Source organism: Bradyrhizobium sp. HKCCYLRH3061 (genome assembly GCF_051168015.1).
Classification (GTDB): Bacteria; Pseudomonadota; Alphaproteobacteria; order Rhizobiales; family Xanthobacteraceae; genus Bradyrhizobium.
This window is the reverse complement of the sequence record NZ_JBNPUE010000001.1, coordinates 56,533-506,059: the sequence shown is the minus strand read 5'-3', so window position 1 is coordinate 506,059 and position 449,527 is coordinate 56,533. Positions and strand designations below refer to the sequence as shown.

At 65.4% G+C, this 449,527-nt stretch carries 430 protein-coding genes, 1 tRNA gene, 2 other RNA genes, 1 pseudogene and 1 riboswitch (1 of these 435 cut by a window edge); of the genes and pseudogenes, 270 read left to right on the top strand and 164 right to left on the bottom strand.

The genetic code is table 11. The features are described 5' to 3' along the window. Positions 1-94 precede the first annotated feature (94 nt). Genes ACQR2C_RS02420 through ACQR2C_RS02360 form a run of 13 tightly spaced genes read left to right on the top strand, consistent with a single transcriptional unit; the run spans position 95 to position 11,984 of the window. Positions 95-541, top strand: coding sequence for a hydrogenase accessory protein (locus ACQR2C_RS02420; protein ID WP_434880347.1), 447 nt, complete (start codon positions 95-97; stop codon positions 539-541). After that, a complete protein-coding gene (locus ACQR2C_RS02415) occupies positions 538-1,401 on the top strand; it encodes a hydrogenase expression/formation protein (RefSeq protein WP_315802065.1) in 864 nt (287 codons plus the stop codon). The genes ACQR2C_RS02420 and ACQR2C_RS02415 overlap by 4 nt, the downstream gene beginning before the upstream one ends. Continuing rightward, on the top strand, positions 1,398-1,610 hold the full coding sequence (locus ACQR2C_RS02410; RefSeq protein ID WP_315736715.1) for a rubredoxin: 213 nt from the start codon (positions 1,398-1,400) through the stop codon (positions 1,608-1,610). Before ACQR2C_RS02415 ends, ACQR2C_RS02410 begins: the two co-directional genes overlap by 4 nt. After that, on the top strand, positions 1,607-2,116 hold the full coding sequence (hybE, locus tag ACQR2C_RS02405; RefSeq protein WP_316236918.1) for a [NiFe]-hydrogenase assembly chaperone HybE: 510 nt from the start codon (positions 1,607-1,609) through the stop codon (positions 2,114-2,116). Before ACQR2C_RS02410 ends, hybE begins: the two co-directional genes overlap by 4 nt. Then, positions 2,113-3,219, top strand: coding sequence for a nickel-dependent hydrogenase large subunit (locus ACQR2C_RS02400; RefSeq protein WP_315802067.1), 1,107 nt, complete (start codon positions 2,113-2,115; stop codon positions 3,217-3,219). Before hybE ends, ACQR2C_RS02400 begins: the two co-directional genes overlap by 4 nt. Further along, positions 3,212-3,553 (top strand): hydrogenase maturation nickel metallochaperone HypA, encoded by a 342-nt coding sequence (gene hypA / locus ACQR2C_RS02395; protein ID WP_315802068.1) that lies wholly within the window; start codon positions 3,212-3,214, stop codon positions 3,551-3,553. Before ACQR2C_RS02400 ends, hypA begins: the two co-directional genes overlap by 8 nt. Beyond that, positions 3,553-4,518 (top strand): hydrogenase nickel incorporation protein HypB, encoded by a 966-nt coding sequence (gene hypB, locus ACQR2C_RS02390; RefSeq protein ID WP_434880346.1) that lies wholly within the window; start codon positions 3,553-3,555, stop codon positions 4,516-4,518. The genes hypA and hypB overlap by 1 nt, the downstream gene beginning before the upstream one ends. Then, a complete protein-coding gene (gene hypF, locus ACQR2C_RS02385; protein WP_434880345.1) occupies positions 4,515-6,779 on the top strand; it encodes a carbamoyltransferase HypF in 2,265 nt (754 codons plus the stop codon). The genes hypB and hypF overlap by 4 nt, the downstream gene beginning before the upstream one ends. Next, a complete protein-coding gene (locus ACQR2C_RS02380; RefSeq protein WP_315802071.1) occupies positions 6,779-7,015 on the top strand; it encodes a HypC/HybG/HupF family hydrogenase formation chaperone in 237 nt (78 codons plus the stop codon). Before hypF ends, ACQR2C_RS02380 begins: the two co-directional genes overlap by 1 nt. Beyond that, the gene (gene hypD / locus ACQR2C_RS02375) at positions 7,012-8,139 is read left to right on the top strand and encodes a hydrogenase formation protein HypD (RefSeq protein WP_434839332.1); all 1,128 of its coding nucleotides are present in this window, start codon (positions 7,012-7,014) and stop codon (positions 8,137-8,139) included. Before ACQR2C_RS02380 ends, hypD begins: the two co-directional genes overlap by 4 nt. Then, positions 8,136-9,176 (top strand): hydrogenase expression/formation protein HypE, encoded by a 1,041-nt coding sequence (gene hypE, locus ACQR2C_RS02370; RefSeq protein WP_315802073.1) that lies wholly within the window; start codon positions 8,136-8,138, stop codon positions 9,174-9,176. Before hypD ends, hypE begins: the two co-directional genes overlap by 4 nt. A gap of 8 nt (positions 9,177-9,184) precedes the next feature. Then, positions 9,185-10,642 (top strand): sigma-54-dependent transcriptional regulator, encoded by a 1,458-nt coding sequence (locus ACQR2C_RS02365; RefSeq protein WP_434880344.1) that lies wholly within the window; start codon positions 9,185-9,187, stop codon positions 10,640-10,642. Then, positions 10,617-11,984: a sensor histidine kinase gene (locus tag ACQR2C_RS02360; RefSeq protein ID WP_315802075.1), complete on the top strand. Its 1,368-nt coding sequence runs from the start codon at positions 10,617-10,619 to the stop codon at positions 11,982-11,984. Before ACQR2C_RS02365 ends, ACQR2C_RS02360 begins: the two co-directional genes overlap by 26 nt. A 136-nt stretch (positions 11,985-12,120) precedes the next feature. On the opposite strand, the gene ACQR2C_RS02355 is transcribed toward ACQR2C_RS02360, so the two are convergent. Then, entirely contained in the window at positions 12,121-12,807 is a 687-nt protein-coding gene (locus ACQR2C_RS02355) for a GntR family transcriptional regulator (RefSeq protein WP_434845750.1), read from the bottom strand. Positions 12,808-12,907: 100 nt separating this feature from the next. Further along, complete coding sequence (locus tag ACQR2C_RS02350; protein WP_316217760.1) at positions 12,908-13,621, bottom strand: GntR family transcriptional regulator; 714 nt, start codon at positions 13,619-13,621, stop codon at positions 12,908-12,910. A gap of 54 nt (positions 13,622-13,675) precedes the next feature. Here ACQR2C_RS02350 and ACQR2C_RS02345 point away from each other — a divergent pair, with 54 nt between their 5' ends. From ACQR2C_RS02345 to ACQR2C_RS02315, 7 genes are all read left to right on the top strand, one after another. Continuing rightward, positions 13,676-14,284, top strand: a complete 609-nt coding sequence (locus ACQR2C_RS02345; protein ID WP_316217759.1) for a copper chaperone PCu(A)C — start codon at positions 13,676-13,678, stop codon at positions 14,282-14,284. An 89-nt stretch (positions 14,285-14,373) separates the two neighbouring features. Next, positions 14,374-16,152: a PQQ-dependent dehydrogenase, methanol/ethanol family gene (locus ACQR2C_RS02340; RefSeq protein WP_434845751.1), complete on the top strand. Its 1,779-nt coding sequence runs from the start codon at positions 14,374-14,376 to the stop codon at positions 16,150-16,152. Between the two features lie 66 nt (positions 16,153-16,218). Beyond that, on the top strand, positions 16,219-16,749 hold the full coding sequence (locus ACQR2C_RS02335) for a c-type cytochrome (RefSeq protein ID WP_434845752.1): 531 nt from the start codon (positions 16,219-16,221) through the stop codon (positions 16,747-16,749). Further along, the gene (locus tag ACQR2C_RS02330) at positions 16,746-17,378 is read left to right on the top strand and encodes a hypothetical protein (protein WP_434839327.1); all 633 of its coding nucleotides are present in this window, start codon (positions 16,746-16,748) and stop codon (positions 17,376-17,378) included. The genes ACQR2C_RS02335 and ACQR2C_RS02330 overlap by 4 nt, the downstream gene beginning before the upstream one ends. 81 nt (positions 17,379-17,459) lie before the next feature. After that, complete coding sequence (locus tag ACQR2C_RS02325) at positions 17,460-19,010, top strand: AMP-binding protein (protein WP_434880343.1); 1,551 nt, start codon at positions 17,460-17,462, stop codon at positions 19,008-19,010. A gap of 42 nt (positions 19,011-19,052) precedes the next feature. Beyond that, positions 19,053-19,991 carry an AEC family transporter gene (locus ACQR2C_RS02320; protein WP_434880342.1) on the top strand — a complete coding sequence of 313 codons (939 nt, stop codon included), beginning with the start codon at positions 19,053-19,055 and terminating at the stop codon, positions 19,989-19,991. 28 nt (positions 19,992-20,019) lie between these two features. Further along, entirely contained in the window at positions 20,020-21,732 is a 1,713-nt protein-coding gene (locus tag ACQR2C_RS02315) for a thiamine pyrophosphate-binding protein (RefSeq protein ID WP_434880341.1), read from the top strand. 4 nt (positions 21,733-21,736) lie between these two features. Here the strand turns inward: ACQR2C_RS02315 and ACQR2C_RS02310 are convergent, their stop codons facing one another. Beyond that, a complete protein-coding gene (locus ACQR2C_RS02310; protein ID WP_434880340.1) occupies positions 21,737-23,047 on the bottom strand; it encodes an MFS transporter in 1,311 nt (436 codons plus the stop codon). A gap of 154 nt (positions 23,048-23,201) precedes the next feature. Here ACQR2C_RS02310 and cyoA point away from each other — a divergent pair, with 154 nt between their 5' ends. From cyoA to ACQR2C_RS02275, 7 genes are read left to right on the top strand one after another with little or no spacing between them, the layout of a single operon-like run. After that, a complete protein-coding gene (gene cyoA / locus ACQR2C_RS02305) occupies positions 23,202-24,377 on the top strand; it encodes a ubiquinol oxidase subunit II (RefSeq protein WP_434880339.1) in 1,176 nt (391 codons plus the stop codon). Positions 24,378-24,386: 9 nt separating this feature from the next. Further along, positions 24,387-26,396: a cytochrome o ubiquinol oxidase subunit I gene (gene cyoB / locus ACQR2C_RS02300; protein ID WP_434880338.1), complete on the top strand. Its 2,010-nt coding sequence runs from the start codon at positions 24,387-24,389 to the stop codon at positions 26,394-26,396. Then, on the top strand, positions 26,393-27,022 hold the full coding sequence (cyoC, locus tag ACQR2C_RS02295) for a cytochrome o ubiquinol oxidase subunit III (protein WP_316181674.1): 630 nt from the start codon (positions 26,393-26,395) through the stop codon (positions 27,020-27,022). Before cyoB ends, cyoC begins: the two co-directional genes overlap by 4 nt. After that, a complete protein-coding gene (gene cyoD, locus ACQR2C_RS02290) occupies positions 27,019-27,378 on the top strand; it encodes a cytochrome o ubiquinol oxidase subunit IV (protein WP_434880337.1) in 360 nt (119 codons plus the stop codon). Before cyoC ends, cyoD begins: the two co-directional genes overlap by 4 nt. Next, entirely contained in the window at positions 27,378-28,202 is an 825-nt protein-coding gene (locus ACQR2C_RS02285; RefSeq protein WP_434880336.1) for an SURF1 family protein, read from the top strand. Before cyoD ends, ACQR2C_RS02285 begins: the two co-directional genes overlap by 1 nt. Positions 28,203-28,256: 54 nt before the next feature. Further along, a complete protein-coding gene (locus ACQR2C_RS02280; protein WP_315802090.1) occupies positions 28,257-29,609 on the top strand; it encodes an ATP-binding protein in 1,353 nt (450 codons plus the stop codon). Beyond that, entirely contained in the window at positions 29,599-30,132 is a 534-nt protein-coding gene (locus ACQR2C_RS02275) for a response regulator transcription factor (protein ID WP_434873184.1), read from the top strand. The genes ACQR2C_RS02280 and ACQR2C_RS02275 overlap by 11 nt, the downstream gene beginning before the upstream one ends. Positions 30,133-30,277: 145 nt before the next feature. Here the strand turns inward: ACQR2C_RS02275 and ACQR2C_RS02270 are convergent, their stop codons facing one another. From ACQR2C_RS02270 to ACQR2C_RS02260, 3 genes are read right to left on the bottom strand one after another with little or no spacing between them, the layout of a single operon-like run. After that, the gene (locus ACQR2C_RS02270) at positions 30,278-32,239 is read right to left on the bottom strand and encodes a MacB family efflux pump subunit (RefSeq protein WP_434839440.1); all 1,962 of its coding nucleotides are present in this window, start codon (positions 32,237-32,239) and stop codon (positions 30,278-30,280) included. Then, the gene (locus ACQR2C_RS02265; RefSeq protein WP_316181682.1) at positions 32,239-33,528 is read right to left on the bottom strand and encodes an efflux RND transporter periplasmic adaptor subunit; all 1,290 of its coding nucleotides are present in this window, start codon (positions 33,526-33,528) and stop codon (positions 32,239-32,241) included. The genes ACQR2C_RS02270 and ACQR2C_RS02265 overlap by 1 nt, the downstream gene beginning before the upstream one ends. A 28-nt stretch (positions 33,529-33,556) precedes the next feature. Continuing rightward, positions 33,557-35,032, bottom strand: a complete 1,476-nt coding sequence (locus ACQR2C_RS02260; protein WP_434880335.1) for an efflux transporter outer membrane subunit — start codon at positions 35,030-35,032, stop codon at positions 33,557-33,559. 230 nt (positions 35,033-35,262) lie between these two features. Between ACQR2C_RS02260 and ACQR2C_RS02255 the strand changes: the two genes are divergently transcribed. Together ACQR2C_RS02255 and ACQR2C_RS02250 are read left to right on the top strand one after the other, a co-directional pair. Then, on the top strand, positions 35,263-36,030 hold the full coding sequence (locus ACQR2C_RS02255; RefSeq protein ID WP_315802094.1) for a response regulator: 768 nt from the start codon (positions 35,263-35,265) through the stop codon (positions 36,028-36,030). Next, positions 36,020-37,387 (top strand): ATP-binding protein, encoded by a 1,368-nt coding sequence (locus tag ACQR2C_RS02250; protein WP_434880334.1) that lies wholly within the window; start codon positions 36,020-36,022, stop codon positions 37,385-37,387. The genes ACQR2C_RS02255 and ACQR2C_RS02250 overlap by 11 nt, the downstream gene beginning before the upstream one ends. A gap of 78 nt (positions 37,388-37,465) precedes the next feature. On the opposite strand, the gene ACQR2C_RS02245 is transcribed toward ACQR2C_RS02250, so the two are convergent. Beyond that, complete coding sequence (locus ACQR2C_RS02245; RefSeq protein ID WP_434880333.1) at positions 37,466-38,236, bottom strand: DUF2147 domain-containing protein; 771 nt, start codon at positions 38,234-38,236, stop codon at positions 37,466-37,468. Positions 38,237-38,699: 463 nt separating this feature from the next. Between ACQR2C_RS02245 and ACQR2C_RS02240 the strand changes: the two genes are divergently transcribed. Beyond that, on the top strand, positions 38,700-39,890 hold the full coding sequence (locus ACQR2C_RS02240) for an extensin-like domain-containing protein (protein WP_315802097.1): 1,191 nt from the start codon (positions 38,700-38,702) through the stop codon (positions 39,888-39,890). Positions 39,891-40,170: 280 nt separating this feature from the next. Then, a complete protein-coding gene (locus tag ACQR2C_RS02235) occupies positions 40,171-40,437 on the top strand; it encodes a hypothetical protein (RefSeq protein WP_434880332.1) in 267 nt (88 codons plus the stop codon). 128 nt (positions 40,438-40,565) lie between these two features. Here ACQR2C_RS02235 and ACQR2C_RS02230 read toward each other — a convergent pair whose 3' ends face one another. Continuing rightward, a complete protein-coding gene (locus ACQR2C_RS02230) occupies positions 40,566-41,180 on the bottom strand; it encodes a class I SAM-dependent methyltransferase (RefSeq protein WP_434880331.1) in 615 nt (204 codons plus the stop codon). Positions 41,181-41,707: 527 nt separating this feature from the next. After that, complete coding sequence (locus tag ACQR2C_RS02225; protein ID WP_434839439.1) at positions 41,708-44,011, bottom strand: TonB-dependent receptor; 2,304 nt, start codon at positions 44,009-44,011, stop codon at positions 41,708-41,710. Positions 44,012-44,242: 231 nt separating this feature from the next. On the opposite strand from ACQR2C_RS02225, the gene nikR reads away from it, so the two are divergent. Then, entirely contained in the window at positions 44,243-44,734 is a 492-nt protein-coding gene (gene nikR, locus ACQR2C_RS02220) for a nickel-responsive transcriptional regulator NikR (protein ID WP_434880330.1), read from the top strand. A gap of 1,791 nt (positions 44,735-46,525) precedes the next feature. Here the strand turns inward: nikR and ACQR2C_RS02215 are convergent. Then, positions 46,526-47,164 (bottom strand): TetR/AcrR family transcriptional regulator, encoded by a 639-nt coding sequence (locus ACQR2C_RS02215; RefSeq protein ID WP_434880329.1) that lies wholly within the window; start codon positions 47,162-47,164, stop codon positions 46,526-46,528. 189 nt (positions 47,165-47,353) lie between these two features. Here ACQR2C_RS02215 and ACQR2C_RS02210 point away from each other — a divergent pair, with 189 nt between their 5' ends. From ACQR2C_RS02210 to ACQR2C_RS02200, 3 genes are all read left to right on the top strand, one after another. Beyond that, on the top strand, positions 47,354-48,676 hold the full coding sequence (locus ACQR2C_RS02210) for an HlyD family efflux transporter periplasmic adaptor subunit (RefSeq protein ID WP_434880328.1): 1,323 nt from the start codon (positions 47,354-47,356) through the stop codon (positions 48,674-48,676). Between the two features lie 214 nt (positions 48,677-48,890). Beyond that, positions 48,891-50,480, top strand: coding sequence for a DHA2 family efflux MFS transporter permease subunit (locus ACQR2C_RS02205; protein WP_316181703.1), 1,590 nt, complete (start codon positions 48,891-48,893; stop codon positions 50,478-50,480). A 272-nt stretch (positions 50,481-50,752) separates the two neighbouring features. Beyond that, positions 50,753-52,570: an ABC transporter ATP-binding protein gene (locus tag ACQR2C_RS02200; protein WP_434880327.1), complete on the top strand. Its 1,818-nt coding sequence runs from the start codon at positions 50,753-50,755 to the stop codon at positions 52,568-52,570. Positions 52,571-52,618: 48 nt separating this feature from the next. Here ACQR2C_RS02200 and rnpB read toward each other — a convergent pair. Continuing rightward, positions 52,619-53,059, bottom strand: an RNA gene (rnpB, locus tag ACQR2C_RS02195) — RNase P RNA component class A. Between the two features lie 140 nt (positions 53,060-53,199). Here rnpB and ACQR2C_RS02190 point away from each other — a divergent pair. Both ACQR2C_RS02190 and ACQR2C_RS02185 read left to right on the top strand, forming a co-directional pair. Then, positions 53,200-53,553, top strand: a complete 354-nt coding sequence (locus ACQR2C_RS02190) for a YciI family protein (protein WP_315802106.1) — start codon at positions 53,200-53,202, stop codon at positions 53,551-53,553. Positions 53,554-53,586: 33 nt separating this feature from the next. Next, on the top strand, positions 53,587-54,831 hold the full coding sequence (locus ACQR2C_RS02185) for an RNA polymerase sigma factor (RefSeq protein WP_434880326.1): 1,245 nt from the start codon (positions 53,587-53,589) through the stop codon (positions 54,829-54,831). Between the two features lie 4 nt (positions 54,832-54,835). Here ACQR2C_RS02185 and ACQR2C_RS02180 read toward each other — a convergent pair whose 3' ends face one another. Further along, positions 54,836-55,687, bottom strand: a complete 852-nt coding sequence (locus ACQR2C_RS02180; RefSeq protein ID WP_434839313.1) for an N-acetylmuramoyl-L-alanine amidase — start codon at positions 55,685-55,687, stop codon at positions 54,836-54,838. 527 nt (positions 55,688-56,214) lie between these two features. Between ACQR2C_RS02180 and rsmH the strand changes: the two genes are divergently transcribed. The 10 genes from rsmH (at position 56,215) to ACQR2C_RS02130 (ending at position 68,381) form a co-directional block, all read left to right on the top strand. Continuing rightward, the gene (gene rsmH, locus ACQR2C_RS02175; RefSeq protein WP_434880325.1) at positions 56,215-57,210 is read left to right on the top strand and encodes a 16S rRNA (cytosine(1402)-N(4))-methyltransferase RsmH; all 996 of its coding nucleotides are present in this window, start codon (positions 56,215-56,217) and stop codon (positions 57,208-57,210) included. A gap of 3 nt (positions 57,211-57,213) precedes the next feature. Next, positions 57,214-57,606, top strand: coding sequence for a cell division protein FtsL (gene ftsL / locus ACQR2C_RS02170; protein WP_315713444.1), 393 nt, complete (start codon positions 57,214-57,216; stop codon positions 57,604-57,606). Beyond that, on the top strand, positions 57,603-59,351 hold the full coding sequence (locus ACQR2C_RS02165) for a peptidoglycan D,D-transpeptidase FtsI family protein (protein WP_315802110.1): 1,749 nt from the start codon (positions 57,603-57,605) through the stop codon (positions 59,349-59,351). Before ftsL ends, ACQR2C_RS02165 begins: the two co-directional genes overlap by 4 nt. Before the next feature lie 71 nt (positions 59,352-59,422). Then, positions 59,423-60,883 (top strand): UDP-N-acetylmuramoyl-L-alanyl-D-glutamate--2,6-diaminopimelate ligase, encoded by a 1,461-nt coding sequence (locus ACQR2C_RS02160; RefSeq protein WP_434880324.1) that lies wholly within the window; start codon positions 59,423-59,425, stop codon positions 60,881-60,883. Next, positions 60,880-62,256 carry a UDP-N-acetylmuramoyl-tripeptide--D-alanyl-D-alanine ligase gene (locus ACQR2C_RS02155; protein WP_434880323.1) on the top strand — a complete coding sequence of 459 codons (1,377 nt, stop codon included), beginning with the start codon at positions 60,880-60,882 and terminating at the stop codon, positions 62,254-62,256. The genes ACQR2C_RS02160 and ACQR2C_RS02155 overlap by 4 nt, the downstream gene beginning before the upstream one ends. A 186-nt stretch (positions 62,257-62,442) precedes the next feature. Further along, positions 62,443-63,549 carry a phospho-N-acetylmuramoyl-pentapeptide-transferase gene (gene mraY, locus ACQR2C_RS02150; protein ID WP_315802113.1) on the top strand — a complete coding sequence of 369 codons (1,107 nt, stop codon included), beginning with the start codon at positions 62,443-62,445 and terminating at the stop codon, positions 63,547-63,549. A 1-nt stretch (position 63,550) separates the two neighbouring features. Continuing rightward, a complete protein-coding gene (gene murD / locus ACQR2C_RS02145) occupies positions 63,551-64,951 on the top strand; it encodes a UDP-N-acetylmuramoyl-L-alanine--D-glutamate ligase (protein WP_315802114.1) in 1,401 nt (466 codons plus the stop codon). A 243-nt stretch (positions 64,952-65,194) separates the two neighbouring features. Next, positions 65,195-66,346, top strand: a complete 1,152-nt coding sequence (gene ftsW / locus ACQR2C_RS02140) for a putative lipid II flippase FtsW (protein ID WP_315802115.1) — start codon at positions 65,195-65,197, stop codon at positions 66,344-66,346. 47 nt (positions 66,347-66,393) lie between these two features. Then, positions 66,394-67,497 carry an undecaprenyldiphospho-muramoylpentapeptide beta-N-acetylglucosaminyltransferase gene (gene murG, locus ACQR2C_RS02135; RefSeq protein ID WP_434880322.1) on the top strand — a complete coding sequence of 368 codons (1,104 nt, stop codon included), beginning with the start codon at positions 66,394-66,396 and terminating at the stop codon, positions 67,495-67,497. A gap of 26 nt (positions 67,498-67,523) precedes the next feature. Next, positions 67,524-68,381 (top strand): helix-turn-helix domain-containing protein, encoded by an 858-nt coding sequence (locus ACQR2C_RS02130; protein ID WP_434880321.1) that lies wholly within the window; start codon positions 67,524-67,526, stop codon positions 68,379-68,381. 4 nt (positions 68,382-68,385) lie between these two features. Here the strand turns inward: ACQR2C_RS02130 and ACQR2C_RS02125 are convergent, their stop codons facing one another. Beyond that, a complete protein-coding gene (locus tag ACQR2C_RS02125) occupies positions 68,386-69,123 on the bottom strand; it encodes a carbonic anhydrase (RefSeq protein ID WP_315802175.1) in 738 nt (245 codons plus the stop codon). 350 nt (positions 69,124-69,473) lie between these two features. On the opposite strand from ACQR2C_RS02125, the gene murC reads away from it, so the two are divergent. From murC to ligA, 10 genes are all read left to right on the top strand, one after another. After that, complete coding sequence (murC, locus tag ACQR2C_RS02120; protein ID WP_315802118.1) at positions 69,474-70,877, top strand: UDP-N-acetylmuramate--L-alanine ligase; 1,404 nt, start codon at positions 69,474-69,476, stop codon at positions 70,875-70,877. A gap of 214 nt (positions 70,878-71,091) precedes the next feature. Further along, positions 71,092-72,015: a UDP-N-acetylmuramate dehydrogenase gene (gene murB, locus ACQR2C_RS02115; protein WP_434880320.1), complete on the top strand. Its 924-nt coding sequence runs from the start codon at positions 71,092-71,094 to the stop codon at positions 72,013-72,015. Positions 72,016-72,085: 70 nt separating this feature from the next. Beyond that, positions 72,086-73,087 (top strand): D-alanine--D-alanine ligase family protein, encoded by a 1,002-nt coding sequence (locus ACQR2C_RS02110; RefSeq protein WP_434880319.1) that lies wholly within the window; start codon positions 72,086-72,088, stop codon positions 73,085-73,087. Between the two features lie 297 nt (positions 73,088-73,384). Then, on the top strand, positions 73,385-74,431 hold the full coding sequence (locus tag ACQR2C_RS02105) for a cell division protein FtsQ/DivIB (RefSeq protein ID WP_315802121.1): 1,047 nt from the start codon (positions 73,385-73,387) through the stop codon (positions 74,429-74,431). Further along, positions 74,428-75,747, top strand: coding sequence for a cell division protein FtsA (ftsA, locus tag ACQR2C_RS02100; protein WP_008964399.1), 1,320 nt, complete (start codon positions 74,428-74,430; stop codon positions 75,745-75,747). Before ACQR2C_RS02105 ends, ftsA begins: the two co-directional genes overlap by 4 nt. Positions 75,748-75,837: 90 nt before the next feature. After that, on the top strand, positions 75,838-77,673 hold the full coding sequence (gene ftsZ, locus ACQR2C_RS02095) for a cell division protein FtsZ (protein WP_315802122.1): 1,836 nt from the start codon (positions 75,838-75,840) through the stop codon (positions 77,671-77,673). A gap of 345 nt (positions 77,674-78,018) precedes the next feature. Beyond that, positions 78,019-78,978, top strand: coding sequence for a UDP-3-O-acyl-N-acetylglucosamine deacetylase (gene lpxC, locus ACQR2C_RS02090; RefSeq protein WP_315802123.1), 960 nt, complete (start codon positions 78,019-78,021; stop codon positions 78,976-78,978). Between the two features lie 393 nt (positions 78,979-79,371). Beyond that, on the top strand, positions 79,372-80,262 hold the full coding sequence (locus ACQR2C_RS02085) for an outer membrane protein assembly factor BamD (RefSeq protein ID WP_315802124.1): 891 nt from the start codon (positions 79,372-79,374) through the stop codon (positions 80,260-80,262). Between the two features lie 125 nt (positions 80,263-80,387). Then, the gene (gene recN, locus ACQR2C_RS02080) at positions 80,388-82,061 is read left to right on the top strand and encodes a DNA repair protein RecN (protein ID WP_434880318.1); all 1,674 of its coding nucleotides are present in this window, start codon (positions 80,388-80,390) and stop codon (positions 82,059-82,061) included. 106 nt (positions 82,062-82,167) lie between these two features. Beyond that, positions 82,168-84,315, top strand: coding sequence for an NAD-dependent DNA ligase LigA (ligA, locus tag ACQR2C_RS02075; protein WP_434880317.1), 2,148 nt, complete (start codon positions 82,168-82,170; stop codon positions 84,313-84,315). A gap of 142 nt (positions 84,316-84,457) precedes the next feature. Here the strand turns inward: ligA and ACQR2C_RS02070 are convergent, their stop codons facing one another. From ACQR2C_RS02070 to ACQR2C_RS02060, 3 genes are all read right to left on the bottom strand, one after another. After that, a complete protein-coding gene (locus tag ACQR2C_RS02070; protein WP_434880316.1) occupies positions 84,458-85,735 on the bottom strand; it encodes a multidrug effflux MFS transporter in 1,278 nt (425 codons plus the stop codon). A 120-nt stretch (positions 85,736-85,855) separates the two neighbouring features. Beyond that, positions 85,856-87,679: an aminopeptidase P family protein gene (locus ACQR2C_RS02065; RefSeq protein WP_434880315.1), complete on the bottom strand. Its 1,824-nt coding sequence runs from the start codon at positions 87,677-87,679 to the stop codon at positions 85,856-85,858. A 476-nt stretch (positions 87,680-88,155) separates the two neighbouring features. Further along, the gene (locus ACQR2C_RS02060; RefSeq protein WP_434880314.1) at positions 88,156-89,052 is read right to left on the bottom strand and encodes a 50S ribosomal protein L11 methyltransferase; all 897 of its coding nucleotides are present in this window, start codon (positions 89,050-89,052) and stop codon (positions 88,156-88,158) included. A gap of 267 nt (positions 89,053-89,319) precedes the next feature. Between ACQR2C_RS02060 and ACQR2C_RS02055 the strand changes: the two genes are divergently transcribed. Then, complete coding sequence (locus ACQR2C_RS02055) at positions 89,320-89,484, top strand: Flp family type IVb pilin (protein ID WP_315802129.1); 165 nt, start codon at positions 89,320-89,322, stop codon at positions 89,482-89,484. A gap of 182 nt (positions 89,485-89,666) precedes the next feature. Here ACQR2C_RS02055 and ACQR2C_RS02050 read toward each other — a convergent pair whose 3' ends face one another. Continuing rightward, positions 89,667-91,268, bottom strand: coding sequence for a phytoene desaturase family protein (locus ACQR2C_RS02050; RefSeq protein ID WP_434880313.1), 1,602 nt, complete (start codon positions 91,266-91,268; stop codon positions 89,667-89,669). Between the two features lie 200 nt (positions 91,269-91,468). Here ACQR2C_RS02050 and ACQR2C_RS02045 point away from each other — a divergent pair, with 200 nt between their 5' ends. The 4 genes from ACQR2C_RS02045 (at position 91,469) to ACQR2C_RS02030 (ending at position 97,770) form a co-directional block, all read left to right on the top strand. Continuing rightward, entirely contained in the window at positions 91,469-93,748 is a 2,280-nt protein-coding gene (locus tag ACQR2C_RS02045; protein WP_434880312.1) for a spermidine synthase, read from the top strand. A gap of 514 nt (positions 93,749-94,262) precedes the next feature. Next, positions 94,263-95,216, top strand: a complete 954-nt coding sequence (locus ACQR2C_RS02040; protein ID WP_409997908.1) for a sugar-binding protein — start codon at positions 94,263-94,265, stop codon at positions 95,214-95,216. A 13-nt stretch (positions 95,217-95,229) separates the two neighbouring features. Then, positions 95,230-96,732 carry a sugar ABC transporter ATP-binding protein gene (locus ACQR2C_RS02035; protein WP_315802132.1) on the top strand — a complete coding sequence of 501 codons (1,503 nt, stop codon included), beginning with the start codon at positions 95,230-95,232 and terminating at the stop codon, positions 96,730-96,732. A 12-nt stretch (positions 96,733-96,744) separates the two neighbouring features. Next, entirely contained in the window at positions 96,745-97,770 is a 1,026-nt protein-coding gene (locus ACQR2C_RS02030; RefSeq protein ID WP_315802133.1) for an ABC transporter permease, read from the top strand. A 63-nt stretch (positions 97,771-97,833) separates the two neighbouring features. Here ACQR2C_RS02030 and ACQR2C_RS02025 read toward each other — a convergent pair whose 3' ends face one another. Further along, on the bottom strand, positions 97,834-98,628 hold the full coding sequence (locus tag ACQR2C_RS02025; RefSeq protein ID WP_434880311.1) for a L,D-transpeptidase: 795 nt from the start codon (positions 98,626-98,628) through the stop codon (positions 97,834-97,836). A gap of 316 nt (positions 98,629-98,944) precedes the next feature. On the opposite strand from ACQR2C_RS02025, the gene ACQR2C_RS02020 reads away from it, so the two are divergent. Beyond that, entirely contained in the window at positions 98,945-99,295 is a 351-nt protein-coding gene (locus tag ACQR2C_RS02020; protein ID WP_434880310.1) for a hypothetical protein, read from the top strand. Positions 99,296-99,323: 28 nt separating this feature from the next. Here the strand turns inward: ACQR2C_RS02020 and ACQR2C_RS02015 are convergent, their stop codons facing one another. Both ACQR2C_RS02015 and ACQR2C_RS02010 read right to left on the bottom strand, forming a co-directional pair. Further along, a complete protein-coding gene (locus tag ACQR2C_RS02015) occupies positions 99,324-100,085 on the bottom strand; it encodes an ABC transporter permease (RefSeq protein ID WP_315802136.1) in 762 nt (253 codons plus the stop codon). Beyond that, complete coding sequence (locus ACQR2C_RS02010; protein WP_315802137.1) at positions 100,082-101,002, bottom strand: ABC transporter ATP-binding protein; 921 nt, start codon at positions 101,000-101,002, stop codon at positions 100,082-100,084. Before ACQR2C_RS02010 ends, ACQR2C_RS02015 begins: the two co-directional genes overlap by 4 nt. A 289-nt stretch (positions 101,003-101,291) precedes the next feature. On the opposite strand from ACQR2C_RS02010, the gene ACQR2C_RS02005 reads away from it, so the two are divergent. Further along, the gene (locus ACQR2C_RS02005; RefSeq protein ID WP_316217714.1) at positions 101,292-102,026 is read left to right on the top strand and encodes a hypothetical protein; all 735 of its coding nucleotides are present in this window, start codon (positions 101,292-101,294) and stop codon (positions 102,024-102,026) included. Between the two features lie 121 nt (positions 102,027-102,147). Next, positions 102,148-103,194: an alpha/beta fold hydrolase gene (locus tag ACQR2C_RS02000; protein WP_434880309.1), complete on the top strand. Its 1,047-nt coding sequence runs from the start codon at positions 102,148-102,150 to the stop codon at positions 103,192-103,194. Positions 103,195-103,200: 6 nt separating this feature from the next. On the opposite strand, the gene ACQR2C_RS01995 is transcribed toward ACQR2C_RS02000, so the two are convergent. The 6 genes from ACQR2C_RS01995 to ACQR2C_RS01970 all read right to left on the bottom strand — a co-directional run bounded on the left by ACQR2C_RS01995 (position 103,201) and on the right by ACQR2C_RS01970 (position 109,431). Beyond that, entirely contained in the window at positions 103,201-103,824 is a 624-nt protein-coding gene (locus ACQR2C_RS01995) for a methyltransferase family protein (protein ID WP_434880308.1), read from the bottom strand. A 42-nt stretch (positions 103,825-103,866) separates the two neighbouring features. Next, positions 103,867-104,892, bottom strand: a complete 1,026-nt coding sequence (locus tag ACQR2C_RS01990; RefSeq protein ID WP_434880307.1) for an NAD-dependent epimerase/dehydratase family protein — start codon at positions 104,890-104,892, stop codon at positions 103,867-103,869. Next, positions 104,892-105,443 carry an Mpo1-like protein gene (locus tag ACQR2C_RS01985; protein WP_315802142.1) on the bottom strand — a complete coding sequence of 184 codons (552 nt, stop codon included), beginning with the start codon at positions 105,441-105,443 and terminating at the stop codon, positions 104,892-104,894. Before ACQR2C_RS01985 ends, ACQR2C_RS01990 begins: the two co-directional genes overlap by 1 nt. Before the next feature lie 242 nt (positions 105,444-105,685). Then, positions 105,686-106,357 carry an OmpA family protein gene (locus ACQR2C_RS01980; protein ID WP_434880306.1) on the bottom strand — a complete coding sequence of 224 codons (672 nt, stop codon included), beginning with the start codon at positions 106,355-106,357 and terminating at the stop codon, positions 105,686-105,688. Further along, positions 106,357-106,773, bottom strand: coding sequence for a hypothetical protein (locus ACQR2C_RS01975; RefSeq protein ID WP_315802144.1), 417 nt, complete (start codon positions 106,771-106,773; stop codon positions 106,357-106,359). Before ACQR2C_RS01975 ends, ACQR2C_RS01980 begins: the two co-directional genes overlap by 1 nt. Positions 106,774-106,848: 75 nt before the next feature. After that, the gene (locus tag ACQR2C_RS01970; protein ID WP_434880305.1) at positions 106,849-109,431 is read right to left on the bottom strand and encodes an ATP-dependent helicase; all 2,583 of its coding nucleotides are present in this window, start codon (positions 109,429-109,431) and stop codon (positions 106,849-106,851) included. A 292-nt stretch (positions 109,432-109,723) separates the two neighbouring features. Here ACQR2C_RS01970 and ACQR2C_RS01965 point away from each other — a divergent pair, with 292 nt between their 5' ends. After that, entirely contained in the window at positions 109,724-109,897 is a 174-nt protein-coding gene (locus ACQR2C_RS01965; protein WP_315802178.1) for a DUF1328 domain-containing protein, read from the top strand. 83 nt (positions 109,898-109,980) lie between these two features. Here the strand turns inward: ACQR2C_RS01965 and ACQR2C_RS01960 are convergent, their stop codons facing one another. The 4 genes from ACQR2C_RS01960 to ACQR2C_RS01945 all read right to left on the bottom strand — a co-directional run bounded on the left by ACQR2C_RS01960 (position 109,981) and on the right by ACQR2C_RS01945 (position 113,052). Next, a complete protein-coding gene (locus ACQR2C_RS01960) occupies positions 109,981-110,625 on the bottom strand; it encodes a hypothetical protein (RefSeq protein ID WP_315713402.1) in 645 nt (214 codons plus the stop codon). Next, on the bottom strand, positions 110,622-111,326 hold the full coding sequence (locus ACQR2C_RS01955) for an OmpA family protein (RefSeq protein WP_434880304.1): 705 nt from the start codon (positions 111,324-111,326) through the stop codon (positions 110,622-110,624). Before ACQR2C_RS01955 ends, ACQR2C_RS01960 begins: the two co-directional genes overlap by 4 nt. 64 nt (positions 111,327-111,390) lie before the next feature. Then, positions 111,391-112,152, bottom strand: coding sequence for an MBL fold metallo-hydrolase (locus ACQR2C_RS01950; RefSeq protein WP_434880303.1), 762 nt, complete (start codon positions 112,150-112,152; stop codon positions 111,391-111,393). Between the two features lie 60 nt (positions 112,153-112,212). After that, positions 112,213-113,052: a roadblock/LC7 domain-containing protein gene (locus tag ACQR2C_RS01945; RefSeq protein WP_315802148.1), complete on the bottom strand. Its 840-nt coding sequence runs from the start codon at positions 113,050-113,052 to the stop codon at positions 112,213-112,215. Positions 113,053-113,312: 260 nt separating this feature from the next. On the opposite strand from ACQR2C_RS01945, the gene ACQR2C_RS01940 reads away from it, so the two are divergent. Beyond that, a complete protein-coding gene (locus ACQR2C_RS01940) occupies positions 113,313-114,812 on the top strand; it encodes an amidase (protein WP_434880302.1) in 1,500 nt (499 codons plus the stop codon). A 282-nt stretch (positions 114,813-115,094) separates the two neighbouring features. After that, the gene (locus ACQR2C_RS01935) at positions 115,095-116,312 is read left to right on the top strand and encodes an alpha/beta hydrolase (RefSeq protein ID WP_434880301.1); all 1,218 of its coding nucleotides are present in this window, start codon (positions 115,095-115,097) and stop codon (positions 116,310-116,312) included. 37 nt (positions 116,313-116,349) lie between these two features. Here ACQR2C_RS01935 and ACQR2C_RS01930 read toward each other — a convergent pair whose 3' ends face one another. After that, entirely contained in the window at positions 116,350-116,856 is a 507-nt protein-coding gene (locus ACQR2C_RS01930; protein WP_434880300.1) for a thioesterase family protein, read from the bottom strand. Between the two features lie 72 nt (positions 116,857-116,928). Here ACQR2C_RS01930 and ACQR2C_RS01925 point away from each other — a divergent pair, with 72 nt between their 5' ends. Further along, positions 116,929-118,347 (top strand): FAD-binding oxidoreductase, encoded by a 1,419-nt coding sequence (locus tag ACQR2C_RS01925; RefSeq protein ID WP_316217705.1) that lies wholly within the window; start codon positions 116,929-116,931, stop codon positions 118,345-118,347. Positions 118,348-118,522: 175 nt separating this feature from the next. Here ACQR2C_RS01925 and ACQR2C_RS01920 read toward each other — a convergent pair whose 3' ends face one another. The 3 genes from ACQR2C_RS01920 to ACQR2C_RS01910 all read right to left on the bottom strand — a co-directional run bounded on the left by ACQR2C_RS01920 (position 118,523) and on the right by ACQR2C_RS01910 (position 121,185). Beyond that, positions 118,523-118,795: a GCG_CRPN prefix-to-repeats domain-containing protein gene (locus ACQR2C_RS01920; RefSeq protein WP_315802153.1), complete on the bottom strand. Its 273-nt coding sequence runs from the start codon at positions 118,793-118,795 to the stop codon at positions 118,523-118,525. A gap of 267 nt (positions 118,796-119,062) precedes the next feature. After that, positions 119,063-119,293 (bottom strand): hypothetical protein, encoded by a 231-nt coding sequence (locus ACQR2C_RS01915; RefSeq protein WP_434880299.1) that lies wholly within the window; start codon positions 119,291-119,293, stop codon positions 119,063-119,065. Positions 119,294-119,487: 194 nt separating this feature from the next. After that, positions 119,488-121,185: a SulP family inorganic anion transporter gene (locus ACQR2C_RS01910; RefSeq protein WP_434880298.1), complete on the bottom strand. Its 1,698-nt coding sequence runs from the start codon at positions 121,183-121,185 to the stop codon at positions 119,488-119,490. A 253-nt stretch (positions 121,186-121,438) separates the two neighbouring features. Between ACQR2C_RS01910 and ACQR2C_RS01905 the strand changes: the two genes are divergently transcribed. From ACQR2C_RS01905 to groL, 3 genes are read left to right on the top strand one after another with little or no spacing between them, the layout of a single operon-like run. Further along, entirely contained in the window at positions 121,439-122,164 is a 726-nt protein-coding gene (locus ACQR2C_RS01905) for a hypothetical protein (RefSeq protein WP_315802156.1), read from the top strand. 1 nt (position 122,165) lies between these two features. Next, positions 122,166-122,702, top strand: a complete 537-nt coding sequence (locus ACQR2C_RS01900) for a hypothetical protein (protein ID WP_315802157.1) — start codon at positions 122,166-122,168, stop codon at positions 122,700-122,702. Positions 122,703-122,715: 13 nt separating this feature from the next. Beyond that, positions 122,716-124,677, top strand: coding sequence for a chaperonin GroEL (groL, locus tag ACQR2C_RS01895; RefSeq protein WP_434839294.1), 1,962 nt, complete (start codon positions 122,716-122,718; stop codon positions 124,675-124,677). Between the two features lie 54 nt (positions 124,678-124,731). Here groL and ACQR2C_RS01890 read toward each other — a convergent pair whose 3' ends face one another. Then, positions 124,732-125,649 (bottom strand): LysR family transcriptional regulator, encoded by a 918-nt coding sequence (locus tag ACQR2C_RS01890; protein ID WP_316183623.1) that lies wholly within the window; start codon positions 125,647-125,649, stop codon positions 124,732-124,734. Positions 125,650-125,751: 102 nt separating this feature from the next. Here ACQR2C_RS01890 and ACQR2C_RS01885 point away from each other — a divergent pair, with 102 nt between their 5' ends. The 13 genes from ACQR2C_RS01885 to ACQR2C_RS01825 all read left to right on the top strand — a co-directional run bounded on the left by ACQR2C_RS01885 (position 125,752) and on the right by ACQR2C_RS01825 (position 143,252). Next, positions 125,752-126,186: a DoxX family protein gene (locus tag ACQR2C_RS01885; RefSeq protein WP_315805528.1), complete on the top strand. Its 435-nt coding sequence runs from the start codon at positions 125,752-125,754 to the stop codon at positions 126,184-126,186. Positions 126,187-126,400: 214 nt separating this feature from the next. Continuing rightward, positions 126,401-127,213: a DODA-type extradiol aromatic ring-opening family dioxygenase gene (locus ACQR2C_RS01880; protein ID WP_434880297.1), complete on the top strand. Its 813-nt coding sequence runs from the start codon at positions 126,401-126,403 to the stop codon at positions 127,211-127,213. A 990-nt stretch (positions 127,214-128,203) separates the two neighbouring features. Further along, positions 128,204-129,505, top strand: coding sequence for an MFS transporter (locus ACQR2C_RS01875; protein WP_434880296.1), 1,302 nt, complete (start codon positions 128,204-128,206; stop codon positions 129,503-129,505). Positions 129,506-129,575: 70 nt separating this feature from the next. Then, complete coding sequence (locus ACQR2C_RS01870) at positions 129,576-130,808, top strand: cytochrome P450 (RefSeq protein WP_315805531.1); 1,233 nt, start codon at positions 129,576-129,578, stop codon at positions 130,806-130,808. A gap of 169 nt (positions 130,809-130,977) precedes the next feature. Continuing rightward, positions 130,978-134,751, top strand: a complete 3,774-nt coding sequence (locus tag ACQR2C_RS01865; RefSeq protein WP_434880295.1) for an AsmA family protein — start codon at positions 130,978-130,980, stop codon at positions 134,749-134,751. Positions 134,752-134,782: 31 nt separating this feature from the next. Further along, the gene (locus ACQR2C_RS01860; protein WP_316183616.1) at positions 134,783-135,724 is read left to right on the top strand and encodes a LysR family transcriptional regulator; all 942 of its coding nucleotides are present in this window, start codon (positions 134,783-134,785) and stop codon (positions 135,722-135,724) included. Positions 135,725-135,846: 122 nt separating this feature from the next. Beyond that, positions 135,847-136,728, top strand: coding sequence for a shikimate dehydrogenase (locus ACQR2C_RS01855; protein WP_434845799.1), 882 nt, complete (start codon positions 135,847-135,849; stop codon positions 136,726-136,728). Between the two features lie 79 nt (positions 136,729-136,807). Then, complete coding sequence (locus tag ACQR2C_RS01850) at positions 136,808-137,947, top strand: ABC transporter substrate-binding protein (protein ID WP_434880294.1); 1,140 nt, start codon at positions 136,808-136,810, stop codon at positions 137,945-137,947. Positions 137,948-138,021: 74 nt separating this feature from the next. Further along, positions 138,022-138,897, top strand: a complete 876-nt coding sequence (locus ACQR2C_RS01845; RefSeq protein WP_315805536.1) for a branched-chain amino acid ABC transporter permease — start codon at positions 138,022-138,024, stop codon at positions 138,895-138,897. Further along, complete coding sequence (locus ACQR2C_RS01840; RefSeq protein ID WP_316217695.1) at positions 138,894-139,892, top strand: branched-chain amino acid ABC transporter permease; 999 nt, start codon at positions 138,894-138,896, stop codon at positions 139,890-139,892. The genes ACQR2C_RS01845 and ACQR2C_RS01840 overlap by 4 nt, the downstream gene beginning before the upstream one ends. Then, positions 139,889-140,632 carry an ABC transporter ATP-binding protein gene (locus ACQR2C_RS01835; RefSeq protein ID WP_315805538.1) on the top strand — a complete coding sequence of 248 codons (744 nt, stop codon included), beginning with the start codon at positions 139,889-139,891 and terminating at the stop codon, positions 140,630-140,632. Before ACQR2C_RS01840 ends, ACQR2C_RS01835 begins: the two co-directional genes overlap by 4 nt. Positions 140,633-140,643: 11 nt before the next feature. Next, positions 140,644-141,381 carry an ABC transporter ATP-binding protein gene (locus tag ACQR2C_RS01830; protein WP_316183611.1) on the top strand — a complete coding sequence of 246 codons (738 nt, stop codon included), beginning with the start codon at positions 140,644-140,646 and terminating at the stop codon, positions 141,379-141,381. Continuing rightward, positions 141,378-143,252, top strand: coding sequence for a bifunctional sugar phosphate isomerase/epimerase/4-hydroxyphenylpyruvate dioxygenase family protein (locus ACQR2C_RS01825; protein WP_434880293.1), 1,875 nt, complete (start codon positions 141,378-141,380; stop codon positions 143,250-143,252). Before ACQR2C_RS01830 ends, ACQR2C_RS01825 begins: the two co-directional genes overlap by 4 nt. 1 nt (position 143,253) lies before the next feature. On the opposite strand, the gene ACQR2C_RS01820 is transcribed toward ACQR2C_RS01825, so the two are convergent. Next, entirely contained in the window at positions 143,254-144,177 is a 924-nt protein-coding gene (locus tag ACQR2C_RS01820) for a LysR family transcriptional regulator (RefSeq protein ID WP_434880292.1), read from the bottom strand. A 90-nt stretch (positions 144,178-144,267) separates the two neighbouring features. Between ACQR2C_RS01820 and ACQR2C_RS01815 the strand changes: the two genes are divergently transcribed. Then, a complete protein-coding gene (locus ACQR2C_RS01815; RefSeq protein ID WP_316239615.1) occupies positions 144,268-145,056 on the top strand; it encodes an NAD(P)H-dependent oxidoreductase in 789 nt (262 codons plus the stop codon). 18 nt (positions 145,057-145,074) lie between these two features. Here the strand turns inward: ACQR2C_RS01815 and feoB are convergent, their stop codons facing one another. From feoB to ssrA, 7 genes are all read right to left on the bottom strand, one after another. After that, the gene (gene feoB / locus ACQR2C_RS01810) at positions 145,075-146,952 is read right to left on the bottom strand and encodes a ferrous iron transport protein B (protein WP_434880291.1); all 1,878 of its coding nucleotides are present in this window, start codon (positions 146,950-146,952) and stop codon (positions 145,075-145,077) included. Positions 146,953-146,972: 20 nt separating this feature from the next. Next, positions 146,973-147,248: a FeoA family protein gene (locus ACQR2C_RS01805; protein ID WP_315805544.1), complete on the bottom strand. Its 276-nt coding sequence runs from the start codon at positions 147,246-147,248 to the stop codon at positions 146,973-146,975. A 107-nt stretch (positions 147,249-147,355) separates the two neighbouring features. Continuing rightward, positions 147,356-147,643 (bottom strand): ribbon-helix-helix domain-containing protein, encoded by a 288-nt coding sequence (locus ACQR2C_RS01800; protein WP_434845805.1) that lies wholly within the window; start codon positions 147,641-147,643, stop codon positions 147,356-147,358. Next, positions 147,643-147,828, bottom strand: coding sequence for a DUF4169 family protein (locus ACQR2C_RS01795; RefSeq protein WP_315805546.1), 186 nt, complete (start codon positions 147,826-147,828; stop codon positions 147,643-147,645). Before ACQR2C_RS01795 ends, ACQR2C_RS01800 begins: the two co-directional genes overlap by 1 nt. Positions 147,829-148,066: 238 nt before the next feature. Further along, a complete protein-coding gene (gene fumC / locus ACQR2C_RS01790; protein WP_315805547.1) occupies positions 148,067-149,491 on the bottom strand; it encodes a class II fumarate hydratase in 1,425 nt (474 codons plus the stop codon). Positions 149,492-149,587: 96 nt separating this feature from the next. Continuing rightward, positions 149,588-150,118, bottom strand: a complete 531-nt coding sequence (locus ACQR2C_RS01785; protein ID WP_315805548.1) for an SspB family protein — start codon at positions 150,116-150,118, stop codon at positions 149,588-149,590. A 261-nt stretch (positions 150,119-150,379) separates the two neighbouring features. Beyond that, positions 150,380-150,734: a transfer-messenger RNA gene (gene ssrA, locus ACQR2C_RS01780) on the bottom strand. A gap of 94 nt (positions 150,735-150,828) precedes the next feature. Here ssrA and ACQR2C_RS01775 point away from each other — a divergent pair. The 11 genes from ACQR2C_RS01775 (at position 150,829) to ACQR2C_RS01725 (ending at position 160,791) form a co-directional block, all read left to right on the top strand. Continuing rightward, entirely contained in the window at positions 150,829-151,425 is a 597-nt protein-coding gene (locus ACQR2C_RS01775; RefSeq protein WP_315805595.1) for a chromate transporter, read from the top strand. Further along, positions 151,422-151,955: a chromate transporter gene (locus tag ACQR2C_RS01770; RefSeq protein ID WP_315805596.1), complete on the top strand. Its 534-nt coding sequence runs from the start codon at positions 151,422-151,424 to the stop codon at positions 151,953-151,955. Before ACQR2C_RS01775 ends, ACQR2C_RS01770 begins: the two co-directional genes overlap by 4 nt. Positions 151,956-152,051: 96 nt before the next feature. Beyond that, positions 152,052-152,831 carry a tripartite tricarboxylate transporter TctB family protein gene (locus ACQR2C_RS01765; RefSeq protein ID WP_434880290.1) on the top strand — a complete coding sequence of 260 codons (780 nt, stop codon included), beginning with the start codon at positions 152,052-152,054 and terminating at the stop codon, positions 152,829-152,831. A gap of 7 nt (positions 152,832-152,838) precedes the next feature. Next, complete coding sequence (locus ACQR2C_RS01760; RefSeq protein ID WP_434874757.1) at positions 152,839-154,353, top strand: tripartite tricarboxylate transporter permease; 1,515 nt, start codon at positions 152,839-152,841, stop codon at positions 154,351-154,353. A gap of 269 nt (positions 154,354-154,622) precedes the next feature. Next, positions 154,623-155,417: a thymidylate synthase gene (locus ACQR2C_RS01755; protein ID WP_316183603.1), complete on the top strand. Its 795-nt coding sequence runs from the start codon at positions 154,623-154,625 to the stop codon at positions 155,415-155,417. Positions 155,418-155,420: 3 nt separating this feature from the next. Then, the gene (locus tag ACQR2C_RS01750; protein ID WP_315805552.1) at positions 155,421-155,906 is read left to right on the top strand and encodes a GNAT family N-acetyltransferase; all 486 of its coding nucleotides are present in this window, start codon (positions 155,421-155,423) and stop codon (positions 155,904-155,906) included. Continuing rightward, positions 155,903-156,415 (top strand): dihydrofolate reductase, encoded by a 513-nt coding sequence (locus ACQR2C_RS01745; protein WP_315805553.1) that lies wholly within the window; start codon positions 155,903-155,905, stop codon positions 156,413-156,415. Before ACQR2C_RS01750 ends, ACQR2C_RS01745 begins: the two co-directional genes overlap by 4 nt. Positions 156,416-156,665: 250 nt before the next feature. Continuing rightward, on the top strand, positions 156,666-157,793 hold the full coding sequence (gene hflK / locus ACQR2C_RS01740; RefSeq protein ID WP_315805554.1) for an FtsH protease activity modulator HflK: 1,128 nt from the start codon (positions 156,666-156,668) through the stop codon (positions 157,791-157,793). Next, the gene (hflC, locus tag ACQR2C_RS01735) at positions 157,790-158,731 is read left to right on the top strand and encodes a protease modulator HflC (RefSeq protein ID WP_316183602.1); all 942 of its coding nucleotides are present in this window, start codon (positions 157,790-157,792) and stop codon (positions 158,729-158,731) included. Before hflK ends, hflC begins: the two co-directional genes overlap by 4 nt. Before the next feature lie 120 nt (positions 158,732-158,851). After that, on the top strand, positions 158,852-159,058 hold the full coding sequence (locus ACQR2C_RS01730) for a DUF2065 domain-containing protein (RefSeq protein ID WP_315713359.1): 207 nt from the start codon (positions 158,852-158,854) through the stop codon (positions 159,056-159,058). Positions 159,059-159,288: 230 nt separating this feature from the next. Next, positions 159,289-160,791, top strand: coding sequence for a Do family serine endopeptidase (locus tag ACQR2C_RS01725; RefSeq protein ID WP_316217689.1), 1,503 nt, complete (start codon positions 159,289-159,291; stop codon positions 160,789-160,791). Positions 160,792-161,997: 1,206 nt separating this feature from the next. Here ACQR2C_RS01725 and arsH read toward each other — a convergent pair. From arsH to serB, 7 genes are all read right to left on the bottom strand, one after another. Beyond that, positions 161,998-162,699 (bottom strand): arsenical resistance protein ArsH, encoded by a 702-nt coding sequence (gene arsH, locus ACQR2C_RS01720; protein WP_434880473.1) that lies wholly within the window; start codon positions 162,697-162,699, stop codon positions 161,998-162,000. 76 nt (positions 162,700-162,775) lie between these two features. Continuing rightward, a complete protein-coding gene (locus ACQR2C_RS01715; protein ID WP_316183573.1) occupies positions 162,776-163,288 on the bottom strand; it encodes a GlcG/HbpS family heme-binding protein in 513 nt (170 codons plus the stop codon). Next, positions 163,273-163,509 (bottom strand): thioredoxin family protein, encoded by a 237-nt coding sequence (locus tag ACQR2C_RS01710; RefSeq protein ID WP_316183572.1) that lies wholly within the window; start codon positions 163,507-163,509, stop codon positions 163,273-163,275. The genes ACQR2C_RS01715 and ACQR2C_RS01710 overlap by 16 nt, the downstream gene beginning before the upstream one ends. Before the next feature lie 16 nt (positions 163,510-163,525). Beyond that, positions 163,526-164,578 carry a permease gene (locus ACQR2C_RS01705; RefSeq protein ID WP_434880289.1) on the bottom strand — a complete coding sequence of 351 codons (1,053 nt, stop codon included), beginning with the start codon at positions 164,576-164,578 and terminating at the stop codon, positions 163,526-163,528. Continuing rightward, complete coding sequence (locus ACQR2C_RS01700; RefSeq protein ID WP_316239572.1) at positions 164,575-164,871, bottom strand: ArsR/SmtB family transcription factor; 297 nt, start codon at positions 164,869-164,871, stop codon at positions 164,575-164,577. The genes ACQR2C_RS01705 and ACQR2C_RS01700 overlap by 4 nt, the downstream gene beginning before the upstream one ends. Before the next feature lie 428 nt (positions 164,872-165,299). After that, positions 165,300-165,572, bottom strand: coding sequence for a hypothetical protein (locus ACQR2C_RS01695; RefSeq protein ID WP_434880288.1), 273 nt, complete (start codon positions 165,570-165,572; stop codon positions 165,300-165,302). 392 nt (positions 165,573-165,964) lie between these two features. Beyond that, entirely contained in the window at positions 165,965-166,855 is an 891-nt protein-coding gene (gene serB / locus ACQR2C_RS01690) for a phosphoserine phosphatase SerB (protein WP_316217062.1), read from the bottom strand. Positions 166,856-166,858: 3 nt separating this feature from the next. Between serB and miaA the strand changes: the two genes are divergently transcribed. From miaA to ilvC, 7 genes are all read left to right on the top strand, one after another. Continuing rightward, the gene (gene miaA / locus ACQR2C_RS01685; protein ID WP_434880287.1) at positions 166,859-167,776 is read left to right on the top strand and encodes a tRNA (adenosine(37)-N6)-dimethylallyltransferase MiaA; all 918 of its coding nucleotides are present in this window, start codon (positions 166,859-166,861) and stop codon (positions 167,774-167,776) included. A gap of 443 nt (positions 167,777-168,219) precedes the next feature. Then, complete coding sequence (locus tag ACQR2C_RS01680; protein WP_434880286.1) at positions 168,220-169,989, top strand: acetolactate synthase 3 large subunit; 1,770 nt, start codon at positions 168,220-168,222, stop codon at positions 169,987-169,989. A 2-nt stretch (positions 169,990-169,991) separates the two neighbouring features. After that, complete coding sequence (locus tag ACQR2C_RS01675; protein WP_434880285.1) at positions 169,992-170,975, top strand: threonine dehydratase; 984 nt, start codon at positions 169,992-169,994, stop codon at positions 170,973-170,975. 176 nt (positions 170,976-171,151) lie between these two features. Further along, positions 171,152-171,694, top strand: a complete 543-nt coding sequence (gene ilvN / locus ACQR2C_RS01670) for an acetolactate synthase small subunit (RefSeq protein WP_315805569.1) — start codon at positions 171,152-171,154, stop codon at positions 171,692-171,694. A 3-nt stretch (positions 171,695-171,697) separates the two neighbouring features. Further along, positions 171,698-172,387 carry a class I SAM-dependent methyltransferase gene (locus ACQR2C_RS01665; RefSeq protein WP_315805570.1) on the top strand — a complete coding sequence of 230 codons (690 nt, stop codon included), beginning with the start codon at positions 171,698-171,700 and terminating at the stop codon, positions 172,385-172,387. 271 nt (positions 172,388-172,658) lie between these two features. Further along, entirely contained in the window at positions 172,659-173,261 is a 603-nt protein-coding gene (locus ACQR2C_RS01660; protein ID WP_434880284.1) for a LysE family translocator, read from the top strand. A gap of 150 nt (positions 173,262-173,411) precedes the next feature. Then, complete coding sequence (ilvC, locus tag ACQR2C_RS01655) at positions 173,412-174,431, top strand: ketol-acid reductoisomerase (protein WP_315713342.1); 1,020 nt, start codon at positions 173,412-173,414, stop codon at positions 174,429-174,431. Positions 174,432-174,510: 79 nt separating this feature from the next. On the opposite strand, the gene ACQR2C_RS01650 is transcribed toward ilvC, so the two are convergent. The 3 genes from ACQR2C_RS01650 to ACQR2C_RS01640 all read right to left on the bottom strand — a co-directional run bounded on the left by ACQR2C_RS01650 (position 174,511) and on the right by ACQR2C_RS01640 (position 178,873). Further along, a complete protein-coding gene (locus tag ACQR2C_RS01650) occupies positions 174,511-175,089 on the bottom strand; it encodes a hypothetical protein (protein ID WP_316239579.1) in 579 nt (192 codons plus the stop codon). Positions 175,090-175,164: 75 nt separating this feature from the next. Next, complete coding sequence (locus ACQR2C_RS01645) at positions 175,165-177,240, bottom strand: TonB-dependent receptor domain-containing protein (RefSeq protein WP_434880283.1); 2,076 nt, start codon at positions 177,238-177,240, stop codon at positions 175,165-175,167. Positions 177,241-177,336: 96 nt separating this feature from the next. After that, positions 177,337-177,554: riboswitch (cobalamin riboswitch) on the bottom strand. A gap of 206 nt (positions 177,555-177,760) precedes the next feature. After that, positions 177,761-178,873, bottom strand: a complete 1,113-nt coding sequence (locus tag ACQR2C_RS01640; protein ID WP_434880282.1) for a DUF2336 domain-containing protein — start codon at positions 178,871-178,873, stop codon at positions 177,761-177,763. 542 nt (positions 178,874-179,415) lie between these two features. Between ACQR2C_RS01640 and ACQR2C_RS01635 the strand changes: the two genes are divergently transcribed. Together ACQR2C_RS01635 and ACQR2C_RS01630 are read left to right on the top strand one after the other, a co-directional pair. Continuing rightward, entirely contained in the window at positions 179,416-180,273 is an 858-nt protein-coding gene (locus tag ACQR2C_RS01635; RefSeq protein ID WP_434880281.1) for an SDR family oxidoreductase, read from the top strand. A gap of 8 nt (positions 180,274-180,281) precedes the next feature. Further along, positions 180,282-180,566: a hypothetical protein gene (locus tag ACQR2C_RS01630; protein ID WP_434880280.1), complete on the top strand. Its 285-nt coding sequence runs from the start codon at positions 180,282-180,284 to the stop codon at positions 180,564-180,566. A 31-nt stretch (positions 180,567-180,597) separates the two neighbouring features. Here ACQR2C_RS01630 and ACQR2C_RS01625 read toward each other — a convergent pair whose 3' ends face one another. Together ACQR2C_RS01625 and ACQR2C_RS01620 are read right to left on the bottom strand one after the other, a co-directional pair. Further along, the gene (locus tag ACQR2C_RS01625; RefSeq protein WP_315805577.1) at positions 180,598-181,239 is read right to left on the bottom strand and encodes a response regulator transcription factor; all 642 of its coding nucleotides are present in this window, start codon (positions 181,237-181,239) and stop codon (positions 180,598-180,600) included. Beyond that, entirely contained in the window at positions 181,236-182,651 is a 1,416-nt protein-coding gene (locus tag ACQR2C_RS01620; protein ID WP_434880472.1) for a HAMP domain-containing sensor histidine kinase, read from the bottom strand. Before ACQR2C_RS01620 ends, ACQR2C_RS01625 begins: the two co-directional genes overlap by 4 nt. A gap of 189 nt (positions 182,652-182,840) precedes the next feature. Between ACQR2C_RS01620 and ACQR2C_RS01615 the strand changes: the two genes are divergently transcribed. Next, a complete protein-coding gene (locus ACQR2C_RS01615) occupies positions 182,841-183,773 on the top strand; it encodes a DUF2380 domain-containing protein (protein ID WP_434880279.1) in 933 nt (310 codons plus the stop codon). A gap of 200 nt (positions 183,774-183,973) precedes the next feature. Beyond that, positions 183,974-185,683, top strand: coding sequence for a sulfatase-like hydrolase/transferase (locus ACQR2C_RS01610; protein ID WP_434880278.1), 1,710 nt, complete (start codon positions 183,974-183,976; stop codon positions 185,681-185,683). A 46-nt stretch (positions 185,684-185,729) separates the two neighbouring features. On the opposite strand, the gene ACQR2C_RS01605 is transcribed toward ACQR2C_RS01610, so the two are convergent. From ACQR2C_RS01605 to ACQR2C_RS01590, 4 genes are all read right to left on the bottom strand, one after another. Continuing rightward, positions 185,730-186,947, bottom strand: coding sequence for an ABC transporter substrate-binding protein (locus tag ACQR2C_RS01605; protein WP_315805580.1), 1,218 nt, complete (start codon positions 186,945-186,947; stop codon positions 185,730-185,732). A 32-nt stretch (positions 186,948-186,979) separates the two neighbouring features. Next, complete coding sequence (locus ACQR2C_RS01600; protein ID WP_434880277.1) at positions 186,980-187,966, bottom strand: Bug family tripartite tricarboxylate transporter substrate binding protein; 987 nt, start codon at positions 187,964-187,966, stop codon at positions 186,980-186,982. 86 nt (positions 187,967-188,052) lie between these two features. Then, the gene (locus ACQR2C_RS01595) at positions 188,053-189,249 is read right to left on the bottom strand and encodes a CaiB/BaiF CoA transferase family protein (protein WP_316183555.1); all 1,197 of its coding nucleotides are present in this window, start codon (positions 189,247-189,249) and stop codon (positions 188,053-188,055) included. A gap of 17 nt (positions 189,250-189,266) precedes the next feature. Next, complete coding sequence (locus ACQR2C_RS01590; protein ID WP_434880276.1) at positions 189,267-190,154, bottom strand: IclR family transcriptional regulator; 888 nt, start codon at positions 190,152-190,154, stop codon at positions 189,267-189,269. Positions 190,155-190,340: 186 nt separating this feature from the next. On the opposite strand from ACQR2C_RS01590, the gene ACQR2C_RS01585 reads away from it, so the two are divergent. Continuing rightward, positions 190,341-190,736 (top strand): rhodanese-like domain-containing protein, encoded by a 396-nt coding sequence (locus tag ACQR2C_RS01585; RefSeq protein ID WP_434880275.1) that lies wholly within the window; start codon positions 190,341-190,343, stop codon positions 190,734-190,736. Positions 190,737-190,738: 2 nt separating this feature from the next. Here ACQR2C_RS01585 and ACQR2C_RS01580 read toward each other — a convergent pair whose 3' ends face one another. The 6 genes from ACQR2C_RS01580 to ACQR2C_RS01555 form a co-directional block, all read right to left on the bottom strand. Beyond that, a complete protein-coding gene (locus ACQR2C_RS01580) occupies positions 190,739-191,968 on the bottom strand; it encodes an MFS transporter (RefSeq protein WP_434880274.1) in 1,230 nt (409 codons plus the stop codon). Then, positions 191,965-192,294 (bottom strand): hypothetical protein, encoded by a 330-nt coding sequence (locus ACQR2C_RS01575; protein WP_315805586.1) that lies wholly within the window; start codon positions 192,292-192,294, stop codon positions 191,965-191,967. The genes ACQR2C_RS01580 and ACQR2C_RS01575 overlap by 4 nt, the downstream gene beginning before the upstream one ends. Continuing rightward, positions 192,291-192,863, bottom strand: coding sequence for an isochorismatase family protein (locus tag ACQR2C_RS01570; RefSeq protein WP_434848268.1), 573 nt, complete (start codon positions 192,861-192,863; stop codon positions 192,291-192,293). Before ACQR2C_RS01570 ends, ACQR2C_RS01575 begins: the two co-directional genes overlap by 4 nt. Positions 192,864-192,913: 50 nt before the next feature. Next, entirely contained in the window at positions 192,914-193,369 is a 456-nt protein-coding gene (locus ACQR2C_RS01565) for a MarR family winged helix-turn-helix transcriptional regulator (RefSeq protein ID WP_316239592.1), read from the bottom strand. A gap of 212 nt (positions 193,370-193,581) precedes the next feature. Further along, on the bottom strand, positions 193,582-195,138 hold the full coding sequence (locus ACQR2C_RS01560; protein ID WP_434880273.1) for an ABC transporter permease/substrate-binding protein: 1,557 nt from the start codon (positions 195,136-195,138) through the stop codon (positions 193,582-193,584). Continuing rightward, on the bottom strand, positions 195,135-195,929 hold the full coding sequence (locus tag ACQR2C_RS01555) for an ATP-binding cassette domain-containing protein (protein WP_315805590.1): 795 nt from the start codon (positions 195,927-195,929) through the stop codon (positions 195,135-195,137). The genes ACQR2C_RS01560 and ACQR2C_RS01555 overlap by 4 nt, the downstream gene beginning before the upstream one ends. 154 nt (positions 195,930-196,083) lie before the next feature. On the opposite strand from ACQR2C_RS01555, the gene ACQR2C_RS01550 reads away from it, so the two are divergent. From ACQR2C_RS01550 to ACQR2C_RS01530, 5 genes are all read left to right on the top strand, one after another. Further along, on the top strand, positions 196,084-196,890 hold the full coding sequence (locus ACQR2C_RS01550; RefSeq protein WP_434848273.1) for an ABC transporter ATP-binding protein: 807 nt from the start codon (positions 196,084-196,086) through the stop codon (positions 196,888-196,890). Between the two features lie 215 nt (positions 196,891-197,105). Beyond that, the gene (locus ACQR2C_RS01545; protein ID WP_315805591.1) at positions 197,106-197,891 is read left to right on the top strand and encodes an ABC transporter permease; all 786 of its coding nucleotides are present in this window, start codon (positions 197,106-197,108) and stop codon (positions 197,889-197,891) included. Positions 197,892-198,112: 221 nt separating this feature from the next. After that, positions 198,113-199,126, top strand: coding sequence for an ABC transporter substrate-binding protein (locus ACQR2C_RS01540; protein WP_434880272.1), 1,014 nt, complete (start codon positions 198,113-198,115; stop codon positions 199,124-199,126). A gap of 3 nt (positions 199,127-199,129) precedes the next feature. Then, positions 199,130-199,846: an NUDIX hydrolase gene (locus ACQR2C_RS01535; protein WP_434880271.1), complete on the top strand. Its 717-nt coding sequence runs from the start codon at positions 199,130-199,132 to the stop codon at positions 199,844-199,846. Next, complete coding sequence (locus ACQR2C_RS01530) at positions 199,843-200,763, top strand: polyphosphate kinase 2 family protein (protein ID WP_434880270.1); 921 nt, start codon at positions 199,843-199,845, stop codon at positions 200,761-200,763. The genes ACQR2C_RS01535 and ACQR2C_RS01530 overlap by 4 nt, the downstream gene beginning before the upstream one ends. Positions 200,764-201,046: 283 nt before the next feature. On the opposite strand, the gene ACQR2C_RS01525 is transcribed toward ACQR2C_RS01530, so the two are convergent. Both ACQR2C_RS01525 and ACQR2C_RS01520 read right to left on the bottom strand, forming a co-directional pair. Beyond that, a complete protein-coding gene (locus ACQR2C_RS01525; RefSeq protein WP_434880269.1) occupies positions 201,047-203,812 on the bottom strand; it encodes an EAL domain-containing protein in 2,766 nt (921 codons plus the stop codon). 150 nt (positions 203,813-203,962) lie between these two features. Continuing rightward, positions 203,963-205,210 (bottom strand): FecR family protein, encoded by a 1,248-nt coding sequence (locus ACQR2C_RS01520; protein ID WP_434880268.1) that lies wholly within the window; start codon positions 205,208-205,210, stop codon positions 203,963-203,965. A 127-nt stretch (positions 205,211-205,337) separates the two neighbouring features. Between ACQR2C_RS01520 and ACQR2C_RS01515 the strand changes: the two genes are divergently transcribed. Both ACQR2C_RS01515 and ACQR2C_RS01510 read left to right on the top strand, forming a co-directional pair. Further along, positions 205,338-207,134 (top strand): ShlB/FhaC/HecB family hemolysin secretion/activation protein, encoded by a 1,797-nt coding sequence (locus ACQR2C_RS01515; protein WP_434880267.1) that lies wholly within the window; start codon positions 205,338-205,340, stop codon positions 207,132-207,134. A 512-nt stretch (positions 207,135-207,646) separates the two neighbouring features. Continuing rightward, the gene (locus ACQR2C_RS01510; RefSeq protein ID WP_316217040.1) at positions 207,647-208,042 is read left to right on the top strand and encodes a hypothetical protein; all 396 of its coding nucleotides are present in this window, start codon (positions 207,647-207,649) and stop codon (positions 208,040-208,042) included. Here ACQR2C_RS01510 and ACQR2C_RS01505 read toward each other — a convergent pair whose 3' ends face one another. Together ACQR2C_RS01505 and ACQR2C_RS01500 are read right to left on the bottom strand one after the other, a co-directional pair. After that, a complete protein-coding gene (locus ACQR2C_RS01505) occupies positions 208,043-208,555 on the bottom strand; it encodes a DUF1833 family protein (RefSeq protein ID WP_316217039.1) in 513 nt (170 codons plus the stop codon). Positions 208,556-208,566: 11 nt separating this feature from the next. Then, the gene (locus tag ACQR2C_RS01500) at positions 208,567-209,814 is read right to left on the bottom strand and encodes a multidrug effflux MFS transporter (protein ID WP_434880266.1); all 1,248 of its coding nucleotides are present in this window, start codon (positions 209,812-209,814) and stop codon (positions 208,567-208,569) included. Positions 209,815-210,020: 206 nt separating this feature from the next. On the opposite strand from ACQR2C_RS01500, the gene ACQR2C_RS01495 reads away from it, so the two are divergent. The 3 genes from ACQR2C_RS01495 to ACQR2C_RS01485 all read left to right on the top strand — a co-directional run bounded on the left by ACQR2C_RS01495 (position 210,021) and on the right by ACQR2C_RS01485 (position 211,499). Then, on the top strand, positions 210,021-210,341 hold the full coding sequence (locus ACQR2C_RS01495; protein ID WP_434880265.1) for a hypothetical protein: 321 nt from the start codon (positions 210,021-210,023) through the stop codon (positions 210,339-210,341). 1 nt (position 210,342) lies between these two features. Then, positions 210,343-210,978: a CAP domain-containing protein gene (locus tag ACQR2C_RS01490; RefSeq protein WP_434880264.1), complete on the top strand. Its 636-nt coding sequence runs from the start codon at positions 210,343-210,345 to the stop codon at positions 210,976-210,978. 167 nt (positions 210,979-211,145) lie between these two features. Beyond that, complete coding sequence (locus ACQR2C_RS01485) at positions 211,146-211,499, top strand: hypothetical protein (RefSeq protein ID WP_434880263.1); 354 nt, start codon at positions 211,146-211,148, stop codon at positions 211,497-211,499. Between the two features lie 64 nt (positions 211,500-211,563). On the opposite strand, the gene ACQR2C_RS01480 is transcribed toward ACQR2C_RS01485, so the two are convergent. Continuing rightward, positions 211,564-212,289, bottom strand: a complete 726-nt coding sequence (locus ACQR2C_RS01480; RefSeq protein WP_434880262.1) for a Crp/Fnr family transcriptional regulator — start codon at positions 212,287-212,289, stop codon at positions 211,564-211,566. Between the two features lie 123 nt (positions 212,290-212,412). On the opposite strand from ACQR2C_RS01480, the gene ACQR2C_RS01475 reads away from it, so the two are divergent. Then, positions 212,413-212,649: a hypothetical protein gene (locus tag ACQR2C_RS01475; protein ID WP_434880261.1), complete on the top strand. Its 237-nt coding sequence runs from the start codon at positions 212,413-212,415 to the stop codon at positions 212,647-212,649. A 6-nt stretch (positions 212,650-212,655) separates the two neighbouring features. Here ACQR2C_RS01475 and ACQR2C_RS01470 read toward each other — a convergent pair whose 3' ends face one another. Then, complete coding sequence (locus tag ACQR2C_RS01470; protein WP_434880260.1) at positions 212,656-213,420, bottom strand: TetR/AcrR family transcriptional regulator; 765 nt, start codon at positions 213,418-213,420, stop codon at positions 212,656-212,658. A gap of 21 nt (positions 213,421-213,441) precedes the next feature. On the opposite strand from ACQR2C_RS01470, the gene ACQR2C_RS01465 reads away from it, so the two are divergent. Together ACQR2C_RS01465 and ACQR2C_RS01460 are read left to right on the top strand one after the other, a co-directional pair. Further along, entirely contained in the window at positions 213,442-213,732 is a 291-nt protein-coding gene (locus ACQR2C_RS01465) for a hypothetical protein (RefSeq protein WP_434880259.1), read from the top strand. A 127-nt stretch (positions 213,733-213,859) separates the two neighbouring features. Continuing rightward, positions 213,860-214,426, top strand: a complete 567-nt coding sequence (locus ACQR2C_RS01460) for an HXXEE domain-containing protein (RefSeq protein ID WP_434880258.1) — start codon at positions 213,860-213,862, stop codon at positions 214,424-214,426. Positions 214,427-214,581: 155 nt separating this feature from the next. Here ACQR2C_RS01460 and ACQR2C_RS01455 read toward each other — a convergent pair whose 3' ends face one another. The 3 genes from ACQR2C_RS01455 to ACQR2C_RS01445 form a co-directional block, all read right to left on the bottom strand. Continuing rightward, positions 214,582-216,033, bottom strand: coding sequence for a sensor histidine kinase (locus ACQR2C_RS01455; protein ID WP_434880257.1), 1,452 nt, complete (start codon positions 216,031-216,033; stop codon positions 214,582-214,584). A gap of 237 nt (positions 216,034-216,270) precedes the next feature. After that, entirely contained in the window at positions 216,271-217,830 is a 1,560-nt protein-coding gene (locus tag ACQR2C_RS01450; protein ID WP_434880256.1) for a serine hydrolase domain-containing protein, read from the bottom strand. A gap of 259 nt (positions 217,831-218,089) precedes the next feature. Next, a complete protein-coding gene (locus tag ACQR2C_RS01445; protein WP_434880255.1) occupies positions 218,090-218,824 on the bottom strand; it encodes an alpha/beta fold hydrolase in 735 nt (244 codons plus the stop codon). Between the two features lie 882 nt (positions 218,825-219,706). On the opposite strand from ACQR2C_RS01445, the gene ACQR2C_RS01440 reads away from it, so the two are divergent. From ACQR2C_RS01440 to ACQR2C_RS01405, 8 genes are all read left to right on the top strand, one after another. After that, positions 219,707-219,832 carry a hypothetical protein gene (locus ACQR2C_RS01440; protein ID WP_315803769.1) on the top strand — a complete coding sequence of 42 codons (126 nt, stop codon included), beginning with the start codon at positions 219,707-219,709 and terminating at the stop codon, positions 219,830-219,832. 127 nt (positions 219,833-219,959) lie between these two features. Then, the gene (locus ACQR2C_RS01435; protein ID WP_316179867.1) at positions 219,960-221,534 is read left to right on the top strand and encodes a 2-isopropylmalate synthase; all 1,575 of its coding nucleotides are present in this window, start codon (positions 219,960-219,962) and stop codon (positions 221,532-221,534) included. 290 nt (positions 221,535-221,824) lie between these two features. Next, on the top strand, positions 221,825-222,841 hold the full coding sequence (locus ACQR2C_RS01430; protein ID WP_316179869.1) for a TRAP transporter substrate-binding protein: 1,017 nt from the start codon (positions 221,825-221,827) through the stop codon (positions 222,839-222,841). A 121-nt stretch (positions 222,842-222,962) separates the two neighbouring features. Further along, positions 222,963-223,529, top strand: a complete 567-nt coding sequence (locus ACQR2C_RS01425) for a TRAP transporter small permease (protein ID WP_315752772.1) — start codon at positions 222,963-222,965, stop codon at positions 223,527-223,529. Then, entirely contained in the window at positions 223,526-224,851 is a 1,326-nt protein-coding gene (locus tag ACQR2C_RS01420) for a TRAP transporter large permease (protein ID WP_315756319.1), read from the top strand. The genes ACQR2C_RS01425 and ACQR2C_RS01420 overlap by 4 nt, the downstream gene beginning before the upstream one ends. Positions 224,852-225,000: 149 nt before the next feature. Beyond that, positions 225,001-225,600, top strand: a complete 600-nt coding sequence (locus tag ACQR2C_RS01415; RefSeq protein ID WP_316217029.1) for a Spy/CpxP family protein refolding chaperone — start codon at positions 225,001-225,003, stop codon at positions 225,598-225,600. A 165-nt stretch (positions 225,601-225,765) separates the two neighbouring features. Next, positions 225,766-225,841, top strand: a tRNA-Lys gene (locus tag ACQR2C_RS01410). 907 nt (positions 225,842-226,748) lie between these two features. Then, positions 226,749-227,330, top strand: coding sequence for a glycosyltransferase (locus ACQR2C_RS01405; RefSeq protein WP_434880254.1), 582 nt, complete (start codon positions 226,749-226,751; stop codon positions 227,328-227,330). Positions 227,331-227,411: 81 nt separating this feature from the next. Here the strand turns inward: ACQR2C_RS01405 and ACQR2C_RS01400 are convergent, their stop codons facing one another. Together ACQR2C_RS01400 and ACQR2C_RS01395 are read right to left on the bottom strand one after the other, a co-directional pair. Next, a complete protein-coding gene (locus tag ACQR2C_RS01400) occupies positions 227,412-228,737 on the bottom strand; it encodes a sensor histidine kinase (protein ID WP_316179876.1) in 1,326 nt (441 codons plus the stop codon). Continuing rightward, on the bottom strand, positions 228,734-229,396 hold the full coding sequence (locus ACQR2C_RS01395) for a response regulator transcription factor (RefSeq protein WP_315803763.1): 663 nt from the start codon (positions 229,394-229,396) through the stop codon (positions 228,734-228,736). The genes ACQR2C_RS01400 and ACQR2C_RS01395 overlap by 4 nt, the downstream gene beginning before the upstream one ends. Before the next feature lie 168 nt (positions 229,397-229,564). Between ACQR2C_RS01395 and ACQR2C_RS01390 the strand changes: the two genes are divergently transcribed. From ACQR2C_RS01390 to ACQR2C_RS01375, 4 genes are all read left to right on the top strand, one after another. Then, on the top strand, positions 229,565-229,969 hold the full coding sequence (locus ACQR2C_RS01390) for a PepSY domain-containing protein (RefSeq protein WP_434880253.1): 405 nt from the start codon (positions 229,565-229,567) through the stop codon (positions 229,967-229,969). Positions 229,970-230,207: 238 nt separating this feature from the next. Continuing rightward, a complete protein-coding gene (locus ACQR2C_RS01385; RefSeq protein WP_315803761.1) occupies positions 230,208-230,678 on the top strand; it encodes a DUF2271 domain-containing protein in 471 nt (156 codons plus the stop codon). A 16-nt stretch (positions 230,679-230,694) separates the two neighbouring features. Then, a complete protein-coding gene (locus ACQR2C_RS01380; RefSeq protein WP_434880252.1) occupies positions 230,695-232,899 on the top strand; it encodes a PepSY domain-containing protein in 2,205 nt (734 codons plus the stop codon). After that, positions 232,880-233,887, top strand: a complete 1,008-nt coding sequence (locus ACQR2C_RS01375; RefSeq protein ID WP_434880251.1) for an FAD:protein FMN transferase — start codon at positions 232,880-232,882, stop codon at positions 233,885-233,887. Before ACQR2C_RS01380 ends, ACQR2C_RS01375 begins: the two co-directional genes overlap by 20 nt. Before the next feature lie 159 nt (positions 233,888-234,046). Here ACQR2C_RS01375 and ACQR2C_RS01370 read toward each other — a convergent pair whose 3' ends face one another. The 10 genes from ACQR2C_RS01370 to ACQR2C_RS01325 form a co-directional block, all read right to left on the bottom strand. Beyond that, positions 234,047-234,898, bottom strand: a complete 852-nt coding sequence (locus ACQR2C_RS01370) for a F0F1 ATP synthase subunit gamma (RefSeq protein WP_434848129.1) — start codon at positions 234,896-234,898, stop codon at positions 234,047-234,049. Between the two features lie 3 nt (positions 234,899-234,901). Then, complete coding sequence (locus ACQR2C_RS01365) at positions 234,902-236,434, bottom strand: F0F1 ATP synthase subunit alpha (RefSeq protein ID WP_434880250.1); 1,533 nt, start codon at positions 236,432-236,434, stop codon at positions 234,902-234,904. Continuing rightward, positions 236,431-237,147: an ATP synthase F0 subunit B gene (locus ACQR2C_RS01360; RefSeq protein ID WP_315803756.1), complete on the bottom strand. Its 717-nt coding sequence runs from the start codon at positions 237,145-237,147 to the stop codon at positions 236,431-236,433. Before ACQR2C_RS01360 ends, ACQR2C_RS01365 begins: the two co-directional genes overlap by 4 nt. A 27-nt stretch (positions 237,148-237,174) precedes the next feature. Continuing rightward, entirely contained in the window at positions 237,175-237,420 is a 246-nt protein-coding gene (locus ACQR2C_RS01355) for a F0F1 ATP synthase subunit C (protein ID WP_315803755.1), read from the bottom strand. Beyond that, complete coding sequence (locus ACQR2C_RS01350; protein ID WP_409997954.1) at positions 237,417-238,103, bottom strand: F0F1 ATP synthase subunit A; 687 nt, start codon at positions 238,101-238,103, stop codon at positions 237,417-237,419. Before ACQR2C_RS01350 ends, ACQR2C_RS01355 begins: the two co-directional genes overlap by 4 nt. After that, positions 238,103-238,393 carry an N-ATPase subunit AtpR gene (locus ACQR2C_RS01345; protein ID WP_315803753.1) on the bottom strand — a complete coding sequence of 97 codons (291 nt, stop codon included), beginning with the start codon at positions 238,391-238,393 and terminating at the stop codon, positions 238,103-238,105. Before ACQR2C_RS01345 ends, ACQR2C_RS01350 begins: the two co-directional genes overlap by 1 nt. Beyond that, the gene (locus ACQR2C_RS01340; protein ID WP_316217026.1) at positions 238,390-238,686 is read right to left on the bottom strand and encodes an AtpZ/AtpI family protein; all 297 of its coding nucleotides are present in this window, start codon (positions 238,684-238,686) and stop codon (positions 238,390-238,392) included. Before ACQR2C_RS01340 ends, ACQR2C_RS01345 begins: the two co-directional genes overlap by 4 nt. Beyond that, positions 238,686-239,108 carry a F0F1 ATP synthase subunit epsilon gene (locus tag ACQR2C_RS01335; protein WP_316179884.1) on the bottom strand — a complete coding sequence of 141 codons (423 nt, stop codon included), beginning with the start codon at positions 239,106-239,108 and terminating at the stop codon, positions 238,686-238,688. Before ACQR2C_RS01335 ends, ACQR2C_RS01340 begins: the two co-directional genes overlap by 1 nt. After that, positions 239,105-240,532: a F0F1 ATP synthase subunit beta gene (atpD, locus tag ACQR2C_RS01330; RefSeq protein WP_316179885.1), complete on the bottom strand. Its 1,428-nt coding sequence runs from the start codon at positions 240,530-240,532 to the stop codon at positions 239,105-239,107. Before atpD ends, ACQR2C_RS01335 begins: the two co-directional genes overlap by 4 nt. A 255-nt stretch (positions 240,533-240,787) precedes the next feature. After that, positions 240,788-241,711, bottom strand: a complete 924-nt coding sequence (locus ACQR2C_RS01325; RefSeq protein WP_434837691.1) for a LysR substrate-binding domain-containing protein — start codon at positions 241,709-241,711, stop codon at positions 240,788-240,790. 221 nt (positions 241,712-241,932) lie between these two features. Here ACQR2C_RS01325 and ACQR2C_RS01320 point away from each other — a divergent pair, with 221 nt between their 5' ends. The 10 genes from ACQR2C_RS01320 to ACQR2C_RS01275 all read left to right on the top strand — a co-directional run bounded on the left by ACQR2C_RS01320 (position 241,933) and on the right by ACQR2C_RS01275 (position 251,693). Further along, positions 241,933-242,964, top strand: coding sequence for an ABC transporter substrate-binding protein (locus ACQR2C_RS01320; RefSeq protein ID WP_434880249.1), 1,032 nt, complete (start codon positions 241,933-241,935; stop codon positions 242,962-242,964). Positions 242,965-243,081: 117 nt separating this feature from the next. After that, entirely contained in the window at positions 243,082-244,125 is a 1,044-nt protein-coding gene (locus ACQR2C_RS01315; RefSeq protein ID WP_316239557.1) for an ABC transporter ATP-binding protein, read from the top strand. Then, complete coding sequence (locus ACQR2C_RS01310; protein WP_434880248.1) at positions 244,122-245,003, top strand: ABC transporter permease; 882 nt, start codon at positions 244,122-244,124, stop codon at positions 245,001-245,003. The genes ACQR2C_RS01315 and ACQR2C_RS01310 overlap by 4 nt, the downstream gene beginning before the upstream one ends. Further along, complete coding sequence (locus tag ACQR2C_RS01305) at positions 245,000-245,809, top strand: ABC transporter permease (RefSeq protein WP_315803746.1); 810 nt, start codon at positions 245,000-245,002, stop codon at positions 245,807-245,809. The genes ACQR2C_RS01310 and ACQR2C_RS01305 overlap by 4 nt, the downstream gene beginning before the upstream one ends. Positions 245,810-245,817: 8 nt before the next feature. Continuing rightward, positions 245,818-246,957 carry an NAD(P)/FAD-dependent oxidoreductase gene (locus ACQR2C_RS01300; RefSeq protein WP_434880247.1) on the top strand — a complete coding sequence of 380 codons (1,140 nt, stop codon included), beginning with the start codon at positions 245,818-245,820 and terminating at the stop codon, positions 246,955-246,957. A gap of 33 nt (positions 246,958-246,990) precedes the next feature. Further along, positions 246,991-247,287, top strand: a complete 297-nt coding sequence (locus ACQR2C_RS01295) for a (2Fe-2S)-binding protein (protein WP_434880246.1) — start codon at positions 246,991-246,993, stop codon at positions 247,285-247,287. Further along, positions 247,284-248,690, top strand: coding sequence for an FAD-dependent oxidoreductase (locus tag ACQR2C_RS01290; RefSeq protein ID WP_434880245.1), 1,407 nt, complete (start codon positions 247,284-247,286; stop codon positions 248,688-248,690). Before ACQR2C_RS01295 ends, ACQR2C_RS01290 begins: the two co-directional genes overlap by 4 nt. Beyond that, complete coding sequence (locus tag ACQR2C_RS01285) at positions 248,687-249,820, top strand: NAD(P)/FAD-dependent oxidoreductase (protein ID WP_434880244.1); 1,134 nt, start codon at positions 248,687-248,689, stop codon at positions 249,818-249,820. Before ACQR2C_RS01290 ends, ACQR2C_RS01285 begins: the two co-directional genes overlap by 4 nt. Before the next feature lie 7 nt (positions 249,821-249,827). Further along, positions 249,828-250,175 (top strand): RidA family protein, encoded by a 348-nt coding sequence (locus ACQR2C_RS01280; protein ID WP_316179892.1) that lies wholly within the window; start codon positions 249,828-249,830, stop codon positions 250,173-250,175. Between the two features lie 126 nt (positions 250,176-250,301). Further along, complete coding sequence (locus tag ACQR2C_RS01275; protein ID WP_434880243.1) at positions 250,302-251,693, top strand: M20/M25/M40 family metallo-hydrolase; 1,392 nt, start codon at positions 250,302-250,304, stop codon at positions 251,691-251,693. A gap of 413 nt (positions 251,694-252,106) precedes the next feature. On the opposite strand, the gene ACQR2C_RS01270 is transcribed toward ACQR2C_RS01275, so the two are convergent. Continuing rightward, positions 252,107-252,232 carry a hypothetical protein gene (locus tag ACQR2C_RS01270; protein WP_315803740.1) on the bottom strand — a complete coding sequence of 42 codons (126 nt, stop codon included), beginning with the start codon at positions 252,230-252,232 and terminating at the stop codon, positions 252,107-252,109. Positions 252,233-252,620: 388 nt separating this feature from the next. On the opposite strand from ACQR2C_RS01270, the gene ACQR2C_RS01265 reads away from it, so the two are divergent. Beyond that, positions 252,621-252,866, top strand: coding sequence for a fumarylacetoacetate hydrolase family protein (locus ACQR2C_RS01265; protein ID WP_410051426.1), 246 nt, complete (start codon positions 252,621-252,623; stop codon positions 252,864-252,866). Next, a complete protein-coding gene (locus tag ACQR2C_RS01260; protein ID WP_316217020.1) occupies positions 252,851-253,627 on the top strand; it encodes a cyclase family protein in 777 nt (258 codons plus the stop codon). Before ACQR2C_RS01265 ends, ACQR2C_RS01260 begins: the two co-directional genes overlap by 16 nt. A 147-nt stretch (positions 253,628-253,774) precedes the next feature. Here ACQR2C_RS01260 and ACQR2C_RS01255 read toward each other — a convergent pair whose 3' ends face one another. Then, complete coding sequence (locus tag ACQR2C_RS01255) at positions 253,775-254,386, bottom strand: SOUL family heme-binding protein (protein WP_434880242.1); 612 nt, start codon at positions 254,384-254,386, stop codon at positions 253,775-253,777. 967 nt (positions 254,387-255,353) lie between these two features. On the opposite strand from ACQR2C_RS01255, the gene ACQR2C_RS01250 reads away from it, so the two are divergent. Together ACQR2C_RS01250 and ccoG are read left to right on the top strand one after the other, a co-directional pair. Continuing rightward, positions 255,354-256,148 carry a fumarylacetoacetate hydrolase family protein gene (locus tag ACQR2C_RS01250; protein WP_434880241.1) on the top strand — a complete coding sequence of 265 codons (795 nt, stop codon included), beginning with the start codon at positions 255,354-255,356 and terminating at the stop codon, positions 256,146-256,148. A gap of 354 nt (positions 256,149-256,502) precedes the next feature. Next, positions 256,503-257,984 carry a cytochrome c oxidase accessory protein CcoG gene (gene ccoG, locus ACQR2C_RS01245; RefSeq protein WP_434880240.1) on the top strand — a complete coding sequence of 494 codons (1,482 nt, stop codon included), beginning with the start codon at positions 256,503-256,505 and terminating at the stop codon, positions 257,982-257,984. Positions 257,985-257,991: 7 nt separating this feature from the next. On the opposite strand, the gene ACQR2C_RS01240 is transcribed toward ccoG, so the two are convergent. Next, positions 257,992-258,930 carry an acetamidase/formamidase family protein gene (locus tag ACQR2C_RS01240; protein WP_315803735.1) on the bottom strand — a complete coding sequence of 313 codons (939 nt, stop codon included), beginning with the start codon at positions 258,928-258,930 and terminating at the stop codon, positions 257,992-257,994. Positions 258,931-259,237: 307 nt separating this feature from the next. Here ACQR2C_RS01240 and ACQR2C_RS01235 point away from each other — a divergent pair, with 307 nt between their 5' ends. After that, complete coding sequence (locus ACQR2C_RS01235; RefSeq protein ID WP_316179899.1) at positions 259,238-259,612, top strand: transposase; 375 nt, start codon at positions 259,238-259,240, stop codon at positions 259,610-259,612. A 71-nt stretch (positions 259,613-259,683) separates the two neighbouring features. On the opposite strand, the gene ACQR2C_RS01230 is transcribed toward ACQR2C_RS01235, so the two are convergent. The 6 genes from ACQR2C_RS01230 to xoxF5 all read right to left on the bottom strand — a co-directional run bounded on the left by ACQR2C_RS01230 (position 259,684) and on the right by xoxF5 (position 267,030). Next, positions 259,684-262,017 (bottom strand): molybdopterin cofactor-binding domain-containing protein, encoded by a 2,334-nt coding sequence (locus ACQR2C_RS01230; RefSeq protein ID WP_434880239.1) that lies wholly within the window; start codon positions 262,015-262,017, stop codon positions 259,684-259,686. Between the two features lie 2 nt (positions 262,018-262,019). Then, complete coding sequence (locus tag ACQR2C_RS01225; RefSeq protein ID WP_316179901.1) at positions 262,020-262,472, bottom strand: (2Fe-2S)-binding protein; 453 nt, start codon at positions 262,470-262,472, stop codon at positions 262,020-262,022. Between the two features lie 358 nt (positions 262,473-262,830). Beyond that, positions 262,831-263,394 (bottom strand): S-(hydroxymethyl)glutathione synthase, encoded by a 564-nt coding sequence (gene gfa / locus ACQR2C_RS01220; RefSeq protein WP_315713222.1) that lies wholly within the window; start codon positions 263,392-263,394, stop codon positions 262,831-262,833. Between the two features lie 33 nt (positions 263,395-263,427). Continuing rightward, positions 263,428-264,537: an S-(hydroxymethyl)glutathione dehydrogenase/class III alcohol dehydrogenase gene (locus ACQR2C_RS01215; protein WP_316217014.1), complete on the bottom strand. Its 1,110-nt coding sequence runs from the start codon at positions 264,535-264,537 to the stop codon at positions 263,428-263,430. Between the two features lie 78 nt (positions 264,538-264,615). Beyond that, complete coding sequence (locus ACQR2C_RS01210; protein WP_316179903.1) at positions 264,616-265,095, bottom strand: c-type cytochrome, methanol metabolism-related; 480 nt, start codon at positions 265,093-265,095, stop codon at positions 264,616-264,618. Between the two features lie 132 nt (positions 265,096-265,227). Continuing rightward, positions 265,228-267,030, bottom strand: coding sequence for a lanthanide-dependent methanol dehydrogenase XoxF5 (xoxF5, locus tag ACQR2C_RS01205; protein WP_316217013.1), 1,803 nt, complete (start codon positions 267,028-267,030; stop codon positions 265,228-265,230). Positions 267,031-267,436: 406 nt separating this feature from the next. Here xoxF5 and ACQR2C_RS01200 point away from each other — a divergent pair, with 406 nt between their 5' ends. Further along, positions 267,437-268,384: a helix-turn-helix domain-containing protein gene (locus tag ACQR2C_RS01200; RefSeq protein ID WP_315803728.1), complete on the top strand. Its 948-nt coding sequence runs from the start codon at positions 267,437-267,439 to the stop codon at positions 268,382-268,384. A 20-nt stretch (positions 268,385-268,404) separates the two neighbouring features. Here ACQR2C_RS01200 and ACQR2C_RS01195 read toward each other — a convergent pair whose 3' ends face one another. The 3 genes from ACQR2C_RS01195 to ACQR2C_RS01185 are packed head-to-tail and all read right to left on the bottom strand — an operon-like array spanning position 268,405 to position 271,371. Then, a complete protein-coding gene (locus ACQR2C_RS01195) occupies positions 268,405-269,340 on the bottom strand; it encodes a substrate-binding periplasmic protein (RefSeq protein ID WP_316239544.1) in 936 nt (311 codons plus the stop codon). Next, positions 269,340-269,675, bottom strand: coding sequence for a c-type cytochrome (locus ACQR2C_RS01190; protein WP_315803726.1), 336 nt, complete (start codon positions 269,673-269,675; stop codon positions 269,340-269,342). Before ACQR2C_RS01190 ends, ACQR2C_RS01195 begins: the two co-directional genes overlap by 1 nt. Positions 269,676-269,706: 31 nt before the next feature. Then, positions 269,707-271,371 carry a methanol/ethanol family PQQ-dependent dehydrogenase gene (locus ACQR2C_RS01185; RefSeq protein ID WP_315803725.1) on the bottom strand — a complete coding sequence of 555 codons (1,665 nt, stop codon included), beginning with the start codon at positions 271,369-271,371 and terminating at the stop codon, positions 269,707-269,709. A gap of 260 nt (positions 271,372-271,631) precedes the next feature. Here ACQR2C_RS01185 and ACQR2C_RS01180 point away from each other — a divergent pair, with 260 nt between their 5' ends. Together ACQR2C_RS01180 and pqqA are read left to right on the top strand one after the other, a co-directional pair. Further along, positions 271,632-272,024: a hypothetical protein gene (locus ACQR2C_RS01180; RefSeq protein WP_315803724.1), complete on the top strand. Its 393-nt coding sequence runs from the start codon at positions 271,632-271,634 to the stop codon at positions 272,022-272,024. Positions 272,025-272,247: 223 nt separating this feature from the next. Then, positions 272,248-272,328, top strand: coding sequence for a pyrroloquinoline quinone precursor peptide PqqA (gene pqqA / locus ACQR2C_RS01175; protein WP_009031067.1), 81 nt, complete (start codon positions 272,248-272,250; stop codon positions 272,326-272,328). 168 nt (positions 272,329-272,496) lie between these two features. Here pqqA and ACQR2C_RS01170 read toward each other — a convergent pair whose 3' ends face one another. Continuing rightward, the gene (locus tag ACQR2C_RS01170; RefSeq protein WP_315803723.1) at positions 272,497-272,805 is read right to left on the bottom strand and encodes an EthD family reductase; all 309 of its coding nucleotides are present in this window, start codon (positions 272,803-272,805) and stop codon (positions 272,497-272,499) included. 214 nt (positions 272,806-273,019) lie between these two features. On the opposite strand from ACQR2C_RS01170, the gene ACQR2C_RS01165 reads away from it, so the two are divergent. After that, positions 273,020-273,232: a hypothetical protein gene (locus ACQR2C_RS01165; protein ID WP_315713207.1), complete on the top strand. Its 213-nt coding sequence runs from the start codon at positions 273,020-273,022 to the stop codon at positions 273,230-273,232. A 30-nt stretch (positions 273,233-273,262) separates the two neighbouring features. Here the strand turns inward: ACQR2C_RS01165 and ACQR2C_RS01160 are convergent, their stop codons facing one another. From ACQR2C_RS01160 to ACQR2C_RS01145, 4 genes are read right to left on the bottom strand one after another with little or no spacing between them, the layout of a single operon-like run. Beyond that, positions 273,263-273,610 carry a hypothetical protein gene (locus ACQR2C_RS01160; protein WP_316179906.1) on the bottom strand — a complete coding sequence of 116 codons (348 nt, stop codon included), beginning with the start codon at positions 273,608-273,610 and terminating at the stop codon, positions 273,263-273,265. Positions 273,611-273,646: 36 nt separating this feature from the next. After that, positions 273,647-274,357, bottom strand: coding sequence for an ABC transporter ATP-binding protein (locus ACQR2C_RS01155; protein ID WP_315803721.1), 711 nt, complete (start codon positions 274,355-274,357; stop codon positions 273,647-273,649). After that, a complete protein-coding gene (locus ACQR2C_RS01150) occupies positions 274,347-275,084 on the bottom strand; it encodes an ABC transporter permease (protein ID WP_315803720.1) in 738 nt (245 codons plus the stop codon). Before ACQR2C_RS01150 ends, ACQR2C_RS01155 begins: the two co-directional genes overlap by 11 nt. Continuing rightward, positions 275,084-276,064 carry an ABC transporter substrate-binding protein gene (locus ACQR2C_RS01145; protein ID WP_316179907.1) on the bottom strand — a complete coding sequence of 327 codons (981 nt, stop codon included), beginning with the start codon at positions 276,062-276,064 and terminating at the stop codon, positions 275,084-275,086. Before ACQR2C_RS01145 ends, ACQR2C_RS01150 begins: the two co-directional genes overlap by 1 nt. 86 nt (positions 276,065-276,150) lie before the next feature. Here ACQR2C_RS01145 and ACQR2C_RS01140 point away from each other — a divergent pair, with 86 nt between their 5' ends. Then, a complete protein-coding gene (locus ACQR2C_RS01140; RefSeq protein ID WP_316179908.1) occupies positions 276,151-276,510 on the top strand; it encodes a hypothetical protein in 360 nt (119 codons plus the stop codon). Positions 276,511-276,530: 20 nt separating this feature from the next. Here the strand turns inward: ACQR2C_RS01140 and ACQR2C_RS01135 are convergent, their stop codons facing one another. Both ACQR2C_RS01135 and ACQR2C_RS01130 read right to left on the bottom strand, forming a co-directional pair. Continuing rightward, complete coding sequence (locus ACQR2C_RS01135) at positions 276,531-277,352, bottom strand: quinoprotein dehydrogenase-associated SoxYZ-like carrier (protein WP_315803717.1); 822 nt, start codon at positions 277,350-277,352, stop codon at positions 276,531-276,533. Between the two features lie 56 nt (positions 277,353-277,408). Further along, positions 277,409-278,335 (bottom strand): quinoprotein relay system zinc metallohydrolase 2, encoded by a 927-nt coding sequence (locus ACQR2C_RS01130; protein ID WP_434880238.1) that lies wholly within the window; start codon positions 278,333-278,335, stop codon positions 277,409-277,411. A gap of 161 nt (positions 278,336-278,496) precedes the next feature. Between ACQR2C_RS01130 and ACQR2C_RS01125 the strand changes: the two genes are divergently transcribed. Together ACQR2C_RS01125 and ACQR2C_RS01120 are read left to right on the top strand one after the other, a co-directional pair. Next, positions 278,497-279,372 carry a substrate-binding domain-containing protein gene (locus ACQR2C_RS01125; protein ID WP_434872643.1) on the top strand — a complete coding sequence of 292 codons (876 nt, stop codon included), beginning with the start codon at positions 278,497-278,499 and terminating at the stop codon, positions 279,370-279,372. After that, the gene (locus ACQR2C_RS01120; protein WP_316217005.1) at positions 279,369-279,929 is read left to right on the top strand and encodes a PQQ-dependent catabolism-associated CXXCW motif protein; all 561 of its coding nucleotides are present in this window, start codon (positions 279,369-279,371) and stop codon (positions 279,927-279,929) included. Before ACQR2C_RS01125 ends, ACQR2C_RS01120 begins: the two co-directional genes overlap by 4 nt. A gap of 230 nt (positions 279,930-280,159) precedes the next feature. On the opposite strand, the gene ACQR2C_RS01115 is transcribed toward ACQR2C_RS01120, so the two are convergent. From ACQR2C_RS01115 to ACQR2C_RS01095, 5 genes are all read right to left on the bottom strand, one after another. Next, the gene (locus ACQR2C_RS01115) at positions 280,160-280,771 is read right to left on the bottom strand and encodes a hypothetical protein (RefSeq protein WP_434872642.1); all 612 of its coding nucleotides are present in this window, start codon (positions 280,769-280,771) and stop codon (positions 280,160-280,162) included. Beyond that, a complete protein-coding gene (locus ACQR2C_RS01110; RefSeq protein ID WP_434872641.1) occupies positions 280,768-281,622 on the bottom strand; it encodes an ABC transporter permease in 855 nt (284 codons plus the stop codon). Before ACQR2C_RS01110 ends, ACQR2C_RS01115 begins: the two co-directional genes overlap by 4 nt. Beyond that, positions 281,619-282,434, bottom strand: coding sequence for an ABC transporter ATP-binding protein (locus ACQR2C_RS01105; protein ID WP_434872640.1), 816 nt, complete (start codon positions 282,432-282,434; stop codon positions 281,619-281,621). The genes ACQR2C_RS01110 and ACQR2C_RS01105 overlap by 4 nt, the downstream gene beginning before the upstream one ends. Next, a complete protein-coding gene (locus tag ACQR2C_RS01100) occupies positions 282,431-283,396 on the bottom strand; it encodes a YVTN family beta-propeller repeat protein (protein WP_434880237.1) in 966 nt (321 codons plus the stop codon). Before ACQR2C_RS01100 ends, ACQR2C_RS01105 begins: the two co-directional genes overlap by 4 nt. A gap of 317 nt (positions 283,397-283,713) precedes the next feature. Beyond that, on the bottom strand, positions 283,714-284,895 hold the full coding sequence (locus tag ACQR2C_RS01095; protein WP_434880471.1) for an ABC transporter substrate-binding protein: 1,182 nt from the start codon (positions 284,893-284,895) through the stop codon (positions 283,714-283,716). A gap of 169 nt (positions 284,896-285,064) precedes the next feature. Between ACQR2C_RS01095 and ACQR2C_RS01090 the strand changes: the two genes are divergently transcribed. Continuing rightward, the gene (locus ACQR2C_RS01090) at positions 285,065-285,544 is read left to right on the top strand and encodes a DUF3280 domain-containing protein (RefSeq protein ID WP_315803802.1); all 480 of its coding nucleotides are present in this window, start codon (positions 285,065-285,067) and stop codon (positions 285,542-285,544) included. Between the two features lie 629 nt (positions 285,545-286,173). Here the strand turns inward: ACQR2C_RS01090 and fghA are convergent. Then, positions 286,174-287,019: an S-formylglutathione hydrolase gene (gene fghA, locus ACQR2C_RS01085; protein WP_316179912.1), complete on the bottom strand. Its 846-nt coding sequence runs from the start codon at positions 287,017-287,019 to the stop codon at positions 286,174-286,176. A gap of 85 nt (positions 287,020-287,104) precedes the next feature. Beyond that, the gene (locus ACQR2C_RS01080) at positions 287,105-287,725 is read right to left on the bottom strand and encodes a response regulator transcription factor (protein ID WP_315803709.1); all 621 of its coding nucleotides are present in this window, start codon (positions 287,723-287,725) and stop codon (positions 287,105-287,107) included. 154 nt (positions 287,726-287,879) lie between these two features. Between ACQR2C_RS01080 and ACQR2C_RS01075 the strand changes: the two genes are divergently transcribed. Together ACQR2C_RS01075 and ACQR2C_RS01070 are read left to right on the top strand one after the other, a co-directional pair. After that, positions 287,880-289,226, top strand: coding sequence for an ATP-binding protein (locus ACQR2C_RS01075; RefSeq protein ID WP_434880236.1), 1,347 nt, complete (start codon positions 287,880-287,882; stop codon positions 289,224-289,226). A gap of 200 nt (positions 289,227-289,426) precedes the next feature. Beyond that, positions 289,427-289,582: a hypothetical protein gene (locus ACQR2C_RS01070; protein ID WP_315803707.1), complete on the top strand. Its 156-nt coding sequence runs from the start codon at positions 289,427-289,429 to the stop codon at positions 289,580-289,582. 81 nt (positions 289,583-289,663) lie between these two features. On the opposite strand, the gene ACQR2C_RS01065 is transcribed toward ACQR2C_RS01070, so the two are convergent. Both ACQR2C_RS01065 and ACQR2C_RS01060 read right to left on the bottom strand, forming a co-directional pair. Then, complete coding sequence (locus ACQR2C_RS01065) at positions 289,664-289,906, bottom strand: (2Fe-2S)-binding protein (RefSeq protein ID WP_316179915.1); 243 nt, start codon at positions 289,904-289,906, stop codon at positions 289,664-289,666. A 65-nt stretch (positions 289,907-289,971) separates the two neighbouring features. Further along, positions 289,972-290,838: a xanthine dehydrogenase gene (locus ACQR2C_RS01060; protein WP_316217002.1), complete on the bottom strand. Its 867-nt coding sequence runs from the start codon at positions 290,836-290,838 to the stop codon at positions 289,972-289,974. Positions 290,839-291,235: 397 nt separating this feature from the next. Here ACQR2C_RS01060 and ACQR2C_RS01055 point away from each other — a divergent pair, with 397 nt between their 5' ends. The 7 genes from ACQR2C_RS01055 to ACQR2C_RS01025 all read left to right on the top strand — a co-directional run bounded on the left by ACQR2C_RS01055 (position 291,236) and on the right by ACQR2C_RS01025 (position 299,946). Further along, a complete protein-coding gene (locus ACQR2C_RS01055) occupies positions 291,236-292,084 on the top strand; it encodes an SDR family NAD(P)-dependent oxidoreductase (RefSeq protein ID WP_316239538.1) in 849 nt (282 codons plus the stop codon). A 425-nt stretch (positions 292,085-292,509) separates the two neighbouring features. Then, the gene (nifA, locus tag ACQR2C_RS01050; protein WP_315803703.1) at positions 292,510-294,249 is read left to right on the top strand and encodes a nif-specific transcriptional activator NifA; all 1,740 of its coding nucleotides are present in this window, start codon (positions 292,510-292,512) and stop codon (positions 294,247-294,249) included. A gap of 557 nt (positions 294,250-294,806) precedes the next feature. After that, on the top strand, positions 294,807-295,001 hold the full coding sequence (locus ACQR2C_RS01045) for a 4Fe-4S dicluster domain-containing protein (protein ID WP_006609648.1): 195 nt from the start codon (positions 294,807-294,809) through the stop codon (positions 294,999-295,001). 38 nt (positions 295,002-295,039) lie between these two features. Continuing rightward, the gene (gene sufB / locus ACQR2C_RS01040) at positions 295,040-296,557 is read left to right on the top strand and encodes a Fe-S cluster assembly protein SufB (protein WP_434880235.1); all 1,518 of its coding nucleotides are present in this window, start codon (positions 295,040-295,042) and stop codon (positions 296,555-296,557) included. Between the two features lie 37 nt (positions 296,558-296,594). Then, positions 296,595-297,356: a Fe-S cluster assembly ATPase SufC gene (gene sufC, locus ACQR2C_RS01035; RefSeq protein WP_316179924.1), complete on the top strand. Its 762-nt coding sequence runs from the start codon at positions 296,595-296,597 to the stop codon at positions 297,354-297,356. 19 nt (positions 297,357-297,375) lie between these two features. Further along, positions 297,376-298,701, top strand: a complete 1,326-nt coding sequence (sufD, locus tag ACQR2C_RS01030) for a Fe-S cluster assembly protein SufD (protein WP_434880234.1) — start codon at positions 297,376-297,378, stop codon at positions 298,699-298,701. A 3-nt stretch (positions 298,702-298,704) separates the two neighbouring features. Then, a complete protein-coding gene (locus ACQR2C_RS01025; protein WP_315803801.1) occupies positions 298,705-299,946 on the top strand; it encodes a cysteine desulfurase in 1,242 nt (413 codons plus the stop codon). A 288-nt stretch (positions 299,947-300,234) separates the two neighbouring features. Here the strand turns inward: ACQR2C_RS01025 and ACQR2C_RS01020 are convergent, their stop codons facing one another. Both ACQR2C_RS01020 and ACQR2C_RS01015 read right to left on the bottom strand, forming a co-directional pair. Beyond that, on the bottom strand, positions 300,235-300,693 hold the full coding sequence (locus ACQR2C_RS01020) for a SufE family protein (RefSeq protein ID WP_315803699.1): 459 nt from the start codon (positions 300,691-300,693) through the stop codon (positions 300,235-300,237). 13 nt (positions 300,694-300,706) lie between these two features. Then, a complete protein-coding gene (locus ACQR2C_RS01015) occupies positions 300,707-301,132 on the bottom strand; it encodes a response regulator (protein WP_434880233.1) in 426 nt (141 codons plus the stop codon). 448 nt (positions 301,133-301,580) lie between these two features. Between ACQR2C_RS01015 and nifH the strand changes: the two genes are divergently transcribed. From nifH to ACQR2C_RS00960, 11 genes are all read left to right on the top strand, one after another. Next, a complete protein-coding gene (nifH, locus tag ACQR2C_RS01010) occupies positions 301,581-302,468 on the top strand; it encodes a nitrogenase iron protein (protein ID WP_315803664.1) in 888 nt (295 codons plus the stop codon). A gap of 84 nt (positions 302,469-302,552) precedes the next feature. Next, positions 302,553-303,287, top strand: coding sequence for a nitrogen fixation protein NifQ (locus ACQR2C_RS01005; RefSeq protein WP_434880232.1), 735 nt, complete (start codon positions 302,553-302,555; stop codon positions 303,285-303,287). A gap of 17 nt (positions 303,288-303,304) precedes the next feature. Further along, on the top strand, positions 303,305-303,799 hold the full coding sequence (irr, locus tag ACQR2C_RS01000; RefSeq protein ID WP_315803662.1) for a Fur family transcriptional regulator Irr: 495 nt from the start codon (positions 303,305-303,307) through the stop codon (positions 303,797-303,799). A 320-nt stretch (positions 303,800-304,119) separates the two neighbouring features. Beyond that, positions 304,120-305,259: a homocitrate synthase gene (gene nifV, locus ACQR2C_RS00995; RefSeq protein WP_315803661.1), complete on the top strand. Its 1,140-nt coding sequence runs from the start codon at positions 304,120-304,122 to the stop codon at positions 305,257-305,259. A gap of 2 nt (positions 305,260-305,261) precedes the next feature. Beyond that, positions 305,262-306,038, top strand: coding sequence for a serine O-acetyltransferase (gene cysE, locus ACQR2C_RS00990; protein WP_434880231.1), 777 nt, complete (start codon positions 305,262-305,264; stop codon positions 306,036-306,038). Further along, positions 306,035-306,373 carry a nitrogenase stabilizing/protective protein NifW gene (nifW, locus tag ACQR2C_RS00985; RefSeq protein ID WP_434837729.1) on the top strand — a complete coding sequence of 113 codons (339 nt, stop codon included), beginning with the start codon at positions 306,035-306,037 and terminating at the stop codon, positions 306,371-306,373. Before cysE ends, nifW begins: the two co-directional genes overlap by 4 nt. Positions 306,374-306,634: 261 nt before the next feature. Then, positions 306,635-307,480: an electron transfer flavoprotein subunit beta/FixA family protein gene (locus tag ACQR2C_RS00980; RefSeq protein ID WP_315803658.1), complete on the top strand. Its 846-nt coding sequence runs from the start codon at positions 306,635-306,637 to the stop codon at positions 307,478-307,480. Between the two features lie 36 nt (positions 307,481-307,516). After that, positions 307,517-308,623, top strand: a complete 1,107-nt coding sequence (locus ACQR2C_RS00975) for an electron transfer flavoprotein subunit alpha/FixB family protein (RefSeq protein WP_316179968.1) — start codon at positions 307,517-307,519, stop codon at positions 308,621-308,623. 22 nt (positions 308,624-308,645) lie between these two features. After that, complete coding sequence (locus ACQR2C_RS00970) at positions 308,646-309,953, top strand: FAD-dependent monooxygenase (RefSeq protein WP_315803656.1); 1,308 nt, start codon at positions 308,646-308,648, stop codon at positions 309,951-309,953. A gap of 41 nt (positions 309,954-309,994) precedes the next feature. Then, positions 309,995-310,291, top strand: a complete 297-nt coding sequence (locus ACQR2C_RS00965; protein ID WP_172112536.1) for a ferredoxin family protein — start codon at positions 309,995-309,997, stop codon at positions 310,289-310,291. Between the two features lie 152 nt (positions 310,292-310,443). After that, complete coding sequence (locus ACQR2C_RS00960) at positions 310,444-310,650, top strand: TOBE domain-containing protein (protein WP_315803799.1); 207 nt, start codon at positions 310,444-310,446, stop codon at positions 310,648-310,650. A gap of 27 nt (positions 310,651-310,677) precedes the next feature. Here ACQR2C_RS00960 and ACQR2C_RS00955 read toward each other — a convergent pair whose 3' ends face one another. Then, entirely contained in the window at positions 310,678-311,241 is a 564-nt protein-coding gene (locus ACQR2C_RS00955; protein ID WP_316180160.1) for a DUF2478 domain-containing protein, read from the bottom strand. 73 nt (positions 311,242-311,314) lie between these two features. Between ACQR2C_RS00955 and modD the strand changes: the two genes are divergently transcribed. Next, the gene (modD, locus tag ACQR2C_RS00950) at positions 311,315-312,190 is read left to right on the top strand and encodes a ModD protein (RefSeq protein ID WP_434880230.1); all 876 of its coding nucleotides are present in this window, start codon (positions 311,315-311,317) and stop codon (positions 312,188-312,190) included. A gap of 13 nt (positions 312,191-312,203) precedes the next feature. Here modD and ACQR2C_RS00945 read toward each other — a convergent pair whose 3' ends face one another. The 4 genes from ACQR2C_RS00945 to ACQR2C_RS00930 all read right to left on the bottom strand — a co-directional run bounded on the left by ACQR2C_RS00945 (position 312,204) and on the right by ACQR2C_RS00930 (position 317,176). Continuing rightward, on the bottom strand, positions 312,204-314,546 hold the full coding sequence (locus ACQR2C_RS00945) for an ABC transporter substrate-binding protein (protein ID WP_316179970.1): 2,343 nt from the start codon (positions 314,544-314,546) through the stop codon (positions 312,204-312,206). A gap of 106 nt (positions 314,547-314,652) precedes the next feature. Next, the gene (locus ACQR2C_RS00940; RefSeq protein ID WP_316179971.1) at positions 314,653-315,570 is read right to left on the bottom strand and encodes a sel1 repeat family protein; all 918 of its coding nucleotides are present in this window, start codon (positions 315,568-315,570) and stop codon (positions 314,653-314,655) included. 503 nt (positions 315,571-316,073) lie between these two features. Continuing rightward, complete coding sequence (locus ACQR2C_RS00935) at positions 316,074-316,619, bottom strand: carboxymuconolactone decarboxylase family protein (protein WP_316179973.1); 546 nt, start codon at positions 316,617-316,619, stop codon at positions 316,074-316,076. Between the two features lie 2 nt (positions 316,620-316,621). After that, a complete protein-coding gene (locus tag ACQR2C_RS00930; protein WP_315713058.1) occupies positions 316,622-317,176 on the bottom strand; it encodes a peroxiredoxin in 555 nt (184 codons plus the stop codon). Positions 317,177-317,763: 587 nt separating this feature from the next. On the opposite strand from ACQR2C_RS00930, the gene ACQR2C_RS00925 reads away from it, so the two are divergent. Genes ACQR2C_RS00925 through ACQR2C_RS00905 form a run of 5 tightly spaced genes read left to right on the top strand, consistent with a single transcriptional unit; the run spans position 317,764 to position 322,235 of the window. Then, positions 317,764-318,810, top strand: coding sequence for an ABC transporter substrate-binding protein (locus ACQR2C_RS00925; RefSeq protein ID WP_434880229.1), 1,047 nt, complete (start codon positions 317,764-317,766; stop codon positions 318,808-318,810). A gap of 17 nt (positions 318,811-318,827) precedes the next feature. Continuing rightward, positions 318,828-319,631, top strand: a complete 804-nt coding sequence (locus tag ACQR2C_RS00920; protein ID WP_316238978.1) for an ABC transporter ATP-binding protein — start codon at positions 318,828-318,830, stop codon at positions 319,629-319,631. After that, positions 319,628-320,494 (top strand): ABC transporter permease, encoded by an 867-nt coding sequence (locus tag ACQR2C_RS00915; protein ID WP_434880228.1) that lies wholly within the window; start codon positions 319,628-319,630, stop codon positions 320,492-320,494. The genes ACQR2C_RS00920 and ACQR2C_RS00915 overlap by 4 nt, the downstream gene beginning before the upstream one ends. Before the next feature lie 32 nt (positions 320,495-320,526). Then, positions 320,527-321,450, top strand: coding sequence for an acetamidase/formamidase family protein (locus ACQR2C_RS00910; RefSeq protein ID WP_315803648.1), 924 nt, complete (start codon positions 320,527-320,529; stop codon positions 321,448-321,450). Between the two features lie 29 nt (positions 321,451-321,479). Beyond that, positions 321,480-322,235 carry an SDR family NAD(P)-dependent oxidoreductase gene (locus tag ACQR2C_RS00905; RefSeq protein WP_434880227.1) on the top strand — a complete coding sequence of 252 codons (756 nt, stop codon included), beginning with the start codon at positions 321,480-321,482 and terminating at the stop codon, positions 322,233-322,235. Between the two features lie 76 nt (positions 322,236-322,311). On the opposite strand, the gene ACQR2C_RS00900 is transcribed toward ACQR2C_RS00905, so the two are convergent. The 3 genes from ACQR2C_RS00900 to ACQR2C_RS00890 are packed head-to-tail and all read right to left on the bottom strand — an operon-like array spanning position 322,312 to position 324,872. Further along, positions 322,312-323,022, bottom strand: coding sequence for a DUF1045 domain-containing protein (locus tag ACQR2C_RS00900; protein ID WP_434880226.1), 711 nt, complete (start codon positions 323,020-323,022; stop codon positions 322,312-322,314). Positions 323,023-323,028: 6 nt separating this feature from the next. Next, entirely contained in the window at positions 323,029-324,213 is a 1,185-nt protein-coding gene (locus ACQR2C_RS00895) for an alpha-D-ribose 1-methylphosphonate 5-triphosphate diphosphatase (protein WP_434880225.1), read from the bottom strand. After that, positions 324,210-324,872, bottom strand: coding sequence for a DapH/DapD/GlmU-related protein (locus tag ACQR2C_RS00890; protein WP_315803644.1), 663 nt, complete (start codon positions 324,870-324,872; stop codon positions 324,210-324,212). The genes ACQR2C_RS00895 and ACQR2C_RS00890 overlap by 4 nt, the downstream gene beginning before the upstream one ends. 175 nt (positions 324,873-325,047) lie before the next feature. On the opposite strand from ACQR2C_RS00890, the gene phnC reads away from it, so the two are divergent. The 9 genes from phnC (at position 325,048) to ACQR2C_RS00845 (ending at position 333,392) form a co-directional block, all read left to right on the top strand. Next, positions 325,048-325,857 carry a phosphonate ABC transporter ATP-binding protein gene (gene phnC, locus ACQR2C_RS00885; protein WP_316179986.1) on the top strand — a complete coding sequence of 270 codons (810 nt, stop codon included), beginning with the start codon at positions 325,048-325,050 and terminating at the stop codon, positions 325,855-325,857. A 71-nt stretch (positions 325,858-325,928) separates the two neighbouring features. Then, positions 325,929-326,858, top strand: coding sequence for a phosphonate ABC transporter substrate-binding protein (gene phnD, locus ACQR2C_RS00880; RefSeq protein ID WP_315803642.1), 930 nt, complete (start codon positions 325,929-325,931; stop codon positions 326,856-326,858). 72 nt (positions 326,859-326,930) lie between these two features. Then, a complete protein-coding gene (gene phnE, locus ACQR2C_RS00875; RefSeq protein ID WP_315803641.1) occupies positions 326,931-327,815 on the top strand; it encodes a phosphonate ABC transporter, permease protein PhnE in 885 nt (294 codons plus the stop codon). Beyond that, the gene (gene phnE, locus ACQR2C_RS00870) at positions 327,815-328,663 is read left to right on the top strand and encodes a phosphonate ABC transporter, permease protein PhnE (RefSeq protein WP_315803797.1); all 849 of its coding nucleotides are present in this window, start codon (positions 327,815-327,817) and stop codon (positions 328,661-328,663) included. Before phnE (ACQR2C_RS00875) ends, phnE (ACQR2C_RS00870) begins: the two co-directional genes overlap by 1 nt. 158 nt (positions 328,664-328,821) lie before the next feature. Beyond that, positions 328,822-329,829: an ABC transporter substrate-binding protein gene (locus tag ACQR2C_RS00865; protein ID WP_434837741.1), complete on the top strand. Its 1,008-nt coding sequence runs from the start codon at positions 328,822-328,824 to the stop codon at positions 329,827-329,829. A gap of 52 nt (positions 329,830-329,881) precedes the next feature. Then, complete coding sequence (locus ACQR2C_RS00860) at positions 329,882-330,697, top strand: ABC transporter permease (protein WP_315803639.1); 816 nt, start codon at positions 329,882-329,884, stop codon at positions 330,695-330,697. Between the two features lie 4 nt (positions 330,698-330,701). Beyond that, positions 330,702-331,487 carry an ABC transporter permease gene (locus ACQR2C_RS00855; RefSeq protein WP_316179992.1) on the top strand — a complete coding sequence of 262 codons (786 nt, stop codon included), beginning with the start codon at positions 330,702-330,704 and terminating at the stop codon, positions 331,485-331,487. 5 nt (positions 331,488-331,492) lie between these two features. After that, on the top strand, positions 331,493-332,545 hold the full coding sequence (locus tag ACQR2C_RS00850) for an ABC transporter ATP-binding protein (RefSeq protein ID WP_434880470.1): 1,053 nt from the start codon (positions 331,493-331,495) through the stop codon (positions 332,543-332,545). Positions 332,546-332,552: 7 nt separating this feature from the next. Then, the gene (locus ACQR2C_RS00845; RefSeq protein WP_315803636.1) at positions 332,553-333,392 is read left to right on the top strand and encodes a phosphodiesterase; all 840 of its coding nucleotides are present in this window, start codon (positions 332,553-332,555) and stop codon (positions 333,390-333,392) included. A 30-nt stretch (positions 333,393-333,422) separates the two neighbouring features. Here the strand turns inward: ACQR2C_RS00845 and phnF are convergent, their stop codons facing one another. After that, positions 333,423-334,148, bottom strand: coding sequence for a phosphonate metabolism transcriptional regulator PhnF (phnF, locus tag ACQR2C_RS00840; protein WP_316179998.1), 726 nt, complete (start codon positions 334,146-334,148; stop codon positions 333,423-333,425). A 118-nt stretch (positions 334,149-334,266) separates the two neighbouring features. Between phnF and phnG the strand changes: the two genes are divergently transcribed. Genes phnG through ACQR2C_RS00795 form a run of 9 tightly spaced genes read left to right on the top strand, consistent with a single transcriptional unit; the run spans position 334,267 to position 341,224 of the window. After that, on the top strand, positions 334,267-334,722 hold the full coding sequence (gene phnG / locus ACQR2C_RS00835; RefSeq protein ID WP_434847960.1) for a phosphonate C-P lyase system protein PhnG: 456 nt from the start codon (positions 334,267-334,269) through the stop codon (positions 334,720-334,722). Then, positions 334,722-335,333, top strand: coding sequence for a phosphonate C-P lyase system protein PhnH (phnH, locus tag ACQR2C_RS00830; RefSeq protein ID WP_434880224.1), 612 nt, complete (start codon positions 334,722-334,724; stop codon positions 335,331-335,333). Before phnG ends, phnH begins: the two co-directional genes overlap by 1 nt. Before the next feature lie 3 nt (positions 335,334-335,336). Next, the gene (locus tag ACQR2C_RS00825; protein WP_316180001.1) at positions 335,337-336,440 is read left to right on the top strand and encodes a carbon-phosphorus lyase complex subunit PhnI; all 1,104 of its coding nucleotides are present in this window, start codon (positions 335,337-335,339) and stop codon (positions 336,438-336,440) included. Then, positions 336,437-337,321, top strand: a complete 885-nt coding sequence (locus ACQR2C_RS00820; RefSeq protein WP_434880223.1) for an alpha-D-ribose 1-methylphosphonate 5-phosphate C-P-lyase PhnJ — start codon at positions 336,437-336,439, stop codon at positions 337,319-337,321. The genes ACQR2C_RS00825 and ACQR2C_RS00820 overlap by 4 nt, the downstream gene beginning before the upstream one ends. After that, positions 337,314-338,108, top strand: coding sequence for a phosphonate C-P lyase system protein PhnK (phnK, locus tag ACQR2C_RS00815; protein ID WP_316238952.1), 795 nt, complete (start codon positions 337,314-337,316; stop codon positions 338,106-338,108). Before ACQR2C_RS00820 ends, phnK begins: the two co-directional genes overlap by 8 nt. A gap of 17 nt (positions 338,109-338,125) precedes the next feature. Beyond that, the gene (phnL, locus tag ACQR2C_RS00810; RefSeq protein WP_434880222.1) at positions 338,126-338,824 is read left to right on the top strand and encodes a phosphonate C-P lyase system protein PhnL; all 699 of its coding nucleotides are present in this window, start codon (positions 338,126-338,128) and stop codon (positions 338,822-338,824) included. A gap of 15 nt (positions 338,825-338,839) precedes the next feature. Then, positions 338,840-339,997 (top strand): alpha-D-ribose 1-methylphosphonate 5-triphosphate diphosphatase, encoded by a 1,158-nt coding sequence (locus ACQR2C_RS00805; RefSeq protein ID WP_316180007.1) that lies wholly within the window; start codon positions 338,840-338,842, stop codon positions 339,995-339,997. Beyond that, on the top strand, positions 339,994-340,635 hold the full coding sequence (gene phnN, locus ACQR2C_RS00800; protein ID WP_434880221.1) for a phosphonate metabolism protein/1,5-bisphosphokinase (PRPP-forming) PhnN: 642 nt from the start codon (positions 339,994-339,996) through the stop codon (positions 340,633-340,635). Before ACQR2C_RS00805 ends, phnN begins: the two co-directional genes overlap by 4 nt. Then, positions 340,613-341,224, top strand: coding sequence for a pyridoxamine 5'-phosphate oxidase family protein (locus ACQR2C_RS00795; RefSeq protein WP_434848511.1), 612 nt, complete (start codon positions 340,613-340,615; stop codon positions 341,222-341,224). The genes phnN and ACQR2C_RS00795 overlap by 23 nt, the downstream gene beginning before the upstream one ends. A gap of 44 nt (positions 341,225-341,268) precedes the next feature. On the opposite strand, the gene ACQR2C_RS00790 is transcribed toward ACQR2C_RS00795, so the two are convergent. From ACQR2C_RS00790 to ACQR2C_RS00780, 3 genes are all read right to left on the bottom strand, one after another. Next, a complete protein-coding gene (locus tag ACQR2C_RS00790; RefSeq protein ID WP_316180012.1) occupies positions 341,269-341,490 on the bottom strand; it encodes a hypothetical protein in 222 nt (73 codons plus the stop codon). Positions 341,491-342,782: 1,292 nt separating this feature from the next. Further along, the gene (locus tag ACQR2C_RS00785; protein ID WP_316180013.1) at positions 342,783-343,106 is read right to left on the bottom strand and encodes a DMT family transporter; all 324 of its coding nucleotides are present in this window, start codon (positions 343,104-343,106) and stop codon (positions 342,783-342,785) included. Positions 343,107-343,300: 194 nt separating this feature from the next. Beyond that, entirely contained in the window at positions 343,301-343,561 is a 261-nt protein-coding gene (locus ACQR2C_RS00780; RefSeq protein WP_316180014.1) for a hypothetical protein, read from the bottom strand. 214 nt (positions 343,562-343,775) lie between these two features. On the opposite strand from ACQR2C_RS00780, the gene ACQR2C_RS00775 reads away from it, so the two are divergent. After that, positions 343,776-344,750: a quinone oxidoreductase family protein gene (locus ACQR2C_RS00775; RefSeq protein ID WP_315803625.1), complete on the top strand. Its 975-nt coding sequence runs from the start codon at positions 343,776-343,778 to the stop codon at positions 344,748-344,750. Positions 344,751-344,765: 15 nt separating this feature from the next. On the opposite strand, the gene ACQR2C_RS00770 is transcribed toward ACQR2C_RS00775, so the two are convergent. Beyond that, positions 344,766-345,041, bottom strand: coding sequence for a hypothetical protein (locus ACQR2C_RS00770; protein ID WP_434880220.1), 276 nt, complete (start codon positions 345,039-345,041; stop codon positions 344,766-344,768). Between the two features lie 218 nt (positions 345,042-345,259). Then, complete coding sequence (locus tag ACQR2C_RS00765; RefSeq protein ID WP_315803623.1) at positions 345,260-346,126, bottom strand: hypothetical protein; 867 nt, start codon at positions 346,124-346,126, stop codon at positions 345,260-345,262. A gap of 426 nt (positions 346,127-346,552) precedes the next feature. Here ACQR2C_RS00765 and ACQR2C_RS00760 point away from each other — a divergent pair, with 426 nt between their 5' ends. Continuing rightward, positions 346,553-346,999, top strand: a complete 447-nt coding sequence (locus ACQR2C_RS00760) for a hypothetical protein (protein WP_434880219.1) — start codon at positions 346,553-346,555, stop codon at positions 346,997-346,999. Positions 347,000-347,237: 238 nt separating this feature from the next. Here the strand turns inward: ACQR2C_RS00760 and ACQR2C_RS00755 are convergent, their stop codons facing one another. Continuing rightward, positions 347,238-347,855, bottom strand: coding sequence for a LexA family transcriptional regulator (locus ACQR2C_RS00755; RefSeq protein WP_315713004.1), 618 nt, complete (start codon positions 347,853-347,855; stop codon positions 347,238-347,240). A 150-nt stretch (positions 347,856-348,005) separates the two neighbouring features. On the opposite strand from ACQR2C_RS00755, the gene ACQR2C_RS00750 reads away from it, so the two are divergent. Both ACQR2C_RS00750 and ACQR2C_RS00745 read left to right on the top strand, forming a co-directional pair. Next, the gene (locus ACQR2C_RS00750; RefSeq protein WP_316216967.1) at positions 348,006-348,536 is read left to right on the top strand and encodes a GcrA family cell cycle regulator; all 531 of its coding nucleotides are present in this window, start codon (positions 348,006-348,008) and stop codon (positions 348,534-348,536) included. Positions 348,537-348,588: 52 nt separating this feature from the next. After that, complete coding sequence (locus tag ACQR2C_RS00745) at positions 348,589-349,188, top strand: DUF6456 domain-containing protein (protein ID WP_316216966.1); 600 nt, start codon at positions 348,589-348,591, stop codon at positions 349,186-349,188. Between the two features lie 65 nt (positions 349,189-349,253). On the opposite strand, the gene ACQR2C_RS00740 is transcribed toward ACQR2C_RS00745, so the two are convergent. Next, positions 349,254-349,610 (bottom strand): hypothetical protein, encoded by a 357-nt coding sequence (locus tag ACQR2C_RS00740; protein ID WP_316180018.1) that lies wholly within the window; start codon positions 349,608-349,610, stop codon positions 349,254-349,256. A 248-nt stretch (positions 349,611-349,858) separates the two neighbouring features. Here ACQR2C_RS00740 and ACQR2C_RS00735 point away from each other — a divergent pair, with 248 nt between their 5' ends. Continuing rightward, a complete protein-coding gene (locus tag ACQR2C_RS00735; RefSeq protein ID WP_434880218.1) occupies positions 349,859-350,287 on the top strand; it encodes a hypothetical protein in 429 nt (142 codons plus the stop codon). 36 nt (positions 350,288-350,323) lie between these two features. Here ACQR2C_RS00735 and bamA read toward each other — a convergent pair whose 3' ends face one another. After that, the gene (gene bamA, locus ACQR2C_RS00730) at positions 350,324-352,645 is read right to left on the bottom strand and encodes an outer membrane protein assembly factor BamA (protein ID WP_434880469.1); all 2,322 of its coding nucleotides are present in this window, start codon (positions 352,643-352,645) and stop codon (positions 350,324-350,326) included. A 234-nt stretch (positions 352,646-352,879) separates the two neighbouring features. On the opposite strand from bamA, the gene ACQR2C_RS00725 reads away from it, so the two are divergent. Continuing rightward, complete coding sequence (locus ACQR2C_RS00725; protein ID WP_315803617.1) at positions 352,880-353,935, top strand: hypothetical protein; 1,056 nt, start codon at positions 352,880-352,882, stop codon at positions 353,933-353,935. Between the two features lie 222 nt (positions 353,936-354,157). On the opposite strand, the gene ACQR2C_RS00720 is transcribed toward ACQR2C_RS00725, so the two are convergent. Together ACQR2C_RS00720 and ACQR2C_RS00715 are read right to left on the bottom strand one after the other, a co-directional pair. Next, on the bottom strand, positions 354,158-354,391 hold the full coding sequence (locus ACQR2C_RS00720; RefSeq protein WP_315712992.1) for a DUF6894 family protein: 234 nt from the start codon (positions 354,389-354,391) through the stop codon (positions 354,158-354,160). Between the two features lie 223 nt (positions 354,392-354,614). Further along, the gene (locus tag ACQR2C_RS00715) at positions 354,615-354,845 is read right to left on the bottom strand and encodes a hypothetical protein (RefSeq protein WP_315803616.1); all 231 of its coding nucleotides are present in this window, start codon (positions 354,843-354,845) and stop codon (positions 354,615-354,617) included. Between ACQR2C_RS00715 and ACQR2C_RS00710 the strand changes: the two genes are divergently transcribed. Continuing rightward, positions 354,826-355,014, top strand: a complete 189-nt coding sequence (locus tag ACQR2C_RS00710) for a hypothetical protein (RefSeq protein ID WP_315712988.1) — start codon at positions 354,826-354,828, stop codon at positions 355,012-355,014. The two genes, ACQR2C_RS00715 and ACQR2C_RS00710, sit on opposite strands and share 20 nt — an antisense overlap. Before the next feature lie 2 nt (positions 355,015-355,016). Here the strand turns inward: ACQR2C_RS00710 and ACQR2C_RS00705 are convergent, their stop codons facing one another. From ACQR2C_RS00705 to ACQR2C_RS00690, 4 genes are all read right to left on the bottom strand, one after another. After that, positions 355,017-355,343 (bottom strand): cupin domain-containing protein, encoded by a 327-nt coding sequence (locus tag ACQR2C_RS00705; protein WP_315803615.1) that lies wholly within the window; start codon positions 355,341-355,343, stop codon positions 355,017-355,019. Then, positions 355,340-356,002 carry a YqcI/YcgG family protein gene (locus ACQR2C_RS00700; protein WP_315803614.1) on the bottom strand — a complete coding sequence of 221 codons (663 nt, stop codon included), beginning with the start codon at positions 356,000-356,002 and terminating at the stop codon, positions 355,340-355,342. Before ACQR2C_RS00700 ends, ACQR2C_RS00705 begins: the two co-directional genes overlap by 4 nt. Positions 356,003-356,119: 117 nt before the next feature. Next, on the bottom strand, positions 356,120-357,412 hold the full coding sequence (locus ACQR2C_RS00695) for an MFS transporter (RefSeq protein WP_316216962.1): 1,293 nt from the start codon (positions 357,410-357,412) through the stop codon (positions 356,120-356,122). Further along, entirely contained in the window at positions 357,412-358,122 is a 711-nt protein-coding gene (locus tag ACQR2C_RS00690) for a hypothetical protein (protein WP_315803612.1), read from the bottom strand. Before ACQR2C_RS00690 ends, ACQR2C_RS00695 begins: the two co-directional genes overlap by 1 nt. A 65-nt stretch (positions 358,123-358,187) precedes the next feature. On the opposite strand from ACQR2C_RS00690, the gene ACQR2C_RS00685 reads away from it, so the two are divergent. From ACQR2C_RS00685 to ACQR2C_RS00675, 3 genes are all read left to right on the top strand, one after another. Continuing rightward, the gene (locus tag ACQR2C_RS00685) at positions 358,188-359,207 is read left to right on the top strand and encodes a GlxA family transcriptional regulator (protein WP_315803611.1); all 1,020 of its coding nucleotides are present in this window, start codon (positions 358,188-358,190) and stop codon (positions 359,205-359,207) included. Between the two features lie 202 nt (positions 359,208-359,409). Next, positions 359,410-359,712: a hypothetical protein gene (locus ACQR2C_RS00680; protein ID WP_315803610.1), complete on the top strand. Its 303-nt coding sequence runs from the start codon at positions 359,410-359,412 to the stop codon at positions 359,710-359,712. A gap of 90 nt (positions 359,713-359,802) precedes the next feature. Beyond that, entirely contained in the window at positions 359,803-360,156 is a 354-nt protein-coding gene (locus ACQR2C_RS00675; RefSeq protein WP_316180022.1) for a phasin, read from the top strand. Positions 360,157-360,264: 108 nt separating this feature from the next. On the opposite strand, the gene ACQR2C_RS00670 is transcribed toward ACQR2C_RS00675, so the two are convergent. The 3 genes from ACQR2C_RS00670 to ACQR2C_RS00660 all read right to left on the bottom strand — a co-directional run bounded on the left by ACQR2C_RS00670 (position 360,265) and on the right by ACQR2C_RS00660 (position 361,404). Next, positions 360,265-360,579 carry a c-type cytochrome gene (locus ACQR2C_RS00670; RefSeq protein ID WP_316216959.1) on the bottom strand — a complete coding sequence of 105 codons (315 nt, stop codon included), beginning with the start codon at positions 360,577-360,579 and terminating at the stop codon, positions 360,265-360,267. A 149-nt stretch (positions 360,580-360,728) separates the two neighbouring features. Further along, entirely contained in the window at positions 360,729-360,881 is a 153-nt protein-coding gene (locus tag ACQR2C_RS00665) for a hypothetical protein (RefSeq protein WP_316216958.1), read from the bottom strand. A gap of 274 nt (positions 360,882-361,155) precedes the next feature. Then, positions 361,156-361,404, bottom strand: coding sequence for a hypothetical protein (locus ACQR2C_RS00660; RefSeq protein ID WP_315803607.1), 249 nt, complete (start codon positions 361,402-361,404; stop codon positions 361,156-361,158). 342 nt (positions 361,405-361,746) lie between these two features. On the opposite strand from ACQR2C_RS00660, the gene ACQR2C_RS00655 reads away from it, so the two are divergent. Then, entirely contained in the window at positions 361,747-362,943 is a 1,197-nt protein-coding gene (locus ACQR2C_RS00655) for an OpgC domain-containing protein (RefSeq protein WP_410051429.1), read from the top strand. Between the two features lie 10 nt (positions 362,944-362,953). On the opposite strand, the gene ACQR2C_RS00650 is transcribed toward ACQR2C_RS00655, so the two are convergent. Next, on the bottom strand, positions 362,954-363,214 hold the full coding sequence (locus tag ACQR2C_RS00650; protein ID WP_434880217.1) for a hypothetical protein: 261 nt from the start codon (positions 363,212-363,214) through the stop codon (positions 362,954-362,956). A gap of 195 nt (positions 363,215-363,409) precedes the next feature. On the opposite strand from ACQR2C_RS00650, the gene rocF reads away from it, so the two are divergent. Continuing rightward, positions 363,410-364,384, top strand: a complete 975-nt coding sequence (gene rocF / locus ACQR2C_RS00645) for an arginase (protein ID WP_316180030.1) — start codon at positions 363,410-363,412, stop codon at positions 364,382-364,384. 55 nt (positions 364,385-364,439) lie between these two features. Here rocF and ACQR2C_RS00640 read toward each other — a convergent pair whose 3' ends face one another. Both ACQR2C_RS00640 and ACQR2C_RS00635 read right to left on the bottom strand, forming a co-directional pair. Continuing rightward, positions 364,440-366,071, bottom strand: coding sequence for an NAD-dependent malic enzyme (locus ACQR2C_RS00640; protein ID WP_315803793.1), 1,632 nt, complete (start codon positions 366,069-366,071; stop codon positions 364,440-364,442). 195 nt (positions 366,072-366,266) lie between these two features. Next, positions 366,267-367,571, bottom strand: coding sequence for an NRAMP family divalent metal transporter (locus ACQR2C_RS00635; protein WP_315803603.1), 1,305 nt, complete (start codon positions 367,569-367,571; stop codon positions 366,267-366,269). Positions 367,572-367,692: 121 nt separating this feature from the next. On the opposite strand from ACQR2C_RS00635, the gene ACQR2C_RS00630 reads away from it, so the two are divergent. Together ACQR2C_RS00630 and ACQR2C_RS00625 are read left to right on the top strand one after the other, a co-directional pair. After that, positions 367,693-371,586: an ATP-binding protein gene (locus ACQR2C_RS00630; protein ID WP_315803602.1), complete on the top strand. Its 3,894-nt coding sequence runs from the start codon at positions 367,693-367,695 to the stop codon at positions 371,584-371,586. 99 nt (positions 371,587-371,685) lie between these two features. After that, positions 371,686-372,621 carry a hypothetical protein gene (locus tag ACQR2C_RS00625; RefSeq protein WP_315803601.1) on the top strand — a complete coding sequence of 312 codons (936 nt, stop codon included), beginning with the start codon at positions 371,686-371,688 and terminating at the stop codon, positions 372,619-372,621. Positions 372,622-372,633: 12 nt separating this feature from the next. Here the strand turns inward: ACQR2C_RS00625 and ACQR2C_RS00620 are convergent, their stop codons facing one another. Continuing rightward, on the bottom strand, positions 372,634-372,819 hold the full coding sequence (locus ACQR2C_RS00620; protein WP_315803600.1) for a hypothetical protein: 186 nt from the start codon (positions 372,817-372,819) through the stop codon (positions 372,634-372,636). A gap of 501 nt (positions 372,820-373,320) precedes the next feature. Between ACQR2C_RS00620 and ACQR2C_RS00615 the strand changes: the two genes are divergently transcribed. The 6 genes from ACQR2C_RS00615 (at position 373,321) to ACQR2C_RS00590 (ending at position 377,953) form a co-directional block, all read left to right on the top strand. Further along, positions 373,321-373,443: a hypothetical protein gene (locus ACQR2C_RS00615; RefSeq protein ID WP_316180034.1), complete on the top strand. Its 123-nt coding sequence runs from the start codon at positions 373,321-373,323 to the stop codon at positions 373,441-373,443. A 40-nt stretch (positions 373,444-373,483) separates the two neighbouring features. Next, positions 373,484-373,747 (top strand): hypothetical protein, encoded by a 264-nt coding sequence (locus ACQR2C_RS00610; protein WP_316216954.1) that lies wholly within the window; start codon positions 373,484-373,486, stop codon positions 373,745-373,747. A gap of 228 nt (positions 373,748-373,975) precedes the next feature. Then, a complete protein-coding gene (locus tag ACQR2C_RS00605; protein ID WP_434837759.1) occupies positions 373,976-375,262 on the top strand; it encodes a PBSX family phage terminase large subunit in 1,287 nt (428 codons plus the stop codon). 154 nt (positions 375,263-375,416) lie between these two features. Then, a complete protein-coding gene (locus ACQR2C_RS00600; protein WP_316216952.1) occupies positions 375,417-375,884 on the top strand; it encodes a hypothetical protein in 468 nt (155 codons plus the stop codon). Continuing rightward, the gene (locus ACQR2C_RS00595; RefSeq protein WP_316216951.1) at positions 375,885-377,177 is read left to right on the top strand and encodes a hypothetical protein; all 1,293 of its coding nucleotides are present in this window, start codon (positions 375,885-375,887) and stop codon (positions 377,175-377,177) included. Between the two features lie 131 nt (positions 377,178-377,308). Beyond that, complete coding sequence (locus ACQR2C_RS00590; RefSeq protein ID WP_434880216.1) at positions 377,309-377,953, top strand: portal protein; 645 nt, start codon at positions 377,309-377,311, stop codon at positions 377,951-377,953. Between the two features lie 405 nt (positions 377,954-378,358). Here ACQR2C_RS00590 and ACQR2C_RS00585 read toward each other — a convergent pair whose 3' ends face one another. Further along, positions 378,359-378,670 (bottom strand): hypothetical protein, encoded by a 312-nt coding sequence (locus tag ACQR2C_RS00585; RefSeq protein WP_316216949.1) that lies wholly within the window; start codon positions 378,668-378,670, stop codon positions 378,359-378,361. A gap of 36 nt (positions 378,671-378,706) precedes the next feature. On the opposite strand from ACQR2C_RS00585, the gene ACQR2C_RS00580 reads away from it, so the two are divergent. The 22 genes from ACQR2C_RS00580 to ACQR2C_RS00475 all read left to right on the top strand — a co-directional run bounded on the left by ACQR2C_RS00580 (position 378,707) and on the right by ACQR2C_RS00475 (position 396,713). Further along, on the top strand, positions 378,707-379,543 hold the full coding sequence (locus ACQR2C_RS00580) for a hypothetical protein (protein WP_434880215.1): 837 nt from the start codon (positions 378,707-378,709) through the stop codon (positions 379,541-379,543). A gap of 47 nt (positions 379,544-379,590) precedes the next feature. Continuing rightward, complete coding sequence (locus ACQR2C_RS00575) at positions 379,591-381,252, top strand: portal protein (protein ID WP_434880214.1); 1,662 nt, start codon at positions 379,591-379,593, stop codon at positions 381,250-381,252. Next, positions 381,245-381,544 carry a hypothetical protein gene (locus ACQR2C_RS00570; protein ID WP_316216946.1) on the top strand — a complete coding sequence of 100 codons (300 nt, stop codon included), beginning with the start codon at positions 381,245-381,247 and terminating at the stop codon, positions 381,542-381,544. Before ACQR2C_RS00575 ends, ACQR2C_RS00570 begins: the two co-directional genes overlap by 8 nt. Positions 381,545-381,948: 404 nt before the next feature. Continuing rightward, complete coding sequence (locus ACQR2C_RS00565) at positions 381,949-382,752, top strand: hypothetical protein (RefSeq protein ID WP_316216945.1); 804 nt, start codon at positions 381,949-381,951, stop codon at positions 382,750-382,752. Positions 382,753-382,806: 54 nt separating this feature from the next. Beyond that, complete coding sequence (locus ACQR2C_RS00560; RefSeq protein WP_434880213.1) at positions 382,807-383,301, top strand: hypothetical protein; 495 nt, start codon at positions 382,807-382,809, stop codon at positions 383,299-383,301. A gap of 70 nt (positions 383,302-383,371) precedes the next feature. Further along, the gene (locus ACQR2C_RS00555) at positions 383,372-384,148 is read left to right on the top strand and encodes a hypothetical protein (protein ID WP_434880212.1); all 777 of its coding nucleotides are present in this window, start codon (positions 383,372-383,374) and stop codon (positions 384,146-384,148) included. A gap of 534 nt (positions 384,149-384,682) precedes the next feature. After that, positions 384,683-385,645, top strand: a complete 963-nt coding sequence (locus ACQR2C_RS00550; protein WP_434880211.1) for a DUF5309 domain-containing protein — start codon at positions 384,683-384,685, stop codon at positions 385,643-385,645. A 67-nt stretch (positions 385,646-385,712) separates the two neighbouring features. Further along, entirely contained in the window at positions 385,713-386,075 is a 363-nt protein-coding gene (locus tag ACQR2C_RS00545) for a hypothetical protein (protein ID WP_434872614.1), read from the top strand. 1 nt (position 386,076) lies between these two features. After that, entirely contained in the window at positions 386,077-386,388 is a 312-nt protein-coding gene (locus ACQR2C_RS00540; protein ID WP_316216943.1) for a hypothetical protein, read from the top strand. Beyond that, the gene (locus tag ACQR2C_RS00535; protein WP_434880210.1) at positions 386,388-386,726 is read left to right on the top strand and encodes a hypothetical protein; all 339 of its coding nucleotides are present in this window, start codon (positions 386,388-386,390) and stop codon (positions 386,724-386,726) included. The genes ACQR2C_RS00540 and ACQR2C_RS00535 overlap by 1 nt, the downstream gene beginning before the upstream one ends. Further along, the gene (locus ACQR2C_RS00530) at positions 386,717-387,370 is read left to right on the top strand and encodes a phage adaptor protein (protein WP_434880209.1); all 654 of its coding nucleotides are present in this window, start codon (positions 386,717-386,719) and stop codon (positions 387,368-387,370) included. The genes ACQR2C_RS00535 and ACQR2C_RS00530 overlap by 10 nt, the downstream gene beginning before the upstream one ends. A 25-nt stretch (positions 387,371-387,395) precedes the next feature. Further along, positions 387,396-387,827 carry a hypothetical protein gene (locus tag ACQR2C_RS00525; protein WP_316216940.1) on the top strand — a complete coding sequence of 144 codons (432 nt, stop codon included), beginning with the start codon at positions 387,396-387,398 and terminating at the stop codon, positions 387,825-387,827. A gap of 1 nt (position 387,828) precedes the next feature. Next, entirely contained in the window at positions 387,829-388,845 is a 1,017-nt protein-coding gene (locus ACQR2C_RS00520; protein ID WP_434880208.1) for a hypothetical protein, read from the top strand. Beyond that, a complete protein-coding gene (locus ACQR2C_RS00515; RefSeq protein ID WP_434880207.1) occupies positions 388,845-389,456 on the top strand; it encodes a hypothetical protein in 612 nt (203 codons plus the stop codon). The genes ACQR2C_RS00520 and ACQR2C_RS00515 overlap by 1 nt, the downstream gene beginning before the upstream one ends. Before the next feature lie 143 nt (positions 389,457-389,599). Next, positions 389,600-391,072, top strand: a complete 1,473-nt coding sequence (locus ACQR2C_RS00510; RefSeq protein WP_434880206.1) for a hypothetical protein — start codon at positions 389,600-389,602, stop codon at positions 391,070-391,072. Then, positions 391,069-391,383 (top strand): hypothetical protein, encoded by a 315-nt coding sequence (locus tag ACQR2C_RS00505; protein ID WP_434837769.1) that lies wholly within the window; start codon positions 391,069-391,071, stop codon positions 391,381-391,383. Before ACQR2C_RS00510 ends, ACQR2C_RS00505 begins: the two co-directional genes overlap by 4 nt. A gap of 46 nt (positions 391,384-391,429) precedes the next feature. Beyond that, the gene (locus ACQR2C_RS00500) at positions 391,430-391,792 is read left to right on the top strand and encodes a hypothetical protein (protein WP_434837770.1); all 363 of its coding nucleotides are present in this window, start codon (positions 391,430-391,432) and stop codon (positions 391,790-391,792) included. Next, positions 391,792-392,751, top strand: coding sequence for a transglycosylase SLT domain-containing protein (locus tag ACQR2C_RS00495; protein ID WP_434880205.1), 960 nt, complete (start codon positions 391,792-391,794; stop codon positions 392,749-392,751). The genes ACQR2C_RS00500 and ACQR2C_RS00495 overlap by 1 nt, the downstream gene beginning before the upstream one ends. A 102-nt stretch (positions 392,752-392,853) precedes the next feature. Continuing rightward, complete coding sequence (locus tag ACQR2C_RS00490; RefSeq protein WP_434880204.1) at positions 392,854-393,720, top strand: tail fiber domain-containing protein; 867 nt, start codon at positions 392,854-392,856, stop codon at positions 393,718-393,720. A 32-nt stretch (positions 393,721-393,752) separates the two neighbouring features. After that, complete coding sequence (locus tag ACQR2C_RS00485; RefSeq protein WP_434880203.1) at positions 393,753-394,895, top strand: hypothetical protein; 1,143 nt, start codon at positions 393,753-393,755, stop codon at positions 394,893-394,895. Positions 394,896-394,903: 8 nt separating this feature from the next. Further along, positions 394,904-395,425 carry a hypothetical protein gene (locus ACQR2C_RS00480; protein WP_434880202.1) on the top strand — a complete coding sequence of 174 codons (522 nt, stop codon included), beginning with the start codon at positions 394,904-394,906 and terminating at the stop codon, positions 395,423-395,425. A 253-nt stretch (positions 395,426-395,678) separates the two neighbouring features. Beyond that, positions 395,679-396,713 carry a phage tail protein gene (locus ACQR2C_RS00475; protein ID WP_434880201.1) on the top strand — a complete coding sequence of 345 codons (1,035 nt, stop codon included), beginning with the start codon at positions 395,679-395,681 and terminating at the stop codon, positions 396,711-396,713. A gap of 39 nt (positions 396,714-396,752) precedes the next feature. Here the strand turns inward: ACQR2C_RS00475 and ACQR2C_RS00470 are convergent, their stop codons facing one another. Then, positions 396,753-397,838: an acyltransferase family protein gene (locus ACQR2C_RS00470; protein WP_434880200.1), complete on the bottom strand. Its 1,086-nt coding sequence runs from the start codon at positions 397,836-397,838 to the stop codon at positions 396,753-396,755. A 136-nt stretch (positions 397,839-397,974) separates the two neighbouring features. Here ACQR2C_RS00470 and ACQR2C_RS00465 point away from each other — a divergent pair, with 136 nt between their 5' ends. The 6 genes from ACQR2C_RS00465 to ACQR2C_RS00440 all read left to right on the top strand — a co-directional run bounded on the left by ACQR2C_RS00465 (position 397,975) and on the right by ACQR2C_RS00440 (position 401,670). Beyond that, positions 397,975-398,664 (top strand): hypothetical protein, encoded by a 690-nt coding sequence (locus ACQR2C_RS00465; protein ID WP_434880199.1) that lies wholly within the window; start codon positions 397,975-397,977, stop codon positions 398,662-398,664. Positions 398,665-398,805: 141 nt separating this feature from the next. Beyond that, positions 398,806-399,048 carry a hypothetical protein gene (locus ACQR2C_RS00460; protein ID WP_316216927.1) on the top strand — a complete coding sequence of 81 codons (243 nt, stop codon included), beginning with the start codon at positions 398,806-398,808 and terminating at the stop codon, positions 399,046-399,048. A gap of 1 nt (position 399,049) precedes the next feature. Further along, positions 399,050-399,433 (top strand): hypothetical protein, encoded by a 384-nt coding sequence (locus ACQR2C_RS00455; RefSeq protein WP_315739049.1) that lies wholly within the window; start codon positions 399,050-399,052, stop codon positions 399,431-399,433. Beyond that, complete coding sequence (locus ACQR2C_RS00450) at positions 399,430-399,729, top strand: hypothetical protein (RefSeq protein ID WP_316216926.1); 300 nt, start codon at positions 399,430-399,432, stop codon at positions 399,727-399,729. Before ACQR2C_RS00455 ends, ACQR2C_RS00450 begins: the two co-directional genes overlap by 4 nt. A gap of 4 nt (positions 399,730-399,733) precedes the next feature. After that, on the top strand, positions 399,734-400,195 hold the full coding sequence (locus tag ACQR2C_RS00445; protein ID WP_316180036.1) for a GNAT family N-acetyltransferase: 462 nt from the start codon (positions 399,734-399,736) through the stop codon (positions 400,193-400,195). 212 nt (positions 400,196-400,407) lie between these two features. Further along, entirely contained in the window at positions 400,408-401,670 is a 1,263-nt protein-coding gene (locus tag ACQR2C_RS00440; protein WP_434880198.1) for a CaiB/BaiF CoA transferase family protein, read from the top strand. 53 nt (positions 401,671-401,723) lie between these two features. Here the strand turns inward: ACQR2C_RS00440 and ACQR2C_RS00435 are convergent, their stop codons facing one another. Then, a complete protein-coding gene (locus ACQR2C_RS00435) occupies positions 401,724-402,452 on the bottom strand; it encodes a CBS domain-containing protein (RefSeq protein WP_315753506.1) in 729 nt (242 codons plus the stop codon). 162 nt (positions 402,453-402,614) lie between these two features. On the opposite strand from ACQR2C_RS00435, the gene ACQR2C_RS00430 reads away from it, so the two are divergent. Both ACQR2C_RS00430 and ACQR2C_RS00425 read left to right on the top strand, forming a co-directional pair. Beyond that, complete coding sequence (locus ACQR2C_RS00430; protein WP_315803596.1) at positions 402,615-402,977, top strand: hypothetical protein; 363 nt, start codon at positions 402,615-402,617, stop codon at positions 402,975-402,977. 206 nt (positions 402,978-403,183) lie between these two features. Beyond that, entirely contained in the window at positions 403,184-404,857 is a 1,674-nt protein-coding gene (locus ACQR2C_RS00425) for a PHA/PHB synthase family protein (RefSeq protein ID WP_434880468.1), read from the top strand. 40 nt (positions 404,858-404,897) lie between these two features. Here ACQR2C_RS00425 and ACQR2C_RS00420 read toward each other — a convergent pair whose 3' ends face one another. Together ACQR2C_RS00420 and ACQR2C_RS00415 are read right to left on the bottom strand one after the other, a co-directional pair. Beyond that, positions 404,898-406,442: an AAA family ATPase gene (locus ACQR2C_RS00420; RefSeq protein ID WP_316216924.1), complete on the bottom strand. Its 1,545-nt coding sequence runs from the start codon at positions 406,440-406,442 to the stop codon at positions 404,898-404,900. Positions 406,443-406,464: 22 nt separating this feature from the next. Next, positions 406,465-407,454 (bottom strand): zinc-dependent alcohol dehydrogenase family protein, encoded by a 990-nt coding sequence (locus tag ACQR2C_RS00415; protein WP_434880197.1) that lies wholly within the window; start codon positions 407,452-407,454, stop codon positions 406,465-406,467. A gap of 250 nt (positions 407,455-407,704) precedes the next feature. On the opposite strand from ACQR2C_RS00415, the gene ACQR2C_RS00410 reads away from it, so the two are divergent. Continuing rightward, positions 407,705-410,398, top strand: a complete 2,694-nt coding sequence (locus ACQR2C_RS00410; protein ID WP_434880196.1) for a bifunctional acetate--CoA ligase family protein/GNAT family N-acetyltransferase — start codon at positions 407,705-407,707, stop codon at positions 410,396-410,398. A gap of 38 nt (positions 410,399-410,436) precedes the next feature. On the opposite strand, the gene ACQR2C_RS00405 is transcribed toward ACQR2C_RS00410, so the two are convergent. Further along, positions 410,437-410,943 carry a phage holin family protein gene (locus tag ACQR2C_RS00405; protein WP_434872603.1) on the bottom strand — a complete coding sequence of 169 codons (507 nt, stop codon included), beginning with the start codon at positions 410,941-410,943 and terminating at the stop codon, positions 410,437-410,439. Then, a complete protein-coding gene (locus ACQR2C_RS00400) occupies positions 410,944-411,213 on the bottom strand; it encodes a hypothetical protein (protein WP_315803591.1) in 270 nt (89 codons plus the stop codon). It abuts the gene before it with no gap. A 161-nt stretch (positions 411,214-411,374) separates the two neighbouring features. On the opposite strand from ACQR2C_RS00400, the gene ACQR2C_RS00395 reads away from it, so the two are divergent. Genes ACQR2C_RS00395 through ACQR2C_RS00385 form a run of 3 tightly spaced genes read left to right on the top strand, consistent with a single transcriptional unit; the run spans position 411,375 to position 414,397 of the window. Further along, entirely contained in the window at positions 411,375-412,511 is a 1,137-nt protein-coding gene (locus tag ACQR2C_RS00395) for an MlaE family ABC transporter permease (RefSeq protein ID WP_315803590.1), read from the top strand. A 2-nt stretch (positions 412,512-412,513) separates the two neighbouring features. Further along, the gene (locus ACQR2C_RS00390) at positions 412,514-413,293 is read left to right on the top strand and encodes an ABC transporter ATP-binding protein (RefSeq protein ID WP_315803589.1); all 780 of its coding nucleotides are present in this window, start codon (positions 412,514-412,516) and stop codon (positions 413,291-413,293) included. A 3-nt stretch (positions 413,294-413,296) separates the two neighbouring features. Next, positions 413,297-414,397: an ABC-type transport auxiliary lipoprotein family protein gene (locus ACQR2C_RS00385; protein ID WP_434880195.1), complete on the top strand. Its 1,101-nt coding sequence runs from the start codon at positions 413,297-413,299 to the stop codon at positions 414,395-414,397. Between the two features lie 10 nt (positions 414,398-414,407). On the opposite strand, the gene ACQR2C_RS00380 is transcribed toward ACQR2C_RS00385, so the two are convergent. After that, positions 414,408-414,725, bottom strand: a complete 318-nt coding sequence (locus ACQR2C_RS00380; protein WP_315803587.1) for a c-type cytochrome — start codon at positions 414,723-414,725, stop codon at positions 414,408-414,410. A 140-nt stretch (positions 414,726-414,865) separates the two neighbouring features. On the opposite strand from ACQR2C_RS00380, the gene ACQR2C_RS00375 reads away from it, so the two are divergent. Both ACQR2C_RS00375 and ACQR2C_RS00370 read left to right on the top strand, forming a co-directional pair. Next, positions 414,866-415,579, top strand: coding sequence for a helix-turn-helix domain-containing protein (locus tag ACQR2C_RS00375; protein WP_315803586.1), 714 nt, complete (start codon positions 414,866-414,868; stop codon positions 415,577-415,579). Between the two features lie 572 nt (positions 415,580-416,151). Next, positions 416,152-416,883 carry a Crp/Fnr family transcriptional regulator gene (locus tag ACQR2C_RS00370; RefSeq protein WP_315803585.1) on the top strand — a complete coding sequence of 244 codons (732 nt, stop codon included), beginning with the start codon at positions 416,152-416,154 and terminating at the stop codon, positions 416,881-416,883. Here the strand turns inward: ACQR2C_RS00370 and ACQR2C_RS00365 are convergent. Genes ACQR2C_RS00365 through ACQR2C_RS00355 form a run of 3 tightly spaced genes read right to left on the bottom strand, consistent with a single transcriptional unit; the run spans position 416,865 to position 419,093 of the window. Continuing rightward, positions 416,865-417,293, bottom strand: coding sequence for a TRAP transporter large permease subunit (locus ACQR2C_RS00365; protein ID WP_434880194.1), 429 nt, complete (start codon positions 417,291-417,293; stop codon positions 416,865-416,867). The genes ACQR2C_RS00370 and ACQR2C_RS00365 overlap by 19 nt on opposite strands. Before the next feature lie 59 nt (positions 417,294-417,352). After that, positions 417,353-418,351: a TRAP transporter substrate-binding protein gene (locus ACQR2C_RS00360; RefSeq protein ID WP_316216919.1), complete on the bottom strand. Its 999-nt coding sequence runs from the start codon at positions 418,349-418,351 to the stop codon at positions 417,353-417,355. Positions 418,352-418,406: 55 nt separating this feature from the next. Next, the gene (locus ACQR2C_RS00355; RefSeq protein WP_316180167.1) at positions 418,407-419,093 is read right to left on the bottom strand and encodes a GntR family transcriptional regulator; all 687 of its coding nucleotides are present in this window, start codon (positions 419,091-419,093) and stop codon (positions 418,407-418,409) included. Between the two features lie 367 nt (positions 419,094-419,460). On the opposite strand from ACQR2C_RS00355, the gene ACQR2C_RS00350 reads away from it, so the two are divergent. The 5 genes and pseudogenes from ACQR2C_RS00350 to ACQR2C_RS00330 all read left to right on the top strand — a co-directional run bounded on the left by ACQR2C_RS00350 (position 419,461) and on the right by ACQR2C_RS00330 (position 427,285). Further along, on the top strand, positions 419,461-421,548 hold the full coding sequence (locus ACQR2C_RS00350) for a molybdopterin oxidoreductase family protein (protein ID WP_315803581.1): 2,088 nt from the start codon (positions 419,461-419,463) through the stop codon (positions 421,546-421,548). Positions 421,549-421,731: 183 nt separating this feature from the next. Then, the gene (locus ACQR2C_RS00345) at positions 421,732-421,998 is read left to right on the top strand and encodes a hypothetical protein (protein ID WP_315803580.1); all 267 of its coding nucleotides are present in this window, start codon (positions 421,732-421,734) and stop codon (positions 421,996-421,998) included. A gap of 271 nt (positions 421,999-422,269) precedes the next feature. After that, positions 422,270-425,696: pseudogene (locus ACQR2C_RS00340) on the top strand (acyl-[ACP]--phospholipid O-acyltransferase). After that, positions 425,696-426,433 (top strand): esterase/lipase family protein, encoded by a 738-nt coding sequence (locus tag ACQR2C_RS00335; RefSeq protein ID WP_315803791.1) that lies wholly within the window; start codon positions 425,696-425,698, stop codon positions 426,431-426,433. The pseudogene ACQR2C_RS00340 and the gene ACQR2C_RS00335 overlap by 1 nt, the downstream one beginning before the upstream one ends. Before the next feature lie 72 nt (positions 426,434-426,505). After that, the gene (locus ACQR2C_RS00330) at positions 426,506-427,285 is read left to right on the top strand and encodes an enoyl-CoA hydratase/isomerase family protein (protein ID WP_434837785.1); all 780 of its coding nucleotides are present in this window, start codon (positions 426,506-426,508) and stop codon (positions 427,283-427,285) included. Between the two features lie 369 nt (positions 427,286-427,654). On the opposite strand, the gene ACQR2C_RS00325 is transcribed toward ACQR2C_RS00330, so the two are convergent. Continuing rightward, positions 427,655-428,863, bottom strand: a complete 1,209-nt coding sequence (locus ACQR2C_RS00325) for a TIGR03032 family protein (RefSeq protein ID WP_434880193.1) — start codon at positions 428,861-428,863, stop codon at positions 427,655-427,657. A 180-nt stretch (positions 428,864-429,043) separates the two neighbouring features. On the opposite strand from ACQR2C_RS00325, the gene ACQR2C_RS00320 reads away from it, so the two are divergent. Both ACQR2C_RS00320 and ACQR2C_RS00315 read left to right on the top strand, forming a co-directional pair. Continuing rightward, positions 429,044-432,367 carry an autotransporter outer membrane beta-barrel domain-containing protein gene (locus ACQR2C_RS00320; RefSeq protein WP_434880192.1) on the top strand — a complete coding sequence of 1,108 codons (3,324 nt, stop codon included), beginning with the start codon at positions 429,044-429,046 and terminating at the stop codon, positions 432,365-432,367. A 257-nt stretch (positions 432,368-432,624) separates the two neighbouring features. Then, positions 432,625-433,500: a GNAT family N-acetyltransferase gene (locus ACQR2C_RS00315; protein ID WP_434847646.1), complete on the top strand. Its 876-nt coding sequence runs from the start codon at positions 432,625-432,627 to the stop codon at positions 433,498-433,500. Here the strand turns inward: ACQR2C_RS00315 and ACQR2C_RS00310 are convergent. From ACQR2C_RS00310 to ACQR2C_RS00290, 5 genes are all read right to left on the bottom strand, one after another. After that, positions 433,497-433,856, bottom strand: a complete 360-nt coding sequence (locus ACQR2C_RS00310) for a VOC family protein (RefSeq protein ID WP_315803575.1) — start codon at positions 433,854-433,856, stop codon at positions 433,497-433,499. The genes ACQR2C_RS00315 and ACQR2C_RS00310 overlap by 4 nt on opposite strands. 80 nt (positions 433,857-433,936) lie before the next feature. Further along, the gene (locus ACQR2C_RS00305) at positions 433,937-434,941 is read right to left on the bottom strand and encodes an SDR family oxidoreductase (protein ID WP_315803574.1); all 1,005 of its coding nucleotides are present in this window, start codon (positions 434,939-434,941) and stop codon (positions 433,937-433,939) included. A 207-nt stretch (positions 434,942-435,148) separates the two neighbouring features. Continuing rightward, complete coding sequence (locus ACQR2C_RS00300; RefSeq protein WP_316180062.1) at positions 435,149-435,577, bottom strand: GlcG/HbpS family heme-binding protein; 429 nt, start codon at positions 435,575-435,577, stop codon at positions 435,149-435,151. 122 nt (positions 435,578-435,699) lie between these two features. Further along, a complete protein-coding gene (locus tag ACQR2C_RS00295) occupies positions 435,700-438,654 on the bottom strand; it encodes an FAD-binding and (Fe-S)-binding domain-containing protein (RefSeq protein ID WP_434880191.1) in 2,955 nt (984 codons plus the stop codon). Positions 438,655-438,767: 113 nt separating this feature from the next. Beyond that, positions 438,768-439,526, bottom strand: a complete 759-nt coding sequence (locus ACQR2C_RS00290) for a GntR family transcriptional regulator (protein ID WP_434880190.1) — start codon at positions 439,524-439,526, stop codon at positions 438,768-438,770. 128 nt (positions 439,527-439,654) lie between these two features. Here ACQR2C_RS00290 and ACQR2C_RS00285 point away from each other — a divergent pair, with 128 nt between their 5' ends. The 6 genes from ACQR2C_RS00285 to ACQR2C_RS00260 all read left to right on the top strand — a co-directional run bounded on the left by ACQR2C_RS00285 (position 439,655) and on the right by ACQR2C_RS00260 (position 446,393). Beyond that, the gene (locus ACQR2C_RS00285) at positions 439,655-440,860 is read left to right on the top strand and encodes a pyridoxal-phosphate-dependent aminotransferase family protein (protein WP_434880189.1); all 1,206 of its coding nucleotides are present in this window, start codon (positions 439,655-439,657) and stop codon (positions 440,858-440,860) included. Between the two features lie 208 nt (positions 440,861-441,068). Further along, positions 441,069-442,262 carry a pyridoxal-phosphate-dependent aminotransferase family protein gene (locus ACQR2C_RS00280; RefSeq protein ID WP_315803569.1) on the top strand — a complete coding sequence of 398 codons (1,194 nt, stop codon included), beginning with the start codon at positions 441,069-441,071 and terminating at the stop codon, positions 442,260-442,262. Next, a complete protein-coding gene (locus ACQR2C_RS00275; RefSeq protein ID WP_315803568.1) occupies positions 442,262-443,059 on the top strand; it encodes an enoyl-CoA hydratase/isomerase family protein in 798 nt (265 codons plus the stop codon). Before ACQR2C_RS00280 ends, ACQR2C_RS00275 begins: the two co-directional genes overlap by 1 nt. A gap of 133 nt (positions 443,060-443,192) precedes the next feature. Next, positions 443,193-444,179, top strand: a complete 987-nt coding sequence (locus ACQR2C_RS00270; protein WP_315803567.1) for a Bug family tripartite tricarboxylate transporter substrate binding protein — start codon at positions 443,193-443,195, stop codon at positions 444,177-444,179. Between the two features lie 32 nt (positions 444,180-444,211). Further along, positions 444,212-444,754: a tripartite tricarboxylate transporter TctB family protein gene (locus tag ACQR2C_RS00265; RefSeq protein ID WP_315803566.1), complete on the top strand. Its 543-nt coding sequence runs from the start codon at positions 444,212-444,214 to the stop codon at positions 444,752-444,754. 118 nt (positions 444,755-444,872) lie between these two features. Beyond that, positions 444,873-446,393 (top strand): tripartite tricarboxylate transporter permease, encoded by a 1,521-nt coding sequence (locus tag ACQR2C_RS00260; RefSeq protein WP_434880188.1) that lies wholly within the window; start codon positions 444,873-444,875, stop codon positions 446,391-446,393. Positions 446,394-446,661: 268 nt separating this feature from the next. Here the strand turns inward: ACQR2C_RS00260 and ACQR2C_RS00255 are convergent, their stop codons facing one another. After that, a protein-coding gene (locus tag ACQR2C_RS00255; RefSeq protein ID WP_434880187.1) for an autotransporter domain-containing protein crosses the window boundary here: on the bottom strand, positions 446,662-449,527 show its 3' portion. 1,007 nt of this gene lie beyond the right edge of the window; 2,866 of the gene's 3,873 nt are visible here — the last part of the coding sequence; its start codon lies off the right edge, out of view — the gene reads right to left on this strand; it ends in the stop codon at positions 446,662-446,664.

Genomic DNA, 449,527 nt, shown 5'->3' with positions numbered 1-449,527 from the left:
GTCTTGGATGCTACCGGCCCCGCGTGGGTGTCTGGCACGTCGATTGCTGATCATGGGGAATATGGCAACGATAACTGGTCAGGGAGAAACACCGATGGAAATGCAGCAGCGTGATCCCGCGCGCGCGCGAGGCGGGTTGCCGGAGGTCGATGCCGGCACCGTCGATGCCTTTCTCGCCGAGGCTGATTGCGCCGGGCTTGTCGCCGTGCTGCTGTCGGCCGGGGATCCCGCGCGATTTCCGGAGGCGCTGGACGTGGCCATCGTGCTGCCGGAGCTGATCACGGCGTTTCAGGGCCGGCTGCGTGGCGCCATCATCGCGCGCGACGCGGAGGCCGAGCTCGGGGCGCGATTTGGCGTGCGCGTGCAGCCGAGCCTGATCCTGTGCCGCGGCGCGGAGACGCTTGGCCTGATCGCCAAGATCCAGGACTGGTCTGTCTATGTCGACCGCATCTCGCGGCTGATCGACCGGCCGCAGGGCGCGACGGCGGCGGTCGTCGCCAGCATCGTCCCAGTCCATCAGCCTGCGGGAGTCGAGCGATGAAGCCGGGATTCTGGATCGCGCCTGAAGGAGCCGAGGAGCCGGTCAACATCTTTCCGATCGGCGAAGAGGCGCTCGATACGTCCCACAAGGGACTGACCGCTTCCGGAGCGCTGGCCAAGCTGGCCTCGCTCGACTCGGAGGCGCTGGCGCGGAGCTGCCCGCGCGCGGTCGAATTGCTGTCGACGATTGCATCCGCCATCGCGGCGCAGACTGCCGGCGCACCGACGCAATTATTCCGTCTCGAAGGCCTCAACGATCTCGAGCGGCGGCTGATCGACGACGTGCTGGGCGAGGGCGAGGTCGCGGGCGTCGTGGCTCTTCCCGACGGGACGCTGGCTCAAATCCAGGAATCGGTGCTCGCCGGCATCTGGCGGGTGCGGCTGGAAGCGGATGAGCGCCACGACTACATCGAGGTCGGCGCCGTGCCGGAGATCGTGTCGCGCGCCGCCGCCGATCTGACCGCGGGTGACATCGTGATCGGCCCTGTGCCCGAGGGCACGATGAACGCGCTGCCGGTGCTCGCCGAGATCCGCGAGCGCGCGCTGTCCTGGCGACCGGGCCAGCGCTCGCAGACCATCAACTTCACGCTGCTGCCGATGAGCCCGGCCGACATGAGTTTCCTGCAGCAGACGCTCGGCAACGGCCCGATCCAGTTGATGTCGCGCGGCTACGGCACCTGCCGCGTGCTCGCGACCGGCATCCGCCATGTCTGGTCGGTGCAGTTCTTCAACGCCATGGATACGATCATTCTCGACACCCTCGAAGTCGGCGGCGTGCCGGTGGTCGCGCTCGCCGCGGCTGAGGATTTCGAGGATTCGGCCGAGCGCCTGACCCAGATCATCGAGGCCTATTTCACATGAGCGGCGGCTTCGAGAATTTCGGTGTCCGCAGCGATCTCGCTGATGACGTGTTGCTGGAGTGCGGCATCTGCTGGACGCGCTACGATCCGGCCGAAGGTGACGGCGTCGCGCAGATTCCGCCGGGGACGCCGTTCGCGGCGCTGCCGGACGACTGGCATTGCCCGAACTGCGATGCGCCGAAAGCCAAGTTCATGGTGGTCGAGCCATGAGCGCTGAGGCGGCCGGGCAGGGCACGTCTGACGTCACGCCGGTCGCGTGGGGCGAGCGTCTCGCCGGCTTCTATCGCGAGATCGGCGCGCGTGCGATGCGCGATCTGCCGATCTATCACGACGCGCTCGACGTCGAGGCGATTGGATTTTCGGTTGTCGAGGGCCGCATCCTCGGCATCGTCGTCACGCCGTGGTTCATGAACGTGGTCACTCCGGCCGCCCAGGGCTCCGCGGGATCCGTCGTCAAGATCGTGCTTCCGGCCGGCTCGTTCGAGTTCACGATCGGCGATATCGCCGGGATCGGGCGGATCGCGAGCTGCTCGCTGTTCTCGCCGATGTTCCAGTTCGACGACATGGTCGCGGCGCGTGCGGCGGCTGAGGCCGCTCTGGCCGCGCTGATGACGGCGCCGGAGGATGACCTGTCGTCCGAACGCGCTGCGAAGGCGTCGAGCACGATCGATCGCCGGGCGTTCCTGCGTGGGACCCTTTCCGAGGGCCGCGCATGACCCTCACGTTCCGCAACCGCATCGACGTCACGCTGTCGGTCGCTGATCAGCTGATCGTCGGCGTCGACATTCAGCCGCGCACGCGGCCGCCGCTGGAACGGCTGTTCGCCGGCAAGCCGGCCGAGATGCTGCTTGCGGCCCTGCCGCGGCTGTTCTCGCTGTGCGCCGGTGCACACCAGGTCGCGCTGCTCTCGGCGCTGGAGGCGGCCCGCGGCGAGCAGGCTGCGCCGTCGACGCGCCATCGTCGGATCCAGGCCGTGCTGGCGGAACGGTTCGCCGAACTCATGCGCGGTCTGCTGATTGCTTCAATGGCGGACAATCGCAGTGTCGCGCAGCCGGTGCAACGGCTGTTGCAGGCGATCGCCTCGCTGCAGACGCCTTCCGACGCTGATGCCCCGCAGCAATCTCGCGCTGCAACCTTGTCTCAAATCAAGATGGGCATGGTGGCTCTGGGCATAGGCTGGCCAGCGGAGCCGGTTCTGCCGGGAACTCCGCTTGCATCGATGATGGACGCGGCCCGGAAGGCCGCCGATGATGGAGGATGGAGCCACATGCCGGCCGAGCACGACATCCTGTCGGCCGCCGATGATGGCGCCATCGTCACGCGATTGATCGACGTGGGATCTGCCTTTGCTGAGGCTCCCGAACTTGACGGCCGCGTTCCGGAGACCGGAGTCTGGGCCCGCTATGCGGAGCGCCATCAGTTGGCATCAGCCGGCCCCGTCGAACGCCTCTCAGCCAAGATCGCTGAGATTGCCGAGCTGCTCCGCTTGATCGAGGCGGGTGAGGCGGAGGCCGCCGCGGCCGACCCGCATGCCGTCGCAAGCTACGGGCTTGGCCCGCGGCGCGGCGCCGCCGCGGTCGAATGCGCGCGCGGCCGGCTGCATCACGCGATCGAGCTGGATGCGCACGGCACGGTCTCGCGTTTCGAGTATCTGGCGCCGACGGAATGGAACTTTCACCCGCGCGGTCCTGTCGTGAGGAGCCTCACGGGAGTTGCGCTGCGCGGCACCGTCGATCGCCACGCCGTCCATACGATGGTCGGATCGTTCGATCCCTGCGTCGGCTATCACCTGGCGTTCCGGGGGATGGCCGATGCATGAAATGGCGCTGTGCGAAGGCATCGTCGAGATCGTCGAGCAGGAGGCACGCAAGGGCGCCTTCTCCACGGTGAAGACCGTATGGTTGGAGATCGGTGCGCTCAGCCATGTCGCGCCGGAGGCGCTGCGATTCTGTTTCGAGGCGGTGACCGCGAAGACCCTGTTGCAGGGGGCAGCGCTCGAGATCATCGAACAGCCGGGCACGGCATGGTGCCTGGGCTGCTCGCGCAGCGTCGAGATCAGCCAACGCTATCAGCCTTGTCCGGTCTGCGGCAGTCATCAGCTGCAGGTCACGGGCGGTGAGGACATGCGGGTCAAGGAGCTGGAGGTCGAGTAATGTGCACGGTGTGTGGCTGCAGTGACGGCAAGTCCTCCATCGAGACCGGTGATCATGATCACGATCACGGCGAGCATCATCATGCTCATGGACATGATCACAGCCATGATCAGTCCGGACATCATCACCATTACGGCCATCATGATCACGAGCATGGTCACCATCACGATGATCACCATCATGATCACGGTCGCGCGCATGATCATCATCATGATCATGCTGCCGACCACGTCGACTGTTCGGCCAATCCGGCCGGACAGGAGGTTGCCGGTCTCTCCAGCGGGCGCATCATCCAGATCGAACGCGACATTCTCGGCAAGAACAACCGGCTCGCGGCAAAAAACCGCGCGCGCTTCGCCGCGCATGACGTGCTGGCATTCAATTTCGTCTCCAGCCCAGGCGCCGGCAAGACCTCGCTGCTGGTGCGCGCCGTCTCCGATCTCAAGCAGAGCCGGCCCGTCGCGGTGATCGAGGGCGACCAGCAGACCTCCAACGATGCCGAGCGCATCCGCGCCACCGGCGTGCCGGCGATCCAGATCAACACCGGCAAGGGCTGTCATCTCGACGCGGCCATGGTCGGCGAAGCCTTTGGCCGGCTGCCGTCTTTGCGCGGCGGGCTGCTGTTCATCGAGAATGTCGGCAACCTCGTCTGTCCGGCCGCCTTCGATCTCGGCGAAGCTTGCAAGATCGTCGTGTTCTCGACCACCGAGGGCGAAGACAAGCCGCTCAAATATCCCGACATGTTCGCGGCATCATCGCTGATGCTGATCAACAAGATCGATCTGGCGCCGGTGCTCGATTTCGATCTTGCGCAGACGATCGAATATGCCCGCCGCGTCAATCCGAAGATCGAGGTGCTGACGATCTCCGCGAAGACAGGCGAGGGCCTTTCTGCGTTCTACGCCTGGATCAGGAAGCAGTCTGAGCGGATGCGGGCGAGCGCAGCGAACGCGGTGCGGGGATGAGCACGCCCGGCCGGACATCGGCGGCGAACCATGCGCGCCTCAGGCTCCGCGTCCGCGGCGCCGTGCAGGGCGTCGGCTTTCGTCCCTATGTCCACGGCCTGGCCACGCGCCATCGGCTCGGCGGCTTCGTCGCCAATGACGCTGATGGCGTGCTGATCGAGGTCGAGGGCGACGAGGTCGCTGACTTCGTCGCGGCGCTGCCGCAGCAGGCGCCGCCGCTGGCCCGCATCGACGACATCGCCGTCGAGCCGATCGTGGCCGATTGCAGCACGGGCTTCCGGATCGCCCAGAGCACGGGCGGGCGCGTCACGACGCGGATCGTGCCCGACGCCGCCACCTGTGACGCGTGCCTGGCCGAGCTGTTCGATCGCAATAGCCGCTTCCATCTCTATCCCTTCGTCAACTGCACCCATTGCGGCCCGCGCTTCACCATCGCCGAGCGCCTGCCTTACGATCGCGCGTCCACTTCGATGAAGCGCTTTCCGATGTGCGAGGCGTGCCGGTCCGACTACGAAGATCCCGCCGGGCGCCGCTTTCATGCCGAAGCGATCTCTTGTCCGCGCTGCGGTCCGCAGCTCAGCCATGGCATCGATGATATCGCAGCCGTGCTCGCGAATGGCAGGATCGTGGCCATCAAGGGTCTCGGTGGCTATCAGCTGCTGTGCGACGCCCGGGATGAGCAGGCCGTCCAGCGGCTGCGCGCGCGCAAGCAGCGCGATGGCAAGCCGTTCGCCGTGATGCTCGCTACGGTCGACGCTGCAACCGAGATTGCCGAGATTGATGCGCCTGCGCGCGCGCTGCTGGAGCAGGTGGCGCGACCGATCGTGCTGCTGCGCTCGCGCCAACGTGTCGCGTCCTCGGTCGCACCGGGCCTTTCGAAGATCGGAGTGTTGCTGCCGCTCGCACCGCTGCATCATCTGATCTTCCATGCGCTGGAGGCGCGCCGGCCGGCCGCTGATGGACCATGGGCGGTGGTCTGCACCAGCGCCAATCCAAGTGGCGAGCCGCTGCTGACCGACAATGACGAGGCGCGCGCGGACCTCGCCGACATTGCGGATCTGATCGTCACCCACGATCGCGACATCGTCATCCGCGCCGACGATTCCGTGCTTGCTGTCGTGGCCGGCGTTCCCCGCTTCGTCAGGCGCGCGCGCGGCTATGTTCCGGAGCCGATCCGGCTCGCGCGCGCCATGCCGCCGGTGCTCGCGGTCGGCGCTCAGCTGAAGGCGACGGTGACGGTGACGCGCGGCGACGAGGCATTCGTGTCGCAGCATCTCGGCGATCTCGACACCGGGCCTGCGATCCGCTTCTTCGAGGAGACGATCGCGCATCTCACCTCCATCCTGGACGTCGAGCCGGTCGCGATCGCGCATGACCTGCACCCGGACATGGCGTCGACGCGGTTCGCGCTGGCACACGGTCTGCCGACGCTGCCGGTGCAGCATCACCATGCGCATGCGGCCTCGGTCATGGCCGAGCATGGCGTGACCAGCCCCGCCCTCGCGCTGGTGCTGGATGGCTATGGCTATGGCAGCGATGGCGGCGCCTGGGGCGGTGAGTTGCTGTCGTGCGACGGAGCGGGCTTCCAGCGCCTCGGCCATCTCGCTCTATTGAAGATGCCGGGCGGCGACCGGGCCGCACGGGAGCCGTGGCGGATGGCGGCTTCCGTGCTGCACGATATTGGTCGCGGTGACGAAATCGGGTGGCGTTTTGCGACCCAGCCGCAGGCGCGAAACATGCCGATGCTGCTGGATCGTGCCGATGCCGCGGTTACCAGCAGTGCCGGCCGGTTGTTCGATGCCGTGGCCGGCCTGCTCGGTGTCAACACGGTGCAGAGCTACGAAGGCGAGGCGGCGATGAAGCTGGAGGCGCTGGTGCGGGAACCGGCGACGCTGGAGCGCGGCTGGACCATTGCCGATGGCGTGCTGTCGCTGCGGCCGCTGCTCGCGCATCTGATCGCGGGTGATCCCGGCGCCGTCGAAGCGGCGGGGCTGTTTCACGGCACGTTGGCCGAAGCCTGCGTCGAATGGATCACGAGCGCGTCGCGCGCGACCGGCATCGGCACGATCGTGCTGAGCGGCGGCTGCTTCCTCAATGCGCATCTGGCCGAACAGATCGTGCGCGGCTGCCGTTCCGCAGGCCTCGACCCGCTGCTGCCGCGCCGGCTGCCGCCCAATGATGGCGGCCTCAGCCTCGGGCAGGCCTGGGTGGCGGGTCTGCATCTCACGCAAAACAATATGGTGTCTGGAGGGACCGTCTGATGTGCCTGGCCATTCCTGCCGAGGTGATCAAGCTCTTGCCTGACGACATGGCGATCGTCTCGATCGACGGCGTCAGCAAGGAGGTCTCGATCGCGCTGATCGAGGAGATCGCCGTCGGCGACTACGTCATTCTTCATGTCGGCCATGCGCTGGCCAGGATCGATCCGGAGGAGGCGCGCGAGACGCTCGACCTGCTCCGGCAGATGGGCGAGGTTGTGGCGGAGGTCAGACCATGAAATATGCCGACGAGTTTCGCGACAAGGAACTGGCGACCGGGCTTGCGCGCGCCATCCGCGCCAAGGCCGATCCGGCGCGCGCCTATCGCTTCATGGAGTTCTGCGGCGGCCACACCCATGCGATCGCGCGCTACGGCCTCGAGGACATGTTGCCGGACAATGTGCGCATGATCCACGGCCCGGGATGTCCGGTCTGCGTGCTGCCGGCCGGGCGCATCGACATGGCGATCGCGCTCGCCGAACGCCCCGAGGTCATCCTCTGCGTCTATGGCGACCTGATGCGCGTGCCGGGCTCGCGCGGGTCCTCGCTGCTCAAGGCGAAAGCGCGCGGCGCCGACATCCGCATGGTATACTCGACGCTGGATGCGATCGCGCTGGCCGAGCAGAATCCTGGTCGCGAGGTGGTGTTCTTCGCCATCGGCTTCGAGACGACGACGCCGCCGACCGCCGTGATGATCCGGGCCGCCGAGAAGAAGCAATTGTCGAACTTCACGGTGTTCTGCAACCACGTGCTGACCCCGCCCGCGATGCGCGCGATCCTCGACAGCGACACGCCGATCGAGATCGACGGCTTCGTCGGACCGGCGCATGTCTCTACCGTGATCGGTACCGAGCCCTACGCGCCGTTCGCGCGCGATGACGGCAAGCCGGTCGTGATCGCGGGCTTCGAGCCGCTCGACATGATGCAGGCGATCCTGATGCTGATCGAGCAGGTCAATGACGGCCGTCACGAGGTCGAGAACCAGTATCGCCGCGCGGTGACCGGCAGCGGCAACCAGCGCGCCATCCGCGAGGTCGCCGAGATCTTCGAGCTGCGCGATCAGTTCGAATGGCGCGGGCTCGGCAGCATTCCGGCGAGCGCATTGAAATTGCGGCCCGCCTTTGCGCATCTCGACGCCGAGCTGCGCTTCGCGATGTCCGAGCTGGTCGTCGCCGACAACCCGGCCTGCGAATGTCCGGCCATTTTGCGTGGCCTGAAAAAGCCGGTGGACTGCAAGCTGTTCGGCACCGCCTGCACGCCGGAGACGCCGATCGGCTCCTGCATGGTGTCGTCGGAAGGCGCCTGCGCGGCGCATTGGACCTATGGCCGCTTCCGCGACCATCAGCGGAGGCTCGCATCATGAGCATTCACCAGCGCCGGCTCGACATCAAGAGCGGCTGCATCGACCTCTCGCACGGCGCCGGCGGCCGCGCGATGGCGCAACTGATTGCCGGCCTGTTCCACGAGGCGTTCGGCAACGAATGGCTGGCGCGCGGCAACGACCAGTCGGCGTTCGACGTCGCGGCCGGCCGCATGGTGATGACGACCGACGGCTATGTCGTCTCGCCGCTGTTCTTCCCCGGCGGCAATATCGGCTCGCTCGCGGTGCACGGCACGGTCAACGACATCGCCATGGCCGGCGCCAGGCCGCTGTATCTGTCGGCCAGCTTCATCATCGAGGAGGGGTTTCCGTTTTCCGACCTGAAGCGGATCGCCGATGCGATGGGCGAGGCGGCGCGCGAGGCCGGCATCGCGATCATCACCGGCGATACCAAGGTGGTCGAGCGCGGCAAGGCGGATGGCGTGTTCATTTCGACGGCCGGTGTCGGCGTGCTGCCGCAAGGCCTCGATCTCTCTGCCGACAAGGCCAGGCCCGGTGACCGCGTGCTGCTGTCCGGCAGCCTCGGCGACCACGGCGTGGCGATCATGTCGCGGCGGCAGAACCTCACCTTCGACACCGAGATCGTCTCCGACTCGGCCTCGCTGCACGGTCTCGTCGCCGACATGGTCGCAGCCGGCGGCGCCGGCATCCGGCTGATGCGCGATCCCACGCGCGGCGGGGTTGCGGCCACGATGAACGAGATCGCCCAGCAGTCGAATCTGGGCTTCCGTCTGCAGGAGGAAGCGATTCCGGTGAAGCCGGCGGTCGCGGCCGCCTGCGAGCTGCTCGGGCTCGATCCACTCCACGTCGCCAATGAGGGCAAGCTGGTCGCGATCGTCGCGCCTGAGCTGGCCGGCGCCGTTCTCGCCGCCATGAGGGCGCATCCGCTCGGCCGCGATGCGGCTGAGATCGGCGAAGCTGTGGCCGATGATCATCGCTTCGTCCAGATGGCGACGAGCTTCGGCGGCGGCCGCATCGTCGACTGGCTGTCGGGCGAGCAGCTGCCGCGGATCTGCTGAGACGCGCGATGGGCATCCAGGGAACGATACTGGTCGTGGACGACGAGGTCCGGTCACAGGAGGCGCTGCGGCGCGTCCTCAACCAGGATTTCGAGGTCTTGTGTGCGGGCAACACCAACGATGCCGAGAAGCTGCTCGAAGGCGAGATCGTGCATGCGGTGATCTGCGACCAGCGCATGCCGCAGGAATCCGGCGTCAGCTTCCTGAAGCGCGTGCGCGAGATGTGGCCCGACCCTGTCAGGATGATCATCTCGGGCTATTCGGATTCCGAGGACATCATCGCCGGCCTCAACGAGGCCGGCATCTATCAGTATATCACGAAGCCCTGGCAGCCGGACCGCCTGATCGAGATCGTCCGCGAGGCCGTGCAGCTCTACCGGCTGCAGAAGGAGACGGAGACCGCCGGCGTCGACGTGAAGGCCACGCCGGCCCATATCAAGAAGGTCGTGTCGGTCAAGCGCGGCGCCGCCAAACAGCTCTATGATTTCGACCGCATCGTGCATTCGGCCGCGAGCCCGATGCGCAACGTGATCGAGCTCGGCCGGCGCGCCGCCGATTACGACATCTCGGTCTTGATCACCGGCGAATCCGGCACCGGCAAGGAGCTGCTCGCACGTGCGATTCATTATGGCTCTGCGCGCGCCACCAAGGCCTTCGTGGTCGAGAATTGCGGCGCGCTGCCGGATGAGCTGCTCGAAAGCGAGCTGTTCGGCTGCAAGAAGGGCGCGTTCACCGGCGCCTATCAGGACCGCATCGGCCTGTTCGAGGTCGCCGACGGCGGCACCATCTTTCTCGACGAGATCGGCGAGACATCCCCCGCCTTTCAGGTCAAGCTGCTGCGCGTGCTGCAGGAGAGCGAGATCCGGCCGCTCGGCGCGCAGCGCGTGCGCCAGGTCGATGTGCGCGTGGTCGCCGCGACCAACCGGGATCTCGAGGCCGAAGTCGAGGCGGGCCGCTTCCGGCGCGATCTGTACTACCGGCTCGCCGCGTTTCCGGTGCACATGCCGTCCTTGCGCGAACGGCCGATGGACATTCCGCTGATCGCCGAGGGCGTGCTATCGGCGGTGAAGACATCGTTCAACCGGCCGCATCTGCGGTTCGCACCGGCGGCGCTTGAGGAATTCTCCCGCTATCACTGGCCCGGCAACGTTCGCGAGCTGCAGAACGAGATCCAGCGCATGGCCGTGCTGGCCGATGCCGACGAACTGCGCTGTCCGCCGTTTGCCGGCCGGCGCAGCGGCCGCCGCGCCGCGCCCGCGATCGCCAATGGCAAGCTCAATGGTTCCGGGAGCCTGAAGGACAAGGTCGAGGATCTCGAAAAGACCATCATCGTTCACTGTCTGGAGAAATATGATGGTAACATCAGTCGCGTCGCGAGCGAGCTCGGCCTGTCCCGAGTGGGGCTCCGGAACAAATTGTCGAGATACGATCTGAAGAAGCATGGCAAAGGCCACTCACTCTCCTGAGTCCGGGGCTGACACGCTGCTCAAGCTGATCGCGAGCAGCAGCACGCTCGAACTCGACAGCGAGCGCGAAGGCGTGTGGATCGAAGTGATCCGCAAGATGGACGAGGTCTATTCCGACCTGCTGCGCTACGAGGTCGATCTCGAGCACAAGAACGCCGAGCTCGAGGAAGCCCAGGCGTTCGTCACCAACGTCATCGAGTCCGTCTCCGACATCCTGGTCGTCTGTGACGCCAGGGGCACCGTACAGCAGGCCAACTCCGCCTTTCTGCAGACATCGGGACGGGCTTTGGCCGACATCGCAGGTCGCAACATCGCCGAGATGATCGATCCCGATCATCGGCCCAAGCTCGCCGCGCTGCTGACGCCGCGCAGCAGCGCCGATGTGGTCGACGGTGAATTGCGCTTTGCCGCGGCCGCCGGAGTCAGCTCCGATCTGTTCGCGATCAACAGCTCGCCGCGGCATGACCATCGCGGCCGCTTCATCGGCGTGGTGCTGACGGGACGCCCGATCGGCGAGCTGCGCCGCGCCTATGAGGCCCTGCACAAGGCGCATCAGGAGCTGCAGCGGGCGCAGCGGCAATTGGTCGAGCAGGAGAAGATGGCGAGCCTCGGCCGCCTCGTCGCCGGCGTGGCCCACGAGCTGAACAATCCGATCAGCTTCGTCTACGGCAACATCCACACCCTGATGCGCTACCGCACCTCGCTGGTCGGCTATCTCGATGCCATCCACGAGCAGCCGGTCGCGGATGATGTCGCTGCGCTTCGCAAAGATCTCAGGATCGATGCCATCCTGGAGGATTTTGGCCCGCTGATCGATGGCACGCTGGAAGGCGCGGTGCGCATCAGCGAGATCGTCAAGAACCTACGCCGCCTGTCGTTCTCGAAGCTCGGCGAGGTCGAGCGCGTCAACATCGAGCGACTGATCAATACCGCCGTGCTGTGGGCGGGGCGCACCAAGCAGCATCGTGTCGACATCCAGATCGAGGTCGAGCCGGATCTGTGGATCTCCGGCAACGAAGGCCAGCTGCATCAGGTGATCGTCAACCTCGTGGAGAACGCGATCGACGCGATGCGATCGACCGACCTGCCGCGCCTTCTGGTCGCGGTGGCGCGCCAGGGCAGCGAGATCGCCTTTCGCATCACCGACAACGGCCCCGGCATCGACAAGGATCATCTGACCCACATCTTCGAGCCGTTCTTCACGACCAAGCGCGTCGGGGAGGGGACGGGGCTCGGGCTGTGGATCAGCTACGGCATCGTTCGCGAGCACGGCGGCGAACTGCTGGCCAGCAACGAGCCGCAGGGCGGCGCCACGTTCTCTTTCACCTTGCCGGCGGCTTGACGATGCGCGCAGGGGCTGCCGCCGACGCCGACATGGGATGCTGAGCGTCCTCATCTTCCTTGAACGTCCGAGGCGATGCCGGGATTCCTGACGCGGGGTTGCCGGACGTCGCCGGCAAAGGCCAAGTCCGACGTGATCAGGACGCCGTCGCGACCGGCACGGGCTCGCGCTGCTTCGACAGCCGCGCCAGCAGCACCGTGGCGGTTCGCGTGATGTGCTGCCGGGCAAGATCCTCGGCTGTCTGCGCATCGCCTGCGATCACCGCCCGCAGGATGTCCTCGTGCTGGTCCCAGATCCGCCGCGGGGTCTCGTCGCGCATCAGGACCTCGCCCATCAGGCGCCTCAGATGCAGCCAATGCGGCAGGGTGGTGTCCTGGATGACGGAGTTGCCGGAGATCTCGTAGAGGAATTCATGAAACTTGACGTCGGCCTCGATCAGCTTCTCGACCGAATGCTCGCGCTCGGCGCGCCGGCCCTGCTCGATCAGCTTGGGGCCCTCCTCGGCCGCGCGCTCGGCGCCGCGCGTCGCCGCGAGCCGGCAGGCGAGGCCCTCGGCGACGGCGCGTATTTCATAGAGGTTGCGGATGAAGTCCGTGTCGATCGGCGCGACTTCCAGGCCGCGGCCCGGCGCGTCGCGGACGAACCCCTGATTGCGCAGCAGCAGCAGGGCCTGCTGCACCGGCTGGCGCGAGACGCCGAGGTCGCGGGCGAGATCGTCCTGGATGAGGCGGGCGGATTCCGGCAGCTCGCCGCCGACGATGTCGGAGAGAATGCGCTCGTAGACGCGTTCGGTCAGGCTCGGCTGTGTCTTCAGCGGTGGCACACGGCCTCCACGGGATCAGGTGTGATGTCCGGTCGCGCGTGTGAGACTGCCGTCCCGGAGCCCGGCGCTCGCATGGCGGACGAGGTCGGTCTGAATGGGGTCATACCGAGAGTTTCCGCGCGGCGAGCGTCCGCCGCTGCTTGGAGTTGCTGTCCTGCTGGATTTTGAGGTGATGGATGAACACACTGGCCGCGCGCGAAATGTGCTCGCGGCTCAGCCGTTCTGCCTCGGTGCTGCGGCCCTCGATCACGGCTGCAAGAATGTCCTCGTGCTCGTCCCAGACCATCCGGGACATGCTCTGCTCCTTCTGCAGCACGTCGGACATCACCCGCTTCAGGCATGGCCAATGCGGCGCCATCGTCTCGCCGATCAGCGCGTTGCCGGAGAGGTCGCCGAGGAATTGATGGAAGGCGATGTCGGTCTCGATCTTGCGGTTGACGAGCCCGCTCTTCACCGCCTCGTGGCCGGCCGCGATGTAGGCCGGGCCTTCGCGCGCGGCACGCTCGCTCGCGCGCTCGGCGGCCAGCCGCGCCGCGAGGCCTTCGAGAACGGCGCGCATCTCATAGAGATCCCGGACGAAGGCGGGGTCCAGCGGCGCCACGATCAGGCCGCGGCCCGGCGCGCTCTGCACCAGCCCGCAGCCGCGCAACAGGATCAGCGCCTGCTGAACCGGCTGGCGCGACACCCCGTAAGCCTGAGCCAGATCATCTTGGATCAGCCGCGAGCCCGGCGTGAGAACGCCACTGACGATCTCGTCAGTGATCGCCTCGACGACCTGGTCGACCAGAGAGGGAGCGGCGGGCACGATTCGCATGGGCCATCACATTTTGCCGGACATTAGCATGTCAAGTCCGAAAATCGATTTGCGATGCATTCGAATTCAGAGTACGAATTCAGAAAAGGCGCCGCACTAAGGCAAGTTAAAAAGCGGCCAAACAGGGGAGGGACTCCGTTGTCGGAAGATCCGACCAGTCGGGAGTGCGGTCAGGTCTGGTCCGTGCGCCCGGAGGGCAGCGTGCGCGCCGGTGTGATGTCGGCGGTGTCGCGCGCATTGCTGGTGGCGTCGGTTACGTCGTTCGGCGCGATGACGCCTGCGCTCGCCGCGGCCGGAGAAGGGTTGACCTTGTCCGATGCCTGGGTGCCGGCGGCGCCCGAGGTGGGGCGCGACATCCCGCTGCTGATCACGATCAAGAACGACACGACCGCGCCGGAAGCCTTGATGCGCGTGCGCTGTCCGGTCGCCAATTTCTCTGAGCGGCACACCGTCGATCGCGGCGAAGGCGCTCCGGCGATGCGCTCCATTCCCAACATTCCCATCGCTGCAGGCAGCACGTTGGTGCTGCTGCCGACCGCCTATCACGTCATGCTGCTGCAGACGCGGGAGCCGCTCGAGCCAGGCAGGCGCTTCACCTGCACGATCGTGTTCCAGAAAGCAGGATCCATCGAAACGGAGGTCGAGGTTCGCAAGTCCCCTTGAAGCGTGTTTGTCGCCTGCTGCTCTCCGCCTTCGGGATCGGCGGAGCGGTATTCGCTCCAACTCATAATCAATAATGGGAGAAGGAAACGATGAGGATAAACGTCAGGTCAACCTTGCGGGCGGTGCTGCTGGCCAGCGCAGCCTTCGCCTGTTTCCAGCTTGCGTCGCCGGCGCAGGCCGCCGACGAGATGACCCCCGAGCGGCTGCTCAACGCCGACAAGGAGGCCGGCAACTGGCTCCACCATCATAAGAACTACTCGGGCACGCGGTTCTCGGCGCTGAAGGAGATCAACAAGGACAACGTCAAGAACCTGAAGGTCGCCTGGACCATGCATCTCGGCGGCGTCGAGGGCGGCGGCATCTGGAGCCACGGCGGTCTCGAAGGCACGCCGATCGTCGAGAACGGCATGATCTATGTCACCGACGGCTGGGGCTCGGTGTACAAGATCGATGCACGCGGTGGCAAAGGCCAGATGGTCTGGAAGATGGATCCGAAGACGGATCACGACTGGGCCGGCGCGATCGCCTGCTGCGGCGTCGACAATCGCGGTGTCGCGCTGTGGGGCAACCTCGTCGTGTCGCACACGCTCGACGGCCGCCTGATCGCGACCAACAAGGAAACCGGGCAGGTTGCCTGGCAGCGTCAGGTCGCCGATCCCGACAAGGGCGAGGTGATCACCGGCGCGCCGCTGATCGTGAAGAACATGGCGATCTCGGGCGTCGCCGGCGCCGAATACGGCATCCGCGGATGGATCGCGGCGACCGACCTCACCACGCAGAAGGAGGTCTGGCGCACCCACACCATTCCGGCCAAGGGCGAGCCCGGCAGCGAGACCTGGAAGGACAGCAACGACGCGGCGGCGGCCGGCGGCGGTTCGACCTGGGTCACGGGCACCTATGATCCGGCGACCGACACCATCATCTGGGGCGTCGGCAATCCCGGCCCGGACTGGGACAACGCCTATCGTCCCGGCGACAACCTCTACACCGACAGCTCGCTGGCGCTCGACGCGAACACCGGCAAGATCAAGTGGCACTATCAGCACACGCCGAACGATCCCTTCGACTATGACAGCGTCGCCGAGAACGTCCTGGTCGATGTGCCCGCGCCGAACGGCTCCACCCTGAAGCTCGCGCTCGAGGCCGACCGCAACGGCTTTGCCTATGCGATCGACCGCACCAGCGGCAAGTTCATTTGGGGTCTGCCCTTCGTCAAGAAGGTCACCTGGACCAAGGGGCTCGATGCCGAGACCGGCAAGCCGATCGAGTATGATCCGAAGAACCCGGTGCAGCGCTACAATGCGTCGGTGTCGCCGCATCGTGAGAACAAGGTCGCGGACATCTGCCCGGGCAACATGGGCGGCAAGAACTGGCCGCCGACCTCGTACAATCCGGACCTGAAGCTCTGGTACATCCCTGTCATCGAGAGCTGCAACCGGATCACCGTGGAAGAAGCGACCAAGGACAAGCTGAAGCCGCGTGAGTTCTGGACCGGCGGCGGACCGAGCCAGCCATTCAAGATCACGGGCAGCGTGACCGCGATCGACGTCACCACCGGCAAGATCGCCGGCAAGATGGAGACGCCGTTCCCGAATCTCGGCGGCATGCTGTCGACGCCTGATCTCGTCTTCACCGGCCAGCCCTCGGGCGAGGTGATGGCGCTCGATGCCAAGACCCTGCAGAAGCTGTGGGAGTTCAACACCGGCGGCGGCGTCAATGCGCCTCCCGTGACGTTCTCGGTCGACGGCAAGCAATACGTCGCGATCCTGGTCGGTCTCGGCGGCGCCTGGGACAAGTGGTTCATCGAATCCACGCCCGAGCTGAAGAAGATCCAGCCCGGCTCGATGCTCTACGTCTTCTCGCTGTGAAGTCGACAGCGGAGCGGAGGCGTCGCCTCCGCTCCGCCCCTATCCCCTGTTCGACAAGAAGATCAGATGAAACTCAGTGCGATCACGTTCGCTGTGGCATCGGCTTTCGTCCTCGGTTCTGCTTCGCTCGCGTCGGCGCAGTCCGCGGCGCCGACGGATCCGACCGAGGCCGGCAAGGCCGTGTTCAAGCGCGCGAACTGCGTCGGCTGCCACAAATGGCATGGTAATGGCGGTGGCGGCTATGGCGGCGACGCGCTGTCGCTGCGCAAGACGCAGCTCACCCGTGACCAGATCATCGAGACCGTGACCTGCGGCCGGCCCGGGACGGGCATGCCGTACTTTGCGCGCGACTCCTATGACACGGCGAAGTGCTACGACATGAGCCGCCAGGATGTCGGCGAACGCATGCCGCCCGAGGGCGGCGTGTTCCTGCGGCCCAACGATATCCAGGCGGTCGCGGATTACGTGCTCGCGCACATCAAGGGCCGCGGCGAGCCGAACTACGACGAGTGTACCGCGTTCTTCGGGAACACGTCGCGGGTCTGCGACATCTACAAGACGAATGCCGCCAAGCCTGCAAGCGAGCCATCGAAATGAAGCGGTCAACCTGCGCTGCGATCTTCGCCACGTTCGTGCTGTCGTTCGTGATGCATGCGGCCTCGGCGCAGGCCGTACCGAACTACGATTTGCGCGACATCACCGTCGGCATGCCCGTCGGCGACCTGCCCAATGAGGGCTATGTCAATCTGACTTGCGCCAAGGATCCGAATCGCAAGCTCAATGCGTGGTCGGCGTGGCGCGACTGTCCAGCGGACGAGCAGGCGCGGCACGCGGTGCGCTTCGATTTCGATCCGGAGACCAGCCAAGACGGCACCAAGGTGGCCGGTCATCCCGTGCTGCTGACGGTCCTGGTCGACGACAAGGGCACCGTCACCGGCCTGACGATCGAGACCGACCCGAAGGCGCGGCTCTATATTCGCAAGAAGGCCTTCCTGCTCGGCAACCAGGTGAAGTCGCGCTATGGCGCCGAGGGCTGGGAGTGCAAGGAGCAGCAGCCGACCGCAGGCGAGCAGCCGGTCGGGGGCGTGTTCCTCCGCGAGGTCTGCAAGAAGACGGTGCCCGGCCGGACGCTGACGGTCGAGCGCGAGCTGTTCCGCAAGCCGGACCAGGACATCAAGAGCTTCGTCGATCAGACGCTGGTGCGGATCACGAAGGATATCAACTAGTCCGTCGCCGATCTTCATCGCGCTCCGCTGGAGGCGCGCGCCAGTCGGCGTCGTGAACCCGGCCGCCGGGAGGAAACGACGATGAGGGATCTCTTGAATTTCGGGCAGATGCTGTCGGCCCATGCGCGCATGTCGCCGCAGCGCACCGGTGCCCGCGATCTCGAACGTGCGATGAGCTTTGCGCTGTGGAACGAGCGCGCGTGCCGGCTCGCCAACGCGCTGCTCGGGCTCGGCCTTGCCAAGGGCGATCGCGTTGCGATCCTTGCCTACAATTGTGTCGAATGGTGCGAGATCTATGCGGCCACGGCCAAAGCCGGGCTGGTGGCGCTGCCGATCAATTTCCGCCTCACCGCGCCCGAGATGCAGTTCATCGTGCAGAATGCCGAAGCGGCCGCCGTCATCGTGCAGGACGAACTCGTGGGCCTGGTCGAGGAGGCGCGCAAGGATCTCGGCATCGCCGACGACCGCTTCATCCACTTTGGCACCAAGCCGCGTCCGGCAGGCTATCGCGGCTACGAGGACATCATCGCCGCGGCTGCGGACCGCGAGCCGGATCAGCAGGTCGCGCTGTCCGATCCCTGGACCCTGATGTACACCTCGGGCACCACCGGCAAGCCGAAGGGCGTGCTGCGCAGCCATCGCAGCGCCGTCCTCCTGTCGATGGTCACCGAGATCGAGCTGAAGCTGAGCCGCAACGACGGCGCGCTGCTGGTGATGCCGATGTGCCATGCCAATTCGCTGAACTTCTTCGGCGCGTTCGGCTATATCGGCGGCGTCAATTCGATCTATTCGCGCAAGAGCTTCGATCCCGAGCACGCGGTGACGACGCTCGCCGATGGCGGCTCCACCTTCACCTCGCTGGTCCCCACGCACTACATCATGATGCTCGATCTGCCGCGAGGGTTGCGCGCGGAGCACGATTTCAGCGCGGTCACCAAGCTGATGATCTCCTCGGCGCCGGCGCGCCCGGAGACCAAGCGCGAAGTGATGGAGATGTTTCCGAAGTCCGGCCTCTACGAGCTCTACGGCGCGACCGAGACCGGCTGGGTCACCATGCTGCATCCGCACGAGCAGTTCACCAAGCTGGGTTCGGTCGGGCGCGAATGCGTCGGCGCCGCGCCGATCCGCATCCTCGACGAGGCAGGCCGCGAGGTGCCGGACGGCGAGGCGGGTGAGCTCTATTCGAGCAACGCGCACACGTTCGACTGCTACTGGCGCCTGCCGGAGAAGACCGCGGAGGCGTTCCGCGGCGACTATTGCTCAGTCGGCGACATGGCCCGCCGCGATGCCGACGGCTATATCCATCTCGCCGACCGCAAGAGCAACATGATCATCTCCGGCGGCGAGAACATCTATCCCTCCGAGGTCGAAGCGCAGGTCGGAGCCCATCCGGCCGTCAAGGACATCGCCGTGATCGGCCTGCCCGACGACAAATGGGGCGAGCGCGTCCACGCCGTGATCGTGCCGCGCGACGGCGTGACGGTGAAGGAGCACGAGCTGGTCGATTGGGCCAAGGAACGTCTGGCCGGTTTCAAGCGGCCGCGGTCCTATGCCTTCATCACCGACGCTGAGATGCCGCGCAACGCCACCGGCAAGATCCTGCATCGCGAGCTGAAGAAGAGATTTTCGTGAGTTGGTCGCTGCAATGCGCGGCGCGTCTGATATGTAGCTGCGATGCAGGCTGTCCTCAATTCCGCTCTTCCCATCTTCGCGTTGATCCTCACGGGGTTCCTGTGCGGCTGGTTCAATGTGTTCGACCGCACCGCGACCGACAATCTGAATCGTTTCGCCGTGTACCTGGCGCTGCCGGCGCTGATCTTCACGGCGATGTCCAAGATCGGCCTCGAGCAGGTCGGCCAGTTCGGCTTCATCGGCGCGTTCTGCGGTGGCATCGCCGCGACCTTCGCGACCGGCTTCGTGATCAGCCGTCTGCGCGGCCGCCGCGCCGCCAATGCCAGCATCGAGGGGCTCGATGCCGGCTACAGCAATGTCGGCTTCATGGGCATTCCGATGTGCCTCCTGGTGTTCGGCCCGGACAGCGCGCCGGCCTCGATCATCGCCACCCTGTTCACGGCCTGTGTGCTGTTCCTGTTCGCGATCGTCGTCGTCGAGATGGATCTGCAGAAGGGCGCCACCCTGGGCGCAACGATCGCCAAGGTGGCGCGTTCGCTGCTGACAAGTCCGTTGTTCATCGCGCCCGTCGCCGGACTCGCGGTCGGCCTCAGCGGCTTCGCATTGCCGGCGCCGTTCATGAGCTTCACCAGCCTGCTCGGCGGCGCGGCCTCGCCGGCCGCTCTGGTCTGCATCGGCCTGTTCCTGGCGCAGGAGCGCGTCGTCACGCACGATGCGACATCAATCGCGATCCTGGTGTCGCTGAAGCTGCTGATGCAGCCCGCGGTGACCGCGCTGCTCGCCTTCCACGTCTTTTCGATGCCGCCTCTCTGGTCGCACTCGGCCGTCATCCTCAGCGCGTTGCCGATCGGCTCGGGGCCGTTCACGATCGCCAAACTGTATGGGCTCGAGGCGGGTGTCACGTCGGGCTCGATCCTCGTCTCGCACATCTTCGCCGTCCTCACCGTCTCGCTGCTCGTGGCCTGGCTCGCGCCGGGCTGATCGCAACTTCATTCGCTGGAGTGGTCCGATGAAGATCTCCCCCGACAGTGCCGCCGACCTGATCGCCCGCCTGCTCAAGCGCCGCGGCGTTGCCCGCGTGTTCGCGCTGTGCGGCGGCCATATCATGCCGATCTGGATGCGGCTCGATGCGGAAGGCATCCGCATCATCGACGTGCGCGACGAGCGCGCGGCCGTGCATATGGCGCAGGCGCATGCGGAGCTGACTGGTGAGCTCGGCGTCGCCCTCGTCACGGCTGGGCCCGGCATGACCAACGCGATCACCGGCATCGCCAACGCCCACGTCTCGCGCGCGCCGGTGCTGGTGATCTCGGGCGGCAACCCGCGTCCGCAGGAGAACCGCGGCGGCCTGCAGGACATGGACCACACCCAGCTCGTGCGTTCGATCACGCGCTACGCGCGCACCGTGCGCGAGCCGTCGCTGGTGCTGCAGGAGCTCGACGAGGCGATCGCGCGCGCGTTCGGCGACGGCGGCGAGCCAGGACCTGCGTTCATCGATTTCCCGGTCGACACCTTGCGCGGCATCGTGCCCAAGGCGCTGCAACTGGAGGAGCATCTCGCGCCGAAGCCGCGGGCGGCGCCGCGGCCGGACCAGGCCGAGGTCGAGAAGGCGGTCGAGCTGTTGTGGTCGGCGCGGCGCGTGCTCGTCATCTCCGGCCGCGGCGCGCGCGGCGCCGGCCCTGAGCTGATCGCGCTGCTCGACCGGCTCGGCGCCGTCTATCTCGACACCGGCGAGAGCAGGGGCCTCGTGCCCGACGATCACCCCTCGGTGGTCGGCGCGATGCGCGGCGCTGTCATGGGCGATGCCGACGTGGTGCTGACGGTCGGCCGCCGGCTCGACTTCCAGCTCGCCTACGGCTCGCCGGCCGTGTTCAAGGACGCCAAATTCGTCCGCATCAGCGACACCGCGAGCGAGCTGCGCGACAATCGCCGCGGCGCAGCCGAAATCCTCGCATCACCTGCGGAAACTCTCCGGGCAATGGTTGCGCTCGCGGGCAATCGCGAGTCGGCTGTCGACAAGCAATGGGCTGGCAAGCTCCGCTCCGCGCATCAGGAGCGCGCGGCCAAGCTGCGCCAGAGCATGGCGACAGCGTCGGCCGGCAGCGACGGACGGTTGCATCCGAACCGCGTGCTGTCGGCCCTGCAGGAGGCGATCGGCAATGATGCCGTGGTCATCACCGACGGCGGCGACTTTCTCTCGTTCGCCCGCGTCGGCCTGAGCGCGCCGCTGATGCTCGATCCCGGCCCGTTCGGCTGCATCGGCATCGGCGTGCCCTATGGCATCGCCGCGAGCCTCGCCTTTCCCGACAAGCCCGTGGTGGTCGCGACCGGCGACGGCGCCTTCGGCTTCAACGCGATCGAGGTCGACACCGCCGTGCGCCACAAGGCGCCGGTGCTGATCGTCGTCGCCAACAACGGCGCCTGGCAGATCGAGGTGCACGACCAGACCGTGACCCATGGCAAGGTGGTCGGCACCAGGCTGCAATTCGCCGATCACGCCGCGATGGCGCGCGCCTTCGGCATGCATGCCGAGCGGGTCGAAACCGAGAAGCAGCTCGGACCTGCGATCCAGCGCGCGCTCGCGAATCGCCCGGCGCTGCTCGATTTGGTGGTGACGCCGGAAGCGGTGTCGTCGGATGCCAAGACCGGGCTCGCATGGGTGCCGGATCTGCAGCCGCTGGCAGCGTGGGACGAGGCGGAGCGCAAGTGGCGCGGCGTGTGAGGCCTCACACCTGCTGCAGCTGCCGCGGCGCGCTGAGCCACAGCGCGAGCAGGGTGCAGACGGCGCCGGACAGCAGATAGCCGCCGGCCGACAGCAGGCCGAGATTGGCGGCCAGCACCAATGCCGCCAGCGGCGCGAAGCCGGCGCCGAACAGCCAGGCGAGGTCCGCCGTGAGCGCCGATGCCGTATAGCGATAGGTGCGCGCGAAATTGGCGGCGATCGCGCCGGAGGACTGGCCGAACGACAGGCCGAGCAGGATGAAGCCGAGCACCATGTAGATGGTCTCGCCGATCGGGCCGGCATCGAGCAGTTGCGGCGCGAAGCCCGAGAACACCGCGATCGCGATCGCCGAGCCGATCAGGAGCGACTTGCGGCCGATGCGGTCCGCGAGCATGCCGGACGCGACAATGGCGACGACGCCGAACACCGCGCCGACCGCCTCGATGACGAGGAAGCGCGCCGGCGTCTCCTTGGTGAACAGGAACACCCAGGACAGCGGAAACACCGTCACCATGTGGAACAGCGCGAAGCTCGCCAGCGGCGCGAACGCGCCGATCACGATGTTGCGGCCCTCGTGCCGGATCGTCGTCATGACGCGCGCCGGCTGCAATTCGCGCGACTGGAACAGCTCGTCATATTCAGGCGTCACCACCATGCGCAGCCGCGCGAACAGCGCCACGACGTTGATGGCGAACGCCACGAAGAACGGGTAGCGCCAGCCCCAGTCGAAGAAGTCGGCCGCCGAGAGATAGCCGACGAAGAAAGCGAACAGCACGCTGGCGACGATCAGCCCGAGCGGCGCGCCGAGCTGCGGGATCATCGCATACCAGCCGCGCTGGTGCTCCGGCGCATTCATGGCAAGCAGCGACGCCAACCCGTCCCAGGCGCCGCCCCAGGCGAGGCCCTGGCCGATCCGCGCCAGCGCCAGCAGCCAGATCGCCGCGACGCCGACGGTGTGGTAGCTCGGCAGGAACGCGATCGCGACCGTCGAGGTGCCGAGCAGGAACAATGCGGTGATCAGCTTGGCGCTCTTGCCGTAGCGGCGGTCGATCGCCATGAAGATCACGCTGCCGAACGGGCGCGCGATGAAGGCGAGCGCGAACAGCGCGAACGAATACAGCGTCTGCGTCAGCTCGTCGGCGAACGGAAACACCAGGCGCGGAAACACGATCACCGAGGCGATGGCGTAGACGAAGAAGTCGAAGAATTCCGACGTGCGCCCGACGATCACGCCGATCGCGATCTCGCCCGGATGCGCCTCATGCGTGCGGGAGAGATGGGTTTCGCCGTCGGCGGTCGCCGCTGCCTGTGTCATCGCGCTGCCTGCAGTCCTCTCGCACTCTATTGTCGCCCCGTAATTGTCGTCCTCGGCGCCGCTCCGGTATTGGACAAATTGTCCAATGTCGGCCGTGTCGCCCGATCGCTAGGTGAGGCCTCGTTCAGAGGTCCGCCGTGCGACGAGGTTGAGCGTGCGTTACTGGAAATTCTTAGCCATGCTGCCGCTGGGGCTCGCGCTGGGCGGCTGCAATCTGGTCGTGCTCTCGCCCTCCGGTGACGTGGCCGCACAGCAGCGCGATCTCGTGATCATCGCGACCGTGCTGATGCTGCTGATCGTGGTGCCGGTGATGGCGGCCACCGCCATGATCGCATGGCGCTACCGCCAGTCCAATAAGGCGGCGACCTACACGCCGGATTGGGATCACTCCACCCAGCTCGAGCTTCTGATCTGGGCGGCGCCGCTGCTGATCATCATCTGCCTGGGCGCGGTGACGTGGATGGGTACGCATCTGCTCGATCCCTATCGCACGCTCGGACGCATCTCCGCCGAGCGCGCGGTGACGCCGCAGGACAAGCCGCTCGAGGTCAACGTCGTCGCGCTCGATTGGAAGTGGCTGTTCATCTATCCCGAATACGGCATCGCCAGCCTCAACGAGCTCGCAGCTCCCGTGAACCGGCCGCTCGATTTCAGGATCACCTCGTCCTCGGTAATGAACTCGTTCTATATTCCGGCACTCGCCGGCCAGATCTATGCGATGCCGGGCATGCAGAGCCGGCTGCACGCCGTCATCAACAAGCCCGGCATCTATCGCGGCTTCTCGGCCAACTACAGCGGCTCCGGCTTCTCCGGCATGCGCTTCGCTTTCCGTGGCCTGTCGGATGCGGACTTCGCCGGCTGGGTCGACAAGGCCAAGGCGAGTGGGCAGGAGCTCAACAAGCAGGATTATCTTGCGCTCGAGCGTCCGAGCGCCAATGAACCGGTTCGCCACTATGCCTCGGTTGACAGCGACCTGTTCCGCGCCATCCTCAACATGTGCGTCGAGCCCGGCAAGATGTGCATGAGCGAGATGATGGCGATCGACGCGCAGGGCGGCATGGGCATGGCCGGCGTGCGCAACACGCTGCCGCTCGCCTATGACAAGTTCGCCGGCCGCGGCGCCGTGTTCGGCGCCGAGCCGAGCTTCGTTGCCGGCGGCGTCTGCCTGCCGGGCGATCAGGTCACGCGGATGGCCGACGATTCTTCGCCGACCGTGCTGGCGCCGCTGGACTGGACGCCATTGCAGGGGCGCGGGCTGGCGCGGCCCGGCCTGCTGCGGCCGTCCAAGGCATCCTTCATCACGGGGCCAACCTCAAAGTCGGATTCGTGAGGGTCCATCATGTTCGATACAGCAGAGCTCACAAAGATCATCTTCGGCCGGCTGACGCTGGAGTCGCTGCCGCTGCACGAGCCGATCATCGTCGGCACCTTCGCCATGGTCGCGCTCGGCGGTCTCGCGCTGTTTGGCGCGATCACCTATTTCCGGCTGTGGGGCTATCTCTGGAAAGAGTGGTTCACCACCGTCGACCACAAGCGCATCGGCATCATGTACATGGTGCTCGGCATCGTCATGCTGCTGCGCGGCTTCGCCGATGCGCTGATGATGCGCCTGCAGCAGGCGATCGCCTTCAATGGCTCCGAAGGCTACCTGAACTCGCACCACTATGATCAGGTGTTCACGGCGCACGGCGTGATCATGATCTTCTTCGTGGCGATGCCGCTGGTCACCGGCCTGATGAACTATGTCGTGCCGCTGCAGATCGGCGCCCGCGACGTGTCGTTCCCGTTCCTCAACAATTTCAGCTTCTGGATGACCACGTCCGGCGCCGTGCTGGTGATGTGCTCGCTGTTCGTCGGCGAGTTCGCGCGCACCGGCTGGCTGGCCTATCCGCCGCTGTCGAACCTGTCCTACAGTCCGGATGTCGGCGTCGACTATTACATCTGGGCGCTGCAGGTTGCCGGCGTGGGAACGTTGTTATCCGGCGTCAACCTGATCTGCACCATCGTCAAGATGCGCGCCCCCGGCATGACCATGATGAAGATGCCGGTCTTCACCTGGACGTCACTGTGCACCAACGTCCTGATCGTCGCCTCCTTCCCGGTGCTGACAGCGGTGCTGGCGCTGCTGTCGCTCGACCGCTACGTCGGCACCAACTTCTTCACCAATGATTTCGGCGGCGATCCGATGATGTATGTCAACCTCATCTGGATCTGGGGCCATCCCGAGGTCTACATCCTCATCCTGCCGGCGTTCGGCATCTTCTCCGAGGTGACCTCGACCTTCTCGGGCAAGCGGCTGTTCGGCTACACCTCGATGGTCTACGCCACCGTCGTCATCACCATCCTGTCCTATCTGGTCTGGCTGCACCACTTCTTCACCATGGGGTCGGGGGCCAGCGTCAACTCCTTCTTTGGCATCACCACGATGATCATCTCGATCCCGACGGGTGCGAAGATGTTCAACTGGCTGTTCACGATGTATCGCGGCCGCATCCGCTTCGAGCTGCCGATGATGTGGACGGTCGCCTTCATGCTGACCTTCGTGATCGGCGGCATGACCGGCGTGCTGCTCGCGGTGCCGCCGGCCGACTTCGTGCTGCACAACAGCCTGTTCCTGGTCGCGCATTTCCACAACGTGATCATCGGCGGCGTGCTGTTCGGCCTGTTCGCCGGCATCGCCTATTGGTTCCCGAAGGCGTTCGGCTTCAGGCTCGATCCGTTCTGGGGCAAGCTGTCGTTCTGGTTCTGGACGGTGGGCTTCTACTTTGCCTTCATGCCGCTCTATGTGCTCGGCCTGATGGGCGTGACACGTCGCCTGCGCACCTTCGACGATCCGAGCCTGCAGATCTGGTTCGTGATCGCCGGCATCGGCGCGTTCCTGATCCTGCTGGGCATCGCGAGCTTCCTGATCCAGATCGCGGTCAGCATCCTGCGCCGCGAGCAGCTCGCCGACGTCTCCGGCGATCCCTGGAATGCACGTACGCTGGAATGGGCGACGTCGTCGCCGCCGCCGGCCTACAACTTCGCCTTCACGCCTGTCGTCCACGACAACGACGCATGGTGGGACATGAAGCGCCGTGGCTACACCCGTCCGCTCGCCGGCTTCAAGGCGATCCACATGCCGAGCAACACCGGCACCGGCGTGGTCCTGGCAGCGCTCAGCACCACCATGGCGTTTGGCCTGATCTGGTACATGTGGTGGATGGCGGCGGGCAGCTTCGTCGCGCTGCTCGCGGTCGCGATCGGCCACACCTTCAACTATCACCGCAGCTTCCACATCCCGGCCGATGAGGTCGTCAGCGCCGAGCGTGCGCGCACCGAGCTGCTCGCGGCAGGAGCCAAGTCATGACGGTCGCGATGGGCACGATGAAGGCGGGGGAACCGGTCTTCTACGTCGTCGACGAGCACGAGCACGCCGAAGGCAGCAGCACCATGCTCGGCTTCTGGATCTATCTGATGAGCGACTGTCTCATCTTCGCGATCCTGTTCGCCGTCTATGGCGTGCTCGGCGCCAAATATGCCGCTGGTCCGGCGCCGAAGGACCTGTTCGACCTGTCGCTGGTCGCGGTCAACACCTCGTTCCTGCTGCTGTCCTCGCTCACCTATGGCTTCGCGATGCTGTCGATGCAGCAGAACCGCGTTGGCGCGATGCAGGCCTGGCTCGTGGTGACCGGGCTGTTCGGCCTCGCCTTCCTCGGCATCGAGCTGACCGAGTTCGCGCACATGATCCATGAGGGCGCGACGCCGCAACGCAGCGCCTTTCTGTCGTCGTTCTTCACGCTCGTTGGAACCCACGGCCTGCATGTGACGTTCGGTCTGGTCTGGCTGGCCACGCTGATGGTGCAGGTCAGGACCCACGGCCTGATCGAGGCCAACCGCCGCCGGCTGGTCTGCCTCAGCATGTTCTGGCACTTCCTCGACGTGATCTGGATCGGTGTCTTCACCTTCGTCTATCTGATGGGAATGCTGCGATGAGCTCTGATGCACACGCGCACGGCTCGGCCGACGACCATGCCGGCACGCGCTCCGGCCAGCTGATCGGCTTCGGCGCCTCCGTCGTCCTCACTGCGATTCCGTTTCTGCTGGTGATGAACGGCTCGCTCGACAGGCAGGCCACCGCGCTGATCATCATGGCGTTCGCGGCCGTGCAGGTGGTCGTTCACATGATCTTCTTCCTGCACATGAACACCAAGGCCGAGGGCGGCTGGACCATGATGGCGCTGATCTTCACCATCATCATGGTGGTGATCGCGCTCTCGGGCTCGCTCTGGGTCATGCATCACCTGACCACCAACATGATGCCGGTGCACGAGATGGGCCAGACGCCGTGATGTCGGCTCCTGCCGACGGGGCAGGGGAACGCGATGAGGCCGGCCGCGGGCGATCCGGCGCGCTGCGGCTCGCGATCGGCGCGGCGTGGGTTGCGTGCGTCGCGATTCTGCTGGCGCTGGGCGTCTGGCAGATCGAGCGGCGGGCCTGGAAACTCGACCTGATCGATCGTGTCGAGCGCCGCGTTCATGCCGAACCTGTGCCGGCGCCGGGCCCGGCGGATTGGCCGGCGATCAATCGCAGCGATGACGAGTACAAGCGGGTGACACTGAGCGGCCGCTTTCTCAACGATCGCGAGACGCTGGTGCAGGCGCTGACGGTCGAGGGCTCCGGCTATTGGGTGGTGACGCCGCTGCGGACCGCCGGCGGCACCGTGCTCGTCAATCGTGGCTTCGTGCCCGCGGATCGCCGCGCCCGCGCAAGCCGCAGCGCCGGGAACCCGGATGGCACGGTCAGCGTGACGGGATTGCTGCGGCTCTCCGAGCCGGGCGGCGGCTTCCTGCGCCACAACGATCCCGCGGGGAATCGCTGGTATTCACGTGACGTCGGGGCGATCGCGGCGGCGCGCGGTCTGTCCGACGTCGCGCCATTCTTCGTCGATGCCGATGCGACCCCGAATCCCGGCGGGCTTCCGATCGGCGGACTCACCGTGATCTCGTTTCCGAACAACCATCTGGTTTACGCGCTCACCTGGTTTACATTGGCTCTCATGCTGGCCGGCGCCGGGCTGCAGCGGCTCCGCCGCGCGCAGCGTGACCCGAAGCGCCGGCGGCGCAGGATGTGGAATGGGATCAGCGGCGGCAGGACATGGGTGGATGCGGGGTGACGTGTTGAGGGATCGAAGCTTCCCGTTCTGGCGGCGGAGACCGGACGTGGCCTCATGAGAAGCGAGGCGCCCAACCTGCCGTTCGGAGCCGTGGCCGCGATCGCCACACCCGAGATCAACGCGCCGCTGCCGACCAGGGACGCGACCAACCGCAAGAACATGGTGCTGCTGATCCAGCTGCGCTGGATCGCCGTGGTCGGCCAGATCGTCACCATCGGCTTCGTGACCACCTGGTTCGGCATCGCGCTGCCGGTGCTGCCGATGGTGGCGATCATCTGCGCGCTGGTGGCGCTCAACGTCGCCAGCCACATCTGGCTGCGCAGGCGCGACGACGTCGGCAATCGCCATTTGCTGATCGCCCTGATGCTGGACGTGGTGGCGTTGACATCGGAGCTCTATCTCACCGGCGGCGCGTCGAATCCGTTCACGTGCCTCTATCTGCTGCAGGTCACGCTGGGGGCCGTGCTGCTCGATGCGCGCTCGTCCTGGTCGCTGGTCGCACTGACGGTGCTCAGCTTCATCTGGCTCACCATCGAGTACCGCCCGCTGCAACTGCCGCAGCATCACGTCAGCGATGCCTTCACCCTGCACATCACCGGCATGTTCGTCGGCTTCGTGCTCGACGCCGTGCTGCTCGTCGTGTTCGTCACCCGGATCAACCGGAACCTGCGCGAGCGCGACGCCAAGCTCGCCGATCTGCGCCAGCACGCCGTCGAGCAGGATCACATCATCCGCATGGGCCTGCTCGCCTCAGGTGCCGCGCATGAGCTCGGGACCCCGCTGGCGTCGATCTCGGTGATCCTGAACGATTGGCGGCGCATGACCGCGATCTCTGCCGATCCGACGCTCGCGGAGGATTTCACCGAAATGGAAGCGGCGGTGCAGCGCTGCAAGTCGATCGTGACTGACATCCTGGTCTCGGCCGGCCAGGCGCGGGGCGAAGGCTCGGCGCCCACGACGTTGAAGGCGTTCCTGACGACGCTGGTCGCCGAATGGAGCGCGGCGCGCTCGGCGCGCAATCTGACGTTCCGCAACGAGTTCGGCTCGGATCCGACGATCGTCTCCGACGTCGCGCTGAAGCAGGCGATCGTCAACGTGCTCGACAACGCGTTCGAAGTCTCGCGCGAGTGGGTGGAGTTCGTCGCCGAACGGGACGGCGATCAGCTGCTGCTCAGCGTCAGCGATCGCGGGCCGGGTTTTGATCCGGCGATGCTGGGCCAGCTCGGACGTCCCTATCAGTCGAGCAAGGGCCGCCCGGGGCGCGGTCTGGGCCTGTTCCTGGTGGTCAACGTGATCCGCAAGCTGGGCGGCAGCGTTTCGGCCTGGAACCACCGGGGACGTGGGGCGACCGTACGGCTGTCACTGCCGTTGTCGACGCTTGTGATTGGAGAGCGCGATGGCGAATGACCTGTCCCTCCTGATCGTCGAGGACGACGACGGTTTTGCGCGCACCCTGAAGCGCTCGTTCGAACGGCGCGGCTATGAGGCCGTGATCGCGGCGTCGCTCGAGGATGTCGACGAGATCCTCAAACAGAAGACGTTCGGCTATGCCGTCGTCGATCTCAAGCTCGGCGGCGCCTCCGGCCTCGTCTGCGTCGAGAAGCTGCACGCGCATGATCCGGAGATGCTGATCGTGGTGCTGACCGGCTTTGCCAGCATCGCCACCGCGGTGGAGGCGATCAAGCTCGGCGCCTGCCATTATCTCGCCAAGCCGTCGAACACCGACGACATCGAGGAAGCGTTCCGCAAGGCGCAGGGCAATGCGCAAGTGGCGCTGGCCGAGCGTTCCACCTCGATCAAGACGCTGGAGTGGGAGCGTATCCACCAGACCCTGATCGAGACAGACTTCAACATCTCCGAAGCCGCAAGAAGGCTCGGCATGCATCGCCGGACTCTGGCGCGCAAGCTGGAGAAGCGCCCGGTGAAGTAGGATGGCTGCTGTCGTTCGCAGCGATGGAAAGCAGCTAGTTCGGCAGAGCGTGGCAGGCTCCCTCTCCCCGTGAAGAACGGGGAGAGGGAGCGCACTACCGTCGTGGCGAGCACCTACTCCGCCGGTCGCTCATGCGCGCCTCAACCTACTCCCTCGCCAGCGCCGTTGCCGGATCGAGCCGCGAGGCGCCGCGGGCGGGCATGTAGCCGAAGCCGATGCCGATCGCCATCGACGTGACCGCGGCGCCGACCATGGCCAGCGGCGAATAGATCAGCTGGAAGCCGACGTCGAGCGCGTTGAAGACCGTGCCGAAGCCGACCGCGAGCGCCAGGCCCAGCGCACCGCCAAGCAGGCAGACCAGCACGGCCTCGATCAGGAACTGCATCAGGATGTCGCTGCGCCGCGCGCCGACCGCCATGCGCACGCCGATCTCGCCGACGCGCTCGGACACCGATACCAGCATGATGTTCATGACGCCGATGCCGCCGACCAAGAGCGAGATCACGGCGATGGCCGCCACCAGCAGGGTCAGAACCTGCGTCGTGCTCTCGACGGTCTTGCGGATGTCGTCGGTGTTGAGCACGAAGAAGTCCTTGGCGTTGTGCCGTGCCGTCAGCAGCGCCGTCGCGGCGCGCTCGGCCGCCGCCATCGGCGTCGCCTCGTCGACGCGGACGCTGATGCTGCGCAGCACCTGGTTGCCGAGGAAGCGCGCCTGCACCGTGGTGTAGGGCAGATAGACGATCGGCGTGGAACTGGAGCCGAACCCGGCCTGCTGCTGCTTGGTGACGCCGACGACGCGGCAGGGCACCTTGCCGATCAGGATGACGCTGCCGAGCGGACTGACGTCGGAATCCGGAAACAGCGCCTTGCGCGCATTGTCGTCGATCACGGCGTCCTGGGCGTAGGATCGCACGGTGTCGGCATCGAGATAGCTGCCTTCCGCGAGCTCGGTGTTCTTGACGCGGAAATACTGCTCGCCGACGCCCGAGATCTGGGCGCTGACCTCGACGGCGCCGAACCGCAAGGTGCTGGTGGTCGAGACCGTCGGCGAGATCGCATCCACGTAAGGCTGCTCAGCCATGACCTTGGCATCCGCGAGCACCAGCGTCCTGATCTTGCTGGAACGGGTGTCGCCGAAATCCTTGCCGGGAAAGAATTCCAGCGTGTTGGTGCCGAGCCGGTTGATGTTCTCCAGCACCCGCGCCTGCGAGCCGCGGCCGAGCGCCAGCACCATGACGACGGAGGCGACGCCGATGATGATGCCGAGCATGGTGAGGAAGGCGCGCAGCCGGTGCGCATTCATGGCGAGCAGCGCCATCCGTGCCGCCTCGCGGAAGCGGTCGAGATGACTGCGCCACCATGACGGCGCCGGCGATCCGGCGTCCTCGGCCGCGGCGGCAGCCGCCGGCCCGGGCGAAAGTGGATTGGGCTTGTCCGAGATGACGCGGCCGTCCTGCAGCTCGATGATGCGGCGCGCGCGCTGCGCGACGCCGGCATCATGCGTGACGATGATGACCGTGCGGCCGGAGGCGCTGATCTCGTCGAGGATGCGCAGCACCTCCTCGCCGCTGGCGCGGTCGAGCGCACCGGTCGGCTCGTCGGCGAGGATCACGTCGGGATCGTTGACCAGCGCGCGGGCAATCGAGACGCGCTGCTGCTGCCCGCCGGAGAGCTGTCCCGGCCTGTGATCGGTGCGGCTGCCCATGCCGAGCCGCTGCAGCAGCGCCTCGGCCTTGCGGCGCCGGGCCGACGGGCCAAGCCCCGCATAGACGGCGGGCACCTCGGCATTCTCGGTGGCAGTGAGCTCGCCGAGCAGATGATAGCGCTGGAAGATGAAGCCGAAATGCTCGCGCCGCAGCGCCGCCAGCTCATCCGGATCGAGCGAGCTCATTTCACGTCCGGCGATCCGGTAGCTGCCGGACGTCGGACGGTCCAGACAGCCGAGGATGTTCATTAGCGTCGACTTGCCGGAGCCCGACTGGCCGATGATCGCCACCATCTCGCCGCGCGCGATCCGGAGGTCGACGCCGCGCAAAGCGTGGACCGTGCCTTCGCCGGACGCGTAGCACCGTCCGACATTCTGCAGGTCGATCAGGACCTCGGTCATCATGCGCCTCCGGGCGGCGGCGGCATCACGGTTTGCTTCGGGCCCTGCTCGGGCGCCGAGATCACGACCCGCTCGCCCTCGCGCAGGCCGGACTGCACCTCGGCCCTGATCTTGTTGTTGAGGCCGATCCGCACCGCGCGTTTCTCCAGGGCGCCTGCGCCATTGAGCACGCGGACGTTGTAGCTGCCGTCCGGATTGGCATTGCCCAGGGCCGACGAGGCGATCGTCAGCACGTTGCGCGCTTCGCCGAGCAGGATGTGGACCTCGGCCGTCATGTAGGTCATCAGCCGCCCCTCAGGATTGGCGACGTCGAACACGCCGTTGTAGTAGATCGCCGACGATGTGGATGATGACGACGTGCTGCTGCTGCTCGATGTCGTGGTCGAGCTCGAGGAGAAGCTCGAATCGCTCTTGATCGATTCCGGCGCCGGCTCGATCGTGCCGAGCGTGGCCTCGTAGCGGCGGTCGGGATCGCCGAGGATGGTGAAGTAGATGTTCTGTCCCGGCCGGACCCGGACGACGTCGGCCTCCGAGATTTCGACGCGCACCGTCATGGTCTCGACCTGGCCGAGCACGACGATGGTCGGCGCCGACTGCACCGCATTGACGGTCTGGCCCTGCTGGGTGACGATCGACAGCACGGTGCCGTCGATCGGGGCCGTGATCTTGGTGTAGCCGAGATTGACGCGCGCGGTTTCGATCGCGACCTCGGCCTCGACGATCTGTGCGTCCAACTGCGCGATCTGGGCCTGGGTCTGCTTCGCGGTCGCCTCGGCGCTGTCGTAGTCGGCGCGCGACGAGGCCTTCTGCGCCAGCGTGACCTGCTGCCGCGCCAGGTTCGCCTCGGCGAGCGCCAGGGTGGCGACTTTCTCGTCGCGTTGCGCCCGGACGTTGCGCAGACTCGCCTCGTTGGTGCGCAGCGTATTCTGTTGCGTCAGCGAGTCGATTTCCGCGATCAGATCGCCGGCCTTGACCTTCTGTCCCAGCTTGACGTTGAGTGCGACCAGCCGTCCCGACGCCTGGGCGCCGACCGCCACCAGCTTGACCGGTTTCAGCGTGCCGGTGGCGAGCACGGTCTGCTCGATGTCGCCGAGGGTGACCGGCGCCGTCACCAGGTTGGCGTTCGGATTGCGTGTGAACCGGGTAACGAACAGGAGGGCCAGCGCGAGCGCGACGAGCAGGCTGATGATCAGCACAGCCCGGCGGCGCGGACGCTTCGGCTTCAGCACCGGCGGGACGCCGTCTTCCGTAGCGGACGGTCGGGGCATGTGGGGCAGGGGTGCGTTCATCGCCTTGACTTCGAAAGGGCTGCGGAAATTACCTGGGCGCGCCGACCTGTGCGAGATGCGGGCCGGTGCCGCCGTCGACGATTTCGGGAACCGAGCTGTCGACTGCGCCGGTCCAGCCGCCGCCGAGCGCCTTGGCCAGCGCCACGTAGTTCTTCGCCAGAGTGGCGCGACTCGCGAGCAGGCTGTCCTCGGCCGTGAATTGCGAGCGCTCGGCATCGAGCACGTCGAGGAACGTGCTGGAGCCGGTCTGGTAGAGCGAGCGCGACAGCCGTGCGGCCTCGCCATAGCGCCGCGCCGACTCGCTCAGGCTGCGGATGCGGATGCGCTCCTGGCCGAGGCTCACGATGGCGTTCTCGACGTCCTCGAGCGCGCTGAGCACCGCGCTGCGCCAGGCGACGTGGTATTCGTCGCGCTGCGCCTCGGCGACCTCGACCGCGGCCTGCAGCTTGCCGCCGTTGAAGATCGGCACCGACAGGCTCGGGCCGATCGACCAGCCGATCGTCGAGCTCTTGCCGAGATCGCCGAGCTTCAACGCCGTGGTCGACACCGTGCCGGTCAGGCTGACATCCGGGTACAGCGCGGCGGTCGCCTGTCCGATCTTGGCGGTGAACTGCGCGAGCTGCCGCTCCGCCTTGCGCACGTCGGGGCGCATGACCAGCACGTCGGCCGGGATGCCCTTGGGCAGCGGCAGGCGCGGCGACGGGATCGGAGTCACCAGCGACAGGCGAAGGTTCAGCGCCGTCGGGTCGCGGCCGAGCAGCACGCCGAGCCGATGGACAGCCTGCTGATAGCTGCTCTCATAGGTCGGGATGGTTGCTTCCGTGCTGGCGGCCAGCGCGCTCGCCTTGGCGGTGTCGACGGCCGAGGCCGAGCCGGCATTCTGCTTGCGCTCGGTCAGCGCCGCGGTCTCGCGCTGCGAGGCCGCGGTGCGCCGGGCCAGCGCCGCACGCGCCTGATAGGCGCGGGCATCGATGTAGTTGGAGGCGACGTCGCCGATCAGCGTGAGGAGCGTTGCGCGCAGATCGTCCTCGGCGGCGTCGACGCCGTAGCTTGCGGCTTCGACAGCGCGGCGATTGGCGCCGAACAGATCCAGCTCCCAGCTCGAATCGAAGCCGGCCTGGTACTGGCTATAGGTGGTCGGAGCGATCGCGATGCCATTCGTGGTGCTGCCGGCGCTGCGGGTCTCCGTCGCCGTGCCGGTGCCGCTCACGGTGGGGAACAGCGCGCCGACGGCCTGGCGCTGCGTCGCCCGCGCCTCGCGGATGCGCGCCTTGGCGGCGGCGACGTCGAGATTGCCGTCGACCGCTTCGCTGATCAGCTGATCGAGCAGCCCATCGTGGAGGTTGCGCCACCACTGCGCGAGCTTTAGCGTCTGCGCCGGCTGGTTGCGGTCGCTGCTCCAACGTTGTGGCACGCCGAACTCCGGCGTCACGTAGTCGGGGCCGACGGAGCAGCCGGCGAGCAGCGGCGTGGCGAGGCAGAGTGCGAGCAGGACGGGCTTCACGGCGGCTGATACGATCGCGGTTCGACAGGAGGCCGCGCCGGCTGGTCGGCCACGCCGCAGGACTTCCCCGTTGGTGTTTGTTTGATGCGCAGAGCCTAGGCAGGTTAACGATTGCGCGGGGTTAAGTCGCGTGAAGAAATGTTTCCGCCTTAACAATACAGCTTACTTTCGCCACGATCGCGCGTCGCTTCGGGCTGTTCTTTTTGGCCAAAATCGACCATGTTCCGCGCATGATGTCGTCACACAATACCGTCGTGGCCGCAGACGCAAACATGCCGGCCGCCGCGCGGATCCTCTGCGTCGAGGATGATCGCGAGATCGCGGCGCTGCTCACCGAGCTCCTGCAGGAGCACGGCTTCGCGCCGCGCTTCGTGTCGTCCGCGGCCGCGATGAACGACCTCCTGCAGCGCGAGCAGGTCGACCTCATCATGCTCGACGTGATGCTGCCGGACGACGACGGCATGAGCATCTGCCGCCGCCTGCGCCAGATATCGACGGTGCCGATCATCATGGTGACGGCGAAGGGCGAGGACATCGACCGCATCCTCGGCCTCGAGCTCGGCGCCGACGACTACGTCGTCAAGCCGTTCAATCCGCGCGAGCTGGTGGCGCGCATCCGCGCGCTGCTGCGCCGGTCGCAATTGCACCCCGCCGTGATCGCGGCGCGGCAGGCGCCGATGACCTTCGACGGCTGGCGCATCGAGCCGGCGACGCGCACGCTGTTCGATCCCGACCGCGTCAAGATCACCTTGACCAGCGCGGAGTTCGACATCCTGCTGGCGTTCTGCCGCAACGCCGGCCGCGTGCTGTCGCGCGAGCAGCTGATCGAGCTGGCGCATGGCGGGCAGGCCGGGCCGGTCGAGCGCAGCATCGACGTTCACATCAGCCGCATCCGCCAGAAGATCGAGCCCGGCGCCAGGAGCTGGACCCTGATCAAGACCGTGCGCCTCGGCGGCTACGTCTTCACGCCAAGAGTCGAGACCATCGATGACGCCTGATAGCAAGCCGTGCCCGCGCCTCGGCCTCACCACGCAGATCGTGACCCTGGCGTCGCTGTCGGTGCTGTTCGGCATGGTGCTGATGATCGCGGCCGCGCTTTTGTTTCTCGATCCGCCCGACGAGCAGGAATCCCCGGCCTACGGCATCGCGCGCGTCGCCGAGGCGGTGCACTTCGTCCGCGCCGCGAACGACCCCGTGGCTGTCGAGAGCAGCCTGTCGAGCCTGCGCAGCTCCGGCATCCAGGTCGAGCTGGTGCCGCTGAGCTCGCTGACGCTGCTCGCCAAGCCGGTCAGGGACGTGCCATGGACCTCGCGGCTGGCGCGCCGCCAGCTCAGCGTGCTGCGCGATGTCACCTTGCTCCACGGCGTCGGCTATGGCGCGGCGCCGCCGACCCAGATCATCGTCCAGGTCGACGGCGAGCGCGCGCTGGTGTTCGACGACGTGCCGCGGCTCGAATTCTGGTCGATGGTGTTGAAGCCGGCGGCGGTGTTCCTGTTCCTCATCCTGATCCTGGGCGTGCTGCTGTCGATCTACGCGGCGCGGGCGATCATCCGGCCGCTGTCGGAGATGGCGCGCGCGGCCGCCGCATTCGGCCGCTCGCCGGGTGCGCAGGAGCCGCTGAGCCGGCGTGGCCCGCGGGAGATCGCCCAGGTCGCCGAGGCGCTGAACGAGATGCAGGCGCGCATCCGCGCGCTGCTCGACGACCGCACGCGGATGCTGGCGGCGATCAGCCACGACCTGCGGACGCCGCTGACGCGGCTGCGGCTGCGCTCGGAGCGGATCGCCCAGGGCGAGATGCGCGGCGCGATGCTGCGTGACATCGACCAGGTCAGTCGTATGCTCGACGAGACGCTGGACTATCTGCGCGACGACACCAAGGCCGAGCAGCCGGCGCGGATCGAGCTGTCGAGCCTCCTGGAGACGATCTGCTGCGACTTCGCCGATGTCGGCCACGCCGTCAGCTTCGATGGACCGTCGCGGCTGGTCTGCGAGGGCCGGGCCCGGGCGCTGTCGCGCGCCGTCACCAACGTGGTCGAGAACGCCGTCAAGCACGGCAGCGAGGTCGTGGTCAGCCTGTCGACCCTGGCCGACGGCATGATCGCGATCGAGGTCGCCGACGACGGTCCCGGCATTCCGCAGGCGCTGCAGGCGCGCGCGCTGGAGCCATTCGTCAAGCTCGACCAGGCGCGCTCCGCCGGCGGCTTCGGCCTCGGCCTGTCGATCGCGCAGGAGATCATGAAGAAACATGACGGCGGCATCGCGCTGATGCCGAACGCGCCGCGCGGCCTGCGGGTGCGGCTGTCGCTGCCGCTGCGCCTCGCGATGCCCGCGGCGATCCCCGCCAAGGTGGCGTAGCGGGCGCCACGCGCAGGAAACCCCGCCGGTGCTGATCCCGGCGGGGCCTTTGCGTTCGCCGATGTCGAGGGATGGCGGTCAGCTCACGCGCTTCCAGGTCTGGCCGCCGCAGAACAGGCCGCCGAAGGCGCAGCCCTGGACCCGCAGCGTGTTCGGATTCTTGAGCACGACGGTGGAGTCGTAGTTGCCGCCGCCGTCCGGATCGTGGATGCGGCCGACCCATTTGCTGTCCTTGCGCTTCATGTTGATCAGGATCTTCTCGCGCGTCTTCTCGGCAAAGCCGCAGATGTTGGCGCCGCACGGCTCGATCACGACGTTGCCCTTGCCGCCCTCGGTGGCCCACAGGCCGAGCGGCGAGTTCGGATCGACTGCCGGCACCGGAGCCGGCTGAACTGCGGCAGGCGCCTCGGCAACGGTGACCGGCGCGGGTGCTGGCGCTACCTGGGGAGCAGGCGCGGTCTCGGCGACCGGTGCCGGCGGCACCGGCATCTGCACCGTCGTGGATGGCGCGACGGCAGCGGGCGCTGCGGGGGCCGGTGCAGCCGCGGCCGGCGCGGCGGCGGCAGGCGCCGGCGCGTTGACGACCGGCGGAGCCGCCACGGGCGCCGCTGCGGCCGGAGCGCCGGTCGCAGGCGCGCCGCTCGCCGGCGCATCGTCATCGTCGAGCTTGGAGGATTTCAGCCCGCTGAGGTCGATGCCGGACACCTGCAGGCAGGACAGTGACTGGCAGTTGCGCGGCACGGTGACGCGGATCTTGTGCCCGTCGAAATTGAACGCGATCGAGCTGCCGGCCTGCGCGGCGCTGCTCGCGATCAGAACGGCTGCTGCGGCCAGATACACGGTCTTCATGAATGAGCTCCCTCGGACGGCGTCGTGAACCTGAGGGAACTCTTAGACGCGGGCGACCGCGCGATCTGTGACGAGGGTCACAGCCGGAGAGCCGAAGAGACGATGGGGCCGGGGCCGCACGCGGCCCGTCAATTGATCGATCGGATCGCGGCGATCAGATCATCCCGACGATGATCGCGCCGACAAATGCAAACACGACATACGTGACCACCATGCTCAGCCGATCGGCAAGGCTCATGGGACGGCTCCCGTTTTCGCATCTCTCGCGCACCTGGCGTGCGCTGGCTCTTGACGCCTGCGCTCCGCAGAGCGCGCGCCACACATACAAGATCGGCATCGGCAAAAAAGACAGCGCGGCTGTCGCTTCCCCGTAAAACGACTGCCTTTCACGTCGCGATGGTTTGCGTGCCGTAAAGGGACGGCATTGACAGGTCCTTAAGCAAATTGCCGCAAACCTCTGCATATGACGCGCGGAGTTCGTTTGTATCTCGTCGGCTCCATCGTCCTTGTCTCGCTTGCGGGTTGCGGCCGTGGATTTTTCCAGGAGCGCGAGCCGTGGCGGGCCGAGGCCGAGATCGCCTGCCTGAAATCGGGCGCGGTGAAGGAGAGCGCGGACATCGTCCGCATCGACCCGATCACCGGCCCCGGCATGTGCGGCGCCGACTATCCGCTGAAGGTGGCGGCGCTCGGCGAATCGACCGCGAGCTACGGCTTCGCCGACGAAAGCCTGCGTCCGCCGGCCGCGATCGGCGGCCAGCCGCGCTGGCCGATCAACCCGCCGCCGCAACGCTATGCCCCGCCTGCGACCTATCAGCCACAGGCCGCGCCGCAGCCGGCCTATCCGTCGTCGAACGCGGCCTATCCTGGTCCGGCATCGCCGTCCTACGGCGTCCCGCCCGGCGCGCCGCTGCAACTCGATCCACCGGCCGGCGAGGACGACGTCGACCAGCCGGCCGACGCGTCCTATCCCGCCGCGCCCTATCGCGGGCAGCCTGCCGGGCGCACCGCCTATCCGCAGCAGGAACCACCGCCGCGGCTCGGACCGTCGCGCGATCCGGTCGGCACCGTCGGCCCCGTCGCGGTGAAGCCGACCGCGACGCTCGCCTGTCCGATCGTCTCGGCGCTGGACCGCTGGATCGCTGAATCGGTGCAGCCGGCGGCGCAGCGCTGGTTCGGCACCAAGGTCGTCGAGATCAAGCAGATCTCGGCCTATTCCTGCCGCGGCATGAACGGCAATCCGAGTGCGCACATCTCGGAGCACGCCTTCGGCAACGCGCTCGACATCTCCGCCTTCATGCTCGCCGACGGTCGCCGCATCACCGTCAAGGACGGCTGGATCGGCCTGCCGGAGGAGCAGGGTTTTCTGCGCGACGTCCAGGGCGGCGCGTGCCAGCAGTTCACCACGGTGCTGGCGCCGGGCTCCAACGTCTATCACTACGACCACATCCATGTGGACCTGATGCGCCGCGCCAGCCGCCGCCTGATCTGTCAGCCGGCCGCGCAATCCGGCGAGGCGGTGGCGGCGCGCGCGCAGCAGCGGCGCTACGGCTACGGCCAGCGCGGGCCGGACGTCACCAGCTCGATCCCGCCGCGCAAGCAAGCCAAGTCGATTGGTCAGTTGATCAACGAGGAAGACGAATTCCGGGACGATTGAGTGGCAATGGCGAATAGCGCGTCGCATCTCCCGGCCCGACCATCTCCTCACCCTTTGCCATTCGCTTCGCGTTGTGCGCGGCTGTGGATTTCTTTCGCCGTCAGCCGCGCCTGAAGGCGCTCTGTCCCGCCCCGAAACGGAAACGCCGATGTCGCGCGCTGCGCATTAGGAGTCCGTTGACCAGTTTTGCCGTCCGCCATTGGCCGACACTAGACCTGCCACAGTCGCCAGGAAAAAGGCGCGCGGGGTTCTGGTTGCTGCCGGATTGGGAGAGGCGGAGATGGCATCGTATCGCATCAAGGCGATTGGGGCGGGCTTCGAGGTCGGCACCGCCGAGCAGGCCGTGCTGGTCTGCCGCTCGCTGAAGACGGCACGCCGCGCCGTCGCCGATGCGCAGCGCCTGGAGCGGATGCCGCCGAGGCCGATCCCCTGGCGTGTGCCGCCGGAGAGTGAGACCTCCGCCGGCGGCGCGGACGATGCCGCGCACAGCGAGGATGCCGACACCGAGGTCCTCGTCGTGTCGGATGGCCCGCCTCTGTGCTGCTGACCAGATCATGATGCGATTCCACGGAATCGCATCATGATCTCATCTCCTTGTTTGAGCATCATCTCCGCGCAAACGCCTTCGGCGTTTGTCGCGAGGGAAAACCGGTTTCCACTTTTCCGGATCATGCTCTAACCGGCGCGGAAGCGGCAGAACTGGAACTGCTGCGTCGCGCCCCACGGCGTGCGATGCGCCTCGGTGCAACTGTCCTCGAGCGTGAAGGCAGGACCCAGCGTTGCGGCCAGGCCGTGGGCGTCGTAGCGCACGATCGGCAGCCCGCTGCACTTCTCCGGACCATCGGGCGCGAACGTGCCGATGATGACGGCCCCGCCGGGCACCACCGCCGCGCGCAGGCGATCGACATAGGCGGCGCGGTCTTCAGGTGCGGTGAGAAAATGGAAGGCGGCCCGATCGTGCCAGACGTCGTAGCGCGCGTCCGGCGTCCAGGTGGTGACGTCGGACGCGATCCACGTCACCCCGGCCGCCGCGGCGCCGAGCCGGCCGCGCGCCGTCGCCAGGGCGGCGTCGGAGATGTCGAGCACGCTGAGCGCGCCGTAGCCGGCCGCGAGCAGCGCATCGACCAGCCGCGAGGCGCCGCCGCCGATATCGATGATCCGCGACGCCGCCGTCGCACCGGCCTCGCGGATCATCCGCAGCGACGTCGCCGGATCGTCCTGGTACCAACTCACCTCGGTCTCGGCCTTGGTGGTGTAGACGTTCTGCCAATGGCTGGCGCGGTCGGGCATGGTATGGCCGTTTGGTGCAGAGGAGGCTCATCCTATCATGAGTTCGCAATATCGTCGCAGGCTGCGAATGCTGCACGAAGAAATCCGAGCGGTCTGAGATGTAACGCAGGCTCTTGCGGCGAGGACGGTGGGCTCCCTCTCCCCGTTCTTTACGGGGAGAGGGCTGGGGTGAAGGGCAGACGCACGGGAAGCGCACGTGGATAGACCTGTAGCCCCTCACCCGGATTGCATCTGACGGATGCAATCCGACCTCTCCCCGCTTGCGGCAGGGCGATCGCATATGGTTTTCCCGGGCGGACCTTTCATGGCCTCATGGTTCGAGACGCGTCGCAAGAGCGACGCTCCTCACCATGAGGATCAACAGCTTTGCGGCGGAGAAAGGCCCTCATCCTGAGGAGCCCGCCGAAGGCGGGCGTCTCGAAGGATGGTCGCGGAAAGACTGCGCGCCCGGCCTCTTTCACCATGTGCGATCGCCCTGCCCGCAAGGGGAGGGGAGTCGACCGCTGTTGCGGCGATAGCGGTCGGCCTCAAAACGTCCCCGCCACCGTCACCCGGAACGTCAGCGGCTCGATCGGGTGCAGGACGCGGTCCATGACGCCGGTCTGGCAGACCTGGGCCGGCACCCCTGTCGGCGCGTTGCCGTAGCACGCCTGGTACAGCTGGTCGGTCGGCAGCAGCGAGCCGTAGCCGTAGGAGATCTGGTTGGCCCTGGTGTTGAGCAGGTTCAGCACGTCGAGCTGGATGCGCCAGCCATTGGCGTCGCGGAAGCCGATGCGGCCGTTGAACACGCTGGTCGCGGTCGAGCGGAAATAGTTGTCCTCGGTCAGCGGCGTCGCGCCGAGATAGCGCCAGCGCAAGGACCCGAACCAGCCGGTCTTCTCGCCGAGCGTGATGCCGGCGGAGGCGATCATCGACGGCGCATTGGGGATGTAGTTGCCCGGCGCATTGCCGAGCTGGGCCTGCGGGTAGCCGGCGAGCGAGGCGTAGACCGCCGCCTGGTCGGCATTGTCACCGACGAAGCGGGCGTGGGTCATCGCCAGATCGGCGTCGATGTCGATCCAAGATGCCGGGCGATAGTGGTTGGTGAGCTCGAAGCCGTAGCGCCGGCTCGGCCGGCTCGCCTCGGTGTCGCCGGCGTCGCCGGAGAACAGGATCTCGGAATCCTGGTTGAGCATGAACACGCTCAGCGACGAATCGAGTCCCGGAATGATGCGCGTACGCACGCCGACCTCGGCGCCCTTGGTGCGTACCAGCAGCGGCGAGGAGGCGAGCTTGTTGGTCGGATCGGCGGGATCCTCGGTCGTGGTCGCGCCACGGGCGTCGTTGCTGTGCATGCCGTAGCCGGCGCCAAGGAAGAACTCGGTCTTGTCGAACGGCCCGATCACCATGCGGAACTTCGGGCTGCCGAGGCTGGCTGCGGCATCGCCGGTGTTGTTGCCATTGGTCAGCGAATACACGTGGGTCTGATAATAGTCGCCGCGATAGCCGACCGTGGTGCGCAGCCAGTCGGTCCAGCGCACCGTGTTTTCGACATACAGCCCGACGCTGCCTTCGCCGACCTTGTCGGCGCGAACGACGCCGGTGCTCAAGGGATCGATGTCGGAGAGCAGCACCCGCTGGCGGGTGTTGGTCAACGCCAGCGCGATGTCATCGTAGCGCGTCTGGACGCCGAACGTCGTCTCCATTGGCCGGCCGGCAAAGCTGCCGTTCAAGGTGCGCGATGCGTTGGCGCCGAGCATCAGCCGGTCGTCATGCTGGTGAAACTGGTCGCCGTAGGTCGGGTTGCTGAGCGCGTAGGTGAAGTTGTTGTAGAGATCGAGCTGGCTCTTCACCGCATAGGCGTTGGCCTTCCAGGAGCCGGCCTCGTCGGTGCCGGCGATGCGGCCCGACAGCGCGAAGCGGTTGGTCTTGCCGCCGTCGGTCGGGTCTTCGGAATCGTAGCGCCCGAGTGTTCCCGAGGTGATGGCGCGCTCCGGCACCTGGTCGGTCGAGGTCCAGCGGTTCGCATAGGCCATGCCGGTGATCGAGAAGCCGTCAGTCGCCGTGCCCTGCGAGTAGCGCACCAGGCTGTTCAGCTTCTTGGCGTCGTCGGGCGTGGTCCAGGGACCGTCATAGCGGCCGGCCTCGCCGGCGATCAGCAGATGGCCGTCGCCGACATGCACCGAGTCCATGCCGAAGAAGCGGCGATAGCCGAAGCTGCCGGCCGTCATCTGTGCGATCGCCTTCGGCACGCTGTCCACCAGGCCGATATGGACGCTGCCGACCGAGGCGAAATCGCCTTCGTCGGCGAAGTAGGGGCCCTTTCGGACGTCGACCCGGCCGATCGTCTCCGGCATCAGCCAGTTGAGATCGGCATAGCCCTGGCCATGCGCATGGGTGCGCATGTTCACCGGCACGTCATCGACGAACAACGCGAGATCGGTGCCGTGATCGAGATTATAGCCGCGCAGAAAATACTGGTTGGCTTTGCCTTCGCCGGAGTGCTGCGTGACGATCAGGCCGGGCACGGCTTCGAGCACCTCGCCGGGCCGCGTGGCTGGGCGGGCGTTGATCTCCTCGCCTGATATGACGACCTCGCTCGCCATGCCCTGCGGGTGCGGCGCACCGGAGCCGGCACTGGGCGTGCCGGATGGGGGCGTCGCTGCCGCGGCTGTCGCGGCCGGCGTCGCTCCGATGCGCGGGCGTAGTGCATCCGAAACCGGCCGCTGTGCCGTGCGTCGCGCCTGCGGCTTGGGCTTGGCGGTCCGTTTGGGCGCATCCACATCGACTGTCGGCAGCTCTGCGGGGGGCCGTTCCGGATGTGCCTGTGCCTGATGCGCCAAGGCCGCCATCAGCACGCCAACACTCGCCCCACACCACCGCATCGTCACGCCCCTAGAACTCGCCACAGGGCATGCATCATCAACTGCCGCGCGCCTTCGTTGGCCCGCGACATGCTCGCTTGGATCGCCCCACTGTCGAATGTTAAAGAACGCTAAGGTGACACCGGTATGATGTCAACGTGAATACATCATACTCATGCGGTGGATAGGCGCTTGCCGCGCAGCTCAGGGAGACGGGACATGCAGCGCCTGACGATCACGATCGACGACGACCTGCTCGCCGAGGTCGACGCCTTCATGGCCCGGCGCGGCTACGACAACCGCTCGGAAGCGTTTCGCGATCTGCTGCGCAGCGGCCTCGAAACCGCCGATACCGGCGCCAGTGACGGCCGTTCCTGCATCGCGACCCTCAGCTACGTCTACGACCATGCCGCGCGCGAGCTGCCGAAGCGGCTGACCCAGGAGGCGCATGACCATTCCGGCCTCGCCCAGGCGACCCTGCATGTCCACATCGACCAGGAGAGCTGCCTCGAGGTCACCGTGCTCAAGGGCGAGCGCCGCGAGGTCAAGGCCTTCGCCGACCACGTCATCGCCGAACGCGGCGTCCGCCACGGCCACGTCGCGATGATGCCGATCGAGGCGGCGCATGATCATGGGCATGCGCATTCGCATAGCCACGCCCATAGTCACAGCCATTCGCATTCCCACACGACCAAGAGCGGGAAGAAGTAGAGCAGAAAGAGATTTGGCACACCGCCGGCCAAATCCTCCAATGTCATGCCCGCCCCCCCGGGTCTCGCCTTTGGCGAGCCCGAGAGCAGGCTCCAGCGGGCATCCAGTACGCCGTGACGTCGCGTGTCATCACAGCCGCCGCGGAATACTGGATCGCCCGGTCGAGCCGGGCGACGACAGTTGAGGTTTTGGCGCGGAGCCCGCCCACTCTCTGTCAATGCGAGGCGCTCTTGCGCCGAAGCAATCCAGACTCTTCCCGCGCCTCTGATTGCTTCGCTTGTGTTGGCGACAGGGTAGGGTGGGCAAAGGCCCGCCCCGATGCCGCTGATCATACGTGATGCGTCGCGCGGTGCCCCCCATTCCGCTTTCTCGTGCGCGGAGCGATGGTGGGCACGCGACCGACCTGCAGGCGCCTACTTTGCCCACCTTACAACTGATGTTTCCGATACCCATCAGATGGCCGGCACGGCTGCGCGTGACATCGTCGAGGCTGCGTCGAGCAACTGCTCCGAGCGCTCCCAGAGCCGGCGGCCAGCGCCCGGTCCTGCGCCTGCGGATGCCGTTGGCGAAACACCTAGCGCCTGGTCCGACCGGGACAATGGCAGATAGCGTCAATCCTAGATTCACCATTGGCCACGTGCGGATGCGGCGCGGACGATTTTGCCGGGCCGAGAGATCATAAAGGCGCTACGGTTGTGACCATGAGCAGCGGTATCCCGACGGGCAAGACTTACCTTGGATTCTGTCTACTATGGACCGGTGTGATCTGCGTCGGTGGGCCGCTCTGCTTTGCGACTCTAGCGGCTGGTCACGTGATTTCTGGCGTCACTGCAATTCTGCTCGCTGGTTATGCGTTTTTCCGACACAGCAGATCGATTGGCCGACGCGCCAAGCGAGCAATTCGTCGACCCTCGTCGGAGCTGAGGCGTATTTTGGACCAGCATTAGGCATCGTCGCCCGCGGCTGCAGCGGAGCAAGGCGCCGTTTGTCCACCCTGCGCGCCTTGCATCGTCCACGTCATTGCAGGGCGCCCTTGCGCCCGACGTGTCCGCCGAAGCCGATCGGGCGTAGGCGGAAGCAATCCAGACTATTGGTGCGGCCCCTGGATCGCGTCGCTTCGCTCGCGATGATGCCGCACTGCTGCTGCTGTCATGCGCCTTAAAGACCATGTGCGCGCAAAAAACTAAATTTGTCAGTCCCATCAACCTGATTTGCCCTGTCCAGTCCCCGCGCGAAAAATATTTTGCTTCCATTTTTCCGAATTTCATGGTTCTCTCTCCGCATCCCGCCTCGATCGAAGAGGGACGTTTCGCGGTCGTCACGAGCGTTGGAGGCGGGGAGCGGTGGCCTGTCGGCGCGCAGCGCGCTGAAATCGCGAGCGGACGAACGCGACCGGCAGGACGGTGAAGTCGTATGGTCCTGGCGCCCCGATGCTGGCGCTAAGTCGTTCGGTGATGAGCCGGACGGCGACGGTGGCTACAAGCCCGGACACCGGGGAGAGTACGTATAAATCGTAAGCCCATCGCGCAGGGAGGGCCGGGTGATCTCGGCTGAACCTGTGGTACCTGCCGCCTGCATTTTTTTGAGCAGGCGGGCCACGGGCGCGGCCAGCGCCCGGCCTTCCCTGCACCCTCCGATCGATTCGAGGGTGATCCGATTGCAGAGCTCGGGCGTCACCAGCCGCGAGAAGGAGAGCGTATGTTTCAAGCTGAAATATCTCGGGCTGACATGTCTGGCGCCGACATCTGTTGTGCCGACATCGGCTTGCGCATCGCGGCGGTCAGCGGCGTCTCAACTCTTGATGCCGTAGGTCGCGAGGAACATGCGCACCGCGCTCGCCACCACCTTGTGCGTCTCGTCGGCCGAGGGCGCGGGGGCTCCCTGAAAGATGAAGGGCAGGAACAGCGTGGCCTGGCACATCAGCTGGAATTGCGATGCGGCGAGGTGGCAATCGTCGATGGCGAGCTCCCCGGCATCGACGCGGGCCTGCAGATAGGCGGCAAGCCGGCCGATCGTGCCCTCGATGACGCAATCATAGTAGCGCCGTCCCACCTCCGGCATGCGTTCGGCGATCGCCATCACGGTGCGGATCGCCGATCCGCCGCCGGGGCGGCAGACGACCGCGATCCAGGCGGTACCGAACTCATACAGCACGGTCGCGGCATCGCGGGCGGGATCGAAGCTGAAGTTCGAGGCGCCCCGATGCACGCTCTCCTCTTCGACGATCGCCTCGAACAGGCGGAACTTGTCGGCGAAGTAGACATAAAGGGTGCCCTTGGAGACGCCGGCGACGCGCGCGATCTCGCCCATGCTGGCGCCGTCGAAACCCATGTCCATGAACACCTTGCGGGCGCCCTGGAGGATTTGCCGACGCTTCGAGGAATCGTCGTCCGTCGTCGCTTGGGTGGTGGCGTGGTCCGGCTCAATCATTGGTTTAGGCTGTTCCCGAAGATTTGGCCGGTGCCAACGTCACAGAAAGCATCTGCGCGGATATGTTGCGGTCGCGAAGATATAGATTGACCGAACGGTTCGGTCAATGGTAGATGTGGATTGACCGAACGGTTCGGTCGGAATTTTCGGGGCCCTGGGCGGCCCCGCTGTCATGGGTGGGAGTCTCTGATGGCCGCTGCGAGAGATCAGGCTGTGCGGGCGCGCCGTCCGGACGCTGAGGAAACTCCGGAACAGACGAGGTCTGAGCGGCCGCAGGCCAGCGACACGGCGCAGCGCAAGCCTGCTGATGCCAAGCCGGCCGACCCGAAGGCCGACGTCAGCACCGAGGCTCAGCCCGAACGGCCCGCGCCGGCCGGCGCTCCCACAGCCGCGACGCCGCAAGCCGCGCCCGCCGCCGCTCCGAAGTCTGGCAAGCGCAAGCGGGTGCTGGCCAGCATCGGCGTGCTGCTCGCGCTCGCCGCCGCCGGCTATGCCACGCACTATTATCTGGTCGGCCGCTTCATGGTCTCGACCGACGATTCCTACGTCCGCGCCAACAACACCATGCTGGGCGCGCGCGTCTCCGGGCACATCCAGGAGATCGTGCCGCGCGACAATTCGGTGGTCCGCAAGGGCGACGTGATCTTCCGCATCGACGACGGCGACTACAAGATCGCGGTCGACGCCGCCCGCAGCAAGATCGCCACGCAGGAGGCGACGATCGCGCGCATCGGCCGCCAGGTCGCCGCGCAGCAGAGCGCCGCCGAGCAGGCGCAGGCCAATCTCACCTCATCCGAAGCCGCGATGAAGCGCGCCGGGCTCGACTATGAGCGCCAGCAGGCGCTGAGCAGCAAGGGCTTTGCCTCGCACGCGACCTTCGAGCAGTCGGAAGCCGCGCGCGACCAGGGCATGGCCGCGGTCCGCGCCGCCCGCGCCGCGTACGACGCCGCGCGCGACAATGTCGAGGTGACGAAGGCGCAGCAGGTCGAGGCCCAGGCGCAGCTCGCCGAGCTCAAGACATCGCTCGCCAAGGCGGAGCGCGATCTCGAATTCGCCACCGTGCGCGCGCCGGTCGACGGCACCTTCTCCAACCGCCTCGTCAACACCGGCGACTTCATCGCGGTCGGCCAGCGGCTCGGCAACGTCGTGCCGCTCGACGAGGTCTTCATCGACGCGAACTTCAAGGAAACCCAGCTCCGGCGCATCCGTCCGGGCCAGCCGGTCACGATCAAGGTCGACGCCTATGGCGCGCGCGGCTTCAAGGGCGTGGTCGACAGCATCTCGCCGGCCTCGGGCTCGGTGTTCACCCTGCTGCCGCCGGATAACGCCACCGGCAACTTCACCAAGATCGTGCAGCGCCTGCCCGTGCGCATCCGCGTGCCGAAGGATGTGGCGCGGCAGAACCTGCTGCGCGCCGGCATGTCGGTCTACGTCACCGTCGACACCACCGACGCCAAGGATGCCGACACCGACGCCGACCTCGACGCATCGGCGACGGTGCAGGGGAAGTAGTTGGACAGGGAAAGTATTTTGAACTGATGCGAGGGCACGAGCTGTCGCGTCATCGGAAGTCAGCTCCCTCCCTCCTTGTGGGGGAGGGCTGGGGAGGGGGGTACTCCGGGCGAGACCGCCGTTGTGGGCCCCCTCCCCCAGCCCCTCCCCACAAGGGGGAGGGGAGCGCACCGGGAATGCGGCGCGGTCCTCGATCCAAGCGGACTAACTGACCATGGCCACCGCCACCACAGCCAACCCCACCATGAGCGCGCCGGCGGCGCCGTCCGACCGCATCGCGCCGCGGCGTCTGATCGCGTTCCTGATCATGGTGTTCGGCATGTTCATGTCGATCCTGGACATCCAGATCGTGTCGGCGTCGCTGACCGAGATCCAGGCGGGTTTGTCGGCAAGCTCCAGCGAAGTGTCATGGGTGCAGACCGCCTATCTGATCGCCGAGGTGATCGCGATCCCGCTGTCCGGCTTCCTGTCGCGCGCGCTCGGCACGCGGCTGTTGTTCGCGATCTCGGCGGCGGGCTTCACCATCTCCAGCTTCCTGTGCGGCTTCGCCTCCTCGATTGAGCAGATGATCCTGTGGCGCGCGCTGCAGGGCTTCCTCGGCGCCGGCATGATCCCGACCGTGTTCGCCTCGGCCTACACGGTGTTTCCGCGCACCAAATTCCACATCGTCGGTCCGATCATCGGCCTCGTCGCCACGCTGGCGCCGACGGTGGGCCCGACCGTCGGCGGCTACATCACCGATGCGATGTCCTGGCACTGGCTGTTCTTCGTCAACATCCCGCCGGGCATCCTGATCACGATCGGCGTGCTGGCGCTCGTCGATTTCGACGAGCCGCATTTCGAGCTGCTCGATCGCTTCGACTGGTGGGGCCTGTTGTTCATGGCCGGCTTCCTCGGCTCGCTCGAATACGTGCTGGAGGAGGGGCCGCAATATGAATGGCTGCAGGACACCTCGGTCGCGATCTTCGCTGCGGTCTGTGCCGTCTCGGCGGTGTGCTTCTTCTGGCGGGTGCTGACGGCCGACGAGCCGATCGTCGACCTCTTCGCGTTCGGCAACCGCAACTTCGCGGTCGGCTGCCTGCTGCAGTTCTGCATCGGCATCGGCCTTTATGGCCTGACCTACATCTATCCGCGCTATCTCGCCGAGGTCCGCGGCTACAGTGCGCTGATGATCGGCGAGACGATGTTCGTCTCCGGCGTCACCATGTTCCTGATGGCGCCGGTGGTCGGTCGGCTGATGCTGAAGGTCGACATGCGCCTGATGATCGCGTTCGGCCTCGTGATCTTCGCGATCGGCTCCTACCAGATGACCGGCATCACCCGCGACTACGATTTCTGGGAACTGTTCCTGCCGCAGGTGCTGCGCGGCGTCGGCATGATGTTCGCGATGGTGCCGACCAACAACATCGCGCTCGGCACGCTTGCGCCCGACCGCGTCAAGAACGCCTCCGGCCTGTTCAACCTGATGCGCAATCTCGGCGGCGCCGTCGGCCTTGCCGTGATCAACCAGGTGCTGAACGACCGCACCGACCTGCACATCTCCCGCCTGCACGAGCGCGTCAACTGGGGCAATGCCACCGCGGTCGAGACCCTCAACATGCTGCAGCAGAAGCTGCAGGGGATGGGCGACTCGGCCTTGATGGCGATGAAGCAGCTGTCGCAGATCGTGCACCGGCAGGCGGTGGTGATGGGCTATGGCGATGCGTTCTTCATGTTGACCTGCTTCTACATCGCGCTCAGCTTCATGGTGATGCTGCTCAACAAGCCGAGCTCGCCGATGGCCGGCGGCGGCGACGCACATTGACGTGAGCGGCCCGCGGGCGCCTGCGGGTTGCCAAATCATACCCTCGATGGTATGGAGCAAGAATTGTCGCTCGAACCGGGGAGATTTGCATGACTGAATCGCATCTGCAGATCGCGTGCACCCGCTCGATGCCTGTTCTGGTGTTCGGCCGCTCGCTTTGAGCACCACCGCCTAACTTCCCAACGCCTGATTACTCATCCGCAGACCGCGCGCCGCGTCACGTCTGCATTATTTGGAGCCGGCTGGCGCTGCGCGCGCGGCCGGATGATGCCATGACCGTCGACGTCTCCGGCCTGAAGGCCGACAAGCGTCCCGCCGCCATCCGCGTCGTGATGCCGTTCGTGTTCCGCCACTGGCTGAAGCAGCCGCGCATGACCCTCGGCATTGCATGCGCGCTGCTGGGCGCCACCGCCGCCGACCTGTTCATGCCGGTGTTCTCCGGCAAGCTCGTCGATGCGCTGACGCTCGGCCCGGCAAACGGCGATGCGCGACATGCCGCGCTGGTGGCATTCGCCGGCATCGTCGCGCTGGGCTTCGCCTCGATCGTGCTGCGATTGTCGGGCCTGCAACTGATCGTGCCGTTCACCCTGCGCATCATGTCCGACGTGGCGCGCGACGCCTTCGTGCGCGTGCAGCGGTTCTCGACCGACTGGCACGCCAACAGTTTCGCCGGCTCCACGGTGCGCAAGATCACCCGGGGAATGTGGGCGCTCGACCTCTACAACGACACTATCCTGCTGGCCCTGCTGCCGTCGCTGTCGGTGCTGCTGGGCTCGATGGTGCTGCTCGGCCTGCATTGGGGCGCGCTGGGTGGGGTCATCGCCGTCGGCGCGGTGCTGTACGTCGCGATGACGGTGGCGTTCTCGACCCGGTACATCGCGCCCGCGGCGCGCATCTCCAATGCCTGGGACACCAAGGTCGGCGGCACCCTGGCGGACGCGCTGAGCTGCAATGCGGTGGTGAAGTCGTTCGGCGCCGAGGCGCGCGAGGACTCCAGGCTGATGCGCGTCGTCAGCCGCTGGTCCCGGCGCGTCAACCGTACCTGGCTGCGCTACAACACCACGGCTGCGACGCAACTCGGCGTGCTCTTGTGCCTGCGCTCCTCGGTGATCGGCGGCGCCGTCCTGCTGTGGATGGCGGGCAGGGCCTCGCCGGGCGACGTCACCTATGTGCTGACCAGCTACTATGTGATCCATGCCTATCTGCGCGACGTCGGCATGCACATCAACAACTTGCAGCGTGCGGTCAACGACATGGACGAGCTGGTGGCGATCCATGGCGAGCCGATCGGCATCGTCGATGCCGCCGATGCCAGGCCGATCGCCGTGACGGGCGGCCACATCGTGTTCGACGCGGTGACGTTCCACTATGGCGGTCATCGTGCACCGCTGTACGACCGGCTGTCGGTGGACATCCGGCCGGGCGAACGGATCGGCCTCGTCGGGCGCTCCGGCTCCGGCAAGACGACCTTCGTCAAGCTGGTACAGCGGCTGTACGACGTGAGCGGCGGCCGGATCCTGATCGACGGGCAGGACATCGCCCATGCGAAGCAGGACTCGCTGCGCAGCCAGATCGCGATCGTGCAGCAGGAGCCGATCCTGTTCCACCGCTCGCTGGCCGAGAACATCGCCTATGGCCGGCCGGGCGCCAGCCAGGCGGAGATCGAGCAGGCGGCGCGGCTTGCGAACGCGCATGAGTTCATCACGCGGCTGCCGAAGGGCTACGGTACGCTCGTCGGCGAGCGCGGCGTCAAGCTGTCGGGCGGCGAGCGGCAGCGGGTGGCGCTGGCGCGCGCGTTCCTGGCGGATGCGCGCGTGCTGATCCTGGACGAGGCGACCTCGAGCCTGGATTCGGAATCGGAGGCGCTGATCCAGGAGGCGATGGAGCGGCTGATGAAGGGCAGGACCGCGATCGTGATCGCGCATCGGCTGGCAACTGTGCGCAGCCTCGACCGCATCCTGGTGTTCGATCGTGGCCGCATCGTCGAGCAGGGCAGCCACGCCGCGCTGGTCGGCAAGCCTGGCGGACTCTATCGCAGCCTGTTCGAGCGGCAGGCCATCGAGTTCGGCCAGCTCTCGGCGGCGGGATAACACAAATGGTGAGGGGCCCGGCGCTGTCGGCGCCGAGCCCCTCATGAACATATCAGCCGGCCTGTAAGCCGGGTTCTGTAGGGCACCGCCACACTTGCGCATGACGATACGCGACGGCCATTCCTCTGGGATCGCGCTTGCGCGTGACCTCGGGCAACCTACCCGGACGGCGAGCCTGACATCGCTCCCGCGGACGTCATCGCCTGACACAAAGTGCCTGGGCGATTGTCTCCGCGTGGCCGTCCCTATTCGGTTTTGCTCCCGGTGGGGTTTACCATGCCGGTTCCGTTGCCGGCCCCGCGGTGCGCTCTTACCGCACCTTTTCACCCTTACTTGCCTCCCTCGCGGGAGGAAGCGGTTCGTTCTCTGTGGCACTGTCCCTGGGGTCGCCCCCGCCGGACGTTATCCGGCACCGCATGTCGATGGAGCCCGGACTTTCCTCCCCGGCGGCCTTTCGGCGCTTGCCGGAGCGGCCGTCCGGCCGACTGATGCGGCCTGAATGGGGCTTTCCGAGCAGCACGTCAAGCCATCGCCATGCCGGCGAAAAATACTATCCTTCGCGTGTCGTTCCATGTCGGCGCCGTTCGACTGGATGTCGGCGATCCAGCCGAACATGAGGAGCAAGTCCGATGCAGTATCTGTTGATGATCTATCTGAACGAGGTCGAATACGCGAAGATGGAGAAGGCGGCCGAAGGGAAGATGCTGGCGGAATATCAGGCCTTCACCCAGTCCATCATCTCGAGCGGCAACTACAAGGGCGGCGATCGGCTGCAGCCGACCACGACGTCGACCACCGTGCGGGTGCGGGACGGCAAGATCCTCACGACCGATGGTCCGTTCGCCGAGACCCGCGAGCAGCTCGGCGGCTACTACATGATCGAGGCCAAGAATCTCGACGAGGCGATCGGGATTGCCGCGCGGATTCCCGGCGCCCGGCTCGGCTCGATCGAGGTGCGGCCGGTCTGGCAATACAATCATTGAGACCGGTGCGGCTCGCTGCCGAAAAGGTCACCGATGACGCCCGATGCGATCGACAAGGTGTTCCGCGATGAGGCCGGCCGCGCACTCGCGACCTTGATCCGGCTCGTCGGTGACTTCGATCTGGCCGAGGACGTGCTGCAGGATGCGTTCGCTGCGGCGCTGCTCAAATGGCGGGGGTCCGACGCTCCCGCCAACCCGCGGGCGTGGCTGGTCAATGTCGCCCGCAACAAGGCCATCGATCGCATCCGGCGGCGGAGCAATTTTCGCGACAAGGAGGCGGAGATCGTTCATGCGATCGAGCGTGATGCCGCCAGCGACGACGCCGACGCGCCGGCCGATCTCGACGACGACATGTTGCGGCTGATCTTCATCTGCTGCCATCCGTCGTTCGCGCCGGAGGTCCAGGTCGCGCTGACGCTGCGCACGGTCTGCGGCCTCACCACCGCCGAGGTCGCCCGCGCTTTTGTCACCGGCGAGGAGACGATGGCGCAGCGCCTGGTCCGCGCCAAGCAGAAGATCCGCCTTGCCGGCATTCCCTACGAGGTGCCGGGACGCGAGGCGCTCGAGGAGCGGCTGCGCGGCGTCCTGACCGTGATCTATCTGGTGTTCACCGAGGGCTATCTCGCGACCTCCGGCACGGAGCTGATTCGCGAGGATCTCGCGCGCGAGGCGATCCGGCTGGGTCGGCTGCTGCTTGGCTTGATGCCGGAGGCGCGCGACATCAAGGGCCTGCTCGCGTTGATGCTGCTGCACGATGCGCGGCGCGCCGGCCGAACCGATGCGGCGGGCGACATGGTCCTGCTGGAGGAGCAGGACCGCTCGCTGTGGAATCGCGAGCAGATCGCCGAAGGGCTGGGGCTGGTCGAACAGGCGCTGGGCATGAAGGGGCTGCCGCAGTCCTACACGGTCCAGGCGGCGATCGCCGCGCTTCATGCCCAGGCGTCCAGTTACGCTGAAACGGACTGGCGGCAGATCGTGGGCCTCTACGAGGTTCTGCTGCGGATCGCGCCTTCGCCGGTGATCGAGCTCAATCATGCGGCAGCCGTCTCGATGGTCGACGGTCCGGAGCGGGCGCTGGCGCTGGTTGATGCGCTGGCCGCGCGTGGCGGATTGAAGCAGTACGATCTGCTGCCGGCAGTGCGGGCGGACCTCCTGCGGCGGCTCGGCCGGCGCGACGAGGCACGCGCGGCCTATCGCGAGGCGAGCGCGGCCACGCAGCTCGCGCCGCTCAGGCGTCTCTATGCACGCCGGCTCGGGGAGCTCGACGCGGAGGCCTGACGCGTCAGACGCGCGGCGCCTGATCCTCGGCCGGCAGGCTCGTCAGCAGCGCATGCAACGTCCACAAGGTCGAGCGGTCGGCGATGCCGTCGATCTTTTCGGGGCGGAAGTGTCGCTGGAACGCCGTGACCACATCCATGGTGATGCCGTCGAATTTGCCGGTGATCGGCACGCCATAGCCGTATTTGGCGAGCGCCTTCTGCAGGCCCTTGACGTCGTCGCCGATGCTGCCGAGCTTCAGCGTCTCGCCCTTGGTGATCGCCGCCGGCTGCACCCAATGGCCGACGCCGGAATTCGCCAGCGAATGCCACGGAAATTTCTCGCCCGGATCCTTCTTGCGCGCGGGCGCGACGTCGGAATGCCCGAGCACGCGATGCGCCGGGACGTTGCGGCGGAGCATGATGCCCCGGCACAGCGCGATCACCGCCGCGATCTGCCGCGGTGGGAAATCCGGATAGCCCCAATCGTGGCCGCGATTGACGATCTCGACGCCGATCGAGCAGGAATTGATGTCCTCCTCGCCGCCCCATGACGAGAGACCCGCGTGCCATGCGCGCAAGGCCTCCGGCACGCACTGGACGATGCGTCCGTCCTCGAGCACGACGTAATGCGCGGAGACCTCGCTGCCGGCGGTACACAGCTTGGTGATCGCCCCTTCGACATCCGGCATGCCGGTGTAGTGCAGAATGATCATGTCCGGCTGGCGCCCGCCCTTGCGCTCGCCGAAATTGGCCGACGGGATGACGTCGGAGGCGACCGACGAGTCCGGCGTAAAGACCGGCAGGTCGGCAACGCCTTTGGGGATCGGCAGCGCACGGGAACGCTTCGATTCCGGCTTGTCGGAGGGATTGGGCATGAACGACTCGAAGCGGACGGCGGCGGCGATGGCTCAAACCGGATATGGGCAGGCACTACTCTTTTACATGTCCCAGCCGCAATCGAAATCGCATGCGAGCCCTCGATATTGAGCCGACCGTTGTATCGCGACGGCACGTCCGCCGACCGGCGCGCCGGCTCTGCTTCGCACTCCAAGTACCTAACATCCGCCACAGACCGTCAACGGTTTGTTAACGCTAAACGCCGTTACTGAGTGGTGAAGAGCCAAGCCGGCTTTCGGGACGGCAAGCCGCCACGATGCAAGGTCCTGCACGGCAGATTACGATCGAAACCGGTTCCGGGGCGCTCCGGCGCCGTGCGATCGCTGTCGGATCGAGGGTCTCGACGTGGCCGGATCGTGCTGCTGATGTCGTGACGGCTCCACGGATGACGGAGCGTCCCGAGAGATGGCTTGGCGAATTGACGGGGCGCGAGGATCGAAGGCGCGATGGGCTCGCTGCCGACCAAAATCAGTCTGAAGCAACGGCGCGCTCGCGGAGCGGCCGCGTGAGTACGGCTGACCAGCGACACGTCCCGGTGCTCGGCCCCGAAGCGGTCGAGATGCTGGCGCCGCGCGACGGCGGAACCTACGTCGATGCGACCTTTGGCGCCGGCGGCTATACGCGCCTGATCCTGGCGATGGCGGGAACACGGGTCATCGGGATCGATCGCGACAGCACTGCAATCGCCGGCGGCGCTGGTCTCCTCGCCGAAGCGGGCGATCGCCTGAAACTGGTCGAGAACCGCTTCTCGGCATTGGCCGACATCTGTGCATCGCAAGGCCTCACGCATGTCGACGGCGTCGTGATGGATGTCGGCGTCTCCTCGATGCAGCTCGACTCCGCCGCGCGCGGCTTCTCGTTCAGGTTCGACGGCCCGCTCGACATGCGGATGGGCGGCACGGGACCGACGGCCGCCGATGTCGTCGCCCACGCTGCCGAGCGCGCTCTGGCCGACGTCATCTATATCTTTGGCGAAGAGCGGCACTCGCGCGCCGTGGCGCGGGCCATCGTGGCCGCGCGCAAGGAACAGCCGGTCACGACGACGCGGCAGCTTGCCGACATCGTCGCGCGCGTGGTGAGATCCAAGCCTGGCGACATCCATCCGGCAACGCGCACGTTCCAGGCGTTGCGCATTCTCGTCAACGAGGAGCTCTTCGAGCTCGAACAGGCGCTGTCGGCCGCGGAGCGCGTGTTGGCACCGGGCGGCCGGCTGGCGGTCGTCTCGTTCCATTCGCTCGAGGACCGCATCGTCAAGACGTTCCTCGCCGAGCGCAGCAGAACCGGCGGCGGCTCGCGCCATTTGCCCGAGATCGCGCAGGAGGCACCGAGCTTCCAGCTGCTCAACCGCAAGCCGGTCGTGGCCGCGGAGGCCGAGACCGACGCCAATCCGCGGGCGCGGTCCGCCAAGCTGCGCGGTGCCGAGCGTACGGCCGCGCCGGCGCACGCTTCGGCATCTTCTTCGCCCTGGCCGCGCCTGGCCGATGTCCTGCGAGGAGGCTGACCGATGCGCCTCCTGCACCTCGTCGTGATCTGCTCGCTGATCTTCGCGGCGGCCTATGTCTATCGCATCAAGATGGACTCCACGGCACGGGTCGAGCGCGTGCTGCAATTGCGCGCCGAGATCCGCGAGCAGCGCGAGGCCATCGCAGTGTTGCGCGCGGAATGGGCCAAGCTCGACGCGCCGCTGCGGCTGCAAGGGCTGGTCGAGCGGCATCTGCCGCTGAAGCCGCTCAACGCCACGCAATACGACAGCCTGAAGAATCTGCCGGAGCGGCCCCCGCGATTTGCGCGACCGGACAATCCGGATCCGATCGGATCGATGATCGATGCGATCGACGCGATCAACGAAGAGCCCCCCGTGACCGGGTCAGTGCGTCGCCCGGAGGATCAGCAATGACCGATCAGCTTCGGCCCGACGTCAAGCCGCAGGAACCCTGGCGGCAACGTCTGGTGCGCACGCTGCTGTATGGGCGCGATGTCGATCGGACTGCCAAGGCGCGCGCGCGCGTCGGCCTCGCGATCATTGCCTTTGCCGCCGTCTACGCGGTGATCGGCGGCCGCCTCGTGATGTTCGCGATCGGCTCGGATGGTCCGAGCGCGCGGCGCGCCGCGCAGCAGGACGCCATCGCCACCGCGCGCCCCGATATCGTCGACCGCAACGGTGCCGTTCTCGCCACCGACGTGAAGACGCCGAGCCTGTTCGCCGAGCCGCGTCGCCTCATCGACAAGGACGAGGCGATCGAGCTACTGACGGCGACCTTGCCGGATCTCGATACGGGCGAGGTCCGCGACCGACTGATGTCGCGCAAGGGCTTCGTCTGGTTGAAGCGCGAGATGACGCCGAAGCAGCAGCAGGACATTCATCGCCTCGGCCTGCCGGGCATCGGCTTCCTGCGCGAGAACAAGCGTGTCTATCCGACCGGCAACGAGGTGGCGCATCTGATCGGCCTGGTGAACATCGACAACCAGGGCATCGCCGGCATGGAGAAGTGGCTCGACAATCAGGGTCTCGCCGACCTGCATCGCGCCGGCTTCGCCACCGACCGACTGCAGCGGCCGGTTGAACTGTCGGTCGACCTACGCGTCGAGCATGCGCTGCGCGACGAACTGCTCAAGGCCAAGGAGAAGTTCAAGACCAAGGCGGCCTCCGGTCTCGTCGTCAATGTCAGGACCGGCGAGATCATCGCCATGGTGTCGCTGCCGGATTTCGATCCCAACAACCCGAAGGAAGCGCACGATCCAGACCGGATCAACCGCCTCACCACGGGTGTCTACGAGATGGGCTCGACCTTCAAGGCGTTCACCCTCGCGATGGCGCTCGACACCGGCAAGTATGATCTCAACTCGCTGTGGGATGCGCGCGGGCCGCTGCACTACGGCAAGTTCGCCATTCACGACGACGAGCCGAAGGGCCGCTTCCTTACCATGAAGGAGGTGTTCACCTTCTCCTCCAACGTCGGCGCCGCCAGGATCGCTTTGACTCAGGGCGTCGAGGGCCACAAGGCATTCCTGCGCAAGATGGGCCAGTTCGACCGGTTGCGCACCGAGTTGCCGGAGAGTGCCTCGCCGATCCTGCCCAAGCGCTGGAGCGAATTGAACACGATCACGATCGCGTTTGGTCACGGCATGGCGGTGGCGCCGCTGCAGGGCGTGATGGGCGTCAGCGCGCTGGTCAATGGCGGCTATCTGATCCCGCCGACCTTCATGAAGCGCACCGAGGCGGAGGCGATGCAGGTCGCCAAGCGCGTGATCAAGCCGGAGACCTCCGAAAAGATGCGCTATCTGATGCGTCTGAACGCCGAGATCGGCACCGCGCGCAAGGCTGACGTGAAGGGCTACTACATCGGCGGCAAGACCGGCACCGCCGAGAAGGTGATCAACGGCCGCTACGCCAAGAAGAAGGTGCTGACCCTCTTCACCGCAGTGATCCCGGCGGACAAGCCAAAATACCAGCTGCTGATCATGCTGGACGAGCCGCAGCCGTTGAAGGAAACCTATGGCTTCATCACCTCGGGCTGGAACGCGGTGCCGACCGCCGGCAACGTGATCTCCCGGATCGGGCCGCTGCTGGGAATCGAGCCCCGGTTCGACCTGCCGCCGTCCGACCGCCAAATTCTTGCGGCATCGCGGCTGACACAGTAAGCCGTCGTCGAATCGCAGGCTTTGGAGCTGCCGCCATCCCCGGGCGGGGCCAGGACTGGCACGGAACCAGGATGAAACTTCACGACCTCCTGGGCGATCAGGCGACGCTCGACGCTCCCATCGCCGCAGTCGAGATATCCGGCCTCGCCGTCGACAGCCGCGCCGTGCGGCCCGGCGACCTGTTTTTTGCACTCTCCGGCACCAAGACCGATGGTTCCCGCTTCATTGCGGCGGCGATCGCGGCCGGCGCGGTCGCCGTGGCCGGCGCGGCGGGATCTGGAGCAGGGCTGGCCGTTCCATTCATCGCGCTGCCGAACCCGCGGCGGGCGCTCGCGCTGGCTGCGTCGCGGTTCTATCCGCGCCAGCCGGCAACGATTGCCGCCGTCACCGGCACCAGCGGCAAGACGTCGGTCGCCGCCTTCACGCGGCAGATCTGGCAGAAGCTCGGCCACAGCTCGGCCAGCATCGGGACCGTCGGGCTGGTGTCGGACAAGCGCACCGTCTACGGCTCGCTGACGACGCCCGATCCGATCGCGCTGCATCGGCAGATCGACGAGATCACGCAGGACGGCGTCACCCATCTGGCGTTCGAGGCCTCGTCGCATGGGCTCGATCAGTTCAGGCTCGACGGTGTCAGGGTCTCGGCCGGCGGGTTCACGAACCTGTCGCGCGACCACATGGACTATCATCCGGATATCACGCACTACCTCAACGCCAAGCTCAGGCTGTTCCGCGATCTCGTTCCGCCGGGCGGGCCTGCGGTGATCTCGGCCGATCATGAGTGCTCGCCGGAGGTCATCGCTGCGGCGCAGACGCGCGGTCTTCGCCTGATGACGGTGGGGACCCATGGCGATGGCGCGGGCGAGGGCATCCGTCTCGTGGCCGCTGCAATCGACGGCTTTGCGCAACAGCTCCAGATCCAGCATTGCGGCCGCATGCATGCGGTCCGGCTGCCGCTGGTCGGCGCGTTTCAGATCGAGAATGCGCTGGTCGCAGCGGGCCTTGCGATCGGCACCGGCAGCGATCCGCAGGCCGTGTTCGAAGCGCTCGAGCAGCTCGAGGGCGCCAAGGGCCGGCTTGAGCTGGTCGGCGAGCACAATGGTGCGCCCATCTTCATCGACTACGCGCACAAGCCGGACGCGCTCGCCAAGGCGCTGCATGCACTGCGGCCCTATGCCGCCCGAAAACTCGTCGTCGTGTTCGGCGCCGGCGGCGACCGTGACACCGGCAAGCGTCCCTTGATGGGCGCGATCGCCGCCGAAGAGGCCGACAGCGTCATCATCACCGATGACAATCCGCGCAGCGAGGATCCGGCTGCGATCCGCGCCGCGATCCTGGCGGCCGTACCCGGGGCGCGCGAGATCGGCGACCGGGCGGAGGCGATCCGGGTCGCCATCGGCGAGCTGCAGCTCGGCGATGCGCTCGTGATCGCCGGCAAGGGCCATGAGACCGGACAGATCATCGGCAGCAATATTCTGCATTTCAGCGATCATGAAGCGGTCGCGGACGCGTTGGCATCGAGGACATCATGACGAAGGCGCTGTGGACCGTGGCAGAGGCGGCGCGCGCGCTCGGCCTCACCGGCGACTATCCGGAGACTCGAATCGACTTCGTCACGCAGGACAGCCGCGCGGTGAAGCCCGGCAGCCTGTTCGTGGCGCTGAGCGGCACGCCGAGTGGCGGCTTCGTGTCGAGCTTTGCCTCCAGCCGCGATGGCTGGGAGTTTGCGGCGAACGCCGAAGCGGCTGGCGCGGTGGCGATGATCGTGCCGCACAGGATCGATGGCGTCACCGTGCCGCAGCTCGTGGTGCCGGACACGCTGATCGATGGGCTGTGGGCGCTGGCGCGCGCCGCGCGGGCGCGCTTCCACGGCCCGGTGATCGGGTTGACCGGCAGCGCCGGCAAGACCTCGACCAAGGAGTTCATCGCCGCCTATCCCGGCGCGTCCGCGAGTCCGTCCAGCTTCAACAATTTCTGGGGCGTGCCGCTGACGCTGTGCAACGCCGATCCCTCCGCTTCGGTCTGGGTCGTCGAGATGGGCATGAACCAGACAGGCGAGATCGCGCGGTTGACGGAGCTGTCGCAGCCGACGGTGGCGCTGGTCGTCAACGTCCAGCCGGTGCATCTGGAGAAGCTCGGCAGCCTGGAAGCGATCAGGAAAGAGAAGGTCTCGATCGCGCGCGGTCTGCCAGCCGATGGCGTCCTCGTGCTTCCCTCAGATCTCGCGGCGCCGGAATGGACGGGCAAGGTGATCCGCTTCGGCGGCGATGCGGAGGTGCGCGAGCTCTCGCACAACTCGCGCGGCGAAGCCTGGGATGTGATCGCCGATGTCGCCGGTCGTCGCGTCGCATTCGCGCTGACGCCCGGTGCGCCGCATCGCCTGCACAATGCGCTGGCGGCGCTGGCCTCGATCGCAGCGGCCGGGCTCGATCCGGCGCTGCTCGCGCAGACGCTCGGCCATGTCGGCATCATGACGGGCCGTGGCGTCGAGCAGACCGTCGGCGACATCGTTCTCATCGACGACAGCTTCAACGGCAATCCGGCCAGCATGGCGGCAGCGCTCGACAGTCTGCAGGCGCGACCGGTGCGGGGGCGGCGCATCGCCGTGATTGGCGACATGCTCGAGCTCGGCGCCGAGGCGCCGGCCTATCATCAGGGGATGGTGGCTCATCTCGCCGGGGTCGATGGCGTCTATTGCGTCGGTCCGCTGATGCGTCACCTGTTCGACAGCCTGCCGCACGCAAAGCGGCTCGGCTGGCACGAGGATCCGGTGACGCTGGATCCCGGCCGGGTCGCGGCGCTGCTGGCGCCGGGCGACGTCGTCGTCATCAAGGGCAGCAAGAAGATCTTCTGGGTCAACAAGTTCGTGTCGAAGCTCGCCGCGGCGCTGCAGCGGCCCGCTTGAAAATCGGGCGATATCGCGGCGCGGCAGAACGATATTTTCCACTGGCGGTCGAAGCGATCGTGCCGGACGGGTCTTTCCGCCGGCCTATGATTCGCACCCGGCCCCGATCATGGTTAAAAGAGGCTGGACCGGATTCGCGAGCGAATCCGTGTTCGCGGTCTCGGTGAGGCGGCATAGGCGGGTTGGATGTTCTACTGGTTGATCGAGCTGACGAATACGTTTCCGAGCCTGTCCGTGTTTCGCGGATTGCTGAACGTGTTCCGCTACATCACGTTCCGTACGGGCGGCGCGGTCGTCACCGGGGCGCTGTTCGTGTTCCTGTTCGGGCCGTGGATCATCGATCATCTGCGCCTGCGCCAGGGCAAGGGCCAGCCGATCCGCACCGACGGCCCGCAATCGCACATCATCAGCAAGAAGGGCACGCCCACGATGGGCGGCCTGATGATCCTGTCGGGCCTCGTCGTCTCCACCGTGCTGTGGGCCAATCCGCTCAACCCCTACGTCTGGATCGTGCTCGCGGTGACGCTCGGCTTCGGCTTCGTCGGCTTCTATGACGACTATCTGAAGGTGACCAAACAGTCGCATTCCGGCTTTGCCGGCAGACTGCGTCTGCTGATCGAGGCTGCGATCGCGCTGGTCGCCTGTTATGCGCTGGTGCGGCTCGGGCGCGATCCGTCCGCGACCGGGCTTGCCATTCCGTTCTTCAAGGAACTCGTCATCAAGTTCGGCTGGCTCTACGTCATCTTCGGCGCGTTCGTCATCGTCGGCGCCGGCAATGCCGTCAACCTGACCGATGGACTCGACGGCCTGGCCATCGTCCCGGTGATGATCGCCTCCGCCAGCTTCGGTCTGATCGCCTATCTCGCCGGCAACGCGGTGTTTTCCGATTACCTGCAGATCCATTATGTCGCGGGCACTGGCGAGCTTGCCGTGCTGTGCGGCGCGGTGCTCGGCGCGGGCCTCGGCTTCCTCTGGTTCAACGCCCCGCCGGCGTCGATCTTCATGGGTGACACCGGCTCGCTGGCCCTCGGCGGCATGCTCGGATCGATCGCGGTCGCGGTGAAGCACGAGATCGTGCTGGCGGTCATCGGCGGCCTGTTCGTGCTGGAGGCCGTGTCGGTGATCGTGCAGGTGGCCTCGTTCAAGCTGACCGGCAAGCGCATCTTCAAGATGGCGCCGATCCACCATCATTTCGAGCAGCTCGGCTGGACCGAGCCGCAGATCGTGATCCGGTTCTGGATCATCTCGGTGATGCTGGCCCTGGTCGGTCTCTCGACCTTGAAGCTGCGCTGACATGATCCCCGTTACCTCATTTGCCGGCAAGACCGTCGCCGTCTTCGGGCTCGGCGGCTCGGGGCTGGCCTCCTGTCATGCTCTGCGGGCCGGCGGGGCCGAAGTGATCGCGGCCGACGACGGCGCCGATCGGATGACGGAAGCGGCGAAGGCAGGCTTCATCACCGCCGATCTGCGCACCGTCTCCTGGGCGAACTTCGCCGCGCTGGTGCTGGCGCCCGGCGTGCCGCTGACCCATCCGGTCCCGCATTGGAGCGTGTTGAAGGCGCGCGAGGCCGGGGTCGAGGTGATCGGCGACATCGAGCTGTTCTGCCGCGAGCGCAGGCGGCACGCGCCGGATGCGCCATTCGTCGCGATCACCGGTACCAACGGCAAGTCGACCACGACGGCGCTGATCGCGCATCTGATGCGCGTCGCCGGCTACGATACCCAGATGGGCGGCAATATCGGCACCGCGATCCTGTCGCTGGAGCCGCCGCGCATGGGCCGCGTCCACGTGATCGAGATGTCGTCCTACCAGATCGACCTGACGCCGTCGCTCGATCCGGGCGTCGGCATCCTGCTCAATGTCAGCGAGGACCATATCGACCGCCACGGCACGATCGAGAACTATGCGGCGGTGAAGGAGCGGCTGGTGGCGGGTGTCCAGTCCAAAGGCACCGCGATCGTCGGTGTCGACGACGGTTTTTCGCGGGCGATCGCCGATCGGCTCGACCGGGGCGGCAAGCGCGTCGTGCGCATCTCGGTGAAGAACCCGCTGGCCGATGGGCTGTACGTCGAGCACGAGACGATCGTGCGCAGCGCGGGGGGCGCGCGCAGCGAGGTCGCACGTCTCGGTGGCATCGGCTCGCTGCGCGGTCAACACAACGCCCAGAACGCCGCCTGCGCCGCCGCTGCCGCGCTCGCGATCGGGGTCAGGGAGGATGTGCTGCAGCAGGGGCTGCGCAGCTTCCCAGGTCTGGCGCACCGCATGGAGCAGGTCGGCCGCCGCGGCAACGTGCTGTTCGTGAACGACTCCAAGGGCACCAACGCAGATGCGACCGCGCATGCGCTGTCGTCCTTTGCCGACATCTTCTGGATCGCCGGGGGCAAGCCCAAGGCGGGCGGCATCACCAGCCTCGCCGGCTTCTTCCCGCGCATTCGCAAGGCCTATCTGATCGGCGAGGCGGCTTCCGAGTTCGCCGGAACGCTTGGCGACAAGGTGCCGCACGAGATGTCCGGCACGCTGGAGGTCGCGGTCGCGCAGGCTGCCGCCGATGCGGAGGCCTCGGGATTAAAGGATGCCGTCGTGCTGCTGTCGCCGGCCTGCGCTTCCTTCGATCAGTTCCGCAACTTCGAAATCCGCGGCACGCATTTCCGCGACCTGGTGCAGGCGCTGCCGGGTGTGGAGCGGGTTGTCTAGGCCGCAAACACCGCTGTCGTCCCGGCGAACGCCGGGACCCATACCCGCAGGGAGCAACTTGAGGCACGCCGGCCATTGGCTCTTTGCCCATCACGACGGCTACGGCGTATGGGTCCCGGATCGGCGCCGCGACGCGCTGGCGCGCGCCACGGCTTGTCCGGGACGACAGTTGAGAGGCCCTTAACCCTTCGATAACCATCCTGGGCGCCAATGGGCCGATGTCTCGGCTCAGGTGGACGCCCGATGCTCTCCCGTGAAGAACGCAATCCGCTGTCCGACTGGTGGTGGACGGTCGACAAGCCGCTGCTCGGCTCCATCCTCGCGCTGATGCTGTGCGGGGTGATCCTGTCGCTCGCGGCCAGCCCGCCGGTGGCGACCCGGATCGGGCTCGATCCGTTCCACTTCTTCAACCGACACGTCCTGTTCCTGTTGCCGTCGTTCATCGTGCTGATCGGCGTGTCCTTCCTGTCGCCGCGCCAGATCCGGCGCAGCGCGCTGGTGGTGTTCACGATCGCCATCGTGCTGATCGTGCTGACGCTCGCGATCGGCCCGGAGGTGAAGGGCTCGCGGCGCTGGATCACGCTGATCGGCGTCAACATCCAGGCGTCCGAGGCGGCGAAGCCGGCCTTCGTCGTCGTTTCCGCCTGGTTGTTCTCGGAATCCGCGCGGCGGCCCGACATGCCGGCGACCACCATGGCGCTGGTGCTGCTGCTGATGCTGGTGTCGCTGTTGGTGATGGAGCCGGATTTCGGCCAGACCATGCTGATCCTGATGGTCTGGGGCTCGCTGTTCTTCATCGCCGGCATGCGCATGATCTGGGTCGCGGGTCTCGCGGGCGCCGCCGCCGCCGGCCTGTTCGGCGCCTATCTCCTGGTCCCGCACGTCGCCGGCCGCATCAAGCGCTTCATGAACCCGGCCTCGGGCGACACCTTCCAGGTCGACACCGCGATGGAGGCGTTCTCGAATGGCGGCTGGTTCGGCCTTGGGCCGGGCGAGGGCATCGCCAAGCGCAGCCTGCCGGACAGTCACACCGATTTCGTGTTCGCGGTCGCCGCCGAGGAGTTCGGCATCATCCTGTGCCTGGCGCTGGTCGCGCTGTTTGCGTTCATCGTGATCCGCACGCTGTCGCGCGCCTATGCGACCGAGGACAGCTTCGCGCGTTTCGCAGCGTCGGGCCTCGCGATCCTGTTCGGCATCCAGGCGGCCATCAACATCTCCGTCAACCTGCAGCTGATCCCGGCCAAGGGCATGACCTTGCCCTTCATCTCCTACGGCGGTTCCTCGATCGTGTCGCTCGCCTATGGCGTCGGCATGATGCTGGCGCTGACCCGGCAGCGGCCGCGGATGGAGGTCGAGGCAGGCGACGCAGCCGGCGCGGTGCGCAATTACGCTTGAGGTCGCCTTGCTCGCAATGACGACACATTGCCTGTAAACAAGCCCGCATGACCTCAACCGCGCCTCTCATTCTGCTCGCGGCCGGCGGCACCGGCGGCCATCTGTTTCCTGCTGAAGCGCTCGGCGTCGAGCTGATCAGGCGCGGCTATCGCGTCCGTCTCGTCACCGATGCGCGCGCGCTGCGCTACAGTGGCCTGTTCACCAAGGACATGATCGACGTGGTGCCGAGCGAGACGGTGCGCAGCCGCTCGCCGGTCGCACTCGCGCGGACCGCGCTGCTGCTCGGCACCGGCACCCTCGCGGCCTTCAACCTGATGCGGCGGCTCAAGCCCGCGGCCGTGATCGGCTTCGGCGGCTATCCGACCGTGCCGCCGCTGCTGGCGGCACGCCTCGCCGGCGTGCCCAGCCTGATCCACGACGCCAATGCCGTGCTCGGCCGCGCCAACCGCTTCCTGTCCGCGCATGTGAAGGCGATCGCGACCTCGTTGCCGGGTGTGCTCGACCGCGATCCCGCGCTGTCGGCCAAGACGACCACGGTCGGCACCCCGATGCGACCTGCCATCCTCGAAGCCGCGGGCGTGCCCTATGTCCCGCCGGAGACCGCCGGGCCGCTGCGGCTGCTCGTGGTCGGCGGCAGCCAGGGCGCGCGCATCATGAGCGACATCGTGCCCGGCGCGATCGAGCGGCTGGAGCCGGCGCTCTGGGGCCGGCTGATGCTGACCCAGCAGGTGCGCCAGGAGGACATGGCGCGGGTGCGCGCGGTCTACGACCGGCTGAAGATCAACGCCGAGCTGCAGCCGTTCTTCACCGACCTGCCGGCGCGGCTCGCCGCCAATCATCTCGTGATCTCGCGCTCAGGCGCCGGTACCGTGGCCGAACTCGCCGCGATCGGCCGGCCCTCGATCCTGGTGCCGCTGCCCGGCGCCATCGACCAGGACCAGTTCGCCAATGCCGGCGTGCTGTCGGACGCGAGCGCCGCGATCCGGATCGTGCAGACCGAATTCACCTCCGACAGGCTGGCCTCCGAGATCTCGGCGCTCGCCGCCGAGCCCGCGCGCCTCGCCGCCATGGCGCAGGCCGCGCGCGCGGCCGGCCGGCTCGATGCCGCGGAACGTCTGGCCGATCTCGTGATCAGGACGGCGGCGCTCTAGTCGCGCGAGCGCATGGTGATCCCAAGATGAACCGGAGCTCCGACGATGGCGGCATCCTGCCCGACGATCGTCCGATGCGCTTGCGGCGGCATCCGTCCTTCGTGCCTGTGCTCGTGGAATTCTGCGACCGGCTGATTGCGCCGCTGCGCGGCCAGCGCCTGATGATCAAGCTGTTCGGTCAGCGCGCTCCGACGGAAATCGCTGCGCATATCGTGATGATGCATATGTCGGCGCGCAAGCCGGTCGAGCGGCCGACACTGACGCGTCTGCAGATGCGGCTGCCGGGTCCGCGGCAGACGGCGGCGTTCGTCGCGGTGTTGCGCGGTCTGTCGCTGGTGACCGTCGAGCGAGATCCCGAGGACGCTCGTATCCGCTATCTGGTGCCTGGCCCCGTCATCCTCGAGGGACTGCGAGGCTGGCTTGCCATGCACCTGGATTGCCACGCGCGGTTGACGCAGTCCGATGGACTGAGCCTTCGTCTGCAGGACGACGCCGCGTTATTTGCGGAGACGATCCGGCAATGTGCGGGCTGGCTCTGCCGCGACAACCGGCCGCTGACGGGCTTTCCCGATCTCGCCTGGACCGACGAGCACGACAGCGGCATCCATCTGGCCCTGACGCTCGTCGCCCGGTCCGCGGTTGGGCGCGAGGCCATCGCGATTTCGACGGCGGAGCTTGCGACCTCGCTCGGCGTCTCGCGCTCCCATATCCGCAATCTGCTGGCGACCATGGAGGGCCGTGGTCTGCTGCGCTTCGGCGACGGGCGCCGGCATCTGACGCTGACGCCGGGTTTCGTGGCTTCCGTGGAAGCCTGGTTCTGCCATCAGGTATGCTGGCTCGCGGCCGCAGCCGCGCGTGCGGATCGCGCGCTGCGGCCGGCTTGAGGCGTCAGATCATGGTGACCCGGCCGGTGCCGATGTCATAGATGCCGCCGACGATCTTCACCTTGCCCTCGGCGACCATGCGGCCGACGATCGGCTTGGCAGTCGAGAGGCGCCGGACATTGTTGCGGACGTTCTCCGCGGTGGCTTCGGCCAGCAGATCCTGCGGCTTCTTCGCGATCGCTGCCTCGACGCCGGGTTTGAGCGCATTGATCAATGCGGGCAGGTGGCCTGGCAGTTTGGTGCCGTCCTTGAGCACCTTGATCGTCGCATCGATGGCGCCGCAGCCGCTGTGACCGAGCACCAGCACGAGAGGCGTGCCGAGGAACTTGACGCCGTATTCGAGGCTGGCGAGGCCGTCGTCATTGACGAAATTGCCGGCGACGCGGACCACGAACAGCTCACCGGGCGCCTGATCGAACACCAGCTCGGGCGCGACCCGGGAATCTGCGCAGCTCACGATCGCGGCGATCGGGTATTGGGCCGCGGCGCGCGCCGCCCGGCCGGCCGAAAAATCCTTGTTGTCGAGATTGCCGGCGACGTAGCGCGCATTGCCATCGACGATGCGTTTCATCGCGTCATCCGGAGAGATGGCGTTGGGCGGCATTGCGCTGTCGTTCGCCTGCTTGGCTTCCTTGGCAAACGCCGGAAGTGCGCCGACCGCCGCGGCAGCCAGCACTGCGCCGCCGCCGAGCAGCCGGCGGCGGGACAATACGGGAGGGTGCGTTTCACACAGCGAGCACATCGGCGAGGGTTCTCCATCAAAGATTGAAATATGCGTGCCCGGCACGCCGGCCGCACGGCTACTCATGCCACGCGAACTGACGCAGTGAGCGCGCAAAAATTGCAGGTATCCCGTTGGGAGGGGGCGGCATGTGATCGCGCTTAATAATTCGTGAAGGGAGGGAACTCTTGGCCGATCGCCGCCGGCCGGGCTGCCAAAATCGGCTAAAACCGGTCGAACGCCTGCGAATTTGGCACTTCTTACTGCCCAGGCGGACTTGTCCAGGTCGGCCATGTCTTGCAAGAAGGGCTGATGATTCGCGGCCGCCCCCTCCGGTGGGGACGCCCGGAACCCTTGAGACGAGACGCCCCATGAGACTGCCGCGCGAGATCGGACCCATCCACTTCGTCGGGATCGGCGGCATCGGCATGAGCGGCATCGCCGAGGTGCTGTGCAATCTCGGCTACACGGTGCAGGGCTCCGACGCCTCCGACAACGCCAATGTCGCGCGGCTGCGCGAGAAGGGCATCACCGTCAGCGTCGGGCACAAGGCCGAGAATGTCGCGGGCGCCGACGTCGTGGTGGTCTCGACCGCGATCAAGCGCGACAATCCGGAGCTGATGGCCGCGCGCGCCCAGCGCATCCCGGTCGTGCGGCGTGCCGAGATGCTGGCCGAGCTGATGCGGCTGAAGAGCTGCGTCGCGATCGCCGGCACCCATGGCAAGACCACGACGACATCGATGGTCGCGGCGCTGCTCGATGCCGGCGGCCTCGATCCGACCGTCATCAATGGCGGCATCATCAATGCCTACGGCACCAATGCGCGGCTCGGCGCCGGCGAATGGATGGTGGTCGAGGCCGACGAGAGCGACGGCACCTTCCTGAAGCTGCCGGCGGATGTCGCCATCGTCACCAATGTCGATCCCGAGCATCTCGATCACTTCAAGACCTTCGAGGCCGTGCAGGACGCGTTCCGCGCCTTCGTCGAGAACGTGCCGTTCTACGGCTTCGCGGTGATGTGCATCGATCATCCGGTGGTGCAGGCGCTGGTCGGCAAGATCGAGGACCGCCGCATCATCACCTATGGCGTGAACCCGCAGGCCGATGTCCGGCTCGTCGACCTCGCGCCGATGGGCGGCGGCTCGTCGTTCAAGGTCGTGTTCCGCGACCGCAAGAGCGGTGAGACGCACGAGATTGCCGACATCGCGCTGCCGATGCCAGGCCGGCACAATGCCTCGAACGCAACGGCGGCCATTGCGGTCGCGCGCGAGCTCGGCCTGTCCGACGAGGCCATCCGCAAGGCGATTGCCGGCTTCGGCGGCGTCAAGCGCCGCTTCACCCGCACCGGCGAGTGGAACGGCGTCACCGTGATCGACGACTACGGGCATCACCCCGTCGAGATCGCCGCCGTGCTGAAGGCGGCGCGCGAATCGACCAACGGCAAGGTCGTCGCCGTGGTGCAGCCGCATCGCTACACCCGGCTGCAGTCGCTGTTCGAGGAGTTCTGCACCTGCTTCAACGACGCGGACGCGGTCGTCGTCGCCGACGTCTATCCGGCGGGTGAGGCGCCGATCGAGGGCATCGATCGCGACCACTTCGTCCTGGGCCTGCGCGCCCACGGCCATCGCGACGTGGTGCCGCTGCCGAAGGCCGCCGATCTCGCTCGTATCGTCAAGGACCTCGCCAAGCCCGGTGACCTCGTCGTGTGCCTCGGCGCCGGCAACATCACGCAATGGGCCTACGCGCTGCCCGGCGAGTTGAAGGCACTGGGGTGAGGGCGGTGTTGAACCAGCCGTTCACCGAGAAAGTCAGGCCACTCGACGTAGCCTCTCCGTTCCCTCCCCCCTTGTGGGGGAGGGGCAGGGAGGGGGGTGAGCCGCAGACTCCGGAGTGCGTGGTCCCCCCCTCCCTAGCCCTCCCCCACAAGGGGGGAGGGAACGGAGCGTGCTACGTCGCAACGACGTCGGCCCAAACGAGGCAGGCCGCCGCATGACCTTTCCCGACATCACCCCCGATCTCAAAACGGCCATGCCGGAGCTGCGCGGACGGCTGCTCGCCAATGAGACGCTCGCGCCGCTCACCTGGTTTCGTGTCGGCGGACCGGCGCAGGTGCTGTTCACGCCGGCGGATGCCGACGACCTCGCCTATTTCCTAAAGCACCTCCCAACGGATATCCCGCTCTACGTCATCGGCGTCGGCTCCAACCTGATCGTGCGTGATGGTGGCGTCCCCGGTGTCGTGATCCGGCTGGCGCCGCGCGCGTTCGGCGAGGTCAAGGCGGAAGGCGACATCGTCACGGCCGGCACCGCCGCGCTCGACAAGCGCGTCGCGGAGGTCGCCGCGTCGGCCAACCTCGCGGGCCTGGAATTCCTGTTCGGCATTCCCGGCACCATCGGCGGGGCGCTGCGGATGAATGCCGGCGCCAATGGCGGCGAGACCAAAGACATTCTCATTGAAGCGATCGCTGTCGACCGAAACGGCGAGACGCACCGCTTCAACAATGCCGAGATGAAGTTCACCTATCGCGCGAGCGGCGTCGATCCGGCGCTGATCTTCACGGCCGCGCGCTTCCGCGGCACGCCCTCGGCGCCGGAGGCGATCCGGGCGCGCATGGCGGAGGTGCAGGCGCATCGCGAGACGGCGCAGCCGATCCGCGAGAAGACGGGCGGCTCGACCTTCAAGAATCCGCCGGGACATTCCGCCTGGAAGCTGGTCGATGCCGCCGGCTGTCGTGGACTCAGGGTCGGCGGCGCCCAGGTCTCGGAAATGCACTGCAACTTCCTGATCAACACCGGCAGCGCTAGCGCCGACGACATCGAGACGCTCGGCGAGACCGTGCGTGAGCGGGTCAAGGCGAGCTCGGGCATCGAGCTGCAGTGGGAGATCAAGCGGATCGGAATCAAGGCGAGCTGATCGAGCCGCAGGCTCACGTGACGTCAGCGCAATCGCGACCGCAATTGTGAGATCAATCGAGAAGACATTGATGCGCACCACGATTTTGTTCGGCGGCTCCAACAAGGAGCGTCTCGTCTCGGTCGCGAGCGCGAAAGCCCTGCACGCGGCATTGCCCGAGGCGGACCTGTGGTTCTGGGACGCCGATGACAGCGTGCATCAGGCCAGCGGCCAAGCGCTGGCCGCGCATGCCAAGCCGTTCGAGGAGCCGTTCACCGCCGATGGCGCCAGGATCGGCACGCTCGGCGAGGCGATCGATCGCGCCGGGGCCGAAGATCGGGTCCTGGTGCTCGGCCTGCATGGCGGCCGGGCGGAGAATGGCGAGCTTCAACTGATGTGCGAGCTTCGTGGTGTGCCGTTCACCGGCTCGAGCTCGGCGGCCTCGCACCTCGCCTTCGACAAGGTTGCCGCCAAGCGCTTCGCCGTGCTCGGCGGTGTCACGGCGGCCGAGGGTGTCGCGCTGGATGATGCCGAGGCTGCGCTCGCGCGCTACGGCCGGCTGATCGCGAAGCCCGTGAAGGATGGCTCGAGCTTCGGCCTCATCTTCGTCAACGCCAGCCAGGACCTCGTCGCCGTCAAGGCAGCGGCCGCGACCGAGGAATATCTGATCGAGCCGTTCGTCACCGGGACCGAGGCGACCTGCGGCGTGCTCGAGCAGGCCGACGGATCGCTGATCGCGCTGCCGCCGATCGAGATCCTCCCCGCCGATGGCGCCTTCGACTATTTCGCGAAGTACCTCGCGGCGGCGACGAAGGAAATCTGTCCGGGCCGCTTCAGTCCGGAGATCACTGCGGCGCTCCAGGCTGAGGCGATCAAGGCGCATCGCGCGCTGTCCTGCGGCGGCTACTCGCGCACGGACTTCATCGTCGCGGCCAACGGTCCGGTTTATCTGGAGACCAATACCCTGCCGGGCCTGACGGCCGCCTCGCTCTACCCGAAGGCTCTGGCGGCCCAGGGCATCGCCTTTGTCGATTTCCTCAATCAGCAGATCGCCCTGGCCGAGAGGCGCAGCCGCCGATCCGGCGTGCGATAGGCGCACCGGAAGAACCCGGCCCGGCGTCCCCCGGTGGTTCCTGTAACCCGTAAAATGCTTAAGAATTCCGGGCAAGGTCCTCATAAATCGGAGAAAAAATTCGTCTCCTCGGACTGATTTTACTTTTTGTTTACCAGGACGTCCGAAGGTTAACGCTGGCGCCTCAGTGGTGCTCGGCTGCCAGGTCGGGCCGTCGTGACGAACCGCGTCGCGATGGTCGGAAGGGATCCGGTCGGCCGGGACCGTGGGCGTGGGTCCGCGAGTATCTGCGGGCGCAACAGTTGATGAGCTCGTGCAATGGATGGTGCAGGACGCCTCGCTCGATCGCAGAGGCCTCAAGCTGACCTGAAAGCCGCTGCCCTTGGCGCGGCAATCCTGCTGCGCGAGTATGTCTCGGCCCGCCTTCCGCGTGTCCGCTTTGCGCGAGGCACGAAGCAAGGCAGGCGATCCATCCGACGAGACCTTGCGCCGGCGCAGGCCGCGCTCGCGCCGATGGTCGAGCGCGAGGCGCCGCCGCGCGTGGTCGAACTCGTCGAGCGCTATCTGCCGCGCCGGCTCGGCACCGTGGCGACGGTGGTCCTCTTGTTCGGCAGTGTCTGGCTCGGCATCGTCAAGGGCGGCCATGCGCAGGACGTCAGCGTGGCGTTGTCCGACACCCGCAACGCGCTCGCCAATGCGGCCGGGTTCCGCATCACGGCTGTTGCGATCAACGGCCGGAAGCAGCTTACCCAGGACGAGATCCTCGCGGTCGGCGGCGTTACCGGCCGCTCCTCGTTGCTGTTCCTGGATGCCGCCGCAGTGCGTGACAGGCTCAAAGCCAACCCCTGGATCGCCGACGCCACGGTGCAGAAGTTCTTTCCGAACCAGCTGCAGATCGACGTCGTCGAGCGCAAGGCGTTCGCGCTCTGGCAGCAGGACGGTCGCCTCTCGGTCATCGCCGAGGACGGCGCCGTGCTCGAGCAATATGTCTCGCGCCGCTTCCTGACGCTGCCGCTCGTGGTCGGCAAGGGAGCCGAGAGCCGCGCGCGCGATTTCCTGGCGCTGCTCGCCCGCTACCCGCAGGTGCGCGCGGTCACCAAGGCCGCCGTGTTCGTCGGCGAGCGGCGCTGGAACCTGCGGACCAAGGACGGCCTCGACATTCGCCTGCCCGAACATGATGTCGGCAACGCGCTCGCGACCCTGACCCAGCTCGATCAGGACGACAAGCTGTTCTCGCGCGACATCGTCGCCATCGACCTGCGGCTGCCGGACCGGCTGACGGTGCAGCTCTCCGAGGATGCGGGCAAGGCGCGCGACGAGCTGTTCAAGGACAAGAAGTCCAAGAAGAAGGCCGGTGACGCATGACCGGCTTCGATCGCCAGACTCCGAAGACGCGCCCGATGGGCCAGAAGCGCACCGCGCTCGTGGCCTCGCTCGACGTCGGCACCAGCAAGATCGCCTGCATGATCGCGCGGCTGAAGCCGGCGCCGCCGAGCGACGCGCTGCGCGGCCGCACCCACGCCGTCGAGCTGATCGGCTACAGCCAGATCCAGTCGCGCGGCGTCAAGGCCGGCGCCGTCGTCGATCCCGTCGAATGCGAGCAGGCGGTGCGGCAGGCGGTCGCGCTGGCCGAGCGCATGGCGAAGGTGCGGGTCGAATCCGTGCTGCTGCCGGTCGCGGGCGGCCGCGTCATGGGCCACCTGATCGAGGCCACCTCGGACATTCGCGGCGGCGCCGTCACCCAGGCCGATGTCAGCCGCGTCACCTCGACCGGCATGCACCACGCCACCGGCGACGGGCGCGCGGTGCTGCATGCCTTGCCCGTCGGCTACACGCTCGACGGCGTGAAGGGCATCCGGGATCCCCGCGGCATGCTGGCGCGGCAGTTCGGCGTCGACATGAACGTCGTCACGACCGACGCCACCGTGGCCAAGAACCTGATGCTCGTGGTCGAGCGCTGCCACCTCAACGTCGAGGCGATGGCGGCAAGCCCGTATGTTGCCGGGTTGTCGGTGCTGACCGACGACGAGGCCGATCTCGGCGCCGCCGTGGTCGAGATGGGGGCGGGCACCACGACGATCGCGATCTATTCCGGCGGCCGTTTCGTCCATGCCTCCGGTTTTGCGCTCGGCGGGCATCACGTGACCATGGATCTTGCGCGCGGACTATCAGCGTGCATTGCAGATGCCGAGCGAATCAAGACGTTATATGGCACGGTGCTGACTGGCGGGTCCGACGCGCGTGAGTTGATGTCTGTTCCGACGGCCGGTGACAACGAGCGGGATGTTCCGCAGATCGTGTCCCGCGCCACCATCGCGAACATCGTCAGGCACCGCGCAGAGGAGATTTTTGAAATGGTCCGCGACCGGCTGAAGGATTCGCCCTTTGCGGCAGAACCCAAGGCGCGCGTCGTCCTCAGCGGAGGCGCCTCCCAGCTGACGGGGCTGGTCGAGCTTGCGACCCGGATCCTCGACCGCCCGGTGCGTGTCGGCCGCCCGCTCGGCTTCGGTCGTCTCCCCAACGAGGCCAAGAACGCCGCCTTCGCGGTGCCGACGGGGCTGCTGGTCTATCCGCAATACGCGCACCTCGAACACGTCGAACCGCGGCATACGCGGCAGGTCGGGACAGGAACCGACGGCTACTTCGGAAAGGTCGGACGATGGCTACGCGAGGGCTTCTGATGACCGGTTTCCACCCCATGCGATTTTCAACAACACCAACCGCGGCCGGCGGCCGGGGCGAACCCACCCGCGCGTGATCGAGAGGCAATCATGGCACTCACTATTACACCTCCTGATATCCACGAGCTGAAGCCCCGGATCACCGTGTTCGGTGTCGGCGGCGCGGGCGGCAATGCCGTCAACAACATGATCACGGCCGGCCTGCAGGGGGTCGACTTCGTCGTCGCCAATACCGACGCGCAGGCGCTGACCATGTCCAAGGCGCAGCGCATCATTCAGATGGGCACGCAGGTGACCCAGGGCCTCGGCGCCGGCTCGCAGCCGGACGTGGGAGCTGCCGCCGCGCAGGAGGTGATCGACGAGATTCGCGATCATCTCTCGGGCGCCAACATGGTGTTCGTGACCGCCGGCATGGGTGGCGGAACCGGCACCGGTGCAGCCCCGGTCATTGCCAAGACCGCGCGCGAGATGAACATCCTCACGGTGGGCGTCGTCACCAAGCCGTTCCACTTCGAAGGCGCGCGCCGCATGCGCACCGCGGAGTCCGGCATCTCCGAGCTGCACAAGGTCGTCGACACCTTGCTGATCATCCCGAACCAGAACCTGTTCCGGGTCGCCAACGAGAAGACCACCTTCGCCGACGCCTTCGCGATGGCCGACCAGGTGCTGTATTCCGGCGTCGCCTGCATCACCGACCTGATGGTGAAGGAAGGCCTGATCAACCTCGACTTCGCCGACGTTCGCGCCGTGATGCGCGAGATGGGCAAGGCGATGATGGGCACCGGCGAAGCCTCCGGCGACAAGCGCGCGCTGACCGCCGCCGAAGCCGCCATCGCCAACCCGCTGATCGACGATTCCTCGATGAAGGGCGCGCGCGGCCTGTTGATCTCGATCACCGGCGGCAAGGATCTCACGCTGTTCGAGGTCGACGAAGCTGCGACCCGCATCCGCGAGGAGGTCGACCAGGACGCCAACATCATCGTCGGCGCCACCTTCGACGAATCGCTCGACGGGCTGATCCGGGTCTCGGTGGTCGCCACCGGCATCGAGCAGGCGCAGTTCAACCGCGGCGTCACGACGACTGCACAGCCGGCGGCGGCTGTCGCTCCGATTGCCGCCGCCCCGACCGCTGCCGCGGGTCTCCCTGAAAGCCGCCTCGCCGATCTGACTGCGCGCCTGCGCGCCGACAATCAGCGCCTGGCTGAACGCGCCGCCAAGCTCGAGCAGCAGGCGTCGCAGGCTCCGGCCGTCGCCGCGCCCGCGCCGATGGCGCCTGCGCCGCGTCCGGCTCCCAACCTCGAGCGCGACACGCTGGCCGCCGTTGCCGCCGCAATGGCCAGCGAGCCCGCGCCCGCGTCGGCGCCGGTCCAGCCCGCCTCCTATGGCGATGTGACGGTGCGCCCGATCGCGCAGAAGCCGTCGCTGTTCCCGGAACCGGAGGCGCAGCGCGCGGCCCCGATCGAGCCGGCGGCCCCGCCGGAGACGTTCATCCCGCAGGCCGCGGAGCGGGTTCCGTCGCGCGCGCCGCGCATGCCGAAGTTCGAGGACCTGCCGATGCCGGCCCAGGCCGAGATCCGGCAGGCGCGCGGCGACGAGGGCGATGAGCATCCGCAGAAGACCCGGATGTCGCTGCTGCAGCGTCTCGCCAATGTCGGTCTCGGCCGCCGCGACGAGGATGCCGAGCCGCCGCTGCCGGTGCGGACCGCGGGTCCTGCCATGCCGCAGATGCCGCCGCTGCCGGAACGGAAGCCGCAGCGGAACGTTGCTCAGCAGGTTGCGAGCCACGAATCGCCTGTCTCGGAATATGCCCGCCGTCCCGCACCCCAGGGTCTGGACGTCCATGGCCGTCCCGCGCCTGTGTCCCCGGCGCCACAGGGAGACGACCATTTGGATATCCCGGCCTTCCTGCGCCGGCAGGCCACCTGAGAATTGTTACAGCCCTGATGGTGCTGAACAGGCCCGGCTCGCGAGAGCCGGGCCTTTTCCATGGCTGTCCGGGGCTCGTCGATCGCCGTTCAACTAACTGATTTTAAATGATTAATTATTCTTTCGGTGTTTAGATGGGGAACCGGGAGGGTTAAGGCCACGTTCCAGTTTGGTTAAGGGTTGGCGCGAATACGGCAGAGATGGGGTAACAATCCGTAAAGAAGCGTGAGTTGGCGCTCTTTGGGGCTCTCGTTAAGTTCTGCCGTGACTTGGGGATGCCTGAAACTGAGTCGGTTCGCGAGGGGCGGCCGATAAGGGATCAGGCGGGGTCTTGGGCGATCGTCGATGAAATTCAGCCGGCAAACAACGCTTCGTTCGCAAGCCACCGTCACCGGTGTAGGCGTCCACTCTGGCGCGCCTGTCAGCCTGACGATCGGGCCTGCGCCGATCGATGCGGGAATCGTGTTCCTCCGCACCGGCCTCGATGGCGCTGACCGCGAGGTCCAGGCGTCCTTCGGCTCGGTGATCGCCACCGAGTTGGCGACGGTGCTCGGTGACCGCCACGGTGCGCTGGTGTCCACTGCCGAGCATGTGCTCGCCGCGCTGCGCGGCATGGGTGTCGACAACGCCCTGATCGAGGTCGACGGCCCCGAGGTTCCGATCATGGACGGCAGCGCTGCGCCGTTCGTCGCTGCCATCGACCAGGCCGGAATCGTCAATCAGTCGGCCCCGCGGCGCTACCTTCAGGTGCTCAAGCCGGTCCAGGTGACCATGGGCGCCTCCACGGGCGAGCTGCGTCCGAACAGCTCCGGCTTCCGGGTCGAAGCTGAAATCGATTTCACCAACCCCGTGATCGGCCGCCAAGCCTATCATTTCGAACTCAGCCCCGAGCGCTTCCGCCGCGAGATTGCCCGCGCCCGCACCTTCGGCTGCATGAGCGACGTGTCGCGGCTGTGGAGCGCCGGCTTCGCGCTCGGTTCCTCCTTCGACAACACGCTGGTGTTCGACGAGGACCGCCTGCTCAATCCCGAAGGTCTGCGCTACGCCGACGAATGCGCCCGCCACAAAGTGCTGGACGCGATCGGCGATCTGGCGCTGGCCGGCCTGCCGATGCTCGGAACGTATCGTTCGGTCCGTGGCGGTCACAAGCTCAACCATGCGGTGCTGACTGCTCTGATGGCCGATCGCACCGCTTGGCGGATCGTCGAAGGCGAGACCGTGCGTCGTCCCCGCGTGGCCGCGGAGGTCGTCGGCGGCATGGTCGGTGGCATGGTCGCCCCGGCCTACGGCCCGGACGTGTCCTGAGCGGCGTCGTCCCGATCGGCTGATTCCGTCGGCTGACCTAAGCAACGCGCGACATCGCCGGGAGCTTTGCTTTCGGCGTGGTTCAGATTTTTCCGTCTGCTTTTTTGTCAATGTTTGTTGCCGGCCGCGTCCTTCTCAGCGGCTGCACCCTCGGCATTTCGATGTTTTCCAACGGCTTCTTCAGCGGTAACCATGATGCGTGGCGGCAGCCTCGGTGTTGCCTTAATCCGGGCGGATTGGCTTCCTATGCGGTTGGTTGATGAAGTGTTTTCGGCTAGAGAGGCCGGGGCCGCGTGATGCGTGCCACCGGCGGGGCTCTTCCCTCGCGGTCATGAAGCGACCTTCATGGTGCGCGGCGTAGATCAGATCACAGGCATCGGGTTCCAAAGAAGCATGTCGATACAGCGTCTCACGCGCGACCTCCGTCATCCCGCAGCAAGCATCGGCCGGCTTAGGCTCGCCGCATCGCTGATCCTGCTGGCGCTGCCTCTGAGCGGCTGCGGAACGGGCGGACTCTGGGACAAATTCCTGGCCAAGGACGACACCTTCGTCGATGAGCCCGCGGACAAGCTCTACAATGAGGGCTTGTACCTGATGAATGAGAAGAAGGACGTCAAAGGCGCGACCAAGAAGTTCGAGGAGGTCGATCGCCAGCATCCTTATTCCGACTGGGCCCGCAAATCGCTGCTGATGTCGGCTTACGCCTCCTATCAGGCCGGCGACTACGACGGCTGCATCGGCGCCGCCACCCGCTACGTGACCCTGCACCCGGGCAGCCCGGACGCGGCCTATGCGCAGTACCTGATTGCCGCCTCGCATTACGACCAGATCCCGGACATCAGCCGCGACCAGGGCCGCACCGAGAAGGCCATCGCCTCCCTCGAAGAGGTGGTGCGTAAATATCCGACATCCGAATACGCCACCAATGCCAAGGCCAAGCTGGAGGGCGCCCGCGACCAGCTCGCCGGCAAGGAGATGGATGTCGGCCGCTATTACATGCAGAAGCGCGACTACACCGCCGCCATCAACCGCTTCAAGGCTGTCGTGACGCAGTACCAGACCACGCGGCACGTCGAGGAAGCGCTGTATCGCTTGACCGAGGCCTACATGACAATCGGTATCGTCGGCGAAGCGCAGACCGCGGCGGCCGTGCTCGGGCACAATTTCCCCGACAGCAAGTGGTACAAGGACGCCTATAATCTCGTGAAGTCGGGCGGCGTCGAGCCCGAGGAGAACAAGGGCTCCTACATCTCGCGCGCCTTCAAGAAACTCGGCCTGGGCTGAGCGATCGGCCGGATCACTCGTCTGATCTGGCTTTGTTCTATATTCTTGTTTTGTTCTCTTTTTGCTGCTAGCATTGAGTCGTTCGCTCAGGGGCGTTCCGCCCCGTTACGAAGGACTTCGGTTCCATGCTGGCGCGACTGTCGATCCGTGACATCGTCCTGATCGAACGACTCGATCTCGAATTCTCGAATGGACTTGCGGTGCTGACCGGCGAGACCGGAGCCGGCAAGTCGATCCTGCTCGATGCGTTTGCATTGGCTCTCGGCGGCCGCGGCGACGCGAGCCTGGTGCGCCATGGCGCCGACCAGGGGCAGGTCACGGCCGTGTTCGAGATCGGCAAGGATCATCCGGCCGCCAGGATTCTCGCCGCCAACGGCCTGGATGCCGATGGCGAGATGATCCTGCGCCGCGTTCAGTTCGGCGATGGCCGCACCCGCGCCTTCATCAACGACCAGTCGGTCAGCGTGCAGACGCTGAAGGCGATCGGCGCCACACTGGTCGAAATCCACGGCCAGCATGACGAACGTGCGCTGGTCGACGCCGCCACCCACCGCCGGCTGCTGGATGCCTTTGCGGGCCTGGAGAAGGACGTCGCCGCGGTGGAAGCGCTGTGGGCAGCGCGCCGGACTGCGGTCACGGCGCTCGACGAGCATCGGGCGAGCATGGAGCGCGCGGCCCGCGAGGCCGATTATCTGCGGCATGCTTCGGACGAGCTGAAGAAGCTGGCGCCGAAGGAGGGCGAGGAGACGCAGCTCGCCGCCCGCCGCACGGCGATGATGCAGGGCGAGAAGATCGCGGGCGATCTGCGCGACGCGCAGGATGCCGTCAGCGGCAACCAGTCGCCGATCGCCGCGCTAGCCGCGGCGGTCCGCCGGTTGGAGCGCCGCGCGGTCAGCTCGCCCGCGCTGGTCGACCCGGCGGTCAAGGCGATCGATTCGGCGATCAACGCCCTGGAGGAGGCCGATCAGCATCTGACGGTGGCACTCGCGGCCACCGATTTCGATCCGCTGGAGCTGGAGCGCATCGAGGAGCGGTTGTTCGCGCTGCGCGCGGCCGCGCGCAAATATTCGACGCCGGTGGACGGTCTGGCTGCCTTGGCTGCCAAATATGCCGCCGACGTCGTCCTGATCGATGCCGGCGCCGAGCAGCTGAAGAAGCTGGAAGCAGCGGCGGCGGCAGCCGATGGGCGCTATGGCGCCGCGGCTGCCAAGCTGTCGGCAGCGCGGACCAAGTCGGCCGAGAAGCTGAACCGGGCCGTCCTTGCGGAACTCGGCCCGCTCAAGCTCGAGCGGGCCAAGTTCATGACCCAGGTCGACAGCGACGCCGAGGCGCCGGGGCCGGAAGGCATCGACCGTGTCGAGTTCTGGGTTCAGACCAACCCGGGCACGCGGCCGGGCCCGATGATGAAGGTCGCCTCGGGCGGCGAGCTGTCGCGGTTCCTACTGGCGCTCAAGGTCGTGCTGTCCGACCGCGGCTCGGCGCCGACCTTGGTGTTCGACGAGATCGACACCGGCGTCGGCGGCGCGGTCGCCGACGCCATCGGCGCCCGGCTGGCGCGGCTCGCGCACGGGGTTCAGGTTATGGCCGTGACCCACGCGCCGCAGGTCGCGGCCAGGGCGGACCAGCATCTGCTGATCTCCAAGGATGCGCTCGATCGCGGCAAGCGTGTCGTCACCCGGGTCAATACGCTGGCCACCCTGCACCGCCGCGAGGAAATCGCCCGCATGCTGGCCGGCGCCGAGGTCACCGCCGAAGCCCGCGCCGCCGCCGACCGGCTGCTGGAGGCTGCGGCGGCATAGCTGGAAACGGAGCGGCCGAACGCTTTGGCTCCGGCGCGCGCATTGTGTACACCGTCGTCTCGGGACGGCCTCCGGGCCGTCCCGCAATGACGAGCAGATCATACGCATGCCCAAGACAGCAAAACCGAAGCAGCCCGTCGACGTTGCCGATCTCACCAAGGCGCAGGCCAAGGTGGAGTGGAAGCGGCTGGCGCTGGAGCTCGAGACCCACGACAGGCTCTATTATCAGGATGACGCGCCGAAGATCTCGGACGCCGCCTACGACGAGCTGCGTCGCCGCTTCAATGCGATCGAAAAGCGTTTCCCTGAGCTCGTCAGCAGCGAGTCGCCGTCGCAGAAGGTCGGCGCTGCGCCCTCCGGCCGGTTCAAGAAAGTCCGACACGCGGTGCCGATGCTGTCGCTCGACAACGCCTTCGCCGAAGAGGACGTGCGCGACTTCGTCGGCCGCATTGCGCGCTTTCTCAAGCTTGCCGACGATCGTATCGATTTCTCCGCCGAGCCGAAGATCGATGGGCTGTCGATGTCGCTGCGCTACGAGGGCGGCGAACTGGTCACCGCCGCGACCCGCGGTGACGGCGCCGAGGGTGAGGACGTCACCGCCAACATCCGCACCTTGAAGGACGTGCCGCACAGGCTGCACGGCCGCAACCTGCCCGACATCTGCGAGGTCCGCGGCGAGGTCTACATGACCAAGCAGGCCTTCCTCGCGCTCAACGAGCGCCAGAAGGAAGCGGGCGACACCATCTTCGCCAACCCGCGCAATTCCGCCGCCGGCTCGCTGCGGCAAAAGGATCCGACCATCACCGCCTCGCGTCCCCTGGGCTTCTTTGCCTACGCCTGGGGCGAGATGAGCGCGCTGCCGGCGGAGACGCAGAGCGGCATGATCAAATGGTTCGAACGCTGCGGCTTCACGACCAATCCGCTCACGAGGCTCTGCCACTCGGTGGAGGAACTGATCGCGTTCCATCGTCACATCGAGGAGCAGCGCGCCGAGCTCGACTACGACATCGACGGCGTCGTCTACAAGGTCGACCGCATCGACTGGCAGGAGCGGCTCGGCTTCGTCTCGCGCACGCCGCGCTGGGGCATTGCCCACAAGTTTCCGGCCGAGCGCGCCATGACCGTGCTCAAGGACATCGAGATCCAGGTCGGCCGCACCGGCTCGTTCACGCCGGTCGGCAAGCTGGAGCCGGTCGGCGTCGGCGGCGTCATCGTGCAGAATGTGACGCTGCACAATGAGGACTACATCAAGGGCATCGCCAACAAGGGCGAAGTGTTGCGCGAAGGCCGCGACATCCGGATCGGCGACACCGTGGTGATCCAGCGCGCCGGCGACGTCATTCCCCAGGTGGTCGACGTCCTCATCGACAAGCGGCCGAAGCACGCCAAGGAATTCCATTTCCCGAAGACGTGCCCGTGCCCGCTGCATACCGACGTCGTGCGGGAGGAGATCGCGACCGGCGAGGAGGGCTCGCGCGCCCGCTGCACCGGCGAGTTCGCCTGTCCGTTCCAGAAGATCGAGCACCTCAAGCTGTTCGCCTCGCGCCGCGCTTTCGATATCGACGGTCTCGGCGAGAAGCAGATCCAGTTCTTCTTCGACCAGGGCTGGGTCAAGGAGCCCGCCGACATCTTCACGCTGGCCGCGCGCAACGCCAGGCTGAAGCTCGAGGAGGTCGAGGGCTATGGCGAGACCTCGGTGCGCAATCTCTTCAATGCCATCGACGCCCGGCGTGAGATCGCGCTGGAGCGCTTCATCTACGCACTTGGCATGCGCCATGTCGGCGAGACCACGGCGCTGGCGCTCGCGCGCGGCTACGGCTCATGGGATGCGTTCCACGACGCCTGTCTCAAGGTCGCCAGCGGCGACGAGGAGGCGATCGCGGAGATGGATGCGCTCGACCAGATCGGCGACACCGTGATCAAGAGCGTCGCCGCCTATTTCGGCGAGGACCACAATCGCGGCATCGTCGAGCGGCTGACGAAAGAGGTGAAGATCCTCGACGCGGAAAAGCCGAAGCGCAATTCGCCGATCGCGACCAAGACGGTGGTGTTCACCGGCACGCTGGAAAAGATGACGCGCGACGAGGCCAAGGCGACGGCCGAGCGGCTCGGTGCGAAAGTCTCCGGCTCGGTGTCGAAGAAGACGGACTACGTCGTCGCCGGTCCCGGCGCTGGCTCGAAGCTGAAGGACGCACAGAAGCACGGCGTCCAGGTGCTGACCGAGGACGAGTGGCTGCAGTTGATCGGGGAGTAGAGGGTAGCGCTGGTTGCGGCTAACATCGCTGTCATCATCCGCGAAAGCAGATGATCCCGTATTTCAGAGGCGGCTATCGTCGAGCCGGGACGTCCCGGCCCACTGGGGGCCCCGCCTGCGCGGGGCACGACAGCGATCCGTCTCACATCACCCCGGCCTCATCCTCTTCCGCCGTCTCGATCAGCTCCTTCGTCACCTTCATCTGCGTGCGAGGAACCAGAAAGATCATGCTGCAGGCGCAGGCCAGCGACAACATGAGCATCGCCGACGTCAGCGGCAGCGTCGTTGCGTAGTGGCCGCCGAGATAGGCGCCGAGCTGCGACGTCAGCGCGCCCACGCCCATCTGCAGGAACCCCATCGCGCCGGAGGCGGTGCCCGCCGCGCCGGGCCGGACGCTGATGGCGCCGGCTGCGGAGTTCGCCATCACGGCGGCGTTGGCGAACATCAAGAGCATCTGCGTGCCGAACAGCACCGAGGGCACCTGATTGAAGCCGAACAGGCTCCACGTGAAGTTCAGCGCGGCGCTGGTGAGCTGCAGCCCCAGGCCGAACCAGATCAGCCGATCGAGCGAATGGCGCGGCGCGTAGCGCACGCAGAACAGGTTGCCGACGAAATAGGCGAAGCCGGTGGTCGCAAACCACGCGCCATACTCCGCCGAGGAGCGGCCCATCTGCACCTCGACGATATACGGCCCGCCGCCGGCGAAGGCGAAGATGATCTGCGACGCCAGCACCTGGCACAGCATGTAGCCGAGGAAGGCGCGGCTCTTCACCAGCATCGCGACGTCGCGGCGGAAGCTCGCGCCCTCGATGCGGGCAGGGCGGGTCTCCGGCAGCGCCATGGTCACGGCGATCGCAATCACGATCGACAGCGCGGCGACGACATAGAAGATGGCATGCCAGCCGAGCGCGATCTCGATCAGGCCGCCGGTCAGCGGCGACAGCATCTGCGCGATCATCATGACGGCGACGACGAGGCTGATCATCGCCCCGATGCGCTCGCGCGCATAGAGATCGCGGATGATGGCGCGGCTGATCACCATGCCGCTGGCGCCGCCGAGCGCCTGGAAGAAGCGCGCCGCGATCAGCTGGGCCAGGGTGTCGGCGAAGATGCAGCCGACGCTCGCGATGATCGACAGCGCGAGCCCGGCGAGCATCACGGGGCGGCGGCCGAAGCGGTCCGACAGCGGCCCGAGCAGCAGTTGCGAGATCGCAATGCCGGCCATGTAGAACGACACCGTCATCTGCACGACGGAGGCGTCGCGGCCAAAGGTGGTCGCGAGCATCGGCAGCGCCGGCACCAGCAGGTACAGCGAGATCGGCGCCAGCCCGGTCATCACGACCAGCAGGACCAGCACCGTACGCGAGGGAGCCGTGCGCGGCGGCGCCGCCCCCGGCGGTCTGCTGATCATTCCATGCATGGTGCCGCTCAAATCAGGTGGTCGCCCCGACTGTAGCGGCCTTCCATTTCACGGAAATGCCTGTTTCGGCATGCGCCCATGCGGGCAGCGGGACAGTTCGTAGCTGGACCGTACGGATGATTACAGTGGCGCAGTCGCCTGGTCGAGCCAGCGCTGGTCGCTGTCGTCGAGCGCGGCACGGACGGTTTCCCTGACCCGGGCGTGATAGGCATCGAGCCACGCGCGTTCCTCGGCGCTCAGCATGGCGACATCGATCAGGCGGCGGTCGATCGGTGCCAGGGTCAGCGCCTCGAAGCCGTTCATCGGCTTCTCCGCGCCCGCGACGTCCTTGGCCACCACCAGCTCGAGGTTCTCGATGCGGATGCCGAACGCGTCGGTCTTGTAGTAGCCGGGCTCGTTGGACAGGATCATGCCGCGCTTCAGCGGCGTGGTGCCGAGCTTCGAAATCCGCGCGGGTCCCTCGTGCACCGACAGATAGCTGCCGACGCCGTGGCCGGTGCCGTGCTCGAAATCGATGCCGGCCTGCCACAGGAACTGCCGCGCCAGGGTGTCGAGCTGGGCGCCGGTGGTGCCGTCGGGGAAGATCGCGCGCGCGATCGCAAGGTGGCCGCGCAGCACGCGGGTGAAGCGATCGCGCATCTCCTCGGTCGGCGCGCCCACGGCGATCGTGCGGGTGACGTCGGTGGTGCCGTCCTGATATTGCGCGCCGGAATCGATCAGCAGCAGATCGCCCGGCATGATGCGGCGGTTGCTCTTGCGGGTGACGCGATAATGCACGATGGCGCCGTTGGGACCGGTGCCCGAGATGGTCGGGAACGACACATCCTTGAGCGCGCCGGTGTCGCGGCGAAAGCTCTCCAGCGCCTCGACCGCATCGATCTCGGTCAACGAGCCCTTCGGCGCCTCGCGATCGATGAAGGCGAGAAAGCGGGCCAGCGCGACCGCATCGCGCTGATGGGCGCGCCGCGTGCCGTCGATCTCGACCGCATTCTTGGCGGCCTTGAGCAGGCTGACCGGATCGGCGCCGCGCACCGCCTTGCCGCCGGCGCCCTGAATCAGGCGCGTCAGGGCATCGGCGGCCGTGGCGCTGTCGAGCGCGACGGCCGCGCCGGATTGCGCGAGCTCGGACAGGCGCGGTGTCAGCGCGTCCGGCTCCGCCACCTCGGCGCTCTGCTCGAGATGATCGCGCGTCAGGTTCGAGAGCTTGCGGGAATCGATGAAGATCGTCGGGCGTCCGGTCTTCGGCACCAACGCATAGGACAGCGGCAGCGGCGTGTGCGAGACGTCGGCGCCGCGGATGTTGAAGGTCCAGGCGACGTTGTGGGAATCGGACAGGACGAGCGCCTCGACGCCGAGGCGCTCGATCTCCTGGCGGATCCGGCCGAGCTTGTCGGCCTCGCTCTCGCCGGACAATTCCGCGCCGTGGATGGCGACGGCGCCGAGCGGCGGCAGCGGCCGTTCGGTCCAGATGCTGTCGACCGGGTTGCGCTCGACCGGAACCAGCTCCGCGCCGGCCTTGGCGCAGGCGGCGGCCAGTCGTTCGGCCGCGGCCGTTGTATGCAGCCACGGATCGAAGCCGACGCGGTCGCCGCTCTGCAAATGGCGCGTCAGCCAGCTCTCCGGCGGCGGCTCGATCAGTGATTCCACCATCCAGGCCTTGCCGTCGACCTGCTTGCTGGCCTGCAGCGTGTAGCGGCCGTCGACGAAGATCGCGGCCGCCTGCGACAGCACGATCGCAAGGCCGGCCGAGCCGGTGAAGCCGGTCAGCCACGCCAGCCTCTCCTCCGAGGGTGGCACATATTCGTTCTGCTGCTGGTCGGCGCGCGGCACGATGAAGCCGGCAAGCTTGCGTCTGGCCAGCTCTTCGCGGAGCGCGGCGAGCCGCGCGGTCAGTGCCACGCCGGTTTCGGGTTCTTCGAACGTCTGGAACAGAGCTTCGAACATCGGTCTCATACTTTAGAAGTGAATCCTGCCGCGTCGGCGAATACTCCTTCAGCAGACAGTGCAGTGCACGAAGAATCTCCTTGCATTCGCCTGTGCAAAAAGATTTGCTGTCGCATGCCAGTCATCCGAAAGAGGTGCGGCGAGGAAACGTATGGACGTGACGACCACGATCGTAAAGATCATCCACGGTCGCATGATCCGGGGAGTGCCTCAACTCAACGGCGAGGGGATGCACGATGCCTGCTTTTACCTTCGAAAAATTATCGGCGCCCGCGCCGAGCGGACCGGCGTCCGCACCGGCCGAGAAGCCGCGCAGCGCGCTGGCGGATCTCGTCAATCGTCTTGTCGCGCCGCGCGGTCGACGTGCCCCGCGTAATCAGTCCGACTCCACCTCGCAGCAGAGCCAGCCGAAGACGTAATCGCGAACTTGCCGCACCCAGCGTGCAGGTTCGATCCATGCCGTGAGCTGATCCGCCTCACTGCTGCTTCTGCAGCAACAGGCTGCTCCATCCCTCGATTCTCAAATGCCGGATCGGAACCAGGCCGCGGGCACGATAGGCGGCGCGGACGGCGCGTGCTTGCGGGGTCAACAGGCCCGACAGGATCACGAAGGCCCCCGGCGCGAGGTGGCGCTGCATCGGCGCAGCCAGCTGGCGCAGCGGATTGGCCAGGATATTCGCCAGCACCAGGTCGAACGGGCCGGCTTCGGCAAATTCCGCGGCGGCGAAGCCGGTGGCCCGGATCACCTGGACCAGGGGGCCGGCGCCGTTGAGCCGGGCGTTTTCCCGCGCCACCATGACCGAGGGCGCATCAATGTCGCTCGCCAGCACGGACCGGCGCGTTGCCTTGGCGGCGGCAATGGCGAGCACGCCGGTTCCGGTGCCGAGATCCAGCACGCGCCGCGGCGCGCGCGTCTTGAGCACGTGATCGAGCAGCAGCAGGCAGCCCCGGGTGGTGCCGTGATGGCCGGTGCCGAAGGCGAGCGCCGCCTCGATCTCGATCCCGAGCTTGTTGCCGGGCACGCGCTGACGGTCGTGGCTGCCGTGGACCATGAAACGACCGGCCGGGACCGGAACGAGGTCGTCCAGGCTGGCCTTGACCCAGTCCTTGGCCTCGACGACCTCGAACGTCAGGGTCCGGGCCACGTCGGCGCCCGCCGCCCCGCCGACGAGCTCGCGCACCAGCGCCTGGTCGGGCGGATCGGCAAAATGCACCGTGACGTCCCAGCGCCCGTCCGGACGCTCGAACGCCGCAACCGCCGCGTCCCCCTCGAAGAACACTTCGGTCAGGACGTCGACCGCCGGGCGGGCGGTCGCTTCATCGGCAACCGTAAAGCTGGCCTTGTGGGTGGCAGGCGTGGTCGTTGAGGTCATCAAGGTGGATCCTGGCGAGATTTGACGGCGTGGTTAAGGGAATTGCCTGCTAACGCAAGCGATAGGACCGCAATTCTGCCGGATCTGCGCATCCAGCGGTTGTATAATGCCTTTCCTCATCCGAATAAAAGTTGAGGTTCAATTGCAGCGAAGAATCTCTGCAACTTGACCTGGGGGGATTATCCCGACTTTAGGGTCTTGGCCCCTAATGTTCCCGCCATGGGAACCGGATGATCCTCGGTTCCTGGGTTGGGAAACGAGGTTCAGATGAAGTCCATTCTGTCGAAGTTCTTGCGTGATGAATCCGGCGCCACCGCTATCGAATATGGCCTGATCGCAGCCGGCATCTCGCTGGCGATCATCGCCGCCGTCAACGGCCTGGGCAGCTCGCTCAGCAGCAAGTTCGACTCGATCAACACGTCCCTGAAGTAATCCGCCCGCCGCGGCGTTCTCGAAGAACCGGGCCTCAGCGCCCGGTTTTTCTGCTTGAAGCCATATCAACCGCCGGGTCCACAGCATATCCACACGGCCGTGCACTGATTGTTTGGCAGTCGATCCACAGTGCGTCCTCAGCTTGTCCACACGGACGTCCGCCGCCTTTCCACCCCTTATCCTCAGCCGAACAAGGCGCGATGGTCCGCCAGGATCGCCCGGGCCGCATTGTGGCCGGGCGCGCCGGTGACGCCGCCGCCGGGGTGGCTGCCCGAGCCGCAATGGTAGAGCCCCTTCAGCGGCGAGCGATAGTCGGCGTGGCCGAGCATCGGGCGGGCCGAGAACAACTGGTTCAGGGTCAGCGCGCCGTGAAAGATGTCGCCACCGATCAGCCCGAACTGGCGCTCGAGATCGAGCGGTGACAGCACCTGCCGGCCGAGCACGCTGGCGGCAAAGCCCGGCGCATAGCGGTCGACGGTCGCGATCATGAGGTCGGCGACCTCGTCGCGATGATTGTCCCAGGAGCGGCCGTCCGGCAGCTCGGGCGCGACATGCTGGCAAAACAGGCTGGCGACGTGCCGGCCTGCCGGCGCCAGCGTCGGGTCGAGTGTGGACGGGATCAGCAGCTCGACCACGGGATCGCGGCTCCAGCCATCCGCGCGCGCATCGAGATAGGCCTGGTCCATGTAGCCGAGGCTCGGGCCGAGGATGATTCCGGCGGAGAGATGGTCGCCGTCGCCCGGCAGCGCGCTGAACGAGGGCAGCCGGTCGAGCGCCACGTTCATGCGGAACGTGCCCGAACCGCAGCGCCAGTTCCGGATGCGGCTCAGGAACGGCTCGGGCACGGCGCCGGCCGGCACCAGGCGCGTGTAGAGCAGCTTCGGGTTCACGTTGGCGACGACGTGGCGGGCGCGGATGGTGCGGCCATCCTCGAGCACGACGCCGACCGCGCGGTCACGCTCGACGATCACCTCGCGCACGCCGGCCTCGAGCTCGACCAGCGTGCCCAGTTCCTTCAGGCACCCGGCCATCGCCTGCGTGATCGCCCCCATCCCGCCGATCGCATGGCCCCAGACGCCCTTCTTGCCGTTCACCTCGCCGAAGGCGTGATGCAGCATCACATAGGCCGAGCCGGCGGCGTAGGGACTGGCATAGTTGCCGACGATGGCATCGAAGCCGAACAGCGCCTTCACCAGGTCGGTCTCGAAGATCTCGTCGAGCATCTCGCCGGCCGAGCGCGTGAACAGGTCGAGCAGGTCGCGCTGCTGCTCCAGCGACAGCGCGCGCAACGTGTTGGCGGTGCCGAGCGCGTTGAACGCCTCGCGGATCGCCGATAGCCCGAACTGGGCGACCAGGTTCGGCGGCGCCCGCAGCACGAGGCTGCGCAGCACGTCCGCGATCGCCTCGAGCCGGGCCGAGAACGGGCCGATCGCGTCGGCGTCTCGCGGGCTCAGCCGCGCAACCGACGCCAGCGTGCGACCCTCGCCCGTCAGCAGATAGCGACCATCCGGCGAGGGCAGGAAGTTCTGCGTCCGGCGCTCGACGATCTCGAGCCCGTGCTCATGCAGCTTCAGGTCGGAGACGACGCGCGGATTGAGCAGGCTCACCGTGTAGGACGCGACGGAGTTGCGGAAGCCCGGATGAAACTCCTCCGTCACCGCGGCGCCGCCGACCACCTTGCGGCGCTCGACCACATGCACGCGCAGGCCCGCCATGGCGAGATAGGCCGCACAGGTCAGGCCGTTGTGGCCAGCGCCGATGATGATGACGTCGGTTTCATTCATGTCAGCTTCAAAAAGCCCTGTTTAATCACCCGCACCGGGAACCTCGGCTGGTGCTGTCGCGCCGGAAGGCTGCGACGTCAAGGAAAACTCCATTTTGCCTCAGCTCCTCGCCATACCGCCCTGCGATCCGCTATGTCTCGTCTGCTCATCGCGGTCCGGCCTCGGCATCTGATGCCGGCCGCGCTGCTGCCGGAGTTGTCATGACCTCAATCGCCTCGCCCGCCGCCGTCGCTCAGCCCTCCGCCGCACGCAACCGGCTGGTGCTCGTCGTCTATACCGCCGCCATTTTCGTCAGCGCGCTGCTGCTGTTCTCGGTGCAGCCGCTGTTCACCAAGATGGTGCTGCCGCGGCTCGGCGGCTCGCCGGCGGTGTGGTCGGTGGCGATGGTGTTCTTCCAGACCCTGCTGCTGGCGGGCTACGCCTATGCGCATTTTCTCACCCAGTTGCCCAGCCGGGTGCTGCCGATCGCGATCCATCTGCTGCTGCTCGGTTTCGCTCTGCTGACGCTGCCGTTGTCGATCGCGAGCAGTTGGGGCGACCCGCCGACCTCAGGCTACGGGCTGTGGCTGCTCGGCCTGTTCACCGTGTCGATCGGCCTGCCGTTCTTCGCGCTCGCCGCCAACAATCCGCTGCTGCAGGCGTGGTTCGTACGCACGGGCCATCCAGCCGCGCCCGACCCGTACTTCCTCTATGCGTCGTCGAACATCGGCAGCTTTCTGGCGCTGCTGTCCTATCCGCTGCTGATCGAGCCGATCTTCAGCCTGCGCATGCAGAACCTGATCTGGACCGGCGGCTATGGCCTCCTGATCGCGCTGATCGCCGGCTGCGGCGTCCTGCTGCTGCGGTCGCCGGTGATCGTCGCGAGCCTGCTGCACACCGAGGACAGCCATGCCCCGGCGCCACGCTGGCTGCTGCGCCTGCGCTGGATATTCCTGGCCGCGGTGCCCTCGGGCCTGCTGATCGCGGTGACCGCGCACATCTCCACCGACGTCGCGGCCGCGCCCTTGCTGTGGGTACTGCCGCTGTCGCTCTATCTGCTCACCTGGGTGCTGGTGTTCCAGTCGCGGCCGCTGCTGCCGCACAAATGGATGCTGGCGCTGCAGCCGCTGGCGATCGCCGGCGTGATCGTGCTGCTCGCCTTCGGCGGCGAACAGAATCTCGCGCTCACGCTCGGCGGTCATCAGCTCTGCTTCTTCATCATCGCCATGGCCTGCCATGGCGAGCTCGCGCGCACGCGCCCGCCGGCCAAGTATCTCACCGGGTTCTATGTCGCGCTGTCGTTCGGCGGCATGGTCGGTGGCCTGTTCGCCGGGCTGATCGCGCCGTTCACCTTCTCCTGGGTCGCCGAGTATCCGATCCTGCTGGCGCTGGCGGCGTTGTGCCGCCCGGCTGCCAATGAGCGCCTGCCCGGGCTCACGCACTGGTACTGGCTCCTGCTCGCGGTCATTGCGGTCGCGCTGCTGGTGCCTTCAGGCATGACCGGCAAGGTCACGACCTATCTCGAGGACCACCGCGTCTATGTCGCGGGCGCCGTGGGCGTGCTCGCCGCGCTGCTCGCTCTGCTGCTGAACGGCGGCCGCTGGAAGGTGTTCGCGACGGCCGCACTCGCGCTCGTCCTGATCCGCGCCTATCCGGCCGATGACGGCCGCGTCGAAACGGTGCGCAGCTTCTTCGGCGTGCACAAGATCGTGGTGACATCGGACGGGCACTACCACGTGCTGATGCACGGCACGACCATCCACGGCGCGCAGAAATATCTCAACGCCGACGGCTCCAAGGTGACGGGGCGGCCCGAGCCGATCACCTACTATCACAAGGACGGCGGCATCGGCCGCGCCATCACCGCGATCCGGGAGCGCAAGGGCGCGCCGCTCAAGGTCGCCGTGATCGGCGTCGGCGCGGGCACGCTGACCTGCGCGGCCCAGCCCGGCGAGAGCTGGAATTACTTCGAGATCGACCAGACCATGGTCGACACCGCCAGCGATCCGAAATATTTCAGCTACATCAGGAGCTGCGCGCCGGACTTCAAGCCGGTCATCGGCGATGCCCGGCTGACCTTCGCCAAGGAGCCGGACGGCGTCTACGATCTGATCATTGTCGACGCCTATTCGTCTGATGCGATTCCGATCCACCTCGCGACGGAGGAGGCGATGGCGATCTACAAGGCGAAGCTGGCGCCACAGGGCGCTGTCGTGATGCACGTCTCCAATCGCCATCTGGAGCTGGAGAGCGTCGTGGTCGGCATCGCCGACGCCAACGACCTGAAGAGCTGGGTCTACAACGAGGACTCCGGCCGCGACGACGAGTACATCTTCCCGACCGACGTCGTCGTCAGCGCGCGCGACGATGCCGATGTCGGCAAGCTCGCCTCCTCGGACAAGTGGACCGAGACCGAGCCGACCGACGGCGAGCGGGTCTGGACCGACGACTATTCGAATATTCTCGGCGCGGTGTATCGGCGGCTTCGCGACGGCGAGTAGGCGAGGGCGCACGCCGCGTTCCCGCCGGTTGGGCGGCCGTCAGGATTCGGGTGGCGCGCGCCATGCGGCATGCGCGTTCGGAAAGAGGTGCGCTCCTCGATTCCGAATCGGCGCCGGTTGCGTCGCGTCAAATGTTCGCCGCTTGGTTCATCGCGATGGAGCGATATTGCATCGCAGAACATAGCACGATCTGCTTTCTTCAGCGGCTTTGTTGCGGAGCTGTCACGATCATGCTACCTTGAGGTGCGTGCCTCATAAAAGTTCCACGACGATGAGGCTCTCGGGAGGAAAGCGGCGGCTCGGTACGCGGCGCGGTAAGTCTCACACGACATCTTCACGACTCGAGGGGTGACGTCGATTTTGGCGACGCCCGTGCGCCTCGGGTTTTGTCGAGTTCACGTCGAGACCTGCAGTGCCGTGCGGGTGCAGGCCTCGTCCCGGGCGCGGAACGTGTCTTCAATGAGTACAAAACGCCGGTCGCATCAAGCAGGCCGGCTGACATGGGAGGGGTTTGATGAAGCGTCTTTGGATGGTCGGCGCGTCTGCTCTGTTGGCGATGGCGCTCGGTGTGGGCTCGGCGGGAGCGGCCGACAAGAAGGTCCTCGCCTTCGTCGTCAACGGCGCGTCCGACTTCTGGAAGATCGCCGAGGCCGGCGTGAAGAAGGCGCAGGGCGAGCTGCCCAACTACAACCTGCAGCTCAAATATCCCGAGCAGGCGGCCGCCGCCGTGCAGCAGCGGATGCTGGATGACCTCGTCGCGGCCGGCGCCGCCGGAATCATGGTGAGCGCCGTCGATCCGAAGAACCAGACCGAGCACCTCGACAAGATCGCGGCACAGACGGTGCTCTTCACCACCGACAGCGACGCGCCGCAATCGAAGCGCATCGCCTATATCGGCTCCTCCAATACCGAGCTCGGCAAGGACGCCGGCAAGCTGATGCTGAAGGCGCTGCCGAACGGGGGCAAGTGCGTCGGCTTCGTCGGCCTGCTCGGCGCCGACAACGCCCGCGAGCGCATCGAGGGCGTGAAGGAGACCATCAAGGGCTCGAAGGTCGAGCTGGTCGACGTGCGCGGCGACGAGATCGACCAGACCCGGGCCAAGCGCAATGTCGAGGACATCCTGGCGGCGATGCCCGATGTGAGCTGCCTGGTCGGCTTCTACTCCTACAACACACCGCGCATCTACGAGGTGCTGAAGGAAGCCGGCAAGCTCGGCAAGATCAAGATCATCGGCTTCGACGAGGATCCGATCACGCTCGGCGGCGTGAAGGACGGCGCGATCGAGGGCACGGTGGTGCAGCAGCCGTTCGAATGGGGCTATCAGGGCATGAAGCTGATGGCGAAGGTCGTTGAGGGCGACAAGTCGGGTGTGCCGGCCAACGGCATCATCATCGTGCCCGGCAAGGTGATCGAGAAGTCGAACGTCGACGACTTCATGGCGCAGATGAAGCAGATGCTGAAGAAGTGACGCGACGGCCGGCGTGCGCGAGCCCTTCCTCGAGCTGATCGACATCGGCAAGACCTATCCTGGCGTGGTCGCGCTCGACCACGCCAGCCTGTCGGTCGCGCCCGGCGAGGTGATCGCCCTGGTCGGCGAGAACGGCGCCGGCAAGTCGACCCTGATGCGCGTGCTCGGCGGCGTGGTGGAGCCGAGCAGCGGCACGATCCGGATCGATGGCGTGGCGCGGGCCAGCTATGCGGTGGCGGACGCGATCGCGGCCGGCATCGCCTTCGTCCACCAGGAGCTGAACCTGTTCGACAATCTCGACGTCGCGGGCAACGTCTTCATCGGGCGCGAGCCGGTCTATGGCGGGCCGCTGCGGCTGATCGACCGCGCGACGCTGCGGACCAGGGTGCGCCCGCTGATCGCGCGTCTCGGGGCCGATTTCGAGCCGGATACGCCGCTTGCCGAACTGTCCCTGGCGCAGCGCCAGCTGGTCGAGATCATGAAGGCTTTGTCGCTCGATGCGCGCTGCGTCATCATGGACGAGCCGACCTCCAGCCTCACCTTGTCGGAAACCGAGCGGCTGATGCATGTCATCGCCGGCCTGAAGTCGGACGGGGTCAGCGTCATCTTCATCACGCATCGCCTGAACGAAGTGATGCAATGCGCCGATCGCGCCATCGTGCTGCGCGACGGTCGCATGGTCGGCGCGCTGACGCGAGACCAGCTCAATCCTGCAGCGATGATCCGGCTGATGATCGGCCGGGACCTGCGGTCGCTCTACGTGCCGCCGGCCGCGCCGCCTGGCGAGGCCGTGCTCGACGTCATGGAGGCCGTGACCGCGACCTATCCCAACCAGGCCGTCAGCCTGCAGCTCCGGCGCGGCGAGATCCTCGGACTTGCCGGCCTCGTCGGCTCCGGCCGTACCGAGCTCGCGCGCGCCATCTTCGGCGTCGAGCCGCTGCTGGCCGGGGGCCTCAGCCTGGAGGGCGAGCCGATCCGCATCTCGACGCCGCGCGCGGCGATCGATCGCGGCATCTATCTCATTCCGGAAGACCGCAAGGCCTGCGGCCTCTTGCTCGACCTGTCGATCGCCGAGAACGTCTCGCTGCCGGATCTCGCCTCCTATCTGAGCTTCGGACTTGTCGACATCAGGCGCGAGGCCGAGAATGCCGATCGACAGCGCGAACGGCTCAAGATCCGGGCGTCCGACGTCAAGGTGTCGGTCGGCACCTTGTCGGGCGGCAATCAGCAGAAGGTCGTGCTCGCCAAATGGCTGTCGATGCGGCCGAAGGTCCTGATCTTCGACGAGCCGACCCGGGGCATCGATGTTGGCGCCAAGCAGGAGATCTACGACATGCTGCGGCGGCTGGCGGATTCCGGTGTCGCGATCCTGATGATCTCGAGCGACATGGAGGAGGTGATCGGGGTGAGCGACCGGATCGCCGTGATGCATGAAGGCATGATTTCAGGTTTCCTGGCGAGAGACGAGTTCAGCGAGCACAACGTGCTTCAGCTCGCCGTCGGCCATACCGTCTGAGCGAGGGCGCCCGTGCAGAAGAAAGATCTCAGCCTGCTGATCCTGATCCTGGTGGTCGGCGCCGTCGTGGCCTTCATCAACCCACGCTTCCTCTTGGTCGGCAACCTCTCCAATACCGCCAACCAGGTCGGCATGTTCGGCATCTTCTCGATCGCCGAGGCCTTTGTCATCATCGTCGGCGGCATCGAGCTTGCGGTGGGGTCGGTGATCGCGCTGCTCGGCGTGCTGTTCATCGACCTCATCGTCAACCGGGACGTCGACTGGGTCGCTGCCTTGTTCCTCATCCTCGCCGGCGGCATCGCCATCGGCTTGGTCCATGGCACGCTGGTCACCAAGATGCGCATCCAGCCCTTCGTGGTGACCCTGTGCGGACTTCTGATCTATCGCGGCGCGGCGCGCTACTACACCGAGGATGCCACGGCCGGCTTCGGCTATGGCGCGAGCTTCCCGGCGCTGGAATGGCTGGCCGCCGGCCGCACCGATGTCCTCGGCTTTCCGCTGCCGCACAGCGTCGTGGCGCTCGCGATCGTCGCCGGCATCGCCTGGCTGGTGCTGCACCGGTCGGTGTACGGCCGCTATTTCTACGCCGTCGGCAAGAACGAGGAGGCGGCGCGCTATTCCGGCATCCGGTCCGACCGGGTGACGATCGCGGCCTATGTGATCTGCGGGGCCCTGACCGCGCTCGCCGCGGTCCTGCTGGCGATGTATACCCGTTCGATCTCGCCGGCGGTGCACGGCTCGTTCTACGAGCTCTATGCGATCGCCGCCGCGGTGCTCGGCGGCTGCTCGCTGCGCGGCGGCGAAGGCTCGATCATCGGCGTCGTGCTCGGCACGGTCCTGCTGCAAGTGTTGCAGAACCTGGTCAACCTGCTGGGCATCCCCAGCTCGCTCAATTTCGCCGTGATGGGCACGGTGATCCTGATCGGCGTGCTGGCCGACCAGTATCTCGTGCAGCGGCGCAAGCGCATGCCGACGGCCCGCGGGCAGGCCAGCGCCGATCGTGCGTCGGCCTCGCTCGGGCGCGTCAACGCCGAGTGAGAAGATCGCAACGGGCCGAGCGCCGCCTGGTGGCCACGCCCGGTTGCTGGGATCAGTGCGCGATCAGTCCTGATAGGTGTAATAGCCGCGCGGCTGGTAGTAGGGCCGCGGCTGGTAATAGCGCGGCTGGGCGTAGCTCGGATTGCCGTTGTCGTAATAGTACTGCTGCGGCTGCTGCTGCGGATAGGCCTGGGCGTCATAGACGCGGCGGGCCGTGCCGGGCGGTGCCGGATAGCGCGCACCGTTGTCGCTGCCGTCGGCGGGATAGATGTAGCCGTCATCGGGCCGCTGCTGCGGAACGACCGGGCGCCCCGGCAGCATCTGCGGCTGCGGCGTCAGCACGACCGGCTCGCCACTGTCGTCATACTGCTGCGGCGCCTCGCGCCGCGCAACGGCGGTGCCGCGGCGTGGATTGCGCGCCAGCGCCACCTCGGCCGATCCGGTCAGCGTCACCGTGGTGTTCAGCACGCCGTCTTTCTGTACCAGGTCATAGAGCGTCGTCGCGTTGGCCTTGGACAGCCGGACGCAGCCGTGGGACGCCGGGGTCCCGAGGCGGCTTTCCGAATCCGTGCCGTGAATCGCGTGACCGACCTTCGTGAAGAAGATCGAATGCGGCATCGGCGCGTCGTCGAATTCCTTGGAAAAATGATCGGCTTCCATGCGGAAGGCGCGGAACGAGCCATTCGGCGTTTCCCGCGAGGGAATGCCGGTCGAGACCGGCCATCGATAACGCTCGACGCCATCGACGGCGACAGTCATGATCTGGTTGTTCTTGTCGACGGTGATGTCGATCTTGGCCAGAGCCGGCGTGGCCGACAGAAAGGCGAAGCCGGCTACGGCAAAAAGGATGGTACGCATCTAACCTCTGGCCTCCAGGGCCCTCGACTGTGGAGAGACCTCAAAACGGGACGTCAACGCCCAGGTCATCGCCTCGGCCTGCACTATGTCGGAATTGCCGGATTTGTTCCAGCCGAGGGCACCCTCAACCTTAATGGCGGGCGGGGGCGGGACAAAGGCTCCCCGCGTTCATCGGCGCTGACATTTTCGCGACCGCGGACGGTCTTTCATTCCGGCGTTTGGGACTTCTCTAGTCGGTCCAATTTGTCACGACCGCGCAACTTTTCGGCCGCATCCGCGTTTCAAGGATTCCTCCATGCGGTTCCCAGGACTCAAAATGTTGACGATGAACGCCAAGACGGCGGTGCTCGACGATCGCGCGCCGCATAAGCTGACCTATCTGCTGGCTGCGCTCGCACTGTTCATCCTGGCGTTGGCCTGGCTGGCGCTGCCGCAATTCGCCCACGCCCAGGGCATCATCCGTGGCGCCCATGAGGGGGCCCACGAAGGCAACCGTATCGCCGGCCCGGTGGGCGGCGTCGTCGGCGGCGCGGTCGGTGCCGGTGTCGGCGGAGCCGTGGGCGCCGTCGAAGGCGTGCTCGGCGTCCCGCACCGCTCGTATTACCACCGGCACTATCACTGCCGCGGATATCGCGACGGCTACGGCCGCTTTCACTGCTACCGCTGAGCTGTCACCACCAAGCTGAGGCGCCGGCTCAATGCTTGAGCCGGTAGCCGGTCTTGAAGATCCACAAGATGATCGCCATGCAGATCGCCAGGAACAGCAGCGTCACGCCGACGCTGATTTCGACCCTGACGTCGGCGATCTCATAGAAGCTCCAGCGAAAGCCGGAGATCAGGTAGACCACCGGGTTGAGCAGCGCGATCGAGTGCCAGGTCGGCGGCAGCATGTTGACCGAGTAGAAGCTGCCGCCGAGGAACGTGAGCGGCGTCACCACCAGCATCGGGACCATCTGCAGCTTCTCGAAGCCGTCGGCCCAGATGCCGATGATGAAGCCGAACAGGCTGAAGGTCACGGCCGTCAGCACCAGGAACGACAGCATCCACACCGGGTGCTGGACGTGCAGCGGCACGAACAGCCCGGCGGTGGCGAGGATGATCAGCCCGAGAATGATGGATTTCGTCGCGGCCGCGCCGACATAGCCGAGCACGATCTCGAAATGCGAGATCGGCGCCGACAGGATCTCGTAGATCGTGCCGATGAACTTCGGGAAGTAGATCCCGAACGAGGCGTTGGAGATGCTCTGGGTCAGCACCGACAGCATCACGAGGCCGGGCACGATGAAGGTGCCGTAGCTCACGCCGTCCACTTCGCTGATGCGCGAGCCGATCGCGGCGCCGAACACGACGAAATAGAGCGAGGTCGACACCACCGGCGACACGATGCTCTGCAGCAGCGTGCGCCAGGTGCGGGCCATCTCGAACTTGTAGATTGCGGCGACTGCGCGAAAATTCATTGCCGCACCAGGCTCACGAAGATGTCTTCAAGGGATGATTGCTTGGTCTCGAGATCGACGAAGCGGATGCCGGCAGTCCTGAGATCGCCGAGCAGGCTGGTGATTCCGGTGCGCTCGCCCTTGGTGTCGTAGTCGTAGGCGAGCCGCCAGCCGTCGTCGGACAGCGCGAGCTGATAGGGCGCGAGCGCCTCGGGGATGGTCTCGATCCGATGCTGCAGCTGCAGGCTCAGCCGCTTCCGGCCGAGCTTCGCCATCAGCTTGGCCTTGTCCTCGACCAGGACGATCTCGCCCTTGTTGATGACGCCGACGCGATCGGCCATCTCCTCGGCTTCCTCGATGTAATGCGTGGTGAGAATGATGGTGACGCCGGCGGCCTTGAGCTCGCGCACGACGTCCCACATGCCCTTGCGCAGCTCGACGTCGACGCCCGCGGTCGGCTCGTCCAGGAACAGCACCTGCGGCTCGTGCGACAGCGCTTTCGCAATCATCACGCGGCGCTTCATGCCGCCGGACAGCGTGATGATCTTGGCGTCCTTCTTGTCCCAGAGCGACAGGTCCTTGAGGATCTTCTCGATCAGCGCCGGGTTCTTCGGCTTGCCGAACAGCCCCCGGCTGAAGCTGACCGTGGCCCATACGGTCTCGAATGAATCGGTGTGCAGCTCCTGGGGCACCAGTCCGATCAGCGCCCGCGCGGCGCGATAGCCGCGGTTGATGTCGTGGCCGCCGACCGCGACCTTTCCTTTGGACGCATTGACGATGCCGCAGATGATGCTGATCAGCGTCGTCTTGCCGGCACCGTTGGGCCCGAGCAGCGCGAAGATCTCGCCCCGCTCGATCGCGAGATCGACATTGTTGAGCGAGGTGAAGCCCGAGGAATAGGTCTTCGACAGGCCGGTAACGGAAATGACGGGAGCCATCACGGGGGATTCGATGCGAGGGATTCGAAAAGAGCGGGGAGCTGCGCGGGGGAGGGGGCGCAGGCGCAAGCGAAGCGCTCAGATAGGAACGGGGATGCGTTCGCGCAATCATGTGCGCGGCCCTTGATCGTGTCGCTTGTTGGGCTTTTTCGTGGCCGACATGGCTGAGTGTTGCCGCTCAGCCACGGCTGGGGAGGAACGCCGGCTCACGATGTCCGACGATGTTGCGTCCGCGAGCATCTTGGGTACGGTCGCGCCGTCTCGACATTTCCGCCGCGGAGAAGGACCGATGACGCCACGCGCCAGCACCGTTCGACCCACCTTCAAGCGCAGCCTCTCGGCGCGCTGCTTTGGCATGGTGGCCCTGGCCGTTGCGCTGGCTCTGCCGCTCGGCACCGGATCGGTCAGGGCGGCACCGAGCCCGGCGGCCGCAAGCACCGCCAGCACCACGCATGTCTATCTGCTGCGCGGCGTGCTCAACATCTTCTCGCTCGGGCTCGACGACATCGCCGCCAAGCTGGATTCGCAGGGCATTCCGAACACGGTCGCCAATTTCGTGTCGTGGTCGTCGCTCGCCGACGAGGCGGCGGCGGCCTACCGCGCCGGCCGGATCAAGACCATCATCCTGGTGGGGCATTCCTCGGGCGCGACCGCGCTGCCGGACATGATCAACAAGCTCGGCCAGCTCGGCGTGCCCGTGAAGCTCGCGATCGGTCTGGACTCGGTGTTCAAGACCAAGCTCGTCGGCGGCAACGCCGAGCGCTACATCAATTTCTACATCGCCAGCGGCGCCGGCGAGCCGGTCCGCCGCGACGACGGCTTCCGCGGCAAGCTCGAGAATGTCGACGTCCAATCGGTTCCCGGTGTTGGCCACGTCACGATCGAGAAGAACCAGATCATGCAGCAGAAGGTGATCGGTGCCATCGATGGCGTGGTGTTCGGCGGGCGGGGCCGCCCGGCGGCGGCGCCGCCGACCCGCATGGCCGCTCCGCAGCGCGCTGCGAACGTCGCCGGCTACCGGTAATCGACGACCGCGCCACTGGGCGCGCGCCCCAAAATGCTCCCATTCAGTGGCGACAAGCGGTATGGCAGGGGGGAGATGAGACCCTGCTCGATCTGAGCTTGTGAGCTTTCCGGGAGCGCGAATGACCAGCGTGGCGCAAATCGCGAGACGGTGGCTCGGCCCAGCCAAGGCGGCTGCCGGCAGGAGACGGCTTGCGATCCTCCTCGCCGCACCTTTCCTCGCCGGACTTGCGGCGCCGAGCATCTCGCAGGCCGCCCAGCCCGGCGCTGCTTCCGCCCCTGCGCCGACCAGATCCGCGAAGGCATCCCCGGCAGTAATCCCCGCGGCGATCCGCGCCGTACCCGCTGCGCCGCCCGAGATCAGCCAGCCGCTGCCGCCGCCGCGGGTGTACCTGTTCCGCGGCGCGCTCGGGCCGCTGTTCTCGACCGGGATGGATCGTCTGGCCGAAAAGATCGAGGCGGCCGGCTACCGGGCCAGTGTCTATGAATTCACGCTGTGCGACCTGATCGCGCTCCAGGTGGCCAAGAATTACCGCCAGGAGCCGGGCCCGATCGTGCTGATCGGCCATTCGATGGGCGGGCTGTGCAGCGTGCGCATCGCGATCACGCTGCAGGAGCAGAACATCCCGGTCGCCCTCGTCGTCACCGTCGATCCGGCGCATGCGACCAAGAGCGTGCCGTCCAACGTGCAGCGCTTCATCAACCTGTTCCTGTCCGACAACATTCTCGGCGGCGGCGACGTCAAGCCGGAGCCCGGCTTTCGCGGTCACTACGCCAGCTTCGACATGAAGGATCATGACGAGGTCACGCACATCAACATCGACAAGATGGAGGATGTGCACGCCCAGCTGGTCACCATGATCAGCCAGTTGTCGCAGACCTCGGCTACTGCCGACGCGGATCCGGTGCCGCTGCGATATCTGGTGCCGCCGACAGCCTCCGTGGAGCTGTGGGACAGCGGCACTGCTCTGGCGGTGCGGCCGGGCGAGACCCTGGACCAGATCGCCGCCAATTATCACGTGCCGCTCTGGGCGCTCCAGCAATCCAACCGTGGCCTCGCCACCCAGCCGTTGGTCCCGGGCCAGCGCGTCATCCTGCCGCGCCACCTGTTGCCGCAGGCGGCAAACCAGGCGCCGCAGCCGCCTTCGGCAGCCCAGGCCAGGCGCTGAGCGGCCTTAGCCCGGCGGCAGGAACGGAATGATCATCGGCACGCGCTGCCGGTAGGTGACGTAATCCGGCCCGAGCTCCTGAGCGAGGAAGACCTCTTCCATCTTCGCCTTCCAGGCCATCCCGAGCGAGATCAGGACGGCGCCGAGCACGGCGGTCATCGTGCCCACCGCGATGCCGGTGGCGATCATGCCGAGGATCAGCCCGGTATAGATCGGGTGACGGACCATGCCGTAGGGGCCGGTGTCGATGACCTTGTGGCCCTCCTTGTGGGTGATCGCGTTGGACCAGAAGCGGCCGAGATGGATGCGCGCCCACCAGGTGAAGGCGATGCCGGCCAGGGTCACGACGGTCAGCAGGTAGACGCCGGTCTCGCCGGGAGTCCAGAACGGCTTCTCGCCGAGCAGGCGCGAGGTCCACGGCGTGAACAGGATGCCGCCGAGCACGATCAGCGCGTGATAGCGGCTGGTCTTGATCACCGTCACATGCTTGCGGGTCTGCCCCGACCAGAATGAGGCGCCGACCCAGCTCGCGAGCCAGATCAGCCAGATGATGGCCAGCAGCGAGGTGGGCCAAGTGGTGGTCCAGCCGCTGAACGCAACTGACGAGATGGGGCTGGCATCGCCGGACATGTCTGCAAAACCGTTATGGGACGTGGGACCGGCTGCTCTTAGCTATTCGGCCGCAGTGCGAAAAGGGTGTTGTTTACCGTCGAGCCGCTTTCCCGGCTCGGAACCGAGCAGGAAGGCGATGGTCTCGCGCAAGGTCGGCTCGATCGGGCGCGGGACGTAGCCGAGCTCGCGCTTGGCCCTGTCGATCGACAGATCCGAGGCCGCGCGGGCGATCCGCACCCCCTCGGCGGTGCCGGACGGGCAGCGCTTGGTGAGGTGATCGGAGACGAACTCCAGCATGCCCGCCGACAGCTCGGCCAGCCGGCCGGGCACGGCGACTGCGACATGCTTGCGGCCGCTGATCGCCGCCATGAGATCGAGGATGCGGCTGAGGCGCAGGCTCTCGCCGCCGAACACGTAGCGGCCACCGACCTTGCCGCGCTCCATCGCCAGGATCAGGCCGGCCGCGACGTCGCGGACGTCGACCAGGTTGACGATGAAGTCGAGATAGAGCTGGACCCGGCTGTCCAGGAAATGCCGCAGCATCTGCGACGGCGGTGTCAGATTGCTGTCATGCGGCCCGATCGGCATCGTCGGCGTGCCCACCACGACGGGGAAGCCCTCCGCGGCGGCTGTCATGGCGCGCGCCTCGGCCAGCGCCTTGGAGCGCGTATAGGCCCCGGGCATCGCCTCGGCCGGCGGTGCTGTTGGCGCCGATGCGGCACCGGTCGAGCGGGGATAGTCGAACAGGATGGATTCGGTCGAGCAGTGCAGGAACCGGCGCACCCGGCCGGCGCGTGCGGCCGCCAGCACCGTTTCCGTGCCGATGCAGTTGACGCGATAGAAGTCCTCGCGGTCAGGCATCCACATGCCGGGCAGTCCGGCGAGATGATAGACCTGATCGACGCCGGCGACCGCCTGCTTCACCAGGCCCGCATCGAGCACCGAGCCTTCGATGTACTCGACGTCAGCGATCATGTGGCTGGGGCAGCGAATATCGAGCACACGCACCTCTGCGCCCCGCGTCACGAGCGCAGAGACGAGGTGATGGCCGATGAAACCGCTGCCGCCGGTGACGAGGATCTTCATTAGGGACGCGAGTGCTGATCGCCTTGAAGCCGGTCCGATGCAAGCCGATCCGGCGACCAATTCGGCGCGATGAGGTCGGCCACCGAAGGCCGCAGACCCAACGCCATGTACAATTTCGCCATCACGAACATCGGACCGAGAAAGAGATGCGCCGGATGATCCAGCAAAGACGGATTGTTGCGTTCGAACACCTTGTGGCCCACGGCCTGCGAGACGAAGCCGAAGATGATGAGCGCGGCAAACAGCGCCCAGAAGGCGACACCATGGACGTGATCGGCGATCATCATGGCCGCAGCAAGGAACAGTACCGCGAAGGCCAGGATGCCGGCCCCGAGTGCGGCATCGAGCAGCAGCCAGTAGAGCAGGACGGGCAGCGCCAGCACGGCGCCGAGGCCGATCCGGATGCCGAACGCGTCGAAATGCCACAAGCTCAGCGGCAGCACGGCGCCCAGGAACAACAGGATGATCCCGAACACATGCATCAGGCCGTTGCGCGGATCGCGATGATATTCGACGTAGTCGACCATCTGGCGTCGGAACATGGCGTTCATGGCTGGCTCGCTCGTCAATGAGATCCACCGCCGCTCAATCGACGGCCGCAAAGAGGGGGCTATACCATCAAGCGGCTGCATCGACAAACCCGGCAATCGCGGCCCATCCGCACGAGCGCGCAACCCGACTTGAAAACCGGTTCCATTCGCGCCTGTCGGGAAGAGCGCATCGGCACCTGCTGAAACAACAGTCGCGCCCGCAGCGCTCCGGGTTCATGGCCTGCGCGCGGGTCCCAATTGCATCAATTGCGATGCTTGCGGGGGCCCTGCTTGCCGGGCGTCGTCGGAGCAGGGGGCGAAGGCGGCGCTGCGGCCTCTTCGACGGTTTTTGCGATCGGGATGATCTGGATCTGCTGATTGACGGCGGCGGTCGGCTTGGACGGGTCGAGCAACTGCTCCTCGCCAAGTCCGATCGATTGCAACCGCTTGACCGAGATCTTGAAGGTGTTTGCCAGGATGTCGCGGATCGCGTCGGCGCGGCGCTGGCTCAGGATGACGTTGGACTCGCGCTTGCCGTTGGCTTCGACATGGCCGACGATCAGGAAGGTGTAGGGCAGCAGGTCGGAATACACCATCGCATCGGCGATCCGCGCGACGGTCTGGTAGGATTCCGGACGCACGATCGGCGTGTCCACGTCGAACTGGATGTCGACGTTGAAGGCCGGCAGATTCACCAGCTCCGGCGCGATCGGCGGGCGCTTCTGCGGCGGCGGCTCGTTGCGCCCGCGCGACCTGGAACGCTCCTGCGTCTGCTGCTTCAGCGCCGGAAGATCCAGCGCAGGCGCGGTTTCGAAGCGGCCGAGCTGGCGCACGATGTCCTCGCGACTCAGCTCCTGCGACCACGCGGGCGCGCTCGCGGCCACCAGCGAAGCAGCGATCAGCCCCGACAGCAGTGATCTCGCGGTCCGCCGCATCAGCGATACCCCGCTTCGCCCATCGCCTGCTGACACCGCGCGCTCACGCCATTGGCCGTCAACAGGCACGGGATCGATTTGCTCGTTTCCTTCGTGGAGCCGCCGCACAGCTTGACGATCTCGCGCTGGCAAGCATTGGCGACCGTGACCCGCGCCGCGATGCGCTTCTGGATCGCCTCGAACGCCTTGAAATAGGTCGCCTTGCACTGCGCGGAGACCACGTCCTGGTTGCGCGAGAGGCATTCCTTGAGGCGGTTGGAGTCGAGGTTGACGCCGCGGCAATTGGCGGTGATGTCTGCGCCGCAGCTCGAGGCGATCAGCCCCGCGGAATCGCCAAAGCTCATCGTCTGCGCCGCCGCCAGCGAGGGCACACACAGCGCGACCGCAACACTCAACAGAATGTATCCTCGGACCATGATTGCATCTCATACGATGCACGCTGCCATGGTCAAGGCCTAACCAAGGCGAAGTGCGGCGGCGTGGCCGCCGGGTCACGCCCGCTGCACGAAGCTGTCGACGACGTGTTTCTCGCCGGCCTTGTCGAACGCGATGGTCAGCTTGTTGCCGTCGATCTTGACGACGTGGCCATAGCCGAACTTCTGATGGAAGACGCGGTCGTCGAGGGCGAATTCCGACGTCGTGCCGGTGGATTTCGCCACCAGCTCGCCCTCGATGGTCATCGGTCCGCGCTTGCCGCGGCCGAAATTACCGCCGAAGCCGCTGCCGAACGGATCACGGCCCGAGAACGGCGACGGCTCTTCCTTGAAGCCGCTCTCCGACGAACCGCGTGCCGCGCCCGGCCGACGCGCCTGTGCGCGCTGCCAGCCCGGCGTGGAATAGCTCGATCCGAACGATTCGACGTTGTCGAAGCGCGACGGACCGTAGCCGCCAGCACCGCCCCAGCCCGAGCCGCCCTTCGATTCGGTGATCTCGACGCTCGCCGCGGGCAGCTCGTCGAGAAAGCGCGACGGAATGGTCGTGGTCCAGGTGCCGTGGATGCGGCGGTTGGTGGCGAAATAAATCTTGGCGCGACGCCGCGCGCGGGTCAGGCCGACATGGGCGAGGCGGCGCTCCTCTTCCAGCCCGGCGCGGCCCTGTTCGTCGAGCGTGCGCTGGCTCGGGAACAGGCCTTCCTCCCAGCCCGGCAGGAACACGTTGTCGAACTCCAGCCCCTTGGCCGAGTGCAACGTCATCAGCGACACCGCTTCCTCGTCGGCTGCGCCCTCGCGGTCCATCACCAGCGAGATGTGCTCGAGGAAGCCGTGCAGGTTCTCGAACTCCTCCATCGAGCGGACGAGCTCCTTGAGGTTGTCGAGGCGGCCGGCGGCATCGGCCGAGCGGTCCTTCTGCCACATCTCGGTGTAGCCGCTCTCGTCGAGCACGATCTCGGCGAGCTCGGTATGTGGCGTCACCTCGCGCTGGGCGCGCCAGCGCTCGAACTGCAGGATCAGCCCGCGCAGCGAGCCGCGTGCCTTTGGCTTCAGCTCGTCGGTCTCGACCACCGCGCGCGCCGCCTCGAACAGCGGGATGCGGCGCTTGCGGGCGTGGTCGTGCAGCATCTGCACGGTGGCATCGCCGAGCCCGCGCTTCGGCACGTTGACGATGCGCTCGAAGGCGAGATCGTCGGCCGGCGAGTTGATGACGCGCAGATAGGCCAGCGCGTCGCGAATCTCGGCGCGCTCGTAGAAGCGCGGACCGCCGATGACGCGATAGGGCAGGCCGAGCGTGACGAAGCGGTCCTCGAACTCGCGCATCTGGTAGGACGCGCGCACCAGGATCGCGATGTCGTTGAGATGCTCGCCCTTGCGCTGCAGCTCCTCGATCTCCTCACCGATGCCGCGCGCTTCCTCTTCCGAATCCCAGGCGCCGGTGACGGTGACCTTCTCGCCCTCGACGTCCTCGGTGTGCAAGGTCTTGCCGAGCCGGCCTTCGTTGTGCGTGATCAGATGCGAGGCGGCGGCGAGGATGTGCCCCGTGGAGCGGTAGTTGCGCTCGAGGCGGATGACCTTGGCGCCGGGAAAGTCGTGCTCGAAGCGCAGGATGTTGTCGACCTCGGCGCCGCGCCAGCCGTAGATCGACTGATCGTCGTCGCCGACGCAGCAGATGTTCTTGAGGGCGGGGGCCGAGCTAGGCGCGGCAACACTTCTGTCGTCATCACCGGGCCGACGCGCGGCGTCGAGACCCGGTGATCCATCTTCTTCCGAAGACGTGATGGATTGCCGGGTCGAGCCCGGCAATGACGAGCCGGAGGACGAGGGCGCCTGCGACAGCAGCCGCAGCCAGAGATATTGCGCCACGTTGGTGTCCTGATACTCGTCGACCAGGATGAACTTGAAGCGACTCTGATATTGCCTGAGCACGTCCGGGTTCTCGCGGAACAGCCGGATGCTCTCGAGCAGCAGGTCGCCGAAATCGGCGGCGTTGAGGATCTTCAGCCGTTCCTGATAGCTCGCATAGAGCTTGCCGCCCTTGCCGTTGGCGAACACCGCGGCCTCGCCCGAGGGCACCTGGGACGGCGCCAGGCCGCGATTCTTCCAGCCGTCGATCAGCCCGGCCAGCATGCGCGCCGGCCAGCGCTTGTCGTCGATGTTCTCGGCCTGCAGCAACTGCTTGAGTAGGCGGATCTGATCATCGACGTCGAGCACGGTGAAATTGGACTTGAGCTGCACCAGCTCGGCATGGCTGCGCAGGATGCGGCCCGAGATCGAGTGGAAGGTGCCGAGCCACGGCATGCCCTCGACCGCCTGTCCGAGCATCTCGGCCAGCCGCGTCTTCATCTCGCGCGCGGCCTTGTTGGTGAAGGTCACCGACAGAATCTCACTCGGCCTCGCGCGGCCCTGGCTCAGAATATGCGCGATGCGCGTGGTCAGCACCCGGGTCTTGCCGGTGCCCGCGCCGGCGAGCACCAGCACCGGGCCATCGAGCGTCTCGACCGCCTCGCGCTGCTCCGGATTGAGGCCCGCCAGATAGCGCGCACCACCGGTCGCGGCGGCGCGGGCGCGCGCGGCAATGCCGCCGGCAACGGGCTGGTGGTCGGGCGCAGGAAAAGGGCTCACGCGGTTGGGCTCGGTCATCAGCGAATCAGTCTCGTCCCTCGGATGGCATCATATGACGGCATCGCGAGGTCTGCAGGAAGGAGCCCTCATAGCAGGGATTGACGGCTATATGGGGCCGGCGGCGGCGTTTTATAGCCCTAAATCGGGGCAGACGGACGTCTGCTCCAGCCTAGGCGGGCTTTTGTTCCGGCAGATCGCGAATTTTTACCGGCCCGCGCGGCCGGAACCTTTGTTCCAAGCCACGATTGTTCTGGCAACGGCGCAAGCTCCGCGTCGCTTTGAACCGCAATCGAGAGACAGAGGTCGTGTCATGTTAGGCTGGGTTGTCACCTTCCTGGTTATCGCATTGATCGCCGGCATTCTCGGCTTCGGCGGCGTCGCCGGTGCCTCCATCGAGATCGCCAAGATCATCTTCTTCATCGCCGTCGTGCTGTTTCTGGTTTCGGCCGTCGTGGGCCTCGCCCGCGGCCGCAGCCGCGTGTAGTCGGCCTCATCCCTGATAATGAGGTCGGCGAAGGGCGCAGTGCCTCGCAAGAGGTGCTGCGCTCTTTGCGTTTTGAGGAGGTGTCAGGCCGGCGCCGTCAGCGCGACCTGCACCTTGGCGAGCGCCGGATCGAGCGCCACGGAGGCGAGGCGCGTATCGTTGGAGAGCGCGGTCAGAGTGAGCGTCTGGTCCTGCACGCGGAAGATCCGGCACAGCGTCGTCGCCTCGGAGGCGTCGCGCAGCATCACCGACAACGGCGCGATATGGGTCTCGTCGGCGATCTTCTCCGCCACCAGCGCAAGCCGCGTCGCCGCTGCCGCAAGCTGCTCGGTGCGGTGGGCGGTCGTATTGGCCGCGAGCGGCAGGCCTTCCTCGTTGGTGAGCAGCACGGTCTGGAAGCGGCCGACCTCGGCGATGCGGTCGAGCAGCGGCACCAGCTCGCGGCGCCGGCCCGGCCGGCTCGCGAGCTGCGCCAGATCCAGCGAGATGCGCTCGCGCTCGACCAGCGGCGCCAGCACGTCCTCGATCGCGCTGCGCAGGCTGGTCTCCCGCTCGATGGCGTCGTGGCTGCTCTGCTCCTGCAACTGGTCGAGGCTGGCCGCCTGCATCTGCACCTGCCGCCGCAGCAGCTCGCGGGACAGCGCGCCCTGGCGGGCGCCGAACAGATAGCCCGAGGTCAGCAGCAGGATGGCGGCGCCGAGGCCGCTCACGATGGCATAGATCGTCATGGTCGCTTCGTCGCTGTGAGTTGACTGCAATCATCGACGCCCGCAATGCGCAGCACGGCCTTGCGGTCGCCCGCGACCGCCAGGGCATCGCCGCGCGCCTCGCCGGCGCCGGCGGCGCGCACCGACATCCGCTGCGCCGGGAGGCCCTCGCGCTTCAATTGGGCCGCGATCTCCTTGGCGCGCGAATAGCTGAGCAGCACGTTCAGATCCTCGGTGCCGCTGGCGTCGGTATGGCCCTCGATGATGATGGTCGCATCGCCGTGGCGCGCGAGCGTGCGTTGCAGGATCGCCAGCGACCGCTTCATGTCGGCAGGGTTCGGTCGGGCGCTGCCGCGCTCGAAGCCGACCGCCAGCGGGGCGAAGCACTCGGCGGAAGGCTTCGCGGGGCTCTGGGGCTCCGGGGGCGCTGCCGGGGCGACCAGCGGAGTCGGTGGCGCGATTACCACGGGAGCGGGCGCGGGCGGCGTCGGCGGCGCCGCGACCACCGGTGCCGGGTCGACGATCCGCGCCTCCCGTCGCTTGGGCGCCGCGTCGGCAATGCGGTCGTCGCGCTGCGGCACGGCCATCACCGGCATTGCCGCCGTCGCGACCGGCGGCGTAGCGATGCCTTGCTGCCAGAGCGCTGCCGACATGACGGCGATCAGGGTGCCGGCGACGGCGAAGGCCGCGGCGAGCCAGATCGGCGCCTCCTCGCCGGCCACGGTGCACGCATCGACGCGCATCGCGGGCGAGGGCGGAACGGAGTTCGGGGAAGGCGCCAGCATCTCAGCCCACGGGTACCTTGAACTTCGGCGTGATCAGGTCGATGCCGCATTCGAGCCCCGCGCACCATGCGATGAACTGGCGCGACATTGCAGCATCCGGAAACAGCGCGCCGTGCTGTGGGGCGATGATCTCGATGTCGAGCGTGCTCACCATCTGCGCCCACGCCTTCATGACGCGGTTGGAGACCATGTAGCGGCGGTGAAAGCCTTCCATGAAGCGCGTATGCGCCTTGAAGTCGCGCACGACGGTGTAGTCGACGCCGATCGAAGCGCCGAGGTCGCCGCTGTAGAGGATCTTCGAGATCGGATCGTAGAGCTGGAAATTGCCCTCGCTGTGCAGGAAGTGCGCCGGCAGCGCATACAGCCTGCTGCCGGCGAGATCGAACACCATGCCTTCATCGGGGATCGGCTTCAGCCGGTCGGCGACGATGTGGTCGAAGCCGAAATGCGGCACGAAGCGGGTCCACAGCTCCGAGATGTAGGCGTCGGCGTCGGTCGTCATCAGCCAGCCGTTGATCGCTGCGACGATGTCGGGATCCTGGTGCGACAGGAACAGATATTTCAGCCGCCCGCCCGCGAGCTCGCTGAAGGTCTCGCTGAGCACCCTGGAATAGACCTTGTGGCCGCCCGGATCGAGCAGCATGCCGATGCGGTCGTGGATGATCAGATGCTGGTTCGCCTGCACCGCGAGGTCGCCGGCGCCGAAATCCTCCAGCAGGATGTTCTTGTGAACGCCGTCGTCATAGAGGACGGTATTGGTCATGAAATGACTCCCCGCCGGCGCCGCGCGATCGCCGCGCGCCGGCTCATTGACGACGATGCGCTACAGCACCTTCTGCAGCGACCGGACGGCTTCGCGCATGTCGAAGAAGGTTAAGCCCAGCTTGCTGTTCTCGTTGGTGAGCGCGAGCAGCAGCGCGCCGCGGCCGGCGCTGACCAGCACGGCGTAGCCGGACTCGCCGCGGATGATGACCTCCTGCAGATGGCTGCGGCCGAGCTCCATGGCGGCGCGGCCGCCCAGCGACAGCAAGGTCGCGGTCATGCCGGCGACCCGCGTCTCCTCCATGTCGGCCGCGAGCACGCTCGCGATCATCAGCCCGTCCTCCGAGATCAGCGCGCAGGCCTCGACCCCGAACGAGTCGCTCTGCAGCTTGCGCAGGACGCGGTTGATTTCATCGAGTCGTGACATCGGCTTCTCCTCGACGGCGCGCGGGGCAAACTTGGAATGAAACTGACTTTGAGCCATGGCGGGGTCCTGGTCATCATCTTGAGCTGTTGAAACGGAAGCGGCGGGAATGTCGATCTGTGCAGTAACGGCGGAGGGATACAGCGGGTCATCCGGGACCAGCGTCGTCGTCTGTTCCGGACTGCCGTCCGGTGTCGTCAGCGCGCGCGTCTCGATCGTATCAACCGCGTCGTCGAGCGCGCGCTGCTCGGCCTTGATGCGTGATCGCGAGACCGGCGGATCCATCGCCTGCAACTGGGTCACCAGCGCCTGGCGGGCCGACTGGTAGACTTCGGCTCGGCGTTCGGGGGATGAGTCCGGCAGGTTCTCCATCGCGCGCGACAGCAGGATGAAGTAGTCGGCGGTGGTCACGGGCAGGGCCGCCGCATCCTCATGCGGACCGTGCGCTCGGCTCAGCAGGCTTGCGAGGCGTCCCATCGCTCTCTCGTCAACTCTACGCAACTAACGATGCGTAAGGTTAGGTCGGCACAAGAGACGCGACGAATGATCTGAATCAAATTAACTAAAATCGGGACCAAGCTGCGCAATCCGGCCCTCGAGTCGACCGGGGTTGATCATCATGTCGCCATGATCGCCCCGATGGGGCCGCATTGACGCCGCGTTCGGCGCAACTGCGCCTCGGTTGCAGCCAGAATCAGCTACGATCACGGCAACGAATGCGGTGCGGGGAGGGCGGCGTGAACTTCGGGGACTATGTGCAGCGAGATGCAACGGCGCTTGCCGCCGCGGTGAAGGGCGGCGAGACCCATGCGGCGGAGCTGCTGCAGCTCGCGCTGGTACAGAACGAGCGGGCCCAGCCGCGGACCAACGCCGTCTGCAGGCTGATGGAGGGCGAGGCCCGTGCGCAGCTTGCCAAGCTCGCCACCGGCCCGCTCACCGGCGTACCGTTCCTGATCAAGGATTGTGCCCAGGACTATGCGGGCCTGCCGACGGCCTATGGCAGCAAGGCGCTGTCCGGCTTCGCCGCCGCCGAGCATGCCTCGGTCGTCAGGCGGTATCTCGAAGCCGGCCTCGTGATTTTCGGCAAGACCAACCTGCCGGAGCTCGCGCTGAAGGGCGTCAGCGACTCCCGCGCTTTCGGCCGCGTCGGCAACCCCTGGAATCCCGCGCATACGCCGGGTGGCTCCAGCGGCGGCGCTGCAGCGGCGGTCGCCTCGGGCGTCGTGCCGATGGCCGCCGGCAATGATGGCGGCGGCTCGATCCGCATTCCCGCCGCCTGCTGCGGCCTGTTCGGGCTGAAGCCGTCGCGCGGCCTGATCTCGTCGGGCCCGGGCTTCGGTGAGTATTGGTTCGGCGCCTCGAGCGAGGGCGTGCTGTCGCGCAGCGTTCGCGACACCGCGCTCGCGCTCGACGTCATCGCGGGCAGCGAGCCCGGCGATCCCTTTCTCACCGCCGAGCCCGGCGTGGTCTATGCCAATGCGGTCGCCCGCGATCCCGGCCGCTTGCGCATCGGCTACACGGCGGCGTCGCCGATCGGGACCGAGGTGCATGCCGAGGCGAAGCTTGCGGTCGACAACGCCGTGAAGCTGCTGCGGGGCCTCGGTCACGAGGTCGAGGAGGCCACCCCCGACATCGACGGCGCCGCGCTCGCGACCTCGTTCCTGCACATCTATTTCGGCCAGGTCGCGGCGCTGGTCGCCGACGCGCGCGGCAAGGGCGCCAGGCGCGAGGAGTTCGAGCTGCTGACGCGGGTGCTGTCGACGCTCGGCGGCGCGATCTCGGCCGGCGCGCTGACGACGCAGCTGCTCAAATGGAACGAGTTCGCTCGCGCGCTCGCGCGCTTCCATGCGCGCTACGACCTGCTGCTGACACCGACGCTCGCACACCCTCCGATCCGGCACGGCGAGGGCGATCCGAGCACGGCCGAACAGACCCTGCTCGACATGCTCGACCGCATCGGCCTGCTCGGGCTGCTGACGCGCTGGGGCCTGCTCGACGGCATGATCGACAAGATCGCCCGCGACAGCCTGCAATATGTCCCGTTCACGCAGCTCGCCAATCTGACGGGAACGCCGGCGATGAGCGTGCCGCTGCACTGGACCGCCGACGGCCTGCCGCTCGGCGTGCAGTTCACAGGCCGGCTCGGCGACGAGACGAGACTGTTGCAGCTCGCCCGCCAGCTCGAGCAGGCGCAGCCCTGGTTCGCGCGCTTGCCCGACTGGGTGATGCAGGGCTGACCAGACGAGATGGGCCGGTTTGCGCAGCGCGGTCGTGCGTCGCAAGACGCCGTGCGCATCCATCGCGATTGCGTGCGCGCTGTTTGTGGTGTTCTATCTGAGGTGGAGCGCGGTTGCGGAAGCCGCGCCGGTTCGGCGACGTTGTTCAGACGGCGACGTTGTTCGGATCCGGCCCATCGCGCGTGACTGCCGTGGTGCGGAAGCCATTTCGCGCCGCTTCCGCCGATCCGCTCGTCCGGTGCCGTGCCATGCTTGCTGGCGATATTCTCAGAGGGCGGGATCATGAACGTCACGGTCTATTTCGCGACCAACAGGCAACCGATCACGGCTGAAGGCACGAATCAGATTACCGGGTTCAGCTCCGAGCTCGGTCCCGTCAACGGCTTGAACATCAGGTATGGCCGGGCCGAGATCGCCGTCGATCTGCAGGCATCGAGCTATGGCCTGGTGCCTGGATCGCTTCATGTCGAGGACGAGCAACTGATCTTTCCGCAAGGCTCCCGAGCCGTCCTCGGCAGCAATACGATCTTCGGCGCCCTGCGTACCGACATGCTGGCGAAGGCGCGGCTGACGATCGCGTTCATTCACGGCTTCAGCAACAGCTTCGTCGACTCGATCGAACGCGCCGGGTGGATCTCGGCGTTCTACGGGATCGACGCCAACATGTTCGTGTTCAGTTGGCCGTCGGTGGCCTCGCCGGTCGGCGTGCCGCTGCCCTTTGTGGACTACCAGCACGATCGCAAGACGGCGGCGGCGTCCGGCCCGGCCGTGGCGCGCACGCTGCGGCGTCTCTATGATTTCGTCGACGGGCTGCCGGAGAGCGAGCGCTGCAACCAGAGCATTCATCTCATCTGTCACAGCATGGGGGTCTATGTCCTGCGCGGCGCGCTGCAGGCCTTGATGCAGATGCCGGATCCCGCGGCCGGCGCGGCCATGGCTGGCAGCGTGCCGGCGATGGTGCGGATGGACGGCACGCAGCCGGCGCTGACCGGACTGCGCAGGACGTTCGACAAGATCGTGCTCGCGGCAGCCGACGAGGACGCGGATGCGTTCGACGACCCGGCGAAGCTGAAATATCTACCGCGCACCGCGAGCAGCGTCACGGTCTATCACTCGACCAAGGATTGGGTGCTGAACACGCTGAGCGCGGGCACGAAATTCAACGGTCCGCGGCTCGGCAATGACGGCCCCGACAACATGGGCAGCATCAGCGACAAGGTCACCGCGGTGGATTGCTCTGACGTCACGTCGTTCGCGCAGGACCCGCAGGAGCACCAGTATTATCGCATCTTTCCGGTCGTCCGTGACGACATCGTCCAGGTCCTGAGCGGCGTGCCGCAGAACCAGGTCGGCAACCGCGATCCGGCCGGGTCGGGGCGCTACCGCATCCGGCCGCAGGCCCGCTTGGCGGTCAGGGCCACCAGTCCCAAGCCGCGCACCGCGAAGGCGCGCGTCGCCAAGTCAGGTGCTGCGAAGAAGAGGGCGGCCGGCGGGAGCTGAGCGCGGGACGCCGGCGCGCCCGCATGGCCCGCTGGTCCTACTTGCGCGGCATGCCGATGGCGCGGCCGAGCCCGTCGGGCTGCGGCAGCGCGGCATGCGCCCGCAGCACGCGGGCGATGTTGGCCTGGATGTCCGGCGGAAACGGCGAGACCTTGCGCTTGGTCATGTCGATGTGCACCGACATGTTCTCCGAGGTCGCCGAGACCCAGCCTTCCCCGGCATGGCGCAGTTCCTCGAAGGTGTGCAGCCGCTTCTCGTCGGCTGCGATCAGCCAGACCGCGACCTGGACGGGATCGCCGAGATGGATCTCGCGCAAATAGCGCACGTGGCATTCGGCGGTGAAGGTCGAGCCCTGGCGCTCCGTCATGTAGGCAGGGCCGATGCCGAGCTCGGCCCAGATCTGGTCGATCGCGCGGTCGAACATCACGTTGTAATAGGCCATGTTGAGATGGCCATTGTAGTCGATCCATTGCGGCTCGATCTGCATGACCTGTGACATGAACGGCCCGGCCTCTTGCGTCGTGGGCACTGCATTATCGCTCATCGGCTCTTCCGTTTGCTCCCTTGACCCCTGTTGCGTCCTTTGCCACGGTCCGCCCAACTTTCGGAGGAAGCAGTGGCGACGACGATCCCCCATCACGATTTGAAGCGGCCCGCGCCGGAGGCGCTGAAAAGCGCGCTCGACGCGCTCGCAGCCCGCTTCGGCAACCGGCTCATCACCTCGCAGGCCGTGCGCGAGCAGCATGGCCATACCACGACCTGGCTGCCGACGCAGCCGCCGGATGGCGTGGTGCTGGCGCAGGAGACCGCCGACATCCAGGACGTCGTCCGCATCTGCGCCCCCCGAGGCGTGCCGATCATTCCGTTCGGCACCGGCACCTCGCTGGAGGGCCAGGTCAACGCGCCCGCGGGCGGCATCTGCATCGACATGCGCGACATGAACAAGGTGCTGGAGGTGCATGCCGAGGACCTCGACTGCGTGATCCAGCCCGGCATCACCCGCAAGACCCTCAACGAATATCTGCGCGACCAGGGCCTGTTCTTCCCGATCGATCCCGGTGCCGACGCTTCGCTCGGCGGCATGGCCTCGACCCGCGCGTCCGGCACCAACGCGGTGCGCTACGGCACCATCCGCGAGAACGTGCTGGCGCTGAAGGTGGTGCGCGGCGACGGCGAGATCATCAAGACCGGCACCCGTGCCAAGAAGTCCGCGGCCGGCTACGATTTGACGCACCTGTTCATCGGCGCCGAGGGCACGCTCGGCATCATCTGCGAGATGACGATCCGTCTGCGCGGCATTCCCGAGACCATCGCGGCGGCGTCGTGCTCGTTCGAGACGGTGCGCGGCGCCTGCCAGGCGACGATCCTCGCGATTCAGACCGGCATTCCGATGGCGCGCATCGAGCTGCTCAATGCGGCGCAGGTGAAGGCCTGCAACGCCTATTCCAAGCTGACCCTGCCGGAGACGCCGCTGCTGCTCCTCGAATTTCATGGCAGTGAGGCCGAGGTCGCCGAGCAGTCGAAGAACTTTGCCGAGATCGCCAGGGAGTGCGGCGGCGGCGACTTCGCCTGGACCACCAAGCCGGAGGACCGCACCAAGCTGTGGCAGGCGCGTCACGACGCCTATTGGTCGGTGAAGGCGATCCGGCCCGGCGTCGGCGTGGTCGCGACCGATGTCTGCGTGCCGATCTCGCGGCTGGCGGACTGCGTCACCGAGACCGAGGAGGATCTCGCGCGTCTGCGGCTGACCTCGCCGATCGTCGGCCATGTCGGCGACGGCAACTTCCACTGCTCCTTGATGTGCGACGTCGACGATGCCGACGAGATGGCGCGCGGCGACGAGTTCATGCACCGCCTGGTCGAGCGCGCCCAGGCCATGGACGGCACCTGCACCGGCGAGCACGGCATCGGCCAGGGCAAGCAGAAATACCTCAAGTCCGAGCTCGGCGAGGAAGCGCTGGACGCGATGCGCGCGGTGAAGGCCGCGCTCGATCCGCACAACATCTTCAACCCCGGCAAGATCATCCCGGCCTGAAGCCGCATCAGGCCTCAACTCTCTCCTCGATCACGCTGCGCTCCCTCTCCCCGTAAGAACGGGGAGAGGGAGCGCACTACCTGCGCGGCGACACGTCCGATCCAACCTCGTCAGGAGAGCACCAAACAAAAACGCCGCCGCGTTCGACACGCGGCGGCGCTGTAGTCCATTCAAATCAACGGCAGACGCGGCGCGGTCCCCACGGGGTCGGCCGGACCCAGCAGGTGCGCGGGCCGAAGCCGCCATAACCGTAGGGGCGATAGACGCGCGGGGCGGGTCGGCAACGGCCCCAACGGTCGGGGAACCAGCCGGGACCGCAGCCGCCGGCGACGCGCTCGACATTGCCGTCCGGAGCAGCCGGCTGGGCCGGCAGCGTGAAGGCCTGCGCGGCCGACGCGCCCAGCATGACGGTCGCGGCGAGCAGGGCGGAGGTGAACAGATTGCGCATTGCAGTGCGGTCCTCTCGTTGGTTTCGAAGCAGTGCAGTCCTTAGACGTCCTCGGACAGGATTTGGTTTCGCAATTTTTTCGACGCCGCGAAACCTCTTCCTAGTACCATAGAGACCTCCACGACACCGATCGCGCGATGCAGCTCTGCTGATCATGGAGCGCATCGCTACGGCATCGTCGCCATCTTAGGATATTCTAGCAGACATTCGCTGCAAGGAACATGAACGACGAGCGACGTCTGCCGCCGGCTTTCGTCGCAGCCGGCATCATTTGCCGCCAGGCTGCGCCTTCGCGTCCTTCAGCGCCGCCTTGCAGCCGTCGGAGAGCTTATCGAACTTCTCGATCATGCATTGCTTGATGCGGCCGCCGCCCGGCATGATTCCCGTACAAAGCGTGCGCACGTCGTCGCCGCACGCCTGGCGCATCGCGCTCCTGTCCTGAGCCTGGGCGGCAGCGCTGAAGATGACTATCAACAGCAGCGGAAACAGCTTGTGCATGATCGATGATTCCTCTCTTGCCGCGGCCGACGCGCCGGGCCTTGTGAGGCTGCTGTCTCGCCGATCAATTTAGCAGGCATATGTCGAGCGTCGCCGCAACGTGTAACGGTTTGTATCACGAGGTCACCGCGCGCAAGCGTGCGCTTGGTCCCGGAGACGTCGTCGACCACGGCGGTGCTCGTGCCGCCATTCCCTCAAGCGTGCATATCCGAGGCACTGCCGCGCAGCTTCTGCAGCGCGTGATCGACGCTGTGGAACACGCGCTCCCGCGGCAGCACGTCGTACAGGCCGAACCGTTCGAAGGCCGCCTGGGCCCGCAGCGACTCCAGCCGCGCCACCGCGAACACGATGCCGGTCTCGTTGCAGATATGGATCATGTCGCGCAGGGTCTGCGCGGCGGTGAAATCGATCTCGACGATGGCACTGGCCTCGAACACCACCAGCCGCGGCTTGCGGCTGCGCAGCAGGCGCTGCATGTCGGCGCGGAACGTCGTCGCATTGAGGAAGCTGAGCGGAGCCTGGAAGCCGACCACGGCGATGTCGGACAGCTCCTCGCCTCTGATCTGCGGATGCGCCGGCCACCAGATCGTCGTGTCTGGCACGCGTTCGAAGGCGATGAGGTGGGCGCGCGTCGTGCTCCAGATGCCGTGCAGCAGCGACAGCGCGATGCCGATCGCGACGCCCTGCTCGATCGGCAGCGCGATGATCGCCACCGCGGTGGCGAGGATGAGCAGGAACTCGCCCTTCGACGCACGATAGACGCTGGTGATCTGCGCGACGCGGATGATGCGCAAGGCCACGAACAGCAGCACGCCGCCGAGCGCCGCCTCCGGCACATTCGCAAGCAGCCGGGCGCCGAACAGCACGAGCAGCAGCACGATCGCGGCGGCGAGCAGGCCCGCGACCTGCGACCGGCCGCCGGTCTCGACCACGATGCCGGTGCGCGGCGGGCTGGCATTGACGGGGAAGGCGCCGAACAATCCGGCCAGCAGGCTGCCGGCGCCGGCGCCGAGGAAGTCGCGGTCGACGTCGGCCGGCCGGTCGGGATCGGAGGGGAACGAGCGCGTCGTCGCCGAGGTCTGCACCATCACCACGACGGCGATCAGGAAGGCGAGGGGGACCAGCTTCGCCCATTGTTCCGGTCCGATCAGCGGCACGGACGGCATCGGCACCGTGCCGGCGATCTCGCCGATGACGGGCACGCCACCGCCCTGCAGCCCGGCCGACATCACGAACAGGGTCGCGGCCGTCAGCGCGATCAGCGCGCCGGGTATGCGGGCGCTGATCCGCTCGCAGACCGTGATGGTCGCGAGCACGCCGAAGCCGATGAGCATCGTGTACGCGTTGGACTTGCCAAGCTCGCCCGCGAGGGTCGCGATCCGCGCCAGCGTCGGCCCGCTCGGTGACGGCAGTCCGAGCACGCCCGGCAATTGTGAGACGATGATATGCACGGCAATGCCGGCGAGGAAGCCCACGGTGACCGGCACCGACAGCAGGTTGGCGATGCCGCCGAGCTTGAAGCCGCCGGCCAGCACCAGCATGACCCCGACCAGCAGCGCCAGCGCCGCGGCCAGGCTGCCGTATTCGGGCGTGCCGCCGGCCGCAAGCAGCGCCAGGCCTCCGGCGAAGATCGGCGTGATCGTGGAATCGGCGCCGCAGGACAGGAAGCGGTTGGCGCCGAACAGCGCAAACCCCAGCGATCCCGCCATGAAGGCGAAGAATCCGATCTCGGGCGCGAAGCCGCCGAGCTTGGCGGTCGCCATCTGCTCGGGGATCGCGATCGCCGCCAGCGTCAGTCCGGCGGCGAGATCGGCGGGCAGGGCGCTCAACCGGTAGGATTGCAGGGAGCGAAGCAGCGTCCATGGACGCCCGGCCGCAGTCTGGTCTGTCATGAGTTTCTACGTCTCCGGACGTCGCTGCAGGCGGCAGAGCCACAGCCCGATCATCCTCGATGGCACGGCTGGATCGGGCAGCGCAACAGCGCAGGTGCAATTGCCCGCACGGCAGGACGGACTTGCAAGAACGTTGGAGTTGGCATCATTATTCTCTAATTCGGATTGGTTTGGATACTCGATTTGAGGCCCCCGAGGTCTCCATTGCCTGCAGCCTGCGAGACGGGGCTTCGTCTCACGACGGGATACGCCATTGTACAAGGTCGTCTTCCACCGGCTGATCTGGTTTCCGTATCGCCCCGAGCATGCGCTGGTGGGGCCGCTGCTGATGGCGCTGCTGTTCTTGGTGGCCGCAACCGGAGCAATCAAGGCCATCGATATTTTCACCTCGCTCGGCACGCAGGCCGCAGGGCACGAAGCGCGCATCACGGTCGTCGTCTTACTCCTGTGCCTGGTCGTATGCATCAACGCCGCAAGAGCGGACTACATCTCGGTCGTCGCGGCGATCATTCCCTGCCTCGTCACGGTCTTGGTGGTCACTGTGCTGAGCTTGCTCGGAACCTGGCCCAGATCGGACATGAACGCCGCGCTGATGCAGGCCAGCGTATCAGCATTCGCCGCCCTGTCGCTGATCGGCCGGCTCGTGCAGTCGGGCGGACCGGACCTCGGAAAAATCGGGGTGCTCTGGCGACGGGCAAAGGCCCATGTCCGCCGTCTCAAGGATACGGACGTCCAAAAGACGGATTTCAAGGTGAAGCGGGCGGAGCTGGTCGAAGACGTGGAGTCGCTCGCCAAGGAGCTGAAGGAGGCCGCCTCGCAGCTTGTCGAGCCGGGGTTGCCCAGGGGGGTGGAAAAGAAGCTCCGATCCTTCATTGCCTACAGCAAGATGGCCAGCCATGCCGACTTCATGGCGGCTGCGACGCAAGGTCAGGAGTCGCTCGTCGAAACTCTGACGGTGTTGAATCAGGGGCTTAGATAAGATGCGCGAAGTCATTCCTCTCTATTTCGCCACGCTCGACGGCGAGCAGCCATGTGCCTGGTCCCCCTTCGGCGTTCCGATGCGGCAGATGCAGGATTGCAAGAAGGAGATCATGCAGTCGAAGTACTCCAATTCGAAGCATTTCAGCGTCTCCATCTTGTGCGAGAAGCACGAAGCCATCCCGGACGAAGCGCTGTCGCAGACCATCGGGTGTCTGATCGACGCAAAATACCTGAAGCCGGAGAACAGGCGCTACATCGACGGCCAGTTCGTCGAGTTCAGCAACCGTCTGGACAGGGAGAAAATCGCGATATTGGGATTCGAGATCTACATCGTGGCCTCCGACCAGGAGCCGGAATGCGATCTCGATCGTGCCATGGAGTTCAAGGACAGGCTGATCCTGGCAGGCTTCGATCCTGACCGGCTCAGGGTCGATGTCGTCAGCGACCAGGCTTGCCTGACCAAGATATCCAAGCTGCGTCTCGTCAACATCAGGCATATGCAGAAAGCGATCAGTCTGCCGATGTTGAAGCCCTAGGAGGTCGTCGAGAATGGCAGCCAAGGACATCAAATTCGCCGGTGAAGCCCGCGACCGCATGCTGCGCGGCGTGGACATCCTCGCCAATGCCGTGAAGGTCACGCTCGGTCCGAAGGGCCGCAACGTCGTCCTCGACAAGTCGTTCGGGGCGCCGCGCATCACCAAGGACGGCGTCACCGTCGCCAAGGAGATCGAGCTCGACGACAAGTTCGAGAACATGGGCGCGCAGATGGTGCGCGAGGTCGCCTCGAAGTCCGCTGATGCGGCTGGCGACGGCACCACCACCGCGACCGTGCTGGCCCAGGCCATCGTCCGCGAAGGCGCCAAGGCGGTTGCCGCCGGCATGAACCCGATGGATCTGAAGCGCGGCATCGACCTCGCGGTCGAGGCTGTCGTCGCCGATCTCGTCAAGAACTCCAAGAAGGTCACGTCGAACGACGAGATCGCCCAGGTCGGCACCATCTCCGCCAACGGCGACTCCGAGATCGGCAAGTTCCTCGCCGACGCCATGAAGAAGGTCGGCAACGAGGGCGTGATCACGGTCGAGGAAGCCAAGTCGCTCGAGACCGAGCTCGACGTCGTCGAGGGCATGCAGTTCGACCGCGGCTACATCTCGCCCTACTTCGTCACCAACGCCGACAAGATGCGCGTCGAGATGGACGACGCCTACATCCTGATCAACGAGAAGAAGCTGTCGTCGCTGAACGAGCTGCTGCCGCTGCTCGAGGCCGTGGTGCAGACCGGCAAGCCGCTGGTGATCGTCGCCGAGGACGTCGAGGGCGAGGCTCTGGCTACGCTCGTCGTCAACCGTCTGCGTGGCGGCCTGAAGGTCGCGGCCGTCAAGGCGCCGGGCTTCGGCGACCGCCGCAAGGCCATGCTGCAGGACATCGCGATCCTGACTGGCGGCCAGGCGATCTCGGAAGACCTCGGCATCAAGCTCGAGAACGTCAACCTCTCCATGCTCGGCCGCGCCAAGAAGGTGATGATCGACAAGGAGAACACCACGATCGTCAACGGCGCCGGCAAGAAGGCCGACATCGAGGCGCGCGTTCAGCAGATCAAGGCGCAGATCGAGGAGACCACCTCGGACTACGACCGCGAGAAGCTGCAGGAGCGTCTGGCCAAGCTCGCCGGCGGCGTCGCGGTGATCCGCGTCGGCGGCGCGACCGAGGTCGAGGTCAAGGAGCGCAAGGACCGCGTGGATGACGCGATGCATGCGACCCGTGCGGCCGTCGAGGAAGGCATCCTGCCGGGCGGCGGCATTGCGCTGTTGCGCGCCAGGCAGGCCCTGAGCCGGGTGTTCAGGAGCAAGAGCGAGCCGGACAGCATTTCCGACCTCGCGATGTCTGACACGCACGATCTGGGACGCTTGCTTCGTAAGCAGTCCTTGTTGAACAACAGGCTCTTGAACGAGATCTTCGCATCCATCGAGAAGCTGCTGAATTCCGACAGTCCGTTCGTCTATCCGGATTTCTTCTTTCAGCGTGTCCATCGTTTGCAGCTTCCCGATTCGCTCGAAGCCGAATTGATCGACTATCTGACAGAAATGATTCTCAACCTCAGAGAAAGGCGCGAATCCGCTCGCCGTCATTCACGGACGCGGGGAGCGGGCTGGCAATCTGCTCGGCAAAATCCGGACATCATGCATGGCTTTGGTATCGTCATGAAGGCGTTGGAAGCACCGGTGCGCCAGATTGCGGCAAATGCCGGAGCCGACGGCTCCGTCATCGTCGGCAGATTGTTGGAGCGGGATCAATATGCTTACGGGTATGACGCACAGTCCGACGACTACGGGAACATGATCAGCAAGGGAATCATCGATCCGACCAAGGTCGTGCGGACCGCTCTGCAGAACGCTGCCTCCGTTGCGGGCCTGCTGATTACGACCGAGGCGATGGTCGCCGAACTCCCCAGAGAGCAGGCGGCGGCTCCGGCCACGCCGTCCGGCGGCAGGATGAGCGGAATGGATTTCTGAGGCTCGCCCGAAACTCAGTTCGTTCGCGGCGACGTCACGAAGAACTGACGCCGCTCACGCAAGATCGCGATCCCAGGGCGGCTCCGGCGCGAAGGCCGCCGCGAGGTGGTCGATGAAGGCGCGTACCTTGGCCGAGGGCGTGCGATCCGGCAGGTAGACGGCATGCACCGCCAGCAGGTCCGATGGCGGCACCTCGAGCGTCAGCGGCACCAGCCGTCCCGCGCGGATCTCGTCGCCGACGATGAAGGTCGGCTGGTAGATCACGCCTTGCCCGGCGAGCGCTGCCGCGAGCAGCGCATCGCCATTGTTGGCGCGCAGATTGCCGCTCACGGTGACATCGACCGCGGCCTTGCCGCCCATGCGCCAGCGCGACGGGCCGGCCGCCGCCAGCGTGTAGCCGAGGCAGTTGTGGCCGGCGAGATCGGCCGTGGTGCGCGGCGTCCCATGCGCGGCGAGATAGGACGGCGCGGCGCAGACCATCATCCGGCATGGCGCCAGCCGCCGCGCCACCAGGCTGGAATCCTTGAGGGTGCCGATGCGGATCGCGAGATCCCAGCCTTCCTCGATCAGGTCGACCAGCCGGTCATTGAGCCCAAGCTCGACGCTGACGCCGGGATAGAGCGCGGCGAAGCCGGCGAGCAGCGGCGCGATCTGGCGCGTGCCGAAGGCGAGCGGGACGTTGAGTCGCAACAGCCCGCGCGGCTCGACGCGGTCGGCCGCGATCGCGCTCTCGGCCGCCTCGAAGTCGCCGAGCACGCGCTCGGCGAGGTCGAGATAGCGGCGTCCGGCCTCGGTGATGGTCAGCCGGCGCGTGGTGCGGTGAAACAGCTTGGTGCCGAGCCGCGTCTCCAGCGCGGCAAGGTGCTTTGTCACCATGGTCGGCGACATGCCGAGCAGGCGGGCCGCGCCTGACAGGCTTCCGGAGCCGGCCACCTTCGAGAGCACCTCCAGTCCGGTCAGCCGGTCCAACACTGGATCATCTCACTCTTATGGTGTGAACTGAATTTCCATTGTATCGGATTATCGTCTTTCGGGAAATGATCCATATGCTGGGGGTCCCCACCGGAGGTTCCGATGATCGATTCCCGTACCGCGCCCTATGCCGCACTTCTGCTCCGCCTCACCCTTGGCGGGTTGTTTCTGGCCCATGCCAGCCTCAAGCTGTTCGTGTTCACGCCGGCCGGCACCGCCAAGTTCTTCGGCAGTATCGGCCTGCCGCCCGAGCTGGCCTATCTGGTGATCACCGCCGAGATCCTGGCCGGCATCGCGCTGATCCTCGGCATCTACACCCGCTGGGTGGCGCTCGCCGCCGTGCCGATCCTGCTCGGCGCTATCTTCACCGTGCATGGCTCCGCCGGGTTCTTCTTCAACAATCCGAAGGGCGGCTGGGAGTATCCGGCGTTCTGGGCGGTGACCCTGGTGATCCAGGCCCTGCTCGGCGACGGCGCCTACGCGCTGGGCGGCCTGCGCAGCAGCCTTGCCGGCGGTCAGTTGCGCAGCGCGCATTGACGTTGGATTCGGCGACTGTCGCCACACCTTCGCTGTCATCCCCGCGAACGCGGGGATCCATAACCACAGGCGGAACTGGTCTGAGCACGACGGTCGATACTCAGCCTGCCTCAAACCTCGATCACGCGGTATGGGTTCCTGCGTTCGCGGGGACGACAGCTGTGGTTTTGGCGCGCTATCTTGACGACGTGTCAGCAGTCCGAGGAGAGATGACATGACCCTTCCCAGCATCTTCCTGTCGCACGGCTCGCCGATGCTGCCGCTCACGGATTCGGCGGCGCGTGACTTCCTCGTCAGCCTCGGCGGCAGCCTGCCGCGGCCGAAGGCGATTTTGGTGATCTCGGCGCATTGGGAGACCGACATCCCCGCCGTCAATGCGGTCGCCACCAACGAGACTATCTACGATTTCTACGGCTTTCCCCGTGAGCTCTATCAGTTGCGCTATCCCGCGCCGGGAGCGCCCGATCTCGCGCAGGCCGTCGCGGCGCGGTTGCAGGCGGCCGGGCTGCCGGTCGGCATCGACCGCGAGCGCGGGCTCGATCACGGCGCCTGGGTGCCGCTGCTCCTGATGTACCCGCAGGCCGACATTCCGGTGCTGCAGCTCTCGATTCAGACCGAGCGCGGGCCGGCACATCATCTCGCACTCGGCCGCGCGCTGGCGCCACTGCGCGACGAGGGCGTGCTGATCATCGGCAGCGGCAGCTTCACCCATAATCTCGGCGAATTCCGCAAGCGCCGGCTCGATATCGACGACCCCGCGCCGTCCTGGGTGGTCGACTTCGCCGACTGGGTGCACAAGGCCGCGATCGAAGGCCGCGTCGACGACCTCGTCGACTACCGCCGTCTCGCCCCGCATGCGCGCGACAATCATCCGACCGACGAGCACTTCCTGCCGCTGTTCGCTGCACTCGGCGCCGCGGGAGAGGGCGCCCGCGTCGAACGGCTGCACAACAGCGCCAATTACGGCGTGCTGCGCATGGACGTGTATGCGTTCCATGGCGCCGACGAGGCCAAGGCCGCGGCGTAGAACGCAACTTATTAGTTCGCCGTCGCCCCACGACGTCATTCCGGGGCAAGGCCGCAGGCCTTGAACCCGGAATCTCGACATTGGCTTGCATCCGTCTTTCAACAATCTCGAGATTCCGGGTTCGATCGTCCAGACGCAGACGCGTTTGGACGATCGCCCCGGAATGACGACGGAACGCTGTTTGCCCGTCGGGTTACTTTGTCGCAGATCATTTCGCTTGCGTCGTCGGGCAAATCACCGCGATCTTTCCGCGCATCCCGCCTCATCATGGAGGGGCGTTGCGCGCGATCGTCACGACACGCGAGGCGGGGAGCGGTGGCCGCGAGAGCTCGCAGCATGTCCTTGGCAGCATGTCCTGGATGTGCGGACGAACGACGTTCTTGCGGACGTGAAGTTGCAGGGTTCTGATACCTCGACGCTGGTATCACCGCGCAACGCGTGAAAGGCGTTGTCGCGCATGGCGGCCAACAAGCCGAGCGCCAGGAAGCCTGCATATAAGCGTGAAGACCATCGCGCAGGGAGGGCCGGGCGATCTCGGCTGAACCTGTGGTACCTGCCGCCTGCATTTTTTTGAGCAGGCGGGCCACGGGCGCGGCCGGCGCCCGGCCTTCCCTGCGCCCTTCTATTCGAGGAGGGTGAGTGAGCAAGCAAAGCTCGGGCGCAGATCGCGCTGCGGGGACGTGCAGCCATGATCCGGCGAAGCTCGCCACATACGCGGTGTCGTCCCGGCCTTGAGCCGGGACCCATAACCACCGGCGGGAATGAGACGCGCAACTGTCAGCCATGTCCCTCGTGAGATCGCGCGGTATGGGTCCCGGCGCCGCGTGCGCAATTGCGCACTAGGCCGGGACGACAGCGGGGGGCAGAGGAACAGTGCACCGCACACATGACCTCGGAGGTAACTGACACCGCCGTCGCCCGCGCAGAAAATCCTTGACCCATTCGCATGCAGATGATGCGAAGGATGCACCAGGGAGTGAAACAACAACAATGCGCCTGCCGTTCTACTATGGCTGGGTCATCGTCGCCGTGACCTTCGTGACGATGGCCGTCGGGGTCAATGCGCGCACCGCGTTCTCACTGTTCTATCCGCCTGTTCTCGCCGAATTCGGCTGGGACCGCGGCGTCACCGCCGGGGCGTTCTCCTTCGGCTTCGTTGCCTCTGGAATCGTCAGTCCGCTGATCGGACGGCTGATGGACCGCACCGGCCCGCGGGCGGTGATGGAACTCGGCGTCGCGCTGATGGCCGGCGGACTGTTGCTGGCGCCGCTGACCTCGCAGCCCTGGCATCTCTACATCACCATTGGCGTGATGGTCGGCGCCGGCAGCGTCTGCCTCGGCTATTCCGGCCAGTCCCTGTTCCTGCCGAACTGGTTCATCCGCCGGCGCGGCCTGGCGATCGGCATCGCCTTCGCCGGCGTCGGCATCGGCTCGATGACGCTGCTCCCGTGGGTGCAGCACATGATCGCACAGACCAACTGGCGCACGGCCTGCACCGCGATGGGGATCATGGTGCTGGTCGTGCTGGCGCCGATCAATCTGTTGCTGCGCAAGAAGCCGGAGGAGATCGGCCTGCGTCCCGACGGCGACGCCGCGCCGCTCGCCAATGCTGCCAAGCCGGTCTCCAACGTCGTCGACGCCGCCTGGGCCAGCATCGATTGGACGCTCTCGCGCGCGCTGCGCACGGGTCGGTTCTGGTGGCTCGCGCTCGGCTATTTCTTCGGCCTCTACGTCTGGTACGCGGTGCAGGTGCACCAGACGAAATACCTGCTCGAGATCGGTTTCAGCTCGAGCGTCGCGGTGTGGGCGCTCGGCGCGGTCAGCCTGCTCGGGATCCCGGGCCAGATCGCGCTCGGCCATCTGTCGGACCGGCTGGGGCGCGAGGCGGTGTGGGGATTGGGCTGTCTCGGCTTCGCGATCTGCTTCGCCGCGCTGATCGTGCTCAAGGCCGCGCCGTCGCTCATGCTGATCTACATCATGGTGGCGACGCAGGGCGCGCTCGGCTACGGCCTGACCTCGGTGATGGGCGCGGTCGCGCTGGAGATATTCCAGGGCGCGCATTTCGGCAGCATCTTCGGAACGCTGATGCTGATCGGGCTATGCGGCGGCGCAGCAGGGCCGTGGGTGACCGGCGTGCTGTATGACTACACCCTGAGTTATACGCCGGGCTTCGTGATCGCCTTCCTCGGCGCCTTCGTCTCGGCGGCGGCGATCTGGATCGCGGCCCCGCGCCGGGTCCGCCTCGTTGCCGGCCAGTTGCACAGGTTAAAGACGGCGGGGGCTGCGGCATGATGTGTGAACTAGCCGGTTGCCATCGCGGCGCGGGCGTGAGCTAATCGGCCAATCCAGGGAGAGGGACCCCATGAACGAGCATGTTCAGGCCGCCAAGGCCGCGCCGCTGTTCAATCCGCTGTCGCCGGAGTTCATCCGCGATCCCTATCCCTTCTATGCGCAGCTGCGCGACAACGACCCGATGCATGTGACGCCGTTCGGGGCGTTCCTCGCCAGCCGGCATGCGGAATCGAGCTTGGTGCTGCGCGACAAGCGCTTCGGCAAGGACTTCGTCGCGCGTTCGATCCGGCGCTACGGCCCTGACATCATGAACGAGCCGATCTTCCGCAGCATGAGCCATTGGATGCTGCAGCAGGATCCGCCGGATCACACGCGCTTGCGCGGCCTCGTGGTGAAGGCATTCACGGCCCGCCGCGTCGAGGACATGCGGCCACGGATCCAGGCGATCGTCGATTCGACGCTCGACGAGATCATCCCGCGCGGCCGGATGGACCTGATCGAGGACTTCGCGTTCAAGCTGCCGGTCACCGTGATCTGCGACATGCTCGGAATTCCCGAGGAGCACCGCGAAGCGTTCTACAAGAGCTCGCGCGAGGGCGGCCGGCTGCTCGAGCCGGTGCCGCTGTCGAAGGCCGAGATCGCCGAGGGCAATGCCGGCAACGCGGTATCGAAGGCGTATTTCCAGCACCTGTTCGAGCTGCGCCGGAAACATCCCGGCGACGACCTGACGACGCAGCTGCTGCAGGCCGAGGAGGACGGCGCCAAGCTCAGCAATGAGGAGCTCACCGCCAACATCATCCTGCTGTTCGGCGCCGGGCACGAGACCACGGTCAACCTGATCGGCAACGGCCTGCTGGCGCTGCACCGCAATCCGGACCAGCTGGCGCTGTTGAAGGCGCGGCCGGAGCTGATCACCAACGCGATCGAGGAGTTCCTGCGCTACGATTCCTCGGTGCAGCTCACCGGACGGGTGGCGCTCGAGGACATCGAGGATCTCGGCGGCCGCCGGATCCCCGCGGGCGAGAGCGTGCTGTGCCTGCTGGGCTCCGCCAACCGCGATCCTGCGGTCTATCCGGATCATCCGGAGCAGCTCGACATCACCAGGGCCAACGTGAAGCCGCTGTCGTTCGGTGGTGGCATCCACCATTGCCTGGGGGCGCAGCTCGCCCGCATCGAGGCCGAGATCGCGATCGGAACCCTGCTGCGCCGGCTGCCGGAGTTGAAGCTGGACGATCCCGACAACCCGGAATGGCGGCCGACCTTCGTGCTGCGCGGCCTGAAGCGGCTGCCGGCGCACTGGTAACCATCTTCGTTAACGGAATTGTGCAACGCCCCCGGAAATACCGACAGCGCTGTGACTTCGCCATACTTAATCCTATATGATGCAGCGCTCCGGTATCGATGCCAGTGGGCCGCGGCCGTATTGGCTTTAAGGTTGGGACGCCGGAGCGTTGTCCTTTGAGGGAGACCCCGTGCAGACGACCCTGCTCGGCTTGGCGATTGCCTTCATCCTTGCGCTCCTTGCTGCGCTGATCGGCCCGTACTTCGTCGACTGGAACCAGTTCCGGCCGCAGTTCGAGGCCGAGGCGGGCAAGATCATTGGCGTGCCCGTGCGGGTCGCCGGTGCGCTGGACGCACGGCTGTTGCCGACGCCGACCTTGCGGCTGCGCCAGGTCACCTTCGGCGGCGCCAACGATCTCGGCAAGCTGCGCGCCGACAAGCTCGACGTCGAGCTCAGCCTCGGCGATCTGATGCGCGGCGAGTGGCGGGCGAACGAGCTCACCATCGGCGGCATGGCGGCCGATCTCGGGCTGGATGCCAAGGGCCAGGTCGACCTGCCGGCCGCGTCGGGCCGGTTCAATCTGGCGGCGCTCGCGATCGACCGGCTCAACCTCACCGGCCGAGTCGCCCTGCACGACGCCGCCAGCCGCTCGACACTGGAGCTGACAGACATCGTCTTCTCCGGCGACGTGCGTTCGCTGGCCGGCTCGCTGCGCGGCGACGGCGCGGTGTCGATCCGCGGCGGCCGCTACCCGTTCCGGGTGTCGTCGAGCCAGGACAAGGACTCCAACGGCCTGCGCGTCCACCTCAACATCGATCCGGGCGAGCGTCCCGTGATGGCCGACATCGAAGGCCTCATCAGCTTTCCCAACCGCTCGCCGAAGTTCGAGGGCGCGCTGACCCTGTCGTCGCCCCCGAAGGAGCAGGGCGCCGACAACGACAAGCCCGCCCAGTCTGCGAAGGAGCCACCGGCGAAGCAGGCCCAACAGGCCAAGGCCCGTCCGCTGAACCAGGCCGGCGCGACGCCTTGGCGCATCGCCACCAAGGTCGTCGGCGACCAGGCGTCGGCCAAGCTCGACCAGATCGAGGTCAGCTTTGGCCAGGAGGATCGCTCGCTGAAATTCGCGGGCAGCGGCGACATCCGTTTCGGCGCCGCCCCCGTGCTGAAAGCCTCGCTGTCCGCACGCCAGCTCGATGCCGACAAGCTCCTGGCCGGCGGGGACGACATCAAGGACCGGCGGGCGATCGCGCCCGCGCTGGTGCTGCCGGCGCTGCGCAACTGGATCGCACAACTGCCGACCTTGCCGATGCCGGCCAACGTGCAGTTCGCGACCGAGCAGATCATGCTCTCCGGCCGTCCGGTACAGAACTTCACCGCCGACCTGCACAACGAACCTTCGGCATGGAGTCTCGAGAAGGTCGACCTGCGCGCGCCCGGCTCGACGCGGCTGACGTTCCGGACCATCGGCATCTCGACCTCGGTGACATCGGGCTTCACCGGCGCTCTCGATCTCGAATCGTCGGAGCCCGACACGCTGGTGGCCTGGCTGCAGGGCCGCAGCGACAGCAGCTATCGCACCCAGCGCCCGCTGCGGCTGCGCGGCGACCTCAACGTGGCGCCGGAGCGGGTCGCGATCGACAGCCTCAAGGCCGATATCGACGGCGGCTCCGTCGACGGACGCGTCGCTCTCGTCAACCGGCCAGCGGGGCCGGGCTCGCGTTTCGAGGCGGTGCTGAAGGGCGATCGGCTCGATCTCGACGCCGCGATGGCCGTGACCCGCTCGCTGGTCGGCGTCACCGGCGAGTGGCCGGCGGAGGCCAGCGTGGCGCTCGACGTCGCCCGCGCCAAGCTCAGCGGCCAGGAGCTGCGTCCGCTCACCGCGCGCTTTTCCTATGATCCCAAGACCATCGCCATCGACCAGATCAAGTTCGGCCAGAGCAGCGGCGTGACGAGCGAGGGCTCCGGCCGGTTCGATCGCGCCGACGCAACCGGACGGCTGGTGGTGACCTCGATGGCCGGCTCGCTCAAGGAGATCACGGCGCTGGTGCAGCCGCTCGCGCCGCAGATCGCCGCCCGCTTCGATGCGCTCAGTATGCCGCCCGGCGCCGCCCGGCTGAAGCTCACGCTCGATCTCGCCAAGGACCCAGCCAACGCCGATCGGAGCCAGGCCAAGGCGGTGCTCGATCTCGACGCGCCACAATTGAAGGGCTCGGCGACGCTGACGGCCAAACCCTCGGCCGCGGCGCTGCGCAGCTTCGAGGTCGATGCGATCGATCGAACGGAGCTTGGAATCGAGAGCCGGGTGTCGTCGGAGCAGGGCAGCGCCGTGCTGGCGCTGTTCGGGCTCGATCGCGTGGCGGCGGCGGGCACAGGTCCGGCCCAGTTCGATGCCAGCGTGACCGGCGGCTGGCGGGCGCCGCTGCGGGTGAATGCCAAGCTCTCCGGCGCCGGTCTCGATGGCGATGCGCAAGGCACTGTCGATCCCTGGGGCGACACCGCAAAGGCCAACGTCAATCTGCGCCTGCGCAGCGCCAACCTGTCGCCCTTGTTTGGATTGAAGCCGCAGGATCCGGGCGCGCAGAACGTCCGCCTGTTCAGCCGTCTCGGTCTTTCCAACAATCGCCTGACGCTCGACGACATCGACAGCACGGTGGGTGGATCGCGGCTGCGCGGCCGGCTCGCGCTGGTGCTCGACGACGACAAGCAGATCGAGGGCGAGCTCGGGCTGGATGCGCTCGACGTGCCGCAAGTGGTATCGGTGCTGATCGGAGCGGCCGGGCGTGAGCCCGCCGAGCCTCTCGGCGCAGGTCTCTTGAAGGGGTGGCGCGGGCGTGTCTCGTTCCAGGCCCTCAGCGGCGCCATTCTGAATGGCATTGATCTGCATCCGCTGGGCGGCGCCATCAAGAGCGACGGCCAGTCGCTGACCATCGAGAACCTCAAGGGCAAGCTCGGCGGCGGCGACGTCGCCGCGACCATCGATGCGCGCTCCAACGCGAATGGTCTCGTCCTGAACGGCCGCGTCGAGCTCGCCGGCATCGACGGCAACGCGCTGCGCTATCACAGCCTGAAGATGCCGGCCGGCAAGGTCTCGGCCCAGATGACGCTCGCCGCCGAAGGACGCAGCGTGCAGGCACTGGTCAATGCGCTCTCGGGCAATGGCACGGTGACGCTCGACAATGCGGCGCTCCCCAATCTCGACCCGCGGGCGTTCGATGCGGCGTTGCGCGCGGCCGACGCCGGCCAGGTGAGCGACGACGGCAAGTTGCGGCAGGTGATCGAGCCGGTGCTGACGTCGGGGACGTTGCCGGTCGCGTCTGCTCAGATCCCCTTCATCATCCGCGACGGCCGGCTGCGGGTCGGCGCCACCACGCTCGACGCGCAAGGCGCCCGCGTCATCGTGTCCGGCGGCTTCGACATTCCGGCGGACAATGCCGACATTCGCGCCAGCCTGAGCGCCAATACGGTCGGCAATGCCAACAGCCGTCCGGAGATCCAGTTGTTCGTGGTCGGGACGTCCGAGGCGTTGACGCGCGCGGTCGACGTCACCTCCCTGTCGTCGTGGCTGGCGGTGCGCGCGATCGATCGCGAAACGCGGCGTCTGGATGCGATCGCGCGCGGCGAGGTGCCGCCGGCCTATCCATCGTCGACGGCGTCGCTGCCCGGTGCACCCGAGGCTGGCCCGGCGGCACCGAGCGCGGCCGACGTGCCGCTGCCCGGTCGTGATCCACGGCGCGAGCCGCGCGCCAAGCTGGGTGGTCCGCGCGCCGTCGTGTCGCCGCTGACACCGCCGCTCTCCGCTCCCGCCCCTGCGCCTCAGCCGGCGGCACCGATGGCATCGAGCCAGCCGCAAGTCGCGCCCTTGCCGCCGCCGGTCGAGATCAAGCCCGCGCCGGGGGCGCTGCCGCCGCGCCCACGGCCGGTGCCGCGCCCGCCGGTCGTGCTGACGCCGCCGGGCAGTCCGTGATTCCGGCCGAAGGCGTGCGGGGACCGCGCCGATGATGACCTTGCGACAGGTCGAGGTCATTCGCGCGGTCATGGTGACGGGCACCATCAACGGCGCCGCGCGCCTGCTGAAGGTGTCGGCGCCGGGTGTCAGCCGTCTGGTGAAATACACCGAGCGCTCGCTCGGCATCCGCTTCTTCCAGCGCCAGAACGGCCGCTACTTTCCGACGCCCGAGGCGCAGAACATCTTCGAGCAGATCAACAGCGTCTACGAGAAGGTCGACGATCTCAGCTACATCATCTCCAACATCGGCCGTGGCGCGCTGTCGGAACTGCGCGTCGGCTCGGTGCCCAGCATCTCCCAGGTGATGGTGCCGCGCGCGATCGAGCGCGTCCGCCGCCGCTATCCTGATTTGGGCATCGACATCAACATCCTCAAGATCGAGGAGGCGATCGACTATCTGATGCTGGGCAAGGGCGAGTGCGTCGCGATGAGCTACCGGCTCGATCATTCCGGGCTCGAATTCCTTCCTCTCGCCTCAGGCGAACTGTTCTGCATCGTCCCGCCAGGCCACGAGCTCGCCGGCCGCAAGCAGGTCTCCGCCGCGGAGATGACTCGCTATCCGTTGATCGGTATCGATCCCAACGACCCTTACGGCCGGATCATGGCCGAGATCTTCGCGCGCAACAAACTCAGCTACAACATCTCGATCAAGGCGCGCTTCGGCACCACGGTCTGCGCGCTGGTGAAGGCGGGGCTCGGCATCGCGGTGATTGACCAGTTCACGGTCGCGCATGGCGGCTATCCTGGCATCGAGCTGCTGAAGATCGCCGAGCCGACGCGGTTCGACACCTACATCGCGGTCAAGCGCGGCACGCCGCTGTCGCTTTACGCGGAGCACTTCATCGACTGCCTGCGTGCCGAGATGCGCGCACTGGAGCCGGGCCGGCGGCAGGTTGCGAGGCCGGGGAAGGCGGCGCTCGTCAAAAAATAACATGATGTTAGGTTCAGCGGATATTTGGGTAATTGTGTTAGCTGGCGGACGCGCTATCGTCCGCGACGCCATTCATCGCTCGTGCGGCGATCGCGCGAGCGGCAGCAGAGACTGAAGCCAACGTGCCCGATCTTTCCGCGCTCAAAGCCCGCAAATTCCTGACCGGCCTGATCGGTGCGCCGATCGCGCATTCGGCCTCTCCTGCCATGCACGAACATGCCGCGGCGGCGCTCGGCGTGCGCTGCCACTACCAGCTCATCGAGGTGGCCGGCGCCGACCGGGCCGGTCTGTCCGCGCTGCTGGAAGGCGTGCGCCGGCTCGGCTTTGCCGGGGTCAACGTGACCTATCCTTACAAGGAAGCCGTGGTCGAGCTGCTCGACGAGCTCGCGCCGAGGGCGGCGGCGATGGGCGCGGTGAATACCGTCGTCGTTCGCGACGGCCGGCTGATCGGCCACAACACCGACACCACCGGGTTCGAGCGAGCCGTCGCGCCACTCATCAGCCAGACCGATCGCGGCGTCGTCGCGTTGGTCGGGGCCGGCGGGGTTGGCAAGGCGATCGCCTTCGCACTTGCAAACCTCGGAGTCGCCGGCCTGCGCATCTACGACACTGAGCGCACGCGCGCGGAGAAGCTGGCGAGGCTGCTGCCGGCCGGCAACACGGTAACGGTCGCGGACAGCGTCGAAGCGGCACTGCACGGCGCAGTTGGCGTCGTCAACGGCACGCCGATCGGGATGTTGCCGAACCGCGGTACGCCGGTGCCTGATCATTTGTTGCGCGCCGACCTCTGGGTCGCCGACGCGGTCTATTCGCCGCTCTGGACGCCGCTGCTGAAAGCCGCCAAAGCCAGGGGAGCCCGGGTCCTGCTCGGCCGCGAGCTCGCGATCTACCAGGCTGCGGACGCCTTCGAGTTGTTCACCGGCCTGGCGCCCTCGACCGAGGCGATGGGGGCTGCGTTCGACAACCACATGGCGGAGAGATATCCGGCGGTTGACGCCGCCTGAGCCGACGGTCAATACGCGCCGGAACAAGTCGTTCAAGCAAGAAACGCAAACAAGCGTTTAAGTCAGAGGAGGAAACAACGTGAGATCGATCATCCTGGCTGGCCTGTGCTCAGCCACGCTGCTGTCCGGTGCCGCCTACGCGCAATCCGGCGCCCCCATCAAGATCGCCGATGTCGCCGAGCTCTCCGGCGGCGGCGCGACCGTCGGCAACAACTGGAAGAACGGCATCGACCTCGCCGTCGAGGAAATCAACGCCAAGGGCGGCATCCTCGGTCGCAAGATCGAGGTGAGCCACGCCGACTCGCAGTCGAACCCCGGCATTGCGCGTGCGCAGGTGCAGAAGGCGCTCGATGGCGAGCCCTACGTGCTGCTCGGGCCGGGCTATTCCGGCTCGGTGAAGGTGACGGCGCCACTGGCGGCCGAGGCCGGCATCACCCAGATCATGGGCGGCGAAGCGGCCGAGCTCACGCAGGCCGGCAACAAGTTCCTCTTCCGCACGTCGTTCGGCCAGCAGTCCTCGATGCCGAAGGTCGCCAAGTACATCAACGACGAGCTGAAGGCGAAGTCGGTCGCGGTGGTCTGGGTCAACAATGATTTCGGCCGCGGCGGCCGCGACGTCATCACCAAGGAATTCAACCGTCTCGGCATCAAGGTCGCGGCCGACCTGTCGACCGAAGCCGGCCAGGCGGACTTCGCGGCCGACGTCAGCAAGATCAAGGCGGCGGCGCCGGACGCCGTCTTCATCTACGTCAACGAGGAAGAGAGCGCGCGCATCCTGAAGGAGATCAAGCGCCAGGGTGTGACTGTGCCGCTGATCGGCGAGACCACGCTGGTCGGCCAGAAGGTGATCGAGCTCGCCGGCGATGCCGCCAACGGCGCTCGCGGCCACGTCGGTCTCACCACCGACGCACCGATCGAGGCCATCAAGGCGTTCCGCGACCGCTTCGTGAAGAAGTACAACTACGTGCCCGATCACAACGGCATCAAGGGCTATCTCGCGATCTACATGGTCAAGGCCACGACCGAGAAGATGGGCAAGGTCGACTCCAAGGCGTTCGCCGACACGCTGCACGGCCTGACCATCAAGACCTCGACTGAGCCGAACATCCTGATGGATGTGACCTTCGACCAGAACGGCGACATCGATCGCCAGGGCTTCCTGGTCGAGGTCGTGGAAGGCAAGCAGGTCGTGAAGCAGGTGTTGCCGAAGCTCAACTGAGGACAACGGTCGATCGGCGGCGCCGGTGTGGTGATGTCCGGCGCCGCCGTCACCCAAGGGCTCACGGGGAAACCATGTCCAATCTGCTCGACCTGATCGTGGCGGGACTCGCCACCGGCGCCATCTACGCGCTGGTCGCCGTCGGCTTCACCTTGCTGTGGCAGACCTCGCAGACCATCAACTTCGCCCAGGGCGAGTTCGTGATGCTGCCCGCCTTCCTGATGCTCGCGGTCATGCATCTCGGCGCGCCGTTCTGGCTCGCGGTGCTCGCCGGCGTGCTGCTGTCGGCGCTGCTGCTCGGTCTCGCCTTCAAGATGCTGCTGGTCGATCCGATGCTGCGGCACGGCGTGCTGCCGCTGGCGATCGCCACCATGGCGCTGGCGATCGGGATCAAGGAGGCCGTGAAGCAGTTCTTCAGCGCCGAGGCCTCGCCGTTTCCGTCGATCGTTCCCGCGGGCGATATCAGCGTGCTTGGCCGTGTCATCTCGCTGCAGAGTCTCGGCGTGCTCGCCGTTGCAATCCTGGCCGTCGTCGGCCTGACCACGCTGCTCAATCGCACCTCGCTCGGCCACCAGATGCAGGCGGCGGCGCAGAATCCGACGGTGGCGCGCATCATCGGCGTTCCCGTCGAGCGCATGATCCTGCTGACCTTCCTGATCAATGCCGTGCTGGTCGCGCTGGCCTCGCTGCTGATCACGCCGATCTATCTTGCCAAATTCTCGAGCGGCGAAGTGCTCGGGCAGGCGGCGTTCATCGCCGCGATCGTCGGCGGCTTCAACCAGGTGCGCGGCGCGATCGCCGGCGGTCTCCTGATCGGTGTCGTCGACAACCTCGCCGCGGCCTACGTCTCCACCCAGTATCGCGCGGCTGTTCCGATGGTGCTGCTGATCCTTGTCATCCTGTTCCGGCCGCAGGGCCTGCTCGGACGAGCCGAGGAGCGCACGGTATGACCCGGAACGGCAGACTGCTCCTCGCCGCGCTGGCGATCGTCGTCATCGCCGGCCTGATCATCATCCCGATGAACTTCAACCGCTACGGCCTCTATATTCTCAGCCAGTGGGCGGTGATGACCATCGCGGCGATGGGGCTCAACCTCACGCTCGGCTATGCCGGGCAGGTGTCGCTTGCGCAGGGCGCTTTCGTCGGCATCGGCGCCTACGGGGCTGCCATCCTCACCACCCATGGCTGGCCGCTGATATCGGCGCTCGGGCTCGTCATCATCGTCTGCTTCATCGTCGGCTGGCTGTTGGGCTATCCGGCGCTGCGCGTGCAGCATCACTATCTCGCCTTCGTCACGCTCGCGTTTTCGACCCTGGCGTTCCTGGTGTTCCGCAACGAGAGTTGGCTCACCAACGGCATCTACGGCATCAGCAACATTCCGCGCCCCGAGATCTTCGGCTTCCCGACCCGCAAGCCGTTGCCGTTCTACTATCTCTGTCTTGGCTCGCTCGGCCTCGTGACGCTGGCGATGTGGTGGCTGATCCGCTCGCCCTGGGGCCGCGCCTTCATGGCGCTACGCGAAAATCCGATCAGGGCGCAATCGCTCGGCATCGACACCAGACGCTATACGCTGATGGCGTTCGCGATCGGCTCGGTGCTCGGCGGCATCGCCGGAGTGCTCTATGCGCCGCTGACGCAATATGTCGATCCCGTGCCGTTCAACCTGCAGCTCTCGCTCGATCTCCTGATGATGGTGATCGTCGGCGGTGCCGGCTTCATGCTCGGGCCGTTCCTCGGCGCCATGATCGCGGTGCTGCTGCCGGAGTGGCTGCGCTTCGCCGAGGGCTATTATCTGATGCTCTACGCGGCCGCCGTGATCGTGCTGCTGATCTATTCGCCGAGCGGCATTCTCGGCATCCTCGACCGCTATCTCAGCTCACGGCGCACCCAGGCGGCATCCGCATTGCGGGCGGCGGCTCAATCCAAGCTGGAGGCCGCGCGATGACCGCAGTCCTCGACGTTCGCGACGTCAAGAAGAGTTTTGGCGGCATCACCGCCGTCAACGGCGTCAGCTTCGACGTGCAGGAGGGCGAGATCCTCGGCCTGATCGGCCCCAACGGCTGTGGCAAGTCGACGCTGTTCAACTGCATTCTCGGCCAGCTCGTGCCGAGCGGGGGCGAGGTGAGGGTGGACGGCAAGCTCGTCACCGGCCAGCGTCCGTCCGAACTGAACCGCCTCGGCGTCAGCCGCACGTTTCAGCTCTTGCAGGTCTTCCCGAAGCTGTCGGTGCGCGACAATCTGATCCTCGCCGGCCAGGAGCATCGCGGCAGCATGCTGTCGCGCCTGTTTGGTCCGTCGGATGCAGGGCTCACCGAGACCGCCGATCAGATGATCGGCTTCTTCAAGCTGGAGCATCTCGCCAACGAGCCGGCCGGCGGCCTGTCCTACGGGCAGCAGAAGCTGCTCGATGCCGCGATGGCGTTCATGGGCGGTCCACGGCTGGTGCTGCTCGACGAGCCCGCCGGCGGCGTCAATCCGACCATGCTCGGCGATCTCAAGGACCGGCTGATCGCGATCAACCGCGAGCGCCGCGCCACCTTCGTCGTGATCGAGCACAACATGGAGTTCGTGATGTCGCTGTGCTCGCGCGTGATGGTGATGGCGGAGGGCAAGGTGCTGGCGATCGGCAAGCCCGACGAGATCAGGGCCAATCCGGCCGTGATCGAAGCCTATCTCGGACACTGACGGAGCCGACGATGAGCGATCCCATTCTCGACGTCCAGAACCTCGTCGGCGGCTACGGCAAGATGACGATCCTCAACGGCACGACGTTCTCGGTGCCGGCGGGATCGATCACCACCGTGATCGGTCCGAACGGTGCCGGCAAGTCGACGGTGTTCAAGGCGATCTTCGGTCTGTTGAAGCTGCGCGAAGGCAAGGTCATCTTCAAGGGCCGCGACGTCACCGGCTTCAGCCAGCGCGCGCTGCTCGGCGCGGGCGTCTGCTACATCCCGCAGGGCCGCAACATCTTCGGCGAGCTGTCGGTGCGCCACAATATCGAGCTCGGCGGCGTTGCCGCGCCGCGTGAGATCGATCTTGCTGCGCGCGTCGAGGCGGCGCTCGACGTGTTTCCGGTGCTGCGCAAGAAGGCGGATCGGCAGGCCTCGACGCTGTCCGGCGGCGAGCAGAAGCAGCTCGAGATCGCGCGCGGGCTGCTGCTCGAGCCGCAGCTCGTGCTGATCGACGAGCCGTCGATCGGGCTGTCGCCGTTGATGGTGCAGCAGACCTTCGACATGCTGAAGCAATTGCGCGACCGCGGCGTCTCGGTGCTCCTGATCGAGCAGAATGCACGCTCGGCGCTGGAGATCTCGGACTACGGCATCGTGCTCGAGCTCGGTCGCACCCGCATCATCGACAAGGCCGATCGCGTGCTGGCCGATCCGCGCATCGGCCAGCTGTTCCTGGGCGGCGCGATGGAGGAGACGGCGGCATGAACCAGCGCTCGATCGCCACGGTCTCCATCTCTGGCGCGCTCGACGAGAAGCTCAAGGCGATCGCTGCCGCCGGCTTCGACACGGTCGAGATCTTCGAGAACGATCTGGTCGCGTTCGGGATGCGGCCGCGCGAGATCGGGCAGATGTGCCGCGACCTCGGCCTTTCGATCTGCGCCTATCAGCCGTTCCGCGATTTCGAGGGCATGCCGGAGCCGCAGCGCGCGCGCAACTTCGTCCGTGCCGAGCGCAAATTCGACCTGATGCAGGAGCTCGGCACCGACCTGCTGCTGATCTGCAGCAGCGTGTCGCCGGCCGCGCTCGGCGGCATCGACCGCGCCGCCGCGGATTTCCACGAGCTCGGCGAGCGCGCCGCGAGGCGCGGCTTGCGCGTCGGCTACGAGGCGCTGGCCTGGGGCCGCCATGTGCACGACTATCGCGATGTCTGGGAGATCGTGCGCCGCGCCGATCACAAGGCGATCGGCGTCATCCTCGACAGTTTTCATGCGCTGGCGCCGGCGCTGCCGACCAATGCGATCCGCGCCATTCCCGCCGACAAGATCTTCCTGGTCCAGTTGGCCGACGCACCCAAGCTCGAACTGGACGTGCTGTCCTGGAGCCGGCACTTCCGCAGCTTTCCCGGGCAGGGCGACCTCCCGGTCGGCGAGTTCATGGAGGCGGTCGCCGCGACCGGCTATTCCGGGCCGCTGTCGCTGGAGATCTTCAACGATCAGTTCCGTGCCGGCTCGGCGCCACGCACGGCGCTCGACGGCATGCGTTCGCTGCTGCTGTTGCAGGATGACCTCGCCGGAAAAATCCCCGCGGCGTCGGCAGAGCCCCGCTTCGCGCCTCGCGTGAAGAGCCACGGCATCGGCTTTGTGGAATTCGCGGTCAGCGAGGACAAGGCGGAGTCGCTCGCCGCATTGTTCGGGCAGCTCGGCTTCCGCAAAACCGGGCGGCATCGCAGCAAGGCGGTGCAGCGCTGGTCGCAGGGCGCGATCGAGCTGGTGATCAATTGCGAGCCGGCGAGCTTCGCGCATTCGCACTATATCACGCACGGTTCCGGCGTTTGCGCGTTGGCGTTGGATGTCGACAGTGCGGACCGTGCCATGGCGCGGGCGCAGTCCTTGAAGACGCGCACCTTCACCCAGCCGGTCGGGCCGGGCGAGCTGGAGATCCCGGCGATCCATGGTGTCGGCGGCAGCCTGCTGTATTTCCTCGATACCCACGGCCGTCACTGGGATGTCGACTTCGAACCGGTCGCCAGCGACAAGACGACTGATCGGCTCTTGGCCGTCGATCACATCGCACAGTCGATGCCGCATGAGGAGATGCTGTCCTGGCTGTTGTTCTATGCCGGGATCATCGACTTCTCGCGCCTGCCGCAGATGGAGATCGCCGATCCCAGAGGCCTCGTGCAGAGCCAGGCGATCGTCAACGGCGATCGCAGCCTGCGCTTCATCCTCAACGGCTCGACGGCGACGCGCACGCTGTCGTCGCGTTTCATCTCCGAGTTCTTCGGCTCGGGCGTCCAGCACATCGCCTTCGCCTGCGACGACATCTTTGCAGCCGTGGCCGAAATGCGCGCCCGCGGCGCCGGCTTCCTCGACATTCCCGACAACTACTACGACGATCTCGAAGCGAAATACGATCTAGCGCCCGAGACCATCGCGGCGCTCCGCGCCAACGAGATCCTGTACGACCGCGACGGCGACGCGGAGTTCTTCCAGGTCTACACCCACATTTTCGAGGAGCGCTTCTTCTTCGAGATCGTGCAGCGCCGCAACTACCAGGGCTTCGGCGCCGCCAACGCCGCGATCCGGCTGGCGGCGCAGGCGCGCGAGGTGCGGCCGGACACGATGCCGCGGCTGTAGCTCAGGGCTCCGGCCGGATCCCAGGCAGACTGACGATTGCCGCCGCCAGGTCTTCGATCACCAGCCGGACGCGCGCGATGCCGGCGCGCTCCGGGACGATCAGCATGCTGAGCGGAACCGACGGCAGCCTGTAGTCGGGCAGGAGCACCGTCAGCCTGCCCTCGGTGATGAGATCGTCGACCAGCCAGGCATGGGCTGCGGCGATGCCGCGCCCGGCCAGCACGGCTTCGCGCACCGCGAGGCCGTGATTGGTTCGGAAGCGGCCGCTGAAAGGCACCTCGTGGCGCTGGCCGTCGCCGGACATCAGCGCCAGCACGTCGCTGCCGGCGACATTGGGCATGCGGATGCCGTCATGGCCGAGCAGATCCTGCGGTACGCGCGGCGTGCCGCGTCCTGCCAGATAGCCCGGCGCCGCCACCAGCAGCCGGTGCGAATGGCCGAGTGCGCGCAGCTTCATCGAGCTGTCAGTGAGCGGCGCGAGACGGAGCGCGATGTCGACGCCCTCGCGCACCAGATCGATGCGCTCGTCGGTCAGATTGAGATCGATCGCGATGTCCGGATAGCGGTCCTGGAACGCGAACACCAGCCGGGTGATGTGCAGGATGCCGAACGCGGCCGTGCAGGAGATGCGGATCGTGCCGCTGGCGGCTCCACGCGTGCCGCGCGCCTCGTCGCCGGCCTGCTCGATCAGGCGCAGGATCTGGACGCAGTTGGCATAATAGAGGCTGCCCTCGGTGGTCAGGGTGACGCGCCGGGTGGTGCGGCTCAGCAGGGGAACGCCGATCGCGTCTTCAAGCTCCTGGAGATGACGCGAGATGGTGGACTGACCCAGCCCAAGCTCACGCGCGACGGCCGACAGGTTGCCCCGTTCGGCGACGCGAACGAAGCTGCGCATGTTGACGATGCTGACGTCCAACTTATCCATAATTCGGCATAATGTTATCGATAGCAGCCATATAGTGGATGAACGAGGCCGGGTCTATCTCCTGGATTGTTCCAGCCAAGGGATCAAGCCATGAATGTGCTGCTCGTCTTCGCCCACCCCGAACCCCGCTCGCTGAACGGCGCCCTGCGCGACGCCGCTGTCGCCGAGCTTCGGTCGCAAGGTCATCAGGTCAGGGTCTCGGATCTCTATGCGATGGGCTGGAAGGCGGCCGCCGACCGCGCCGACTTTCCGCAACTGCCGCCCGATGTGCGCCTCAACGTCGCCACGGCCTCCGGCGAGGCGTTCAAGACGCACTCGCTCACCGACGACGTCAGGGCGGAGCAGGAGAAGCTCCTATGGGCCGACGCGGTGATCCTGCAGTTTCCGCTGTGGTGGTTCACGATGCCGGCGATCCTCAAGGGCTGGGTCGACCGGGTCTATTCCTACGGCTTCACCTACGGCGTCGGCGAGCACAGCGACAAGCGCTGGGGCAACCGCTATGGCGAGGGCGTGTTCGCCGGCAAGCGCGCGATGCTCGTGGTGACCACCGGCGGCTGGCAGGAGCACTATTCGGAGCGCGGCATCAACGGGCCGATCGACGATCTCCTGTTTCCCATCAACCACGGCATCCTGTTCTATCCCGGCTTCGACGTACTGCCGGCCTTCGTGGCGCACCGGGTGAACCGGCTCGACGAGGCGGGCTTCGCGGACATCGCCGCGCGGCTCCGCGCGCGGATGCGGACGCTGTTCACGGATCAGCCGATCCCGTACCGGCGGCAGAACCACGGCGATTACCTGATCCCGTCGATGCAGCTGCGTCCCGAACTCGGGCATGCCGACGCGCGCGGCTTCGCGCTGCATGTCGACGCTGTGCGATGACGTTGCCGCGGCGCGGGCTCAGCCCGCGCCCATCGCGACCGCGATGTGGTAGGTCGCGAACGCCGCCGCATAGGCGAGCGCGAACATGTAGAAGAAGGTCACGGCCATCCAGCGCCAGCTGCCGGTTTCGCGGCGGATGACGGCGAGCGTCGAGGCGCATTGCGGGGCGAAGATGTACCAGGCGAGCAGCGCCAGCGCCGTGGCGAGGCTCCATTTGCTCGCCAGCACCTGGCCGATCTGCTCGGCCGCCTCCTTGCCGCCCTCGATCGCATAGACGGTGCCGAGCGCGGCGACCGCGACCTCGCGGGCGGCCATGCCGGGCACCAGCGCGACCGCGATCTGCCAGTTGAAGCCGACCGGCGTGAGCAGGGGAGCGATCGCCTGGCCGATCATCGCCGCGAGGCTGTAATTGATCGCAGGCTCGGTGGCGCCCTCCGGCGGCTGCGGGAACGAGGCCAGGAACCAGATCAGCACCATCATCGCGAAGATCGTGGTGCCGGCGCGCTGCAGGAACATCTTGGCGCGGGTGTAGACGCCGATCGCGATGCTGCGCAACCGCGGCATCTTGTAGTCCGGCAGCTCCAGCATGAACGGTGCCGGCTGGTAGTCGCGCATCAGGAAGAACTTCACCAGGAACGACACCAGCAGCGCGCTGATGATCCCGGCGGCGTAGAGCCCGAACATCACCAGTCCCTGCAGGTTGACCAGGCCCCAGACCTTGGTCGGCGGGATGAAGGCCGAGATGATCAGCGTATAGACCGGAATCCGCGCCGAGCAGGTCATCAGCGGCGCGATCAGGATGGTGGTGAGCCGATCGCGGCGGTTGTCGATCACGCGCGTTGCCATGATGCCGGGAATGGCGCAGGCAAAGCTCGAGAGCAGCGGGATGAATGCGCGGCCATGCAAGCCGGCGCCGCCCATGATGCGGTCCATCAGGAACGCCGCGCGCGCCATGTAGCCGAAATCTTCCAGGAGCAGGATGAACAGGAAGATGATCATGATCTGCGGCAGGAAGACGATGACGCTGCCGACGCCGGAGATCACGCCGTTCTGCAGGAAGCTCTGCAGCAGGCCCTCGGGAAGCTCGTCGTGAACGAGCTGGCCGAGCGCATCGAAGGCCGCCGACAGCACCTGCATCAGCGGCTGCGCCCAGGCGAACACCGCCTGGAACATCACGAACAGGATCGCCAGCAGGATGAGCAGCCCGCCGACCGGATGCAGCGCGACCGAATCGATCCGGGCGGTCCAGGTGTCCGGCCGCTCGGGCAGGCTGACCGTCTCCGCGATGATACGGTCGGCCTCGCGCTGGGTGGCGCGCAGCTCCGGAACCGTGAGCGGACGCCAGGTGTTGGCGCGCTCTCCGGTGGCCTCGGCCGCCTGGGCCAGGAGCTCGTCGGTCAGCCGCAGCAGGTCGTCGGTGCCGCCCTTGCGCACGGCGATCGACGTCACCACCGGCACGCCCAGCGCCTGCGACAGTGCGGGAACGTCGACCGTCACGCCACGCCGCTTGGCGATGTCGAACATGTTGAGCACGAGCGCCAGCGGCCGGCCGGTGCTCTTGAGCTCGAGCAGCAGCCGGACCGTCAACCTGAGGTTGGTGGAATCGGCAACGCACAACACCAGGTCGGGCAGGACCTCGCCGGTGGCGCGTCCCAGCACGAAATCCCGGGTGATTTCCTCGTCGGGGCTGCGGCCGCGCAAGGAATAGGTGCCCGGCAGGTCGACCAGCGAGACCTGACGGCCCTGCGGGGTGACGAAGCCGCCCTCTTTGCGCTCGACCGTGACCCCGGGATAATTCGCGACCTTCTGGCGGCTTCCCGTCAGCGCGTTGAACAGCGAGGTCTTGCCGCTGTTGGGCGTACCCACCAGGGCCAGATGCAGCAGAGGGCTTTCCATGACGACGCTTTCCGCGCGGCCTATGCCACGATGACGGCCATGGCCTCGCGCCGGCGGACCGCGACGGTGATGTTGTCGACACGGACGGCGATCGGGTCTCGCCCGACGATCCCCTCATGCAGGATTTCGACCCGGGCGCCCTCGACGAAGCCCAGTTCGATCAGCCGGCTCTCCAGCTCAACGTCCGGCAACGACGACGCCGCGCCGCCAGCGGCCAGATGCTGGATCGTTCCGGTATAGCCCCTTCGGGCCAGACCGAGCGGCTGAGGCGGCCGTGTATCGCAGATTTCGCTCATAGCCTGTATTTTCAATCGCGTGCCAAGAGGTCAAGCGCGGCATGTTAAATGCCGCGGCATCTTAGAGCGATTTTAAACAGACCGGGCGGGCCGCCGTCTGATCTGCCTCAAGGAGCGGCAGCGGCGGCCGTGTGCCGGGTGTCCACCGCCGCCTTCGGCTCGATGCCTGAAGACGCTGCGGCGCGGCTCTTGAAGTGGTCGAGCACGAACAGCCGGATCGCCGACGACAGGTTGCCCTGCTGGCGATTGTTGTCGATCTCCCCGACCAGTTCGGACAGGGTCATGTTACGGAGACCCGAAATCTCCTTCATGCCGTTCCAGAAGGCCTCTTCGAGGCTTACGCTGGTCTTGTGACCTGCGACCACGATAGAACGTTTTACGACGGGCGACTTCATCACGCGTCCTCGCCATTGATACGATGTTGATCGAGTAATTCGTTCGCGCGCTTGTCGCGTTGGGCGTCAGTTGCGCGTTCGGACTTCGTCCTGCCGAAGCGAGCGCGGTTGCCTTCGGCGACCTTTGCTGCCTGATCGCGCTCCACGCGCTTTCTGAAACGCTTCAAGTTGATGATGTCACCCATGCTTGCTCCAATCATCTAAGGCATCGAACATCACGACGAGAGCATGCGCATTGCGCGGATGAGCTCAGGCGTTCTCCAGACAATCACGTCATCGCTCCCTGATAGTTCGATGGCCATTCGCGTCGTTGCGAGCTGGATTTGTTTACTCACCAAACGCAGCAGAACTTGTAGTCGAGAGTATCCTTTAGGGGTTAACAGCGAGAATTGCATCACCCCCCGTAGTACTACGGGACTACCGCTACGCTCGCCCCGGCCTCGTCATCCTCTCGGGTTGAACGAGGCGGTCGAATTCCTCTTCGGAGACGAGACCGAGCCGCAAAGCTTCCTGTTTCAGCGTGGTGCCGCGCTGATGCGCTGATTTCGCGACTTTGGCGGCGTTGTCGTAGCCGATCTTCGGCGCAAGCGCCGTCACCAGCATCAGCGAGCGCTCCATCAGCTCGCGAATGCGAGCAGTGTCGGCCTGGATTCCGGTCACGCAATGTTCGCTGAATGAACGTGCTGAATCACCTAGTAATTGTATGGACTGCATCATGCAATGTGAGAGCAATGGTTTGTAGACGTTCAGTTCGAAATGACCCTGGCTGCCGGCCATGGTGATCGCCGTGTGATTGCCGAACACCTGGCAGCACACCATCGTGAGCGCTTCGCATTGCGTCGGGTTCACCTTGCCCGGCATGATCGAGGAGCCCGGCTCGTTCTCCGGCAGGATCAGTTCTCCCAATCCGGAGCGGGGGCCTGATCCGAGGAAGCGGATGTCGTTGGCGATCTTGAACAGGCCGGTGGCCGCCGCATTGAGCGCGCCATGGGCGTAAACATAGGCGTCGTTGGACGCAAGCGCCTCGAATTTGTTGGCGGCACTGGTGAAGGGCAGGCCGGTGGCGTCGGCAACATGCTTGGCGAACAGCTTCGCGAACTTCGGATCCGCGTTCAGGCCAGTGCCCACGGCGGTGCCGCCCTGCGCCAGCGGCAGGAGATCCCGCGCCGCGATCTCGATTCGTGCGATCGCGTTCTCGACCTGCGTGGCGTAGCCGGAGAACTCCTGGCCGAGCGTGAGCGGCGTGGCGTCCTGGGTGTGGGTGCGGCCGATCTTGACGATGTCCGCGAACGCGTCCTGCTTGGCACGCAGCGCCGCCAGCAGCTCCGACAGCGCCGGCACCAGATGGCCCGCGATCGCGCGCGCCGCGGCGATGTGCATCGCGGTGGGGAACGAGTCGTTGGACGACTGGCTCATGTTGACGTGGTCGTTCGGATGAACGGGCTTCTTGGTGCCGCGCTCGCCCCCCAGCAGCTCGCTGGCGCGATTGGCGATCACCTCGTTGAGGTTCATGTTGCTCTGGGTGCCCGAGCCGGTCTGCCAAACGACCAGCGGGAAATGGTCGTCGAGCTTGCCGTCGATGACCTCCTGCGCCGCCTGGACGATGGCGTCCGCCATGCGTGGCTCGAGCAGGCCGAGCTCGCGGTTGGCCTGGGCCGCGGCCAACTTCACCAGCGCGAGCGCGCGCACGATGCCGATCGGCATGCGGTCGTGGCCGATGCGGAAATTCTGCCGGCTGCGCTCGGTCTGCGCGCCCCAATAGCGGTCGGCGGCGACCTCGATCGGGCCGAAGCTGTCGGTCTCCGTGCGCGTCGATCCGTGCGATGATGAATCAGCTGAATGTGCCATGAAGCATGCCCATGATTGATGGTGAACCGGCGTCGACCGGTTCAAGCATGCTTCAATCTAGTGGTCCAACCGCCGTTCCGCGCGCGGCGAATGGGCCTATTTCTTGCGGAAACGGTCCAGGCGCACGACCTCTGCGCCTTCCCCCGGCGAGGTCGGCGGGAGCGGCTTGTCGTCGCTGGTCTCGGCCGGCGTCGCAGGCAGCGGCCCGGCGATGGCCGATGGCGTCGGTGCGGCCGGCAGCTTCGGCGCGGCCGGCGTCTCGGCAATCGCCTCCGACGGCTCGAACTGCAGTCCGAATTGCACGGACGGATCGAAGAAGCTCTTGATCGCGTGGAACGGCACCACGAGGCGCTCAGGGATGCCGCCGAACGACAGGCCGACCTCGAACCGGTCCTCCGAAACCACCAGATCCCAGAACTGGTGTTGCAGGATGATCGTCATCTCCTCCGGATATTGCGCGAGCAGCCGCGGCGACAGCTTGACGCCCTCGGCCTTGGAGATGAACGTGATGAAGAAATGGTGCTCGCCCGGGAGCCCGTGGGCGGCAGCGTCGGTCAGCACCCGGCGCAGCACCCCGCGCAACGCGTCGCGCGCCAGCACATCGTATCGAATATGATCCGTCGCCATGATCGGTCCTGTGTCGTGAGGGCTGCGCCCGACGTGTCGAGCCGCCGCGCCCGGCAGGCAGCAGCATTCCCGACTCGCGTCAGTCACATCGTACCCGGCATCGGCGCCGAGGTCAGCAGCCATGCCGGTCGATCGCCAGATATGGGAACGGGTAGAAGCTGGCGGAAGTCCGGTCAACGGCGGAATGAACGGGTGCCGCGCCAAAAAACTGGGGACGGCACAGCCCGTGGAAGGAAACCGGTTAACGTGGAGGCAGGTGAAAGTGGAGGCTTCTGTTGCCAGGTGCCTCCGAACCCCGCCTAACGGAGCTTAACCCGTTAGGACTTTAAGGTGGTCTTTCAAACTGCGTTACGCAGCCTGAGCAACCGGAGCAAAGTTGTCGTTGGCAACTATTGCAGTAGCCCGATAACGGCGGAACAATACCGGGAAAAAGCTCGCCCTTTACGCCCTCGTCGATCCTATTTCGCCCCCGCCAAAACCCATCTGTCGGTGGGTTTTGGTGGAGGCGCCGGGTACCGCCCCCGGGTCCGAATGGTTTATTTCGACGGCGATTTATTTCCATAGCCGGCAAGCCGGCACCCCCTATATAGGCCGCCGGCCGGCGGATGCACAGGGCCGAAACGCCGCGGCGCGCGACAAAAATGTGGGCGGCTGCCGGGAACCTCTGGTTCGACCTTGGCAGCCTGGTTTTCGTCCTCCTACAGTGCGGCATGCCTCCCGAAGTTGCGCAGGTTGCCTCTCCCGCGGCCGACATCGCCAGACACCCGCCCAGCCTCCGCACGCTCTTCTTCGCATTCGCGAAAATGTCGCTGTCGGGCTTCGGCGGCGTGCTGGTGTTCGCGCGGCGTGCGATCGTCGACGAGCATCGCTGGATGACGGCGGAGGAGTTCAACGCGACCTTCGCGCTCTGTCATTTCCTGCCCGGACCGAACATCGTGAATTTCTCCGTGGTGTTCGGCGCGCGATTGCGCGGTGTCGCGGGCGGAATCGCTGCGTTTGCCGGCCTGCTCGGACCCCCGATGCTGCTGATCACCTCTCTCGGCGCCATCTACGGTCATTTTGGACAAGCCGACACGTGGCGACGGGCGCTTGCAGGCGTGTCCTGCGTGGCCGTTGGCCTGCTGGCGTCGGTGGTGTTTCGCATGATCTCGCCGCTCCTCAAGAAGAGCGACGTGGCGGGCGTTGTCGTCGTCGCTGGCGTGTTCGTGGCGATCGGGCTGGCGCGCCTGCCGCTTCAGGAGGTTCTGCTGGTGGCCGTGCCGCTCAGCCTTGCCGTCACCTATGCCAAGACGCGGTGGGCACGATGAGCGGGGACGACAATCCGTTGTTCCAGCTGTTCTGGACCTTTGCGTTGATCTCGCTGTTTGCGGTTGGCGGCGCCGTGGCGGCGATTCCCGAACTGCAACGTGTTGCAGTCGAGGCCCGGCACTGGATGACAGACAAACAGTTCGCCGACCTGTTCGCACTGTCGCAATTGTCGCCCGGGCCCAACGTTCTGATCGTCACCCTGATCGGCTATTCGGTCGCAGGCGTGGCAGGTGCGGCGGTCGCGACGATCGCGATGTGCGGTCCCACTGCCGTGCTCTCCTATTTCGTCAGCCGTTGGCTCTCGAATGCGCGGGATGCGCGCTGGCCCGCCATGCTGCAGGCGGCGCTGGTGCCGTTGTCGATCGGCTTGATGGCGGCGAGCGCATGGATTCTCGGTCAGGCTTCCGACCAGACGTGGCGGGCGTTCGCGCTGACGGTCCTTGCCGCACTCGTTGCATCTATGACGCGACTCAATCCGCTCTGGCTGCTCGCCGCAGGCGGCTGCCTTGGTTTCGCTGGCCTTCTCTAGGGAAAGCCGCTAGCAAAACAGAAGCGCGACCGGTTTGCTCCGGGCCGCCGAACGAAAACAGTGCCGGCCATCAAGGCCGATCGGGGAGGGCGAGGCATGGCCGAGACCACGGGCCAATTGTCGGGCGAAACGGCGGGCATGCCGGCCGCCCGCAGCGTGACCGGCGCATCGATCATTCTGGTCCTTGCCTTCGCGCCACAGATCATCGAGCTGCTGATCGCCTTGGCCGGTCTTGTCGGTCCACTATCCGGACGCGGTCCGCTGCAGGTCATTGCGGCCCATGCGTCGGCCTTGTCGATGGCGATCCCGAGCCTGGCGCAGCAATATGCCGCAAGCGGCAAGACCTCGCTGTCTTCCGATGTTCTGCTGGCTCTCATCTACACCTATCCGCTGATCGCGGTCGCAGTGTTCACATTCATGGTCCGTCCGCGCGCGGCGCAGGACTATTTCGGCGGCGTCGTGCTGATGGCGATCGCGCTGTTCGCGTTGTGGGCCTCCAGCGATCTGCAGGGCATGCGCGGCTTCTCGTTCGGTGCCGGAACTGCGCCGCGGATGTTCGGTCTGCTGCTGCTAGGGCTCGGAGCCGCCGTGGCCGTGATCGGCGTCGTGAGTGAAGGCGCGCAGCTTGCGACCTATCACTGGCGCGGACCGCTGTTCGTCTCGCTCGCGATCCTGACCTTCGCCGTCTCCATTCGCCCGCTCGGACTCTTGATCACGGGGCTTGCAAGCTTCCTGATCGCGGCGATCGGCAGCCCGGAGACGCGCTGGCGCGAGGCCCTGATCGTCGGCATCTGCCTGACCGGCGGCTGCGCGCTGCTGTTCCCCTACGTGCTGGGGTTGCCGATGCCGCTGTTGCCGCGTTTCCTTTTGCAGTGAGGGCGTGATGGATCTGTTTGCAAATCTCGCCCACGGTTTCGTCGTCGCGTTGTCGCCAATCAATCTGCTGATGTGCCTGATCGGCGCGCTGGTCGGCACGCTGGTCGGGGTTCTCCCGGGCATCGGGACCATCGCCACGGTGGCGATGTTGCTGCCGATCACCTTCGGCCTGCCGCCGGTCGGCGCGCTGATCATGCTGGCCGGTATCTATTACGGCGCGCAGTATGGCGGCTCGACCACGTCGATCCTGGTCAACATTCCCGGCGAGGCGACGTCGGTGGTGACCGCGCTCGACGGCTTCCAGATGGCGAAGCAGGGCCGTGCCGGTCCGGCGCTGGCGATCGCCGCGATCGGCTCGTTCTTCGCCGGCTGCGTTGCCACCGTGCTGATTGCGATCCTCGGCGCGCCGTTGACCAAGCTCGCGCTGGCGTTCGGCCCGGCCGAGTATTTCTCGCTGATGGTGCTGGGCCTGATCTTCGCGGTCGTGCTGGCGAAGGGCTCGGTGCTGAAGGCGATCGCGATGATCGTGCTCGGCCTGCTGCTGTCTATGGTCGGCTCGGACATCGAGACCGGTGTGTCGCGCATGGCCTTCAACATTCCCGAGCTCGCCGACGGCCTCGGCTTCGCCACCGTCGCGATGGGCGTGTTCGGCTTCGCCGAGATCATCCGCAATCTCGATGCCGGCGCGGAGATGGACCGCGACCTCGTGCAGAAGAAGATCACCGGCCTGATGCCGACCAGGAAGGATCTGAAAGACTCCACGCCGGCGATCCTGCGCGGCACGCTGCTCGGTTCGATCCTCGGCATCCTGCCGGGCGGAGGTGCGGTGATCGCCTCGTTCGCGGCCTATACGCTGGAGAAGAAACTCGCGCGAGATCCGTCGCGGTTCGGTCGCGGTGCGATCGAGGGCGTCGCGGCGCCGGAGAGCGCCAACAACGCGGCGGCGCAGACCTCCTTCATTCCGCTGCTGACGCTCGGCATTCCGCCGAATGCGGTGATGGCGCTGATGGTCGGCGCGATGACCATCCACGGCATCGTGCCGGGCCCCCAGGTGATGCAGAAGCAGCCTGATCTGGTCTGGGGCATGATCGCCTCGATGTGGATCGGCAATCTCATGCTGATCATCATCAACCTGCCGCTGGTCGGCATCTGGGTGCGGCTCTTGCGCGTGCCATACCGGCTGATGTTCCCGTCAATCGTGATCTTCTGCGCGATCGGCATCTATTCGGTGAACAACGCGCCGGTCGACGTGGTCCTGGCGGGCGCGTTCGGCCTCGTCGGCTACTGGCTGATCAAGCATGATTTCGAGCCGGCGCCGCTGCTGCTCGGCATGGTGCTGGGCCCGCTGATGGAGGAGAACCTGCGCCGGGCGCTGCTGATCTCGCGCGGCGACTGGTCGGTGTTCCTGACGCGGCCGCTGTCGGCCATGCTGCTCGCGATCGCGGCGGGGCTGCTGGTGCTGGCGGTGCTGCCGACGCTGCGCCGCAAGCGCGATGAGGTCTTCGTGGAAAGCGAAGGCTGATCTGGGTCGGCGGACCGGACGCCGGAGGCGCTCGGGACCCTGGTCAAGGGCGAGATCGTCAAATGGTCCGCGGTCCTCAAGCCGGCGAGCTGGTACGGAACGGCCATGGATCGGGAGGAGGGCGGAACGTGCGGTCCCGCCCTTGTCAATTGCGGCTGCGGCCGACATTTTTCGGGGTATAATTGGCGACCGGGCCGAGTCGAGGCTAGGGCCGGGCGATCCCTGCCGTTACATTCGCCGCCTTCCGCGAAAGGCCGCCAGCGCGCACCATGCACCAGTATCACGACCTGCTCGAACGCATCCTGTCCGACGGCGCCGAGAAGCACGACCGCACCGGCACCGGCACGCTGTCGGTGTTCGGCCACCAGATGCGCTTCAACCTTGCGGCCGGCTTTCCGCTGGTGACCACCAAGCGGCTGCCGCTGAAGGCGATCGTGCATGAGCTCTTGTGGTTCCTCAAGGGCGACACCAACATCAAATATCTGCACGATCACGGCGTGACGATCTGGGACGAGTGGGCGGATGGCAATGGCGATCTCGGCCCCGTCTACGGCTATCAGTGGCGCTCGTGGCCGACGCCGGACGGCGGCCATATCGACCAGATCGGAGGCGTGATCGACATGATCAGGCGCAATCCCGATTCGCGCCGGCTGATCGTGACGGCCTGGAACCCGGCCGACGTCGAAAAGATGGCGCTGCCGCCGTGCCACTGCCTGTTCCAGTTCTATGTCGTGAACGGCAAATTGTCGTGCCAGCTCTACCAGCGCTCGGCCGACGTCTTTCTCGGCGTGCCCTTCAACATCGCATCCTATGCGCTGCTGACGATGATGGTGGCGCAGGTGACGGATTTGAAGCCCGGTGAATTCGTGCACTCCTTCGGCGACGTGCATCTCTATTCCAATCACATCGAGCAGGCCCGCCTGCAGCTCACCCGTGCGCCCCGTCCGCTGCCGACCATGACGCTCAATCCGGACGTCAAGGACATCTTCGGCTTCCACTACGAGGACTTCGCGCTCGCCGGCTACGATCCGCATCCGCATATCAAGGCCGAGGTCGCGGTCTGACGCATGCCGGTTTCGATCCGTAGCGCCGGGCCTGACGACATCGGAAGCGTATTCGCGCTGATCCGGGAGCTCGCCGACTACGAGAAGCTCTCGCACGAGGTCGGCGCGAGCGAGGCTGACATCGCCGCCGCGCTGTTCTGCGAGCATCCGACGCTGTTCTGCGATCTCGCCGAATGGAACGGCGCGGTGGCGGGCTTCGCGGTCTGGTTCGTCAACTTCTCGACGTTTGCCGGCAAGCCAGGGATCTATCTCGAAGACCTGTTCGTGCGGCCGGCGTTTCGCCGCAACGGCATCGGCCAGGCCTTGCTCGGCCATCTCGCGCGCACCTGCATCGAAAAGGGCTGGGCGCGGCTGCAATGGTCGGTGCTCGACTGGAATGCTCCTTCCATCACTTTCTACAAATCGCTCGGCGCCGAGCTCATGGACGAGTGGACGCTGTGCAAGGTGACCGGCGAGGCTCTGGCTCAGCTGGCGGAGAGGGCGCCGTGATCGAGATCGTGCTGATCGTCGCAGTCGCCGACAACGGCATCATCGGCGCCGCCGGTGCGATCCCGTGGCGGCAGAAGAGCGACATGCAGCGCTTCAAGGCGATGACCATGGGGCGCCCGATCGTGATGGGCCGCAAGACCTTCATCTCGTTTCCGCGCCGGCCGCTGCCGGGCCGCACCAACATCGTCGTCACCCGCAATGCCGAGTTTCGCGCTGATGGCGCGATCGTGACCCATACCGTCGATGAAGCGCTCGTCATCGCGCGTGGTGATGCGCTGCGGCGTTCAGCCGCGGAGATCGCGGTCATCGGAGGCACCGAGCTCTTTGCTGCGACGATGCCGATCGCCGACCGGCTGGAGATCACCGAGGTGCATGCGAGCCCGCCTGGCGATACCGTGTTTCCGGCGATCGACCCGGCCCGATGGGAGGAGGTGGCGCGGCAGCGCCATGCCTCGGGGCCTGACGATCAGGCCGAATTCTCCTACGTCACCTATCGCCGGCGGCGGTGAGCGTTTCGCCGGCGGGATCTGTGCGACGGCCCGTCCAAGACCATCCGTTAATGATGAAGTCGCGCAGTTTGGCCGTGTGGCGGAGCTGAGGCCGCGGCAAACCGGCGCTTCCGGCCCTGTTTACATTGACAAAACCCGGTTCGGGCTTAGCTGGAGCGCTACGTTGTAAGGGGCGGGGCCGTCCCTTATAACCCGGCGACCGTCGGGGCCGGCGTTGGTGTACACTCAGCCTCTCGGAGGAGATCGATCGATGGCGTGGAAGAATCAGGGCGGAGGCCCGTGGGGTCAGGGTCCGAAGGGGCCCTGGGGCTCGGGACCGCAACCGGTCGGTCCAAGGCCGCCCGACCTGGAAGATCTTCTGCGGCGCGGCCAGGACCGGCTGCAGCAGTTCGTGCCGGGCGGCGGCTTCGGCACCGCGGGCGTGCTCCTGATCGTGCTCGGCGCCATCATCATCTGGCTCGCCTCCGGCATCTACCGCGTGCAGTCCGAGGAGCTCGGCGTCGTGCTGCGCTTCGGCAAATATGTCCGCGATGAGCAGCCGGGCCTGCGCTATCACCTGCCTTATCCGATCGAGACCGTGCTGCTGCCCAAGGCGCTGCGCGTCAACTCGATCTCGATCGGCATCACCGCCAATGATGATCCCGGCCGGCGCGGCCGCAGCGGTCGCGATGTCCCGGAGGAGAGCCTGATGCTGACCGGCGACGAGAACATCGTCGACGTCGACGTCACCGTGCTCTGGCGCATCAAGCCGAAGGGCGCGGCCGACTTCCTGTTCAACATCCAGAACCCCGAGGGCACCGTGAAGGCGGTGGCCGAGAGCGCGATGCGCGAGGTGATCGGCCGCTCCAACATCCAGCCGATCCTCACCGGCGCCCGCACCGTGATCGAGCAGAACGTGCAGGAGCTGATGCAGAAGACGCTCGACAATTACGGCTCCGGCATCCAGATCACCCAGGTGCAGATGCAGAAGGTCGATCCGCCGGCCCAGGTGATCGAGGCGTTCCGCGACGTCCAGGCGGCGCGTGCCGACCTCGAGCGTCTCCAGAACGAAGCCCAGACCTACGCCAACAAGGTGGTGCCGGATGCGCGCGGTCGTGCCGCGCAGATCCTGCAGGTCGCCGAAGGCTACAAGGAGCAGGCGATCGCCGAGGCCAAGGGCCAGAGCGCGCGCTTCCTCAAGGTCTATGACGAGTACAAGAAGGCGCCCGACGTGACTCGCGAACGGATCTATCTCGAGACCATGGAGCGCGTGCTCGGTGGCTCGGAGAAGCTCGTGCTCGACTCTGGCGCCACCGGCGGCCCTGTGCCGCTGCTGCCGCTCGGCGATCTCTTGCCGCGCCGTCCGGCGCCGGCCGCTCAGCAGGGAGGCGTCCGATGAGGTCCCCCGTTGCAGGCATCGTCGCGCTCGTCGCCGTGCTCGTGCTCGTCGTCATCGGCTACAGCTCGCTGTTCACCGTGAACCAGACCGAGCAGGCGCTGGTGGTGCGGTTCGGCAAGCCGGTCGACGTCGTCACCGAGCCCGGCCTGAACTTCAAGGCACCGTTCATCGACAACGTGATCTCGATCGACAAGCGCATCCTCGACCTCGAGAACCCCTCGCAGGAGGTGATCGCGTTCGACCAGAAGCGGCTCGTGGTCGACGCCTTCGCGCGCTACAAGATCAAGAACGCGCTGCAGTTCTACCAGAGCGTCGGCTCGATCCAGACCGCCAACGTCCAGCTCGGCACGCTGCTGAACGCCGCGCTGCGCCGCGTGCTCGGCGAGGTCACCTTCACGCAAGTCGTGCGCGACGAGCGCGAGGCGCTGATGCGCAAGATCCGCGATCAGCTCGACAAGGAGGCCGACGCCTATGGCATCCAGGTGGTGGACGTCCGCATCCGCCGCGCCGACCTGCCGGAGGCCAACAGCCAGGCGGTGTACAACCGGATGAAGACCGAGCGGCAGCGTGAGGCCGAGGAGTTCCGGGCGCTCGGCGGCCAGAAGGCCCAGGAGATCAGGTCCAAGGCCGATCGCGAGGCTACCGTGATCGTCGCCGAGGCCAACTCGCAGGCGGAGCAGACCCGCGGCGCCGGCGATGCCGAACGCAACCGGCTGTTCGCCGAGGCCTACAGCAAGGACCGCGACTTCTTCGCCTTCTACCGCTCGATGACGGCGTATGAGAACGGCCTCAAGTCCGGCGACACCCGCTTCCTGCTGCGGCCCGATTCGGAGTTCTTCCGCTACTTCGCCAACCCCTCAGGGAAGCCGGCGGGGGAGACGCCGTCCACCGCCAGTAGCTCGACCGCGGCGGCCGCGGTGCCGGCGCCCAAGCCCTGATGCATCGGCCCCGATGACCAGGGCGGTTGATCCGGGTGAATAAGAGTTGACATGGACGGGGCGAAGCCGTTGCTTCGCCCCGTTACATATCAAGAAGATCGAACGGGAGGTCCGGGTCCGATGAGGTCCATTGCGTTTTCCGATTTCCTCATCGGATTAGGTATCCTGTTCGTGCTCGAAGGCCTGTTGTTCGCGGCCAGTCCGGAGTGGATGCGGCGGGCCATGAAGACCGCCATGACCACGCCCGACAACGTGCTGCGCGCGGTCGGCATCGGCTCGGCGGTGGCCGGTCTGGTCCTGATCTGGGTGATCCGGCGGCCGATCTGAGGTGTGCATCGCCGTCTGCCTGCGCGCCGCCGCACAGGAACGAGGTCCGGCCGCGGCAATGACCGTCAACCGCCCGGCCAACGCCATTGTGAGGCGATGGCTGCGCCATTTTGCCGTATTAGGTCGCCCTCAATGATGAATCTGCGGTCCGATCCGGCGTGCTTGCGTCCTCCGCCGGTTCCGGCGCACTGTAACGGTTGAATTTGCCGACTTTTCTGGAGATCCGCCCGATGACCGCGACCCCTGCTTTCAGCCGTCGACTGCGCCCGATCCTGACCGCGGCGGTTCTTGCCGCGGGCTGGGCGCTCGCGCCGGCCCCGGCCTCGGCGCGGGGGCCGGAGGGGATCGCCGATGTCGCCGAAAAGGTGATCGACGCCGTCGTCAACATCTCGACCTCGCAGACCGTCGAGCCCAAGGGCGGCTCGTCCGAGAACCGCAACGCCAATCCGCAGGTGCCGCCGGGATCGCCGTTCGAGGAGTTCTTCGACGATTTCTTCAAGAACCGCCGCGGCGGTCCGGGCGGCCGGGGTGGTGCCGACAACTCGCCGCGCCGCACCAACTCGCTGGGCTCCGGCTTCATCGTCGACGAGTCCGGGGTCGTGGTCACCAACAACCACGTCATCGCCGATGCCGACGAGATCAACGTGATCATGAACGACGGCACCAAGATCAAGGCCGAGCTGGTCGGCGTCGACAAGAAGACCGACCTTGCGGTGCTCAAGTTCAAGCCGCCGCGGCCGCTGACGGTGGTCAAGTTCGGCGATTCCGACAAGCTGCGGCTGGGCGACTGGGTGGTCGCGATCGGCAACCCGTTCAGCCTCGGCGGCACCGTGACCGCCGGCATCGTCTCGGCCAAGAACCGCGACATCTCGTCGGGGCCCTATGACAGCTACATCCAGACCGACGCCGCCATCAACCGCGGCAATTCCGGCGGCCCGCTGTTCAACCTCGATGGCGAGGTCATCGGCGTCAACACGCTGATCATCTCGCCGTCGGGCGGCTCGATCGGCATCGGCTTCGCGGTGCCCTCGAAGACCGTGGCCGGCGTCGTCGACCAGTTGCGCCAGTTCGGCGAGCTGCGCCGCGGCTGGCTCGGCGTCCGCATCCAGGGCGTCACCGATGAGATCGCCGAGAGCCTCAACATCAAGCCGGCGCGCGGCGCGCTGGTCGCCGGCGTCGACGACAAGGGACCGGCGAAGCCGGCCGGCATCGAGCCCGGCGACGTCGTCGTCAAGTTCGACGGCCATGACATCAAGGAGCCGAAGGACCTGTCGCGCATCGTCGCCGACACCGCCGTCGGCAAGGAGGTCGACGTCATCGTCATCCGCAAGGGCCAGGAGCAGACGCTCAAGGTCAAGCTCGGTCGGCTCGAGGACAACGAGAAGGTGCAGCAGGCGGCGATCAAGAAGGACGAGCCCGCCGAGAAGCCGGTGACCCAGAAGGCGCTCGGGCTCGATCTTGCCGCGCTGTCGAAGGACCTGCGTACCCGCTACAAGATTAAGGACAGCGTCAAGGGCGTCGTCGTCACCGGCGTCGACCAGGCCTCCGACGCCGCCGAGAAGCGGCTGTCGGCCGGCGACGTCATCGTCGAGGTCGCCCAGGAGGCGGTGACCTCCGGCGCCGACATCAAGAAGCGCGTCGACCAGCTCAAGAAGGACGGCAAGAAGTCGGTTCTGCTGCTGGTCTCCAACGCCGACGGCGAGCTGCGCTTCGTGGCGTTGAGCCTGCAATAGGGGCTTCAGGCGGTCGTAACCATTAGCCTTCTGCGCGCTTTGAGATGCGAAGATGAGCGCAATGCAAGTGAATGCGCCCTCTCCCCTTGTGGGAGAGGGCATGTAGGAAAGAGCGGCAGGCTCGGTTGGGTGAGGGGTATCTCTCCAAGAGTTTCACTCGCGGAGAGATACCCCTCACCCAACCGCATGCTGTGATGGGCCGTACATGCCCTCTCCCACAAGGGGAGAGGGCGCTGTATCTGACGGCGCGCTGATGGTTGCTGAGTTGGTAGTTCGTAGGTAGTAGGTAGGGTGGGTCAAGGCGCGCCCCCGCTGCCCGCCTCATGCGCGGATCGATTTCGCGCCGTGCCCACCATGGCCGTCAGTATTCGTGGATGGCCGGTCGGCGCGCGACCGCCCTCGGGCGGCCGCTTTGCTTACCCTACGCAGCTCCACACTCCCTTGTCGTCCCGGCCTTGAGCAGGGACCCGCAACCCCAGGCAGCGGTTTGGGACAGGCTGGTCATTGGCATTTTGCCCATCACCTCTGCTGCGGCGTATCGATCCCGGATCGGTGCCGCGCTTTCGCGCGTCGCGGCCTGTCGGGCACGAGGGCGGCGGGTGGGGGCGGATTCACGGTTCAAACAGCTGAGTTGGGCACAGCGAGCATGTCCGAGGGACATGCCATCGCAATCTCGCGGCACATCATGCCCGAGGTCTGCGATCAGTTCGTCCCTCTCGAAATGCAGAGGGCGCAGGGAATGCCGGGTGAAGGCCTCACCCATGGCCCGCCTGCGGAAAAAATGCAGGCGGCAGGTACCACAGGTGGTGCCGAACACTCCGGCATTCCCTGCGCGACGGTCTTCACGCTTATACGCAGTCTCCCTGGTGCGCCGGGCTTGTTGGCCACCATCACCGCGCTGCGCCTGCGGCGCCATCACGGCTTGATACCAGCGTCGGGGTATCAGGACGCTGCGACTTCACGTCCGCGCATCGCCGTTCGTCGGCGTGCCCGAAGACACGCTGCGGCAACAACGCGGCCATCGCATCCCCACCTCGCGTGTCGTGACGATCGCGCGCTACGCCCCTCTGCGGTGAGGCGGGATGCGGGGAGATAATCATGATTTCAGATAAAGCGCAAGAAGATTATTTTTTTCAGAAGCTCCTGCAACGCCTCCGCCGGCCGGCGACGACGTTCCGGGCAGGGTGGAGCGCCGCGGCCGGAGCCTCACAGCGATCGCTGGTTGACCCGCTTCGACAGCGCCTCGGCATTCTCCTTGCGCTCGGAATAGCGGTCGACGAGATACTCCGCCCGGTCGCGCGTCAGCAGCGTGAACTTGACGAGCTCTTCCATCACGTCGACGACGCGATCGTAATAGGGCGACGGCTTCATGCGGTCGGCGTCGTCGAACTCCGCGAAGGCCTTCGGCACCGAGGACTGGTTCGGAATGGTGATGAGGCGCATCCAGCGGCCGAGCACTCGCAGCTGATTGACGGCGTTGAACGACTGCGAGCCGCCGCTGACCTGCATCACGGCCAACGTCTTGCCCTGCGTCGGCCGGACGGCCCCGAGCGACAGTGGGATCCAGTCGATCTGGGTCTTCATCACGCCGGTCATCGCGCCGTGCCGCTCGGGCGAGCACCACACCATGCCTTCGCACCAGGTCACGAGATCGCGCAGCTCGCGGACCTTCGGATGATCCGGCTCGGCGTCGTCGACCAGCGGCAGTCCGCGCGGATCAAAGGTGCGTGTCTCCGCGCCATAGCGCGCGAGGACGCGCGCCGCTTCCTCCGTGAGGAGGCGGCTGAACGAGCGTTGCCGGAGCGATCCGTACAGCAGCAGGATGCGTGGAGGGTGGGAGGAGAGCTCAGGCTCCAGCAGCTTGGCGCGGTCGATCGGATGGAAGGAGGCTTCGTCCAATTGGGGCATGGTGTCAGACAATTCGAGCATCCTCCGGAATTGGCGAGCAGTGGCCGCTCTCGTTCGTGGCTCGCCCTCCAGGCGCTCAGAACGCGATGTCCGCGGCGACCGCTTCGATGCCGGCCTTCGCGCAGATGTCGTCGTTGTCGCCTCCGGGCGCGCCGGATACGCCGATCGCTCCGACCTGCTGGCCAGCGGCCTCTATTGGCATGCCGCCGCCGACCATGACAACGCCGGGAACGTTGACGATGGCCCGCTCCGCGGCGTCCGGTCGAGCCAGCCGGGCTGCGAGCGTGCTCGTCGCCTCGCGCCAGCTCGCCGCCGTCCGCGCCTTGCCCGTCGCGGCCTCCAGCGTATGCCAGCCAGCGAAACGGTCGCGCAGGGTGACCAGCGCAAGCCCCGACGGATCGCTCACGGTCACGGCGGCCTGCCAGCCGCGTTTGCGGCACTCGGCGAGCGCCGCCTGTGCCGCCTTGAGCGCCGTGTCCGGCGCGATGATCCGCCGCGTCCACGTGGGCTCATCGGCGCGCGCAACGACAACCGGGCCGAGCAGGAGGACGGCTGCGAGCAGCAGACGCAACATCACGTCGACAGCCATTTCGCCATGTCCTCTGGTTTCGGCAGGCCGCCCGCATGGACGACCTTGCCGTCGATCACCACGCCCGGCGTCGAGGCGATGCCGAACCTGGCGATGTCGGCGAAGTCCGTGATCTTTTCCAGCTCGATCTCGATGCCGAGCTTGCTTGCTTCCGCGGAGACCATTGCTGCGGTCTGAACACATCGCTTGCAGCCGGAGCCGAGGATCTTGACGTTCTTCATGGGGCTTGTCCTTTCATCAGAACAGGGCGTTGAAGAGATAGCCGACGGCGACGATGCCGGCGGCGACGACGCCCGCGAAGACGGCGATCAGCCGGAGCGTCAGCACCTTGCGCAGAATGAGCATCTCGGGAAACGAAAGCGCGATGACGCTCATCATGAAGGCGAGCACCGTCCCCAGCGCCGCACCCTTGCCGAGCAGTGCCTCGACGACCGGAATGATGCCCGCAGCATTGGCGTACATCGGCACGCCGATCAGCACCACGGCCGGCACGGACCACCATTGGTCCTTGCCCATGATCGAGGCGAGCAGGTCGTTCGGGACATAGCCGTGAATGAATGCGCCCGCCGCAATGCCAATGATGATCCAAGCCCAGACGCGGCCGACGATGTCGCGCACCGCGTCGATCCCGGCCCGGATCCGATCGGCGACGGTCTGTGAATCCGGCTGCAGCTCCGCCTGTCCTGCGCGCACGTTGCGAACCCATTCCTCGAGCCAGCCTTCGAGATGCAGTCGTCCGATGATCCATCCCGCCACGATCGCGACCGCCAGGCCGAAGGCCAGATAGATTGCGGCGATCCTCCAGCCGACCAGCGCGAACAGCAGGCCGAGCGCGACCTCGTTCACCATTGGCGCCGCGATCAGGAACGAGAAGGTCACGCCGAGTGGGACGCCAGCCGAGACGAAGCCGACGAAGAGCGGCACCGCCGAGCACGAGCAGAAGGGAGTGAATACGCCGAGGATCGCAGCCGCGACATTGCCGAGGCCCTCGCGCCTGCCGGCGAGCAATGCGCGAGTTCGCTCGGCTGAAAAGAAGCTGCGCACAACGCCCATGCCGAACACGACCAGCGTCATCAGCATCAGGACCTTGGGCGCGTCGAACACGAAGAACCGCGCGGCTTCTTCCAGATGGCTGTCGCGGGGCACCGGCAGCGACGACACCAGCCATGCCGAGAACGCTTCCAGCTGCCAGTAGACCGCAAACCACATCGCGACCGCAGCGGCCGTCGCGACGATCCAGGTCACAGCCGATGCCGACCCGTCAGGATAGGTTGAAGTTTCGGTTTTCATGCTGCGTTCCTGTTCGGCTCAGCCATGGCCGCCATGACGGTTTCGAGAATGGCGCGCCGGTCAGGCGCCAGGTCGGGGCTCAGCCGATACCGCACCCACTGGGCGTCGCGTCGGTCGATGACAAGACCTGCGGCCTTGAGGGCCGCCATGTGCCGGCTCATGCGCGACGCGCTTGCGCCGAGCTGGCGCATGAGTTCGCAGACGCAATGCTCGCCGCCATCCCACAGGATGCGCAGGGCTGCGAGGCGGGTCGGCTCGGCCAGGGCGGCGAGCAACGGAACGGGATCGGACATGAGGCAGATATATTCATATTTGCGTATTTGCGCAATAGCGCATATGATGGCTGTCGATGCGCGGTTTGACCCGCAATCGGCGCGGCCGCATGGCGTCAGGTTGACAATGGTTGGTGATGCGTGGCCCGCGCGGCGACGCCCTGGGAGATCCGGGTTGGGCGATCAGGCGAGCTGCTGGGCGTCAGGCCGATCGCACGCGCAGGATCATTTTGCCGCCGGCAGCCGGAATATCGTGCGGCTGGTCTCGACGACGCGGCCGCCCAGCCGGGTATGGAAGCGCAGAGGTGTAGCGGGCGTCTGGGCTGCCCGCGGAGCGGATGCCCAGGATCTTCACTAAGTGCGACGCCGCGCGTTTTCCCGGATAGGGAGCGCGGCCTCGCTGAGCGAGACGCGCGCTGCCTATCTGACGATGGGGTTGCTCGCGTTGCTTAGTTGCGAACGCTGCCCACGGTGGTCGGGACGACGAGCGCGGCGCTGCGACGGTGGTGGGTGAGCACGGCGAGCTGGTGCGGCGAGGCAGCGCTGTCCGCGTTGATGGCGACGGTCTGCTGCGCGGCGGCAGAGGCGCCGATGACGGAGAGCTGGTGCGGGGACGCCGGCAGCGCGCCCACTTCGTAGCTCGGCAGCTCGCCGGCTACGGCAGCGCCACTCAGCAGCGCGAGGGCAAGGAGAGAGCCGGGAATGATGTGCTTGATGGTCATCGGGAGGTCCTTTTGTGACGATGATCGATTGCATCACCTGCAATCGCTTTCGCTTCCTTGGACACTCCCTAGCGTTGTCAGCTTTATATGCGCTGCAGCATGATTTGACAATTCATGGATTGGTGATGCGGTTAAAATGGCAGTTCGCGTGCCGCCTTGATGCGGAAGGTGAATGATGTGATTTGCGATCTGAAATGAGATTGGAATGGAGTTGCGTGCGAGTGCGCTGGATTGAAACAAAATCCTGATGATGCGCTGATCGAGAGCCGATGAAGGCAGGGCTTTGGTAACGGCTTTGCTTGGGCGGCGATTCGCCCATGGACAATACGACTGCAATCTTCGAGCGTTCGCAAAACCATTGATTAATGGCCTGCCGCGCGGCCGCAGTCTCGTCAGTCCACGAACTGATCGCGCGTGTAGCCCTGGGCATAGAGCAGGGCGGTGAGGTCGCCGTGGTCGATGCGGGCCGAGGCGGCGGCCGAGACCGCCGGCTTGGCGTGATAGGCGACGCCGAGGCCGGCGGCCTCGATCATGCCGAGGTCGTTGGCGCCGTCGCCGACCGCGAGCGTGTCGATCTCGTCGAGATCGAACGACTCGCGCAGCTCGATCAGGGTGGCGAGCTTGGCGTCGCGGCCGATGATCGGCTCGCGCACCTCGCCGGTGAGCTTGCCGCCGTCGACGACGAGCTCGTTGGCGCGGTTCTCCTGGAAGCCGATCTTGGCCGCGATGGCGCTGGTGAACAGCGTGAAGCCGCCGGAGATCAGGCAGGTATAGGCGCCGTTGGCGCGCATGGTCATCACCAGATGACGGCCGCCCGGCGTCAGCTTGATGCGCTTGGTCAGGACTTCGTCGACGACGCTCACCGGCAGGTCCTTCAGCAATGCGACGCGTTCGCGCAACGCCGGCTCGAACGCGATCTCGCCGCGCATGGCGCGCTCGGTGATGGCGGCGACGCGCGGCTTCAGCCCGGCGAAGTCGGCGAGCTCGTCGATACATTCCTGGCCGATCATGGTCGAGTCCATGTCGGCGAGAAAAAGCTTCTTGCGCCGGACCGCTTCCGCCTGCACGACGATGTCGATCGGCATGTCGCCGCGCAGGTCGCGCAGGCGCGCCTCGAGCTTGTGGACCTCGCCGTCATGGGCGAACGGGATGTCGATCGCGACCTCGTCGAACAGCCAGCGCGGCGTGCCCGGCGACGGCAGCACGGCCAGGAAGGCCTCCACGATCGTGGTATCAAGCGCGGGATCGGCGGGATTGCAGATGAAGGTGGCGACGAGAGACATCAGGTGACTTTGCCAGGGATCAACAAAGCGGTGCTTATCGCAGGGCCGACCGCCAGCGGCAAGTCGGCGCTGGCGATGGAACTTGCGCAAAAAGCGGGCGGGGTCGTCATCAATACCGATTCCATGCAGGTCTACGGCGATCTGAGGGTGCTGACGGCAAGGCCGACCTGCGACGAGGAGGCCGCCGTGCCGCACCGGCTCTACGGCCATGTTGATGCCAGCGTGAACTACTCGGCCGGCCATTTTGTCCGGGATGCCGCCGAGATCCTGGGCGAGGTGCAGCGGGCCGGGCGGCTGCCGATCTTCATCGGCGGCACCGGCTTGTATTTCAAGGCGCTGACATCAGGGCTGTCCGCGGTGCCGCCCGTGCCGGATGAGGTGCGCGACGCGGTGCGCCTCAGGCTCGATCGCGACGGCGTCGAGGCCTTGCATGCCGAGCTGGCGCGACGCGATCCGGCGGCGGCCGCGCGGCTGAACGTCCGCGACCGCACCCGCGTGGCCCGCGCGCTGGAGGTGATCGAGGCCACCGGTCGGCCATTGGCCGACTGGCACGCGGAGACGACGCCACCGCTGCTGCCGGCGGGCAGCACTCGGGCGCTGTTCATCGCTCCCGAGCGCGAGGCGCTGTATCAGCGGATCGACGCGCGGTTCGATCTGATGCTGGACCGCGGCGCGTTGCAGGAGGTCGAGCGGCTGGCGGCACGCGGCCTCGATCCGCTGCTGCCGGCGATGAAGGCCCACGGCGTGCCGGCGCTGATGCGCTATATCAGAGGGGAGATCACGCGGGAGCAGGCGGCCACCATCGGCAAGGCCGACACCCGCCATTACGCGAAGCGGCAGTTCACCTGGTTCCGGCACCAGTTGCCGGAGTTCGAGTGGATGAGCCCCGAGGCGGCGCGGGCGTGGGTGGCATCCCTCTGATCGTCATCGCGAGGAGCGCAGCGACGAAGCGATCCCGAGTTGTCGAGTGGGGCCCCTGGATTGCTTCGCTTCGCTCGCAATGACGGCGTGATGGCCAAATTACCGCTCGCCGAACGGAAAATTCCGCGTTAACATCCATAAATCGCGCAGCAGAGCCGGCTTTGCCTTGACATCGAGGCAACCATGGCTATGTTTCGCGCAACCTTTGGGAAGCTTGCTCGGCATCATGCGCAACTTTATTGCCCTCCTTATCGTAGTCGTACCCAGGCGCATCGCCGGGGATGGCTAGCGGCCATCCATGATCCGAGCGGTGCGCAGGGCCTTCCAGGGCCCTTTTTTATTGCCCGAAGCGACCCGACCACGCTGAACCAACAGAAAACCAGCCGACCGAACCGACCGACCAAAACGACAAGCCGCTGAGACCCAGCGATCCGGAGCCCACCATGACCGACAAGAGCCACGATCCGAACCAGATGACCGGCGCCGCGATGATCGTGCGCGCGCTCATCGACCACGGCGTGCAGCACCTCTTCGGCTATCCTGGCGGCGCGGTGCTTCCGATCTATGACGAGATTTTCCAGCAGAGCGAGGTCGAGCACATCCTGGTCCGCCACGAGCAGGGCGCCGGCCACGCCGCCGAAGGCTATGCGCGCTCGACCGGCAAGCCGGGCGTCGTGCTGGTGACCTCGGGCCCCGGTGCGACCAACATGGTGACTCCGCTGGCGGACGCACTGATGGATTCGATTCCCCTGGTCTGCATCACCGGCCAGGTGCCGACGCACCTGATCGGCAACGATGCGTTCCAGGAATGCGACACGGTCGGCATCACCCGGCCCTGCACCAAGCACAATTGGCTGGTCCGCGATGTCAACGACCTCGCCAAGGTGCTGCACGAGGCGTTCTACGTCGCCACCACGGGCCGTCCCGGCCCGGTCGTGGTCGACGTGCCGAAGGACGTGCAGTTCGCGACCGGCACCTATCATCCGCCGCGCAAGTCGGACGTCCACGTGTCCTATTCGCCGCGCGTCAAGGGCGACGCGATGCAGATCCGCAAGGCCGTGGCGCTGCTGGCCTCGGCCAAGCGGCCGGTGATCTATTCCGGCGGCGGCGTCGTCAATTCGGGCCCCGAAGCCTCGAAGCTGCTGCGCGAGCTGGTCGAGGTCACGGGCTTCCCGATCACCTCGACCCTGATGGGGCTCGGCGCCTATCCGGCCTCGGGCAAGAACTGGCTGGGCATGCTCGGCATGCACGGCACCTACGAGGCCAACATGACGATGCATGATTGCGACGTCATGCTGTGCGTCGGCGCGCGCTTCGACGACCGCATCACCGGCCGCACCGATGCGTTCTCGCCGAACTCGAAGAAGATCCACATCGACATCGATCCGTCCTCGATCAACAAGAACATCCGCGTCGACGTGCCGATCATCGGCGATTGCGGCGACGTGCTCGCCGACATCCTGCAGGTGTTCAAGGCCGAGGCGAAGAAGCCGGACATCAAGTCATGGTGGCAGGAGATCGCCGTCTGGCGCGCGCGCAACTCGCTGGCCTACAAGCCGAACCGCGACGTCATCATGCCGCAATATGCGATCCAGCGGTTGTTCGAGCTGACGCGCGGCCGTGACACCTACATCACCACCGAGGTCGGCCAGCACCAGATGTGGGCGGCGCAGTTCTACGGCTTCGAGGAGCCGCACCGCTGGATGACCTCGGGCGGCCTCGGCACCATGGGCTATGGCCTGCCGGCGGCGATCGGCGTGCAGGTCGCGCATCCTGACAGCCTGGTCATTGACATCGGCGGCGACGCCTCGGTGCAGATGACGATGCAGGAGATGTCGACGGCCGTGCAGTACGAGCTGCCGGTCAAGATCTTCATCCTCAACAACCAGTACATGGGCATGGTGCGGCAGTGGCAGCAGCTGCTGCACGGCAACCGCCTGTCGCATTCCTATTCGGAGGCGCTGCCGGACTTCGTCAAGCTCGCCGAAGCCTATGGCGGCGTTGGTCTGCAGGTCAGCAAGCCCGGCGACCTCGACGGCGCGATCAAGGAGATGATCTCGGTCAAGAAGCCGGTGCTGTTCGACTGCCGCGTCGCGGCATTGGAGAACTGCTTCCCGATGATCCCGTCGGGCAAGGCGCACAACGAGATGATCCTGCCGGCGGAAGCGTCCGATCCGGCGGCGGCGTTCGCCGGCGGCAAGGCGCTGGTGTAACCATGTTCAGCCTCGCCGAGCTCGAGCAGGCCCATGCGATCGTCGGCGCCGCGGTGCCGGCGACACCCGCGCATGCGTGGCCGTTGCTGGCGCAGCGGCTCGGGACGCATGTCGTCGTCAAGCACGAGAACCACACCCCGGCCGGCGCCTTCAAGGTGCGCGGCGGGCTGGTCTATGTCGATCAGCTCAAACGCACGCAGCCGGATGTCCGTGGCCTGATCACCGCGACGCGCGGCAATCATGGCCAGAGCATCGCCTTCGCCGGCCGCCGCAACGGCCTGCCGGTGACGATCTACGTGCCCCGGGGCAACTCGGTCGAGAAGAACCGCGCGATGGCGGCGTTCGGCGCTGCGCTGATCGAGCATGGCAGCGACTTCCAGGAGGCGCGCGAGGAAGCCGGGCGTCACGCTGCGCGCGACGGCCTGCACATGGTGCCGTCGTTCCATCGCGATCTCGTGCGCGGTGTCGCCACCTACGCGCTGGAGCTGTTGCGCAGCGCCCCCGATCTCGACGTGCTTTACGTCTCGATCGGGCAGGGCTCCGGCATCTGCGGCTGCATCCTCGCGCGCGATCTCCTGGGCCTGAAGACCGAGATCGTCGGCGTGCAGTCGACCGAGGCGCCGTCCTACGCGCTGTCGTTCGCCGCGCGGACGGTGGTGACGACCAACAGCGCCGACACCCACGCCGATGGTCTCGCCACGCGCAGCCCGGATGCGGATGCGCTCGCCATCATCCTGAAAGGCGCCTCGCGGATCGTGCAGGTCAGCGACGCCGAGATCGCCGAGGCCGTGCGCATCCTGTGGACCGACACCCATAATCTCGCCGAAGGCGCTGGTGCGGCGTCGCTCGCAGCCGCCTTGCAGGAAAAGGGCAGGCTGGCCGGCAAGCGCGTCGGTCTGGTGCTGACCGGCGGCAACATCGATCTCGATTTGTTCAGGCGCTGGGTGCTGCCGGCAGCAACCGAAGAAATGGCGGAGTTGTCGTAATGGGCACTCCGCTCACTCCACATACCGCCGTCATGCCCGGGCTTGACCCGCCTGCGCGGCCGAAGCCGCTTCGGCGCGGCGAAGGCCCGGGCATCCACGATGCCGCACGCGCGACGCTCGACGTGGATGGCCGGGACAAGCCCGGCCATGACGGATGAAATTCTAAGGGGACACCAATGAACCAGCCAGCCTCCGCCTATTTCATCGAAGACCGCCACGATCCGAACGAAACGCACACGCTTGCCGTGCTGGTGCAGAACGAGCCCGGCGTGCTGGCGCGGGTCATCGGCCTGTTCTCGGGGCGCGGCTACAACATCGAGAGCCTCACCGTCTCCGAGACCGAGAGCCAGAAGCACCTGTCGCGCATCACCATCGTCACGACCGGCACGCCGATGGTGATCCAGCAGATCAAGCATCAGCTCGACCGCATGATCCCGGTCTATCGCGTCGTCGACATGACGCTGACGAAACGCGCGATCGAGCGCGAGCTGGCGATGGTCAAGGTGCGCGGCATCGGCGAGCCGCGCGTCGAGGCGCTGCGGCTGGCGGATGCGTTCCGCGCCCGCGTGATCGACGCCACCACCGAGAGCTTCGTGTTCGAGATCACAGGCAACACCGACAAGATCACGCAATTCATCGATCTGATGCGTCCGCTGGGCCTGGTGGAAGTCGCCAGGACCGGCATTGCGGCGATCGGGCGGGGACCGGAAGGGATGTGAGCCATGCTGGCGCGCGACTGGTACTACAACGAACGCAACCGGATCGGTCTCGATCATGCCGTGGCCTCGATCTACGGTTCGGGCGACGATGCCGACGAGCGTGCGCGCGCCGCGTTGAAGATGCTCGGTGTCAAGCCGGGCTGGCGGGTGGCCGACATCGGCTGCGGCAATGGCGTGCTGGCGACGGAAGCGGCGCTGATGGGGGCCGTGGTCGACGCCATCGACATCTCGCCGGCGATGCTGGCGCTGACCAAGATCTACACCCGCGACCGCCGTACCGCGGTGCGGATGCATTCGGCGGGGCTGCTGTCGTTCGCCTATGAGCCTGCCACCTATGACCTGATCGCCAGCGAGTTCACGCTGCACCACCTGCCGGATTTCTGGAAGGCGGTGGCGCTGGCACGGATCTTCGCGGCGCTGAAGCCGGGCGCGCAGTTCTTCCTGCGCGACATCGTCTATGTCTCCATGCCCGACGGCGCGGAGCGCTCGGTTGAGCAATGGGCGGATTTCAACATCAAGAACCACGACCTCGCCCGCGACAGCGTCATCACCCACATGCGCGACGAGAACTCCACCTTCGCCTGGGTGATGGAGCGCATGCTGACCGAGGTCGGCTTCGTCACGGTGTCCGCCGATTATCACGCCCCGATGCACGCGACCTACGTGCTGCAGAAGCCGGCGGGGCAGGGCTAGCTATGAGCGGCAGATTGGTGAGTCTCACTTTCGCGCAGGCGACGGTGCGCTCCCTCTCCCCGTTCTTACGGGGAGAGGGTCGGGGTGAGGGGCAGCCGCACGGGGAGCGTTCGCCGTTAGACCTGTACCCCCTCACCCGGATTGCATCTGGCGATGCAATCCGACCTCTCCCCGCAAGCGGGGCGAGGTTGCACTGCCCGCGCCGCGACAGGCGCGGCCGCCATGCGCAGGTGACCGCAAGTCAGTGCTTGCTTGCGGCGAGAACGTCCTGATGTCCCAGCAGCTCCTCATCGCTTTCGTCACCTTCGCCTTCGTGATGGCGTTCACGCCGGGGCCGAACAACATCATGCTGCTGTCGTCGGGCGTGACCCATGGCTTCCGCCGCACGGTGCCGCACATGATGGGCGTCAGCTTCGGCTTCGCCTTCATGGTCGGCGTGGTCGGCTTCGGGCTGGCCACGGTGTTCATCCGCTACCCGGTCCTGCAAGACGTTCTGAAATATCTAGGCGCGGCCTATCTGATCTACCTGGCGGTTGCGATCGCCTTGTCCGGATCGACCAAGCCTGAGGACACCACGCCGCGCGGCCCGATGTCGTTCTGGGGCGCGGCGCTGTTCCAGTGGGTCAACGCCAAGGGCTGGGTGATGGTGATCAGCACCATCACCGCCTATGCCGCGATTGCCAGCTTTCCGGCCAATGTCGGGCTGCAGGTCGCGATCAGCTTCGTGATGGCGATCGGCTCGACCGTCACCTGGACCCTGTTCGGCACCGCACTGCGGCCGCTGCTGAGCTCCGACCGTGCGGTCCGCGCCTTCAACATCCTGATGGCCGCGCTGCTGCTCGCCTCGCTCTATCCCGTCTTCATGGACGCATGAAGGACGCCGCCGCCATGCGAGATCGGGGTTTCCAACGGGACCCAAAATGCTCTAGACACGGGCCGGATTTCGTCCGGGCGCAGCCGCCCGTGCCTCACCCAAGCGTCTGACTTTTCAGCCAATTCCGGCCATCTCAAAGAGGAAACGACAATGCGTGTCTACTACGATCGCGACGCCGATCTGAACCTGATCAAGGGCAAGAAGGTCGTCATCGTCGGCTATGGCAGCCAGGGCCACGCCCACGCGCTCAACCTGAAGGATTCCGGCGTCAAGGACGTCGCGATCGCGCTGCGCAAGGGCTCGGCCTCGGCCAAGAAGGCCGAAGGCGCCGGCTTCAAGGTGATGGAAGTCGCCGAGGCCGCGAAGTGGGCCGACCTCGTGATGATGCTGACCCCGGACGAGCTGCAGGGCGACATCTACCGCGAGCACCTGCACGACAACATGAAGCAGGGCGCCGCACTGGTGTTCGCCCACGGCCTGAACGTCCACTTCAACCTGCTCGACCCGCGCGCCGATCTCGACGTGCTGATGATCGCGCCGAAAGGCCCCGGCCACACCGTCCGCTCCGAGTACCAGCGCGGCGGCGGCGTGCCCTGCCTGATCGCGATCGCCAAGGATTCCTCGGGCAACGCCCATGACCTCGGCCTGTCCTACGCCTCGGCGATCGGCGGCGGCCGCGCCGGCATCATCGAGACGACCTTCAAGGAAGAGTGCGAGACCGACCTGTTCGGCGAGCAGGCGGTGCTGTGCGGCGGCCTGGTCGAACTGATCAAGGCCGGCTACGAGACGCTGACCGAGGCCGGCTACGCGCCGGAGATGGCCTATTTCGAGTGCCTCCACGAGGTCAAGCTGATCGTCGACCTGATCTATGAAGGCGGGATCGCCAACATGAACTACTCGATCTCCAACACCGCCGAGTACGGCGAGTACGTCACCGGCCCGCGCATCATCACGCCGGAGACCAAGGCCGAGATGAAGCGCGTGCTCGACGACATCCAGTCCGGCCGCTTCGCGCGCGACTGGATGCTGGAGAACAAGGTCAACCAGACCTCGTTCAAGGCGACCCGCGCCAAGCTTGCCCAGCACCCGATCGAGGAAGTCGGTGCCCGCCTGCGCGACATGATGCCCTGGATCAAGAAGGGCGCGCTGGTCGACAAGAGCAAGAACTGAGCTTGCGACGACGATCGGATATGAGAACGGCGGGCCGAGGCCCGCCGTTTTTGTTTGGTGGCTAGGAGATGGTCGCCGGTCAGGAGGCCGCGCGGCGCGAGACCAGTGGGGTCAGCAGGCGGACGATCTCACTGACCGCGACGAGGCCGACCAGCCAAGCGGCGCTGGTCAGGCCGAGGCGGGCGACGATCGGGAGCGCGAAGCTTGCGGCCCCGCCGAGTGCGGGCGTGGCGGCCAGCAGCACCAGCTCATAGGCGGCGTAGGCACTGAGGAGCGCGACGGCAAACGCGGCCGGCGCTGGTGCCGTGCGCAAGGCCGCCAGCGCCATGCGGGCTATGACGGTGGCGCTGAGCGCCGCGACGCCGATCATGGCGCCCCAGGCCAGCGTGTTGGCATCGACCGGATAGTGCAGCGCGCCGAAGCCGACGCCCTGGTTGACCAGCCAGGCGCCGAGCATCACCGGCAGCGCCATGCGCAGCGGCAGCATGGCGGCGGCGATCACGGCGAAGGCCGCAAACGGCGTCGCGCAGGCGAACACGAAGCTCGCCAGCGCGCAGGCCGCTGTCAGCAGCGCGAAGCAGAACGCAGCGGCATGCCGTTGCGGAACGGGCGCGAGGCGAGCCCCGGAACCAGATCGGGCGAGAACGTCGAGAGTCATGGAACATCTCCTTCTATTGCGATTGTAGTCCATTTCGGCAGCTTCTGTCAGCCGCCGGGAGGTTGGTCGGCAGCGTCACTGCACACCGGAGCTCGCAACCCGGAGGCCGCCGAACACGCCGAAGCCCGGCGCGAGGAATCCGGTCGGGTTCTGGTAGTGACGGTTGAACAGGTTATCGATCCGGCCGAACAGCTTGACCTGGTTGGACAGCGCGTAGTCGCTGCGCAGGTTGACGACCGTATAGCCGGGCGCGACCAGGCCGGTGGTCATGCCGTCGCGGCTGACATCGAGCCAGTCGCTGATCCTCAGCACGGTGGCCGACAGGCGCAGCGCATCGATCGGCTGCCAGGTCGCGGTGGCGCTCCATTTTTCCTTCGGCCGCCGCAATAGCTGCTGGCCGGTGGCCGCATCGACCGCGCGGGTGAAGGTGTAGTCTGCACGCAGCGAGATCCGGTCGGTGAGATCAGCCGTCACGAAGCTCTCGGTGCCTTCGGTGGTCGCGAGGCCGACATTGGCGTAGGAGGTGAAGGTCGCGTTGAAATTGATCAGGTTGGTGATGCTGTTGTGGAAGTAGGTCGCGCCGAAGCGGATGCGATCCGAAAACAGCGGCTGTTCGAAGCCGGCGTCGTAGCCGGTGCTCTGCTCCGGCTTCAGGTTGGGATTGGCGAAGAAGTTGAAGGCCGGAAAATCCTGGTGCAGCTGGCTCAAGGTCGGCGCCTTGAAGCCGGTGCCGTAGCTCGCCTTCAGCTTGGTCCCGGTGACCGGCAGGATCACCGCCGGCGCGATCCGGAAGGTGCCATGGCCGCCGAATTGCTCGTTGACGTCGTTGCGCAGGCTCGCCACCACGAACCAGCGTTTGGCGAACTCCGTCTGCAACTCGATGAAGCCGGCCTTGTTGCCGTTCTCGGCGGAAAGATCAGTTGTTTTCAGCCGCTCGGTCTGCTGCTCCAGCCCGACGACGAGATTGTTGTGCGGCGCCAGTTCGGTCACCGCGTGCCAGTCATATTTGATGCGTTCCCCCGTGGCGACCGCGGCCACGGGATTGCCGGCCGTCAGATCCGACGACCAGTTGTTCACGTAGTTGACGCCGAAATAGTTCCTGATGCGGCCGCCGAGCAGCGACCACACGGCTTCCTCGCGCGTCGCCAGCTGGTGGACCGTGTGGTTGCTCCTGATAGCATCGGGAGCGCTCGGAAAGCCGCTGTCGCCGGTGAACAGCAGCGTGGCGTCGGCGTATCGAATCACCGAGTTCAACGTCCAGGCCTCGTTGAGATCGACGCCGAGCTTGGACGAGGCGGTCACGTTGTCGTAGGCGTTGCCGATCGCCTTCTGCCCGGCCGGGAGCAGCTGCCACGGCGTCACCGGCACGTCGCCGGCGTGCAGGTGCGCGACATTGACCGCGTAGTTGACATTACTATGTGAGCCGCTGACGCCGGCCGACTGGTTGAAGGTCTTGAACGACCCGCTCTCGACCGAGGCGGTCGCCCGCGCCGGGCCGTCGCCCTTGCGCGTGATCACCGAGATCACGCCGCCGATCGCATCGGAGCCGTACAGCCCGCTCTGCGGCCCGCGCAGCACCTCGAGCTGCTGGATGTCGGCGGCGAGCAGATGCGCGAAATCGAACGCACCGTTGCTGTTGGTGACGTCGCCGACGTCGATGCCGTCGATGATGAGCTTGGTGTGGTTGGCATTGGTGCCGCGCATGAAGACGTTGGTCTGGCCGCCCGGGCCGCCGGCCTGCACGACGTTCAATCCGGGGACGGTGCTCAGGATGTCCGGCACCGTGCGGGCCTGCTGCGCGGCGATGTCCTTGTCGGTCACCACCGTGATCGCATTCGCGACGTTGGCGACCGGCGTCACGATGCCGGCCGGGCTGACCGCGACGGGCGGGCTGGCCGGCGATTCCGGCTTTGCCGCCGGCATCTGTTGATGCGCGGCGTTGCCGGCTCTGCGGGGGATGGCCGGTTTCGGAGCGATCGGCCGGTGCGGCGGGTCGACCTCGACCGGCGGCAGCAGATCGGGCGAGGCGGATTGCTGCGCCGTTGCGGGGGAGGGACCGAGCAGCGCGAACGACGAGAGGAGGCATAACGACGACAGAAGGGCGCGACGGCGCCTGGCATGGGGAACGGGAGACACGAGTGACCTCGGCATGACGTCAGTGGCACGTCACCGCGAACGAGGTCTCATGCACGCCTTTGCAGGCCTGCCTGAAAACGATGCCAATAACGCCCCGACCGGCATCCTCGCGTGTGACCACGGCTGACGGCAGGTCTCCTGGCTCGCGGGTCGTCACCTCCACGTCGCCTTCCCGGGACCGAGATTTCCCAGTGGCCTCTGACGCGAGATTCGCCGCTTACAGTTGCGGGGGCAGCTGCGGCCTTCGGTCACGTCCCTTGCGAGACGTCTCCGGCACCGCATTCCCTATTGAGCCCCGGTCGAGGGGCACCGTCGCCGTCACCGTAGGAGTGCGGGCGCACCAAAGTCAATCCGGCGCCCGGCGATCTCCTGGCGATAACGCGCTGGAGTGGATTGCGTGTGGCGAACTCTCTCGGCCGCCGCGTTCGGCGTGAGATACCCGGCGCCCGCGACGCCCCACAGCTGTCGTTCGCAGGGACGACAGCGGGATGTGAGGCGCGAATCAATTCCGGCACGGATCGCTTGCGAGCGCCGCTTACTTCTCGACCTTGTTGTGCACCATCCAGAACCTCAGCGTGCGCTGGGCGGTGTCGAGGGACAGGCGGGAATAGTCGCGCTCGGCGAGCTTCAGCGTCTCGGTGTCGATGGCGTGCTTGATGGGGCGGTGGGTGAGAATCTTCGCGACCACCGACCAGGCCAGCCCGGCGGCGCGGCAAGGGATCAGCACGATGTCGGTGCGCGGGCCTTCCATCACCTTGGCGATCATCTCGGTCGGGACGTTGTTGAGCAGGCCGAGCGCGGCTGACACCTCGCCGAAGCGGCGGGTCTCGGCGAAGAAGGCGATGGCGGCATCGTTGAGCTCGTTCAGCCCCTTCATGCGCTTGACGGCCTCTTCGGCCAGCGTGAAGTCGCGCCCGACCAGGCCGCCGTCGCTGCGCGCAACGTCGGCGATCGCCTTGAGGATCTTCTTGATCTCCTGCTGCAGCGCCGGCGGCGCCGAGGCCATCAGCTTGGCGCGCACGGCTTCGGTCGCGCGGCGCAGCAGGTCGCGCAGATGCTTGGTGGGCAGGTCGACGCGCAGCCCGATGATCTCGGACAATTCGTCGTCGTCCTCGGCATGCGCCATCATCCCGGAATAGCCGGTCTCGGAGAAGCGCGCGGTCTGGTTGTTGGCGAGTTTGCGGATCACCCGGCGCTCGCCGCGGTCGACGATGATGTCGGTCACCGCCTCGGTCAGATGCGGGCGGCTGGAGATCGCCATCAGGTGATCCTGGCCCTTGGTCGCCGCGACCTCCACCAGCGTATGCTCGGTGAGCCGGCTCGAGTGCATCAGCACGTTCTCGGCCACCGAGATTTCGTCGTCGCGGGCGAGCTGCTGGATCAATTCGACGGGCGCATAGTCGACCGGCGCGAGATGCTTGCTGAGCTCGGCCCGCGCGCGGGTCTCGACCCGCGAGACCAGTATGCACAGCACGTTGTCGAACACCTTGATCTGGTCCTCGCTGAGGCGTTCGCCGTCATGCAGGAACAGGTTGGTGACCTGGCGCAGCGTGTTGACGCGCTTCGCCGAGGAGCCGCTGCGGACGGCCTCTTCGAGTTCGGTGATGATGGAGTTTTCTGAAAGCGGAAGCTGTTCTGGCTGTGACACGATCGCGCCCGTTGGTCCGGATTGCCGGAGCGACAGCAACGCGTGTGGGATCCGCTGCAAGGCTTTCGGCCGGGGCAGTTTTCGGCACGGGCGATAACAATGCGTTAGGGGCGGAGGGCGTAGTACTCCGGGGAAACACGGATACGGAAAATTAAGACGATACGCATAGAGGGGAAGACGGGTCGGAGCCCGGCGTTTCGGAGATTCGCCGGACAATCGATGGAATGAGGTGCGATCACCTCCTTGCAGACCCGGCGAAGACAGGCGAGCGAGGCGGAAAGGTTAACGATCTCATAAGGTCACAAACCTTCCTTCATCCAGTTTGGTCGCTGCCCTCGATCTCACGTCAGCTCTCATCCTCTCAAGCATTGAAACTTAAATCCCATTCTTGCCGCGGCCGTTTTGCCGACGCGCCGTGCGTTGCGTGCCGTATTCCGTTGTTCCGGGGCAGGCTCGGCGGGTGATGACCTCACGCGAAAAATCAGCGCCAGCATCTTGCCGCATCCCGTGCGATAATCGCCGCGCAAATCGTTGAGGTCCCCATGAAATCCGTCGTCATCACCGGCGCATCCACCGGCATCGGGTTCGCCTGTTCGAAGCACCTGCTCGCGCGCGGCTTTCGCGTGTTCGGCAGCGTTCGCAAGCAGGCCGATGCAGACCGTCTGCGCAGCGAGCTCGGCGCCAACTTCACGCCGCTGCTGTTCGACGTGACCGACGAGGCGGCGGTGAAGGCGGCCGCGCAGGAGGTGCGGGCGGCTCTCGCCGGCGAGGCGCTCGCCGGCCTGGTCAACAATGCCGGCATCGCCGTCGCGGGGCCGGTGACGGAGCTGCCGATCGCGCAGTTCCGCCATCAGATGGAGGTCAACGTCATCGGCCCGGTGATCGCGACCCAGGCGTTCGCGCCGCTGCTCGGAGCGGATCCCGCCATGAAAGGGGAGCGAGGCCGGATCGTGATGGTCAGCTCGGTGGCCGGGCGCAATGGCAACCCGCTGTTGGCGCCGTATTCGACCTCAAAGTATGCGATCGAAGGGCTGTCCGAGAGCCTGCGCCGTGAGCTGATGCTGTTCGGCATCGACGTCATCGTCATCGCGCCGGGCGCGGTGAAGACCCCGATCTGGGCCAAGGCCGACGAGGTCGACCTGTCGCCGTATCAGGCCTCGCCGTTCTTCCCGGCGCTGCAGAAGATCCGCGCCTTCATGCTGAATCTCGGCAAGTCCGGGCTGCCGGCCGAGACCATCGCCGCGCGGGTGGCCGACGCCTTGACCTTGCCGGCGCCCAAGGTGCGCTACGAGATCGCGCCCGACGCCATGAGGCAATGGATCGTGCGGGTGCTTCCGAAACGGACCGTCGATCGCATCATCGCCAAGCGGCTCGGCCTGATGCCCGCGACCAGGCCCTGATGCCGGCGATGACGACCCTCGGCAAGACCCAGGCGGAGCTGACCCGCCTGGTCGAGGAGGACCTTCGCGCGCAGCCGGGCTGCGAGACCGCGCGCGTGCCGGCGGTTCATGCGCTCGACGTGCGCAGCGGCCGCAACTGGGAGATCCCGCACGTCGTTCTCGGCGACAGCCTGATCAGCGACGTCGACCGCGCCGTGATGAGCGTGCAGCGCCGGCTCGGGCGCGCGTTTCACCTGATCGACGATCCGGTCACGGCGTCGGACGCGGCAGCAACGCCGCAGGGCGACTCCTGAGCTTTCTCGCGGGGATGTAAGCCCCGCCGGCTCAGCTCAGCAGGCCCTGCCGCAGCGCCAGCCGCACCAGCTCGATGTCGGTGGCGACGCCGAGCTTGTCCTTGATCAGCGAGTGCAGGTTGGCAACCGTCTTCGGGCTGAGATGCAGCGCGGACGCGATCTCGTCCGTCGTCCGTTCGGCCAGCAGCATCTGCATCACCTCGAACTCGCGCGCGGACAGCACGTCGGCGGCGGCGCGCTCGCCGGAGAGGCGGCTGAGTGCGAGCTCGTGATCGATGTCGGGGCTGATCGCGATGCGGCCTGCCAGCACGTCCATGACGGCGCGCACGAGAGCCTCCGGCGGGCTGCTCTTGGTGACATAGCCGCGGGCGCCGGCGCGGATCGCCTGCACCGCGAAGCCGGCATTCTCATGCATGGTGAACACGAGGATGCGCGCGCCGCGATCCCATTGCCGGATGCGGCGGATGCCCTCGATGCCGCCGACGCCCGGCATCGTCAGGTCCATGATGACGAGATCGGGCCTGACCTCCTTGAACAGCCGGTAGGCTTCGGCGCCATCGGCGGCTTCGGCGACCACGCGCAGCCCCGGCTGCTTCTGCAGCATCGACCTGTAGCCCTCGCGGACCACGGCATGGTCGTCGACCAGCAGGATGGTGCCGGCGGGCGTCGTCATGCCGCGTAGGCCGTTTCCGGCTGCGCAGGCGAGAGGCCGGGCAGGGCCGGGAGCGGAATCTCGACGCGGAGGCGCGCGCCGCCGGACGTGGCCGCAAAACTCATCTGGCCCCCCATGGAGGCGACGCGCTCGCGCATGCCGAGCAGGCCCATGCCCGGCTTGTCGGGCGCATCGCCGGCAGGACCGTCATCTTCGACGGTGAGCACGGTCGTGCTCTCGGGCGCCGACTGGGCCGGCCCGTCCTGAAGCGTCAACTGCAACCGCACGCGCGTCGCGCCGGCGTGCTTGACGGCGTTGGTGAGCGCCTCCTGCGCGATGCGGTAGACGTTGCTGGCGACGATGCCGGGCAGCCGGTCGACGTCGCCCGACAGGCTGATCTCGAACACGGTGCGGCCGTGCTGCCGCCGGTTCCAGCCGGCCACGAGGCCTTCGAGGCTGCCGGCGAGGCCGAGCTCGTCGACATCAGGCGGACGCAGCCGCATCAGCGCGCCGCGCAACTGCTCCATCATGTCGCTCGCGGCGCGCGCGATGCCGTCGCATTCGCCGACCAGAGCGGGGCAATCCTGCGCCGCGCTGTGACGGATCGACGCTGCGAGCGCCCGGATCGCCGCCAGCGACTGGCCAAATTCGTCATGCAGCTCGCGGGCGAGGTGGCGGCGTTCGTCGTCTTCCAGGGCAATCAGGCGCCGGGTCAATTCGCCGCGCTGCGCCAGCGCCGTCTCCAGCCCCTCGGCGAGCTGATTGAAGGCATCGCGGATCGCCGAGAGCTCGGCGAGGTCGAACGGTGGCAGCCGCGCCGACAGATCGTTGGCGGCGATCCGCTCCAGCCCGGCGCGGATCAGCCGCGTCGGGCGCAGCGCGCGGGCCAGTGCGGCGTAGGCCAGCACGCACAGCAGCAGCAGCGCCGTCCCGAGTACCGGCAGCAGCCGGCCGAGCTCGCGCCAGGCGTCCGCGGTCATGACGCCGGCATCGATCCAGACGACCGCATCGCCGGTCCTCTCGCCGCGAAACCTGACTGGCCGTGCCGCTTCCCGGCCCGGATCGAACAGCCGCCGATACGGCATCGCGAAGGCGCGGGGCGGATCGTCCGCCTGCGCCTCCGCGCCGCCGCAGATCCGCTGCACGATCACGCCGTCGACGCCGCGATAGGCGATGCACAGCCCCGGTCCCATCGCCGCGGCCGCGACCGCGTCGAGGTCGGGAAAGCCGGCCGGCGGGCTGTTGACCCAATGCATCTTGCTCTGCTGCAGTTGCAGCGTCCGGGCCGTGATCTCGGCGATCCGCGCGTTGCGCGCATGTACCGAGCGGTCGGTGTCGAACAGCACATAGGCGCAGATCGCCGCGAAGCAGAGCGCCGAGACCGCCGCGATGCGCAGCGTCAGGCGGTATTTGAGGTCGTAGCGGCTCCACATCTTCGGCGCGTCCATGGCAGCCCAGCCCACCGGCATTTAACGGCAGAACCGCCCGGGCCAAAAGCGCCGCGGCCCGGTGGACAATGCGGTCGTGAAATTTTCCCGTGCCTCGCCGGGATCCTCGCCGCTGCAGCCATGCCGCGCCGGCATCTAGCTTCGGAGCGCCAGACATCGTTGCAGGGGAATCTCATGTCGAACCGCCGCCTCGTCCGTTGCCTCGTTTTCGCGCTTGCTCTCGCGGCCAGCCCGGTCCGCGCCGCCTCTGGTGATGTCCCGGCCGTGCTGGTCGATGATTTCAGCTATCTCGACACGTCCGGCGAGCCGGTCGATCAGACCGCAGCGCATCAGCGGCGGCTGGATGCGTTCATGGCCGCGCTTCGCCGCGACGTCGCCGCGGATGCTCGGCTGCGTCCGGTCAGCCCGTCCTGCGCTCCGTCCTGTCCGACTGATGCGTCGCCGGAGGCACGGTTGCAGATGGCGGCGGCGGCCGGCGCCACCGTCGTGGTCACCGGTGGTGTCCAGAAGCTCTCGACCCTGGTGCAGTGGGCGCGGGCTTCGGCCATCGACGTCACGTCCCATCGGGTGCTGTTCGACAAGGTCTTCACCTTCCGCGGCGACAGCGACGAGGCCTGGCAGCGCGCCGAGATGTTCGTCTCGCGCCAGGTCCGTGACGCGCTGGCGCCGCCGGAGCCGATCCGGCTGGCGCTCTTGCCATTCGAGCTCGACGACACCAGCGCAGGCGCTGCGCTCGGCGCGACGGAGTCCGACCAGAAGGGGCTGCAGGAGGCGACCGACGCGGTGCGGCAGCTGCTGGCGCAGTCCGGGCGCTACCGCCTCGTGGACGCCGCCGGCGAGATCAAGCCGGGGCAGCCGGTGCGTGAGTGCGACGATTGCGAGGCGCGAGTGGCGCGCGCGGTCGGCGCCCAGCAGTCGCTGCTCGGCATCGTCAGGCGGATCGGCCGCACCGAATACATCATCGGTTTTCGCGTCCGCCAGGCCGACAGTGGCACACTCGTCGTCGCCGGCGACAGCGGGCTGCGCCTCGGCGCCAATTATTCCTGGAGTCGCGGCGCGGTGCGTCTGGTGCGCGAGCGGCTGCTCGAGATCGGCTCGGAGCACTGATCGCGGCCCGGCCATCGCTCCGGTCCCGGAGCCGTCGCCGGGAGCTGCGCCGGTGCCGCCATGCCGGACGATCGGCGCGCGGCTCCGTGCAAATCCGGGCTGTTGTGATTTGTGACGATTTCATTACGGTCGGATGACAGGATCGGCTTCCTTGATCTGTCGGCATGCGCCGGCGAAGGGCGCCTGCTTTCGACCGGCTGATGTCACTGACCCCGAACGACCAACCGATCACCACGCTCACTGCTGTGAGCGCAACACGCTCCGCGGCCGTCCGGCTGTCGGCCGTCGCCGCGCCGCATGTCGCGGCGCTGGCCCTGATGCTGCACACCGAGACCGATTTCGGCTCGCGGCTCGGCTTCGTGCTGGCCTGGGGCATCCTGAACGGCTTCTGGCTGGTGCTGCTGCGGCGGCCTGCGGTGTCGGCCGCGCTGGCGCTGACCATGGTCGTGGTGCTGGTGCTGCTGTCGCAGCTCAAGCACGCTGTGGTCCAGATGACCGCGAACTTCGTCGACGTGATGCTGATCGATCACGACAGCGCGGCATTCCTGTTCACGATCTTTCCGAATCTCGAGCTATCGGTGCTGGTGGCCGTCGCGGTCGTGTTGCCGCTGTTGGGGCTGCTGTGGTGGGCCGACCCGTTCCGGATCGCGCGGCTGCCGGCGCTCGCCGGCAAGCTCGCCTGCCTCGCGGCGCTGACGCTGTATTCGCTCAACTGGCGCGACGAGGCCTGGCGCGGCTACTATGACGACGGCTATCTGTCGAAATTCGCGCGCTCCGGCGTCACGGCGGTGTCCGACTTCCTCGCCAACGGCTTCATGGAATCCGACGCCACGGCTGATCGAAGTCTGGCTGCCTTCGTCCCGGATTCCTGTCATCCGGCCGCGCGCCGGCCGAACATCGTGCTGATCCACGACGAATCCAGTTTCGACATCCGCTCGGCTGAGGGCATCAAGGTGCCCGATGGCTATGGCAGCCACTTCAAGTCGTTCGACGGCAAGGCGCGGCAGTTCATGGCCGAGAGCAATGGCGGCCCGAGCTGGTTCACCGAGTACAACGTGCTCGCCGGCCTGTCGTCGCGCTCGTTCGGCCGTTTCGCCTATTTCGTGACGCGGATTGCGTCCGGCCGGGTCGAGCGCGGCCTGCCGCTGGCGCTGCGCAATTGCGGCTACGACACGGTGTCGCTGTATCCCGCGCAGGGCGCCTTCATGAGCGCGCGCAGCTTTCAGACCACTGTCGGTGTCGATCGTTTCCTCGACGCGCGCGATCTCGGCGCCAAGGGCGTCGAGCCCGACGGCTTCTTCTACGACGCCGCGCTCGACCTGATGCAGCACCGGCCGCGCGGCAAGCCGTTGTTCATGTTCGTCTATCTCGCCGCCAACCATTTCCCGTGGGAGACGACGTTCCGGCCCGATTTGACGCCGTCCTGGCGTGCGCCCGGCAATCTGCCTTCGATCGACGAATATCTGCGCCGGCAGATGATGAGCGCGGCGGACTATCAGCGCTTTCTCGCCAGCCTGAAGAAGAGGTTCGGCGACCAGCCGTTCCTGATCGTCCGCTATGGCGATCACCAGCCGGAGTTCTCGCCGCACATTCTCGATCCCAAGCTCGACGAGGCCGGCATCGGCGAGAAGCTCGAAAGCTACGATCCGCGCTATTATCGGACGTATTACGCGATCGATGCCGTCAATTTCGAGCCGCGCCAGAGCGCGGTCGTGATGGACCGGATCGACGCCGCCTATCTGCCGCTGGTCACGCTCGAGGCCGCCGGCATTCCGCTCGATCCGTCCTTTGCCGAGCAGAAGGAGATCATGCTCCGCTGCAAGGGCGTGTTCTATGCCTGCGGCGACGGCGCCGAGGCGCGCCGCTTCAACCGCATGCTGATCGACGCCGAGCTGATCCGGGGGTTGTGACCGGCCGACGCCGAGGGGCGGCCGGTCTGGGGCGCAGCCGCCGCTGCTAATCCGCGGCCGCGTCGGTGACGATGCCGCCGATGTTCTGCCAGTGCGCGCCGTCGAACTGGATCATCTGCAACTGCTTGTTGACGCGATAGTCGGTCGGCGAGGTCGTGATGCTGATGCCCGGCAGCAGCATGCCGAGCTCGACATGGTCGAGATGGGTGGCCTGCTTCAGCACGTTCTCCCGCGTCAGCTCGTCGCCGCACTGCTTCAGCACCTGGACCAGGAGCTCGGCGGTGATGTAGCCATAGACGTTGAAGTTCGAGCCCTTGTCGCCGTCGGGATAGTATTTCTCCATGAAGGCGAGATAGCGCTGCACGCCGGGGTCGTTCTTGAAGCCCTCCTCGAGCGGGTCCTTGACGTAGCCGACGCTGATCAGGCCCTTGGCATTCTCGAGCCCGGCGGGCTTCAGGGTGGCGCCCAGCGAATTGGCATTGATGTCGACGATGTGGACCGGCTTCCAGCCGAGCTCGGCGACCTTCTTGATGGCCTGCGCCGCCTGCTTCGGCGTGGAGGCGCTGAACAGCAGATCGGCGCCGGCGTCCTTCAGCTTCAGGATGTGGGAATCGATCGTCGGCTCGGTGATCTCGTAGGACGATTCGGCCACGATCATCTTGGCGGCCTTGTCGCCCAGCCCGGCCTTGAGGCCGGCGAGATAGTCGCGGCCGAGATCGTCGTTCTGGTAGAGCACGCCGATCTTGGCGTCGGGATGGGTCTTGAGAATGTACTGGCCGTAGATGCGGCCTTCGACGACGTAGCTCGGGTTGAAGCCCATCGTCCAGGGAAAGTTCTTGGGATCGGTGAAGCGCGAGGCGCCGGTGGCCGCGAACAGTTGCGGCACCTTCTTCGAGTTGAGATATTTCTGCACGGCGACGTTCGGCGCGGTGCCGATGATCTGGAACGTCAGGAGCACCTCGTCGCTCTCGACCAGCTTGCGCACCTGCTCGACCGTCTTCGGCGGCGAATAGGCGTCGTCATACTGGATCAGGTTGATCTTGCGGCCGTTCACGCCGCCCTGGTCGTTGATCATCTTCATATAGGCGGCCTGCGCCTTGCCGATCGTGGCATAGGCCGAGGCCGGGCCGCTCAGCGGCACGGTCTGGCCGACCTTGATCTCGCTGTCGCTGGCCCCGGTGTCGTACTTCTTCTCGGCCGCCGAAGCCGTCGCGGCGAGCGACAGCAGAGCAAGCGCGGCCAGCGCGGTGGTCCCAATCCTCATCACATCCACTCCCTGATCATTTTTTGTGAAACTCATTCGGCCTTGATGGCGGCGTCGCGGATGACCGCGCTCCATTTTTTGGTTTCGTCGGCGATGAACTGGCCGAACGCCGTGGGGTCGCGCGGCTGCACGTCGAGCCCTTGTGCGAACAGCTTCTGCTTCACCTCGGGAGCGGCGAGATCGGCGAGGATCTCGCGCGACAGCCGGTCGACGATCGGTTGCGGCGTCGCGCCCGGCGCCATGAAGCCGTACCAGCCCGACGCGACCACGTTCGGCAGACCCTGCTCGCGCAGCGTCGGCGCCTGCGGATAGATCGCGCTCGGCTCGGTGGCGGCGACGCCGAGCACGCGAAACTGGCCGGCCTGGATATAGGGCAGCGCCGTGCTGATCGCGGTCAGCGTCGCGTCGACGCGGCCGGCGAGCAGCTCGGTGTAGGCCATCGAGTCACCGCGGAAGGGAATGTTGAGGCCGGTCACCTTGGCGTCGCGGAACAGCAGCTCGGCGGCGAGATGCGGCTGCGAGCCGGCGCCCGGCGAGGCGAAGGTCAGGCCTTCGGGCTTGGACTTGCCGTAGGCGATCAGCTCGGCCAGCGTCTTGTACGGCGCGTTGGCGCTGATCATCAGGAAGATCGGCGCGACGACGGTGCCGGCGACGGGGCGCAGATCCTTGATCGGGTCGTAGGTCAGCTTGCCGAACAGCGCTTCGGCGGTGACGTAGGGCGCAGCGGCGTAGAGCAGGGTGTAGCCGTCGGGTGCGGCGCGGGCGACGACGTCGTTGGCGATGCGGCTGCCGGCGCCCGGCTTGTTCTCGATGATGAACTGCTGACCGAGGTGATGTTCGAACTCCGTCGCCAGAAGGCGCAGTGAGATGTCGCTGGCGCCTCCGGCGCCATAGGGACAGATCAGCCGCACCATGCGGGTCGGCCACTCGCCCTCGGCGCGTGCGGGATGGCTGCGGCCCAGGGCCAGCGCGGCTCCGGCACCGAGCAGGCCACGGCGCGTCATCGTCAACGGTCTCATCGCGCATCTCCCTGTCTGCTGCATCCCTTGTCCGGGCTGCTCCGGCGCGTTCTTCGCTGCGCCTGGTCGTATCTGCTCGCGCCGCGTCAGATCACCTTCCTGCGCGCGAGATCGTCCATCTCCTGGTCTGACAGTCCAAGCCAGCCCTGATAGATCTCCAGGTTGTCCTGGCCGACGTCGCCCGCGGCATGGCGCAGCGCCGCGGGATCGTTGCCAAAGCGCGGTACGACGTTCGACATTGCCACCGAGCCGAAATCGCGGTCGGGCACGCGCGTGATCATCTCGCGCGCGATCGCCTGCGGATCGGCCGCGATCTGGTCGATCGCGTAGATCGGCGCGATCGTTCCCTTGGCCGCGGTGAAGCGCGCGACGACATCATCGAGGTCATGCGCCGCGCACCAGGCGGCAAAGATCGCGTTGAGCTCGGCCGAATGCTTCACCCGCGAGGCATTGTTCGCGAAGCGCGGATCCTCGATCAGGTCAGGACGATCGATCGCGCGACAATTGGCGGCGTAGAGCGCGTTGGTCGAGCCGGCGAGCGTCACCCAGCGATCGTCGCGGGTGCGATAGACTGCGGCCGGCGCCGAGTAGCCGTTGGCATTGCCGATCCGGCTGCGGCTGAAGCCGAGCTGGTCGTGCTCGACGGGCAACACGTCGAGCAAGCGGAAGACAGCCTCGGTCAGCGCCAGATCGATCTCCTCGCCCGGCGCCTCGGGATCGCGCGCCCGCTTCCACAACGCCGCGAGCACGCCGAGTGCGCCGAAGGTGCCGCCGATGGCATCGCCGATCGGATAGCCCGGATGGGTCGGCTCGCCCTCGGCCTCGCCGGTGATGTAGGTGAGCCCGCCCATTGCCTCGAAGATGCGGGCAAAGCCCGGACGGTCCTTGTACGGCCCGTCCTGCCCGAACGCGGTGGCGCGCAGGATGACGAGGCGCGGCTGGATCGACCACAGCACCTCTTTCGTCAGCCCCCAGCGATCGAGCGTGCCGGGGCGGAAGTTCTCGATCAACACGTCGAAGCGCGGCAGCAGCCGCTTGAACAGCGCGAGCCCGTCGGGCGTGCGCAGGTCGAGCGTCGCGAAGCTCTTGTTGCGATTGGCGGTCTTCCACCACAGCGGCTTGCCGTCCTTGAACGGCGGAAAGGTGCGGACACCGTCGCCTTGGCCCGGCATCTCGATCTTCAGGACATCGGCGCCGTAATCGGCGAGCAGCGTGGCCGCGAACGGCGCCGCGATGATCGTGGCGATGTCGAGAACGCGCAAACCCTGGAGTGGCCCGGCCATGTCGTGATGCACCTGTCTCAGCCGGCTTCGGCCGCAAGCGCCGGCTCCGGCGCGCGCCTGATGATCTCGGGCTCGGCTTCGTTGATGAGCGCCCGGATGCTGGCGGCGAGCGCCGTGATGCGCGGGCCGATCTCGGCCTCGAGCTGGCCCGGCTGCAGCCGGAAGGCGGGAATGCCGCAATTGATCGCGAAGGCGCGGCCGGAGCTGTTCGCGTAATGCAGCGGCGCGGCGACGGCGTGAATCGCGGGCATGTATTCGCCGATGCAGGTGCAGAAACCGCGCTCGGCACATTGCGTGATGCCGCCGAAATAGAGCGCGGAAAAATCGCTCCATTGCTCGGCGTCGCCGGCGGCGAGCTGCGCGTCGAAACGCGCGGCCGCGCCTGGCGGCAGGATCGCCGACGCGGCGCGCCCCATCGCGGTCGCGACCACCGAGATCGGCATGCCGATGTCCGGAACATGCGGGCCGACATCGCCGGAGCGCGCGGTCTCGACATAGACCACGGCGCTGCCGTCGAGCAGGCCGATCGACACCGTGCCGCGGACGCTCGCGGCGAGATCCTGCATCAGCGGCCGCGCGATCTGCCGGAACGGCATGTCGGCGAGCAGCGGATGCGCCATCCGCAACGCGCGGATGCCGAGGCGATACTTCGCGAGCGCCTGATCGAACGAGAGGTAGCCGAGCTCGGTGAGGGTGTGGGTCAGCCGGGCCACGGTCGGCCGTGGAATCCCGGTCCGGACCGAGATGTCCATGTTGCCGAGCACCGCCGATCCGGTCCCGAACGCCTCCAGCACGAACAGGCCCTTGGCCAGGGTCGTGGCAAAGGCGGCATCGCTGGCGCTGTCCGCGAGCATCGTTTCGACGGCGCGGTCGCGGCTGATCGGGAGGGGGCGGGAAACGGACATGGTTGAAGAATGACCGATGACACCCGTGGAGTCCATATGCTTGTTATTTTCGGCTATGATCGTCCACTATGTGGACAAAGCGGCTGCAGTTTCCTTTGCTGCGCCCCGCGCCTGTCCCCTGATCGAGGGTTGTGAACCGGCCGGCGGACCGCTACCGCTGTCTCGTCAACGTCCGGGAGGAAATCGATGTCGACCTCAGTCAAGCAGATGCTGGAAGCCGCCAACGCCGCGGTGCCGAAGATCACGCCGGCCGAGGCGCAGGCGATGATCGCCAAGGGCAACACGCTGGTGCTCGACGTGCGCGATGCGCCGGAGGTCGAGAAGAGCGGCAAGATCGAAGGCGCTCACCACGTCTCGCGCGGCATGCTCGAATTCCGCGCCGATCCGGACTCACCCTATCACGACAAGAATTTCAGCAAGGACAAGAGCGTCATTCTGTACTGCGCATCCGGCGGCCGCGCCGCGCTGGCGGGCAAGGCGCTGAAGGACCTCGGCTACGCCAAGGTCTTCAATGTGGGCGGCTTCAAGGACTGGGCCGACAATGGCGGCGCGGTCGAGAAGCCGATCGAGCCGGGGATGTGAGATCACGTTCGATGCGGCGTTCGCATCACTGCGATAGCAACGAGCGCGGCAGCGAGACCTGACGCCGCGCCGACGCCGAGCGCCCAGCGCGGGCCGAGGCTGTCGGCCACCCAGCCCACGATCGGTGCGCCGATTGGCGTGCCGCCGAGTGCGACGCCGACGCGCAGCGCCATCACCCGGCCGCGCATGGAGGGCTCGGTCGCAAGTTGCATCAGGCTGTTGGTGGTGTTGGTGAACATGAGCGCCGCGACGCCGATGACGACGAGCGCGGCGCCGAACAGCCAGATGGTCGGGGCGAGCGCGGCCAGCGTGCAGCCTAGTCCGAACAGGCCGCTGCCTGCGAGCAGCGCGCCAAATCTCGGCCTGTGCCGGCTGGCGTTGAACAGGGCGCCGGCAACCGTGCCGACGGCCATGACCGAGGACAGCAGGCCGTAGCCGCGTGCATCGCTGTGAAAGACCTTGATCGCCATCGTCGAGACGAAGATCTGGAAATTGAGCCCAAACGTTCCGATCAGTGCGAGCATGATCAAGGTGGCCCGGAGCTCCGGGTGGGACCATGCGTAGTGAAAGCCGGCGGTGACGCTCGCCAGGACGTTTCCCTTGGCGTGCTGCGCCCGCGGGTTCGGACGCAGATCGGCGATGCGGAGCAGGTTCAACGACGCCAGCACGGCCATGAACGACGCGCCGTTGATCAGGAAGGCCCAGCCGGTGCCGAACGCGGCGATCACCATGCCGGCGATTGCCGGGCCGATCATCCGCGCGGCGTTGAACGATGTCGAGTTGAGCGCGATCGCGTTGGGCAAATCGTCGTTCCCGACCAACTCGGCGACGAACGTCTGGCGCACCGGAGCGTCGAAGGCTGCCGCGCAGCCGAACAGGAATGCGAACACGTCGACTTGCCAGAGCTGGACGACGCCGGTCACGGTGAGAAGGCCGAGGATGAGCGCGAACGCTCCCATCGTCGCCTGGGTGGCGATCAGGACCCGTCGCTGATTGAAATGGTCGGCCACGTAGCCGGTCAGAGGTAACAGCAGGAGCTGCGGCCCGTACTGCAGCGCCATCACCGTGCCGACGGCGGACGCGTTATGCGAGGTGAGCTGGATCAGCACCAGCCAAGTCTGAGCGGTGCGTTGCATCCAGGTGCCGATATTGGAGACGAGCGCGCCGGCCGCCCAGACCCGGTAGTTGAACTTGTGCAGCGACCGGAACATGCCCGGCGCCTTGCCCGTCATGATCGCTTCCGCAGATCGCCACCATGGAGCGCGCCGAAGTGTCGCGCGAGCATCAGGCCGATGGCGAGCGAGCCGAGGCCGAGAGCCACGACATCGCTTGTGTTTCTCAGTTCGAAATCGCCGACGCGGCAGACGAGCAGATAGCCGACGGCGACGTTGAACAGGCCCCAGAGCACGTTCACCGTCGACGAGGAGAGGCCGCGTCCCGAAGGTTTCGCGAACGGGCTCTGGAACGGCTGACCCATCAGGCCGGCGACGACATGCGGAACGGCGTTGGCCAGGAAGGCGCCGCCGAAGAAATAGGAAAAGAGATCAAGCCAGGTCATGTCAGGGGGGTCCTCGCGTCGAGCAGTCGGATGATGTCCGCAGACGTGCCGGTTTCGCCCAGTCGCGGAAAGACATGGGTGAGGCTGTACTGGTGCGCCTCGGGGCGCGTGTCGGTCATGGCGTCGACGGCGAGCGTGACGTTGAAGCCCTGCTCATACGCTTGCCGCGCCGTGGACTCGACGCCGGTGCCGGTGGCCACGCCGGCAACGACCACCTGCGTCACGTCGCGCGCCTTCAATCGTGTCTCCAGATCGGTGCTGGCGAAGGCGCCCCAGGTCCGCTTGGTCACCACGATGTCGTGCGGTTGCCGGTTCAGCTCGGGGATGAGATCGGCCCAGTCCGCAGGGAACGGCGCGGTGAGACGTGGCGGCCGCTCGGTCCGTCCCGGGGCGGTGCCGGCGACATTGACCAGCACGACCGGAAGCCTGAGCGCGCGGAAACGTTCCGCCAAGGCGGAAGCGCATGCGATGACCTCGCCGATCGGATGCAGCAAGGATGCGCCGACGATGCCTTTCTGCAGATCGACAACGATGAGCGCGGTATGCAGATCGAGCTGCGTGAGCGCCATTGATGATCTCCTCTTGCACGCGGCGCGCGTTTGCGCGCGGCCGTCACGCGTCAGTCGTCGACCAGGCGCCTGAGCAGCACGATGGCTGAAGCGAGTTGCTGCTGCTCCGCTGGCGAGAGCCGCGCCGCGATGGTGCGCGACAGCCAGTCCTGCCGCGCGGCGCGTCCTTCGTCGATCCGGACACGGCATGCCTCTGTCAGCGAAAGGATGGTCTGCCGGCCGTCCCCCGGGTCCGGCGATCCGCGCACCAGGCCGGCGCTTTCCAGCGCTGCAATGATTGGCCCCATCGATTGCGGCCGCATCCCCTCGATCCGCGCGAGATGCGAGGCCGTCGTGGGCCCGTCTTTTTCGAGGCGAAGCAGCACCGATACCTGAGACGGCGGCAGATCGCCCGCGTCAGCCTGCTCGCGCAGCCGGCGCTTCAGCTTGCCGGCGACCGCCCGCAGCTCGCCAGCCAGGGCATGGGCAGCGGGCGGGGGGACCTTCCGGGGTGACTGTCGGCTCATGCCGCAAGGCTATGGCAGGTCAGTTATGAAGTCAATCTTATAAGTTTAACTGATGATATGCGCGGTCCCCGGGGCGTTGTGGCTCGAACACGTTCGTTCGCTCTGCAAGAGCCCTTATCGGGCTCGCGCGCGCGAGATGATTGCGATTGAATTGGCCGGACAAGCAGTCGTGACGTCGGGAGCGATCAGGCAGAACTCGGAAAGCGGATGATCTACTTCCCGATCTTCGCCCACAGCCAGCGCGCCACCGCCTGCGGCGAGGACTCCGCGTCGCTGCCCGAGGCGCGCAGATTGGCCTGCTGCATCGTCGCGATGTCGATGCGGCCGAGCAGCGGTCGTAACGCATCCTGCAACGCGCGGTCCTGGGCACGCTTCGGCGACAGCAGCAGGATCGCGTCGTAAGGCGGGATCGCCTGCTTGGGATCGTCGAGCACGACGAGATCATATTTCGCGATCAGGCCGTCGCTGGTGTAGCCGGCGATGACGTCGACCTCGCCGGAGGCGGCCGCGGCATACATGAAGTCGGGCTGCATCTGGCGCTGGGCGCGGAAGGCGAGGCCATAGGCGTCGCGCAAGGCCGCCCATTCCGGGCGCGAGAAGAACTCGTAGTCGCCGGCGATCGACATGTCGCTGGTGTGACGCGCGAGGTCGGCGATCGAGCGGATGCCGAGCGCCTCGGCCGTCTTGCGCGGCATCACCAGCGCGTAGGCGTTCTCGAAGCCGAGCTCGCCGAGCAGGCTCACCTTGTCCTTGGCGAGATCCCGCTTCAGTGCACCGAGCAGCGCAGCGCGCGGCAACTGCTCCTTGTGGTGAAACTGGTTGGCCCACAGCGTGCCGGAATAGTCGACATAGGCGTCGATGTCGCCGTTCTTCAGCGCCTCGTAGATCACGCTGGAGCCAAGCCCGGCGCGCGTCGTCGCCGAGAGGCCGGATGCCTGCAGCCGCTCGCTGATCAAGGCCGACAGCACATATTGCTCGGTAAAGGTCTTGGCGCCGATCACGTAGCCTGCCGAGCCGCCGGCCAGCGAGGGCAGGAGACTCGCGCCGACCATGAGCGCGATGGTTGCGGTGCCAAGCCCGACACGGGCACGGCTGCGCCTGCGCAGGCCATCCTCGATCAGCGCCAGCAACTGATCGATGGCAAGCGCCAGCACGGCGGCGGCGACGCAGCCGAACACGACCAGCACCCAGTTCTGGGTCTGCAGCCCGGCAAAGATGTAGTTGCCGAGCGAGGTCTGGCCGATCGGCGTCGACAAGGTCGCGGTGCCGATCACCCACACCGCAGCGGTGCGGATGCCGGCCATGATCACCGGCAGCGCCAGCGGCAGCTCCACCATCGTGAGCGCCTGGCGCTCGGTCATGCCGACGCCTTTGGCGGCCTCGATCAGGCTTGCGTCGACGCCGTTCAGCCCGGTGATGGTGTTGCGCAGCACCGGCAGCATCGAATACAGCGCCAGCGCCAGCACCGCGGGCAGGAAGCCGAAGGCCGAGAACGAGAGCCCGAACCAGCGCAAGCTCAGCGCGGCCAATGCCAGCAGCAGCGGATAGAACAGCGCCAGCAGCGCCAGTCCCGGCACCGTCTGCACCACGCTTGCCGCGCCGAGCAGCAGATTGCGCAGGGCAGGGCGATTGCGCGCGAGCAGCGCCAGTGGAAAGCTCACGGCAAGGCCGAGCGCCAGCGCGGCGAGGCTCACGCGCAGATGGCTGCCGAGATAGTCAGGGAGATGCGACAGCGCCTCGGTGAAGCGTGGATCGGACAGGGCGCTCATGCTGCGCCGCTTTCGGGCAGCAGCGCGGCCAGCCGCGCCGCCTGCCGGCGCGGCGTCGTCATCAGCTCCGTCACGTAGGGTTCGCGGCTGGCCGCGAGCTCGGCCGGCGTGCCGATCTCGATCAGGCGTCCGCCGCGCATCACTGCGATGCGGTCGGCGAGCAGCAGGGCCTCGGTGATGTCGTGCGTGATCATGATCGTGGTCAGCGCGAACTGCTCATGCAGGGCGCGGTAGTCGCTGCCGAGCGCATCACGCGTCAGCGGATCGAGCGCGCCGAACGGCTCGTCCATCAGCACGATCTTCGGCCGCGCCGCGAGCGCGCGGGCGACGCCGACGCGCTGGCGCTGGCCGCCCGAGAGCTCGTGCGGCAGCCGGTCGCGATGCGCCTTGCGGTCGAGCCGCACGAGGTCGAGCAGCTCGCCGACGCGCGTGGCGATCTCGGCCGGCGGAGTCCCCAGCAGCCTGGGGGTGATGCCGATGTTGGCGGCAACCGTCATGTGCGGAAACAGCGCCCCGTTCTGGAACACGGTGCCAATCCGGCGACGCAGGCTGACAGGATCGAGGCCGGCGATATCCTCACCGGCAATCCGGATCGCGCCGCCGTCCAGCTCGATCAGGCGGTTGGTCAGCCGCAGCAGCGTGGTCTTGCCCGAGCCGGAGCCGCCCACGATCGCCAGGAACTCACCCTCGGCGACCTCCATCGATACGCCGTCGACCGCGGTCACGGTGACCGACGGACCAGGAAAGCTCTTGCGGACGTTGGCGTAGACGATGAACGGCGTGCGCGGCATGCGGCCTTGCGGAACGGTTGGCCGGGGTGTTGGCGGAGGTGTTGGCCTTGGGCTCAGTCAGATGACCTAGCACGTCCGGGCCGCGCGTTGAACTTCGCCGCGCAAGCGGCTAAGCCGTCCCGGCCATTCTCCGGGGAGGAACTTGGACGTGACGATGCCCACGGCCGCCGCGGTCGCGCTGGAGCGAACGACGGTGGCATTCCGTCTCGCCGGCGGACGCACCTACACCGCCGTCGAGACGGCGGATCTGGCCGTCGCCGACGGCGAGTTCGTCGCCATCGTCGGGCCGACCGGCTGCGGCAAATCCACCCTTCTCAACGTGGCGGCGGGACTGCTGAAGCCGGCCGCCGGCCAGGTGCGCATCTTCGGCCAGCCGCTGGCCGGCCTCAATCGCGACGCCGGCTACCTGTTCCAGGCCGATGCGTTGTTCCCATGGAAGACCGCGCTGGAGAACGTCGCGATCGGGCTCGAGGTCGCGGGCACGCCGTCGAAGGATGCGGCCGCCAAGGCGCAGCAATGGCTGACCTCGGTCGGCCTCGGCGCCTTCGGCAACCGCTATCCGCACATGCTGTCTGGCGGCCAGCGCAAGCGCGTCGGGCTCGCCCAGGTGCTGATCCGCAATCCCCGCATCATCCTGATGGACGAGCCGTTCGGGCCGCTCGACGCGCAGACGCGGCAGATCATGGGCAATTTGCTGCTCGATCTCTGGAATGCCGACCGCAAGGCGGTGCTGTTCGTCACTCACGATCTGGAGGAGGCGATCGCGCTCGCCGACCGCGTCGTCATCATGTCGGCCGGCCCCGCCTCGCGCATCATCGGCGACTGGCGCGTGACCCTGCCGCGCCCGCGCGACATCTTCGAGGTACGCATGAAACACGAGTTCCACGAGCTGCATCGCGAGATCTGGCAGACGCTGAAGTCCGAGGTCGAGAAGACCTACAAGCAGGCGGAGGCGGTGTGATGGGGGCGGCAATGAGCTTCGTGGGAGCCCCGCTGTTTCGGCGCGTGCAATGCGCTCCCTCCCCCCTTGTGGGGGAGGGTGGGGGAGGGGGGTACCCCGGAAAGACCGGTGGTTGGGGGACCCCCCTCCCCAGCCCTCCCCCACAAGGGGGGAGGGAGCGCAGCGGCGCAAGTGGCGTCGGCCGTGGACCCCTCACGCAGCGCGAGGCGGCCTGAATGTCGCGTCTTGGTTTGCTCGCGCTGCAGCTGCTGGTCGCCATCGTCGCGATTGCGCTGTGGCAGTTCTTCGCCACCGTGCCGGTGTTCGGGCGCATCTGGCTTCCGCCATTCTTCTTCTCCAATCCGGTCGACGTATCAGCGCAGGTCGTCAAATGGTTCTCGACCGGCGCGATCTGGAAGCACCTCGCGATCACCCTGTGGGAATCGATCCTGGCGTTCGCGATCGGCTCGCTCGGCGGCGTGCTGGTCGGCTTCTGGTTCGCGCGCAAGCCGCTGGTGGCCGCCGTGTTCGATCCCTACGTCAAGATGGCCAATGCGCTGCCGCGCGTGGTGCTGGCGCCGATCTTCACGCTGTGGCTGGGCTTGGGGATCTGGTCCAAGGTCGCGCTCGGCGTGACGCTCGTCTTCTTCATCGTGTTCTTCAACGTCTATCAGGGCGTGAAGGAGGTCTCGACCGTGGTGCGCGACAATGCCCGCATGCTCGGCATGAGCGAGCGGCAGTTGATGCGCCACGTCTACTGGCCGTCGGCGCTGTCGTGGATGTTCTCGTCGCTGCACACGTCGGTGGGCTTCGCCGTCGTCGGCGCCGTCGTCGGCGAATATCTCGGCTCGGCCGCCGGCCTCGGCTACCTGATCCAGCAGGCCGAAGGCATCTTCGACGTCGCCGGCGTGTTCGCCGGCATGTTCGTGCTGTCGGCGTTCGTCATCCTGATCGACATCTGCGTCACGCTGGTGGAGCGGCGGCTCCTGGTGTGGCGGCCTGACGCGGCGGATGGACGGTGAGGGGCGCGGTGCTCCCACATCCTCCGCCGTCGTCCCGGCGAACGCCGGGACCCATACCGCGTGATATCGCGGTTGGAAAAGACGGGTCGTCCCGTGTGCCCCAAACCACTCCCTGGGGTTATGGGTCCCGGCGTTCGCCGGGACGACGGCGGTGGGTGGCGCAGCCTTCTAAAGCCACATCAACACGCCTAATCTGACCAACGACAGAACGGAGGAAACACATGAACAAGATCATCGGCCGGGTCACCGGCGCGCTGCTGGCGCTTTCGCTGAGCACCGGTCTCGCCAGCGCGGCCACCAAGGTCACCATCGCAATCGGCGGCGGTGCCTGCCTGTGCTATCTGCCGACCGTGCTGGCCAAGCAGCTCGGCGAATACGAGAAGGCCGGGCTCGACGTCGAGCTGGTCGATCTCAAGGGCGGCTCGGATGCGCTGAAGGCGGTGCTCGGCGGCAGCGCCGACGTCGTCTCCGGCTATTTCGATCACTGCGTCAATCTCGCGGCCAAGAAGCAGGAGATGCAGTCCTTCGTCGTCTACGACCGCTATCCCGGCCTGGTGCTGGTGGTCGCGCCGTCGCACAACAAGGAGATCAGCTCGATCAAGGATCTCGCCGGCAAGAAGGTCGGCGTCAGCGCGCCGGGCTCCTCGACCGACTTCTTCCTGAAGTACATGCTGAAGAAGAACGGCCTCGATCCGTCGGGTACCGCCGTGATCGGCGTCGGCCTCGGCGCGACCGCGGTGGCGGCGATGGAGCAGGGCCAGATCGACGCGGCCGTGATGCTCGATCCCTCGGTCACCGTGCTGCAGGGCAAGCATCCTGACCTCAAGATCCTCAGCGATACCCGCACCCAGCACGACACGCTGGAGGTGTTCGGCGGCGAATATCCCGGCGGCGCGCTGTACTCGACGGCGGCCTGGATCGCCGGCCATGACAAGGAGGCGCAGGCGCTGACCAACGCCATCGTGGCGACGCTGGGCTGGATCCATTCGCATACGCCGGAGGAGATCATGGCGAAGATGCCGGAGGAGCTCGTTGGCAAGGACAAGGCGCTGTATCTCGCGGCGCTGAAGAACACCATCCCGATGTACTCCCAGACCGGCAAGATGGATCCGAAGGGCGCCGACGCCGTGCTCGCGGTGTTCTCGACCGGCTCGCCCGACGTCGCCAAGGCCAATGTCGACGTCAGCAAGACGTTCACCAACAAGTTCGTCGAGCAGGCGAAGGGCGCGAAATAGCGGATGACGGACGTCGTCATCCAGCGCGTCACCACGCTCGACCTCAAGGTCGAGCCGTGGGACTGGCCGTTCGCGAACCAGCGCCGCGACGACATCGCGGCGCATTTCGCGGAATGCCAGCGCGCGAGGCCCGGCCTGTGGAACGGCCGTGTGCTGCTCGGGCGCAATCCGCGCATCGCGGACGGACGTTTTTCGGCGAGCTATTTCGAGACCGATTTCGCGAGCCTGCTGGCGTGGCGTGACTGGGGCTTTCCGGATCGCGCCGCCTTCAACGGCTTCGGCATGGGCGCGCTGCGGTCCGCCGACGGCGCCTTCGTGCTCGGCGAGATGGGCGCCCATACCGCCAATGCCGGCCGGCTGTACTTTCCCGCCGGCACGCCGGATCTCGACGACGTCAGCGATGGCGTGCTCGATCTCGCCGCTAACGTGGCGCGCGAGGTTGAGGAGGAGACGGGACTCGCGCCATCGGACTATCAGGCCGCGGCGCATTGGGACTGTGTCGTGACCGGCGCGTCGATCGCGTTGATGCGCGTGCTCGACGCCCCTGACATGGGCGAGGCTCTGCAGCGCCGCATCGAGGCCAACCTCGCGGCCCAGGACGAGCCGGAACTCTGCTCGATACGGCTGGTTCGAAGCAGGAATGATCTGACTGCGGCGATGCCGCGCTTCGTGACCGCCTTTCTCGAAACGCAATTCAGCCCCGGAGAGCCGTCCTCATGAGCAAGAAACCGCGCACGCTGGCCGATGAGCTCGATGGTTTCATCTCGCCGTACCGGATCGATGGCGGGCACAAGTTTCATCTCAAGTCGCACAAGACCAAGGTCAAGGGCGGCCTCGCCAAGGAAGAGGGCGAGGCGATCATCGAGCAGAACCGCCAGCGGCTCGCCGACTTCCAGGAGAAGCTCTACGCGCAGGACCGCTGGTCGGTGCTGGTGCTGCTGCAGGGCATGGACGCCTCCGGCAAGGACAGCGCGATCAAGAGCATCTTCGAGGGCGTCAATCCGCAGGGCTGCGAGGTCACCTCGTTCAAGCAGCCGACCTCCAAGGAGCTCGACCACGACTTCATGTGGCGCAGCGCCATCGCGCTCCCCGAGCGCGGCCGCATCGGCATCTTCAACCGCTCCTACTACGAGGAATGCCTGGTCACGCGCGTGCATCCGGAGATCCTGAAAGCGGAGAAGCTGCCGCCGAGGCTCGTCACCAAGAACATCTGGCACGAGCGCTTCGAGGACATCTCCGCGTTCGAGCGCTACCTCACGCGCAACGGCACCGTGATCCTGAAGTTCTTCCTCAACATCTCCAAGGAGGAGCAGCGCGAGCGCTTTCTCGACCGGCTGGAGGAGCCGGCGAAGAACTGGAAGTTCTCGATGGGCGACGTCACCGAGCGCGCGAGGTGGAATCGCTACCAGGCGGTCTATCAGGACATCGTGCGCCACACCTCGACGCCCTATGCGCCGTGGCATGTCGTTCCGGCCGACCACAAATGGTTCGCCCGTGTCGTCATCGGCTCGACCATCGTCGCCGCGCTGGATGGCCTGGACCTGCATTTTCCGCGCGTCGACGCCGGCTCGCGCGAGGAGTTCAAGGCGGTGCGCAAGGCGCTCGAGAGCGAAGGCAAGGGCGGCAAGAAGGGCTGAGCGCGAAGCGCTCATCGCACTCTCTCGTTCGTCCGTGGCACCCGCTAGTCAGCTCGTCATGCCCGGGCTTGACCCGGGCATCCATCCCTTCAACGGAAAGCCGTTCAAGGAGCTGGATGGCCGGGTCAAGCCCGGCCATGACGGATCAGTGAGTCAGGCGCTCGCATGGGCCCAACCTTGAACTGGGCGCCCGGACATAACGGTGGATTAGTGCTCGACACGCGAGAGATGCGAGCGTGCACACGCATGGCCCATCCGCTCGCATCAATCCCGCCATCTCACCTCACGCCGCGCCGGCTTGGCGTGTGTCCTCGTGCACCTGCAGGAACCGCTGCGTGAAATCCGCTGCCGGCATCGGCTTGCCGAAGTGATAGCCTTGTCCCTGCTCGCAGCCGAGCCGCAGCAGGAACTCGGCCGTCGCCGCGTTCTCGATGCCCTCGGCGATCACCGACAGGCCGAGCTGCTTGCTCAGGCTGACCGTCGAGCCGACGATGGCCGCGTCGTCGGCCTGGGTCAGCACGTCGCGCACGAAGGAGCGGTCGATCTTGAGCCCGTCGAGCGGGAATTTCTTCAGATAGCTCAGGCTTGCATAGCCGGTGCCGAAATCGTCGAACACCAGGCTGACGCCGAGTGCCTGCAGCCGGTTGAACGTCTGCAGCACGCCGGGTTCGTCGTGCAGCAGGATGTCCTCGGTGACTTCGAGCTCGAGCAGGCGCGGCGACAGGCCGGTCGAGGTGAGCAGCTTGCTGACGAAGGCCGCGAGGTCGCCGGACTGGAACTGGGACGGCGAGAGGTTGACGCCGACGCGAATGTCGTGGCCGGCGAGCTGCCAGTCCCGCGCCTGCCGGCAGGCGGTGGCCATGACCCAGGTCGCGACCGCCTCGGACAGATGCGAGGTGTTGACGACCGGAATGAAATCACCCGGAGGCACGAGGCCGCGGGTCGGGTGACGCCAACGGATCAGCGCCTCGGCGCCGATCACGCGGCCGCCCAACAGCTCCACTTGCGGCTGGTAGAACAGCTCGAATTCGTTGCGCTCGACGGCGAGCGCGAGCTCGGCCTCCAGCGTCAATCTCTGCTCGAGCTCGTGGCGGATGGCGCTCTCGAACAGCACATGACTGCCCTGCCGGTCCATCTTGGCGCGACAGAGGGCAAGGTGGGCGTTGCTGAGCAGCTCGTCTGCCGAGTGCCCGCCCTCGGGATGCACCGCGATGCCGAGGGTGACCTTGACGCGCTGGTGACGCGTGCCCGCGTCCAGCGGCGCCTCGAACAAATGCGACAGATGATCGGCGAGCTCGGCCACGGTGCCGCCGATGGCGGAGCAGGGAATGGCGAGCGCGAACTCGTCGCCGCTGAGCCGGGCGACGCGGCCCATGCCGCCGATCTCGGTGTGGAGCCGCTCGGCCGCCGCGCGCAAGACGCTGTCGCCGAAGGCGTGGCCGAGCGTGTCATTGATGCGCTGGAAGGCATCGAGCCCGATCACCAGCAGCGCCACGCGGTCGGCCGCGGCATCCGCGGTCGCGATCATGGCGGCGAGCTCGCTCTGCAGCGTGTTGCGGTTGATCAGCGCGGTCAGCGTGTCGTGCTCGGCGAGGTAGCGGATGCGCTCGGCCTCGCGCTTGCGCGCCGAGATGTCGCGCAGGATCACGCCATATTGCAGGCCGTCGGCGCCCTGCCAGGCGGAGAAGCTCGCCTCGACCGGAAATACCTCGCCGTCCTTGCGCCGGCCGTCGAACTCGATCGTGGAGCCGTCGGGCATCAACGTCGCCGGCAGCGCCGCCTCCTGCTGCGGAAACAGGTCATGGGTGTCGCTGCCGTCGGCGCGCAGACGCGCAAAGGGCTGGCCGATGATCTCGTCGGCACCGTAGCCGAAGATCGCGACCGCGCCCGGATTCCACACCGTGATCCGCCGGTTGCGGTCGGTACAGACCAGCCCGTCCCCGATCGACATCGCGATCCGCTCGAAACGGCTCTCGGCGACGTGCCGCAGCAGGCCGCGGAAGTCGATCTCGTCGAGGGCGGTGGCCGCGAGATAGGCGACCAGCGCGATCTGCAGCAGCGAGGTGTCGAGCACCACGGCGTAGCGGTCGTGCAGCAGCAGCGCCACGGCCTCAATCAGGACGCTGATCATGGCGATCAGCAGCGCGCGCCGCGCCGCCGAGAGGTGCCGCCAGCTCGCCAGCATGATGATGACGATCAGCAGCACGCCCGCCATCGTGGCCGCCGTCGACGTCGAGAGCAGGGTGCGGTGCTGAACGATGGACTCGGCCGCCAGCGCCTGCAGCATGACGCCGGGCAGGACGCGGCCGTTCGGCACGCTGTAATAGTCGCCGAGCTCGATCGCGGTGGCGCCGACGATCACCCGCTTGTCCTTGAGCCTGGCCAGTGCCGCCGCGTCGCCGCGGACGACATCGACATACGACACCCGCGGCAGCGACGACAGATCGATGCCGTAGTCGACCAGGAAAGAGCTGTTCTTGACCGCGTCGCTGCCGGCGAGGAACGCACCCATGGACTGCAGGAAGGTTTTCGCGCCGCCCGTGTCGCAATATTCACCGAAAGCGTAGCTTCTGACGCGGCCATCGCGCGCCACCTCGACGTTCACGAAAGCCGACCATGCGAGCTGCTCGAACTGCGGCAGCGGCCGGTTGAGGTGAATGGCGGTGTCCTTCCCCGCCGCATCGAGCTGCCTGAAGGCCGGCAGCACGACCGAGCTCTTGGCGTTCTGCAGCGCGGTGAGGAAGGCCTCATCACCGGCTGCCTCGGACGGCGTGCTGAAATCCACGTCGAAGGCGACGTCGCGGACGCCGGCGCGCTGCAACTGCTCCAGCAGGCGCGCATGCTGGCTCCGCGGCCACGGCCAGACGCCGATGGCTTCGATCGAGCGCGGGTCGATCGCGACCACCGCGATCTCGCCGCTGGCGGGGCGGGTGTCGAGGCGTAAGCGCAGATCGACGAGGGCGTTGCTCAACAGCTCGTGGCCCCCCGACAGGCCGACCGTCAGCAGCGCAACAACGACCAGAATATGCGGCATGAACCGCCTGAACATGCCCTCTCCCGAATATCTGCGTGCCACGTCGACGCCCGCGTTCCCGATCCCGACCTCATCCCGCTCCGACCGCAGAGCCATGGAACCCTGCGAGCCCGCGCTCCCCCATGACGGCGCATGACGCAGGCGTGGACGCTCGAGCGGGACTCCCTAGTTCTTGCTGTGACCGTAGGCGTAGGCATTGCCGTGGTTGCCGTTGCCATGGTTGCCGCTGTTGCCGTTGCCGCTATTTCCGTTACCGCTGTTACCGTTGCCATTGCCGTTGTTGCCTTGGCTATCGTTGCCCTGGCCGTTGTTGCCGTTACCGCCATTGTTGCTGCCGCGGCTGCCACCATTGGCATTGCCGTTGCCGGCGTCGCCATTGCCGGCTGCATTGGCGCTGGCGGATCCGCTTGGCGAGCCGACCGCCGCGGTGACGGCAGCTGCGATCGAGGAATCTCCCGACGAGCCGTTCGCGGTCGCCGAGTTGCTCGTCGAATTGCCGCTATTGCCGCGCGCGTCATTCCAGGCGGTGCTTCGTCCTGCTCCTGCGGCCGGCGTGTGGGCGCCATGGGCGAGGCCGCGCGTCGCCTTCTGGATGTTCAAATTGACCTCGCCGATCGACGACGAGATCCGCACCACGCCGGGCTTGGCGCCGCCGAATCCGGTCGCAGAATGCTGCTGCGCGGCGACCGTTGTGCCCGGACGCGCGGGCGGGCCGTTGACGTTCAGCGCGTGGATCACGCTGCCCTTGGCCTCGCGGGGCGCCTGCAGGCCGTCGCGCGGCACCGGAACGCGATCGATGGTGGAGGCGCGCGGCGGGCCCTGCTCGATCGGGCTGAAGGTGCCGGCGCCGGACAGGCTGAGGCCGGAGCGGCCGCTCGCAAAGGCGGTGGCGGCCTGGCCCGGCATCACCTGGGCGATCTGGCCGGTCTTGAAGTCCGACACCTGCACCTGGCCGCGGCTGACCTCGACCTTGGTGCTGCGGCCGGAGATCGTGACGCTGAACTGCGTGCCCTTGACGACGGCGGCGAGATAGGGCGTCTCGACCTCGAAATGCTGGACGTTGCGCTTCTCGACGTCGAGCAGGATCGAGCCGGCGCGCTGCAGGATGGTGGTCGCCATGCCGTCCCTGGCCGCGGTGGGCAGGCCGACCTCGGAGTTCGGCGCGATCACGATCGTCTCGGCGCCGCGGGTCAGGCGGACGCGGCCGGTCGGCCCGGTCCGGATCGTATCGCCTGGCTTGAGCGGGTCCTCGCGACCGAGCGACACCTGCGCTGCGCCCTGGGTGGTGACCCAGACCTCACCGGACGATTTGCTCACGAGCCACGGCTCACCGTCGGCCGCGAACGCGGCCGGCATTGCACCGAAAAGGAACGCGGCGATCAGTCCCGGGATCAGGAAGCGCTTGGATGACATGGCACGAACTCGCATCGTTGGCGGCTTTTGAAACTAATCGAAATGTTTCAAGAGACCCTTAGGAGTTGCAGCCGTGTTTGCCTCCCGCATTTACGCTTCGTTGACCTTAACAAACTAGAAACGAGGCATGCGCGCTGGTTGTGTCGACGGAACTGGGAGGACTGCGGGTTGGCGCGACGGCGCGGCCGGACCGCACGGCTCGCGACGGCTGCATGGAGCCGTGATCGCCGCCGGCATTTCCCTGTCCGCATCGCTGTTTGCAGCGACGGCCAATGCGCAGCAGGTCAGCCAGCCGGGCTTCGATCCGCGGCAGACCGAGCGCTATTTCGACGAGCAGCAGTCGCGGTCGACGCAGCCGCCGCCGCGGCCGCGTACGCCGCAATTCGCGCCCCAGGGCGGCGGCGATCGCAAGCCCTTGTTCACCATGCGCGGCGTCACGCTGACGGGGGCCTCCGCGCTGCCCGCCGAGCAGCTCGCCGCGAGCTATCAGCCCTATCTCGGCAAGCCGGTGTCGCAGGCCGACCTCGCCGCGATCACGACCGCGATCAGCGATCAGTACCGCGCCGCCGGCTATCATCTCAGCCGTGCGATCGTACCGCCGCAGGACATCCGCGATGGCCGGGTGCGGATCCAGATCCTCGAAGGCAGCATCACCGAGGTGACCTTGAAGGGTGCCGGCGCGGAAGAGTTCGGCATCCGGCCGATGCTCGCCCCCGTGCTGGCCGAGCAGCCGTCACGGCTGGAGACGCTGGAGCGGCAGTTGCTGCTGATCAACGGCCGCGGCGGCGTCCGTCTGGTCGATTCCGCGCTGGAGGAGATCGGCGGCACCACCGGCCGGTTCCGCCTGGTGATTGAGCTGCAGACCTGGCACGTCTACGGCTTCGCCGGCGTCGACAATCTCGGCTCGTCGACCGTCGGTCCCTGGCAGAACTACGCCACGGCCGCCTTCAACTCCTATCTGCTGCCGGGCGACACGCTCACCGCCAACCTGTCGACGACGCCGGGAGATCCGCGCCAGCTCGCCTTCGGACGGCTGTCCTATGAGGTGCCGGTCGGCACCGACGGCGCCTATGTCGGCGCCTCCGCGCTGTACAGCGAGGTGCGGCCGGGCGACCGGAGACGGCTGTTCAACGACAACACGGTGACCGAGACGCTCGAGCTGCGCGGCGGCCTCGTGCCGATCCAGTCGCAGCGCGCCTCGCTGAAGCTCAATCTCGCGGCGGCCTTCAGCGACGTGACCGAGCGCGACCTGTTCGGCATCTGGTATCGCGATCGCGTGCGGACGCTGACCTTCACCGCCGACTACCGCTGGAAGGATGATCTCGGCGGCGACAGCTACCTGACGGCGGCGTACCGGCAGGGCCTGAACGCGTTCGGGGCGACGCCGCTCGACGATCCCCTTGCGTCGCGCGCGGGCGCCTCGCCGAGCTTCTCGGTCTTCAGCGGCTGGTTCGCGCGCTATCAGACATTGTCCGAGGCGTGGTCGCTGAAGCTCGCGGCCGCCGGCCAGCTCGCTTCGGGTCCGCTGTACAATTCGCAGCAGTTCTATCTCGGCGGCCTCGCCTATGGCCGCGGCTATGGCAGCGCCGAGATCAGCGGCGACAACGGCGTCGCCGGCACGTTCGAGGTCCGCTTCGAGCAGAAGCCGAACTGGCAATATCTCACGAGCTACCAGCTCTACGGCTTCTTCGATGCCGGGCTCGCCTGGAACGACGGCTTCCGGCCGTCGGACGGCGTGGCGCTGACCTCGGCGGGAGCCGGGATCCGCTTCACCTTCCCGAACGACTGGCGCGCCGACCTCGGCGTCGCCGCGCCGCTCAGCTACCGTGCCCCCGACAACACGACGCGCAGCGCGCGCCTGCTTCTGACGCTGTCGAGCGTGCTCAAGCTGTGCCCGCAGCGCGGGCAGGGCCCCTGCATCTGAGAACTGGCGGGATCGGTGCGGCGGCGGATGTCCGCTCTCCCGTTGGGCGAGCGCGCCTGCGCGACCTCGCGCGCTCCGGATAGCCGGCAAACTCATCCAGCATCCAGCGTTGCGAGAAGCCATCGGGCGCGCCCACCTCTGGCAGCGCGCGGCCGAACAGCTCGCGCTGGACATGACACGCAAGGTCCAGCGGTTGCGCGACTGCCAGCTGATCGGGGGGGAGAAACTTCGCCCGCTCGTTGCATCCCATCTCAGTTGAACTTTCTCTGCAACGCTGCCATATTTTCTATTGCAATTGGAGGTTGTGTAATGGCCGACGAACCTAAGTCCGACACACCGACGCCCCCAGCGGAAGAGCCAACGGCGGAACACGAGCTCCCCGCGGAATTGTGGTGGAAAGAATTCCTCAGGGCCAAGACAAGCTCAACTGGCGCTGCAGCACCCAGTGCCCCTCCGAAGGAGGCGAAGCTTATTAGTCTGGCGAGGCTTTTCAGCCGTTCCTCGAACATGCGATGAAGCTTCAGGGCTACCGCGACGCGTTCACGATGTATACCGCCAAGGTGAGCGACATCTGTCGTCACCTGGGTCTGACGGGCGTTGTAATCATTTGGACCTTCAAAAAGGAGGTCGCCGGACAATCCGCTATTCCGAGCGAGCTTCTGCTGCCGCTCCTTCTTATTGCGTCCGGTCTACTGGCTGATCTGCTGCAGTATTTCCTGGGAGCGATCATCTGGTTCTTGTACTATCGGAAGCAGGAAATCTTAGGCACCAAAGAGGATAAGGATATCGGTCACACGCCGCTGCTCGACCTTCCCATGAACGTCCTGTTCCTGTTGAAAGCCGTTCTGTTCGTTGTCGCTTATGGATGCATCGCAGGCTATTTCTTTCGAGCCATCTCGTTTTTATGATCAAGGCAACAGGCTCGGAAACTGCTGATATGTGTAGTCTTTCGAGATCCACGACCATGCCGTCAGCGTCGTCCCGGTGATCGGCACATTGCGCAATTCGAAATGGACGCGGCCACAGGCCGGCCTGGTCAGATCGCTGCCAAGATATTCGCGATAGAGCACGTCGATATAGGCGCGTACGCCGAGCGCGGCACGGATCTGCGGCACCAGCTCGCGCGCGATATTGTCGATCGATATTCGGCAGGACGGCGGCTGCGCCTCGCGCTGCGCCGGATGGTCGGCCTGGAACGGACAGGCGACGAAGGTCACCGTGCTTCTGGCGTCACGCGGCGCACCGGCCTTGATGCCGTAGCTCATGTCATCGCCGACGTTGGCGACCACGCGCGCGGCCTGCGCGAAGGACGGATGCCTCCGTGCCGAGGGACTGGGCCCCTCGGTCGGCGCGACGCGCCGACCTCTTCCGACGGAGCGGAGGTGAGAGGAGATCGCGGTTGGCGCTCGGGTCTCGATCAAGTGCCTCAGATCTAGACCGGCTTGCCATGGCCGTGGAACAGCCGGCCCTTCTCGGTGATCAGGACGATGACCAGCGCGCTCGACGTGCAGGCCAGGAAGCCCGCGGCGAACGGCAGCGCGCTGCCGTCGAAGGCCTGGCCGACGACGGCGCCGGCGGCCATGCCGAGCAGGGTCGTGATCGAGCCGTAGAGCGAGGAGGCGGTGCCGGCATTCGCCCGTTGCGGCTCCATCGCCAGCGCGGTGAAGTTCGCGAACATCAGGCCGAACGAGAACATCATGCCCGCCGACAGCAGCATGAACAGCCACAGCGGCAGCATGCCGAGAACCGCCGCGCTGAAACAGGCCAGCGCGATGACGACGCTGCCGACCAGCGCGCCGTGCGAGATCATGCGCATGCCGAGCCGTCCGACGAGGCGGGCGTTGAGGAAGCCGGCGACCGCAATGGTCACCGCGATCGCCGCGAAGGCGAGCGGGAAGTAGTGGCCGAGATGATAGACCCCGGTGAACAATTGCTGCGACGACAGCACATAGCCGAGCACGGCACCGAAGATGCCGCTCGCGGCGAGCGCATAGCCCAGCGTCTGGCGGTTGGTGAGGGTGGTGCGGAACGCCGCGCCGATTTCGGCGACCGAGAACGGCTTGCGCTCGCTTTCGGGCAGCGTCTCCGGCAGCCGCATCGCGGTCCACAGCAGCGTGACGATGCCGTACAAGGTCAGCACCACGAAGATGCCGCGCCACTGCGTCAGCAGCATCACCGCCTGGCCGAACGACGGCGCGATCACGGGAATGGCGATGAACACCATCATCGCCAGTGAGACCACGCTCGCCATGCGGCGGCCGGCATAGCAGTCGCGCACGATCGAGGTCGCGATCACCCGCGTCGCCGCGGTGCCGAGGCCTTCCAGCGCGCGCGCCAGCAGCAGCATCTCGAAGGACGGCGCGGCGATCGCGAGCAGGCTGGCGACCGCATACAGCACCATGCCGCCGATCAGCACCGGGCGCCGGCCGAAGCTGTCGGACAGCGGGCCGATCACGAACTGGCCGAGGCCGAAGCCGATGACGAACGCCGTCAGCACCGTCTGCAGCCGGTTGGCGACGTCGATATGGAACGAGGCGCCGATGTTCGGCAGCGCCGGCAGCATCATGTCCATCGCCAGCGGATTGAGCGCCATGATCGCCGCGACCACGATGACGAATTCGGTGAAGCCCATCGGCCGATGGCGGACGATCTCGATGGTGTCGGCACTGGTATCAGCCAAGGCGCGGGCCTTCCAAGGTGTTGGGAATGCGGGAGAGGTGACCCATAAGTATCGGGTTTGCTGCGTCGCACAAGGCGTGTTTCGGAATGGCTGGTCACCGGCGCTGGCCGTTGGCGCGATTGTGACCGCCCGTGAGCCGCGGAAAATTGCGCCAGCGGCGACGCGATGGTAACGGCCGTGTGATCGACGTCCGGATCCAGGCCCGCATGAAGACCTACAAGATCGTCGTCCATGTCCCGGAAGCCGCGGGTGACGCCGTGCGCCACGCGATGGGCGAGGCCGGGGCCGGCCGCATCGGCAACTATGACTACTGTTCGTTTACCTCGAAGGGCACCGGCCGGTTTCGCCCGCTCGCCGGCGCCGACCCGGCCATCGGCGCGGTCGGCCGGCTCGAGACGGTCGAGGAGGAGCGCATCGAGACCGTGTGCGCCGCGGACCGGCTGAGGTCCGTGATCCAGGCGATCCGCGCCGCGCATCCCTATGAGGAGCCGGCGATCGACGTCTACCCGATCGAGAGGGTGGACTAGCATGCCTATGCTTCGTCTCATGCTGCGCCGCTTCCGCACTCTCCTGATCGCGGCGTTGCTCGCCACGGCCGCAGCGGCCGCGGCGCGGGCCGGTGACGCCGCGCCGGCCGATCAGATCTCGGCGTTCCGGCTCGCCCACGGCGAAGGCCGCGTGACGCGCGACGCCACGCTCGACCGCATCGCGATGGAGCAGGCGCGCGCGATGGCCGACAAGGACGATCTCAGCCACGAGGTGCTCGCTCCCTTCACCCGCCGTGTCGCGCCGTCGAAGGCCGGCCGCGCCGCCGAGAACATCGCCTACGGCTATGATAGTTTCGACAAGACGCTGGGGCAGTGGATCAACTCGGCGGGCCACCGCAAGAATCTGCTGCTGCCCAAGGCGACCAAGGTCGGCATCGCCAGCGCAAGGAATGCGAGCGGCAAGCGCACCTATTGGGCGATGGTGATCGCGGGCGACTACGACGCCGACAAGCCGAAGGGCGCTCCGAAGAACAAGGGCAAGGCCGTGGTCGCGCAGACGGCGACACGATCCGGGAAGGGCGATGCCAGGCCGGCGACGCGCTGGGGCGCCAAGCCGCCGACGTCCTCCGCCAAGGACTGCCACCTCAGCATCAAGGTCATCGGTCTCTGCATCTGAGCACAGCGGCCTGCGGCCGCTGCTGAACGCGACGCCGCCGCGGGATCACGCCGTTGTGCGATGCGTCTTGTTGCTGAGGCGAGTCTTATCGGATATGCAAGCAATGGTTGTCTTTTTGGCAGCCAGTATCGTGAAGATTTTTCATCTCATTTTGAACGGAGACCATCATGGCAGTCATTGAGCAGACCTCAACCACCAGCACCAACCCGCAGACCGCCTCGGCGTCCTTCCAATGGTCGCTCACCTCCTACGAGGAGCAGGGCAATCTGTGGCTCAAATGGAGCACGAACGCGCCGTTCCGCGCGCAGCAGGGGCAGATCTCCGTCTACAGCGGCAGCGGCTTCCCTTCCGATCCGAAGAAGGACCGCAAGGCCTGGTCGTGGGACAACGAGCACGGCGGCGGCTCGGGATGGGACACGGGCCTGCGCTACGGCTCCGACTGGTACTGCGCCTGGATCGCCGAGAAGAGCCCGAACGGGCCGTACGCCTACGCGGTCACGCTCGTCACCAAGCTCGCCTGAGCTGACGCGCGCCGCCGCCAAAGGCGGACGTCCCGAGGCCCCTGGCCGCGCTGAGACCTGTGCCTCAGCGCGGCTGCTTCTTCAGGTGCAGATAGCCGGGATCGAACTCGCCGATCGCGCATAGCCGCGCCCAGTCGTGCACCGTCAGCATGCCGCTGCGGAAATCGACAGCGCGGCTGGCGCGCAGCTCGACCAGCGTGCGGTTGACCGTCGCGATCGCCATGCCCAGTGCCTCGCCGAGCTGCACCAGGCTGACCGGCAGCTGCAACTGATCGTTCCGGACATGGCCGAGCGCGCGGGCGCGATAGAACAGCTCGCAGAACATGTGCGCCATGCGCGCCGGCTTGCTCCGCGCGCTGTTGTTGGTGATGGCCTCGCGGAAGATCGACGCATCGATCAGCGTCTCGCGCCAGATCGCAAAGCCGAGCGTCGGCCGCCGGCTGATCGCGCGGGTCAGCTCCTTGTGCGCAACGCTCGCCACCACCGCCGGCCCGATCGCGCAGACGGCGTGATCCATGCGGTCGAGGAAGATCGCCTGGGCGTCGGGCCAGTCACCCGGCATGTGAAAGGAGAGATACTGCCGCTGGCCGCCGGACAGCAGGTGATAGCGCGCCACCCATCCGGAGATCACGACGACGGAACGGTCCGGCTCGTCCCCCTGGCGGATGAGGTCCTCCTGATCGGCGAGCTCGCGCAAAGCGAAGCTGAAACTCCGGACCTCGGCGATGTCCTCACCGGACAGTTTCGAGTGCTCCCTGAGCTTGTTGGTGACGATCCGGTCCGCATCCATGAAAATCGTACCGTCCGGGCGCTGTTGCGTATCAAATGAGACGACGGAGCCGGCGTGACCGACTAAGGTCGACTTCAGTAGATGCGGTCGAAGGTTGCCGGTCGCCGCATCGGGAGAACAGCTGTGCCCCACATCGCGTTCCTCTCCCGGCTCCGCCGATTGTTCGGTGGCACGGGGCCGCATATCGAGACCATCGCAGCCGCCCTTGCCGACGGCCGCATCAAGCAGCCGGCTCATCCGATGTCGGATCAGGAGCTATCGCGCGCCATCCGCGAGTTCCAGAGCCGGCCGGCCTCGGATGAGGCCTTGAAGAAGCTCGCTGAGCGGCTGGAGGCCGCGAAGCGTGACGGCCCCTCGTGACGGCCCTCATGACGATTGGGCGGGATCCGGCTCCAGCAGGAACAGCATCAGCCGCACCAGTTCGTCCTCGAGCTCGCGTGTGCCGACGAGGCGATGCTCGCGCATGACGGCGGCCCGGATCGGGCCCAGCGCAGCGCGCACCAGGATGAAGCGGCGCGCGGCCGGCATCGCCTCGCTCCGCAATCCCACCGTCTCGATCAGCCGTTCGGTCATGCGGTCCACCATCTCGTGCAGCGCCTTCTGCAGCTCAGCGTCATTGCCCAACAGGCCGAGCAGATAGCGCCGCACACGGTGACGGCCGGCGAACGGGGCGAAGCCCTGCCGCACCGCCGCGCGCACGATCGCCTCGCGTCCAAGCCCGCGATGCGCCTCCAGCGCCTCCCCGAACTCCGCCTCCTGGCGAGCGAACTCGCGCAGCACCAGCGCACGCAACAGTGAGGTCTTGTCCCTGAAATAGCTGTAGAGCGTGCCGATCGAGAAGCCCGCGCGCTCGGCGATGGCGTTCGTGCTCAGGCCCTTGCCGCCGCCGCTCTGCAGAAGTTGAGCGGTTGCCTCGAAGATCACGTCGAGGGTCTGCCGCGTGCGCTTCTGCACCGGGGTTTTTCGAAGCGTTTCAGGAGCTTGCTGCATCAATCCGATCTCGGGTCGCGCGCGTGGGAAATCGAGTAGGCGTTGCCGGCGGTCCGAGCTAAGCCAGAGCTCGCATGCGGGGCGGACAGTGAGCAGTGATGAGTTCACGGCCGAACCTGCTAGCGTCAGGCTGAACCTCATTTGAACGAAGGATCGATTGCCATGCTGCGCCTCGTACTGCCGTTTGTTGCCCTCATCGCCGTCTCCCCCTGTCTTCTGTCGCAGAGCGCGTTCGCCGGCAACCGCGCCGCGGCCGACAGCTGTGCCGCCAAGCTGTCGCCGGTGGCGAAGCAGATCTACGACGCGTCTGCGTTGGCCATCGGCCCGGACAGCGTCGTCAAGGACGTCATCGTCGAGCGTGTCAGGCCGCTGGTGATGGCCGGAAGGTTCGATCGCGACACTGCCCGCGCCAACGCCACGCCGGCCGGCGAATGCCTGGTGCTGCTGAAGTAGGTCGCGCCGCGCCCCGCAAGGTTTGGAGGCTGCGATGGGACATCAGGCCGCAGCCTCCCGGAGCAGGCGGCGTCGCTCCGGGGCAACCCGGCTTGGCAAGTTCAGCCGACTCGCGCATCACTAGGTGATGCTGGAGCTTCTCACCCGTCACTGGGTTGCCGGCGCCGTGTTCATGGCCGCAGCGCTGCTGGCGCTGGTCCCGCTGCTGGCGGCCGACTGGCCGCTCGCGCTGCTGCTGATCTTCCTGCATTCGCCGGGCTACATGATCCACCAGGTCGAGGAGCACACCGGCGACCGCTTCCGCAGCTTCGTCAACACCGTGATGTTCGGGGGGCGCGAGGCGCTGACCACGATCGACGTGCTCTGGGTGAATTGCGGCGCGGTCTGGGGCATCGACCTGATTGCGCTCTACGTCGCCTGGATCGCCGGCCCGGCCTGGGCGCTGGTCGCGCCCTATCTGATGCTCGTCAACTCGCTCGGCCATATCGGCCCGGCGCTGCGCTTCCGCGGTTACAATCCGGGCCTCGTCACCGGCATCGTGCTGTTCATTCCGCTCGGTCTCGTCACCGTGCTGACGATCCCGGCCACAGCGGCGCAGCATGCCCTCGGATTCGGCCTGTCGCTGCTGCTGCATATCGTCATCGCCGCCAACGCGATCCGTCGCGCCCGCAGCGCCGGCCTGGCCAAGGCCTAGAGCGCCGAGCGCGGCCTTGCCCACCCGACGGCGTCGGTACCTTCGGCGAGTTCGCCCGCCAGCCTCATCTGCTCGTACGATCGCTCGTTCGTGACGGCGGCAGAGCGGTGCGACGGTTCCTTGCCCGATCGCCGCGATGCGCGCGTCCGCCTCGTCTATTGCGCCGCCGCGAGGTCCAGCTCGGCCGGCCTGCCTGGCCCGATCAGCGGAATGTCCAGCGTGATGCGCGTGCCCTGCTGCGGCTGGCTGTCGAGCTCGATGCGGCCGCCGAGCGTGGATGCCACGAGGTTGAAGGCGATGTGCAGGCCGAGGCCGGCATTGCCCTTCTCGCGGCGCGTGGTGAAGAACGGGTCGAACACCCGGCCGCGCACCTGGTCGCGCATGCCGACGCCCTGATCGGCGCAGACGATGCGCACCGACTCATCGCTGGGCTGCGCGACCTCCACGGTGAAGACGCCGCTGATGTCGCCGGGATAGGCATGCGTCGCCGCATTGAAGGCGAGGATGCCGATGACCTGTCCGAGTGCGCCGGGATAGCCGGTGAGCACGATGCCCTCCGGGCAGGACAGCACGACCGTCAGTCCCTGGCGCACCAGCAGCGGGCGGAGCTTGGCGACGTGATCGGTCATCCAGCTCTGCAATTCGAAGGTCTGCAGCGCCTCGTTGGCCTGGTCGACGGCGACCTGCTTGAAGCTGTGGACCATCTCGGAGGCACGATGCAGGCTCTGCGTCGTCAGGTGCAGCCCCTGCTGCAGCCGCGCGACGCCCCTCGCCAGATCCGAGCGCCGCACCGGGCCGCCGCCAAGCATGCGGGCGATCGCCTGGACGTCGCCGTCCATCGCCGTCGACGTGGTCAGCGCCAGACCAAGCGGCGTGCTGACCTCATGGCCGACGCCGGCGACGAGCTGGCCGAGCGAGGCGAGCTTCTCCGCCTGCACCAGATGGGCCTGCGTGGCGTGCAGATCGCGCAGCGAGGCCTCGGAGCGCTCCTTCTCCCGCTGCAATGCCTCGGCGGTGCGGAACTGCTTGCGCGCCTGGTACTCCCGCGCCCCGACCGCATAGAGCGACAGCAGGCAGGCATTGCCGACCAGCGAATGATCGATGAAGCGCAGGCCCGGCGGCAGTGGCTCCGTCGCGAGACTCTCGGCGACCGCCAGCGCGCTCCAGCTCGTCGCGCAGAAGATCGCGTAGGAGCCGGTACGCAGAGGCAGCATGGTGGAGACGAACAGGATGACGATGGTCATGCCGGCCGCGGAGTATGTGAAGCCCGACGGCAGCACCCAGTAGATCGTTGGCAGCACGCAGCCGGGGATCACGCAATAGACGAGATGGATCGGCTCCGCCCATCGGCGCGCCGGCGTCGACAGCAGCGCCGTCAGCGGCAGCAGCACCAGCACGGCGGTCCCGCCGCGGATCGCAAGCGTCGTCGGCACGATCTCGGGATAGAGCACCCAGTCCCACAGGGTGTAGCCGGCGAAGGTCATGGCGCCGAGCAGCATCGCGATCTGCGTCCAGGCGGTATTGCCGTGAACGAATTGATCAACGAAGCGCCGCTCCTCCACGGCATCCTCGAAACGCAGCCCCAGGCGTTCCAGCAATCCCAACATTATGCCACCGCAATCGAAAAACGATCCCCCGCCACGGGCACAGGACCGCAGCAGGAAGGCAGACATACACGAGATGAGCTGCTCGCGAAAACGACGGGAGATCGCATCCGTGGCCTGCGGCACGCGGAAGGTTATTAGAACTGTTCCAAACTATTTTCCGGCCCGGTCTGGCAGTCCGTCAGCACGAAGCATCTGGACTCCGCTGCTATCAGGAGTTTGGCGGAGCCGATCGGGGACTCATGGCGCCGCCTGACCCTCGATCGCCAGATCCTTGCCATAGCGGCCCTTGGTTCTGAACGTCACCTTGTCGCCATCGAAGGTGAGCCGCCAGTTGCGCTCCTCGCCCTGGCCGATGAATTGCACGTCGATCGCGAAGGTCGTCGGATCGACCCAGTTGCCCTTCATGGCGCGGTACACATAGGGCTGCCAGGGATGGGGTGGCGCGGTCTTGCGATAGAGGCCGTCGAGGCCGATCGGACTCTGCAGATGCACTGTTCCCCCCGTGCGGTCTCGCGACGGGATGTCCCAGGTGACTTGCGGCTCGGGTCCGGTGAGGTTGAGGGTGATCGTGTTGATGCCGAGCGGGCCGGGCGGAAATGTATAGGTTTTGCCCGAGATCGTCGCTGCGATATCCGGGACACTGCCGACCGTGCCTCGCGTCTCCGTCGCGGCCTCGCCGATGGCGGCCACCAGGGCCTCCTTGGCTTCATTGGCGGCAGGCAGGGCCTCGTTCGATTTCACTGCGGCCAGGATCTCGTTCGCGAGCTTGCGGAACGGACAGAAATTGCGCGCGGTCATCACCGCCACGATGTCAGGGTCCGGCAGCACCATGATGACCTGGCAGTGATAGCCCACCGCCATGAACACGTGTTTGTCCGGCAGGGCCCAGAACTGATCGGCGTAGGAGAGTCCCGGATCGAACGTCGCATTCATGCTGACGGTGGCGTGGTTGACGGCCTCGATCCAGTCCGGCGGCAGCAATTGCTGCTCGCCCCAGCGGCCGCGCCGCAGATAGAGGTAGCCGATCTTCGCCATGTCGCGCGGCTTCAGCGCCAGTCCGAAGCCGCCGCTGGAAATCCCCTTGGAGTCCTTGAACCAGGCGATGTCGGTGATGCCGAGCGGCGCAAACAGTCGCTCCCTGGCAAAATCCTCCGCGCTCTTGCCGGTGAGCTTGGTGACGATGGCGGACAGCAGATGCGAGTTGCCGCTGTTGTAGTAGAACGTCTCGCCCGGCGCATGCGCCATCGGACGGTCGAGAATGTACTGCACCCAGTCGGGGCTTCGTCCCATCTCGTACAGCGACGTCTCGGCGCCGCCGTTGTAGCCCTCGTCCCAGTCGAATCCGGAGGTCATGTTCAGCAGATGCTGCACGGTGAGTGCCTGCTTGCGCGCATCGACGTTGTCGATCTTGCGATCCTTGAAGAAATCGAGCACCGGATGATCGAGGCTGTCGAGCACGCCGTCCTTGAGCAGCATCGCGATCAACGTCGAGACCACCGCTTTGGTCGACGAATTGATGATGTGCGGCTCGTCGGCGTCGTAGGGCGCGTAGGACGCATCGAGCACCACGCGACCGTGGCGTGTGATCAGCAGGCTGTCGAACCTCATCGTCTTGCCGGCGGCGACGAGCTTTGTCAGCGCCGCCGAGTCCATGCCTTCGTCCTCGGGTGTGGCGGTCGTCCAATCGGGGTGGGGGAAGCGGGACAGGCTGACGTCGTCGGCCCAGGCGATTCTCGTGAAGAGACCGGCCACCAAGACCGCCGCGACCAACAAGACGACAATCCTGAGACGCACCATGCCGAACGTCCTCTGATGAACGAGGCAATGATAGGGTATCAGAAGACCGCAATCCATCAAAGATTGTGTGACGATCGTATCGCTCGCGGCAGCACCGGCGCATTGCCGGTGACAGGGTCAGAACCTGTCAGGCCATCTCCGAGCCGAGTGCATCACGGTCAGAATCTCGATGCCGGCTGTCGTGGGGCGATAGGGCACACTGTAGGGATATCGGTGAGGACGAACTCGCGGGTGCCGGCCACGCGGGAGTGTTTCGCGCTCATGCCATCCAATGCTCCCGCAGCGCCGCCGCGATGCTCTGCGGCCGCTCGACGAGGCTCCAATGGCCGGCGTCCTGCTCGACGTGAAGGGATGCGCCGTGGCGCTGTGCGAAGCGGCTGAGTGTGTCGAGCGGCACGTAAGGGTCTTGCGTGCCTGAGATCACGAGGCCGCGCCGCGGCAGCTGCGCCAGCCGTTCGATCCAGTCGCCGCGGAAGCAAAGCCCGTTCGCCGAGCGATACAGCGCGAGGATGGCGCGCTTCATCGGCGCCTGCCAGGCCGCGGCTTCACCCGCGGCGAGCTCGGCCGGCAGTCCGCTCTGGCGAAACATCCGCGCCATCATCCGCGGCGTCGACAGCGCCATGACGATCTCGCCGAGCACGGGCGTGTTCCATATCCGGGCAATGCGATGGCCGCGATACTCGGGATCGAGCACGCCGCCGACGACAGCCCAGCTCCGCACCAGCTCGGGCCGCAGCGACGCCGCGCGCAGCACCAGCAGCGCCCCCCAATCATGCCCGACCAGGTCGAGCGGCCCGACCGCGGCATGCTGTGCGTCCATCAGCGCGACCAGCCAGTCGGCGTAAGCGTCCTTGATGCAGGTGAACCCGGCCGGGGTTTCGCCGCAGAAGCCGGGCAGGCAGGGGACGGCAACGGTCTCGCCGAGCGCCGCGATCAGCGGCCCCCAGATTGCGGGCGTATCGGGGACGCCATGGAGGAGGAGGCGGTTGCTCATGATGTGATCCTAGCACATGCGCGAATCTTCGTATTCGGCGAAATTGTCTCTTTCCTTTTTTCAGAAAACATGCTTCTCTACATCACCCCGCCTCATCGAAGAGGGGCGTACGCGTCGTCACGATACGTGGAGTGCGGGGAGCGATGGCCGTGAGGCGCCGGTGGACGACTGGCGCGTTGCGGACGGCGAAGTCGTGTGGTCCTGGCCTCTCGTCGCTGAGGTCAAGTTCGCGGTCGTTGCTTATGGGCACGCGCGGGCGATGGGGGCAAGAACGCCGATCCCCAGGGAGAGCGCGAAGTAAGCCGTAAAGCCGTTGCGCAGGGAAGGCCGGGATGTCCTGGCCGATCCTGTGGTTCCTGCCCCGTGCACTTCTTTCCGCACGGGGGCCGCGGGTGTCGGCAGACGCCCGGCCTTCCCTGCACCCTCGATTGGCGAGGGGCGATGCTGATGATCAGCCTGGGCACGATGGTGTCGCGGGAATGATGAGTTGCGTGCTGATGCAGATGTTGACGCCGCCAACCACACCCTCACCGTCATCCCCGACAAGCGCGCGGTCACGCGCGCGCAGATCCGGGATCCATCACCCCAGGGAGACCTGTGAGGCACAATGGCCGCTCCATCCCGCCCAGCCAGATCCGCCGCGGCGTATGGATCGCGGGTCAGCGGCCACCAACGCTGGCGCGTCGGCGGCCTTGCCCGGAATGACACCATTGATGTGGGGAGCAGCGTGGGCAGAGGTCCCCAATACGTCACCCCTTCTGACCCTTATTCGGCGTTGCGACGCCCTCCCATTCCCGGTAAAAGCACCGTCGAGGGCACCTCGGCAACACTCCATCAATGGTTTTGCCGCACCATTTTCGTGTCTTCGCAAAGGGTTTGGCAATGCTGATTCGCAGCGCAGAGATCGAGGCCATCGCCGGGGCTGACGCCCGGTCGATCGCGCTCGCCCCGCTGCCGGCTCGCGGCCTGACCGGCGCGCTCGAGCTTCTGCTTCTTAGCTGCCCCTGAGGGCCGGCTGGGCGGGATGCGCCTGGGCACTCAGGGGGCTGCTTCGACACCGAAACACCCTTCAGCGCCCAATGTTCAGAGATCCTGACCGACAAGCGCACCACCCGACAAAATTCGAGGAAAGCCAATGTCCAATCCCGTTCAGTCCGACAAGGACCGCGTCGTCATTTTCGACACCACCCTGCGCGACGGCGAGCAGTGCCCCGGCGCCACCATGACGTTCGAGGAGAAGCTCAACATCGCGGCGATGCTGGACGACATGGGTGTCGACATCATCGAGGCCGGCTTCCCGATCGCCTCCGACGGCGACTTCGAGGCCGTCAACGAGATCGCGAAGCGCTCGAAGAACGCGGTGATCTGCGGCCTGTCGCGCGCCGGCGCCAAGGACATCGACCGCTGCGCCGAGGCGATCCGCCCGGCCAAGCGCGGCCGCATCCACACCTTCCTGTCCACCTCGCCGGTGCACATGAAGTACAAGCTGCAGATGGACCCGCAGCAGGTGTTCGAGCTGGTGGTCTCCTCGGTGACGCGCGCGCGCAATCACACCGACGACGTCGAGTGGTCGTCCGAGGACGGCACCCGCACCGAGTTCGACTTCCTGTGCCGCTGCGTCGAGGCCGCGATCAAGGCCGGCGCCACCACCATCAACATCCCGGACACCGTCGGCTACGCCGTGCCGGAAGAGTATTACGACCTGTTCAAGCGTGTGCGCGAGAGCGTGCCGAACTCCGACAAGGCGGTGTTCTCGGTCCACTGCCATAACGACCTGGGCATGGCGGTCGCCAACTCGATGGCCGGCGTGCGCGCCGGCGCCCGCCAGATCGAATGCACCATCAACGGCATCGGCGAGCGCGCCGGCAACGCGGCCCTGGAAGAGGTCGTGATGGCGATGCGCGTGCGCAACGACAAGCTGCCGTTCTGGAACAAGATCGACACCACGCAGCTGACCCACGCCTCGAAGGTGGTGTCGGCCGCGACCTCGTTCCCGGTGCAGTACAACAAGGCCATCGTCGGCCGCAACGCGTTCGCGCATGAGAGCGGCATCCATCAGGACGGCATGCTGAAGAACGCGCAGACCTACGAGATCATGCTGCCGGAGACGGTCGGCGTGAAGCAGACCTCGCTGGTGATGGGCAAGCATTCCGGCCGCCACGCCTTCGTCCACAAGCTGGAGGAGATGGGCCACAAGCTGTCGAGCAATCAGGTCGAGGACGCCTTCGTCCGCTTCAAGGCGCTGGCCGACCGCAAGAAGCAGATCTACGACGAGGACATCGAGGCGCTGATCGACGAGGGCATGGTGAGCGCCCATGACCGCATCAAGCTGTTGTCGCTGTCGGTCATCGCCGGCACCCGCGGTCCGCAGCGCGCCACCATGAAGCTCGACGTCGACGGCGTGACCAAGATCGAGGAGAGCGAAGGCAACGGGCCGGTCGATGCCGTGTTCAACTGCATCAAGTCGCTGGTGCCGCACGAGGCCAAGCTGGACTTGTACCAGGTCCATGCCGTGACCGAGGGCACCGACGCGCAGGCCGAGGTCTCGGTGCGGCTGTCGCAGGACGGCCGCTCGATGACCGCGCGCGCGGCGGATCCGGATACGCTGGTGGCCTCGGCCAAGGCCTATCTGGGGGCGCTCAACAAGCTGGTCATGAAGCGCCAGCGCGACGTGGCGCAGGGGCAGGGCGCGACGGCGGCAGCGGGCTGATCGACAACGTCATTCCGGGGCAGCCGCGAGAGCGGCTGAACCCGGAATCCGGAGCTTGGTTTGCATCCTGCTCTGGCCATATCGAGGTTCCCCGATGCGCAAATTGCGCATCTGAGGTTCGGCGCTTCGCGCCGCCCCGGACGACGCGAGGATGGTGCGTTGCAGCACGGGAATCCCCGGCTCTGCGGCTAACGGTCAATGGCATTCCGGCCGGCGACCCGCTAACAATGTCCCTGGCATACAAAGCGGGGGCATCATTGCAATGTCCCCCGAAACGTCGGGAGGACACCTTGCACTTCAAGTTTCGCCATGTGATCGCCACCGCCGCCTCGCTCGCGGTGTTCGCGCTGGCCGGCCCGGCCCTGGCCGCCGACAATCCGATCGTGATCAAGTTCAGCCATGTGGTGGCCTCGAACACCCCGAAGGGCCTCGCCGCCGACAAGTTCAAGGAGCTGGCCGAGAAGTACACCGACGGCAAGGTCAAGGTCGAAGTCTACCCGAACTCGCAGCTCTACAAGGACAAGGAAGAGCTCGAGGCGCTGCAGCTCGGCGCGGTGCAGATGCTGGCGCCGTCGAATTCCAAGTTCGGCCCGATCGGCATCAAGGAATTCGAGGTGTTCGATCTGCCCTACATCCTGCCCGACCTCGCCACCCTGCGGAAGGTGACCGACGGCCCGCTCGGCGCCAGGCTCCTGAAGCTGCTCGAGCCCAAGGGAATGATCGGGCTGGCCTACTGGGACAACGGCTTCAAGCAGATGAGCGCCAACAAGAAGCTCGTCGATCCCGCCGACTACAAGGGCCTGAAGTTCCGCATCCAGTCCTCGAAGGTGCTGGATGCGCAGTTCCGCACGCTCGGCGCGATCCCGCAGGTAATGGCGTTCTCGGAAGTCTACCAGGCGCTGCAGACCGGCGTCGTCGACGGCCAGGAGAATACGCCCTCGAACATCTATACCCAGAAGATGCACGAGGTGCAGAAGTACATCACGCTGACCAATCATGGCTACATCGGCTACGTCGTGGTCGTGAACAAGAAGTTCTGGGACGGCCTGCCGCCGGATATCCGTGCCGCCTGCGAGAAGGCGATGAAGGAAGCGACCGCCTACGGCAACAGCCAGTCGGCGAAGGAGAACGACGACGCGCTCGAGGAGATCCGCAAGTCCGGCAAGAGCGAGCTGGTCAAGCTGACGCCGGCCCAGGACGAGGCGATGCGCAAGGCGATGATGCCGGTGTACAAGGACGTCGCGGGGCGCGTCGGCCAGCCGCTGATCGACGAGTTCCTGAAGGAGACGCGCGGCTCGACCAACTGATGGCGTGAGGCGAGCGGTGCGCGGGCCATGGTCCGCGCACCGAGGGGGCGACGCACTCGACGCGCAAGAAGGCAGACGGCGCAGCCAAGCGCCGCGGACGTTTGATTGTGGGGGAGGGGACTTGGGCTTTCTGTTGCGCATCCTCGATCGGCTCGAGGAGATCCTGATCGCATTTCTGATCGCGGCGGCGACCTCGATCATCTTCGTGGCCGTGCTGCACCGCTATCTGGTCGGCGTGCCCTTCCTCTATCCCATCCTGTTTCCGATCGACCTGTCCTGGGCGCAGGAGCTCTGCATCTACATGTTCGTGTGGATGGCGAAGTTCGGCGCCGCCTATGGCGTGCGCACCGGCATCCATGTCGGCGTCGACGTCGTGGTGAACATGATGCGGCCGTCGCTGCGCAAGGTGACGATCCTGTTCGGCCTGCTCTGCGGCGCGCTGTTCACCTCCATCATCGGCACCATGGGCGCCAAGTTCGTCTACGGCCTGTCGCAGACCGACCAGGTGACGCCGGACATGGAGCTGCCGAGCTGGCTGGTCTATCTCTGCATCCCGCTCGGCTCCTATCTGATGTGCTTCCGCTTCCTGCAGGTGGCCTGGCACTATCTTCGCCATGACGAGCTGCCGCATCACGACCACGCCTATGTCGAAGGCGTCGACCCGACGGCGACGGAGGCGCTGCGATGAGCAGCCTCCTCATCTTCAGCCTGCTCATCTTCCTGATGCTGACGGGCATGCCGATCTCGATCGCGCTCGGCCTCACCGTGCTGTCGTTCGTGTTCTTCATGACCAACGTGCCGACCGAATCGGTCGCGCTGAAGCTGTTCACCGGCATCGACAATTTCGAGATCATGGCGATCCCGTTCTTCATCCTCGCCGGCAATTTCCTGACCCATGGCGGCGTCGCCCGAAGGATGATCAACTTCGCGACGTCGATGGTCGGGCACTGGTATGGCGGCCTCGGCCTAGCCGGCGTCGTGGCCTGTGCGCTGTTCGCCGCAGTCTCCGGCTCCTCGCCGGCGACCGTGATCGCGATCGGCTCGATCATGCTGCCGGCGATGGTCAAGCAGGGCTTTCCCAAGCGCTTCGGCGCCGGCGTCATCACCACCTCGGGCGCGCTCGGTATCCTGATCCCGCCGTCGATCGTGATGGTGGTCTATGCGGTCGCGACCGGCGGCAGCATCGCGCTCGATCCGGCCGGCCACCGCGTGTCCTCGGCCTCGGTCGGCCAGCTGTTCATCGCCGGCGTGATCCCCGGCCTGATGCTGGCGAGCCTGCTCGGCTTCACCACCTTCTACCGGGCCTGGAAGAACGACTACCCCCGGATGCCACGGGCAAGCTGGGCCGAGCGCTTCACGGCCTTCCGCAAGTGCGTGTGGGGTCTGCTGCTGATCGTGATCGTGCTCGGCGGCATCTACACCGGCAAGTTCACGCCGACTGAGGCCGCGGCCGTCAGCGCCGTCTATGCCTTCGTCATCGCGGTGTTCGTGTATCGCGATATGTCGCTGAAGGACGTGCCGAAGGTCTTGCTCGGCTCGGCCAACATGAGCGCGATGATCCTCTACATCATCACCAACGCCGTGCTGTTCTCGTTCCTGATGGCGAACGAGAACATCCCGCAGCAGATCGCCAACTGGATGGCGGCGGCCGGCGTCAACTGGATCGTGTTCCTCCTGGTCGTCAACATCCTCCTGCTGCTCGCCGGCAACGTGATGGAGGCGACCTCGATCGTCTTGATCATGGCGCCGATCCTGTTCCCGGTGGCGGTCAAGCTCGGCATCCATCCGGTGCATCTCGGCATCCTGATGGTGGTCAACATGGAGGTCGGCATGTGCCATCCCCCGGTCGGGCTCAACCTCTACGTCGCCTCGGGCATCGCCAAGATGGGCATCACCGAGCTGACCATCGCCGTCATGCCCTGGCTGCTGACGATGCTGGGCTTCCTCGCGCTCGTCACCTACGTGCCGGAAATCTCGCTGTGGTTGCCGCGCATGCTGGGGATGCTTTGAGGCGCAGACATGAAATGACACCGAATTGCAAAAACAGAAAGGTATTTGAAGCAATTACATCTTCGTAAGGTCGTACACTCTGTCCAAACTGTAAGTTGAAGGTGCGGAACGGCGGGCTCATGCTGATCCGACTTTCCAAGGAGGTTGGCATGAGAAGGTTCACCATCGCCGCTGTCGCCGTGCTCGCCATCGCCGGCTCGACCGCGGTCTACGCCCAGCGCGGCTGGTTTCATGATCACATGCATCATGCGCGCATGAATCCGGAAGATCGCGCCGCCATGCTGGATGCGCGCATCGCTTCCGTCCATGCCGGCCTGAAGCTGACGGCGGACCAGGAGAAATTGTGGCCGCCGGTCGAGAGCGCGGTGCGCGATCTCGCCAAGCTGCGGTTCGACCGCGCCAATGCGCGGATGACCGACGCAGCCCAGGACAAGGACATCGATCCCGTGGCGCGGCTGCGCGAGCGTGCCGATACGATGGCGGTTACCGCGGATGCGATGAAGAAGGTCGCCGACGCTGCCGACCCGCTCTACAAGACGCTCGACGACGGCCAGAAGCGCCGGCTGTCGATGCTCACCCGGCCGATGGGGCGCATGATGGGAACGGACGGTCCGCGCCATCACCGCTGGATGGAGCGCGGCGAGGGCGGCATGGAGGACGGTCCGCGCTTCGGCGGGCATCGCTTCGGCCCGGGACCGATGGGCCACATGGGCTGGTCCGAGGAGGAACGCGAGTCCGGACGGCTCTGAGCGCCGGTTAACGATCCTTCTGATTTCACTTGGGGAAAACCGCCGCCCGCCGGCGGTTTTTCTGCATCGAAAGTGACGAAAAATCGTCATGGATCGCTGGACATCCCGGAATCGCTTTGCTAAACGACCGGCTCTCGCGGAAGGCTTTCTCCGGATGCAAGATCCGGGCGCATAGCTCAGTTGGTAGAGCAGCTGACTCTTAATCAGCGGGTCCTAGGTTCGAGCCCTAGTGCGCCCACCAAGCCTTCCAAAGATGTATGGCAAATCTGCAAAGCCATTCCGACAAGCGGGTCAGCGGCTATTCCGACACGCCGGCTGCTTCTGTTTGCTCCTGCCGCCGCTTCTTCGACCTGAGATCAACTGCTTGCGGGTCCGTTCTGGATAGGTCGGTAGCTGTCGACTTGAGCAGTGGCGGCCCGCGACACGCAGCTCGGCGTCTGTCAGATCGTGGATTGCGGTCGGGTCCCCGGGCGTGGTGTAACTCGGTAGAGCAAAGCCGTTCGCCCGCGCGCTCCCCTTCGCGTGCTCGCGGAGAAGGCCCCGGACACCGATCTTCTGCGCGAGATGATCGGCTTTGCTGCCCATCGCTTGATGGAGATGGAGGACGCCGGGCTGACCGGAGCGGCCAACGCCACGCCGGATGGTCGAGGCGCTGACGGCCGTTGTCCAGGAGGCCTGCGTACACGAGGGCGTTCGACCCGCTCGCGTTCACTTCGTCACATGTATGGCCCAACGCGTCCTGTCGGACGATATCGTTCGGCTCGCGCACGCCGGTGTACGCGGATGGTTGCGAGCCGCCGGCGCCGAGTGATCCTGAGCGGTACGACCTATCAGGAGCTGGCCGCCAACGCGGCCGAGGCCCAGGGGGTGCCGCTTGCCGCCCTGCATTACTTCCCCGTCAGGGCGAACAACCACATCCTGCCGATTCGATTGCCCCCGAGTTTGGTCGAGTCCTTGTGGTCAGTCGCCAAGTGGTCGCACTGGCGCCTATTGAGGCCGGCCTATGATGAACAGCGCCGGGTTCTGCGGCTTCCGGACTCCAGAATTAGCGCCGTGCGCCGTATCGTCGAATCGGGCGCGCTGGAGATTCAAGCCTATGACAAGGTGTTTTTCCCGGACTCGAGGCGCGATGGGGCTGGGAGAGACCATTGGTCGGCACCATGACCTTGGAATCAGCCACCGGCTTCGATGAGTCCGTGATTTCCTGGATCGGCGCCGGCCGCCCCCCAATCTACTTCGGGTTCGGCAGCATGCCGGTCGACAGACCGACGGAGACCGTTGCGATGATCGCAAATGTTTGCCGCGAACTCAGCGAGCGTGCGCTGATCTGTTCGGGAGTCCTGCGGCTTGAAGACACGGTCCCCACGCAGGACGTCATGATCGTGCCTGCGACCAATCACGCCGCTGTCCTGCCGCGCTGCCGGGCCATCGTTCACCATGGCGGCTCCGGCACCACGGCCGCGAGCGTTCGCTCCGGCGTCCCAACTCTTGTCCTCTGGATCGGCGCCGACCAGCCGGTATGGGCGACACGGATCAGACGCCTGGGTATCGGCACCTCGCGTCGTTTTTCGGCAACGACGCAAGCGACCCTTGGCCATGACCCGCGGACCGTTCTGGAGCCGGGATGCGCCACTCGGGCGCGCGAGGTGGCCGATCAGATGACGCCGCCGAGCCGAAGCCTAGCGGCTACCGTAGGGCTTCTCGAAGAGCTGGCCGCCACGCGCGCATGATTCGCCCCCGGCCTGCTAATTGGCCGCAATTGCCACGTCCCAATCTGCTCCGAATTCCTCATCGACTGGCCGCGGACGAACTCACTGCGCGGAAAACCTCGCCTGGAAGCCGCCCTGCGCTCCAGGCAAAGGCGATGTCAGGACAAGCTCGGCACCAACTCCGGAGGCGATGGCTTTTGCGATGGCGAGGCCCAACCCCGAGCCGTCAGCATCGGTGCTGCCGCGCTCGAACGGGCGAGACAAGCGTTCCAGCAACTCCGGCGGAACGGCTGTTCCCTCATTTGTAACGGTCAGCACGCCAGTGTTGGAAAGAGTTACAACGACTGGCGCGTGGGACGCTCCGTGCTTGAGGCCGTTCTCAATGAGATTGCGCGCTAGAATGGCAAAGGCATCCGTATCAATATCGAAGAGAACCGGCGTCGCAGGAATGTTGACAGCGAGTCGACCGGCCGCAGCCGGATCGCGCATCATCTCCCCGATGACCAGTTTCAGCACCGATGCGATGTCAGTCGTCTCCTTGCCCTGAAGCCGTCCACCCTCCGCCTTCGCGAGTTGCATCAACTTTTCAGACAATTGCGAAAGCCGCCGCAGCGCCACCTCGATCTGCTGGGCCCGGGTTCGGGCTGCGGTGTCCCGGGTCTCGGCGATGAGCCGTTGCGTCTGCGCGAGCGCGGCAGCCACCGGCGTACGTAGTTCGTGCGCGGAATTGGCCGTGAAACTTCGCTCGGCTTCCAGGGCGCGCCGAAGCTTCTCCAGCAGGCCGTTCACGGCGTCGGCGATCGGCCCGATCTCGGAGGGCAGTCCCGCGGCTGGAACCGGAGACAGATCGCCGGTGCCGCGCGCTTCAATGTCGCCTCGCAGGCGCCTGACCGGGGTCATCGAAACGCGCACGACGCCCCATACGGCGAGAAGACTGAGGGGAATGAGCAATCCCAGCGGCCAGGCAAGCCCGAGGAGCGCCTGGTTCGCGACCTCGCGACGATGTGTCAGCAGCTCCGCCACCGCGATCGTCATCGTGCCTCGCACTGCAGTGTCGAAGTAGATTCGATGGGTTGGGGTGTCGACAAACCCCATTCTGGAGAAGGGAGGAAAGATCGCGTCATCGGCACCGTGCGAGCGCAGCAGGACGGTGCCGCGGTCGTCGCGGACCACATAGGTGAAGTACTCGTCGTGCTGCCTGAGCGTGGCGATACGCTGAGACGTGCCGTCTGCCTCACGGCCGAGGATATCGAGCACCGCAAGCGGAAGAATCCGCTGAGCCGTCTCCTCAAGCGCGCTATCGAATACCTCGTTCATTTCGTGACGCAGCCTTTGGCCGGTCACGACGGCTGCAACAATCCAAAGGAGCGCGACGCCAAGCCCGAGCCACAGCGAGATCTGCCACTGCAGACTACGCGGGCCTTTCATGAGGCGATTCCCAGCCGATAGCCGAGACCTCGCACGGTCTCAATGACGGCGTGTCCGAGCTTCTTGCGAAGCCGGCTGACATGTACCTCGATGGTGTTGCTCTCGATCTCTTCGCCGAAGGAATAGAGCCGTTCCTCGAGCAGCGATTTGGACAAAACCTGTCGCGGACGCTGCAAGAAAGTCTCGAGCAGCACCCATTCCCGCGCCGTCAGGGCGATGTTCTTTCCTGCACGCGCAATCGACCGAGCGGCCAGATCGATCTGAAGATCGCCAATTCGGATCAGCGGGTTCGGATTGCCGGCATAGCGGCGAGCGACGGCATTCAGCCGCGCCGTAAGCTCCGAAAGATCGAAGGGCTTGATCATGTAATCGTCTGCGCCGGCGTTGAGCCCTTCGATCCGGTCGGACAATTGATCGAGCGCCGTCAGGATGATGACCGGCGTCACGTCGCCCTTGGCGCGTCGATCCCGCAGCAGTCCGATACCGCGGCCGTCCGGCAGCATCAGATCCAGGAGCAAGAGGTCATAGGCCGCGGTGTCAAGATATTCCCTTGCCGCATCCAGGCGGGTCACCCAGTCCACGGAATGGCCATCCGACACAATCTGGTCGCGTACTGCCGCCCCCAGAATCGTGTCGTCTTCGATCAGCAATATCCGCATCGGGTCATTCCGCCCAGCCCGTCGACCTGTAAGCGATAATCATAGAGGAGATCCTGACGTTGACCTGAAGCAAAAGTCGCGGCGTCTTCAGGTCAACGTCAGGAAACCGGCTCAAGAAGAAGACGGGCAGGAGCCTTGAAGCGGGAGCAAGAGAACGTGAACAGGACAATGTTGATTGCCGCCATTCTGCTGGGGGCGCTGATCCCCGGCATGGCGCTGGCCGATGATGACGATTGTAACGTGCCCATGGCGCAGTGGCAGCCGCGCGAAGCGGTCGAGCAGATGGCGAAGGCGCGCGGCTGGACCGTGCGCAGAATCAAGATCGACGATGGATGCTATGAGATCAGGGGACAGGACGAAGCCGGTCGCGCCATCGAGGCAAAGGTTGATCCTGCATCTCTAGCTGTGATCCGCGTGAAGCAAAAACGCGGAGAGCACGACAAGGATCATGATCAAGGTGACCAAGAGCGGCGAGGCGATCAGTCGGGACCAGGACGAGCAGCCGCGCCTACGGCGCCGCCCACCAACGGACTTATTCAGGGCGGCGCGGCTCCCAAGGTCCAGGTTCAATAAGGGTCCGGAAGCCGCGAGCATCCTGGGACGCAAAAGGCCTGCCTGACCGACGGACGTCGCCTGAATCGAGTGAACGCGACATCGCGTTCAAGCGCGCCCCGCCTCGTGCGGGGCGTTTTCTTTTGGGGAGAGCGCCAACCTGACGGCGACCTGAAGCAGAATCGGATCGACCTTCAGGAGCACGTCAGCCGCGCCATTCAGTTAGGACGCGATAGAAGCGCCACTGTCGGAGACAAAAATGAAATCGATGATTGCCGCCCTTGCCGTGACCACCGCGCTGACCGCCCCCGGGCTGGCCATGGCGCGACCTGTCACGTTGACCACGACGCTTAATAACTACGGCGGGAACGGCGCGTATTTGGCGCTTTACGTCACCGACGCGACCGGAGCTTACAAAGGCACGCTGTGGATGGCTGGCTCCAAGTCCAAATATTACAGCCATCTCAGCGGCTGGGAGCGCAGTTCTCGTGGAAACCTTGCAGATATCAACGGCATCACCGGCGCAAGCGTCGGAGCCGGCCGTACGCTGAAGATCACGCTCGATCTTGCGGATGCGCTCTTCGATGCGGGCTACAAGCTGCATATCGACGCCGCCGCCGAGGACATGCGCGACAGCCCGTCCGAGGTGGTGGTTCCGCTGACATCCGCGGGCGCGGGCCGGCCGTTGGCAGGGCGCAGCTACATCCGCTCGTTCACTTACGACAAGTAGCCTTGGGATGGGTGTGATGCTGCGCTTGATTCATAGGGGCCTGGCCCTTGCCGTCGTCCTGCCGCTGATGGTGCTTGTCCTAAGCGGCGCCGTGCTGTCGGTGATCCCAGCTTGGGAAAGAGCTGGGGCGATATCGCCAGACAGCATGAGCGTCGCCGACCTCGCCGGCCGGATCGCCCACAGATATCCTGGCGTCGAGGAGATCAAGCGACTGACCTCCGGCAAAATCATCGCCTTCTACTCCGGACCAGCCGGCCCGGCCGCGAGCGTGGTGGACCCTTCCAGCGGCGAGCCGGTTTCGGACTACGTGCGCTCCCCGTTCGAGCGCTGGATGACAAACCTGCACCGCTCGTTCTTTCTGAGCGATGGCGGACGCATGGCCGCAGGCGCGAGCGCATTCGCCATGCTTGTCCTGGCGCTGTCCGGTCTGCAGATGACGGCCCGGCGCATGGGAGGGTGGCGGCATGTTCTCGGCCGCTCCCGTGGCGGCGGCATGCAACGCCTGCATACCGATCTCGGTCGGCTGGCGGCCGTCGGGCTCGTGCTGTCGGCGATGACGGCGCTTTATCTGTCGCTCACGACGTTCGGACTGATCCCGGACGGCACGGCGCAGCTGTCCGCATTCCCGAGCGTGACAAGCAGCGGCCCGGCTCTTCCGGTCGAGCAAATCGAGGCTTTGCGTGGCATCGGTCTTTCTCAACTGCGTGAATTGACGTTTCCCAACGCCGCGAATCCGAACGATCTCTTCCATCTGGTCACCGCTGCAGGCGAGGGCTACGTCGACCCGGCCAGCGGAGAGATGCTGGGCTGGCAGGACAATTCGGTCGCCCGGCAGATCTACCAATTCATCTACATGCTACATACCGGGCAAGGGCTCTGGTGGCTTGGGTTGCTGCTCGGCGTCAGTGCCCTCGGTGTGCCGGTGCTCGGGTTGAGCGGAGCCGTGGTGTGGTCGAGCAGGAAGCACGCTCACGCTCCCATCAGCGACAACGTTCCTGCCAAAGATGCCGACACCGTGATCCTGGTCGGCAGTGAAAGCGGCAGCACATGGGGCTTCGCCTGCACGCTGCATGCCGCGCTGACGTCCAACGGGCACAGGGTTCACGTCGCTCCAATGGACAGCTTGTTGCGATCCTATCCGTCGACCCAGCGCATGTTCGTGCTGACGGCAACCTATGGCGACGGCGCAGCGCCGGCGACAGCCGGCGCATTCCTCAAACGCCTCGACGCGATCACCGCGCCACCGCCTTTTCCGGTCGCAGTCCTCGGCTTCGGTGATCGGCAATTCCCGCAATTCTGTCAATTCGCCCGCGACGTCGAGGCGGCCCTGGCGCGTAAAGGCTCGCGATCGTTGATGCCGCTGGACACGATCGACCGCCAGTCTGCGCAAGAGTTTGCGCGGTGGGGCAAGGCCCTGTCGGATGTCATGGGTGAGGACCTTGTGCTGATCCATGTGCCGGAGCGGCCGCGGACTCATATGCTAACGCTCATCGAACGCATCGATTACGGCGCGGAGGTGCAGGCGCCCACCTGCGTGCTGCGCTTCGCGCTGCCAGGACGCGGCATGTTCGCGCGCCTCATGGGGCATGGCTGGCCGCGCTTCGCCGCAGGCGACCTGATCGCGGTTCTGCCGCCGGACTGCAACTTGCCGCGCTACTATTCGTTGGCAAGTTCGACCCGTGATGGCTTCGTCGAGATCTGCGTCCGCAAGCATCCGGGCGGACTTTGCTCTGGTCTGCTTCACGGCCTTCAGCCGGGCGACAAGATCGAGGCCTTCGTGAAGGCAAATCCCGCTTTCCGTCCGGCACATGGACGAAAGCCGGTGATCCTGATCGGCGCTGGCACCGGCATAGGTCCGCTGGCAGGATTTGTTCGTGCCAACGGCGGGTGCCAGCCGATGCATCTGTATTTCGGCGGGCGCGATCCAGCCTCTGACTTTCTCTATGAGCGCGAAATCGATGGCTGGCTCGGTGAGAAACGATTGACGAGCCTCACCACTGCCTTCTCGCGCGTGAAGGGCGGCGGCTATGTGCAGGATCGCCTGCGCGGTGACGCGGATCGCCTGCGCGCGCTCATCGCCAACGGAGCACAGATCATGGTCTGTGGCGGGCGCGACATGGCAGCGGACGTCATGCAGGCGGTGGCGGACGTATTGGCGCCCCTGGGTCTGACGCCTGTCGCACTCAAAGCCCAAGGGAGGTATGTTGAAGATGTCTACTGACCTGCACCGTCATGTATTGAGCGGCGCCACCATGGGAACGCGCTGGTCGGCGCTGCTCTATGCACCGCCGTCGACCAATCTTGCCGCGCTGGAAACCGCATTGGCTCACGCCGTCGATTGCGTCGACCATCAGATGTCCACATGGAAGCCGGACAGCGACCTGATGCGTTTCAATGCAGCGTCGCCGGGCACCTGGGAATCCTTGCCGATTGAACTCATGCGGGTCTTGGAGCGGGGAGTTGCAATCGGACGCGCCTCGGACGGAGCCTTTGACGTCGGGCTCGGAACTCTCGTCAATGCCTGGGGTTTCGGACCTCCCTGTTCGGCGCCAGACGCGCAAGCGCTTCGCGCGGCTCTTCGCGAGCGGCTGCCACCAACCCACACTGTTCTTGAACTGGATGTGCCGGAACGAAGGGCGCGCAAGCACAGCCACTTCGCCCTCGATCTTTCGGGCATCGCCAAGGGTTTCGCCGTGGACGAGATGATGCGCGTGGTCGAGTGCTTCGGCGTCTCCAATGCGCTGCTCGGTCTCGATGGAGAGTTGAAAGCGCGAGGCGCCAAGGCAGACGGATCCTCGTGGCGAGTAGCGGTGGAAGCGCCTGACTATGAACTACGCGGTCCGCTCGGCGTGATCGAATTGCGTGATGCGGCGGTCGCGACCTCGGGCGACTATCGGCGCTGGGTCGATATCGGGCGAAAGCGCCTCTCTCACGCGATGGACCGATCGCGCGGCGGCCCGGTAGACAATGGAATTGCGTCGGTTTCAGTCGTTGCCGCCAGCTGCATGGATGCCGATGCTTGGGCCACTGCGCTCATGGTTCTCGGTCCGGAGCGAGGCAAGGCCCTGGCGCTGAAGCAAGGCCTCGATGCGCTGCTGATCCAGCGGCAAAACGAGACGTTCTCAGAGATTCCTGTCGGTCCCTTGTTCCATGAACCTCGGGGCGCGCGGCAGGAAATGAGCCGGCACGAACGGGTGCCGGCTTTCTGAAACGGCCGGACGGTGGCGCCGATGTCCCGCCACAAGGATCTCCCGGTGCGCATGGTGGCCATTGCGGGCGAGAGCTCAGGCCGGCCGCCATCTCCACGATGCCAAAGGGGGCCGTTTGATCGCGGGGCCAGTTGTCCCTTTCAAAATGCGTCGTTCATTTCAGCGATCCGCCAGGGCCTCGGCTCCGGCGGCGAGCTCGACGATCTCATTTGTTATCTCTTCCTGCCGGAGCTGCTGCTCACGCTGTCCAAGCGTGACGAGGCGGGTCCCGATGTTGTGCCGGGCTGCCGTCATCGTCATCATGCGTGCCTGGTTTTCGGCTTCATAGGAATGCATGGCTGCCTCGCAAAGCCGGGCATAGACATACTCGGCCGTGAGTCGTTCGAGCAATTCCCGCGGCTCGAGTGTTGTCAACGGCGGCAGAGTCTCGGAGTCACTGGCAAAGCGCGCAAGATCAAGTGGAAGCAGCGAGTAGCGTTCAATCTGGACGCCGACGCCGGAGATTGATCGCGGCACGATCATTTGAACGGTTGATGGCGTACCGCTTGCGATCTGCGCGTACAACGCGTCGGCGATGTTGTTCGCAAGTGAAGGAACAGCATCCACGTGGCTGGCCATCGGAGTCGACCAGGACGGGTTCAACCCGCGCTCGCGGGCGATGACAAGGCCACGCGTTCCAATCAGGAATGTGGTTGCGTTTGCGAGATCGCCCCCTGCAGCGTTCAAAACACGTTCGCTGAATGCGCCGGCGAAGCCCTGTTCCGCACAAAAGAGGATCACGCCGGTTGTCGCTCTTCTTCTTTCCGGCAGATGTCGAAAATCTGCCGGCAGCAGCGTCAGGGCCTGTCCGATGGCCCGGGAAACGACAGCGCTGTAGGAATCGATGCCGTCAAGGAGGGAGCGTGCTCGCTGCGCGCGCGACGCGGCGATGCCGCGCAAGGCAGTGACCACGGCCTCCAGTTGACGGACGTTCTGGATTTGGGCGGAGATCTCAGCGAGCCGTTCCACCATCATTCAGATCCGATCGGCGCGCGGTCGGGCACACTTGGCGGCAAGCCCCGTGAGCGCCGCTGTCATGGCTGCTCTCTGCGGGTCATCGAGTTCGCCTGTCCGCTCGATGGCCGCCACGGCCTCCTTTGCCTCCTTGTCGATCCAGGACGAGAGTTCGGTGCGAAACCTTGCGATGTCGTCCAACGCCACGCGGTCAAGAATGCCGGTCTGCAGCGCCGTGACGAGCGCGACCTCGTCCGCCAAACGAACCGGCGAATATTGTGGCTGGGCCAGGATGCTCCGGATGTGTCGCCCGCGAGCGATCTTGTCCTTGACTTGGGTGTCGGTCACTCCGCCAAAACGCGTGAACATTTCCAGTTCCAGAAATTGCGCGTAGTCGAGGCGCAGAGCGTGCGCGGCTTCGCGCAAGGCTGGAGCCTGAGTCTTTCCACCCACTCGGCTGACGCTTGTGCCGACATCGACGGCCGGCTTGTGACCTTCGTGGAAAAGACGCGCATCGAGAACGATCTGGCCGTCGGTAATCGATATCAGGTTGGTCGGAATGTAGGCGCTGAGATTCCCGCCATCGAGTTCAGCGATGGGCAGCGCGGTCAGCGAACCTCCCCCGGCCGCCTTGGAAAGCTTTGCCGCCCGCTCCAGCAGCCTGGCATGAACATAGAAGACGTCGCCGGGGTAGGCCTCGCGACCGGGCGGTTGGCGCGTCAGCAAGGCGATTTCCCGATGGGTGGCCGCATGTTTCGTCAGATCGTCGATGGCCACCAGCACATGCTGGCCACGGTCGCGGAAGTATTCGGCGATGGTGAAAGCGGCGAAAGGGGCGATCCATTGCAGGCCGGGCGAAGCGGAAGCGCCGGCAACGACGAAAATGCATCGCTCGGGAGCGCCGTGTGCCTGTATCGCCTGTATCGCCCGCTTCACGGTCGACGACTTCTGACCGATAGCGACGTAGACACAAACGATGTCGCTGAACTTCTGATTGATGATGCAGTCGATCGCTATTGCCGTCTTGCCGATTGCGCGATCGCCGATAATGAGCTCGCGCTGGCCGCGTCCGAGCGCGAACATCGAATCCAGCACAAGAATTCCGGTCTGCAGGGGCTCGCTGACAAGGTCGCGATCGATGATCGACGGTGCCGGCCGTTCGATCGGCTCATATGCGCCCGACTCGATCGGTGCTCCGCCGTCCAGAGGACGCCCCAGCGGATCGATCGTCCGGCCGAGCAGAGAAGGTCCGACGGGGACGCGGACCACTTCGCCGCTGCCGTGCACCTGATGGCCCGCCTTGAGGCCTGTGGGGTCGTCGAGCAGGACGCATCCCAGCAGATCGCGGTCGAGCGTGGTGGCGTAGCCGACCTGTCCGTGCTCGAAGCGTACGAGCTCATCAAGACGCACATCGGGCAGGCCTGACACCAATGCGATCCCATCGGCAACGGATTCCACGCAGCCAATCTGCTCGGTTACCGGTGCAAGCGTCGCAGCATCAACGCGCGCCTCGGCTTCCCGTAGCCAGCTGTCGAGAGGGGCGATGGCCGTCATCGGTCCAGCTCTCTTCGAATGATCTCGAGGTCGGCCTGCCAGTTGTTGCGCACGACGATATTCCGGCCTCTGATTTCGAAACCAGCGATGAGCCTGGAATCGCACGAGAGACGTATCGGTGGCTCACTGCCGAACGCTGCGTGGATCGTCTCCCGCAAGCTGGCCGCCTGCTCGTCATCCAGTTTCGCCGCTGCGACGACGTCGAGCGGGTGAGCCGGATCCGATCCCGCAAGGCGATTGCGCGAGTCCACCGTCAGCCGGCCCAGTTCAGCACCAAGACCATCGAGAAAAGCGGAGAATGCAGCGCTTGCTGGAAGCCGTTCTAGTAGTCGGCGTGCAATCCGCACCGAGAGCTCGCTCGCTCGATCGAGCACAGCGTGCTGCATGGCGATGCGCTCTTTTTCGATCGCGACTGCCGCATCCTTTCGGTGCTGATCGAGCTCGCTCGACAGTTGGGCGAGCGCGGACGCTTTCTCCGCCTCCGCGTCCTTGCGGGCCTGTGCGAGCAAGCGATCGCGCTGCGCGTCGATCCCGGCGCGGAGTGTCGTTGCTTCGGCGCGAAGGTCCCCGGCCTCCTTTCGAGCCGCGTCGGCGTCCGCAAGGAGCTTAGCCGCCTCTTCTCGCCGTTTCGCTACGAGATCGGCGACCGGACGAAAGAAGAACCGGCCCAGGATCCAGATGAGGATGAGGACATTGACGGTCTGGAGCGCCAACGTCCACCAGTCGATATGCATATCGGCCTAATGGATGAAGGGGTTGGCGAACAACACGAGCAGCGCGATGACGAGACAGTAGATTGCCATGGTTTCGATCATGGCAAGACCGACGAAGAGGGTGCGCGAGATCGTCCCCGCCGCCTCGGGCTGCCGGGCGATGGCATCCATTGCTGCGGCGACCGCGCGACCTTCGCCAAGTGCCGGCCCAATCGCTCCAAAAGAGACCGCCATGGCCGCTGCAAAGATGCTGACAATCTCGATCCAGTTCATGATGACTTCCCTTTCGTGGGAGCGCGTCCCTCGTTCAACGCGCTGCCGATGAATACCATGGCGAGGACGGTGAAAATGTATGCCTGAACCGCGCCGGTCAGGAGATCGAGCGCCATGAGCGGAATAGGCACGAGTAGACCGGCAAGGGACAGAACAATGCCGACGACAAAAACACCGCTCATCACGTTTCCGAACAGGCGCACGATCAGCGAAAACGTTCGCGTGAACGTTTCGACGATGTTCAGGGGAACCATGATGAAGGTGGGCTCGGCGAAGGTCTTGAGATATCCGACCAGCCCCCGTGCCCGAACACCGAAGTAGAAGATGGCGACGAACACGATGAGCCCCAGCGCCGCATCTGTTTCAATATGCGCCGTTGGCGGCTCGACACCGGGGATCAGCGAGCACCAATTTGCCGCCAGAATGAAGAGAAAGAGCGTACCGATCATCGGGACATATGGCGCCGGCGCCACGCGCATGGTCTCGTGGACTTGATTTTCGATGACGTCGACAACCGTCTCGACGATCGCCTGGGCAGCGGTGGGCCGCAGCGAGAGCGAGCGCGTGGCGAGCCAGCCACCCACGCCGAGGATGGCCATGAGCCCCCAGGTCACGACGACGGGCTCGGTGACTGCGACTGGCCCAATCGTGAACACGACCTTTGCGGTCAGGGGTGAACCGATCATCGTCGCGTCTCCGGCCGAAGAAGTCCGTTTCGCGCGGTCAGGAGGCCGAGGGTCCCGGCAAGGAGGGGCATCGCTCCAAACGATTTGGTGACGAGCACCATGGCTCCACCTGTCGCAGCGAAACGAAGCAATTGCAGTCCGAGCGAAGAGAATGGCTGGCCACCGATGAGGAAGCGTACGTTCCATCGCAAGGAGGCGAAATGCAGCAGCCCCAGCAGGCCACCAGCACCAATCCAGCCAGCTGCCTCAGCAATGAAGAGATAGTCGTGCATGACGGCATGGCTCATTGCTGATGCATCCATCGCCAGGCCGACCAGCAGCCGGCCGCCACCCCGAGCAAAAGGAGCGGCGCGCTCCAGAAGATGCCTGTCCCGAGCCAACGGTCGATCCAGCGGCCGACGAACAGGCCAATCAGCGCAGGTGCGACGATGATCCAGCCGAGCACGCCGATCTGGCCGACAAATCGCACCACCGATGAGTCGCCATCGCTACGCCAAGACTCCCATCGCGCGCGTCGGTCGCGGACCGCCTTGGTCAATCCATCAGGAGTGGGATCGCCGTTCGGCTTCGAACCGACCATCACGAGCCGCCCTCCATCAAACTGCGCTTGTCGGGACGCAGGTAGTGGACGATCTGCCGGATGGCCTTCATCTGCAGTTGGAGATTCTCCGTTCGGGACGCGCGCTCGGTTTCGCTTCGTTTGCGAAATTCATCGAGCACGATCACTTCAAGGCGATCGAGATCGTCGCCGGCAATCGCCTCGCGTGTGGCGATGGCGATCTCGGCGCCGCCGGTCACGGAAAGCACGCCCCGCCGCACCGCACAGTAGCGTAGGCGCCTGTCGGCGCCTTGCCAACTGACCACCGAGATGTTCAGAGCAGTAAGAAGGTCGGCATGACCTGCGAGAATTCCAAAGCTGCCGCTGTCGTCCTCGGCGCGAACGCTCGAAACGTTTGCTTCGTCGATCACGATTGCAGTCGGTGTGGTGATCAGGAGCCTCATCTCGCCGGCTCCTCGGACTTTTCCTGAGGCTGCCTGGCCCTCGCGTCGTCGATGCCGCCGATCATATAGAACGAACTCTCTGTCCACTGATCGCAGTCACCGCCAAGGATCGCCTGACAGCCCTTGAGCGTCTCTGCCAGGGGAACCGAGCGGCCAGGCACACCCGTAAACGCCTCGGTCACGGAAAACGGTTGAGTGAGAAAACGCTGCAGGCGTCGGGCACGTGCAACAGCCAGCCGGTCCTGAGCGCTGAGCTCTTCGATTCCGAGCAGCGAGATGATGTCCTGAAGTTCTCGATAGTGTGCAATCGTCTCGCGCACCTCTTCGGCGATCCGATAGTGCTCGTCGCCAACCACAGTCGGATCAAGCAGGATGGAGGACGAGTTCAAGGGATCGACTGCGGGATACATGCCCTCGGCGGCCATCGTTCTCGACAGCACGATCATGCTGTCGAGATGACTTGAGATCGCGGTCACCGCCGGATCGGTGAAGTCGTCGGCCGGAACGTAGACCGCTTCGATGGCGGTCACCGAGACGCCCGAAACCGAGGCGATGCGTTCGTGCAACGCGGCGACTTCCGTGGCAAGGGTCGGCTGATAACCGACGCGCGACGGCAAGCGCCCGAGCAGGCCGGACACCTCGCTCCCGGCCTGCACGAACCGGAACACGTTGTCCATGAGAAGCAGAACGTTCTGACGCTTCGTGTCGCGGAAGTATTCGGCGATCGTCAGCGCCGTCAGCCCGACACGCCAGCGGGCACCCGGCGGCTCATTCATCTGGCCGTAAACCAGCACGCTGCGATCGAGCACCCCGGATCGGCGCATTTCCAACAGCAGCTCATGCCCCTCGCGGGAGCGCTCGCCGATCCCGGCAAACACGGAAATGCCCTGGTAACTCTGAACCATGGCGTGGATCAATTCCATCACCACCACGGTCTTGCCGACGCCGGCGCCGCCAAACATTGCGGCTTTACCACCCTGCGGAAGCGGCGCCAGAAGATCGATGACCTTGATGCCCGTTTCGAAGATCGCCGTGGCCGGGCTCCGTTCGCCGAGTGGCGGTGCGGGATTGTGAATCGGCGCGCGCGCCAGATCGTCGGGCAATGCGGGGCCGTTGTCCCGCGTGCGCCCGGTCACGTCGAGCAGGCGCCCGAGCACTGCGTCGCCGACGGGAACGCTGATCGGTCCACCTGTCGATTGCACCCGCGCACCCCGTTTCAGACCGGCAGTTGCCTGTAAGGCGACGCCGCGCACCGTCGTCTCGTCCAGGTGGGCCTGAACCTCAACGATCAGGATTTCGGGCAGGTCCCAATCCACCAGAAGCGCGTCGCCTAGCTTGGGGAGCTCGGCGGCGGGGAACTCCACGTCAACCACGGCGCCGCGGACCGCGAGTACCCGGCCTTCTGATTGTATAGAAAGCGCCATGGTGATCCGTCGGAAAATGTCAGTCTTGCACGTTGCTACCGCGCTGACGGCTCTCAGCCTTGATCAGAATCAACGAGCGACTCCCCCTTTCTTGGGCACACATGATCTTGATCGAACTGCGTCGAACAACGTCAGGGCGTACAACTAGAAGCATCATGACAGAGCTGACGAAGATTCCGATGCAATCAAATCCTGCCGTCAAACCGGCAGAACTCTCGATCACAATCCGCGGGTCCTAGGTTCGCCCACCAGACCTCACCCGGTTTCTCCAGGGATCGACGACCGGCCGAGCTCTTCCAGGGCCTGTCGCACCGACTGGACAAGGTCCAGCGCCACCGGCGAGGGGCTGCGCTGCGGCGGAAACACCGCGGCAAATTCGAAGTCGATGCGCGGCGCGAAGGGCCGCATCACCACGCCACGGCCGTCGAATTCGCGCGCGGTGAACGGATCGCAAATCGAGACGCCCAGTCCCGACGACACCATCCCGCACATGATTTCAGACAAGGTCGTCTCGACCCGCAGCACGCGCCTGACATCCTCGCGATGGAAGATCTGATCGATCAGATGCCGGCTGGTGGAGCCAGACGACAGCGAGATGAAGGTCTCCCCATCGAAGTCGCGCGGCACCAAGATCGCCTTCGCGCAAAGCCGGTGGCCTGCCGGGAGAACGGCGACGCGCGGCAGCGCCGGCAGCTTGATGCTCGGCAGCCCGGCATGGGCGATCGGCACCTCGGCAAAGCCGACGTCGCATTGCGCGTTCAGCACCCAGTCGATCACGATCGGCGAGATCACGCCGAAGAAGGCGAGGTTGAGGTTCGGGCGCTCCTGCAGGAAGTGGCCTGCGAGCCGCGGCAGATAGCCATTGGCAAGCGCGGGGAGCGCGGCAATGCGCAGCGTCCCGGTGCGCCGGCCACGGATCTCCTCAGCGGCCGCGGTGATGCGATCGAGCCCGACGAAGGAGCGCTCGACCTCCATGTAGAGCGCCGTCGCTGCCGCGGTCGGCACCAGGCCGGTGCCGCGCCGCTCGAACAGCTCCATCTTGAGCAGCGCCTGCAGGTCGCGCAGCAGCCGGCTGACCGCCGGCTGCGTCACCGCCATCAGCTTGGCCGCCTCGGTGACGCTGCCGCTCAGCATCATCGCCCGGAAGGCTTCGACCTGCCGCGAGTTGATCCGCGCCATACGTCCTTACATCCATAACATTCGCGTATGAATAGGGTGCCATTATTCATTGGACGATCAAAGCCTCTGCTGCGATCTTTTTTGGCAGGGTGAGGGAAGGCTCGTTTTTTAGGCTCTTCAGCTCCGGGTTTCCTGGATCTGCGGATGCCATCGGGCAAGCCGATCTCCCTGGGGCGGTTTTTTTATACCGTCTCGTATCCAAGATGATGGAGATCGGTCCAATGAAGCACCCTAAACTCCTGATGGCGGTCAGCGTCGCCGTCCTGGCCTCGGCCTCGCAGGTCTGGGCTCAGCAGAAGACGCTCTATGTCGCCGGTTATGGCGGCTCGTTCGAGAAGACGATCCGCGAGGAGGTGATCCCGCCGTTCGAGCAGGCCAACGGCGTCAAGGTCGAATACGTCGCCGGCAACTCCACCGACACCCTCGCCAAGCTGCAGGCGCAGAAGGGCAACCAGCAGATCGACGTCGCGATCGTCGATGACGGCCCGATGTACCAGGCGATCCAGCTCGGCTTCTGCGACAAGGTCACCGGACTGCCCGGCGATCTGCTGGAGGTCGCGCGCTTCAAGGATGACAAGGCGGTCGCCATCGGCCTCGTCGCCACCGGCCTGATGTACAACAAGAAGGTGTTTGCCGAGAAAGGCTGGGCCGCGCCGACCTCGTGGAACGATCTCAAGGATCCGAAATACAAGCAACTGCTCGTCATTCCGCCGATCAACAACACCTACGGCCTCAACGTGCTTCTGATGCTGGCGAAGATGAACGGCGGCAGCGAGAGCAATGTCGATGCCGGTTTCAAGATCTTCAAGAATGACATCAATCCCAACGTATTGGCCTACGAGCCGTCGCCCGGCAAGATGACCGAGCTGTTCCAGTCGGGGCAGGCGGTCATCGCGGTGTGGGGCAGCGGTCGCGTGCAGAGCTTCGCCAACACCGGCTTTCCGGTCGATTTCGTCTATCCGAAAGAAGGTGCCGTGAGCCTGCTGACGACGGCGTGTCCGATCGCCAAGTCGTCGGTCTCGCCGCTGGCCTCGAGCTTCATCAAGCTGCTGCTCGATCCGAAGATCCAGCTCACGATGCTGAAGGAATATGGCTACGGCCCGGTCGTGAAGTCCGTCGTGATCCCCGAGGGCGTGGGCGCGATGGCGCCGATCGGCGAACGCGCCGCCAAGGTCTATGCGCCCGATTGGAGCGTGGTCAACGAGAAGCGCGAGGAATGGACCAAGCGCTGGAATCGCGAGGTCGAGCGCTAACCGGTTGTTTGTTGCGAGCCTCTCTCGTTGACGGCGGTGTTCTCCCTTCCCCTAAAGGAGAAGGGAGGTGCACCGTGCGCGGAGCGCCAGTATTCCTCGCCCATCTGGATCCAAAGCATGTCCCTCCTCGAGCTCGACCGCGTCGGCAAGTCCTTCGGCCCCAACACGGCCGTCGAAGAGTTCAGCCTCGGCGTCGCCAAGGGCGAGTTCATCTCGTTCCTCGGCCCCTCCGGCTGCGGCAAGACCACCACGTTGCAGATGATCGCGGGCTTCCTCGATCCCTCACATGGTGCGATCCGCCTCGAGGGCAGGGATCTCGTCGCGGTGCCACCGGCGAAGCGCGGCCTCGGCATCGTGTTCCAGAGCTACGCGCTGTTTCCTCACATGACCGCCGCCGAGAACGTCGCGTTCGGTCTGGAGATGCGCAAAGTCGCGCGCAAGGAACGCGAGGAGCGCGTACGATCGGCGCTCGCGCTGGTCGGCCTTGCCGGCTATGAGGACCGTCATCCCCGCCGCATGTCCGGCGGCCAGCAGCAGCGCGTGGCGCTCGCGCGCGCGCTGGTGATCCGGCCGAGCCTGCTGCTGCTCGATGAGCCCCTGTCCAATCTCGATGCGCGCCTGCGCGAGGACATGCAGATCGAGCTGCGCCAGATCCAGCGCGACCTCGGCACTACGACCATCCTCGTTACCCATGATCAGATCGAGGCGATGTCGCTGTCCGACCGCATCGTGGTGATGAGCAAGGGCAGGATCGAGCAGATCGGCACGCCGCAGCAGGTCTACGAGCAGCCGGCCTCGGTCTTCGTCGCGCAGTTTCTCGGCAAGACCAACGAGTTTGCCGCGACTGTGGATTGCGCCTCCGGGCAGGCCAGGCTGGTCGCGGGATCGTGGAGCGCGCCGGCGCCGGCGGGCGTCGCCGGCTCCGTCGCCGTCAGCGTCCGGCCCGAGCGCATCGGCTTCGGCGACGCCGGTCTTGCGGGGCGCATCACGAGCCGCATCTTCCAGGGCAATCACTGGCTGTTCCAATGCGACACCGAATGCGGGCCCGCCATCGTGATCCGCCAGAATGACGGCCTGCCGCAGCCGGAGCAGGGCGCCGCGGTGCATCTCGTCTGGCAGGTCTCGGACATGAGCCTGCGCGCCGCGAAGGCTGCAGCATGAGCGCGACCATCGCGTCCAACCCATCGGAGACGCGGGCCGGGCTTTCCCTGGCGCTGCCGGCCTTGATGCTGTTCCTGGGCGTCGTCGTGATCCCGCTGGCCATGACCGTGATGCTGTCGTTCCACGATTGGGGCCAGTACAAGGGCATCGAGCCGGTGTTCATCCTGAAGAACTGGCGCGAGATCGTGGACGATCCCTACTACGCGGAGATGTTCTGGCGCACCTTCCGCGTCGCGGTGCTGGCGACCCTGATCACGGCGGTGTTCGGCGTGCCGGAGGCCTACATCCTCAACCGCATGCAGGGGCCGTGGAAGGGCCTCTTCCTGCTGGTGATCATCGGCCCGCTGCTGATCTCGGTGGTTGCGCGCACCCTCGGCTGGGCGCTCCTGTTCGGCGGCAACAACGGGCTCGCCAACAAGCTCCTGATGTCATCAGGCCTGATCGATTCGCCAATCAGGTTCATGTTCACCGAGACCGGCATGGTGATCGCGCTGGCGCATGCGATGATGCCGTTCATGGTGCTCGCGGTGTGGACCGCGCTGCAGCGGCTCGATCCGCAGGTCGAGAACGCGGCACTGTCGCTGGGTGCAGGCTCGCTGACGGTGGTCCGCCGCATCGTGCTGCCGCAGATCATGCCGGGCGTGCTGTCAGGCGCCATCATCGTGTTCTCTCTGTCGGCGAGTGCGTTCGCGACGCCGGCGATCATCGGCGGCCGCAGGCTCAAGGTCGCGGCGACGCTCGCCTACGACGAATTCCTCAACACGCTGAACTGGCCGCTCGGCGCCGCGGTTGCCGTGCTGCTGCTGATCGCGCTCGTCCTGATCGTCGTCGGCTCCAACGCGCTGATCGAGCGCCGCTACCAGGAGGTGTTCCGATGAGCAGGAACGGCCCTCTGGCGCTGATCTTCCATGCCGTCTTCGTCGTCTTCATGGTGGCGCCGATCGTCGTCGTGTGCTGGGTCGCGTTCACGCCGGAAGGTTTTCTGTCGATCCCGATCACCAGCTTCTCGCTGCGCTGGTTCAGGGCGCTCGCCGACTATCCGGAATTCGTCCACGCCTTCGGCGTGAGCCTGTGGCTCGGCGCGCTGTCGTCGTGCGTGGCGCTCTTGTTCGCGGTGCCGGCGGCGCTGGCGATCAGCCGCTATCGCTTCCGCGGCCGTGACGCGCTGTCGGCGCTGTTCCTGTCACCCTTGATGATCCCGCACGTCGTGCTCGGCATCGCCTTCCTGCGCTTCTTCACCTCCGTCGGCATCGGCGGCACGTTCGTGGCGCTGGTGATCGCCCATGTCGTCGTGGTGTTTCCGTTCGCGCTGCGGCTGACGCTTGCCGCCGCGACCGGCATGGACCGGTCGATCGAGATGGCCGCGATCTCGCTCGGTGCCGACGGCTGGACCATGTTTCGCCGCGTCACCTTGCCCGCGATCCTGCCCGGCATCGTGAGCGGCTGGATGCTCGCCTTCATCCAGTCGTTCGACGATCTGACCATGACCGTGTTCCTGGCGACGCCCGGCACAGAGACCTTGCCGGTGCGCATGTTCCTCTACATCCAGGACAACATCGATCCGCTGGTGACGTCGGTGTCGGCCAGCGTCATCGCCGTCACCATGACCGTCCTGATCCTGCTCGATCGCTTCTACGGGCTCGACCGCGTGCTGACCGCCAAAGGCGGCGACGCCGGACGATAGGAGACCTTATGACGAAAGACTATGACGTCGCCGTCGTCGGCGGCGGCCTGCTCGGCTCTGCGATTGCCTGGGGGCTCGGCCGGCTCGGCCAGCGCGTCGCCGTGCTCGACGAGGGCGACATCGCCAAGCGTGCCTCGCGCGCCAACTTCGCGCTGGTGTGGGTGCAGAGCAAGGGCCTGGGCATGCCGGCCTACACCGGCTGGACGGTGCGCGGTTCCAAGGCGTGGCCGAAGCTCGCCGAAGAGCTGAAGGCGCAGACCGGCCTCGACGTGGTGCTGCAGCAGAACGGCGGCTTTCATCTCACCCTCGGTGAGGCCGAGTACGAGCAGCGCACCCAGCTCGTCGCGCGCATGCACAATCAGGTCGGCGCCGCCGACTATCAGATGGAGATGCTGCCGGCGTCCGAGGTGAAGAAGATGCTGCCGCTGATCGGCCCGGAGGTCTCCGGCGGCAGCTTCTGTCCCTATGACGGCCACGTGAATTCGCTGCGCACCTTCCGCGCCCTGCACGCCGGCATGAAGCAGTTCGGCGTCGACTATCTGCCGGAGCGCGCGGTCGGTGCGATCGCGCGTGACGGCAATGAGTTCAGGCTGACGACGGCGCAGGGCGAGATCCGCGCGGCCAAGGTCGTGCTCGCGGCAGGAAATGCCAACCAGACCCTGGCGCCGATGGTCGGGCTGTCCGCGCCGATGGGACCGACGCGCGGCCAGATCGTCGTGACCGAGCGCACGATGCCGTTCCTGCCGCATCCGCTGACCACGATCCGCCAGACCGACGAGGGCACGGTGATGATCGGCGACAGCAAGGAGGACGAGCTCGACGACCGCGTGCAGAACTTTTCCGTCAACGCGGTCATGGCCGATCGCGCGCAGCGCACCTTCCCGCATCTGGCGCGGCTCAACGTCGTCAGAAGCTGGACCGGCATCCGCGTGATGCCGAAGGACGGCTTTCCGATCTACGAGCAGTCGGAGACCCATTCCGGCGCCTTCGTCGCCTGCTGCCATTCCGGCGTGACGCTCGCGGCGAACCACGCCTTCGACATCGCGCGCATGGTCAAGGACGGCGCGCTCGAGCCGGAGCTGATCGGCGCGTTCACCGCGAAGCGCTTCGAGAACGCGGCCGGAGCCGGCGGCAGTGGCTACTACTGAGAGATGACGGCGCAAGGCGCCATGGAGACGATGATGTTCAAACGAGCTGAGGGTGATGCGAGGGGACCGGTGACGATCCATGTCGAGGGCCAGCCGATTGCCGCGCGCGAGGGTGACTCCGTGTCGGCGGCGCTGCTCGCCTCCGGCCTCGACGTCCGGCGCGCCACCGCGGTGAGCGGCGCAAGGCGGCTGCCTTATTGCATGATGGGCGTGTGCTTCGACTGCCTCGTCACCATCGATGGCGTCGGCAACCGGCAAGGCTGTCTCGTGCCGGTCGCCGAGGGCATGCAGATCGAGATCCAGAAGGGCAAGCGGGAGATCGGCAAATGAGCGCGGCGCCGAAGCATGATGAATATGACGTCGTGGTGATCGGCGCCGGTCCTGCCGGGCTGGCCGCGACGGCCGCGACCGCCGGCGCCGGCCTGTCGACCTTGCTGCTCGACGAGAATGCGGGCCCGGGCGGGCAGGTCTGGCGCGCGATCCATTCGACGCCGGTGAAGCGCGAGGCGCTGCTCGGCACCGACTATTGGTCGGGCGCCGAGATCGCGAAAGCCGCGGAGACCAGCGGCGCTGAGATCATCCCTCGCGCCACGGTGTGGAGCCTCGATCGCAATCTCGAACTCGGTGTTTCCATCGGCGGCGGTTCGGCCTTCATCAAGGCGAGGCGAGTCATCATCGCGACCGGGGCGCAGGAGCGGCCGTTCCCGATACAAGGCTGGACCCTGCCCGGTGTGATGACGGCCGGTGCCGCGCAGACGATGCTGAAATCGTCCGGGCTGGTGCCGGATGGTCCGACCGTGATCGCCGGGCAGGGGCCGCTGCTGTGGCTGCTCGCGGCGCAGATCCTGCGCCTCGGCGGCCGCATCGACCGCATTCTCGACACCACCCCGCGCGCCAACTACATCGCGACGCTGCCTCATGCCTTCGCGTTCCTGACCTCGCCCTATTTCGGCAAGGGGCTTGCGATGATGCGTGAGGTGCGCGCCAAGGTGCGCATCACCAGCGCTGTGACCGAGCTCGTGGCAGAGGGCGATGACGAGCTCTCGGCGGTCAGCTACGCCACGGCGGGCGGCAAGCGCGAGACGCTGGCGGCCGAGTTGCTGCTGCTGCATCAGGGCGTGGTCCCCAATGTGAATCTCGCGATGGCCGCCGGCGTGGAGCATCGCTGGAACGAGCTGCAACTGTGCTGGACTCCGGTGCTGGATGCCCTTGGTAACAGCTCCATTCCCGGCATCGCCATTGCCGGGGATGGCGCCGGCATCGGCGGCGCGCAGGCGGCGCCGTGGCGGGGCCGTATCGCGGCAGCAAGCGCCATCAAGGCGCTGCGGCCCCAGGCACAGGTTCTGGACCATTCAGCGCAGTTGAAACGTGCCGAGCGCGGTCGCGCCTTCCTCGACGTTCTATTCCAGCCGGCAAAGCAGTTCCGTATTCCTCAAGGCGACACCATCGTGTGCCGCTGCGAGGAGATCACCGCCAGAGATGTGCTCGACTCCGTCGCGATCGGCGCCACCGGACCGAACCAGCTCAAGGCCTATCGCCGCACCGGCATGGGGCCGTGCCAGGGCCGGCTGTGTGGCCTCACGGTCACCGAGCTGATGGCGCAGGCGCGCGGCAAGACCCCGCAGGAGATCGGCTACTACCGGCTGCGCGCGCCGGTGAAGCCGATCATGCTGTCCGAGCTCGCAGGCCTGCCGAAGACCGAAGAGGCGACCAAGGCCGTGGTGCGCGGATGACGGTGAAGACGGATGCCATCATCGTGGGTGGCGGCATCCACGGCTGCTCCACCGCGCTGCATCTGTGTCTCGCCGGGCTGAAGCCGGTGCTGATCGAGAAGGATTATGCCGGCCGCCACGCCTCCGGTGTCAACGCCGGCGGCGTGCGGCAGCTCGCGCGCGACGTCGCGGAGATTCCGCTGTCGATCCGCTCGATGGGCATCTGGGAGACCCTCAGCGACCTCGTCGACGATGATTGCGGTTTCGAGAGTTTTGGCCAGGTGCTGGTCGCCGAGAACGATTCGGAGCTCGACGCCTGCCGCGTCCGCGTCGCCGATCTCAACGCACGCGGCTTCAGCCATGAGGAGCTGATCGACGGCTCGGAATTGCGTCGCCTCGTGCCTGCCGTGGCGGAGAGCTGTCCGGGCGGCGTTGTATCTCGCCGGGACGGCGCGGCGCAGCCTGCGCGCACCACGACGGCGTTCCGCCGCAAGGCTGAGCAGCTCGGCGCGCTCATTCGCGAGGGCGTGGCTGCGACGAACATCCGCAAGGACGGCAAGCTCTGGCATGTCGACGTCGGCTCCGAGACGTTCGCCGCCCCGGTGCTGGTCAACGCCGCGGGCGCCTGGGCGGGACGGATCGCCGCGCAATTCGGCGAGCCGGTCCCGGTCGAGACCATCGCGCCGATGCTGATGATCACCTCGCCGGTGGCGCACTTCATCGATCCCGTCGTGATCCTGCGCGGCCGCAAGCTGTCGTTCAAGCAGTTCTCCAACGGCACGGTGCTGATCGGCGGTGGACACCTCGCCATCCCCGATCAGGACCGCAACGAGACCGTGCTCGACTGGCGCAAGCTGTCGGAGAGCGCGCGCACCGTCGCGGAGCTGTTCGCTGTCATGCGCAGCGCGACCATCGTGCGCGCCTGGGCCGGCATCGAGGCACGCATGCGCGACGACATTCCGGTGTTCGGGCCGAGCGCCGTTCACGACGGGCTGTATCACCAGTTCGGCTTCTCCGCGCACGGCTTCCAGCTCGGCCCCGGCGCCGGCGCCGTGATGGCCGAGCTGATCGCCCACGGCGGCACGCAGACGCGCATCGGCGGTCTCAGCGTCGCGCGCTTTCAGACTTCCACTCTTTCATCAACGACATGAGGACATGATGACGATCACCCGCAAGATCCGCTCCGCCATTCATCACCGCATCGTCGAGGCCAACGGCTTCGTCTTCATTGGCGGCACCATCGCCGACGACACCTCGGTGTCGATGAGCGAGCAGACCCGCAACATCCTCGGCAAGATCGACGGTTTCCTGAAGGAGGCCGGCACCGACAAGACGCGCGTCGTCTCCGGCCAGATCTTCGTCACCGACCTGTCGAAGAAGAAGGAGATGGATGCGGCCTGGACCGCGTTCTTCGGCGACGACCTGCCGGTCCGCGCCACGGTCGGCGTCTCCGATCTCGGCGGCGGCGCGCTGATCGAGATCGTGGTCACGGCCGTCAAGGGTTGAGCATCGCGCCGCATCGAGCGGTCAATCGATCACGCGCGGGGCTCGCTCCGCGCGTGATTTGCTTTTCGGTCCAATTCGATCGAACATCAGCCTGTCCTTCCATTGCACGCGCCGAAAGCCGACATCATGAATGAAGAGCGTAGCCTGCCGCGTCCATCTGCTGGCCTGAAGGCGGTGTTCGCTCACATCGAGAATCAAAAGCAGGATTTCCTGGCTCGCGTGATGGACTATGTCCGGCATCCCTCGATCAGCGCTCACAGTGTCGGCATCGCCGAGGTCGCCGCGCTGCTGGTGAGGATGCTGCGGGAGATCGGACTCGATGCCGAGACGGTGCCGACGGCAGGACATCCGATGGTGCTCGGACGCTGGCAGAAGAAGCCGGGCGCACCGACCGTGCTGCTCTACGGCCACTACGACGTGCAGCCGCCGGATCCGCTGGAGCTGTGGCTGAGCCCGCCGTTCGAGCCGACCATCCGCGACGGCCGCATCTATGCGCGCGGCATCGGCGACAACAAGGGCCAGCATTTCGCGCAGCTCATGGCGATCGAATCCCATCTCCGAGTGCATGGCGAGCTGCCCTGCAATGTGATCTTTCTGCTCGAAGGCGAGGAGGAGATCGGCAGCCCGCGCATCGCCGATTTCGTCGCCGCCAACAGGGACCGGCTGAAAGCCGACTTCGTCGTCACCGCGGACGGGCCGATGCACCCTTCGGGGCGGCCGACCATGACCTATGGCGTGCGCGGCATGTGCTCGTTCGAGCTGCGCGCCAGGCACGCCAGCCGCGACGTGCATTCCGGCAATCTCGGCGGCATCGTGCCGAATCCGATCTGGACGTTGGTCCACCTGCTCGGGACGATGAAGAATGCCGCAGGCGAGATCACCATCGACGGTCTGCATGATGCGATCGTGCCGCCGAGCGAGCTGGACATTGCGGCCGTGAAACGCCTGCCGCTGGATCTCGATGCCGCCAAGGCGAGCCTCGGTCTCAGCCATCTCGATGCGCCGCCCGATCGCGGCTACTACGAACGCCTGATGTTCCATCCGACGCTGACCATCAACGGCTTGCACGGCGGCTATGGCGGACCGGGCAGCAAGACGGTGCTGCCCTGCGAGGCGTTCGTCAAATGCGACATCCGCCTGGTCGAGGCGATGACGCCGGACGACGTGCTGGCGAAGGTGGAGGCGCATGTGAAGCGCCACGCGCCGGAGGTGGAGTTCATCCGGCGCGGCGGCATGCTGCCGTCGCGCGTGCCGCTCGATTCGCCCTTTGGCGCGATCGTGCGTGATGCCATCGCGCTCGCCCAGGGCGTCACACCGCTCGAATTTCCGTGCACCGGCGGCAGTCTGCCGGACTACGTCTTCACCAAGATCCTCGGCGTTCCCGCCTTCGTCGTTCCCTATGCGAATGCCGACGAGGCCAATCACGCGCCGAACGAGAACATGACGATCGACTGCTTCTACAATGGCATCCGCACCGGTGCGGCACTGCTCGACCGCGTCGGCGCGCGCGAGCGCTGATGCCGGCGGAACGTCCATCACGATCCCGCGTGCAGTGCGGGAGGCGTCATCGCGCGGCCACGAACGGATGGCAAGCACACGCTGGTCCGTCGCGTTGCGGGCGAATCGGCCGCACGCGGCGAGATCGCGCATGGATTAACGCAGTTGATATCGCCTAGTCTCGGAAGGGATTAGTAAACGCCGCTTCAGGGCTCGGAGCTGCCACATGCACGACCCCGTTGACCAGCCGAGTGATTCGGCAAGTTCCGCTTCGCCATGCGCGCGCGATCAGCGCAGCGCTCCGGAACACCCCGCCGCGGTTGCTGTGATCCAGCTCGACCACGCGCCCGCAATCGAACCTGAGCCCAATGTCGATCAGGCTGCACAAAGCCCTGGCGCTCTCGGTCGGAAACGGTCCGATGGCGCGCATCTTGTCACACCGACGATGTGGCGTTGAGAAGGTTCCGTTCTTGGCGGAGATCGAACTTGCGCCGTTCGGCGACGAGTTCCTGAAGAACACCTTCGCCACCGACGCATTCGATCAGTTTGAGATCGCCCACTATTTGAGATCGCCACCTACAAGTCGCTGCTCGCGTTGCGCCGCGCCGACGATGTCGAGGAGGTCCGCGCGCCGCTCGAGCAGTCGCCGCAGCTGGAGCAACGGATGGCAGAGTGGGTCCACTCCAATGTCGGGAAGGTCACGGAATTCGTGCGTGCGGGAGCGTCAGGCGGCGTAGTCTAACGGTATCTCGGTCGGGATATGGAACCCGGCAGCGCGATGACAACCTCCGGTATCATCCGGATACCCACGACTCTCCTGATCTAGTAAGTAAAACCTAGCCCTTCTTGGGGCGTTTCCTCCCTGGACTTGGGCCGCCTGCACTTCTTGTGTCGGCGGCCTCTTTCTTTCAGGGGCTGGTCGGGTGCTCTGGCCCCGCAATCGGCCCCATGGGTGTTCCGTCCAGATCGTCCCAGCCGTTCAACAGTTTGAGCTGGCTCCGGAACGGCTCACCGCGGCCGCGCTCGGCCGGCATGCTGTTTTCGTTCGAGGAGCTGATCGCCTATACCAGCAAGGACGAGACCCTGATGCCCGGCGAGTTCATCGGCTCGGGCACGGTCGGCAATGGCTGCGGTTGCCGACGACGACAACCAATAATGACAATCAGAGAGGACCGCCCATGGCCCGCAAGCTGATCGACATCTCCGTGCCCTTGCAGAACGATGTGCCCGCCGATCCGCCCGGCAATCATCCGACCATCACCTATATCGACCATCAGCAGGGGCTGCCGCGCATGCTGCAGTTCTTCGACGGGCTGAAGGCCGAGGACCTGCCGGATGGGCAGGGCTGGGCGGTGGAGCAGGTGAATCTTTCGACCCACAACGGCACGCATCTCGATGCGCCCTGGCATTTTCATCCGACGATGAATCGCGGCGAGCGCGCCTGGACCATCGACGAGGTGCCCCTGGAGTGGTGCCTGCAGCCGGGCGTGAAGCTCGACTTCCGTCATTTCCCCGACGGCTATGTGGTGACCGCGAGGGATGTCGAGGATGAGCTTAAGCGCATCGGCCACACGCTGTCGCCGCTGGAGATCATCGTCGTCAATACCTCGGCCGGCGCGCGCTTCGGACAGGCCAACTACGTCAATTCCGGTTGCGGCATGGGCTATGAGGCGACCATGTATCTGCTCGAGCGCGGCGTGCGCCTGACCGGCACCGACGGCTGGAGCTGGGACGCGCCGTTCGTGTTCACTGCCCAGAAATATGCCGAAACCCACGATGCCGCCTTGATCTGGGAAGGCCACAAGGCCGGTCGCCACATCGGCTATTGCCACCTGGAGAAGCTGCACAATCTGGAGCAGCTGCCGTCGACGGGGTTCACCGTGTCGTGCTTCCCGGTCAAGATCGAGCGCGCCTCGGCCGGATGGACGCGGGCGGTGGCGATCATCGAGGGGTGAGGAGGTGATGGCATCTGACTGTCAAATTGCGCCCCTCTTCCAGGGCGTCATGGCAGGACGGGGTGACTAGTGAGAAGCGTGCCGTGGCAATGCAGGGAGAGATCAGTCCCCTAACACGCTGCCAGGATTGAAGGCGATGGGGATGAGCTAACAACTGCACGCCAGCATCACCTCGTTCCGCCGCAGCATGGGTAAGGTCCAGGGCGGATTGTAGAAGGCGAGCAGCGGTGCGCCGGACACGGCCAGTCCCTTCCGTTGCGCGTAGTCGCGCAGCGCGCGGGTTTTTTCGGCCAGGATGCCATCGGAATAGGAGCCCGAGAAGGTCAACGCGACCATGCGCTGTGCCGGGACGGGCGTCAGCTTGATCCTGCGGTCGGTCGGCGGCGGCAGCGTTTCCAGCGACCAACTCGACGGCATCACGAAGCTGACGCTCCAGCGGTCGCTGTTCCCGCTATCCGTCGGTGGTGTGCCGCTGGCCTGCTGCTGCACCGGCGCCGTCATCGCGATCTTCGCCTTGGCCCGGTTGGCGCCGAAGATGTAGCCGGCGATGATGCGAAAGCCTTCCTCGATCGCCGGCTTGCGCGCACCCTGCACCTCGGCCTGCGCAATGATCATCGGCGCATAGGCGCGGATCTCGAAGTCGCCGTCGCGCTTCACCACGTCATACTTGGGATGTTCGACCCGGCTCATAAGCGGCCCTGCGGCAATGGCGGCGCCGGCGAGGACAAGCACGGTGGCGCCTGCGAGCCAGATCAGCATGCGGCGTCTCCTGGGTGGTGTCGGCTCGGTCATGGCGGTTGCGCCGTCAGGTTTGAGTAACGAGGAAACGCGAGCGAAGGTCCGGCAGATCACGTACCGGGTGCCCGCCTGCGGTCGTCCTTCGCGACGCCCGACTGTAGCGTAGCCCGATGAGCGCAGCGATATCGGGGATCGCACGAGGCGTAGGGGACCCCCGGATGTAGCTGCGCTCATCCGGCCTACGCGCGTGCCGATGGTGGTGCGTGCCCGTCGGACGACTCGGGCTCGGGCGCGACAACAAGCGCCGCCCCGCACCCCCTCTCATGATCCAGATCGTGCCTGCGCCGAAAACGAAAATTCCGTAGAGCGCTCAGCACGATCACCTCTGTCCAGATCTCGGCGCAAAAATTTTCAACTTTCGTTTTATCGGAATATGTGCTCTCCTCCCTCCATCCCGCCTCATGCAGAGGGGCGTACGCGTCGTCACGATACGTTGAGGCGGGGAGCGGTGGCCGCGGGTCTGTCAGGCGCTTTTGCGCGAGACGACTGTCAGCTCGCGGACGTTCAAGCCGTGTGGTCCTGGCGCCCCGATGCTGGCGCCAAGCTCGTTTGTGACGCGAGCCGTGACAGGCCGTGTCGCGCGGGCGATGGGGGCAATCAAGCCGGTCCCCAGGGAGAGCGCGGAGCAGACGTTAAGACTGCCGCGCAGGGAAGGCCCGGTCTGTCCGGCTGAACCTGTGGTACCTGCCGCCTGCATTTTTTTGAGCAGGCGGGCCACGGGCCTCAGCCGAGGCCCGGCCTTCCCTGCGCCCTCGCGATTCCGGCGAGGGTCTCGAGCATCGCTTCGGGCGCGTGTTGCGCCGCGAGAGCGACGGCGCGTGCGCGCATGGTGGCGCTGGCATACTGGATATGCTTATCAGTTGGGGCGCCGACAGCGCTCAAGAACAACAGGCCGCCGGTCGCGACGGCTGACCCCAGGAGGACCCCAATGGCAGATACCTCACGCCGCAATCTTCTCGTTGCCGGCAGTGCCGCTGCAGCGGCCGCGATCATGGCGGACGGCCCCCCTGCCGCCGCGCAGGCCGGTCCGAAGCCGATCTTCGCCGTTCCGGCGACCACGATCCCGATCGCCGGCGAGCAAGGCGTGTTCCCGGTTCGCCGCATCTACTGCATCGGCCGCAACTACGCGGCGCATGCGATCGAGCGCGGCTCCGATCCGAACCGCGAGCCGCCGTTCTTCTTCCAGAAGCCGACCGACGCGATCCAGAACGTCGCGATCGGCGAGGTCGCCGATCATCCCTATCCGTCGCTGACCAAGAACTATCATCACGAGGTCGAACTGGTCGCGGCGCTGAAATCCGGCGGCACCAACATTCCCGCCGGGTCGGCGCTCGATCATGTCTATGGCTACGCGCTCGGCCTCGACATGACCCGCCGTGACCTGCAGAACGGCATGGCCGCCGAGAAGAAGCCATGGGAGATCGGCAAGAGCTTTGATCATGCCGCCGTGCTCGGCCCGATCCATCCGGTCTCGAAGGTCGGCCACTTCACCAAGGGCGCGATCTCGCTTGCGGTCAACGGCTCGGTCCGGCAGAACTCCGATCTCAACAAGATGATCTGGAGCGTCGCCGAGCAGATCGCGAAACTGTCCGAGGCGTTCGAGCTCAAGGCCGGCGACATCATCTATTCCGGCACGCCGGAGAATGTCGGCCCGGTCGTCAAGGGCGACGTGCTGTTGTGCAAGCTCGAGGGCCTGCCGGACATGTCGATCAAGATCGTTTGAGAGAGGGGCTGGACCACCCGTCGTGTGCAGCACGTTGACGCTGCCGATCGGACCGGAAGTCGCCGCCGCAATGCCGGTACGCGCCTTCTCCCCGGACGCGGGGAGAGGCGAGCAGCGAGCGCCGCTACGCGCGCTATCCGACAGGCGCGGCAGCCGCAACCATCCCTCCGGATGCTGCGACTGCCACCGTGGCGCTCGCGGGGCCGCGCCTCTCATTGCCTGCCGGACGGGAACTATCGTTGTTCCCGCGCAAACAGGCGCTGCCACCCGTTCGCAAGTTTGTGGCCCGACAAAGAGCCGCCGGGCACCGCCGCCTATCGTTGCCCTGCATCAGCCGAGCGAACGAGGGCAGCCGTGGCCATCACCATCGAGATCGATCACGCCAAGACGCGGCGCATGGCGCAGGGCCAAGGCCAAAGCAAGGGCCAGGGTCAGGCCCGCGGCCCGGCACGGTCGTTGCGCAGCGCTGGCGGCCCCGTGGTTCCGCAGGGTGTCAAGGGCCCGATCCGGCGGCTGAAATGGCTGATTCTCGTTCTGACGCTCGCCGTCTACTACATCACGCCGTTCGTGCGCTGGAACCGCGGACCGAATGCCCCGGGCCAAGCCGTGCTGCTCGATTTCGCCCACGGAAAGCTCTATCTCGGCCCCGCCGAGATCTGGCCGCAGGACCTCTACCTCATCACCGCGGCGATGCTGCTGGCGACGTTCATCCTCGTCCTGGTCAACGCGCTGGCCGGCCGTCTGTGGTGCGGCTTCGCCTGTCCGCAGACGGTATGGACCGACCTGTTCCTGCTGATCGAGCGCCTCGTCGAGGGCGACCGCCGGCAGCGGCTGAAGAACATCGGCGCGCCGCTGACGGCGCGGCGGATCGCACAGATCGCCACCAAGCACGCGCTGTGGATGGCGATCGCGCTCGGCACCGGCGGCACCTTGATCTTCTACTTCACCGATGCGCCGGAGCTGGTGCGCGATGTCCTGCATGGCGAGATGTCGGCGACCGCGCTGACCTGGATCTTGGTGTTCGCCGGCACGACCTATGGCCTCGCCGGCTTCGCGCGCGAGCAGGTCTGCACTTTCATGTGCCCGTGGCCGCGTCTTCAAGGTGCGATCTGGGATCCGGAAGCTTTCACGGTGAACTATCGCGATTATCGCGGCGAGACCCGGATGTCGGCGAAGAAGGCCGCCGAGGCGCGGTCGCAGGGGCTGCCGGCCGGCGATTGCGTCGATTGCGGCGCCTGCGTCGCGGTCTGCCCGATCGGCATCGACATCCGGCAGGGTCCGAGCTTCGCCTGCATCAATTGCGGCCTCTGCGTCGATGCCTGCGACGGCGTGATGGCGAAGCTCGACCGTCCGCGCGGCCTGATCGACTACGAAAGCTGGCGCAACATCGAGCGCGGCCGTGTCGGCGAGCCGCGTGTGTCGCGGCTGGTGCGGCCGAAGACGATCGGACTCGCGCTGGCCTGCGTCGCGCTGGCCGGCGTCATCGCGGTGTCGTTCGTGACCAAGACCACGGCCGTGCTGTCGGTGCAGCACGATCGTGATCCCCTTGCCGTGCGGCTGTCGGATGGTTCGGTGCGCAACGCCTACACCGTCAAGCTGCTCAACAAGTCCTCGGCCGTGCAGAGCTTCAAGCTCGGGATCAGTGGCGTCGACGCGGCGCTCGCCATCGTCGGCCATGCGGCGGCGGATGCGATCGAGGTCGAGCCCGACGGCTCGGAAACGCTGCGGGTGACGCTGACCATGCCAGAGCCCGAGGATGCCGACGTCACCTTCGAGGCGGTCGATCCGAGCGGGCAGGTCGTGCTGACCGCGCACGATCGCTTCGTCAACCGGTAGAGGAGGCTCAGAGATACGCCTTCGGCAGCAGCATGTGGATGCCCTTGTTGCCGTCGACCAGCTGGGTGACGCGCAGATTGCCGGCCAGCGAGCACAGCATGTAGGCTTGGTTGCGCGACAAATTGGTGCGGGCGCAGACATGCTTGACCATCTCGCGCACCGCCTGCTTGGCGGCATCGTCGAGATCCTCGTCGAGGCCGATCGACATCAGGTGGGTGGCGTTCTCGGCGAACGGCCAGGTGATGTCCATGTCCTTGCGCACGGTGAGGCGGAAGCTGCCGGTGACGCCGGTCTCGAGCGCGGTGATGCAGACCTCGCCGTCGCCCTGCACGCCATGGCCGTCGCCGGCAAAGAACAGCGCGCCCTCGTTGAAGACGGGCAGATACAGCGTGGTGCCGGGCCGCAGCTCCTTGTTGTCCATGTTGCCGCCAAAACTGCGCGGCACCGGCGAGCCGCACCGCCCCCAGGCCGGCGGCGGCGCAGTGGCGATGATGCCGAAGAACGGATCGAGCGCGATCTCGGTGCCCCAGGGCATGATGCAGACCTGGCGGTCGTGGTCGACCTTGGGGTGGATGGTCTCGTAGTCCGTGAACTCGTCTGGCAGGGTGCCGAGCAGCGGCAGGATCGAGACGAAGCCCCAGTCCTGGCTGACCTTGACGTTGAGGATGTCGACCTGGAGCGTGTCGCCGGGCTGCGCGCCCTTCACATAGACCGGGCCGGTGATGAAATGCGGTCCGGGCCCCTGGATCATGGTGTCGAGCGCAGTGAGGTAGTTGGCGGGAACGATCCTACGGTCCTCGGGCAAGGTCTCCTTACCGCCGGCCGGAAAGGAATGCAGCGTCACGGTGTCGCCGGAGGCGACCTCGAGCACCGGCGGCGTCGTGCTGTCGAGATAGCCCCAGACCATGCTCTCATGCGTCGCGGGAATCTCGTGGCGTTTGGACATGGCAGGGCTCCTCGGGTCTCGGTCTTTGCAGCTGATATCAAGGCAGGATGTCGCGGTCGGCAACGCCAAAAACTGTTCAGCCTTGCTCACACGACCGGCAGCGGGCGACGTGTCTGGCGACGCGCGTCAATTTTGCCAATTGGCGGCGAGGCGCCGGCGGCCTGCGATGAGCCCGCATCGCCGCGCTTGACCTCGATCGCGGTGCGCCCACGCGGAGCGCGGTTGCGAGACCCATGCGTTGCCGCACTACCAAGCTCATGGAATTCATGCGAGATTGACCGCGTTGGCCGCGTAGGGGTACCTGATCATGCGACGTTCCCTGCACACCGAGCACGAAATTCTGGTTCTGCTTGGCGAGGCGGAGTCGGGCGTTCCGATTGCCGAAATTTGCAGCACGGCCGGCGTGTCGCTGCGCACCTTCTATCGTTGGCGTCAGCGCTATGGCGGTCTCAGCAGTCCTGCTCTGCGTCATCTGAAAGAGCTGGAGATCGAGAATCAGCGGCTGCGCTCGCTGGTGACGAAGCTCGTCGAGGGGCAGCCGAATGCAAACACGGCCATCAAGGCTGCGCCGGTGCCGCAGCGCCAGGACTGCGGCAGCACGCCTCACGGCGTGGCGGGCGCGCCGGGGCAGGGACGTGGCGCCGTCATTGGCCGCTATGCCTCGGTGCGCTATGGGCGCTGACTGATCCTGCGTCTTCCGGTAGGATCATCGGCCGGATCGCTCCGGCCGATGATCTGCTGATTGCTGCAAGCTTACGTCGCGAGCTGATTGCCGATTGGCAGCGCCCGCAGGCGCTTGCCGGTGGCGGCGAAGATCGCATTGGCGAGCGCCGGCGCGAACGGCGGCACGCCCGGCTCGCCGACGCCGCTCGGCGGCGTGTCGGCATCGGCAGGGACGATGTGCACGTTCGTGATCAGCGGGGCTTCGTCGATCCGGACCACCGGATGGTCGTCGAAGTTGCGCTGCTGCACCCGGCCGTTCTTGAAGCTCACCTCGCCATATTTGGCGAGGCTCAGCCCCATGATCGCGGCACCTTCGAGCTGCGAGGCGATACGCTCGGGGTTGACGAAGGTGCCGCAGTCGATCGCGGTGTCGACCTGGTGCACGACAAGCTTGCCCTTGTCGTCGACCGACACCTCCACGATGGTAGCGATGTAGCTGACGAAGCTGCGATGCGCGGCGATGCCGAGACCGTGGCCCTTGGGCACCGACCGGCCCCAATTGCCTTTCTCGGCGACGAACTCGACGACGCGGCGCAGCCGTCCGGTATCGATCGGGTAGCTCTCGTAGGGCTCGCCGTAGTTCCAGAGGTCCTTCACCGAGGTGAGCTTGAGCACGCGCGGGCTGCCGATCAGATCGAGCAGCGTGTCCTTCTGGTCGCGGCCGGTGGCGTGCGCGATCTCGCCGACCATCGACTGCACGGCGAAGGCGCGCGGGATGTTCGAGACCGACCGGAACCAGCCGATGCGGGTCATCGCCTTGGCGGCCGGATTCTCGCATTGGATGTTGGCGATCTCGAACGGCATGTCGACGAGGCCCATGCCGAGCTCGAACGGCGCGGCATGGTCGGCGCCGGCGGCGAAGGTCGACAGGATGGTCGGCGCGACGCTGCGGTGACGCCACGCCACCACCTTGCCGCTCTTGTCGAGGCCGGCCTCGATGCGCTCCACCGACACCGTGTGCAGGAAATCGTGATGGATGTCGTCATCACGCGTCCACTGCACCTTGACCGGCGCACCCACCGTCTTCGACAGCAGGGCAGCCTCGAGCGCGAAGTCGCATTTGGACTTCCGCCCGAACCCGCCGCCGAGCAGGGTGACGTTGACGGTCACGTTCTCCGGCGGAATCTGCAGCGTCTTGGCGACATCCTCGTGCGTGCCGCCGGGGCTCTGCACCGGCGCCCAGATCTCGGCCTTGTCGCCCTTGACGTCGGCGACCGCGACCGGCGGCTCCATGCTGGCATGAGCGACGTGCGGCAGGTAGTACTCACCGATGACGACCTTGTCGGCCGACCTCAGCGCGGCCTCGACGTCGCCTTCCTGTCGCACGACGAGGCCCGGCTGGCGCGCGGCGGCCTCGAGCTCGGTCCGATAGGCGACAGAGTCGTAGCTCGCATTGGCGCCGTCGTCCCACTCGACCTTGAGCACGTCGCGGCCCTTGATCGCGGCACCGGTGTTGCGTGCGATCACGGCGACGCCGCCGAGCGGCTGGAACTTCGACGGCCACGGCCAGCCCTTGACCTCGATCACCTGCTCGACGCCGGGCACCTTCAGTGCCTCGGCCGGATCGAACGACTTGACCTTGCCGCCGGTCACCGGCGGCCGGGCGATGACCGCGTATTTCATGCCGGGCAGGCGGACGTCGGCGCCGTAGCGCGCCTTGCCGACGGTGATGTCGTGCAGATCGACGATGCTGACCTGACCCTTGCCGAGATAACGGAAATCCGCAGGCGACTTCAGCTTGATGGTGTCGACCGCAGGCACCGGCAGACCGGCGGCATCGGCCGCGAGCTCGCCGAAGCCGAGGCGGCGGCCGCTGGCGCTGTGCACGACCTCATGATTGACGGCCTTCACTTCGCTCGGCGGCACGCCGAGGCGCTTGGCCGCCGCGGCTTCGAGCATCGCCCGCGCCAGCGCGCCGATCTGTCGCATCGGCAGCAGATAGTGCCGCGTGCTGCGCGAGCCGTCGGTATCCTGGTTGCCGAACTTCACCTCGTCGCCGGGGGCCTGCACGACGCGCACGCGCGACCAGTCGGCTTCCATCTCCTCGGCCACGATCAGCGGCAGGCTGGTCCGCACGCCCGTGCCCATCTCGGACCGGTGGGCGACGATCGACACGATGCCGTCGGGGGCGATCGAAACGAAGACCTTGGGATCGACCACGGTGCCGTGCGGCATCTTGCCGGCGCCGGTCTCATAGGCGGCAAACGCCGGGCGCGACAGCAAGGGAGCCGCGAGCACGAACCCGCCGGCGAGCCCCAGCGTCTGCAGGATGGCGCGGCGCGAGACGTTCTCGACCTTGAGATGCCGCTCGAAGCCGCGGCGAGAAGCAGACTTTGCGATGTCGGGATTTGCGATGATGCTCATGATCACACCCCCGTCGAGGCCAGATGGACCGCATTCTCGATGCGCTGATAGCAGCCACAGCGGCAGATGTTGCCGGACATCGCGTCCCGGATCTGGTCATGCGACGGCTTGGGATTCTGGTTGAGCAGCGCCGCCGCCTGCATGATCTGACCGGCCTGGCAGAAGCCGCACTGCGGCACGTTGACCTGCCGCCACGCCTTCTGCACCGGATGATCCCCGGTCGGATGCAGACCTTCGATGGTGGTGACCTCGCGTCCCGCGACATCGGAAATCGCCGTGATGCAGGAGCGCGCGGCTTCCTTGTCGACCATCACGGTGCAGGCGCCGCACAGCGCCGCGCCGCAACCGTATTTCGAGCCGGTCAGGCCCAGCTCATCGCGCAGATACCACAGCAGCGGCAGGCTCGGATCGCCATCCCAGCTCTGCTCCTGTCCGTTGATTTTCACCTTGATCATGCTCGCCCTCGTTTTGTCGGACCAATGGTCGCCGGTTCTGATCGTTGGTGGACGCGCGCGGGACCACATGTCCTGAGTACACGCGCCGGATCAATTGGGAGTTGTCGGAAACGATCCATGATAGCAGACCGGGACAGACATCGGTCTACACAGGCGCGTGTGTTGTCAGAGCAGACGAGCGCAGCGCGTGCAGCCCACTGCAATGCAAACGCGGAACAATGGACGATGCGCCGACGACAATGGCGGCCACCAGGCGATAACGACGGCAAAAAAGAATGCCTCGCCAGCGTGGGGCAGGCGAGGCACCAAGTCTTCAGGAAGGAACGCTTCAGTTGTACGCTTGGTTACGTTGCGGCCGTCAGGCCGCCTTTGCTTTCGCCACGTGGGTGGCAATCGCATCCATCAGGGCCGGCGACAGGCAGTCATAGGGCTCGAGCCCCAGCTCCTTCAATCGCGCCCGAATCTCGCCCATCTGTTCCGGCTTCACGCCCGACTCGATCACCGAGGAGACGAAGGCCGCAAAGCCCGGCGCGGCCGAACCCTGCTCCTGGAACAGCTCGGGGTGAATGAAGTCGAGGCCGTAGAACGGGTGGCCCGTGTTCTCGATGCGGCCATACATATGCGTGCCGCAGCCGGTGCAGGCGTAGCGCTGGATGACGGCGGAGGGATCGACGATCTTGAGCTTGTCGCCGTTCTCCAGCACCGTGACGTTCTGCCGCGGCACCACTGCAACGACCGAGAAGGTCGCGCCGGAGGGCTTCCAGCATTTGGTGCAGCCGCACGCGTGGTTATGCGCGACATCGCCCTTGATGCCGACCTTGACCGGCCGGTCGTGGCATTTGCAGACCAGCGTGCCGCCGGCGAAATGGCCGCTTCCCTGTTTGACGCCGTTATCGACGGACGGATGGATGTGGACAGTCATGGCGCAATCCTCCTCAGTTTTGCGTGCTTGGGGTCAGAACACGACGACGGAACGGATCGATTTGCCCTCATGCATCAGGTCGAAGCCCTTGTTGATGTCTTCGAGCTTGAGCGTGTGGGTGATCATCGGGTCGATTTCGATCTTCCCGTTCATGTACCAGTCGACGATCTTGGGAACGTCGGTGCGCCCGCGCGCGCCGCCGAACGCCGTGCCCTTCCAGACGCGTCCGGTGACGAGCTGGAACGGGCGGGTCGCGATCTCCTTGCCGGCCTCGGCGACACCAATGATGATCGATTCGCCCCAGCCGCGATGGCAGGCTTCCAGCGCCTGGCGCATCACCGTGGTATTGCCGGTGCAGTCGAAGGTGTAGTCGGCACCGCCGTCGGTGAGCGCGACCAGGTGCTGGACGATGTCGCCGGTCACCTTCTTGGGGTTGACGAAATGGGTCATGCCGAAGCGGCGGCCCCATTCCTCCTTGCCGTCATTGAGGTCGACGCCGATGATCTTGTCGGCCCCCGCCATCCTGGCGCCCTGAATGACGTTGAGGCCGATGCCGCCGAGGCCGAACACCACGACGTTCGCGCCGGGCGTGACCTTCGCCGTGTTGACGACCGCGCCGACGCCGGTGGTGACGCCGCAGCCGATATAGCAGCTCTTGTCGAAGGGCGCGTCCTCGCGAATCTTCGCGACCGCGATCTCCGGCAGCACGGTGAAGTTGGAGAAGGTCGAGCAGCCCATGTAGTGATAGATGGCCTGGCCCTTGTAGCTGAAGCGCGACGTGCCGTCGGGCATCAGGCCCTTGCCCTGCGTGGCGCGGATCGCGGTGCAGAGATTGGTCTTGCGGCTGAGGCAGCTCTTGCACTGGCGGCATTCCGGTGTGTAGAGCGGAATGACGTGGTCGCCGGGCTTGACCGAGGTCACGCCAGGGCCGACTTCGCGCACGATGCCGGCGCCCTCATGGCCGAGGATCGAGGGGAAGATGCCCTCGCTGTCGAAACCGTCGAGCGTATAGGCATCGGTGTGGCAGATGCCGGTGGCCTTGATCTCGACCAGCACCTCGCCGGCCTTCGGCCCTTCGAGGTCAACCTCGACGATCTCCAGCGGCTTCTTGGCTTCGAAAGCGACCGCGGCGCGCGTCTTCATGTCTCAAACTCCTGTTTCAGTCTGTCAGGCCCGCGACCCTGTCCAGGGAAACTGTCCAGGCGCGGTCCTCGTCGTCAGTCATTTCTTGCCCATGCAGGAGTTCTCCGCTTCCGTATAGGCTGGCGGCTTGTCCTCATGCTTGGCGGGGCGAACGCGGCCCACCGCATCATCGCCGCGGGCGCGCAGGTAGACGTAGAGATCGTCCATGTAGCAGGCCACGTTCGGATTGTCGCCGAAGGCCGGCATGACGTTCTCCTGGGACGTGCTGACATTCTTGCGGCCGCTGGCGATGGTCCCGATGAAGTCGCCGTAGCTCATGTTCTTGACCGAGTCCTTGAGCGCCGGGGCGTAAGTCGATCCCATGCCGTCGGGGCCATGGCAGACGTGACATTCGGAATGATAGCGGCGGTACCCAGAGTAGGTGTACCAGTCGACCGTTCCGTCGGCTGCCACCTTGTAGGTCGGAATGCCATCCTTATCGAAGTACTTCCCGTCCTCGGATTTGACGGCCTTGGCATCGCCGGGACCTTCGGCCCAGGCATTTTCGGCGACAGTCATCCCGCCGGTTGCCAGGCTCAGAGCCGTGGCGACCGCAAACCAGATTCTACGCAAGGGCGTTTTCCCATAATTTTTTGGAACAGGCGAACCGGCGCATGGATGAGATCCATGCGCCGGAGGCAGGTACCTGGCTTACTGCGGCAGCGAGAACACGGTGAGCGCGCCGCCGAGAGCGGTGTAGTTGCTCAGCGCGGCGTAGCCGCCGACGGCACCGAGACCGGCGGTCGGATCGGTCAGACCCGCCGCGAGACCAATGCCGGCCCAGCCACCGACACCCGAGAGAACGGCGACGTACTGCTTGCCGTTGGCCTCGTAGGTTGTGACGTTGCCGATGATGCCGGACGGGGTCTTGAACTTGTAGAGCTCCTTGCCCGTCTTGGCATCGACCGCCTTGAGGTAGCCTTCGAGCGTTCCGTAGAACACCACGCCGCCGGCCGTCGCGAGCGCACCGGACCACACCGAGAACGGCTCCTTGTTCGACCAGGCGATCTTGCCGGTCTTGCCGTCCCAGGCGATGAAGTTGCCCATATGGGTGTCACCCGCCGGCGGATACATCGACAGGGTCGCGCCGACATAGGGTTGACCTGCGGTGTAGCTCACCTTGAAGGGCTCGTAGTCCATGCAGACATGGTTGGTCGGCACGTAGAACAACTGCGTGTCCGGCGAGTAGGCTGCCGGCTGCTCGTCCTTGGTGCCCAGCGCCGCCGGGCAGATGCCCTTGGTGTTGACGTCCTCACCCTGCTTGTCGGTCGAGTATTGATCGACGACCTTCGGGCGGCCGTAGGTCGCAGAGTTCTTGTCCATGTCGACGCCGGTGGTCCAGTTCACCTTCGGGTCGTACTTCTCGGCAACCAGCAGCTCGCCTGTGGCACGGTCGAGCGTGTAGCCGAGGCCGTTACGATCGAAGTGCGTGAGCAGCTTGCGCGGCTGGCCGTTGATGGACTGGTCGGACAGGATCATCTCGTTGACGCCGTCATAGTCCCACTCGTCGTGGGGCGTCATCTGATAGACCCACTTCGCGACGCCGGTGTCGGCATGGCGGGCGAAGATCGTCATCGACCACTTGTTGTCGCCGGGACGCTGCTTCGGATTCCAGGTCGAGGGATTGCCCGACCCGTAATAGACCATGTCGAGCTGCGGGTCGTAGGAAATCCAGCCCCAGGTGCAGCCGCCGCCGGTCTTCCACTGATCGCCTTGCCAGGTCTTCAAGCTCGAGTCCTTGCCGACCGGCTTGCCGAGCGCGGTGGTGTTGGCGTCGAACAGGATCTGGTCATCCGGACCTTCGGAGTATGCCTTCCAGACCTGCTTGCCGCTCTTGATGTCGTAAGCGGTCATGCTGCACTGGACGCCGAACTCGCCGCCGGACGTGCCGACCAGCACCTTGTCCTTCACTACGAGCGGAGCCGAGGTTCCGGTCTGTCCCTTGGTCGGATCGCCATTGACGGCAGTCCAGACGTGCTGGCCGGTCTTGGCGTCGATCGCCACCAGCTTGTCGTCGGCCTGATGCAGGAAGATCTTGCCGTCACCATAGGCGACGCCGCGGTTGACAGTGTCGCAGCACATCACCGGAATGACGTTCGGATCCTGCTTGGGCTCGTACTTCCAGACGATCTTGTTGTCCTGCGCGAGATCGAGCGCATAGACCTTGTTCGGGAACGGCGTGTGCACATACATCATGTTGCCGATGATGAGCGGTCCGCCTTCGTGGCCGCGCAGCACGCCGGTGGAGAAGGTCCACGCGACCTGCAGCTTGCCGACGTTCTGGGCGTTGATCTGGTTGAGCTTGGAGTAACGCGTATTGGCGTAGTCTCCCGCCGGCATCACCCAGTCCTTCGGGTTGGCCGACATCTTGGCCAGCTCATCGCTGGCCCATGCGCCACCCGCGGCGAGCGCCGCGACTGACGTCAGACATGTTGCGAGTAGCACTCTTCGCATCGTCTTTCCTCCCGGGTTCAACTGAGGTTCCGCAGCACGCGGCCCAGTATTCGTTTTCGGCATCATTGAATATCCACTTCCCAACCGGGAAACTTGCCCAAAAGAGAAAAGAGCTTGCTCAAGAGTGAAGCGAATAGAAGTTTTTGAAGGAGATTTTGCTTTGCTGGTCCGCAACATGAGCGCCATTCTTGCTGCGCAGCATCAATTTGCGACACCATGGTTCCACCGAAGGTTGACGTTTCCCTTGACCTTACAGAGACGAAGGCGGAGGATCGCGCGGGGCGCGTTATGGAACGAAGTGCGCCGCGAAAGCCGCGGCCTTAAAATGGGAGCAATCGTGCTGCAGTCTCGTTCGCCGTCCTGCGGCGGACCCGTTGCGTTTCGATCATGAATCGGTGGATGAAACATGTCCGACACGATCCGCTCGCTTAATACTTCGGGATTCTCACCGAAGAGCCAGATCCAGCGTTGGTCAGATGCACTGACCGACCTGTGCGGACGTTTCGATGTCGATCCGCTGGAGGGGGCCTCATTCGAGGGGCGCATCAATTTCACGACGGTGTCGCGCCTGAAGCTCTGCCAGATCGAGGCCAGCCAGCATCGCATTGCGCATACCTATGCGCGTGCGCAAAAGGCGGCACATCCTTACATCAAGATCTTGTTTCAGACCTATGGAACGTCCTATTTCGAGCAGGATGGCCGCCAGATCGAGATCGGCCCGGGCGATTGCCTCGCCTATGACGTCTCGTCACCGCACACGATCATCAGCCCCGCGCTGACCCGCCATGACGTCGTGATCGTGCCGAAGGAGCTACTGCAGGAGCGCGGCTTCCGGTCGGAAAAGATGCCCGCCTACAAGCTGTCGGCGCGGAGCGGGACCGGCCGGATTGCGCATGACGTCACCCATGCCGCGTTCGACGAGGCGACCCGGCTGTCGCCCAACTCGGCGGTCAGCGTCGCCGAATCGCTGATCGATCTGTTGCTCCTGCCGCTGCGTGAAGCCGATCGCATGCTGGACCGCGCGGGACCCGAGGCGGTCTATATCCGCGCTCAAGCCTTCATCCGCGAGCATCTGCGCGATCCAGATCTTTGCATCGATCAGATTTCGGCGGCGCTCGGGTGCACCAAGCGCTACCTTCACATGGTGTTCAGCGATCGCGGCATGACGGTCAGCGACTACATCTGGCGGGCTCGGCTTCAGCATTGCCGGCAGGAGCTGGAGACGCAGAGCGGCAAGACCATCACCGATGTCGCGTTCTCGTGGGGCTTTTCGAGCTCGTCGCACTTCAGCCGCGTCTTCCGCAAATATTTCGGCGTCGTGCCGTCGTCGGTTCACAAGACGGCGGCGCGCTGAGCGCTCCTGCAGCGGCCGCGCTAGCGTGTGCCGCTCCGGATGATCCTCTGGAACGCGTCGCCCAGAATCACCGGCTGACGCGGCGGAAGGTAGGTCAGTCCGGCGGATCGGCCGAGAGTCGCAAGAGTCCCTGAGGCCTCGAGCTCCGTCAAGGCCTTGTCGACCGATGCGATGAGCTCGGCAGAGCTGGCCAGCCCGACATAACCTCGATTTGCACCGATCGGATAGCTGTACCCCGACGCGCTCAGCTTGGTGTCGGGATGAGCGGCCCGATACGCATCGAAACGTCTGCCATCGAGCAGGGTCGCGTCGAACTTGCCCTGTTCGAGCGCCCCGAGCAGATCATCCCGCGCCGGAATCAAATGCGTGATGTCGTCGATCAGCCGCCCCTTGTCGAACGTCATCAGGATTGCATCTGCCAACGTGCCGCTCTCGATTGCCAGCCGCAGCCCGGCCAGATCGCCGATGTCGGTAATCGGGCGTTGTTTCGCGGAAGGTCCGAGAACGACGGTCAGGGTCGAAAACATGTAGGGCTTGCTCGGCGTCAGCGTGCCGAGGGCAACACGGCGGCGGCGGTCGTCGCGGGTGGCGCCATCGAAGTCCGGCAGCTTGGCCGTCTTGACGCCAGGCGCGACCAGTCCGTCCTGGGTGAACGCGTAGCTGCCGAGCAGCGAGCAGCGTCCGTCCGATAGCAGCGCATTCGCCTCCAGCGCCGGACTGGAATCTTCGTCCAATTTGCTTTCGTACCACTGGATCTCGAGCTTCCTGCCAAGGCGGTCGGCGATCGCCTGACCCAGCAGGACATCGAAGCCGCCGCCGGGCTTGCCGCGATGATGGACCGAGAGCGGCGGAAGATTTTCGTCGAGACAGATGCGCAGCACGTCGTCAGCGGCTAAGGCCGCCGACGACATTGCCGACATTATCAAGGCAGCCAGCCAACAGCAGAGATGACGCATCACTGCGCTCTCCGGCTCGAGACGTAGGCCCACAGTGCGGTGATCTCGTCATCGCTGAGAATGTCGCCCCAGGGCGGCATACGGCCGTTCTTGCCCTGCTTCACCGTGGTGACGAAACGAGGCTGATCATCGGGAAACCGGCGCAGGTCTGGCGTTATAGTCCCGGAGTTCACCATGTTGGGCCCGTGGCAATGCGAGCATTTCTGGGCGAACGTCGTCTTGCCGAGGTCCACCTGGCTGTGTGCCGCGCTGTCATCTTGTTGTTGGGCGAGGGCGGCCGTCGACAGGACGGCCAACGTCGCCACGACGGCGGCGAAGGCCGCCGCCGCTTTCATGAACGTATTCTGTCTCACGGGCGATCCGCACTCAATTCTTGACCGCGAAGACCCACAACGAGCCGCCTGCCGGAACGTTGGCGAGGCGCTCGTCACCGGAGAACAGCGAGTAGACGCCGCCGTAGCCGGAGGTGACAGCGACATACTGGACGCCATCCTGCTGCCAGGTGACGGGCTGGCCCTCGATGCCGGAGCCGGTCTGGAACTGCCACAGCTTCTTGCCACTGTCGGCGTCGAAAGCCTCGAACTCGCCGGTCAGCTTGCCTGAAAACACCACGCCGCCTGCCGTGGACAGCACGCCGGAGAAGCGCGGGATGTCGCTCGGCTGCTCCCACTTGGTCTTGCCGGTCATCGGATCGATGGCCTTGAGCTGACCGCGCGGCCCTTCCGGCCAATCCCACAGGTCCGTCAGATCCATGCCTAGGTACCACTCGCCGGCCTTGTAGGTCGCAGGCTCGGTCTTGTAGTGGCCGCCGAATACGAGTGTGTTGGCGTAGGCCAATCCGGTTTGCGGATTGAACGACATCGGCTCCCAGTTCTTGCCGCCGAGAATCGACGGATAGACCGTGACCTTCTTGCCCTCGCGCGCATCACGCGTGACATCGGTCTCGACCGGCTTGCCCGTCTTCAGGTCGATGCTGGAGGCCCAGTTCACCTTCACATAGGGGTTGGCCGCGAGCAGCTTCCCATTGGTGCGATCGAGCACATAGAAGAAGCCATTGCGGTTGGCGTTCATGAGCACCTTGGTCTGCTTGCCCTCGACGTTCATGTCGGCGAGCACCATCTCCGCGACCGCGTCGTAGTCGAACGGATTGTTCGGCGAGAACTGGAAGTGCCACTTCATCTTGCCGGTCTTCGGATCGAGCGCGAGCACCGAGCAGGTGTAGAGGTTGTCGCCCGGGCGCACCGCCGCGTTGAACGGTCCGGGATTGCCGACGCCCCAGAACACGGTGTTCTGCTCGGGATCGTACGATCCTGTGATCCAGGTCGAGCCGCCGCCGAGCTTCCAGGTGTCGCCCTTCCACGTGTCGCCGCCGGGTTCATCCGGGGTTGGCACCGTATGCGTGCGCCACAAATGCTTGCCGGTCGCCGGGTCCCAGCCATCGATGAAGCCGCGTGTACCGAACTCGGCGCCCGAGATGCCGGTCAGCACGACGCCGTCGGCGACCAGCGGCGCCACCGTCATCGAGTAGCCTTCCTTGATGTCGGCAGCCTTCTGGCGCCACAGCTCCTTGCCGGTCTTGGCATCGAGCGCAATGACGTTGGCATCGAGCGTCGTGCGGAACAGCTTGCCGTCGTACAGCGCGGCGCCGCGATTGATGATGCCGCAGCAGACCACGCGCGGCGTCTCGGCAGGATAGTCGATCTTGCTTTTCCAGATCTGCTTGCCGGTCTTGGCGTCGACGGCCATCGTCGCATTGTGGGTCGTGACGTAGAGCACGCCCTGGTAAACCAGCGGCTGCGACTCCTCGCTGCGGTCATCGGCGAAACTGTAGTTCCAGACCGGAACCAGGTTCTTGGCGTTGTCCTTGTTGATCTGGTTGAGCGGACTGAACCGCTGCAGATTGTAGCCCATGCCGTAGTTGAGAACGTTCGCCGTATCAGTTGCACCCTTGACCAACTGATCGGCGCTCTGCGCGCTTGCACCATGTGATGCAAAAATGGCGAGGCCTGCGGCCAGCGCGATCCGCTTCATTCATTTCCTCCAAGATTTTTATGCGCGCCTATCCTGACGCTGCGGGAACAACACTCCGCTCGAAATCAGGAACCGTCAATACGAAAAGCTGGCAACCGCCCTCGGCGTATCGAGAAGCCGTCCTCGCTCGATTCGGGCATAGCGCCAAGCCGTTGCGCCGCTCACCGATCGGGATCGGCAAAATGGCACCGCCGTCATGCTGCATCGCGGCACGAACATTGCTTCACTGCATCATGCCGGGATAACAGAGGAGTAGGCGGATGAGACGAACCATCCTTTGGCTCGGCATGCTTTGTTGCCTTTGGGTGAGTGCGAGTGCGCGTGATCTCGGTCAGTGGGGAGCGGTCGATCCGGCGTTGCGCCAATGGTACGAGGCGCTGATGCAGCCTGACGTGCCGACGGCATCGTGCTGCGGCGAGGCCGACGCCTACTTTGCCGATGAGATCCATGTTCGCGACGGCAAGACCTATGCGATCATCACCGACGACCGTCCCGATGAGCCGCGTGGCCGTCCGCATGTCGATGTCGGCACGGAAATCGAGGTCCCGGATCACAAGCTGAAGTGGGATAAGGGAAATCCGACGGGGCACGGCATCATTTTCCTGAGCCGCAATCGGTATGTGTTCTGCTATGTGCAGCCGGGCGGTGCGTGAGCGGATGCTGCGGGCGCTCGTCCTCGGCGGATGATGCCTGCGTCGAGCAGCCGGAGACGGGCGGGCGGCGATTGCGGCGGAACGTTGTCGGGTCAACTACGCGACATCTGCATAGGGATCCGCCGACGACGGTCGAGCCTTGCGTTCTTCCGAACGCGATCCTAGCTTCGGCCTTGGCGCGAGCAATGCGCCAGTCAATGATAGTCGAACTTGGGAGCTTGAAATGGCCTGGAAGACACCGAAGATCGTCGAAGTGCCGGTTGGCATGGAAATCAACATGTACGCCTGTGCGGCGCGCAAGTAACGCGTAGCGATCTGCCAAGCCACGAGGTGCGCCATTCGCTTCTGACTGGCTTGGCGGATCCATTCGATGGACGATCCGCGAGATCGTCCCGGCGACCGGCCTGTCGGCCGATCGGATATGACGGGCACGCCGCCGAACGTTGGTGACGGCCTGAGGACCGTCTAAGGGTCAGACGTCCTGCGTGTCGAAGATATACAGATCGACGCCGCCATCGGCGAAGTTGGGCAGATCGCCCGCCGCCGCCTTGCCTTCGGCAGAGCTCATCCCTGCCTGCAGTGCCGACATCGAATCGAATACCAGGGTGGCGACGAGGTGGAGGTTGGTGGGCCCCCCCGGCCCATTCACCGGGCCGCGGCTGATATCGTAGCTCTTCAGACCGGGAATCTTCTTCGCCAGCGGCACATGGACGTTCATATAGTGTTTGTCGAACGCCTCGGCGCTCTTGGGGGTCTTGTAGAGTACGAGAACCTTGGGCATCTGCTTCCTCCGCATTCGCTCTTTTTGAGGTCGATCGACCGATGCCATTGCAGCCGATCTGCCGGTTCGGATCAAGCGTCAGGGCGGCTTCGCCCAGGGATCGTCGCTCCAGCCTCGGTTCCGCTGCATAATTTGTTGCGGGCGGAGAAACTGATGCAGCCGGATGTCGTAGTTTCAGATAAGCTGTTTCAGGCTTATCGAAGGACAACGAGCCATGAGCTCCATCGATCTCGTCATCACCGTCTGCGCAGTCCTGTCTCCGGCCACCTGCGAGGAGCAGCATCTCGTTTTCGCCGATGGCGGCGCCTCGCTGCAGCAATGCGCGATGAAGGCGCCGCCCTACATCGCCCAGTGGATCGGCGAGCACCCGAAATGGACTGCAGTGCGATGGCGCTGCGAATATCCGCACAGCAACGACAAGGCCTGAGGCCGGCTTTGCCGCAGGCGTGTCAGCCGCCTATTTCGTGCATTCCTTGAGGTCCTTGTCCGCCACCGAGACCACGGCGTCGGCCGTGATGTCGAGGTCGCGAACGACGCATTGGCGCTCGCCGGCATAGCTCACCTTGGCGTCGTAGCGCCCAGGCTCGACTCCGGTCAGCTTCAGCCGTTCGTCGTGATCGAGCTCCTTGTCCTTGTCGTTCAGCGTCTGATTCGGTCCCCAGTTGTTCTGGCCGGCCGGAGAGAGCTGAAAGCCGGTCATCGTTGCGGTGGTCAGATTCCAGAGCCGGATGCCCTTGCTTTGTGCGGCGGTCGCGAGCGGGATGCCGAACAGAATGATCGCCGTCACGGCGAATGCGCGTCTCATGGCGTTTTCCCTGGAGTCCGATGTCCTTTGCCGTGACTATGACACGGAAAAATCCAGTCGCGCCACATCGGCCTTGATTGCCGCGACCGCGTCGTTGTTGCGCTGCGCGCGCGGCAGGTCGATCGGGACTGAATGAAGCAGACGGGCGGGGCGCGAGGACAGCAGGAAGATCCGGTCGCCGAGCCGTGCCGCGTCGTCCATGCTGTGCGTGACCAGCAGCGTGATCATCGGGCGCGAGGCCACGAGCGTCGCGATCTCCTCGCGCAGCCGCGCGGCGAGCGCGTCGTCGAGCGAAGCCAGCGGCTCGTCGAGAATCAGGAAGTCCGGCTCCACTGCAAACGCCCGCGCCAGCGCGACGCGGCGGGCGAGGCCAAGCGACAGCTCACCCGGGAAATGGCTGCGATGTCCCTCGAGCTCGAGCACGCCGAAGATGGCGGCCAGCCTGTCCTCGGCGACACCGGGCGCTGCCAGCCGGACATTGTCCTCGACGGAGCGCCACGGCAGCAGCCGCGGCTCCTGGAACACCATCGCCAGCCGGGCGCCGGCGGGTTGTGCGACGTGGCCCTCATAGTCGTTGTCCAGACCGGCGAGGATCCGCAGCATCGTGCTCTTGCCGCAGCCCGAGGGACCGACGACGACGCCGACCTCGCCCCGCTGCAGTGCAAAGGCAATGCCCGCAATCACCTCCTGGCGCTTGCCATTGGCGCTGGTGTAGCTCTTGGACCTGATATCGACCTCAAGCCGCACGGAGCCGCCACCTCGATGCGCGCAGCTCGAACGGCTGGACGATGACGGCCTCGATCACCAGCACCACGGCGGCAAAGCTGAGCGAGTAGGCGAGCAGCAGCGGAATGTCGAACAGCTGGAAGGCGACGCCGATCTCGAAGCCGATGCCGTTGGGCCTCCCGAGCAGCTCGGCGACCAGCACGATCTTCCAGACCAATGACAGGCCGGAGCGCGCGGCCGCCGCAATATAAGGCGCAAGTTGCGGCAGCAGGACATGGCGGAGGATGCGTCCGCGCGGGAAGGCGAACACCTTGGCCATCTCGTCGAGCGATGGATCGAGCGCGCGGGCGCCTTCGCGCAAGGTGACGACGGCGGTCGGCAGCTTGTTGATCGCGATCGCCGCGATCGCTGCGACCTCGGTGAGACCGGCCCAGATATAGGCGAGCACGATCACCACCAGCGCGGGCAGATTGAGCAGCAGGATCAGCCAGGGATCGCCCAGGCGGTTGGCGAGCTGGCTGCGCCCCATCAAAAAGCCGATCGCCGAGCCGAGTGCCATCGACAGCGTGAAAGCGAGGGCGACGCGGGCGAGCGTGGCGCCGAGATGCAGAAACAGCGCGCCGGACCGCGCTTCCGCCACCGCAACCGCAAGCACGGCCGATGGCAATGGCAGCTTGGCGCTGCCGGCGACAGCCGCGGCAATCCACCACGTGGCCAGCAGGAGCGCAAAGGACAACAAGCGCAGCACTAATCCCTCGCATCCGCCCTGTAATAGGTGCCGGGACTGAGCTCCGGAGACGGGCCGACCAGATCGCGGCCGCCGATCGAAGCGAGCACGCCATAGAGGATGCGCGCGTCGGCCTCTTCCTCGGCGATCGGCCGGCGCGGAATGCCCTCGCGATAGCGGTCGCGATAGGCGCGCAAGGTAGCGTCGTCCTGCGCGCCGGTCAGCGGGGCGATCGTCTGCCAGTCGGCGTCGGATGTCGCCAGGATCTCCTTGGCCTTGGCCGTGACGGACAGGAAGCGTGCCACGAGATCGCGGTGCTTGGCGGCCCAGTCCTCGTCGAAGACGTAGCCGATCATCGCGGTGCGGCCCTTGGCACCGAACGGCGGCAGCAGGTCCTCGACCCCGGCGAGCCGGCGGAAGCCCTTGGCCTCCAGCGCCGCGCAGAAATTCCAGTAGTTCAAGCCCGCATCCATCTCGCCGTCGGCCAGCTTGGCGGCCAGCAGCGGCGGCGCGCCGTAGGTAATGGTCGCCTGCGATTTCAGGTCGACGCCGTCGCGCTTGAGCGTGGCCTGCAGCAGCAACCAGCTCTTGTCGAGCGGGCCGCCGGCCACCGCCAGCTTGCGTCCCTTCAGATCGGCAAGCGTCTTGATCGGCGAGGCCGCCGGCACCATCACGGCGCCGAGCGCGCTCGAATAGGGATAGAAGGTCAGCTTGGCGCCGAGCGCACGCTCGCGCGACACCCAGAGCCAATCCGATACCATGATGTCGGCGTTGCCGGCACGCAGCGCGATCTTGCCGGCCTCCGGGCTCGCCAGCTCGACCGCATCGATCGCGATATCCGCCTGCTTGTCGAGCTGGTGGGCGCGGATCACCCCCAGCTCCCAGGCGAAGGTCCCGGTCTTCTGCACCGCAACCTTGACGGTCTCGGCGGCGCAGCATGCCGTGACCGGCAGCAGGGCGCAGGCGACAATCGCCATCAACAAACGACCGATCTGCGTCATGAGCCCGTCTGCAATTCCTCGAGATGTGTTCTTTTCAGCCTCATTCCCTTAGCATAGCTTCGGCTGCGATGCCGTGGAGGACTGTGATGCGTAGTGCTGTTCCGGTAGGACCGATTGTCGCCGCCCTCGTTGCCATGATCGCGGTCGCCGGGCCGGCTCGTGCCGAGGAGCTCAACGACTATCCGACCTCGGCGCGGGCCGAATATGTGTTCGGCTGCATGAAGGCGAATGGCGAGACCCGTGAGGCGATCGCGCAATGCTCCTGCTCGATCGACGTGATCGCCTCGATCATCCCCTATGAGCGCTACGTCACGGCCGAGACCGTCCTCAGCATGTCCCAGGTGCACAGCAATCTCGGCACCCAGTTCCGCACGTCCGAGCAGGCCGCCAACGCGCTGAACGATCTTCGCCGGGCGCAGGCCGAAGCCGAAGTGAGATGCTTCTGAAGCGCTGCCGCTCTGCCGCATCAGGTTCCTGAACCGTCGGCCGGCCAATCGTGCTCGAACACGTGGCCCTGCGTATCCTTCGCTTCCGCATGGAATTGCTTGGCGCCGTTCGACACGTAGGTGAAGCGGATATTGGGATCCTCCGAGATCGAGATGCCGCCTTCGACCGACAGCACCAGGCTGCCATCCTGCGACAGCGTCAGCCGGTCGATGAAGAAGGCCGGGATGTAGAGCTGCGTCACCTGGTCCATCTGGAGCCCGGAATTGTTGGGATGCCCGATCATGACCTGCGCTTCGCGGATGCCGCTCGTGGCGCCGTCGCTGCTTTGCGTGAACTGCCGATAGCGCATCTGGCCGATGCGCGCCTTGGCCTCGTCCGGATTCTTCGCCGCCGGCGCCGAGCAGCCTCCGGACGCCTTGACGAAGGTCTTGACCACATAGAGCTGACCATCCGTCAGCTCGGCCACGGCATGCACGTCCGTGTAGTTGTTGACGCGCACCCGCGTCGAGATCGCAGTCACATTGGCGTCCGCGCCGAGCGTGAACTTGGCGGCCATCGGCGCAGGATTCTGGTCGATCACCAGCGTGATGGTCTTGATGCGGCGCTCGTCGGCGGGCGACAGCTTGCTACGCAGGGTGACCGGGACCACCGAGGCATCCTCGGCGCGCGTCGGCATCTCGATCGACAGCACATTGGTGCCGTCCTGCATCGCCTTGTTGTTGAAGATGTCCTGGACGAGTCCCGGCCATGGATCATAACCATCAGCGGCTTTCGCAGGTGCGAAGGCAAACGCGAGGCATACCCCGAGAAGCAATGTGGACGGCAAGCGGAGCCCGATCATGGCGCAGTCCTCCCAAGGCAGTCTGGTGGATTAACGATCATAGCGCGTCACCCGCCTCATTCCCATTCCATTTCCGAGAATGCTGCAGTTGCGTTGCGGGCATTGTAGTCGTCGAACAGCTCCCATTTGCCGCGCTCCGATCCAGCGGCCCCAGCGGCGTCGGCGATCGGCCTGCCCGCCTTGATCAGCCGGCGAACGTCGTGGGCCAATGTGTCGAGGTAGCGACGCTCGTCACTGAGCGCCAGTGGCCAGGGGCTGACAGGTCCATGGCCCGGGACGACGCGCTCGGCCGGAATGGCCGCGAGTGCGGCCATGTCGGCGATCCAGCCGCGCAGGCTGCCATCCATCACTGGGATGTGACGCAGGAATACGAGATCGCCGGCGAACAAGGTCCGGCTCCGGTCATCATAGACGGACAGGTCGCAGTCGCTATGCGCGGTGCTCCAGGCCTTCAGCGTGAGGGTGCGGCCGCCCAGGTCGAGCGCCATCTCGTCATCGACGAGGATCGACGGAGCGACGAGGCGGACCTCGTCGATCAGTTCGGCGCCCATCAGGCGCCGGAACGCCTCGATGTAGTGCGGCCCGCGCAGGGCGAGCGCCCGGGGCAGGTTCTTGGCGCCGACGAAGCGGGTGCCGTCCGCCTCGAAGGCGGCATTGCCGAACAGATGGTCGGGATGAGCATGGGTGTTGACGACGTAGCGCACGGGCTTGTCGGTACGGGCGCGGATCGCGGCCAGCAGCGCGCGGCCTTCGCGGACGCTGCCGCCGGTGTCGATCACTGCGACCGCGTCACCGCCGACGATGAAACCGACATTGGCGATGGCGCCTTCGTTCGCCGCGTTCATCAGCGCGGTCTGGCCGATGTGAACGAACACGCCGGGCGCGATCTCGCTCACCTCGAGTTCCGGGGGCATGGCAAGAGCGGCGCCGCCGAGCGCCAGCGCACACCAGGCGATGATCGCAATGATCGGATGCCTCACCATCGGCTTGCCTTGCTCGCGTGGGACCTGTGCATCAGGCCATGGACGCTGCGGCGCAGCACTGGGTCAACTCTTCGCGATGACGGCGACTGTTGCACCCGCGCGGCCGGCGGCCTAGCATTTTCAAAAATACCGCGATGCGTTCGATAGGGATGGAAATACGGATGACGAAGCGTCACAAACTTGCTTGCTCGCTGGCTGTTGCCGCGGGGCTCACTCTGCTCGGACCGGCCGCCGCTTTCGCGCAGAGCAACGACGGCCTGGACCTGTCGATCGAGCTGGTCGATCCCAAGGTGCTCAGGGTCTGCGCCGATCCGCGCAACCTGCCGTTCTCGAACGAGAAGGGCGACGGCTTCGAGAACAAGCTGGCCGAGCTCTTTGCCGCCAAGCTGCAGAAGAAGGTGGACTACACATTCTTCCCGCAGGCCACCGGCTTCGTGCGCATGACGCTCGGCTCGCACCGCTGCGACGTGATCATGGGCTTTCCGCAAGGGGACGACCTGGTGCAGAGCACCAGCCCCTATTACCGGACGGCCTATGCGATCGTGACCAAGCCGGGCTCCGATCTCGCCGATGTGGCGACGCTGGAGGACGCCAAGCTCAAGGGCAAGCACATCGGCATCGTGGCGGGCACGCCGCCGGCGACCAACATGGCGCTGGCCGGCCTGATGCCGACCGCAAAGCCCTATCCGCTGATGATCGACACCCGCGTCGATTCCTCGGCGGAGGCGATGATCAATGATCTGAAATCCGGCGAGATCGATGCCGGGGTGCTGTGGGGGCCGATGGCCGGGTACTATGCCAAGCAGGCGAGCCCGCAACTGCACGTCACGCCGCTGGTGAAAGAGACCAGCGGGCCGAAGCTGATCTATCGCATCGCCATGGGCGTCCGTGGCGCGGACCAGAACTGGCGCCGTCAGCTCAACAAGCTGATCCAGGAGAACCAGGGTGAGATCAACAAGATCCTGCTGGACTTCGGGGTGCCGCTGCTGGACGAGAGCAATCATCTGATCACCGCCGAGGCTGCGGCGAAGCCATGATCGGTCGGCTCACCGCTGCGGCATTGGCAGGCGTGCTGCTGATCGCCGTGGCGGTGCGGGCCGATGATCTCGTGCCGGAGCCGGACAGCTATCGCACCGAGAACTACCGCGCGCCGGTGCCGACGACGCTCGCTGGTGCACGCGTGCTGTCGACGCGGGAGACCGAGGCGATCTGGCGCGCAAAATCGGCCGCCTTCGTCGATGTGCTGCCGCGGCCGCCCAAGCCGAAGAACCTGCCGGCCGGGACGGTATGGCGCGAGCAGCCGCGGCTCGACATTCCCGGCAGCATCTGGCTGCCCGACACCGGCTACGGCATCCTTGCCGCCGCCACCGAAGATTATCTCAAGCGTGGCCTCGCCCATGCATCGGGTGGCGATTTCGGTCGTCTGCTCGTGTTCTATTGCCTCGAAGATTGCTGGATGTCGTGGAATGCCGCGCGGCGCGCGCTGACTTACGGCTATCGCAACATCGCCTGGTACCCCGACGGGACCGACGGCTGGAGCCGCGCCGACCTGCCGCTGCAGCAGACGCAGCCCGAGCCGCGGCCTGAGGAGTGATTGCACCGGCCCGCTACCGCGCGCGACGTCGCCAGTTGTTTTGCTCGTCATGCCCGGGCTTGACCCGCCTGCGCGGCCGAAGCCGCTTCGGCGCGGCGAAGGCCCGGGCATCCACGTGGTGCGGCGTGGAAAGACGTGGATGGCCGGGACGAGTCCGGCCATGACGTCGTGGAGGCACTGGTGTGCTCGCTCTCTGCGTCGTTGGTCGGGAGCGAACGGCATCCGCGGATCTACTCCATGTCCTGCAGGATCTCGCGGGCCAGGGCGAACAGGCGCTGGTCGATCGCGGTCGGGACCTCGCAGACGAACTTCATCACGCGACGCCGGTCCTCGAAGATGCGCGTCTCCCAGTTCAACTGGTTGGTCATCTCCTCGACCTTGGCCTGATCCGGGTTGGGCCCGCTGTGCATCTCCTGCAACGCGATGGTGTCGCCGCGCACCTTCTCGACCGCTTCGCGCTGCTTGCGCATGACGCGCTCGAGGCCGTTCATGACCGACGTCCGCTGGGCGTTCAGCGTATCGAACAGGCCGGCAAACAGCAGCTTGCCCTTGCGGGTCTTCTCCTCAGGCGTACCGGTCAGGAAATCGGCGACGTCCTTCTGCGCCTGCTCCAGCGGGATGCGGCGCGCCGCCAGCCTGGCGACCAGCTCCGCGATCTTGGCGTCGTCCTTCCAGCTCGCGCCGACATCGTCGATCGCAGGGCCGGACCACACGGCCGCGATGGAGATTTCCGGCACCTTGGCCTGCGGGCAGGGCCAATCCGGATAGCGCGGATCGGCGGCCATCGCAGCGCCTGCTGACGCTGCGATGGCGACGGCCGCCAGGATCGTTCTCAACCTCATGCCTCGCCTCCGGGACCACGCCTGACAAGACCCCGCGACGGATCGTAGGCCAGGATCGCGCCGATCATGAACACGGCGGTACAGCCGCCGACCACCGCGAGCGAAACCCAGTTCAGCTTGCCATAGAGCGCGAAGCGGATGAGCTCGACCGCGTGGGTGAAGGGGTTGGCCTCGCAGAGATAAGCGAGCCACGGGCTGCCTTCCTCGACGCGCCACAGCGGGTAGAGCGCCGACGAGGCGAAGAACATCGGGAAGATCACGAAGTTCATGACGCCGGCAAAGTTCTCGAGCTGCTTGATGCCGGAGGAGATCAGCATGCCCAGCGCGCCGAGCATCAGCCCGGAGAGGACCAGCGCCGGCAGCACGGTGAGATAGCCCATCGGCGGCGGGGTGATGTCCCAGAACCAGGCGATCGCGAGAAACGCGTAGACCTGCAGCACCGAGACGGCGGTGCCGGCGAGCAGCTTGCAGAACAGGAGATAGCCGCGCGGCAGCGGGCTCACCAGCAAAGTGCGCATGTTGCCCATCTCGCGGTCGTAGACCATCGACAGCGACGACTGCATGCCGTTGAACAGCTGGATCATCGCCATCAGGCCGGGCGCGATATAGACCTCGTAGGGGATGTAGGTCTCGTAGGGCGGGATGATCGAGATGCCCAGCACCTGGCGGAAGCCGGCGGCGAAGATGAACAGCCAGACCAGCGGCCGCACCAGCGCCGAGACGAAGCGCTCGCGCTGGTGCAGGAAGCGCAGCCCCTCGCGCCAGACGATGCCGGTGAGGCAGGTGATGTATTCGCCGGCCGAGAAGCCGCTGCGTGTGGGGGCGGGTGAGTGGACGGTCGTGACGGTCATGACTCTGCACTCCGCGCCGGGCTGGCCTGCGTCGTCAGCCGCGCGAACGCGGCGTTGACGTCGGACGCGCCGGCCTCGGTGATCACCTGCGGCACCGGCCCGCGCGCCAGCACGCGGCCTTGATGCAGCACCACGAGATCGTCGGTCGGCGCGATCTCGTCGAACAGATGCGTGGCCCAGAGCACGCCGATGCCCTGCTCGGTGACGAGCTGACGGACATGACCGACGATGTCGGCGCGAGCCTTGACGTCGAGACCGACGGTGGCCTCGTCGAGCAGCAGGAGGCGCGGCCGGTGCAGCAGGGCACGGGCGATTTCAAGGCGGCGCATCTGGCCGCCGGAGAGGTCACGCACCTTGTTGCCGGCGCGGTCGGCGAGGCCGATCCGTGTCAGCAGCTCCTCGCTGCGGGCGCGGGCCTCGCGGCGCGAGATGCCGTGCAGCGCGGCGTGGTAGAGCAGGTTCTGCGTCAGCGACAGATCGAGATCGAGTGTGCGCGGCTGGAACACGACGCCGAGCAGCCGCAGCGCCTCGCCCGGCGTGCGGCCGATGTCATGGCCGAAAATGCCGATCCGGCCGGTCTGCACCGCGAACAGCCGCGTGATCAGCGAGAACAAGGTGCTCTTGCCGGCGCCGTTGAGGCCGAGCAGGGCGGTGAAGCTCGCAGGCCTCACGGCGAAGCTGACGTCGTTGAGCGCCTTGCGTGCGCCGTAGGAATGGCTGACGCCGGCGACCGACAGTGCCGGTACCTGGTCGGGAGCCGTTTGCGGCGTGGCGCCTGTCGCGTCGAGAGCGGGTGCGTTCTGCGTCGTCATGGCTGTGCGATCGTGATGCCCCAGGGCAGCTCGCCGACCTGGATGGTCTTGATCACCTTCTGCGCCGCGACGTCGATCACCGAGACGTCGTTGGAGACGCCGTTGGTGACCAGAAGATATCTCTCATCCGGCGTGAATTCCATGTGCCAGACGCGCTGGCCGACCAGGAGATATTTCTTCACCTCGTGGGTGGTGCCGTCGACGACCGCGACGCGGTTGGCGGGGCCGAGTGCGACGAAGCCGGTCTTGCCATCCTTGGTCAGGGCGATGCCGACCGGCTGGATGGCCTCGCTGCGCAGGCCGGGCACGGCGAACTTGATCTTGCCGGTGACCTCGCGCTTGGCGGGATCGATGATCGACACCGTGCCGCCGATCTCCGCCGACACCCACAGTTCCGAGCCGTCGCTCTTGAACTCGGCATAGCGTGGCCGCGCATCGACCAGCACGTTGGCGACGATCTGGCGCGTCGACGTGTCGATGAAATGCGCCATGTTGGTGGTCTCGGAGGTGCAGATCAGGATCTTGCCGTCCGGGCTGAGCATCATGCCCTCGGGCTCGACGCCGACCTGGACATCGCCGATGCGCACGCGCTTTTCGAGGTCGAGCACGGTGACGGTGTTGTCATTCTCGTTGGCGACATAGAGCGTCTTGCCGGCGGCGTCCTGCGCGAACAGCTCGGGATCCGGGCCGGAGGGCAGGGTGTCCACCACCTCCATCTTCCTGGCGTCGATCACCTGGATGGTGTCGTCATCGCCGACGGCGACCATCACGAACTTGCCGTCGCGCGTGAACGCGATGCCGCGCGGCCGCTGGCCGACCTTGATGGTCTTGGTGACGGTCCATGTGTCGGTATCGATGACGGAGACGGTGTTGCCTTTTTCGTTGGAGACGAAGGCGACGTAGGCGGAGGCGGGCGACGCGTGGGCCAGCCACAGCGCGGCGGTGAGCAGGCTGGCTGCCATGCCGACATACCTGCGAAGCCGTGGCCGTCCTTCGAGACGCCCGCCTCCGGCGGGCTCCTCAGGACGAGGCCGGTGTGCGCGGTTAGATCCAAGCCATGCGCGCTCGAGACCTTGCTGCTGAACCTCCCCGTGATCTCGCCCCTCTCCATGAACACGCCTCTCGGCGTGTTCATGGTCGGTGTGCAGTGCCGCCCTCGGCTCTTGACCCTCATGGTGAGGAGCGCCGTCTTGGGCGCGTCTCGAACCATGAGGCCCCAGACCGATAGCCACATTGGTTGTCGGACTGCGCATCGTCATCAACATCTTCCAATCCGACATCATTGCAGCTTGCACTTGGTTTCGGGGCGGTCGACACCGAGGGTGTCGAGCTCGGAGACTTGATGCAGGAAACCCTCCTGCGGCGAGACCGAGACGATCATGCGGCCGTCAGCCAGCAGGATCGGCTGGCGCAGTTGCAGGTTCCAGTCGCGCAGCGAGAGCCTCGTGCCCTTGAAGGCGGCGATGGTGAAGTTCGGGCCCTTGAGATAGTCGGTCAACGTCTTCGCGTCGCCGGAGTTGGTGCGCGAGGCGGCCTCGCCGATCATGCGCACGGCCATCCAGGCCTGCATGTCCAACGCGTCCATGCGGCGTGATGCCAGCTTCATGAAGCGGTTCTGCAATTGCGTCGCGCCCCACTGGTCCTGCGCCGGATCCCAGCTGGTCGGACGCAGGCCGGCGGAGCCCGCGACGGGGCGCGGATCCCAGGTGCGATAGGGCAGGTAGTTGGCGAACACCTCGCTCTCGTCGGCGGCGACCAGCACGTCATAGGCCGGCGCCTTCTGCGTGAACACCGGCATCTGGCGCTGGATCAGGGTCACGCCAGAGTCAGTGCGCCGCGCGCCGCCGGTGTCCTCGAAGGTGCGCTCCTCGACGATTCTAGCGCCGAAACGGGTGGCGGCGCGACGCAGCGCGTCGGCGAACAGCTTGTCGTTGTCGTGCGAGCCGGTGACCAGAAGCCAGCGCTTCCACTGCTTCCATACCAGATACTGCCCAAGCCCATCGGCCAGCATCGAGCGTGTCGGGGCGACATGGATGACGTTGGCGCGGCAGTCCTGCTCGCGCAGGCGGTCGTCCGTGGCGCCGACATTGAGCAGGGTGGTGCCACGTCCGCGCAGGGCGTCTGCGACCTTCAGCAGCGCATCCGCCGGAAGGTCGGCGAGAATGAAGCCGGCCTTTCCCGCGAGCTCATTGACGGCCTGCGCCGCGTCCTCGTCGTCCTTGATGCGGCGCTCGATCAAAGTGAAGCGCTGGTTGAGGAACTTGCCGGTGGTGTTGTTGTCCTCGATCGCGAGCTTCGCGCCGGCCACGCCATCATCGGCCGCCGGCTGGTCGAGCGGCGACAACGTCTGCGGCACGCTCGCGCGGCCGAGATAGCCGATCGCGATGTCGACCGGCTCCGCCGCGACGGCGGCGGTTGCGGCGGCGATGAGGCCGATCGCGCCGATCAGAGATCGGGCCAGAACTCCCAGGACCACATGTCCTCCCACTGTTCCCTCGTCCTTTTCCGGCGAGGTTTCGTCTTGCAAGATGAACGAATTGGCCTAGCTTTCAACCCCACTTTTGGCCGCTGTCGCGTCATTTCGGATCACGACCTTGAAACCTGCCGTTCTCTTCGCGTTCCTGATCCTGATGTCTGCGACATCAGTGCATGCCGAGCCGACCAAGGTGGCGGTGTTCGACTTCGAGCTGATCGACACCAGCCTGCAGGGCGAGGTGCAGGGCCCGCGCCAGGACGAGCAGACCAGGCTGGCGCACGCCGCCGAGCAGTTGCGATCGGCGCTGCAGGATTCCGGACGTTTTCGCGTCCTTGACATCGCTCCCGTCAACGATGCGGCGCACCACAGCAATCTGCAGGCCTGCGGCGGCTGCGACGTCAAGCTCGCGGGCGACATCGGCGCCGATCTCGCCATCACGGGCACCGTGCAGAAGGTCTCCAATCTCATCCTCAACATGAACATCTATCTGCGCGACGCGCATACCGGGAAGCCGGTCGCGGCAATGACCGCCGACATGCGCGGCAACACCGACGAATCCTGGACCCGCACCATGGCCTGGCTGATCCGCAACCGCCTGCTGGCGCCGAACTACGGCGCGCCGCAGGCGCAATAGCCGACGAGATATGACGGTGCATTCTCGCGGCGGATGACGCCCGAGCTCTGCGTGCCGGTCGCCCCTTAAAACAAGAGGCGCAGGGAAGGCCGGGAGCCTGCCGCCCCCATGGCCCGCCTGCAGAAGAAAATGCAGGCGGCAGGTACCACAGGTTCGGCTGGGACATCCCGGCCCTCCCTGCGCGGATGGTCTTAACGGTTGCTTCGCGTTCTCCCCGGTGCGCCGGGCTTTCTGGTCACCGTGCGCGACGACACGCTTCTCACGCGCCGCCACGGGGGCATCGGCATCGGGATGCCAGGACCACGCGACTTGGCCGTACGCCGCGGCGCGTTCGTCCGCATGCTCTCGCGAGCATGCTGCGCGCCGCCGGCGTCCACCGCATCCCGCCTCCACGTTCGTGACGACCGCGATACGCCCTCTCGACGAGGCGGGATGGCGCGATACAATCATGTTTTCTGGAAAAGCGAAAGCAGAATCTTTTTCCCCGACGCACTGGACACGGTGATCGCCTTGCGCGGCCTGCGGAAATCGGCCTGCGCGCGCAGGAGATGATCGGACGGTGAAGATCATGACATTGCCTCGACGGCGCGCGATCGCGCCCGTCGGGCAAATCAAGGCCGCGGCTGATGTCAGCGGCCGAGCCGCGCGGCGTGCCAGCGCAGATGATCGGCCATGTAGGTCGAGATGAAGTAGTAGCTGTGGTCGTAGCCCTCCTGCTTGCGCAGCAGCAGCGGGATGTGGGCCTTGTCGCAAGCGGCCTTGAGCAACTCCGGGCGCAACTGCTGGGTCAGGAACTGATCGGCGGTGCCGACATCGACCAGCAGGTCGGAGACGCGCGCGCCGTCCTCGATCAGCGCCACCGCATCGTGCTTGCGCCACGCCGCCTTGTCGGCGCCGAGATAGCCGCCCAGGGCCTTCTCGCCCCACGGCACCTGCGACGGCGCCACGATCGGCGAGAACGCGCTGGCGGCGCGATAGCGGTCGGGGTTGCGCAGCGCCACCGTGAGCGCGCCATGGCCGCCCATCGAGTGGCCCATCACCGACTGCCGGCGCGGATCGACCGGGAAGTTCGCCGCGACCACGCTCGGCAGCTCCTCGGTGACGTAGCTCCACATCCGGTAGTTCTTCGCGAACGGTGCCTCGGTCGCGTCGACATAGAAGCCGGCGCCGAGGCCGAAATCATAGGCGTTGTTGGGATCGCCGGGCACGTCGTCGCCGCGCGGCGAAGTGTCGGGCGCCACAAAGACGAGGCCGAGCTCGGCGCAGGCGGCGCGAAACTCGCCCTTCTCGGTGACGTTGGCGTGGGTGCAGGTCAGGCCGGAGAGATACCAGACGACCGGCAGCTTCGCGCCGTCGGCATGCGGCGGCACGAACACCGAGAACGTCATCTCGGTCCTGGTCTCCTGGCTGGCGTGGCGGTAGACACCCTGGACGCCGCCATGGGATTTGTTCTGGGAGACGGTCGTGAGCGTCATGGGATCACCTGTTCGGCAATGATGTCGGGCTGTTGGCGTGGCTGTCGCCAACGCGTGTCAGGCAGCGTCGTTCAGTCGGGACGAGTCAAGCAACGCCGTTCTCGATCGCCAAACGCACCAGCTCGCCGGATGTTCGCACGCCGAGCTTCTGGCGGATGATCGAGGAGGTGTTGGCGACGGTCTTGTAGGACGAGTGGATCAGCCAGGCAATCTCCGACAGGCTCTTGCCGGCGCTGAGCAGGCGCAGGATCTCGAGCTCGCGCGAGGTCAGTTTCGCCAGTGGGCTCTGCGCGACGGCGGCGCCCGCGAACGCGATGCTGCGCGCGATCGCCGGCGGCAGATAGCTGCCGCCGCGGGCGACCTCGCGGATCGCCTCGGCGAGATCGTTCGGATCGCCGCTCTTGGAGACGTAGCCCTTGGCGCCGATGTCGATGGCGCGCGCCGCGAACACCGGATCGTCGTTCATGCTGAACATGATCAGCCGGGCATTGCCGTCGTGGGCGAGGATGCGCCGCGCCAGCTCGAAGCCGGAGACGGTCGGCAGGTTGATGTCGACGACGCAGACGTCCGGCCGGCGCGCGATGAAGCCGGCTTCGCCGCTCTCGGCGTCCGCGGCTTCGATCAGCTCGAGCTCCGGATCGGTCGAGAGCAGGGCCCGGCAGCCTGATGCCACAATGGGATGGTCATCGACGATCAGTACGCGCATGGCCTTGGGGTCCCGGACTTCCAACTCGCGTCATTGTTGCGATGCATCATTAATGCATGCTGCGCGGTATTGCATGATGTTGCAATTAGATCGCCGGCGGATTTGTCTGTCAATGTGAGTGCGCATGAAACCCGGTGGCGGTGAGGCGGAGAGAATGTGGCAGAATTGGTCGTTGCGGACCCGCATCAACGTGCTGCTGGCGCTGCTGCTGACGCTGGGCCTCGCCATCAACATCGGCCGTCTCGTGCTGGAGGCGGCGCCGCGCGTGCTGGCGGAGGACCAGAGCGTCATCCGCCTGACGCGGGCCTTCGTCGAGACCATCATGGACGAGGTCAACGACGCGCCGGATCCGAACGCGCGGCTGGACCGGATCGTCGGCGATCTCCGACAGCTTCGTCACGTCAGCGTGAGACGGCAGGGAATGCCGGCGCAGACTCCGCCCTCTCCCGGCGTCGGCCGCGCGGCACCGGCGTGGTTCATCGCACTGGTGCATCCCGACAAGACCTCGGTCAGCATGCCGGTCATCGTCGCCGGCCAGAGTGACTCGCTGGTGATCACCTCGCATCCCGACGACGAGATCGCGGAGATCTGGGACGGCATCGTCACCCAGCTCGTCGTCGGCTCGCTGGTCGGGCTGGCGTTGTTCGCGATCACCATGCTCGTGGTCGGCCGCGCGCTGGCGCCGCTTTCGGATCTGTCGGACGCGATGAGCCGGATCGAGGCCGGCGCCTACGATACCCGCGTCAAGCCGGGCGGCGCCCCCGAGCTCGCGGCGCTCTGCGCCAAGCTCAACCATCTCGCCGGCGCGCTCGGCGAGGCGGTGGAGGAGAAGCGCCGCCTGGCCGAGCGCACGGTGTCGCTGCAGGACCACGAGCGCAAGGAGATCGCGCGCGAGCTGCATGACGAGTTCGGGCCGCATTTGTTCGCGCTGCGCGCCCATGCCAGCGCGCTGATGCGATTGCCGGAGGCTGCGACGCTCGACGTCGCCGCGATGCGTCGGCACGGCCAGGCGATCCTCGACCAGGTCAACGCCGTGCAGCAGTTCAACCGCCGCATCCTGGAGCGGCTGCGGCCCGTCGGCCTCGCCGAGCTTGGCTTACGCGAGGCGCTCGGCGCTTTGGTGCGGCTGTGGCGGGAGTCGCGCCCGGAGGTCGCGATCGAGACCAGCTTCACCGACACGGTCGTGCGCAGCAACGAGACGGCGGAGCTGACGATCTACCGGGTGGTGCAGGAGGCGCTGACCAACGTGTTCCGCCACGCCGAGGCCACCGCGGTCGACGTCACCATCGAGCCGCTGCAGCAGACGACGGCCGGCCATCGCCGCAGCTACACGCGGGTGCGCGTCCGCGACGACGGCCGCGGGTTCAGCCCGGAGTACAAGCTCGGCTTCGGCCTCACCGGCATGCGCGAGCGGCTGCTGGCGCTGGGGGGCACCCTGACGGTGGCCTCCACCGGCGCCGGCGTCACGATCGAGGCGATGGTGCCGGCCGACGCGGCGTGAGTCCGGCCGCAACGAACCATCCGACCGGCTATTCGCAATTTGCAGCGCGGAGCACGCGGCGGCAGCTCCGCGGCAGATCGCCTATGGCGAGCATGCCTTGGAACTTCGTCTCGTCCCGATGATTGCCACGCAGGTCACACCGTCGAGGCGTGCCACCGAGGATCCCGCCGGGTGAGCGCGAGCGGACAAGGAGCGAGCTGATGAGCAAGGAAACGCCGAAGGACGATCCGCGCCAGAAAAGCGACTGGGGCTCGATGAAGCAGACCGACAAGCCCTGGGCCGAGAAGCCGGAGAAGGAGCAGCGCTCGGAGGCGGCCAAGGACCTGGAGACGTGGAGCGAGAGCAACACGCATTGAGGTGACGGACTGCGATGCGGATAGACGTGTGCAGCTCGGCGTTGTCGCCTTTGTCCGACATCCGACAAATCCGTGTCGGAGCTACGCGGCGGACATCATCGCGCACGGCGCCGGCTCGGGCTGCACCGGCCACACCGCCGCGACGGCCGTGTCAGCCTGCCGCTCGTCGAGAATCCGTTTCACCGAGCGCGAGCAGAGGCCGCATTGGACCGTGCAGCCGAGACAATCATACACTTGCGCCGGCGAGCCGAAGGTGATGTCAGCCGCCGTGACGACGTCGCGAATGGCCGTGTCGCTGATGACGTTGCAGGAACAGATGATCATGGCTGTTGCTCGCTCCTGCAAACGATAAGCAACCGGGATGCCAAGGCCGGCGCGCAGGGCGCGGGCTAATCAGAATCGTTCGAAACGATCTGATCCGCGGGCAGGTCCGCGGGCAGGCTCGCGCTCGTCCTGATGCAGTGCGCGACATGCAGCCGCATGGCGGCCAGCGTCGCCTGGGCGAGTGCCTGTCCCTGCGCATCGATCCCGGTCCACTGCGCATGACGGCCGCGTGGATCGATCTCGGCGAGCGCGATGCCGGCCGGCAGGTCGCTGCCGTCGCGGACGATGCCGCGCAGGATGCCGTCATGGGGGGCCGTGACCGGCGCGCCGGAGAGATGGCCGATCACGAAGCCCTTGTAGATGCGCGTGCCGATCTCGATCGGAGTATGCCATCGGCCCTCATGCGGCGAATGCACCAGGCACTCGACGCCGACGAGCGCGCCGACATCATCCGTTGCCAGCGTCCAGCCCTGGCGTACGATCTGGCCGACCCGGTCCGGCCGGGTCTCGATCGCGATATCGCAATTGGCCGACGGCGAGAAACCCGGACCGATGCCGATCGAGAGCCGCGTCATGCCGCGCAGGTCCGGGGTCACTTCGCGCCTCTGCATCCGCGCGTCGATCAGGACGTCGATGGGACGGACCGGCAGGAGATCGAGCAATCCAAGTGGGGTGACGAGGACGTGCCGGGGATTGCCGAGCGCCTTGAACACCTCCATCGTGCTCTCGATGCGCTCGCCGGTCACGTTCTCGACGCGGACCGTGTCGCCGAACAGGGCGTCGTGAAACGCCATCTTGCGGCGCATGACCGGCGGATTGGGATCATGCGACAGCACCACGCAGAAGCCGGCACGATGCAGATGCACGCCGATCGCCGACGCGACGTCGTTGGTCCCGAGGACCACGGCGAAGCGCACTGCATTCGTCCCCATGTCCTGGTCCATACGCTGTTGGCGTCTCGTGGCTGTCCGTCGTTCGACTGACAAGCGGTCTTCCAGTTCGAATGATCGGTTCCGTCGAGCAAGAGTTGGACCATCGGCCATCATTCTGAAAACGATCGCGCTTTGACGGTCTTGCGAAGGACGCGGTCCAAAGCCGACGCGGGATGTGTCCAGAACCCGCCAATCTGTCGCGAACCCGACAGGAAAAGGCTGCTTTGCCCGCTGTTTTCGCTGGCCCGGAATCTGCACAACCGGAGCATGGCGATACCACTGGTATTTCCGATCGTCGCGGAGCCTGCGCCCAGACCACGTCTGAGGCAAAGGCAGCAGCCGAAGCTCGGTAGCCGGCGTCCTGGTGGCGTTGCGGCGCAGGATCAGGACGGATGAGGTGAGCCTCGATCTCGACCAGGACGTCCGCGAACCCGTCATCGAGGCGGCCGAGACCATCACGGCGTGCCCGTTCCATCGAGACATGGCCGCCGCCGAGCGGCCCGCGCGCACCGAGCAGAAAACGCTCGTGCTGACCGGCGGCTCGCGCGGCATCGGTCATGCGACCGCAAAGCTGTTCTCCGACGCCGGCTGGCGCATCATCACCTGCTCGCGCCAGCCTTTCGATGGCGGCCGCTGTCCGTGGGACGCCGGTCCCGACAATCACGTCCAGGTCGATCTCAGCGATCGCAAGGCGATCCCGCGTGCGATTGCCGACATCAAGCAGCGGCTCGACGGCGCGCCGCTGCATGCCTTGATCAACAATGCCGCGATCTCTCCGAAGGCCGGCGACGGCGGCCGGCTGGATTCGCTGTCGACCTCGGTCGAAACCTGGATGACCGTCTTTCACGTCAATTTTCTCGGACCGATCCTGCTGGCGCGCGGGCTGTTCGAGGAGCTGAAGCGCGGGCAGGGCGCGGTCGTCAACGTGACCTCGATCGTCGGCACCCGCGTCCATCCGTTTGCGGGCACAGCCTATGCGACCTCGAAGGCGGCGCTCGCCTGCCTGACTCGCGAGATGGCGCACGACTTCGCGCCGCATGGCATCCGCGTCAACGCCATCGCGCCGGGCGAGATCAAGACCGAGATGGTGTCGCCGGAGACCGAGGCGCGGTTCTCGCCGCTGATTCCGATGCGCCGGATCGGCGCGCCGGAAGAGGTCGCCAAGGTGCTGTTCTTTTTGTGCTCGGATGCGGCGAGCTACGTGACCGGCGAGGAGATTCAGATCAACGGGGGCCAGCACCTCTAGGTTGATCACAGTCGCGCGCGGCCGACACGCGGATGTGAACGCGTCATGCCGCGGCTGGCAGCCGAAGGAGACGAGCGCCGGGCCGGACGTGGAAAGTTGGTGTTCAGGTGTTGTCCGTTGCGATCCGGTCGCAAACATGCCGGCGGATACGCGAATACTAGATGTCGAGAAGACAACGCGAAATCGTCAGGCGCATCGTCTTTGCCGCCCGGGCGGACGTGCAATGCACGCATCGTCACGGGTGCAAACTAATTTGTTAACATCATGAAAGCCTGCAGCTTTTCTGATCTGTCCGTTGCACACTACTTCTGCGGCAATGCAGCAAAGTTAGGCACGACAATCATCTGCGGTTAAGGGAGGATGTTAGAACACCTACAATCACGGGCGGCTTCACCAAGGCGTTCGTGACGATCAGAGAAGCGACGATGGTCCAAACGGAAACACGTCAGGTCGAAGCTCAGGACGTCAGGTCCAACGCCGCGCCGATCCCGCTCAGCGAGATCGCGCTGACCGGAATTTTCGAAATCTCGAAAATCCTCGCCGCGCCGACGCGGCTGGAGATCACCCTCGCCAACGTCGTCAACCTGTTGCAGTCCTTCATGCAGATGCGCCACGGCGTGGTGTCGCTGCTCGCCGATGACGGCATTCCCGATCTCGCAGTCGGGGCCGGGTGGAGCGAAGGCAGCGACCAGCGTTATCGCGAGCGCCTGCCGCAGAAGGCCATTGACCAGATCGTCGCCACCGCCGTGCCGCTGATCGCCGAGAACGTCGCCGATCATCCCGCCTTCAGCGATGCGGATGCGGCCACGCTCGGCGCCGGCGCCGACACCCGTGTGTCCTTCCTCGGTGTTCCCATCCGCATCGACCAGCGCGTCGTCGGGACCCTGACGATCGACCGGGTCTGGGACGGCCGCGCCGTCTTCCGGCTGGATTCCGATGTGCGCTTCCTGACCATGGTCGCCAATCTGATCGGCCAGACCATCAAGCTGCATCGCGTCGTGGCGCGCGACCGCGAGCGGTTGATGGCGGAAAGCCACCGGCTGCAGAAGGAGCTCTCGGAACTGAAGCCGGTGCCGAAGGATCGCAAGAGGGTGCTGGTCGACGGCATCGTCGGCGACAGCCCGGCGCTGCGCGCGCTGCTGGAGAAGATCAACGTCGTCGCCAAGTCGAATGCGCCGGTGCTGCTGCGCGGGGAATCCGGCACCGGCAAGGAGCTGGTGGCGAAGGCGATCCATGAACTGTCCAATCGCGCGAAGCGGCCGTTCATCAAGATCAACTGCGCCGCATTGCCGGAGACGGTGCTGGAGTCGGAGCTGTTCGGCCACGAGAAGGGCGCCTTCACAGGCGCGATCAACGCTCGCAAGGGCCGCTTCGAACTGGCCGACAAGGGCACATTGTTCCTCGACGAGATCGGCGAGATCTCCCCGGCGTTCCAGGCCAAGCTGCTGCGCGTGCTGCAGGAGCAGGAGTTCGAGCGCGTCGGCGGCAACCAGACCATCAAGGTCGATGTCCGCATCGTCACCGCCACCAACCGCAATCTCGAGGAGGCGGTGTCGCGCAACGAGTTCCGCGCCGACCTCTACTACCGCATCAGCGTGGTGCCAATCAAATTGCCGCCGTTGCGCGAGCGGCGCAGCGACATCCCGCAGTTGGCGCGCGAGTTCCTGCGCCGCTTCAATTGCGAGAACGAGCGCGATCTCACCTTCGACGTCAGCGCCATCGAGGTGCTGATGCATTGCGGCTTTCCTGGCAATGTGCGCGAGCTGGAGAACTGCGTGCAGCGGACCGCGACCATGGCGACGGGCTCGGCGATCGGCATGGACGACTTCGCCTGCAGTCGCAACGAGTGCATGTCGGCGATCCTGTGGAAGGGCAATACGGTGACGCCTCCGCCGCCGCGCGGCCAGCCGATGGTGCCGCTGCCGATCCTGCCGCGGACGTCGGCGCCGGTCGAGGCTCCCGTCGAGCTGCCGGCGATCGATGCCGATGACGGCGAGTATTCCGATAGCATGGAGGGCGGCGCTGTGCCGGAGCGCGACCGCATCGTGCAGGCGATGGAGCGGTCCGGTTGGGTCCAGGCCAAGGCCGCCCGCCTGCTCGGCCTGACGCCGCGCCAGATCGGCTACGCGCTGAAGAAGCACAACATCGAGGTCAAGCGGTTCTGAGCGGCCTGGCTTCGGCTTTTTGAAGGGCGCGCGGCTGGCGCGCCCTTTTGTTTGGGCGCACGCTGCGGTCGACCGCTGCAGTCATCGTGAGAGTCGAGCTTTCAACCACGGTGGTGGTCGGCTCCCCTCCCCCTTGCGGGGAGGGGTTGGGGGTCTCCGAACGCAAATCGTTGTGAGTGCATTCGATCGTTATGCAGGTCTTGCCGCGGCTTACGCTCGGTTGCTCAGCGGTTCGATGTATCAACGATGGCCGGTGTCCTCGACAGAGCATCAGCGCGCATCACATGCAGCGTGCGCGTGGACCCACACCCCCGACCCCTCCCCGCAAGGGGGAGGGGAGCGCACCGTCGTCGCGGTTGGCAGTCCGATTTCGGAGACTACCGCTTACCTCGCGTCCTGTCGCACTTGCGACATGCTGTCGGGAGAGCGACAGCTCGCCGTGACCGGCGAACTTTAGAATCCTCCTTAGAAATCAACCAAATGCTCTCTGGCACGGCGCTTGAAAGATAACGCGCGAATGACATCGCTCGATGTCGCAGGAATCGCGGGAGCTGCACATGACCTACAAGATCATCGCCTCACAATGCACGGTCTGCGGGGCATGCGAATTCGAGTGCCCGAACGCAGCCATTCGGCTCAAGAACGACATGTACATCATCGATCCGAAGAAGTGCACGGAGTGCGAAGGCCATTTCGACGCGCCGCAATGCGCTGCTGTCTGTCCGGTGCCGGACACCTGCGTCCCTGCCTGACGCGGGCCGCGGCGGAAACATTGCAAGCGGAGTGAGCGATGGCAGCAGTTCAGGAGACCATTGATCGGGTCAAGGGCATTGACGTCGATCAATATCGCTACGGGTTCGAGACCGTCATCGAATCCGAGAAGGCTCCGAAGGGGCTGTCGGAAGACACCATCCGCTTCATCTCGGCCAAGAAGAACGAGCCGGCCTGGATGCTGGAATGGCGGCTGGAGGCCTATCGCCGCTGGCTGACCATGGCCGAGCCGACCTGGGCGCGGGTCGGCTATCCCAGGATCGACTATCAGGATCTCTATTATTACGCCGCGCCGAAGCCGAAGAAGAAGGTGGCCTCGCTCGACGAGATCGATCCGGAGATCCTGAAGACCTACGAAAAGCTCGGCATTCCCCTGCGCGAGGTCGAAATCCTCGAGGGCGTCGAGCGGCCTGCGGCGGCGGAAACCAATGTCGACGGCGAGGCCGCGGCGCCGCGCAGCAGGATCGCGGTCGATGCCGTGTTCGACTCGGTGTCGGTGGCGACGACGTTCAAGGAGGAGCTGAAAAAGGCCGGCGTGATCTTCATGCCGATCTCCGAGGCGCTGCGCGAGCACCCGGACCTCGTGCAGAAATATCTCGGCACGGTGGTGCCGACCACCGACAATTATTTCGCCACGCTCAATTCGGCGGTCTTCTCCGACGGTTCGTTCGTCTACATCCCGCCGGGCGTGCGCTGTCCGATGGAGCTGTCGACCTATTTCCGCATCAACGAGCGCAACACCGGCCAGTTCGAGCGCACCCTGATCATCGCCGACAAGGGCGCCTACGTCTCCTATCTCGAAGGCTGCACCGCGCCGCAGCGCGACGAGAACCAGCTCCATGCCGCCGTGGTCGAGCTGGTCGCGCTCGATGATGCCGAGATCAAATATTCGACGGTGCAGAACTGGTACCCCGGCAATTCGGAAGGGGTCGGCGGCATCTACAATTTCGTCACCAAGCGTGGCGACTGCCGCGGCACCAATTCCAAGATCTCCTGGACCCAGGTCGAGACGGGATCGGCGATCACCTGGAAATATCCGAGCTGCATCCTGCGTGGCGACAATTCCAGCGGCGAGTTCTACTCGATCGCGATCTCCAACGGCTTCCAGCAGGTCGACAGCGGCACCAAGATGATCCATCTCGGCAAGAACACGTCGAGCCGGATCATCTCCAAGGGCATCGCCGCCGGAAAGTCGCAGAACACCTATCGCGGCCTGGTCAGCGCGCATCGCAAGGCGTCGGGGGCGCGCAACTTCACCGCCTGCGACTCGCTCTTGATCGGCGACAAATGCGGCGCACACACCGTGCCCTACATCGAGGCGAAGAATTCCTCGGCGGTGTTCGAGCACGAGGCAACCACGTCCAAGATCTCCGAGGACGTGCTGTTCTACTGCATCCAGCGCGGTCTTAGCCAAGAGGAAGCGGTCGGCCTCGTCGTCAACGGCTTCGTCAAGGACGTGCTGCAACAGCTGCCGATGGAATTCGCCGTCGAGGCGCAGAAGCTGATCTCGATCTCGCTCGAAGGTTCGGTTGGATGACGGCGTCGCGCGGCGACAACATCAGAAGGAGTGTTCGATGACGGCCCTGCTCGAAATCAAGGGACTCCACGCCGAGATCGCCGGCGGACGGAAGATCATCCAGGGCCTGGACCTGACCGTGAACAAGGGCGAGATCCACGCCATCATGGGGCCGAACGGTGCCGGCAAGTCGACGCTGTCCTACGTGCTCGCCGGCAAGCCCGGCTACGAGGTCACCGCCGGCGAGGTCTATCTCAACGGCGAGGATCTCTTGGCAATGGAGGCCGACGAGCGCGCCGCCAAGGGCGTGTTTCTCGCCTTCCAGTACCCGCTGGAGATCCCGGGCGTCGCGACGCTCACGTTCCTGCGCGCCGCCTTCAACGCCCAGCGCAAGGCGCGCGGCGAGGAGGAACTGTCGTCGCCCGACCTGATCAAGCGCGTGCGCGAGATCGCCAAGACCTTGAACATCGATGCGGAGATGCTGAAGCGGCCGCTCAATGTCGGCTTCTCCGGCGGCGAGAAGAAGCGCAACGAGACCCTGCAGATGGCGCTGCTGCAGCCCTCGCTCTGCGTGCTCGACGAAACCGATTCCGGTCTCGACATCGATGCGCTGAAGGTCGTCGCCAACGGTGTCAACGCGCTGCGATCCGCCGAGCGCGGCATGATCGTGATCACCCATTATCAGCGGCTGCTCGACTACATCGTGCCCGACATCGTCCACGTGTTCGCGGCAGGGCGCATCGTCCGCACCGGGACCGCGGACCTCGCGCGCGAGCTCGAGGCGACCGGTTACGCCCAGTATCAGAGCGAAGCGGCGTAAGAGCGCGAGGAGCACGAGCATGGGCGTCGCGATCCGCAAGACCAAGGCCGAGCTCGGACTGGCCGATCTTTATCAGGGCGCCCGCCGCTATCTCCCGGGTGGCGAGGAGATCACGGCGGTGCGCGCCGCCGCATTCGACCGCTTCAACGCGGTCGGCCTGCCGCATCGGCGCGTCGAAGCCTGGCGCTACACCGATCTGCGCACGCAGATGAAGGAGGCGAAGCGTCTCGCTTCGCTTCCGGACGATGCTGCGAAGGCCAAGGCGCGCGAGGCGCGCGACTTGTTCGCCGGCGCCGGCTTTCGCAAGCTGATGGTCGTCGACGGCGCCTTCGTGCCCGAGCTGTCGGACCTCGCCGTTCTCGAGACTGGCCTCACCATCCAGCCGATGGCCGACGCGCTCGCCGCCGACAAGCCGCTGCTGTCGCAGCGTCTCGGCCCGATCGTGCCGGACGACGATCCGGCGCTGGCGCTCAACACCGCGCTGGCCGCCAATGGGGTCGTGATCCTGGTCGCACCGGGCACCGTGCTGAGCCGACCGATCCATGTCGCCTTCGTCACGACCAACTGGGTCGCGACCTCGATGTTCACGCGGTCGCTGGTCAATATCGGTGCCGGCGCCAGCGCCACCATCGTCGAGACGCATCAGGGACCCGACGGCAGCGAGTATCAGGTGAACGCCGCAATGCAACTCGTCGTCGGCGACGAGGCGCGGATCGATCACATCAAGGTCGTCAGCGAGGGCAACAGCGCGCTGCATATCGGCTCGCTGCTCGCCAATATCGGCGCGCGCGCGACCTTCAACCAGCTCGGCTTCGTTGCCGGGGGCGGCCTGGTGCGCAATCAGCTGTTCGTCCGCCTTGCGGGTGAGGGCACCGTCGCCGATATCCGCGGCGGCGCGCTGCTGTCGGGCACGCAGCATGCCGATGCCACGCTCGCTATTGAGCATGCCGCCGAGAACGGCCAGAGCCGCGAGACCTTCAAGGCCGTCGTCGGCGATACCGCGCGCGCGGTGTTCCAGGGCAAGATCACCGTCAGCCCCGGCGCGCAGAAGACCGACGCCAAGATGATGTCGCGGGCGCTGCTGTTGTCCGACGAGGCCGAGGCCGACAGCAAGCCGGAGCTCGAGATCTTCGCCGACGACGTGCAGTGTGGTCACGGCACGACCACCGGCGCCATCGACGATGAGCTGTTGTTCTACTTGATGGCGCGCGGCATTCCGCCCAAGGAGGCCAAGGCGCTGCTGATCCAGGCCTTCATCGGCGAGATCATCGAAGGCGCGGCCAATGAGAGCGTGCGGGCGGCGCTGACCGAGGCGATGCTGGGCTGGCTCGGACGACGGGAGTAGATGATGCATGCAGCGGTGCAGGGAAGCGGCTACGACGTCGGCCGCATCCGGGCGGATTTTCCCATCCTCGGCATGCAGGTGCACGGCAAGCCGCTGGTCTATCTCGACAACGCCGCCTCGGCGCAGAAGCCGCAGGCGGTGCTCGACCGGATGAACCAGGTCTATACGTCCGAATATGCCAACGTGCATCGCGGCCTGCATCATCTCGCCAACGCCGCCACCGAGGCCTATGAGGGCGCCCGTGCCAAGGTCGCGGCGTTCCTCAATGCTGAGAGCCCGGAGCAGATCATCTTCACCCGCGGCGCCACCGAGGCGGTGAACCTGGTGGCGCAGACCTTCGGGCGCGAGCGCATCGGGCCCGGTGACGAGATCGTGCTCTCGATCATGGAGCACCACGCCAATATCATTCCCTGGCATTTCCTCAGGGAGCGCCAGGGTGCTGTCATCAAATGGGCTCCGGTCGATGACGATGGCAACTTCCTGCTCGACGAATTCGAGAAGCTCCTGAGCCCGCGCACCAGGATGGTGGCGATGACGCAGATGTCGAACGTGCTCGGCACCGTCGTTCCGGTCAAGGAGGTCATCCGCATCGCGCACGCCCGCGGCATTCCCGTGCTGGTCGACGGCTCGCAGGCCGCCGTGCACATGGAGGTCGACGTCCGCGATCTCGACGCCGACTTCTACTGCGTCACCGGGCACAAGATCTATGGTCCGACCGGCATTGGCGCGCTCTACGGCAAGCGCGAACTCCTGGCCGCGATGCCGCCGTTCAACGGCGGCGGCGAGATGATCCGCGAGGTCTCGCGGGACTTTGTCACCTATGGCGACCCGCCGCATCGCTTCGAGGCCGGCACGCCGCCGATCGTTGAAGCGGCTGGGCTCGGCGCGGCGATCGATTACGTCGCCTCGATCGGCAAGCAGCGCATCGCGGCGCACGAGCATGATCTCGTCGCCTATGCCACCGAGCAGCTGCGCGAGATCAACTCGCTGCGCATCATCGGCAATGCCGCCGACAAGGGCGCGATCGTCTCGTTCGAGATGCAGGGCGCCCACGCCCACGACTTCGCCACCGTCATCGACCGCTCCGGCGTCGCGGTCCGCGCCGGCACCCATTGCGCCATGCCGCTGCTGGAACGCTTCGGCGTGACGGCGACCTGCCGTGCCTCGTTCGCGATGTACAACACGCGGGAAGAGGTCGATGTCCTCGTGCGCGCGCTGAGGAAGGCGCAGGAGTTTTTCGCGTAGAGACGACTTGCCCTACGCTTGATGATCGCAAAGAGACGGTGCCGATTGATGCGCCCTCTCCCCTTGTGGGAGAGGGCAGCACCGCTGTGAGTCCCAGGCAAACTCGGGTGAGAGGTTGTCTCCGCGAGCCACGACCGTCTGAATATGCCGAGAGAACCCCTCACCCGGCGGCCCAGGGCGATGCTTCGCATCGCCAGGGGCCGCCACCCTCTCCCACAAGGGGAGAGCGTGCACCGAGATCGCCGCCACAAGACGGATCAATCAAGCCAGAAAATAAGCCAATCAAACCTACGCCGCCGCCAGCGCCGCCTGGGCATCCGCCTTGATGCGGGCCACCATCGAGCGGAAACCGTTGGAGCGCTGCGGGGTCAAATGCTCGCGCAGGCCGAGCTTCTCGAACAGGGCGATCGGATCGGCGGCCAGGATCTCGCTTGCCGTGCGGCCCGACACCATGGCCAGGAGGATCGCGACCAGGCCGCGAACGATGTGGGCGTCGCTGTCGCCGATGAAGTGGAGCGCCGGTGCTGCGGCGTCGTGCCGCACGGTGGTGGCGAGCCAGACCTGGCTGGTGCAGCCCTGCACCTTGTTGCCATCATTGCGGTCGGCGTCGGGCAGCGGCGGCAGGCCGCGGCCGAGCTCGATCACATAGCGGTAGCGGTCGTCCCAGTCGTCGAGCAGCGCGAAATTCTCGACGATGTCCTCGATGTCCGGCGCCGCCTGCGTCGTGGTCTGGGTCATCTTCAACATCAGGCTCTCCGTGTCACCGGCTGATCTCCGTGGATATGTGGGCCGGCGATGCAGTCGGGCCCGGTTCGCTCCCGCGCCGCGCCAGCACGGAATCGACCGCGTGCGTGACGCCGTCGAAAGTGATCGGCTTGGCGATGATGGCTTCCGCGCCCTGCTGCAGGCCGGCCAGCGCGAGCGGCGATCGGGTCGATCCCGCGACCACGATGATGCCAGCCTGATGCATCTTCCGGGCAAGCATGCCGACGGTCTCGGCGCCGTCGTCCTCCAGGATGCTGCTCCCGACCAGGACGGCATCGGGCGTGGCCCGCACGGCCTTGCTCAGTGCATCCGCGGTCTCCGCGAAGGTGAAGGTCTCGTGACGCTCGCTGAGAATGTAGCCGAGCGCCGAGCGGATCACCTGATCGGCTTCAATGACAAAGACGCGCGCCTTGCTCGCCATCAAAAGTACTCCTGCTGGCCCGTTCGAAAGCGGGTTTGATCTACATCAAGCAAACTCCGTACCGCCGCTCCTGGCCGGCCTCGGCGAGCGTTCCGCGGTGTTCTCTACGGAAGCGTCGCTCGGAGCCGCGGCGGCATGTGTCGTTTCGGACAGCACGGCGCGGGAGCGTCGGGTGAAAACCCCCGATGTCGGATTTGCAACAAGTACATCCTAGCGCCGAGCTTGGCCGCATCTCTTTCAAAACATGGCCTTTTTAACGATTCCAAAGCTCTGGCACATCAGTTGCAAAACTGGGCTCAGGCAAAGGTTGAGGGCTGAGTGCACGCCGACGCTTCGGACGAGCGATGCTCTCCTTCCCAATAACCCGTCTGCCGGTTCTGGAGAGAGGACGCGGTCTCGTCATGCAAGGCGCATGCGGGACATTGGCAATCGGTTGATGGAGAGCAGAATGTCATCACTTCGACAAATCGCATTCTACGGCAAAGGCGGCATCGGCAAATCGACGACGTCGCAGAACACGCTCGCGGCGCTCGCCGAGATGGGTCATCGGATCCTGATCGTCGGCTGCGACCCCAAGGCGGATTCGACCCGTCTGATCCTGCACGCCAAGGCGCAGGACACCATTCTCAGCCTGGCCGCCGCCGCCGGCAGCGTCGAGGACCTCGAGATCGAGGAGGTCATGAAGGTCGGCTATCGCGACATCCGCTGCGTCGAGTCCGGCGGTCCGGAACCGGGCGTCGGCTGCGCCGGCCGCGGCGTCATCACCTCGATCAACTTCCTGGAAGAGAACGGCGCCTATGAGGACATCGACTACGTGTCCTACGACGTGCTCGGCGACGTGGTCTGCGGCGGCTTCGCGATGCCGATCCGCGAGAACAAGGCGCAGGAGATCTACATCGTGATGTCCGGCGAGATGATGGCGATGTATGCCGCCAACAACATCTCCAAGGGCATTCTGAAGTATGCGAACTCCGGCGGCGTGCGCCTGGGCGGCCTGGTCTGCAACGAGCGCCAGACCGACAAGGAGCTGGAGCTGGCGGAAGCTCTCGCCAAGAAGCTCGGCACGCAGCTGATCTACTTCGTGCCGCGCGACAACATCGTGCAGCACGCCGAGCTGCGCCGCATGACCGTGCTGGAATACGCGCCGGACTCGGTCCAGGCCGGCCACTACCGCTCGCTGGCTCAGAAGATCCACAACAACGGCGGCAAGGGCATCATCCCGACGCCGATCACGATGGACGAGCTCGAGGACATGCTGATGGAGCACGGCATCATGAAGGCCGTGGACGAGAGCCAAATCGGAAAGACTGCCGCCGATCTCGCCGCAACGGCTTAAGCAGTCTTGGTACCGGCCTTCCTCCCGTCGGAAGGCCGGTACCTCATCGCATGTCCCGTCGACATGGCGGCAGGGGATCGCGCTATGACCATCGCAATCGTGGGCGTCTCGGAATCCGTTGCTGTCGGCCTGCAAAAGTCGCCGCGCAGCGGCTCGTTCGAAGAGGACAAGCGGCATCACGGCCGCGAGATCTACCGCCTGCTGACCGGCGTCGATCCCGAGGACGCGCTGATCGACAGCGACATCGGTTTCGACCGTCATGTGGTCGCGTCGATTCTCTCCGTCTCGGCGATGGAACACGGCGTATTGGCGGAGCGCGCCGGGCTTTCGACAGTCGAGCTGATCGCGCTGCTGGCGCAGTTGTTTCCGGCAGCCTCGATCGACTCCTCATGGCTGCCGTTCACCGGGGCCGTGGCCGCGCCGGACGACGACGAGATCACGATGGTGCGCGATCTGCTCGCCGCGCAGCGCTCCACGGACGGCGAGGTCGGCCGCTGGCTCGCGGCCATGGTGGCGCGTCGCGCGATGGAGCCCAACCATCTCTGGGAAGACCTGGGCCTGCGCGAGCGGTCCGAGCTGTCGCGGCTGCTGATGCGCCACTTCGCGCCGCTGGCGAGCCGCAACGCCAGAAACATGCGCTGGAAGCGCTTCTTCTACCGCATGCTGTGCGAGGACGATGGCTTCGTGATGTGCACGACGCCGGTCTGTACCCAGTGCAACGACTTCGAAGTTTGTTTTGGCGAGGAGAGCGGCGAGAGCCGGATGGCCGAGCGGCGACGCGAGGTGGCGCTGCAGGAGGCGGCGGGCGCCGCGATGTGAGTTCGAGGACCGTGACGATGTTGTTGGACAGCCAGCTTGGATTCCCGTGCAACTCCGACAGCGGACGTTGTCCCCAGGCGGAGACTTGCGAAGCTGGCGAGATCCTGATGCGTCGATGCGAGGACGCGCTGCGTCGGGCCGGGTTGCGTCCTACCCAGCAGCGTCAGCAACTGAGCCGGATTCTGTTCGGCGGCGGCGACCGCCACATCACCGCCGACGCGCTCTATGCCGCTGCCGTTGCTTCGGGCATGAAGATCTCGCAGGCCACCATCTACAACACCCTCAACCAGTTCGTGGAGCTCGGACTGCTGCGGCAGATCGGCGTGGACGGCTCGAAATCATTCTTCGACACCAATACGACCGTGCATCCGCACTTCTTCTATGAGGACGAAGGCGAGCTCGTCGACGTGCCCGAACAGGTCGCGTTCGAGCAGTTGCCCGAGCCGCTGCCGGGCTACGGCATGGAGCGGATCGACATCGTCATCCACCTGCGCCGCAGGCGCCACGCCTGACGGCAGCCTTGGTCGCCGCGCGGTCCAGGCGCGGCGCGGGGCATGTCTCTCCGCGTCGACGTTCGATGTCCGACGCTGTCACGAATCCGACAATCCGGGACGTTGGAAAAACAATCGGATATTCAATTGGTTGGCGTGGTGTCCGGCGGTGGCATGGCCGTTGCTGAGTGAATGGCAGGCCGCAACGGAGCGTCGTGCTTCTGGCGGCCACACACAGGTTGCGACGGAGCGAGTGAATGCCAGACGTCTCCGGACAGCGCGGGTCCAGGAATGCCCGAGATGCCGGCTCTGCCAACGGGAGCGCGGTCTCGGGGAGCCCGATGCCCCGGGTCATCCTCAACGATACCACGCTCCGCGACGGCGAGCAGGCGCCGGGCGTCGCCTTCGCTCTCGGAGAGAAGGTCGCGATCGCCCGTGCGCTGGCGCGAGCCGGCGTTCCCGAGATCGAGGCCGGCACGCCGGCAATGGGGGCCGACGAGATCGCTGCCATCAGGGCGATCGTCGAGGCCAGTCTGCCCGCGACCATCATCGGCTGGTGCCGGATGCGCGAGGCGGATGTCGATGCGGCGATCGCGGCCGGCGTCTCGATGGTGAATGTCTCCATCCCGACATCCGACGTGCAGATCGCCGCCAAGCTCGGCGGCAGCCGCAGTGCCGCGCTGGAACTGCTCAAGCGCGTGGTCGGCTATGCGCGGAGCCGCGGACTGGCCGTTGCCGTCGGCGGTGAGGATTCCTCGCGCGCCGATGTCGGCTTTCTCGCCGAGGTGATCGCGACCGCAAAGTCGGTCGGCGCCCGGCGCTTCCGCGTCGCCGATACGCTGAGCGTGCTCGATCCGGACGCGACGTCAGCTCTGGTCGGCGCCTTGCGCGCGACCACGGACCTGGAGATCGAGTTTCACGGCCATGACGATCTCGGTCTTGCCACCGCCAACACGCTGGCGGCGGTCAAGGCGGGCGCGACCCATGCATCGGTCACCGTGATCGGCCTCGGCGAGCGCGCCGGCAATGCTCCGCTGGAGGAGGTCGCGGTCGCGCTGCGGCAGCTCTACCGGCGCGAGACCGGCATCGTGCTGGCCGAACTCGATCACGTCGCCAATGTCGTGGCGGCCGCCGCGGCACGCGCCATTCCACTCAACAAGGCCATCGTCGGCGAGCACGTCTTTACCCACGAATCCGGCATTCACGTCGATGGCCTGCTGAAGGATCAGCGCACCTACCAGGCGCTCGATCCGGTGCTGTTCGGCCGCTCCAACCGGATCGTGATCGGGAAGCATTCCGGGCTATCGGCGATCACCTCGCTGCTGTCGGATCTGCGCCTGCCGGCGAGCGCCGACCAGGCTCGGCACATCCTCGCGCGCGTGCGCAGGCATGCCGTCGTTCACAAGGGGCCGGTGCCGAAAGAGGCCGTTGCGGCCATCTGGCGCGAAGTCTGCGATCACCCGCTGGCGAGCTTTGCCTGATCATGAGCGACATCGTCGACACCCCCATTGCAAAGCCGATCGTCGTCGAGGCGAGCCGGCCCTCGCTGCTCCGCCTGATCCGCGAGGACATTGGCTGTGTCCGCTCGCGCGATCCGGCGGCGCGCAGCGAAATCGAGACCCTGCTGACCTATCCCGGCATTCACGCGCTGATCTGGCATCGCCTGGCGCATCGGCTGTGGATTCGCGGCTGGCGTTTTCCGGCACGATTGTTGTCGTGGCTCGGACGCTTCCTGTCGAATGTCGACATTCATCCGGGCGCCGAGATCGGCCGCCGCTTCTTCATCGATCATGGGGCCTGCGTCGTGATCGGTGAAACTGCCGAGATCGGCGATGATGTCACGCTCTATCACGGCGTCACCCTGGGCGGCACGTCGTGGTCGCCAGGCAAGCGGCATCCGACGCTGGACAGCGGTGTCGTCGTCGGCGCCGGCGCCAAGATTCTCGGTCCGCGGACCCGCGTCGGTGCCAACTCCGTCGTCATCCAGAGCACGCCGCCCGACGTCACCGTGGTCGGGATCCCTGCCAAGGTGGTGCGGCCTGAATTCACCCATCGGCGGACCGTCGGACGCATCGATCTGGATCATCATCTGATGCCTGATCCGGTCGGTGAGGCCCTTTCCGTGATGCTGGACCGGATCGAGTTTCTCGAAGCGCAGCTCGCTCACATCAGACAGAAGGTGCGCCAGGGACCGCCGCCTCCGGCGCCGACCTCGTTGTGCGAGGTTGATCCGATTTCGAGTCAAGGAGCAAAGCAATGACTGTGGCAACGCCGAACGTTCTGGACGAACTGAAGCAGACCTCTGCTGCCGAGGAATTCTTCAAGCTGCTCGGTGTCGACTACGATCCCAAGATCCTCAATGTCTGCCGGCTGCATATTCTCCGCCGGATGGGGCAGTACCTCGTCAGCGAGGACTTCTCCGGCGTATCCAGCGAGGATGTCGCAGCCCGCTGCAAGTCGTACCTCGAGCAGGCCTATCAGGACTTCCTCGTCTCGACGCCGCTCGATCAGCGGGTGTTCAAGGTGCTCAAGGAGGCGGTGGCGCCGCCGAAGCCGGCTCCCAAGCCATTCGTGTCGCTGACGACGCTCAAGTAACGCATGAACTAACGATCGCTCCCAGAAGCGCCGCCAGCACCACTGGCGGCGCTTCTGCTTTCAGGCGAGCGGTGCGCTCTCAAAGTCCTGTCGCATTCCCGACGCGTGTTGCTTGCGACGTGTCGGACCTCGGCGGCGAGTTCTCAGAAGCAGTTCAGGTTCATGCGCCAAGGTGTTGAATCCGTGCCGATAATCATCGCGGCCGAAACTGGTACGACAATTGCTGTCCTGATCGCAGGCCTACACACCCGGAGTGATCGCATGCATATCGTCGTCTGCATCAAGCAGGTTCCGGACTCCGCGCAGATCCGCGTTCATCCGGTGACCAACACCATCATGCGCCAGGGTGTGCCGACCATCATCAACCCCTACGACCTGTTCGCGCTCGAGGCGGCGCTGCAACTGCGCGACAAGTTCGGCGGCGAGGTGACGGTGCTGACGATGGGGCCGCCGTCCGCCGAAGACTCGCTGCGCCGGGCACTGACCTACGGGGCCGATCGCGCCGTGCTGCTGACCGATCGCTTCTTTGCCGGCGCCGATACGCTGGCGACCACCTATGCGCTGGCGACAGCCATTCGCAAGATCAGCGAGACCTTCGGAGCGCCGGACATCGTGTTCACCGGCAAGCAGACGATCGACGGCGACACCGCGCAGGTCGGCCCGGGCATCGCCAAGCGTCTGGGCCTGCTGCAACTGACCTATGTGGCGAAGATCAACGAGGTCGATCCCGTCGCGCGCACCATCGAAGCCGAGCGTCGCTCCGAGGGCGGCGTTCAGGTGCTGAAGACCAGGCTGCCGTGCCTGGTGACGATGCTGGAGGCGACCAACGAGATCCGCCGCGGCGCCATGGCGGATGCGCTGCGTGCGGCGCGCGCTCAGATCGTGACCTGGAGCGCCAAGGACGCCGGCGTCGAGGACATCTCGAAGTGCGGCCTGAAGGGCTCGCCGACCATCGTGAAGCGGGTCTTCGCGCCGTCGGCCCGGGCGGAGAAGGCGACCATGGTCGACTTCTCGAACCGCGCGCCGGCCGACGCGCTGATCGAGGAATTGTTCAAGCGGCAGCCGAAGCTCGAAGCCGAGCTGACGACGTCAGCACACGGCTTCTGATCCAGACGGCTTTTGACGGACCAAGGGACGACGATCATGAGCGAACCCACCAAAGCACCGCCCGCCGCAGCCGGTCGCGCCGCGACCAAGAAGGAGCTGCCCGAGCATTTCAAGGCCTACAAGCACGTCTGGGTGTTCATCGAGCAGGAGCGCGGCCAGGTTCACCCGGTGTCCTGGGAGCTGATGGGCGCCGGCCGCAAGCTTGCCGACAAGCTGAAGGTTGATCTGGCGGCCGTGGTGATCGGTCCTCCCGGAGACGCCGTGCAGCACGCTGCCGCGGAGTCGTTCTGCTATGGCGCCGATCTCGCCTACATCGTCGCGGACGGCGTTCTTACCGACTATCGCAACGAAGCCTACACCAAGGCGCTGACCGACGTCGTCAACACCTTCAAGCCGGAAATCCTGCTGCTCGGCGCCACCACGCTCGGCCGCGACCTCGCGGGCTCCGTCGCGACGACGCTGCTCACGGGTCTGACCGCCGACTGCACTGAACTCGACGTCGATGCCGACGGCTCCCTGGCCGCGACGCGGCCGACCTTCGGCGGCTCGCTGCTCTGCACGATCTACACGCTGAACTACCGGCCGCAGATGGCGACCGTCCGCCCGCGCGTGATGCCGATGCCGGACCGCGTCGAGAAGCCTGCGAGCCGCGTCATCGAGCACAAGCTCGGTCTCGTCGAGGAGGACATCGTCACCAAGGTGCTGTCCTTCATTCCGGATCGCGATTCCGCCAAGTCCAATCTCGCCTATGCCGACATCGTCGTGGCCGGCGGGCTCGGGCTTGGCTCGCCGGAGAACTTCCAGCTCGTCAAGGGGCTCGCGTCGGTGCTCGGCGCCGAATTCGGCTGCTCCCGGCCACTGGTGCAGAAGGGCTGGGTCACGTCCGATCGGCAGATCGGCCAGACCGGCAAGACCATCCGGCCCAAGCTGTACATCGCCGCAGGCATTTCCGGCGCGATCCAGCATCGGGTCGGTGTCGAGGGCGCCGATCTGATCGTCGCCATCAACACCGACAAGAACGCGCCGATCTTCGACTTCGCGCATGTCGGCATCGTCACCGACGCGATCCGGCTGCTGCCTGCGCTGACGGAGGCATTCCGTGCGCGTCTGTCGCCGCATTCGCGCGATCGCATCGCAAGCTAGGCACCAGAGAGGGAGCAGGGCAATGATCGAGGAACGTTTCGACGCGATCGTCGTGGGTGCCGGCATGGCCGGCAATGCGGCTGCGCTGACCATGGCTCAGCGCGGCATGAAGGTGCTGCAGCTCGAGCGCGGCGAGTATTCCGGCTCGAAGAACGTGCAGGGCGCGATCCTCTACGCCGACATGCTGGAGAAGCTGATTCCGGACTTCCGCGAGGAAGCGCCGCTCGAACGCCATCTGGTCGAGCAGCGCTTCTGGATGCTCGACGACAAGTCGCATGTCGGCCTGCACTACAAGTCGGACGACTTCAACGAGGAGAAGCCGAACCGCTACACCATCATCCGTGCCCAGTTCGACAAGTGGTTCTCGTCCAAGGTCAAGGAAGCCGGCGCCACCGTGCTGTGCGAGACCACCGTCACCGAGCTGGCGCAGGACGCCTATGGCAAGGTGATCGGCGTCAGGACCGATCGACGCGATGGTGAGATCCATGCCGACGTCGTCGTGCTGGCGGAGGGCGTCAACGGCCTGCTCGGGAGCCGCGCCGGCCTGCGCGAGCGGCCGAAGCCGGAGAACGTCGCGCTCGCGGTCAAGGAGATGCACTTCCTGCCGCGCGAGACGATCGAGGCGCGCTTCAACCTGAAGGGCGACGAGGGCGCCGTCATCGAGGCCGTCGGTACGATTTCCCGCGGCATGACCGGCATGGGCTTCATCTACTCCAACAAGGAGTGCATTTCGCTCGGCATCGGCTGCCTCGTCTCCGACTTCCAGAAGACCGGCGAGACGCCCTACGGCCTGCTCGAGCGGTTCAAGCAGCATCCGTCGGTGGCGCCGCTGATCGAGGGCTCGGAAGTCAAGGAGTACTCGGCGCATCTCATTCCCGAAGGCGGCTACAACGCGATCCCGCAGCTCTGCGGCGATGGCTGGGTCGTGGTCGGCGATGCCGCCCAGCTCAACAACGCCGTTCACCGCGAGGGCTCCAATCTCGCGATGACCTCGGGGCGCATCGCGGCCGAGGCGATCTTCCAGGTGAAGTCGCGCCGTGATCCGATGACCAAGGAGAACCTCGCGCTCTACAAGAAGATGCTGGAGGACTCCTTCGTCATCAAGGATCTGAAGAAATACAAGGACATGCCGGCGCTGCTGCACAACCAGTCGCAGAACTTCTTCCTGACCTATCCGCAGCTCGTCTCCAAGGCGATGCAGAACTTCGTGCGCGTCGACGGCACGCCGAAGAAGGAGAAAGAGAGCAGCACCGTGCGCTCCTTCGTGAATGCAAGGTCATGGACCGGCCTGTTCGGCGACGCCTTCAGGTTTGCCCGGGCGTGGCGATGATTGGTGAATGAACGAAACAGCTTAAGCGAGGGAGATCAGACATGAGCACGGACGTCGCGGTCAGGGTCGAAGACAAGCTGTTCTACAATCGCTATCAGGTCGATCCCGGCCGGGCCCATATCAAGGTCCGTCCGCATACGACGCCGACGCCGCAGTTGAAGGCGCTTCTCAAGGCCTGCCCGGCACGCTGCTACGAGCTCAACGACAAGGGCCAGGTCGAGATCACGGTCGACGGCTGCATCGAATGCGGCACCTGCCGGGTCATCGGCGAGGCCAGCGGCGACATCGAGTGGAGCTATCCGCGCGGCGGCTACGGCGTGCTGTTCAAGTTCGGCTGATGCCCGTCGGATCGCGCAGGTCGACGAGGTGCCGCAAACCGGTGCCGGATCATCAATCCTATATCGTTCTTGATATAGGTCATTGAGTTCGGGCCCGCGTTCTGCTTACATTCTGGGGCAGCAACGAAGCTGCAATCGATGAGGAACAGCACGTGAAGCTGAGCGCACGAAACGTCTTGCCGGGACGGATCATCTCGGTTGAAAAGGGAGCGACCACCGCCCACGTCAAGGTGGAGCTCGCCCCGGGACTGACGGTCTTCTCGGCGATCACCAACGAGGCGGTGGAGGAGCTCGCGCTTGCCGTCGGCGACAGCGTCTCCGCCGTCATCAAGTCGTCGGATGTGATGATCGGCAAATAGGAACATGGCGCCGAATTGTTGCGCCGATCAGCCGGTCGATGCGTGGCGCGCGCGCAGGCCGAGCCACCAGGTTTCCATCGCCGAACGTGACGGCTGCAGCAGCGTGCCGAAGTCGCCCGCAAAGCTCCGCCAGTCGTCGATGCATTTCTGCGGCACGGCCGTCAGTACCGGAATGCCCGAGGTGATCGCGTCGGCCAGCTCGCCGCGCAACCCGCTTCCCGCAGCCTCCTGCTTGGAGAACTTGTTGATCACGATGAGGTCGGCATGGGCTGCGATCGCGCGGTGAACGGCCATGCCGGCTTCGGCAAGGCCCGCGGTGTCGAGCTTGCAGGCCGTCGATCCGGCGCCGAGGTCCTGGCAGATCGAGATCGTGTCGCCATTGCCGAGATCGATCACGTCCATTCCGCTTTTCTTGCCGACCTCGTCTCTCGTATTGCGCTGAACGATGCCGCCGACCCGGACGCCCCGTCGCAGCAGCTCCTGGGCAAAGGCGTCCAGCAAGGCATCGGCATCGTCGCCCGGTCCATAGAGAATCGCGGCGAGACGGGGCTGATTGAGCTCAACGGGGGCAGGAAGATCGTGCGGGATCATGCGGGGCCTGGCGATCGGAGACGGGCAGCGACCAGGGTTTATATAGAGGATGCAGCCTGTGGAGAAAGAGCAGATGTCGCGCGCGCCGACCATCGCTACGCACAATGATCTCGAAGTGCTGCTCCGCGACGATGTCCCCTATGGCGACCTGACGACGGAGACGCTCGGGATCGGCGCCGAGCCGGGCCTGATGCACTTCGCTGCGCGCGGCCGCATGGTGCTGGCATTGGCCGAGGATGCGGCGGCGTTGATCGAGCTCGCGGGCTGCCATGTCGAACTGTTCGCCGGCAGCGGAACGGTGCTGGAGGAGGGGGCTCCGATCCTCCGTGCAGACGGCGCGGCGGCAGGCCTGTTGCGGAGCTGGAAGGTGGCGCAGACGCTCATCGAGATCTGGTCCGGCGTCGCGACCGGGGCGGCTGCGATCGTCGGCGCGGCGCGGGCGATCAGGCCGGGCATTGCGGTCGCCTGCACGCGTAAGAACGTCCCCGGCACCAAGCCGTTCGCCGTCGCCGCGGTGAAGGCTGGCGGCGCGGTGATGCATCGGCTCGGCCTGTCGGAGACCGTGCTGGTCTTTCCGGAGCACCGGGCGTTTCTCGGCGATGCGTCGCTTGCCGACGTCGCGGAGCGGTTGCGGCGGAGCGCGCCGGAGAAGCGGATCGTGATCGAGGTCACCACGGTCGAGCAGGCGGTCGCCGCCGCCGTGGCCGGCTTCGACGTGATCCAGGCCGAGAAATTTCTGCCTGCCCAGATCGCTACGCTGGCGGAGCGGATCGCCATCAGCGCGGCGCTACAGCGTCGGCCGATCATTGCGGCCGCGGGGGGCGTGAATGCGCAGAACGCCGCCGCCTATGCTGCGGCGGGCGCGGACGTGCTGGTCACCTCGGCGCCCTACCTCGCACGTCCCTGCGACGTGCAGGTGCGGATCAGCCCTGCCTCAGCCACGGCTTGACCGCACGACCTGGCTACTGTGGGTGCCGCGGCGCGGCGCGCTTCTGGCGGTTGGCTCGCCATTCCATGAATTCACGGAACAACCGGGGATCGGCCGAAACGCCGCTCGCCTGCATATCGTTGACCTGTGCATTCGCCCCCAGCATCTGGGGAGGCGGCGTATTGCGATCGAGCCAGTCCTGTGCCGTCTTGAATCTTGTCCAGCCCGCGATCGGCGCCAGCGGCGCCACCTCCTGCCATTTCGGGTGGTATGGCGGCCGTTGCAGCGCCTGCATGTTGCTGAAGAAGGCTTCGACCAGCAGAGACAGCCGGCGGTGACGGTCGCTGCCGGCCGGCCAGTTGAACGACGCCAGCACGGCCTCGGCCGCGATCGTGTTCACCGGCGCCGAGGCGCCGACGAGGTTCGGATAGTCCTCGGCGGACAATTGCGCCGGCAGGTAGTCGTCGTGCAGAGCCTTGTCGTAGTCGACGGGCACCAGGTGCAGATTGGGATCGTTGACCTGGCTCAGCCATTGCACCGGCTTGCCCTCGACCGTGATGATCGCGTCGATGTCGCCCTTGCGCAGCATATCCAGCGCCAGCCGCGGTTCGATATAGAGCAGATGCGGCCTGATCCCGAGGCGCTCGAACACGTTGATCGAGGTGACGAAGGTGCCGCCGTCGGGCAGGTCGACGGCGATGGTCTTGCCGTCGAGCTCGCTCAGGCTGGTGATAGATCTCGGCGCCAGCACGTGCATCTCCTCGTTGAACAGCTTGGTGACATAGACCAGTTGCTCGCGGATGTTGTTGGCGAAGTCCTTGCGCTCGAGAAAGGCCAGGGTGTCCTTGCGGATGATGCCGGCGTCGACGCCGCGCAGCAGCAGGATGTCGGCGACCGATTGCACCGAGCCGCGGCCGATCACGGGAAGGATGCGCAGCTCCGTCCCCTTGTCGAGCGCCGATGCGAGGTCCGCACCCATGTTGGCATAGGTGCTGCCGAACGAGCCGGTCATCAGCGTGACGGTATTGGCATTCAGCTGGTTGGCCAGATCGCGCTTCGCCGTACCGTAACGGAAAATGGTCTTGAAGGAATCGCTGACACTGCCGGGATCGATACCGCTCCGCACCGGACCGAAGCGCTGCCACTTCCCGCCGGTGAACTGCATCATCTGCATCTGCTCCAGCGGCGCGTGATCATGGGGGCTGGTGTTGACGGTGATGCCGGGCGTCAGCATCGGCAATTTGAGGCTCTTCAGGGATGCCGCCTGCTTCATGACGTTGTCGCGCGACAGGTCGTCGCCGCAACTCCGCAACACCGCGACCATCGCGTTTGCCGCGAGGTAGCCGAAGGTCGCAAGACCATTGCTTCTCGGTACGTCCGGCAGATAGCGGTCCATGAAGGCGGACCATTCGCGGTAGGATGGATCGCCCGCCGCCGCGGCCTCCTCGCCCTCGTAGTAGTAGCCCGCGGACAGGATGCCTTCGGCATTCTGCAGGCCGGCCGGCTGCATCACGGCGGAGACCGATTCCGAGACTGTCGAGATGATGTGGTCCGGATGCCAGCCGAGCTCGGCCGCGCGGCGGATCGCCATCACGGCAAATTTGGGTGTGGTCACGTCGAAGAAGATGTCGGCGCCGGAGGCCTTCAGCGTGGCGATCTGCTGATTGACGTTGGCGTCCGTCACCTTGTAGCCGGCTTCCGCGACGATCGGAAGCTTGCCGCCCAGGCCGTCCTTCAATCCCTTGACGTAGTCCCTTCCGAAATCGTCGTCCTGATAGAGAATCGCGATCTTGCCGCGGCTGTGGGTCTCCAGCAGGTACTGGGCATAGACGTGCGCCTCGGCCTGGTAGCTTGGCTGAAAGCCCATGGTCCACGGAAAGTCGTGCGGCTGGTCCCATTGCGAGGAGCCGGATGCCACGAACAATTGCGGGACTTTGTTGGCGTTGAGATATGGGCGCACCGCCAGGTTGGGGGCCGTGCCCAGGCTCGCAAACATCAGCAGGACGTTGTCCTCCTCGACGAGCTTGCGCGTCATCTCCACCGTCCTCTGCGGCGCATAGCCGTCGTCGTAGGAAATGAAGTTGATGCGCCGGCCGTTGATGCCGCCCTCGGAATTGATCTTGTTGAAGTAGGCCGCGATCGTCTTGCCGATGACACCATAGGCGAGAGCCGGGCCGCTATAGGGCATGGTGTTGCCGATGCGAATCTCGTTGTCGGCGGCGACCGCTCGATGCCCGGCCAGCGCCAATGTTGCGGACAGAGCCAGGACGAGGCATGCGGCTGTTCGAGAGCGGCTGTTCGTTGCATCCCGTGGTTTGCGACGTCGGCTCCATCTAGCGGCCAAGCAGGCGCGAGCTGCAGCATGGATGCCCTGCATCACCAGTCCTCCCATCGATATGTGGTTCTCGAGCGCAGCAGATCGCGGCCGCCCGTCTCGCCGGGAGCGGTCCGGGTCGCGTCTCGAGCGCTCCGAGATTGATGCGTTACCGTGCAGCCGAGATGCGTCGGCTGGCTTCCGGCGATCCTTGCTCCGCAGCCCTGAGATACCAGGCCCGTGCCTTGGCTGCGTCGGGAACGGCACCGAGCAACCGTGATTTCGTCAGTTCGGCCGGGTCGTAGGTGCGCGCGAGCAGGAGGGAAGCGTCCGCGATGCCGGCGTCGGAAAGCCGCGTCAGAATCAGCCGCGCGCTGGCGACGTCGCCCGCGGCGAGCAGGTCGCGTCCGCGCTTCATCAGCCCGTCGACCTCGTCTCGCGGCAGCGGAACGGTCGGGCGGGGCGAGGCCATCGGCAGCGCAGGGGAGGGAGGGGAGACCGCCGGCGCTGCGGCGGCCGGCGCTGGCGACGTCGGCGTCGAGGGCCATGGCCGCATCGCCAGTTCTGTACTGCTGGGAGCCGCGAGCGCGGCGACCGTCTGCGGGGGATCTTCCTGGGCAACCTTGGCTTCCGCGGGATCGATCTGGGCCAGGCTTTCCAGCACGGCGGTCGGCATGATCGGGCTCTTGCTGCCCGGTGTCGGCCCGCCATTCTCGAAGGAGACCATGTTGACCACCATCATGGCGATGGAGGCCGCGATGCCGACGGCTGCACCGATCTTGATGATGCTGCCCAGCCGGAACGATCTGTCCGGATCCTCCGGCGGCAGCGGCATCACGACGGGATCGAGCTTCGCGCTCCAGGCGCGATGCACCTCCTCATCGTCGAGGTCAAGGGCCGCCGGCCGCGCCGGCAGGGAGCTTGGCCGGGACACCAGATGATGCGGCAGGGGCACGCCGTCGGCAGGCGGATCGAACGTCGTCGGGCCGGCCTCCGTCTGGCGGCGGCGCGGCGCATATCTGCGGAGCTCTTCGCTCGCCCAGGGCGGCGCTGGCTTTGCCGGATCGTTCTGATCTGGAGCACTCATCACTAGCCTCCTGTCTCCGACGAACGGGTCGTGGGAGATAGCTTCAGGACGTCGGGCGCGCGCGGTCCAACCGAAGCGCACATGATGCGACATCGGGGACATTGCATCAACGCTTCCGTCGAGACCGACAGGTCCGGTTTCCTTCCGACATGCACGCCATTGTTTTCGCGCGCCCTGGTCACAATCGATGTTGCTTGGTCCCTAAGCTGATCAATGTTCTTGTCGGGAAGGGTGAGCAGGTAAGGCTATTTGATGGAAATTTCCCGGCGCGCCGCATCGGTGATTGCTCGCGATGCGCGAGACCGGGGGCGAGTTCTGCGCTTTGCAGAAAGATCGGGTGGAGTATCTGGATGCCGCAACCCTCTCGACTTTGCCGCGAGGTCAGGGGCTTAGCGGGCCGAGGAGTTGCAGGCGCGCCAGGAAATTCTGCAACTTAGGCGAGAGGTGGCGAAAAACAAATGCGGCCGGACAATGCCGGCCGCATTCACATATCCGATCGATTTTTACTCCGCCGCCAGCGCGACGGACACACAAGCGGCTTCGATCGCAACGGCAACCGACTGGATGATGGCGGCAAAGCGGACGGCGGTCTGGATCGTGGCCGCGGGCACGCCCGCATCCTGCAGGACCTTCTCATGCGAATCGATGCAGGTGCCGCAGCCGTTGATGGCGGACACCGCGAGCGACCACAGCTCGAAATCGGCCTTGTCGACGCCGGGGTTGGCGATGACGTTCATCCGCAGCCGGGCCGGCATCGTCGCGTACTCCTTGTTCGAGGCAAGGTGCACGAAGCGGTAGTAGACGTTGTTCATGGCCATGATCGCGGCGGCCGATTTCGCCGCCGCCAAAGCGGCGGGCGACAGCTGCGCGGCCGCAACCGATTCGAAGGCCGCAACGACGCTCGGATTGCGAGTCGCAATCGCGCAGGCGACGAACAGGCCATATTTGGCCTGCGGCGACAGCGTCTCGTCGGACGCCATGGATGACAGATTGAGCCTGACATCCTTGGCGAAGTCCGGGATCTGGTCCTTCAACTGCTCGATCGACATGATCAGGCGACCTTCAGGGTCTCGCCGCCGACTTCGCGATTGCACGGGCAGAGCTCGTCGGTCTGCAGCGCGTCGAGCACGCGCAGCGTATCCTTCGGAGCGCGGCCGACATTGAGGTTGGTCGCATAGACGTGCTGGATGGTGTTGTCGGGATCGACGATGAAGGTGTAGCGGTAGGCGACGCCATCCGGCGAACGAACGCCGAGGCCGTCGACCAATGCGCCCTTGGTGTCGGCGAACTGCCAGATCGGCAGCTTGTGCAGATCCTTGTGGTCGCGGCGCCAGGCGAGCTTGCAGAACTCGTTGTCGGTCGAGCCGCCGAGCACCACGGCATCGCGGTCCGCGAAGTCCTTCGCCAGGCGCGCGAACTCGGCAATCTCGGTCGGACAGACGAAAGTGAAATCCTTCGGATAGAAGAAGATGATCTTCCACTTTCCAGGGAAGCTGGTCTCGGTCAGGGTCTCGAAGGCGCTCTCGCCCTTCTCCTCCTGCAGATGAAAGCCGGGTTTCACGCCGACGATTTCAAACGATGGCAGCTTGCTTCCAATTCCGAGCATTTTGCACTCCAAGAAAATTATTGCGCTGCAATAGCGAGGCGCATTGTGCATTGCAAGCGATATGCCATTCGTTTTTAGTATCAGGGGATTGTCGAAAATCCGACACTCGGCGGCGCCATGCTGCAAATGCGAGGACGTGGCGGCGGGGAGCTTGCAGATGCCGCCCGCTTGGGCGGTTTCGAACGTCGGCTTCGCGACATGGTGGTCCGACATTGAGCGGCGGCAGCCGGAGGGCACGCATCGTTGTCTCGGCAACAGGAGGTTGACGTCCCGCCTGGTCTGGGCGCCGCGCGACCTCGTATTGACGGTCGAGCCGGCGGCCGACGTGCAATTTCTTTGTGCGGCCCAAGTGGCAAAATTGACATTATCGCCTTTGTTGCGATGCACGTTTGACCACGGCGACTCCTGAAGCGGCAGCAAGGCGACAAGCCGTCGGCAGATCACGGCGCGGCACGGCGCAAGGTGTCGCACAGCGCACAGTGTTGTCAGCTTTTCAGCAGATCGCGTCTGTTATTTCGCCTTGCTGCACGACGACCCGACCATAGTCTCCTCGCAGATTTTCATTGGCCTGGGAGGAGTTCATCACCATGAGCGAAACTGTCTCGGCATCAAATGCAAGCGCGAGCCTGTCGATCGACCGACGACGATTTCTGGCGAACTCAGCCGCGCTCGCGACAGGATGGGGAGCATCCTCGCTGGTCGGAGCCAGGAGCGCGACGGCGGCGGGCCTGAAGACGGTGCGCTTCAGCGAGGCCGTGCACAATCTCGGCTACATCAATCTCTACGTCGGCATGCACGCCGGGATCTTCAAGAAGAACGGTCTGGCCATGCAGGTGAGCGCCGCCGGGGGCGACACCCAGACCTTCGCCGCAGTGCTCGGCGGCTCGGCTGATTTTGCCATCGGCGACGCGACCATGGCACAGATCTCGCGCGAGAACGGCGGTCCTGGTGTGGTGGTCGGGACGGTGGTGCAGAGGGCGCACTATTTCGGCGTCTCCAAGACACTCGAGCCGATCACCGATCCCAAAGCGTTCAAGGGCCTTAAGATCGTGACCTCGCCCGAGCCGAACACCAACTACAGCGTGGCGAAGCGCCTTCTGGAGAAAGCGGGACTGAAGGTCGGCGTCGATGCGACCATCGTCCCCGTCAACCCCGGCACCGAAATCGCCGCGATGCTGGCGGGCCAGGCCGACATCGCGATCGCCTATCAGCCCAGCGTCGCAGCGGCGGAGGCGCAGGGCGCCAAGGTGGTGTTCGACTTCTCGAACTACATCGGTCCGTTCTGCAATACGGGGATCATGGTGCTGCCGACCACGATCCAGAAGGATCCCGAGATGGTGCAGGCGCTGGTGACCTCGTTCGAGGAAGCCTCGCGCAAGACCTACGCCGACCCCGCTTTCTCCAAGGAAGTCGCACGCAAGGAGTTCCCGGACCTGCCCGGCGAGGTCGTCGACAAGGCGATCGACGCCGAGCTGAAATATCTCATTCCGGCGCAGTCGGTGATCACCAAGACGGACCAGTGGGCGAACCTGATGGAAATGCAGGTCTATCTCGGCAACGCCAAGGGCTCGGTGCCGTTCGATCAGATCATCGACAACTCCTTTGCAGAGAAGGCGATCGCCAGCCTCAAATGACCGAGGTGACCGGCATGATGCAGGCCGCGCCGGGCGCCATCGCAGCGCCTGCGCCGCCGCTCGTCGTCGAGCATGTTGCCAAGAGCTACGAGCTTGAGGGCGGCCGCGTGGTGCCGGTGATCGGCGATCTCAGCCTGACATTGCGAGAGGGGGAGATCGTCAGCATCGTCGGCCCGTCCGGTTGCGGGAAGACGACGCTCCTGAACACGCTGTGCGGATTGTTGGCGCCGGATGCCGGCCGCATCCGCTGGCACGGCCGCGAGGTCGCCGGCCAACCGCAGAATGTCGGCTACATGCTGCAGAAGGATCTGCTGCTGCCGTGGCGGACCGCGCTCAGCAACACCATGCTGGGACTCGAGATACATGGCGTTCCGGCCGCCGAAGCGGAGGACCGCTGCCGGGCCTTGCTCGACCAGCTCGGGCTGCACGGCTTTGCCGACCACTATCCCGCGACCCTGTCCGGTGGCATGCGCCAGCGGGTGGCGCTCGCGCGCACGCTGGTCAATGAGCCCGACGTGCTGCTGCTCGACGAGCCGTTCGCCGCGCTGGATTTCCAAAGCAAGCTCCTGATCGAGAACGACACGGTGGGCCTGGTCCGGCAAGGGCGCCGTTCGCTGCTGCTGATCACCCACGACATCGAGGAGGCGGTGTCACTCGCCGACCGGGTGATCGTGCTGTCGAAGCGGCCGACGCAGATCAAGGCGGTCTACGACATTGCGCTCGGCAGCGAGCGCCGCGACGTGATCTCGGTGCGGCAGACGCCAGGCTTCAGTGACTACGTCCGCAGCATCTGGGCCGATCTCGACGTGGTGCTGCAATGACCGCCGACATCGACGCGCCGCCGGTCCGCTCGGCACCGACACCGGTCTCCGAGGCACGGGCGGTTCGGGCGCCGACACGTGGGCGGCGATGGCTGCATCTGCGCACCACGCTTGCCGTGCTCGTCACCCAGCTTCTCGTCCTGGCGGCCTTCCTCGGCTTCTGGGAATATGCGACCGGGCAGAACAAGGCCGCCGCCTTCATGTTCGGCTCGCCGTCCGCCATCCTCAAGTTTCTCGCGCAGATGGCCTATGACGGCAGCCTGTGGCGCGACACCTCCGTCACCGGGCTGGAGACGCTGCTCGGCTTCTTCGTCGGCAACTGCATCGGCACATTGATCGGACTATCGCTGTGGTATTCGCGCTTCGTCTCGCGCGTGGTCGAGCCGTTCGTGATTGCGCTCGGCTCGATTCCGATCATCGCGCTGGCGCCGATCATCATCATCTGGTTCGGCACCGGGCTGATCTCGAAGGTTGCGATGTCGACTTTGTCGGTCGTGATTGTCGCCCTGGTGACCTCGTACAAGGGTGCCACCGGCGTCGATCCCGACCAGATCAATTTGTTCCGCACTCTCGGCGCGTCCAAGTTCCAGATCTTCCGCAAGCTGGTGGTGCCGGCGTCGCTGACGGACATCTTCGCGGGGCTGAAGCTCACCGTCGGCTTTGCCCTGATCGGCGCGATCGTCGGCGAGTTCATGTCCTCCTCCGAAGGGCTGGGGCACGCCATCTTCAAGGCCGGGTCGCTCTATATCATTCCGAAGGTGTTCGCCGCGCTGGTTGCGACGATCGCGCTGGCGCTGGTTCTGACGTTTGCGGTCGGCAAGATCGAGCGGCTGCTGATGCCGTGGCGGCGGCAGCCGCGATGATGCAACGACGTTGGAGATAGCAGGGAGTGATCATGTCAAAGCGCATCGGCAAGGCCGGCAACATCAAATACGCGCTGTCGGGCGACAATGAGTTCATCGCGACCGTCGATCCCGGTGAGATCTTCGTCGTCGAATGCGCGATCAATGTCAACGACGGAACCATCCGCGCGCTCGGCCAGCAACTGGTCGAGAGCGACGTGACGCTGCCCTACGTCAACGGTGCGACTGGCCCGATCGAGGTGCGCGGCGCCAAGCCTGGCGACATGTTGCGGCTCGACATCATTGACATGGAGCTCGACCGGCTCGGCTTCACCGCGCTGTGGCCGGGCATCGGCATGTTTCCGGACTGGGTCCGGCGCAAGGAGTTCGGCATCCAGACCCGCGTCGTCGCGGTCGAGGACGGCCACGTGCTGTGGAACGAGCATGTGAAGCTTCCGGTCCGGCCGATGATCGGCGTTGCCGGGGTCGCGCCGGTGCATGGCGCGGTGCTGACGGTGGACAACGGGCCGCATGGTGGCAATCTCGACGTTCAGGAGATCACCTCCGGCAACTCGGTGTTCTTCCGCGTCAACAAGGACGGCGCGCATCTTTTCCTCGGCGATTGCCACGCCATCCAGGGCGACGGCGAAGCGAACGGCATGGGCGCGATCGAGATCGCCGCGAACCTCACCGTGAAGGTGTCGTTGGACAAGGCGCCGGCGCGGCTGAACCATCCGCGAATCGAGACGCCGACGCACATCTGCACGCTGGGCTGCGCGCGCCCGCTCGAGGACGCGATGCGGATCGCGTTCGAGGAGATGATCAACTGGCTGGAGGACGATTGGAGGATTCCGGCGCCGGAGGCCTACATGCTGCTCGGCCAGGTCGCCGAGGCGCGCTGCACCCAGGTGGTCAATCCGAAATACACCTACATCTGCAAGGTCAACAAGGCTCTGCTCGCCGGCTATCACGGTTGAAAACCGAAACTGATTGAAAGGAGACGATCATGGATCTGGGATTGGCCGGCCAGAGCGTGCTGGTGACGGGCGGCAGCAAGGGTATTGGCCTTGCGATCGCGGAATTGTTCGCCGAGGAAGGCGCCGGTGTCGCGATCTGCGCGCGCGACGGCGACGCAGTCGGCAAGGTCGTGACGACACTTGCGTCGAAAGGCGTGAAGGCGTGGGGGCAGGGCGTCGACGTCGCCGATCCCGTGGCGCTGAAGGGCTGGGTCGACGGCGCGGCAAGGGAGCTGGGCGGAATCGATTGCGTGGTCTGCAACGTCAGCGCGCTCGCCGTGGGCGACTCTCCGGAGACCTGGGAGAAGTCCTTTCGCACCGACATGATGCATACGGTCAACGCGATCGCGGCAGCAATTCCTTACCTGGAGCAGTCGAAGTCGGCCTCGATCGTCATCATCTCCAGCGTGTCGGGCTTTGAAGTCGATTTCGCCGCCGGATCCTATGGCGCGATCAAGGGTGCGCTGATCCATTACGCCAAGGGCCTCGCGCATCAACTGGTCGGCAAAGGCGTTCGCGTCAACGCGGTGTCGCCGGGCAACACCTATTTCGAGGGCGGCATCTGGCAGAACATCGAGAATGGATCGCCTGACCTGTTCAAGACCGCAATGGGCTTGAATCCGACGGGGCGCATGGGAACAGCCCAGGAGGTGGCCTACGGCGTGGTGATGCTCGCAAGCCCGCTCGCAAGCCGCATTTCGGGAACCAATCTGATCATCGATGGCGCCCTGACGAAGGCGGTGTAGGTCCGACGAGATTGCCGGTCGCGCTGTTCGACCGGCAGGCGCGGCCGCACCATGCGGCCATGCCGAACTGACGTCCCTAGATGCGCTGGACGGCCGTGAGCGGCCAGTCTCCGATGATGCCGAACCGCTGGCGGGCGTTGGGCTGGCGGAACAACACGATCCGGTCGATCCGGAGCTCTGTCAGCGACAGCGCCGCAAATCTCTGCTGCAGCATCGTCAGGATCGGCCGGCGTCGTTCGTCGGACAGCCGGCAGGTCAGCGTCATGTGGAAGCGGAAATCCTCCATGACATAGGGATAGCCCCAGCGATCGAGATGATCGCGCTGTCGTGGTGTCAGCAGGTCCGGCTTGCGCCGTGCACGGTCCTCGGCGGTCATCGGCGCGCGAAACGGCTCGAACGTCCGGACACAATCGGCTGCGAGCTGTTGCAGCGCCGGCGAGGGCTCGCCAGGGATCATCGCGACGAAGCCGCTGATCGAGTCCACGATGGGACGAATGATCGGAATGGCGCGCGGCCTTGCCGCGAACTCCGCACAGGCGTCGCGGAGCGAGGCTTCGCTCTGCGCATCGGCCAGTTCGAACGGCGCCTTCAAAGTGGCGTGGAAGCCATATTTGCGCGGGTCCGCGCTCAGCTCGGCCCAGTCGGGAACCGCGCGAACGACTTCTTCCGGAAAGCTCGGCTCGTCGCCGCTCCAGGCGTCGTAACCCAGCAGGCTCGCGCCGAATCCGGCCAAGCCCGTCGTCGCCGCCGGGGCGTAGTAGATCGCGTAGCGGGGCACATCGACCATGATCTGCTACTCCGCCGCGATGGTGCGCACGGGCACTGCGTTCAGCCGATGGGTCTCGGCCAGATAGACCAGCCGGCCGGACGCGATGACGGCGACGACGCGGGGGCGCAACGGCACGCGGTCATCGACCAGAATGACGTCGGCGCGGCGGCCTTCGGCCAGCGTCCCGCGGTCCGCCAGTCCGGCCGCGCGTGCGGGGCCGCCCGAGATCAGATCCCAGGCGCGTGCCAGCGGCAGAACGCCGTCGGCCGCGAGCCGATACGCCGCCAGCAGCGGCGCTGGATAGTAGTAGTCGGAGGCCAGCACCGAGCAGAGGCCCTTGGCGATCATGTCGCTGGCTCGCGTCCACCCGGTATGGCTGCCGCCCCGAACGACGTTGGGCGCGCCGAAGACGATCGCGTCTCCGCCCTGAGCGGCCTCGCGCGCAGTCTCCTCGTTGACCGGAAATTCCGCGATGGTCACGCCCTGGCTGCGAAACGCCTTGCGCATGGCCGGGCTGTCGTCGTCGTGCGACAGCATGCGGACGCCAGCCTTGCGTGCGATGTCGGCCAGCCGCGCGATCGAGGCTGGAACGGCATCCGCGCGAGAGGCGATGCGCGCGACCAGCCGGTCGAACTCCGCGCCGGGCAGGCCGGTGCGGTCGACCATGCGCTGGCGCTTGTGCGGCGTGTCCAGGCTCGCGACCGTCGAGTCCATGTGATCGTTGAAGGCGAACAGGTCGACGCGCCGATCGGCGAGCCACTGGCCGATTTCCTCCTCGTCGTCGAGATTGAAGGTCTCGTGGCGCAGATGAAAGCGCGTGTCGGCCGCGAGCTGCGGGCGCAGCGCTTCGATCGATTCGAGCAGCCGCCGCGCATTGTCGGCGCTGCGCAGGCCCGGCTCCCATGACCAGGTCGTTGCGTGGAAGACCGTGGTGATGCCATTGCTGACGGCCTGGCGGTCGCTGTCGATCAGCGCGACGTCGGTCGGGAAATCGACCCCGGCCCGCGGCATCATCTGGCGCTCGAACGCATCACCGTGGATGTCGACGATGCCGGGGAGCACGGTGAGCCCCTCCGCATCGAGTTCGAGACCTGACCGGCATCCCGGTGTCCCGATGCCGGCGATGACGTCGCCGGATATGATCAAGGAGGTGTCCGCGAGGTCGGTGTCGACGAGACAGCGGCCCCGCGAGATTGAGATATCGGTCATGGGGCGGCACTCTGCCGTACCGGGACGCGGGCGTCGAGAGCGGCCTCGTATTTATCCAGGAACGCGGTGATCTCGAGCTTGCGGAAATCGGGCAGCGCCGCGCGCAGCGCCTCGTGCTTCCAATCCCACCACGCCAGATCCAGCAGCCGCTGCTCGACCTCGCGCGGAAACCGGCGCTTGACCGGGCGCGCCGGATTGCCGGCGACGATCGTATAGGCCGGAACGTCCTTGGTGACGATGGCGCCAGCCGCCACGACCGCGCCGGTGCCGATGTTGCGGCCCGGCAGCACGATCGCGCCATGGCCGATCCAGACGTCGTGTCCGATCCGGACATGATGCTCTCGCCGCCAGGCGAAGAACTCGGCATCGTCGGGCTCGCCTGGAAAATAGGCGCTGGCGCGATAGGTGAAATGGGCCTGCGTCGCCCGCTGCATCGGGTGGTTGCCCGGGTTGATCCGGGTCATCGCCGCGATCGAGCAGAACTTGCCGACCGTCGTGTAGGTGATCTGGGAATCGTTGACCACGTAGGAGTAGTCGCCCATCGTCACCTCCTGCAGGATGGTGCGGGCGCCTATCTCGCAATAGGCGCCGAGCGTCACGTCCTGGAGCTTGGCCGAAGGGTCAACGGTAGGTTCAATCGAAAGCAGCTTGCCGGCCATCTCGCATCCTGTCTCTACGCCTGTGAAGGTGTTGGGTCTCCCCTATGACAGATGCGTGACATCTACATGACTGCCGACCGGCATGTGGACGGATGTGGCGCCGCAGTGTTGCTGTCACATAACTGTAGAATCGAGACGTTAGCGATAGGCCAAAGCGAGGCGTCTGGAGAATTCAATGCTGGTGGTGGATGGCCTGACGTGCCGTTTTGGCATGAAAGCCGCGGTCGACAATGCGTCCTTCTCTGTTGCACCCGGCAGCTTCGTCGGCGTGATCGGGCGTTCCGGCGCGGGCAAGTCGACCCTGCTGCGGTCCATCAATCGCCTGAGTCCTGTGAGCGGCGGCCGCATTCTCTTCAAGGATCTCGATGTGACGGCGCTGCGCGGCCGCGACCTGCGGCAGTGGCGCGCGCGCTCGGCGATGATCTTCCAGCAGTTCAATCTGGTCGGCCGATTGGACGTGCTCACGAACGTCCTGATGGGGCGACTCGCCGAAATCCCGTCGTGGCGCTCTCTGGCGCAGCTCTGGCCGGCGGCGGATGTTGCCATGGCGCTGTCCGCGCTCGAGCAGTTCGACATGGCCTCCCTCGCCGCGCAGCGCGCCGATCAGCTTTCGGGCGGGCAGCAGCAGCGCGTCGCGATCGCGCGCGCGCTGGTCCAGAATCCGGAAATCATCTTGGCCGATGAGCCGATCGCCTCGCTCGATCCGCGCAACACCAAGATCGTCATGGACGCGCTGCTGCGCATCAACAAGCATTTCGGCATCACCGTGATCTGCAATCTGCACTCGCTCGATCTGGCGCGCAGCTATTGCGACCGATTGATCGGAATGGCGAATGGTCGGGTCGTGTTCGACGATCTGCCGGCGGCGCTCACCGGCCAGATCGCGCGCGAGCTGTACGATCTGGAGGCCGACGAGGTGATGCCGCCGGCAATGCCCAAAGCTCCCGAATCCGTTCCGGCTGTCGGCAAAGTTGCCGTCGCCTGATTGCCTGCGTGCTGCGGGCGCATCTGTCGTGTCAATCCTGACATCGTCCCCTGAAACTTGAAGGACGTTCCATGATCAATCGTCGTCTCATTCTGGCCGGTTTGGCCGCTCTGTCGTTCGCTTCGTCCGCCTCGGCCGAGGACTGGCGAACCAAATATCCGGAGATCACCTTTGCCGCGATCCCGGCCGAAAACGGCTCGGGTGTCGTCGAGCGTTACACGCCGTTCGTGAACTATCTTTCCAAGGAGCTCGGCGTCAAGGTGACGCTGCGCGTCGCCAATGACTACGCCGCGGTCATCGAAGGCCAGCGCGCCGGCAACATTCACATCGGCTATTATGGTCCGGCCTCCTTCGCCCGCGCGCGCGTGACGGGCGTCAAGACGGACGCTTTCGTGATCGACGTCAACTCGGACGGCTCGAAGGGCTATTATTCAGTGTTCTACGTGCTCGCCAAGAGCCCGTACCAGAAGCTCGAGGATCTGAAGGGCAAGAATCTCGGCCTGGTGGACCCGAACTCGACCTCTGGCAACAACATGCCGCGCTTCAAGATGAGCCAGATGGGCATCGACCCCGACACCTATTTCTCCCAGGTCATCTTTACGGGCAGCCACGAGAACGCCGTGCTTGCCCTGGCGCAGGGAACCGTCGACGTCGCCGCAAACTGGTGGAACAACGGAGATGACTCCAACCTGACCCGCATGCTCACCAAGAACATGGTGAAGTCGGCCGACGGCACGCCGCTGAAGAAGGAAGATTTCCGCATCATCGGCAAGTCGGACATGATCATCAACTCGCCCTACGCCTATCTCAGCGACCTGCCCACCGACATGAAGGCCGCAATCAAGCAGGCCTTCCTCGACGCGGCGAAGAAGGATCCGGAAGCCTTCGCCAAGCTGTCCGACGGCAAGAACAAGCCGTGGGAGGCGATCTCGACGGAGGACTACAACAAGACTGTCGAGCTGATCAAATTCGTCGACTCCCTCCGCAAGAAGGGCTCGTAAGCGTTGCACCGGGCCGGCGGGGACCGCGTCATCGAAGCCCCGCCGGCCTATTTGCGCTTTGCACCGGCAAACATGTCGTCAGCCGTCGCCATCCTGCCTGAACAGCAGCTCGAACCTTTGCAGCGCGCCTACCGCAAAGCGGTGGCGCGCAAGCGTCTGCGTGCAGTGGTCGTGCTGGTTGCGTGCGGCCTCGTGCTGTTCGTTTCAGCCATCGGTTCGGAGGTCAACCTCCGAACGCTCGTCACCTATCTCGGCAACTTCCTCAGCTATTTCGACCGGCTCTTCACGCTCGACGACGGACACCGGGTGTGGACCAACCTGCCGGAATGGTTCTGGGGCCTGCGCAAATGGACGCGGCTTCTCGGTGAGACGATCCTGATCAGCTATGTCGGAACCATGCTCGGTGCTGTCCTGGCGTTTGCATTGAATTTCCTCGCGGCCGAGAACACCTCTCCTGCGTCCTGGCTGCGCTTCGCGGTCCGGCGCCTGCTCGAGTTTGCCCGCACGGTGCCGGGCATCGTGTTCGCTCTGATTTTTGTCATGGCCTTCGGATTGGGGCCAATGGCCGGCGTATTCGCCATCGCGATCCACTCCTGCGGTGCGCTCGGCAAGCTGTTTTCGGAGGTCGTCGAAAACGTCGACATGAAGCCGGTCGAGGGAGTCCGCGCGACCGGTGCCGGCTGGCTGTCCTGCATGCGCTTTGCCGTCCTGCCACAGGTCGTCGCAGGCTACACGAGCTACACGTTGCTGCGGTTCGAGATCAACGTCCGCGAGGCGTCGGTGATGGGCTTCGTCGGTGCGGGCGGCATCGGCCAGGAGCTCGTCGTCGCGATCCGCAAGTTCTACTATTCCGACGTCAGCGCGATCCTCGTTCTGATCATCCTGACGGTGTTTGTCATCGATATTGGCACGGGGCTGCTGCGCAGCCGTCTCTTCGGCAGCGAAGGCCGGGCATGATGCGAAAGCTGGACGAGATCGATACCGCCGCGCTGCGATCGCGATACCCAGGCGTGTTCGAGCGGCCGGCGTCCGCCCGTCTGGCGACGCCGCTGGTGGCCGTTGCCGCGATGGGGATCTTCGTGTTCGGCCTCGTCGAGCTCGGCTTCTCGCCGACGAGGCTGTTGACGGGCATCAGTCAACTCGGTTGGATCACCCTGATGATGCTGCCGCCGGATCCCGGCGCGTCGCTTCCGACCTATCTGAAATCGATGGGAGAGACGCTGTCGATTGCCATGCTCGGCACGATGCTCGCGGCCGTGCTCGCGCTGCCCGTCAGCCTGCTCGCGGCGCGCAATATCGTCCCGTCCGCAATCTTCCGCTTTCCGGTACGGCGGCTGTTCGACAGCATCCGCGGCGTCGATACGCTGATCTGGGCGCTGGTCTGGATCAACGTCGTTGGACTCGGTCCGTTCGCCGGTGTGCTCGCGATTGCCGTGTCCGACTTCGGCGCGTTGGGCAAGCTGTTCTCGGAGGCGATCGAGGGGGCCGACCGGCGCCAGGTCGAGGGCGTTCGTGCAGCCGGCGGCAGCGCGCTGCATGAGATCCGCTTCGGCCTCCTGCCGCAGGTTCTTCCCGTGATTGCCGGCCAGGTGCTCTACTTCATCGAATCCAACACGCGCTCGGCGACGATCATCGGCATCGTCGGCGCCGGCGGGATCGGGCTGCAACTCGCCGAGCAGATCCGCGTGCTGGAATGGCAGAAGGTGTCGTTCCTGATCCTGATGATCCTTGTGGCGGTGGCTGCGATCGACTGGATCTCGGGCAAGCTGCGCTTTGCGATCATCGGCCGCCGCGCCATCGCTTGAAGGGCGTGGCATCCGAAGGTTGCGATCGTTTGCCTACGAACGAGCAGGGTGCGGCGTCCGCTGTGTGTGCTGCACCCGGTGTCGCAAATCCTTCATGTGCCGCCTTTAGGGGAAGCTCCGGAACTGGCCGTGATGCCAGGAATACGGAGTCTATCTTCATGAAGCTCACCCGCCTCGTTCTCGCGCTGCTCGCGCTGTGCGTCGCCGCATCGTGGCAGCCGGCCAAGGCTGCGGACGTCATCTGCTACAACTGCCCGCCGGAATGGGCCGACTGGGCCTCGATGCTCAAGGCGATCAAGACCGATCTCGGCTACGACATTCCGCACGACAACAAGAACTCCGGCCAGGCGCTGGCGCAGATCCTTGCCGAGAAGAGCAACCCAGTCGGCGACATCGGCTATTTCGGAGTCACCTTCGGAATGAAGGCGAAGACGCAGGACGCGCTCGAGGCCTACAAGCCGGCGAACTGGGATCAGGTCCCCGCCGGCTTGAAGGATGCGGATGGCTACTGGACCACGATCCACTCCGGTACGCTCGGCCTGTTCGTGAACAAGGATGCGCTTGGCGGCAAGCCGGTCCCGGCCTGCTGGAAGGATCTGCTCAAGCCGGACTACAAGGGCTTGGTCGGCTATCTCGACCCGAGCTCGGCTGCCGTCGGCTATGTCGGCGCCGTCGCCGTCAATCTCGCGCTCGGCGGTTCGCAAGCGAATTTCGAACCTGCCGTCACGTTCTTCAAGGACCTGCGCAAGAACGATCCGATTGTGCCAAAGCAGACGTCCTACGCGCGTGTCGTCTCGGGCGAGATCCCGATCCTGTTCGACTACGATTTCAACGCCTACCGCGCGAAATATACCGAGAAGGGCAATTTCGAGTTCGTGATTCCCTGCGAAGGCTCGGTGGTCTTCCCCTACGTCGTCGGCCTGGTGAAGAACGCACCCGACAAGGACAAGGCGAAGAAGGTGATCGACTATCTGCTCTCCGACAAGGGCCAGGCGATCTGGACCAATGCCTATCTGCGCCCGGCGCGACCGATCGAGCTGCCGGACGCGGTGAAGAACAAGTTCCTGCCGGACAGCGACTACGCCCGCGCCAAGAGCGTGAACTGGGGCGATATGGAAGCCGCGCAAAAGGGCTTCGTCGATCGCTATCTGTCCGAAGTCCGCTGAAGGAGCACCGCGCCTCCGCCGGAGAGGATCCGGCGGAGGCGCACTTGATCACATGTCGCACAGTTCATTCGTCCGGCTCTGCCTGCTGCCATTGGCAGCCGTCACCGCGGCCTTCTTCCTGCTTCCGATGGCGAGGCTGCTCGTCACCGGCGCCGAGGGACCGCACGGTCTGGCCGAATATCTCGCGATCATCCTCGAGCCGCGCTACCGCACGACACTTCTCAACACGCTGGCGCTGGCGGCGGCCACCACGATCGCGACCCTGGTCATCGCGACGATCGCCGGCCTGTTCCTGCAGCGTCACCGGTTTCCCGGCCGCGCGCTCCTGGTCGCGATCCTGACGTTTCCGCTCGCGTTCCCGGGCGTCGTGGTCGGCTTCATGATCATCCTTTTGGCTGGCCGCCAGGGGCTGATCGGCGAGATCTCGTCCCGGCTCACCGGCGACAAGCTCGTATTCGCCTATTCGATCTACGGGCTGTTCCTCGGCTATCTCTATTTCTCGATTCCGCGGGTGATCCTCACGATCATGGCTGCCGCGCAGAAATTGGATCCGGGCCTGGAGGAGGCCGCGCGCTCGCTCGGCGCCGGCCCCTGGGCCGTGCTGCGCGACGTGATCCTGCCGGCCTTGACGCCGGCGCTGATCGCGTCCGGCGCGATCGCGTTCGCGACGGCGATGGGCGCGTTCGGAACGGCATTCACCTTGGCCACGAACATCGACGTGTTGCCGATGCTGATCTACACGGAGTTCACGCTGGCCGGAAACCTTGCCACCTCGGCGGCGCTCTCGGTCGGGCTTGGCCTGATGACCTGGCTGATGCTGGCACTGGCGCGCTCCTTCGCCGGCAGCTCCGTGGCAGCGGCAGGGTAGGCACGTGCGCGACAGAGCCATCTTCATCCTTCAACTGCTGTTCACATTGCTGGTCGCTGCCTTCCTGGCCGTGCCGGCCGGCCTTTCGATCGTGGCGGGTGTGACCGTCAACTACTTCCGCGGCATTCAGTCCGGCGTGACCTTGCAGTGGGTGGCCCAGGTCTGGGAGCTCTACGCGGGCACGATCATGGCGTCGATCCTGATCGCGCTGGGTACGCTGGCGGTCACGCTCGTGGTCGGTGTTCCCGCGGCCTACGCGCTGTACGTTCGCGGCGGACGGCTGGCGCGGCTGGTCGAGGAGATCATCACCTTGCCGCTCGCGATTCCCGGGCTCGCCATCGCGCTGGCGCTGTTGCTCACCTATGGCGGGGCCGGAAGCTTCCGTCGCTCGTGGCTGTTCATCCTCGTCGGCCATGTGATCTTCACGATGCCGTTCATGGTGCGGTCCGTCATGGCGGTGTTCTCGACGATCGACGTGACATCGCTCGACGAAGGCGCCGCATCGGTCGGAGCCGCGCCATGGCGCCGCTTCATCGACGTCATCGTTCCCAACGCCGCGCCCGGCATCCTGGCGGGCAGCCTCATGGTGGTGACACTATCTCTTGGAGAGTTCAACCTGACCTGGATGTTGCATACGCCGTTGACCAAGACACTGCCGGTCGGTCTCGCCGACAGCTACGCATCGATGCGGCTCGAGGTCGCATCCGCCTACACGCTGATCTTCTTCGTCATGATCATCCCGCTGCTGGTGGCCATGCAATGGGTCGGCGAGAGAGGAAGCCTGCGGTGAGCACGATGACCCGGCATGGAGCCGCCCTCAAGGTGGAGAATTGCGGCAAGACCTTTGCCGACGGGACGTGCGCGCTCGCGCGCGCCACGCTCGACATCGCGCAGAGCGAGACGCTGGTGCTGCTGGGGCCGTCCGGTTGCGGCAAGACCACGCTGCTGCGGATCGTGGCCGGGCTCGAAACGCCCGATGCGGGCGGGCGCGTGCTGTTCGACGGCAGGGATCTGACGCGACAGCCGATCGAGAAGCGCAATGTCGGCATGGTGTTCCAGTCCTACGCGCTGTTCCCCAACATGACGGTCGCGAACAATATCGGCTACGGGCTCAAGATCCGCCGCGTGGCCAAGCCGGAGCGCGCCGCGCGCGTCGCCGAGCTGGTCGCGCTGACCAATCTGGGCGGTCTTGAAGACCGGCGCATCGATCAGCTCTCGGGCGGTCAGCGTCAGCGCGTCGCGCTGGCGCGCGCAGTCGCCATCCGCCCGAGCGTGCTGCTGCTCGACGAGCCGCTCACCGCACTCGATGCCGCCTTGCGGGAGCGCCTGCGCGGCGAGCTCAACGGCCTGTTGCGCACGCTCGGCATCACGGCGATCTACGTCACGCATGATCAGGCTGAAGCCATGGAGCTCGGCGACCGCATCGTCGTGATGCGCAAGGGCGCGATCGCCCAGATCGGGACGCCGCAAGAGGTCTATTTTGCGCCGGCCGATCGTTTCGTCGCGGAGTTCGTCGGCGCGGCCAACATCATCGAGGCGCCGCTCGACGGCGGCCAGCTCGTTCTGCCGGGAGGCCGGCAGCCGATCGCGGATCCCGGTCCACGCAACCTGGCGGTGGCGATGGTTCGGCCGGAAACGATCGCGATCGTCGACGCCGCGGCATCGAGTCTGACCGGCGTCGTCGACAGCGTCCGCTTTGCCGGCGACCGGCAGCGGATCGTTGTCCGCGATGCCGCCTCGATCGCACTGACCGTGGACGCGCCGAATACGATCAGGGTCGCTGCGGGCGAGCGGATCGGCCTGCGGATTGCGCCCGGGTCCATTCGTCTGCTGCCGGAGAAGGGTTGATCAGCCGATGACCAAGAGCCCCGTCACCATTGCTCAGATCTCCGACCTGCACATCAAGGCGCCCGGCCGGCTCGCCTACCGCCGCGTCGATACGGCGCGTGCGCTGGCCCGTTGCATCATGGAGCTCAACCGGTTCGCGCCGAAGCTCGATCTGGTGGTGATCTCGGGCGATCTCGCCGATACGCCGTCGCCGGCCGAGTACGATCATCTGAAAGATCTTCTTGCCGGCCTCGAGATTCCATTCGCCGCCGTACCAGGCAATCACGATTCCCGCGAACTGATGCGCGCGGCGTTTCCCGGCGCTGCTCATGAGCAGTCGGCGCCACTGAACCAGCATGTGGAACTGGCCGGTCTCGATCTGCTTCTGCTCGATTCCAGCGTGCCCGGCCATCCGCATGGCGAATTGGACGAGGCGAGTCTACAATGGCTCGATGCCAGGCTGTCCACCTCCAGCGAAAGGCCGGCCCTGCTGTTCCTGCACCACCCGCCATTCACCACCGGCATCTGGCACATGGACCGGCAGAACCTGCGCAATGCCGACGATCTCGCGGCGATCCTCGCGCGCCATCCGCGGGTGCAACTGATCGGATGCGGTCACGTTCATCGCGCGACGCTGACCCGGTTTGCGGGCATTCCCTGCACGATCTGTCCAGCGCCGAACCATGCCGTCGCGCTCGATCTGGCCGAGCTGCGCCCGCCATCCTTCCGGGTCGAGCCGCCGGCCTTTCACCTTCATGCCTGGTTTCCAGGACCGGGCTTCGGAACGGTCGTCACCCATCAGGTGCCGATCGGCGATTTCGACGGGCCGCATCCGTTCTTCAATCAGGACGGCTCGCTCATCGACTGAGCGCGCACGGGGGAGTAGCGGACGTCTGGTCTAGCTCTCCACCTCGAACGTCACGCGCTCCGCGGCGAAACGCGAGCGCTTGCTGACGAGCGGCGTCCCGTCGGCATCGACATCGGTGCTGTCGACCACCAGCACCGGACGGCCAAGCGCGAGGTCGAGCCGCGCGGCGTCGCTCGCGTCGGCGATCGCCGCCGTGATTCTGGTCGCGCCGCGGCGATAGTCGCGAATGCCGTAATGGGCGAGCAAGGCGGTCATCGAGCGCACCGACGCGAAGATGTGGCCGGCCTCGGGGAAACGCTCGGCCGACAGCCAGGATGTGCTCACGCAGATCGGCGTCTTGTCGGCGAGACGCAGCGCCTCGATCCGCACCAATGGTGCGCCCGTCTTCAATCGCAGCTCGCGCGCGAGCTCGCGCGTCGCGGGCTCTTCGGACGCTGCGATCAGCTGTCCACGCGGCTCGCGCCCGCCGGCCCCCACGATCTCGGAGAACCTGGTGCGCGATCTCAGAGGATATGACAGACGAGGCGCTTCGACATAGGTGCCGCTGCCGCGCTCGGCGCGCACGAGGCCGCGCTCCGCCAAGGTCGCGAGCGCGCGACGCACCGTATGACGGTTGACGCGATAGGTTTCGGCGATTTCGGTCTCGCCGGGCAGGCGCGTTCCGGCCGCGAAGCGGCCGTCGGCGATGTCGCGCTCGATGCCGTCGGCCACCCGCCGCCACAGCGCCACGCCCGAGTCGGCGCCTTGCATGCTCATCCACGGCTCTCCGCTGTCCGGCCTGAAATCACGCCCATGTCATCAAACAGTCATGGCGCTTCGCTACGAAGTTGTCTATTAACATAGACAACTTCGAGACGGCAAGATCGGGATGACGATGGACGGCGAGACCACGATGCAGGACCGGCGCAGGGCGGCTATGCGGGTATTGGCGCATGCCTCGCATGCGGACATCCGCGCCAGGCTGAATGACCTCGCGGTGCCTGAGTATCGCGATCTTCGTCCGGCGGAGAATGGCCTGGTGATGCTGCGGGGACGGATCGGCGGCGACGGTGCGCCGTTCAATGTCGGCGAGGCGACGGTGTCGCGCGCCGCGGTGCGGCTCGAGAGCGGCGAGGTCGGGTTTGGCTATGTGCTGGGACGTGACGCCGACAAGGCGCGCCTGATCGCGCTGTGTGACGCGATGATCCAGTCATCAAGCCATGTGCGATCGATCGAGACGCAGGTGGTCGCACCGCTGCAGGCGCAGATGCGTGCATCGCGGGCCCACCGCGCGGAGCAGGCTGCGGCCACGCGTGTCGATTTCTATACGATGGTGCGAGGAGAAGGCTGATGGGTGCCGCCGCTTCCGATCTGCAGCCCGGCTTCGCCGACAATGTGCTGTCCGCGCAATCCACCTTCCGTATCGTCATGGAGGCCATGGCGCGTCCGGGAAGTCTGCGACAGGTCGAGGGCAATGTCGGCCGGCCGTCGTCGTTGATGCCAGGTGCCGCCGCGATCGCGTTGACCCTGTTCGATCACGATACGCCAATCTGGCTTGATGCGCCGCTCGCCGGCACGTCCGAGGTCGGCGCCTGGCTCAAGTTTCATACGGGGGCGCCGATCGTCGCCGACGGGGCGCTCGCCTGCTTTGCGGTCGCGGCGGACCCGGAAACGCTTCCCGATCTGACTTCATTCGCGCTCGGCAGTGCCGAATATCCCGATCGCTCGACGACGCTGGTCCTGCAGGTGCCGAGCTTGTCCAGAGGTCCGGCGTTCGAGCTGCGTGGTCCGGGCATCGACGGGACGACATCGTTCCGTGCGACGGTCGCGCCGACTGACCTGTTCGAGCGGCTGTCGATCAATGAGAGGCTGTTTCCGCGTGGTGTCGACGTCGTGCTGGTCGATGGCTCGTCCATCGTCGCCATCCCGCGAACGACCCGGCTCGTTTCCGCAGGAGAGTGAGGCATGTATGTTGCCGTCAAGGGTGGCGAGCGCGCCATCGAGAACGCGCACCGGCTGCTGGCGCATGAGCGCCGGGGTGATCGCGATGTGCCGGAGCTGTCGCTGGCGCAGGTCTCCGAGCAGTTGGGGCTCGCCGTCGATCGCGTGATGAGCGAAGGCTCGCTGTACGATCGCGAGCTCGCGGCGCTGGCGATCAAGCAGGCGCGCGGTGATCTGATCGAGGCGATCTTTCTGGTGCGCGCCTTCCGCGCGACGCTGCCGCGCTTCGGCGCGAGCGAGCCGGTCGATACCGGCGCAATGCGGGTGCAGCGGCGTGTCTCGTCGACCTTCAAGGACATTCCCGGCGGCCAGGTGCTCGGGCCGACCTTCGACTATACGCATCGGCTGCTCGATCCGCAGTTGGCGGCCGGCGTCGAGCCGGAGCTGCCGGCCCGTGCCGAGGCGCCGAATGCGCCGACGCCACGTGTCACCGATATTCTCGGTCAGGACGGACTGATCGAGCCGTCGCCGCAAGCCGAGGTTGGCGCGCCGGTCGGCGATCTCACCCGTGATCCCCTGAGCTTTCCCGCCGATCGCGATCTGCGGCTGCAGAATCTCGCACGCGGTGATGAGGGTTTCCTGCTCGCGCTCGGCTACTCGACCCAGCGCGGCTATGGCCGCAACCATCCCTTCGCCGGCGAAATCCGCTTCGGGGACGTCGAGGTCGAGTTCGTGGCCGAGGAGGTCGGCTTCGCGGTGCCGCTCGGATCGGTCGAGCTGACCGAATGCCAGATGGTGAACCAGTTCAAGGGGTCGGCGACCGAGCCGCCGTGCTTCACCCGCGGTTATGGCCTCGCCTTCGGGCAGAGCGAGCGCAAGACGATGTCGATGGCCCTGGTCGACCGTGCCCTGCGCGCGCGCGAGCTCGGCGAAGACATGGTTGCACCGGCGCAGGACGAGGAGTTCGTGATGTCGCACTCCGACAATGTGCAGGCGACCGGGTTCGTCGAGCATCTGAAGCTGCCGCATTATGTCGACTTCCAGTCCGAGCTCGGCCTGCTGCGCAAGCTGCGCCGGGAGTTCGCCGAGGCCAATGCCGCTCCCGAATTGAAGGAAGCTGCGGAATGAACGCGCCGGCCTACAACTTCGCCTATCTCGACGAGCAGACCAAGCGGATGATCCGCCGCGCCATCCTGAAGGCGATCGCGATTCCCGGCTATCAGGTGCCGTTCGCGAGCCGCGAGATGCCGATGCCCTATGGCTGGGGCACCGGCGGCGTGCAGGTCACTGCGGCCATTCTCGGTCCCGACGACGTACTCAAGGTCATCGACCAGGGCTCGGACGATACGACCAATGCGATCTCGATCCGCAAGTTCTTCGCCAAGACCGCGGGTGTCGCCACCACGACCTCGACGGAAGCGGCGAGCGTCATCCAGACCCGGCATCGCATTCCCGAGGCGCCGCTTCACGAGGGGCAGGTGCTGGTCTATCAGGTGCCGATCCCCGAGCCGCTGCGCTTTCTCGAGCCGCGCGAGACCGAGACCCGCCGCATGCATGCGCTCGCCGAATATGGCCTGATGCACGTCAAGCTCTATGAGGACATCGCGCGCTTCGGTCACATCGCGACCTCCTACGCCTATCCGGTCAAGGTCAATGCGCGCTACGTGATGGATCCGTCGCCGACGCCGAAGTTCGACAATCCCAAGATGGACAATTGCCCGGCGCTGCAATTGTTCGGCGCGGGACGCGAGAAGCGAATCTATGCCATTCCGCCGTATACGTCGGTCGTCTCGCTGGATTTCGAGGACCATCCGTTCACGCGCTACAAGTTCGACGCGCCCTGCGCGCTGTGCGGGGCGGAGGAGTCCTACCTGGACGAGATCGTGACCGACGACAAGGGCAGCCGCATGTTCGTCTGCTCCGACACCGACTACTGCGAGGGCCGCCAGGCATCCGGACATCGTGGCGCGCAGAGCGTCCCCCCGCACAAGGAGAGCGCCCATGGCTGAGATGATCAGCGCATCCGATCAGCCGCTGCTCGTCGCGGAAGGGCTTGCGAAGAGCTACGGCCGCCTGGCAGCCTGCCGCGATGTCTCCTTCGTGCTCTATCCCGGCGAGGTGCTCGCCATCGTCGGCGAGTCCGGCTCGGGCAAATCGACACTCTTGCAGATGCTGTCGGCGCAAATGGCGCCGACGTTGGGCCGCGTGTCCTACCGTATGCGCGACGGCGTGCTGCGCGATCTTGCCGGGCTTGGCGAGGCGGAGCGCCGCTTTCTGTTCCGAACCGATTGGGGCTATGTCCATCAGGACCCGGCGCAGGGCCTGCGCATGGCGGTCTCCGCCGGCGCCAATGTCGGTGAGCGGCTGATGGCGGTCGGCTGGAACAACTATGGTCGGATCAGGCAGACCGCCTCGTCCTGGCTCGAGCGCGTGGAAATCGATGTCGCCCGCATCGACGATGCGCCGCGGACCTATTCCGGCGGCATGCGGCAGCGGCTGCAGATCGCGCGCAATCTGGTGACCGAGCCCCGGCTCGTGTTCATGGATGAGCCGACCGGAGGGCTCGATGTCTCGGTGCAGGCGCGTCTGCTCGACCTGATGCGCAGCCTCGTCAACGAACTCGGCCTCGCCGCCATCGTCGTGACCCACGATCTGGCCGTGGCGCGGTTGCTGTCTCATCGTGTGATGGTCATGAAGGAGGGGCGGGTGATCGAGACCGGCCTCACCGACCAGGTGCTCGACGATCCGCGCGAGCCGTACACACAGCTCCTCGTGTCCTCGATCCTGCCGCCATGATGCAAGAGCCCAATGCGATGACCGTGATGATCGATGTCGAGAATGCAGAGAAGACCTTCACCATGCATCTGCAGGGCGGCATCTCGCTGCCCGTGGTGCGCGGCGTGTCGTTCCAGGTCAAGGCCGGCGAATGCGTCGTGTTGTCGGGACCGTCGGGCGCTGGCAAGTCGTCGATCCTGAAGATGATCTTCGGCAATTACCGCTGCGATGGCGGACGCATCGGCGTCCGGCACGTGGGCGCGATGACCGATCTCGCCGGCGCCGAGCCGCGCCTGGTCCTCAATGCGAGGCGGCAGACCATCGGCTATGTCAGCCAGTTCCTGCGGGCGGTGCCGCGCGTCCCTGCGCTCGATGTCGTCGCCGAGCCGCTGATCGCGGCCGGCCTGCCGCGCGAGGACGCCCGGGGGCGGGCAGGCGCGCTGCTGCGGCGATTGAACATTCCCGAGCGGCTGTGGTCGCTCCCGCCATCGACCTTCTCGGGCGGCGAGCAACAGCGGGTCAATATCGCCCGCGGCTTCATCTCCGACCTTCCGGTGCTGCTGCTCGACGAGCCGACCGCGTCGCTCGACGCGGCCAACCGTGCGGTCGTGGTCGACCTGATCGCGGCAAAGAAGAGGGATGGAGTGGCCATGCTCGCGATCGTCCATGATGACGAGATCCGCGCGCAGATTGCGGATCGCACGGTCGACGTCACGACATTCGCCGCGGCGGCATAGAGGTAGACATTGCAGATGAGCGCGAACATGTCCGATATCGTGATAGGCAATGCCAGGCTGGTCCTCGCCGACCGCGTCGTCGAGCAGGGCTGGGTGGCGATCGCCGGAGGCCGGATCGCGGAACTGGGCGAAGGGGCTGCGCCGGCCGGCAGCCTGGATGCCGGCGGCGACCTGCTGATGCCCGGACTGGTCGAACTGCATACCGATCACCTCGAAGCGCATTTCGTGCCGCGCCCGAAGGTCTATTGGGACCCCGTCGCTGCGGTCATTTCCTATGACGGGCAGCTTGCGACCGCGGGCATCACGACGGTGCTGGATTCGCTGCGCGTGTGGAGCGAGGAAGGCGCCGAGGGCGTCGACGGTCAAGCCAATGTGCTCGCGGAGGCGATCGCGACGGCGCGCGACGGCGGCCTGCTGCGGTCCGATCACTTCCTGCATCTGCGCTGCGAAGTGCCGATGCCGACCGTGGTCGAGGAGGCGCGGCAACTGGCGGGGCGTCCGGATGTGCGGCTGATGTCGCTGATGGATCATACGCCCGGGCAGCGCCAGTTTCGCGACGAAGGCAAGCTGCGCGACTACTATCGCGGCAAGAGCGGCGGCAAGACCGATGCCGAGCTCGACGTGATGTTCGCGCGCCGCTTCGCCTATCAGCAGGCCTACGCGGCGCCGAACATGCGCGACATCATTGCGCTGGCAAAGACCCATGACGTGCCGCTGGCCAGCCACGATGACACGACGGAGGAGAACGTCGCCGACGCAATCAAGGACGGCATCGCGGTCGCGGAGTTTCCGACCACGATGGAGGCCGCGCGGGGCCTTCACCAGGCGGGCATCAGTATCCTGATGGGCGCGCCGAACGTCGTGCGCGGCGGATCTCACTCCGGCAATATCGCAGCCGTGGACCTCGCGCGCGAGGGCCTGCTCGACATTCTGTCGTCGGACTATGTGCCGTCGAGTCTGCTGATGGGCGCGCTGCAATTGCCGCAGCGGGTGCCGTCCATTGATCTTGCCGCCGCCGTCCGCACCGTCACCAAGGCGCCTGCGGACGCCGTCGGCCTGCATGATCGCGGCGAGATCGCCGTGGGCAAGCGTGCGGACCTGATCCGGGTTCATGTCGCGGGCCAGTTGTCGGTCGTGCGCAGCGTCTGGCGGGAAGGATTGCGGGTGGCATGAGCGGAATCGAGCCTGCCTCAGCGACGACATCCGAGAAGCTTGGTCCGGGACGCCTGATCCTGGTGGTCGGGCCGAGCGGCGCGGGCAAGGACACCTTGCTCAACGTGGCGCGTCGCGAATGCGCCGGCGATGACCGGATCGTCTTTCCGCGGCGGATCGTCACGCGCGAGGCCTCGGCCTTCGAGGACAATCTCGAGATGAGCGCCTCCGCTTTTCGTGAGGCGCTCAGTGCTGGAGAGTTCGCGCTGCATTGGGAGGCCCATGGTCATGACTACGGCGTGCCGCGCGCGATCAAGGATGACATCCTGGCCGGCCGCACCGTCGTCGTGAACGTCTCGCGAACGATCATTCCCGCCGCGCGCCGGGATTATGCCAACGTCATCGTCGTCGCCATCACCGCGCCCGCGGATGTTCTCGCCGAACGGCTCGGCAAGCGGCACCGTCCGAGTGACGGCGACATCGGCGAGCGTCTCCACCGCGCGGTGACCGAAGACGCCGTAGCGGATGTCACGATCGTCAATGTCGGAGACCCCGAGCCGCACGGTCACCGGCTTGCGGACATCATCAAGCGGCCGATTGACGCAGAACCGATCGGATCAAACGGAGGCAGCGGCCATGTCGATCGTCACCACGATTGAACAGCTCGAGGCGATCTATGGCGAGACGGGGCTGGCCTCGACGGCGAAGGTGGCCGATCGCGTGACGCCGCACTACCGGATCATGATCGAGCAGTCGCCGTTCGTGGCGCTCGCGACATGTGGTCCCGAAGGTCTCGATTGCTCGCCGCGCGGCGATCTCCCCGGATTCATCCGCATCCACGACGACAAGACGCTGATGATGCCGGACCGCCGCGGCAACAATCGCGTGGATTCCTTGCGCAACATCGTGCGCGACCCGCGGATCGCTCTGCTGTTCCTGATTCCGGGATCAGGCAACACGCTACGTGTGAACGGGCATGGTCATCTGTCGACGGCCCCCGATCTGTTGGAGTCGTTCCGGATGGAAGGCAAGCTGCCGCGCTCCGTCCTCATCATGACGGTGGAAGAGATCTACTTCCAATGTGCCCGCGCGATCGTTCGTGCCGATCTCTGGAACCCGGATAGGCGTGTCGATCCGCAGCAACTGCCGACGCCGGGGCAGATTCTCGCGGCGATGACGGCCAACGACATCGACGGCGCGGCGTACGATCGCGAGTGGCCCGAGCGCGCGCGGAAATCCATGTGGTGAGTTCGGCGCGCGGCGCTTCGAAGGGCGGGCCGCGCTCCGAAACATCAGGCTGCGACATCGAGCAGGCGTGAGGATCCCCTGACGAGCACCTTGCGGCCGGCCATCGTGAGTGTCGCCGCGCCATTGTCCATAGAGACGAGTCCAAATGCGGTGAGCTCGTCGACAATCATGCCGTTCAGCCTGCGGCGTTCACGCGCGGGAATGCGAAGCGCCTTCAGCGTCTCCCATTGGTCCGGCGTGAGCTCGTGTTCGAATTCCGCGTTCATGCTGCCTCGAATGTTGGCGTCCCGCACCCGTCTTAGAAAGTCCGCGTGACGAAGATGCGACCTTCATGCATCCGTACTGATACGGTCCACGTCATTACGCTCGAACCCGTCCGCGATTAATTCAAATTTGAATGATCGCAAATGTGGTGCTGCATTGCAGCTCGCCGTGTTGGTAGCGGTGAACGATCGTCCGTCGTTAACAAATAATTAAGGCATGGGGGCAGCGCACAATGGTAACGCCGCTGTCACATCGGTGTGTCACACGGCGCCATCGTCCTGCTCGAATCGGCCGGCGCAGGCTTGAAGCGAAAACACGTTGAATGGCTGACCTGATCGACGTTCCGCCGCTGCCGTCGAACCGCAGAATCTGGTGGCGCAGCCTGGGCGGACTGGCCTTGAGCCTGTCGATCGCGGCTGTGGCGGTGTACGTTCTCACACGCGCCGTCAAGAAGCTCGACTTTGCCCATGTCCTGTCGATCGTCGAGGCCACCGACCGTCATCTGATCGCGGCGGCTCTGGCATTCGTCCTCCTCTCCTACGCCAGCCTCACGCTCTACGACCTGTTCGCATTGCGGACGATCGGCCGCCGCGACATTCCCTATCGCGCGGCCGCGCTTGGCAGCTTCACGAGCTATCCGATCGCGCACGGCATCGGCGCGGTCGCGTTGATCTCGCCGCTGGTTCGATACCGGATCTACGCGCCGTACCGGCTCGGGGCGATCGACATCGCCAATATCAGCTTCCTGACCGGGCTGACCTTCTGGCTCGGCAATCTCACCGCCCTCGGCCTGAGCTTGATGATCGATCCGGACGCCTTCGGCTGGGTGGAGTATTGGCCGCCGGCGCTCAACCGGGTCGTTGCGGCCGCGCTGCTCTGCGCCGTCACCGCCTTCGTGGTGTGGAGCTGGCCGGGGCGGCGAAGCAGACGATGGCCGGTGCGGCTGCCGTCCGGGCCTGCCGTGCTGCTGCAGATCGCGGTCGGGCTGTTCGAGCTCAGCACCGCGGCGCTGGCAATGTATGTGCTCATGCCGGCCGAGCTCGGCATCGACCTCGCGCGGCTGATGGCGGTCTTCATCGCCGCGACCTTGCTTGGATTCGCCAGCCATGCCCCGGCCGGCATCGGCCTGTTCGATGCAACGATCCTGCTGGGTCTGGGCGGCGTTGATCAGGAGCGGCTGCTCGCGGCGCTGCTGATCTTCCGTGCGCTCTATCACCTGCTGCCGTTCGTGATCGCCCTCATCGTCTTCGGCAGCGTCGAGCTGTCACGATCCTGCCGGAGGCCGTCGACGGTGTCAGACCGGCGAGTTCAGCTTCAGCCCGATCATGCCGGTGATGATCAGCGTGAGGCAGAACAGCCGCGTCGGATCCGCCGGCTCGCTGTAGAGGACCATGCCGGCGAGGATGCTCCCGGCCGCGCCGATGCCGGTCCATACCGCATAGGCGGTGCCAAACGGCAGTGAGCGCAGCGCAAGCGACATCATCGCGAAGCTGAGCAGGATCGCGGTCACGGTCGCGACGCTGGGCCAGAAGCGTGTCAGGCCGTCGGAATGCTTCAGGCCGAGCGCCCAGATGATCTCGAGCATTCCAGCCGCAAACAGAGCAAGCCAGCCGTTCATGACGGCCGTGCGCCCAGGCGCGCGACAACGCCCGCGGCTCTGAAGCCTGCTTCGCGAAGCCGCGGATCGCTTGCACCGATCAGTCCGGCCATCTGGTCGTCTCCGCGCCGGTCGAACCTGATCTCCATCTGCATGGTTTGCGCGACGCGCTGATGACATTGCGGGCGCCCATGCAGCCATCGGCGCGCGGCTTTCTATCTCTCCTCCATCATCGTGAACACGAAGCCCGTCATCGTCGCGCCGACGGCAAATGACAGCGTCAACACACCGACGAAGATCACGAACGTCACGTGCGGATCGACACTGTGGGCGATCAGGGTCGAGATGCCGAACGCATCCAGTTGGGTCAGCCCGAAGGCGAAGCCGAGCCCCATGGCGATGCCCATCAAGGTGTGGCAGGCCAGCTCGATCAGGATGGCCGGATTGACTACTGCGCTGCGTCGCTTGGGCGGCATGGGCTCGGACTCCACGCTATGGCCGATGAACGCTGGAACGGCGATCGTTGTTCCTGTGCCGGCTGGCAAAGCCGATTGCCAAACCCAGCCGACTGCGGCTACGGAAGACCGAGGTTCGGTCGCGGAGAAGCACAGGCTCGAACGGCCCGCAAGGGGCCGGCGCGCGACCGGGCGGCGCGGCGTCGCGCAATCCGAACAGGGAGGATGACAACCCATGACGAACGCCATTCGTTTCCACAAGACCGGCGGTCCCGAGGTTCTCGCCTGGGAGCAGATCGAGGTCGGCAAGCCCGGCCCCGGCGAGGCGCGCATTCGCCACACGGCGGTCGGGCTCAACTTCATCGACATCTACAATCGCTCCGGGCTCTATCCGGTCCAGCTTCCGAGCGGGCTGGGCAGCGAGGGCGCCGGTGTGATCGAGGAACTGGGCGAAGGGGTGACGGACCTGAAGGTGGGTGACCGCGTCGCCTACGGCTCGTCCCCGCTCGGCGCCTATTCCGAGGCGCGGCTGATGCCGGCCGCGCTGCTGTTGAAGCTGCCCGACGAGATCGACGACAAGACCGCCGCCGCGATGATGCTCAAGGGCCTGACCGCCCAGTACCTGATCCGGCAGACCTACCGCGTGAAGGCGGGCGAAACCATCCTGCTGCATGCCGCGGCCGGCGGCGTGGGTCTCATCCTCAGCCAATGGGCCAAGCATCTCGGCGTTCACGTCATCGGCACCGTATCCAGCGACGACAAGGCCCAACTCGCCAAGGCCCACGGCTGCGAGCACACCATCATCTATACGCGGGAGGACTTCGTCGCACGCGTCGGCGAGATCACCGGCGGCAAGAAGGTGCCGGTGGTCTATGATTCCGTCGGCAAGGACACGTTCCTCAAGTCGCTCGATTGCCTCGCGCCGCTCGGCTACGCCGTGCTGTTCGGCCAGTCCTCCGGCACGGTCGATCCGCTCAATCTCGGGCTGCTCGCCCAGAAGGGATCGCTGTTCGTGACCCGGCCGACGCTGTTCACCTACGCCGCCAGGCGCGAGAGCCTGGTCGCGATGGCCAACGAGCTGTTCGACGTGGTCAAATCGGGCGCGGTGAAGATCGAGGTCAACCAGACCTATCCGCTCAAGGAAGCGGCCCGGGCTCACGCCGATCTCGCGGCACGCAAGACGACCGGCTCGACCGTCTTTCTGGTCTGATCTGACGCAGCCGGATCAAACCTGCTCGTGCTTGCGCAGGTCGCGGAGGTGATCGAACCGGGCGGCCTGCAGGTCGGCGTCCCGCCCATCGATCTCGGGCAGGGCGGCTTCGGACATGATGTCGGCGGTGACGTCGGCAACCGATCGGTCGACGATCTCGTGGATGAAGCTGACGTTCGCATATTCGCCCGACGCGATGCGCGCCACGACGTCGCGCCGGGTCATCTCAGGATCGACCACGGCCTCGCGTCCGCGCCGGCCGTAGTCGATCATCACGACGAAGTACTGCATGGAGCGCCGGTTCGCCTTCGGCTGACTGTGATCGCTCCATTATTTCTTTAAATCAGAATTTTGTCAAGGCAGATTCGGTCCACCCTTGCTTCGCCGACTCGATCCCCGGCCTGCGCGGCGATCACCACACCGGCATCAGCCGCGGAAATAGTCCAGGCGATGTAGCGTGGCGTGCGGAAGCATGGTCCCGCACGCCATGAAGACCGCGTCATCGCCCGTTACTGCACGTTGAACGTCGCGCCGGGACATTCGGTGGTCACGCTGATCGGGATCGCCTGCGCCGCCGCCGCGGTCGGCTTCGGCTTCGCAACCACCTTCCAGCGGCCGGGCTTGTTCAGCCAATATCTGTGCCTCGATGTCGCAATGCGGCGCTCGGTATAGGTCGTGCCCTTCCAGATCAAGGGGCCCTTCGGCTTCGGTGCCGCGACCTCATGCCATGGTCCGAACTCGCCGAAGTCCATGAACCACAGATGCCATTCGAGCTTCTGATATTCATGGTGGGACGCGACCACCTCGACGATGGGGCGGCCGTTCAGCCACGACACCTCGTCCTCGAGCGGCTTGATCTGCTGGCAACGGGTATGCAACGGCTCCTGAACGCGAAGCAGATCGTCTCGCTGGCCTTGCGTGAGCATCGCCGAGGTGACGGGCAGTCCCACGTTCGGATCATCGGCCGGATATGAGCAGATCGGCACCGTTGGCGGCCCCTGGCCCGTCCAGGGATTGTTGCTGCAGTAGACTCGCCTCGTCACCGACGAAATGCCGGTGGTCGCCGTTTCCTCCGCCTTTCCGGTTTCCCGGTCCCAGACACCGCTGAACGTCGTCTTTTGATTCGGCGGACAGGCCACGGTCTTGTGGGCCGTCCACCAGTGCGAAACCTCGAATTCATAGTACGAGTAGCGCGGCTCCGGATACAGCACGGCTCTGACGCTGGTCAGCGCGTGATGCGCTTCGCACGCCGTTCCATAGGTATCCAGCCAGCACACGAGGTGGAAGTTTTCGTTCGGCCAGCATCCCGCACGCGCCGACGACGTGAAGCCGAGTGCGGCGATCACCAAGCTAAAGGCAAGAAGATATCTCCGCATGGCGTTTCCCATGATGGCGTTTCCCCATGTCCTGCCTGTGCAGCCACAGGTTGATGGTGAGTTTGCTCTGGCGCGGCGTCTGGTCCTTGATCGGGATCAATCCGCTTGCGCGACGTCGTCGACCTCGGCCGGATATCGGCGATGACGCGACGGCGCAGCAGGTCCGGCTCGCTGTCGGGCGCGTGTATCGTCGGGGCGGGCCACCGCTTGGAGCCGAGATAGCGCAAGACCAGCCTGTCCCACCAGTCGCTCTGCGTCGTATCCAGGATTGCAGCGTTCAGGCGCTTTCGAGTTGGGCTGCCTTCCGCGAGAGATGGCGAGGAGCTGCGGGTCGAGGACTGATCCGGGCGCCAGGCGCGGCTGGTGGCAAGGCGTCACGCCCGTCGGGCGAATCAGGGTCGATGCGCCCGCACGATGGTCCGTTTCATGGCCTTCGATCTCCTGCAGACGACGTGTGCGGAAACGCTTGTTTTGGGCGAGGCTTCAACGCATTGCCCCGGTCCGGCCCGCCGGGCCGAAAAATTCTTCTTTCTCTTTTTCAGAATTCGTGATTGTCTAGGCGCATCCCGCCTCGTGGAGAGGGCGTATCGCGGTCGTCACGACACGTGGAGGCGGGGAGTGATGGGCGAGCCGGTTTGCAGCGTGGTCATTCGCGCGGACGAACAACATCGGCTCGCACGGTCAAGTCGCGTGGTCCTGATACTCCGATGCCAGTATCAAGCCTGCGCCGGCGCTGACAGCGCCGCGTGGGTGACGGTGACCAACAAGCCCGGCGCACCGGGGAGAACGCGAAGCAGCCGTGAAAACCATCGCGCAGGGAGGGCCGGATCGTTCCGGCTGGACCTGTGGTACCTGCCGCCTGCATTTTTTTGAGCAGGCGGGCCACGGGCCTCAGTCGAGGTCCGGCCTTCCCTGCACCCTCTCGTTTGAAGAGGGTGAGACCACTGTATCACTCGGACGCCTGGGGCGCCGCGAGACCATGGACGCACATCCCCATATGTCGCTCAGAATTGTTGATCACGACGGCGCCACAGGCGCGGTGCCCACCCTCCCCTGGAGGGAGGGGATGCAGGGGGAGCGCCTCGGCGTCCCCTGCATCCGGCCTCGAGTCTTACTTGTTTGCCGCGCGGGCGCGCGACTTGGCGGCCGCCTTGGCGCGGATCCGCGAGATCTGGCCGCGCGGCAGGGTGACGAAGATCTCGCCGATCCAGTCCAGCTTGACCCCCACGATCGGCTTGGCGTTGAAGCTCTTCAGATTGACCACGGACGGCGATTTGCCCCGTTCGATCGTCTTCAGGTAACGCTCGCCGGACTTGAGGCGCACCACCGCCTCCTCGCCGTAGAAGCTCGACAGCGGGTGGCGCTGCTCGCGGTAGACCACGATCACATCGCCGTTCTCGTATTTCGGCAGCATCGAATCGCCCGTTACCTCGAAGGCGATGGTCTCCTCGGAGATCGGGAAGGGCAGGGCGACCTCGCCGAGGCCCTCGACGGGCACCTGCTCGTAATCGGGCTCGATCACCGAGCCGGCGCCGACCCGGCCCATGATGGGGACGGAATTGAGCTCGAGATACTCCGTAATGAGCGGAATCTCGGCCGCCTTGATCAGGCGCTGGCCGCCGAGGATCTCGGAGACCGCGCCCGGCCGCACGCCCATGGCGCGGGCCAACCCTCCTTTCGTCTTTCCTGGCTTCTCGAGTGCACGCTCGATCATGGCAACGTCCAACATGGCTTTGACCTCTTTTGCGAATCTCGGAAGACATTATATGTTTCGAATAATCAGAACTCAAGCTTGACTTTTTCTTCGGAATATCGGAAGATTTGGCCGTCGGGTGAGCCGGCGGGTCCGGCGGCCCCGACCCAGAAGGAAGAGGCGAGAATGCAATCCACAGATTGGCCAGACCAGCATTCCAAGATGCTGTGCGAGCTTCATGCCCAGGGGCGGTCCTATGCCGAGATCGCGCGCGCGCTCAATGCGCAGTTCGGAACCGCCTATACCCGGAACGCGACGCTTGGCCGCGGCAAGCGGATCGGGCTGGCCGCGCCGGGCGGGCCGAAAGCCGCGCGATCCACGCCCCGGCCGATGTCCGCGGCGTCCCGAACCGGACGGCGGAGCCCGGACGCGGCGGCCCGGCCGATGCCATCCGCGGCGAAACCCGCGGCGGCCGTCAAGCTGCGTTGCGTCGGCATCAGCCCGCGCCTGCTGTCCCTCGACCAGCTCGAGCGCAACGATTGCCGCTACCCCTATGGCGGCGACCGGGACGACGATCCCATCACTTTTTGCGGTCATCCGCGCCAGCCCGGCTCCTGCTACTGCACGCCGCATTACCATCTCACGCGGCTTCCGCCCGAGGAAACCGCTTCGCGCCCCGCCGGCCGTTTGATCCTGCGGCTGGTTGCGGCCGCGTAGAGCGCGGCAAGCCCGACCCGAACCGACCCCATTCATTTTCCGGAGACGAGACATGGCGCGCCCCCGACGCAGCAAGCCCCATCGCATGTCCAAGACCCACGACCGCAGAGCTCACGACCTGCCGCGAAATGCAGACGTGATTCCCGTAGAGATCGACGACCCGCTGGCGCTTGAGCCCGGCGAAAAGATCGTCGCGTTGCGATCGGTCCGCAGCGACCCGCTCGGCCGGCTGCACGCGCACAAGCAGCTCGATGACGCCCAATACCGGGCCGGACGGGCGTTCCAGAACGATTGGGAGCGGGCCGAGCGAGGCCCGCAGGCGATCGATCCCTCGCGCGAGCACGTTGACGGCGCCCGCGGGCGCGAGCCGGTCACCGAAGGCCAGAGGCGGGCGGTGCTGCGGCTCAACCGCGCCGAGCGCGAGCTCGGCGCCGACGGCGCGGCGATTACCCATGACATCCTGGTGCACGGCCTGACCATGGAGCAGGTCGGACACAAGCGGGGGCTCGCCAGCCAGCGCTGGAACGACTATTTCGCCCGCCGCTTCAAGGAGTGCCTGGACCGGCTGGCCGTGGTCTACGGGTTTTCCACCGACAGGGTCCCCAGGACATGCGATGGGGCCGTGCGATCGGGCCATCGGGGCGAGAGCTAACGGCTGGCCCGACCGGCCTCGTTCCGTCGTCGACGGTACGAGCGCCGGTCGGACAATCGTTTCGTTCAGGGATGGGGCGCCACGACATAAGTGGTGCTGTAGGGCTCGACGCGCAGCGAGGCATGCGACAGCAGAGCAATCTTGGCCGAAGGTGCCATCTGCAGCTCGCCGTTCGGGCCGCGATGAACGTTGTACTGCCAGGCTGCGAGGTCGCCTTTCTGCGCCAATGCGCGCGCAACGGCGCTGGCATCGTTCCCGCCGATCGTAGCCAGCTCTTCGCTATTGAGACCGATGACGATCTCATCCTTGACGGTCACCACCTTGAACAGCGAGGTCGCGCTGTCGCCGGCGCTCGCCATCGAAGCGGTGAGCGCCAGCGTGGCGACGGCGCTGAAGAATGGGCGTGTCAGTCTGGAAGGCATGAGGACTCCTGTTGCCGACGGCATGATGGACGGCATCGGTGTGCAGCCATTGGTTCCCGACGGGCGGCCATCGGTTCGCAGAAATCGATGCGGCGGTGGGCTGAACCAGGAGACGTGACGTCGCGTCTAAGCACGATTGCGGGATGCGTACGTGCCGCCGGACGGCCGGTTCGTCCTGAGTTGACACAGGTCAAGCTGCACGCCCGGCCATGTTGTATTCGGGAATGAGTGAAGTGAAGGGTGATGCCATGTTCAGCGGGAAATATCGATCTCCTTCGGCCGGTGGAAAAATCGCGATTGCGGCCGTCGCGGCCATCGCCGTGGTGGCAAGCGCGCCGGCGCCGGCCCATGCGCGAGTGTCGGGTCCGGCCAACAAGCCGGCGGTCGCGACGGCGACAGCCGGCGATTTGACCGATCTCAGCGCTCGCCGGCGCTACCGCCGCGTCTACAGGGGCAATCCAGCCGCCGGCTTGGCCATCATGGGTGCAATGATCGGCACCTTCGGCGCAATCGCCGCGCATCAGAACGACGACTATTATTACTATGGGCCCGGCTATTATCCCGGCCCCGGCTATTACGGGCCGCCGCGGGTGTACTACGCACCGCGGCCCTACTATGTTCGCCCGTATTACGGTCACCCGTATTACGGCCCGCGCGGTTACTATTATCCGTACTGAGGTGACGCGGCGCTCCGTCGACGTTGCGGCGTTGGCTCAGAAGCCACCGGCGCTGAAACGGAGCGGCTGCACGACGTCATACGCCGCCTTGCTGATCGGGACCGCGTAGTCGACGGTAAGCGGTCCGAACGGCGATGCCCAGGTCATGCCGACGCCGACCGAGGACCGCAGCACGTTCCTGTTCGCCACCTGGACATTCTGGGTCGGGCCGCGATAGCCGAACACGGTCCCGGCGTCGACGAAGGCCGATGCACGCAGGCCGTATTCCTGCGGCAATCCGGGAATGTTGCCCTGCAGCTCCGCCGTGGTCGCCCAGAACAGGCTGCCGCCCACATTGTCCATCGTCGATCCCGGCGTCAGATCGCGCGGTCCGAAGCCGCCCGGCGCGAAGCCGCGCACCATGGTAGGGCCGCCGAAGAAGCTGTTGAGCAGCGGCGCCTGCTGGCCGCCCCATCCGGTGATATAGCCGCCTTGCGCGCGCACCATGCCGGTCAGGTCGCTGTTGATCGATCGATAATAGCGGACGTCGCCTGTGGTCCGTAAGAAGCGAACGTCGCCTCCGAGGCCGGCGAGATCCTGCGTCAACTGTGAGCGGATGCCGCTGGTCGGCACCTTGTTGTTGTCGAGGGTGCTGTAGGTGACTGTATTGCCGAGCGAGGACACCGTCTGCCGTCCGGCTGCGACCGCCTGCCGGACCGGCAGGGACACCGCCGCCGGCGAGATTCCCGGGGCGAGCACCACCCTCTGGTCGTAGAGCGAATAGCGCCACAGCATGGCAGTCTGCTCGCTGACCGGCATGCCCAGGGTGAGGGCACCGCCATAGGTGTTGCTGCCGAACGATTGGAACGTGCTGACCATGCTCTGTCGCGCGAACAGCTCCATGCCAGGTGTCGTTCGACCGAGGGCGTAGGGCGAGGTGAACGACAGGCTGGCGCCTCGCGCGAACTGGCCGTAGGTGAAAGTGGCCTGCGCAGTGTTGCCGGTGCCGAGCACGTTGCGGTCACCGATCTTGACCTCGGCGAGCAATCCGTCCGTGGACGAATAGCCGCCAGAGACGTTGAAGTCCCCGGTCGCCTGATCGACTGCCTCGACATCCAGCACCACGTGATCCCTGGCCGAGCCCGGCCGCGTCGATATCTTGACGGTCTTGAAGTAGTTGAGGTTGCGCAGGCGACGTTCGGCGCGGTCGATCAACGTCCTGTTGTAGGCGTCGCCCTCGCTGACGTCGAACTCGCGTCGTATCACGTCGTCATGCGTGCGCGTGTTGCCGTGGATCTCGATGCGCTCGACATAGGTGCGGCGTCCCTGCTCGATCTGGAAGGTGACGTCGGCCAGCCGATCCTGCGCATGGCGATTGATCCTGGGCTCGACCTGCGCAAACGGAAGGCCGAGCTTGCCAAGCTCGGCCGTCAGGACCTCGGAGGTCTTGTCGATCTTGCTCTGGTCGAACGTGTCGCCCTGCTGCGCCAGCACCAGCGGACGCAGGCGCTCGCACGTCAGCCCCTGCACGTTACAGGAGATGTCGACCACCGCAAGCCTATAGAGGACGCCTTCCTCGATCGCAAAGGTGAGGTTGTAGCCGCCATTTGCCGCGTCATAGTCGACGCTCACGTTCGTGACCTCGGCATCGGCGTAGCCGTGGTTACGATAGTATTGCCGCAGCAGTTCGCGGTCCTCGTTGACGCGATCGGCGTCGTAGACATTGCCGCCGGTCACGAAGCTCAGCACGTTGGTGGCCGAGGTCTTGATCACTGCGTGCAATTGCCGTGCGCCGTAGGCCCGGTTGCCCGTGAAGCTGATCGCCCTGACCGGCGTCTTCCTGCCTTCGGTGATCGTGAAGACGAGATCGACGCGGTCGTTGCCGCGATCGATGATCTCCGGGACCACGCGGACGTCGTCGCGTCCCACACGATGATACGCCTGGATGATGCGGGCGACGTCGCCCTGGACAGTTGCGCGCTGGAGGCCGGCTCGCGGCTTTGATAGCACCGCGCCCGTGAGCTCCGCATCCTTCACCTTCTTGTTACCTTCGAAGGCGACGCGATCGAGCACTTTTGCTTCCGAGACGCGGACCACGGTCCGTCCATCGGCACGGCTGATCTTCACGTCGTCGAACAGTCCGCTCCCAACCAGCGCCTTCAAGCCGGCGTCGAGCGCGGCGGCGTCGTATCGCCCGTTGACGTCAGCGTGAAAATAGGATCGCACGGTGTCGGCATCGACGCGCCGATTGCCCTGTACTGCAAGGGCTTCGCCCGCTACGGCCGGCGGCGCAGACGTCAGCACCGACAGTGTCGCAACGATCAATGCGACGTGTCGCGATCTGCTGTCTCCGCGGTGACGGCTGTTCCGGGCGGTCAACATGCACGCATCTGCCTGCTCGTCATGCCCAGATGCAAGAGCCGGTGGACGGCCAAATCATGTCGAGGCCGTGGAGACTTGGCGGTCTGCGATCACGCCTGCGAAGGGTGACCGGCAGGGAACCGAGCACGGCCGCAGATTCGACGCAGAGTCGATTCAAACGGCGTGCAGCATCGTCCTCATCCGTACGCGCCAGCAGATGCTGATGCGGCGAACGTTTGTCGGGAGCAGACCATGCGCGCGATCGCCTTGGCCCTCATCGCTTGCACTTTCGTTCAATCAGCTCTTGCTGCTGCGGTCGTCCCGGAGATCGACCCACGCGCGTCGCTCGGTGTCGTCCAGAACTGGATCTACAACTATCGCACCAAACCCGACTACGCCCATGTGCCGGCGGCGGTCCGGGTGCTATTCCATTCACAGACGTTCAAGGAGCCGGAGAACGCGGGCATTTATCTCGGATTCATCGCGGGGGCGATCGGCTCCAATCCCGCCAAGGCCGAACAACTCGTCAACAGCTTCTTTCCCGTGCCTCCCGAGGAGGAGTGGGTGGTCGTGCGAGCCATCGCTTATTCAGGTCTGCCTGACTGGCGCAATCTCATGCGCAGGGTGGCGCCGAAGATGCCGGGCCGCCGCGTGATGATCGACGGCTATCTCAGCGGCGCACAGCCGACCTTGATGGACATCCCATTGGAGGAAACGAAGCCTGGCGTGATGGACAAGCTGCGTGGCGCATTGACGCAGAATCCGTTCAAGAAGGAGGAACGCAAGCTCGACACGCGGCTCAGCTACGCGACCCACCAGGATCTGCTCGACATCCTCTGGGGCTATTACTTCGCAACCGGCTCGCGCGTACCGATCCAGCGTATCGTCCAGATGCTGCCTTGGTCGAAGAGCCGCGACACGGTCGACAAGCTGACGATCGGCAGCATGGCGCGCTATACGCTTGCCAGCTACTCGGTGCGCGATGCCAGCCTGCGCGACTATCTCCGGGAGGAACTGGCGCGGCAGTCGGGACCGGTCAAGGAGCCGCTCAGGGAGGTGGTCGAGGCCGCCGATACGGTGCAGCTCGGCGCCGTCCGCAAGGATGCCGTCGCCGCCGTCGAGGAGCTGAAGACCAAGGGCTCGGATGCCCGGCGCAACATGGATTTCTGGGGACAGCTCGGCGTCGGCGCCCTTGCGCTCGGTTGTGTCTCGGCGGCAGCGCTGGGGCAGGTCGCCGTCGGCATCCCGTGCGTGATCGGCGGTTCGGCCTCCCAGGGCCTGCTCTCGTTCTGGGAGAAGCAGCAATAGGCCCTCGGTGGTGCAGCGGCGGCGTGCGTTGGAGGCCGAGGAAAGGGAGAGCCGGTCGAGTCGATCGGCGGGGCGTCTGGCACTCAGGGGGCTCTTGATGCCGAAGCGGCCCGATCGCGCGCCCGATGTGCACACTCAAGAGTTGTTCGGCTTTTCGTATCCTCTACGAAAAGTAGAAAAAGCAGTCGGCGCGCAGTCACTGCTGGCACGCCTATGAAAAAATCAGGACAGGCTAGCTTTCACTGCGGCCGGATAAACCGGCTCGCGGTGAACCTCCGCGCCAGATTCGTCGACGACGACGATGGACAGCCTGCGGTCGGTGATGCGCGGGTCGTGCCGGAGGCGCCGGGCCAAATCCCGGCTGTGCTCGATCGCCCCTGCACTCGTCGCAAATTCCAGGCCGGTCCGGTCTCTGGTCGGAATGCCATCCTTCATATCGAAATAATAAGTGCGCATGGTCTTCCTGCAGCCGCTGTGTCGCGGGAGTGGGCACGGATCCCGGACAGGATCCGCAACCCATTCTTCCCCCAAGCAAACTATAGAAGACCTCTAATGTGGAGGACAAGCTTACCGCTGCCGTAATCCCCCCGCCTCGTTCGGTAAACGACCGTTTCCACTGGTATCGTCAGCCAGAAACTGCCAGAAGGCTCAAATTGTGACGCCGAAATCAACCAACCGGTCAGTTCGGCTTGCTGCAAGAGTTGTTCGCTGGCATACTTTCAACCTCTTCGGGTTCCGCACGGTCGATTTCCAGGCGGGCCATCCTGAGGATCAGGGTCGCAGTCGTCAGACCAAGACTTTCAGCCTCGATTGCTGCAGTATCTACCTTGCGTGCAAGGCCTTCACGTTTGCTAAGGACTGGCATTACTGTTTCCTGCCAAAGGTGCGAGATGAAGAATTCAACATTCATCGCGGAGCTGCACACGAAGCTCGGAGCCCCATCGAGCGAAGCCGTGGAAAGCCTTCGTCTGCTGAAGGCATTCCTGAAGCTGGCTCCGGGCCAGCGCATCGAGGTGATCGAGATGGTTGAGCGGTTGACCGCGGAGTCCCTTTCGGAGACCGATCGCCCTCTGTCCTGAGCTCATCCCTCCCGATTGCATGCAATGGTTGCGGGCGGTCGCGTCGCGATCGCGTAGATTGCATCATCCAGCGCTTCCGATTCGTGCAGCGTCCCGGCCGGCAGCAGAATCTTGTCGCCGGCCGTGCAGATGCGCTCGCCGCCTTCCCAACGAAACGTGAGCCGTCCCCGGATCACGACGAGGATTTCGTCGACCGGGTGGGTATGAAAGGCGTGAACCTTGCCGGCCGCATCGTGCTGCAGCTCGATGCAGCCCTGCGTCGGCAACAGCGCCAGGATGTCGGGATCGATCGCAAAGCTGGTCTTCGTTCCAGCGATGATCTGGGTCATGCGGCCTGCTCCTTGTCTGCGATGGACGATGGCTTGGTCTGCGCCAGCTTGTGGAAGGGACAGGCCGGCGGCGGCTGGTTGTCGTCGTAGAGGAAATACTGCTTGAACTCCCGGCCCTCCGGATTGCCGTAGCGTCCGAGCTGGGGCGACGGCGCCGTCGTGTCGAACGGGACCAGCCGTTTGCGCACCTCGCCGAAGGCCTTGGCGGCGGCCTCATCGGTGCCGAGCATCCGTTCGAACACCCAGCGCGGTTGGAAGGTCAGCATGAATGCGCTCGAGCGACGGCTTTGCCGCATCACATGCGCGGGTGTGCTGCAGACCACGAAGATCGGCTCTCCGGCAAACGAGAACTCCCACATCGGATGATCGACGGTCTCGGGAATTTCGGCCGGCCACGGCTGGCTGTCGACGCGGGCCAACTGATCGAGGATCTTCCAGAACTTCTTGTAGTAGGAGTCGATGGTCTGAACCGGGCGCGGGCGGGTGAACAGGACCAGCGAGGTGTTGGGCCCGTGCGAGCGGCTCTCGGAGACGAACAAGGCGAGCTGCTGGCCGAGCACATCGATGTCGATGGGGTCGAGAAACAGATAGCGAAGCTGATCGTGACGATAGCCCGCGACGCCGTATACGCACGGAAAGGGTCTTGCTTCGCTGCTCATCTGAGCCTCGAATTCCGAAAACAGGACGCTCTGCCAGCTTCCGGCCTGATGGCCGGATCGGACTTCGTCCCTTCTCAAATACAAACGCGACATACTGACCCTCTCTGTTTTTTATGCTTAAGTACGAAGTATCAATTTGCGCCTCATCATCAGCGGCCCAAGCAGTCCAGGAAGCGACATCAGGAGAAGAATCTCGATCAGGGCTGCGTAGCCGGAATCGCTGGCAGCACTGCGCAGGCTTGATCCGATGTCGGGGTTGAGGCCGCTCGCACTCACCATGGCAAAGGCGATCACCGGCTGAGCCAGTCCGGCAAAAATGCCGGCGGCCGTCGTATTGATCGATGCGCCGACGCCGATGCGCTCCGCCGTGTAGAGATGCTTGGTGCTTTTCAGGATCAGCGGCACGGTGCCCCCGGCCACCAGGCCGAGCAGGGCGAACACCGCGCCGACATAGAAGAAGCCGAAGCTGTGCGCCAGTGCCGGCAACAGCATCACGACGAGCAGCATGCGCAGGAAGGTGATGGAGATCAGAGCTGCATTGAGCGACTGCATCCGGTCCGCGGCATGGCCGAGAAAGATCGATCCGATGGCGTTGCCGACCATGAAGGCGAGCAGGGGGCCGCCGGCCGCCGACGGCGAGATGCCGAAATAATGCGCGACCATCGGGATGCCCCATACGCCGGCGAGCGTGGTCACGACCGCGAAATGCGCGGCGAAGCTCATGGCGCAGCCCCATGTCGCGGCCGATCCGAGCGCATGCCAGCTCGTGACCAGGACGCTCTTCAGCGTCCTGCTGGTGTAGTTCGCCGGTGCGGATTTCAGGGTCGCGGACGCGCAGGCGAAGTTCACGACGCCGACGCAGGCGATGAAGAGAAAACAGGCGCGCCAGCCGAAGCCGCTGACCGCAGCAGCGAGCGGAGTCGTGGCGAGGACGCCGCCGACATAGCCCGATACCTGGGAGACGCCGGACATCAGGCCGAAACGCTGGTCGGAAAAGCTCTGCGCGACGAGCTTCAGCAGCGCCGTGAACACCAGCGCGTCGCCGCAGGCCACGACCACGCGCGCGATGAAGACGTCGAGCAGGGTGGGCGACAGGGCGAAGGCGGCGCTGCCGAGCACGGATGCCGTCATGCTGCACAGCACGACGCGCTTCACACCGTAGCGGTCGACCAGCACGCCCGCGGGGATTTGCATCAATGTGTAGCCCCAGAAGTAGCTGGAGGCGAGCATCGCGACGCCGGAGGCGTCGGTGCCGAAGTCCCGCATGAAGTCGAGGCCCACGGTCTGCGGCGACATCCGCTGCAGGAAGGCGATGGCGTAGGCGAACGCGACCGTTCCCCACGCGACATAGGCGCGATCGAAGAACCGGAGCGGAGAGGACGCGACCGCCTGTTGTCCAAGCGCCGCCATCACACCCTCGCGTAGCCGACGGAGAACAGGGCGTCGGCGGAATCCGGGATGATCCGCGACATCGCGGTCTCAACCAGCGAGGCCCTGCCGTGATAGTCCTGCCTGATGTGCTGGATGTGTCCATAGGCGCCACGCATGATCATGTGGGGCACCTCGAGCTGCTTGCCCGGATAGATGGTCGCACACATCTCGACGCAGGCGGCCTGCAGCTCGGCATCCGCGGACTCGTCGAGCAGCGACGGAGCGACTCTCTCGCAAATCTTGGCGTTGGCCGCCCACACGATCGGGTTGCGCGTTCGCCATCCGTACAGAATTTCCTCGCCGGGCGTGGCCGACCCAGGATGCTTGAGGATCTGCGACGTAAAGAACCCATACAGGCCACGGCCCTGATGTGCGGGTAGTACTTCGGTCCCACTGCGGTAGATGGCCAGCCGCTGCGCGATCGTCATCACGCGATAGACCGAGAACGCGACCAGTCCGATGTGATCGTAGACCAGAACGAGGCTGTATTTGCTGTCGAATGGCGACGAGGTCGCGGTCCAGTGGGGTTCGATTGCTTTCCAGTTAATGGCAATGATCGAATTCATCGCATCCATGATCGGCTGCCGATCAGGCTGCTGGATCTCCGACGCATCGGAGAAGCTGTAGACGGTGTAGTCGTCCCAGGGCGAGGCGACCGTCTTGTATCGGCCGTCCAGGTTGCGCGACATCGCGTGAACTCCAGCACTGCAAGGTCGAGCTATACAGGCGGGGCTCCGATGGCTTAAAGGACAATATGCCCTCGAATTCTGCCAACTCTCCCCGGCGTGCTGCGGTGCGTCGAGATGGTGCCGAAAGGCGGCTGGCGATCTTCGCCTTTCCCGGAGTGACACTGCTCGACGTCTCCGGCCCGGCACAGGTGTTTGCCGAGCTCAGCGAGATCGAGCTGCCGGCGCCGGGCTATGTGCTGAGCTACGTGTCCAAGGAAGGCGGGCTTGTGCCGACCGATGTCGGCCTGATGATCGACACTGCGCCACTCTCATCCCTGAAGCCTGAGGAGGTCGATACGCTGCTGATTCCGGGGGGGCCCGGCATCTGGAAGCTGCGGCAGGACGAGACGGTGATGCAGTGGATCGGCCAGGTGCTTCCCGGCGCCCGCCGCATCGCGTCCGTCTGCCTCGGCGCCTTTGCGCTGGCCTGGGTCGGAGCGCTGGAGGGCAGGCGGGCCGCGACACATTGGCGCTATTGTCCGCGCCTGCAGGACAGCTTTCCGAACGTGAAGGTCGAGCCCGACGCCATCTTTGTGCAGGACGGCCGGGTCTGGTCATCCGCAGGCGTGAGCGCCGGCATCGATCTCGCGCTGGCGATGATCGAGGAGGATTTCGGTCATACGATCGCACTCGACGTGGCGCGCCGGCTCGTCGTCTTCCTAAAGCGTCCGGGCGGCCAGAGTCAGTTTTCGACCGTGCTGGCGGCGCAAGCGTCCGACGTCGAGGGTCGGTTCAGTGCGCTGCATGCCTGGATCATCGAGAACATCGCCAGCGATCTGCGGGTCGAGGCTCTGGCCGCGCGAGCCGGCATGACGCCGCGTACCTTTGCCCGCACATATGTCAGCCGCACCGGGATGACACCGGCACAGGGAGTCGAGGCGCTCAGGGTCGAGACGGCACGCCTCCTACTCGAAAGCCGCCAGGTCGAAAACGTGGTCGAAATCGCCAAACGGGCTGGCTTTGGTGACGACGAGCGCATGCGGCGGGCGTTCCTGCGGCATCTCGGTGTGTCGCCGTCGGAGTATCGGCGTCGCTTTTCGGGTTGATCGGCGCTTGCCGCAACCGCGGCTGACACTTTTCGCCGGAGTCGAGGCCGCTCCCTTTGCCTTCAAGTTAATCCCGTCGCTCGCGTTGCGGCCAGAGCGGCCATGAAGTGTGCGATCGCTCTAAGGCTTCCGTAAAATGCCACGGGTAAAACGCTGAAAATTCGATGCAGATCCGCCCCTGCAGAGCAGTGGGAAAAGGCCAATGACCAACATCGTTCCCTTTCGCACGAGAGTACTCTTGCCTCACGCCGCCTTTGCAAGGGCGCAAGCGAAGGCTGCGGTTGTGGTGGCCGGTGCCGTCCACACGGACAACGTGCGAGCCGGTGCATTCGGCGTCAGGGAAGATGTGAGAAGAACTGTCCTCCTCCTCGATCTTGCCCTGCAGCATGCGCGAGAACTCTCTGGTTTCGTTTCGGACGAGCGCGCGCGGCTGACCTATGATCGTCATCTCGCTTCGATCGAGCACGCGCTGCAGATCGCGCGCCAACGTCTGGCCGCGCTCTGACCGGCGCTTGCCGGCTTCTTCCCGCATCCATTTGCACGGCGACGCAGGGAGTCGGATGTGGTAGTTGGATCTGTCGTGGAGGACGCAACGATGACCCAAACCAAACTCGAAGTGCCCGCTGAACTGCGGGACCTGGCCGAAAAGACCATCTCGCAGGCGGAAAAGGCGTTCGAGATGTTCTTCGACGCAGCCGGCAAGTCGATCGGCACGGTTCCGGGCCCTGCCGCGGACATGTCCAAGCAGGCGCTCACTCTCACCGAGCAGAACATCAAGACGGCTTTCGAGCACGCGCGAAAGCTCGTTCACGCCACCGAGCTCGAGGAGGCGATGCGGATCCAGTCCGAGTTCCTGCGCAGCCAGTTCACCAACGCCGGTGAACACATGAAGACGATCACGGCGAGCATCATGTCCGCCGCGAGCAAGGTGACCGAGCCCAAGAGCTGAACCGCGAGCCTTGCCGTCGCAGGAGCGACGGTCTGCATGGACGGAGCTCGGCGGCAGCGCTGCCGCCGAATGGGCGCGGGCGGACCAGACGGGCGAAGGAGCCCAGCCCTATTTTCGCAGGCTGCCGATATAGGCGGCGATGTCGGCTGCCTCCAGCCGGTTGAGCGGAAAGCTTGGCATCTTCGGATGCGGGTCGAGCAGGAAAAACGCGATCTTCTCTGGCGTGAAATCCGTCTTCTTAGCAATCTGGGCGAAGGAGGGAACGTCCGCGCTGGCCTGCTTCTGCGTCCCTTCGATGAGATGGCATGAGGCGCACCAGCGACGGGCCAGATCTCCGCCGTGATCCGGATCGGCGGCCCAGGCCGGTGTCGAAGCCGCAGCCGCGATCGCGATCGCGATAACTCTCATCACCGAGGCGTGCATCAAGAAACTCCTGATCTTTGTCTGTTGGGTGGTGGCGCACCTCGCCCAAGTGGCGGCGAGCGGCTCATGAAGGAATGTTTCGCCCCTGGAGAGGGGCGATCTTGGCCGTTCCGCCGCGCAGGCACGCGGCGCGTCGATGAATCTCGACGTCAATTACAGCACGATTTGGGAAAGTGGGACAGGTCGATCCGGCTGACGATCGCCTTCAGGAGCGCGGTCGCACGGCGCAGCCAAGACATATCGGTCGGGCGAGACACGTCGGTCGAGGCGGTGATCGTCAACTCTTCCGCAACGTAGGACATGTCGAGCCCTCCCTGTCGCTCAGCATCTTTCCGCTCAGCCTATTGACGAGGTGCGTACCGCCACATGCGGGGCATGCGGCCGCCTCATAGGCGTCGAACTGGTCGGCAAGAGCCGGTGTGGCCAAGCCGATCTGAACGTTCGATCCCGTCTGGGAGCAGCGAAAAACGAGAGTTTCCATAGTCTGAACATGACAAATGCCGGCATCGATGCCTTGATCTGTCTCAACAGACGATGAGCCGACCGGCGCTCGCCGGACTGCCAGGGAACAGAATGTCAGGTCAGGCTATGCGATACAGCCTTCGCCCTGTCGATCCGTTCGGCGACGTTCACCGTGGACACGGAACCCGTCTGGGCCGCACGGAGGGCCGCATCGATCTTCGACTTCACGCGCCGCGCCGCGAGTGCGGCGAGTCTGGTCTGGGTGCGTCCGGTCTTGATCTGATCGCCAAACTCGTACCGCCATTCCCAAATGTCCGGTTCAGCAGTCGCCACGACCGTATATTGGACACCTCGGTGGATCACGGAACCCCCCTGTCAACACTTCCACTCAAAGTCAACGTCTAACCAATCTACAATCAATCCGGGCAAATACGGGACTGGAACAATTGCCAGCTCCGCGGTTGGTGAGATGGTTAACACCACCATGCCGACAATGTTCCGCAGGTACCCGGCTTCCGTGCACACTTTTCCAGTGCGGATATCGGCTGTGCACAATCGGCAAATCGCGCGGGGCAACCTGAAGACGCAGACGGGGGGCGCGTTCGAGGGCCCGAAATCTGCCAGAAGGGCGGACGACGCGTGTTTCGGATTCGAGTTCCGATCGATGACCGGCAGGAGATATTAAGGCACGACATGCCGGAGTCGATGTTGGTCCGCCATCCCGAGACGAGGTCCATCTTGTTTGCCGATGATCAAGAGGTGGCGAAGACAGATAGCGTGGCAGCCGGCAACGGGAACGGCAACGGACGGCGTGACCTCCGGGTCGACGCGTGCCGGGGTCTCGCCCTCTGGTTCATCTTCATCGATCATGTTCCAGACAACTCGCTGGCGTGGCTGACGCTGCGCAATTACGGTTTCAGCGACACCTCCGAGGTGTTCGTCTTCATCTCCGGCTACACCTGCATGCTGGCCTATGGCGGAGCGCTGCGGGACCAGGGCTGGGCGACCACGGTGGTGCGGGCGTTGCGGCGTGCCTGGGAGATCTATGCGGCGTTCCTGGTCCTGCTGCTCGCCTATGCGGCGCTGGTCTGGGTGATCGGCGGCGGCACGCGCTTCGTCGACGAGACCAACACCGGCTTCTTCTTCCGCGAGCCCGGGCCCACGCTGGTGCATGTGGCGCTGCTGCAATTCGCGCCGGTCAACACCGACATCCTGCTGACGTTCGCAATCCTGCACTTCTGCTTTCCCGTCATCCTGTGGCTGATGATGACCAGCGCGACGCTGACGCTGGTGCTTTCATTCCTGCTCTACATGATGGTTCAGCTGTTCAGCTGGCAGGTGCCGGCGTGGCCGAGCGGCGAGCTGTATTTCAATCCGTTCGCCTGGCAGTTCCTGTTCGTGATCGGCGCCTGGTACAGCTATGCCGGCACCACGCGGCTGCGCCGGCTCCTCGACTCGCCGATGCTGCTGGTCGTGGCGATCGGCTATCTCGTCTTCAGTCTGCTGATGGCGCTCAGCTGGGAGTTCAAGAGTCTCGAGAGCCTGATCCCGTCCGGCATCAGCGGCCTGATCTATCCGATCTACAAGAGCCACCTTGCGCCGGTGCGGCTGTTGCATTTCCTGGCGCTTGCCTTCGTGGTGTCACGGCTGGCGCCGCCGCAATGGAAGGGGCCGATCCGTCCGCTGACGACGGCCATGATCAGGTGCGGTGAGAGCTCGCTCTCGATCTATTGCGTGGGTGTGCTGCTGGCCTTTCTCGGCCAGGTCGTGCTGACCGATGTGGCGAGCGGGTTCGCGATGCAAATTTTGATCAGTGTCGCGGGGATCGCGATCATGATCATGGTCGCCACGCTCCTGACCTGGGAGTCGCAGCTCGACCGGCGTGGACCGCGGCTGTTCTGAGCGCCGCCCTTCAGCGCCGGCGCGCGACCGCGACCCCGAACAGGAAGGCGACGAACAGGCTCGCGAGCGGCGCCTCGCGGGTGATCGCGCTGACGGTCGACAGAACGGTCCCGGGCCGCCGCGCGTCCCTTGCCGCTTCGCTCAGCCGGTCGACGGCCGCACTCAAGGTGCCGACCATCTCCCCGAGTGTGCGCGACATGTCGGTCGCGGTGTCGAGCGCGCGTTCGGCGACGCCCGGCTGTGGAGGAGTTTCGAACGTTTCGCTGCTCACTTTGGTCGCCTTCCTGCCGCGGCTCGTCGGATTGGCCCCCGGTGCCGACGCGATTCGGCCGAGGGCGGATGTGACGTTCCTGAAAATGCCGTCTGATGCGATTGGTTCCCGTGGACCGAGACGCATCACCGGCGAAGCACGCGGTGCAAAATCGCGCTACGCTGGGCGGCCGGCCGTCGATGAAAGGATTCCGTCTTGGCTTCTCCAGACCTTACAGCTCCACATCGCATTGCCGTCCTTGGTGCGCCGATCGATCTCGGCGCGTCGGTCCGCGGCACGCTGATGGGGCCGGCTGCGCTGCGCACCGCAGGTCTCATCAACGTCCTGGAAAGCCTAGGGCTCGACGTTACCGACTACGGCGATGTCGGCATCGTCGACATGACGGAGTCTGCAGACGAGCCGCCGGCGAGGGCCAAGCACTATCGCCAGATCCAGCGCTGGTCGCGGGTGCTGGCGCGCCGCAGCCATGACCTGGCCCGGACCGGCGCCATTCCGGTGTTTCTCGGCGGCGACCATTCGCTATCGATGGGGTCGGTGAACGGGGTCGCGCGCCATTGCCGCGAGATCGGGCGGGAGCTGTTCGTGCTGTGGCTCGACGCACATGCCGACTACAACACGCCGGACACCACGATCACGGCGAACATGCACGGCATGTCCGCCGCGTTCTTGTGCGGCGAGCCGGGTCTCGACGGCCTGCTCGGCGACGAGGCACGCGCGTCCATCCCCCCGGATCAGCTGGAGCTGTTCGGCATCCGCTCGATCGACAGGGCGGAAAAGGAGCTGCTGCGTCTCCGGCGTATCAGCATCGCCGACATGCGCGCCATCGACGAATTCGGCGTCGGCGTGCTGATGCGCCGGATCCTCGACAGGGTTCGTGCGCGGAACGGCGTCCTGCATGTGAGCTTCGATGTCGACTTCCTCGATCCCGAGGTGGCCCCCGGCGTCGGCACGACCGTACCTGGCGGCGCGACCTATCGCGAGGCGCATCTCATCATGGAGATGCTGCACGATTCCGGCCTGGTCCGTTCGGTCGACATCGTCGAGCTCAACCCGTTCCTCGACGAGCGCGGCAAGACTGCGCGCGTCGCGGTCGAACTGATCGCGAGCCTGTTCGGTCAGCAGATCACGGACCGGCCGACGCCGACCAATGCGATCGTTCCGGATCAATAGAGCGGATGCCTCCTCGCTCGACCTCGGTGAGCCCGAGGCATCCGCGATCTCGGGCTCAGTAGCGGGCGTCGTACATCTTCGACTCGACGAAGCCGAGCAAATCGTTCGGCGCGGGGCCCGTGGCGAGCCCGTTCTGATAGGCAACGCCGGCCACCGCGGCGCCGATATGGGCAGACACCTCGCGGATGCGCGGCAGCGCCGGGTAGAGGCTGCCCTGCTCGAGATCGGCGCCGGTGACGCAGTTCGCCAGGGTATGCGCGGCGGCCATGAACATCTCGTCGGTCACCAGCCGCGCGCCGCTGGCGATGGCGCCGAGGCCGACGCCGGGGAAGATGTAGGAGTTGTTGCCCTGACGCGGCACGAAGGTCTTGCCGTCGAGCTTGACTGGATCGTAGGGGCTGCCGCAGGCGAACAGCGCGCGGCCCTGGGTATAGCGATAGGCCGACTCCGCCGAGCATTCCGCCTTCGAGGTCGGGTTGGAGAGCGCAAAGATGATGGGGCGCTCGTTCAGCTCGGCCATGGCCTGCAGCACTTCCGGCGTGAAGGCGCCGCCGACGGCCGCCACGCCGATGATCGCGGTCGGCTTCAGCGTCCTGATCGCGGTCAGGAAGTCCGCGATCGGCGCCTGGTCGTGCGCATAGCGCAGCTTGTGGCCGTGCAGGTTCTCCCGCCCCTTGATGACGAGGCCGCGCGAGTCCGTCAGCCAGTTGCGCCGCAGCGACTCTGCTTCGGACAGGCCCTCGGCCATCATGGCGGAGACGACGAGATCCGCGATGCCGGTGGCCGCCTCGCCGGCGCCGAGGAACAGCACCGTCTGATCGCGGAGCTTGCCGCCGGTGATGCGCAGCGCCGAAAACAAGCCGGCGAGCGCCACCGCCGCGGTGCCCTGGATGTCGTCGTTGAAGACGCAGGCGTCGTCGCGATATTTGTGCAGCAGCTTGAACGCGGCGTGGTTGGCGAAATCCTCGAACTGGATCAGCACGCCCGGGAAGGCGGCGCGGGCCGCGGTCATGAACTCGTCGACGAAGGCGTCATAGGCTTCGCCCGTGAGGCGCTTCTGGCGCAGCCCGATGTAGTAGGGGTCGGCCAGAAGCTCTTCGTTGTTGGTGCCGACATCGAGCATGACGGGCAGGCACTCTTCCGGATGGATGCCGGCGCAGGCCGAGTACAGCGACAGCTTGCCGACCGGAATGCCCATGCCGTTGGCGCCGAGATCGCCGAGACCCAGGATGCGCTCGCCGTCGGTGACGACGATCAGCCTGGCGCGATACGGCCAGTTGGCGAGGATCTCCGCGATCCGGCCGCGGTCGTTGGCCGAGATGAACAGGCCGCGCGGACGCTGGAAGATCAGACCGTATTTCTGGCAGGCAAGGCCGACGGTCGGCGTGTAGATCAGCGGCTGGATCTCGTCGATGTTGTCGCAGACCACCCGGAAGAACAGCGCTTCGTTGCGGTCATGCAGCGCGTTCAGTGCCACATACTTCTCGAGGTCGCTGGACAGGCTGCGAAGATTGACCAGGATCCGCTCGGCCTGGGCCGGCATCGACATGACCCCGGCGGGCAGGAAGCCGCGCAGGCCGAGCGCATCGCGCTCCTGCTCGGTGAAGCCGGTGCCCTTGTTGAGCAGCGGATCGCGCAGCAGCGCGAGTCCGCGCGGAGAATAGGGGGGGAGCGTCGATGCGCTCATGCGTTGCGGCTGGGTCAAGGCAGTCTCCGAGGTCCTTTGTTCGAGCACCGCCATACCGGCGCGCGCCCGGCGTTGATCGGCATCAATCGCGGCGGGATGGCGGGAACGGACTGTTAACACAGTTTACGTTCCGCGTTGCACCAATGACGTTGTGCAACTGCGTTGCAGCCGACGCAGAGGGACATGCGATGGCCGCTAGGCGCGGCCCGTGACGAATGACCACAGCAGCGCCAGCACGGCGATGGCCATGATGCCTGTCCCCATCCATCCCAGGGCGATCAGCCAGGACCGTCCGCGGAAGCGGCCCATCAGCCCGGCATTGGACACGATCACCATCATCATCGCCATGATCGGCACGGCGGCGATGCCGTTGAGCACGGCGCTCCACACCAGCATGTGGATCGGGTCGATGCCGGTGAAGCCGAGCCCGAAGCCGATGATCGTGGCGGCAGCAATGATGCTGTAGAAGCCGACCGCCTCGTCCGGCTTGGCCTCCAGGGTCGCGTGCCAGCCGAAGATCTCGGCGACGGCGTATGCGGCCGAGCCCGCCAGCACCGGGATCGCCAGCATGCCGGTCCCGATGATGCCGAGCGCGAACAACAGGAAGGTGAAGTCGCCCGCGAGCGGGCGCAGGGCTTCGGCCGCCTGCGTCGCCGAGTCGATTTTGGTGATGCCATGCGCGTGCAGCACCGTGGCGGTCGTCACGATGATGAAGAACGCGATCGCGTTGGAGAAGATCATGCCGATCGTGGTGTCGATCCTGATCCGGCGGAGGTCGGGGTGGTCCTTCTTCGACAGCTCGCGCAAGGGACGGTCGACCTTGCCCTGGTTCATCTCCTCGACCTCCTGCGAGGCCTGCCAGAAGAACAGGTAGGGGCTGATGGTGGTGCCGAGCACAGCCACCACCGTCAGCAGATAGTCGGCCTCCGTCGAGAGGCTGGGCCAAACCGCCGCGAGCAGCGCCGTGCTCCAGGGTACTTTGACCATCAAAGCGGTCGCGACGTAGGCGAACAGGCTGAGGGTCAGCACCTTGATGAAAGGTGCGTAGCGGCGGTAGGGCAGGAATACCTGGAGCAGCGTCGACCCGGCGGCGAAGATGAGCGCGTGCTCATGATTGAGACCGCCGATCACCAGCGACAGCGACTCCGCCATCGCCGCGATATCGGCTGCAATGTTGAAGGTGTTGGCGCCGACCAGCAGCGCGACGAGGCCGAAGACGATCCCGCGTGGCGCAAGCGCGGTGATGTTGGCCGCCAGCCCTTTGCCGGTGACACGGCCGATGCGCGCGCTCACCAGCTGGATCGCGATCATGAAAGGCGCTGTCAGAAAGACCGTCCACAACAGCCCATAACCGAACTGCGCGCCGGCCTGGGAGTACGTTGCTATTCCCGACGGGTCGTCGTCAGCGGCACCGGTCACGAGACCTGGACCCAACAGCCGGAATACGCTCCAGGGCGACCGTCTCGGTGTGTTCGGTTCAGATGCAACGGTCGTGGCCATGGCAGCGCTCCCCCGGCGGTGTATGTCTCGAAGTCGCACGCCCCCTTTTTGTTCCCGGCTCCGGAACCGGAGGGGAGTACCAGCGTTCCAGATCACGTCGGATTTCGACCAGGGGGAGCGCGTGCCGGACGAGCGGCAAACAGGGCATGATCAGGAGCTCGGCTTGGCCGAGCGCGAGAGGCTTTTTTCCGGAGGCAGCGAGCTGGCCGGACTGATGTTGCGGTTCGATTGGGAGGGCACCTCGATCGGACCGCCGGAGCGTTGGCCGCAGAGCCTGAAGACGGCCGTCAGGATCATGCTGACATCCCAACAGCCGATCTGGATCGGTTGGGGAAGGGAGCTGATCTATCTCTACAACGATGCCTACAAGACCATCATCGGCGGCAAACATCCGTGGGCTCTCGGCCGACCGATCTCTGCAGTCTGGCACGAGATCTGGGAGGACATCGGTCCGTTGCTGGCCAAGGCCGGCGGCGGTGACCAGGGCACCTATGTCGAGGCGCAACTCCTGATCATGGAGCGCAACGGCTTTCCCGAGGAGACCTACTACACGTTCTCCTACAGTCCCATTCCGGACGACGATGGGTCAGCCGGAGGAATCTTCTGCGCCAACACCGATGACACTCAGCGCGTGATCAGCGAGCGCCAGCTCTCGTTGCTGCGCGAACTGGCAAATGCCGGGGCCGGGGCCCGCAGCGTCGATCAGGCCTGCGCAAGCTGCGCGGACGCCTTGGCGCGGGAGTCGCGCGACCTTCCGTTCGCGATGATCTACATGACCGACCCGGACGGCGAGGCGGCGCGACTGGAGGCCTTGACCGGTATCGACCGTGATCATCCCGCCGTTCAGCCGAGGCTGAGAATTCAGCCGGAAGGAACGTGGCCTCTGGCTGAAGCGCTGAAGCTGCAGAATGCGGTGCTGGTTCGTGACCTTCCGCGGCGGTTCGGCCTCAGCTTTCCGACCGGCGGATGGCGTCAGCCGCCACAGCACGCCGTTGTGCTTCCGCTGCCCGCGTCGGGGGAAGCCGGCGGCTTCCTCATCGCAGGTCTCAATCCGTTCCGCCTCTACGACGAGAGCTATGCCCGCTTCCTGAACCTCGTCGCGGGGCAGATTGCAGCGGCCGTCAGCAATGGCGGGGCCTATCAGGCGGAGCGGCGCCGGGCGGAAGCGCTGGCCGAAATCGACCGCGCCAAGACGACGTTCTTTTCCAACATCAGCCACGAGTTTCGTACGCCGCTGACGCTGATGTTGAGCCCGCTGGAAGACCTGCTCGGCCGCGCCGAGGCCCAACTCACCTCCGAAGCGCGATCCACCCTCAGCCTGATCCACCGCAACGGCATTCGTCTGCTGAAGCTCGTGAACACGCTGCTCGACTTTTCGCGCATCGAGGCCGGCCGCATGACCGCGCATTTCGAGCCGATCGATCTTGCGGGTTTCACTGCCGAGCTCGTGTCCAACTTTCGCTCGGCGACGGATCCTGCCGGCCTGCGTCTCACCATCGACCCCACGCGCCTGTCCGAGCCGGTGTATGTCGACCGCGACATGTGGGAGAAGATCGTTCTCAATCTAATGTCGAATGCGTTCAAGTTCACCTTCGAAGGTGAAATCGCGGTGTCGATCGGCTTGTCCACGGACGGCGATCATGCCGAGCTCGAGGTTCGCGACACCGGCACCGGCATCCCGCCCGGCGAGCTGCCGCATTTGTTCGAACGCTTTCGTCGCATTGATGGCGCGCGCGGCCGATCCTTTGAGGGTAGCGGCATCGGTCTCGCTCTCGTTCAGGAACTGGTGAGGCTTCATGGCGGGGAGATCGCCGTAGACAGCGAACTCGGCCGCGGAACGGTTTTCACCGTGCGAATTCCGCTAGGCTCGGCGCATCTGCCGGCGGGCCAGATCGGACCTTCCCGTGTCCTGGCCGTTACCAACGTCCGTGCCGAAGCCTACATCGAGGAGGCGCTCGGGTGGCTGAACGGCGGTGGGCCGTTCGAGCCTCCTCACCCGTCATCATCCGATGACCTCGGTGTTCGCTCCGCGACGGCATCGGCCCGTGATCGCGTGGTGCTCGCGGACGACAATCCCGATATGCGCGACTACGTCCGCCGTCTGCTTGCCGAGGACTATGACGTGGAGGCGGTCGGCGATGGCGTCGCGGCCCTCGAGGCCGTCCGACGGCGCCGCCCCGATCTGGTGCTGACCGACGTCATGATGCCGGGGCTCGATGGCTTCGGCCTGCTGAGAGCGCTGCGCGGCGATGCGCAGCTTCGCGACATTCCCGTGGTCATGCTGTCGGCGCGCGCCGGCGAGGAGGCCAAGGTCGAGGGACTCGATGCCGGGGCGAACGACTATCTCACCAAGCCGTTCAGCGCGCGCGAGCTGCTGGCGCGGGTGCGCGCCAACATCGATCTGTCGCGGGTGCGGCACGAGGCCGAGATCACGCTGCGTGAGCTGAACGAGCGTCTGGAGACGCAGGTCTCCGAGCGTACCGCGGAGCTGCAGGCCAAGGAGGCGCGCCTGCGGACGATCTTCGAGGCGAGCTACACGTTCCAAGCGCTGCTCTCGTCCGATGGGACGCTTCTGGACGCCAATGCGACCTCGCTCGAAGCGATCGCTGCGCCGCTGCACGAGGTCGCAGGGCTGCCCTTCTGGGAGACGCCGTGGTTTGCGGGTACGCCCGGCATGCCCGAGGTGATCAGATCGCTGGTTGACGCCGTCGCTCGCGGCGACGAGGCCCGCCAGGAGCTGCAGCTCGAACTGCCGGTCGGAGGCTCACGCTGGTTCGACTTCCAGATGCGGCCGGTGCGGGATGAGAACGGACAGGTGACGGCCATCGTGCCCGAGGCGGTCGAGCTGACCGAACGGCGCCAGGCGGAGGAGGCGTTCCGCCAGGCCCAGAAGATGGAGGCGATCGGCCAGCTCACCGGCGGCGTTGCGCACGACTTCAACAATCTGCTGACCGTGATCCGGTCGTCGGCGGACCTGTTGCGCCGGCGGGAGCTGTCCCCGGAGCGCATGCGGCGCTACGTGGATGCGATCTCGGACACGGCGGATCGCGCCGCCAAGCTCACCGGACAGTTGCTCGCCTTCGCGCGGCGAACGCCGATGGAGCGCCGCGTCTTCGATGCCGCTGTTCATATCGAGCGGATCGAGGAGATGCTGCAGACCGTGCTCGGCGCACCGGCTGTGATCAAGCTCGATCTCGCTTTGCGCCCGCTTCCGGTCGACGTCGACATCAATCAGTTCGAGACGGCGCTCGTGAACCTCGTCGCCAATGCGCGCGATGCGATGGAGGGCCGGGGCGTCCTGACCATTCGCGGCGAGATCGTCCGGGAGGACGGTCGGTCCGGGCAGCCGTCGTTCGTCTCCATTGCGGTCAGCGACACCGGATCCGGCATCCCTCCAGATCAGATCGACCGGATCTTCGAGCCGTTTTTCACCACCAAGGGTGTTGGGCGCGGCACCGGTCTCGGCCTGTCCCAGGTGTACGGCTTCGTGCATCAGTCCGGCGGACGGGTGCTGGTCGATAGCGAGCTCGGCAGGGGCACGACGCTGACATTGTTGCTTCCGCTGACGGACAAACCACTGGGACCGCGCGAGCGGAGCGAGCAGGATGCCGAACAGCTCGCTGCGCGCTGGAGCGTGCTGGTCGTCGAGGACAACCCGGAGATCGGCGAATTTTCCACGCAATTGCTCGAGGACCTCGGCTACCGGACGGTGCTTGCGCGCAGCGGAACGGATGCACTGCGGATGATCGACGAGAATCCCGAGAGCTTCGATCTCGTGCTCAGCGACGTCGTGATGCCCGGCATGGACGGGGTGACGCTCGGCCAGGAAATCCGCCGGCGGTTGCCGATGATCCCGATCGTGCTCAACAGCGGTTACAGTCATGTCCTCGCTGACGGTGACCGCCACGGTTTCAGCCTGATCCAGAAGCCTTACTCGGTCGACGAGCTGTCGCGCGTGCTGCGCCATGTCATGGCCACGCGAGCGGCAGGCGCGAAGCCGGCGCCGTCGGCATGAGACGCGCGGCAGCTTTCCCCTGACCCCGGTCGGCTTCGCGCGATCAGCACTTGAAGGATCGCGCTTGACCGGCGTATTTTCGGTGCTGGGGGAAGTCTCATGGCACACGAGGAATGGCGGCTGCGCGGCGGTCGGACGCAGCGGCAGATATCTGCTCTTGTCGCGGGCGCGGCACTGGTCATGAGCGGCAGTGCCCTTGCCAAGGACGATGAGGCGGATGAGCCGGCGGGTCTTGCCAACGTCTATATCGATTTCCGCACGAACTACGCCTATCTGCCCGGCGGGGCGTTGTCGACGGGCCTCGGCGACACCTCGCTGTTCGGAACGCTGTCGCAGCTCGCAACCTTGCGCAAGCTGCTCGACCGGCCAACCTTGCCGGGGCGCCCGCAGCTCTCGGCCCCGACCAACCAGGGCGTCGGCGTCGACGTTCCGCTCACGGCGGATCTCGGCGACGCGCTCTCGCTCTATGGCGGCTTCACCGGCAGCGCGTCCTACAACGGCCTGTCCGGTTGGTCTGACGTCGCGGTGACGAGTTGGTTCCTCGGCTTCCAGGCCGATGTCTATCAGCAGAACGGTGGCGCATTTCCGACCTTGACGCTGCAGTCGACGCTGACGCGGTCGGTGCCGGACTCGCCGTTGGCGACAACGTCGTTCAATACGGTGGTCGAGGCGAAATACGCGCTCGACCCCGACGAGATGCGCGGCTGGCTGGCGGGCATCCAATATGCTCACACGGAGATCGACACCGTTCTGGCGCGGATCGGCGACACCACCGCCGGCTATGTCGGCGGCTTCTATCAGTGGGACAACAACTGGAAGGTCTCCGCGCGGGTCGGGCTGCAGTCGTTCGGCGGTGCGCAGCTGCTCGCCCTCGCGCCGATCGCGGCCTACACGCAGCCACTGGTCAGGCTCGATCTCGATCGCATGGATGACGACGACAATCGCCTGTTCGGCATCACGGCGCAGATCGCATGGGCGCCGAAGCCGGTCTATCAGCTGACCGTGCGAACGCCGCTCTACGCGATCAAGAACTGATCGTCGACGCTGCTATCGCATGCTGACGAACTTGCCCCAGAGGCCCGCGAGCAGCGCACCCGTCATCATGTAGTGCGGCTTATCGCAGAACAGGCTGCCGTAGCTGCAGACGTCGGCACCGACCGATCCGAGCTGATGCTGCGCGGCCGCGTAGAACAGCGCGGACAAGGCGGCCAGAACGACTGCGACGACATACATCAAGAAACCTCCTTCCGGCTCAGCCCGACGAGCTGCGAAATGAACTGACGATCGGCGCGCATTTGGGCGCTTGACACGTCGGGCAAATCAGGCGCATTTTGCCAACGTCGAAAAAATCATAGAGCCCGCGCCGATCAGTCGGCAGCGGGCTTTTTATGTTTCAGGAAAGGAATTCGCGCGGTGGTTATCGAAATCGGAAAACCCGATCGCCGCATTTCGATCAGATTTGACACGTCGGGCAAATCACTGACAAAATGTCAGCATCGAAATTTCCGAAATTGCGGTGGCCGCAGCCCGCCAACAGCGGTGGGCTCCTGTTCGGGGATGCTGGCGCGACTGCCTCCGGATCACCTCATTTTGCCGTTCGGCAGCGTGTGCTCTCATAGTCATCCGGATGTTGACCGTCCCGCGCGAACGGGGTGGTCGCGGGCACGATGATCGTCGTCGTGCCCGCAGCGGTCCCTCACGCGAGGGATAAGGTTCGCGCCCGAAGCGATCGCGTTGGCCGCGATCCGCCGCGCCTTTCTGTTTTCAACCGATCGGGACAGGACGATGACCGTCTATCTGATTTCGCTCGCCCTGGTAGGGCTCGTCGCGATCGCCGCCGGCGATGCGCTGTCGTGACCACGTTCCAAATCCACTTTGCAAGATTCCGGAAGCGACCATGTCGAAGACGATCACTGAAATCCGCTCGATGGCGCGCAGCCACACCAAGACGGCGATCAACACGCTGGTCGGTGTGATGCGCTCGCCCAAGGCTACCCATGCGGCCCGCGTGTCGGCCGCCAATGCCATCCTCGATCGCGGCTGGGGCAAAGCGCCTCAAGCGCTACAGAACGGCGAGGACGGTGCACTGGAGCTGATCCACCGCATCGAGCGGGTCATCGTGCATCCGGATGAGCACGATGAGGAGCAGGTGGATGAGTGATGGCAATTGCTGCGGAACGGAGCGCGGGCACCGAGCATCTTATCGCCCAAAGAGCTTCTCAAGAAAATGGTCATCGCGACATGAGCGCGGCTGTCTAGGGAGCGCCTTTACCGAACATGCTGTCTGAGCGGCGTGGGTCTTGGCGACAACTTGATCTGATCCCTGCACTGTCGCGAGCGCGATGATCCACCGCGCCGAACTGCAGACCGACTGCTGCGAGGCCTACCATTGTCCACCCTCAAGATTCCCACCGCGAAAGTGTTCGAGCCGCTGCTCGCGCCGGCCCGTTACAAGGGCGCGTTCGGCGGGCGCGGCTCAGGCAAGTCGCACTTCTTCGGCGAACTGCTGGTCGAGACCTGCCAGGCCGAGCGGGGTACGCTCGCGGTCTGCATCCGCGAGGCGCAGCGGACGCTGGCGCAATCCTCGAAGCGGCTGATCGAGGGCAAGATCGCAACGCTGGGCCTCGGCCAGGGCTTCCGGCCGTTCAGCGATCGCATCGCGACGCCGGGCGATGGGCTCATCATCTTTCGCGGGATGCAGGATCACACGGCGGAGTCGATCAAGTCGCTGGAGGGATTCCGCATCGCCTGGATCGACGAGGCACAGACCCTGAGCGCGCGCTCGCTGTCGCTGCTGCGGCCGACGATCCGCGCGCCGCGCTCGGAGCTGTGGGCGAGCTGGAATCCGCGCCGCAAGTCGGATGCCGTCGACGACTTCCTGCGCAGCCGCAAGCCGGATGGGGCGGTCGTGGTCAAGGCGAATTGGCGCGACAACCCGTGGCTTCCGGCGGTGCTGGAGGAAGAGCGGCGGCTCGACCTTGCGCTCTATCCGGATCGCTACGAGCACATTTGGGAGGGCGACTACGTGCGCGCGTTCGAAGGAGCCTATTTCGCCGATCTGCTGGCGCAAGCGAAGCGCGACGGGCGGATCGGCAGGGTGGCGGCGGATCCGCTGCTGCCGTTGCGCGCCTTCGTGGATATCGGGGGCGCCGGCGCCACGGCCGACGCCTTCACGATCTGGATCGCGCAGTGGGTCGGCAACGAAATTCGCGTGCTCGACTATTATGAGGCGGTCGGCCAGGTCCTCGCCTTCCACGTCAATTGGCTCCGCACGCGCGGCTATCAGAACGCGATCCTCTATCTTCCGCATGATGGCCTCGCGACCAACGCCGTGACCGGCAAGCGCTATGCCGACCATCTGCGCGACGCCGGCTTCGCTGTCGAACCGCCGCTCAAGAACCAGGGCACGGGTGCGGCGATGATGCGGATCGAGGCACTGCGACGACTCGGTCCGCAGCTCTGGTTCAACGAGGCAGCGACCGAAGCCGGGCGGGAGGCGCTCGGCTTCTATCACGAGCGCCGGGACGAGACACGCAATGTCGGGCTCGGCCCCGAGCACGACTGGTCGTCGCATGCCGCCGATGCGCTCGGACTGATGGCGGTCTGCTACGAAGCTCCGGGGCGAGCCGCAAGCTTCAACCGTCCCATTCGATATCAGGATGCGGGGTGGCGGTAACGGCGCCGAGAGCTGGCGTAGGGGTTGGAAAGCCGGTGGTCCACGACGTCCTGCGTGCCGCACTCTTCGCGATCGTCATTGACAATCGTGAATCGTCGGCGTTCTTTATTTGTTCCTGACACGCCCGCTGACTCCGAACTTCGTGAAGGCCGACATGCAGCTTCTGTTCAAGCTTCTAAAGTATGGCTCCGTAACGCTCATTCTCGCCGCTTGGTTTCCGCTTCAGTTTTCAGTTGTTTCGAACCTTCCGCAGCTTGCGCTGGCGGTCGTCGTGACTGGCTATCTGATTGCGATCCTTCTGCTTGCCCTGGCGGCCGTGTCAGGAAGGTTTGGCGTGAAGCTGACAGCTCGGCTGAATTGGTGGTTTGTACTGTTCGCACCTGCGGCACTTGCGCCGCCTGTCCACCTCTATCTGGTGCTCGAAACCTATTGGTACGACATCTACTACCGCTGCGACGAGTGCGGATGGGTACAGTTCTTGGCTCTTTTTATGAAGGCGCGGGAGAGCCTCCTCGTGTCCCATCTACTCCAGATCCTTACTGTGGCCGCAGCGCTCTATGCAATCCTCCTCGTTTCAAGCCTCTTCATCAAAGTCATGCATGGACGTTTCCAGGGGAATTGAATGACGACCTATTTGCGAACTGCGGAAGATAGAAAGCGGGCGCTCCTGGATGATGTGCCGGATACCAAGTTCGAATTCGAAAGCCAGAAGTTCTCCGACATTCCGAAGGATAAGCGACCTGCCATAAATAATATTTTGCAGAACCATCGGTGGGGTGCTCAGCAAGTCAAGACGTACAATAAGTTGATCGAGGAGGCCGCCGGGCGCCATGGGGTAAACCCCGATCTCGTGAGAGCCGTGATCTACACGGAGGTCTCGAGAGGCGGCGAATACGGTTATCCGGGCGAGGCTGTAGGCCGGGCGGTGAGATCGCTGTTCCAACTCGATCATGACGTGATTGCTCGCACGATTCTGCCAGGCAACATCGATTCCAGTTGGCAGAAGCTCATTCCCGGATCTGACGTTCACTCCCCGCGAGACAACATCGAGCTCACCGCGAAGCTGCTGGCAGGGATCGCAAAGCGGCTGGACGATCCCAGCGTCGAAAACATCTACTCGCTCTACAACGGCCTGTCACACGATCGAACGTATGTGAACAAGCAGATCAAGTCGACGCCTTACTATGCCAAGCGTGCGTTCGAGGATAAGGCCTGGGAGAAAGACGAGTGGTCCGCGCCTGATCTGGCCGATGGTCCCGCGGGGGACGTACCGGTGACTCCGGACAACCGGGTCGGTCCCGTCGGATCGCGTGCGCCGTCGGCTGCTCATGATGCTCCCGCCTGGTTCGACGACCGCTTCGGCCGATGGTCCCCTGCGACCAGCGATGCCGCGGCGTCACAATCACCGCTCCTGCGTGAGCTCGCGCGACGCGGGACTGCGGAGGCGGCTGGCGCTCAGCCGCTTCAGCCAGGGTCCCCACCGCCGTCTCTGCTGTTTCCTGGAGGGGCAGGAGAGCCGCCGAACCCGGCCGACCTCGCCGCGAGCGGAGGCGGCCCCGATCCGGTCAAGTCTCCCATCCGCATCCTGCGCTCCCGCCGCGCAGATCAGATGCTGCCAACAGCAAGCCTCGGACCGTCCGGGACTGCTCCCAATCAATTGCCCGTCGGGGATCAAGCGCCATCGTTCGACGATCGTTTCGGAAGCTGGGCGTCGACCGGCAATGTGACCGCGCCGCTCTCGCCCTATCAGCCGTTCTTGCCGTTGCCGGAGTCGGCAGGCTCGGGCGGTGTGCTCACCGGGAATGCAATGCCGGATTATCCGTTCGAGATTCCGGCGTTTGGAGAGGCATCGCCTGGTTTGGAGGATTGGGCCGGGACTCGGCGTCGGCGCTCGCCATGGGGCCCGTCGCGCTGATTTGCGGCGCGTCTGCGAGCAGGCCTCGCGCCGATCGCGTCTGGCGCCTTCCCGTTGATGCCGCTCTCCAGTGCCCGGCACCAGTCGGCCCATCTCATCGCTCACATCATGTCAACGATACGGTTCTGACCATGCCGAAAATGTCGAACGCCGACCTCAAGACGATGCTCGCCGCCGAGAAGGCGGATGCACTGGCCGCCATCTCCGCCGCACGGCTGGCGGAAGAGCGCGCCGATGCGATGGACTATTATCTCGGCAACATGCGCAAGGACATGCCTGCGCAGGAGGGGCGCTCGCGGGCGGTCTCGACCGATGTCGCCGATACGGTAGAAGGACTGATGCCGCATTTGATGGACATCTTCGCCGGATCCGACGAGGTTGTGCGGTTCGAGCCCGTCGGTCCGGAGGACGAGGCCGCCGCGGCGCAGGAGACCGATTACGTCAATCACGTCTTCATGCAGCAGAACCCCGGCTTCATGATCCTGTATTCCTTCATCAAGGATGCTCTCCTCTCGAAGGTCGGTGTCGTCAAGGTGTGGTGGGAGGAACGCGAGGAGGAGAGCCGCGAGACGTATTACGATCTCAGCGAGGACCAATTCGCGCTGCTGGCGCAGTCGGTCATGGACTCCGACGGGGCGATGAGGATCGTTGCGCATAGCGTGCGCGGGGGAGAAGACGGCCTACACCAGTCTTCAGGAAGAGCGCCGTCGGCCACCGGCTTGATGGTGTCGGATGGAGCCTCGGTGCCAGGCGCCGACGCGCATCGGCTCGCGTGAGCTGAGTAGATGCGATCATGACAGGAAGCCGATCGTCATCCACGGCGCACTTCCTCCGCAGTTTCAGGACGATGGGACATCGCTATCCATTCTTGGCTCACGCATTCGAGCCGACGGCTCCAGCAGAAATCCGAGCCGAGGGCGACAGAGCTATGGGCTTGCCCTGCGCAGCCTGCCTGTTCTTCTGAGATTCTTTGCCGCCGGCAATCCGGTGTTTGGCCGTCTTGTGCTGCTCTCCCTCGGCTGGGCGGCGTATCGCGCGGTCGCGGAGTGAACGGCCGATGACGACTTGGTCCTGACGGCTGGTATCGCGGGAAACAGCCGAACGCGGTCGATAGCCCTGCCTTCAGCCGATGTCTCCCGTTCGCTTCAGAGGCGGCCGCCTGCAGTTTTCCGACACGATGCTCAGCCCAGCGCGCCGAGCACCAAGATCAACAGAAGCCCGATGGCCGACCACGCCCATATCGCACGCTCGTTCCATATTGCGGTCTTCAGACGGTCACGACCGGGCTCCGTCAGTTTCGTCGGGTCCATTGCCGAGAAACGAAATCTCAGCAACCACCATCGTCTGTAATAACTCGGCATCATGTACTTCATGTCTGAAGCGTCTGGAGCAATGTGGTTGTGGATGATGCGAAGATCATTCAGCCATCGCGCCGACAGCGTCAGGCGGACGATCGTCCAGATCAGAAGGATGCCGATTGCCGTGTAGGACATGTTCGCAAGGGGAAACAGAATTATAGATCACAGTCGATGTTCATTCCACTTGATGAGGATAATTTAGTGTCGGTCAACGAGAAAGGCAACCTTCGCCCGGATGGCATCTCTCTCGAGCTGCCGTTCATCGGTTGGGGAGGTGCATATTATTGGAATCCGGGCGCGCCAGCTGCGCCGAGTGTCACCTTGACGAGAGGCGTCGGCATGGGCGGAGGAGGGGCTCACCTCATTCATCTCAGAAGGGGCATGACCTCCGAAGATACTCTAGGATACGGCGCTTCGGTCAACATGCCGTCCTTGAATGTCAACGCCACGATTCCGGACACATACGGCATCCCTGAACCTTGGAACGCAAAAGTTTCGTCGATCGGGGCGGGCGTCGCCATTCCGGGGTTCGGTGCGAACTATACGGTCGCGCCGGCACGGATCGCAGAATTCATCAAGAAGTACATTTTGGGTGTAAGGTCGGAAAAGCCACCTTCAGCATCCATGCCGACTTTTCAGAGCGGGCGGATAAGAACGGAGCCCGCCTCCGAACCACCCGTGCCTTATGCCGGCTCCTCGTTGAACAGAAACGACTTCGGTTCGAGAATCGCTCCCTGGGCGTCCGGGTACCCTGGCGGTCGTGACGAACCGTCAGCTGGGACAGTTTCGCGCAACGAGGCCGATCGAGCGTTTTCCGCCGGAGCTTCGGCCATTCCCTACATCCGAGACGCGGCTCGTGCCTCTGCTGCAGGCTTTCCCGGCGTAGGCGAATCTCCCTCAAGAGACGGCACCGTCGCGAGCGGGCAGGACGGTACTCCCGTTGGCGGTCTGCTCGGGATGATTCAGGACTACCTCCTGACCGAAGCGTCACGGGGCGAAAGCCGTTAGGCGCCGGCTCGATTTGTCCATTCTCCAGCATCAACGAGTCCATGACCATGACCATGCCTCTGCCGCCGGCGCCGCTGCAACCGGTGCCGGAACCGATCACGCACGACGTCACCATCGTCACCACGCGAAAATTCGCCCATGCGCGGGTGATGGGCGTGCCGCCGGAGGAGTTCGGGATCGAGCGCGGCGCGCGCTCGATCCGTGACTGCAACTACTGCTTCCACGAGATCGTCACCAAAACGGAGGCTCAGCTGATTGCCGAAGGGTTCGACCCTGCGCAGATCAAGTCGCTCGGCGACTACACCGGGACGACGCAGGTCGAAACGCTTGCGCGCGATACGGTCGACGAGCATTCACGGGCATCGTCGAGCGCATCGAATTCGGGCACCAGGCTCGTGCGCATCACCGAGCACTATGTCCGGATCGACTATGAAGGCGGCGGCAGGCCGTGCCTGTACCAGATCATCACCGGTGGCGACCAGGGCGAGATCCTGCGCAAGGATGGACAGGACTGCATCACGCCGTTCGACGCGATCCCGTTCGCCGCGACCACGCCGGTGCCGATGACGCACCGCTTCTTCGGGCGTTCGATCGCCGATCTGGTGATGCCGCTGCAGCGCGAAAAGACGGCGTTGAAGCGCGGCGCGCTGGACAATCTCTATCTGCACAACAATCCCCGCGTCGAGGTGGCCGAGGCGAACGCCGGCCCCAACACGCTGGACGATCTCCTGGTCTCGCGTCCAGGCGGTGTGGTTCGCACCAAGACGGCGGGCGGGCTGAACTGGCAGGTGGTGCCTGACATCACCAGCTCGATCTATCCGATGCTGCAATATATCGATGCCGAGCTTGAGAGCCGCTCGGGGCTCTCGAAGCAGGCGCAGGGCATCGACGCCAACGCGCTGCAGAACCAGTCGGCGACGGCAGTTGCGCAAGTATTCTCCGCCTCGCAGATGCGCATCAAGCTGATCGCGCGGATCATGGCGGAGGGCGTGCGAGACATGTTCGGCCTGCTGCATGGCACGATCCGCAAGCACGGTCAGCAGCGCCAGACCGTACGGCTGCGTAATGCCTGGGTCCAAATCGATCCGCGCAGCTGGAAGACGCGCGACGACATGACGATCGAGGTCGGGCTCGGCTCTGGCGGCAAGGCGCAGCAGTTCGCGCAGACCATGGCGATTGCCAACGTCCAGAAGGAGCTGGCGATGGCCGGCAAGATCAACCTGGTCGGCGATCGCGAGCTCTACAACACGGCGGCCGAGCTGACGCGGATCATGGGGCACAAGAATCCCGGTCGGTTCTTCAACGATCCGGCCGCGGTCGACCCGCAGACCGGCCGGCCGCTGCATCCGCCGCCGGCGCCGCTGCAGCCGCCACCCGATCCGAAGCTGCTCGCGGCACAGGCGCGTCTGCAGACCGAGCAGGCGATCGCCGCGCACAAGGCGGAGCTGGCGCAGCAGCAGGCGCACAACGACATGGTCCATCAGCAGGTGAAGATGCAGGCGGAGATCGAGCTGGCCAAGATCAAGGCCGGGCTGGATGCCAAGATCGCGCTGCTCGATGCGCACCTCAAGTCGATCGAGGCGGCGCAGGAGCGCGAACAGGTGCGTGCGGCTCACGAGCTGAAGATTGCCGAAGCGGCCGTGGGCCTTGCAACTGCAGCTCATGCCAATCGCGCGTCTGATGAGCAGAAGGAGCGGCACGATGACTGACGAGAGCATCCTGCAACAGACGGCGGCGCGGGGGACTCGCGCCAAGGCGCTACTCGACGACGAACTGCTCGCCGGTGCCTTCGACGTGCTGGAGGCGAGCTACAGCGCGGCCTGGCGGCAGACACAGATCGACGACGTCGCCGGCCGCGAAAAGCTGTTCCTTGCCATCAACATCGTCGGCAAAGTGCGCGACCATCTCGGCGCGATCATCGCCAACGGCAAGCTGGCGGAGGCGGAGCTGAGGGAGCTCGCGCGGACGGCGGAGCGCAGGAAGCGGTTCGGCGTGCTGTAGGGTGGTTTGACGGAGAACAATCAAAAGCTGTATTGACATGTTCTTTGTTTGTTCTAAGCTTCGCGAAAGTTCTCGGTCCGATTTTTTGGAGAATTTTGCCGGCACACGACGCGCGGAATCGTGCGTATCGATCGCGCTGGTGGGCGAACGTTCTCGCTACCGTATCCGGAATTTGAGAGTGCCAACGACAACCTCTCCTTCAGCAAATACGGCTGTTACCTCATACTTCAAGGAACGTGGCTGGGAGGGAGGTTTCCGGAAACACGCACCTTTTGGCCGTTCAGGCTCCAGAATGCAAACGATGAGAAGCGACAATGCCACGATACGAGTACCGAGGTTGTGGGCTGCGCTGGAGCGCGGCTGGACGACAGGAGAGAGGACGGCGACCGTTCAGAGGGCCACGGATGGTCAGCAAATTGCTTCGGTGGGCCGGCTCCATTTTTCTCCTTCTGTATGCGACCGGACTGGCCGCCCAGGACGCGAAACCGAATCCCGAGGCCTATCATCGCGCCGTTGAATATTGTCGCGGTGACGTCCCGCAACCGACGGCGATCAGTCCTGACCGAACGATCGTCTGCTTCAGCGCGAAGACCGGCCTCGATGTCGACGTGTCGACGGTGAACCAGATCGCTGATAACGGGCTATTCGTGTTGAGCGGCTATGGTGGCAAGCGCGACACCGCGATGAGCGTCTCCGATCTGCTGCGCAGCCGCAACGCAACCGTGGTGGTGTTCGACGTCTGCGCCTACCATTGTGCGGAGTATTACTTCGTGGCGTCGGCGAGAACCTACGTCGTGAAGAATACGATCGTGGTATGGCAGCACTTCTTATCGGATTGCCAGGTCACGTTTCGTGAGCCGCATGATTCCAGCGTTCCGAAATTGTGGCGTGCGGAGTGTCCGAACGGAAAGGAATGGCGTCTCTCTTTTGCGAGCGATGCTCCGGTGCTCAGACAATTTTATCAGGACAGGGTCGTCGATCGGTATCATTTCGAGCCGCTGCCGGACAGCGAATATGTCCGAAAGCGCTTGAAGCGGCTCTACGATCAGACAGGACGTTTTCCAGAGATCGGATGGATGTTGAGTCCGACCTCGCTCAAGCGTCTGTTCAAGGCGGATATCAATTACGAGGCCTATCCTCAGTCGCAAGAGGAGGCGACGGCATTGGCCAACCAGTTCGGCGCGCGCGACGTGATCTATGATCCATGATCGGCAAGCTCGCCGGATTGTCATCAACATCAAGGCTCTTTTGAAGGTAGGAAAATGAGAGACAAGGCTTCATTGCATTCCGTGCCGATTGTCCCTGATCCGAATTTCGCTGGTGATCCTCCGGGATACGCCGACCGTTGGACCGTTCCGAGTTTCGAGGATCTCTATCGAAACCGCCGGCCCGTCTATGTGCCGCCGCCAGCGCCGAAATGGATCGAGAAATCGCCGTGGTTCTATCGTCGTAACGAGGCGCCGCTCCGGCCGGAGTCGCCTTCCCCGGTCTCTCAAGGTGTCTCCAGCCGATCGTTCCAGATGATGGCGCCTGCTCTGGCAGCAAAGCTGCAGCCAACTGATGGACTGGCGGCTAAGGGCGGGAGCGGACAGATCGACGCGATGGCCGCGCGCGCTGCGGGCCCGGCCGTGCTGTTCGGCCTCGGCACGTCGAGCCAGCCGCAGGTTTCTGGCGCCCAGATCGGAAGTGGGGGTCTGCTCGACCTGCTGACCAGGCTCATGGCTGCCAATCCTGGTGATCGATCCTCCTCAAGGTGAATTCAGGGAGGATGCCGAATGCCATTCGGCTCATGGACCTTCGACTGCTCGCTGGTTAGTCGTTCTGGCGATGGTTCTGATCATCGTCCCACCAGGAAAGGCTGATCCGCTTCAAAGCGAGGCCAATTGGGATCTCGAGCACCTTGCTGTCGAGTATTGCCGGGGGCCGCTGCAGCGTCCGATTGCCTCCGGACCTGATCGGCGTATCGTTTGTTTCGACGGCTGGATCGATGACGGCATGAATCTTTCCACCATACACGATCTCCAATATGGTGGTCTATTCGTGGTCAGAAGTTTCGGAGGACAGGCTGCGACGGCTATGACCCTGTCTCGCCTGCTACGAGACCGCCATGCAGCGGTCGTCGTCTACGATTATTGTATGGCCGCGTGCGCAAGCTTTCTGCTGATCTCGTCGGACCAGGCCTATGTGACGAGTGGCTCCATCGTTGCGTGGCGCGTCGTAGATGACCTGCGGACGGATTGTGTATCGGTTGGCGACGCTGAAGATGGGCGCGGCAAGAGATTGCGGCGGATATCCTGTCCGGATACGTCTTCCGAGCAGGAACAAAAGAGTAGAGCCGCCATTCGTGCGGAGCAGGCGTTCTACGCAGAGAGAGCGGTGAAGCCCCAGTTCGAGGGTCCGCCGGACAGTCCCTATACGAGGCGGATGGTCAAGAACCTCTACGATCAGTTCGGAATCTATTCGAGGGTCGCGTGGACGCTCAATCCACGGTACGACGTCTTCTTCAAGACGAAGATCATCTATGAAGCCTACCCCGCCAGTCAAGACGATGTCGATGCGCTCGCCGCGCGGCACCGCCTCGGGAAAGTCATCTATGATCCATGAGAGATTGAAGTGGTTACCAACCAAATGTCCATGAGCAGAAATAATGCGCGGGGATAGTCCTGCGGACAAGCATTGGTGGCATCGGGTGCCTTTGCGGGGGGGCTCGATGTTTAATTCACGGTCATCTCATGATCCATTGACACGTCGGGCAAATCACCTTCATAAAGGCAGCATCACAAGATTTACATGATGCCCGCGCCGGACACTCCGCCGCGGGCTTTTTCGTGAGCCGCGGACATTCCCGGCTTCGAAGGACTGTGCCGTGCTGTAGAGCTTCACCGCGTTAGACGCGGTGAGTGCGCGACAGGCGGTTCTGCCGACCCCGCTCGCGGCGGGCGCCACGGCATCGACGTCTCGCGCGAGCCGAACCGGGAGCGATCTCCCGCGCCATCGCGCCGGCGGGACCTGAACGACTTCGACCATTTTCGGAACTGCGCAGCGCCGATCGGCAAAACGTCCGCTCGTGACCACTGCAACGGCGGTGCGATCGCGGCGTACGCCTTGCGTTGGGCGAACCATCAACAAGGATCATCGATGACCACACCTACGTCCACTTTTGTCACCTATCAGGCAGTCGGCAATCGCGAAGATCTCAGCGACATGATCTATCGCATCGACCCGGTCGACACCCCGTTCATGAGCGGCGTCGACAAGGAGAAGGCGACCGCCGTCAATCACGAGTGGCAGACCCAGGCGCTCGCGCCTGCCGACGGCACCAATGCCCAGCTCGAAGGCGACGATCCCAACACCAACGTGACCACGCCGACCGTTCGGCTCGGAAACCAGTGCCAGATCTCCTACAAGGTCGCGCGCGTCTCCGGCACCCAGCAGGCGGTCGACCATTCCGGTCGCGACAACGAGCTCGCCTATCAGGAGATGCTGAAGGGTCTCGAGCTCAAGCGCGATCTCGAGACCATTCTTTGCGGTACCAACCAGGCCAAGCTGATCGGCAACACGACGACGCCGCGCAAGACGGCTTCGATCCTGTCATGGATCGTCTCCAACACGTCGAAGGGCAGCGCCGGCGGCGCGGCCGATCCGGCCGCGGCCGACGGCTCGGGCACCCGTACGGACGGTACTCAGATCGCCTTCACCGAGGCGCGGCTGAAGACGGTGCTGTCGTCGATCTGGATCAACGGCGGCAAGCCGGGCACGATCCTGACCGGCGCGTTCAACAAGCAGGTGTTCTCGACCTTCACCGGCCGCTCGACGGCGATCGAAGAGGCCAAGTCGAAGAAGATCGTCGCCTCCGTCGATGCCTATGAGTCCGATTTCGGCAAGCTGAAGGTGGTCGCCAGCCGCTTCCAGCGCGCGCGCGATGTGCTCGTGCTTGAGATGGACAAGTGGGCGGTGGCCTATCTCAACGGTCGCAACATGATCTCGATTCCATTGGCCAAGACCGGCGATTCCGATCGGCGCCAGATCCTCGCCGAATACGCGCTGGTCGCGCGCAACGAGAAGGCCAGCGGCGGCATCTTCGACAACACCACCGCATAGTCCGATCTTTCATCACCCTGACCTGCAGGCGGCTCTCGGGCCGCCTGTTTCTTTTGGAGGTTCATTCATGCCGCTTCCCGGCAATCGTCCCCTGAACACGGCCGATCTGACGGCCTACACGCCTTCCTGCGGCGCCAGTCCCGTCGCCGCCTATGTCCGTGCGCCTTTCCGCGGCAGGCTGCTCAAAGTCGCCGGCATCCTCGGCGGCGCCATCACCACGGCCGACGGCACCGTCACCGTGACGGTGAACGGGGCGCCGGTCGCAAGCTTCGCTGTCCCGCAGTCAGGCTCCGCGGCGGGGCAGCTGTTCTCGGTGGTGCCGGCGTCGCCGGTCTACCTCAACGAAGACGATGTCATCGCCCTGTCGTCCTCCGGCGCGTCGGGAACATCAGTGCCGATGCATTTTTCGCTTGCGGTCAGGGGAGCCTGAGATGTCGTTCTTTCCCAAACAGCCATCATCCCGGATCGGCGGCACGCAGACCATCGCCTACGACGGCAGCGTCGGGGCCACCAACAAGTTCGGTCCGGGCACGTTCCAGCTTCGCCTGGCCGCGAGCTCGGCCTGCTGCTACCGGATCGGTGACGGCGCCCAGACTGCGACCGTGTCCGACGTCTTTCTCCCGGCCAACACGGTCGAATACGTCACCGTGACGCCCGGGCAGAACATCGCGGCTATCAAGGCGGCCAGCAATGGCCTGGTCACGGCGACGGCCGGCACGCTGTGGATCACGGAGCTGTCGTGATGGATGGGCTGACCATTCGCCCGCATCTCGATCGCGACGGCTCCGGCCTCGTGATCGAGCATCTCCAGGATGTCGCGCCCATCCTGGACTGGAACAGCGAAGCGCGCCGCGACGAGCAGCACAGCGACTGGGGCCGCCACGTCGCGCGCATTCCGAACGTCATCTACGTCAAATGGCTGAACGAGGAATATGCCAGGGGCAACACCCGGCTTCGCCTGTTCACGCCCGAGTTCGACGCGATCGTGCAGACGAAGCTGAATGATCCGGATTGGGCCTATCTGCGCACCGACAAGCCTGCGCCGCAGAGTGGATGGAGGGCGGAGCCGTCATGCCGCTGATCTCGAACTATTCCTCGTTGCAGTCCGCAGTGACCGAATACCTGGCGCGCGACCAGGACGCGACCTTGGTGGCGCGGATCCCGAGCTTCATCCAGCTCGCCGAAGCCAAGTTCAACCGGCAGCTATTCGTGCGGCAGATGGAGCAGCGGGCCATTGCGGTCGTCGATCTCGGCGCGAGCGAGCCGGAGTTCATCGCGCTGCCGACCGACTTCCAGTCGATGCGGCGGATACGACTGACCAGCGTGCGCGGCCAGCCTGCGCTGGAGTTCAGGTCCGGTGTGCAACTCGACGAGTATCGCTTTCGCGTCTCGGACGTCACTGGCCAGCCGCGCTACTTCTCCGTCTTCGGCGATCAGATCGAGCTCGCGCCGCGGCCTGACGCTGCCTACACGATCGAGATGGTCTACCGACGGACCATTCCGCCGCTGGCATCGAACGATTCGAACTGGCTGCTCACGCTGGCACCCGATCTCTATCTCTACGGCGCTCTCCTGGAGTCGGCGCCGTACCTCAAGGAGGACGGACGGATTCAGACCTGGGGGCTCGGCTTCACCAGCGCGCTCGCCGATCTCAATGCCCTTGGCCTGACGTCGACCTTCAACGCCGGTCCGATGGCGATGCGGCTCTCGGGCCAGGTCGTCTGAGACGCCGTCCAACACAGAGGATCACATGGCTGCCTTCAACAAGTTCAATTGCTTCGTCCAGGATGTCGCGCACGCCCTGCACGACATGCTCACCGGGACATCGCATGTCTACAGGATCTATCTCACCAGCACGGCGCCGGTCGCGACCAATACGGTCTACAACACGCCGGCCGACCTGGCGACCGGGAACGGCTACACGGCAGGCGGCGTCTCGATCGGTGCGATCACCGGCGGACAGACCTCTGGCACCTTCCGCTTCATCGGCGGCAGCGATCCGTCGTGGACCGCGGCCGGCGGTTCGATCGGGCCCTTTCAATACGCCGTGCTCTACAACGCGACATCGGCGACCAAGCCACTGATCGGCTGGTGGGACTACGGCACCTCGGTCACGCTTACCAACGGCAATACGTTCACGGTCGACCTCGACCAGGTGAACGGCATCCTGACGATCACCTGACATGGCAGCTTTTCTCGACATCTGCAGGTTCCTGCCCACCGCCGGCGGCACGACGGACTGGACCTATGCCGCGGCCGTCCAGGGCTATCAGAGCCCGGCCGCAGCCGGCGCGGTCAATGGCCGGCTCTACAAATACAGGGCCGAGAGTGCCGACCTGACGCAATGGGAGATCGGCGAGGGCGCCTACGCCTCGTCGACCGGCACCTTGGCTCGGACGACGATTCTGTTCACCTCGGCCGGAACGACGGCGAAGATCAGTTTTTCGGCTGCGCCACAAGTCGCGATCGTCGCGCTGAAGGAAGATCTCATCTCGATCGAGGAGGCGAACGCCTTCACCAGCACACAGCAGGCGCAGGCGCGGAGCAATATCGCCGCGGCTGCAGGTCCCGGCAACTGGACGCGCTCCGTCCTGACGTCAGGATCTGGCACCTACACTCTCAAAGCCGGATGCAAGGCGCTGCTGGTCCGCATGGTCGGCGGCGGGGGCGGTGGGGGCGGTGGCGGCACGACGGGAGCGACATTTGGTGGCGTCGGCGGTGACACGACGTTCGGCTCGTCGTTCCTGACCGCCTCAGGAGGAGCAAACGGCGGCCCGTACGGCAACGCTTACGCGAGTGGTGGTGGCGCGGCGGGCGGTGACCTCAATATCCGAGGTAGTCACAGCACGCCGACCGATGGTGCGGGCGGCTCAACAGGCGCGGTGCTTCAAGGCAGGAATGGCGCCAACTCTGCATTCGGCGGCTGTGGCGCAGGCGGATGGATCGGCTCCGCGGGAAGTGCGGCGGCGACAAATAGCGGCAGCGGCGGCGGAGGAGGCGGAGGCACCGACGGCGGTTCGGGCGGGCGCGGTGCTGCCGGGGGCGGCGCCGGAGGATACGTTGAGAAGTACATTGCCGCTCCGGCCGCGACATACGCGTATTCGGTTGGCGCAGCGGGCAGCGGCGGTTCTGCGGGGTCGAACGGCACGACTGGCGGCGCTGGTGGTTCCGGCATCATCATCATCGACGAGTACTACTGATGTCACTGCTCGGATTCGACGCCATCGGCAGGCTGGCGATCGCGCAACTCCCGCGCGGCTCCGCAACGAATACGATCTTCGTTGCGAGTCCGGCCGCCGTCACGCTTGCAGGCCGCGCAGCCAGCTTCCAGTCTGCACTCACTCAGATTACCGCGGCGCTCGTCTATGCCGGTGGCTCGGCGGGGGCGCGCATCGGTCTTCTCGGCGCGCAGAACGGCTGGCTGACGGCGGGCACCGCGGTCCTGTATTCGTTCGGTGCTTTCGCCGCACGCGGCGATTTCGTCGCGGCGGGGAATTCCATCACGACGGCCGGCACGATGCAGGCCGCGGGGCGGGCTCATACCGTCAGCGGCCAATCATCGGCATTCCTTGGCGCAATGACTGGTCAGAAGACCTCATACCAACTCGTGGGATACGACGTCGGCTACGGGCGCGGCTTCGAGGCCTGGTATCCTCTCGGCGTGGGGACGATCGATTGGAGCAGCAGCACCGATCCTGAGCAGGCCTGGTTGCCGGCGCCAGCTGTGGCCGACCATTGGCTCGGTGTTTCGGCATCGTCGATCTCGTGGAATGCGTTGTCTCCTTCGGCGCCGCCCTGGACGGGCGAATGATGTCCTCGTCGTGGTCATCATCTGTTCAAGCCTGATGCACGCAGCCGTTTGAAGGCCCAGGCACCATCTGCGTTACCGGTCTTTTCTGTTTCCTCTTGACCGCGGCGGAGGTTCGCCGGCGGCAATCGATGATTGGAGGTGACATGCCTCTTCTTGCCTTTGGCGAATATCGGCCCGACGTGAGCGACTATGAAGGTCAGGCCACCCGGAACATTCAGAACGTCGTTCCGCGCGGCGATGGCTATGGCCCCTTTCCGTCCTTCTCGGCCTACACGTCGGCTCTGCCGGAGCCGTGCCGCGGTGCGTTCTACGCTCTGAAATCGGACGGCACCGTCGTGACCTTCGCCGCGACATCGACGAAGCTCTACCGCCTCAACAATACGGACTTCACCTGGCTCGATGTCTCGAAGGGCGGCACCAGCTATGCGCAGCTGTCCGCGGCAGCGCAGTGGCAGTTCGCACAGACCGGCAATCTCGTGTTCGCCGCCCAGGCGAATGCGCTGCTGCAGGTGTTCGATCTCACATCGTCGACCGCCTTCGATAACGCCTTGGGCGCGCCGCCGCAGGCCGCCTATATCAGCGTCGTCGGACGCTTCCTGGTGCTCTCCGGCCTGCTGTCGACGCCCTATCGCATCCAATGGTCGGGTCTCAACAACTTCAATTCGGCGACGTCATGGGACGGCCTGACGGCTGGGTCCGATCATCAGGACTTTCCCGACGGCGGCATCGTCCGCGGCGTTGCCGGCGGGGAAGCGGGCATCATCTTCCAGGACCAGGCGATCCGGCGCATGTCCTACGTGCCGGGATCGCCGATCATCTTTCAGATCGATCGCATCACCCAGGACAAGGGTCTCTACGCGCCGTATTCGATCATCCGTGCCGGCGAGCGGATCTTCTTCTATGCCGGTCAGGGCTTTCACAAGATCGAGCCCGGCGGCCTGCCGCAGCCGATCGGCCGCGAGAAGGTCGACCGCACTTTCCTAGCCGATCTCGACAAGGGCAATCTGCAATTGCTGATCGGGGCGGCCGATCCGCGCTCGACGCGGGTGTTCTGGTCCTACAGGTCGATTTCCGGCGCGATCGGCACCTATGACAAGCTGCTGGGCTATGATTTCCTGCTCGACCGCTTCTTTTCGATCGCGGCAACCGGCGAATATCTGCTCGGCATGTCGCAGACCGGCCTCACGCTCGAGAATCTCGACAGCATCTCGTCGTCGATCGACGCGATGACCCTGAGCCTCGACGCCTACGCGACGGCTGTCCAGCCCGAGATCGCGCAGTTCTCGGCAAATCATGTGCTCGGCTTCTTCCGGGGCAACAATCTCGAGGCGACAATGGAGAGCGCAGAGCAGGGCACCGACGACAATCGGATCATGATCCGCGGCTTCCGGCCGGTCACCGACGCGACTTCGCTGTTCGGATCGGTCTCCTCGCGCGACAAGCCGTCGGCGGCTGCTGTCGCGGGGGCAGAGGTCTCGGTCAACACGCGGACGGGGCGCTGCGACCTGCGCAAGGACACACGCTATGCCCGCTTCAAGGTCAGGATTCCGGCCGACGCGTCATGGAGCTTCTGTGCGGGCGTGGTGCCGGACCTCACCGTGAGCGGCACGCTATGACGGCCTACGTCCCCGGCATCACCGAGACCGATCTCAAGAAGATCATCTTGGCGCTGCAGCAGCTCGCCGCCGGGCGCTCCAACGCCGTCGGCAGCGTCACCCTGGCGGCGGGCACGACGGCGACAGTGGTCGCCGACAAGAACTGTGCAGCCGGTTCGACCCCGATCCTGACGCCGGCGACCGCCAGCGCGGCGGCCGAGCTCGGCAACGGGACGATCTATGTGAGCGCGGTCGCCAACGGCTCGTTCACGCTCACCCACGCCAGCAGTGCAGTCACGACGCGGACGTTTCTCTATGCGCTGCTCGGCTGAGCTCGCTTGCGTCGACCCCGGCCAAGTCGGACTGATCTGGCCGCGGGTGGCGCAGCGGCTGCAGTGCGCCATCTCGCGCACGGGCCTGTCGGCCTTCGCTGACGTCGAGCGTGACATTCGCCAGGGCCGCGCGCTGCTGTGGCTGGCGCTGAGCAGGGACGAGGGCGAGGTCGCGATCGATGCGGTGGCGACGACCCGGATCGAACAGACCGACGCAGGGAAAATGTGCGTGATCGTCGCCTGCGAAGGCCGGCGTCGGCATCGCTGGCTGCCGCTGATCGGCGGCATCGAGGCTTATGCGAAGGCAGAAGGCTGCCGACGCGTCCGCATCTTCGGGCGCAAAGGCTGGCAGCGCGTGCTCGAGGGCTACGCGCAGACACACGTGATCATGGAAAAGGAGATCAGTTGATGCCGAGATTTGACGACAGCGAGTTCGATCCGCAGACCTATGGCAGCTGGGGCGAGGGCCTGCTCAAGGCGTTCCAGGGTTTGATGCCGTCGCAGCCGGCAGTACCACCGGAGCAAGGCAACGCCGCAGGGCCCGGCTTCGATATCAGATCTGAGGTGAATCCGCAGGCTGCGCTGATCGACCGGATGCGCGGCCTGCAGCAGGAGCAGGGCGGCTACTCAGGTCAGCAGCAGCGGCTGGGTTGGGCAAGGGGGCTAAACGCGCCATCTGGAGCCACAGGTGCGAGCGCGCCTCCGTCGTTTGACTCGACAGCGCGGAAAGGTATTGCGGGCCCGCAAGTCTCCAAGCCAGTTGCCGCGGGTGATAGCCATCTTGCGCCGTCGGCATTGACGGAAAGATTCGTCGGAGCTGAAAGCAGTGGAAACCCAAATGCTAAAAACCCGCGATCCTCTGCTACGGGACTTGGACAGTTCATTGATGGGACTTGGCTTGAGCTGATGGCTCGCTATCACCCGGAGATCAGGGGAAGCCGGGAGGAACTTCTAGCGCTCCGCAACAACCCCGACCTTTCCCGCGAGATGACGGAAGCGTACCTGCACGAGAACGGCAGACAACTTCAGAGGTGGGGACTGGCGACGACGCCCGGAAATTTGTATCTCGCGCATTTTGCCGGCGCAGGTGGTGCCAGATCTGTTCTTACGGCTGATCCTGCAACACCGTTGGATCAGTTACTCAAGCCAAGCGCGATGAAGGCGAATCCGTTCTTAGCAGGAAAGACCGCCGGCTATCTCAGAGACTGGGCCGAAAAGCGGGTAAGTGGCCGCCATGCGGGCGGTACTTCTGCTCCGCAGCCTACGAACACCAGTCCGGTCGATCAGGAATCAGAAAGATCCTCGGCGCAGCCTCCTCAAGATGGCCGCAGCGTTCGCACTCTCGTGTCGCGACCGGCTTATTGGTGAAATGGAAGTCTTCAACCATCCCGGCATTTGCTCGAGATGCGTTAGCTGCTGATCCGATCAACAGCCAGGCAATTGATTCTCAGAAAAGAAGGCTCCTCGCCAATGGGCGGACAATCATCCAGCACGCAGACCCAGCAATCCCAGACGCAGCCGTGGCAGCCGGCGCAGCCGATGTTGCAGAACATCCTGTCTCAGGTCGGCAATGGCCTGAACAATACCGGGCTGACCAGCGCCGAGACTGGCGCGCTCGATACGCTCAAGCAGAACGCGGCGCAGGGTAATCCCTATGCCGGCAGCATCGGGGCCTATGGGCAGTCGCTGCTCAATGGCGGCAACGCGCTGGCGCAGGCGCCGGCGGCCCAGGCCAATCTGCAGACGTTGCAGGGGCAGCTGACGCCTTACGCCAATGGCAGCATGATCGGCAACAATCCTGCGCTCGCGGCGCAACTGGCGCAGATCCAGAACGATGTCGGCACGTCCATCAACGGCCAGTTTGCAGCTGCCGGGCGCGACTTCAGCGGCGCCAACCAGATGGCGTATGGCCGCGGCGTGGCGGCGGCGGAAGCGCCTGTGATCGCGGCCCAGTACAACCAGGACGTCCAGAACCAGCTGAGCGCGGCCAACGCGCTGTACGGCGCCGGCAACACGACGGCCAACATGCTCGGCGGCATGCAGCAGCAATCCCTCGCCAACCAGGGGCAGGGCGTGACAGCGTCGCAGGCGGCGCTCGATGCGCAGAACTATGGCGCCAATGCCACCTTGGCGGAGGAGGCGCAGCGCCGCGGAATCCCGGTGCAGGCGCTGGGGCTCCTGGCACAGATCGGAACGCCGATCGCTCAGCTCGGTCAGCAGACCAACGGCACCATGACCGGAACACAGGAGATGTCCGGTGCCGATCAGTTTGCGAAGATCGCCGGCGGAATCGGCAGCCTGCTCCAGCCGTTCAGCGGCGCGTTTGGCAAGAAGTAGCTCGGAGCAGCATCTCGAGGGAGCGGTAGTGAATGTCAGATGAATCAGAGCACCTCCTGACGGGGGCGGCATTCGAACTGGAGAATGCCGGCTATCGGCCGATGCCGGATCCGGAGGAGCGGCCGGAGCGCGAACCGCTCGACGGCGACGTTGCATCGCTGCGCGACGCTGCCGAGCAGCGCACCGATCCACGCCCGCCGGTGATGGTCCGGGAGTATGTCGACGAAGCCGGCAACGTGGTCGATCGCGGCGAGTCGGTCACGCTCGATCGCGCGGCGCGTGATCACGCGCGCGTCCGGGCCGCTGAGGCGGGTGAGGCATCTCGCGGGACGTCGGATTCCGATCCGGGCGACCGCTTGGGTTGGCCGGCAAATGGTGAGCCCGACGGTTTCGAGCCGGATTCGGACGCTGCCGAGACCGATCCGGCGCAACATGATGCCTCGTCGCGACTTGCGCCTGACTTGGAGAAGGTGTTGCAGCATCCGCAGGTGCTGCAGGCGATCGAGGAGAAGATCGGCGAAGCCGAGCAGGCCCGCCAATCCTATCAGGAAGGTCTGGCGTCTGCCGTCCAGATTGCGCAAGCGAGCTTTCTCAGCCAGTTTCCCGAATTCGCCGGCATGCCTGCCGGGCAGGTCCCCGCCGCGCTCGAACGGATGTCGCGCGAGGATCCGGCAAGGTTTGGACGCATCCAGGCAGCCGTCGCGATGTCGGATCAGTTGCTGGCACAGCAGGCCGAGGCGCTACGCCAGCACGCCGAAGCGGCTCAACGGAGCTTCCAGTCCTTTGCGCACGACCAGGACGGCCGGCTCGAGGACATGCTGAAGAGCGAGCCGCGCGCTATACGCCAGGCCGTTGCCGCGGAGATCATGGCGTCGGCAAAGGAGAGCGGGATCTCGGCGTCGGAGCTCAACCGGCTGTTCCAGACCGAGCCGCTGATGCGCCACGCCACCTTTCAGCGGATGATGTACGACGCGGCGCGATATCGACTGATGATGCGGGCAAAGGATGCCGCGGTGACGAAGGCTGTCCCGCCCGTGGTGCGGCCGGGTGTCTCAGTCTCGTCAGGGGAGCGGGGACGGACGGATCTGCGGGCGCTCAACGCCCGCCTGACATCGTCGGGGGATCTCAAGGACGCGGTCGCTCTCTACCAGGCCCGCAGATCCGGCAGGCCGTGAGACCACCGATGGCAAACCCCGTTCTGGCTGCGCTTGCTGAGGCGCGCAGGCAGCGCGCTCCGCTGTTTGCACGCTGGTGTGAGCGGGAGCGCGAGACGTTCTGCCCGGCCTCGCCGGCGGCGGTCGCCCGCTTTGCCAGAGCACACGCCGGCATCGGTGTCGAGCCGCTCTGGGAGGCGATTCTCGACATCTCCAGAGCTCATGTCTCATTGGGACTGGCTGATCCCACGGCGGGAGCGCCGGTCGCGATCGTCATCGACGGCATCGCCAACCTCTCGCCCCCGCAATCCTGGCCAGGTCCCTGGAAGGAGCGCTTCAAGGCCTTGCCCCACGACCTGAAGCGTTTCATCGCGGACCACGAGACGAGACGCGAGAAGAGCTTGAGACGCACGCAGCACGCGCTCGCGCATACGAACAAGATGCTCGTACGGCTCCGATCGGCGGAGCGTACGATGAAGGAGGATCAGACCGGTGAAGCAGAATCGCAGCAATCCGACCATCGAAGACAGGATTCAGGAGCTTCGGGGTGAGATCGAGCGCGTCGTGCAGACTCGTGTGGACGCGATCGCAAGAGAAAGTCCCGGAGTGCCCAAAGGGGTGATCCGCAATCTGCTGATCGCCAGGGCGCCGTCCTGTGCCTGCGAGCAATATCTGACGCTACGGCGAGAGACCTAGCCATGGATGCGTGATCGATCATCGGGCACGTGCCGCGATCCCCGCATCGAACAGCCACAAACCGGCCCCTGCAGCCCGCGCGGCTGCCATTTCTATGTGAGAAGCAGAATGACACTCTATCGATGGTCGCAGACCGCATCGGCGGATGCCACGGCCGATCCAACGATCAACTGGTCCGAAGGACAGGTCCCGTCGAGCATCAACGACTCCGCTCGGGCCATGATGGCGGCGACCGCAAAATATCGCGACGACATCGCGGGCGCGATCGCAACGAGCGGCACGAGCTCCGCCTACGCCGTAACGAGCAACCAGCAATTCGATTCGCTGCCGCATCTCAACGGCCAGATCATTGCGTTCACGCCGCACGTCACCAATGGTGCGCCGGTGACGCTCAACGTCGACTCGCTGGGCCCGAAGCCGCTACGCAGTGCACCTAATGCCGATCTCCTGCCCGGGACGATCATCCAGGGGACGCCCTACGTTGCTCTGTACAATCACACGGATAGCACCTTCTACCTGCACGGATTTTACGGCAATCCGTACAATATTCCTCTCGGGGCAACGCTCGAATATTGGGCGGGAAGCAGCCCGAACAGCTCTTTTGCCTTCCCCTACGGCCAAGCGATCAGCCGCACGACTTACGCCACCCTGTTTGCGCTGATTGGCATCAGCTACGGTTCGGGTGACGGGTCAACCACCTTCAACTTGCCGGACCTCCGCGGCCGTGCGACGGCCTGCCTAGACAACATGGGCGGATCTTCGGCCAACCGGCTGGCGTCAGGAGCACTAGCTGGTGTTCGCCATAGCCTGGGTGGAGCTGGAGGAGAAGATGTGCATACTCTGACACTTTCGGAGTTGCCGACGGGCATTACGTCCGGTGGATCGAACAACATCACAGTTCAATCACAAAACGGGCTTACGGGAATTCCCGTTACGACGGCCGCGGTGAATGTCCAGGGGGGCGTCGCCGCGTTCGGCTCTGGCGGGCCCTATTCTGCTAACTCTAGCAGCGCAAGCTGGGCAGGCGTTAACTCGCTCTCAGGAGCCAACCCTATCAATGTGACCTCGAACAATACAGGCGGACTATCTCATAACCTCGTTCAACCTACTATTCTCTGCAATCGCATCATGCGGGTTATCTGATGTGATGTGTAGTGGGTGCGGCCAAGCACGGTGGCAATGCTAGTCCATGATCGCGGTGTAGCGCTGCCTAAAGCTATCTCGTGCCGACTTGACAATAGCGTCGACGGTGGTTCCTGCGACTCGGGAAATCATCGTTGGCCATTCATCAACCAGCCGGCAGAGCAGAAGGGAAGCGCCGAAAACGCAGACGATGGTCAGGGTAACGGAAGCCAGGATAGCAACGGTGGGCGGGAGCTTGATGACGAGCCAGCTCGTCATACTGCAGATGATCGGGAGATGGATCAGGTAAAGTGTGAACGAAATGCGGCCCAACGTCCGGCCTATCGCGCCGCCGATCAAGCGCTGCACAAACGGCCAAGTTAGAACCACGGCTACGATCAAGACTGCTGAAAGCATCTGCCATTTCATCATATCTATGTGAGGAAAATTCAAGCGATTCAGCACTCGTTCAGTCGCAATGAAAAAGAGCAGCCCAGCTATAAGTGATGCCACACGTACTACAGTCGACTTCATCAGTCGGCAAAGTTCGGAGTGAAAGTCGAAAAATAGCGCCCCCACCGAGAAAAGCATCAAGTAGTCCGACCAGAACCAGATGGCCATGGCGATGTAAAAGATGGCCCGCCACATTCTCGTTGCCGAGAAAGAGCCGATAACGAATACGAAGAGGCTGCCAATCAACTCCGGACGCATCGTCCAAAGATTCGAGTTGTAAGCGGACGTGCCGGTGATGAATGCGCCGTAAACAGCCTCCCATACCATGGTGCTGAACGACGGCTCGAACTGGTACCAAAGTGCGAGCCATTGCGATCCCGTGACCGCAGCGGCTTGAGCATTTCGATAGGCGCCGACTGCTGGAAGTCCCCAGGCAAACGCTGATGTAAGGAGCATGGGGCCAGCCAAGCGAACATAGCGTCGCAAAACGTGCGCCGGTAGGCTCATTTTTGAGCGGTCAATCATATCGGCCAGTACGTATCCGCTCAGGACGAAGAAAATACAGACAGCCGCGCGACCGTTGAAGATCCAGAAGGCGTCGAAAAGAGAGAGAAGCAGGTGGCCAATGAAGACAACCACGGCTGCCACCCCGCGTAGACCGTCGAGATACGGCTTGCGATCTGGAATGACCAAGGTGGCTCCTACGCGTTTCTAAGGTGGCGACTTGCCCGGCGCTGAGGCATGTGAGTGACACAATCACGCAACCCCATGTGTAGCAAGACGGAAGCCGCTATCCTTAGCGGCGTTTTTCATGAAGGGACGCTCCCTGATGGACCTGAAGCCTATACTCAATACCAATGCCCGCCGGTGGGATAGGAGCAAGCCAACCCGCTCATTCGACGCCACAGCCCGCCGCCTTGTTGCCGCCCGGAGACGCTACCAGGTGGTCGAGGCCGTGACCGGTGTCCCCTGGCCGATCATCGCCGTCATCCACGAGCGCGAATCGTCACAGAGCTGGTCCCGGTCGCTGGCGCAGGGGGATCCCTGGGACCGGGTGTCGGTCCATGTGCCTGCGGGACGAGGACCGTTCGCCTCGTGGGAGGACGCTGCGGTTGACGCGCTCGTCAATTGCGCGCCGCATGCGGCGCGGTGGCAGGACTGGTCGATTGGCGGCGCCTTGACGCTTCTCGAGCAGTATAATGGGCTCGGTTATGCACGCCGGGGCGTGCCGTCACCCTATGTCTGGGCCGGAACCGATCAATATCGTGCCGGCAAGTATGTCCGCGACGGCGTCTACGATCCCCAGGCCGTCGACCGGCAGCCGGGTTGCGCCGGGATGCTCAAGGCCATGATGGAGATCGATGCGACCATCAGCTTCCCGCCCGGTCTTGTGGGGGCGGAACGGCCACCCGACAAGGGGCCTCCGACGTCGGCTTCCGCATCAATCAGACATCCGGCAAAGGGCTCCATTGGGGCCCTTTTTGCTGCTCTGGTGAAACGCATTCTCGGCGATCGCTGACCGGCGCAATCCTCGTGCTCCCCGTCGGTGTACCGACGGACGGGCGGGCCTCGGACAAAATTCAACTATTGCAGGGCGCCGAGCGCGGCTCGCGCAGGGCCGGCGGCGTCGTCTCCGCATTTTTTTCGGAAAGGATTCATCATGTGGACGAAAGTCAAGGCCGCGTGTCGTCATTCGCTGACGATCGCCTGGGGTTACGCGCTGGCGGTCATCGGGTTTCTGCTGTCGATCGCCGACAACGTCAGTGACGCGCTCGGAGACCCGAGCCTGAAAGATCAGATCAGTGCCGCCATCGGCGATACCCGTGCCGTCGGCCGGATTTTTCTCGCGATCTCGCTGATCACGATTCTGGCACGGCTGCGCTCGCTCAAGAGGGCGTCGTGACATGTGGATGAGCATTCTGGGATTCCTGGGCGGGCCGGTGATCAAGGGGCTGATCGATGCCTACCAGGCGAAGCTGAGGGCAGGCAACGCGGATGCCAAGATCGCGGCAGACCTGGCGGCGACGGAGATCGCCGCGCAGGTCTCCGAAAGCGACGCGCAGCTCCGGCTGCGTGCGGCCGAAATCGGCTGCTGGTACGAGCCGGACAAGCTCATCGGCTACTGCGTCTCGATCTACTTTGCCAAGCTGCTGGTGTGGGACAAGGTGCTCGGGCTCGGCTCGACGGATCCGCTCGCGGGCTTCGCGTCGACGACCGCGAATCTCGTCATCTCCTTCTATTTTGCCAAGCGCGGCTTCGAAAATGTAGCGAGGATCATCAGACGATGAACATCACCCATGACGAAATCACGGCCGTCGTCGCCGAGACCCTGGCCAAGCAGAGTCAGCTTCAGCGCGACGAGATCGATGCCGTCGTGATGAGGGCGATCGCGACCATTCTCACCTCGTTCGGCATCGAGGAGGAGGATCGGAAGGAGCTGAGAGCCGATTTCCAGCACCTGCGGCGCTGGCGCAAGAGCGTGGAGCAGGCTCAGAGCTACACGTTCAAGGCCGTCATCACGGTCATCGCGACAGGTCTGATCGGTGCGATCTGGCTCGGCATCAAAGTCGTGCTCGGAAGGTAATGCCGTGCCAGCCAGGACCTTACGGCGAGACCGCCGCTTCCGCATCAGGGAGGTCGACGCTTGCGAGCCTGACGTTCTCGACACCTTGAAGGAGCTCCATGCGCGCACATTCCTCGATTGCGCGCCTCTGCCTGATTTCGAGAGCGGACAATGGTGGATATCGACCGAGCTCGGACGGCCCGTTGCCTTCGCCGGAATGACGCCGTCATCCCTCGGCAAAGGCATCGCCTACCTTTCGAGGGTTGGTGTTCTCCAAGAGCGGTGTGGTTACGGCCTGCAGCGGCGGCTGATGCGTGCGATCGAGCTGCGCGCGCGCCGCTCGGGACTGGATTGCATCGTTTCGGACACGACCTGCAACATCGTTTCCGCGAACAATTTCATTCGGTGCGGATATGTGTTGTTCCAACCGGGCCGGCCCTGGGCCTGGGGGAACTCGCTTTATTGGCGCAAGATGATCCGGCGGTGAGCTGTCGACCGACGACTTATGCAGATTGCATTGCGCTGCTGCAGATTGCATTGCGCTGCAGCAGAACTAGGCTGGCTCGACAGCTCCGACCCAGGCTTTTTTTGCGGCCGCCGTTGAGCTAACCATGCGTTGTCGGACGTTGGAGGCAAGCCGCGCCCGGCAGTGAATGGAAGATCGCTTCAGACGATCAAAGCCGCGGGAAGGACTCTGGGATGCCGGCCGAGGTCACCCTGCCAGAGCGTGCGCCACGGTCGCCTGACGCGCCGACCGCGCTGGCTGGTCTGCTGGTGATCGACTTCACACGTGTCGTCGCAGGGCCCGCGTGCACACAGACGCTGGCCGATTTCGGCGCCGAGGTCATCAAGATCGAGCAGCCGCTCACGGGGGACGATACCCGGGCATACGAGCACGCCGAGCTCGGCGGAGAGAGCGCTGCGTTCCTCAGCCTCAATCGGAACAAGCGCGGCATGGTGTTGGATCTCACGATCCCGCAGGCCAGAGACGTCGCGCGTGCGCTGATCGCCAAGGCCGACATCGTCGTGGAGAATTTCTCGTCGTCCGTCATGGAGAAGTTCGGGCTGGACTATCAGGCATTGTCCAGCACCAATCCCGGGCTGATCTATTGCTCGATCTCGGCTTACGGACGCTCCGGTCCATTCGCGTGGCGATCAGGGTTCGATCCGATCACCCAGGCCGAAAGCGGGTTCATGTCCCTCAACGGTTTCGCCGACGGTCCGCCGGTGCGGACCGGTCCTCCGATCGTTGATCTGGCCACCGGCATGTCCGCCTGCAATGCCATCCTGTTGGCACTTGCCGCCCGGCAGCGGCTCGGTCGCGGGCAGCACGTCGAGGTGGCGCTGTTTGACATCGCGTTGGCGATGACAGGCTTCTCCGGAATGGCGTATTTGATGAATGGCGTGAACCCCACGCGAACGGGAAATTCGCCGAACGACTCTCCGACGGTCGGCGTCTTTGAAGCGTCAGATGGCCCGCTCTACATCGCATGTGCCAACGATCGGCTCTACCGCCGGCTGTCGACTGAGGTGCTTGGTCGTCCGGATCTCCTGAGCGATCCTCGCTTTGCCACGCGAAGGGCGCGATGGGTCAACCGTACGCAACTGCGCGGCCTCATCGCCGATATCCTTGCCACGGAACGGATGGATGTCTGGATATCCCGGATGAACCAGGCTGGAGTTCCGGTTGGACGCGTTCGAACAGTCGAGCAGGCGTTCAACGCGGCCGAGGTCCGGATGCGCGACCGCACCTGTCGTATTCCGCACCCGACAGCAGGCTCGATACCCAACGTCGAGCCTGCAATCACCATGAAGCTCACACCAACCGTCGAGCCGACGGCGGCGCCGCGGCTCGGTGAGCATACGGCCGCAATCCTGCGCCACAGGCTTGGGTACACCGAGCAGGAGATCGAAGCCCTGCGTCGGGTAGGGACGTTCGGACGCAACAATCCGGGAGCCTGAGGGCATCGTCACTGGTGCCGGACACGGAGGAGCGGCAGCGTCCTCAGCAGCCATCAGCCGGCTTTGGCCATCTCATCGTCTTCCGGTGAGTTCAGGTACATGCCCGACATGGTGTCGACCCAGCACAGATGATCATGCACCTTCTTGACGCCAGAGATGTTCTCGGTGGCAACGATTGCCGCCTGCCGCGATCGCTCTTCGGTAATGACGCCGCTCAGGTGAACGATGCCGTCCTTAACGATGACGGACAATCCGAACGGGCACCAGTCGTTCTTCTCGAGGGCGTCGATCACGCGGTTGCGGATGTGATCGTCGTCGGCCGTTGGATCCGGAACCTGCCGCCCGAGCGCGGCGACCGCTTGCAGCAGGTTCGCCCGTGACACGATGCCGATCACTCGGTCTCCCTTGACCACGGGCAACCGTTTCACGTGGTTCTTTTCCATCAGTTCCACGATCTCAGCCAGCGCGGCGTCCTCGGTGATCGTCAAGGGAGACTTGGTCATCACCTCTGACACTTTGCGACCATGCTCGTGGACGAAGTCGGCCGCCGACTTTCCGGGCCCGAGAATGAATCGCAGCCAGCGGCCGCGCTTTCGCCCGGTGCCGATCTCCGTTCGGCGGATGAAATCGCCTTCCGAGACGACGCCCACCAGCTTTCCGCCGGGATCGACCACTGGAAGGCCGCTGACGTGCCGTTGAAGCATGATATTTGCCGCATCCACGATGGAAGTGTCAGGGGTGACGGTGATGACGGGGCGGGTCATGATCTGATGGGCGCGCATGGCGAACTCCAATGTCAAAAGCTAAGAAAAAGTAACCCGCTGCCACGGTCTTGAATTGACGCAGGTCAAAGCAGGTGCCGCCGCCGTCATTGACGCAGCTCAAGGTCTTGGCTTTGAATTGCAGCTATACGGCCTTCTGATCCAGCGAGAGGAGAGGTGCCCATGTCCGAGTTCTCCGGGACCAAGATCCTGGCCGACGAAACGGCCGAACTGTCCGAACGTGTCGCTCTCTCCAACAAGCACGCACTTGAGCTGCTCGTTGGTTCCCAGCAGATCATCATGGAGGAGATTCTGTTTGCCAGCAACGAAGTGCTGGATCGCGCGCGTACGGAGACGCATCTGCTGGCCGAGTTCGTGTCGAAGCTGGCCGGCGTGCATTCCGTGACGGGAATCCAGGCGATGGTTCAGGAATGTGGACGGCATCAGATTGATTTCGTCAGGCGTGATTGCGATCGACTTTTCAAGCACGGGCAGCGCCTGATTGATGCCAGCGTGAATCTTATGGGGCAACGGTGGCGAAACTGAAGAGTGCGGGTGTGTCGCGTCCCGAACGGGAACGCGAAGGAACGACCGACAACGACCGAAGCAGTGCCGTTGTCTCTGCAGGGACCTCTTTGAAGCCGGCTGCTGCGCTCGCCGCATCCGACGCAAAGTTGCTCTCCCGCGAAGCCGACGCGAGCTCCGGCGAGCTTCGACGCGAGGATCACGAGCTGGACAAGGCCTTCAGCGCGATGCTGGCTCGGCTCACCGGCGGAATTTCCCCGGCCGCTCTATCAATGGCGTATCTGGATTGGGCTTGTCATCTGGCCGCTGCACCTCAGCGCCAGATCGAAATCGTTCGAGATGCCTGGTACGGCGCAAAGCAGGTCGCTGAACGGTCCCTGCATTTTGCAGACCCGAATCGTGGTCCTTGGGACCTGATCAAACCGCAGGCGAACGATCATCGCTTTTCCACGCCGCAATGGGCGACGTACCCGTTCAACTTGTTCGCCCAGGCGTTCCTGCTCGGGGAAGATTGGTGGCACAAGGCGACGACCGGCATTCGTGGCGTCGACCCCGCCAACGAAGCCGTCGTCGACTTTTCAATTCGTCAACTGCTCGACATCTTCGCACCATCGAACTTTGCCGCGACCAACCCGGAAGTCTTGGAAAAGACGTTTCAAAGCGGTGGAGAGAACCTGATCTTCGGCTGGCAGAACTGGCTCGCCGATATCATGCAGGTAATGCAGCCCGGAAAGATATCGAGCAATGGTGAGTTCGTCGCCGGCAAGACCGTCGCGACCGCACCGGGCAAGGTTGTGCTTCGCAATCAGTTGATTGAGCTGATTCAATACCTGCCGACGACCGAGAAGGTGCGACCAGAGCCGGTCCTGATCGTACCGGCTTGGATCATGAAATATTACATCCTGGATCTATCGCCGCACAATTCGCTGGTCCGATACCTGACCGACCAAGGCTTTACGGTTTTCATGATCTCCTGGCGAAACCCCGGCGCGGAAGACCGGGATCTTGCGTTTGACGACTACCGCTCGCTGGGCGTCATGGCGGCCCTGGAGATGATCGGAACGATCATTCCGAATACGCCGGTTCATGCCGCAGGCTATTGTCTCGGCGGAACGCTTCTTTCGATCACGGCGGCGGCCATGGCACGGGACGGTGACCAGCGTCTGAAGACGATCACGCTGTTTGCGGCGCAGACCGATTTCACCGAAGCGGGAGAGCTGACGCTCTTCATCAATGAAAGCCAGGTCGCCTTTCTCGAAGACATGATGTGGGAGCGTGGATATCTCGACACCACGCAGATGGCGGGCGCATTTCAATTGCTGCGCTCCAACGATCTGATCTGGTCGCGTGTCTCGCGCGACTATCTTCTCGGTGAGCGCGCGAATCCGAGCGACTTGATGGCATGGAACGCAGATGCGACGCGGCTGCCGTATCGGATGCACTCCGAGTATCTGCGCAAGCTGTTCCTGAACAACGATCTCGCCGAGGGGCGATATCGGGTCGAGGGGAAACCCGTTTCGCTCTCGGACATCCACACGCCGATGTTCGTGGTCGGGACCCTGCGTGATCACGTTGCGCCCTGGAAGTCGACTTACAAGGTCCACTACGAGGTTGACGCCGACGTCACTTTCGTGCTCGCGAGCGGCGGCCACAATGCCGGCATCGTGGCGCCGCCGGGCGAGCAGGGGCGCTCCCATCAGATGCGGACCAAGGCAGCCGACGCGCCATATCTCGGGCCGGACGAGTGGCAGAGCACCTCGCCAAAACTGGAGGGGTCATGGTGGCCGGCGTGGACGGCGTGGCTTGGACAGCAGTCGGGTGCACCGGGCGCGCCGCCGCAACTCGGGGCAGATCGTTCAAATGATCTCGGAGACGCGCCGGGCGACTACGTGCACACGTAGTCGCCGCTTGTGGCGGTCAGGCAGCGTTATTCCACCGGACTCAGGTGCCGATCCGGAGCAATGATCGGCTTCGTTCCAGTGTCGTCTCGGCCGTGCCCGACGCATCCACCCGGAGCCAATCCAGGGCGCCGATGTCGTAGCGTTCCTGATCTTCGGCAATTCCAACCGTTGCATCGGACGCATCGTCGACTCGATGGTGGATCCGCTCCTGCCGGCTGCGCAAATCTGCGACGAGGAAGAGGCCGGCAAAGGGCACCTTCAGCCGGTTCGCGAGATCATGGATCGCCTGTCGTTCATCCGAACGTGCAAACACGGCGTCGACGATCACCGTGAAGCCTTGTGAGAGCACGCGGCCGGCCTGCGTCGTCAACTCTCGATAGACCTGTGCACTCGATGCCGGCGTATAGGCCGCAGCTGGGAGGCGTTCGGTTTCCTTCACGCCGGATAGTTGCTTGCGCAGCACGTCGCTGCGCAACACGATTGCTCCCGGTGGAGGAGCCAAGAGGGGAGCCAGAGCCCGGGCGAGCGCAGATTTTCCCGTTCCCGATAATCCGCCGACGGCGACCACCCTCGGCTCCGCCGGCCGAATGAGGCTGCGCGCAAGTTGGAAGTAGCTCTCTGCGATCCCGATGGTCGCAGAGCGGTCTGCCTCCGAGTGTTCGGCATCACTGCGGTCGAGCCTTGCAAGAAAGACTTGCGCACGGATAGCGGCCCGGATCGCCATGAACAGAGGCAGAGCAGCCAATCCACCGGTCTGGTCGGGCGCAGCGATCGAGAGGTAGCGATTCAAGAGATGGTTGGCGGCGATCGACTGCCCGAAGTGCAAGAGGTCCATCAATGGAAACGCGAGATCGTAGAGGACGTCGATCGTGGCTATCCGGTCGTCGAACTCGATGGCGTCAAACAGCACCGGCTTGTCGTCGATGAGAACGATATTTGCGAGATGGAGGTCGCCGTGGCAGCGCTTCACGTGCCCCTCTTTTGCGCGTTGCTCGAGCAGGGGACAGAGCCGTGTGAAGGCCGAGTGGCAAAGAGCGCGGAGTTCTTCGATCTGCGTAGCGTCAAATAGTGGGACGTTTCGAAAGCTGGCGACGAACGCGTCGATCCAGACTGGAAGCGACTGCGTCCACGCGTTGGACGGCATCCGGGTGGCCACGGCATGCGACGCCGCAATCGTCTCCGCCAGACGTTCGCCCAAGCCGATCTCCAATTGCTGGTGGCGAGCGAGGTGATCGAGTGTCCGGCTGTCATCGAAGCGACGCATCTCGACGGCATATTCGACCGGAGTGCCGGATCCATCGACTTCGAATGATCCGTCTGGCGCCTTGGTGATGGCGACGACACGCCGATAGATGTCTGGAGCAAACGGGTGATTCATCTCCATTTCCTTCGCGCACGCTGCCTTGCGCCGATCGAGCGTCGAATAGTCCAGAAATGGCAGCCGAACGGCGCGCTTGATCTTCAGAGCGCGGTCGCCGATCAGAAACACTGAAGCCGCGTGCGTGTCGATCCGGCGGACACCTGGATGTCGGGTGGTATTGCCCAAGAAGGAGAAGACCAGTTCCTGATCGGATGGTGATGCCATGGGCGGGGTTACCACATTCACTTCAAAAGTCCGGGATAAGCACCGCCGCGCCGACGACGTCACCCCGCCTCAGGCGGGCCAGAACGTCATTTGCGTCGGACAGCGGATAGGGCGTCGTATGGGTCCGTATCTGAGCCTGCTGCGCGACCTGCAGGAAATCGAGACCGTCCTGTCGCGTCAGGTTGGCGACGGACACCACTTGGCGTTCTCCCCAGAGAAGGGAATAGGGAAACGTCGGAATGTCGCTCATATGGATACCTGCGCAGACCACCCGGCCACCCTTCCGAACAGCCCGCAGAGCGGCCGGAACAAGCTCGCCAGCTGGCGCGTAGATGATGGCCGCGTCCAGAGCAACATCGGGACGCTGGCCCGCCGCTCCGGCCCATGTGGCGCCAAGTTGGCGAGCCAGATCCTGCGCAGCCTCGTCGTGCTCGCGGGTGAACGCATAGATCTGACGCCCCTGCCAGCGGGCCACCTGGGCAACGATGTGACCCGCCGCGCCGAATCCGTAGATGCCAAGCCTCTCGGCTTCCCCTGCCATGACCAGGGATCGCCAGCCGATCAGGCCGGCGCACAACAGTGGTGCGGTGGCGATGTCATCCTCCAGACCATCGAGCGGGAATGCATAATTTGCGTCGACGACGGTGTGGGTCGCATAGCCGCCATCGCGCGTATAGCCGGTAAACGTCGGCTGGTCGCAGAGATTTTCCATACCACGTGCGCAGAACGCGCAATGGCCGCATGTATGCCCCAGCCATGGAATTCCGACGCGTTCGCCGAGCCTGTGCGTCGTCACACCAGGACCAATCTGATCGACATGACCGACGATCTCGTGTCCGGGGATGAGCGGATACCGGATGTCGGGAAGCTCACCGTCGTACACATGCAGGTCAGTGCGACACACGCCGCATGCCCCGATCTTGACGCGGATCTCACCGGGACCAGGATCGGGGTCCGCGAGTGTCTCGGGCTGCAGAGGCGCTCCAGGCTTTCGCAGAACCATCGCTCGCATCGGAGAGCCTCCCGGACGAATTTGAAGGGTAATAAGATAATCAGCCCGGCAATCGTTTGATGCTCATCAAGGACTTGGTCCGAATACTGCGGCCTACCGAGCAGAACCGGCAGGTGCAGTCAGGGAACGCAGCGGGGTTGCATCCGTCACCATGCTGGGATGATAAGTCGCGCTAGACCGGCTGCGGATTGAAACTAAGATCAGTCTCCGGGATTCACCCGCCTTTCACCGACTGATGTTGGACGTGCAAATGTCGACCTACCGAATGCGGAACCTGCTTTTGCCACGCTCCATCGCTCTGATCGGAGGAAGTCCGCGACCGAACTCGGTAGGGAAGGCCATTCTCGACAATATCGTCAAGGCGCGGTTCGAGGGCAAGCTTGGCCTTGTCAATTCTCGCTATCGGGAAATATCCAATATCGCAGCCGTTGGCAGCCTCGCCGAACTGGCGTTCGTGCCGGAACTGGTTGTGATCACGACGCCGCCCCCCTCGATCCCGGATCTCATTGAGCGCGCAGGGGCGTTGGGAACGGCAGGGGCTCTGATCATTACCTCGGGTCTCGGGCACGGTGAGGGGTCGCTCGCCGATCAGGCCGAGAAGGCGGCGCAGAAATACGGCATGCGTCTCATCGGGCCGAACTGTCTCGGCATCATGATGCCGACCATCAAGCTCAATGCGAGCTTTTCGGCGCACATGCCGGTTGCAGGGAGCCTGGCGCTCATCTCCCAGTCCGGCGCTATTGCGGCGGGGATGGTAGATTGGGCTGCTCAGCGCGGTGTTGGGTTTTCTGGAATCGTCTCGATCGGCGATCAGTTGGACGTCGACCTCGCAGATCTTCTGGACCACTTCGCGTTGGACGGTGGGACCCGCGCGATCCTGCTCTACATCGAAGCCGTCAAGGACGCGCGAAAGTTCATGTCCGCGGCGCGAGCGGCGGCGAGGGTCAAGCCGGTTGTGGTCGTGAAGTCGGGCCGCGGTGCCGTCGGTGCGCAAGCTGCGGCGACGCATACGGGCGCGCTGGCGGGAGCGGATGCCGTCTACGATGCGGCTTTTCGCCGGGCCGGCGTTCTGCGGGTCTCCGATCTGCGCGAGTTGTTCGACTGCGCCGAAACGCTGGGGCGGGTGGAGTCGCCCATGGGCAAGAGGCTAGCCATTCTCACGAATGGCGGCGGGATCGGCGTGCTGGCGGTGGATCGACTGGTCGAGCTCGGAGGCGTGCCTGCCGCACTTTCGCCGGTCGTCCACGACAAACTTGACGCCATCCTGCCGCCGACCTGGTCCGGATCCAACCCGGTCGACATCGTCGGCGATGCCGATGCCGCACGTTACACGCTCGCGCTCGAAGCGCTGCTCGCCGATCAAGCCAACGATGCAATTCTCGTCATGAACGTTCAGACCGCGATTGCATCCGCGAGCGCCATTGCCACGGCTGTCACCGAGTTCGTCAGTACCTATCGAAAGCAGCACCGGCGCTGGGCAAAGCCGGTTCTGGCGGCATGGGTCGGTGCGGAGCAGCCGGTCATCGAGACCTTGAGCGGGGCAGGAATTCCAAACTACCCGACCGAGGATGATGCCGTTCGCGGCTTCATGCATCTCGTTCGTCATCGGGAGGTGGTCGAATCGCTCGCCGCTGTCCCGCCGGCCATGCCGAGCTCTTTTGCGCCCGACGTCGAGGCCGCCCGCAGAATCGTAGCGACAGCCCTCGCCGACGGGCGGGCCTGGCTCGATCCGGTCGAGATCAGCCACCTGCTGGAGGCCTACGATATTGCGATGGTGCCGACGTTCGCTGCGTCCGCGGTCGACGAGGCGGTCGGGTATGCGGAACAGTTGTTCGCTCAAGGCACAACTGTCGTTCTCAAGATTCTGTCGAGAGATATCATTCACAAATCCGACGTCGGCGGTGTCGTGCTCAATCTCACCACGGCCGAGGCCGTGCGTAACGCGGCGAACGAGATCATGGCCCGCGCGAAGGCCCTTCGGCCCGACGCACGGATTTCCGGCGTGATCGTGCAAGCCATGATCGTCCGCGCCAAGGCGCGGGAGCTGATCATGGGCATTGCCGACGATCCGATCTTCGGAACCGTGATCGTGTTCGGCAGGGGCGGTACCGCCGTCGAGATCATCAACGACAAGGCGCTCGGTCTGCCTCCGCTCGATCTCCATCTGGCGCGAAACCTCATCGAGCGGACGCGCGTCTCACGATTGCTGCGCGCTTATCGTGATGTCCCCGCGGTCAAGCCCGATGCAGTCGCACTGGTGCTGGTCAAGCTTGCGCAGCTTGCAGCAGACGTTCCCGAGATTCGCGAACTCGATATCAATCCGCTGCTCGCCGACGAGAGCGGCGTCATGGCCGTCGATGCGCGCGTCGCCGTCGGCAGGGTTCCGCCGAAATTCAAAGGCTCTGGTCCGTCGAATTTCGCCGTTCGGCCCTATCCGAGCCAATGGGAACGGCATCTCCAGGTCAAGGACGGCTGGCGGATCCTTGCGCGGCCGATCCGACCCGAGGATGAGCCAACCATTCATGAGTTCCTCAAGCATGTCACTCCGGAAGACCTGCGTCTTCGATTCTTTGCCCCCATGAAGGAGTTCACGCACGAGTTCATCGCGCGCCTGACGCAGCTCGACTATGCGCGCGCGATGGCTTTTGTGGCGCTCGATGAAGCGACAAACGAACTGGTCGGCGTCGTGAGGATTCACTCCGACTCGGTTTACGAGAGCGGGGAGTACGCAATCCTGTTGCGGTCGGATCTCAAGGGACGCGGACTCGGCTGGGCATTGATGCAGCTGATCATCGAATATGCCAAGTCGGAGGGCCTGAAGATGATCTCCGGTGACGTCCTGCAGGAGAATGTCGTCATGCTGGAGATGTGTAGGAACCTCGGTTTCGAGGTCAGAACCGATCCAACCGAGCGCGACCTTTGCAATGTCAAACTCAGGCTCTAAGCTTAGGTGTTTGGTGTCCTCTCACCGGATCCATCGGTTCAGGTCGGATGGTGGTCGTCATTGGACGGTGGCCTCGCCGCCTCGCCTTCGGAGGCGCCATGCGAGCGGAGAGTTCTGATGATCATCGTCGCAATGGGAACGATGAGCAGCGGAATGAGGCTGTTGATCGGATGGTTGACCACGCTCGAGATCCGGGACTGCAAAGCTCGTGCTTCCAACTGCAGCGAGTCCATCGCCGAGGAGTGAATCTCGTTGGCTAGTTCGAGTTCCCGGCCGGACGGTGCACGGGATGCGATGATCAGGAGGATCGCCGCAATCGCGATATTGCAGGCTCCGAGTGCTGCGGCTGCCACGACTGCAGAGGTGATCTGGACCAACGCAAGGTAGGCCGCCAGCTCGAACATCAGGAGGCCAAAGACGGCGATCAGCGCCGCAAAGGCCCGGAGGCCGAGTCCGACGAGCAGATGCCGGAGCCTGATGTCGGCAATGACCCGGTCCGTCCGCCAGAGAAGGCGCAAATGTTTAACGACATTTTCGGTATCCACTTAAGTTCTCCGCAGCAGGAGGCCAACCGCGAGCCCGAAGGCGAAGGCCGAAGCTGTCGCCGCGATCGGACGATCCCTGATCATCCGCTCCACCTGAACGTCGGTCTCACTTAGACGCATGTCTAGCCCCTCGATCGCTGCAGCGAGCATTCCGGCAGCTGGTTGCGCGTCCGGGTTGTCACGCGGCGCACCCGCGCCCCGCAACAGCTGGCTTAGCTCGCGCGTCAGGCTCTCCAACTCGGTCCGGAGCGTCGTCGGGTCGATGGCCATGTTTTGTCCTCGGGTCAAAATCACTGTAGAACGTAGCTCGGCACGATGCTTGATTTCGCTCAACCCGTTGCGCTGACGGGATTGACGCAGATCAAGCGAGGCAGATCGGCGCGATTTAGGAACGGGTGTGCCTCGGCACGCCGAATGAGGGAGACATCCAATTGCGTGCTCATCCGGGACTTACCGCCGCGACGACGGAGGATGTGCTCGAGCTTCGTCCGAGCGGATCATGGGTGTCCCTGAACGTGGCAGAGCTCGAGAGCTTGACCAGCTCTGTCGGCAACAGCATCAACAGCGCGACTGCGGTGAAGCTTGATCTTGGAGCCGTCAGCGAAATCGATACCGTGGGGGCTTGGTTGCTTGAGAAGCTCGGCCGCCGGGCTGCTGTTGGCGGTCGGCGGGTCGAGACGACCGGGGTGGCAGAAAACTACATCGGCCTCGTCGAGGAGGTCCGGCAGGTCAATCGGCGAGCCGTCGCGCCGGCACCGAGACTGAACCCGATCCTTGCCAAACTCACCGACCTCGGTCGTTCGAGTCTGGGGGCCGCCCAGGATATCAAGGTGTTTCTGGACATGTTGGCCGCGCTGTTCTTTGCGCTGCTGCGGACGCTGCGCCGGCCGCGATCTCTGCGCGTGACCTCCCTCGTCTATCAGATGTACCGCATCGGATGGCAGGCCATTCCAATCGTGGTGTTGATCACTTTCCTGATCGGCGCCATCATTGCCCAGCAGGGGATCTTCCATTTTCGACGTTTCGGTGCCGAGTCTTACGTCGTCGACATGGTCGGAATTCTGGTCCTGCGCGAGCTTGGCGTTCTGATCGTCGCGATCATGGTGGCAGGACGGTCGGGAAGCGCCTACACGGCCGAGCTTGGATCGATGAAGATGCGCGAGGAGATCGATGCGCTGGTGACGATGGGACTTGATCCTGTCGAGGTGCTGATCCTGCCCCGTATCGTTGCGTTGATCTTGACCTTGCCAATTCTCGCCTTCATTGGCTCGATGGCTGGCCTGTATGGAGGAGGGCTGGTGGCCCAGCTCTATGGCGGCATGGGACCGGCAATCTTCATCGCCCGGTTACACGATGCCATCTCGGTGACGCACTTCGAAGTGGGAATATTGAAGGCGCCGTTCATGGCCTTGGTGATCGGCATTGTTGCCTGCAGTGAGGGACTTCGTGTGAAAGGTAGTGCCGAATCGCTGGGGCAACAGACTACGACATCCGTGGTGAAATCCATTTTCCTGGTCATCGTGCTCGATGGTCTTTTCGCCGTGTTCTTTGCGTCCATTGGAATGTAGCAATGGATGATCTTGGCGTGTCCAGCGCGATCCGCGTGACCGATCTCGTTGTCGGGTTCGGCCGGCAGCTCGTTCTGAACGATCTTTCGCTCGACGTTCGTCGCGGTGAGATTCTCGGGTTGGTAGGCGCGTCAGGCGGCGGAAAATCCGTCCTGATGCGGACGATCATCGGGCTCATTCCTCGGCGCAGCGGGTCTATCGAGGTCATGGGGACAACCCTTGGGAGCGCCGAGGAGCGGACGACGCAGGCGGCAGCGAAGCGCTGGGGAATTCTGTTCCAGCAGGGAGCTCTGTTCTCGTCACTGACGGTCAAGCAGAACGTTCAGTTTCCGCTGCGCGAGAGCCTGCAGATGTCGCAGGAGTTGATGGATGAGATCGCGATAGCCAAGCTCGAAATGGTCGGCCTTCGCGCAGAGGACGGTGATAAATTCCCAGCCGAGCTATCCGGTGGCATGACGAAGCGCGCGGCGCTGGCGCGCGCCCTCGCTCTCGATCCGGCGATCGTATTTCTTGACGAGCCGACCTCCGGCCTCGATCCGATTTCCGCCGGCGACTTCGATGCCCTGATCAAGACGCTCCAGCTGACGTTGGGATTGACGGTGTTTATGGTGACCCATGACCTCGCCAGCCTCAACACGGTCTGCGACCGTGTCGCTGCGTTGGCCGATGGCAGGATCGTGGCGATTGGTCCTATGAGCGACCTCCTCCGATCAGAACATCCATGGGTCAAAGCCTATTTTCACGGCAAGCGATCCCAGATGCTGCAACCAAAAGCGAGTTGAAAGATGGAAACCCGTGCACCCTTCGCTGTCATCGGCGGCTTCGTGCTGGCGGCCATCGTCGCAATCTTTGGCTTCGTTTACTGGCTCAACAACACCGGAGGACTCGGTCCTCGCACGACCTATCACGTGCAGTTCGAGGGCTCGGTGCCCGGCCTGCTGGTCGGGGCTGCCGTTCTGTTCAATGGAATCCGGGTCGGCGAGGTGACCGAGCTCGGCCTGGCGGCGAACGATCCGCGTCGGGTCAACGCAACGATTTCCGTGGCGTCGACGACTCCCGTGCGCGCCGACACCAAAGTAGGGTTGGAATTTCAGGGGCTGACAGGAGTGCCGGTGATCGCGCTGGAGGGTGGCGCGTCGGCAGGAGCGGCGAGTGCCGTATCGACCTTGATTGCAGAACCGGGCGCCGGACAAAGCATGACGCAGGCCGCCCGGGACGCCCTGCGGCGTGTCGATGCAGTTCTTGCGGAGAATTCAGGGCCGCTCAAAGATACGATCGCCAACCTCAAGACATTCTCAGACGGCCTTGCGCGGAATACCGGCAAGCTCGATGGAATCGTCTCGGGTCTGGAGAAAATGACGGGAGGCGGTGCTCCAGCACAGAAAGTCACCTATGATCTGAGCGCGCCGCGAGAACTGGGGCCGGTCAACAAGACCATCAAGGGGCAGCTTGCGATACCTGAGCCCACGGCCGTGGCGATGCTGCAGACTCAGCGCATGCTATTCACGCCAACAAAGGATTACCCGGGGTTCGGTGATTTCCTGTGGGCTGACAGCATCCCCAAGTTGTTGCAATCACGTCTGATCGATGCCTTCGAGAATTACGATGTGGCCCACGCTCCGCTGCGGACATCCGATCTGGGCCAGCCGGATTTTCAGCTGCTGATTGATGTCCGCCGTTTCCGGATCAATGCCGATACCGCCGCGGTGGAGATCGGCCTGTCGGCTCGCCTCGTCGACAAGAACGGCAAGGCCATCGCGTCTCGGCTGTTTGACGAAAACCAGCCCGTTGCCCGGCTTGATCCTGCTGATGCCGTGTCCGCCTTCGACGAGGCCTTCGGCCGGATTGCCAAATCGATTTTGACCTGGACGATACAGGCGCTCTGAATCGACGGGGCTATTCCAAGCTCTTCAAATACGAGAGCAGATCGTGGATCTGCGGCGGCGCGAGCTGGAATTGGGGCATGGCCGGGTGACCAGTCATGATCCCCTCCGCGAGCGCTTCGCCCAACGATTCGATCGGGTAGCGGAGATGCAGGCTGCGGAACGGAGGGGCCGGTTCGAAGGGGCTCTCTCCCGTTCGACCGATGGCGTGACATCGTGCGCAGTGGGCCTTCGCGAAAGCCTGTCCGCGTTGCTCTGCTGTCGACGCTGCGTATGACGGTGTCGCCAACATCGTGGCGGCGAGAAGGTGGCACAGAACAAGCCGCTGCATTCACGATATCCATTGGTGTTGGGAGTGGCGGCCACGATAGGGCCCGGATTGTTGGTTCGTTTGATTTGAATCAATCGGAACTTCGAGCGTCCGTTAGAATGCAACCATTCGCTTTGCGCTTGGCCCACCGGAGCCCTCGTATGAAGACGTCTCTTGTTGCAATCGATTTCCACGGGCAGGCCTGTGCCGATTGTGCCGTGCGGGGATTCAGTGTCTGTGCGTCGCTCGACCAGTTTGAGATGCGCGAATTCGAGCACCTCAGCCGCCGAGCCCATTTTGCGACCTGCGAGACGGTTTTCGCGCAAGAAGATACGTCGTCCTGCTTCTACAATTTATTGGATGGGGTCATGAGGCTCTACAAGCTTCTCCCCGACGGACGCAGGCAGATCGTCGGATTTGCGCTGCCCGGCGACTTCGTCGGCATGACGACGGAGGAACGGCACGGATTTTCGGCTGACGCGATCGGTCCCGTCACCGTCTGCCAGTTCGCGAAGGGACCGTTCGGACGCTTTGCCGAGGACAAGCCGAATCTGCTGCGCCGGATGAACGAACTGGCCGTGCAGGAGCTGAATCAGGCGCGTGATCACATGGTACTTCTCGGACGCCGATCAGCCGAGGAGAAGGTCGCGACATTCCTCGTTGGCTGGAGGGATCGGCTGGTGGAGCTTCGGGGGGCCTCTAACATGGTACCGTTGCCGATGAGTCGGCAGGATATCGCCGACTATCTCGGGCTCACCATCGAGACCGTCAGTCGAACGTTCACGAAGCTCGAACGGGAGGGCATCATCGCGATCCTGCCCGGGGGCGTCTCGCTTCGGGACTCGGCGCGAGCTGAAGCAATGGCTGCTGCCTGACATCGCGGGCGAAATCCGCATTGCATTGATCTGGATCAAGGACTGTCGCGCAGCCGATAGGGAACTGTGTCTCAAACTCGAACAGGGGGAGAGAGACATGCCGCTGGACGCTATGATGGTCAGCTTTGCAGTTGTGGGGGTTTTTGTCGGGTTCGCTGCGGTCCTGCTTTGGGCTGATTCACAGACAAGGCATCGGGTGTGAGGTACAGGCTGCCCTTGGGCTGCGGCATCTTGCGCTCAGAAGAGTAGCGCTGCCGGTCCGACGGGGCGGCTGGACGACTCTCACGCGTTGCACAATGTATGCAGGGCCCGTCCCGGCGGCGTAAACGCCTCCGGCGTCGATTGGCACATGGCTTCGCCGTTGAGCGTTCGCCGCATTTTCCTGGACAATCCGCCGATCTGCCGTATTCCGAGATGCAATGAAATCGAGGATCGGTGGTCGCAAGTCCGAGGGATCGTTTTTGCTGGTGGCTGTAGGCGTGTCCATAGTCCCCTGACATCCGCGGGGCCTTGGCCACCAGCTTTGGACATTTCCCTTGGGCGGCGGTATTCGGACGCCTGGGAGATGCGGTGTGACTGAGGAAAAGCGGGCGAGCGTCCGACCTACCAATAACGGCAAACTGTCGGTGCTGCGTCAGCATCCGATTTTTCGTGAGCTCGAGGCTGATGCGGTCGATCAGCTCTGCCGCTACGCCAAGCCGACATCGCTCAAGCGCGGTGCAACCATCTTCTCAAAAGGCGATCCTGGCTCGAGCTTATATGCCGTGATCAGTGGCACCGTCAAAATCAGTGTCTCGTCGCCCGACGGCCGCAATGCCATCCTGAACCTGATCAGCGCGGGTGAGATATTCGGCGAGGTCGCCGTGCTCGACGGACGAGAACGCACAGCCGATGCAACGGCCAACACGAATTGCGAGATACTGGTCATCGATCGGCGCGAATTCCTGCCGTTCGTGAAGAGCCAACCGGTGCTGGCAATGAAATTCATCGAGCTGCTTTGCGATCGGCTGCGCTGGACCAGCGACCAGGTCGAGCAGGTCATCCTTCAGGATCTTCCTCGCCGCCTTGCCAGTGCACTGCTCGGCCTGACCGACAAGCGCAAGCTGGATGCCGCGAGCCGCACCATTGCCATCACTCAGCAGGAGATCAGCGAAATGGTCGGCATGACGCGGGAGAGCATCAACAAGCAATTGCGTGCGTGGGCCGCGCGGGACTGGGTCCGCCTCGAGCACGGGGCGATCGTTCTTCTGAATCCCGAGCCGCTACGCGGATTGGCAGAGACCGGTCAAGACGAGGACGAGTAGGGGCCGAGAGGCATTTTCCGGCGTCCTGCTGAACCGATGATGGCCGCATCCGGCCAGCGATCGATCGTGATCTTGACCGCATCCTTGGCTGGAACCTGCCGGCTGTGGGGAAGGTCTTCGCGATAGGCGAACACGGTACAGAGCAGGATCCGCGAGAAGCCGAGCAGCAGTCCCGGGAATATACCCGCCATGAGCAGCGCGCTGATCGAGAACGCCCCACCGGTCGCGAGCGAGTACAGGACGGCGTTGTGGCTTGGTGGCGCCAGTACAACAGGACGGCCATCGGTTCGGGCCAGAAGGTCGCGCTGTTCAGGACGTAGGCGCGTGAAGACCGCCCAAAGGATGAGGGCTGAGATCAGCACGAGCGCCGTCACGCCCGCGATGACGCAGGCGAGATGCAGCGCATCCATCGCCGGAGATGGAGTCCGGCCATCGTAAGCCTCCCGATCGTCCGAACCGAGCGCGCGGTCTACGCGATGTCCTGAATGCGCTTAATCAGTTCTTGGTGCTTCGGACCGTATTTGTCCCAGACCGGCTTTACGGCCTTCTGGAACGGCGCCTTGTCGGCGATTTCGACGATTTCGGAGCCGGCGGCCCTGGCCTTCTCCATCGCTTCCCGCTCGTAGACCTTCCAGAGTTCGCGTTCCTCCATCTGTGCTTCGCGTGCGAACTTCTTGATCAAGGTCTGGTCGTCGGTCGACAGGTTCGCCCAGGCGCGCTTCGAGAACGCGAGGACTTCTGGAATGACGAGATGCTGGGTGAGCGAATAGTACTTCGCGGCCGTGTAGTGATTGCTGAAGACGTAGCTCGGTAGATTGTTCTCGGCCCCGTCGATCACGCCGGTCTGCAGCGCGCTGAAGACCTGATCGTACCCCATCGCGACGCCGTTGCCGCCGAGCGCGTTCATCATGTCGATGAAGATGGGATTGCCGATCACGCGAATCTTCAGCCCCTTCACGTCCTCCACCGTCCTGATGGGCTTCTTGGTATTGTAGATGCTGCGCGCACCCGAATTCATCCAGCAGAGTGCGACGAGATTTGCGCTGGCATTGGCGCTGACGCGGTCCAGAAGGTCCTGACCGATCGGACCGTCCATCATCTTTTCCGAATGTTCGATGCTCTTGAACAGGAAGGGCATGTTGACGACGTTGACGTCATCGACGATCGGGCCGAGCGCGCCGGCGCTGACCCGCAGCATCTGGATCGCCCCGATCTGGGTCTGCTCGATGGTCTCTTTCTCGCCGCCGAGCTGAGCGGACGGATACATCTGGATCGACAGCCTGCCGCTGGTGGCCGCCGCAAGCTTCTTGCCGAGGTTTTCTGTTGCTGCAACCGTCGGATACCCCGGCGGCTGAACGTCGGATGCCTTGAACACCGCCTTCGATTGCGCAAGGGCGGCCGAGATCGGCGGCAGCGTTGCAACGCCCGCAAAGCCCACGCTCAGTCTGATGAAATCGCGTCTTTTCATGGCGTCTCTCCGCCGAAGTGATCGTGTCGCCGCAAGGTTCGATGCGATCATCTCGCTAGCTTGGTTGATCGAAATACTCTGGATTCTTGGTCTGAATTTCAGAGATGTCGTCGAGCAGGCGTTCCAGATGACTCGCCATGGCAGCCCGGGCACGATCCGGATCGCGCCGTTCGATGGCCTGAAGGATTGGTTCGTGCTCTGCGATCACTTCGGCCATCCGTCCGATCTGCGGCAAGGTCAGGCGGCGATAGCGGTCGACGTGAACCTTGACCTGAACGATCAGCTTCCAGATACCGGGATAGCCGGCGACCTCGGCGATGCCAGCGTGAAACATCTCGTCGGCCTGATGGAAGGCTTCGCGATCCTTTGCGGCGCAGGCCTCGCGCTGACGTTCGAGGGTCGCATGCAGGTTGAGCAACTGGCTCGATGTTGCATGCTCGGCCGCCATCCGTGCGGTGGTCTCTTCGAGAGACTTTCGGATGATGATGGTCTCGGGGAGTGCTGCGACCGGAATGCGCGAGACGAAGATGCCGGACTGCGGAAAGATCTCGACCAGCCCTTCGTCCGAGAGCTTCAGAATGGCCTCGCGGACCGGTGTTCTGCTGACGCCATAGGCCGTCGCGATCTGCGCTTCCGAAATCGGTTCGCCCGGCAGGCGCACGAGCGACACGAGTTCCGACCTGAGATCGGTGTAGATGCGTGACGCTGCTGTCGCGCCGCGGGGTCGACCATTGCGGCGCATGCGGGCCACCACGGACCGTGGCGCTGCGGCCAATTTCCTCGGGGGGCGACCGGACATTTTCGTTTCCTCAACTGATATATTAATATATGAAAATCGCTTTGCAATCGAAATTGCCGTCAGCTGAGGGCTCGTGATGGTGCGCTGCGGTGTAGACCGTCGCAGGCAGCAAACACGAGCACGCAACAAAGCCTATCGTCTTTTCTTGCCGTCTTCATCTCGCCCCTAACGGCGGATCAGCCGTCGTCGTCGGCGACTTGTCCGCGTCCAGAACCAGATCTGCGGTGATGCAGACACGTACGAATCTTGTTCATGCGAATGCCTCGCGAATGCTCTCGGCGGATGCATTCTTTGATGCTACCAATCGGGCATGAACCAGCAGACCCGCGTCGATATCCGCCATTCCACCTGCCCGCACGATTGTCCGTCCGCCTGCGCGCTCGACGTCGAAGTGCTCGATCGGAAGACGATCGGCCGCGTTCGCGGCTCGAAACGGCAGACCTATACGGCTGGCGTGGTTTGCGCCAAGGTCGCGAGATATGCCGAGCGGATTCATCATCCTGAAAGGCTGATGCATCCGATGCGTCGCGTCGGTCCGAAAGGATCAGGGCATTTTGCACGCATCTCCTGGGACGAGGCATTGGACGAGATCGCGGAGCGGTTTCTCCAGGCGGAGCGGGATTTTGGCGCTCAGTCGGTATGGCCGTATTATTACGCGGGCACGATGGGTCTCGTGATGCGCGACGGCCTCAATCGTCTCACCCATGTGAAGAAGTATTCGCGATTCTACTCGACGATCTGCGCCAATGTCGCGCGTATCGGCTTTGCCATCGGCACCGGGAAGATCGCCGGCGTCGATCCGCGGGAAATGGCGCTCTCGGACCTGGTCGTGATCTGGGGCACGAACCCGGTGAACACGCAGGTCAATGTCATGACTCATGCCGCGCGCGCCCGAAAAGAGCGGGGCGCCAAGATCGCCGCGATCGATGTCTACGACAATGAGACGATGAAGCAGGCCGACATCAAGATCATCCTGCGCCCGGGCACCGACGGCGCCTTTGCCTGCGGCGTGATGCACGTGCTGTTTCGCGACGGCTTTGCCGACCGCGCCTATATGGAGAAGTACACGGACTGCCCTGCGGAACTCGAGGCGCATCTGCAGACGCGGACGCCGCAATGGGCATCGCAAATCTCTGGCGTTCCCGTGGCCGAGATCGAGGCGTTCGCCCGTCTGGTCGGAGAGACGAAGCGCACCTTCTTCCGGCTGGGTTACGGCTTCACCCGTAGCAGGAACGGTGCCACGCAGATGCATGCGGCATCCTGCATTCCCGCGGTGACGGGCGCCTGGCAGTACGAAGGAGGCGGGGCCTTCTTCAACAACGCCGCGCTTTGGCACTTCGATGAGTCGATCATCGAGGGCCATGACGCCGTGGATCATTCCACCCGCTTCCTCGATCAGTCCCAGATCGGGCGCATCCTGACGGGAGACGCGGTGGCCCTCTGTGGAGGCCCGCCAGTCAAGGCGATGCTGATCCAGAACACCAACCCGATGACGGTGGCGCCCGAGCAGGAGCTGGTTCGCAACGGATTTGCGCGCGAAGACCTTTTCGTCGCCGTCCACGAGCAGTTCATGACCGAGACGGCGCAGATGGCGGACATCGTGCTGCCCGCCACGATGTTCATGGAGCATGACGATCTCTATTACGGCGGCGGCCATCAGCACATCTCGGTCGGACCGAAGCTGATTGATCCACCGGGTGAGTGCCGCTCCAACCACGAGGTGCTGCAAGGCCTGGCGCGGCGGCTGCGGGCTGTGCATCCGGGCTTCGAGATGTCGCCGCGCGAGCTGATCGATGCGACGTTGAAGAAGAGCGGCCATGGCGATATCGCCGGGCTCGAGGCCGATGTCTGGCGTGACCTTCAGCCGGACTTCCGCACGTCGCACTATCTCGACGGCTTCGCGCACAGGGACGGCAAATTCCACTTCAAGGCCGACTGGGCTCATCCGCCATTCGGACGCGTCATGGGCAATCCGGAGCGCATGCCGTCATTGCCCGACCATTGGGCGGTGACCGAAGAGGTCGATCAGCAGCATCCGTTCCGGCTTGCAACCAGTCCCGCACGCTCGTTCCTCAACACCTCCTTCAACGAGACGCCATCGTCGCAGGCGCGGGAAGGGGCCCCCTCCGTCATGATCCATCCGCTGGATGCAGCCCCGCTCGGCATCGTCGACGGCGACATCGTCACGCTCGGCAATGAGCGCGGACAGACCTCGCTTGCGGCCCGGCTGTTCGACGGAGTCCGGCGCGGAGTGTTGATCGCCGAATCGATCCATCCCAATCGCGCCCATGTCGGGGGACGCGGCATCAACGTGCTCACCGCCGCCGACACCGTCGCCCCGATCGGGGGCGCGGCCTTCCACGACAACAAGGTCTGGCTGCGCAAATCGGCAGGCTGACCCACTGGGGCAAGCCGAGTTATCGAAAACCCTTCTGATTCGAGGGCCCTAATTGCCCCTTACGCCGAGGGGCGGGCGCCTCGCAGGATCATTTTACCCTTCTTTGACGTTTACATTATCTTCTTGAGCGTCGCTCAAAAGCGCGATATATTTTGAGCGTTGCTCAAAATATGGAGAAGTCTCATGCAGGTTCTCGACTCTCGCGCTCCCCATTTTTTTTCGACCAATGCGCCGACAGGACTGAACGGTCTCGCGCGGTTCGCGTCTCACCTTTTGACGGCGCGCGTCGAGCGGATCGCAAATGCTTGTGATGTTGCCGGTCTGCTGGCTGCGCGGCGAACGAGGCGGCTGGCGGGACAACGTCTGTTTCGTGCCGCCGGGCGCGAAGGGCACCGGCTGCGCCGTGGCGGCCTGTTCGGCTGCTTCCACTACCTGAGCGAACTGACCTGACCTCGTCTCAAATCCCGATCTGATGCGCAACGAAGCGGTCACCATGTCCTCGCGTCCCACCCCCTCCGTCCCGTTGCCATCGGTCTGGATAAGCCTTTTGCACACGACCTTCGCGCTATTTTCCATCCTGGTCGGCGACCAACAACAGAACGCCTAACCGCATGACCGCGTCTAACGGGATGCATCGCCGGCTCCGCCTCATTTCATCACCAACCTTCAAGACTCTTGCGATCCTTGCGGCCAAGCCGCTGCAGCACATCAGGAATCGATCATGATCAAGCAGTTGATGTCGTCGCGCCGTTTTGCCCCGCTGTTCTGGGCTCAATTCTCCTCGGCGCTGAACGACAACGTCCTGAAGAATGCGCTGGTCATCATGCTGCTCTATGGCGCCGTGGCAACGCATGGCGACGCGCTTGTGACCGTGGCGGGCGCCGTCTTCATCTTTCCGTTCTTCATCCTGTCCGGGCTCGGCGGCGAGCTGGCGGATCGATATGTTAAGGGAATCGTGGCGCGCCGGCTCAAATTCGCGGAGATCTTCGCCGCAACCTTTGCGGCGCTGGGCTTCTTTCTGCATTCGATCCCGCTGCTGTTCGTCGCCCTCGGCATGTTCGGTGTCATTGCCGCGCTGTTCGGTCCCGTGAAATACGCCATGCTGCCCGATCAACTGACGGTCGGTGAGCTCGCAACCGGCAACGCGCTGGTCGAAGGCGCGACCTTCATGGCCATCCTGATCGGCACCATCGCCGGCGGCCAACTCGTCTCCGGCTCGTCGCACATGGGATGGGTCGCTCTCGCCGTCATCGGCCTCGCGTTGATCTCCTGGGCGTCGGCCTCGCGCATTCCGCACACGTCGCCGTCGGCCCCCGATCTGCGCATCACGGCCAATCCCTGGACCTCGACCTCGCACCTTCTCAAGTCGCTGTACGCCGCGCCGCGGCTGTGGGACGGCATGGTGATCGTGTCCTGGTTCTGGCTGGTCGGCGCCGTCGTGCTGTCGCTGCTGCCGGCGCTGGTCAAGGATGTCGTCGGCGGCACCGAGGGCGTGGTCACTCTGTGCCTCGCCATCTTCGCGATTGGCATTGCCATCGGCTCGCTGTTCGCAGCGCATCTCAGCCATGTCAGGCCGAATCTCGCGCTGGTGCCGATCGGCGCCATCCTCATGGGCGTGCTCGGCCTCGATCTGTCCTGGGCGATCGGGACGACAGTGACCGCGAAGGGCCTCACGCCGCTCGCCTTCGTCGGCTCTTGGGCGGGCGCGCGCATGCTGATCGATTTCGCCGTTTTCGCCTTTGGCGGCGGCCTGTTCGTGGTTCCGGCGTTCGCCGCCGTGCAGGCCTGGTCGGAGCCGACCGAGCGCGCCCGGGTCATCGCTGCCGGCAATGTGCTGCAGGCCGCCTTCATGGTGGTCGGCTCGCTGGGCGTAGCCGGCCTGCAGGCCCGCGGGCGTCTCGATCGCCTGGATCTTCTTCGGTCTGGCTTTGGCCAGCTTCGGCGCCGTCTGGTTCGTGCTCAACAAATGGGGCAGGGAGGGCGTGCGCGATTTCGGCGCGATGCTGTTCCGTGCTCTGTTCCGCACCGAAGTGCGCGGCCTGGAGAACCTGCCGCCAGCCGGCACCCGCATGCTGATCGCGCCGAACCATGTCAGCCTGATCGACGGTCCGCTGCTACACGCGGTGCTTCCGATTGATGCGACCTTCGCCGTGGACACCGGGATCTCCAAGGCCTGGTGGGCGAAGGTCTTTCTGAAACTTGTGAGGCACATCACGATCGACCCGACGAAGCCGCTCGGTGCTCGCGATCTGATCAAGCTGGTCGCCAGCCAGGAACCGGTGGTGATCTTCCCCGAGGGCCGCATCACGGTGTCGGGCTCACTGATGAAAGTCTATGACGGCACCGCGATGATCGCCGACAAGGCCGATGCCATCGTGGTGCCCGTTCGCATCGAGGGCGCGCAGCGCTCGCATCTCAGCTATCTCAAGGATGGCCAGATCAAGCGCTCGTGGTTTCCCAAGGTGACGGTGACGATCCTGCCGCCGGTGAAGCTCACCATCGATGCCGCTCTCAAGGGCAAGACCCGCCGCAATGCGGCCGGCGCGGCGCTGCAGGACGTGATGATCGACGCCATGGTCAAGAACGCCATGCTGGATCGGACGCTGTTCGAGGCGCTCGCCCATGCCCATCGCGACCACGACACCGGCAAGGTGATGATCGAGGATCCGCTCGGCACCAAGCTGACCTATCGCAAGCTGCTGCTCGGCTCGCAGGTGCTCAGCCGCAAGCTCGAGCAGGGCACGATGGTGGGCGAGAACATCGGCCTGTTGCTGCCGAACTCCGCCGGCGTCGCCGTGGTGTTCATGGCGCTGCAGTCGATCGGCCGCGTGCCGGCAATGCTGAATTTCTCCGCCGGCCCGGTGAATGTGCTGGCGGCAATGAAGGCGGCGCAGGTCACGACCGTTCTGACGTCGCGGGCCTTCATCGAGAAGGGCAAGCTCGACAAGCTGATCGCGGCGATCGAAGGACAGGCCCGCCTGGTCTATCTCGAGGACGTCAAGGCCTCCGTCAGCCTGGCCGACAAGATCAAGGGGATGATCGACGGCACCAAGCCGCGCGTCGCCCGCAATGCCGACCATCCGGCGGTGATTCTGTTCACGTCCGGCTCCGAAGGCACCCCGAAGGGCGTCGTCCTGTCCCATCGCAACATTCTCGCGAATGCCGCGCAGGCATTGGCGAGGGTCGATGCCAACGCTAACGATCTTGTGTTCAATGTTTTGCCGGTCTTTCACTCCTTCGGCCTCACTGGCGGCATGATGATGCCCATGTTGGCGGGCATCCCGATCTACATGTACCCGTCGCCGCTGCATTACCGGATCGTGCCCGAACTGATCTACCAGACCGGCGCCACGATCTTGTTCGGCACCGACACCTTCCTGACCGGCTACGCGCGCTCCGCTCATGCCTACGATTTCCGCACCCTGCGGCTGGTCATTGCCGGCGCCGAGCCGGTCAAGGATCGGACACGGCAGATCTACATGGAGCGTTATGGCATCCGCGTTCTCGAAGGCTATGGCGTCACCGAGACCGCGCCGGTGCTGGCGATGAACACGCCGATGGCCAACCGTGTCGGCACCGTCGGCCGCCTGTCGCCGCTGATGGAGTATCGGCTCGACAAGGTGCCGGGCATCGAGGAGGGCGGACGGCTTTCGGTCCGCGGCCCCAACGTCATGCTCGGCTATGTCAGGGCCGAAAATCCCGGCGTGCTCGAGGCACTGCCGGAGGGCTGGCACGACACCGGCGACATCGTCACCATCGACGCGCAGGGCTTCATCACGATCAAGGGCCGCGCCAAGCGCTTTGCCAAGATCGCCGGCGAGATGGTGTCGCTGACGGTGGTCGAGCAGATCGCCGCGGCTTTGTGGCCGCAGGCAGCCTCGGTCGCGGTGTCGATCCCCGACCAGCGCAAGGGCGAGCGCATCGTGCTGATCACGACGCAGAAGGATGCCGAACGCTCCGCGATACAGCGTCAGGCCAAGGCGCAAGGCGCGCCGGAGCTTGCGGTGCCGGCCGTCGTGATGGTGGTCGACAAGATCCCGCTGCTCGGCTCGGGCAAGACCGACTATGTCGGCGCCAAGGCGCTTGCCGAGGCGAGTGCGGCAACCGCTACGACGGAGCGCGAGCCGGAGGAGCGGGAAGTCGCGTGATCGCATCGCTGCGCCGGCGTTCTCAGCACAGTGGCCCCCGCGACGCGGGGGTTGTGCTGCTGCATGGCATCGCCGGTCGGTCATTGATGCTGCGTCCGCTGGAAAAGCGGTTGCAGCGCGCAGGTTTTGCGACGCTGAACCTCGACTATGAGAGCCGCAAGAAGCCGCTCGAGTTTCTTGCTGACGACATCCGCCCGGCGATCGCCGATTTCGCCGCCGGGATCGACGGTCCGGTCCATTTCGTCACCCACTCGATGGGCGGGCTGCTGGCACGGGTCGCGATCGCGAAGCATCGGCCGGCGCGGCTCGGCCGTGTCGTCATGCTGGGAACGCCCAATGGCGGCAGCGAGCTCGCCGACCGGCTGCAGAACGTCGGGCTGTATCGCGCCTATTTCGGGCCGGCAGGCCTGCAACTGGTGACCACGAAAGACGTCACGCTCGCCTCCTTGCCGGCCGCCGACTACGAGATCGGCGTGATCGCCGGCAACCGTTTCCTCGACCCGATCGCCGGGCTGTTCCTGCTGCCATGGCCGAACGACGGCCGCGTCTCGGTCGAGAGCTGCAAGCTCGTCGGGATGACGGACTACACGACCGTCAAGGCCTCGCACGTGGGACTGCTGGTGCATCCGACGTCGTTCCGGCAGACCATCGCGTTCCTGCGTACCGGCCAGTTCGAGCCTGCGCGTCCGCTGCTGCGCGGCGTCATCGATGAGATCGGCCGCCGCGCGGCCTCCTGACGCAAGTTTTCCTTGCTCCTCGCGGCTATCCCGCGACAATCTCGCATCCGACAGCAAGCGACAGGCAAGGCGATGACCGACGACAGCGTGATTCTCGACAAGCGCGGGCAGGCCCTCTGGATCACCATCAATCGTCCGGAGAAGCGCAACGCGCTGAATGGCGACGTCATCGCCGGCATCTCGCGCGGCTATCGCCAGGCGCATGACGATCCCGGGGTGCGCGTGATCGTGCTGACGGGGGCGGGCGACAAGGCGTTCTGCGCGGGCGCCGACCTGCAGAACTCCGGCGCGGCGTTCGCGATGGATTTCTCCCGTCCCAATGTCGACTATGCCGATCTGCTCAGGCTGTCGCAGAATGCCACCAAGCCGGCGATCGCGCGGGTCGGCGGCGTCTGCATGGCCGGCGGCATGGGCCTGCTGTGCATGACCGACATGGCGGTCGCGGCCGACCACGTCCTCTTCGGCCTTCCGGAGGTGAAGGTCGGCGTGTTCCCGATGCAGGTCCTGAGCCTCTTGCAGAGCATCGCGCCGCCGCGTCTCGTCAACGAATGGGCGCTCACGGGCGAGCCGTTCGACGCCAAGGCTGCACAGGCCGCCGGGTTGCTCAACCACGTCGTGCCGGCGGCCGAGCTCGACGGCAAGATCGACTGGCTGATCGGCCGCCTCGTCGACAAGTCGCCGACCGCCATCCGCCGCGGCAAATACGCCATGCGCGCCATCGCCTCGATGTCGTTCGACGAGTCCATCGCCTATCTCGAAAGCCAGATCGCGCTGCTCGCGATGACCGAGGACGCCAAGGAAGGCCTGAAGGCATTTGCCGAGAAGCGCAAGCCGGTGTGGCCGGGGAAATGATTTCGCTCGTATGATGAGGTCGTCATTCCGGGGCGCGCGTAGGGCGAGCCCGGAATCCATACTCCCGATGGCGGTTATGGATTCCGTGCCCACGCCTTGCAGGCGCGGTCCGGAATAACGCTGGTGGAGACGTGCGCGCGTTCTCAACATCGTCGCCATCGTCGAGCAACAGAATATATTCGTCAGCAATCTCGCGGCGCCGTGCGCCCGAGTCCCGTTCTGGTCTCAGCACTCAGAGATGAAGAGGGCGCAGGGCAGGTGAATCGGCTTATACGTGATCTCTCTGGTGCCCTGGGCTTTCGGGTCACCGTCACGTGCGTGCGGCCTGCCGTCTTTGAGGAGCACTTGTTCCTCGGCTAGCGTGCAACTCTACGCCCGCCACGGGGACCCCACTCCCGGCGCTCGTTTCTGCACAGGCCAAGCGCTCTGAACGGCATCAATCGGATCATGGGTGACGAGATCAAGGATCTCGTTGTTGGCGAAGCCGATCGCCATGGGGCGCACCACGTCTGCCACCACGCCTAGATCGTAGAATTCGGTTACCGCCCCGTCGATCCGAAACCAGTTTTCGCAGACACCGGTATCGAGATTGATCAATTGGATTCCGCACCACGGTTCGGAATCGGTTTCGGCTAACCGGCGGTCCAGTGCGAGACCCTCGAACCGCTCATAGCGAGGTTTCGACAAGCCAACGAAGGCATAGTTGCCGAAAAACGCGAGCCCGCGCACGAAGCCGGGACAGAAGGCCAAAACCTGGAACGTCGCGCCGGCTGCTGAACGCGCGATCCACCCGATCTCCCCTGTGCCCGAGTTAAGCACCCACAATCTCCCGCGATAGAGTCGGGGGGAATGAGGCATCGAGAGACCGCCGATCACTATCTCGTTGGAGTGCACGTCGACGACGATGCCGCCATCGGAGCGACGGTCGCGCCAGCCATCGACGGTATCCGATTTGCTGATCGCGGTAACGTAGCGAGGGGTGCCGTCTTCGATGGCAAGTCCGTTCAGGTGACATCGGTCCTCCCTGACGATCTTCGAAATGAATGAAGGCTTCCACAGCGGCGTGAAGCTGTGCCGTTCCGATATTGAAGCAAGACAATTGTAAAGCGTGTTGACGAAGACGATGCGGCCATCGCTCAGCACCCCGACGTCGTGAACATCGAGCTCGCCGGTGGTGAATATCTGGCGCGGGACATAACAGGCATCGTGCAGATCGTTGATCCGCTGGCCGGGCGCAAGCACGTTCCTGAATTTCAGGATTTGGAACATCGTGGCGAGCAGAATCGTGTCTCTGTCCACGACGCAGAGTCCCATAGCCTTGTGAAAGAGGCGCTCGTGGACCAAGAGCCCGCCATCGACGTTCTGACCGAGGAAATAGAGTTTGCCGGATTGATAGGACGAACCCACGATGGCGATGCGCTGAGAACCAAGAAACTCGGGCAGTCCGGGGGACATGGAGTACCGAAGCGCCTCCCCGCCGGCTTGGCCGACCTGTTCCGCGGGAAGGCGCAGGCCAGTTTGATCGGCGGGCAAAATCTCGTTTGATTCGAATGTCGGCACATCGTCACGACAGCACATGAATGCTTCCCCAAACGGCGGTGGACCCGACAAGAGGCCGCGCCTCTTCAGCGCGGCCCAGGAGAGCGCCTCGAAAGACGGGATCGACCTACGACTTTGTGATCGAAGTGCGGCATCTCCTGGTTGTCGAGTGATTTTTGACATATAAAGGTTGAATTTCCCAGCCCAAGGAGGGGGCGCTTGTCCGACAGGTCTCTATGCCGGCAGCTGGTGCTGTCGTCTTCGATGCTGGTGGGTGCTGTTTCCGGCTATAGCCGCCGGGCCTACTCTGCTTGCGCCAATGTGGGCGGTTCCAATTGGGAATGCTCGGGGGCCAGCACCGCCCAGACGATTTCGGGCGCCAACGCGCACGTGACTGCGCTATCGGGATTCCGCATTACCACTGTCTCCGCGAATGCCCTCACGATCACCGGCGCTGGCGACCTTTCATATACCGACACGAACTCCTCTCCATTTACCGCGAGCGCCGGTAACGGACTCAATATGACGACGACAGCCGGCGTTCCGGGCAGCATCACAGTCAATACCAACGGTGATATCACCGCCCTCAACTACGGCATTCGGGGCCGCAACCAGGGCACCGGCGCGCTCAACATCACGACCAATGGCGATGTCGTCAGCACGGGCACAACCGCGGTATCGCGGGGAATCGTGGCGATCAATTTCGGCACTGATCTGACCGTGACAACCGGCGCGGGCTCCAACGTTAGTGGCGCACGCTACGGAATTCTGAGCCGCAACTACGGCACTGGATCGACGACCGTGACGGTCAATGGTGACGTCACAGCCGCCGGCACGACCGGCAGCGATTTCGCGCTTCTCGCGAGAGGGAACGCGGATGTCACGGTGACCACAACCGCCGGAACCGCCGTGAGCGGCCAGGAGAGTGGCATCTTTGCGCGGAGCGATGGTAATGGCGCGGTAAAGATTACCATCTCGGGCGACGTCACAGGAACCAATACGACGGGCATATATGCGAGAAGCGGAACGAGCGGATCGATTGCGATTGCGATCGGTGCCGGAAGCCAGGTGACCTCGAATGGTACGGGGGCGGATGGTTTCGCCATTGATACATCGAGCCTCGTCGTCAGCCCCACGACTCTCACTGTGGCCGGCACGCTCAACGGCGGTGCAGGCGGCGCGGCGCGATTTCATGGTTCGGCGAACCGGCTTGAGCTTCATCCAACCGCTGTGATCAACGGCAACGTCTTCGGCGGCGGCAGCGACACCCTTGCACTGGGCGGCACGGGTACAGCGAGCTTCAACGTCGCAACGGTCGGTGCAGGCCTGCAATACCAGGGCTTCGGGACGTTTCTCAAGGAGGGCAGCAGCCACTGGACGCTTACGGGCGCCACTCCGCTTATCTCCAGCTTTGCCGTGAGTGGCGGCCTGCTCGAGGTTGACGGAAGCATGCCAAACACCTCGGTCACGGTGAATAGCGGCGCACTGCAACTCGGGAATGGCGGCAGCGGCGGCTCGATCGGCGGCAACGTCAACGACAATGGCACCTTCGCGATCAATCGTTCCGACAGCTACACGTTCGGTGGCATCATTTCGGGCACCGGGACGTTCCAACAGCTTGGCTCCGGCTCGACCATCTTCTCTGGCGCGAACACTTATACCGGCGGCACCACCGTCAGCGCTGGGACGCTGCAACTCGGGAATGGCGGCACCAGCGGCTCGATCGTCGGCGACGTGATCAACAACGGAATCTTGGCCTTCAATCGTTCCGACAATTACACCTTCGGTGGAACGATCTCGGGCCCTGGTACCCTTGAGCAGAACGGCAGTGGCACGCTCGTCCTGAGCGGGGACAGCAGCTATACCGGTCCGACGTTCGTCAACGGCGGAATACTGGACGTCACGGGGAGGCTTGCATCGACCGTGTTCGTCAACTCCGGGACCCGGCTCACGGGCAATGGCACGATCGGGGGGCTCGGTGTCGCGAGCAGCGGAGTCGTTGCGCCAGGCAATTCGATCGGGACGCTTAATGTCTCCGGCGATCTATCCTTTGCCTCTGGCTCCGCCTACGAAGTCGAGACCAACGCGACCGGGGCCGCAGACCGGATCGCGGCGACCGGCACGGCAAGACTCAATGGCAATGTTGTTGTCCTGCCGCAAAGCGGTGCCTATGGCTTCCGTACGACCTACAATATTCTCAATGCCGCCGATGGCGTCATTGGTACCTTCTCTGGGGTGAGCAGCAACTCTGCGTTCCTGTTTCCCAGCCTGAGTTATGATGCCAACAACGTGTTCCTCTCGCTTACCCAGTCGACCTTCTTTCCGAGCGTCGCGCGGACGGCAAACCAGCTGGCCGTAGCCACCGCTCTCCAGGAAAGCTCGCCGGACAGCCGGCTTTTCGGCAGCGTTATCTTCCAGACGGCGGCCGGCGCGCAGCAGGCGTTCGACGCGCTATCGGGCGAACTTCATGCCAGCGCACGGACGTCCATTGTTGAAGACGGCCATTACGCCCGGGATGCCGTCCTCGGACGCTTGCGTCAAACTTCGTTTGAGGACCGTTTTGGGGCCTTTGCGGGTTTTGGCTCCGAAGGTCCGGCCGTGATCTACGGTGATGCCGATCGATCCCCGCCGAAGCATCTGGCCTATGTCGATACGGGCAGGCACATTTTCCGCGCTGGTAGCATTCCTTCGTCGGCCAACGCATCCACATCGCGGAATATTGCCTGGTGGGCTCAGGGAGTGGGGGCTTGGGGCACGGTTCATGGTGACGGGAGTGCTGCTGGTATGAGCAGACTCCTGAGCGGCTTCTTCAGCGGAGTAGACGGGCGGCTGGGAGACAACTGGCGGGCAGGCGTTGCACTCGGCTACACCAATTCGAGGATGAGCATCGATGCCCGTGCGAGCTCGGCCGATATCGAGAGCGCATTTTTCGGCGTCTATACAGGGTTGGGCGTGGGTGCCTGGAACGTCCGCTCGGGGGCACTTCTGAGTTTCAGCACGATTGGGAGCGCTCGCTCGATCAGCTATCCCGGTTTTCTCGAACGGGCGACCGGGCGCTATGGCGCGTTCAGCTCACAATTATTTGGTGAGATTGGGTATGATCTAAACCTCGCGAATGCTGTTGTGGAGCCATTCACAGGTTGGTCCTGGATCCATCTCCATACCAATGGCTTCGATGAGGCCGGTGACGTTGCCGCACTTTCCGTCGCATCGCGCGAGGAGGACGTGGGTTATACCGCGATCGGGTCGCGCGCGTCGGCGGTGATTGGATTGTCGGGCGGAATGGCGCTCAAACCTTCAGCATCGCTCGCTTGGCAACACGGGTTCGGCCAGCTTAAGCCGGAAGACTACCTGCTTTTCAGAAGCACGGGCGCTCGATTCGACATCGCCGGGGTGCCGCTCGCCCGCGATGCCGCCCTGGTGCAAACCGCGCTTGATCTGCGCACAGGCGCCAATACTGTCATAGGATTGTCCTATCGCGGCAATCTTTCGACCAGCACCCAGGATCATTCGGTCGAGGGGCACATCAAAATTCAATTCTAGCTCTATCCGGCAAAAGATATTCGGAGCGATGCACGAGGCGATTCGGCATCTTATCGAGACGTGCCTACGATTTGCCCGCGACTGCGCAGCACACTTTCGAGCGTTGCCTGGTTTTGTCCTTGCCGCAGATGAACAATGAGCTTGGATGATCTTCGTTTGCGACTGAAACCTTACAGCAGAATTGGCTACGCAGGTTGCTCCGAGCTTCGCACGGCGTCATGATTGATGGATGCTGCGGCATTCGGATCGAGGAGAACATGACGCCATCGGCCGGACATCCCAACGCTGACGGCCTGCGCATCCGGCCGATGCGCCCGGACGAGATTTCGCTCGCCATCGATTGGGCGGCGGCCGAGGGCTGGAATCCCGGCCGGTCGGATGCGGCCTGTTTCGCCGTGGTCGATCCCGGCGGCTTTCTGATTGCCGAGCGTGAGGGCGTGCCGGTCGCAACCGTGTCCTGCGTGAACTACGACGACCGCTTCGCCTTTCTCGGCTTCTACATCGTCCGTTCCGAGCTGCGCGGGCACGGCTACGGCTTGCGGCTCTGGCAGGCGGCGATGGCCCATGCGGGTTCGCGGGTCGTCGGGCTCGACGGCGTGGTCGCGCAGCAGGACAACTACCGGAAATCCGGCTTCAGCTATGCGTATGCCAATATCCGCTACGGCGGGCGACCCGTAGCCCTGCCGCAGTCGGTGGAGCGATCAGGTGTCGTCACTCTGGGCGATGTGTCGTTCGCCGATATCGAAGCGTCAGACGCGACCGTGTTTCCTGCCCCGCGCCGTGCATTCCTGCGAGCCTGGATCGACACGCCCGGTCATGTCGGCCGGGCGCTGATCCGCGACGATACGCTAGCCGCCTGGGGTGTGATCCGTCCGTGCCGCATCGGCTACAAGATCGGTCCGCTGGTTGCCGAGAGGCGCGATGATGCCGAGGCCGTAATCGCGGCTCTGTTGAGCACGGCCGGCGAAGCCGAGGTGTTCCTCGACGTGCCCGCGATCAATTCCGCGGCGGTGGCGCTCGCCGAGAGCCTCGGCCTCAAGCCGGTGTTCGAGACCGCGCGGATGTACACCGGGCCGATCCCGCCGCTACGGATCGAGCGGGTGTTCGGCGTCACCACCTTCGAGCTCGGTTAGCCCAGCGGCCGCGCGAAGCTCAGTTCATGACCGTCGGGATCGGTGAGGTGGAAATAGCGCTCACCCCATTCGGCGTCGCGCGGCTCGGTCGAGGGCGTGAAGCCGGCGCCGAGCGCCTTCGCGTAGACGGCGTCGACGTCGGCGACATGGAAGATGATGCGGCCCCACCAGCTCCATTGCTTGTCCTTGGGCATGGCGATCAGGTTGAGAAAGCCGAAGCCGACCCTGAAACTCGTGAACGGCGTGTGGGCGCCGCCATGAGCGATGTTGTCGAAGCCGAGCGCGCGATAGAAGGCGACGGCACGCGCCATGTCGTGGGTGGCGATGGTGATCGCGCTGATGCTCTCGATGGTCATGAAGGCGCTCCGAGCCCTAGTGGAAGCCGCGTTGCAGGAAAGCGTATCCTGCCGGTGTCAGGCAAGGGCAGCGTCGCGGCTCATCGCCAGCGCCGCCGGCTCATTGCCGCTCCCAACGCAATAAAGACCGCGGCGCCGAGCGCGACCGTCATCGCGCGCGCGACATCACCGGGCACCAGCAGGGTCTGCTGGGCCGCGCCGCGGCTGAACGAACCGCGGGTGCGGTGCAGGCGCGTCACCGGGTGATCGAGATTGTCGGTGCGGTCGGGCACCAGCGGCACATCGGTCTGTTGCCCGGCGATCGCCTTGGCTGCGAGGTAGCGGTCGAGCAAAGCCGGCGCGACGGCGTTACCGAGGATCGTGAGCAGTGTCGGCCAGCCGATCCAATATTCGCGGAAGCCGCCGTCGGCAACGCGATAGACGGCGTCCGCGATCACCTCGGGCTCCACCGGCCGGCCCATCGGGCGTGGCGTATGCGCAAGGTGCGCGCGGGCCCAGTCGAATTGCGGTGTGTTCACCGCGGGCAGATCGACGATGCTGAGCGTGATGCCCGAGCGCTCGTGCATCAGCTCGGCACGCAGCGAGTCGGTGAAGCCCCGGATCGCATGTTTGGCGCCGCAATAGGCCGCCTGCAGCGGAATGCCGCGATAGGCGAGCGCCGAACCGATCTGAATGATGCGGCCTTCGCTGCGCCGGCGCATCGAGCGCAGCGCCGCCATCGTGCCGTGCACGAAGCCGAGATAGGTGACCTCGGTGACGCGGCGGAATTCTTCCGGCGTGATGTCCGCTACGGTCGAGAACACCGTCTCCATGGCGTCATTGATCCAGATGTCGACCGGACCCAGGCGCTGCTCGAGCCGCTCGGCCGCGTCGAACAGGGCCTGCGCATCGGCGACATCGACGGCCTCGTATTCGGCATGGGCAAACCGCGCCTGCAGCTCGCGCTGGACGTCGCGCAGCGCTTCCTCGTCGCGCGCGATCAGGCCGATGCGATCGCCGGCCTCGCCGAAACGCTTCGCGATGGCACGGCCGACGCCTGCGGAGGCGCCAGTGATGATGATGGTGCGAGTTCGTCTGCGAGGCATGTCCGGTTTCTCCACGCGCCCCTTGGTACAAACGTGCGGCGGCCGGCAATGTTTCGGGCCGGTCAAGCCGGCCGAATGAATTCTCCGTCAGCTTTTGACGGCGCCGGGGAGTTCGACGCGCGATCCACCGAGCTCCGAGAGGGCACGCCAGTCCCCTCGAGATCGTTGGAACGGTAGAATTCGCAGAGCTTTGCTGTGCGACCGAGCTCAGCCCGCATTGGCCTTGAGGCCGGCGGCTTCGATGCCGGCGACCGCGCAGATCTCGTCATTGTCGGAGGTATCGCCGGAGACGCCGACGGCGCCGACGAGCGTGGTGCCGTCCATGATCAGCACGCCGCCGGGCACCGGGACCATGCGCCCCTGGGCCAGCGTGTTCACGGCGTCGATGAAATAGGCCTGCTCCTGCGCGCGCTGGAACAGGGCGCGGGAGCCGAGGCCGAGCGCGAGCGCCCCATAAGCCTTGCCGTGCGCGACCTCGGCCCGCATCAGGCTGGTGCCGTCCTGTGCGGCGGCGGCCTTCAGGCAGCCGCGCGCGTCGAGCACCATCACGGCGAGCGGCTTGAGCTTCTTTTCGAGGCCTTTGGCGAGGGTGGCATCGAGGATCTTGCGGGCGGTGTCGAGCGTGAGATCGGCCATGTCTGTTAGTCCCTGTGTCATTAACTCAAACGAAGCTGCGTAGGGTGGCAAAGCGGAGCGTGCCACCATCTGGCGAAGCGGAAGGTCTGTGGTGGGCACGCTTCGCTTTGCCCACTTACGAACTACGTTGATGCGCGCCCTCGCTCCAGGCTCATCGCCAGGAGCTGCGCGGCGTGAACGGCGCCACGATTGGCGCCGTCCTGGATCTGGTGGCGGCAGGAGGTGCCGTCGGCGACGATGAACGTTGCAGCGTCGGCCTTGCGCACGGCTGGTAGCAGCGACGCTTCCGCCATCTGCAGCGAGACCTCGTAGGTCTCCGCGCCATAACCGAAGGCGCCGGCCATGCCGCAGCAGGAGGATTCGATGGTCTCGATCTCGAGCTCCGGAATGAGCCGCAGCACCTGCTCGACCGGCTTGAAGGCGGCGAAGGACTTTTGGTGGCAATGGCCGTGCAGCAGCGCCTTGCCGGGCAGGGGGGCGAGCGGCAGCGCGAGCCGGCCGCTCTCGGCCTCGCGCGCCAGAAACTCCTCCAGCAGCAGCGCATGTGCGCTGATCGTTTTCGCGGTCGCGTCGTTGCGCAGCGACAGCAGCTCGTCGCGGAGCGTCAGCAGGCAGCTCGGTTCCAGGCCGATGATCGGCACGCCGCGCGATGCGAACGGCGCGTAGGTTTCGACCAGGCGCTGCAGCTCGGACTTGGCTTCGCCGACGAGGCCGGCGGAGAGAAAAGTGCGGCCGCAGCACAGCGGGCGGCCACCATCCGTCGGCTTCGGCACATGCACGCGATAGCCGCCGGCGATCAGCACGCGCAGCGCGGCGTCGAGGTTTTCGCGCTCGTAGACGCGGTTGAAGGTGTCGCCGAACAGCACGACCTCGCGGCCATCAGCCGGACCGAACGCGTCGGCGTCGACACGGAAGGTGTCGCTGCGGAACGCCGGCAGCTTGCGCCTGGCGCTGATGCCCGCGACGCGCTCCATCAGTGCGCGCAGGGGCGCGACGTGATTGCGCAGGTTCACGAGCGGCGCGAAGCGGGCAGCCATATCGGCATAGCGCGGCAGATAGGCGACGAGCCGGTCGCGCAAGGTGAGGCCATGCGTGGTCGCGCGGGCCGCCAGCACCTCGATCTTCATCTTGGCCATGTCGACGCCGGTCGGGCACTCGCGGCGGCAGGCCTTGCAGGACACGCAGAGCTTCAGCGTCTCCATCATCTCGTCGGACGACAGCGCGCCGGGACCGAGCTGGCCGGAAATCGCGAGCCGCAAGGTGTTGGCGCGGCCGCGCGTGACATCCTTCTCGTCGCGGGTGGCGCGGTAGGACGGGCACATCACGCCGCCGTCGAGCTTGCGGCAGGCGCCGTTGTTGTTGCACATCTCGACCGCGCCCTGGAAACCGCCGGCGGCGCCGGGATAGGCCGACCAGTCGAGTACTGTCTTGATGTCGTCGACGCGGTAGTCCGGCGGATAGCGGAACAGCGAGCGGTCGTCCATCCTGGGCGGATCGACGATGCGGCCGGGATTGAGCACGTTCGCCGGGTCGAAGCGCCGCTTCACTTCCTTGAAGTCGGCGAGGATGCGGCTGCCGAACATCTGCTCATGGAATTCCGAGCGCACGATGCCGTCGCCATGCTCGCCGGAATGCGAGCCCTTGTACTCGCGCACCATGGCGAACGCTTCCTCGGCGATCGCGCGCATCGCCCTCACGTCCTTCTCGAGCTTCAGGTTCAGCACCGGACGGACATGCAGGCAGCCCTCGGAGGCGTGCGCATACATCGTGCCGCGCGTGCCGTGCCTGGCGAAGACCTCGTTGAGCCGTGCGGTGTAGTCGGCGAGATGCGGCAGCGGCACCGCGCAGTCCTCGACGAACGACACCGGCTTGCCAGCCTCCTTCATCGACATCATCACGTTGAGGCCGGCGGCGCGGAAGTCGGCGACGGCGGTCTGCAGCGCGGGCTCGGTGATCTCGACCACGCCACCCCATTTGCTTATCTCGTTGCTCCAGGAGAAGCCGAGGTCGCCCATCAGCTCGGAGAGCTGTTTGAGCTTGGCGAGATTCTCGTCCTTGGTCTCCTCGGCGAACTCCACCACCAGGATCGCGTCGGGATCGCCCCGCACGGCCGCCGCGATCACCGGCTGGAACATCGCGATGTCGCGGCCCAGCCCGATCATGGTGCGGTCGACCAGCTCGACGGCGATCGGCTTCAACTTCACCAGATGCTGGGCCGCATCCATCGCCTGATAGAAGCTCCCGAAATGGCAGACTCCGAGCACTTTGGTGCGGATCAGCGGCCACAGCTTGAGCTCGATCCGGGTGGAGAACGCGAGCGTGCCTTCCGAGCCGACCAGCAGGTGGGCCATGTTGTTGGCGGCGTTGCGCGGCGTCAGCGCGTCGAGATTGTAGCCGCCGACGCGGCGCTGCACCTTGGGAAACTTGTCGGCGATCTCGGCCGCCTCGCGCTCTCCCAGCGCCAGCATGTCGCGGAACAGCGCGCGGGCGCCGTCGGGCGCGCTGACGTCACCAAGGTCGCGCGGCACCTCGCCGAAACGCGCCAGCGTGCCGTCGGCCAGCGCGGCGTCGATCGCGATGGTGTTGTCGCGCATGGTGCCGTAGCGCAGCGAGCGGCCGCCGCAGGAATTGTTGCCGGCCATGCCGCCGATCGTGGCGCGCGACGCCGTGGAGACGTCGACCGGAAACCACAGGCCGTGCTTCCTGAGCTGGCGGTTGAGATCGTCGAGCACGATGCCCGGCTCGACCACGCAGGTCCGGGCCTCGACATCGAGCGAGACGATGCGGTTCAGGTGCTTGGAAAAATCGACGACGATCCCCTCGTTGACGGTCTGGCCGCATTGCGAGGTGCCGCCGCCGCGGGGCGTGACGATGCGGCCGTCGTCGCGGGCGATGGCGAGCGCAAGCAGCGCCTCGTCCATCGTGCGCGGCACGACCACGCCCGCCGGGATGACCTGGTAGAACGAGGCGTCGGTGGCGTAGCGGCCGCGGTTGAAGCGGTCGAAGAAGACGTTGCCCGTGATCTCGGCGCGGAGCTTCTGTTCGAGCCTGGACGGACCGGCTTTGGCGTTCGGCATGGTGATCCCTGGTCGGGCCCGGCTGTCGTCCGGCGGGCGCTGTTCCGCCCGGTGTCATTCATTTCCGCAAATGCGTCAATCTGATTGCATGCAAATTTGCGCAATCCCGGGCGTTATTCGACCTTGTCCGGCTTGGCTCCCGCCAGCGGCGGCTGGCCCTCTGCGAAGTAGGCGATCGCAGCCGCGCCCTTGTTGCGCAGATGCTGGAACAGGATGTCCGACAGCTCGCTTCCGGCGCGGCGGCGCAGCGCATCGAGGATCAGCTCATGCTCGCGCATGGCCTCGCTCCAGCGCTCGCGCTTGCGGGCGAAATTGGCGGAGAAGCGCACCCGGCGGATGCGGCCCGCCAAGCTCTCATAGGTCGCATGAAGGGTGGCATTGGCGGCGGCGTCGACGATCGCGCGGTGGATCAACTGGTTCATGCGGAAATAGCCCTGCATGTCCTGCCGCATGTAGAACCCGTACATATCGTGATGATATTGCTCGATTTCCGTGATCGCTTCATCCGAAATCTTCTCGCAGGCGAGGCGCCCGGCGAGGCCTTCCAGGCCTCCCATCAGGTCGAACAATTCATGGATGTCGGCGGCGCTGAGAGGGCGCACCCGGGCGCCGCGATTGGGCAGCAGTTCGACCAGCCCTTCGGCTGCGAGCACCTTCAGCGCTTCGCGCAAGGGCGTGCGGGACACCCCCAGCATTTCGCAAAGCTGGCGCTCGGACAGGCGTCCGCCGTCGGCGACATGGCCCTCGACGATGTAGTCGCGCAGCCGTGCCAGGATCTCGTCATGCAGCGAGGTCTCGTCCCGCGCGGGCACGGATCGACCGCTTGGCCCAGCCAAGGGTGGCGTCTCGATATCGGGAATCGTGGAATTCATCTTACCCATTGTAGCGGTAGTTACAGATGTGGTCGACCTCGTCCGTGAATGCGTTAAAGCTCTTGCACATTAAGAAATTGAATGCAATCATGGGTGCCAGAATGCCGTCGTCTTCCTGGAGTTCTGCCGTGACCCGTCCCCAAGGCCGTCATTTCCTGCACATTCCGGGCCCAAGTCCGGTGCCCGAGCGGGTGCTGCGGGCCATGGACATGCCGGTGATCGATCACCGCAGCGCCGAGTTCGCCGAGCTGGGGAGGGCCGTGCTCAGCGGCTCGCAGACAATCTTCAAGACCGCCAGCCCGGTGATCATCTACCCCTCCTCGGGCACCGGTGCCTGGGAGGCTGCCATCGTCAACACGTTGTCGCCGGGCGACAGGGTGCTGATGGTCGAGACCGGCCACTTCGCCACGCTGTGGCGGCAGATGGCGGCGCGGTGGGGCATCGAGGTCGACTTCATTCCTGGCGACTGGCGCCGTGGCGTCGATCCCTCTGTCATCGAGGAGAAGCTGGTCGCCGATGCCGGCCATCGGCTCAAGGCGGTGATGGTCGTGCACAACGAGACCTCGACCGGCGCGACCAGCCGGGTCGGCGAGGTGCGTGCCGCCATGGACCGCGCCAAACATCCGGCGCTGCTGATGGTCGACACCATCTCTGGTCTCGCCTCGGCCGACTTCCGCTTCGACGAGTGGAAGGTTGATGTCGCCGTATCCTGCTCGCAGAAGGGTTTCATGCTGCCGCCGGGGCTCGGCTTCAACGCCATCTCGGACAAGGCGCGCCTTGTTGCCAAGGGCAACAAGATGCCGCGCTCGTTCTGGGACTGGGAGGACATGCTGAAGCTGAACGCGAATGGCTTCTTCCCCTATACCCCGGCGACGAACCTGCTCTATGGCTTGCGCGAAGCGATTGCCGTGCTGCTCGAGGAGGGGCTCGATCAGGTGTTCGCGCGCCACCAGCGCCTTGCGGCCGCGACCCGCGCCGCGGTCGAGCATTGGGGCCTCGAGGTGCTGTGCCAGGAGCCAAAGGATTTTTCGCCGGTGCTGACCGCCGTGCTCATGCCGCCGGGCCATGACGCCGATCAGTTCCGCCAGGTCGTGCTCGATAAGTACAACATGTCGCTCGGCTCGGGCCTGTCCAAGGTCGCGGGCAAGGTGTTCCGCATCGGCCATCTCGGCGAGTGCAACGCGCTGACCTTGATGGCTGCGCTGAGCGGTGTCGAGATGGGGCTGCGCGCGGCCGGCGTGCCGCATCGCGCCGGCGGTGTCGATGCCGCGATGGCCCTGCTCGACGAGCCATCGCAGGGCAATGCGCCGAGTCATCTTGCGGCGGTGACATGAGGCCAAATCGCGTGCCGCAAGCCGGGGTGCCCCGCTATGCCGCACTGCACAGAAGAAGGGGATTTGTGTGCATCTGAGGGATGTCAGCCCGGAGCGATCGGTGCTTGCGTCTTCTTTATTGACGCCAGCGGTCTGGCGGGAGAAAAGCGCGGCGAGCGCGTGGCATGCCACGTCCGCGCACCAACCAAATGACCGGGGATGGACGCCAATGACTGTGCACACGGGACGGCATTTTCTTCAGATTCCGGGGCCGACCAACGTACCCGACCGCGTGCTGCGCGCGATGGACATGCCGACCTTGGACCATCGCGGTCCTGAGTTCGCCGAGCTCGGCTTCGCGGTGCTGGCGGCCAGCCAGCGCATCTTCCGCACCAAGCAGCCGGTGATCATCTATCCGTCGTCGGGAACCGGCGCGTGGGAAGCCGCGATCGTCAACACGCTCGCGCCCGGCGACAAGGTGCTGATGGTTGAGACCGGCCAGTTCGCTGTGCTGTGGCGGGGCATCGCCGACAAGTTCAAGCTCGACGTCGACTTCATCCCCGGCGACTGGCGTCATGGCGCCGACATCGCGGCGATCGAGCAGCGTCTGGTCGACGACAAGGCGCACAAGATCAAGGCCGTTTGCGTCGTGCACAATGAGACCTCGACCGGCTGCCTGACGCCGCCGCTCGAGGTGCGCAAGGCCCTCGACCGGTCCGGCCACCCGGCGCTCCTGATGGTCGACACCATCTCCGGCCTCGGCTCGATGGAGTATGAGCACGACGCGTGGGGCATCGACGTCTCCGTCGCGGGCTCGCAGAAGGGCCTGATGCTGCCGCCGGGCCTCGGCTTCAACGCCGTCTCGGAGAAGGCGCTCGCCGCCGCCAAGGCCAATCCCGGCATGCGCTCCTACTGGGACTGGCAGGAGATCATCACCTTCAACAAGCTCGGCACCTTTCCCTATACGCCGGCCTGCAATCTGCTGATGGGCCTCAACGAGGCGCTGAAGATGCTGGAGGAGGAGGGCCACGAGAACGTGTTCGCCCGCCACCGCCGCCACAGCCTTGCGACGCGCGCCGCTGTGAAGGCGTGGGGCCTCGACACGCAATGCGCCGATCCGCAGGCGCATTCGCCGGCGCTGACCGGCGTCGTCATGCCCGACGGCCATGATGCCGATCAGTTCCGCAAGACGGTACTGGAAAACTTCGACATGTCGCTCGGCACCGGCCTCAACAAGATCAAGGGCAAGGTCTTCCGCATCGGCCATATCGGTCATTTCAACGACCTGATGCTGATGGGCACGCTCTCCGGCGTCGAGATGGGCCTGGCGCTCGCCAACGTGCCGCATCGTGCCGGGGGCGTGCTTGCGGCGATGGATGTTCTCAAGGCGCGCGAGGCCGCGCCGATTCCGAAGGTGGCCTGATGACCGCGCCTGTGACCGGCTCCGACGATCTCATCTATGCCGTCGACGACGGCATCGCCAAGATCACCTTCAACCGGCCGCAGGCGCGCAACGCGATGACGTTCGCGATGTACGACCAGATGGCCTCGATCTGCGAGGCCATAAATGGCGATCGGTCGATCAAGGCGCTGATCCTGACCGGGGCCGGCGACAAGGCCTTCGCTTCCGGCACCGACATTTCACAGTTCCGCGCCTTCAAGACCGCGCAGGATGCGCTCGACTATGAGGCGCGGATCGACCGCGTGCTCGGCACGCTGGAACTGTGCCGTGTGCCGGTGATTGCGGCGATCGCGGGCGCCTGCACCGGCGGCGGCGCCGGCATCGCCGCCTGCTGCGACATCCGTATCGGCACAGAGACCACGCGCATCGGTTTTCCGATCGCGCGTACGCTCGGCAACTGCCTGTCGATGTCGAACATTTCGCGCGTGGTCTCGCTGATTGGGCCTGCGCGCACCAAGGATCTCATCTTCAAGGCGCGGCTGGTCGAGGCGCCCGAGGCGCTGGCGCTCGGTCTGCTCAACGAGATCGTGCCCGACGTCGAGACGCTGCAGACACGCGCGCTGGAGACCGCGAAGCTCATCGCCTCGCACGCGCCGATCACCCTCGAGGTGACCAAGGAGGCGGTGCGCCGCATCCGCCGGACCCTGTCGCGGGACGAGGGCGAGGATCTGATCCTGCGCGCCTATATGAGTGAGGATTTCCGCGAGGGCATGGAGGCGTTCCTCAACAAGCGGACGCCGAACTGGAAAGGCAAGTAGTCCGATGCCGTGCTTGCGACCTTATGCCGAGGAACATGAGGCCGCATCGTGCTTGTGTTCTTGAACTGACCACAATAAGCCAGCAGTATCCTGGTAGGATGCAAGCTGGCGTTTCGAACGGGGAAGAAAACACGTGCGCAAACTGATCAAGATCGCGGCCGCGACGGCGGCCATTTTCACAAGCGCTCCGGCCTTTGCCGGCTGGGAGCCGACCAAGCCGGTCGAGATCGTCGTCGCCGCGGGCGCCGGCGGTGCATCCGACCAGATGGCGCGGATGATGCAGGCTGCCATTCAGAAGAACAATCTTCTGAAGCAGCCGGTTGTCGTGTCGCTGAAGGGCGGCGCGTCGGGCGCCGAAGCCCTGATGTACATGAAGTCCAGCGACGGCGATCCGAACAAGATCCTGATCGCCTATTCGCTGATCTACATGCTGCCGCTGTCGGCCAAGCTGCCGTTCGACTGGCACGAGCTGTCGCCGGTTGCGGTGATCGCACTCGACCAGTTCGTGCTGTGGGACAACGTCAACGGCCCAAAGACGGTGAAGGAGTTCATCGATGCCGCCAAGACGTCGGCCTCGCCGTTCAAGATGGGCGGTACCGGCTCCAAGCGAGAGGACCACGTGCTGACCGTCTTCATGGAGAAGAAGACCGGCGCCAAGTTCTCCTATCTGCCTTACAAGTCGGGGGGCGAGGCCGCGACCCAGCTGGTCGGCGGTCACACCGAATCCAACGTCAACAATCCGTCGGAAAATCTCGAAGTCTGGCGCGCCGGCCAGGTGCGTCCGCTGTGCGTATTCGACAAGGAGCGCATCTCCTACACGACGAAGGTCACCGAAACGCAGTCCTGGAACGACATTCCGACCTGCAAGGAGCAGGGGCTCGACGTGCAGTACCTGATGCTGCGCGGCATGTTCCTGCCGGGCAAGGTGACGCAGGAACAGCAGGAGTTCTACATCGACCTGTTCAGCAAGCTGGTGCAGACATCGGAGTACAAGGACTACATGGAGAAGCAGGCGCTGAAGCCGATCTTCCTCACTGGCAAGGACATGCTGCAGTTCCTCGAAGAGGATGGCTCGCTCAACAAGCAGCTGATGACGGAAGCGGGCTTCGTCGCCAAGTAAGGCTGGACGGGGCGAGGGGATGAGGAGGATCGATGTCCAACGCTGAGCTCGAGATTGCCGTCGACGATCCGACCGCGCCGGAGGAGAATTCTCCGGCCGTCACCTCCACCGGGACCGTCGACGTCGCGGTGTCGCTGCTGCTGCTCGCGCTCGCGGTCGTGCTCGCCTGGGACAATTGGCGGACCGGTGCGTCCTGGGACTCGACCGGTCCGGAGCCCGGCTACTTTCCGTTCTATCTGTCGGTGATCCTCGGCGGCGCCAGCCTTTACGGGATCGGCGCCGCCTTCCTGTCGAGCAAGGAAGCAGTCGAGACCTTCGTGACGCGCGCGCAACTGCGCCGCGTGATGGCCGTGTTCGTGCCGACCTTGTTGTTCTGCATCGCGATGCAGTTCCTCGGCATCTATGTCGCGAGCTTCCTGCTCATCGCCGGGTTCATGCGCCTCGTCGGCAAGATCGCGATCTGGAAATCGCTGCTCACGGCGTTCCTGTTCAGCGCCGTGATGTTCGTGACGTTCGACGTCGTGTTCGACGTGATCATGCCGAAGGGCCCGCTCGAAGCGGCGTTCGGGTACTGATACCGGTCTCTCCCCGTCATTGCGAGGAGCGAAGCGACGAAGCAATCCAGGGCTGCGCATTCGACTCTGGATTGCTTCGCTGCGCTCGCAATGACGGCAAAATAGCTGGAATGGAATCATGGAAGCCTTGGGTCTGCTGCTGCACGGGTTCGCGGTCCTCCTGACCTGGAAGACGCTGCTCTTGATGATGGTCGGGCTGGTGCTCGGCGTCTTCGTCGGCGTGCTGCCCGGGCTGGGCGGCCCCAACGGCGTCGCCATCCTGCTGCCGCTGACCTTCTCGATGGACCCGACCTCGGCCATCGTGATGCTGTCCTGCATCTACTGGGGCGCGCTGTTCGGCGGCGCCATCACCTCGATCCTGTTCAACATTCCCGGCGAGGCGTGGTCGGTGGCGACCACTTTCGACGGCTATCCCATGGCGCAGCAGGGCAAAGCAGCGGAAGCGCTGACCGCCGCCTTCACCTCGTCGTTCATCGGCTCGCTGGTCGCGGTGATGCTGATCACCTTCCTGGCACCCTGGATCTCGTCGTTTGCGCTGAAGTTCGGTCCGCCTGAATTCTTCGCCGTGTATCTCCTGACCTTTTGCTCGTTCGTGGGCCTGGGACGCGAGGACAAGCACAAGACGGTCATTGCGATGGCGCTCGGTCTGCTGCTTGCCGGCGTCGGCATGGACACCGTGTCCGGTCAGTTGCGGATGACCTTTGGCTCGACCGATCTGTTGCGCGGCATCAACTTCCTGGTCGCGGTCATCGGCCTGTTCGGCATCAGCGAGATCCTGCTGACGATGGAGGAACGCCTGGCGCTGCGCGGTCACGCCGCCGCGATCTCCTTGCGCACGGTGCTCGCCGTCTGGAAGGACCTGCCGAAATACTGGATGACGCTGCTGCGTTCCTCAGTGATCGGCTGCTGGCTCGGCATCACGCCGGGCGGCGCGATTGCGGCCTCCTTCATGGGCTACAACCTCGCCAAGCGCTTCTCCAAGGACCAGGACAGCTTCGGCAAGGGCCGCATCGAGGGCGTGTTCGCGCCCGAGACCGCGGCGCATGCCTCGGGCACCGCGGCGCTGCTGCCGATGCTGGCGCTCGGCATCCCCGGCTCCGGCACCGCGGCGATCCTGCTCGGCGGCCTGATGGTGTGGGGCCTCAATCCCGGCCCGCTGCTGTTCGTCGAGCACAAGGATTTCGTCTGGGGCCTGATCGCCTCGATGTATCTCGGCAACGTCGTCGGCCTCGTGCTGGTGCTGTCGACCGTGCCGATCTTCGCCTCGATCCTGCGCGTGCCGTTCGCCGCGGTGGCGCCGATGATCGTGGTGTCCTGCGCGATCGGCGCCTATGCGATCCAGAACGCGATGTTCGACGTCTGGCTGATGCTCGGCTTCGGCGTCGTCGGCTACGTCTTCAAGAAGATCAAGATTCCGCTGGCGCCGTTCACCCTGGCGCTGGTGCTCGGCAGCCGCGCCGAGGACGCGTTCCGGCAGTCGATGATCATCTCCGGCGGCAACATGAAGGTGTTCTGGGCGAATGGCCTCGTGGGCACCATCACGACGCTGGCGATCGTGCTGCTGTTCTGGCCGCTGATCGACCGACTGGTTGCGAGCTTCGGCAAGTCCAGCGCGCCTGCGGCGAAGGCCGAGGCGTAGGGCAAGCTGGCCGCGACGTATTGGGCCTCATGGTTCGAGACGCGCCGCGCTCGACCGTTGCCGTTTTCGTTGGTCTGGGCGCGGCGCTCCTCACCATGACGGGCTAGGGACCGAGCGGCCGCCTTACACGAGGCCATGAACACGCCGACCGCGTATTCATGGAGAGGATCTTGATCGCGCCGCGGATTCAGACCTCGTCCTGAGGGGCCCGCCCCTTGGCGGGCGTCTCGAAGGATGGCCGCGGGAGAGGTGAGCGCCGCGCCAGCTCTCACCACGCGTAGCGCACGGTCCCTTTGCCTGCATAGGAGCGCGTGACGTTCGAGAGCTCGCTCTCCAATGTGGCCATTGCGCTCCAGCCGTTCAGCCAATTCATCTCGACCGATGTGGTCGCTAGCGCGGAATCGCGCGCCTGCGCTGCGCCGTTCACGACGAAGCTCGCGCCCGGCAGCGTCTGGAAGGTCGCGGCGACTGAACGATCGGGATTGAAGTCGTGCGCCCAGGCGAGTCGGCCGCGCAGGGTGAGTGTGCCATCGCTCAAGGCGTAGGACTTGTCAGTCCGCAGGCCGAGCTCAGTGCGCGTATCAGCGACCGTCTTGCCGTTGTAGCTCAGCGCGAACGTCGAGGCCCCGGCGACGGCTTGCTCGACGTAACCGGGCAGCCGCAGGCTCGTGACCTGCGCCGCTGCGTACGGCGTCAATCCGATGCCGCCGACCGGCGCAAGGAAGCGGGTGCCGCCCTCGATGCGGCCGGTCCAGGCGTGGGCCTGATAGGTCGCGCGCAGCCGGTCGGCGCCGGCGATGGTGACGGCACGGTCGGTGGTGACGTCCTGCCAGCCATAGGCCAGGGCGGCTCTGAGATAGCTCGGGCCGATATGATGATGCAGATAGGCGCCGGCTTGGAACAGGTCGGAACGGCCGGAGCCGAGGCCGCCGACGCTGAAGTTGGTGCCGCCGCCGCCGAGCGCGAAGCCTGCAATGGTCTGCGGCGCGATCCGGTAATCGGCGCCGACAGCGGTGCCGGCGATGCGGCTGCTGGTGTCGCTAGAGCCGACGCCCGCATTGCCGCTGGTCGATTGTGAGCCGCCGAAGCCGGCCGCCCAGACATTCCAGCGCTGCGCGAAGTCCGCCGGCCTGTCGTCGGTCAGCATCGCAAAGGCATTGGTGCGCTTGCGCGTGGGGTCCGCGTAGCTGCTCGCGCTGCCACCGCCGGTACCGCCGCCAGCACGCTGTGCGAACGGATCGGTCAGCAGGCCCGCGAACTGGCTCATCGCGTTGAACGTCGTCTGCTGGCTCCCGGTCGCGCTCTCACCCGACGCCTGTGTGAGCCCGGCTTGATTGAGCTTGCCGAACACGACTGGAATGTCGCCGCTGCGATCGAAGAAGGCCGACAGCGAATCGCCGACCGCCTTCTGATTGCCGTTCAGTCCGCCGGGCAGGGCGAAGGCGAGGATCAGATCGAGATAGACGTTGTTAGCGTCGTAGCTCAGGCTGGTCTTGAAGCCGGAGGGCAGGTTGGTCTTCACCACCGAGCCGAAGCTGCCCGTAATGCCGCCGCTCGTCGTCAGAATGGTGTAGCGCTTGTCGACATAGCCGCCGGCGTCGAACTCGGCCTTGACGGTCGCGCCGCCGAGCGTGGCCGATCCGGTCACGCTCACGAACGTGGCCGTCGTCGGATCGAGCTGCACCAGATAGAACGCGCCGGACTGGAAGGCGAGGTTGCCGACGATGGTCATCGACGACCCCGCGGTGCCGTTGCCGGGCGCCAGCGTGCCGCCATCGTTGATGCCGACGGTCATGGGTGGATCGACCAGGCCCGCGCCCATCAGCGTGCCGCCGGCGTTGACGGTCACACCGGACGTGTTGGTGATCGCGCCCTCGACGTCGAGCACGCCGCCGTTGATGATGGTCGCACCCGTGTAGCTGCTGGTGCCAGTGAGCGTCATCCGGCCGTTGCCGGTCTTGGTGAAGCCGCCGCTGCCGGAGACCGTGCCGGAGAAGGTCGTGCTGCCGTTGTTGCCGCCGGACGTCAGCGTGCCCGCGCCGAGCAGCACGCTGCCGCCGCCGGCGAGCGAGCCGATGGACTGATCAAAACCGTTGAGATCGAGCGTCGCACCCGGCGCGATCATGAACGCGCTGGCCGAGCCGAGCACGCCGGAGGCGCCGGCCTGCAAGGTGCCGGCGCCGATCGTGGTCGCGCCGGTGTAGCTGGTCGGCCCGTCGAACCGCATCGTGCCGGTGCCGACCTTGGTGAAGCCGCCGCTGCCGGAGATCGTGCCGGTGTAGCTCGTGCTGGCGTTGTCGCCGCCTGACGTCAGCGTGCCCGCGCCGAGCAGCACGGCGCCGCCGCCCGTCAGCGAGGCGATCGTCTGATTGAAGCCGTTGAGATCGAGAGTGCCGCCATTGTCGACCTCGATGGAGCTCGAGGGGGCGAAGGCGCCGGCCGCGCCGGCGCGCAGCGTGCCGCCATCGACGATGGTCGCCCCGGTGTAGGTGTTGGTGCCGCCGAGTGTGAGCACGCCCGGGCCGCTCTTGACGAAGGTGCCACTGCCCGAGATCGTGCCCGAGAACACGGCGGCGCCGCCATTGTCGCCGATCGCCAGCGACCCGTTGGTTCCGAGGAGGACGCTGCCGCTGCCGCCAAGTCCGCCGATGGTCTGGCCCGTGCCATCGATGTCGAGCGTCGCACCGCTCGCGATCATGTAGCTGCTGGCGACCGAGAGAACGCCGGACGCACCGGTCCGCAGGGTGCCGCCGCTGATGACGGTGTCGCCGGCAAAAGTGGTCGTCCCGGTCAGCGTCAGGGTGCCCGCGCCGAGCTTGGTCAGTCCGCCGCTGCCGGTGATCGTGCCGCTGAGCGTGGCGTTGTTGCCGTTGGTGTCGAAGCTGCCGCCGCCGGCATTGAGCGTGATGTTGCGGCTGGAGCTGAAGCCCGCGAGATATTGCAACGTGCCGCCGCCGAACGAGAGCCCGCCGGAGGCCGCGCCGAGGCTGGCGTCGGAGGAGACCGCGAGCGCACCCTGGTTGATGGCCCAGGGCGTGACGGCGGTCGTGGTGCCGGTCAACGTCCAGGTGCTCGTGCCAGTCTTCACGAAGCTCGAGAAGCCTTGATACTGCGCCGAGGCGCCGATCGTGGAC

Coding starts and splice junctions, on each gene's coding strand:
- ACQR2C_RS01215 (WP_316217014.1), bottom strand. CDS start 264,537: ATGAAGACGCGCGCCGCGGTCGCTTTCGAAGCCAAGAAGCCGCTGGAG.
- hypB (WP_434880346.1), top strand. CDS start 3,553: ATGTGCACGGTGTGTGGCTGCAGTGACGGCAAGTCCTCCATCGAGACC.
- ACQR2C_RS01880 (WP_434880297.1), top strand. CDS start 126,401: ATGACCCTTCCCAGCATCTTCCTGTCGCACGGCTCGCCGATGCTGCCG.
- ACQR2C_RS00360 (WP_316216919.1), bottom strand. CDS start 418,351: ATGAAAAGACGCGATTTCATCAGACTGAGCGTGGGCTTTGCGGGCGTT.
- ACQR2C_RS01805 (WP_315805544.1), bottom strand. CDS start 147,248: ATGAGCGAAATCTGCGATACACGGCCGCCTCAGCCGCTCGGTCTGGCC.
- phnL (WP_434880222.1), top strand. CDS start 338,126: ATGACCGTGATGATCGATGTCGAGAATGCAGAGAAGACCTTCACCATG.
- ACQR2C_RS01845 (WP_315805536.1), top strand. CDS start 138,022: ATGTCCAATCTGCTCGACCTGATCGTGGCGGGACTCGCCACCGGCGCC.
- feoB (WP_434880291.1), bottom strand. CDS start 146,952: ATGGAAAGCCCTCTGCTGCATCTGGCCCTGGTGGGTACGCCCAACAGC.
- ACQR2C_RS01275 (WP_434880243.1), top strand. CDS start 250,302: ATGAATGAAGAGCGTAGCCTGCCGCGTCCATCTGCTGGCCTGAAGGCG.
- ACQR2C_RS01370 (WP_434848129.1), bottom strand. CDS start 234,898: ATGGTGGAACGGCTCGCTGAGATCTCCGCCCAAATCCAGAACGTCCGT.
- ACQR2C_RS01770 (WP_315805596.1), top strand. CDS start 151,422: ATGAGCGGGGACGACAATCCGTTGTTCCAGCTGTTCTGGACCTTTGCG.
- ACQR2C_RS00625 (WP_315803601.1), top strand. CDS start 371,686: ATGGCACACGAGGAATGGCGGCTGCGCGGCGGTCGGACGCAGCGGCAG.
- serB (WP_316217062.1), bottom strand. CDS start 166,855: ATGTCTCTCGTCGCCACCTTCATCTGCAATCCCGCCGATCCCGCGCTT.
- ACQR2C_RS00785 (WP_316180013.1), bottom strand. CDS start 343,106: ATGAACGGCTGGCTTGCTCTGTTTGCGGCTGGAATGCTCGAGATCATC.
- ACQR2C_RS01840 (WP_316217695.1), top strand. CDS start 138,894: ATGACCCGGAACGGCAGACTGCTCCTCGCCGCGCTGGCGATCGTCGTC.
- ACQR2C_RS00595 (WP_316216951.1), top strand. CDS start 375,885: ATGACGACCTATTTGCGAACTGCGGAAGATAGAAAGCGGGCGCTCCTG.
- ACQR2C_RS02315 (WP_434880341.1), top strand. CDS start 20,020: ATGAAGATCTCCCCCGACAGTGCCGCCGACCTGATCGCCCGCCTGCTC.
- ACQR2C_RS01965 (WP_315802178.1), top strand. CDS start 109,724: ATGTTAGGCTGGGTTGTCACCTTCCTGGTTATCGCATTGATCGCCGGC.
- ftsA (WP_008964399.1), top strand. CDS start 74,428: ATGACCGGCTTCGATCGCCAGACTCCGAAGACGCGCCCGATGGGCCAG.
- ACQR2C_RS00520 (WP_434880208.1), top strand. CDS start 387,829: ATGGCAGCTTTTCTCGACATCTGCAGGTTCCTGCCCACCGCCGGCGGC.
- ACQR2C_RS02250 (WP_434880334.1), top strand. CDS start 36,020: ATGACGCCTGATAGCAAGCCGTGCCCGCGCCTCGGCCTCACCACGCAG.
- hflK (WP_315805554.1), top strand. CDS start 156,666: ATGGCGTGGAAGAATCAGGGCGGAGGCCCGTGGGGTCAGGGTCCGAAG.
- ACQR2C_RS01675 (WP_434880285.1), top strand. CDS start 169,992: ATGTTCAGCCTCGCCGAGCTCGAGCAGGCCCATGCGATCGTCGGCGCC.
- ACQR2C_RS01550 (WP_434848273.1), top strand. CDS start 196,084: ATGCCCACGGCCGCCGCGGTCGCGCTGGAGCGAACGACGGTGGCATTC.
- ACQR2C_RS02010 (WP_315802137.1), bottom strand. CDS start 101,002: ATGGCTCCCGTCATTTCCGTTACCGGCCTGTCGAAGACCTATTCCTCG.
- ACQR2C_RS01555 (WP_315805590.1), bottom strand. CDS start 195,929: ATGCCGCGCACGCCGTTCATCGTCTACGCCAACGTCCGCAAGAGCTTT.
- ACQR2C_RS01935 (WP_434880301.1), top strand. CDS start 115,095: ATGAACGTCACGGTCTATTTCGCGACCAACAGGCAACCGATCACGGCT.
- ACQR2C_RS01885 (WP_315805528.1), top strand. CDS start 125,752: ATGATCGATTCCCGTACCGCGCCCTATGCCGCACTTCTGCTCCGCCTC.
- ACQR2C_RS01765 (WP_434880290.1), top strand. CDS start 152,052: ATGGCCGAGACCACGGGCCAATTGTCGGGCGAAACGGCGGGCATGCCG.
- ACQR2C_RS02330 (WP_434839327.1), top strand. CDS start 16,746: ATGAAGCGGTCAACCTGCGCTGCGATCTTCGCCACGTTCGTGCTGTCG.
- ACQR2C_RS01985 (WP_315802142.1), bottom strand. CDS start 105,443: ATGAACGCCATGTTCCGACGCCAGATGGTCGACTACGTCGAATATCAT.
- ACQR2C_RS02185 (WP_434880326.1), top strand. CDS start 53,587: ATGACGCCCGATGCGATCGACAAGGTGTTCCGCGATGAGGCCGGCCGC.
- ACQR2C_RS00975 (WP_316179968.1), top strand. CDS start 307,517: ATGAGCGAACCCACCAAAGCACCGCCCGCCGCAGCCGGTCGCGCCGCG.
- ACQR2C_RS00765 (WP_315803623.1), bottom strand. CDS start 346,126: ATGCGGAGATATCTTCTTGCCTTTAGCTTGGTGATCGCCGCACTCGGC.
- ACQR2C_RS02110 (WP_434880319.1), top strand. CDS start 72,086: ATGCGCACCACGATTTTGTTCGGCGGCTCCAACAAGGAGCGTCTCGTC.
- ACQR2C_RS00480 (WP_434880202.1), top strand. CDS start 394,904: ATGGCAAACCCCGTTCTGGCTGCGCTTGCTGAGGCGCGCAGGCAGCGC.
- ACQR2C_RS02155 (WP_434880323.1), top strand. CDS start 60,880: ATGACGAAGGCGCTGTGGACCGTGGCAGAGGCGGCGCGCGCGCTCGGC.
- ACQR2C_RS01445 (WP_434880255.1), bottom strand. CDS start 218,824: ATGAGCAACCGCCTCCTCCTCCATGGCGTCCCCGATACGCCCGCAATC.
- ACQR2C_RS00825 (WP_316180001.1), top strand. CDS start 335,337: ATGTATGTTGCCGTCAAGGGTGGCGAGCGCGCCATCGAGAACGCGCAC.
- ACQR2C_RS01710 (WP_316183572.1), bottom strand. CDS start 163,509: ATGAAGAACGTCAAGATCCTCGGCTCCGGCTGCAAGCGATGTGTTCAG.
- ACQR2C_RS01195 (WP_316239544.1), bottom strand. CDS start 269,340: ATGCGTCATCTCTGCTGTTGGCTGGCTGCCTTGATAATGTCGGCAATG.
- ACQR2C_RS00970 (WP_315803656.1), top strand. CDS start 308,646: ATGATCGAGGAACGTTTCGACGCGATCGTCGTGGGTGCCGGCATGGCC.
- ACQR2C_RS01635 (WP_434880281.1), top strand. CDS start 179,416: ATGAAATCCGTCGTCATCACCGGCGCATCCACCGGCATCGGGTTCGCC.
- ACQR2C_RS01930 (WP_434880300.1), bottom strand. CDS start 116,856: ATGAGCGATAATGCAGTGCCCACGACGCAAGAGGCCGGGCCGTTCATG.
- ilvC (WP_315713342.1), top strand. CDS start 173,412: ATGCGTGTCTACTACGATCGCGACGCCGATCTGAACCTGATCAAGGGC.
- ACQR2C_RS01835 (WP_315805538.1), top strand. CDS start 139,889: ATGACCGCAGTCCTCGACGTTCGCGACGTCAAGAAGAGTTTTGGCGGC.
- ACQR2C_RS01325 (WP_434837691.1), bottom strand. CDS start 241,711: ATGGCGCGGATCAACTCGCGGCAGGTCGAAGCCTTCCGGGCGATGATG.
- ACQR2C_RS00315 (WP_434847646.1), top strand. CDS start 432,625: ATGACGCCATCGGCCGGACATCCCAACGCTGACGGCCTGCGCATCCGG.
- ACQR2C_RS02205 (WP_316181703.1), top strand. CDS start 48,891: ATGGCCACCGCCACCACAGCCAACCCCACCATGAGCGCGCCGGCGGCG.
- ACQR2C_RS00275 (WP_315803568.1), top strand. CDS start 442,262: ATGACCGCGCCTGTGACCGGCTCCGACGATCTCATCTATGCCGTCGAC.
- ACQR2C_RS01495 (WP_434880265.1), top strand. CDS start 210,021: ATGAAGACCTACAAGATCGTCGTCCATGTCCCGGAAGCCGCGGGTGAC.
- ACQR2C_RS01560 (WP_434880273.1), bottom strand. CDS start 195,138: ATGAGCGCCCTGTCCGATCCACGCTTCACCGAGGCGCTGTCGCATCTC.
- ACQR2C_RS02360 (WP_315802075.1), top strand. CDS start 10,617: ATGGCAAAGGCCACTCACTCTCCTGAGTCCGGGGCTGACACGCTGCTC.
- ACQR2C_RS02275 (WP_434873184.1), top strand. CDS start 29,599: ATGGCGAATGACCTGTCCCTCCTGATCGTCGAGGACGACGACGGTTTT.
- ACQR2C_RS00530 (WP_434880209.1), top strand. CDS start 386,717: ATGCCGCTGATCTCGAACTATTCCTCGTTGCAGTCCGCAGTGACCGAA.
- ACQR2C_RS00390 (WP_315803589.1), top strand. CDS start 412,514: ATGGATGATCTTGGCGTGTCCAGCGCGATCCGCGTGACCGATCTCGTT.
- ACQR2C_RS01290 (WP_434880245.1), top strand. CDS start 247,284: ATGAGCGCGGCGCCGAAGCATGATGAATATGACGTCGTGGTGATCGGC.
- ACQR2C_RS01385 (WP_315803761.1), top strand. CDS start 230,208: ATGAAATCGATGATTGCCGCCCTTGCCGTGACCACCGCGCTGACCGCC.
- ACQR2C_RS01315 (WP_316239557.1), top strand. CDS start 243,082: ATGTCCCTCCTCGAGCTCGACCGCGTCGGCAAGTCCTTCGGCCCCAAC.
- ACQR2C_RS00695 (WP_316216962.1), bottom strand. CDS start 357,412: ATGGCGGCGCTTGGACAACAGGCGGTCGCGTCCTCTCCGCTCCGGTTC.
- nifA (WP_315803703.1), top strand. CDS start 292,510: ATGGTCCAAACGGAAACACGTCAGGTCGAAGCTCAGGACGTCAGGTCC.
- ACQR2C_RS00505 (WP_434837769.1), top strand. CDS start 391,069: ATGACGGCCTACGTCCCCGGCATCACCGAGACCGATCTCAAGAAGATC.
- ACQR2C_RS01950 (WP_434880303.1), bottom strand. CDS start 112,152: ATGACCAATACCGTCCTCTATGACGACGGCGTTCACAAGAACATCCTG.
- ACQR2C_RS00890 (WP_315803644.1), bottom strand. CDS start 324,872: ATGGCCGGCAAGCTGCTTTCGATTGAACCTACCGTTGACCCTTCGGCC.
- ACQR2C_RS01335 (WP_316179884.1), bottom strand. CDS start 239,108: ATGAGGCTCCTGATCACCACACCGACTGCAATCGTGATCGACGAAGCA.
- ACQR2C_RS02230 (WP_434880331.1), bottom strand. CDS start 41,180: ATGCCCGACCGCGCCAGCCATTGGCAGAACGTCTACACCACCAAGGCC.
- ACQR2C_RS01255 (WP_434880242.1), bottom strand. CDS start 254,386: ATGCTGATCTGGCTCGCAGGCGCCACCGTGCTTGTCCTCGCCGGCGCC.
- ACQR2C_RS00580 (WP_434880215.1), top strand. CDS start 378,707: ATGTTCATTCCACTTGATGAGGATAATTTAGTGTCGGTCAACGAGAAA.
- ACQR2C_RS00775 (WP_315803625.1), top strand. CDS start 343,776: ATGACGAACGCCATTCGTTTCCACAAGACCGGCGGTCCCGAGGTTCTC.
- ACQR2C_RS00740 (WP_316180018.1), bottom strand. CDS start 349,610: ATGCCTTCCAGACTGACACGCCCATTCTTCAGCGCCGTCGCCACGCTG.
- ACQR2C_RS01190 (WP_315803726.1), bottom strand. CDS start 269,675: ATGAAAGCGGCGGCGGCCTTCGCCGCCGTCGTGGCGACGTTGGCCGTC.
- murB (WP_434880320.1), top strand. CDS start 71,092: ATGACCTTTCCCGACATCACCCCCGATCTCAAAACGGCCATGCCGGAG.
- ACQR2C_RS01605 (WP_315805580.1), bottom strand. CDS start 186,947: ATGAGGATTGGGACCACCGCGCTGGCCGCGCTTGCTCTGCTGTCGCTC.
- ACQR2C_RS00435 (WP_315753506.1), bottom strand. CDS start 402,452: ATGCGCGCCCATCAGATCATGACCCGCCCCGTCATCACCGTCACCCCT.
- ACQR2C_RS00725 (WP_315803617.1), top strand. CDS start 352,880: ATGCGCGCGATCGCCTTGGCCCTCATCGCTTGCACTTTCGTTCAATCA.
- ACQR2C_RS02400 (WP_315802067.1), top strand. CDS start 2,113: ATGACCCTCACGTTCCGCAACCGCATCGACGTCACGCTGTCGGTCGCT.
- ACQR2C_RS00380 (WP_315803587.1), bottom strand. CDS start 414,725: ATGCAGCGGCTTGTTCTGTGCCACCTTCTCGCCGCCACGATGTTGGCG.
- ACQR2C_RS01140 (WP_316179908.1), top strand. CDS start 276,151: ATGCGTAGTGCTGTTCCGGTAGGACCGATTGTCGCCGCCCTCGTTGCC.
- xoxF5 (WP_316217013.1), bottom strand. CDS start 267,030: ATGCGAAGAGTGCTACTCGCAACATGTCTGACGTCAGTCGCGGCGCTC.
- ACQR2C_RS01365 (WP_434880250.1), bottom strand. CDS start 236,434: ATGACGGCCATCGCCCCTCTCGACAGCTGGCTACGGGAAGCCGAGGCG.
- ftsZ (WP_315802122.1), top strand. CDS start 75,838: ATGGCACTCACTATTACACCTCCTGATATCCACGAGCTGAAGCCCCGG.
- ACQR2C_RS01125 (WP_434872643.1), top strand. CDS start 278,497: ATGACGAAGCGTCACAAACTTGCTTGCTCGCTGGCTGTTGCCGCGGGG.
- ACQR2C_RS00325 (WP_434880193.1), bottom strand. CDS start 428,863: ATGTGCTGTCGTGACGATGTGCCGACATTCGAATCAAACGAGATTTTG.
- ACQR2C_RS00560 (WP_434880213.1), top strand. CDS start 382,807: ATGAGAGACAAGGCTTCATTGCATTCCGTGCCGATTGTCCCTGATCCG.
- ACQR2C_RS01280 (WP_316179892.1), top strand. CDS start 249,828: ATGACGATCACCCGCAAGATCCGCTCCGCCATTCATCACCGCATCGTC.
- ACQR2C_RS02380 (WP_315802071.1), top strand. CDS start 6,779: ATGTGCCTGGCCATTCCTGCCGAGGTGATCAAGCTCTTGCCTGACGAC.
- ACQR2C_RS01915 (WP_434880299.1), bottom strand. CDS start 119,293: ATGCACAAGCTGTTTCCGCTGCTGTTGATAGTCATCTTCAGCGCTGCC.
- ACQR2C_RS00940 (WP_316179971.1), bottom strand. CDS start 315,570: ATGAGTGCTCCAGATCAGAACGATCCGGCAAAGCCAGCGCCGCCCTGG.
- ACQR2C_RS01455 (WP_434880257.1), bottom strand. CDS start 216,033: ATGTTGGGATTGCTGGAACGCCTGGGGCTGCGTTTCGAGGATGCCGTG.
- irr (WP_315803662.1), top strand. CDS start 303,305: ATGTTGTTGGACAGCCAGCTTGGATTCCCGTGCAACTCCGACAGCGGA.
- ACQR2C_RS01830 (WP_316183611.1), top strand. CDS start 140,644: ATGAGCGATCCCATTCTCGACGTCCAGAACCTCGTCGGCGGCTACGGC.
- ACQR2C_RS01305 (WP_315803746.1), top strand. CDS start 245,000: ATGAGCAGGAACGGCCCTCTGGCGCTGATCTTCCATGCCGTCTTCGTC.
- ACQR2C_RS00290 (WP_434880190.1), bottom strand. CDS start 439,526: ATGAATTCCACGATTCCCGATATCGAGACGCCACCCTTGGCTGGGCCA.
- ACQR2C_RS01545 (WP_315805591.1), top strand. CDS start 197,106: ATGTCGCGTCTTGGTTTGCTCGCGCTGCAGCTGCTGGTCGCCATCGTC.
- phnH (WP_434880224.1), top strand. CDS start 334,722: ATGGGTGCCGCCGCTTCCGATCTGCAGCCCGGCTTCGCCGACAATGTG.
- ACQR2C_RS01695 (WP_434880288.1), bottom strand. CDS start 165,572: ATGACCATCAAGCACATCATTCCCGGCTCTCTCCTTGCCCTCGCGCTG.
- ACQR2C_RS02285 (WP_434880336.1), top strand. CDS start 27,378: ATGTCGGCTCCTGCCGACGGGGCAGGGGAACGCGATGAGGCCGGCCGC.
- ACQR2C_RS00265 (WP_315803566.1), top strand. CDS start 444,212: ATGTCCAACGCTGAGCTCGAGATTGCCGTCGACGATCCGACCGCGCCG.
- murC (WP_315802118.1), top strand. CDS start 69,474: ATGAGACTGCCGCGCGAGATCGGACCCATCCACTTCGTCGGGATCGGC.
- ACQR2C_RS01725 (WP_316217689.1), top strand. CDS start 159,289: ATGACCGCGACCCCTGCTTTCAGCCGTCGACTGCGCCCGATCCTGACC.
- ACQR2C_RS00900 (WP_434880226.1), bottom strand. CDS start 323,022: ATGGTCGATGTGCCCCGCTACGCGATCTACTACGCCCCGGCGGCGACG.
- ACQR2C_RS01165 (WP_315713207.1), top strand. CDS start 273,020: ATGAGCTCCATCGATCTCGTCATCACCGTCTGCGCAGTCCTGTCTCCG.
- ACQR2C_RS00460 (WP_316216927.1), top strand. CDS start 398,806: ATGTGGACGAAAGTCAAGGCCGCGTGTCGTCATTCGCTGACGATCGCC.
- ACQR2C_RS00895 (WP_434880225.1), bottom strand. CDS start 324,213: ATGACCGATATCTCAATCTCGCGGGGCCGCTGTCTCGTCGACACCGAC.
- ACQR2C_RS02200 (WP_434880327.1), top strand. CDS start 50,753: ATGACCGTCGACGTCTCCGGCCTGAAGGCCGACAAGCGTCCCGCCGCC.
- ACQR2C_RS00920 (WP_316238978.1), top strand. CDS start 318,828: ATGCAGGCCGCGCCGGGCGCCATCGCAGCGCCTGCGCCGCCGCTCGTC.
- ACQR2C_RS01730 (WP_315713359.1), top strand. CDS start 158,852: ATGAGGTCCATTGCGTTTTCCGATTTCCTCATCGGATTAGGTATCCTG.
- pqqA (WP_009031067.1), top strand. CDS start 272,248: ATGGCCTGGAAGACACCGAAGATCGTCGAAGTGCCGGTTGGCATGGAA.
- ACQR2C_RS00280 (WP_315803569.1), top strand. CDS start 441,069: ATGACTGTGCACACGGGACGGCATTTTCTTCAGATTCCGGGGCCGACC.
- ACQR2C_RS02365 (WP_434880344.1), top strand. CDS start 9,185: ATGGGCATCCAGGGAACGATACTGGTCGTGGACGACGAGGTCCGGTCA.
- ACQR2C_RS02265 (WP_316181682.1), bottom strand. CDS start 33,528: ATGAACGCACCCCTGCCCCACATGCCCCGACCGTCCGCTACGGAAGAC.
- ACQR2C_RS01530 (WP_434880270.1), top strand. CDS start 199,843: ATGAGCAAGAAACCGCGCACGCTGGCCGATGAGCTCGATGGTTTCATC.
- ACQR2C_RS01490 (WP_434880264.1), top strand. CDS start 210,343: ATGCCTATGCTTCGTCTCATGCTGCGCCGCTTCCGCACTCTCCTGATC.
- nifW (WP_434837729.1), top strand. CDS start 306,035: ATGACTGTGGCAACGCCGAACGTTCTGGACGAACTGAAGCAGACCTCT.
- phnC (WP_316179986.1), top strand. CDS start 325,048: ATGCTGGTGGTGGATGGCCTGACGTGCCGTTTTGGCATGAAAGCCGCG.
- ACQR2C_RS00980 (WP_315803658.1), top strand. CDS start 306,635: ATGCATATCGTCGTCTGCATCAAGCAGGTTCCGGACTCCGCGCAGATC.
- ACQR2C_RS00790 (WP_316180012.1), bottom strand. CDS start 341,490: ATGAACGCGGAATTCGAACACGAGCTCACGCCGGACCAATGGGAGACG.
- cyoC (WP_316181674.1), top strand. CDS start 26,393: ATGACGGTCGCGATGGGCACGATGAAGGCGGGGGAACCGGTCTTCTAC.
- ACQR2C_RS01975 (WP_315802144.1), bottom strand. CDS start 106,773: ATGGTCCGAGGATACATTCTGTTGAGTGTTGCGGTCGCGCTGTGTGTG.
- ACQR2C_RS01170 (WP_315803723.1), bottom strand. CDS start 272,805: ATGCCCAAGGTTCTCGTACTCTACAAGACCCCCAAGAGCGCCGAGGCG.
- ACQR2C_RS01570 (WP_434848268.1), bottom strand. CDS start 192,863: ATGGCGCTCACGCAGCTCGATCTGCATACCGCGCTCATCGTTGTCGAT.
- ACQR2C_RS00690 (WP_315803612.1), bottom strand. CDS start 358,122: ATGTCGCGCAACCTGGACGGCCGATACAAGACGGTCGCCTCGCCCTGG.
- ACQR2C_RS00905 (WP_434880227.1), top strand. CDS start 321,480: ATGGATCTGGGATTGGCCGGCCAGAGCGTGCTGGTGACGGGCGGCAGC.
- ACQR2C_RS00720 (WP_315712992.1), bottom strand. CDS start 354,391: ATGCGCACTTATTATTTCGATATGAAGGATGGCATTCCGACCAGAGAC.
- ACQR2C_RS01300 (WP_434880247.1), top strand. CDS start 245,818: ATGACGAAAGACTATGACGTCGCCGTCGTCGGCGGCGGCCTGCTCGGC.
- ACQR2C_RS01180 (WP_315803724.1), top strand. CDS start 271,632: ATGAGACGAACCATCCTTTGGCTCGGCATGCTTTGTTGCCTTTGGGTG.
- ACQR2C_RS01450 (WP_434880256.1), bottom strand. CDS start 217,830: ATGGTGCGTCTCAGGATTGTCGTCTTGTTGGTCGCGGCGGTCTTGGTG.
- ACQR2C_RS00685 (WP_315803611.1), top strand. CDS start 358,188: ATGCCCTCGAATTCTGCCAACTCTCCCCGGCGTGCTGCGGTGCGTCGA.
- ACQR2C_RS01870 (WP_315805531.1), top strand. CDS start 129,576: ATGAACGAGCATGTTCAGGCCGCCAAGGCCGCGCCGCTGTTCAATCCG.
- ACQR2C_RS02130 (WP_434880321.1), top strand. CDS start 67,524: ATGAACCGGAGCTCCGACGATGGCGGCATCCTGCCCGACGATCGTCCG.
- ACQR2C_RS01910 (WP_434880298.1), bottom strand. CDS start 121,185: ATGACAGACCAGACTGCGGCCGGGCGTCCATGGACGCTGCTTCGCTCC.
- ACQR2C_RS00640 (WP_315803793.1), bottom strand. CDS start 366,071: ATGAGCGCATCGACGCTCCCCCCCTATTCTCCGCGCGGACTCGCGCTG.
- ACQR2C_RS01795 (WP_315805546.1), bottom strand. CDS start 147,828: ATGGGTGACATCATCAACTTGAAGCGTTTCAGAAAGCGCGTGGAGCGC.
- ACQR2C_RS00450 (WP_316216926.1), top strand. CDS start 399,430: ATGAACATCACCCATGACGAAATCACGGCCGTCGTCGCCGAGACCCTG.
- ACQR2C_RS01250 (WP_434880241.1), top strand. CDS start 255,354: ATGGCAGATACCTCACGCCGCAATCTTCTCGTTGCCGGCAGTGCCGCT.
- ACQR2C_RS01480 (WP_434880262.1), bottom strand. CDS start 212,289: ATGGATGCGGACCGGATCGTCACCAACAAGCTCAGGGAGCACTCGAAA.
- ACQR2C_RS00440 (WP_434880198.1), top strand. CDS start 400,408: ATGCCGGCCGAGGTCACCCTGCCAGAGCGTGCGCCACGGTCGCCTGAC.
- ACQR2C_RS01620 (WP_434880472.1), bottom strand. CDS start 182,651: ATGTGGAGCCGCTACGACCTCAAATACCGCCTGACGCTGCGCATCGCG.
- ACQR2C_RS01380 (WP_434880252.1), top strand. CDS start 230,695: ATGCTGCGCTTGATTCATAGGGGCCTGGCCCTTGCCGTCGTCCTGCCG.
- ACQR2C_RS02160 (WP_434880324.1), top strand. CDS start 59,423: ATGAAACTTCACGACCTCCTGGGCGATCAGGCGACGCTCGACGCTCCC.
- ACQR2C_RS01705 (WP_434880289.1), bottom strand. CDS start 164,578: ATGAAAACCGAAACTTCAACCTATCCTGACGGGTCGGCATCGGCTGTG.
- phnF (WP_316179998.1), bottom strand. CDS start 334,148: ATGAGCATGCAAGGCGCCGACTCGGGCGTGGCGCTGTGGCGGCGGGTG.
- ACQR2C_RS02190 (WP_315802106.1), top strand. CDS start 53,200: ATGCAGTATCTGTTGATGATCTATCTGAACGAGGTCGAATACGCGAAG.
- ACQR2C_RS01785 (WP_315805548.1), bottom strand. CDS start 150,118: ATGGCGACGGATCATATTCGATACGATGTGCTGGCGCGCGACGCGTTG.
- ACQR2C_RS00495 (WP_434880205.1), top strand. CDS start 391,792: ATGCCGAGATTTGACGACAGCGAGTTCGATCCGCAGACCTATGGCAGC.
- ACQR2C_RS00570 (WP_316216946.1), top strand. CDS start 381,245: ATGACTGACGAGAGCATCCTGCAACAGACGGCGGCGCGGGGGACTCGC.
- ACQR2C_RS01145 (WP_316179907.1), bottom strand. CDS start 276,064: ATGACGCAGATCGGTCGTTTGTTGATGGCGATTGTCGCCTGCGCCCTG.
- murD (WP_315802114.1), top strand. CDS start 63,551: ATGATCCCCGTTACCTCATTTGCCGGCAAGACCGTCGCCGTCTTCGGG.
- ACQR2C_RS01090 (WP_315803802.1), top strand. CDS start 285,065: ATGTCTGCGACATCAGTGCATGCCGAGCCGACCAAGGTGGCGGTGTTC.
- ACQR2C_RS01600 (WP_434880277.1), bottom strand. CDS start 187,966: ATGAGACCGTTGACGATGACGCGCCGTGGCCTGCTCGGTGCCGGAGCC.
- phnE (WP_315803641.1), top strand. CDS start 326,931: ATGTCGTCAGCCGTCGCCATCCTGCCTGAACAGCAGCTCGAACCTTTG.
- cysE (WP_434880231.1), top strand. CDS start 305,262: ATGAGCGACATCGTCGACACCCCCATTGCAAAGCCGATCGTCGTCGAG.
- modD (WP_434880230.1), top strand. CDS start 311,315: ATGTCGCGCGCGCCGACCATCGCTACGCACAATGATCTCGAAGTGCTG.
- ACQR2C_RS01075 (WP_434880236.1), top strand. CDS start 287,880: ATGTGGCAGAATTGGTCGTTGCGGACCCGCATCAACGTGCTGCTGGCG.
- ACQR2C_RS01680 (WP_434880286.1), top strand. CDS start 168,220: ATGACCGACAAGAGCCACGATCCGAACCAGATGACCGGCGCCGCGATG.
- ACQR2C_RS00845 (WP_315803636.1), top strand. CDS start 332,553: ATGACCAAGAGCCCCGTCACCATTGCTCAGATCTCCGACCTGCACATC.
- ACQR2C_RS01525 (WP_434880269.1), bottom strand. CDS start 203,812: ATGTTCAGGCGGTTCATGCCGCATATTCTGGTCGTTGTTGCGCTGCTG.
- ACQR2C_RS01615 (WP_434880279.1), top strand. CDS start 182,841: ATGTCGAACCGCCGCCTCGTCCGTTGCCTCGTTTTCGCGCTTGCTCTC.
- ACQR2C_RS01435 (WP_316179867.1), top strand. CDS start 219,960: ATGTCCAATCCCGTTCAGTCCGACAAGGACCGCGTCGTCATTTTCGAC.
- ACQR2C_RS00575 (WP_434880214.1), top strand. CDS start 379,591: ATGACCATGCCTCTGCCGCCGGCGCCGCTGCAACCGGTGCCGGAACCG.
- ACQR2C_RS00590 (WP_434880216.1), top strand. CDS start 377,309: ATGCCGAAAATGTCGAACGCCGACCTCAAGACGATGCTCGCCGCCGAG.
- ACQR2C_RS02320 (WP_434880342.1), top strand. CDS start 19,053: ATGCAGGCTGTCCTCAATTCCGCTCTTCCCATCTTCGCGTTGATCCTC.
- phnD (WP_315803642.1), top strand. CDS start 325,929: ATGATCAATCGTCGTCTCATTCTGGCCGGTTTGGCCGCTCTGTCGTTC.
- ACQR2C_RS00715 (WP_315803616.1), bottom strand. CDS start 354,845: ATGAATGTTGAATTCTTCATCTCGCACCTTTGGCAGGAAACAGTAATG.
- sufB (WP_434880235.1), top strand. CDS start 295,040: ATGGCAGCAGTTCAGGAGACCATTGATCGGGTCAAGGGCATTGACGTC.
- ACQR2C_RS01535 (WP_434880271.1), top strand. CDS start 199,130: ATGACGGACGTCGTCATCCAGCGCGTCACCACGCTCGACCTCAAGGTC.
- ACQR2C_RS00670 (WP_316216959.1), bottom strand. CDS start 360,579: ATGCACGCCTCGGTGATGAGAGTTATCGCGATCGCGATCGCGGCTGCG.
- ACQR2C_RS02180 (WP_434839313.1), bottom strand. CDS start 55,687: ATGCCCAATCCCTCCGACAAGCCGGAATCGAAGCGTTCCCGTGCGCTG.
- ACQR2C_RS02215 (WP_434880329.1), bottom strand. CDS start 47,164: ATGATTGAGCCGGACCACGCCACCACCCAAGCGACGACGGACGACGAT.
- ACQR2C_RS00550 (WP_434880211.1), top strand. CDS start 384,683: ATGACCACACCTACGTCCACTTTTGTCACCTATCAGGCAGTCGGCAAT.
- ACQR2C_RS01460 (WP_434880258.1), top strand. CDS start 213,860: ATGCTGGAGCTTCTCACCCGTCACTGGGTTGCCGGCGCCGTGTTCATG.
- ACQR2C_RS01485 (WP_434880263.1), top strand. CDS start 211,146: ATGGCAGTCATTGAGCAGACCTCAACCACCAGCACCAACCCGCAGACC.
- ACQR2C_RS00345 (WP_315803580.1), top strand. CDS start 421,732: ATGCAGGTTCTCGACTCTCGCGCTCCCCATTTTTTTTCGACCAATGCG.
- ACQR2C_RS01285 (WP_434880244.1), top strand. CDS start 248,687: ATGACGGTGAAGACGGATGCCATCATCGTGGGTGGCGGCATCCACGGC.
- ACQR2C_RS01225 (WP_316179901.1), bottom strand. CDS start 262,472: ATGATCAAGGTGAAAATCAACGGACAGGAGCAGAGCTGGGATGGCGAT.
- ACQR2C_RS01665 (WP_315805570.1), top strand. CDS start 171,698: ATGCTGGCGCGCGACTGGTACTACAACGAACGCAACCGGATCGGTCTC.
- ACQR2C_RS01415 (WP_316217029.1), top strand. CDS start 225,001: ATGAGAAGGTTCACCATCGCCGCTGTCGCCGTGCTCGCCATCGCCGGC.
- ACQR2C_RS00600 (WP_316216952.1), top strand. CDS start 375,417: ATGCAGCTTCTGTTCAAGCTTCTAAAGTATGGCTCCGTAACGCTCATT.
- ACQR2C_RS02310 (WP_434880340.1), bottom strand. CDS start 23,047: ATGACACAGGCAGCGGCGACCGCCGACGGCGAAACCCATCTCTCCCGC.
- ACQR2C_RS00400 (WP_315803591.1), bottom strand. CDS start 411,213: ATGGCCATCGACCCGACGACGCTCCGGACCGAGTTGGAGAGCCTGACG.
- ACQR2C_RS02420 (WP_434880347.1), top strand. CDS start 95: ATGGAAATGCAGCAGCGTGATCCCGCGCGCGCGCGAGGCGGGTTGCCG.
- ACQR2C_RS01520 (WP_434880268.1), bottom strand. CDS start 205,210: ATGTCATCCAAGCGCTTCCTGATCCCGGGACTGATCGCCGCGTTCCTT.
- ACQR2C_RS00475 (WP_434880201.1), top strand. CDS start 395,679: ATGACACTCTATCGATGGTCGCAGACCGCATCGGCGGATGCCACGGCC.
- ACQR2C_RS01750 (WP_315805552.1), top strand. CDS start 155,421: ATGCCGGTTTCGATCCGTAGCGCCGGGCCTGACGACATCGGAAGCGTA.
- ACQR2C_RS01715 (WP_316183573.1), bottom strand. CDS start 163,288: ATGGCTGTCGACGTGATGTTGCGTCTGCTGCTCGCAGCCGTCCTCCTG.
- atpD (WP_316179885.1), bottom strand. CDS start 240,532: ATGGCGCTTTCTATACAATCAGAAGGCCGGGTACTCGCGGTCCGCGGC.
- ACQR2C_RS01995 (WP_434880308.1), bottom strand. CDS start 103,824: ATGTCCGGCGATGCCAGCCCCATCTCGTCAGTTGCGTTCAGCGGCTGG.
- ACQR2C_RS01945 (WP_315802148.1), bottom strand. CDS start 113,052: ATGGGACGCCTCGCAAGCCTGCTGAGCCGAGCGCACGGTCCGCATGAG.
- ACQR2C_RS00770 (WP_434880220.1), bottom strand. CDS start 345,041: ATGCAGTACTTCGTCGTGATGATCGACTACGGCCGGCGCGGACGCGAG.
- ACQR2C_RS00455 (WP_315739049.1), top strand. CDS start 399,050: ATGTGGATGAGCATTCTGGGATTCCTGGGCGGGCCGGTGATCAAGGGG.
- ACQR2C_RS02335 (WP_434845752.1), top strand. CDS start 16,219: ATGAAACTCAGTGCGATCACGTTCGCTGTGGCATCGGCTTTCGTCCTC.
- ACQR2C_RS01440 (WP_315803769.1), top strand. CDS start 219,707: ATGCTGATTCGCAGCGCAGAGATCGAGGCCATCGCCGGGGCTGACGCC.
- ilvN (WP_315805569.1), top strand. CDS start 171,152: ATGAACCAGCCAGCCTCCGCCTATTTCATCGAAGACCGCCACGATCCG.
- ACQR2C_RS01510 (WP_316217040.1), top strand. CDS start 207,647: ATGAAGCTTCAGGGCTACCGCGACGCGTTCACGATGTATACCGCCAAG.
- ACQR2C_RS00585 (WP_316216949.1), bottom strand. CDS start 378,670: ATGTCCTACACGGCAATCGGCATCCTTCTGATCTGGACGATCGTCCGC.
- phnG (WP_434847960.1), top strand. CDS start 334,267: ATGGACGGCGAGACCACGATGCAGGACCGGCGCAGGGCGGCTATGCGG.
- ACQR2C_RS01775 (WP_315805595.1), top strand. CDS start 150,829: ATGCCTCCCGAAGTTGCGCAGGTTGCCTCTCCCGCGGCCGACATCGCC.
- ACQR2C_RS02410 (WP_315736715.1), top strand. CDS start 1,398: ATGAGCGGCGGCTTCGAGAATTTCGGTGTCCGCAGCGATCTCGCTGAT.
- ACQR2C_RS00910 (WP_315803648.1), top strand. CDS start 320,527: ATGTCAAAGCGCATCGGCAAGGCCGGCAACATCAAATACGCGCTGTCG.
- arsH (WP_434880473.1), bottom strand. CDS start 162,699: ATGCCCCAATTGGACGAAGCCTCCTTCCATCCGATCGACCGCGCCAAG.
- ACQR2C_RS01875 (WP_434880296.1), top strand. CDS start 128,204: ATGCGCCTGCCGTTCTACTATGGCTGGGTCATCGTCGCCGTGACCTTC.
- ACQR2C_RS00735 (WP_434880218.1), top strand. CDS start 349,859: ATGTTCAGCGGGAAATATCGATCTCCTTCGGCCGGTGGAAAAATCGCG.
- ACQR2C_RS01540 (WP_434880272.1), top strand. CDS start 198,113: ATGAACAAGATCATCGGCCGGGTCACCGGCGCGCTGCTGGCGCTTTCG.
- ACQR2C_RS01400 (WP_316179876.1), bottom strand. CDS start 228,737: ATGAAAGGCCCGCGTAGTCTGCAGTGGCAGATCTCGCTGTGGCTCGGG.
- ACQR2C_RS02280 (WP_315802090.1), top strand. CDS start 28,257: ATGAGAAGCGAGGCGCCCAACCTGCCGTTCGGAGCCGTGGCCGCGATC.
- ACQR2C_RS01320 (WP_434880249.1), top strand. CDS start 241,933: ATGAAGCACCCTAAACTCCTGATGGCGGTCAGCGTCGCCGTCCTGGCC.
- ACQR2C_RS02225 (WP_434839439.1), bottom strand. CDS start 44,011: ATGGCGGCCTTGGCGCATCAGGCACAGGCACATCCGGAACGGCCCCCC.
- ACQR2C_RS01080 (WP_315803709.1), bottom strand. CDS start 287,725: ATGCGCGTACTGATCGTCGATGACCATCCCATTGTGGCATCAGGCTGC.
- phnK (WP_316238952.1), top strand. CDS start 337,314: ATGGCTGAGATGATCAGCGCATCCGATCAGCCGCTGCTCGTCGCGGAA.
- ACQR2C_RS02350 (WP_316217760.1), bottom strand. CDS start 13,621: ATGCGAATCGTGCCCGCCGCTCCCTCTCTGGTCGACCAGGTCGTCGAG.
- ACQR2C_RS00965 (WP_172112536.1), top strand. CDS start 309,995: ATGAGCACGGACGTCGCGGTCAGGGTCGAAGACAAGCTGTTCTACAAT.
- ACQR2C_RS01395 (WP_315803763.1), bottom strand. CDS start 229,396: ATGCGGATATTGCTGATCGAAGACGACACGATTCTGGGGGCGGCAGTA.
- ACQR2C_RS00935 (WP_316179973.1), bottom strand. CDS start 316,619: ATGTCGATCGAGCAGTTGAAGGACCAGATCCCGGACTTCGCCAAGGAT.
- ACQR2C_RS00545 (WP_434872614.1), top strand. CDS start 385,713: ATGCCGCTTCCCGGCAATCGTCCCCTGAACACGGCCGATCTGACGGCC.
- ACQR2C_RS01390 (WP_434880253.1), top strand. CDS start 229,565: ATGTTGATTGCCGCCATTCTGCTGGGGGCGCTGATCCCCGGCATGGCG.
- ACQR2C_RS02105 (WP_315802121.1), top strand. CDS start 73,385: ATGGATGGTGCAGGACGCCTCGCTCGATCGCAGAGGCCTCAAGCTGAC.
- ACQR2C_RS00925 (WP_434880229.1), top strand. CDS start 317,764: ATGAGCGAAACTGTCTCGGCATCAAATGCAAGCGCGAGCCTGTCGATC.
- ACQR2C_RS00795 (WP_434848511.1), top strand. CDS start 340,613: ATGTCGATCGTCACCACGATTGAACAGCTCGAGGCGATCTATGGCGAG.
- ACQR2C_RS01920 (WP_315802153.1), bottom strand. CDS start 118,795: ATGCGCAATCTGTTCACCTCCGCCCTGCTCGCCGCGACCGTCATGCTG.
- ACQR2C_RS01590 (WP_434880276.1), bottom strand. CDS start 190,154: ATGTCCGTTTCCCGCCCCCTCCCGATCAGCCGCGACCGCGCCGTCGAA.
- ACQR2C_RS01240 (WP_315803735.1), bottom strand. CDS start 258,930: ATGTCCAAACGCCACGAGATTCCCGCGACGCATGAGAGCATGGTCTGG.
- ACQR2C_RS00410 (WP_434880196.1), top strand. CDS start 407,705: ATGTCGACCTACCGAATGCGGAACCTGCTTTTGCCACGCTCCATCGCT.
- ligA (WP_434880317.1), top strand. CDS start 82,168: ATGCCCAAGACAGCAAAACCGAAGCAGCCCGTCGACGTTGCCGATCTC.
- ACQR2C_RS00375 (WP_315803586.1), top strand. CDS start 414,866: ATGAAGACGTCTCTTGTTGCAATCGATTTCCACGGGCAGGCCTGTGCC.
- nifH (WP_315803664.1), top strand. CDS start 301,581: ATGTCATCACTTCGACAAATCGCATTCTACGGCAAAGGCGGCATCGGC.
- ACQR2C_RS00955 (WP_316180160.1), bottom strand. CDS start 311,241: ATGATCCCGCACGATCTTCCTGCCCCCGTTGAGCTCAATCAGCCCCGT.
- hypD (WP_434839332.1), top strand. CDS start 7,012: ATGAAATATGCCGACGAGTTTCGCGACAAGGAACTGGCGACCGGGCTT.
- fumC (WP_315805547.1), bottom strand. CDS start 149,491: ATGGCACATTCAGCTGATTCATCATCGCACGGATCGACGCGCACGGAG.
- ACQR2C_RS00425 (WP_434880468.1), top strand. CDS start 403,184: ATGCTGGCTCGGCTCACCGGCGGAATTTCCCCGGCCGCTCTATCAATG.
- cyoB (WP_434880338.1), top strand. CDS start 24,387: ATGTTCGATACAGCAGAGCTCACAAAGATCATCTTCGGCCGGCTGACG.
- ACQR2C_RS01660 (WP_434880284.1), top strand. CDS start 172,659: ATGTCCCAGCAGCTCCTCATCGCTTTCGTCACCTTCGCCTTCGTGATG.
- ACQR2C_RS01580 (WP_434880274.1), bottom strand. CDS start 191,968: ATGACGGGCAAGGCGCCGGGCATGTTCCGGTCGCTGCACAAGTTCAAC.
- ACQR2C_RS01100 (WP_434880237.1), bottom strand. CDS start 283,396: ATGGCAGCCAGCCTGCTCACCGCCGCGCTGTGGCTGGCCCACGCGTCG.
- ACQR2C_RS00635 (WP_315803603.1), bottom strand. CDS start 367,571: ATGGCCACGACCGTTGCATCTGAACCGAACACACCGAGACGGTCGCCC.
- fghA (WP_316179912.1), bottom strand. CDS start 287,019: ATGACGCTCACGACCGTCTCCCAGAACAAATCCCATGGCGGCGTCCAG.
- nikR (WP_434880330.1), top strand. CDS start 44,243: ATGCAGCGCCTGACGATCACGATCGACGACGACCTGCTCGCCGAGGTC.
- ACQR2C_RS00260 (WP_434880188.1), top strand. CDS start 444,873: ATGGAAGCCTTGGGTCTGCTGCTGCACGGGTTCGCGGTCCTCCTGACC.
- ACQR2C_RS00515 (WP_434880207.1), top strand. CDS start 388,845: ATGTCACTGCTCGGATTCGACGCCATCGGCAGGCTGGCGATCGCGCAA.
- ACQR2C_RS01120 (WP_316217005.1), top strand. CDS start 279,369: ATGATCGGTCGGCTCACCGCTGCGGCATTGGCAGGCGTGCTGCTGATC.
- ACQR2C_RS01025 (WP_315803801.1), top strand. CDS start 298,705: ATGCATGCAGCGGTGCAGGGAAGCGGCTACGACGTCGGCCGCATCCGG.
- ftsW (WP_315802115.1), top strand. CDS start 65,195: ATGCTCTCCCGTGAAGAACGCAATCCGCTGTCCGACTGGTGGTGGACG.
- ACQR2C_RS01265 (WP_410051426.1), top strand. CDS start 252,621: ATGGGTGTTCCGTCCAGATCGTCCCAGCCGTTCAACAGTTTGAGCTGG.
- ACQR2C_RS01970 (WP_434880305.1), bottom strand. CDS start 109,431: ATGACCGAGCCCAACCGCGTGAGCCCTTTTCCTGCGCCCGACCACCAG.
- ACQR2C_RS02255 (WP_315802094.1), top strand. CDS start 35,263: ATGATGTCGTCACACAATACCGTCGTGGCCGCAGACGCAAACATGCCG.
- ACQR2C_RS01110 (WP_434872641.1), bottom strand. CDS start 281,622: ATGACCGTCACGACCGTCCACTCACCCGCCCCCACACGCAGCGGCTTC.
- ACQR2C_RS02015 (WP_315802136.1), bottom strand. CDS start 100,085: ATGAATTTTCGCGCAGTCGCCGCAATCTACAAGTTCGAGATGGCCCGC.
- ACQR2C_RS01900 (WP_315802157.1), top strand. CDS start 122,166: ATGCGCGAAGTCATTCCTCTCTATTTCGCCACGCTCGACGGCGAGCAG.
- phnN (WP_434880221.1), top strand. CDS start 339,994: ATGAGCGGAATCGAGCCTGCCTCAGCGACGACATCCGAGAAGCTTGGT.
- ACQR2C_RS00420 (WP_316216924.1), bottom strand. CDS start 406,442: ATGGCATCACCATCCGATCAGGAACTGGTCTTCTCCTTCTTGGGCAAT.
- ACQR2C_RS01860 (WP_316183616.1), top strand. CDS start 134,783: ATGATGACCTTGCGACAGGTCGAGGTCATTCGCGCGGTCATGGTGACG.
- ACQR2C_RS02025 (WP_434880311.1), bottom strand. CDS start 98,628: ATGCGTACCATCCTTTTTGCCGTAGCCGGCTTCGCCTTTCTGTCGGCC.
- ACQR2C_RS01065 (WP_316179915.1), bottom strand. CDS start 289,906: ATGATCATCTGTTCCTGCAACGTCATCAGCGACACGGCCATTCGCGAC.
- ACQR2C_RS01355 (WP_315803755.1), bottom strand. CDS start 237,420: ATGAACTGGATCGAGATTGTCAGCATCTTTGCAGCGGCCATGGCGGTC.
- ACQR2C_RS00860 (WP_315803639.1), top strand. CDS start 329,882: ATGTCGCACAGTTCATTCGTCCGGCTCTGCCTGCTGCCATTGGCAGCC.
- ACQR2C_RS01135 (WP_315803717.1), bottom strand. CDS start 277,352: ATGATCGGGCTCCGCTTGCCGTCCACATTGCTTCTCGGGGTATGCCTC.
- ACQR2C_RS00805 (WP_316180007.1), top strand. CDS start 338,840: ATGAGCGCGAACATGTCCGATATCGTGATAGGCAATGCCAGGCTGGTC.
- ACQR2C_RS02165 (WP_315802110.1), top strand. CDS start 57,603: ATGACCGATCAGCTTCGGCCCGACGTCAAGCCGCAGGAACCCTGGCGG.
- ACQR2C_RS01575 (WP_315805586.1), bottom strand. CDS start 192,294: ATGACCTGGCTTGATCTCTTTTCCTATTTCTTCGGCGGCGCCTTCCTG.
- gfa (WP_315713222.1), bottom strand. CDS start 263,394: ATGACTGTCCACATCCATCCGTCCGTCGATAACGGCGTCAAACAGGGA.
- ACQR2C_RS01630 (WP_434880280.1), top strand. CDS start 180,282: ATGACGACCCTCGGCAAGACCCAGGCGGAGCTGACCCGCCTGGTCGAG.
- ACQR2C_RS02125 (WP_315802175.1), bottom strand. CDS start 69,123: ATGTGCTCGCTGTGTGAAACGCACCCTCCCGTATTGTCCCGCCGCCGG.
- ACQR2C_RS01070 (WP_315803707.1), top strand. CDS start 289,427: ATGAGCAAGGAAACGCCGAAGGACGATCCGCGCCAGAAAAGCGACTGG.
- hypE (WP_315802073.1), top strand. CDS start 8,136: ATGAGCATTCACCAGCGCCGGCTCGACATCAAGAGCGGCTGCATCGAC.
- ACQR2C_RS01160 (WP_316179906.1), bottom strand. CDS start 273,610: ATGAGACGCGCATTCGCCGTGACGGCGATCATTCTGTTCGGCATCCCG.
- ACQR2C_RS00945 (WP_316179970.1), bottom strand. CDS start 314,546: ATGCAGGGCATCCATGCTGCAGCTCGCGCCTGCTTGGCCGCTAGATGG.
- ACQR2C_RS01235 (WP_316179899.1), top strand. CDS start 259,238: ATGCGACGTTCCCTGCACACCGAGCACGAAATTCTGGTTCTGCTTGGC.
- ACQR2C_RS01990 (WP_434880307.1), bottom strand. CDS start 104,892: ATGAAGATCCTCGTCACCGGCGGCAGCGGTTTCATCGGCCATCACCTC.
- lpxC (WP_315802123.1), top strand. CDS start 78,019: ATGAAATTCAGCCGGCAAACAACGCTTCGTTCGCAAGCCACCGTCACC.
- ACQR2C_RS02270 (WP_434839440.1), bottom strand. CDS start 32,239: ATGACCGAGGTCCTGATCGACCTGCAGAATGTCGGACGGTGCTACGCG.
- ACQR2C_RS01610 (WP_434880278.1), top strand. CDS start 183,974: ATGTCACTGACCCCGAACGACCAACCGATCACCACGCTCACTGCTGTG.
- ftsL (WP_315713444.1), top strand. CDS start 57,214: ATGCGCCTCCTGCACCTCGTCGTGATCTGCTCGCTGATCTTCGCGGCG.
- ACQR2C_RS00385 (WP_434880195.1), top strand. CDS start 413,297: ATGGAAACCCGTGCACCCTTCGCTGTCATCGGCGGCTTCGTGCTGGCG.
- ACQR2C_RS00700 (WP_315803614.1), bottom strand. CDS start 356,002: ATGAGCAGCGAAGCAAGACCCTTTCCGTGCGTATACGGCGTCGCGGGC.
- ACQR2C_RS00555 (WP_434880212.1), top strand. CDS start 383,372: ATGGTTCTGATCATCGTCCCACCAGGAAAGGCTGATCCGCTTCAAAGC.
- ACQR2C_RS01825 (WP_434880293.1), top strand. CDS start 141,378: ATGAACCAGCGCTCGATCGCCACGGTCTCCATCTCTGGCGCGCTCGAC.
- ACQR2C_RS00510 (WP_434880206.1), top strand. CDS start 389,600: ATGCCTCTTCTTGCCTTTGGCGAATATCGGCCCGACGTGAGCGACTAT.
- hybE (WP_316236918.1), top strand. CDS start 1,607: ATGAGCGCTGAGGCGGCCGGGCAGGGCACGTCTGACGTCACGCCGGTC.
- ACQR2C_RS01345 (WP_315803753.1), bottom strand. CDS start 238,393: ATGAGCCATGCCGTCATGCACGACTATCTCTTCATTGCTGAGGCAGCT.
- ACQR2C_RS02325 (WP_434880343.1), top strand. CDS start 17,460: ATGAGGGATCTCTTGAATTTCGGGCAGATGCTGTCGGCCCATGCGCGC.
- ACQR2C_RS00365 (WP_434880194.1), bottom strand. CDS start 417,293: ATGGATGCGCTGCATCTCGCCTGCGTCATCGCGGGCGTGACGGCGCTC.
- ACQR2C_RS02065 (WP_434880315.1), bottom strand. CDS start 87,679: ATGTTCGAAGCTCTGTTCCAGACGTTCGAAGAACCCGAAACCGGCGTG.
- ACQR2C_RS01020 (WP_315803699.1), bottom strand. CDS start 300,693: ATGTTGAAGATGACCCAGACCACGACGCAGGCGGCGCCGGACATCGAG.
- ACQR2C_RS00415 (WP_434880197.1), bottom strand. CDS start 407,454: ATGCGAGCGATGGTTCTGCGAAAGCCTGGAGCGCCTCTGCAGCCCGAG.
- ACQR2C_RS01645 (WP_434880283.1), bottom strand. CDS start 177,240: ATGCCGAGGTCACTCGTGTCTCCCGTTCCCCATGCCAGGCGCCGTCGC.
- ACQR2C_RS02210 (WP_434880328.1), top strand. CDS start 47,354: ATGGCCGCTGCGAGAGATCAGGCTGTGCGGGCGCGCCGTCCGGACGCT.
- ACQR2C_RS01210 (WP_316179903.1), bottom strand. CDS start 265,095: ATGACTGTCGCCGAAAATGCCTGGGCCGAAGGTCCCGGCGATGCCAAG.
- ACQR2C_RS02055 (WP_315802129.1), top strand. CDS start 89,320: ATGAAGTCCATTCTGTCGAAGTTCTTGCGTGATGAATCCGGCGCCACC.
- ACQR2C_RS01005 (WP_434880232.1), top strand. CDS start 302,553: ATGACCATCGCAATCGTGGGCGTCTCGGAATCCGTTGCTGTCGGCCTG.
- ACQR2C_RS00930 (WP_315713058.1), bottom strand. CDS start 317,176: ATGCTCGGAATTGGAAGCAAGCTGCCATCGTTTGAAATCGTCGGCGTG.
- ACQR2C_RS02060 (WP_434880314.1), bottom strand. CDS start 89,052: ATGACCTCAACGACCACGCCTGCCACCCACAAGGCCAGCTTTACGGTT.
- ACQR2C_RS01650 (WP_316239579.1), bottom strand. CDS start 175,089: ATGACTCTCGACGTTCTCGCCCGATCTGGTTCCGGGGCTCGCCTCGCG.
- mraY (WP_315802113.1), top strand. CDS start 62,443: ATGTTCTACTGGTTGATCGAGCTGACGAATACGTTTCCGAGCCTGTCC.
- ACQR2C_RS00620 (WP_315803600.1), bottom strand. CDS start 372,819: ATGTATGTCGTCGCAGTCGTTCTGGCCGCCTTGTCCGCGCTGTTCTAC.
- ACQR2C_RS00665 (WP_316216958.1), bottom strand. CDS start 360,881: ATGTCCTACGTTGCGGAAGAGTTGACGATCACCGCCTCGACCGACGTG.
- ACQR2C_RS01310 (WP_434880248.1), top strand. CDS start 244,122: ATGAGCGCGACCATCGCGTCCAACCCATCGGAGACGCGGGCCGGGCTT.
- ACQR2C_RS02070 (WP_434880316.1), bottom strand. CDS start 85,735: ATGCATGGAATGATCAGCAGACCGCCGGGGGCGGCGCCGCCGCGCACG.
- ACQR2C_RS02050 (WP_434880313.1), bottom strand. CDS start 91,268: ATGAATGAAACCGACGTCATCATCATCGGCGCTGGCCACAACGGCCTG.
- ACQR2C_RS01115 (WP_434872642.1), bottom strand. CDS start 280,771: ATGAGGTTGAGAACGATCCTGGCGGCCGTCGCCATCGCAGCGTCAGCA.
- ACQR2C_RS00310 (WP_315803575.1), bottom strand. CDS start 433,856: ATGACCATCGAGAGCATCAGCGCGATCACCATCGCCACCCACGACATG.
- ACQR2C_RS00820 (WP_434880223.1), top strand. CDS start 336,437: ATGAACGCGCCGGCCTACAACTTCGCCTATCTCGACGAGCAGACCAAG.
- recN (WP_434880318.1), top strand. CDS start 80,388: ATGCTGGCGCGACTGTCGATCCGTGACATCGTCCTGATCGAACGACTC.
- ACQR2C_RS00565 (WP_316216945.1), top strand. CDS start 381,949: ATGGTCAGCAAATTGCTTCGGTGGGCCGGCTCCATTTTTCTCCTTCTG.
- phnE (WP_315803797.1), top strand. CDS start 327,815: ATGCGAAAGCTGGACGAGATCGATACCGCCGCGCTGCGATCGCGATAC.
- ACQR2C_RS01815 (WP_316239615.1), top strand. CDS start 144,268: ATGAATGTGCTGCTCGTCTTCGCCCACCCCGAACCCCGCTCGCTGAAC.
- ACQR2C_RS00295 (WP_434880191.1), bottom strand. CDS start 438,654: ATGCCGAACGCCAAAGCCGGTCCGTCCAGGCTCGAACAGAAGCTCCGC.
- ACQR2C_RS02340 (WP_434845751.1), top strand. CDS start 14,374: ATGAGGATAAACGTCAGGTCAACCTTGCGGGCGGTGCTGCTGGCCAGC.
- ACQR2C_RS00705 (WP_315803615.1), bottom strand. CDS start 355,343: ATGACCCAGATCATCGCTGGAACGAAGACCAGCTTTGCGATCGATCCC.
- ACQR2C_RS02245 (WP_434880333.1), bottom strand. CDS start 38,236: ATGAAGACCGTGTATCTGGCCGCAGCAGCCGTTCTGATCGCGAGCAGC.
- ACQR2C_RS01230 (WP_434880239.1), bottom strand. CDS start 262,017: ATGAGCATCATCGCAAATCCCGACATCGCAAAGTCTGCTTCTCGCCGC.
- hypA (WP_315802068.1), top strand. CDS start 3,212: ATGCATGAAATGGCGCTGTGCGAAGGCATCGTCGAGATCGTCGAGCAG.
- ACQR2C_RS01420 (WP_315756319.1), top strand. CDS start 223,526: ATGAGCAGCCTCCTCATCTTCAGCCTGCTCATCTTCCTGATGCTGACG.
- ACQR2C_RS00525 (WP_316216940.1), top strand. CDS start 387,396: ATGGCTGCCTTCAACAAGTTCAATTGCTTCGTCCAGGATGTCGCGCAC.
- ACQR2C_RS00350 (WP_315803581.1), top strand. CDS start 419,461: ATGAACCAGCAGACCCGCGTCGATATCCGCCATTCCACCTGCCCGCAC.
- ACQR2C_RS01105 (WP_434872640.1), bottom strand. CDS start 282,434: ATGACGACGCAGAACGCACCCGCTCTCGACGCGACAGGCGCCACGCCG.
- ACQR2C_RS02020 (WP_434880310.1), top strand. CDS start 98,945: ATGTTGACGATGAACGCCAAGACGGCGGTGCTCGACGATCGCGCGCCG.
- ACQR2C_RS01700 (WP_316239572.1), bottom strand. CDS start 164,871: ATGTCCGATCCCGTTCCGTTGCTCGCCGCCCTGGCCGAGCCGACCCGC.
- ACQR2C_RS01200 (WP_315803728.1), top strand. CDS start 267,437: ATGTCCGACACGATCCGCTCGCTTAATACTTCGGGATTCTCACCGAAG.
- cyoD (WP_434880337.1), top strand. CDS start 27,019: ATGAGCTCTGATGCACACGCGCACGGCTCGGCCGACGACCATGCCGGC.
- ACQR2C_RS00655 (WP_410051429.1), top strand. CDS start 361,747: ATGTTGGTCCGCCATCCCGAGACGAGGTCCATCTTGTTTGCCGATGAT.
- ACQR2C_RS00675 (WP_316180022.1), top strand. CDS start 359,803: ATGACCCAAACCAAACTCGAAGTGCCCGCTGAACTGCGGGACCTGGCC.
- sufC (WP_316179924.1), top strand. CDS start 296,595: ATGACGGCCCTGCTCGAAATCAAGGGACTCCACGCCGAGATCGCCGGC.
- sufD (WP_434880234.1), top strand. CDS start 297,376: ATGGGCGTCGCGATCCGCAAGACCAAGGCCGAGCTCGGACTGGCCGAT.
- ACQR2C_RS01015 (WP_434880233.1), bottom strand. CDS start 301,132: ATGGCGAGCAAGGCGCGCGTCTTTGTCATTGAAGCCGATCAGGTGATC.
- ACQR2C_RS01295 (WP_434880246.1), top strand. CDS start 246,991: ATGTTCAAACGAGCTGAGGGTGATGCGAGGGGACCGGTGACGATCCAT.
- ACQR2C_RS00355 (WP_316180167.1), bottom strand. CDS start 419,093: ATGCGCCGCAATGGTCGACCCCGCGGCGCGACAGCAGCGTCACGCATC.
- hflC (WP_316183602.1), top strand. CDS start 157,790: ATGAGGTCCCCCGTTGCAGGCATCGTCGCGCTCGTCGCCGTGCTCGTG.
- ACQR2C_RS00850 (WP_434880470.1), top strand. CDS start 331,493: ATGACCCGGCATGGAGCCGCCCTCAAGGTGGAGAATTGCGGCAAGACC.
- ACQR2C_RS01755 (WP_316183603.1), top strand. CDS start 154,623: ATGCACCAGTATCACGACCTGCTCGAACGCATCCTGTCCGACGGCGCC.
- ACQR2C_RS00465 (WP_434880199.1), top strand. CDS start 397,975: ATGGACCTGAAGCCTATACTCAATACCAATGCCCGCCGGTGGGATAGG.
- ACQR2C_RS01820 (WP_434880292.1), bottom strand. CDS start 144,177: ATGGATAAGTTGGACGTCAGCATCGTCAACATGCGCAGCTTCGTTCGC.
- ACQR2C_RS01045 (WP_006609648.1), top strand. CDS start 294,807: ATGACCTACAAGATCATCGCCTCACAATGCACGGTCTGCGGGGCATGC.
- ACQR2C_RS01760 (WP_434874757.1), top strand. CDS start 152,839: ATGGATCTGTTTGCAAATCTCGCCCACGGTTTCGTCGTCGCGTTGTCG.
- ACQR2C_RS01340 (WP_316217026.1), bottom strand. CDS start 238,686: ATGGTCGGTTCGAAGCCGAACGGCGATCCCACTCCTGATGGATTGACC.
- ACQR2C_RS00755 (WP_315713004.1), bottom strand. CDS start 347,855: ATGTTGGACGTTGCCATGATCGAGCGTGCACTCGAGAAGCCAGGAAAG.
- ACQR2C_RS02040 (WP_409997908.1), top strand. CDS start 94,263: ATGAAGCGTCTTTGGATGGTCGGCGCGTCTGCTCTGTTGGCGATGGCG.
- ACQR2C_RS00535 (WP_434880210.1), top strand. CDS start 386,388: ATGGATGGGCTGACCATTCGCCCGCATCTCGATCGCGACGGCTCCGGC.
- ACQR2C_RS01800 (WP_434845805.1), bottom strand. CDS start 147,643: ATGAAGTCGCCCGTCGTAAAACGTTCTATCGTGGTCGCAGGTCACAAG.
- ACQR2C_RS01060 (WP_316217002.1), bottom strand. CDS start 290,838: ATGGGGACGAATGCAGTGCGCTTCGCCGTGGTCCTCGGGACCAACGAC.
- ACQR2C_RS01185 (WP_315803725.1), bottom strand. CDS start 271,371: ATGAAGCGGATCGCGCTGGCCGCAGGCCTCGCCATTTTTGCATCACAT.
- ACQR2C_RS00610 (WP_316216954.1), top strand. CDS start 373,484: ATGTCGAAGACGATCACTGAAATCCGCTCGATGGCGCGCAGCCACACC.
- groL (WP_434839294.1), top strand. CDS start 122,716: ATGGCAGCCAAGGACATCAAATTCGCCGGTGAAGCCCGCGACCGCATG.
- ACQR2C_RS00300 (WP_316180062.1), bottom strand. CDS start 435,577: ATGGCCGATCTCACGCTCGACACCGCCCGCAAGATCCTCGATGCCACC.
- ACQR2C_RS00915 (WP_434880228.1), top strand. CDS start 319,628: ATGACCGCCGACATCGACGCGCCGCCGGTCCGCTCGGCACCGACACCG.
- ACQR2C_RS00750 (WP_316216967.1), top strand. CDS start 348,006: ATGCAATCCACAGATTGGCCAGACCAGCATTCCAAGATGCTGTGCGAG.
- nifV (WP_315803661.1), top strand. CDS start 304,120: ATGCCCCGGGTCATCCTCAACGATACCACGCTCCGCGACGGCGAGCAG.
- ACQR2C_RS01595 (WP_316183555.1), bottom strand. CDS start 189,249: ATGGCCGGGCCACTCCAGGGTTTGCGCGTTCTCGACATCGCCACGATC.
- ACQR2C_RS00490 (WP_434880204.1), top strand. CDS start 392,854: ATGGGCGGACAATCATCCAGCACGCAGACCCAGCAATCCCAGACGCAG.
- ACQR2C_RS01465 (WP_434880259.1), top strand. CDS start 213,442: ATGCTGCGCCTCGTACTGCCGTTTGTTGCCCTCATCGCCGTCTCCCCC.
- murG (WP_434880322.1), top strand. CDS start 66,394: ATGACCTCAACCGCGCCTCTCATTCTGCTCGCGGCCGGCGGCACCGGC.
- ACQR2C_RS02085 (WP_315802124.1), top strand. CDS start 79,372: ATGTCGATACAGCGTCTCACGCGCGACCTCCGTCATCCCGCAGCAAGC.
- ACQR2C_RS00540 (WP_316216943.1), top strand. CDS start 386,077: ATGTCGTTCTTTCCCAAACAGCCATCATCCCGGATCGGCGGCACGCAG.
- ACQR2C_RS00305 (WP_315803574.1), bottom strand. CDS start 434,941: ATGCCTCGCAGACGAACTCGCACCATCATCATCACTGGCGCCTCCGCA.
- ACQR2C_RS02240 (WP_315802097.1), top strand. CDS start 38,700: ATGACGCGCGGAGTTCGTTTGTATCTCGTCGGCTCCATCGTCCTTGTC.
- hypF (WP_434880345.1), top strand. CDS start 4,515: ATGAGCACGCCCGGCCGGACATCGGCGGCGAACCATGCGCGCCTCAGG.
- ACQR2C_RS01375 (WP_434880251.1), top strand. CDS start 232,880: ATGTTGAAGATGTCTACTGACCTGCACCGTCATGTATTGAGCGGCGCC.
- ACQR2C_RS01470 (WP_434880260.1), bottom strand. CDS start 213,420: ATGAGGTTCAGCCTGACGCTAGCAGGTTCGGCCGTGAACTCATCACTG.
- ACQR2C_RS01565 (WP_316239592.1), bottom strand. CDS start 193,369: ATGAGCCGACAGTCACCCCGGAAGGTCCCCCCGCCCGCTGCCCATGCC.
- ACQR2C_RS01585 (WP_434880275.1), top strand. CDS start 190,341: ATGTCGACCTCAGTCAAGCAGATGCTGGAAGCCGCCAACGCCGCGGTG.
- ACQR2C_RS00865 (WP_434837741.1), top strand. CDS start 328,822: ATGAAGCTCACCCGCCTCGTTCTCGCGCTGCTCGCGCTGTGCGTCGCC.
- ACQR2C_RS02235 (WP_434880332.1), top strand. CDS start 40,171: ATGGCATCGTATCGCATCAAGGCGATTGGGGCGGGCTTCGAGGTCGGC.
- ACQR2C_RS00330 (WP_434837785.1), top strand. CDS start 426,506: ATGACCGACGACAGCGTGATTCTCGACAAGCGCGGGCAGGCCCTCTGG.
- ACQR2C_RS00680 (WP_315803610.1), top strand. CDS start 359,410: ATGACCAACATCGTTCCCTTTCGCACGAGAGTACTCTTGCCTCACGCC.
- ACQR2C_RS01515 (WP_434880267.1), top strand. CDS start 205,338: ATGCGCGCTGGTTGTGTCGACGGAACTGGGAGGACTGCGGGTTGGCGC.
- ACQR2C_RS01980 (WP_434880306.1), bottom strand. CDS start 106,357: ATGCGGCGGACCGCGAGATCACTGCTGTCGGGGCTGATCGCTGCTTCG.
- ACQR2C_RS02005 (WP_316217714.1), top strand. CDS start 101,292: ATGACGCCACGCGCCAGCACCGTTCGACCCACCTTCAAGCGCAGCCTC.
- ACQR2C_RS02345 (WP_316217759.1), top strand. CDS start 13,676: ATGCATTCGAATTCAGAGTACGAATTCAGAAAAGGCGCCGCACTAAGG.
- ACQR2C_RS00760 (WP_434880219.1), top strand. CDS start 346,553: ATGGCCTTCGATCTCCTGCAGACGACGTGTGCGGAAACGCTTGTTTTG.
- ACQR2C_RS01260 (WP_316217020.1), top strand. CDS start 252,851: ATGGCCCGCAAGCTGATCGACATCTCCGTGCCCTTGCAGAACGATGTG.
- ACQR2C_RS00485 (WP_434880203.1), top strand. CDS start 393,753: ATGTCAGATGAATCAGAGCACCTCCTGACGGGGGCGGCATTCGAACTG.
- ACQR2C_RS00430 (WP_315803596.1), top strand. CDS start 402,615: ATGTCCGAGTTCTCCGGGACCAAGATCCTGGCCGACGAAACGGCCGAA.
- ACQR2C_RS00745 (WP_316216966.1), top strand. CDS start 348,589: ATGGCGCGCCCCCGACGCAGCAAGCCCCATCGCATGTCCAAGACCCAC.
- ACQR2C_RS02045 (WP_434880312.1), top strand. CDS start 91,469: ATGACCTCAATCGCCTCGCCCGCCGCCGTCGCTCAGCCCTCCGCCGCA.
- ACQR2C_RS01130 (WP_434880238.1), bottom strand. CDS start 278,335: ATGGTGAGGCATCCGATCATTGCGATCATCGCCTGGTGTGCGCTGGCG.
- ACQR2C_RS00710 (WP_315712988.1), top strand. CDS start 354,826: ATGAAGAATTCAACATTCATCGCGGAGCTGCACACGAAGCTCGGAGCC.
- ACQR2C_RS00780 (WP_316180014.1), bottom strand. CDS start 343,561: ATGCCGCCCAAGCGACGCAGCGCAGTAGTCAATCCGGCCATCCTGATC.
- ACQR2C_RS02000 (WP_434880309.1), top strand. CDS start 102,148: ATGACCAGCGTGGCGCAAATCGCGAGACGGTGGCTCGGCCCAGCCAAG.
- ACQR2C_RS02415 (WP_315802065.1), top strand. CDS start 538: ATGAAGCCGGGATTCTGGATCGCGCCTGAAGGAGCCGAGGAGCCGGTC.
- ACQR2C_RS01960 (WP_315713402.1), bottom strand. CDS start 110,625: ATGACGATCTATGCCATCGTGAGCGGCCTCGGCGCCGCCATCCTGCTG.
- ACQR2C_RS01625 (WP_315805577.1), bottom strand. CDS start 181,239: ATGACGACGCCCGCCGGCACCATCCTGCTGGTCGACGACCATGCCGTG.